Raw genomic sequence first — 374823 nt, forward strand, 5'->3', positions numbered from 1 at the left:
AGGTGATCGGCGCCATTGAAAGCGGCAGGATAGGCAAGGACCACGTGCGCGCCGAGATCGGCGAGGTGCTGGGCGGTTCCAGGCCGGGACGCTCCGGCGCGGAGGAGATCACGCTCTACCGTTCGCTCGGCATCGCCGCGCAGGATCTCGCCTGCGCCATGCATTGCCTGACCCGCGCAAGTTCGGAAGGCCGGGGCGTCGACGCGCCGTTGTAATTCACTCCCGCCGCTCGACGAGCGATCCGTCGGCGAGCGTGTCGGCGGGGTGCACCACGACCGTGGCGCCCGGATCGACGCCGGAGATGACCTGCGCCGTCCGGTCGTTCATCTGGCCGATCTCGACCGGCATCTGGCGCAGCCGGTCGCCATCGACCACGAAGAGGTTCCACGCGTCGCCGCTGCGGAACAGGGCCGAGATCGGCACCTGCACACAGGCCTCGCAGTCCCAGACCGTCATTTCGGCGAAGACGCGGTAGCCATGGCCGAGGCGCGCGTCGCTCTCGTCGAGGTCGAGCACGGCGTTGACCCGCTGCTCCTCGATGCCGAGCGCGGAGACCTTGGTGAAGGCGGCCGGATCGACGCGCCGCACGGTCGCCTGCAAGGCGCGGTCGCCGCCCCAGTCGCTGATCGCCGCCTTCGTGCCGGGGCCGATCCGTACGGCGTCCGAGGAGAGCAGGTCAACGACCACCTCGAGATCGCTCGTGTCGCCGATCTCGGCGATCAGGGCACCGGCGGGGATTGCCTGTTCGCTCCGGGCGTGCACGGCGAGGACCGAACCGTCGACCGGCGCGAGCAGGCTGACGCAACAGCTGTCCTCCTGTGGACCGGGCGCATCCGGCAGGAGCAGGCGCGCCTCCGCGCTCGCCAGTTCGGCGCGGCGGAAGGCGACGGTGGCCTCGGCCGATTCGACCGCCGCCTTCTGGAGGTCGACGGCGTTCTGGGACTTCTGCAACGCACTTTCGGAGATGATGCCGGGCCCGAACAGTTTCAGTGCCCGGGCAAGCTCATCTTCAGCGAGCCTGAGAGCCGTCCGCACCCGCTGCAACTCGCTTTCGGCGATGCCGACGCCCGACCGCGCGGCGTCGCGGGCGGCGAGCAGTTCGGCCTCGGTTCGCCGGTCGATAAGCGGCGGATCGAGCGGGCGGATCGCCGCCACCACTGTCACCCCGCCGACGACCGGGTCGCCTTCGTCAAGGACGGTGCGCGACAGCCTCCCGGCAATGGGCGCCGAAACCGTATAGACCTCGCGCACCTGCGTCTTGCCTTCCTCGCGTATCTCGACGCGCATCGGCGCCTCGACGACTTCCGCGACGTCGACGAGTGCTGGCTGTTCGCGCAGCGCCCAGACGAAGCCGGCCGCGATCGCCAGTGCGAGCAAGGCGAGGCCGAGGCGTTTGATCCAGACGGACTTCATCTCGCTATTCCCTTGTCTTGAGCACGCGCACGAGGTCGAGGCGGTCGACCCGGCGGCGCACGATGAGCGCGGAAAGGATCGCGACGCCGACGACCACGAGGCTGGCGATCGCGAACGTGTAGCGGCTGACCACGAAGGGGATGCGGAACAGGTCGCTCTCGAAACCGCGCACCACCGCGAAGGAGAAGCCGTAGCCGAGCGCCCAGCCGAGCGGCTGGGCCAGCGCCACGACGGCGCCGAGTTCGATCAGGAGCACGCTCGACACCTCGCCGCGCGTGAAGCCGAGGACTCTCAGGCTGGCTAGTTCCCGCGCCCGCTCCGAAAGCTGGATACGCGCGGAATTGTAGACGACGCCGAAGGTGATGATCACGGCCAGCACCGTGTAGAGGGTCGTCATGATCGTGATGTTCTCCTCGATGGTCTCGCGGAAGCGCTGCCGCGAAACGCCCTGCAGCGCGATGGACGCGACCGCCGGGGTGCGCTTGATCGTCTCGTAAAGGTCGTCCAGGCGAGACCGGTCGATCGAGACCCGCACCGCCGACAGGCGCGGCCCGTCGCCGACCAGCCGGTCGAGCGCATCGGCATCCATGTAGACCGCGAGCCCGACGTAACTCTGGACGATGCTGGTGACGGGGACCTTCTCCAGGCGATGGGCGCGCTCCAGGAGTTCGACCTCGACGAGGTCGCCGATCTCGAGGCGGAGCAGCGTCGCGATGCGCTCGGAGACCATGAGGCCGGTCGGCGGCGGCTGGACCGGGACGAGGTCCTCGTCGAGCACCCGCCCGAGATCCGAACCGGGCGTGACGCCTGAGATCGCGAGGCGCCGCTCGCGATGGCCCTTGCGCAGGATGACCGGCGCGGCGCGATAGCCTTCCGCCCGCAGGACGCCCGGCAACTGCGCCACCGCCTGCAGTGCGCGCGGCGAGCGCTCCGTGCCGAAGCTCAGCGTCGCGTCCTGCCGTTCGGTGCGGAAGAAGACGGTATCGATCATGAACTCTATGGAATCGAAGGAAAACAGCGCCGTCACCAGCAGCGCGACCGCCAGCGACGTGCCGAAGGTGGTGAGCAGCGTGCGTACCGGCCATCGGACGAGGTGCCGGAGCGCCATGATCGTCAGTTGCGAGAAGACTGTGGCGAGCCGCGCGCCGCCGGCAAGCAGGGTTCGGTACTGCGTGGGAGCCGGCGGGCGCATGGCGACGGCCGGCGGCAGCGAGACCACGCTCCAGATCGCCCGCGCCGCGCCGGCAAGTGCTGCGGCAGCGCTGATCGCGGCGGCGATCACGTAGAGATCGAGGCTCTGGCGGAAGATCAGGAAGGGGAACGAGAAGAACTCGGCGTAGAGCCGTGTCATCCCGCGTCCGAGCCAGTTGCCCGCGAGCGAGCCGACGGCGATGCCGATGACCGAAATCAGCAGCGTCAGCTTGGCATAGTGCCAGGCGACCGCCAGGGAGGAGTAGCCGACCGCCTTCATCAGCCCCACCTGCTCGCGCTCCAGCGCGATCAGCCGCGTCAGGATCATGTTCACCAGGAAGGCCGAGACGAACAGGAAGACCGGCGGGATGATCATCGCCATGGCGCGCAGCTGGATGAGTTCGTTGTCGAGGAAGGCGTGCGACGTCTGGTCGTCGCGGTCGTGCGCGCCGGTGCCGCCATAAGGTTTCAGGATCTCGTCGAGCGCATCGATGACGTCGGGCAGGTTGGCGCCGCGATGGGTGCGCAGCGCGACGTCGTTGAAGGCGCCCTCCATGTCGAAGATGCCGGCGAGCGCCTTGCGCGGCATGAAGAAGACGCCGAAGCGGCGTTGGTCGGGTACCATGTCGCCGGGGCCGATGGCGTAGATGTATTCGGGCGAGAGAACGATGCCCGTGACGGCGAGCGTACGCTTGCGCCCGTTCATGATGGCGTCGAAGGTGGAGCCCGGCTCCATGCGGTGGGCGAGCGCGAAGGGTTCCGTCACCGCGACTTCGCCAGTGCGGCCGGGCTCGGGCAGGCGGCCGCCGCGCAGGTAGACCCGGTTCACTGCCGGCTCGCCACGATCGGGAAGCGAGATCGCGAGCCCGGTGGCGGGTTCTGCCATGCCCGGCATGTCGAGAAGCACCGCCCTGGCCACGCGCAGTTCGGCGCCGCTGACGCCGGGGATCGCAGCGATCTGCGGCCGCAGCTGGAGCGGTGCCCGGGTCAGCCCGGAAAAGACGGTGGCAAAACGGTAGCGCTCGTAGAAGGCCGCCCGCGTCTCGTCGAGCGAGCGATAGGCGCCGATGGCGATGACGATGGTCATGACGCCGCAGGCCATCACCAGCGAGATCGCCATCACCTGGGCCCAGATGCGCCCGATATCGCGCAGGAGTTTTCTGTCGAGAACGGACATCGGCCTACCAGGTCACCTCGGCGGGTTTGACCCGCTCCTCGTTGACGGAGGCTTCCGCGATGCGCCCGTCCCTGAAAGAGAAGACGCGGTGAGCGATCTGCCGGATGCCGGCATTGTGGGTGATGATCGCCATGGTGGTGTTCAGCTCCTCGTTGATGCGCGACAGCGCCTCCAGCACGAGGATGCCGGTCTTGGAGTCCAGCGCCCCGGTGGGCTCGTCGCAGAGCATCACCTCCGGCCGCTTGGCGATGGCGCGGGCGATCGCGACCCGCTGCTGCTCGCCGCCCGAAAGCTGCGCCGGGAAATGCGCCATGCGGTCCTTCAGGCCGACCATCTCCAGCGCCTCGTCCGGCGTCATGGGATTGGCGGCGATCTCGGTGACGAGCGCGACATTTTCCCAGGCCGTGAGGCTCGGGATCAAATTGTAGAACTGGAAGACGAACCCGACATGGTCGCGCCGGTAGCGGGTGAGCTGCCGCTCGGAGAAGTCGGTCAGCTCCTCGTCGCGGAAATGCAGCGTGCCGGACGTTGCCGTGTCGAGCCCGCCCATGATGTTGAGCAGGGTCGACTTGCCGCTCCCGGACGGGCCGAGCATGACGGCCATCTCGCCTTCCGCGAGGTCGAGGTCGACACCGCGCAGGGCAAAGACCTCCACCTCGCCGGTGCGATAGACCTTGGTCAGGCCGCGTGCTCGGAAGATCGGCGCATCCATTTTGTTGCTGCCTCGGGGGGACCGGTGATCTTCATAGGCAGCATGCACGATAACGCCTTGATGCGCATCAAAAGCGCAAATGGTGTCGCCGCGGCGAGGATCGCGATCAGTTTGGGCCGGCGCCGAGCTTCCTGCGCCGCGCGGCGTCGTGCAGCGCCTGGGTGACCTCCGCGTCGGAAAGCTGCCGGAAATCGCGATAGTGCTGGCTCAGCGCCCGGAAGCTCGGGGGCTGACTGAGGCAGACGACCGCGTCCGCTTCGCTTTCGAGCTCGATGCAGGTGTCCGGCGGCGCGACCGGTAGCGCCACGACGATGCTGCGCGGCTGGCGGCGCCTCAGCGCGCGGAGCGCCACCTTCATGGTCGTTCCCGTCGCCGCGCCGTCGTCGACGACGATGACCGTCTTGTCCCGGACCGAAAGCACCTTGCGCTTGCCCCGGTACGCGTTGCGGCGGCGCTCCAACTCGGGACGTTCGTCCTTGACGAGGGCGTCGATTTCCTCTTCGGCGAGACCGTAGGCCTCGATGATCTCGCGGTTCAGCACCACGTCGGGCGGGTTTCCGTCGACGATCGCCGCCACCGCGAGTTCGGGATTTCCCGGCGCACCCACTTTCCGGACGATGACGAGATCGAGCGGGGCATTCAGGAGATCGGCAATCGCCGCGGCGACGGGAACGCCGCCGCGCGGCAGGGCGAGCACGATCGCGTCGTGCAGGTCCATCTTCGCCAGTTCGGAGCCGAGGGCCTTTCCTGCTTCTGCCCGATCGCTGAACATTATTTCATCGTGCCGCGGATGCGGTCCTCCCGTTGCGTCCGTCCCTTCGGGGCTATCGTCGCCCCTTGTCGTTGAGACGTCTGACAGCTTCATCCGGTTCCGTCGTTGACCCGCGTCAAGCCGGGACTGTCTCAGCACGGATTGACCTCCGTCAAGGAGCAACGACGCCCGACGCGGTAAACATCCCCCGACACCAGAAAGCCACCCGTTCCGGAGAGCTCCCATGGCAATCGTATCAGGCAAGATCGCACTCGTGACCGGCGCGGCGGCCGGCATCGGCCGCGCCGTGGCGCTGAAATTCGCGGAGGAAGGAGCGAAGGTCGTCGTCTCCGACGTGACCATCGCAGGCGGCGAGGAGACCGCCGCGATGATTCGCGAAAAAGGCGGAGAGGCAGTCTTCGTAAAGGCCGACGTCTCCGACGCGGGGGAAGTCGAAGCATTGATCGCCAGGACCGTCGAAACGTTCGGGCGCCTCGACTGCGCCTGCAACAATGCCGGCATCGAAGGCAGGATCGCGCTGATCGTCGAGCAGCCGATCGACAACTACGACCGCATCATGGCGGTAAATGCGCGCGGCACCTTCCTGTGCATGAAGGCGGAATTGACGCAGATGCTGAAGACCGGCGGCGGCGCCATCGTCAATCTGGCGTCGGTCGCGGGCCTGATCGGCTTCCCCGGCCTGTCGCCCTACGTCGCCTCCAAGCATGCGGTGAACGGCATGACCAAGAACGCCGCTCTGGAATACGGCAAGCAGGGGATCCGGGTGAACTCGATCTGCCCCGGTGGGGTGGATACCCGCATGCTGGATTCGCTCGCCGAACAGTCCACCGGCGGCGCGCAGTCGAGCGCGCAGATGATGGATCCGCTGCACCCGATCGGCCGCATCGGCAAGCCGGAAGAGATCGCGGAACTGATCGTCTGGCTCTGTTCCGATCGCGCAAGCTTCGTCACAGGCACCAATATTCCGATCGACGGCGGGTTCGTCGCCCAATAGCGGCCTTCGCCGCAGAGAAAGCGCCGGCCCGGTGACAGGGCCGGCGAAGGTCGCGGTCGGTGGCGGTAGAAGTGAGGGGTGGGGCGCCGTCGTCCTGCGAACGAGCGTCGCGGTAGGACGTTCCGAAACTTTTCCACGTCGCTCGGCCCGGCCGGCGTCCCGCGTCACTCGATGATCAGCACGCCGGCCTGCCGAGCCGCCTGGATGAAACGGTCGCGCGCGTCGGAGGCCGAGAGCAGGCCGTCCAGCGCCGCCTGGGCGGTGTTCAGAGCATCCTCCTGGGTGCCGCCGCTCGGCCACTCCGCGTTCTGCAGGTAGTCGCGGGCCTGGCGCGCCGAACCGATCTCGATCCGGCCGACGGGATCGGACACCGTGACGATGTCCTCGAACGGCAAATCCTGGTTCTCGGCCATTTCCGGATCCTCCTTCAGGATGTCGGCCTCGCGCGCGGCGGCGGCGAAGGCTGCGCGGGCGAGCGACGGTTCCCGCGTCCCCTTGAGGACGGCGAGGCACGCCGAACGCGCCGCATGGTGCTGCCGGCCCCATTCGCGCGGCCAGCGGTGCAGCCGGAATTCGGCCGCGTCGCGTGCGTTCGTCACGCTCTGCACGGCGTCCGGCTGCTGCGCGGCCACCGTCACCGGTACTGCGAACCAACCAGTCTCCATCACGCACCTCCAGAGCGAGGTCGAACGGCCGAGCGGGTGGAATGTTCCGGGAAGGGCGGGGCGATTGCCGCCGGAGGCGGGTTGACCTCCGCACGCTCCATCCATATTTCTAGCTTTATCGAAGAATTGAGACGCGCTTTCGAGGAGGCCCATGACCGACGAAACGACGAACCTCGACTCGCTACCCAACCTCGTCGGCGACCAGTTCCCTCCCATCGATCTGGCAGCCCTGTTCGATGCCCCGCGCGCATCGCACCCGCCGCGCATCCTCATGCTCTACGGCTCGCTGCGCGAACGCTCTTATTCGAGGCTGGCGACCGAGGAAGCGGCGCGCATCCTGCGCCGGCTCGGCGCCGAGGTGCGCATCTTCAATCCCGCGGGCCTGCCGCTTCCGGACTCGGTCCCGGCGGATCATCCGAAGGTCAGGGAACTGCGCGACCTGTCGACTTGGTCGGAGGGCCAGGTCTGGTGCTCGCCGGAGCGCCACGGCTCGATGACAGGCATCATGAAGGCGCAGATCGACTGGCTGCCCCTGTCACTCGGCGGCGTGCGCCCGACACAGGGACGGACGCTCGCGGTGATGCAGGTCTGCGGCGGCTCGCAGAGCTTCAACGCGGTCAACCAGCTTCGCGTCCTGGGGCGCTGGATGCGCATGTTCACCATCCCAAACCAGTCTTCCGTGGCGAAGGCCTTCAACGAGTTCGACGCCGAGGGCCGGATGAAGCCGTCGCCCTACTACGACCGGATCGTCGACGTGATGGAGGAACTGATGAAGTTCACGCTCCTGCTGCGCGACCGCACCGGCTATCTGACGGACCGCTACTCGGAGCGCGTGGAGAGCGCGGAGGAAGTGTCCAAACGGGTGAACCAGCGGTCGATCTGACGCAATTCAACCCTTGCGGACCATTCGGCCGGACAGCTTGGCTGCCGCGGAAACGGTGTTGAAGATCGTGCCGTACTTCCGGACATTGGTGTGCAGGAGTTCGATGCGACGGTCGTCCTCGTCGGTATCGACGACGATCTCATAGTCGATGTCCGACATTCTCGGCGGGGCATCCTGACGCACGCCGTGCAGCCGCACCTCGACACCCCGCAGGCCGAATTTCAGCATCGGCGCCGCGCGCTCGATCCCCTTGATCATGCACGCCGCCAGCGCCGCCAGCAGCATCTCGGCCGGATTGAAGGCATCGCGACTGCCGTTCACGTCCGTGTCGAGCCGCACCTCGGCATCCTTGCAATGCGCCACGCTTCCGTGCGCATCGATACGTCTCGCTTCGACCCTGTATTCCAGCATCCATTCGGCCTCGACTGATTGACCTCAGGTACCGTCTTCAAGGCCAGCGCGCGCTGACCGAGATCAATGCGCGTGAAAGCGTCCCCATCAGTCAATCGAATTTCGACATTCATCGAAATTCGATTGACTGGCGCCTCCACCATGGCTACGCTTCTCGCATGAAGCTCGAACAGGCAGCATTGCAACTCGAAGCGCTCGGCAACCCGACGCGTCTGAATATATACCGCATCCTCGTGCGTGCGGGCGACGAGGGATTGCCGGTCGGCAGCGTCCAGGAAAAGCTCGGCATCCCCGCATCCACCCTGTCGCACCACTGCAAGCGGCTGATCGAGACGGGACTGGTGAGCCAGGAGAGGCAGGCGACGACGCTCATCTGTCGCGCCGAATATCCCGCCATGCAGATGCTGCTCGGCTATCTGGCCGACGAGTGCTGTGCGGATGGAAGCTGCCCCCCGCAAGGGTTGCGCGGACGGAAGCGGGAACAAGCGTGAGGCTATCGTTTCTTTGGCCTGGTGCTTCGTCCTTTCGGGAAGTGCCGAACATACAGGCGGCACCTGAACGTTGCGAACAGCCGCGCTCCGTGGTCGCCGAATGCCGCGGCGGGCCGGGCCGCGTCCGTGCCGCCCGAATGCACGTCGATGCACGGGCCTGAGACGAGGGCGCCGGCCTCGGCGATCTGGGCGCTGGGCGTCACCCAGATCGTCGGCTACGGGACGCTCTACTACAGCTTCGCCATTCTGGCCCCCGACATGGCGGCCGAGTTCGGGCTGCCGCCGCAGTGGGTGTTTGGCGCGCTGTCGGCCGCGCTCTTCCTCGGTAGCCTTCTGGCGCCCAAGGCCGGGCGCCTCGCCGACCGCCACGGCGCGGGCCGTGTGATGACCCTCGGTTCCGCGGCCGCGGCAACGGCGCTCGCCGCCTGCGCGCTGGCGCCCGGGCGCTCCGGCTTTGTCGCCGCGCTGGTGGCGATGGAACTCGCCTCGTGTTTCGTGCTCTACGCCACCGCCTTCGTCGCAATCGTCCAGATCGGCCCAGTAGGCGCCCAGCGCTCGATCACCCATCTCACGCTGATCGCCGGTTTCGCCTCGACCCTGTTCTGGCCGCTGACCACCTTCCTTCACAGCCATCTCGACTGGCGCCAGGTCTATCTTGTCTTCGCGGCCGCCAACCTCGTCCTCTGCCTGCCGATCCACGCCTGGCTCGCAAGGCTTGCCGCGCGACGAAGGCTGCCGGCGAAAGACACGGCGGTCGCCGCGATTGAAGCACCCGACCGGGCGGCGGTCGACCCGTCTCGTTTCCGGCTCGTCTTCCTGATGATGATGGCCGGATTCGCGGTGGAAGGCTTCATCCTGTCGGCGGTGCTGCTCCATATGGTTCCGCTCCTGACCGCGCTCGGCATGGGCACGGCGGGTGTCGCCGCCTCGACGCTGTTCGGTCCGTCGCAGGTGGCGAGCAGGCTGGTCAACATGCTGTTCGGCGGCAGGCTGCGCCAGTCGGTGTTGGCGCTCATCGCCGCGAGCCTGGTGGCCGCCGCGCTGGCGACGCTGCTCGCGTCGTCGCCGATAGTCGCGGGCCTCGCCGCCTTCGTCGTGCTCTTCGGCCTGGGATCGGGCCTGACCTCGATCGTCGGAGGCACGCTGCCGCTGGAGGTGTTCGGCCGCGCGGCCTACGGCAGCCACGTCGGATGGATGAGCGCGGCCCGCCAGTTCACCTCCGCCTTCGCGCCCTTCGTCTTCGCGCTGATGATGGCGGGCCTCACGATCCCCGGCGCGCTGCTCGTGCTTGCCGCCACCGCCGCGGTCGGGATGGCCGTGTTCGGCGCGCTGGCCGCGATTGCCGGACCTGCTCCCGAACCCGCCTGAGGAGCATGGCGAGGGGCAGGCGAGGGCGGCCGCCGCCGCCGGTGCAACTCCTGCTTTACATCAGCGCCGGACGGTGGAAGGAAACGCCGGATGACGTTCAGATTCGTCCATTCCAGCGACCTCCATCTCGGCAAGCGCTTCGGACGGTTTTCAGGCGACCTGCCCGGCGCGCTGCGCGAGGCGCGCCACGCGGCGATCGGCAGGCTGGCCGAACATGCGCGGGCGCATGGCGCCGCAACGGTGCTCCTGGCTGGCGACACGTTCGACACCGAGACGCCCGCGCCTCAGGTGCGGCGCCAGGCACTGGCGGAGATGGGCCATCATACCGACATCCGCTTCGTGATCCTGCCGGGCAACCATGATTCGCTGCAGGCGACGCAACTCTGGACGACGCTGCGGGCCGAGGCGCCGCAAAACGTCTCGCTCGCGGTCGAGCCGCATGCGATGGAACTTGCCCTCGGCGTGCTGCTCTTTCCCGCGCCCTGCACGACCCGGCGGGCCGGCCGCGACCTGACCGAATGGATGGACGGTGCGCCGTCCGCGGACGGGACGTTGCGAATCGGGCTCGCGCACGGCGCGGTGCGGAGCTTTTCGGAGGAGGGCGATGGGCTCGAGGTGATCGCGCCCGATCGTGCCCGCCGCGCCGGCCTGTCCTACCTCGCGCTCGGCGACTGGCATGGCGGCGTGGAGATGGATCCGCGCACCCGCTACAGCGGCACGCCCGAACAGGATCGCTTCAAGCATGGCCGTCCCGGCGAGGCGCTTTTGGTGTCGCTAGAGGGACCGGACGCGCTGCCCGAGGTGACGGCGCTTCCGACTGGCCGCTTCGCCTGGCACACGCTGACCCTCGAACTGCTCAACGGTGACGACGCCGTCGCAGGCCTGGAGGCGCTCCTGCCGGAGGCGCGGCAGCGGCGCCAGTCGCTCCTGCGGATCGCCGCGACAGGCCGCGCGCGACTGGCGGACCGCACGGCGCTCTCCGAAGCGATCGGCAACGCGCGGCCCGACTTCGCCTATCTCGATTTCGACGACCAGGGGTTGGCGACCGAATGCGAGGCGGGAGATCTCGACCGGATCGACCGCGCGGGCGCGCTTCGCGAGGCGGCCGACGCTCTGCTTGCCGAATCGGCGGATACGGCGCGTTCGGCGGAAGAGCGCGCGGTCGCCGGTGCGGCTCTCGCCCGGCTTTATGCCTACGCGCAGGCGATGAACCCGTGAAGATCTCCGCCTTCCGCCTGTTCAACGTCAAGCGCTTCGCCGGTCGCGGAGTGGCGGTCGAAAACATCGGCGACGGCGTCAATGTGCTCTGCGCCGCCAATGAGTTCGGCAAGTCGACCAGCTTCGAGGCGCTGCACGCGCTGTTCTTCCAGCCGCATTCGAGCACGGCCGGCGACATTCGAAACCTGCGCCCCTACTCCGGCGGCAATCCGCGTGTCGAGGCCGACATCGAGACCGAGGCGGGACGGTACCGCGTCGCCAAGCAGTTCTATGGCGGCCGCTCGGCCCAGGTGACCGACCTTGCCACGGGGCGGCTGGTCGCGCAGGCCGACGAAGCGGAAAACTTCATCGAAGGCCTCGTCAGGGGCGGTACGGCAGGGCCGGCGGGCCTGCTCTGGGTCCGCCAGGGTGTGACGGGCATCGAGAGGCGCTCAAAATCCGAGGAGGACACCGAGAAGCAGGTGCGCGCCAGCCTGCTCGAATCCGTCCAGGGCGAGGTCGAGGCGGTGACTGGCGGACGCCGCATGGCCGAGATCATGGCGACGGCGGAGGAGGAACTCGGCCGGCTTGTCACCCCGACCGGCCGCCCGAAAGCCGGCGAGCGCTATGCCGCCGCCGTCGAGGAGCGCGCCCGCCTGGAGGCCGAAGAGCGCCGGCTCGAGAGTGAGGTGACGGCTTTGCGTCACGCGCTCGACACGCGGGCCGTTGCGATGAAGCGGTTGGCGGAACTCGATCGCCCCGAGGACCGACAGGAGCGGAGGCAGGCGGTCGAGACGGCGCAGGCCGCCCTCGAGGCGGCCAGGTCGAAGGCCGCGAACCTGCGGGCCGCGGAAACGGACCTGACGCTGGCACGCGAGCGGCGCGATGCCGCCGGCAAGCAACTCGCGACGTTCCGGGCGGCGCTCCAGAAGGCTGAGGCGCTGCGCGTCCTGCTCGCCGATGCCGGTCGCAAGCGTGCGGAAGCTCTGACCCGGCGCGACGAGGCCGCAGCCGCGATCGCGAAGGCCCGTGCCGAAAGCGAGGCTGCGGAAGCCGGCGAACGGGAGGCGCGTGCCCTGCTCGGCCGGCTCGACGCTGCCATGCGGTCGCGCGAAGCGGCGGAGCGTGTGGCCGAACTGGAGCAGCGGCTGGCGGCGGCGGATGCCACCCGCAGCACCATCGAGGAAGGCGAGGCGGCCCTCGCTCCGCTGAGGCTTCCCGAAAAGACCGTCGCGGAACTCGAAGATCTCGATATCGAGATCGCGAAGCTCCGCGCCGTCGCCGAGGCAGGCCGGCCGTCGGTGACGATGGAGTATGAGCCGGATGCGCCGGCCGTCACCCTGGACGGCAGGGCGCTGACGGACGGCGAGGCGTCCGGCTACGACGGGCAGGCCCGGCTTTCGATCCCCGGCATCGGCATCGCGACGTTGCGGGCGGGCCGGCAGGCCGGCAGCGGCGACGGCTTGCGCAAGGCCGAGGATCGGCGACGCGCTTTGCTCGCTTCCATGGGCGTCGAGGATCTCGCCGCCGCGCGCAGGCGGCAGGTGGACGTGCAGCGCCGGGACGGCGACCTGCGCGAACTTAAGGCGCGCCTGTTGGCGCTTGCGCCCGACGGGCTGGCGAAGCTGCGCGAAGACGTCGCCGCGCGCAGGGCGGTTGCCGGCGACGCGCTGGAGCTGAAGGAGGATCCGGAACAGGTGCGCGCCGCGCACGAGGCCGCGGAGGCGCGGCGTCTGGCGGCGCGGCAGGCGCTTCGCGAGGCGGAGCCCATGCAGTCGCGCGCCAGCGATGCCGTCGTGGCTGCCAAGACCGCGCTCGCCGCGCTCGAGGCCGAGCGTACGCAGGCCGAGACGGTCCTCGGGCCGGAGGAGACGCGGTCGGAACAGGAGAGGCAGTTCGCCGAGAGGCTTTCGGAGTTCGACGCAAGGCTGGCGGAGCAGGCGGCAGTCGCGGCAAGGCTGCGGGACGGTGCCGTCGACCTCGCCTCGGCGGAGGCAACTTTGATGCGCGTTCGCTCGGTGGCCGAGGCAGCCGACAAGGAAGCCGGTTCGCTGCGCGAGCAGATCGCCGGCCTCAACGCCGAGATCCGCGCCCGCTCCGACGACGCCGTTGAGGAAACTTGGCGCGAGACGGTGGAGGCGCTCGCCACTGCGAAATCCCGCGTCGCGGCCTACGAAAAGGAAGTCGCCGTCCTCCAGAAGCTGCGTGCGGCTCTGGAGACCGCGCGCAGCCGTGCGCGCGATGCCTATTTGAAACCGGTGATGACCGAGCTTCGCCCGTTGCTCGGGCTCCTGTTCGACGACGTCTCGATCACCTTCGACGAAAAGACGCTGCTTCCCCACAAGATCCTGCGCAACGGCCAGGAAGAGGAGGTGGAGCGACTGAGCGGCGGCATGCGCGAGCAGCTGTCGGTGCTGACGCGGCTCGCCTTCGCCCGGCTCCTGGCGAAGGACGGCAGACCGGCGCCGGTGATCCTCGACGACGCGCTGGTCTATTCCGACGACGACCGCATCGAGAAGATGTTCGATGCGCTGCACCGCCAAGCGCGCGACCAGCAGATCATCGTCTTCTCCTGTCGCCAGCGCGCTTTCCAGAAGCTCGGCGGCCATGTGCTCCAGGTGACCGACTGGCATCCGGGATGAGCAGCATCCCGCCGCGCCGCGATCCGGGCCGGATGCCCGGTCGTCCGGTGGCAACGGCGGCTTCCCTTGCCTTCGATCAATGAACTCAAAGACTAGTCTTTCGGTTCACCTGATCCGCCCCGCCGTGCTAGCAGAGATTTACAGCGACAAATTCAGGGACTCGAGCATAGGTGAGCCTCAACAAGAGCAACATATCGCGCTACGTCCAGCTCGCGACCCTGTTCCGGCGCAAGATCGAGATCGGCACGTGGCAGTTGGGTCAGCAGATTCCGACCGTCGACATGCTTGCGGCGGAATTCGACGTGGCGCGCGCGACCATTCGCCAGGCCCTATCCATCCTGGAAAGCGACGGCCTCATCGAGCGGCACCGGGCCAAGGGCACCTTCGTGACCTTCCGGCCGCAGGAAGCGCTCTGGTGCCAGGTCGAGACGAACTGGGCGGGGCTGCTCAACGCGCGCGAAGGCGCCACGATCGAGGTGCTGGCGCGCGGCGTTTCGACAGACGTGCAGGGCCTCGTGCACCAGATTGGCGAACGCGCGCCCTCCTACCTGCACTTCCGGCGCCGCCATTGGCGCAATGATTCGCCCTTCATGATCGGCGAGGTCTATATCGACAAGCGGCTCGAGCAGCGAATAACGGAGGAGGCGCTGCGCACGAAGACGTCGATGCGCCTCATCGCCGACGTCGCAGGCGTGGAGGTGACGGACGCGCGCCAGACGCTGACCATCGGGACGGCCGACGCGGAGATCGCCGAACTCCTCCATCTTCCCTTCAATGCGCCGGTCGCGGTGGTCCACCGCTCGGCCATCGATGCCAGCGGGACGCTCGTCTTCGTCGGCGTCGCCACCTATCGCGGCGACGTGGTCCGGCTCGACTTCAAGCTTCGCTGAGGCGCCGTGATCGGGCGGGCGAGGGCTACTCCTCGCGCAGGACGGCCGGCTTGCGGAATCGAGCCCCGGCGACAAGGTCCACGACGCAGCTGATCGCCGCGAGCGTGCATCCCGCCGCCAGCGCGAACTTCGCCGGATAGATCGGGAACTGCACGATGCCCGACGTGTATTCGCCGACGCGCCAGGACTGCAGGGCGTTTCCCCAGCCGCGCCAGGCCAGCGCGCCGAAGAAGCACAGCATGAGCAGAAGCGTCAGCGTGTCGCTCAGCCGCTGCCCGAAACTCGGCATGGCATCGTAGGCGATGTCGACGCTGATGTAGGAGCGGTTGAGGTGAACCATGCCGAGCCCGAGGAAGACGGCGACCACCATCAGGGTCTGGGTCGCCTCGAACACGCCGGCGATGGGCCGCTGGAAAATGAGGGTGACGATGATGTCGGCCCCGCCGAGCAGCGTGATCGCCAGGATGGCGAGCCCGCCGATGAAGAGCGTCACCCTGTTGATGCCGATATAGAGCTTCCTCAGCACCGCCGCCTCCCTAGTACCGCATATTGTTGGGGATCCACATCACGATGTCCGGGAACAGGATGAAGGTGATCAGGATCGCGACGTTCAGCAGCACGAACGGCAGGATGCCGCGCACGATGTCCTCGATTCTCAACATGCCTTCGGACGCGCCGACGGTGGCAAAGAGGTTTAGGCCCACCGGCGGCGTGATCGCGCCGATTTCGATGATGATGATGACCAGGATGCCGAAGAAGATCGGGTCGATGCCTGCCGCCACGATGATCGGATAGACGAAGGGGATGGTCACGAGCTGCAGCGATAGGCCTTCCATGAAGCAGCCCAGCACGACGTAGATCATGCCCAGGATGATGAGGAGCATCGTGGGCGACAGCTGCAGCGCCTCGGTAAAGCCGACGACGCCGGTTACGAAGCCGCTGAGCACCAGCATGCGCGAATAGATCATGCCGCCGATTACGATGATGAAGAGCATCGCCGTGGTCTCGGCCGAGCGCATGAGCGTCATGCCGAGCATGCTCATGGTGAGGCGGCGGCGCGCCGCGATGATCACCAGCGCGCCGAAGGCGCCGGCGGCACCCGCGGCCGATGGCGAGAAGTAGCCGCCGTAGATGCCGGTCATGATGAACAGGAAGAGGAGCAGGATCGACCAGGTGTTGCCGAGCGCCCCCCAGCGCTCGGCGCGCGACGCCTTCGGGCGGTCCGCCGGCGCGAGCTTTGGATTGAACCGCACCATGGCCCACACCATGATGCAGTATCCGAGGGCCGTGATGATGCCCGGCACGATGCCCGCGATCATCAGCTTGCCGATCGATTGCTCGGTCAGGATACCGTAGACCACCATGCCGATGCTCGGCGGGATGAGGGCGGCGAGGGTTCCCGCCGAGGCGATGCAGGCGCCCGAAAGCGAACGCGAGTAGCCGAGCCTCAGCATTTCGGGCAGCGACAGCCGGGTGAACACGGTCGCGTTCACCAGCGGCGATCCGGAGATGGCGGCGAAGCCGGTGGCGCCGCTGATCGTGGCGAGGTAGAGGCCACCGCGCAGATGGCCGAGCCACCTGTCCGCCGCGGTATAGAGTTCCGTCGCCATGCCGCTCGCCATGGCCAGGTTGCCCATGAAGAGGAACGTGGGAAGGACCGCGAACGCGTAGTTGGCGGTAATGCTGTAGGAGACACTGTAGAGCTGTCCGAGCGCGAGCATCTCGCCGCCGATCAGGTAGAGCCCGGCAATTCCGGCCGTCGCGAGCGCGATCGCGACCGGAACGCCGAGGATCATCAGCACGAGCATCACGAACGTGAATCCCGCGGCGATGGACAGCGGATCTGACATCGACGTTTCCCGGATGTTCGAAACAATCCCGGGCAGCGCGAGGGGCACTGCCCGGCAGCAAGCTGGGTGTCAGGGCGCCCGGACGGAGCCGCGCGCCTTGGCGGGCATCCTCAACGAAGCTCTTTCCACTTCGCCACCACGGCGGCAGCCTGGTCGCCCATGCCCTTGTCGGTCATCATCTTGGACCAGACGTCGAGCATGTCGGGCAGCATCCCTTCGAGCTTTTCCTGCTCGGGGAATGGAAGCACCTCCACTCCGTTTTCCTTGAGCGTGGCGAGCGACTTGTCGTTGGCGGCGGCGGTCATCTTCTCGTCGTATGCCTCCGCTTCCTTCTGCACGTCAGTGATGAGCTTCTGCACCGACGGATCGAGGCTGTTCCACTTGTCGAGGTTCATGACGCTCATATGCGCAACGATGGGTCCGAACGTGATCTCGGAGGCGTACTTGGCGACCTCGTAGAGCCGGTTCGAGACCAGGAAGTCGTACGGCAGGATGATGCAGTCGATCGTGCCGCGCTGCATGGACTCGTAGAACTCGCCCGGAAGCACGGTCACGGGGGTGGCGCCCAGCGTGTTGAGCACGATGGGGAAGTAGTCACCCTGGCTGCGGATCTTGCGGCCCTTGAAATCCTCGATGGTGCGCAGGGGTTGCGTGCACAGCATGTGGTATTCGTTGAACTGTGCGAACCGCATGACGTGGAGCTTGTTCTTGTCCGCCTCTTCCTTCAGCGCCGGAATGTCGGCGAGCAGGGCGTTGCCGATCTGAACCGCCGCGGCCGAGTTCGGATAGGAGAACGGCGCCGAGCTCAGCGGTGCGAAGAACGGCAGGTTGGCGGCATACCAGCTCGGCGTCAGCGCGCCGGCGTCGAGTGCGCCGGTCGAGATCAGGTCGAACAGTTCGGCCGGCGAACCCGCCGCGCCGGCCCAGAACATCTGGAACTTCACCTTGTCGTTTGACCGCTTGGCGATTTCCTGTGCCGCCCAGTCGTCGGCCAGCGAACTGGTCGACGTCTGCGAAACGGAATGCCCGAACCGGATGTTGGTCTCCGGATAGTCCTGGGCCTGGGCGGCAGCCGTCCATAGGACGGTTCCCGCGAGTATCATTGTCAGTTTCGTCAGCATGTATTCCTCCCGATGCTGAGTTGCGAAATCATCGATCCATATTTGCGTATCGTGTCGGGGTTCGCCCGCCAATCGCCTGCTCTATGCGCCGGCTGCAAAGGTTCTTTGCAGCGAATAGGTTAGTTTTATAGCCTTTATCAATCGGTAACATGACCTTTTTACCACCGTCAAGCAGCGGGGTCGGAGCCGCCGCCCGCCGCCGCGCGTTCCCGTGCCACCCGAAGCTCTTCCATCAGAGCCGGGAGCCGCTCCCTGGCCCGGGATTCGAGTTGGTCGTAACCGTTGTTTCCGTGGGCATCGATGCCGACGGTGAGCGGCCCCAGGTCCTCCACCCGCATCTTCACAAGCCGGTAGTGCGTGACGAGATCGGACCAGCCGACCCCGGTTACCTCCTTGATCGCGTCCGTGTGGAGCGTGGCGCCTCCGCCGAGGATGGAAAGATACACGCAGCCCACCTCCTGCATGGCGCGGGCACATTCGGCATCGAGCCCGCCCTTGCCGCACACGATGCGCAGGCCGTAGTGCCGTATGATCTTCGGCATCAGCGGGTTGAAGCGGGTGCTGGTCGTGGGATTGATGTAGACGATCTCGAAGCCCTGGTCGGTATCCCTGCTATAGCTCGGCAGGTGGAAGAAGCCGGCGCCCTCCAGCGGAAAAGGCAGCTCCCGCTTGCCCTCCATCGCCTCGATGATGCGCTTGTGCGTCGGCAGTCCTCCGGTCGCGACGATCTCTCCGTCGACGGTGACGAGGTCGCCGAGCCGCAGCGCGCGGATCGCTTCCACGTCGACGGGGAGTGTCAGATGATGCGTCGCCATGGTCACTCGATCCGCTCGATGCGCCCGTCATTGTAGAGACGGGCGCGGGTGCGCCGGTTGATCCAGCAGTTGAAACACACCGCCACCGGCGTGAACCCGTGGCCAGAGGCGTATTCGATGTGAATGGCGAGCGCGGTGGTGTCGCCGCCCGTCCCCATCGGCCCGAAGCCGAGCTTGTTGACGGCTTTCAGCAGCCGCTCCTCCATCGCTGCCAGCACCGGCTCCGAACTCGGCGTGCCGAGTGGCCGCAGCGTCGCGAGCTTGGCGATCTTGGTGCAGTAGTCGAAGGTACCGCCGATGCCGACGCCGATCGTGACCGGCGGGCATTGCTGCGCAGCGGTCTTGACGATGACGTCGAGGATGTAGGCCTCGATCTCCTCCAGCGTCGGGAAGCTGAAGATCTCAAGCGACGCCCAGCGGCCCGAGCCCAGCGCCTTGGGCGCGCAGGTGATGTCGATGTAGTCGGCACCGTCGATCATGTCCCAGCTCACCACCGGCATGTCCTTGCCGGCGTAGCTGCGCTCGTTGGTCAAAGGGTTGGTGACGTGCTTCAGGAGCGGCGGTTGAATGGTCTCCACCAGATGCGCGAAACCGTCGCTGATCGCCCGCTTCACGTCGCCTTCGAAACGCGCCTGCGTGCCCACCTTGATGAAGTAGACCGGCACGCCGGAATCCGAGCAGACGAAGCGGTCGGTGTTTTCGGCGCGGTCCGCGCTGCGCCGCATCATAGAGAGCACCTTGCGCGCGCTCTCGTTGGTCTCGGCCGCGGCCGCGCGGTCCAACGCCTCCTTGGCGTCGTCGGGGATGCGCTTCAGGGACCATTCGTAAAGGTCGGCGGTGAGCGACTTCACGGCCTCGTAGGTGATCGCCATCTCTCAGCCCTTCCCGAATGCGGCCGCGGCGTCGCGGACTGGCCGGCCGGCCCGCAGGTCGGCGGCGGCCTGCGCCAGCGTGTTGGCGATGCCGTAGCGCGTCTCGCGCGTGACCGCCGCGTAGTGCGGCGCGAGCACGACGGTCTCGAATCCGGCGAAGCGCGGATCGATCGACGGCTCGGCATCGAAGACGTCGAGCCCCGCGCCGCCGATTATCTTCTTTTCCAGCGCCGCGATCAGAGCTTCCTGGTCGACCACGCTGCCGCGCGAAACGTTGATCAGGATGCCTTCCGGGCCCAGCCTTTCAAGTACCGCGGCGTCCACGATGCGGTGCGTTTCCGGTCCGCCGGGGCAGGACAGAACCAGCACATCGCAGCGTTCGGCGAGATCGCCGATCGCCGGGACGTAGCCGTAGGCTAGGTCCGGCTTCTCGCGTGGGCCGGTGTAAAGCACGCTCATGCCGATGCCCGAGGCGCGGCGCGCGATCGTTTGGCCGATCTTGCCGAGCCCGACGATGCCGAGCGTGCGGTCGAAGACGCGCCGTGACGGGCTCATGCGTTCCTTGTCCCATCGGCCGGCACGCACGAAACGGTCCGCCTCGGCGATCCGCCGCGATACCGCGTAGATCAGGCCGATGGCGAAATCGGCCGTGTCGTCAGTCACCTCGTCGGGCGTATGCCGCACCACGATGCCGCGGCGCCCGGCTTCCGCGAGATCGATGTTCTCGAGCCCGGTGCCATTGCAAAGCAGCAGGCGAAGAGCTGGAAACTGGTCGTAGAGCGCGGTATCGGCGCCGGCGATACTGGTCGTCACCGCGACGTCGAACCCTTCGCTGGGGGCCTCGCCGCGTTTCACCTCGACCAGTTCGTTGCCGCGCGACAGCACTTCGCGGAGTTCCGGAGGAATGGCGGCGACGACGGCGATACGGTTGGTGCTCATCTCGCGTTCCTCACAGACCGGCCGCCGATACGCGTTCCTTCAGCGCGGGCGCCAGGCCGCCCAGCCGCCACACCTGCAGCATGCTCTCCGCATACGGCCGGAACCGCCGTTCCTCACCGGTCTTGCTGTTTCGCGCGACGCCCGACACGAGATCGACCTCCAGACGGTCACCCGTTCCGGCGATCTGCATGATGCCGGGGCAGGGGACGATGGGCAGGCCGTTGTTCAGGCCCTTGCGGATGAAGGCGGAGTCCGTCGATTCCACCACGCAGGCCCGGATGCCCGATTCGCGCATGGCCACGCAGGCATGAGGGTGACTGTGATGGCCGAAGTTGCGCCCCGCGACGACGATGTCTCCCTCGCCGACCTTCTGCGGGAAGTCCGGGTCCAGCAGCACGAAGAGCATCGCCTTCAACGCCGGAATGTCGAAACTGCCGAGGTCGGGCACCTGCGAATACTGGATGATGCCGTTGTCGGCGCTGACATTGTCGCCGAAGGCCCACACCCGTCCGGAGATCGTCATGCCGCGTCCCTCCGCAGCGCGGGATCGCCGCGCGGATCGACGATCGCGCCGGCAAGCGCGGATGCGGCGACGGTGATCGGACTGGCGAGATAGGCGCGGGCCAGCCGGCTGCCGTTGCGGCCGTGATAGTTCATCTGGTGCGTCGAGATCGAAACCTCTCCGTCGTTGAGGACACCCTCGTAGCCCCAGCAGGTGGTGCAGCCGGGCGCCAGGATGGTCGCCCCGGCTTCGGCGAGAATCGAGAGCAGTCCCTCGCGGCCCGCCTGGGCATAGATCTCGCGGCTGCCGGGCGTGACGTAGAAGGTGACGTGTCTTGCGATGCGCCGTCCGCGCAGGATCGACGCCGCGGCCCTGAGATCGTCCATGCGCCCGTTGGCGCAGGTGCCGATGGCCGCCTGATCGATGCGCAGGCCCGCCACTTCGCCGACCGGCGACACCGTGTGGAGCTCCGGCGGCACGGTGACCAGCGGCTCCAGCGCGCCAAGGTCGAACGATGCCTCGTAGGCGTATTCGGCATCGGCGTCCGCTTCGAACACCTCGAAAGGCCGGCCGTCCGCGCGCGACCGGGCATAGGCGAGCGCCGCCTCGTCCACCGGCATCAGCGCGGTGTCGGGCCCGGCGTGGTAGGTGCAGGCGAGCAGCGTCTGCCGCTCGTCCAGCGACAGTCCCGCCACGCCCTCGCCGTCATATTCGATGCAGCCTTGGCTGAGCAGGTCCGTCTCGGCGTAGTCGCGAATGATCGCCTGGGCGAGGTCGCGGATGTGTACGCCTTCCGCCAGCCTGCCCGTCAGCGTGAAGCGGATCGGCCGCGGCACCACCATCCAGTTCTCGTTCAGAACAGAGGTGACGACGACCTCGGTGGAGATCGCGATGTTCAGCGCGCCGACCACGCCGATCGAAGCGATGTTCGGCTCGTCGGAAAAGACGAGCGTGCCGGGCCGGGCGAAACCCTGCTCGACCAGCACCTGGTGGCGCAGGCCCGAGCCGGGGCCGAAATAGTTGGCGCCGTGCTTTTCGGCGAAGTCGCGCATCTCGCCGTGGTTGCGGTGGTAGGGCGAGCCCATACCGGCGGCGGTCGTGTGATCGACGACGAGCACCAGCTTTTCGGGATGCGCCAGCCGCGTCACACCGGCCTGTTCCATGATGCGCTTGCGCGCCGGCCAGGAAATGTCCTGGCAGCACGTGTAGTCCGGCGTCACCGTCACGTATTCGCCCGGCTCGACGGTTTCCCGTCCGGCGGCGCGCGCGATGATCTTCTGGACGACAGACTGTCCCATTCTTCTCATGCCATCGTGTGGGAGACGAACTTGGTGACGAGGAAGGCATCCATCGCCTCGATGCCGCCCTCGGAGCCGTAGCCGCTGTCCTTGACCCCGCCATAGGGGATCTCGGGGAAGGCGATCCCGACCGCGTTGATGGACATCATCCCGGTCTCGACGTTCGCCGCGATGCGGCTCGCCAGCTTTGCGGACTTTGTGAAGGCGTAGGCGGCGAGGCCGTAGTCGAGGCGGTTGGCCTCCTCGATCGCCTCGTCGATGTCGGAGACCGGCCGCATCAGGGCAAGCGGCCCGAACGGCTCCTCGTTCATGACGCGCGCCTCGAGCGGCACGTCGGTCATCACCGTCGGCTCGAAGAAGTTGCCGACATTGCCGATGCGCTTGCCGCCGGTGCGGATCTTGCCGCCGTGGGAGACCGCGTCCGCGATCAGCGCTTCCATGGCTTCCAGCCGGCGCACGTTGGCGAGCGGCCCCATGACCGTGCCTTCCTTCGAACCGTCGCCGACCTTCACCGCCGCGGCCATCTGCGTGAAGGTCTCCACGAAGGTCTCGTAGATCTCCTCCTCGATCAGGAAGCGGGTCGGCGAGGTGCAGACCTGCCCGACGTTGCGGTATTTGACGCCGACCATCAGCTTGGCGACCGGCTCGATGTCGACGTCCTTGGCCACGATGACCGGTGCGTGGCCGCCGAGTTCCATGGTGATGGGCTTCATGTGGCGGCCCGCCATGGCGGCGAGGTGCTTGCCGACCGCGGTGGAGCCCGTGAAGGAAATCTTGCGGATCGTCCGGTGCGGGATCAGGTATTCCGAGATTTCCGAGGGCACGCCGAAGACCAGCGACAGGACTCCCGTCGGCAGGCCCGCGTCGGCCAGCGCCTGGACAAGAAAAGCGCAGGAGCTCGGCGTTTCCTCCGGTCCCTTCAGGATCACCGTGCAGCCCGCGGCGAGCGCCGCGCCCACCTTGCGGGCCGCCTGACCCATGCCGAAGTTCCAAGGCACGAAGCCGGCGACGGGACCAATCGCCTCCTTGAAGGCGAGCTGGTGTACGCCTTCGGCGCGGGCAGGCACGATGCGTCCGTAGGCGCGCCGCGCCTCCTCTGCAAACCAGTCGAAGGATTCGGCGGTGGCGTTCACCTCGTAGCGCGCCTCGAAAAGCGTCTTGCCCTGCTGTTCGGTCAGCACCGGCGCGATCTCGTCGATGCGCTCGCGCAGGAGCTCGGCGGCGCGGCGCAGGACCCGGCCGCGCTCGACCGGCGAGGCGTTCTTCCAGCTCCTGAAGGTGGAGCCGGCGCCTTCGAGTGCGACGTCGAGGTCCGCGGTCTCGGCTACCGCCACCGAGCCGGCCGTTTCGCCGGTCGCCGGATTGGTGAGCGGCAGGCTCCGCCCGCAGGACCCTGCGACCCATTTGCCGTCGAGGAAGAGAAGGACGTCGGCGGTCATTGCATCGTCTCCTGCTGCAGGCCGGCCGGCGAGACGCTGTTTTCCCACCGGATGAGGTCGGCGATGCGTTCGGCCAGCATGAATGTCGGTATGTTCGTGTTGGCGCACGGAACCGTTGGCATCAGCGACGCGTCGCCGATGCGCAGCCCCGGTACGCCATGGACGCGGCCGTCGCTCGCGGTGACCGCGGCCGGATCGTCCGCGCGGCCCATGCGGCACGTTCCCACGCAATGCCACACGCCCACGATCGCCTTGTGCAGATAGGCGTCGAGCGCGGCGTCGTCGGCGAGCAGTTCGCGTATGTCGTAAGGCGCGATGAACCTGCGGATCAGCGCTCCGCGCGCGAAGCCGGCGAAGTCGAGGACGCGCGCGAACACCGCCGTCTGGAAGGCATTCCACTGTCCGGGCCGCGAGACCTCCCGCACCCGGTCGGAAAAGATCGTCGGGAAGACTTCGGCGCGGACAGCGTCGAGCGCCGGGTCGAGCGCCACGCCGGCCACCCGGCGGAAGCCGTCGCGCATCCGCTGCAGGTCGCGCTGGTCCGAGAGCAGCCGGAAATCGACATCCGGCAGCTTGTCCGCCTGGGGTGACGTGATCGCGACGTATCCCCTGGAATAGGACTTGTTGATCCACAGATAATAGGTGCCCAGCTGCTCGCCGACGTCGTGCCAGGCTGAGCGGGCGAGCACGGCCATGTGCATGTCCGTCTCGGGACATCCTTCGAGGCCCGAGGAGAAGCGGTAGTGCACCTGCGTGTGATGCCGGCGCGAATCCGAGTGCCGGTTGCCCGGCCGGATGAAGCACGAGATTCCGAGCGCAGGATGTTCCTGGAGATTTTCCCCCACGCCTGCGATCTCCCGCACGACCGGGACCCCCGTGCGCGCCAGCACGTCGGCGGGGCCAAATCCGGAACGCTGAAGAAGAGCCGGCGTATTGATCGCCCCACAGCACACGATTGTCTCGCGCGCCGCGATCCTGACGTTGCCATCGGGGCCGGCGATCTCGGCGCCGGTCACGGCGCCGTTCTCCTGCGTCAGCCGGTTGACGCTCCTGCCGGTCACCACGACGAGATTGGGGCGGCGGCGCACCTGCGGCGTCAGGTAGCATACAGCCGCCGAGGCGCGTTCGGCACGTTCGTTGATGGTGGTCGTCACGCGCATGACGCCATCTCCCCATTCACCGTTCTGGTCGTCGACGGCGGGGATGCCCCGGGCCAGCAGCATGTCGCGCGTACCGCGCACGAAACCGCAGAACGTCGCCGGATCGGGCCGGCTGATCGGCACCGGTCCGTCGCTGCCGTGCAGGTCGCCGGAGGCGTCGAGGTCGCGTTCGAGCTTGCGGAAATAGGGAAGGGTGGACGCCCAGTTCCAACCTTCCGCGCCGAGCGCTTCCCACTCGTCGTAGTCGGCCGGCGCGCCGCGGTTGCCGAGCATGCCGTTGATCGCCGAGCCGCCCCCCAACACGCGCGCCTGCTCGTATTTTGCCGCCGGGCGCGGCGCATCGGGAACGGTCGGCACCGCGCCGAACCGCGCCATCAGGCCGTCGAAGAAGAATTCGCGCGTGAAGAAGGCGCGGCTCGGATTGCCCGAACGGATGTCGGCCGGCTGGCTCTCCTCGGTCAGGTCGGGTCCGGCTTCCACGAGCAGCACCCGCACGCCGGGGTTCTCGGTCAGCCGCGCGGCCAGCACGCAGCCCGACGTGCCGCCGCCGACGATCAGGTAGTCCGGCAGACCGCCCTGGACGCGCATGTCGGCCCCGGTGGTCATGCCTGCGCCCCGAAACCGTAGAGGGAAGCCGGATTGTCCACCAGGATGCGCCGCCGCAGTGTCGCGTCCGGGGTCCATGCCGTGAAGACGTCGAGAAGGTGCCCAACGTCGGGCGACTTGTCGTACATGCGCACGAAGGGCCAATCCGAGGCCCACATGAGCCTGTCGGGATTCGCCTCGATCAGCGCCTCGTGGAACGGCCGCTGGCTGTCGTAATTCGGCGCGTCGGTCGAGTTGCGGCACAGCGACAGCTTTATCCAGATCACGCCGTCCTTCAGCAGATCGACCAGCGTCCGGAAATCCGGATCGTCTACACCCTTCTCGATGTCGATGCCGGCCAGATGGTCGATGACGAAGGGCTGGCCCGCCTCGCGGATAGCCGGCGGCAGCAGGTCGACGAGTGTCGCGCACTTCGCCCAGACGTGCGGCACGAAGCCGTGCTCCTTCATGCGCGGAGCCAGCAGCAGGTACTGGTCCAGCCCGATGCTTCCCTTGTAGCGGCCGCCGCCGCGCGGATCGCGCATCTCGCTGAAGCGCAATCCCTTGATATTCGCCGCGGCCAGCCGCTCGAAATCGGCGTCGTCCGCATCCGCCGAAAGCACACCGACGCCGCGCGTCGTCTCCGGCCGCTGGCTGAGCGCTTCCAGAAGCGCGGAGTTGTCCGTGCCGTATGGGGCGGGTTGGATCAGCACCGCGCGTGAAAGCCCGGCGCGGTCGAGCATCTCCTGATGCACCGGTGGCGGCGCAATTGGCGGCGCATAGCTCGACGGCGCGGGAACCGGATGGCGCGCGAATGGCCCGAAGACGTGGGTGTGGGTGTCGCAGGCACCGGCCGGCGGCGGCGAGGCCGGTGCTTCCGGCATCCGCGCCGCGACCGGCTCGAGGACGTCGTTCACGATACGCTCCCGTCGGCCCGGCTCGTCGAAGCCGGGATCGCCGCCAGGCTGACGGGCAGGCTACCGTCCTCGGGGCAGGGGCCGCCGAGTTCGAGCGGCGATGCGGCCCCGTCGGGCAGCGGGATGTGATGCGCGTTGAGCGTCATCGAGACCAGCGTGTAGTAGCCGATCAGCGTGGTCAATTCGACGACGCCGACGGCACCCCAGCGACCCTTGATCTTCTTGTAGGTCTCCTCTCCCACCTGACCGCTTATCTGCAGCTCGCGGGAAAATTCATAAACCTCGGCATCGGCCTCGTCCTCGAAGTGCGGCGGCTCGCCGACGCGCAGGCTCTCCATGGCGGAAGCAGGCAGTCCGGCCTTTTCCGCAGCGGCGGCATGCACGTGCCATTCGAGCTGGCTGTTCCAGCGTCGTGCCGTCACCAGGATCGCCAGTTCAGACAGCCGGGGCGGCAGGCTGGTATCGTAGCGCAGCATCGCGCCGAAGCGTTGCCATGCGTCTGCGAGTTCCGGGCGATGGAGCGCCGCGCGCAAGGGGCCGATGAGGACTCCACGCGGGCCTGCGACGACTGCATCGACCACGCGCCGCTGCTCGGGCGTCAGCCCTTCTTCGTCGGGGAAGGGAATCCGGCCTACCGTCGCACCTTCGCTCATCATGGATGTCACGCGAAGACCAGCGCCGGCCCGGCCGCCCACGGTACGTCGGGCGGACCCTTGCCGTCGTCGTTGATGGCGGTCGCTTGCACCGACGGACGCGTCTGGATCCCTTCGTACCACCGGGCGAGGTTCGGGTTACCCTCCCGCCAGCGGCTCTCGCCGAAGCGGAAGTCCATCTGCCCGAGCGTACAGATCAGCGCGATCTGGCCGATGCCGAAGGGCTCGCTCGCAAGCGCGCCGGCTTCCTTGTCGAACATGGCGAAGGCGTGCCGGACCTTGGTGTCGAAGGCGTCGGTCAGCTTCTTGTACTGCGTCCCTTCGGGACGGATGCGTTCGTTGCGCCACAAGAGAAGCACGTCGGTGAGCCCGTCCGCAAATGCCTGCCAGCGGAGCTGGCGGAAGCGGGCTTCCGTCTCGGCGGGGAACAGCCGGGGGCCGTCGTGCAGCCCGTCCAGATATTCGCACACAACGCGCGAATCCGGCAGCGCCGTGCCGTCGTCCAGCACCAGCGTCGGGATCTTGCCGATCGGGTTGTCGGGCAGGAGGTCCGGGTTCGGCGGACCGGCCATCGCGACGACCGTGCGGACGCACTCGACACGGTCCAGAAGACCCGTCTCGTGCAGGACGATCATGACCTTGCGCACGAATGGCGATCGCGGCGACCAGTGCAGTTTCATTCAAGGCTCCTCCCTGGGGATGCCTCACTGGTAATTTCAAAAGGTCATAAAGTCAAATGTTAGAGCTATAGCTTTTGCGCATTTTTCAGGGGCGGTCCTGGAGGATCATCGCGGCCCCTTTTTCCGCGATCATGATGGTCGGCGAGTTGGTGTTTCCCGACGTGATCGTCGGCATCACCGACGCGTCCACAACGCGCAAGGCGCGGACGCCGCGCACGCGCAGGCGCTCGTCGAGCACCGCGCGCTCGTCTCCGTCGATCCCCATCCGCGCCGTGCCGACCGGATGGAAGATCGTCGTGCCGAGATCGCCGGCCGAGACCAGCATCTCCTCGTCCGACTGGATGTGCGCGCCGGGCTTGTATTCCTCGGGATGATACGGCTCCAAGGCCTTCTGCGAGACGATCCGGCGCGCCCATTTGAGCGAATCGACCGCCACCCGCTTGTCCTCCTCGGTCGAGAGATAGTTCGGTTGGATGGCGGGAGCGTCCGCCGCCGCCGGTCCCGAAACGTGGATGGAGCCGCGGCTCGACGGCCGCAGATTGCACACGCTCGCCGTGAAGGCTGCGAAGGGATGGAGCCCCTGGCCCCAATTGTCGAGCGACAATGGCTGGAAGTGGAATTCGAGGTTGGCCGTCTCATATTCCGGCGAGGAACGCACGAAGGCACCGACCTGCGAGGGCGCCATGGTCAGCGGTCCGCGGCGCCGGAAGGCGTAGTCGAGGCCCATCAGCCCGCGCCGGAAGAGGTTGGCGTAGACGTCGTTCAGCGTCCGGATGCCGGTGACCTTGTAGATCGGCCGGATCTGTAAATGATCCTGCAGATTCTCGCCGACGCCGGGCGAATGCAGCACCGGCTCGATACCATGCCCCTTCAGCCGCTCGGCATCGCCGATGCCGGACCGTTCGAGGATGCCGGGCGAGGCCACGGCGCCGGCGGAGAGCACGATCTCGCCCTTCGCCTTCGCCCGGACCAGCCCTCCGTCCTTGCGGTAGAGGATCGCAACCGCCTTGCCGTCCTCGATCTCGACCTTCTCGACCAGCGCCGCGGTCTCGACCCGCAGGTTCGACCGCTTCAGCGCCGGCCGCAGGAAGCCGCGCGCCGCGCTCCAGCGCCGGCCGCGCTTCTGGTTCACCTGGAAATAGGACGAGCCGGTGTTGTCGCCCGCGTTGAAGTCATCGATCTTGACGATGCCGGCCTCCTCGGCCGCGTCGCGTACCCGGTCGAGGATGTCCCAGCGCAGCCGCGGATACTCCACGCGCCACTCGCCGCCCCGGCCGTGCAGCTCGTTCGGCGGCCGCTCGTGATCCTCGTGCTTCATGAACACCGGCAGCACGTCGTCCCAGCCCCAGCCGGTCAGCCCCATCTGGCGCCAGCCGTCATAGTCGCGCGCCTGCCCGCGCATGTAGATCATGGCGTTGATCGCCGAGGAGCCGCCCAGCACCTTGCCGCGCGGATAGGCGAGCTTGCGTCCGTTCAGCCCCGGCTCGGCCTGTGTCGTGAACAGCCAGTCCGCGCGCGGATTGCCGATGGCAAAGAGGTAGCCGACCGGTATGTGGAACCAGATCCAGTTGTCGCGCCCGCCGCCTTCGAGCAGCAGCACGCGGTTTTTCGGATCGGCCGACAGGCGGTTGGCGAGCACGCATCCGGCCGAGCCGGCTCCGGCGATGATGTAGTCGAACTCGCCCTCGAGCGTCTGGTCCACGGTCACCGTCAATGCCCCCCCGCAACGATACGATCAGGCATTCAACACCCGCACCGGCGATCCTGCCAACCAGGCCGCAATGTCCTCGACGGCGTCCGCATAGTAAATGGCGTAGGTCTCGGCCGTGACATAGCCCAGGTGCGGCGTGGCTACGACGTTCGCCATGCCGCGCAGCGGATGGCCGGCGGGCAGGGGCTCCTGGTCGAACGTATCGAGCCCGGCGCCGCCGAGTCGCCCGTCGCGCAGGGCAGCGACTAGCGCCGCCTCGTCGACCAGCGGGCCGCGCGAGGTGTTGACGATCACCGCGTCCCGCTTCATCGCGGCGAGTTCCCGCTCGCCGATGATCCCGCGCGTCTCGGCGTTGAGCGTCAGGTGGAGCGACACCGCGTCGGACCCGGCAAGGAGATCGCGCAGGGTCGCGGCGTATCCTATGCCGAGCGCCTCGCAGCGCTCCGGCGTCACGTTCTTAGACCAGCCGATCACGTTCATGCCGAAGGCCTGGCCGTAGCGCGCGACGCGCTGGCCGAGCTTGCCGATGCCGACGACGCCGAGCGTCTTGCCGTTGAGATCACGGCCGACGCTTAGCTGCCACTGGTCGCCGCCCGCATGGAAATTGGCGCTTTCCGCCGGGATGTTGCGCATCACGGACAGGAGCAGGCCGAAGGCGAGTTCCGCCGCCGGTCCCACCGATCCGCGCGTGCCGCAGACCATCACGCCGTGACGTTTCGCGGCATCCAGATCGATGGCCGCGTTCACCATTCCGGTGGTGATGAGCAGCTTCAGGTTCGGCAGACGCGAAAACAGGTCGTCGTCGAAGGCGGTCCGCTCCCGCATCGCGACGATCACCTCGAACTTCGCCAGCCGCTCCGCCAGTGCCGCCCGGTCGGCGATGTGGTCGGCGAAGCGCTCGATGGCGACGTTTCCGCTGATACGGTTCCAGTCGGCGGCCCCGCGGGCAGCGTCCTGGTAGTCGTCGAGAATCGCGCAACTGGTCTTGGTCATCGGGAACCTCAGGTGGAAGAATAGTCCGCCTTGCGCTTTTCCACGAACGCGGTCTGCGCCTCGCGCGTTGCCGCGCTGGTGGAGAGCGCATGCGTGATCGTCTGTTCGTAGCGGTAGGCGTCGCGCATGGGCATCTGCTCGACCGCCTGGAAGCCGCGCTTGATCTCCTTTACGACGTAGGGGCTCTTGGCCGCGATCTCGCGCGCGATCGTCATCGCCTCCTCCATCAGCTTGTCGGCCGGCACGCAGGCGCTGATGATTCCCAGCCGGGCGAGTTCCGCCGCCGAGATGCGCCGGCCGGTAAAGTAGAGCAGGCGTCCCCAGGAGCGGCCCATATGCTCCATCATCATCTTGCCACCGCCAGCCAGCCCCACGTCGATCTCGGGCATCGTGAACCAGGCGTCTTCCGACGCGATCATGATGTCGCTGTAGAGCATGGTCACGAAACCGGCGCCGATCGCCGGTCCGTTGACGGCGCAGATCACCGGCTTGCTGCAGTCGGAGATCGCATAGAAGCACTCGCGCGTCACGCGGTTGTGGCTGATGTAGTCGCCGGGCTGCTTCACCATCGTGCGCCGTTCCTTGATGTCGGCGCCGGCGCAGAAGGTCTTGCCATCGGCGGTCAGGACAACGACCCGCACGTCGTCGCGGTCGGACAGGGAATCGAACGTCCAGATGAGCTCTTCGCGCATGCGGCGGTTCTGTGCGTTGACGGGCGCGCGCGCGAGCGTAACGACGGCGATACCGTCCGTCACCTCGAGCCGGAGGGTCTCAAGTTCCATGGTGCTGTCCTTCTTCAGTGAGCGAGCGCGCCACCACCAAGGTAGCGGCGTGAAAGGGAATCGCGGTCAAGAAGTTTCTGGGATTCGCCTTCGCTGACGATGTGCCCGTTCTCCAGCACATATCCGTAGGCGGCGTGGCGAAGTGCCAGCGTGACGTTCTGCTCCACCACGAGGATGGACAGCTTGCGGTCGCGGCTGATCTTGTCGAGGATCGTAAAAATATCTGCCGCTATCTTCGGCGCGAGACCCAGCGAGGCCTCGTCGACCATCAGGAGTTCGGGCTGCGCGAACAGCGCGCGGCCGATTGCCAGCATCTGCTGCTCGCCGCCGGAGAGATATCCGGCCTGGGATTTCGCGCGCTCCTTGAGCGCCGGGAAATAGTGGAAGACCTCTTCGTAGACGCGGCGCGCCACCGCCGGTCCGCGCTTCCCGCGCGCGAAAAGCGACGCCTCGAGGTTCTCCTCGACCGTCATTGTTGGGAAGACGAAGCGTCCCTCGCGCACATGCAGGATGCCGCGCCGCGCGAGCTGGTAGGAGGGTATCGCGGCGATATCCTCGCCGCGATACTTGATCGTTCCCTGCGCGATCCGACCGTTCTCGAACCGCAGCAGGCCGGAGATCGCCTTCAGGGTCGTCGACTTGCCGGCGCCGTTGGCGCCGAGCAGGGCGACGAAGCCGCCGTCCGGGACGGTGATCGATACGCCGTCCAGCGCCTCGATCGCCTGCCCGTAAAGCACCTTCAGACCGGAAATCTCCAGTGCTGCAACCATTGGACTACTCGATCTTGCCCCAGGGGGTTTCTTCGGTGACGGTCAGCTTCCCGTCTTCGATATTGTAGCGATAGAGAACGCCGTAGGGGATGCGGTTCTTCTCGAACGCGATCGGCGTGCCGAAGACACCGTCGCCGTCGAAGTCCTTGATCGCGGCCATCTCGGCGATGAGGTTCGGACCGTTCAGTTCGACGCCCTTGTCGATGGCCGATCCGATCGCCTCGCGCAGGAGCAGCGCCGCGGCCCAGCTCTGCATGTAGCCGATGTTGGCGTAGCCGGTGTAGGGCTTGTCGGTCCAGGTCTTCAGGTACTCCTCGATGGTGTTGATCATCGGGGTGTCCGTCTGGTCGATCTGGAGATTGACCGTCACGGTGCCGAGATACCCGTTGGCGGCCTCACCCACGGTCGACACGACGTCCGGGTGCGACCCGAAGATGGTTCCCATCATCTGCGCCTCGACGCCGTAGTCGCGCAGGAGCTTGACGATTTCGGGCCAGACGTTCGCCGCGTAGCCGTGGAAGATCACGTAGTCGGGGTCGGCCTGCCGCACCTTGATCGCATGCGCGGTCACGTCGACCTCGACGAACTTCGTCTCCTGCTCGAGGACGATATCGATGCCCATCTCCTCGGCGTACTTGCGGGCGTTCTCGAGCGGGTCGCGGCCGAACTCGGAGGCCGAGTAAACGATCGCAACCTTGTTCCCGGCATCCTTGCTCTTGATGTAGTTGAAGAGCTGCTTGATCTGGTCGGAATAGTTCGAGCCGACGAGGAAGTGCAGCGGGTACTTGTCGGTCTGCACGAGGTCGGACGCCGCACCCGTCGAGGACATCAGCACCTTGTAGGTCTCGTTGTTCTCGGGCGAGATCGCACGCACGAAGGGCGTGCCGTCGCCGCCGGAGAACACGATGTCGCCGTCGGCGACCGCCTTCTTGAAGCCGGCGACGCCGAGTTCGACCTTGTACTCGTCGTCGTAGAACTCGATGTCGATCTTGCGGCCCTTGATGCCGCCGTCCTTGTTGATCCAGTCGACGGCGTGCTGCCAGCCGACCTGCTGCGCCTGGCCGGTCACCGCCAGCGGTCCGGTCAGCGGCAGCGGAACCCAGAACTTGAGGTCCTCTTCCTGTGCCTGGGCCATCCCGGCTGTGCCCGCGAGCATCGCCGCGCCCGCCAGGGCGAGGACCTGTCTTCTTATGAGTTTCATCATGTCATGCTCCTCCTGTTTCGTTGTCGTTTAGGGACTTCTAGTGCTCCTGCCGCGCCTCGACATTCTCGGAACGGCCGAGCGCGCGGTCGACGAAGCCCACAAGGCCGCGCGGCTCGAAGATGAGGAAAAGGACGATCAGCGATCCGAAGATGATCTCGCGCAACGGCGACAGGAGGCTGGCGAGGTCGGCGCCTTCGATGCTGACCAGCGCGATGATCTCGCGCAGGAATTCCGGCATCAGCGTCATGAACAGCGCGCCCAGGATCGAGCCGAGGATCGATCCGCGCCCGCCTACGACGACGGCCGCCAGGAAGAACACCGACGACACCAGCGTGAACTGGTCCGGGTTGACGATGCGCAGGAAGGCCGCCAGCAGCGCCCCGGCGATGCCGGCATAGGCGGCGCCGATGCCGAACGCGATGAGTTTGGTCGACACGACGTTGATGCCCAGCACCTGTGCGGCATAGTCCTTTTCGCGTACCGCGATGAAGGAGCGGCCGATGCGTGTGCGGAACAGGTTGCGCGCCGCAAGCGTCGCGATCAGCGCCACGAAGGCGACGACGTAGTAGAAGCCCGTGTCGCCGAAGCCGAAGACGTCGATCTTGGGCAGCGACAGGCCGCGGTCGCCGCCAGTCACCGACGTCCACTGCTGGAACACGAAATAGAGGGAATACTGCGCCGCCAGCGTCGCGATGGCCAGGTAGACGCCCTTGATGCGCAGGGCGGGGATGCCGAACACCAGCCCGATCGCGAATGCTGCCACTGCTCCGATGACCAGATTGACCGCCAGCGGTGTCCCCAGGTGCAGCCACATCAGCGCGCTGGCATAGGCGCCGACCCCCAGGAAGGCGGAATGCCCGATCGACAGCAGCCCGGCATAGCCGACCGTGATGTTCAGGCCCACCGTCGCGATGACGTTGATGGAGATGAGACACGCCATGTAGACGGCATAGATCGAACCCCAGACCGGCACCGAGATCATGACGAGCACGAGCAGGATCCACGAGATCGTCTCGATGCGCGGGTCGAGCGGCTTCGTGCCGGAAGCGGCCGCGGGGAGGGACTGGGACGGCGCGGTCATATGCGTTCCACCCTCTGCTCGCCGAACAATCCGTACGGCTTCACGATCATGACGACGAGCACCACGAGATAGGGAATGAAGCTCTGCCAGGCGGCGCCGAGATAGGCGCCGACGATCGTCTCCATCCAGCCGACGAAAAGGCCAGCGATGATGACGCCGCCGATGCTCGTCATGCCCGCCAGCATGACGACGGCCAGCACGTTGAGCGCGACGAGGCCGAGCTGCGGCGTGACGCCGTTGACCGAGGCCGTGATGATGCCCGAGGCAGCCGTCAGCAGACCCGCCAGAGCCCAGGCGAGTAGAAACACCGCGCGGATGTTGATGCCCAGACTTTCCGCCGTGATCTGGTCGGTCGAGGTGGCGCGGATCGCCGTGCCGGCGCGCGAGAACTTGTAGTAGATCATGAACAGGGCCGCGATCACGCCCGCGGTGACGAAGCCCCAGGCAAGCTTGCCTGGCACGAGGATGTCGCCGAGGAAGATCGGCTTGCGCGGCAGGGTCTCGGGGAGTTGTCGAACGTTCGGACCCCAGATGAGCCCGGCGAAGCCGCGCAGGATCGATCCCACGCCGAACGTCACCATGACCAGCACGATGTGCGGCCGTCCGATCAGTGGCCGCAACATCACCCGCTCGATGACGATGGCAAGCAGGGCGGCCGACGTGAGGCCCATGCCCAGGCCGACGATCCAGCCGAACCCGAGCTGCGTGTCGAAGAGATAGAAGAAATAGGTGCCGAGCATCATCATCTCGCCGGTGGCGAAGTTGAAGATGTTCGTCGCCTTGTAGACAATGACGAAGGAGAGCGCCGCCAGCACGTAGATGCCGCCGGACGCCAGTCCGATGAGGCTGAATTCGAGGAAGAGGGCCATCGCTCTCTACGCCTCCGCCCCGAGATAGGCTTCGATGACGGCCGGGTTGGCCTGCACGTCAGCAGGGGCGCCGGCTGCGATCACCTCGCCGAAGTTCAGCACCACCACCTGGTCGGACATGCCCATGATGGATTCCATGTCGTGGTCAATGAGCAATACCGTTACGCCGCGCTCGTCGACCACCTTGCGGATCTGTGCCGCCATGGTGGCCTTCTCGGTGGTCGGCAGTCCCGCGAAGGGCTCGTCCAGCATCAGGAGACGCGGCCCGGAGATTAGGGCGCGCGCCAGCTCGATGCGCTTCTGCGTCCCGTAGGGCAGGCCGGAGACCGAGCTGTCCCGGCTATCCTGAAGCCCGAGCAATTCGATGACGGTTTTGTCCATCCGTTCTTCCAGCTCGCGCTCCTCCTTCGCGGCGGGTCCCAAGTATAGCCCGGCCGCGAACAGGCTGGTGCGCAGCTGGGCATGCGCGCCGAGCTTGATGTTCTCGGCCACCGTCATTCCCGGAAACAGCGCGATGTTCTGGAAGGTGCGCGAGATGCCGTTGGCGGAGCGCGTGTGAGCCGGCTGGGACAGCAGGTCGGTTCCGGCGAATGTGACGCTACCGGAATTCGCCTTGTAGAATCCGGAGATGACGTTGAAGAGCGTGGTCTTGCCGGCGCCGTTCGGGCCGATCACCGCGGTGATCTTCCGCTCGGGTACGCTGAGGGACACGTCGGAGAGCGCCCGGATCCCGCCGAACGTCACATCGACACCGCTCACCACCAGAATGTCGGAAGTCATTCCACCCTGTCTGCCTGTCGCCCGGCCTGCGCCGCGATTCAATCGGCTGGGCCGATCGATATCGAGTTTGACGATGCCGGCATCCTCCCTTAGGTCGTCGCCGACCCGATCGACGTCGACATTATCGAAGGCGGAGAATGCGGATAACCGGCAGGTCTGCAAACCATCGTTGCAAAATTTGCAAACTGCGACCCGAATACGGGCGTTATATTGCCAGCATATGCAAAAGGAGGATGCATGCTAGAGATCGGCGATTTCAAGATTTCGCGTGTCGAAGAGGTGGTGCTGGACGAGCCGGTCGATCTCTTCGCCGGACTGGACGAGAACATCATCGCGCAGAACCGCGGGTGGATGGAACCGCACTATTACAACGCCGAGCGCAACGTCCTCCAATCGATGATCCATGTGTGGATTCTGCGCCGCGGCGACCGCACGATCATCATCGACACCGGCGGCGGCGACGATCGCGACCGGCCGCTGTCGCCCCGCTTCCACATGCAGAAGCGCCATCTGGATCGCGGCCTAGTCGCGGCCGGCGTCGATCCCGAATCGGTCGACACCGTCTTCCTGACGCATCTCCACGTGGACCACGTCGGCTGGAACACGAAGCGCGAGGGCGATCGGTGGGTGCCGATGTTCCCGAATGCGCGCTACAAAATGTCGGCGAAGGAACTGGAGGCCCGCGATCCCGAGCGCGGTGCCGCGTCCAGGCCGCCGGCCTCGTGGAACACCTACCTCGATACGGTGAAGCCCGTGCTCGACGCCGGACTGGTCGACGTGGTGGAAGGCACCGAAAGTCTGGGCGAGGGGCTCGACATGGTTCCCATCCCCGGCCACGCACCCGGCATGACCGGCCTGCGCGTCCGGTCGAAGGGGCAGGAAGCCTTCTTCATCACCGATGTGATGCACCAGCCGATCCAGATCCTGTATCCGGAGTGGAACAGCAAGTACTGCGAAAACCAGGACATGGCGCGCGAGACCCGCGCCAAGGTCCTGAAGCACGCGGCAGACGAAGGCGCGCTGCTGCTGCCCTCGCATTTCGGGCGCCCCTTCGGCGGCTACGTGCGCCGCGACGGCGGCGGCTATCGCTTCGAACCCGCTCCGGACGTGATGTGATGGCGAAACTGGTCGAACTGAGGGTCGAGACGCACGGACGTCCCGACGCCCCCGCGCTCCTTCTGGTCCACGCGCTGGGAACCGACGGCCGCTTCTGGGACGAGGCGGTGGCGGACCTTGCGAAGGACTTCCGCTGCATCGTGCCCGACCTGCAGGCATCGGGCCGCACGCCAAATCCGCCCGAGCCGGTGACGGCGCAGCAGCATGCGGCCGATCTGATCGCATTGCTGGACAGGCTCGGCGTCAGCCGTGCGATCTTCGCTGGCTGCGCGATCGGCGGTATGGTGGCCGCCGTCGCGGCCGCCGCGGCTCCCGACCGCTGCGCCGGTCTGATCATGACCAATCCGGGCGTGCGGAATGCCGACGCGGTCAAGGAGATGCTGCGCGCTCGCGTCGGCGAGGTTCGGGCAAAAGGCATGCAGGTCCTGCTGCCGGCCGCCGCCGAACGGACCTTCCAGGGCATGGCGCACGACGAGCGCTTCGAGCGCTACCTCGAACGCTACGCCTCACAGGATCCGGAGGCCTATGCGCTGTCGGTGCTCGGCTTCCTCGACATCGACATCAGGCCGATCCTTCCCAACATCTCCTGCCCGGTCCTGCTCATCCCGGGCGGCCAGGACGTGCTGATGCCAGCCGACAGCGCGGAAGTGATCTCCTCGCTCGTGCCCCAGGCCGAGGTGGTGCGCTTCGAGGACGTCGCGCATTTCATCCCGTTCCAGGCGCCGGAGCGCTTCGTCGCCGAACTGCGGCGGTTCGCGGCGAAATTGGTGGCTTGAGCACGGCGGTTGAACCGTCCCCTGGCGCAATCTCTTCGGCGTCCGCCTGGGCAGTCGTTTTGGCTATTCCGGTACGCTTGGCTATGCCGGTACGTATGTCAGCTTGATCACGTCAGGGCCGATGCGATCGCTCGACGTGAGGCGTAATCGGGGTCGTGCCTTGGCGAAAAACGGCGTTCCGCCGCCGAGCACGACGGGATGGATGTACACGCGATACTCGTCTACCAGGCCGAGTTCGGTCAGGCTTCCCGCCAACTCCGGTCCGGAAACCTCCATCTCTCCATCGAGTTGACGTTTCAACCCGCGGATCGTCGCTGCGATATCATCCGCGACAAGGGTGGCGTTCGGACCGACCGATTTCAGTGAACGCGACACGACCCACTTCGGCTGGTCGCGCCAGACCCTCGCATAGTCGCGTTCTGCGTCGTTCCACTCCGGACGATCTTCGTCCCAATACCGCATCACCTCGTACATGCGCCGTCCGTACACGGTGCCCGCCATGCTGCGCACGTCCTCGATGAAATGACGAAAAAGCACGGGATCGGGTGCGAAGGCCATATGGTCGACGTAGCCGTCCAGCGACATGTTCAATGCGTATACGAGCTTCGCCACAGGGGATTTTCTCCTCGCCGTCTCCCTGAAGTCTTCGAGGGTAGGTGGAAACGCCCCGGGCGACAATCGGGCACCTGCCCGCGGTCAACTCCGCGGGCAACGATCAACAGGCCTCTGGGCTAGAGGTTCGCCAGTTCCCGCTTGAAGACTTGCGCGAGGAAATCGACGAAAAGCCGCAGCTTGAAGGATGTCTGGCGACTGGCCGGAAACACCGCGTAGACGCCGTTCTCGAAGTCCACGTGGCTGACCTTGTAGCCGGGCAGCAGGCGCACGAGCTGGCCATCGGCGAGTTCGCGGTGCACCGCCCAGTCCGGAAGCAGCGCGATGCCGACGTCGGCCTTGGCCAGTACCACCAGCGCGTAGCCGAAATCCGTCTGCACGGAGCCGCGCACCGGTACCTCGTCGATGCGCTTTTCGGCGTCCATGAAGCGCCAGACCGTCGTGCCGAGGTTGATCCGGTAGGTCAGGCAATTGTGGTCGCGCAGGTCCTGCGGCGAGTAGATCGGAGGCCGATCCTTGAGATAGGCCCGGGTGGCGACCGCGACCCGTTCGCTGCCGGTGAGCTTTCGGGCGATCAGCGAGGAATCCTCGAGTTTGCCGATGCGGATGTCGACGTCGACGCCCTGGTCCATCACCGGGGCGATGTTGTTGGATAAAACGATGTCGATCCGGATGTCGGGATACTGCGCCATGAATTCATGCAGATGAGGCAGGATGATCAGCTGTCCCACGAGCATGCGCGTATGCACGCGCAGCACCCCCTCCGGCTTGGTCTGGAGCTGGGTGACGCTGCGGTTGGCCTCCGCCAGCTGCTGCAGGATCTGCTCGACCTGCGCATAGTAGAGTTCGCCTGCCTCCGTCAGTGCCAGGGCGCGGCTCGAGCGCTTCAGGAGCTGCGTGCCGAGTTGCTCCTCGAGCGAGGTGATATGGCGCGAGATCGAGGCCGGGGAACTCCCGAGCAGCCGCCCCGCGCCCGAGAGACTGCCCTGCTGGACAGCGCTGACGAAGGACCGCAAGGTCTGTACCCATTCCATTTCAGCCGTCCGAAGCCTGCATTCCGTTTGAGGTCAGCTACAATATCCCGGTTATCTTTTCAATTTCCGAAAAGATAGCCTGTGCCCACTGTGCGTTCAGGCGTTGTTGGCAGCGTGTTAGGTCTGCGTGCGCAAGCCGCCGGGGAGCGGCGGCGAGGTGGAGGACACGAGTATGGCGACAGGCGGCGTTGTGAGCGATCTCGACAAGGGCGACGTGCTCGGTCCGGTCGAATACACGCTGAGCCCATTCGTGGTGCGCGAGTACTCGCATGCGGTCGAGATGCACCACCCCTGCTTCCAGGGGCGCGAGGGCGATCTCGTCATGCCGCCCACGCTGATCCACCTCGACAAGCTGCGCCTCTATAAGCACGCCTGTCCGGGCGGAACGGGTCCCAGCGCCCGCATCCATTTCGAATACAACGTGGAGGTGTTCGAGCCGGTCCGCGTCGGTGACCGCCTGAGCGTGCGCGGCGAGATCACGGACCGCTACCAGAAGAACGGCCGCGACTACGTGGTGCTCCAGATGGAACTGACCAACGTTGCGACCGGCCGTCTCGTGGTGCGCTACGTCGATCGGGTGATTCTGGCCTATCGCTCCGCCGAAAAAGCCGCGTGAGGAGAACCGAGATGCACGCCGAAAAGCTCGAGCCGGGTTCGGAGTTCTCGCTGCCGCCGCGTCCGATGACGCGCGAGCGCATGCGCTGGTACGTCGATGCGCAGCCTACCATCGCCGCAGACGACGGCAGGATCCACACCCAGGAACCCACCATCCACGACGACGACGAGTATGCGCGCAAGCAGGGGCTGCCGGGCATCATCGCCGACGGGATGATATCCACCAACTGGATCCTTGGCCTTTTGATCGACGTCTACGGCCCAGACGTGGCGGGCCGCTGCAAGCTGCGGACGAAGTACGTCGCGCCGATCTACGAGGACCAGATCGTCGTCACGCGCGCCCGCGTCACCGCGGTGGAGCCGTCGGGCGAGGGGAAGGCCTGCCGACTGGACGTCTGGTGCGAGGACGACGCCGGAACCAAGCTGACGACTGGCGAAGCCACGGTGTTCGTCTGATGCCGCGCACCGGCACGAGCGAATGACGACTGCCGCCGGGAATGTCAAATGAGTGAGGTTCTTCAGGGTATCCGCGTCCTCGACCTGTCGCGCATTTTCGCGGGACCGGATTCGGCCCAGATGCTGGGCGATCTGGGCGCGGACGTGATCAAGGTCGAAAGTCCCAAGGGCGGTGACGAATGCCGCTATCTGGGCGTGACCAAGGAGGAACTCGAAAAGATCGGCGCGCCGAGCCCGTCCTTCCGCTCCTTCAACCGCAACAAGCGCTCGATCGTTCTCGATCTGGCGACCGACACCGGGCGCGACGCGGTGCGACGCCTGATGCTGCGGTCGGACGTCGTGCTGAACAACTTTCGGCCGGGCACCATGGAGCGCTGGGGCATCGGCTACGACGATCTCTGCGCCGAGCATCCCGGAATGATCTATTGCGACTTCCACGCCTACGGGCCGGTCGGGCCGCTCGCCGACATCGGCGCCAACGATCTCGCGCTGCAGGCGCATTCCGGCCTGATGAGCATCACCGGCGAGGAGGGCGGGCCACCGGCGCGGGCAGGCAGCGCCATCGTCGACCTGCACGCGAGCCTCGCGATCGTCAGCGGCGTGCTCGCCGCGCTGTTCCACCGCGAGCGCACGGGTGAGGGGCAGCGGCTCGACACGTCCCTGCTGCTCTCATCCGCGCATCTGATGAGCTATTTCTACCAGGACTACTGGCTGACCGGAAACGAGCACAAGCGAATGGGCACCGCCAATCATCTGAGCGTGCCCAACCAGGCCTTCCCCGCCAATGACGGTTACGTCGTCATCATCGCCCCGTCCGACGAGATGTGGCGGCGGCTCGCCGCCGCGCTCGATCCCGAGACGCTCGGCGTGGAGGCCTTCAGGACGGCCTCGGAACGGCTGCGCCTGCGCAAGGACGTGGTCGAAGCGATATCGGCCGTTACGCGCCGCCTCGGCAAGCACGAGATCCACGACAAGCTGAGCCGTGCGAAGGTGAACGTGTCGATCGTCAACGGCATCGCCGAGGCAACCGAGCATCCGCAACTCGAGGCCGTAGGAGGCATCTTCCACCACGGCGACGGGGAGCGCTATGTCGGGACGCCGTTCCGGCTGCATAAATCGCCAGGCCGGATGAGCCGCGGCTATCCCGGGCTGGGCGAGCACTCGGCCGAGATACTTTCGGAAGCGGGCTTCTCCGAGGCGGAGATCGAGGAACTGTCGGGAGTGCGGAAATGAACGCAGCCGCGGGTGGGGCGTCGGGTCTCGACGCCATGATGCGCGCGCGCAGCGTCGCCGTGATCGGGGCCTCCTCGGACGCGGTGAAGATCGGCGGCAAGCCGGTTGCGCTGATGAAGGAGCATTTCCAGGGCTCCATCGTGCCAATCAACCCGAACCGGCCCGAGATCCTCGGATTGAAGGCCGCGAAGAGCATTTCCGACCTCGATGAGATGCCGGACCTCGCCGTCGTGGCGGTCGGAGCCAAGCTCGCGGAAGGCGCCATCGAGGAATGCCTTCAGGCGGGTGTGCGCTCGATCGTACTCTTCAGCGCCGGCTTCGGCGAGATCGACGAGGCCGGGCGCGAGGCACAGGAGCGCATCGCCGCTACGTGCCGCGCCGCCGGCGCGCGGCTGCTCGGCCCCAACAGCCTCGGCCTCATCAACTTTCACACCGGTCTCTACGCCACGTTCTCGGCCGCGCTCGACAACGTCTGGCCGCGCAAGGGCACGGTCGGCATCGCCAGCCAGAGCGGCGCGGTCGGCACCTACATCATGGCGCTCGCGGCGGAGGCCGGTATCGGCTTCAGCCACTTCATCGCCACCGGCAACGAGGCCGACGTGGACGTCGCCGACTGCATCGAATGGCTGGCGGGCGACGCCGACACCCGCGTCATCGTCGCCTACATGGAAGGCTGCCGCGACGGCGAGCGCCTGAAGCGCGCGCTGGAGGCAGCAAGGCTTGCGCGCAAGCCGGTCATCGCCATCAAGCCCGGTTCCAGCGAGCAGGGGCTGGCCGCCGTCAAGTCGCACACCGGGTCGCTCGCCGGATCGAAGCAGGTGTTCGATGCGGTGCTCGCCGCATACGGCGCCTGGTCGGCCCACACCATCGAGGAGGCAGTCGACATCGCGCTCGCGGCCAGTACGGGAAAGCTGCCGGCCGGTGAAGACGCGATCATCATCACCCCGTCGGGCGGTGTCGGCATCATGATGGCCGACGCCTGCGCCGAGGCGAACATCGCTCTGCCGCCGCTCGACACAACCGCTGCCGAAGAGATCAGGGCGCTGCTGCCGCTCGCCAGCACCGGCAATCCGGTCGACACGACCGCGCAGGTCTCCAACGATATCCGCCTCTACGGCCAGGTGATCGACATCGTTGCCACCCGCGCCGACGTGCCGATCCTCTTCATCTTCATGGCCCACATGGGCAAGACGCCCTCGGTCACCGACGTGCTCAAACCCATGCTGCGCGAGGTGGCGAAAAACCATCCCGACCGCGTCATGGCGATCGTCACCCGTGCGGCGGCCGATTTCCGCGCCGAAATGACCGATGCGGGCTTCATCGTGTTCGAGGATCCGAACCGGGCAGTCACAGCGGTCTCTGCCCTGACGCATTTCGCCCGCCACTTCGCCCGACCCGCGCGTCACCAGGACGCGGGTTCCGCCACGGACCAGGCCACCCTCGCAAAGGCCGCGGCCGATCCCGCCTCCGGCGCTGCGCTTCTCGCCGCGCTCGGCATCCCGGATCTCCCGTCGAGGCTCGCCGAAACCGTCGAGGCGGCGGTCGCGTGTGCCGGGGAAATCGGCTGGCCTGTCGTCCTCAAGATTTCCTCGCCCGACATCCAGCACAAGACCGAGGTCGGCGGCGTCGTCCTTTCGATCCGCGACGAAGCTGCGCTCCGGGACGCCTGGGCGCGCATGATGGCCGACGTGCGCCGCCATGCGCCGGACGCGCGGATATCGGGCGCGACGATCGCGCCGATGCTGACCGGCGGCATCGAGACGATCGTCGGCTCGCAGAACGATCCGGACTTCGGCCCCGTCGTCATGTTCGGCCTCGGCGGCACGATGGCCGAGGCGCTCAAGGACGTCGTCTTCGCACCGGCCCCGGTCGATACCGAACAGGCGCAAGAGATGATCGGCGCGATCCGGGGCAGCGCCCTGTTCGATGGCTGGCGCGGCGCTCCGCCCGCCGACCGCGAGGCGTTGGCGCAGGCGATCGTGGCGGTCTCACGCTTCGCCGCCGCCAACCGCGATACGGTGGAAAGCCTGGAGGTCAACCCTTTCGTGGCGCTTCCCAAGGGCGGCACGTCTCTCGATATGCTGCTTCAACTGCGCACCCCCGGCTAAGCCCATGGTCGACGTCTCCTTCACCCCCGAGCAGAACGCCTTCCGGATGCGCCTGCGCGGCTGGCTGGCGGAAAACCTTCCGCCCGACTGGGGCGGGCCGCGCTTCATGGGGCCGGACGACGATGCCGAGAACGCCCCCTTCCAGACCGACTGGGAGCGCCGGCTCTACGCCGCGGGCTACCAGGGCATCCACTGGCCGAAGGCCTATGGCGGTCAGGGCCTGACGCTCGTCGAACACCTCATCGCATCGGAGGAACTCGGCCGCGTCTCGGCGCCGGAAGGCATCAACACGCTCGGCAAGGAACTCGTCGGCCCGATCGTTCTCGCGCTCGGCACGGAGGAGCAGAAGAAGACCGTCATCCCGCGCATGCTACGGCTGGACGACATCTGGTGCCAAGGCTTTTCCGAGCCCGACGCCGGCTCCGACCTCGCGGGCCTCCGGACGCGCGCCGTGCGCGACGGAGACCACTGGGTCGTCAACGGCCAGAAGCTGTGGACCAGCTTCGCGCATCACGCCAACAAGTGCATCCTGCTCGCCCGCACCGATCCGGATGCGCCCAAGCACAAGGGGCTGACGCTCTTCCTCCTCGACATGAAGACACCGGGCGTGACCGTGCGCCCGCTGCGCCAGATCACCGGGCGCAGCGAGTTCAACGAGGTCTTCTTCGACAATGTGCGCATCCCGCTCGACGCGCATCTGGGCGCCGTCAACGAAGGCTGGAACGCGGCCGTGGGCGTGCTCGGCTTCGAGAGGGCAACGGCGCGATTCTACCGCCAGTCGCGCTTCACCGCAGAATTCCTCCAGCTGATCGCCAGCCTGAAGCGCCGGTCGGACAAGGCGGCCGACCCCTGGTTCCGCCAGCGCGCAGGGGCGCTGCTTGCCGAACTCAGGATGCACCGGCTCATGAACCTCAAGGTCGCAAGCCGCGTCGTCAACGGCTGCGAGATCGGCTCGGAAGCGAGCGTGGTGAAGCTGTTCTGGAGCGAGATGCACCAGCGTATCATGGATTTCGCGTCAGAGATCTTCGCAGAGGATTTCGTGCTCGACCTGCCGGAAGCCGAGCGGTTCCGCTTCCTCTATATGCACATCCGCGCCGAGACGATCTACGCCGGCACCTCCGAGGTCCAGCGCAACATCATCGGCGAGCGCATGCTCGGGCTGGGGAGGTGACGATGCACTTCGACTTCTCCTTCGAGCAACGCACACTCGCCGAAAGCGTCGCCAAGATCCTCAAATCCTTTCCGCCGGTAACCCAGGCCGCGCCGTATCCCTATGATGCCGGCCAACCAATGAAGGCGCTCGCCGCGCTCGGCCTGTTCGGGGAGGGCGAGGAGGGTTCGCCGCTGGGACATACTGACGCCGTCGCGGTTGCGATGGAGGCAGGCCGGACCATCGTCGCCGCCCCCGTGGTGGAGGCGCTCGCGGTCGCCGTCGCCCTTTCTGGCAGTCGTCCCGACATCGCGTCGCGCCTCGCCGCCGGCGAGGTCCCCGGCGTGGCGGTGAGTGGTGGCATCGAGAGGATCGGCGGAGAACTTTCCGGCGAGGCGATCGTCCCGCACGGGGCTGCCGCTGGCTTCCTGCTCCTTCCCGTCGCGGGGGAGGGCGCGCGCGACTGGATCCTGGTCGAACCGGGCGATGTCGAGGCCGCTCCCGTGGAGACGACGGACATCACGTCGGGCGCCGCCCGGCTGAAAATCTCCGGACTGCCTGCCCCGGCAGCAGGCAATGGAGCGGACGGCATGGACCGTGCGCTGCGTCTCTTCGCGCTGGCCGAGATCGTCGGCGCGGCCGATGCCTGCCTGGAACGCACCGTCGCCTACATCTCCGAGCGCAAGCAGTTCGGAAAGCCGATCGGCTCGAACCAGGCGGTCAAGCACATGGCCGCCGACTGCGCGGTGTCGCTCGAAGCCATGAAGGCCGCGGTCGAATATGCCGGCTGGGCGCTCGACGAGGCGCAGGAGGACACCGCGGCGGCGGAAGAGGCCTCGCTGGCGCTCCTGTCGGCCGCCTCCTACGTGGGCGAGCACGGCCGCCGCGTCGCCGAGCGCTGCGTCCAGATGCATGGCGGCATCGCCTTCACCTGGGATTACGGCCTGCACCTGCCGCTGCGGCGCATTCTCTTCCGTACCGCGACGCTGGCGCGGATGAGGGACGGACGCGAAGGGCTCGCCGCCCATCTTCTCGACTGAGGGAGGTCAGACCATGGACGTATCCGAAAAGGCAGCCTTGAAGGAGAGGATCATTGCCGCGCGCGGCTACTGGGCGCGCTTCCACGACGTGCTGCTCGAGCGCGCGCCGCAATTCCTCGAAGCCTATATAGCCTTCCAGTCCGGCCCGACCCATTCGGGCGTGTTGCCGAAAAAGCTCTGCGAGTTCGTGTATATCGCCATCGACCTGTCGGTGAACCACATGTACGAGCGCGGCGGCCGCCGACACATGGAATACGCGCTGAAAGCCGGGGCGACGCCGGAGGAGATCCTCCAGGTCATCCTGCTCACCACGGTGCTCGCCGCCCGCCAGCCGATCGATCTCGGCCTGAAGGTGCTGGCCGAGGAGACGGGCGGCACGGATGGTGATCGGATGGACCAGATCGATCCCGATCTCGCGAAGACCTATCGCGGCTACGCGGACGCCGCAGCCTCCGGGCCGCTGTCGGCCAAAGACCGCGAACTCGTCTCGCTCGCGGTCTGCGCCGCGCCCACCGCGCTCTATGAGGACGGGGTGCGCCAGCATATCCGCGCAGCACTCGCCGAGGGCGCGACCCAGCGCGAAATCTACGCGATCCTGCAGCTGTCGGCCGCTCTTTCCGTCCACACCTGCACCATCGGCATTCCCGGTTTCGCGGACGTGCTCGACGGCAAGTTCGTCGAATAGGAGAAGATCATGGCCGTTGTGAACTTCGCCGAGATCAATGGCGCGGCCTGCCGCTACGCCCTCGATGGAGAGGGCGCCCGCACGCTGGTGCTGGTGCACGAACTCGGTGGCAGCCTCGATAGCTGGGGCGGCATGATCCCGCTGCTGCCCGCCGGCTGGCGCATCGTCCGCCACGACCTGCGCGGCGCCGGCATGTCCGAGAAGCGACGCGGCACCAACGATCTCGACGCGCTTGCCGACGACGTCGCCGCTCTGCTCGACCATCTCGGCATCGGCGGCGAAGTCACGATTGCGGGCGCCGCGATGGGCGCCGCCGTCGCCGTGCGCTTCGCGACGCGGCATTCGACGCGCGTCGAACGGCTGGTGCTCATCGGGCCCGCGCTGGGCGTTCCGGCCGAAAGGCGCGAGGCGGCGCGGGCGCTCACCGACCGCATCGAGGTCGATGGTATGCGCGCCTTGGCCGAGACCGTGCTGCCGCGCGCCTTCCCGGAAGACCTCTGGTCCTCGCCCGATGCCAAGTCGCTGGCCATCGCGCGCTGGCTCGGCGCCGATCCGGAAGGCTATGCCGCCAACTACCGCATCCTCGTCGACCAGGATTTGCGCCCCGAACTCGCCGGTATTGCCTGTCCGACGCTGGTGCTCGCCGGCCGCCACGATCCCTTCGGCCCGCCCGAAGCCGTCGACGCGGGAACCGCCGCGCTGCGAGATCGCACGTTCGCGGCGCTAGAAGGCGGCCATTTCATGTGCATCCAGTCGCCGGGGCTGGTCGCCGAAGCGATCTCGAAGTTTCTCGCCGACTGAAACCGGCGGCCAGTCAGCGTTCGTTGATGGTCGGCGGCGGGCGCGAGAAGACCTCGCCCAGCGCTGTATAGAGGCTTCCGCCTAGGCGTCCGACGGGATCGAGCAGTTCCGGTCTCACGCGCCCGTCGCGCCAGACTTCGGGGGCGATGTGGAGATGCACGATCTCGCCGATCACCAGCATCGACTGGCCAACCGGCACGAACTGCCGGCTCACGCATTCGAAATGCGCCTTCGCGGCGGCCACGCGCGGCGGCTTCACCCGGACCGACGGCGCGGTCTTGAGCCCCGTCAGTTCGAACTCGTCGGTCTGCGGCCGCACCGCCGCCGAGGATTCCACCAGCTGGTCGAGAATGGCGCGATGGGCGATGTTGACGACGAATTCGCCGGTCTCGCGGCAGTTCGCCAGCGTGTCCTTCGTCGTCGGCGAGATGCTGAACAGCACGTGCGGCGGATCGTTCGCCGCGACGTTGAAGAAGGAGAAGGGCGAGAGGTTCGCCACGCCGTCCGCTGCCAGGGTGGAGATCCATCCGATCGGGCGCGGCACCACGAGCCCGGTCAGGATGAAGTTGATGTCGGTCGGCGCCCAGATCTTGGGGTCGACTTCCAGATGCTGGTCCAGGTCCTGCGGCGGTTTTTCGGTCAACGATAATGCTCCGGGACGTCGTTGCGGCTGCCGGTCTTCGACCGGACGCGCGCGTGGGTCAACCTGTTGCCGGTGAAAGCGTGTTTTTCGCCTCGTGCGGGTGATCTCCACCGCGCGCGGTGCTTGAGTGGCGGCACGTCCAGAAACTTACACCCGAAGCGGAGGGCCGGACATGGCCGAGATCCTGTATTCGAAACTGTCGCCCTATGCTGCCAAGGCGCGAATGGCGGTCCTTCACGTCGGCTTCCCCGCGACGTCGCGCGCCATCGACGCCTTTCAGCCGACTTCGGAATTCCTCGAGGCGAACCCGCTCGGCAAGGTGCCGGTCTTCCTGCTGGACGACGGCCGCACCCTCCACGACAGCCGGGTCATCATGCGCTTCCTCGACATGTGGTCCCGCGGAAAACTCTATCCCGCGGATCCGGATCGGCTGATCGAGGTGGCCCAATTCGAATCGCTCTGTGACGGCGTCTGCGACTGCCTCCAGGCGATCATGTTCGAGAAGCGCTACCGTCCGGAAGACAAGATGTTCCAGGGCTGGATCGACCGCCAGTGGGAAAAGGCGACGCGCACGCTCGATCGGCTGGAAACGGAAGTCCCCGACCTCGCACCCGACGCCGCTACCCTCGCCCTGCGCGGCATGCTCGGCTACCTGTCGATTCGCTTTGAGGGTGAGTGGGAAGAGTCACACCCCGCCCTGGCGACGTGGACCGACCGGTTCGACCGGGCCAACCCGGAAGTCTCGACGGCGGCGCCGGGCATGGGGTGAGATGACGAGAACCGGGCGTAGGATCCGGACGGCCCCGATCTGCGTCGAACCCGGCGAATAGCTCGCATACAGCAGCCGACCCCCGATTTCTGCCCCCCTTGACGCAGCCGTCGGTATGGACGGTCCCGGTGTGCCGAGGATCTCGGTCAGTTCGCAAGCAGAGAGCACCACGAATGTGAGGACGACCGTACCGCGGCCCACAGGGGGCCGACTGGGGGCCCGCAACCCTGGCACGCTGTCACCTCCGGGAAATTTGTCCTCATCGGCATCCAGACCTGACGGACGATGGGAACGGCCCTGGGTCAGACCACCTCGAAGACGTCGACGCGACCAGAACGTCCGCGTATCGCGACCACTCCCATAGGGCGGAGGTGGACCGACGGGTCGACTGCAAGCGCCGTGGCCGCGCTGGCTGCGATCTCGATGCCGAGTTCCTTCGCCGTGCCGACCAGCCGGCTCGCAAGGTTTACCGTATCGCCGATCGCCGTGTAGCTCAGGCGTTCCGCGGAGCCGACGTTCCCCACCAGCGCGGTCCCGGTGTTGATCCCAATCCGGACGCGCGGCGTGGCAGACCCGGGATCGCGCCGCGGCATCCGGTCGCGAATGCTCGCAGCCGCCCGGCAGGCGCGCATCGCGTGGTCGTGAACCGGGTTCGGCGCGTTCCAGATCGCCATGACGGCATCGCCGATGAACTTGTCGACAGTGCCGCCCTCCCGATGAACCGCCTCGACCGCGATGGTCAGGAATTCGGTTAGGAACGGCTCGACGTCCGGTCCCAGCCGCTCGGTCAGTTCGGTGAAATTCGGCATGTCGGCGAACATCACCGTCACCTCGCGCAGTGTCCCGCCGGGCCGGGGGTCGATGCCGCCCTCCACGAGCGGCCTGACGATGTCGAGCGGCATGTAGCGAGCGAACGCGGCCAGCCCGCCCGCCATGTTCCTGAGCGCGATCGAGAAGTCGTTGAGCTCGGCCAGAAGCGTCGGCCGATGTTCGATTGCCGAGAGCGCGAAGCGCTCGACCTTCTGCAGTTCCCCCGCGAGTCGCGCCACCGGCCAGGTGAGGAACACCGTCGCAAACAGCACCGCGCTTCCGGCCGCCAGCGCCACGAGGACGAGCACGACGATCGTGATGCGCCGGCTGTTGCGATCGATCTCGGCCGTGTAGCGCGAGCGTGGCGTGACGGTGACAACCCGCCAGCCGTCGAAGGGAAGTGCTGCCACGGAGACGTGGACCGGTCCGGCTGCGCCGGCATTGACGACGGTGCGGATCGCACTGTCGGAACTGTGCGACAGCACGCCATCGGCCGCATGCGCCAAGGCGTCTTCGGCGGGAAAATCGGCGAGCCGTGCGGCCAGCGAGCGCTCGGATTCCGAGGAAGCGAGCACTGTCCCGTCCCCGCCGAGAACGTGGATCTCGCCCATGCCGGTGACGTTCAATCTTGCAAGGACACCGGACAGCCGATCGAGGGGGATCGCGACCATGACCACGCCTGCGAATTCGCCGCGGACTTCCACGCGTTTCGCGGCGACGATGGAGGGCTCGAAGCCGGCCGCGAGGACGTCGGCCATGGTCCAGATCGGCTGATCGGTCGCAGAGCCCTTCCGGTACCACGGCGAGCCCGCCGGAACGTAGGTGGCAGCGCCCTTCTGCCGTTCGAGAAAGAAAATGTCGCCCGGTAACGGACGATAGACGTCGCGCCGCAGCGGCCGCCCTCCGTCTGGGCCGGCAGCGCCGATCTCGATCATCTCGATGTTGCCGTCCGATCGTGCATGCGCGCCGAAGAAGCGGCCGTCGGGAAAGCCGAATCCGATCCAGCCGAACAGAGGGTGTGACCGCAGAAGCGGAAGAAACAGGAATTCGCGCTTGGCTTCGTCATCGGCCGTGATCGTCCGCTGGAACAGCACCGATCTGACGATTTCCGCCGAGGCTTCGGCGGCGGCGAAGCTGCTCTCGAGTTCGCGCCGCACAGCGTCCACGCTGGATGATTCCAGCGCCGCGACCACGCCGTCGACGTTCCGGTCTGCGGTCCCGCGCCACAGGAACTGGACGGTGAAGGCCGTCGACAGGATCGCGAGCAGGAGCAGCGCTGTGAGGGCATGCCCGAGCCGCACCCGCGGCATGCGGAAGGCATGGGGACGGCGCGGCATCCGCTTACTGCGGCTGCTCCGGTCGTTCGACGATGAGACGTGCGCTGCGGTCGAAGGTTGCATAGGCCCAGGCCCAATCCAGGAAGACGACGATGCGGTTGCGAAAGCCGATCAGGAACCAGAGGTGGGCGAAGCTCCAGGCCAGCCATGCGAATGTTCCAGAAAGTCGGATGCGGCCGAAATCGGCGACGGCCGCCTTGCGGCCGATCGTGGCGAGGTTCCCGTCATCGCGGTAGGCAAAGGGCGGCACGCGGCGTCCTCGCAGTCCGGCGATGATCCGCCGGGCGACGTCGCGTCCCATCTGTTTGGCTGCAGGCGCGACGCCAGGGACGGGACGGCCGTCCGGCCCTCGAACGTTGGCGGTGTCGCCGATGGCGAAGATCTCGGGGTGACCGGGGATCGAGAGGTCGGCGGAAACCATTACGCGGCCGGCGCGATCGGCGGCCGCGCCGATCCAATCCGCTGCAGGCGAAGCCATGACGCCCGCGGCCCACACTTTCGTCGCCGCCTGGATCCGTTCTCCCGAGTGCAGGGTCACCCCTTCCTCGTCCATCGCGGCGACGGCATCGCCAAGCCGCACGATCACTCCGAGCGCCTGCAACTGGGCCTGCGCCGCTTGCGACAGGCCAGCCGGGAAGCTCGGCAGAACACGGTCGCCTGCTTCCACGAGGACGATCCGGGTTTCGGCGATATCGATGTTGCGGAAGTCGCTTGCAAGCGCCTTGCGGGCGAGCTCGGCGATTGCGCCGGCCATTTCCACGCCGGTCGGGCCGCCGCCCACGACGACGAAGGTCATCAGGCGCTGCCGCTCGGCGCCGCGATCACCGACCTCGGCCTTCTCGAAGGCGGTGAGAATACGCGCACGCAGCGCCGTTGCATCGCCGATCGTCTTCAGTCCGGGTGCGAACGCTTCCCAGCCATCATGGCCGAAATAGGCGTGGCGGGCACCGGTCGCGAGAACGAGAACGTCGTAGGACAGGGTTCGCGTGCAGGTCGTCACCGTCCGCGCCCGCGGATCGATCGATTGCACGGTCTCCATGTAGACGGTCGCGTTCTTCTGCCCCGACAGGATGCGGCGGATCGGGGTCGCGATCTGCGCCGGCGACAGCCCCGCCGTCGCCACCTGATAGAGGAGCGGCTGGAACAGATGGTGGTTGCGCCGATCCACGAGGGCGACCTCGACGGGCGCCTTCCTGAGCTCGATCGCCGCGTTGAGGCCGCCGAAGCCGCCCCCGATGATCACGATGCGCGGCTTTCGTCCGATCGCGCGGTCCACGCGCGCAGATGCGCGCTCGATCGCAGGAACTGGAGCCGCCGCGTCCGCATCAAGGCGCAACATGGTCACCTCCGGGAAAGGACGCGCGCGGCGATCGCGTCGATCGAAACCGCACCCGCACCGCGCACGAGGATCAGGGCGAGAAGTGCGAACCAAAGAAGGTGATCGCCCCAGTTCTCCGGAAAGACGAAAAGCTGGATGGTTGCCACCACCCCGATGAGCATCAGGGCGCCGAAGCGGGCGAAGAGGCCGAGCGCCAGCATCACCGATCCGGCGAGCTCGGCCGCCGTTCCCAGCACAGCGGCAATGTCCGGGTCGATGAGCGGCAGAGCGTACTCATAGGCGAAGAGCTGCCGCGTGACTTCCCAGGAAGCGAGCTTCGTCTGCGCCGAGTTCCAGAACACGTGGGCGACGGCAATGCGGCCCGTGAGCTGGACGGCCCAGAATGGAACGCGTTCGGGAAGCCGGGCGTATGTCGAAAGGCGTGCGGTCAAGGGTGCGTGAGACATGCGAATTTCAGCGGTGGTCATGAAAGCCTCCATGGATTGCGGAAAGGTCGGTTCCTTGCGTGATTGCGGTGACCAGCCCGTCGGAGAAGAGCCGGAACAGGCCGGCGCCAAGGTCGAATCCCGGTTCTTGCGCAAGCGCGCGTTCGGCGGCGCGGATCAGTCCCTGGCCGTGTGCGAGGGCGTGCCGTAGGGCAAACTCCGCCGCGCCGAGCAACTGGAAGCCGACACGGTCCCCTCTGCGCCAGACGGCGATTCGTTCGGACCCGGTTCCCGACGTCACCGCGGGATCGGCGGTGGCATCGTCCTGGTGGGCCGTCCATATCGAAAGAGCGGGCCGGTGGCAGAACAGCATCCGCAAGGATGGCTGCAGCCGTATGTCCGGTGCGGTCACCCTCATGGCGGCCGCGATCGAGGCGACCGGACAGGACGGCAGGACCGGCGCGTCGAGGGCCTCGGCGATCGCCCATTCGAGCCGCGCGGTCTCCGAGACGAAGGGCATCCGCTCGAGCCCTTCGAAGGTTCGGAGGAAGCGAGGAAACTCGGCGCCGTAGCGGACGAGCCGCGGCTCGACCGGCGGGAGATGGTGGATGAAGGCCGAGGCCGCGCGGCGGAAAGGACGCTCGCCGGCGAGCCGGACTGTCACCGGGAACACGCTCATCAGGGTCGCGGTCAGCGAGGAGACGGTGTTGTTGCGGTAGATGCGCATGCGCGCGACGGGATCGGCGCGGCCGGCCCAGAGCAGGCGGGCAATGCCTGCGGCATCCCCGGTGAGGACGGCGCCGGCGACGCGGCGCTGGAGCGTTTCAAGCGGCAGCACGGCGAACCCTCCCCATAGTCTCCCTGATCGGCCATGCGGCCGGGCGGATGGTCTGGAATGCGGTGAGGACCGGCAGGCGCACGGGGCTCGCCGCGAAGGGATTGTCGACGCACGCTGTCCACGACGGCGCGGGACGAGGCGCGGGTCTGCGGTTGCCGCGACGGGCCTCGAAGGCGATCGTCTCCATCAGGAGATCCGCCCACATGGCTTCTCCTAGCAGGACTTCCAGCGACGGCAGTGCGCTGTCCCACTCGATTAGTGTCGGGCGAGGGCCGGTCCGTCCGATGACGTGTGCATAGAGCGACCAAACGACCGGCGGAACGCGCGAGCCGTGATCGTCGATCAGGACGAGACCGAAATCGGTGTCCTTCCGGGCGTGTCCGGCGAGGTGGATTTCGCCGACCGCATCCATGGGGAGCTGCTCGAGAAAGGCGAGCGCGTCGAAATCGAGGTTTTTTGCCGAGACGTGGACGTTGTTGACGTCGAGCAGCAGGCAGCAACCCGTTCGCTTGACCAGTTCGGCCAGGAACTCGGCTTCGCTCATGGTCGATCCTTCCAGAGCGACATAGGCCGACAGGTTCTCGACCAGGATACGGCGGCCGAGCGTCTCCTGCACCAGGTCGAGGTTGCGGGCCACGATGGCGAGCGCCTCCTCGTCGTAGCGGAGCGGCAGGAGGTCGTTGAGGAACGCGCCGCCGGCCCGCGACCAGGCCAGGTGTTCTGAGACCAGTGCCGGCTGGAACCGGTCGCAGACGGCGCGCAGGCGGCCGAGGTGCCGACGATCGATGCCCGTGGCGCTGCCGAGCGAGAGTCCGACGCCGTGGACCGACAGCGGATAGGTCTCGCAAAGGCGTTCGAGGGCGGCGACGGCAGGCCCGTCGCCCATGTAGTTTTCGGCATGGATCTCGAGCCATCCCGCGGACGGACGACGGCTCAGCATTTCCCCGATATGGGGCGAGCGCAGGCCGATGCCGGCAGCGGCGGGGATCGAGAGGGGGATGGGCTGCTTCGGCATGGGATGTCCTCCTGGGGATGGCTCGAGAAACCGGTTCAGCTCTTCGGCTGATTGCTGCCGCCGGTCAGCTTGCCGCAGGTGCCGGCGGGCAAGTAGATCCAGGCGTCGACCTGGTCGTCCGCGGTCGAGGTGCCGGCGCAGGAATGCGTGGCGGTCTGGCAGTCGTTCTGCCCGGCCTTCACGACGCCGTAGCACTTCTCGAACTTGAAGCTCGGCTGCTCGGCAGGGCCGGCGAAAGCCGACGCGGCCGAAAGGGTGGCGGCCGCCGCGAATGCGGTGCCGATGATCGTCTTGGTGTCCAGCATGGTCTGCTCCGTTCGTTGGAAAAGGCGGGTTTGATGTCCCGTCAGGAAGACTTTCGTCGATCGCCGATCCGAACTGAAATGCCGCCTCGTCATCGTTTCGATAGGCGCGCCCTATCCGCTTCCACACGCGGAAAGGCCCTCCGGGATGGCGGTCCCGGAGGGCCTCTCAGAGCGGGCGCCAGGCGGCCGGCGCACCGCCGTCAGAGGTAGCGCGCCTCGATGTCGACGCTCGACCGCTGGCCGATGGCGTCATGGTTGCCGCGCAGCCATTCGTCCGCGCGCTCCCGGCCGCGATCGCGCAGATCGGTAAGCGCCTCCCAGTCGGCATTGAGCTTGCTCGCCACCGACAGCTTGCGCATCGCTTCGTCGTCGGAGATGCCGTGGACGAAGATCCGCTTCAGATCCATCGCGCCCGCGGCCTTCATGTCGATCAGCTTGGTGACGAAGGCGATGGCGCGCATTTCGCGCAGCAGCGACGAGTTGAAGCTGATCTCGTTGATGCGGTTGAGGATTTCGGTTGCGGTCTTGGGTACTTCCTCGCGCTCGATCGGGTTGATGTGAACGATCAGCACGTCCGGTGACGCAGAGGAATAGATCAGCGGGAAGATCGCCGGGTTGCCCATGTACCCGCCGTCCCAAAAAGCCTCTCCGTCGATTTCCACGGCCTGGAACAGGAACGGCAGGCATGCCGAGGCCATGATCGCATCGATCGAGATCGCATCGTTGTCGAAGACCTTTACCTTTCCGGTGCGGACGTTCGTGGCGCAGATGTGGAGCTTGATCGAGCAACGCGACTTGCGGATCGCGTCGACGTCGACTGAATCTTCGAGCACGCGGCGCAGCGGATTGAAGTTGAGCGGATTGAACTGGTAGGGCGACATCAGCCGGGTGACGAGGTCGAAGACGACGAAGGCCGGCGAGTGCTCGAGCGCGCGCGACCCTACGATGCGGTCGAGCGGGCTCGGCTGCAGCGGCCCGAAAGCGGCGGCGTGGCTGACTCGGCGCCAGAAATTCGCCAGCGCTTTCTGCGCGCCGCGGCGGCCGCCTTGGGTCATGCCATAGGCGAGCACCGCCGCGTTCATCGCGCCGGCGCTTGTCGCCACCACGCCTTCGAAAGACAGATGGTCTTCGTCGAGCAGCCGGTCGAGCACGCCCCAGGTAAAGGCCCCGTGCGCTCCGCCGCCCTGGAGGGCGAGGTTGAGCGTCTTCGGTTCCTGAATGACGGATACGGCAATCGTCCCCATCGGTTCGATCGCCTCTTGTTTTGCATGCATGTTCATGACCGTTTTCTCCCTGGCCTTATGAGACGGCGACTGACCTCAGTGCGCGGTCCAGCCGCCGTCCACCGGCAGGGCCGTCCCGGTGATGGACGAGGCTTCCTCGCCACAGAGGAAGACCGTCAGCGCGCCCATCTCCTCCACGGAGGCGAAGCGGCGCGTCGGCTGGTTCTTCAGGAAAACGTCGCGGATTACCTCGTCGCGGCCGATCCCGTGCGACTTCGCCTGGTCGTCGATCTGCTTTTCGACGAGGGGGGTCCACACATAGCCTGGGCAGATGGCGTTGCAGGTGATGCCGCTTTCGGCACCTTCGAGCGCCACGACCTTCGTCAGGCCGACGAGGCCGTGCTTGGCCGCCACATAGGCCGACTTGAACGGCGAGGCGATCAGTCCATGCGCCGAAGCGATGTTGACGATGCGCCCGAAACCACGCTGCCGCATGGGTTCGAACGTGGCCTGGATCAGGTGGAAGGCCGAAGACAGGTCGATCGCCAGGATCGCGTCCCACTTCGCGGGCGGAAACTCCGCTATGGGGGCGACGTGCTGGATACCGGCGTTGTTGACGACGATGTCGACCTGGCCGAACCGGGCGCTCGCCCGTTCCGCCAGACGCCGGATGGCTGCGGCATCGCTCATGTCCGCTCCGTCATAGGCGACGTCGACATCGTTGGCATCGGCGAGAGCGGTCCGGGTTTCCTCGATCTGCATGGGATCGCCGAACCCGTTTAGCATGACGGCAGCACCGGCACGGGCCAGCGCCTCGGCAATTCCCAGACCGATACCGCTGGTCGAACCGGTGACGATGGCGCTACGGCCTTCGAGCGGGCGACGCCCGGTCGCACGTTCGAGCGCCGCTTTGGCAAGAGTAAGCATCTTGGGTCTCCGTGAGAGTATCCGGCCCCGATGGCCGCTGCTCACAGACTGCGAGAATGCCTCTCAACAGGAAAATGCCGCCGTGCTATGAATTCGATGCGTGCATTGCATTGGAATGCGCTTGGTCGTGCGCGCAGGGTTCGGCCATGGACATTCACCACATCAGGTACTTCCTTGCCGTCTGCGAAACGCGCAATTTCACGCGTGCGGCAGAGCGCTGCAACGTTACCCAGCCCGCTCTTTCGCGGGCTATCCAGCAGCTCGAGGACGAGGTCGGCGGCCTGCTCTTCCGTCGCGAGCGCAACCTGTCCCATATCACCGATCTGGGCGCGCTCCTGCGCCCGCGTTTCCAGCAGATCCTCGACGAACTGATGGGCGTTCGCCAGGAGGCATCGCGCTTCCTGTGTCTGGAGGACGCCAACCTCAAGGTCGGGATCATGTGCACCATCGGGCCGCGCCGCTTCACCGGGTTGCTCGCCGATTTCCGCATGCGGCACGACGGTGTGCGCCTGCAACTCGTCGAGGGTGTTCCCAGCCGTCTGGCCATGCTCATCGAGAGCGGCGACATCGACGTTGCCCTGATGTCCTCCAACGAGGCCTTCCCGGAGCGTTTCGATGCCCGCCCGCTGTTTCGCGAACGCTTCATGCTGGCGTTCCCGGCCGGTCATCGCTTCACCGACATGGCAGCCATCCCCGTGCGGGAAGTCGGCGGCGAGAACTATCTCCGGCGGCTCAACTGCGAGTATCGCGATCACCTGTCGCATCTTTGCAGTGATCATGGGGCGACGCTTCACATCTCATACGAGAGCGAACGTGAGGACTGGATCCAGAACATGGTCGCTGCCGGACTCGGCATCTGCTTCATTCCCGAGTTTAGCGCCGTCATCCCCGGCCTCCACGTCCGGCCGGTGATCGAGCCGGAGGTGTGGCGCGAGGTTTGCCTCGTGACGATGGCCGGCCGCCGCTTCTCGCCGGCCGTCGCCGCCTTCGTCAGCGCGGTCCGGGCCTATGGCTGGCCATCAGGCACCGCGGCTGTGCCGCACAAGAGCGCAGCCTGACCATCAGCCTCTCCTTCCGTCCCAGTTTCCCACGTGGTTGCGATCGACGCGACGGATGACGCGTGACCGCCGGCGGAGCGATACGCCGCAGGTATCGAAACGAAAGGGACCCGGCATTTCCGCTCTCGATCGCGGCCGGCCACTCTGCTTCGCATGCCCCGCCTGAAGCGCCGGGCACTTCGCGAACGGAGAACACAGACATGAACGCATTCGCCAAACGCAACATCAACCCGCTGAAGCTCGCAGCCGCAGTCGCGATCGCTTCCGCAGCCATCCTCGCCGCCGCACCCGCCGGAGCCGGGGAATGCCCCGCCGACCAGGTGATGGCCGGCGCTACGAAGCCCGGTGCCACCATGCCGGCCGGGGTGACGGACGAGGTGCTCGCCAGCATCGACCTGTCGTCCAAAGGTGCGGAGTGGAAAGGCCACCTGCTGCGCATGCGCAAGCTCGTCGTCCAGCCGGGTGGCGTGGTCCCGTGGCACGAGCATTCCATGCGCCCCGCCAACATCCTGATCGCATCCGGCGCGATCACCGAGTACCGCAGTTCCTGCAAGGTTCCGATCGAGCACGTGGCCGGCGATGTCGCCGTCGAATTCGGCGACCTGGCGCACTGGTGGAAGAACAACGACGCGGCTCCGGCCGTCCTCTACTCGGCAGACATCCTCCCGCCCGAGATGACCGACGATCATACCATGTGATCGGCGCCCGAGCCTCTGCTCCTGCCACCACTTCTCCCGGGCCATCCCCGTTACAACGAACGGGGATGGCGCCTTTTCAATCTGGAGACATCCGATGACGACCCCTTTTCCACCGGCTTCCGGGCGGTTCCGCATGGCGGCGGCGGATGGCTGGCGCTACGGCGTGATCACGCTCATCGCCTTCCTCACGCTGGTCGATCTCTTCGCCGCACAGGCGATCCTGCCGTCGCTCGTCGAAGCGTTCGGCGTCAGCCGGGCGGCAATGGGCTTCGCTGTCAATGCGAGCACCTTCGGCATGGCGTTGGCGAGCCTCGGCGTGGCGTTCTTCGGTCGTTCGATCGATCGGCGAAACGGCATCTGGATCAGCCTCGTCGTGCTCGCCGTTCCCACCTCGCTTCTGGCTTTCACGCACGACCTGACCGTCTTCACCCTGCTGCGCGTGGCCCAGGGGCTCTGCATGGCGACCGCCTTCACGCTGACCATGAGCTACCTGGCCGAGCATTTCGAGCCGCGCGCCACCACCGGCGCGCTGGCGGCCTACGTCACGGGCAACGTGGCGAGCAACTTCTTCGGACGGCTGATGTCCGCCTCGCTGGCGGACACGTTCGGGCTATCGCCGACCTTTCTCGTTTTCGCCGCGCTGAACGTCGCCGGCGGTGTCCTGGTCCTTTCGACGCTGAAGGCGACCGAGCGCATGATGGGCGCTGGCGGCGGCACCACGCCGAGGCGGGACTGGCGGGAATGCCTCGGGAACCCGGCACTGCGATGGTCCTTCCTGATCGGCTTCCTCGTCCTCTTCGTCTTCATCGGCACCTTCACCTACGTGAACTTCCGGCTGACGGCCGACCCGATCGGGCTTTCGCCGATGGCGCTGGGGCTGGTCTATCTCGTTTTCTTACCGTCGATGGTCACCACTCCCCTGGCCGGCCGGCTGTCGGCCGCGAGAGGCCCGTCCGCCGCGATCGTATTCGGCCTCGGCGTGGCCGTTCTGGGCCTCCTGATGGCGCTCTCGCCGGTGCTCGCCGTGGCCTTGCCGGGACTGGCCCTGGTCGCGATCGGGACCTTCCTCGCCCAGGCGGTGGTCACCGGACATGTCGGGCGAACCGCAGGCGGCGCGCGCACCGCCGCGAGCGGGATTTATCTCGCGTCCTACTACGTGGGCGGGCTGGCAGGAGGCGTCGTGCTCGGCCAGGTCTACGACCGGGTCGGCTGGAGCGCCTGCATCGCGGTGCTGGTGGTCGCCACAGCTCTTGCCGCCGCCGCAGGCCTCCGCCTCGGCGCGCGGCCGCTCGCGGATCTTCGCGCCCATGAAAAGCCGGCATGAACACCGAACCCGATCGGCATTGGCGTCACGGGCGCCCGGCCAGCAGTCTCGGACATGCCCGCCGCCTCTGGCGGGCGGTCCCAAACACAAGGAGATGACCATGTTCAGATACACCTCGACTGCAATGGCGGCGCTCGTGATCGCGCTCGCCGGAACCGCGACGGCCGAGCCGATGGATTCGGCCGGCGTCGCAAAGGTCCGCAGCGCCCATTCCGTGCCGGAGACGGTCGAATTGATCCGGCAGGACGTGACCGAAAAAGGCATCACCTGGTTCGGCTCCATCGACCAGGCCGCGCTCGGCAATGCGGCTGGAAATCACGTGCTGCCGTCCACGCTCATCATGTTCGGCAATCCCGCCCTCGGAACCACCTTCGTGACGGCCAACCAGAAGGCCGGCCTCGACTGGCCGGTCCGCGTCCTCGTCTATCAGGACGAGACCGGAGCGGTCCTGGTTTCCTACACCCGGTTCGGCTGGATCGCCGAGCGCCATCACATCGAGAACCGGCAGGCGGAGTTCGCCATGGCGACCAAGGTCATCGAATCCGTGGTCGGCTCGGTCGAGGAGAAGTGACTCTGCGGAAAGAGAGGCAGGACAGCCGAGCAAACCTTGCGTCCTCGGCTACCCTCCATAGCCTCGAAGATCAGCTGAGCGCCAGTTCCGTCCGGGTTCTGTGGCCAGAGGCCGAGACGCTTAGGCACCGGGGTGAAGCAGGGAATCAGGTTCAACGCGGTGGCGAAGTCGCGTGTCTCCTTGGCTGTGTATGGGCTACCGTTGTCGGACAGGTGCTCGATCGGCTGCGGTGCGCGCGCCGAGTCAAAGCGCTTATCGACAGCTTCGAGCATCATGTCGCGGACATCCGAGCCGCTGATGCCGGCGCCGCTCAGGGCGGTCCAGGCAATGATCTCCCGATCGAAGGCATCGATGATGAACGCCATGCGGATGATCTCGCCGTTCCAGCAGGCGAACTCCAGTCCGTCGGAACACCAGCGCAGGTTCGAGCGCATGACCATCACCTTGCCGTCATGGACGCGACCCTCGCGCCGGCCGGTGCAAGGCTCCAGAAGCGGGGCGGCCTGGTGCATGATCCGGTGCACCCGCTTGCGGTTGGCGACCGGCAGCCCCTTGCGCGTCAATTCCCGGTTCACCAGCGCCGTGATTGGGCGCCACACCATTGCACCGCGCGACTGACGACACCGTCTCGCCCGGCTCGAAACTCTTCTCGATGATCCGCAGCTTCGCTTCCGTCGACCACTGCCGACGGCGCGCCACGCCCGTGATCACCGCGATGCGCTGATAGTCCTCGGACATAAGCCTATCCCCAAGCCTGTGCTTGAGCCTTTCTGCTTATGCCGGGTGTCCGGTCGAATTGGGGGGCAGTTCACTCGGCGACCCTCACGGCTTGGCATCACTTTTCTCGGTCAGGGCGGCTTTAACAAAATCCACCACGCGCGATCAGGTGGTCGGCTATGAATTACCCTCCAAGCATTAATCTGAAGACGAACCTGCGGTACTCTGCTGTACGAGGTCTTCCGCTCGACACCACCTTTGTGGTCAGGAGTCGCCACCGGCGCGGTAGCCGCCGCCCGCGGCGACACAAAGGGTTATGAAATTCAATGCTCGCTGCGCCTCGGCGCTCGCCAGGGACAGGCGCGCCTCGAACAGGGACCGCTCCGCGTCGAGGACGTCAAGAAAGGCCGAGGTGCCACCCGTGTAGCTTTCTCGCGCCAGGTCCAGCGCCTGCGAGTAGGCGTCTGCCGATTGGCGCAGCGCTTCGACCTGGCGCGTCTGGCGCTGCCAGGCGACCAGGGCGTTTTCCACTTCCCGGACGCCGTTGAGCACACTGTCCTTCCAGGCGAGATATTGCTCCCGTGCCTCGCTCTCGGCGAGCATGACCCGCGCCTTCCGCGCTCCGCCATCGAAGATCGGAATGTCGGCCACCGGCCCGAAGGACCAGGTCAGCAACTGGGTGGAACCACCGGTCGCGGCAGCCGCGACGGTTGCTGCCAGGGAGCCGCTCAGGGTGAGGCTGGGGTAGAGGTCAGCGGCCGCGACGCCGATCGACGCGCTCTTCGATGCCAGTTGCCGCTCCGCCGAACGGATGTCCGGCCGGTTGCGCAGGAGGTCTGCGGGTATGCCGCTCGAAGGCTGGAAGCGCGCCGCCGGGATGCGCGCGCCCTTCTTGATCTCCTCGAGAAAGGCGCCCGGCTGCTGCCCCGTCAGATAGGCGATCCGGTTGGCCGACTGATAGAAGGAGACCTCGTAGCCGGGCAACGATGCCTCGGCGATGTTCAGGGCGGCGAGCGTCTGCGCCACCTGCAGACCGCTGGACAATCCGATCGCCTGCTGCTCCCGCACCAGCGCAAGGGTTTCGCGACGCGACGCGATCGTGTCGCGCGCGATCGCCGCCTGCGCCTGGTAGAGGCGCAGATTGACATATTCCGTCGTGATTTCCGAAAGCAGGGTCAGCCGCGCGGTATCGGCGTTGGCGAAGGACGCGTCGAGGCTCGCGAGCGAGGCCTCGCGGTTCCGCCGATACTTGCCCCAGATATCGAGAAGCCAGGAGACGTCGAGCACCGTGCTGTTGGTCAGTTGCCGGTCATCGGCGGAAACGCCGGCAGATTTGCCGGTCGTGCCTTCGAACGTGCTGGAGGACGACCCCGACAGGCCGGGAACCGTGTCCGACTGGGCAATGTCCACATTGGCGCGGGCCTGCGCGATCCGCTCTAGCGCCTGGCCGACATCGAGATTTCCGGCCAGCCCGGAACCGACGATCCGGTCCAGCAGCGGATCCTTGAACGCGTGCCACCATCCGGTTTCCGGGGTGATCGGGCGGCCTGCGCCGGCGGCCGCGACATAGGCCGCATTCAGCGCGATGGCCCGCGGGGCATAATCCGGACCGACCGTGCACCCGGCAACCGAAGCCGACAGCACTAGGGCGATCACCCGCGTTGGAAAGGTCATTTTCTTATTCACCGGCCTTGGAGTGGAAGCGTGATCGGCATGATCTCGGACCGCGGCCTCAATGGCTCCGCCTCGACCAGAGCCGCAGCGCGAAGCGTTCGAAGTCATCGATGAAGGTGAAGACCATCGGAATGACCAGCAGGCTCAGCAGCGTCGACGTGATCAGCCCGCCGATCACCACCACGCCCATCGGCTGACGGAAGCTCGGGTCGCCATCGACAAGACTGAGCGCTGCCGGAAGCATGCCGCCCGCCATGGCGATCGTCGTCATCAGGATGGGGCGCGATCGCTTGTGACAGGCGTCGATCAGGGCGTCGATCCGGTCCATACCGCCGCGGCGCGCTTCGATCGCATACTCCACCAGCAGGATCGAGTTCTTCGACACGATCCCCATCAGGAGCAGCAGGCCGATGACCGCGGGCATGGAGAAGCTGGTGCCGGACAGGACGAGCGGCATGAGCGCGCCGCCCAGGGCCAGTGGCAGGGCCATCAGGATCGTCAGCGGCTGCAGGAAGTCGTGGAACAGGAGCACGAGCACGGCGTAGACGCAGAAGATGCCGATCGCCATCGCGGTGGCGAAGCTCGTAAACAGTTCGCTTTGGCGCTTCAGATCGCCCTGTTCAATGAAGTCGACGCCGTTCGGCAGGTTCTGGTAGGCTGGCAGTTCCTTCGCTTCCGCCAGCACATCCGACAGGTTGCGACCGTTGAGCTCGATGGTGATAGATATGTTGCGCGATCGATCGAGGCGGTTGATCTTGCTGGGACTGGAGCCGATCGAAATGTCGGCGATCGTTCCGAGCGTCACCAGGCCGTCGGTCGCCGACACGGGAATGAGCGAGATCTCGTCGAGGGACTCGCGATTGTCGGTCGAGAGCATCGCCCGGATCGGAACCTGGCGCTCCGGCAGGTTGAGCTGCGACAGCGCCGAATCATAGGCCCCCGCGGTCGCGAGCCGAACCGCGTCCGCGATGGCTTCTGAGGTCACGCCGAGCGAGGCTGCCCGCGCGAGATCGGGGCGAATGACGACTTCCGGAGATTGCAGGGAAGCCGACGAGGTGACGTTGCCGATCCCCGGGATCGTCCGCACGGCCGTTTCGAGAGTGTCGGCTGCCTCCTGCAGGGCAGCAGCGTCGTCGCCGGCCAAGGTGAGCTGCAGCTCCGTACCGTTACCGCCCGAGCCGACTTCGATGCGAACGCCGGGAATCGCCTCCAGCGCCTTGCGCAGGTCGGCTTCGATCTCGGACTGGGTGATGTCGCGGTCGTCAATCGGCGTCAGGTCGACCACCAGGGTCGACGAGGTAACGGAACTGGTGCTGCCGCCGCCACTCGGGCCGCCGCCGGTCGAGGCGCTTCCCGAGGCCTGGAAGACGGAGCGGACATTGTCGACGCCGGCGACGATGATGCTGGCCTCGAGCGCGACCTCGTCGGTCTGCTCGAGCGTCGATCCGGGCTGCGTGGTGATCGTGACCTGCGTCTGGCTGTTGTCCGAGGCCGGAAAGAAGCCCGTCGAAAGTTGACCGACGATGGCATAGGTGGCGATGAAGAAGATCACCACGGCCGTGAACGGGATCCAGCGATGGCGCAGCGAGCCGCGGACCACGGCGAGATAGACGCGCATGATCCGCCCGTCTTCCGTCGCATGGTTGCCCGTGGCGCTCATCATGTAGGCGGCCATCATTGGGGTCACCAGCCGGGCGACGAGCAGCGAGAACAGGACCGCCACCGAAGCGGTGATGCCGAACTGCTTGAAAATGATGCCGGGTATGCCGCCCATGAAGGCGGTTGGCAGGAAGACGGCGACCAGCGCCATCGAGGTCGCGATCACCGCCAGGCCGATTTCGTCCGCCGCCTCCATCGCCGCGTCGAAGGGCTTCTTGCCCATGTTGAGGTGCCGCTCGATGTTTTCCACCTCGACGATCGCATCGTCGACCAGGATGCCGACGACCAGCGACAGGGCGAGCAGGGTGACGGTGTTCAGCGAGTAGCCGAGATAGTCCATCACCAGGAATGTGGGGATGATCGACAGGGGCAGCGCGACCGCGGCAAGCAGCGTCGCCCGCCAGTCGAAGAGGAACAGGAAGACCACAACGATGGCGATCGCGGCGCCTTCGTAGAGCATGTGCATCGAGGCTTCGTAGTTCTGTTCGGTCGGCAGGATGGTGCTGTAGGCCTCCTCGATCGTCACCTGCGGATTGGCGCTCGCGAACTCGGCCATGGCTTCGCGCACGGATTCCGTCACGGCGAGGTCCGAATACCCCTTAGAACGCTTGATCTGGGCAGCAATAACCGGCTTGCCATTGAGATAGGCCAGCGAGGAGCGGTCCGCGTGGGTATCGACGACATCGCCGATCTCGTCGAGCCGCACCCAGCCGCCATTGGGCAAGGGGATCGGGATTTCACGGAGTTCGGCGACCGTATCGACGGCCGCCAGGGTGCGGACCGATTGGGCGTTTCCGTTGATCTCGGCTTCGCCGCCCGACATGTCGGACTGGACCTGGTTGATCCGCTGGTTGATGATGTCGACCCCGACGCCGAGACCGGTCAAAAGGTCCTCGTTGAGTTCGACATGGATTTCCCGGTCGATGCCGCCGAGCCGGCCCACCTCGCCAACGCCATCGACCTTCATGACGGCGCGTTCCATGTCGTTGTCGATGAACCAGCTGAGTTCCGCCTCGTCGAGCTTGTCCGAACTGACGACATAGGTGACGAGCGGCGAGCCGTTGAGATTGACCTTCGAAACGGTCGGCGCATCCATCTCATCCGGCAGGTCGGAGCGGGCTTCGTCCACCGCGTTCGAGACTTCGTCGAGCGCGGTCTGCGAATCCTTGCCGACCTGGAAAGCAACGGAGATGGTGACCGAGCCGTCGGTTATCGTCGTCGTGACCGAATCCAGCATCGACATGCCGGTCAGCTGGTCCTCGATCCTTCTGGCGACCTCGGTCTCGAGTTGCGCCGCAGCGGCGCCTTCCAGGCTCGCGCTGATCTGGATCGTCGGCAGGTCCATATCGGGGAAGTTCTGTACGTCCAGCCTACCGAAGGCCATCAGCCCGGTAATCGTCAGCAGGACGAATGCGAGGATGGGCGGAACCGGATTGCGGATGGCCCAGGCGGAAAAATTCATTGCCCGGTATCCTCTCCGCTCGAGGCCGCAGCGTCATCCGACGCCGATGCCGCGCCGGCCGCACCGGCTGCATTGTCATCCGCCTCCCTGGCGGACACGAGACGCACCACGGATCCGTCGGCAAGGAAGGCGCCCCCTGCCTTGACCAGCGTCTCGTTGCCTTCGAGTCCGGACGTGATCTCGACGCGATCGCCGTTGCGTCGCCCGGTCTCGACCCGTTTGCGACTGACGGTCGTCGGCGAGCCGTCCACGATCACGTAGACATGGGAGAACCCGTCGCGCAGCGTGATGGCGGAACTCGGCACATTGATCGCCGAGCTGGTCCCGACATCGAAATAGCCGCTGACGAAGATGCCGGTCTTGGGGTTGGGATGGTCTCCATCCGGCGGAACGAGCGAGACGTAGGCCGTCACCCGGCCGGTCTTTTCGGATGCGGTCGGCGCGATCTTGCGCACACTGCCCTCGACATCGCCGATGGGTGTGGGGATGACGGCGCGAGTGCCTTCGGCGACATGACGCAGCTGCTTGAGCGGGATTTCCGCCTGCCATTCGATCCGGCTCTGGCGGATCAGCTTGAACAACTCGTCACCGGTCGCAACGACGTCCCCCAGCGAAGCCGAGCGCGCAGAAATGGTGCCGTCATCGACCGCCAGTATCCGCGTGTGTTCGAGATCGACGCGTGAGGAGGCGAGCGCGGCTTCGGCCGAATCCAGATCGGCTTGCGCTTTCCGTTCAGCCACCAGGTATTCGGTGATCTGCTGGTCGGTCGCCGCCCCCGAGCCTTTGAGTTTCCGCGCCCGATCGCCGTTGGCCTTCGCCTCGTCGAATGCCGCGCGGGCCGATTCAAGATCGGCTTCCCGCTGCTGCACTTCGCTTTCGATCTTATCGCTGGAGAGTTTCGCCAGTTCCTGCCCGGCCTTCACCGTATCGCCGACTTCGCCATTGACGGATGTGATGCGCTGCCCGGAAATCTCCGCCGAGATCACCGCTTCCTGCCATGCGGCAAGCCAGCCATTGGCCGGAACCGTTTCTGCCCAGTCGTCGGTGGTCGGGCTGGTCGCCTCCACCGTAAGCGCGGCGGCGGCGGCATTCGAGCCGGCGCCATCTTCTCTCGTCTCCTGCGCGAAGGACGAACCAGGGCAGAGGAGGGTCAGCAAGACCAGGGCTCGCAAGAATGTCTGCATGGCGGGAAGGTCTTTTCGGGTTGACGCCCCGGTCTGTCCGACCGGTCGGGCCAACCCCTAGCGCGGTTGCGTGTTAAGATGTGTCAAGCTGGGTAAACTTGGGAAAATCCGGTCGTCTGACTGCCTGGACTGCTCTAGAAGAAGCGCCAGGAGGCTATCGGATGGCGAATGTTCTGCTCGTCGACGACGATGTCGATCTCGGCAAGCTCATTTCCGAATACCTGACCGAGGAAGGGTTCAACGTCTTCCACCAGGTAAACGGGCGCGACGTGCTCGCCATCGTCGCGGAGCACCGGATCGACGTCATCATCCTCGACATCATGCTGCCGGGAATGAACGGCATCGAGATCCTGCGCCGCATCCGCCGCGTCGACAACATTCCCGTCCTCATGATGACCGCGCGCGGCGACGAGGTAGACCGGATCGCCGGACTGGATCTCGGCGCCGACGATTACCTCGCCAAGCCCTGCTCTCCCGGCGAACTCGCCGCTCGGCTTCGCGCCATCCTTCGTCGCGCCATGAGTTCGCGAGTCGGCTCTGCCGATACGATCGAAGTTGGCGATCTGCTCATCGATCCGAGGGCGCGCAAGGCTATTTGGAAGGGCGCAATGCTCGCTCTAACCGGATCGGAATTCAACCTGATGGAAGCCCTCGCCTCGCGGCCCGGACAGGTCGTCAGCCGTGGAGAACTCTGCGAACTCGGTCTCGGACGCCCGCTGACGCGCTTCGAGCGCACCATCGACGTCCACATGTCGTCGATCCGCCAGAAGATGGGGCTGCTCGCCGACGGACGCTCTCCCATCGTCAACGTTCGCGGTCAGGGCTACCAACTCGTAACGGGGTAGCCGATGATTGCGCGGTTCTTCAGCTACATCCTGGGTGCGATCGTTCTCAACATCGTCGTGGTGTTGGCGCTGGTTCTGCTGCTCGACCTGCCTCCGCCGGGAAACGGGCGGGCAAAGGGTGCTCAACCCTATCTCCTTGAACTCCTGAAAAAAGCGCATGATCAGGGGACGGACGTAACAGCGCTTGAACCGGTTGCGATATCCGAAGATCCCTCGGTCGAGTTCGTCATCCGGCAGGTCACCCCACAGAGCGAAGCCTGCAGCGCGCACCAGACGATCGCGATCCTGGATGACGGCGACTGCCTGGTCATCGAAATGACCGCACCGACGCCTCGGCTGTTTGCACGGATCGAACCGGTCATCCTGCCGCTGGCCATCGGCTTCCTCGTCAGCATTCTTGCCGCATTACTGCTCGCGAAACGCTTCTTGCAGCCGATGCAGGTGATCGCCGACGGGCTGGACCAGCTCGCCGCAGGGCGGTTCGACGAACGTGTCTCGGGGAGACTGGGAAACTCCGACCGGGCTTTCCGAAAACTCGGCGCGCTCGTCGATGAGGCATCGGAGCGCCTGCAACGCCTCAACCGCGACCGCGAACGGCTGTTTCACGACATCTCGCATGAAATTCGCTCACCGCTTGCCCGTCTGCAGGTCGCGCTCGGGATCGTTCGCAGATCGCCCGCCCGCATCGATGGCCTGCTTCCGCAGCTTGAAGCGGACATCGAGAGGATGGACCGGTTGGTCGACGAGATCCTGATGCTTGCACGCATCGACCGGAGCAGCCATCAGCCGATGGACTTCGGACCGATCGACCTGCTCGATATCCTCGATCCGATCATCGCCGATGCCAATTTCGAAGGCGCCGAGCGCTCGGTCACTTGTCGCTATGAAGGGATAGACGGGATCCACATCGACGGCTCAGCGGAGCTCATCTATCGCGCGCTGGAGAACGTCATTCGCAACGCGATGCGGCATACGGAGGAGAGCACGGAAGTCGTTGTCGCGGGCAGCGAGGAAGGTGGTACCTATTCCATCACCGTCCGGGACCATGGTCCTGGCGCGGCCGAAGACGACCTGATCCATCTCACGGAGCCATTCTACAGGGCGAACTCGGATACGCGCTCGGGTGCAGGCCTGGGGCTGGCGATCGCACTCCACGCGGCGCATCTGCATCAGGGCTCGATTTCCATTTCCAACGAGCCCCGCGGCGGTTTGTGTGTATGCCTCACCCTGCCAAGAAGGTTAGCTGACTGAAATGCGCCCCTGCGGATGGCGGGATCGAGCATGCCAGACAGCAGGGGTAAGCGTTACGTGGATGGGGAACTTAACCGAGTGCTTCCAAACGTCTGAGAAGGCACGTGCGCGACGTAGGACAATGGAAAACCGTTCGGGAATGCGAATTAGCCTGCCAGTCGCGCGGCAGGTTGCCGCTGGCAATACGCATGTTCGCTTCCGGCGTCTTCTCGCCCGAAAGCAGTCGGTCGGCAAACCGCCCCAAATCGCTAAGGACTCGTTGGCCGAACGTCGGCATTCTCACGTTGTCGCCCATAACCGGACAGTCCGCAGTCGGCCCCGATCCTGCCTGACGGCAGCGCGCCCGGGGTCTACGCAGAATCTCGCCTGCTCACGATCATCTGAGGGCGACGGTAGCGGCTGCGGTGCCGGCCACCGAGCCGAAGGCGATCGCCGTCAGCAGGCCGTTGCCCGATAGATACCCCGACACTTGCGGCCCCGACACGCCACAAGCGGCGCCGCCCGCGGCGAACAGATTGGCGAAGGCGGCGCCGTCGCCACGCAGGACCCGCGCATCGTCGTCGATCATCAGGCCGCCCTGGGTGTGGAACAGCGCGCCCGTCACCTTGACCGCGTGATATGGCGGCGCGAGTGGCGCGACGCTGGTGAAATCACGCCCGAAAGGATCGGCCGTCCGGCCCAGGCGGCAGTCTTCGATCGCGGCCAGCGAGGCCGCCAGGCCTGCTTGCGGCAATCCCGTCGCTGCCGCGAGGCCGATGACGTCGGGCGCCGCGCGTATCGCGCCGGCTTTGTCTGCCTCCGCATAGTCCGGAAAGGCCAGGGCAAACTCGTGGATGGTGCAGTCGTAGATGTTCCACGCGATGGCACCCGGCTGCGCCAGCACATGCACTGCCTGCTCCGAGTAACCGCCGCTCTCGTCGGAGAAGCGCTCGCCGGTCATGTTGACTTGGATCCCGCCGCGCATCATTAGCGCCCACGAGATCAGGATGCCGTGAGGATGGGCGAGCGAGCCATGGCCTTGGTAGCCGGAGAGATGATCCAGCCGGGCGCCGAGCGCCTCGCCCCACAGGAGCGCATCGCCGGTGTTGCCCGCGTGTCCGTAGTAGAGCCCGCCGGCGATCTCCGGAATATGCCTGGCGACAAGCTCGGCATTGCCGCCGAAGCCGCTGCAGGCGAGCACCAGCGCCTTGCAGCCGATCACTTCGGTCGCGCCGTCGGGCCGTGCGATCTCGACCGCCTCGACCCGGTCTGGCGCGCTCACGAAGAGCCGCGTTGCGCGTGCCCCGGTGACGATGGTGACGCCGGCGGCCTCGGCTGCCGCGAGCAGGCGGGCGTGCAACGCCGCACCGGTCTTCTCCGGAACCGCATGCATGCGGTGGCGTGCATGGCCAGGGTACAGGAAATCGTCGAGCACGATCCATTCGATGCCGTGCGCGTCGGAAAGCCATTCGATCGCGGGGCCGATGGCCGTCGCGGCAAGACGTGCCAGAAGGGGCGAGGAGGCGCCATGCGACTTCGCCATGATGTCGGCCTCGAAAAGCTCCGGCGTGTCGTCCCGAACGCCGATGGCGCGCTGAAAGCGGGTCGAAGGCGCGGGCACGAAGCCGGACGACATGGCGGTCGAACCGGACGGCGAGGCGTCGCGCTCCAGCACGATCACATCGGCGCCCGCAGCCCGCGCGCGCAGCGCCGCCACGAGGCCGCAGGCTCCCGCACCGACGATCACGACATCGGCCGATGCGTCCCGTCGCGGCGTCGCATCCCAGATCACGACGGCGGCCATCTCAGGCGGACCGGACCAGCGCTTCCGCCTCGGCGCAGCTCATCGCCGTTGCCACGGTGGCGAGGTCGCCGATGGCGCGCTCGTGGGTCTCGCGCGAAAATGCCGCGCAGCCGTCGCTGACGACGCAGGTCACGAAATCGCGCACATGCGCGTCCCGCACCGTCGAGGCGACGCCGCCATTGGTGACGATGCCGCAGACCATCAGCGTGTCGACGCCTGCCTTGCGCAGCACCCACTCCATGCGCGTCATGTAGAAGGCCGAATAGGCGACCTTCTCGACGGTCAGGTCGGCCGGCTTCAGGACATCGACCAACTGGTGCCCCCAGCTACCCGGTGCGAAGTCACCTTTGCGCAGGAACGGCCGCATCTGCTTTAGGTGCGGCGAGAGGAACGGCTCGCCGCCCTTGCCCGGCACCAGACTGAACTGCGTCGAGATCACCCAGCCGCCGGCCTTGCGCAGCGCGTCGGCCAGCGGCGCTAGGCGGGAGGGAAGCGCCGCGATGTCCGCATTGGCCTGGCCGCCCCGCGCATAGGCGCCGTCGGGATGCAGGAAATCGTTCTGCAGATCGACGATCAGCAGGCCCGTTCGCGCCGGGACGATGGATGTCACGGTCATGTCCGGCCTCCGGCGGGTGTGATGACCAGATTGCCGTATCGGTCGACCTTGGCCGACAGACCGGGATCGACGAAGATGGTCGTGTCCGGCTGTTCGAGCAGCGCCGGCCCGTCGACCACCGCACCGATTGCGAGGTCGAGGCGTTCATAGATGCCGGTCTCGTGGAAGGCGCCGGCGGCGTAGACCCGCCTCGTGCCGAGCCGGCACTCCGCGGCCGGCTTGCCGTTGACGGGCGCGAAGACCGCCATGTCGAGCTGCGGGCGGCGCCCCACGACTGCAATGCGATAGTTCATGATGCGGCGCGGGATGTTCTCTAGCAGCCGGCCATAGGTGGCGCGGTAGGCGTCATCGAAGGCGGCGCCGACGGCCTCGCGCGTCAGTCCGCCGGCCAGATCGACCTGAACATTCACCGTATGGGTCTGGCCGAGATAGAGCATGTCGAATTCGTGGATGCGGTCGATGCGCTCGAAGGCGACGCCGGAGCCGGCAAGCAGGGCCTCCGTCTCGTCGGCCACTCGGCGCATCTCCTCGCCGAGCGCTGCTGCGTCGACCTGGTCGAGCAGACGGTTGACCGTCTGCACGCGATCATGTCGCATGTCCGCCACCACGCAGCCAAGCGCCGAGGTGACGCCCGGAAAGCGCGGCACCAAGGCCGAGCCGAGCCCGACCTCCTGGATCAGTGCTCCCGCATGAAGCGCGCCGCCGCCGCCGAAGGGCATTGCGGCGAATTTCGCCGGATCGTGCCCCTTCTCGATCGACACGAGCCGAATTGCACCGGCCATCTTGGCATTGGCGAGCTTGAGGATCGCCTCTGCGGCGTCCTCGAGGCCGAGTCCGAGAGGCCGGGCGATCTCGGCGTCGATGGCGCGCCGCGCCGCCTCGACGTCGAGCCGCGCCAGTTTGCCGCCGATCGGCCGGTCGGGATTTATGCGCCCCAGAACGACATTGGCGTCTGTGACGGTCGGCCGCGTGGTGCCCGCGCCGTAACAGACCGGCCCCGGATCCGAGCCTGCCGATTCCGGCCCCACCTGCAGCAACCCGCTCCTGTCGACCGAGGCGATCGAGCCGCCGCCGGCGCCGATCGTCGTGATCTCGATCATCGGCGTGCGGATGACCATGCCGAAATCGATGGCCGTCTGAGCGGCGAGTGCCGCCTTGCCGTCCGCCACGAGCGAGACGTCGAAGGAGGTGCCGCCCATGTCGCAGGTGATGATGTTGGGGAATCCAGCAGCGCTGGCGATCGCAGTCGCCGCGATGACGCCGGCCGCCGGACCCGACAGCGCCGTGCGCACCGGATAGCGCTTGGCGATGTCTACCGACATCACGCCGCCATTCGACTGCACGATCAACATGTCGCCCGCGAACCCCCCGGCCGCCAGTCCGGTCTCCAAGCGCTGCAAATAGGATGACACGACCGGCTGGAGGTAGGCGTTCAGGGTCGCCGTCGACAGCCTTTCGAATTCGCGGATCTCGGGCAGGATTTCGGTCGCCGCCGTGACATAGGCGTTAGGCCAGACCGAGCGCACCGCCTCGACGGAGCGCTGCTCGTTTTCCGCATTGGCATAGCCGTTGATGAAGAAGACACAAACCGCCTCGCAGCCGGCAGCGGCCAGCGCGCCCGCCTGCGAACGCACCTGATCGAGGTCGACTTCCTGCAGCACCGATCCGTCAGCCAGCGTGCGTTCGGCCACCTCGACGCGGTCGTTCCGCTCGACCACCGGCGTGAACGATCCTTTCAGGCTCCAGGTCGTCGGCCGGTCGCGGCGACGCATCTCCAGCACGTCGCGAAACCCTCTGGTGGTGATGATGCCGGTGCGCGCGCCCTTGCGCTCGAGCAGCGCGTTCGTGCCGACCGTCGTTCCATGCACGATGGTGCTGATGTCGGCGAAATCCGCCACCTTTCCCGCGATGCCTTCAATGAAACCCTTCGACTGGTCGCCGCGCGTCGACGGCACCTTGGCGGTGACGACGCCGCCGGTCGATTCGTTCAGGATGAACACATCGGTGAAGGTGCCGCCGACATCGACCCCGATCACATAGGTCGGTCTGGTCACGCGCGCGTCTCCCGGCATGTCCTGGTCGCGTCGATGTCGAGGCGGCCGTCCGCGGTAACGACCACGCCGAAATCGCGCAGCGCCACGCCGGTGCTGACGAAGCCCTGTGCCACGTCGCGCACGACCTGCTCCGGGTCTCGCGAGAACGGCGCGCCGTAGCCGCCGCCGCCCGGCGTCTCGAGGCGCAACTTCTGGCCGCGCTCGAGGTGAATGCCGACCATCTTGGAGACCATCGGCGGCGTGTGCTCGCCGTCGTCCTGCTCGTAGTAGAAGACGTTGGGCGCCCCGGTACTGCCGCCGACGACACCGGGCGGGGCGAACTTGCCGCGTTCACCAAAGAGAAACACGTCGGCCTGCTTTTCCAGGAGCTCGATCTCGTAGATGGCGCCGAGCCCGCCGCGGAAGGTGCCGGGCCCGCCGGAATCGGGCCTGAGCGCCCATTGCGTGAAACGCACCGGATAGGCCGCTTCGAGGATTTCGAGCGGCGGGATGGTCGCCGTCGAAATCGGCGCGTTGCCGTGGTTGAGCCCGTCGCCGGCGCCGTGCGCCCCATGGCCGCCGCCGAAGAAGGAGAACATCACCCAGCGTTGGCCGTTTGCCCGGTGGCCCGCAAGCGACAGCGCGTTGATCGTGCCGTAGGCGCAGGCCATCGCCGGCTCGGGAGCAATCTGCGCCACCGCCTGGAATACCACGTCGATCAGCCGCAGGATGGTTTCCGTATAGCCGCCGACCGGCTTGGGCGCACGCACCGACAGGAGCGATGCCTCGTCGATGATGAACCGGACCGGTTCGAGGACGCCCGCATTGGCCGGCACCTCGCCGAAAATGTGCTTCAGCGCCACGTAGCAGGCCGCGATCGTCGTCGAGCGGGAGATGTTGACCGGTCCGGCGCATGCCGGCGACGAGCGCGAGAAATCCATCACCATGCGGTCGCCGTCGATGGTCAGGTCCAGCGCGATCTTCAGCGGCGCGTCGACGATGCCGTCATTGTCGAGGAAATCCTCCGCCGAGACCGTGCCGGACGGCAGGCCGGCGATCTGTGTGCACATCATCTGGGCTGCGCGGGATTTTAGTCCGGCGAGGCAGGCAGCGACGGTGTCGTCGCCATATTCGGCCAGCAGCGCCCGCATGCGCCTTTCGCCGAGATCCAGCGCATTGATCTGGCCGTTCATGTCGCCATAGAGCGAGAGCGGCAGTCGCGAATTGGCCGACAGGATGTCGACGACGTCCTGGCGAAAGACGCCGCGGTCGTAGAGCTTGACCGGCGGGATCAGCATTCCTTCCTGAAAGCTTTCGGTCGCCGCGGGGTTGTAGTTGCCGGGTACGTTGCCGCCGACATCGTGCCAGTGGCCTACCGAGGCCAGCCAGCAGAAGACCTCGCCCTTCGAGAACACCGGCTTGACCAGGCGGAAATCGGACAGATGCGTGCCGCCGTCATAGGGGTCGTTAAAGATCCACACGTCTCCTTCGGCCACCCCGTCCCGGCGCGCTGCCTTGTCGATGACCGCCTTGACCGCGAAGGCCATCACGCCGACGAAGATTGGCAGGCCCGACTTGCCCTGCACCAGCGTATCGCCGGTGCCGGCCTCGTAGATGCCGTGCGAGGCGTCGTGCGCCTCGGCGATGATCGGATTGAAGGCCGAGCGGAACAGGGTCGCGTCCATTTCGTCGGCGATCTGTTCGAGGCGTCCCTTGAGGATCGCCATCGTGATCGGATCGAGCGCCATCACTGTTCCCCCTCGTCGTAACGCTTGCCCTCGGCAAGCAGCGCCGGCGTGCCGATTACTTCGTTCAGACCGGAAAAATCGAACATGCGATTGCGGAACGGATCGTTCGAGCCGCTGGCGATCAGGCTGGAGTAGTAGTCGCGCGCCGTCGCCGCGATGGCGCGAACGATGCCGCCGGGAAAGATGACGAAGCTGAAGCCGAGCGCATCCAGGCCCGCCGCATCGACGAGCGGAGTGCGGCCACCCTCCACCATGTTGGCCATCAGCGGCGCTCGGCCTGCAAAGCGGGCGACGACGCCCTCGACCTCGGCGATGGATTGCGGGGCTTCGATGAAGAGCATGTCGGCGCCGGCCTCCAGATAGCCCTCGGCGCGATCGAGCGCGGCCTGGAAACCCTCCACCGCGATGGCGTCGGTGCGCCCGATGATTAGGGTCGCCTCCGACTGGCGGGCGTCGCAGGCGGCGCGAATCTTTCCCGCCATCTCCGCCTGCGAGACCAGCGACTTGCCGTCGAGATGGCCGCAGCGCTTAGGCATCGTCTGGTCCTCGAGCTGAAGCGCATTGGCGCCCATCCGCTCGAACACGCGCACCGTGCGCTGGACGTTCAGCGCATTGCCGAACCCGTTGTCCGCATCGACCACGATCGGCAACGCGATGCGATCGCGCAGCGCCGCCACCGTATCGGCGACCTCGCTCATCGAGACGAGGCCGATGTCGGGCCGCCCGAAACGCGTGTAGGCGATCGACGCGCCGGAGAGATAGACGGCTTCTGCGCCCGCCTGCTCGGCGATCAGCCCGCTCAACGCGTCGTAGACACCGGGCGCCAACAGAATGGGCCGGGTGCCCAATCGCTCCTTCAGGATCATCGTCATGCCTTCTCGCGCTCCTGCAGGAAGCGTTTCTTCAGGTGCGGAACCAAGCCGCCGTCGGCCAGCAATCGCCTGAGATTGTCGGGCAGGGGCTCCAAGGCCACAACGCTGCCCCTAGACGTGAGACGCAGCTGCCCGCCGTCCAGATCGAGTTCCGCCAGATCGCCGTCCTCGACGCCGGAGAGGTCTGCCGCAACCAGGACCGGTAGGCCCAGATTGATCGCGTTGCGATAGAATATCCCCGCGAAGGATAACGCGACAACACCGGCGAGGCCCAGATGTCTCAGCGCCTCGGCCGCCTGTTCGCGCGAAGAGCCCATGCCGAAATTGCGACCCGCGACCAGAACGTCGCCGGGCCGGACCGCGGCCGCGAAATCCGGGCGCACCCCCTCCAGGCAATGCGCCGCAAGCGCCTCCAGCCCGCCCTTCATGTATTGGCCGGGCGCCAGCTGGTCCGTGTCGATGTCGTCGCCGAAGCGGAAGATGCGTCCGGTCATTCGCCATCTCCGGCGCGCAGGAAGTCGCGCGGATCCGCGATCCATCCGGCGATGGCGGAGGCCGCCACTGTCAGCGGCGATCCGAGCCAGACCTGCGATGAGGCCGCGCCCATGCGCCCCTTGAAATTGCGCGCCGTCGAGGAAATGCACACGACATCCTCGCCGAGCCGCTCCGTGCCATAGCCGGCACAGATGCCGCAGGCATTGGGCAGAATGCGCGCGCCGCACTCTTCGAAGATCTTCATGATTCCGTCGGCCTCGGCGCGCTCCTGGTCGCGGCGCGATGCGGGCGCCACCATCAGGTCGACGCCCGCGGCAAGCGTGCGCCCGCGCAGTATGTCGGCCGCGCCCTTCAGGTCCTCGTACTTGGCGCCGGTGCAGGCGCCGATATAGGCGACGTCGATGCGCCTTGCCGGAGCGTCGCTGACCGGACCGGCGTTGGCCGGCGAATGCGGCGCCGCCACCTGCGGCGCTAGTTCGGCCGCGTCGAAGACATGGTGCTCGAGCAGTTCGGCGTCCGCGTCGGTATGGAGACCGCCCCAGTCGCCGAGCGTGCTCCCCGTCCCGCGCAACCAGGCATCGGTGGTGGCGTCGGGCGCTACCAGCCCGGCCTGCGCGCCGAGTTCGGCTGCCATGTTGGAGAGCGTCATGCGTGCCTGCATGGAGAGCGCCCGGATCGCCTCGCCGGCATATTCGACGGCCTGGTATCTACCGCCATCCATGCCGAGCCGGCCGCACAGCGCCAGCATCATGTCCTTGGCCGTGACGCCTGGCGCCAGCCGGTTCTGCCATTCGATCAGGATCGTGCCCGGCACCTTCAGCCAGATCTCGCCTGTCGCCAGCACGCCCGCCATCTCGGTCGCGCCGACGCCGAACATGTAGCAGCCGAAGGCGCCGCCGGTCGGGGAGTGGCTGTCGCCGCCGACGACGAACATGCCGGGCCTCAGATGCCCCCGCTCGGGCAGCACGACATGGCATATCCCCTCGCCGTCGTGGAAGGTGACCTTGCGCTCCTTTGCCCAGCGGCGCGTCAGTTCGAGAATGTGCGCGCCCTCGTCGGTGTCGCCGGGCACGAAATGGTCGGAGATCAGCACCACCTTCCCGGCATCGAACAGGCCGACGCCCAGTTCCTGCAGGATCGGCTCGACGCGTCGCGGGCCGCCTGAATCGTGGATCATCGCAAGGTCGACCCGCGCCGTGACGATTTCGCCCGGACGGACCCAGGCGCGGCCCGCAGCGCGCGAAATGATCTTTTCGGCGAGCGTTGCAGCCATCAGGCGAGCCCCAGATAGGAGCGTTGCAGTTCTGGATCGTCCATCATCTCGGCCGGCGTCCCCGACAACTTGATCTCGCCATTCTCCATGACGAACGCCCGCGCCGCGATCTCCAGCGACTGCAGCACGTTCTGCTCGACGAGTAGGATCGTCAGCCCATCTTCGTTGAGACGCCTGATGAGCGCGAACATCTCCTCCACCAAGAGCGGCGAGAGGCCGATCGACGGCTCGTCGAGGATCAGGAGCTCCGGCTCCGCCATCATGCCGCGGCCGATCGCCAGCATCTGCTGCTCGCCGCCGGAGAGCGTGCCCGCCTTCTGGGAAAGACGCTCGCGCAGGCGCGGAAACACGTTGGCGACAAGCTCGATGTTGTGCGTGCGTTTAGCACGCGCCCGACGATAGGCGCCGAGTTCCAGATTCTCGCGTACGGTCAGGTTCGGGAAGACGTGCCGCCCTTCCGGCACCTGGATCAGCCCACGTTCGACGATCGCCTGCGACGACAGGCCGGTGATCTCCTCGCCCTTGAAACGGACCGAACCGGCCCACGGCCTATCGAGCCCGGAGACGATCGAGGCAAACGTCGTCTTTCCGACGCCGTTCGAGCCAAGCAGGGCGACGACCTCGCCTTCGCTGATCGAAATGTCGACGCCCCGCAGCACCTCGACGGCGACGTATCCGCTGCGCAGGCCTTTGACCTCAAGCACGCGTCGCCTCCCGGTTCGCCATACGTTCGGCCATGCCCTTGCCGAGATAGGCTTCGATCACCTTCGGATTGGCGACCACGTCGCGCGGAATGCCCTCGGCGATGATCTCGCCCTGGTTCAGCACCCAAGTATAGGCCGACAAGCTCATCACCGCCTGCATGACATGCTCGATGAGCAGGATGGTGACGCCGGAATCGCTGATCGCCCGGATGATCGGGATCACGTCGCGGATCTCCGAGGGATTGAGGCCGGCGAGCACCTCGTCGAAGAGGATCAGCTTCGGTTCGGTGGCGAGCGCCCGGGCGACCTCGAGCCGCTTGCGGCCGGCCACGGTGAGCGAGGCCGCGTCCATTTCGAGCCGGTCGCCGAGCCCGACCTGGCGCGCCACGGTATCCGCCCGGGCGAGTGCGGCGGCTCGCGACCGCAGCCGCAGATGCGCCCCCACTGCGATGTTCTCGCGCGCCGTCTGGCCCGCGAAGGGCTGCACGATCTGGAACGTGCGGATCATGCCGCGCCGGGCGATGGCTTCCGGCGGCAGACCGGTGATGTCTTCACCCATGAAGGCCAGGCTGCCCGAATCCGGGCGATGAAATCCGGTGATCAGCGCGAAGAGCGTGGTCTTGCCGGCGCCGTTCGGCCCGATCAGCGAGGTGATGCCGCCCTGGGGAACGGTGAGCGTCACGTCGCGCGAGGCATGCACCCCGCCAAAGCTCTTCGATATCCCGCGGACTTCAAGCATGCCCGACCTCCGCCGCCTTCACGGTCGCGCCGGCTAGGCGCCGCCATGGCCGGCGGAGCGCAAGCCCGGCCAGACCGCGCGGCATGAACATCACCATGACCACCAGCAGCACGCCATAGAGGACGAGGCTGATGCCCGGCACGTCGCCGATCAGATGGCGCGTGAACTCCGAGATCGAATGCAGGGCCACCGCCCCCAGCAGCGGGCCGAACAGCGTCCCCATGCCGCCGATGATCGGCACCAGCAGGCTCTCGATCGAAATTGCTGCGCCATAGGCGATGTGCGGGTCGAGATAGAGGTAATATTGCGCGTAGAAGACCCCGGCGAGGCCGGTGAAGAATCCCGAAAGCATGATCGCGCCCATCTTGACGCGGAACGCGTCGACGCCGAGCGCGCGCGCCGCATCCTCATTGTCGCGCACCGCCATCAGTTGCGCGCCGAAGCGCGAATTCCCGATCAGCCAGACCGCCAGGAAGGCGGCGAGTGTCATTGCCCAGACCACCCAGAAGAAGCCTGCCTTGCCGGGAAACTGGAAATTCTCCGCGCTCCGTTCGAGTGGGATGAGCAGCCCGACGCCGGCGCCCGTGAACCAGACGGTATTGGCGAGGATGCGCAGCACTTCGGCGAAGGCCAGCGTCACCAGCGCGAAGTAGGAGCCGCGCAGGCCGTAGCGGAACGTGGAGAAGCCGATGAAGGCGGCGACCGCCGTGGCTGCCAGTCCGCCGAGGAGGAGCCCGAACCACGGATTGACGTCGAGATGCACCTGCAGGGTCGCCACCGTGTAGGCGCCGGTGCCGAAATAGGCGGCGTGGCCGAAGGAGAACTGTCCGCCATAGCCTCCCAGAATGTTCCAGGCCTGACCCAGAAGCGCCGCGTAGAGCGTCGTGATGACAAGATTGAGCCAGGATTCGGAGCGGATCAGGAAAGGCGCCGTCGCGATCAGCGCGAAGATGAGGACGAGCAGCGCGAGCTTCTTCATGCCGCTCATGCCTTATGGCCGAGAAGTCCGGTCGGCCGGAAGATCAGCACCAGGATGAAGATCACGAAGATGCCGAGCTGGCCGAGGCTTTCGCCGAAGAAAAGCCCGCCCATCGCTTCGACCACGCCGATGATAAACCCGCCGATCAGCGCGCCAATGAACGACCCCATGCCGCCAAGGACGACGATGGTGAAGGCGATCAGCACGAACCCGCCCCCGACCTGCGGACTGACATAGTAGCTCGGCAGCAGAAGGCAGGCGGCAACGCCGAGGCAGCCTATGCCAAGGCCAAAACTCATGGCGAAGACGTGGTCCGTGTCGATGCCGACAAGGCGGGCGCCCTTGCGTTCCTTGGCGAGCGCGCGGATGGCGCGGCCGAGATCGGTGCGGCTCATTAGGAGCCAGAGCAGCGCCGCCGTCGCCAGCGCTCCGACGAAGGCAACGAGCTTCGGCAGCGGCAGGAAGGCGCCGAGGATTTCCACGGTCTCGAACGAATAGGGCGTGTCGATGGTGCGCGTGTCCGAGCGGAAGAAGAACAATGCCAAGTTCTCGATGATGATCGACAGACCGAGCGTCACCAGCAGGATGTTCTCGTCGCGGCCGTGACCCGCACGCGAGATGATGCCGCGCTGAAGGACGTAGCCGAGCGCGAACATGGCCGGCGGCACGATCAGGAGCGCCACATAGGGATCGATGCCGAGGCGGGTGTTGAGATAGTAGACCGCATAGAGGCCGAGCATCAGCAGCGCGCCATGCGCGAAATTGATGATGTGCAGGACGCCATAGATCAGCGTCAGCCCGAGCGCCACCAACGCATAGAGCGCACCCGTGGTGAGGCCGTTCAGCAGGGACGGAATGATGATGGAGCTATCGGGCATGGCTGCCTGGATTCCGGGCCGCGGAAACCGGCCGGGCGTCGTGCCCGGCCGCTGTCGACGTCGTGCGATGCTACATCGTCATCGGGAAGATCACCTTCGCCGAGGCGAACTCTTCCGGATAGATCACTTCGATGATGCCCTTCTGGACCTGCGTGTTTACCGGCTGCGCGCCCTCGTTCTGGCCGTTGACCATCTTTGTCGGACCATACGGCATGCCGTGCTGATCCCAGGTCGAGGCGGCCAGCGCCGCGTTGACGGCGTCCTTGTCGGCCGAGCCGGCGCGTTCGATGGCGTCGGCCAGGAAGGCCACCGCATTGTAGGCCAGGAACACCTCGTAGGTGTAGATCAGGCCCTTGGCCTCGGCCGCCTTGCGGCGGGCGAGCGCCAGGTCCGACGTCGGATCGTACCAATGGTTGCAGTCCATGATCAGCTCGGCTGCTTCCGGGAATTCCTTGACAAACTGGTAGCTCGACGCGGCACCGCCCAGCACCGAATAGATGCCCTTCGCCTCGATGCGCTGCTGGCGCAGGGTGCGGGCGAGAAGGACATATTCATTGTAGTAGTTGGCCGGGATGATGAGGTCCGGCTTCTTGGACTTGATCTGCAGCGCGATGTTGGTGAAGTCGCGCGTCGGATTGGCGTGCTTGATGACCTCGACGACCTCGACGCCGATGCCGGGCAGCTGCTTGGTCAGCAGTTCAGCGGTGCCGGTGCCGAACAGCGATTCCTCATGAATGATCATCGCGGTCTTCGCCGGCGAGCCGGCCGCCTTGTTGATCGTGTCGAGATTGGCGACCGCCATCTGTGCGACCTTGCCGTAGCCGGGCGCGAATCGGAACGTGTTGGCCAGGCCGCGCGAGACGATCTGGTCGGAGACGCCGACATCGACGATGTGCGGCGTGTTGGTCTTGGCAGCTTCCTGCGAGGTAGCGAGCGAAATCGCCGAGGAGTATCCCGCAACGATTCCGTTGACGCCGGCTTCCGTCATCTTGGCAACTTCGGCCGCGCCGATGTCGGGCTTGCCCTGGCTGTCGGCGAGCATGGCCTCCAGCATGGCACCTCCCATCGACTTGATGCCGCCCGCCGCATTGATGTCGGCTATGGCCATTTCGGCGCCTGCGCGGCACTGCGTGCCTGAGAAGGCGATGAAGCCGGAGACGGGATGGATCAGGCCGATCTTGACCGGAGCCGCCTGCGCACGCAGGATCGCCGGAAAGCCGGTGATGCCGAGGCCAAGCGCCGCTGCGCCGGTCGCCAGAAAGTCGCGGCGGCGAAGCCCGCCCGAATTGATCTTCGTCGATGACGTTACGTCAGCCATAATTCACCTCCAATTGGTTCGACCGGCGGTCGATTCAGTGTTCCCCGGTTATTCTTGAATCAGCATCTCCGGCCGGGACCGGGGATGATGTCTGGGTCGTCCACCGCATGCCGTCCATCTCGCGGACCCGGCGCATGGACATTTCGAAGCGATAGAGATCGGGGCGGTAGAGGACGCGCAGATATTCCACCGGCCGGTCGGCGGCATCGCGCACGACGCGGCGCACCTCAATCAGCGGTGCGCCCGTGGCGATCGAGAGCGCGCTTGCCACCGCCGCGTCGGCCATCGTCGCCGATATGCTCTGCCGGGCGGACGCAACATTGACGCCGGCGCGCTCGAGCAGATGAAGCAGAGGCATGGCGTTCAGGTCGTCGGCATCGAAACTGCGGCCGATGTCGCTCGGCACATAAGTCACCAGATAGGACATTGGCTGCGCGTCGAGCAGGCGCACACGCACCGCGCGCTGCACCTCCATGCCCTGCGCCAGGCTGAGTGCGCTGGCGATGTCCTCGCTCGCCGGCACATAGCCAAAATCGAGTACGCGGGCCTCGGTCGCGAGGCCCATCAGCGAGATGTTTTCCAGCCAGCCTTCGATCGACGAGGTGACGGCCGGCGGCGGCGGACGCTTGACCACGCGTGTGCCGCGCCCGCGCTCGCGGATCACGAGGCCGGCGTCGGCCAGTTCGTTAAGCGCGCGCTTGGCGGTGATGCGCGAGACGTCGAATTCATGGCTGAGTTCCTGCTCCCCGGCGACGATATCGCCCGGCGCAAGGGTGCCGCCATAGATGCGGTTGCGCAGGATGAGAAAGATCTGGTGGTAGAGCGGAACGCGGTTGTTGGCGTCGAGCCTTGCTTGGCCGCCGCCGGTTTTCGGAGCCTCGTAAGGCTTGTTCGTCCCTGTTTTCATTCCGCGTTCCGATGGCTTGTTGCGCCTAATGGTATGTCAATATACCATTATGTCAATCGAAGATGCGCGGAGCGCACATGCGAAGGGGGAAACACATGCCGGTCATCCGGATGACGCTGATCGAAGGCTATGACCACGAGACCCGCCGCGCGCTCGCGACGCGGTTGACCGACGCGGTGCGCGTCACCATCGACGCGCCGCTGGACGGCATCACGGTCGTCATCGAGGAGGTCCAACCCACGAGTTACATGCGCGGCCGGGTGTCACGCGCGCCGGGCATGCCGCTGCCCTCTCCCTCCGCGACGGTGCGCGCCTTTCTGGCTGCGATGGAAGCGCGCGACCTCGACCGCGCACGCGGCTTCCTCGCCGACGGTTTCTCTATGACGTTTCCCGGCGACCGCCGCTTTTCCGCGCTCGAGGAACTCGTCTCCTTCGGACGCCAGCGCTACCGCTTCGTCCGGAAGACCTACACTACCTTCGACGAGTGCTTCGGCGAGGGCGGCATGATCGTCTACTGCTTCGGTACCCTCAGCGGCGAATGGCCGGACGGAACACCGTTTTTCGGCAAACGATTCATCGACCGCTTCGAGGTCGACGGCGGCAAGCTCACCGGGCAGTTGGTGTGGAACGATCTCGCCGAGAGCGGGCCTACGTAGACGAACGGCGGCGCGCCCGACGCCTGAGGCCAGCGCCGTGTTCCATGTCGGACTCGCTGCGCAGATCATTCGCAACATCGAAGCCGAGAGGCGTCGCCCCAAGATGACTTCGCCTCAGTAGCTGCTGGTCCGGTTAGCGGCCCGGCTCTGCCGTCCCTGGGGAGCCGAACGAACGGCAAAGCTTCGGTCGGCGACGGTAGCACCCCAAGCGGCGACGATAGGGTCGTTGGTTGAACGTCGGCTTTCTCAGTATCTCAGCCGGTAGCGGACAGTTCGCAGTCGGCCCCGTTCGAGCCGAGATCCGGATGCCCTTCGAATGGCCGGTTTCGGGCAGCGGTCGGAGCAGCCCAAACCACCGGCACGGGGTCGTTGGCCGAACGTCGGCTTTCGCCGTTTTTGGGCCAGAGCCGGACAGTCAGCAGACGGCCCTGGAACTGCCGTAGGAAATGATTTCGCAGGTGTAGCTTGGGGGCGAAAGTCAACGGCAGGGTCGGGTGGATTGCGGTCCGACGGCTTTAAGGGGGCGTAGCCGGAACAGCAGCCGTTCGATTGGCCGCCGCACTTCGACGGCAACGCGCCCCAATCCGGCCGTTCAGCACTAGTGACCGCAGTGCTGAAAGCCGACATACCTCGCGCATCGCATCGGCGCGGCTGTGCCCCGCAATTCGCGCCTTTCGCGGGCCGTTGGCTGCCGCCAGCGGATGGGTCACCTACTTCGGCTGAAACCACACCACTCAATTGGGGCAGGCCATCTGCGTGCATATCCTCCTAGAATGCTCCACCTCGTGTCTTCTTCACATATATGAATTCGATTCCGATGACATGCAGTTTCGCGCAGCTTTCGCTTGATGTTCTTTTCATGCTCGCATAGGCTCGTGCAAGGTCGAAATCATCGGCTTTCGCGCCAGTGTGCGGCGCGACCTGGGGAGGAATATCGAATGTCGCTGAAGCGCTTTTTGAGTGCCACCGCTGTTGCTGCTGTGGCTTTGTTGTCTTCCAATATTGCGAGTATGGCTCAGGGCGTCGAGCTTCTCCCGCCCGACATACTGGCCGCAAAGTCCGATCAGGTGATACCCGCCGACACGTTCAAGAAGGATGCGCCCTGGGTCATCGGCATGTCCTGGCCGGGTACCGGCAACACCTGGATCGTCCAGACGATTCAGGAGATCAACTACGCAGCCGCGCAGAACCCGTCGATAAAGGAGTTTCGCTTCGTGGATGCCGGATGGCAGCCCGCCAAGCAGGTCTCCGATATCGAGGATCTGCTGACGAACAAGGTGGATGCGCTCCTCGTGCTTCCCATCGCCGACGATCTCGTCAAGGCCCAGGTCGACGCGGCGGTAAAGGCTGGAATTCCGGTCGTCGTCTTCGCCAAGCTCGAGAACCTGCCGGGCGCGACGGTCAACGTCTACGGCGGCGGCGAGCCTTTCGGACGCGCTGGCGGCGAATTCCTGAAGGATCGTCTCGGCGGCAAGGGCACGATCTGGGCCTTCCGAGGCATTGCCGGTTCCGGGGAGGAGACGGCGCGCTATAACGGCTTCCGCGAGGCGATCGAAGGAACCGACATCAAGATCGGCGCGGAGGTCTTCGGCGACTGGAACTATCCGAAGGCGAAGCAACTATGCGAGAACCTGGTGGCAACGGGTCAGCCCGTCGACGGGATCTGGTTCTCCGGTGCCGACATGACACGTGCCTGCTTCGACGTGTTCAATGAACTTGGCAGCCCGCTCGTGCCGATGACCGGAGAGGCCAACAACGGCTTCCTGCGCGCCTGGAAGGAAGCCGGTGCTGATTCAGTCGGCCCGATCTTCACACCGGGCCTGGGTCCGGCCATACTGCGCGCCGCAGTGGCCCTGCTGGAAGGCAAGGAAGTCAACCGCTACTACTATTCCGATCCCCAGCCGATCACGGCCGAGAACTTCGACGACTACTATCGTCCGGATCTCAACGATGCCTACTGGTTCCCGTCCACGCTTCCCGCGGACGAGATCGAAAAGAGCTTCAAGCGCTGACGTCCCTCTAGTCCGGAGCGCGATCGCGATGACCGGCCGCGTGCCCGTTCCAGCAACCAAGGAGCGCGTGCCACTCATCGAATTCCGTCAGGTTTCGAAGAGCTTCGGCCCGATCCATGCCCTGCGAGAAGTCACTTTCGCAGGGCATGGGGGTACCGTGCACGCCGTCACGGGCGAAAACGGCGCGGGCAAGTCGACGCTGATGAAGCTGTTGGCCGGGGTCCAGTCGGCGGATGCGGGGGAAATCAGGTTGAGCGGCGCTCCGATCCGCTTCCAGGGCGCGGCTCAGGCGCGCGAAGCGGGTATCGCGACCGTCTTTCAGGAACTTACGCTTCTTCCCAACCTCACGGTTGCCGAGAACATGTTCCTCGGTCGCGAGCCGCGCGCGTTCGGGATCATGGATCGCAAGGCCATGCGCCGCATGGCGAGCGCCGCGCTGGAGCACATCGGCCTTGGAATCGATCCTGACGTGACCTGCGGCGATCTCAGCGTTTCCGAACAACACATGGTCGAGGTCGCCAAGGCCTCCGTCGCCCGCTCGGATATCGTCATTTACGACGAACCGACGGCCGCGCTCGACGGACCCGGCGTGGACAGGCTCGTTCACCTGATTGGCGAACAGAAGCGCGCGGGCAAACTGGTCTTCTACATCAGCCATCGTCTCGACGAGATATTCAGGCTGTGCGACGTAACCACCGTGCTCAAGGACGGCCGCCATGTCGAGACGCGGCCGACGTCGGAGTTGTCGCGTGAATCCCTCGTGTCGCTGATGGTCGGCCGGGAACTGGGCCAGATGTATCCGCCGCGCAGCGCCGGCCTGAAGGGCGATCTCCTGACGGTGCGGGACTACCGGGCGCGGGTAGGCGGATCGGAGGTGTCCTTCACTCTCCGCCGCGGCGAGATCGTCGGTCTCGCGGGTATCGAGGGCCAGGGTCAGCGTGACATCGTTCGCGCCCTCGCCGGTCTCCACCACGCGGGGGATGGCGTTGCCAGCAAGATCGGTGAGGACGGCGCGGCCGTGCCGTTGTCGTCTTCCGCCGTCGGCAACACGCGCCAGGGGATCGGCTTCATCCCGGAAGACCGGAAATCCGAAGGCCTCTTCCTCACGCTCACCATCGAGCAGAACATCGGCATCGGTCATCTGCGCACCATTCCGCTCGCCCGAGCTGCCGTGATCGACCGCAAGAGCATCGGCAATCTGATGCAGTCCATGCGCATTAGGGCGCGCGACTCGCGCCAGCTAGTCTCCTCTCTCTCCGGTGGCAACCAGCAGAAGGTCATGTTCGGGCGCTGGATGAGTTCGGGTGTCGATCTGCTGCTGGTGGAGGAGCCCACCCGCGGTGTTGACGTGGGTGCGAAGGCCGAGATCTACCGTTTGCTTCGGGACTTCACCGACGCGGGCGGATCCGTGCTGCTGACCACCAGCGAACTGACGGAGCATCTGGGTATCTGCGACCGTATCCTGGTGGTGCGCGAAGGTGCGATCGTCGCCGAGCTCGATGCCCGCGACGCTACCGAGGAGATCGTCATGACGCACGCGCTTGGCGCTCGGCACGAGACTGGAGCTCGAGCATGAACGTCGTCCGCGCCCGCCGCTTCGGCCGCTCCGGCCTCGGCGCTGTCTCGATCGGGCTCCCGATTGTCATTTTCGTAGCGCTTTCCATACAAGCGGACAACTTCCTCGCCGGCCAGAACATCGCCAATGTGAACAGCCAGGTCACGGCACTCCTGATCGTCGCGCTCGGGCAACTCTTCGTGGCCCTGACCGGCGGCATTGACATCTCCGTCGGCTCGGTGATCAGTCTCTGCAGCGCCCTGATCGTCTCTGTCGATCCCGTGCTCGCCGTTCCGGTGGCGCTGGCGACAGGCCTGGCGATGGGCCTCATCAACGGGGCGGGCGTCGCCTATCTCGGGGTCCATCCGCTGATCATGACGCTCGGCACGATGACGTTCGGGCAGGGCATGGCGCTCCTGTTCCTTTCCGGCGCCGGCGGCACGGTACCCTCCGAACTTGTCCTGATGGCCCGCTCGACCTTCCTCGGCCTGCCCGCTTCCTTCTTTTGGTGCGCCGCCATACTCACACTCGCGACCCTGCTTCTGGGCTGGACGCGGTTCGGCCTTCGCGTCTATGCGATCGGGGGCGGCGAACAGAGTGCCGCCTTGAGCGGCATCGACGTGCGGTTCATTCGGCTCGCCTGCTATGTCATCTGTTCGGTCGCAGGCGCGCTCGCCGCGATTTACCTGACGGGACGCATAGCGACTGGCGACCCCACGATGGGGCGCCCCTTCAGCCTTGATTCGGTGACGGCGATCGCGCTCGGGGGCGTTCTTCTGTCAGGTGGGACGGGGAGCGTGGCAGCCGCGCTTCTGGGTACCATCACACTTGGCCTCATGACCAACGGCATGAACCTCCTCGGCGTCTCGCCCTTCTTCCGGGAGGCAATCACGGGTGTCCTGTTGCTCGTAGCCGTAAGCCTGCAGAGGCGAAAAGTGATCGGCATATGACCAGTCCCGAAGCTACCGCCGATGCTCCCGCGCAATGGGCTCGCAACATGGCGGCGCGGCTGGCGGGATTGCCCGTCGCATACGCCGCGACCGCGATCCTGATTTTGTGCGCGGCCCTGATGCGGCCCAACCTGCTGCAACCCTTCCTCCTGATGCTGATCGTCCGCCAGGCCGCGCCGCTTGGCCTTGCCGTCATCGGCCAGTCGATCTGCATCAGGCTTCTGTCGCTCGACCTGTCCTTCGGCGGCGTGGCGATGGCGGTCAGCTACATAACGACCAGCGGCGCCATTCCCGTTTCGGAACCGGTCCTGATCCTCCTGTCGGTCCTGCTCGGCCTGACTGTGGGGCTGGCCAACGCCTACTTCATCGCCATTCGGCGGGCTTCGTCGGTGATGGTCACCCTGGCTATGGTCCTGATTCTGGGCGGGGTCGTCACCGCCCTGACCCAGTTCCGGTCGCCCGGCGACGCACCGGAAATCCTGCGCTATCTCGGACAGACGCGGATCGGCATCGTACCACTGGCCCTGCCGATCTGGCTGGCGGTCCTCATCCCGATGGCGCTCTTCATGCGCTACTCAGTCTTCGGTCGCTATGTCGACGCGATCGGATCCAATCCGAACGCCGCCTGGACCTCGGGCATTCCCTACGTCAGGGTGATCTTCGTCGCACACGTCCTGTCCAGCCTTTTTGCCGTCTTCAGCGCTTTTCTTCTGGTCGGCTTCGTCGGGTTCGGAAGTCTAAGCCTCGGCTCGGACCTCGCCCTGAACTCGCTGGCAGCCGTGATTCTCGGCGGCGTGACATTCGGCTCCGGGCGTGGCGGAATGCTGGGGCCGGCGGTCGCCGCCTTCATGCTGATGTTCAGCTTCAATCTCCTGACGAGCTTCGGCCTCGGAGAACCGGGAAAACAGATGGCTCAGGGCGCGATTCTCGTCCTCGCCGCAATCGCCTACGCCAGTCGCAGCGCACATCGCTGAACGAGAGATTTCATCAGTGGAGGACAGCATGATCGAAGTAATGGCCGACGCGGAACCCTTCGCCTTCGAAGGCAACGACATCGGAGTGGTCGTCTCGCACGGATTCACCGGCACCACCCAGAGCATGCGCTACGTCGGCGAACAGCTGTATCGCCGTTTTGGCTTCACGGTGGTCGGGCCGCGACTACCCGGCCACGGCACTTCGCCCGACGACATGGAGACGACCGGCTATCTCGACTGGGCCGGCGAGGTTGAGCGCTGCCTGCGCGAACTCGCCGCTCGCAAGAAAATGGTCTTCGTTACCGGCCTTTCGATGGGCGGCACCCTGACGCTCAACATGGCGGCGCGCTTTCCCGAACTGGTGAAGGCGATCGCGCCGATTGCGCCTGCCGCCGGTCTGCTCGCGCCTGAGTTCGCCGAAGTGCTGGCCCTCAATCCGCCGCCCGCCCGGATTCCCGGTATCGGCTCCGACATCAAGGCCCCCGGCGTGGTCGAACTCGCCTATTCGGAGGTGCCCGTCGCCTGCATGCGCGAGGTGGTGGTGTTGGCTTCCCAGACACACGACCTAATGCACCGCATCACCTGCCCGACGCTTGTCCTGCATGGGCGCGAGGATCACGTCGTCCCGCCAGCCAACGCAATGCTTGTGGTCAATACCGTTCGCGCGAGCGACATTCGGCTGCTCTGGCTCGAAAACTCCTACCACGTCGCGACTCTGGACAACGACAAAGATCTTATCGTCGATCGGGTTGGGAATTTCTTCGCGGAGATCGCCGCCTCAAAATAGAAGCACGGCGAAGGCGAGCGATAGGCGGGGTCGGTCAGAACCTCCCTTCAAAGTTGCACATCCGCTCCGGAGATTGAAACTGCCGACGCAGGCGGATCGCGCTACCCTCGCACCTCGGCAGGTGCGGGACACACGGCGTTCTCTAAAACAACGGCATCTTTTTCTATTCTAGCCCGAAAACCTGCTGAGCCCGGTGTCGCCCCCATGCACGAACCCGCTTCGCGGGAGGGGTGCCACGACTTGAGATGGCGTAATATTCGTAGCCTTTGAACAGGTAGCGGCGGGCGAGCCGATCCTGGAGTTCCCTTCAACGAGAGGAACTCGCCATGGCTACCCCATCGACCGATGCACCCGTCTCGCCGCTTCGCCAACGCATGCTGCACGACATGCTCATGCGTGGCCTCGGCTCCCACACGCAGCAGGACTACGTTCGTCACGTCCGGTGCTTCGCCGCGTTCCTCGGCCGCTCGCCCGACACCGCGACGCCGGACGATATCCGCCGCTTCCAGCTGGATCAGCATGAGAAGGGCGTCGGACCTGCGACCATCAACGGCACTGTCTCGGCGCTGCGGTTCCTGTTTCTGGTGACACTGCAGCGCCGGGATCTGTCGCGCGCCCTCGTGATCACCCGCTATGACCGCAAGCTGCCGGATGTGCTCAGTGTGGAGGAAGCGGCGCAGCTGCTCGAAGCTGCACCGGGCCTGGAGTACAAGGCCGCGCTCGGCGTTGCCTATGGCGCGGGTCTGCGCGTGTCCGAGGTCGCGCTCCTCAAGATCGATGACGTCGATTCCGCGCGCATGCTCCTTCGTGTCGAGCAGGGCAAGGGCCGCAAGGACCGCAACGCGATGCTCTCGCCGCAGCTCCTGGTACTCTTGCGGCTGTGGTGGCGCGAAGGCAGGCGACGCGGGATCATGCTTCCGCACGGCTGGCTGTTCCCCGGCCGCAGCCGCACCGATCCGGTCTCGTCGCGGCAACTGCATCGCGCAGTCCAGGAGGCCGCCGAGGTCGCCGGCATCCGCAAGCGCGTCGGCCCGCACACGCTGCGTCACAGCTTCGCCACCCACCTGCTCGAACAGGATGTCGACATCCGCGTCATCCAGGTGCTGCTCGGTCACGCCAAGCTTGAGACGACCGCTCTCTACGCCAAGGTCTCGACCCGGACGATCGACGCTGTCACCGGGCGGCTCGACCGGCTGATGGCGATGCAAGACACCGCCGGAGTAGGCCGTGAGCGCCTCGGTCGAGGTCGCCGACATCTTTCGCGCAGCAGGCCCTGCCTACCGGTCCGCCCATGCCGGGCACCTAAGCCTCGCCCAGCTCAAGGTCATGTCGGCGATCGAGCATTGCCGTACCGCGGCTCTCGGCGGTCACGTCGAAGCCTGCGAGGACTGCGGCCAGTTGCGCATCGCCTACAACTCCTGCCGCAACCGGCACTGCGCGAAGTGTCAGGGCGCGGCGGCGCGGACGTGGCTTGCCGAGCGCGAGGCCGACCTCTTGCCGGTCGGCTACTTCCACGTCGTGTTCACGCTGCCCGCCGAGGTCGCCGACATCGCGTTCCAGAACAAGGCGCTCGTCTACGACCTGCTGTTCAAGGCAGCGTCGGAGACGATGCTGACGATCGCCTCCGATCCAAAACACCTCGGCGCGCGCGCATCGGCATCACCGCCGTGCTCCACACCTGGGGATCGGCGATTACCCACCATCCGCACGTGCACATGATCGTGCCAGGCGGCGGCATCGCGACCGACGGAAGCCGATGGATCTCCTCGCGTCCAGCCTTCCCGCTTCCGGTGCGCGTGCTCGGCAAGCTGTTCCGACGGGTCTTTCTGACGCGGTTGGTCGCGCTGCACGACGCCGGGCGGCTCGCCTTCTTCGGGACCATGGCGCACCTCACCGAACGACGCGCCTTCCTGCGCCACCTTGCTCCCGTCCGAGGGAAGCAATGGGTCGTCTACGCCGAGGCGCCCTTCGCCGGGCCGGAGGCGGTGCTTGCCTACCTGTCCCGCTACACCCACCGGGTTGCGATCTCGAACAGCCGCCTGATCGCCTTCGACGAGATCGGCGCCCGCCGCCACCTGCTCAAAGGCTACGAATACTACGCCATCTCAAGTCGTGGCGCCCCTCCCGCGAAGCGGGTTCGTGCATGGGCCCCCAATTCAGACTTCAGACAAGCCTTTCCTCCTTCTATTGCAGACGGTGCGACCGAGCCTGCGAGATTTCGGCAACGCCCTGTTCTCGCGGATTTCGTTCGGTTTCAAGCGCTCTCACCAGCGGCTGCAGATAGCAAGCGTTAGATGCCCGCTTGTCGACTTGCGCGGCGCTTCTCCTAGGCCATGCCGCGTCCGTCCGGAGGCAATCTCCGCAAGTGCGGCGATCCTCGCAGTATCAGCGACACATTGGCCCACCAAAAGGATAGCGAGGGAACGGCGCGGCCCAGCAGAAGCACAACGTGCTGGAAGATCCCCCTCAGCGCGAAGCGACGGAGACGGGGCAATTCGTTGACGGCGAAAACGTAAGGAAGTTTGGGACAGCCGCACATTATCACCAGGCGGACATTTCCGCATCCGCCGTTGAGGCAGCCAAGGACGCGCCTTACCGCTTGATCCTGGAACATGAGGGTCGCGGCAAAACGCAGGCCCCGACGCCGATTGCCGAATGTTGTCGGGGGATGGCAGTCGCGTCGAGCGAACCATAACCAGGGAGGGTGATGTGTCTAACCAAGGAAGTTTGAAGTCGGCGCTCGTTGCGATCGGAGCGGCAGTTTCCGTGTCGTTTGCCGTCGCTACTGCAGCCGTAGCGCAGGAAAAGCTGCGCATGGTTACGAGCGTTCCTGCTCAATCCTTCATCTTCAAGGACATTCTCCAGGTTTGGGCCAAGCGGGTGACCGACTCTGCGGGCAGCAGCCTGGAGATCGAAGCCTTTCCGGCGGGCACTCTCGGACGCGACCCGCAGACCCACATCGACATGGTGCGCGATGGCGTCGCCGACATCGGTTACATCGTGCCGGGCTATACGCCGGGGGCATTTCCGGAAGTGACCGTGATGGAACTTCCGACGCTCGTGCCGAGCGCAACCGTTGGATCGCGCGCCGGAGCGCGGATGATCGACGAAGGCTTCTTCCAGGGAACCGGAGCCGAAAACCTTGTGGTGCTGGGAATGTTCTCCACTGCGCCGACGCAGTTGGCGACGACGCGTAAGGTCGAAAGCCTGGAAGACATCAAGGGGCTGAAGCTGCGTGGCGCCGGACCGACCCTGCTCGGGACGATCGAGGCGCTCGGCGCGGTTCCCGTCGGCGGCCTCACGGTGACCAACATCGCGGAGTCTGTGACGCGCGGACTGATCGACGGCTCGGTCAATGAATGGGTGGCGCTGACCATCTTCGGCATTGCCGAGGCGACGAAGTTTCACCTCGTCGCTCCGAACCTCGGTGCTTCGCCGATCATGGTGATCATGAACCGCAAGAAATATGAAAGCCTGTCGCCGGAGCACAAGGCGGCCATCGACGAGAATTCGGGGATGGTGTTCTCCGAGTTCTGGGGAGAGACCTTCGACGGCAACATCGAGAAGTTCAGGTCGGCCGCAATGAAGGATACCGATCGCACCTTTACGGAGCTGACGCCGGAAGAGGAAGCGCGCTGGAACGAGCGGCTCCAGACGGTGATCGCAGACTGGATCTCGAAGACACCGAACGGACAGGCGGTCTACGACCGCTACAGTACCGCCATTCAAGAGGCATCGAAGTAATCCGCGCCTTTGACCGTGTCGGCTCGAGGCAAGTGCGGGCCGAGAATGGCACGGAAGGTCACGACGCAGCACCAACTCGAGTTCTCAGCTCTCATCGGCACGATTGTGCCGATGAGAGCTGAGCCGACCAATCGAGCACTGCGGCGATTTCGACCATTCAAACCTAGAGAACAGCGGACGACGCGACCTGGGCTTCAGCCCAGAAATCAAAGATTGCCAGGGAGGACGACAATGCTGGAAAAGATGGTCAAAGCGGCAGCGGCCGCATGTATCGGCGGAGCGCTTGCGGGAGCACCCGGGGCGATCGCGCAGGAGAAGATTTCGCTGACCGCAGGCTCCGGATTGGCGCTCGCATCCGTGGGTACGTCCGAACTCGCCAACTACTTTCTGCCGGAGGTCAACCGGCGACTTGCCGAAGGCGGGCGCTACCAGATCGAATGGACAACAGGCTGGGGCGGCACCATCGCCGGTCAGTTCGACATGTTCGAGGCTGTCGAGGATGGGATCGTCGACATCGCCTACGTCAACACGCTGCATGAGGGCGCCAAGCTGCCGCTCGAGCAGGTAACATTCGTGACGCCTTATGGCGTCAACGATCTCAAGTCCGCGATCTCGATCTTCAACGCGCTGCGCGAGCGTGTTCCCGCGATGGACGAGCAGTTCATCAAGTACAACCAGCGCCGTCTCGCGGTCGTCGGTCTGCACAATTATGATATCCTCTCGACCTTCAGTATCGAACGATACGAGGACCTGAGCGGACGAAAGATCGGAGCGCCGGGACTTGCTGCCAACTGGCTCACCGGCACCGGGGCGGTACCGGTAACCGGTGCGCTGTCGGAGTATTACAACTCCCTGAAGACCGGCGTGTACGATGGCATCCTGATGTTTCAGTCCGGATTGGCCAGCTTCAAGTTCTACGAAGTTGCGCCGATAATCACCAGGGTCGGATTCGGCTCGCAGATCGTGAGCAACATCACGATCAACGAAGATGTATGGCAAGGTCTTCCGCAGGAAGTGCGCGATGTCCTGGAAGCGGTCGCTTCCGAGTATGAGGACAGGCTGGCGGGTCGGACAATCGAGCAAGCATCAGCCGGTCTGAAGACGGCCCAGGAGAAGGGCGCCACGGTCGTGGCCATGTCCACGGACGAGGTGCGGCGGATGGCGAAGGTCCTGCCGAACATCGCCAAGACGTGGGCGACCGAAGCCGACAGGCAAGGGCTACCGGGAACCGAAGTTCTCAACACCTACATGCGGCTCTCACGGGATGCCGGCGTGGAACTGCTCCGCGATTGGGCCGAGTAGTGGGCAAAGGCCAACATTCGGTCAAGGAAGGCCACGGTTTCGTGAATTTGATTGTTCTGGTTCACACGGCGTCGACGCGGGTGCTTGGGCCCGCGGCGACGTCTATGGCGGTCGTGGGCGCGGCATGGATTTTCGCCATCATGGTGCTGATCAACCTCGATGTCTTCGGTCGTTTCCTGATCTCGAAGCCGATCGACGGCGTACCGGAGACCGTGTCGCTTTCGATTGTCGGCATCGTTTTCATGCAACTGGCAAATACGTTGCGGCAGGAGCGCTTCATCCGGTCCGACATATTGATGGGCCGGCTTCGCCGGGATCGTCCTCGACTTGCCTATGCGCTCGACGCGGTTTTCCACCTTCTCGGCGCCGTCATGTTCGTGCTGATCGCAGTATATCTCTTTCCGAAGTTCCTCCTGGCCTATGAGCGGGGGACCTATGTAGGCAACTTCGGGCGGTTCACGATGGTGATCTGGCCGATCCTGCTCACTATCCTGGTCGGCACGGTCCTGACTTTCGCTCAGTATCTCACCTTCGCTCTGCGTGATGTTCTGGGTGCTTTCGATCGCCTTCCCTCTTTGTCCGACGACCAAGAGCGCAGCGATCCCGCGACCTAGATTTCGGAGCACGCTTCATGGACCCATCGACCATCGGTCTGGTCTCGCTCGCATTGATGGTGCTGCTGATCCAGCTCGGCATCCATATCGCAGTCGTTCTGCTGTTATTGTCCTTCGTCGCCACATGGTTGATCCGCGGCAACGTGGATATTGCGGGAAACCTGCTTGCCAAGGCGGCAGAGACATCACTTCAGAGCTATTCCTTCGGTGTAATCCCCCTCTTTGTGATGATGGGATTGCTCGTTAGCGCCTCGGGAGTGGGCCGCGACACATTCGCTGTGGCAGGCTACGCGTTCAGGCGAATCCTGGCCGGCCTCGGGATGGCAACCGTCGCGGCCAACACCGTGTTCGCGGCGATCAACGGCTCTTCCATCGCCTCCGCTTCCGTCTTCACCAAATTGGCCGTCCCCGAACTTGTCCGGCAAGGATACAATCGGCGCTTTTCGGTGGGTGTGGTAGCGGGTTCTTCCGTGCTCGGCATGCTTATTCCGCCAAGTCTTCTGCTGATTTTCTACGGAATAGTCGCTGAAGTTTCCATCGGCGACCTGTTTACGGCAGGGATTGTTCCGGGCCTGATCCTCGCGGGCGCGTTCATTCTCACCATTGCTGCAATGGCGCGAATTCGACCGAGTTATGTGGGAGATCCCACCACCGACGCAGAGGAGACCTCCCGTCTTTCAGCCCGTGAGATCACATACAAGATCGGCCCGATCACCCTGCTGATCGTGATTGTCATGGGAGGTATCTATGGCGGGGTGTTTACCCCTGTGGAGGCAGGAGGCGTTGGCGCCTTGGCTTCTCTGCTATTGGCGCTGGCCAGACGAAGTCTGACCTGGCGCGGCTTCTGGAAAGTCCTGATAGAGACCGGCTTCGTTACTTCGTCCATCTCCATCCTGATCATTGCCGCACATTTTTACGCAAGTATGTTGTCGCTGTCTCGCCTGCCGACGGTGCTGGGGCTTTGGATCGAGACGGCTGACCTGAGCTTTGGCGTACTGCTGCTGATCTACCTGGCCATCGTCCTCTTGCTCGGAACGGTGCTCGATAGCGTCTCGATAATTCTGATTGCCCTGCCGCTGGTCCAACCGGTGATGGTCAGCATGGGGGTCGACATGGTGTGGTTCGGTATCATCACCATCATCGCCGTGGAAGTCGGTCTGCTCACGCCTCCCCTGGGTCTGTCAGCCTTCGTGATCAAGGCCAATCTCGACGATCCGGAAATCTCGCTGAACGACATTTTCATTGGTGCCGCGCCCTTCGCCATTACGATGCTGATCGTGCTTGCACTGATCGTGTTCCTCCCAGTGCTGGCGACCGGTTTGATCCGCTAGTTTTCGGTCGAGCAAATGACCTGCAGAGAGCCATGCGCTTCTACCCCGGTATGAGTTCCAATCTGCGAGGCCAGGGAAATTGCGATGATGCGGAAAAATACCTCGTTCGCCATGTTCTGAGGAAACGTTCCATGAACAGGAGGGTTGGGCATTGAATTACGTCGCTGCGCAATCGGGCGCCTACCTCCATCATCTCGCTTTCGAAAGCTCGGAGCCCGAACGACTCGCGGGATTCTATGCCGATGTGATGCAGATGGACTTGCAACAGGTTTCCGATTCCGAATGGCGGTGCGAAGGCCCGGCCCGCCGCATCGTTGTAGTGAAGGGACGAGACAAGACCCTCGCCTATGCGGGGCTGGCGGTGCGGGATGCGGATGCGCTCGAAGGAATGCGCGGACGGGCGAGGGGTAGTGGACTGGAGATCGTTTCGAGCCCCTCGCCCTATTTGAATCCTGGAGCCTTCGGCGTGCGGGACAATGACGGCAACCTGATCTGCTTCGGCCTGGCAGGGAAGGATACGGTCAAGACGATGGGAGCCCCGCGACCCCATCATGGCGGACCCATCTGGGGGCCTCTCCAGCATCTCACCTTCGCCAGCCGGGACCTGGAGGGGTTCGTCGACTTCTACCACCGCAAGCTCGGATTTCGGATGGTGGACCGCGTCGTCCGGGAGGATCGCTCGCTGGCGACGGTCTTCGTCACGTCGAACCACGAACATCACACGATCGCCTGTTTCCAGACGAGTGAAGTGGGCGTGGATCATCACTCCTACGAGGCGGGCGAATGGAACTACATCCGCGACTGGTGCGATCATTTTGCCAGTCGGAGGATTCCGCTCGCCTGGGGACCTGGACGACACGGTCCGGGACACAACCTGTTCGCGTTCATCGTGGATCCCGACGGAAACTGGATCGAGATCTCTGCCGAGCTCGAAGTGATCCACGACCGCCCCTGCGAAGACTGGCCCCAGGAGCCTCGCACTCTCAACAAGTGGGGATGGGCCAGGATGCGGTCCTGAGGCCGGGTTCCGAGAAAGGTCGGCTCGACCGCAGGCATCGCGGGTCGAGGGTCGAGTTCGAGCATCCGCGCCTGAGATAAGAAGCACGAACGTCGGCGGTCCTTCCCGCCACATCGGGCCCTGCATCGGGCTTCCAGACTGCAGGGCGGGGAGCTTGGGTCTTTGAGGGATGGACGTTTGATGAACGCGGAGAACACGCCAGTTCTGATTGTCGGGGCGGGCCCCGTTGGCCTCTCGCTTGCCAACGAACTTGGTTGGCGAAAGATACCCCACATCGTGGTCGACGAAGCGGACGGACAGGTTCGTTTCCCGGCCGGCGAAAACATCTTCTCGCGAACCATGGAGCATCTCCGGCGCTGGGGGCTGTCGCAAGCGCTTCGGAACGGAGACGCATTTCCGCCCGACCGGCCACGCAATATCGGCTTTGCCACCCGTTTGTGGGGCTGGCCGCTCGCCTTGTTCGAAGGCAGCTCCAACCGTGGTGCGGCGGATCGCAATTCGCCCGAAGGCGGCCTCTTCTATCCCAGGAAGGCCTTCGACCCGGCGCTGCGAGGTTCCGCCGAGGCCTTCGGGGCAGACCTGCGGTACGGTTGTCGGCTCATCTTCTTCGATCAGGACGAGGGTGGTGTGAGTTGCCTGATCGAAGACGTGAACCGAGGCGTTCGACAGACGATCCGGGCGGGATATGTTGCCGCCTGCGATGGCGCGCGCAGCATGGTGCGCAAGCAGCTCGGCGTGCGCTTGGTAGGCGCTTTCGGAGAAGGGGCGAACTTCGCCGTCTACTTCCGATGTCCCGGCCTGGCCGCACGCCTCGACAGGATGTTCGGTGCCCCGATGGCGCAGGTTCACACCATCTGCGATGAAACCAGAGCCTATCTGACATCCGTCGACGGCGCCGACGAATGGCGGCTGTCCATGTATGCCGACCTGTCGAACCTGCCTGCTCCAGCCGAGGTGGTGTCTCGCACCATCGGTGCTGACCTCCCGTTCGAGGTTTTCAAGGCCCAGCCATGGACAGGCCACCGCGTTGTGGCTGAGCGCTACCGCGTGGGGCGCGTCTTCCTGGCCGGCGACGCGGCCCATCTGCGCTGGCCGAAAGGCGGCTTCGGCGCGAATACCGGCATCGGCGATGCGGTCGATCTTGGATGGAAGCTGGAGGCGGTCCTGCAGGGGTGGGCCGGCGACGGGCTGCTCGACAGCTACCAAGCTGAGCGCCGACCGATCGCCGTACGAAACACCAACGAAGCAGCGAACAACCGTGTTTTCGACACCATGATCCAGTCGAACCCACTGCTCGATCGAGATGACCAGACGGGCGTGGAGTCGCGGATGCGGATGAAGGAAGAGCTCATAGCATTGAGGCTGAGGGAATTCGTAACGCCCGGCATCCAGCTCGGCTACAGATACCGAGACTCGCCAGTCTGCATCGACGACGGAACGCTGGAGCCGCCGGACGACCACATGCTGTATCACCCGTCAACATGGCCGGGCTGTCGGGCGCCGCACATCTGGCTTGCCGACGGGTCCTCGACGCTGGATCTCTTCGGCCGCGGCTTCGTCCTCGTCACAAGCGGAGCAGAGGTCGATAGTGGACGTTTCCAGGAGGTCGCAGACGACATGTCCATTCCGCTCGCGCATCATCACCTTCCGGGCCGGGAAGCGGTGGACGCGTACGAGCGTGCCCTTGTGCTCGTGCGCCCGGACGGTCACGTCTGCTGGCGGGGAGACGCCGTCCCGCACGATATCGAATCCCTATTGGCCACGGTGACGGGCCGAGCTACGGCCGCTGGGTGCCGGTTGGAGAGCGGGACCTGAAACATGGATCATTCCGAACTGCTTCCCCTGCTGTCTGACGAGTGGGATCCTCAGATAGCCCATCTCAGCGACGGCTTTGCCGGTCAGCTGAACGTCTACCGCGTCATGGCGCACAATCCTCCGCTTCTGGCGGGCTGGGCGGGGCTTCGCGACCATCTCGTGACGGGCAATACGCTGGGGCCCGAACTGTCGGAGATCGCCATTCTGAGGATCGGGTATCGACTAGAATCCGAGTATGAGCGGGCGCATCACATCGTGAGGGCGCGCGCCTGCGGTATGTCAGATGCTAGGATCCGCCAAACGTTTGTCGCCGGGGTGCCTGATGATCCCACCGATGCGCCCATCGTCATGGCGATCGACGAACTCCCAGCCACGACCAGGATTTCGGGTCCGACGCTGGAATCACTCATGACGACGGTAGGGCGCCGGGGCGTTCTAGACCTCATTGCCCTCTTCGGATTCTACGTCACGCTCGGAGGCATCCTCAAGACATTTGGGACTCCGATCGACGCCGAGATCGTGGAAGCGCTCGATAGGTCGCCCTTACCGCTGGTATGGCGCCCTGATCTGGTCCGACCCGCGCTCAAGTACACCGGGTCATGCAGCCAGTATCTTGCGTCCTGCGGTGAGACCGTTCACCTTCTCCACGATCGATGCGGCATCGATGCCGTAATGCCGGTAGAGATCACCGATGGTCCCGGTTTGGCCGAAATGCTCCACGCCGCGCGGGATCGTCCGGTGCCCGTGGACGGAGCCGAGCCACGCCAGTGTAGCAGGATGCCCGTCGAACACCGTGATCAGATGGCAGTGACGCGGCAGAACCGACAACAGCCTCTCGATATGACTTTCTGCCTCGGGGTTGCCTCTCGATCGTGCCCTCTGGGCGGCTGTCCAGCCAGCGTTCAGGCGGTCGGCCGAGGTGATGCCCAGGACCGCAACGTCCCGCCGTCCCCGCCCGATCATTCCTGCCGCTCGGATTTCCTCTGGAGCCACCGCACCCTGATAGGCGATCACGACCTCGCAGTTGGGGCCTGGCTCCCGCATCCAGTAGGCGCCATCGATCGTCCCCTGCCGGAAGGCGTCGTCGTCCCGAAGGCGTCATCGGGGGATACGCCGCGCTCATCGACCAGGCCGCGCTCGGTTTCGGGGTTTCCGTGTTCGTTTCGGTCAAGCTGGACAAACAGGTGGATGATGCGCTGGACGCGTTCGAGACGGCGATCGGACAATTCCGGGAGGTTCTCGATTGCTGGCTGATGACCGGCAATCGCGATTACCTGCTGAGAGTTGCCACCAAAGATCTGCACGAGTTCGAAAGGTTCCTCGTAGGCCGCCTGACGAAGGTCCGCGGCGTGGAGTCGATCGAGTCATCGATACCGCTGCGGCGTGTAAAGTCGGGGCTCGCACGGACCGAATGAACTAAGGTATCAACGACGAGTGGAGTGCATTCGCCGGTGCTCAGGAAAACAATGCCTCGTCCATGCGGAGCCGGGCAATCTCCTCCGACAAACGCGTTGTCATCGAAAGCAGATCATCACGATAGAGTTCGATCGCGTTGTCGAACTTCAGGGCGCTGCTGAGCCATATGATCGTGATGCACGCCACGACAGAACCATTCTGGAGAATCGGCGCCGAAATGCTCATCGTATCGACTCGAAAACCCTGCTTTCGGAAACCGACTCCGAGCTCCCTGCACTGGGCCAAGACCGCATCGAGCGGGCCATCGCGGGTCATCAGCGGCATCTTTGCACCGTAGAGGACTTCCAGGCCGGCGATCATGTTCCGGCACTCCATATCGGACGAAAACGCTAGGTAGGCGCGCCCACTCGCCGTGTCGATGAGGGGCAACCGCGTCCCGACCATACCCCGGTCCAGCGCGTACGGGCTCAGATAGTAGGTCGATTCCCGGATCTCCATCCGGTCGTTTTGCAGGACCATGAGATCGACGGGCCAAAGTATCCGCTTGCCGAACCGCACCATTTCGGGGATCACGATCTGACAGACCCAGTCGGCTTCGCGAAATCCGGAACTCAGCGACTTCGCGTGAAGAGCGACACGCCACTTGTTCGAGAGCCGATCCTGAACGATGAAATTGAGCTGCTCCATCGTTTCGAGCAGGCGGTAGACCGTCGGACGCGGAATGCCGGTCGACGCAGCGATTTCGGCGGCCTTCGCCCCATCTCGCGTGTTGATGGCTTGAAGAATCCGAAAGGCGCGTTCGACCGCGCGCACTTGCCCAGAGTCTGAAATCTCACCCTCCCTTGTCCACAGAATGGACATTCCTCGACATATAGCCCGATGGTTCGTCGAGCAAGCAGATTTGACCTGCATCCGCCCGACGCGAGATCGGTTGCCACGGAACCAGTCTGACCGACCGCGTTCGCACTGCGGACACGAGGGATTGACCGATTGGCTGGAGACCTCCTGTGCCGCTTAGTCTGCCGCCAGGCTCTTGAATGGCCATTGACGGACTGAGCGGGAGAGAAACGTGGAGCGCAAGAAGGTGGACGTTGCGGTGATCGGGGCCGGCCCCGTCGGGCTTACTGCCGCACACCTGCTCAGGAAACTGGGAATCTCAAGTATAGTTTTCGAGCGGAATCCTTCGACGTCGTTTCATCCACGCGGGCATGTCGTGAATGCCCGCACGATGGAGATCTTCCGGCAGATCGGCGTCGAGGCCAGGATTGGCGAGGTATCGCTACCCATCCACCAACATGCCGGGATCGGGTTCATGACCAGCCTCGCCGGCGAAGAAATCGGGGTCATCTGGACGCGGCAAGGCGGGAAGCCGACGCCGCAGGAACTGAGTTCGAGCCCATCCTTGAAGAGATCGTGTCCACAGGACGAAGTCGAACCCGTCCTGCGCGAGGCGCTGGAGCGGGATTCCCCGGCCGATACTCTGCGCTTCGGACATGAGATCACGCAGATCAGTCGGCAGGACGACGCGGTGCGACTTCGCTGGACCGCGACGGACAACCGTGAAGGCGAGGTGAAGGCCAGGTTCGTAATCGCAGCCGACGGGGCGCGCAGCTTCGTCAGGGAAGCCCTCGGCATCGGAATGTCCGGAGGCTCGATGGGCCAGCAGATTGGCGTCTACTTCAAGGCCGACCTCTCGCGCTGGCTGCGAGAGCGGCCATACCTGCTCTGGTGGATCTACAATGCTAGGACGACCGGCGTGTTCATATCCCTCGATGGGCGCACGCGGTGGACATACAATTTCGCCTATGGACAGGAGGAATCCCGTTCGGACTTCACCGCTGAGCGGTGCCAGGACATCATCCGCGCGGCCGTGGGCGCGGATGACGTCGAGATCGATATCCAAAGCGTCATGCCGTGGCGGATGCAGGCCCGCGTGGCCGATCGATTCGAGGTCGGCAACGTTTTTCTGGCCGGAGACGCCTGCCACCCGTTGCCGCCGACGGGCGGCCAGGGAATGAACACGGGAGTGGCGGACGTTCACAACCTTGTCTGGAAGATCGGCCATGTCCTCTCCGGATCCGCGCCGCGTGAACTTCTATCCACCTACGAGCCAGAACGGCTTCCGGTCGGCGCGTTCAATGTCGAGCAGAGCAAGCGCAATGCCGAGAAGATGGCTCGTTCTGGCCTCGCCGGGATGCTCGCCAACGACGAGAACGTCTCGAGCAAGATCGAAGGTCCCGAAGGCTGGGCCGTTCGGGATCGCCTTGCCCTGGAGATACCCAAGCAGCGCGAGCACTTCGACTATCCCGGTCAGAATCTGGGCGTGGCTTACGAAAGCGCGATCATCGTCGGCGACGGAACGCCGCCGGTACCCCTGACCATCGAAACATACACACCGTCCGCCCGTCCGGGCAGCCGCGCGCCGCATGTCTGGCTCACACACGGCGACCGGTCATTGTCCTCACTCGATCTCTTCGAGTATTCCGGATTCACCTTGCTCGCCGGCCAGGATGGGAGGCCTTGGGCGGACGCCTTCGCAGCCGTCACCGCGCGGATGGGGCTGCGCGGGGCGGCCTACCAGATCGGCGCGCCGGGACATCCCACGCCGCAGGACGTCGACTGGCTCGGGCTCTACGGACTGTCGGTGAGCGGCGCCGTACTCGTACGCCCGGATGGCCATGTAGCCTGGCGGTCCCGGACGGCCGTGTCAAACCCGGTCGCCGAACTCGAAGAAGCCTTGCGCACGGCGCTCGGTTTCACGATCCATCCCGCCACGGCGGCTCCTAGCCCGTAGGGAGGAACCGACTGACGTCTAACGAGGGCGGCGGCGCGCGACGGCGGCGACCATGTCCGCCGGCCACTGTCCGACCAAGACTCTCTCGAGCTTTGACACGCCCCAGGTCGAACCGGATCAGGCGAAGACGATGCCCTCGTCGTGAAAGACCTTCCGGGAGGAGGGCCGATCACGCAGGCGCGCGTAATAGTCGGCCACGTTACGCGGCAGATCGAGTTTCTGCCGGTCCACTGCCCAGAAGAGCACATAAAACAGACTGCTGTCGGCCATGGACAATCGATCGCCCAGGATGAAACGGTTGTCCCCGAGGCTTTCGGAGACGACGCCGAAGGCCTTCGTCACGATCTCCCGGCCCATGTCCTGAACCCATGTGTGGTCGGCTTCGCTCGGAGCGAACTTCGCGGGCCGGAAAAGCCGCGAGAACCCCTGCATGTGGATCGTCGCCACGACGTAATCCATGATCTCAATTGCGCGCGCCCCGTTCTCCAGACCGGACGGGGCCAGGCCCTTTTCCGGGAACGAGTGCGCGAGCCAGTGGGCGATGGCCGCGAACTCGGTCAGGACGCTTCCGTCGTCCCGCGCGAGCGCGGGCACCTTGGACTTCGGATTCACGCCGACGTAGTCCGGCTTGAACTGTTCCCCATCCTTGATGGCGATCCGGACAGCTTCATAGGGAACCGCAAGCTCTTCGAGCAGGAAGTGTATTCCGATCGAGCAGGCTCCGGGCGAGTAGTAAAACTTCATCATTGACCTCCAGTCATTGCTCCACGCGCAGCAAAATTTTTCCGACATGCGCCCCGGCTTCCATCATCCGGTGCGCTTCGCCCGCCTGGGCAAGGTCGAAAACGGCGGCGATGGCCGGACGAACCCTCGTTCCAAGGAGCGGTAGAACGTCTTTCACAAGGCCGGCGGCGACGATCGCTTTTCGCTCGATGGACAGGGGTCGCAGGAGCGAGCCCGTCAGCTTGATCCGCTTCGCCATGATGGTCCGCAGCGGTACCTGGAGAACCGCGCCGCCGCCGCCCGAGAGATGCGCGATCCACCCGTCCGGCGCCATCATCTCCAGATCCTGCCCGATATGCGCGCCGGCAGACATGTCGAGGAGGGCGGAGATACCCCGGCCATCCGTCGCCGTCATGACACGTTCAGCGAGATCGTCCGCGGAATAGGAAAAGGCCGCCAACGCACCAAAACGCAGCGCGGCTTCCACCTTTCGCTCGGAACCGGCGGTTGCCAGCACGTTGTAGCCGAGCGCAGACATTGCCTGGAGCGCCAGATGTCCCACGCCGCTGGTACCGCCGTGGATCAGCGCGAACTCGTGCTTCTGAAGCGCCATCAGGCCGAAGAAATTCCACCAGGTCGTAAACAAAGCCTCCGGAATCGCCGCCGCCTCCACATCGGAAAAAGCCTCCGGAGCCGGTAGGGTCAGGGCGCTATGCGCGGCCACATACTGGCCATAGCCTCCGCCCTGAACCAGCGCCATCACGCGCTCGCCAATGGCAGGCCGCGCAACCCCGTCGCCGAGGGCGACCACCGATCCGCACACCTCTATGCCCGGAATAGCCAGACCATCGCTGTGCCGGCCCGCCGCGCGCTGATGCACGTCGTGCCTGTTGACGCCGGCGGCCCCCACGCGGATGACCACCTGCCCTTCGGCGGGCATCGGCACCGCCATGTCTGCAGGCTTCAGGACCTCCGGCCCGCCGGCTTCTTCGATGATGATCGCGGTCTGTCTAGCGGGAAGCTGCATTGCCCTCTTTCCAACGGGAGAACGGCTCAGGGACGACAGTTCAGCCTCGATAGCGCAGCGGCTGATCGTTAAGGTGACGGAGACGCGACGCGCTGGATCAGTTCTCGTCGATGACGTCGTTGGCCAGGATTCCGATGCCCGAGATCTCGACCTCTATACGGTCGCCCGGTTTCATGAAGACCTTGGGATTTCGGAACGCGCCGACGCCGCTTGGCGTACCGGTCGCGATCAGGTCGCCTGGAAAAAGCTCGGTGACGATGGAGAGATAGGCGATCAGCTCCGATATCGAGAAGGCGAGGTCGGACAGTTTCGTCTGCTGCATCACCTCGTCGTTCAGCCGCGTTTGCAGCGACAGGGCGGCCGGGTCCGGAATGTCGTCGGTCGTAACCAGCCAGGGTCCTGTCGCGCCCGACCGATCGAAGTTCTTGCCGGCCCAGAACTGGGTCGTATGCCGCTGGTAGTCGCGTATCGATCCGTCGTTTAGGCACGTGTAGCCGCCGACATGGTTCATTGCCTCTTCCTGCGGAATCGCCCTGCCGGACTTTCCGATCACGACCGCCAGCTCGCCTTCGAAATCGAAGTGGTCCGAGATCTTCGGCCGCACGATCGGCTGCCCGTGGCCCACCAGCGTCGCAGGATAGCGCGTGAAGACCGACGGATACTCCGGTTTGTCTCGCCCTGTCTCCTTGATATGCGACATGTAATTGAGGCCGATGCAGATGATCTTGTCCGGATTGGGAACGGGCGGCAGGAGCCTGACCTCCCCCAGGCCCATCTCGCCGCCGTCTGCTGTCTCGAGGCGTTTCGTTGCACTAGCGGACAGGAGGGCACGCAGGTCCGCAAATTCGGCGCGCAATTGCGGTCCGGAGTCGACGATCCGGTCTTCCCGAACCAGTCCGTATGATCTGGTGCCGTCCGGCAGCAGGTATGAGGCTATGCGCACGAGTGGTACTCCGTTTGGCGTCTTGGATGTCGGGGGAGGCGCGACTATTCGCGGTGAACGACGCTGTCGAGCCAGGCGCAGTTTGGCACCGGGTCCGCGGCACGGAAGCCGTCTCGTGCGGTCTTGAACCGCATTTCCCGCATCCTGCGCCGCACTTCGGAATCCTCCGGCAGATGCACGCGCTCATGCCCCCAGGTCGAGGGTCCTTCATGTGTTTCAAAAGGTTGCCAGGTCTTTGGGTCGATTACCTGGGCGCCCCATCCGTATTCGACGAAAAAGTCCGATGGCGTGCGCGAGTAGAAGCTCAGCATGTGATCGTTGGAGTGACGGCCGAGCGTATAGGCGATCCGCTCCTGTTCCTGCTGCGCGATGTCGTATCCTTGTCCGACGTCGTCCAGCGACTGCAGTTCGACCATGAAGTGGTGGATGCCCTTCCTTCCCGATCCCACCATCGCGAAGCTGTGATGGCGTCCGTTGATGTGGAAGAAGTAGAGCGGATAAGGCGTCAGGCCGTAGTCCGTCACCTGAAATCCGAGCAGATCGCGGTAGAATGCCAGGAGCCGGTCGACATTCTCCACATGCAGCACGGCATGGCCCATGCCCAGCGCGCCGGTCTTGAAGCCTGAAATCGGCCGACCGGGAACGAATGGATCGCTCGCGACCTCCGGACCGCAGAAGACTTCGAGGCGGTTTCCGTCGGGATCTTCGAACGAGATCAGCCGCGCGACATGGCGCTGATCCGAAAGGCCCGCGCCATGCTGCGTCACCTCGATCCCTGCATTTTCGAGCTGTCCGCCCAGCGCATCGAGATCGTCGGGGGAGGCAACCTCCCAACCCATGAAGGCCAACCCCTCGCTTCCCTCGCCCGTGACGACCAGGCGCTGCTTGCGGTCGTCCATGCGGAACAGGCGGGACGATCCGCCGCTATCGACTTTCTGCATGCCGAGCAGGCTGGTGGCGAATCCTTCCCAGTCGGAGGTCTTGGTCGAATTGATCCCGATGTAACCCAGTGAGGTCAGCATGTGGCATTTCCCTGCGATCGACGATCGGACCCGGCTTCGACACGGTCGGAATCCGGCGGACGATGAATCCATGCCGATACCGGTCATTGTCTCGCCATGGTGAGTCGGAACCAGCGCATGACTAGCGCGGTCGGCCGCCGATTTCGCCGGCGGAGAGAGCGCCGTCCATCAGGTGGACGCGTCAGCCCCTTGGCATCGGCACCAAGAACTTGATGGCACCGATCCGTCCGCGCGAGAATCAGCGACCGTCGTCGTGTCCGCCAGTTGGACAACATTGCAATAACTGTCATCGACAACCGCGGGAGTCTGCCAAATCATGCAGTTCGATCGTGTCGGGAGGAGGTGCCGGTTGAATTCGATTGATCGCGGGCTGCGCAATGCGACGCACTGGCTGGCCCTGATCGGCTTCGCCGGTCTCTTCCTGTTGGCGCTCATGACCACCGTCGATGTTCTCATGCGGTGGTTGTTTTCCGCGCCGCTGCATGGCGTGAACGATGTGAGCGCCGTCGTCATGGGCGTCGTGATCGCGTGCTGTATCCCCGCGAACCTCGCGGAACGAAAGAACATCTCGGTCGAGATTCTCGGCGCTATGGCTGGCGCACGCACATCCCTTGCTCTCAGTGCCTTCTCAAGTGTCGTGGTTCTGGTCTTCATCTCGCTGATGGCCTGGCAGTTCGTCCCCTTCACCCAGGGCGTCTACCGCAGCGGACGGGAAACCTGGGTGCTTGCCTGGCCCATCTGGCCGTGGTGGTCGGCGGCGACTTTGCTGCTGATCTTTGCGGCAATCGTTCAGGCGGCCAACCTGATCCGCGACCTCATGGCGCTCTTCGTCGGTCGCGGTACCGGGCCGGTATGGTCCGCTGTGCCGGACGAGTCCGACGACCGCTGACGAGAGCAGGACCCATGGACGCTTCAACTATCGCATTGATCGGTTTCGTGGGCATGTTCGTGCTGATCATCCTGCACGTGCCCATCGGCGTCGCGATGGCAGTCGTCGGGGTCGGTGGTTTCGCCGCGATCGCAGGCCTGGGACCTGCGCTCACTCTGCTGGCGACCGAGCCCGCTTCGACGATGTCGAGCCTCGATCTGGCTGTCATCCCGCTCTTCATGCTGATGGGCGGGCTCGCCACCGCAGGAGGTCTGGCGCGCGACATCTTCTCGTCCGCCCAGGCGCTGGTTGGTCACCGGCCGGGAGGGCTGGCGGCTACGACAATCGTGGCGAGCGCGGGTTTCGGGGCGGTGTGCGGATCGGGCGTGGCGACGACTGCGACCTTTGGTCGAGTCGCTCTGCCGGAAATGCTGGAGCGTGGCTATTCAAAGGGAAGCGCGGCTGGATCGGTCGCCGCCGGGGGTACGCTCGGTATCATCGTTCCACCATCCAGCATCATGGTACTCTATGCAGTGCTGGCCGAGCAGTCGGTACTGAAACTGTTCTCGGCGGCGATCGTACCGGCAATCTTGTCTGTTGTTCTCTATCTCACGGCAATCTCGGTCGTGGCGCGGCGAAATCCTTCCGCCATGCCCCGCACGGAACGCCTCCCTGTTCGCGAGAGGGTGAAGGCGCTCGGCAAGGCCTGGGGAGCCATTACACTCGCTGTCGTCGTCCTCGGCGGCATCTATTCAGGCGTCTTCACGGTCAACGAGGCCGCGGCGGTCGGCGTGGTCTTCGCGTTCTTCTTCGCCTTACTCAGGGGACGGCTCAACCGCCGCACCTTCCTCCACGTCCTGTCGGAAGCCAGTGTAGCGACGGTCATGATCTACGTGATGGTATTCGGCGCGATGATTTTCTCGTATTTCGTGAGCGTCACGGGCATTACGGGCGACATCATCGGAGGCATCGAGCACCTGAACCTCCCGCCGACGGCGGTCGTGTTTCTTCTCGTTGTCGTATACGTCGTTCTGGGTGCCATTTTCGATGAGGTAGCCGCGATTGTCGTGACGCTTCCCTTCGTCCTCCCTGTCATCCTCGCTATGGGATACGACGCAGTGTGGTGGGGCATCCTGAACGTCTCGCTCGTCGGTATCGGCATGCTCACGCCGCCGATCGGCATCAACGTCATGCTGCTCAATTCCATGCGCGCCGATATTTCGCTTTCGGAGATCTACAGCGGTGTCACCCCCTACATCCTGGCAGACTGCGCCAGGATCGTGATTCTGGTCCTGTTCCCCGCGGTCACGCTCTGGCTCCCAAGCGTAATGTAGATTGCCTACGCACGCGACGGATCCGAACTTGCAGATCGATGAGCCGAAGCCGCTCGCGACGACGGAACCGGTTGCACGCATCTATCGGAGTCGGGATTCCAGATCTGGGAAAAATGGAGATGACCGGTTCGGCTCCCAGCGAGAGGGCCAGGAACGGGGCCCCTACATCTGAGCTGTCCGATCAAACTGGAGAAGACTTGGTTGGCGCTGAATCGGCATCCAAGTGAGCGTTCGCCCGAATCGGATTGCCAGCAAAAAATCCGGGAACTGCACGTGGGAAATGGTTCTCCGAGATCTTCTCCTATTGCTTCTTCGCGCCCCCCTGTGCTGAACGGCAGCTTACCGCTGGTCGATCCCCAGAACCGGACAATCCGTTCTCGGCCCCCTTCTTGCCAATCGCTTACGAGCCGCAATCAAAACATGGGAAATCAGGTTTCATTGCCGCTTCCGGCCACTGGGTAGATGTATCTGGATTTACACTCGTCGGAAAGTTTGCGGGCGCGGTTGAAGTCAGGCGTCCCCGGAGTCAGTTCGTGCTCGTGCAGGCTGACTAAAAGCTCCAAATCTTCGATTGGCAGAGAACTGCCTTGCCGAAAGTCGTTGAAGATCTCGCCTTGACGTTCTTCCGAGACCTTTCGGTAGTGGGCTTCAGTGATGGTCTCGGTTTCATGCCCCAGGTTTTGCGACCATGCGCGCCGCTGTTCCGATGTCCTGCAGAAATCGTCTCGGATCGACGCCAGATAGTGCTTCGCGCAGTGCGGATTGTAGTAGCCGATGGCGGCTGCCTGACAGATACGCTTGAACGCGCGCCTCACACCTGTGTCGGAATCACACGGTTCTATGGCCACCCGAAGTGAGCGCTCGAGTAGCTTTGTGCTGGCAAGACTACGGTCCGGCGGGAACAGGGCATCCGCTCCGGTGCAGCCGAGATCGAGCAGTTCTTCGATCCATTCGATTAGGATCTTCCGAATTTCCTCATCGACCGGGAACCACCAAGTTTTCTGGCTTTTCGAGTTCTTGATCCGCATCTGGGTCGCATCCTGAACAACCAGGCGCCTCTGCACGTCGACAAACCCGAGCCGCAGCGACGCGGTCGCATTACTTCATGTGCCGAGCAGGAAGCTCGCTGCTACGATTGCACGGTCACGGCGTTGGAAGAGGGTCGAAGCCGGGGCGCACGAAACCATGCGGCAAACTTCATCCGTGGTTGGCCAGTCCCTGACAGCTGAACGAGGGGCTTGCGCCATGGCGCCCTTGGGTAGTTTGAAATTGTCGCAGATCGTCTTGTTTAGTTTCCGGTATCCGTCCTGCTCAACAAGCCACCGGAAGAACTGGGCCATATGCGCTGCTCTGTGCTGAATGGTCGATCGGCTCATCTCGCCGAGAGACGCAATCAGGTATCCCCGGTATTTCGCGGCGTCCGCAGGTTGGAGCGATCGAAGGTTCCTACCGTTGTGGTAAGCTTCAAAGTCCCGAAGCGAAGCCAGGTGGGCGTCGACCGTCTTCTCGTCATTGCAGGCGCCGTACAGCTGGTACTCGTAAATGATCCGCTCGTTGTCTCCCGGTGACAGAGTAGGAAGGGGACCAACTTTCCCAACACCAGCCTGCATCGCGCCCTTATGTTCGTCTACCAAGCCCGGGGCGATGTTGGACTCAGGGTAGGATTCGAGCTCGTCGCATAGCGTCTCACTAATCACCTTCCGAACTATACGCTCACACAAGGGACAGGGTGCAATCGCCCAGAGCCCTCGGCCATGTAAGCGAGAAATGAACAACTTCTCAGGAGTAGGGGTGACGCGGGTCCCACAGGGAAGGCACTTGAACTCAAGCAGCGACAAGGGGCGATACCTCATCTTGTGCATGTGGTCATGGAAGCGCTTCAGCTCGGACCCGCGAAACAGCTGCGGCTGACGATGGTCGACGGGCCGAAGCCCTCCCTTGACCCAATTGGTGATCGTGTTTCGACAGGTGTCATAAAGCTCCATGACATCCTCGACGCTATGTACACGATTGGCTTTCGGCCGAATGCCGCGGTAGGAGCGGCTCATTTGCTGCCTCGCACGTAGCCGCGCGGGGCAGTGGGCATGCGAGTCTCCCACTCCAGAAGGCAAGATAGAGCCCAGCGCGTTGTACCCGGCGAGACGACAATGGGCTGCGGGAAATGAGGGTCGTTGTTGCGCCACCGCCAGATAGTCGCGCGAGACACACCGTAGCGTTTCGCAACTTCCCGATCGGTGAGATAACGGTCGTCCGGGTCGGTCGTCCGAAGATTGCGGTCCCCGGCAGGTCTAAGCTTAGGCGTTCCCCTGCGAGCCTTCGCAGTGGGCGGCGTCTCTGGAGCCGGCTCACCCAGATGAGCCTTCAGAAGAGGCATCATCAATCGGTGAGAAAAGGTCTTGTCGGTCGCTGTCTCGCTCTGAAGACATAGACGTGCTCACCCATCCTGGGTTGGGTGCACGTCATGCGCTTTCAGTTTCGATCAGGTCTTGCGACCGTTCGCTATGGTCTGACGACGCGTTTTCGTCAGATGGAGACTGGATAAGGCGATTCGACGCTGGAGGGCAAGCCATTCAGTTCAAGAGAGCAGCCTACGACCCTTAGAGCCAAACCAAGAGGCAGCAGATGTGGGGTTTGATGTGGGCCTGACTTCAATGAGCACCATAAAGCGGAATGAAATCAGACGCTTGCTGAAAACGCTGGCGGAGAGGATGGGATTCGAACCCACGAGGCCCTTCCGGGCCTACTCCCTTAGCAGGGGAGCGCCTTCGACCACTCGGCCACCTCTCCGGTGACGCCCGGATAAACAAGATTAGCCGGATGCACAAGGGTTCGCGCCGCTTATCCCGAGTGGAGGCTTTTCGCGGAGGGGCCGCCGGCTGCCCCGAGGCGCGATGCTGGCCGTGGGGGTGCGCGGGAAGATCGGTACTCCCGACGCGCCGCGTCCCCGCTCAGTGCCGCGCCTTGCCCTCCGCCCTGGCAACGAAAGCGGCGATCGTCGCCGGCAGATCCCCGGTTTCCAGCAACGGCGCATGGCCCTGGCCTTCCACGGTCACCGCCTCCAGGTCGGGATGGCGGCGTTCCATCTCCTTCAGCGTGTCGGCCGACAGGAGTTTTGAATTGGCGCCGCGGATCGCGAGCAAGGGCACCGTGGTGAGGCCGTGGAACTGCGCCCAGAGTTCGGGCAGCGGCTCGTTGAAATCGATGCTGGTGATCGTCTTCAGGAGCGCGGGGTCGTAGTCCGGAACCAGCCGGCCGTCTTCCTGGCGATAGTTCGCGCGCGCCTGCCGATCCCAGTCGGCGTCGCCGAGCGCGGAAAAGGCCTGGCCATGGGCGCCGCGCTGGATGGCGACCGCCTCCTCCAGTGTGTTCGGCTTCGGCGCGCGCTCCAGGTAGGAACGGATCTGCGCCAGCCCGGCGCCGTCGATGCGGGGCCCGACGTCGTTGAGCACGACGCCCTTCAGCACCCCCGGCCGCATCGCTGCCAGCACGTGGATGATCAACCCTCCGCGCGACGTGCCGATGAAGACGCCGTGCTCGATCCCCATGGCGGTCAACCCGGCCAGCACGTCGCCCGCCTCGACCCTGACGTCGTAGTTGCGCCAGTTGGCGTCCCGTTCGGATTCGCCGCGCCCGCGGTAGTCGAAGGCCACCACGGTCCGGCCCGTCTCTCCGTGCCGGGAAAGATGCAGCGCGAGTTCGTGGAAGTCGCGCGCGTTGCGCGTCAAGCCGGGCAGGCAGATCACCGGCAGCCCGCCGCCGCTCCCGTAGATCCGCGCGTGCAGCCGCAGCGCGTCGGAGGAGGTGTAGAAGAAGTCCCGGGAACCGTCCGTCTCGGTCAAGCCATGCCTCCGACGGGCCGAAAAATCGGCCCGATGTTTCAGGGGAGGGACCGTAACGTCCGCGCCCGGCGAAGGCAATTTAGCGTCCCTGCACAAGGTCGCCGGCGATGTCGATGCGGCCGGTCAGCCGCATCTTGTAGACCTGGTAGTTTTCCATCACCCGCTGAACGTAGTCGCGCGTCTCGGTGTAGGGGATGCGCTCGATCCAGTCGACGACCTCCTCCACGGATTTGCCGCGCGGGTCGCCGTAACGCTCCGCCCACTCCCGCGCGCGGCCGGGGCCGGCATTGTAGCCTGCGAAGGTGAGCACGTAGGAGCCTTCGAAGCGGCCGAGTTGCTGGCCGAGGAAGGCGGCGCCGAGCGTGGCGTTGTAGCCGGCATCGCTCGTCAGCCGTTCGCTCGAATAGGCGAGGCCGGCGTGGCGGGCCATTTCCCTGGCCGTGCCGGGCAGGAGTTGCAGCAGCCCGCGCGCGCCGGCGCCGGAAACCGCGGTTGCCCGGAACTCGCTCTCCTGGCGGGCCACCGCATAGGCAAGCGCCTTGCCGGCGCTCTCGATCTTCGCCGTCTCGGGAATGGCGCCCACCGGGTGTGCCAGCGCCCCGATGTCGATGCCGCGCAGCACCGCCGCCTTGCCGACCTTGAGCGCCAGATAATGGTCCTCGCGCGCCTCGGCCATCTGCGACAGCAGCGCCAGTTCGCCGGCGCTGGCGAGTTCGTCTGCGAGCGCGCGGTAGAGGATGTCGGCGCGCCTCGTGTCCCCGGTCTCCTCGAGGCGACGGATCGCGGCGACGGCCTCGCGGTTCGTGAAGGCTGCCCGGTCCCGGATCGTTGCTTCTGGACGGCCCGCGAACACCGTGTCGCGGCCGAGATTTACCGCCGCGAGCTGGCCGTAGAAAGCCGTGCCGTGCGCGGCCGCCTTCTCGTAGTAGGCCCTGGCATCGCCCGGACCGCCCGCCTCGGCGGCTCGCGCGAGCCAGTAGTAGCCCCGCGACTGCGAGATCGCGCCCGAGGTGATCTCCGGGATCCTTGCGAAATGCGTGTGCGCCTTTTGCGGATCGCCGAGGAAGCGAAGCGCGTACCAGCCCGCGTGGAATTCGGCGTCGGCCGCCGGGCCGGGGCTCTCGGCGGCATGATTGGCGGCGATCTCGTAGGCGAGTTCCGGCTTGCCGATGTCGAGCAGTTCGCGCGACAGCACGCGACGCTCCACCCACCACGCGTCCGGATCGACGAGGGCGGTGGCGTCCGTCGAGGCGCCGAGCATCAGCCCCGCGGCCTCCGAAAAGCGTCCTTTGCGGCGCAGGTACTTGGCCTTGGCGTAGATATACGCGTCCGAGCGCTGGTCCGCGGGTACGGCGTCGAGCAGCTTGCCGGCGTCCCTGCCGCCGCGCACGAACGCGGCCCAGGCTTCCGCCAGTTCTTCGGCCTCCGCAAGCGCCGCCACGCGCATCGCCGAGTTCACGCGCTCGTCGTAGAGCATCCGCTCCATTCGTCGTCGGTGCGCCGCGACCGGCAGGATGTCGCCGAACTCCTTGAGGATCGCGCGCTCCTCGCCGGCGTCGAGTTTTTCCGACCCCCACAGGCTTGAGATCGCCTCCTGCGCCTTTATCTCCTCGCCGACGCCGAGGTAGGCACGAGTCAGAAGCACGGTGCCTTGCAGCGTCTGCGGGCGGGTTCCCTCGAACGACTTTACGACTTGCTCGGCGTCCGGCTTCTCGCGCGCCACGGCGCGTTCGCTGTTGCGCCGAAGCACCGCCGCGCCGGGCCAGCCGGACAGTTCGGCCGCGGCCTGTGCGATCTCTCCGCTGGACACCTCGCCATAGCCGCCCAGCGCCAGGGCCCAGGTCAGGATGCGCCGGTCGAGCGAGCCGTCCGGCAGTCCGTCGCGCACGGCCTTGGCGGCGATGACGTCGTCGCCCGACAGCGCGTCCAGTCCGATCCTCAATGGCTCGATTTCGGGTTCAGGCGGTTCCGGCGCTGGGTCCGCCTCCGCCTGTGTCAGCGCCGCCGTCGCAGTCGCTGACGGATCGACGCCGGCCTCCGCCACTGGCCGCGGCTCGGGGATGGGCGCGTCCTTTCCGGGAAGCTCCACTTTCGCCGCCGCGGGCGCCGCCAGCAGCGTCAGCCACAGCATCGCGACCGGAGCCCGAGCCGAAAAGGCTTTCAACTGCAAGATCATCAAGGTTCCCGAATCAATCTGCCATGCTCGAAGTAGGCCACCAAAAAGATAACGCGCCTTGAACGGCCGGTTTCGGTCTGTTGCCGCGCGCAGCCGCTGCGCCTATGGTGCGCGGCCTTGCAATCGGCTATGGAGCCGTGCCCCGCGGTCTGGTCCCGCGCTTCTTGCCTACGGAGTTCGTCAGAAAAATGTTCAGAGGCTCGTTTACCGCTCTCGTGACACCCTTCCAGCGGGATGGCAGCTTCGACGAGAAAGCCTTCAAGGCCTTCGTGGAGTGGCAGATCGCGGAAGGCTCGAACGGCGTCGTGCCCGTGGGCACCACCGGCGAGTCGCCGACGCTCTCGCATGACGAGCACCGGAAGGTCGTGAAGGCCTGCATCGACGTCGCAAAGGGCAAGGTGCCCGTCATCGCCGGCGCCGGCTCCAACAACACGGTAGAGGCCGTCTCCCTGGCCCGCTTCGCTGAAGAGGCCGGCGCGGACGCGCTGCTGGTGGTCACGCCCTACTACAACAAGCCGACGCAGCGCGGGCTCTACGAGCATTTCGCCACCGTTGCCCGTTCGACCACTTTGCCGATCTTCATCTACAACATCCCGCCGCGCTCGGTCATCGACATGACGCCTGAGACGATGGGACGGCTCGCGCACGACTTCTCCAACATCGTCGGCGTCAAGGACGCCACCGGCAAGGTCGAGCGCGTCTCCGAGCAGCGCATCACTTGCGGCACGGATTTCATACAGCTGTCGGGCGAGGACGCCTCCGCGCTCGGCTTCAATGCCCATGGCGGCGTCGGCGCGATCTCGGTGACGTCGAACGTCGCGCCGCGGCTCTGCGCCGAGTTCCAGGAGGCGACGCTTTCGGGCGACAATGCGAAGGCGCTCGAGCTGCAGGACCGGCTGATGCCGCTGCACAAGGCGATCTTCATCGAGCCTGGCGTCTCCGGCGCCAAGTACGCTCTGTCGCGGCTCGGCCGGGCGGAAAACGTCGTGCGTTCGCCGCTGGTCACCATCGAGGAGGCGACCGCCGGGAAGATCGACGCCGCGATGAAGCACGCCGGCCTCTTGAACTGACGCGCCGAAGACGCATCTCTCAGCCATGGTACAGGTCAAGAAAGCCGATCCGAACAACCGCACCGTTGCCGAGAACCGCAAGGCCCGCTTCTCCTACGAGATCCTCGACACGCTTGAGACGGGTCTGGTGCTCACCGGCACGGAGGTGAAATCGCTGCGCGGCGGGCATGCCAACATCCAGGACAGCTACGCCTCCAGCGAGGGCGGCGAGATCTGGCTGATCAACTCCTACCTGCCGGAATATCTGCAGGCCAACCGCTTCAACCACGAGCCGCGGCGGCGCCGGAAGCTCCTGGTCAAGAAGCGCGAGATGGCCAGGCTCGCCCAGGCCGTCGACCGCGAGGGCATGACCATGGTGCCGCTCAAGATCTACTTCAACGACCAGGGCAGGGCCAAGCTGCTCCTCGGCGTGGCGCGCGGCAAGAAGCTGCATGACAAGCGCCAGACGGAGAAGGAGCGCGACTGGGCGCGGGAAAAGGGCCGGCTCCTGAAGGAACGGGGCTAGGCGAGGGGACTGCCCCTCCGCTCGTCCATGCCGGCCGAGGAAACGCCGGGAGGCGCCACGATGCTCGATCGATACGACTTGCAGCGTTTCGTCCGGGCGCAGGAGCCTGTCTACGCCGACGTGCTCGCCGAGCTTCGAGACGGCCGCAAGCGCAGCCACTGGATGTGGTTTGTCTTCCCGCAGGTTGCCGGGCTGGGATCGAGCGGTATGGCGCGGCGCTATGCCATCGCTTCGCTGCAGGAGGCGAGGGCCTATCTGGCCGATCCCGTTCTCGGGCCAAGGCTTGCCGAATGTGCGGAACTGGTGCTCGCCTGGCCGGATCGCTCCCCGCATGACATTTTCGGCTCTCCCGACGACATGAAGTTCTGCTCCTCAATGACGCTCTTTGCACAGGCGGCGGGGCCGGGATCGGTGTTCGCGACGGCCATCGACACATTCTGCGCCGGCCCTGACCGGCGCACCTTGCAGATACTCGGCGACATGGACTGAGGCGGACCCGATCGGCGCTCTGTCAGTCCCTCGCTTCGAGATCGCGGATCAGATCCTTCATTTCCGCGATCTCGCGCACCTGGGCTTCGATGATCTCGTCGGCAAGTTCCCGCACGCGGGGATCGGTAATCCGCGCGCGCTCGCTGGTCAGTACGGCAATGGAATGATGCGGGATCATCGCGCGCATGTAGTCCACGTCGTCCACCGTCGCCTGGCTGCGCACCAGCCAGAGCGAACCCGCGAAAACGACGATGGCGCCGGTGAAGATCGCCATGTTCAGCGGCATGTTCTTGTACATGCCCATCATGAAGCCGAGCATGATGAAGGCCATGGTCGCGCCCATCAGCAGTGCCATCCACGCCCGCGTCTCGCTCCAGAAGATATGATCGAGGGCGTAGGTGTTGAGATACATCAGGATGAACATGACGATGGTCGATGTGACGATCATCGCCGCGAAGCGCCAGTAGGACATCACTCGTCTCCTCTTTTGTCGTGAAGGATCTCGGGAAGGACAGCCGATACCGTATCGCCGCCGACCCCTACTAGGATCGCGAGCAGCCCCCCAATCCCATGCCCCCCGTCGGGCCGTTCGACATCCTCGTCTGATCCATCATCGTCAGCCTTTGCCGTTGGCTTGGATCGATCCACCGTGATGGTGGAGCTTCCAGCCGCGGGAAGGTCAATCAGTGTTTCGAGGGCGAACGCTGGAGGTCGCCTGCCGGCTTCTAGTCCGTCCGGCGAAATCCGAAACCGCCCAGCGGGCATCCTTCAACCCCCGACGTGAGCGCGAACCCGCCGACCTGCGGCTCCACAGGGCAATGCATGGGGAACGTCGCGTCCCCGGTCGCGCCGCTCGCCTCGCTCAGCACGAGTTCACCATCGGCGACCTGGTAGCGGCCGGAGACTGCGCCCGGGCCGCCGGATCGCCGCCCGATCTCGAACGTGCCGTCGTCGCCGAAGCGGGCGTCCAGCAGGATCCCGGGTGATTCGGTGGAAGTGCCCAGATAGCTTCCGGGGTAGATGCCGGACGCCGTCGCCATCGCCGCCTCGCTGGCAGCGGTCTGCAGCTCCGCGATGTGCTGCTCCAGCCCGGCGACCCTTTCGCTCCTTTCGGCGAGCGTGGCGGCCAGTTCCGCCACCTGTCCCTGGAGCTGCGCACGCTGCTCTTCGGCCCGGGTGACCTCGGTCGTCAGGGTCTCGCGATGGTCGCGCAGCTGGCCGACGGCCGCGGAGGTCGCGGTGCGTTCCTCCTCGAGCTGTCGGAGTTCTTGGCGCGCGGTCTGCGCCTGCTGCCGCAGCTGGGCCTCCGCCTGGCGGGCCTCCTGCAGCCGTGTCTCGGCGGCGGCGACCTCCTGCGACGTCGCGGCCGCTTCCTCGTTGAGGTTGGCGAGCGAATCCCGCAGCTCGCTCTCCTGCAAGCGGGCCTCTTCCAGGCGGCTGCCCACGTCGGCCAGTTCCTGGGTTGATTGCGACACGAGTTCCCGGCGCGAGGTGACGTCCTGGTCGAGGTCTTCTAGCACCTGCCGGTCGGATTCGAGCTGGCCCTGGATGGCCGCCATCTCCTGGCGCAGCGCATCGGCGCTGCCGCGAAGCTGCTCGAGTTCCGAACTCTGCGCCTCGACCTCTTGCGCCAGGTCGGAGCGGCGGTTCTGCAAGGTGCCGATCTCGCCGGTCACCGTCTCGACCTGCGCGGTGAGGGCGTCCAGCGAACCTCCGGCCTGCTCTCGCTGTTCGAGCCGGCTAGCGAGGTCTGTCCTGGAGTTTTCGAGTTCCGCGATCCGGGCCTGCGTCTCGTTCTCGCGCGATGACATCACGATGAGGTAGACGACCAGCAGGAACCACCCGGCCACCGCCAGCGCCGCGAGCGTCAGGGGAACCGGACGACGAAGTTCATTCCTGAGGCTGGTCCACATGTCGCTTGTTATCCCACTTCGTATCGCAGCATCTGCGACCGCTCTCGATTTCGATGTCGTGCGGTGAAAGTCACTGCCCGATTTCAGGAACCCCAGTGGCGGGCAATGGTTCCGGTTTCCGCGTCAGCGCGCCAGATGCTCCGCCACGCGGGCGAACACGCCGACGAACATCTCCTCCGTCAGCCGTCCCGTATTGGTGTTGTAGCGCGAGCAGTGGTAGCTCGGGAAAAGCGTCGCGCCGGCGGTCTCGTGCACGGCACCGTGGACGAAGGGGAGGGCGGCGACCCGGTGGCCGAGCGCGCGCACCGTCGACTGGTGCGCGATGGCGCCGAGCGTCACGATCGCCTCCAGGCGCGGGAAGCTCTCGATGGTCGGGATGAGGAAACTTCGGCAGGTCGCGATCTCCGCGCCCACGGGCTTGTTCTCGGGCGGCACGCAGCGCACCGCGTTGGTGATCGCGGTGCCGACGAGTTCCAGGCTGTCGTCCGGCCGGGCCTCGAAGAGGCCGCGCGCCAACCCGAATGTCTTCAGCGTGCGGTAGAGCAGGTCGCCGGCAAAATCGCCGGTGAAGGGACGGCCGGTCCGGTTTGCGCCTCGCAGGCCGGGCGCCAGCCCCACGACCAGCAGGCGCACGCTCTCCCTGCCTTCCGGCGGAAGGAAGGTCGGCACCGGCGCGTTGTGCCAGGCCGGTTCCCTGTGCCGCCACTCCGCTATGAAGTCGTGCAGGCGCGGGCACAGGGGACAGTCGCGCGAAGGCTCCGCCGGACTGCTTCCTGCAACGGCAGGCATCAGTAGTCGTCGTCTTCCTGCTCGACGGGCTCGACGCGGCGCGGCGGCCTCTCGGAAGGATCGCGGCCGACTTCGCTTCGCAGCGTCGAGAGGTCGATGAAGTGATCCGCCTGCCGCCGCAGGTCGTCCGAAATCATCGGCGGCTGCGAGGTCATGGTCGACACGATGCTCACCTTGCGGCCGCGCCGCTGCAGCGCCTCCACCAGCGTGCGGAAGTCCCCGTCGCCGGAAAAGATCACGTAGTGGTCGACGACGTCGGCCAGTTCGAGCGCGTCGATCGTGAGCTCGATGTCCATGTTGCCCTTGATCTTGCGGCGGCCCGACGAGTCGGTGAATTCCTTGGCCGGCTTGGTGACCACCTTGTAGCCATTGTAGTCCAGCCAGTCGATCAGGGGCCGGATGGAGGAGTATTCCTGGTCCTCCACCAGCGCGGTGTAGTAGTAGGCGCGCAGCAGGTAGCCCTTCTTGTGGAAAGCGGCGAGCAGCTTCCGGTAGTCGATGTCGAAGCCGAGCGCGCGGGACGTGGCGTAGAGGTTGGCGCCGTCTATGAACAGCGCGATTTTCTCGCGGGGATCGAACATGGCAATTCCTTTGATCGGCAACTTACGGTCTGGCAATGGAGCGCCGAAGAAGTGGTGGCGCGATTATGGAGGTAGACCTGCCACAATCTGCTGCAAAGGGGAACGTGCGTCTTGTCGCGAAATTGTGATTTGCGTCGGGCGGGTCGTGCGATCGTCGGGATGGACCGGCTGGCCCGAATGCTTGTTTTTTCGCGCCGATGGGCGTATGGAGCCCACAAATCCCGGAACAATCCAGCATGAAAGGGGCATTGCATGGCCCGCGTAACAGTTGAAGACTGCATCGACAAGGTCGAGAACCGTTTCGAACTCGTCCTGCTCGCCGGTCACCGCGCGCGTCAGATCTCGCAGGGCGCGTCGATCACCATCGACCGCGACAACGACAAGAACCCGGTCGTCGCCCTGCGCGAGATCGCGGACGAGACGCTTTCTCCCGGTGACCTCAAGGAAGATCTGATCCATTCGTTGCAGAAGCACGTCGAGGTCGACGAGCCGGAGGCCGATGCGCACGAGATGATCGAGCGCAGCGAGAGCTCGCCCGAAGCCGCCGCCGCGCCGGAGGAAGACGAGCCCGTCACCTTCGACCGCATGAGCGAGGAAGAGCTGCTCGCCGGCATCGAAGGCCTCGTGCCGCCGGAAAAAAGCGACGACTACTGAGGCGAACCGGCCGCCGCGGCACTACCGCGGGCGCGAAATCATGGTTATCTACGACATGCGCCGTGTCCATCGCGGCGCATGTTTCGTTTCGGAGCCCAAACGTCGATGATGCGCCAGTACGAGCTTGTGGAACGCGTCCAGCGTTACAAGCCCGACGTCAATGAAGCCCTGCTCAACAAGGCCTATGTCTACGCCATGCAGAAGCATGGCCACCAGAAGCGCGCCTCCGGCGATCCCTATTTCTCCCATCCCCTCGAAGTCGCCGCGATCCTCGTCGACATGCATCTCGATGAGGCGACGATCGCGGTCGCGCTGCTGCACGACACGATCGAGGATACGTCGGCAACCCGCCAGGAGATCGACGAACTCTTCGGATCCGAGATCGGCAAGCTGGTCGAGGGCCTCACCAAGCTGAAGAAGCTCGACCTCGTTTCGCGCAAGGCCGAGCAGGCGGAAAACCTGCGTAAGCTGCTTCTGGCGATCGCCGAAGACGTCCGCGTGCTTCTGGTCAAACTCGCCGACCGCCTGCACAACATGCGCACGCTCGACCACGTGCCCGAGAGCAAGCGGCTGCGCATCGCCGAGGAGACCATGGACATCTATGCGCCGCTCGCCGGCCGCATGGGCATGCAGGACATGCGCGAGGAGCTCGAGGAACTCGCCTTCCGGCACATCAACCCCGGCGGACACAAGGCGGTCACGGAGCGCCTCGCCGAAATATTCGAGCGCAACAGGGGCGTGGTCGGCGAGATCGAGACGGCGCTGACGGGACTGTTCGGGAAGTATGGCATCGAAGCCGAGGTGCGCAGCCGTCAGAAGAAGCCTTGGTCTGTGTTTCGCAAGATGGAAGCCAAGGCGCTATCCTTCGAGAAGCTTTCCGACATCTTCGCCTTCCGGGTCATCCTCGACCAGGTCGAGGACTGCTACCGTGCGCTCGGCGCCATCCACACCACGTGGTCGATGGTGCCCGGCCGCTTCAAGGACTACATCTCGACGCCCAAGCAGAACGACTACCGCTCGATCCACACCACGATAGTGGGGCCGTCGCGGCAGCGCGTCGAGCTCCAGATCCGCACCCACGAGATGAACCGGATCGCCGAATACGGCGTGGCGGCGCACTCCATCTACAAGGACGTGCGCGGCAAGCTGAACGGTTCCGGCCACGCGATCTCCAAGGAGACCAACGCCTATGGCTGGCTGCGGCGCACCATCGAGGCCCTGTCGGAAGGCGACAACCCCGAGGATTTCCTCGAGAACACGCGGCTGGAGATGTTCCAGGACCAGGTGTTCTGCTTCACGCCCAAGGGTAGGCTGATCGCCCTGCCGCGCGGCGCGACACCGATCGACTTCGCCTATGCCGTCCACACGGACGTGGGCGATACCTGCGTCGGCGCCAAGGTCAACGGCCGCATCATGCCTCTGATGACCGAACTCAAGAATGGCGATGAGGTCGAGATCATCCGCTCCAAGGCGCAGGTGCCGCCGGCCGCCTGGGAGCAGGTCGTCGTCACTGGCAAGGCGCGCGCCGCGATAAGGCGCGCCACACGCGCCGCGATCCGCAAGCAGTATTCGGGCCTCGGCACCCGCATTCTTGAACGCGCCTTCGAGCGCGCCGGACGCGCCTTTTCCAAGGAGAATCTGAAGCCGGTGCTACATCGTCTGGCGCGCAAGGACGTCGAGGACGTGCTGGCCGCTGTCGGACGGGGTGAACTGTCCTCTCCGGACGTGCTGCGCGCCGTCTACCCCGACTACAAGGACGAACGCATCACCGCGCCGCCGCCCAAGGCGCGCGAAGAGGGGTGGTTCAACCTGCGTAATGCCGCGGGCATGCTGTTCCAGATCCCGGGCCGCTCGTCGAAGAAGGACAATAGGAAGAGCAAGGGCGACGAGAAGTCCGAGGCCGTGCCGATCCGCGGCGTCAGCGGCGACCTGCCGGTGCGCTTCGCGCCCGAGGGCGCGGTGCCCGGCGACCGCATCGTCGGCATCCTGCAGCCGGGTTCGGGCATCACGATCTATCCCATCCAGTCGCCGTCGCTGACCGCCTACGACGACCAGCCCGAGCGTTGGATCGACGTGCGCTGGGACATCGATGAAGGCACGAAGGAACGGTTTCCGGCGCGCGTCTCGGTGACCGCCATCAACGAGCCGGGCTCTCTCGCCGAGATCGCCCAGGTCGTTGCCTCCAACGACGCCAACATCGACACGCTCTCCATGGTGCGCACCGCGCCGGACTTCACCGACATGATCCTCGATCTCGAGGTCTGGGACCTGAAGCACCTGAACCGCCTGCTGTCGCAGTTGAGGGACAGCCCCGCTGTCAGCGACGCGCACAGGGTGAACGGTTAGGCTCGGCTGCCGCCCGCTCTTTCGCCACCGGCGAACGCGGTGGAACACGGCCGACTATCCTTGTTGTTCACGATTGATTGCGCCGCTATAACTTCTGTCAGACATGCGGTGCGATAGAATGGCGCGGCATGTCCGATTGTGGCCGCGCGCGACACAATCGAACACTATCTCTCCCGAATCTCAGATAGGGGCTCGACGGCAGGAATGTTGTTTCGGCGCAGGAAGCCGGCAGATTTCGGGGAGCGCGTGCGAACGCTCCTCTGGCCGCGCCGGTCGTTCTGGCGCTCGGCGCAGTATTTCGTCAAACGCGTCCTGCGGCTGACAGCCACCCCGCACGCGATCGCGGCCGGTGTGGCGGCGGGCGTCTTCGTGTCTTTCCTCCCCTTTCTCGGCCTCCACTTCCTCCTCGCTGGAGTATTCGCGTGGATCATGGCCGGCAACCTGATCGCCTCGGCCTTCGGCACGGCCATCGGCAATCCGCTGACGTTCCCCCTGATCTGGGCCGCGACATACAAGATCGGCTGCGCGATCCTCGGCTACGGCGAGGTCGGCGAAGCCGACCCGCTGAATCTCGGGCACAAGTTTGGCCATCTCGATTTCGCGCAGCTCTGGGACCCGCTGCTGAAGCCGATGACGGTCGGCGGCATCCCGCTCGGCATGGCCTTCGCGATCGGCTTCTACCTTCTGACCCGCTGGAGCGTAGCGGCCTTCCGCAGGCAGCGGCAGCACCGCCTGCTCGAGCGCGCCAGGCGCCGCGCCGAGTCGCAGGCGGTCGGAGCAGCGGCTGGCGGATGATCATCGGCCTGGGCTCCGACCTGATCGACATCAGGCGCATCGCGCGTTCGCTGGAACGCCACGGCGACCGGTTCATCGATCGCATCTTCACCGACGAGGAACGCCGTCGCTCCGAGAGCCGGGGCGGCCGCGTCGCCTCCTACGCCAAGCGCTTCGCCGCCAAGGAGGCCTGCGCCAAGGCGCTCGGGACCGGCATTGCGAAGGGTGTCTTCTGGCGCGACATGGGCGTCGTCAACGTTGCGAGCGGCATGCCGACGATCGAACTCACCGGCGGAGCCGCCCGCAGGCTGCTGGCGATGCTGCCGGCCGGCATGCGCGGCGTCGTGCACGTCACGATCACTGACGACTACCCGTTGGCCCAGGCCTTCGTGGTGCTCGAGGCGCTCTCCGTCGAAGAACGGCCATGTTTGCAGCCTTAGAGCATGTCTCCCGAGAGTCGGCCCCGGTTTGGGGACGAAGACATGCGCAAAAACATTCACCGGAAGCGCAGGGAGCGGATCTGAAAGATCGCGAAGCGCTTCAGCACCCAACCTCGCCCAGCAATCCCGTTGCCCGGCACGGCTGTAGCCGGTAAGAGCTTCCCGCAGACGAAACCGAGGACGACATGAGCGTGGCGGAAAAATCTCAGAAGAAATCGGGCGGCCTTGGCGAAACGGTGAACGTAATCGTCCAGGCGCTGCTTCTCGCCATCGTCATCCGCACCCTGCTCTTCCAGCCCTTCTCGATCCCCTCGGGTTCGATGCGGCCGACGCTTCTGGAAGGTGACTACCTCTTCGTGACCAAGTGGGCCTACGGCTACTCGCGCCATTCGCTGCCCTTTTCGCCGGACATCTTTTCTGGCCGCATCTGGGAAACGCCGCCCGCGCGCGGCGACGTCGCCGTATTCAAGTATCCGCCGAACCCCTCGCTCGACTACATCAAGCGCGTGATCGGACTGCCTGGCGACCGTATCCAGATGCGCGACGGCCAGCTCTTCATCAACGGCGAGGGCGTGCAGCGCGAGAAGACCGGGGAGATCGACAATCCCGACATCACCGAGGTCGACCGGCCGGTGGACGTCTATCGCGAGACCCTGCCGAACGGCGTCTCCTACGACACGCTGGACGTCACTCCGAACGGCATTTCCGACAACACCCGCGAATTCGTCGTGCCCGAAGGCCACTACTTCATGATGGGCGACAACCGCGACAATTCGGCCGACAGCCGCGTCTTCGGGTTCGTGCCGGAGGAGAATTTCGTCGGCCGCGCCAACATCATCTTCTTCTCGATCGCCGGCGGCGCCAGCCCGCTAGAAATCTGGAAGTGGCCGTCGCTGATCCGTCCGTCGCGACTGCTCAACTTCGTCGATTGACGGAGAGATGGGCGCCAAGCGACTGACTGGAGAGGCTCTGGCCGACGCCGTGCGCGACCGCATCGGCTACGCATTCCGCGATCATGGACGGCTCGAACGGGCGCTGACCCATTCGAGCGCCCGCCGGCAGACGGGATCGGATTACGAGCGGCTGGAATTCCTCGGCGACCGGGTGCTCGGGCTCGTCGTTGCGGACATGCTGTTCCACGCCTTCCCCGGCGCGCCTGAAGGCGAACTCGCGGTGCGCCTCAACGCGCTGGTGAGCGGCGCGGCCTGCGCCGACGTGGCCGAGGAGATCGGGCTCGCCGACCTGATCCGCGCCGATTCGGGGTTGAAATCGCTGACCGGTCCCAAGGGCCGCAGCACGCGGGCGGACGTGATGGAAGCGCTGCTCGCGGCGGTCTATCTCGAAGGCGGCCTCGAAGCGGTGCGTCCGCTGATCCTGAAATACTGGGAGCCGCGCAGCCGCGAATCCCGTGGCGCGACGCGTGACCCCAAGACCGAGCTCCAGGAATGGGCGCACCAGTCGGCCGGCACCGCGCCCGTCTATACCATCGCCGGGCGCGAGGGTCCCGATCACGAGCCGATCTTCACCGTCAGCGTCGTGGTCGGCGATCTGGAGCCGACCGTCGGCAGCGGGCGCTCCAAGCGCGAGGCGGAGCAAGCCGGCGCGGCCGCCATGCTGGCGCGCGAAGGCGTCTGGTCGAAACCGGGACAGCAGCAATGACCGAACATGAAACGCCCGCCGCACCGGCGACCCGTTCCGGCTTCGTCGCGCTGATCGGCGCGCCGAACGCGGGCAAGTCCACGCTCATCAACCAGCTCGTCGGCACCAAGGTGTCGATCGTCACCCACAAGGTGCAGACCACGCGCTCCATCGTGCGCGGCATCGCCACGCACGGGCGGGCGCAGATCGTCTTCGTCGACACGCCGGGCATCTTCAAGCCGCGCCGGCGGCTCGACCGCGCGATGGTCACCACCGCCTGGGGCGGGGCGAAGGATGCCGACCTCGTGCTCGTGCTGATCGACGCCGAACGCGGACTGCGCGGCGACGCCTCGGCTCTGGTCGAAAACCTCTCCGACGTGCGCCAGCCGAAGATCCTGGTGCTCAACAAGATCGACAAGGTGAAGCGCGAGAGCCTGCTGGCGCTGACCGCCGAGGCCAATGCCAAGGCCGGTTTCGAGCGCACCTTCATGATCTCCGCGCTCGACGGCTCCGGCTGCGCCGACCTCCTCGACTATCTGGCCGGCAGGCTGCCGGAAGGTCCCTGGTACTACCCGGAGGACCAGATATCGGACCTGCCGATGCGCCAGCTGGCCGCCGAGATCACGCGCGAAAAGCTCTATCTGCGCCTGCATCAGGAACTGCCCTATTCCTCGCATGTCGAGACGGAGAAATGGGAGGAGAAGCCCGATGGCTCGGTACGGATAGACCAGGTGATCTACGTCGAGCGCGACAGCCAGAAGAAGATCGTGCTCGGCCACAAGGGCGAGACCATCAAGGCGATCGGCCAGGCGGCCCGCAAGGAAATCGCCGAAATCCTCGACCAGAAGGTGCACCTCTTCCTGTTCGTCAAGGTACGCGAGAACTGGGGCGACGATCCCGAGCGCTACCGCGAGATGGGCTTGGATTTTCAGGGATAGGGAGGCGCTCTGTTCTCCTCATCCTCGACGAGGTCTGTGGATGGACCGGTACCGGTGGTGCGCCAACAGATCTGGGGGCTATTCGTCACCTGAAGCGCGCCGTGCGGGCCATTGTCATCATGGGCAAATTGTTGAAGGTGCTGACGCGATCGCCGATGGCTGCGTCATCCTGAAGTGTTGCGCGAGCGTATGGAGCGGCGCTCCTGCCGCCTCGGTCGGCACGCTTTTCGCGCGCTACTTCGATATTTGAATCCCATCGCTTTGCCGCATTTCTAAGTAGGGCATCATTGCACCTCGATCGAAATAGGGTCGTCATAGAGGACCAAATCCTGAATCCCGGGGTGCGTCGCCTTGAAGCGCACCACCCTCACCGGAGTGGGACCGCCGCACGCGTGACTGTCGCGAACGGCGATACCGCCGTCCAAATATTCGCCCAATTGCGACGGCGGCAGGTTCCGCTTGACGTCCGCCCAGGCAGGCGGCGCACTGCCGCACCTATCGGCTCTTGCGCCATGCAAGATGACGGTGTCGTCAACTTGGAGGGCCCAATGATTGTAAACCACAATACTAAGTTGATCATCGTTCTCGACACCTGATAGACCGCCCATTCCGGCCAGGCCGTAGCCGGCTACCCCGGCGCATAGCATACCAGCGGCGGTGGCGAAGGCCGTCCGGCGCCAAGAGGCGGATCGATGACCTGGCATTTCTGACTGAGGAAGCGCTGAAGGCTGAAAAATTCGCTCGGCGTGCGGTTCTTCCGAAGCCTTGTCTTGGGCTCTCTTTCCGGCATCGGCAAACATTTGTTCCCACACCGGAGCGAGCCCGTCATAGTGGTCAATACCGATCAATTCGGAAATCGCGTCAAAATAGCTGCGCCGCGGAAGATGCTTCCCACTTCGCCAGTTCGCCAAGTTTTTGAGCGCGGTAGTATAGGCCGACTGGCTGTTGTTGTTCAATTTGGCGCAAAGCTCAGTTGCCAGGCGGGCATTGTCGTAGTGGTTTGCATTTCGGCACAATGCGTCGAAGAGGGCATGCCATGTCGGATATTCATTCCACGGTTGTAGATTGGACATATTTCCCAACAATCGATTTGCCCTAGTCGGCGGACTATAGATGGCGGTCCCGTAAAATCGAACGATCCGATGTCCCTTTTTCCGATTTTTCCGCCTTTTCCAACAATTCGGTTGAATCCTGATATGCCTCGGCTACGCCTATAAGGCGTTGCTTCTTTTAATGTTTGCCAAGTTTGGCGGGAAGGTTGAGGCGCCGTTGGGATGCGGCGCCTTTTCCTGGGTGGCAATCCACGGCCAGAGGCGTGCCACGCTAAAAGGACGAAAATCGTCTTGCGGGAGAAAGAAATCGTATGAGGAAAATTGCAACCACTGTCGCAGTCGTAATTGCGGCAACAGTGACCTTTGTTGGTTTGGCGGCGGCGGGAGACATTCGCTATCGAAAATCCGTGACCCTCTCGATAGGCCAGTCGACGGTCATTCATGGGGCTCGGGGCAACTGCGGCGAACCCGCACCGAGTTGGGCGCGCGTCAAGGCGCATCTGCCGCATATTGCCGTCGCTCGGTATTCCGACGGGGATCTTGGCACGCGAAATAGCAATTCTTGCGGCGGACCGACGCCCGCCCGCGCGGTAGTCGTGACCGGTGTGAAGCAAGGCAGCGAGAAAATAGTTCTTTTCGGCGATCCGATTACGATAACCGTGAAGTGATATCGCTGGCCAGCCGAAGTGAACTGTCGCCACTATTAGAAGCGCAAGTTGGAGAAGGTGTGTGATGATAATTGGACGTATGGTAATCGCAGCTACTATAGCATTGTGTGTTTGCAGTGACGGAAATGCTTATGCGGCGCAAACTGGGATGAGCGATGTTTGCCAGAAGTCATACCGCGACTACCAAAAGCAAAAGAGTCCAAAGGCTTTCGCTCGGGGAACAAGGAAAGGATGCGGCTGGAGTCGGGGCGGTGGTATTTCTATTGATGAAGCAAAGAAGCGGGCGATCAGTTTCTGTCAGGCTTATGGTGGAGATAATTGCAAGATAGTCGAATCAAAGAAGTAGTCCAACTTCCTGTCGCGAACACGATTAAGGGACTTCGAGTCATTACCCTATTGCTACCGCGAGATCAGGGTGGATATTCCCGAAAGGGGAACCTCAGCCTGGGTCCAGGTTCTTCTCGAACCAGAAATCCGCATAGGGATTGTCGTTGAAGCGCCCGATGGCGTGATACCCGGCCTTCCGGTACATCTCCTGCGCTTTGGTCAGCGCCCGGTTGGTGTCGAGGCGCACGCGTCCCATTCCGAGGTCCCGCGCCTTGTCCTCCAGCGCCGTCAGCAGGCGCCGCGCGACGCCCAGCCCGCGCGCTTGCGGCGCGACCCACATGCGCTTGATCTCGCCGACGCCTCGTTCCAGCGTGCGCAGCGCGCCGCATCCGATGGCCCGTCCGTCGAGCCGCGCGATCAGGAAGGCGCCGTTCGGCGGCGTCAGCGCATCCGTGTCCGGCGTCGGATTGCCGTTGGCCGGATCGAAGCCTTCCTCGAACGTGACGGCGAGTTCCGCCATGTAGGCAGCCACGCAGGCGCGCGCATCCTCGCCGTCGGCGGGTTCCTGCGAAATCTCCACCGAAGCAGCAGCGAGCAGGCTCTTCACCTCGGCCATTGCCGACAGCAGGCGCTCGCGCTGGCTTGTCGAGAGCGGTGCCAGCCACGAGTGGGCGAGATCGTCCGACAGGCCGTCATAGGCCGCCCACTCCTCCTTACCCCGGGCAGTCAACAGGACGCGGCGTCGGCGCCGGTCGTCGCCGTCGTCCTCGACGGCGACGAGACCCTGTCGCTCCAGCGCGCGCAGGAGACGGCTCATGTAGCCGGAGTCGAGCTTCAGCCGTTCGCGCAAGGCGCGCAGGTCGCCGCCGCCGGGACCGATCTCGAAGATGAGCCGCGCCTGGCCGAGCGGTCGTCCGCGCCCGAGATAGCTGCCGTCGACCGCGCCGGTTCTGAGCGTCACGACGCGGTTGAAGTCACGCACGGTGCTGATCTGGGCCGTTTCCATTCTCTGACCATAGTCAGAGAATTTTACTGGTGCAAGACGCCGTTCGAATGACGTCCGCCCGCCGGTATCTATTCCTCGAAACGGCCCTCGTTCTCCCGGTCGTGCTCATAGCTGTGTTTGACCGGAAACGGCGGCAGCCAGGATTCGCGCCGCACGGTCCACAATTCGTAGGTCGGTTTCAACTGGTCGGTGGCGTCGAGTGATCCGAGGTTCACTTCGACTTCGTCCCCGCTGCGGCCGAAGACGGTCGAGCCACAGCGAGGGCAGAAGTACCGCCCGGCATAGTCGCGCGCCTCGCCCATGATCGTCACCGCGTCTGCCGGAAAAATCGCCGAGGCGTGGAACAGCGCGCCATGATGCTTGCGACAGTCGAGACAGTGACACAGGCCGACCCTGTAGGGGCGTCCCGTTGCCACGAGCCGCACGTCGCCGCACAGGCAGCCGCCGGTAAACCGGTCCATCCCGTTCCTCCTTGCAAATCAGATGCTTGGAAAGAGTACTTGAATCGCGCCGACATTGCCATCGTTGCTCGCGAGCCGAAACTCGGCCGGTTCGTCGCGGACGCCGGGGCAGAGATGTGGTACGATGGAGATATCTGCACGTTGTGATGAAGCTGGCCTCATGACCGATACCCCGAATGCAGCGCAAAGCGACTTCTGGAATTCGCAACCCGGCCGCAACTGGGTCACCTTCCAGCCGGACCTCGATCTCCTCCATGGCGCCGTGACGGATCTTCTCCTGCGCGTCGCCGGCCCGCAGCAGGGAGAAAAAGTCCTCGATGTGGGCTCCGGCGCCGGCGCTTCGAGCTTCGCGTTCGCGAAGGCGGTAGGCGCGCGCGGTCGCGTGGAAGGGATCGATATCTCCGTCCCCCTCGTCGAGCGCGCGACGGCGCTCGCGGAGGAACTGTCTACGGGGAACGTGACCTTCAGCGTGCTTGATGCACAGGTCGGCTCATTGCCTCGGGAAGCTTATGATCTGGTCGTCTCCCGTTTCGGCGTCATGTTCTTTTCCGATCCGGTTGCAGCGTTTCGCAACATGGCGGCCGCGCTTCGCCCCGGCGGACGAATCGTCTTTGCGTCCTGGGCGGGACCGCAGGACAACCCGTGGTTCTCCATTCCGCAGCAGGCGGCGGTCGAGCGTCTTGGCCCCGCCGAAACTTCGCCGCCCGATGCGCCGGGGCCCATGGCGTTCCGTGACGCCGCGCGCGTGCTGGCGATATTGTCGGCCGCGGGTTTCGCCGATGCGGCGTGCGCTCCCGAACGCGTCGACCTCCACCATCCCGGGGGGCTCGAATCCGTGCTGAAAGTTGTTTCCCATGTCGGTCCGATCGCCCGCATGCTGCGCGACAAGAACGGCACGGACGAGGATCGGAACGCCATTCTCGAGGTCATTGCCGATCGCTTGCGGCGCTACGAAGCGTCGGACGGAATTCGTGTCCCCGCGCTGGTCAATGTCTTTTCCGCACGCGTGATTTGACGGCGCCGTCTTGCTTTCGCCGCCCCCGGGGTGAAAAGCTCTTCCCATGGAATGGCGTGACGAAGGCATCATCATCGGCTCGCGCAGGCATGGCGAATCGAGCGTCATCCTTGAGGTCATGACGCGCGTGCACGGACGCCACATGGGCATCGTGCGCGGTGGGCGTTCGCGCCGGATGCAGCCGGTTCTGCAGGCGGGAAACCGGGTGGAGCTCGTCTGGCGCGCGCGCCTCGACGAGCATCTCGGCATGTTCCAGGTCGAGCCGCTGGAGCTCAACGCAGCGCGGCTGCTGTCGAGCGCGTGTGCCGTCTATGCCCTGCAGACGCTCGCCGCCCATCTGCGCCTCCTGCCTGAGCGTGACCCGCATCCCGGCATGTTCGAGACGCTCTCCATCGTGCTTGAGCATCTCGAGGATCCGGCCACGGCGGCCGAGCTCCTGGTGCGCTTCGAACTCCTGGTGTTGGACGAACTCGGCTTCGGCCTCGATCTCACGAGCTGCGCCGCCACGGGCGCCACCCAGGATCTGATCTACGTCTCGCCGAAGTCCGGCAGGGCGGTCTCGCGCCACGCCGGCGATCCCTACCGCGACCGCATGCTGCCCCTGCCGGCCTTCCTGAGCGCAGGGACGGGCCAGCGCGGCGACGCGGGCGCGATGGACGACGCTTTCCGCTTGACCGCCTTCTTCTTCAACCGCCATGTCTACGAACCGCGCGGCATGGAGCCGCCGCAGACGCGCGCCGGCTTCCTGGCCGCGCTGCGGCGGGAGTGGGCGCGCGACAGGATCGAAGAGGGGGAAGGCACTATATGAGCGCCGTCGAACTGTTTCCGGGCCACGTGCCGCCGCTCGGCCTCGGCACGATCCCGCACGGGGACGTCGCGCTCTACACCGGGCTCGAACTGCTGCGGCGGCTGATCGATGGGCACTACCCCGCGCCATCGATCGGCGCGCGGATGAACTTCGCGCTCGTCGAGGCCGAGGAGGGCAGGGCGGTTTTCCATGGCGTGCCCAGCGACCAGCACCTGAATCCGCTCGGCACGGTCCATGGCGGCTGGGCCGCGACGCTGCTCGATTCGGCGCTGGGCTGCGCGGTTCACACCACCATGGCCAAGGGCGAGGCCTACACGACGATCGAGTTCAAGGTGAACCTGATCCGCCCGATCACGCCCGCGACCGGTCTCGTCGCCTGCGAGGGCAAGGTCGTCAGCCGCGGCCGCACCACCGCCGTCTCCGAAGCGAGGCTCACCGACCAAAACGGCAAGCTGCTCGCCTTCGGCACCGAAACCTGCGCCATCTTCCCGGTCGGGAATCTCGCGCCCCGCTGATCGCAGCGGCTTGCAACAATATCGACACCGCCCGTTCTCCCCGCTTGCGGGGAGAAGTGCCCGACAGGGCGATGAGGTGCCTGTCACCGCTCCCCGGAACCGCGAACGAAGAAGGCGGGACCGAAACCCCGCCTCCCTCGAGCTCACCCGATGTTGCGTCGGTCAGCCGATTTTGCCGCCGCCCTGTTTCGTCACCATCACCACCGCCGGCCGCACCGGCATGGCGTCATCGAAGTCGGGCCAGCGGGTGGCCGGCGCCTCGAAGGTCGCCTGGCCGGCGTCGCCCGGATGCTGGACGGCCAGGAACAGCGTCTCGCCGTCCGGCGTGAACAGCGGGCCGCACATTTCCGCCCCCACCGGCACGCGGAAGAACAGCTTCGACGTACCGCGCGCCTCGCCCTCGGTGTCGATCGCCCAGAGACCGTCGGTGCGGCCGGTGTCGGCCTGGTTGTTGCCGTCGGTCGAGACCCAGAGGCGACCCTCCGCGTCGATCGCGGCATTGTCGGGCATGCCGAACCAGCCGTTCTCGCTCGTCGCCGGCGAGAAGGTGGCGCCAACCTCGGCGACCTTCGGATCGCCGCACTTGAGCAGGATTTCCCAGCTCGACTTCGTTGCTGCGAAATCGCCGTCGGTCTCGGTGATCTCGATGATGTGGCCGAACGCATTCTTCGCACGCGGGTTGGCGGCGTCCGCCTCCTCGCGCTTGGTGTTGTTGGTCAGCATCACGTAGACCTTGCCGGTGGAAGTGTTCGGCTGGACGTCCTCCGGCCGGTCCATCTTCGTGGCGCCGAGCGCATCGCCTGCCCGGCGTGCTTCGATGAGCACGGCCGCCTGGTCGGCAAAACCGTTCTCGGCCGTCAGCGGGCCTTCGCCGTGCACCAGCGGCATCCAGTCCAGGCTGCCATCCTCGTTGAAGCGCGCCACGTAGAGCGTGCCGTCGTCGAGGATGTCCATGTTCGCGGCGCGGTCGCCAGGATTGAACGTGGCGTTGGAGACGAACTTGTAGACGTAGTCGAAGCGCTCGTCGTCGCCCGAATAGGAAACCACGCGGCCGTCGCCGTTGACGATGGTCTCGCAGCCCTCGTGCTTGAAGCGGCCGAGCGCCGTGCGCTTCTTCGGCACCGAATTCGGGTCCCGCGGGTCGACCTCGACGATCCAGCCGAAGCGGTTCGCCTCGTTCGGCTCCTTCGCGACGTCGAAGCGGTCATGGAACTTCGCCCACTGGTACCATCCCGCCGGAACGCCGACGCGCTTGTAGTTGGCGGCCTCCGCATGATCGGCCGGGAGCTCGCCCGAGAAATAGCCGTGGAAATTCTCCTCCGCCATCAGATAGGTGCCCCAGGGGGTCACACCGCCGGCGCAGTTGTTGAGCGTGCCGAGCACCTTCGTGCCGGACGGATCGGCATTGGTCTTCACCCGGTTGTGGCCGGCGACCGGACCCGAGAGCTGCATCTCGGTCGACACCGTGATGCGGCGGTTCATGGTCCCGTCGGGGGCCGGTTGCCACTTGCCGTCGGCGTTGCGGCGAAGCTCGAGGATCGTGCCGCCATGCGCGGCCATCTCGATGTCGACCAGTTCCTTGGTGTAGTCGCCGAGCTCCACCTTGCCGTCGCGTACCGTGGCGAACCCCGGGAACATCAGCTCGGCGTTCGTGTACTCGTGGTTGACGAGCAGCAGTCCATGGCCGGGGCTGTCTTCGAGCGGCGCGAAACCGATATAGTCGTTGTTGTAGCCGAACTGCCGGGCCTGCGCGTCCGCGGTCTGGTTCATCGGGTCGAAGTCGGGCGAATCGGCAAACACCTTGTCGCCCCAGCGGATCAGGATGTCGGCGTCATAGCCATCGGCCACGTGGTGCTGCGGGTCGACGCCGGCCACGACCTCGTCGAAGGAGAAGCGGGATCCGGCCGCCGCCTGGGCCTTCGCCTCGCCCGCGGCGAGCAGCGCCATCGGGCTGACCGTCGCGCCGATGGCAGCAACGGCAAGCGAACCGCCGAGAAAACCGCGCCGCGAATAGCGGCGGTTGATGATGTCGCCCATCGTGGGGTTGCCGCTTGCGTTGCGGCCGACGTCTTCGGATTCCTCCCGGATCTCCGTTGGTGTGCGCATCTGACCCGGGTTCAATCGCTCGTTCATCCCTGCCTCCTGGGGTTGGTTGGACCGTAGGAGGCAAGGTTAAGCGGTTCGATGTATCACCCGGATGACAGATGCCGGTGCGAGGGAATGCTCCGGCCTATTCCGCCGCGACCATCGCCGGCCGCGCCACCGGCGCCTCGCGGATCGGCCAGTGCACGATCGCGGCGAACAGGCCGAGCGCGACCCCCAGCCACCACACCGAATCGTACGATCCGTAGATGTCGTAGAGATAGCCCCCGAGCCACACGCCCAGGAACGAGCCGATCTGGTGCGACAGGAAGACGACGCCGCCCAGCATGCCCAGGTGCCGCGTGCCGAACATGATCGCCACCAGGGCGTTGGTTGGCGGCACGGTGGACAGCCACAGGAGGCCCATGATGATCGCGAAGGCGATGACGGTCGCCGGCGTCTGCGGCAGGATCAGGAAGGCCGTCACCAGCACCGATCGGCCGATGTAGATCCAGGCGAGAAAGATCGGCTTGGAGTAGCGCTGGCCGATGACGCCCGAGGCCAGGGAACCGATGATGTTGAAGAAGCCGATCAGCGCCAGCGCGATGACGGCATACCGTGCCTCGATGCCGATGTCGGCGACGTAGGCGGGGAAATGCGCGGTGATGAAGGCGACCTGGAAGCCGCACACGAAGAAGCCGGAAACCAGCAGCAGGTAGCTGCGGTGGCCGAGCGCCTCGCGCAGGGCCTCGGCGACCGACTGCCGCATGGCGGTCTGCGCCACCGAACCGCTCTCGGCATTGCCGCGCAGCGGAATGGCGAGCACCGGAATGGCCAGCATCATGAAGCTCATGAAGACCAGCGCGTCGAACCAGCCGTAGGCGTCGATCAGGCCCTGGCTGAGCGGCGCGAAGATGAACATGCCGGCCGAGCCTGCCGCCGTTCCGATGCCGAACGCCATGCTGCGCCGTTCCGGCGCCACGTTGCGCGCGAAGGCCGCGAGCACGATGCCGAACGAGCCCGAGGCCACGCCAAGCCCTACGAGCACGCCCCCGCCGATGTGGAGGGCGGCCACGCTGTCGGCCGTCGCCATCAGGTACAGACCGGTGGAATACATGATGCCCGAGAGCGCGAGGATGCGCCAGGTGCCGAACTTGTCGGCCAGCGCGCCGAACACCGGCGTGCCCAAGCCCCAGGCGAGGTTCTGGATCGCCATGGCGAGGCCGAAGGTGGTGCGGTCCCAGCCCTTCTCGGCAAGCATCGGAAGCTGGAAGAACCCCATCGCCGAGCGCGGCCCGAAGGTGATCGCGGCGATCAGGCAGCCGCAGATGATGATCAGCCAGGGGAGGGAGGGGGCGGTGCGCTGCTGGATGGCGGCCTGCGACATGTCTGATGCTCCTCGAAGGCGCGCAGACTAGGAGGACCGCGCGATGCTGAGAAGCGAATTCTTTGCGAGGGATTGTTCAAGCTTGTTGATCTATCGCGCCTTTCCGGGCGGCGCCGGCTCGAAGCCGTTGAGCAAAGCGGCGGGAGCTTTCGCTCCCGCCGCGCCGGCGCAGATCGGGGCACGGCGCCGGCGGTGACCGGCCTACTTGAGGATGGTCACGTCCTGCGCGGAGTGCATCCCGTCTTTCATCTGCCACGAGATGCGGACCCGCTCGCCGCTCTTCAGGGCCGAATTCTTGTAGCCGGGGGCGAGGTGGTAGATCACGCCGTCGTTGAGCGTCAGCGTCTCCGCCTTCTGATCGAAATTGCGGACGACGCCGGTCGTGTCCTGGGTCGCGGCAAGTGCGAACGGGGCGGCGGCGAGAAGGGTTGCAAGGGTGGTGGGGATGAGAAGGGCACGCATGGTGACACTCCTTTTCTTAGGTGTTGAGGGAGTGGGGACTCCCTGAGAAGCCGTCCGAAAGCGTCGCGTCGCGGCGTTGATCGTCGCCGGCGCTCCCCGGCCTCGAGACAAAGGCTAGCCCCGCGCTCTCCGGCTTCCGAGTTAAGAAAAGATAATTTTCGAACCGCGGAACCTGCCATGATTGCCGCAATCGAAACCGATTGGGGCGGAAGGGCGGCATGAACGGCCACTTCGAGGTCAGCGTGCCGAACCGCCAGCCTGACGAGCCGTCCCCCGCCCTTTGGATGGCACTTTCGAAGACGGGCTTTCCCCGATGTAATGCACGTCCCGCTGCGGGAAGGGAATCGAGATGCCGTTCTCGTCGAAGGCCAGCTTGGCGGCCTTGGTGAAGTCGAGCTTGGTCGAAAACCAGTCCGGAGACTTCGTCCAGTAGCGGATCGACACGATCACCGCGCTGTCGCCGAGGCTGGAGACGAAGCAGTTGATCGGCGGATCCTGAAGGATGCGCTCGTCCTTGCCGGCGAGGTCCGCGTAGATCGACAGCGCCAGCGCGATGTCGTCGCCGTAGCCGATGCCGATGGCGATCTCGTTCATGCGGACCGGATTGCGAGAATAGTTGGTCACCGGCGAGTTCCACAGTTCGCTGTTGGGCGCCAGAACGAACAGGCCGTCATAGGTCTTGAGTTCGGTGGCGAAGAGCCCGATTTCCTGGATCGTGCCGGCGACGCTGCCGGCATTTATGTATTCGCCGACGCGGAAGGGCCGCAGAACGAGCAGCATGATGCCGGCCGCGATGTTCTGCAGCGTGCCCTGCAAAGCCAGACCGATCGCCAGACCCACTGCGCCGAGTGCTGCGATGATGCTGGTGGTCTGCACGCCGAACTGGGCGAGAACCGTGACGCCGACGAGCACCAGCGCGCCGTAGCGCACCACCTTGGCGAAGAACTTCCGAAGCGTCTCGTCGAAACCCCTGAACCTGCCGAGACCGCGATAGGTCGAGCGCTCCAGGAAGCCTGACAGCATGTAGCCGACGACGAGCACGATCAGCGCCCCGACGAAGGAGAACGAATAGTAGACGATCAGAGACGTCGCCTCGGTCCAGATTGTCTGTGCGGCCATCACCATCCGGCCGGCTCCGTCTTCGAGATTTCCGATGGGATCCAAGTCTCGTTCTCCGCTGAATCGACCGCATTAGAACGCAGCGGCCGGAATTCACAAAGAGGGGCTGCGAAAAAGATGCGGATGCGCAAGCGATCCCGTTGCGCGCGCCGCGCCGATCTGGCCTGATGATCCTCTGCCGAAGCCACAATTCCGTCATCTTTCGGGCGCGATGGCAGCGCGCCCGGAGGCTCGCCGCGGGTGCTCCGGCAGTGGCGCACTGGCCTGCATCCAAGGGATCTCTTTCCTCCAATGTCCGTTCGCATCCGTCCCGCCCTTGCCAGCGACATCGGCGCGCTGGTGGCGATCGAGAATGCCGTGTTTTCGACCGACCGCATCTCCCGCCGCTCCTTCCGGCAACTGATCGAGCGCGAGACTGCCGAGACGCTGGTGGCCGAAGCCGACGGGACGATCGCGGGCTACTGCATGGTGCTCTACCGCAAGGGCAGCGGGGTGGCGCGGCTCTATTCCATCGCGGCCGGTCCCGAGTTCGCCGGCAGCGGCGTCGGGCGCGGACTTCTCCTGGCGGCCGAAGAGGCCGCGTTCGAGAACGACCGGCTGATGCTGAGGCTCGAGGTGCGGGAGGACAACGCCCGCGCGATCTCCATCTACGAGCGCAACGGCTATCGCCGCATCGGCCGCGAGCCGGATTACTACGAAGACGGCATGACGGCGCTGCGCTACGAGAAGACGCTGCGCGGCAACGTGCCGGTCAATACGCGGGTGCCATTCTACGAGCAGACCTGCGAGTTCACCTGCGGCCCATGCTGCCTGATGATGGCGATGGCCTACTTCGACCCCTCCTTCGTGCCCGATCCTGTGCGGGAGATCCGCTTGTGGCGGGAGGCGACGACCGTCTTCATGATGTCGGGACCGGGCGGTTGCGAGCCTTTCGGCCTTGCGGTCGCGGCGCGGGAATTCGGCCTGTCGGCCGAGATCCTGGTCTCCTTCCACGGCGCCCTTTTCCTCCAGTCCGTGCGCAGCGAGGAGAAACGCCGGGTGATGGAACTGGCGCAGGTTGATTTTCGTTTGCGTGCCGAGGAATTCGGCTTGCCGGTGAGCTATCGCCCGTTCACGTTGGACGACGTTCGCGCGGCGCTCGGAGAGGGGAAACTGGTCATCGTGCTCGTCAGCGGTTTCCTCATGTTCGGCAAGAAGGTGCCGCACTGGGTGCTGGCGATCGGCGACGACGGCGACCATATCATGCTGCACGATCCCTGGGTCGAGGACGAGCGCGGCGAGACCAAGGCGGACGCGGCGAACATTCCCGTTCCCTACGACATATTCATGAACATGGCGCAGTTCGGGCGCGACGGCCTGCGTGCGGCAATCATCATCGGGAAGCTCGACAAGACATGACCTGGGTCATCCTTACCGGACGCCAGAACGACATCGACCCGTTCGCAACCCCGCACAAGATAATCACCAACCGCGACTACCTGGCCCATCCGGCGCTGTTCAAGGGGCAGCGTCCCAAGGTCATCAACCTTTCCAACAACTACGCCTACCAGACCCGCGGCTACTACGCCTCGCTTCTCGCCTCCTCGCGCGGGCACCGGGTCATCCCGACGGTCGAGACCATGATCGACCTGTCCGAGCGCAAGCTCTACCAGCACGCGCTGCCGGAACTGGAGGTGGCGCTGAACAGGTGCCGCAAGGATCTCGGCGGCAGTTTTCCGGCGAAACTCGCGGTGTTCTTCGGCATCGCCCCCTCCAAGGCCACCGACCGGTTCAGCCGGCTGCTCTTCGACTGGTTCCGCGCGCCCGCGCTCGAGGTGACGATCGCCGACGACGGCAAGTGGGCGACCATCCGCAAGATCGGCTTCCTGCCGCTCGGCCGCATGAAGCCGGAGGAGGAGGAGCGCTTCCTCAAGTGCCTGGAAACCTACACGCAGCGCGAATGGCGCGATTCGAAGGGCCGCACCCCGTCGCGCTACAGTTTCGCGACGCTCGTCGACCCGAACGAGGAACTGGCGCCCTCGGTGGTTTCCTCGCTGCGACACTGGGCCAAGATTGCCGAGAAGATGGGCGTCGAGGTGGAGCCGATCGGCAAGCGCGATCTGGCCAAGCTCGCCAACTACGACGCGCTCTTTATCCGCGAGACGACGTCGATTTCCAACCACACCTACCGCTTCGCGCGCCGGGCGCAGCAGGAAGGCATGCCGGTCATCGACGATCCGCTGTCGATGATCCGATGCACCAACAAGGTCTATCTCAACGAACTGATGACGGCCAACAAGGTGCCCGTGCCGCCGACGGTAATGATCGCCGGGCCGGCCGACTTGGAGGTCGCCGCGCAGACGCTCGGCTTTCCCCTGGTGCTGAAGATCCCGGATTCGTCGTTTTCCCGCGGCGTCAAGAAAGCCGGCAACCTGGCCGAACTGAAGACGCTGGCAACCGAGTGGCTGGAGGATTCGGATCTTCTGATCGCCCAGAAGTACCTGCCCACGGAATACGACTGGCGCGTCGGGGTGCTGGGCGGCCAGCCGCTCTTCGCCTGCCACTACCTGATGGCAAAGAAGCACTGGCAGATCGTCAATCACGACCGCGCCGGCAAGCCCGACCAGGGAGGGATCAAGCCGTTCATGCTGAAGGACACGCCGCCGGCGGTGGTTGAAACGGCGGTGCGCGCGGCGCGCTGCATCGGCGACGGGCTCTACGGCGTCGATCTCAAGGAGACGCCGGACGGTGTCTTCGTCATCGAAGTCAACGACAACCCGAACCTCGACCACGGCTGGGAGGACGCGGGCGAGAAGGACGAGGTCTGGGTCAAGCTCACCCAGTGGTTCCTCGACCGCCTGGAGCGTACCGGGCGGTAGAGGCGGTTAGCGTATGTCGTCCGAAAGTGGGAACCGGTTTCGGAAAGACACATGCGCGAATGGACACCTGAAGCGCAGGGATCGGATCCGAAGGATCGCGACGCGCTTCAGGCCTACATCGCCATCGCGAGCGCGCCCTTGTTGTTGGGGATCTGGATGTCGATCTCCAGCGTCGACATCGAGGCGCCCCGGTCCATGCTGACCTGTACCTGGTCGTGGTCGACCTGCACGTGCCTTGCGATCACCGCCATGATCTCCTCGCGCAGGACAGCCACGAGGTCCGGCTTGTCGCGGTTGGAGCGCTCGTAGGCGAGCAGGAGCTGCAGGCGCTCGCGGGCGACGGGGGCGGTGCCCCGGCGCTTGAAGAGCTCGAAGATGTTCATGCCGCTTTCCTTCTGAACAGTCGGTCGAAGATGCCGCGCTTGTCGAAGGGCAGGACCACCGGCAGGTCCTCGCCTTCGAGCCGCCTCGCCGCATCGATGTAGGCGCGGGCGGCCGCGTTTGTGGGTTCGCTCAGCGTCACCGGCGAGCCGACGTTCGAGGCCCGCAGGACGCCCTGGCTTTCGGGAATGATGCCGAGCAGCGGCACCGAGAGGATTTCGAGCACGTCGTCGATCGCCAGCATCTCGCCGCGGGCGGCGCGTTCGGCGTCGTAGCGCGTCACGAGCACGTGCTTGGGCATGTCCTCGCCACGTTCCGCCTTCATCGTCTTGGCGTCGAGCAGGCCGATGATGCGGTCGGAATCGCGCACGGAGCTGACTTCCGGATTGGTGACGATTACCGCTTCGTCGGCAAACCGCATGGCGAGCTGTGCGCCGCGCTCGATGCCGGCCGGGCTGTCGCACAGCACGTAGTCGAACACCTGCTTCAGCTTGGCGATCACGTCGGCCACGCCTTCCTCGGTGAGCGCGTCCTTGTCGCGCGTCTGCGAGGCCGGCAACAGGAACAGCGTCTCGACACGCTTGTCGCGGATCAGCGCCTGCGACAGCTTCGCCGTCCCCTGGATGACGTTGACGAGGTCGAAAACGACCCGCCGTTCAGCCCCCATGACCAGGTCGAGGTTGCGCAGCCCCACGTCGAAATCGACCAGCGCCACCCTCTTGCCCGTCTGTGCCAGCGCTGCCCCAAGCGAGGCAGTGGAGGTCGTCTTGCCGACGCCTCCCTTGCCCGACGTGACCACTATGACCTTCCCCATCTCGGTGTCTCTCCAGTTCGGTTACTTGATCGGCGCGATCCAGAGCGCGCCATTGTCCAGATAGGCCTGCGCCGGGATGCCGCGCGAGGAGGGTTCCATGTCCTCCGCGGTCCGGTACCAGCCGTTGATCGCCACGAGCTCGGCCTCGTTCCTGCGGCAGAAGATGCGTGCCTTCTCGTTCCCCTCGGCCCCGGCGAACGCGCTTCCGCGCAGCGCGCCGTAGACGTGGATCGATCCCCCGGCGACGATCTCGGAACCCGACGCGACAGGCCCGAGCACGATGACGTCTCCGGCGAGGTGGATGATCGATTGGCCGGAACGGACGGGCGAATGCACCGTCAGCGTCTCGCCGGACCTGCGCTCCTCGACCGGAGCGGGCTCGTCTGTTTCGGTCCTGACCTCGGAACGCGGCAGAAGGCCTTCTATCGTCGCCTCGCGCGCGCCGGTGAGCAGCGGCGGCAGATGAGGCTCCAGCGTATCGATTCCGTCTGCCTCGATCGCGTAGACGCGGATCGCGCGCGCGGCGAGCTGGGCGACCAGTTCCCCGATCTCATCCGCTTCGGGACGAAGGAGGCTCAGGTCGAGGATGACCGGGCGGCCCTTGAAGTATCCAGGCGAATTGTCGATCCAGCGGTCGAGGCCGTCCAGCCAGTCGTCCAGCGGCGCCTCCGGCGTCAGCGCGAAGGCGACGAAGGAGCGGGCGCGAAAACGGATCGATTTCTTCTGGATGGGGGCGACACAGTTCACGATGGGCGAATCCTTACCGTCTCGTTAAGGTTTGGACCCGACGTGATTAACAAAAGGTTAACGGAGGGACTGCGAGGGCTGCATCGTGCGTGGTTCGACAGGCTCACCATGAGGGAGTTCAGTGGACAGCTCACATATCGAATTTTGGAGACCACAATGCCGCCGGGCGGTCCACTGAACTCCCTCATGGTGAGCCCGTCGAACCACGCACCAGCTGTGGTCCACCAACCCCCTCACGGCGAGTGATCCACAGAGCTCCCTCATGCCGAGCGGTCCACAGAACGCCCTCATGGTGAGCTTGTCGAACCACGCACTATCTGTGGTCCACAGACCCCCTCATGGTGAGCCTCCAGAGCTAGCCGAAGGGCGAACCGCCCGCGATCTCCCCGAAACGCGCCAGGAACTGCTCCTGCACCACACCCGCCGGCTTCGGTTCCAGATCCAGCTCCGCCTCCGCGATCCCCCTCGGCCGCCCGAAGAACCGCGTCGCCTCCTCCAGGGAAAATCCGGCGAGCTGCGTCGCCTCGTAGTAGGCCGCGACCATGTCGGCCTTCTTGATCGACGCCTTCACCCGCTCGGCCCGTCCGGACAGGGCGAATCGAATGTGGATGGCGTTTTGCAGCCGCTCCTCCACCGCCTTGTAGCCGCCACCGACGACCGCCTTGAACGGCGAAATCATGTCGCCGATCACGTACTCTGCGGCGTCGTGCAGGAGGGCCGTCAGTTGCGCCTGCGGCGTCGCGGCTGGGTTCTGCAAGCCGAAGATCTGCTCCACCAGCAGCGAGTGCTGGGCAACGGAGAAGGCATGGTCGCCGCGCGTCTGCCCGTTCCAGCGCGCCACGCGCGCGAGCCCATGTGCGATGTCGGCGATCTCGACGTCGAGCGGCGAGGGGTCGAGCAGGTCGAGCCGCCGCCCCGACAGCATGCGCTGCCAGGCGCGCGGTGGCGACCCGGCGCGATCGGCCATCACGCGTCCTCGCCCGAGGGCGTTTGCGGGAAAGAGAAGCTCATGCCTGGCGGGATCGAGAGACGCAGCGCCACGTCGCTTGCGATAATCGATTGGCCGGCGTCCATCGCATCCTTCACCTTGTCGATGCGTACCAGCGCCAGGCCTTCCTGTCCGAGCACGGTCCCGAGTGAGCCCACCGGACGCCCCTCGATCAGCACCGGCGTTCCGGTCGGCGGCAGGTCGGAATCGGCCTCGACGATCAGGATGCGCCGGCGCGCCGTGCCGCGATGCTGCATGCGGCTGACCACCTCCTGGCCTACGAAGCAGCCCTTGCGAAAGCCCACCCCGCCGTTCTGGTCGAGCAGCACGTCGTGCGGAAAGGCGTCGCCGAGTTCGTAGTCGGTCCCGCTCTCGGCCACGCCGTGGCGGATGCGCAGGCGCGTCCATTCGTCGGCGCCGCCGCCGTCGCCGGAGAAGCCGCCCCACAGGCGGCGCACGTCGAGCGCATCGGGGAAGCGAGTATCGGGTACAGGCGCAGCGCCGGTTGAATCGATGCTCGAAGATGCTGAAGCAGTGCCCGAGCTGGTTGAATCGCTTCCTGATCCAACGGAATCATCCCGCCACGAAACAGCCGCAACGCCTTGGTCTCGTTTCGTTATATCCGCCTTGGCCCGCAGCTTGTACATCGTAAGCCGGCGGGCGAAATCGTCCGCCACGTCAGCCCGGCACTCCAGCGCGAAGCTCTCGGGGCCCGTGCGCCACACCAGGAAGTCGAACAGGATCTTGCCCTGCGGCGTCAGCAGCGCTCCCGGTTTCGCCACGCCCTCCGGCAAGGCCGCCAAGTCGGTGGTTACGATGTTCTGCAGCAGATGTTCGGCGTCGGGGCCGGCGACTTCGATGACGGATCGGCCGTCCAGGCGAACGAGGGGCATTGTCTTCGACCTGTCTCTGTGGGGCGGGAGCTTACCTATGCGGCCGGCGCGGCGGGAGCAAGAGCGGCGGGATCGGCCCCGCTAGTCTCCTGCCACGAAGAAAAGCCAGCGACCGTCGGGCGCGATGCCGACGCGGTAGAAATTGTAGGCGCCGTAGAGCTTCATCTCCTCGTAGTCGCCGGCCGTCACGATCTCGAAGAGTTCCACCCGCTGGCGCGGCGTCAGCGTCTCGACCGGCACGGCGAAGAAATACGGCCAGCCGTAGATCTCGTTGGGCGTGCCGGGCTCCAGGTGGACGTACCCGGCCTCCAGCACCTCGAGCAGGATGGCAAGGATCTCCTGGCCCTCGTCGTCGCCGGAGATGTCGCGCAGGTAGGCGATCGGGTCGTCCACCGGCCCGCCGAACGAAAGCTGGGTCGCGCCGTCGCCCGTGCCGATCAGCGGCCGCAGCCGTTCCAGGTCGCCGCTCCGCGCCGCGTCCATCAGGAGCGCGCGCATGCGCCTGACCTCCTCGGGCAGCTGCTCCAGGTCGTAGAGCACTTCCGGCGCGGGCTGCGCCGGCATAGGCGTGGGCGGTTCGGGCGTGGCGTCGTCGATCGGATCGGATATGTCGGGTCCCGGCTCCGGCTCCGGTCCTGGCACCTCGGGAGCGACGTCCTCGATCAGGTCGGGTTCGCCCGGCTCCGGCGCCGCGCCGGGCACCCCGGGCGCATCGGGCAGCGGCAGCCGCAGCACGGGATCGGGGAAGGGCACGCTCTCGGTCGGAGCCGGCGTGCTGTCCGGCGGCGGTTCGTCGATTTCGGAAGCCGGAAGCTCCTGCTGCTGGATCTCGCTCAGCGCGAGCAGCACGCGCGCGGCGTCCGGTTTCGCGCGCGCCGGCGAAGCGGCCCCGGCCGCGATGAGGCTGGCTGACAGGAGGAGAAAAGAAATCGTCGCGAAGAGCCTGCTCATGGCCGCGCTCCTCGAACTGCCATTCGGTGCACGTCGTGTGGGGCGAAGGTCCGCAAGCCCGCCGCCGGTCGGTCCGGCCTCAGTGATGATAGGGGTTCACGTCGAAATCGCCGCCGATGACCTTTTCCCGCATGACGTCCAGCAGGGTCAGGGCCGCCTCCTCGCTGCAGGAGCGCAGGAGTTCCGCGAAGGCGGTGGTGAGCGCCGCCTCGGCGATGATTTCCGGTTCGATGCCGGCCGAAAGCCCTTCGGCCCATGCTTCGGTCTGGCTTTCCACCGCGGTCAGGCGTTTCTCTTCGCGGATCATCGCGTCGATCTGGCCGATACCTTGTCCCATTGGTTACACCACCCTTTTCGGCGGCTGTGCCGATTTGAGCGACGCGCCGCCTCTAGTCCCTTAATGTCCCGTTAAGCGTTCTAGCACAGGAAGCGCGGCTTGCACGCCGCCTTTCCGATAAAAGTTAACATAAACCTAATTGCCGAACGTCGCGGCGGTCTCTCGCGCCAGCGTCTCGCCCTCTTTCATATAGCGCGCAATGGCCTCGGCTGCGGCCGGCGTGCAGGCGATGTGAATCTCGGCATAGCTGCGATAGCCGCGGTTGAAGCTCGCCACCAGACGCCTGCGCTTTTCCGGCGACGGGTTTTCCGTGACGATCAGGGCTTCCATCTGCTCGCGCCATTCGTTGCCGTCCTCGCCGCATAGGTTGCGCAGATAGTGCAGCGAGCCGAGCACCTCCCCGAGCCTGTAAAGCCGCGCCTCATAAGGCGCATCGACGGCCCGCGCCGCGCCTGGCAGCATGACGAGGAGGGTGAGCACGATGCCGAAAACGCGCGCTTTCCGTGACATGGCTGCCTTCGTGGCGCAGGATTTTGTCGCGAGCAAGACCTTCGTCCTCATGCGTCGCGGTCGATGCCGACCCAGGACGCCGGCGATTCTCCCGTCAGGATTTCCCGCGCGGCGGCGAGCGTCGACCGGGTGATCGGAATGCCCGCCATCTCGTCGAGCGTGAACCAGCCCGCCGCCTCGGCGTCGTCCCCCGCGACCGGTTCGCCCGAGACGTGGTCGGCGCGAAACACGGTCAGCCGGTAGAAATGGTCTTGCGCGCTGCCTTCGAGTTCGAGTTCGAGATAGCGGGCGAGGGTTCCGGCGCGCAGCCCCGTCTCCTCGAAGAGTTCGCGCGCCGCGGCATCTTCCAGTGTCTCTCCCTGTTCGACCCGTCCGCCCGGAAACGCATGCAGCCCCTTCGAAGGCGCGCGGCCCCGCCGGACGAGCAGCAGCCGGTCACCGCGCCGCAGCGCCACCGAAACGGCGGGAATCGTCGTCTTTTCTCCGTCCATGTCCGGGAGAGCTACTCCCCTGCGCCCGCCCCGGCAACGCCTCGTCCCCACATCCACGCTTGACCTTCCGCGCATACGCCGCCAACTCTCTGCCCATGTGCGGACGTTTCACATTGGCGGCGACGCCCGAAGAGGTCGCGGCTTTCCTGGCCCTCTTCGATCTGGAGGATTTCCCGCCGCGCTACAACATCGCGCCGACGCAGCCGATCCTCATGGCGACGGCCGGCCCGCCCCGCGAGCCTGGCTCGAATCTCCCCGACCGCGTCGCGCTGCTGGTGCGCTGGGGCCTGATCCCGTCCTGGTGCAAGGATCCGAGGAAGCTGCCGCTGCTCATCAACGCGCGCTCCGAGACCGCGGCCGAGAAGAACGCCTTCCGCGCGGCAATGCGCCACCGCCGCGCTCTTGTGCCGGCGACCGGCTTTTACGAGTGGAAACGCCAGGGCGCGAAAAAGCAGCCCTATCTCATCCGGCCGAAAGGGGGAGGGGTCGTCGCCTTCGCCGGCCTGACGGAGACCTGGTCGGAGCCGGGCGGCTCCGAGATCGACACCGGCGCCATCCTGACCACCGCCGCCAACGACCAGATCGCCCACATCCACGACCGCATGCCGGTCGTGATCCGTCCGGAGGATTTTGCCCGCTGGCTCGATTGCCGCACGCAGGAGCCGCGCGACGTCGCCGACCTTCTGCGGCCGGTGGAGCCCGGCTTCTTCGAGGCGATCCCGATCTCCGACAAGGTCAACAAGGTCGCCAACATGGGTCCCGAAATCCAGGAACCCGTCGATCCGGCGGCTTCGGGGCCGCCGCCGGTCTCTCCCGCCGCGAAGCGTGAGCCGCGCGGCGAGGAGGATCAGCTGAAGCTCTTCTGAGCCGCTAGACCTGCGCAAGAACAGACGCCTGAAGCGCAGGGAGCGAATCTGAAAGATCGCGACGCGCTTCAGGCCGCTTCGGCCGGGCGGACTTCCGGCGCCGGCTCGGCCTGCGTCTGGGCCGACTTCCGACGCGCGCACACCAGTGCCGCGAGAATGGCGGCCGGTCCGATCGCCCTGAACTTCTGGGTCAGGTGGCCGGCCGTGGCGCGGTCGCGTTCGGCTTGCATTGGGGTAGGCTTCATTTCATGATCCCCTGTGGGTTCCTCTCTGGTCGCGGGCGCCTTTGCCTGCGGGCGGCGCAAGTGCTGCCCGATTTGGACCGAAACATGGCTTGTGCGCCCACCGTTCCCAATAAAGCGACATCTGAAGCTCTTCTGTTAGAACTTGCACTGATCTGTTGCAGCGTTGTCACAGGATTGGCCCCCCTGGCCGCGCCGGGCCAGCACGCGCCGCGCGGCAGGCGGGTGCTTGACGCGGATGCGGACCGACGGCATAAGACGCGCCATGAAAACGTCGTTCGCCATTATCGGCATCAGGATTTGTGGCTAGCGCACGCGCTGGTCCGGACGTTTTCGCCCTTCTCCCAGGAATAGAAAAACGCCCCGGCCAGCCGGCTGGGATTTTGTCTGGCCGCCGCCCGCGCGGCCGGGCCTCTGAGGGAACGGGAAGGATCGCATGTCCGAAGGACTTCGCCTCTACAACACGCTGACGCGGACGAAGGAGCCCTTCGCGCCCATCGATCCGAAAAACGTGCGCATGTACGTGTGCGGCCCGACGGTCTACGACTTCGCCCACATCGGCAACGCCCGGCCGGTCATCGTCTTCGACGTCCTGTTCCGGCTGCTGCGCCATCTCTACGGCGCGGACCACGTCACCTACGTCCGCAACATCACCGACGTCGACGACAAGATCAACGCCCGCGCGCTGCGCGACTTCGGTAGCGAGATCGCGTCGGGAAAACTCTCGCTCAACGAGGCAATCCGCAAGGTCACCGAAAAGACCGCCGACCAGTACCACGCCGACGTCAAGGCGCTTGGCTGCCTGGAGCCGACGTACGAGCCGCGCGCGACCGAATTCGTCGAGCCGCGCGCCGACGGCAAGGCCGACATGATCACGCTGATTCAGCGCCTCATCGATCGCGGCCATGCCTATGTCGCGGAAGGCGAAGTCCTGTTCAACACCGCCTCGATGAAGGACTACGGCCAGCTCTCAAAACGCCCCCTCGACGAACAACAGGCCGGCGCCCGCATCGCCGTCGACGCGCACAAGAAGAACCCGGGCGACTTCGTGCTGTGGAAGCTCTCCTCGCCCGAGGAGCCGGGCTGGGATAGTCCCTGGGGGCGGGGCCGCCCGGGCTGGCACATCGAGTGCTCCGCGATGTCCGCCGCCTATCTCGGCGAGGTCTTCGACATCCACGGCGGCGGCCTCGACCTGATCTTCCCCCACCACGAAAACGAAATCGCCCAGTCCCGCTGCGCCCACGGCACTGACGTCATGGCCAATGTCTGGATGCACAATGGCTTCGTGCAGGTTGAGGGCCGGAAGATGTCAAAGAGCGAGGGCAACTTCGTCACGATCCACGATCTGCTGCACACGGAGAAATTCGGCGGGCGCTCCTGGCCGGGCGAGGTGCTGCGGCTGGCAATGCTGATGACGCACTACCGCGAGCCCATCGATTTTAGCGTGAGGAGGTTGGAAGAGGCGGAAGCAGAAATCCGAGAATGGTCTTTGAGGCTGGTCAGTCTGCTTGAACACGAAACATACGTCGTCGATTCACTGCAAGTCCGCGAATTGCCTCTTCCACCTCCCAGCCGGGATATTGTTGAAGCTTTGAGCGACGACCTAGATTCTTCATCGGCAATGAAGTCGTTGCGAGAAAGTTACAAGTCCCTGCCGGTTGCTTTGGCTACGTCATCGGAGAACCCTGATGCCGTGAAAGCCGTGGCACAGTTTTTTTCGGATCTGGAGTTCCTGGGAGTCCTGAATTTGAGCAGGGCGATCATTTGGTCGAATGGATTGCATCCTGACCGGTCCGTATTTGACAGCAGTCGCGGCGAATTGCTGGAGCTTCGCACTGCAACACTCAACGGGAATACTGAGCGTGTCGATGTCCTGGTTCAGCGGTTCAGGCAAAAAGGCTGGTATGTGTCCGAGAAAGCTGCTGGCTGCTGGCGAATTTCCCTCGCGCCGGATATGCCTACAGGCTGGATTTTAGACCAGATCGACCAGCGCCTCGCGTTCATCCGCCAAAAAAGCTGGCCCGAGGCCGACCGCATCCGCGACGAACTCCTCGCCCAGGGCATCCAGCTCAAGGACGGCAAGGACCCCGTGACCGGCGAGCGGATAACGACGTGGGAGGTAAAGCGGTGAGGGCGGAGACAGGAAACGCGCACGATCTCGCGAGGCGCCCCCCTCTGCCCTGTCGGGCATCTCCCCCACGAGGGGGGAGATCGGCAGCGTCGATATCGCCGCTCCTCCGGCGACGCCGAAGGTTGCCGAGGAACGACGCGACGGCTGATCTCCCCCCTCGTGGGGGAGATGTCGGCAAAGCCGACAGAGGGGGGCACCTCGCGAGATGCTTCCGCACCCTTCACTTCGACCAGGCCATCGCGAGAGGCGTGGAATGCGGCATGGACACGGACCGCCCCGCTGCGCGACCCCGCCTGAACGCGGAGGCATGACATGCCGCACACACCCCCGCCTCCAAGCAACCGCTCCCGCGCCCGGTCGATGCGCAAACGCATGACCGACGCGGAGCTGAAGCTCTGGAACGAGGTCAGGGCGCACCGCCTGATGGGTCTTGGCTTTCGCCGCCAGTTTCCCATCGGATCGTACATCGTCGACTTCGCCTGCCCGTCGAAGAGACTGGTCGTCGAGATCGACGGCTCCCAGCACGGCGAAGATGACATCGCGCGGAGCGACGCCGTCCGCACGTGCTTTCTGGAACAGGAGGGCTGGACCGTCCTGCGCTTCTGGAACCACGACGTGCTGCGCGACATCGACGGCGTCTGCATGCATATTGTGACGATGGCCGGCCTCGCAGCGCCGCAGCCGGGCGGTCCCGCTGCCATCGGCCGTGACGGGAACAGGGAGAGCCATCCATGAGCCTCGACAACACGCCGCGCTATTCCGGCGGCTGCCAGTGTGGCGCGGTCCGCTTCCATGTCACGGGAGCGCTCGGCGATGCCTCGGTCTGCCATTGCCGCATGTGCCAGAAGGCCGCCGGCAATTTCTACCTGCCGCTGGTGGCGGTGGGCAGGGCGAAGCTCGAATGGACGCGCGGCGAGCCGAAGAAATTCCGCTCCTCCAGTGAGGTTTTCCGAGGCTTCTGCGGCCAGTGCGGCACGCCGCTCACCTTCGAGGCGCCGGACGGCGTCGCCCTGGCGATTGCCGCTTTCGACCACCCGGAGGAGATCGCGCCGTCGATCCAGTGGGGCACCGAGGGCAAGCTGCCCTACGTCGACACCATCCACGAACTGCCGGGCAAGGACACCATGGCCGACCTGCCGTCCGCCCACTACCTCTCGAACCTCGTCTCCTACCAACACCCCGACCACGACACCGACGAAGACTGGCGCCCCGGAGGCGATAGATGACCCTGCGTTCGCTCTATCCCGAGATCGAGCCTTTCGAGACCGGCATGCTGGAGGTCGGCGACGGCCACACCATCTACTGGGAGCGCGCGGGCACGAAAGGCGCCAAGCCGGCCGTCTTCCTCCATGGCGGCCCCGGCGGCGGCATCGCGCCCGCGCACCGGCGGCTGTTCGATCCCGCTCTCTACGACGTCATCCTGTTCGACCAGCGCGGCTGCGGACGCTCCACGCCGCATGCCGAGCTCAACGCCAACACCACCTGGCGGCTGGTGGCCGACATCGAGCGCCTGCGCGAGATGGCGGGCTTCGACAGATGGCTGGTGTTCGGCGGCTCCTGGGGCTCCACGCTGGCGCTCGCCTATGCGCAGACCTATCCGGAGCGGGTCAGCGAACTGGTGCTGCGCGGCATCTACACGCTGACACGCGCCGAACTCTCCTGGTACTATCAGTTCGGCGTCTCCGAGATGTTTCCCGACAAGTGGGAGCGCTTCCAGGCGCCGATCCCGCCGGACGAGCGCCACGACATGATGGGCGCCTACCGCAAGCGCCTCACCAGCCCGGACAAGGCCGTTCAGCTCGAAGCCGCGAAGGCCTGGAGCCTGTGGGAAGGCGAGACCATCACGCTGCTGCCCGAGCCCTCGACAAGCGGAAAATTCGCCGAGGACGACTTCGCCATCGCGTTCGCCCGCATCGAAAACCACTTCTTCGTCCATTCCGGCTGGCTGGAGGAGGGGCAGCTCATCCGCGATGCTCACAGGCTGCACGGCATCCCTGGCGTCATCGTCCACGGCCGCTACGACATGCCCTGTCCGGCGCGCTACGCTTGGGCGCTACACAAGGTCTGGCCCGATGCCGAGTTCCACCTGATCGAAGGCGCCGGCCACGCCTATTCCGAACCCGGCATCCTCGACCGGCTGATCCGGGCGACGGATCAGTTCGCGGGGAAGTCCTCATGAACGCGCACCCCGCCCTCCAGAGCCGTAGTTCGCATCCCGCGAGGCGCCCCCCTCTGTCGGCTGCGCCGACATCTCCCCCACGAGGGGGGAGATCGGCAGCGTCGACATCACCGCTTCTCCTGCAAATTCGAAGGTTGGCGAAAGCCGCCGCGACGCCTGATCTCCCCCCTCGTGGGGGAGATGCCCGACAGGGCAGAGGGGGGGGCCTGGCGAGATCCTGCCCGGCTGATCTCCGCCTTGTGGGGGAGATGCCTGCCCCTCCACAAAGGCCCGACAGGGCAGAGGGGGGCGCCTGGCGCGATCTTCCAGCGATACGGCACGCTCCACATGCCGGAGAAACCTCTAGATGAAATCCCGCCTCTACCTCTTCGACACCACGCTGCGCGACGGCCAGCAGACCCCCGGCATCGACTTCTCCGTCGAGGACAAGATCGCCATCGCCGGAATGCTCGACGCCTTCGGCATCGACTATGTCGAGGGCGGCTACCCCGGCGCCAACCCGACCGACACGGCCTTCTTCGAAAAGAAGCGCACGACCCGCGCAAAATTCGTCGCCTTCGGCATGACCAAGCGCGTCGGCGTCTCGGCCTCCAACGATCCGGGGCTTGCCGGCCTCCTCCAGTCGCAGTCCGACGCCATCTGCTACGTCGCCAAGAGCTGGGACTACCACGTGCGCGTCGCGCTCGGCTGTACCGAGGACGAGAACCTCGACGCCATCCGCGCCTCCGTCGAGGCCGCGCGCGGCGCCGGCAAGGAGGCGATGGTCGACTGCGAGCATTTCTTCGACGGCTTCAAGGCCAATCCCGACTATGCGCTGGCCTGCGCGAAAGCCGCCCACGAGGCCGGCGCCCGCTGGGTGGTGCTGTGCGACACCAACGGCGGCACCTTGCCGTCGGAGGTGCGAGCCATCGTGGCCAGGGTGATCGCGGAAGGCATCCCGGGCGAAAACCTCGGCATCCACGCACATGACGACACCGGCCAGGCGGTGGCGAATTCGCTCGCCGCGGTCGAGGCCGGCGTGCGGCAGATCCAGGGCACGCTGAACGGCATCGGAGAGCGCTGCGGCAACGCCAATCTGATCACGCTGATCCCCACCCTGATGCTGAAGCCCGCTTTCGCCGACCGCTTCACCACCGGCATCTCGGCCGAGGCACTGAAGGGCATCTCGCGCCTGTCGCGCGGCTTCGACGAGCTGCTCAATCGCGCACCCGACACGCAGTCGCCCTATGTCGGCTCCTCCGCCTTCGCCACCAAGGCCGGCATCCACGCCTCCGCCATCCTGAAGGAGCCGGAAACCTACGAGCACGTGCCGCCCGAGACGGTCGGCAACCGCCGCCGCGTCATGGTGTCGGACCAGGGCGGCCGGGCCAATTTCGTCGCCGAACTGAAGCGCCGCGGCATCGAGGTCGCCCGCGCCGATCACCGGCTCGACACGCTCATATCGCTGGTCAAGGAGCGCGAGGCGCAGGGCTATGCCTACGAGGGCGCCGACGCTTCCTTCGAGCTCCTGGCGCGCCGCACGCTCGGAACCGTACCGAATTTCTTCGACGTCACCTCCTTCCGCTGCATGATCGAGCGCCGCTTCGACGCCAACGGCCAGCTGAAGACGGTCTCGGAAGCCATCGTGAAGATCGAGGTGGACGGCGAGGAGCGCATGTCGGTCGCGGAAGGCCACGGCCCCGTCAACGCGCTCGATATCGCGCTGCGCAAGGATCTGGGAAAATTCCAGGCCGAGATCGAGGACATGGAGCTGGTCGACTTCAAGGTCCGTATCCTCAACGGCGGCACCGAGGCCGTGACCCGCGTGCTCATCGAATCCCGCGACGCCACCGGCGCCCGCTGGTGGACCGTCGGCGTCTCCGACAACATCATCGACGCCTCCTTCCAGGCGCTGATGGATTCCATCGTCTACAAGCTGATGAAGAACCGCGAGATGGCCGGGCTGGTGGCGGCGGAATAGGTCTCTCCCTTCAGCCCATTTTCATCCAACCATCAACAAATTGCATTGGCGGCCGCCGCCTCCGCGGCCCATAGGAAGCCCATGACTGCCCAGACCGCATCCTCCGAAGGCGCCGCGCGCGGCTTCGTCTACGCCCTTCTCGCCTACGGCTTCTGGGGCACGCTTCCGCTCTTCATGAAGCTCCTGGCGCACATTCCGGCGGTCGAGGTGGTGGCGCACCGCATCGTCTGGTCGGTGCCGATCGCCGGCGCGGTTATCCTGGCGCTGGGCCGCACCGCCGATCTGAAGCGGGCCCTGCGCTCGCCGCGCACCATCGCGCTGGCCGCCCTCACGGCGGGGCTGATCACCGTCAACTGGGGGCTCTACGTCTGGGCGATCGCCGTCGACCGGGCGGTGGAAACCTCGCTCGGTTACTACATCAATCCGCTGGTCAGCGTCGTCCTGGGTGCCGTGCTGCTCAAGGAGCGGCTGAGCCGGGCGCAGATCGCGGCCGTTGCCCTGGCGGCGGTCGCGGTCGTCATCCTCACCCTGGAGGCCGGCGGCCTGCCCTGGGTGTCGCTGGCGCTCGCCTTCTCCTTCGCCGCCTACGGCTTCCTGCGCAAGACCCTGCCGATCGGCCCGAGTCAGGGTTTCTTCCTCGAAGTGTTGATCCTGGCTTTGCCGGCGCTCGCCTACGTGCTGTGGCTGGGCGCGACGGGGCAAGGGCATTTCGTCTGGTCGAACCCGAACGACGTGGTGCTCCTCCTCCTGTGCGGACCGACGACCGCCGTGCCGCTCCTGTTCTACGCCTTCGGCGCCAAGCTGCTGCGCCTCTCCACCCTAGGCATCATGCAGTACGTCGCGCCGACCGGCATCTTCCTGATAGCGGTCTTCGTCTTCGGTGAGCCGTTCGGCCAGGCGCGCGCCATGGCCTTCGGGCTCATCTGGATCGCGCTGGCGATCTACACCTGGTCCATGGTCTCGCAGGCGCGATCGAGCCGCGATGCCGCGCAGGGTTTCGAACACCGCGGAGGGTGACAAATGTACGAACTCGTCATTGCCAACAAGAACTACTCGTCCTGGTCGCTGCGCCCTTGGGTGCTGATGCGCGCGAGAAACATCCCCTTCACCGAGCGCCAGATCCCGTTCCCCGGCGGAGATTCCTATCCGACCTACAAGCCGCTCTCGCCCAATGGCCGCGTGCCGTGCCTCATCGACGCCGACCGCCCGGTCTGGGATTCGCTCGCCATCGTGGAATACCTCGCCGAGCGGCATCCCGGCCTGTGGCCGGACGACGCCGAAGCCCGCGCCTGGTCGCGCTGCGCCGCCGCCGAGATGCACTCGTCCTTCCAGACGCTGCGCGACATCTGCACCATGAACTGCGGCATCCGCGTCAGGCTGAAGCACCGCCCCGCCGCGCTGGAGCGCGACATCGCCCGCATCGGCGAACTCTGGAACGAGGGCCTCGTCCGCTTCGGCGGCCCGTACCTTGCCGGCGACACCTTCACCGGCGCCGACGCCTTCTTCGCCCCCGTCGCCTTCCGCGCGCAGACCTACGGCCTCGATTTCGGCGGCGCAGCGTCGGCCTATGTCGAGCGCATGCTCGCCGAACCGGCCATACGCGAATGGTACGAGGCCGCCCTTGCCGAACCCTGGCGCGAGGAGGGCCACGAGGAAGAGGCGCGCGCCGCCGGTGAGTGGACCGAGGACCTGCGCGCCAGGGCGTGAGATGCGACCCTGGAAGGCCTTGCCATTGCGACAAGGTGATCGCGCGCTTGGCGCGAAGCCCGACAGCGTGGCCAGGGGCCGGGTGTCGCCACCCCGCCGACCCCCGAAGGCTACCCCTGGGAGCCGGTCGCCGGGTCCTCCTGGGAATCCGGCAGCTCCGCCCAGAAATTCCTCAGGGCCTCGGCCACCGGCGCGGGCGTCTCCTGCGGCCACCAATGGCCAACCCCGTTCAGATGCGCCATTTTCGCGCCCGCTCGCCGCGCTGCCCACTCATGCTGCTCTAGCGTCCCGCTGGCTCGCCCGAAGTCGTCGACAGCGATGAGAGCGAGGCCCGGACGTTGTGCGGCACTGGGCAGGAGCTGTCCCGCTTCGACCATCGCCGGCTGTCGTGCCGACCGCAACAGCGTGAGGACGGCGCGACCCATCTCGGGATCCATGCCTGCCGCGACCCGCTCAGCCATGCGACCGGTCATCCCGAGAGCGGACGTGACGGCAAGCCGCTTTTCCAGGTCGCCTCCCCACAATTCCTGCACCGAGGCTTCGCCGACGCCCTCCTGCTGCCACGCTTGTGCCCGCGCATGCCAGGCATAATCGGGCGCGAACACGCCGAGTGCATCGGAGGCCCAGCTGCGGATCAGATCCGGGCGGCTCATGGCCAGCACCGCGACGTGGATCCCGCCCCAGTCATGACCCACCAGGTCGACCGGAGCGCGGAACAGCTCCAACTGGGATGCCAGCCAGTCTCGATAGGCCGTCATCGACGGTTCGAAGCCGGAAGGCGCTGGGATACCGAAACCGGGTGGCGACAGTGCAATCGCGTCGGCCCGGCCGAGCTCTCCGATGAGCGGTCCCCAGATGGCTGCCGATTCGGGGTTGCCATGGACGAGGACGAGTGGCGTGCGCGGCATGAGATCACCTCTAAGATACTTGCTGACTAACAAGCAAGTATCATATCCGGATCGGAACGCAAGTCCCGCTACCGGCGCTCCCTCCGTGGCTGCTTGCGCGCGCTCAGTCGCGCATGCTAACGGCGCGATGAGTGCGCACGCCGGTGGACCGCAGGCTTCGTCGACCCCATGTCTGAACTGTCCTGATGCCCGATCACCCTCCCGCTCGCCGCACGCAGCAAGAGCGTCGCGAGCAGACTGAACGCAAGGTGATAGCTGCCGCGACGGCGCTGGTCGCCGAGCAGGGGTCGCGCGCGCTCACCTTGGCGAAGGTCGGCGCGGCCGCCGGCTACAGCCGGGGGATCGTCTCTCATCACTTCGGCAGCCGCGAGAATCTGCTCCGCGCGGTCATGCGCGATGCTCAGGCCTTCAGCCTCCCGGCTCCTGGGGCAAGTGCCGGAGCGTGGTTGGCAGGGATGGTTAGCGCCTACCTGAGGAACGTCACCAACCAGCGTCCGGCCGCCCGCGCGTTCCTGCAGATGTGGGGCGAGGCGATTGCCAGGGATCCCGTCCTGATGCCGCTCTACGCGGAACAGGATGCCCGCTTCCGGCGCCTGCTCGCCGACAAGGTCCGCGAAGGGATCCGCGACGGCTCGGTGAGGCCGGACGCCGACCCCGAGGCGATGGCCGTGTCCCTCCTTGGCCTCCTGCGCGGGATCGCCCTGCAGCTGATCTCGACCCCAGCCCCGACACGGGTCAAAGCGATCATCGACGAAGCCGAGCGGGCTACCAGGCGTGCGCTGAAACCGTGATCCGAAGGCCTTCGGTGCGGGGACGCGCGGAGACCGGGTGTCCGGTCCCGGCATCTGGTGGATCGGCTCGACGATGGAATGGAAGTACCACCCATCGCCATCCTCCAGCGGCCCGGAGCCGATCCGCCGTCCATGCGATGATCTCCAGCCCCGACGCCTTGGCTTCCGCAGCGTATGTGGACGATTTGCGACGCATCGATCGCCCCGCATCCAGCAGCTCATGCCATTCTCGATAGTCAGGCCACGGTCACATGTCGCCCATGCAGTTCCTTCACTCTGCCTGAGCAAGGCTAGCGCTATCTCCTTGAGCGAGCTGGGTTTTTATCTGAGTTTTTTCCGAAACTTCCGCTTTTTCCGATTTCGACAATGACGCGCCAGATGCTTGCTTCCTAGCATGAAGGAACTTGCTAGCCGCGTGCGGCGCCCAAAAGGAGAGAAAAATCATGATCTTGTTCCGAAGCGCTATGGGCCTCTCGGCCGCAATTTTTCTGGCCGGCTGTGTCAGCGAGGGCGGATCGCAAAACGCGCCGGCGACAAGTGTTGCAGCGGCGTCCGCCTTCAGGATTACGGGCGTCAGTGTTCCTCCCCTGAAAAAGGAAAACCTTTGCGCCAGCATTGGTGGCAGGGGCGCAACTCCGTCGGTCGTCGTGCGTCACAGCGCGGTTGCGGGCGTTCCGATCCGGGTGCGGATGTACGACGTCCTGTCGACTGGCCGACTGTTCGAGCATGGGACCACGCGCGTCATGTCGAATGCTTCGGGCACCACAACGGTCACGCACCAGTTCCGACCGCCATGCAACACGACCCGTGGGCGTCGCAATTCCAGCTATCGCTTCGATGTGACCGCGAGTGGCCAGACCGTGACGGAGCGCTGGGGCACGTACAATTCCGGAACGGGCAAGATCAACTGATCTTTCCGAAGCGCGCTGTCAAAGTCGAAGGCCCGCCCGGAGCCACGCTCAGCCCTTGGGGGGAGCATGGCCAGGACGAGGCGCACCCTGATGCTTCCGGAGCGACCCAGCCGGAAGGGTTGGGGATCAGGAACCCGGAACGCAACAAAGCGGAGAACCGAAAGTTCTGAACCCGCTCGCCTGCCGGCGAGCGGGAAATGTTGCGACCGACGCCGCCTGTGACGGCAATCTCACCGGCGGCGCCGAATGCGGTGGCCGAGGCGGCGGCGCGGCGGTGAGGCCTCGGATCGCGCCCGCGCGCCGCGTCCCCGCCTTGCTCGGACAATCTTGTCCGGGACGCCCGCTTCTTCTTTATCCGGGCATGTTTCGGCGAGCAATACATTGTGAATACACGGTATTCTTCTATCGTGACAGGCCTGTCACGGATGGGAGTAGCGCATGGACAACCGGTCCGCCTTCGCCAAATACGCGGGGTTCCATCCCCGCCATCCGATATCATCCTCGCGCCGCCATCACCAGGTAAAGGCCCGCCAGAACCCAGCCGACCGTAGCCTTGTCCGCCCCCACCGCGCCGGCCGCATAGGCCGCGCCCACCGCGCCGTGCAGCACCCGGTGGCACAGCACCGCCAGAACCACTGCCTTGAACTTCTGCAGTACCGCCGGAACCACTTCCTTGAACTTCTGCATCACCGCCTCCATGGCCCTGTTTCCGAACCTCTACGGGTTCTGCTAGGGTGATGCCCGGAGTTCCCGGCCGGCGTCGTTTCGTCTGAGTTTCCAGCAGGTTACGGAAAGTTACATGGCGATGGACATGGTTCAGTTCGGCGCCCTGGTGCGCGCACGGCGAACGCAGCGCGGGATGACGCTGCAATCGCTAGCGCTCGAAGCCTTGGGCAACGAAGACCGAAAGGGCTATGTCTCGCAGATCGAGAACGCGAAACTGCCCAACGTCACCGCCTTGACCGTGCAGAAGCTCGCTCGCGTGCTGGAAATACCGCGCTCCGAGATCGACGGACTCCTTGGCGTCATCGCCCCCGGCGCGGCCGAGGTGCGGGCCGACATCGACGCGCTACGCCATGAGAAGGGTTCGCTCGAAGCCGCGCTGTCCGACCTGCGTACCCTGACCCGAGCGCAGCTGATCGCACTCGCTGCGCAGTTCGAGGTGCCCCGGCCATGGGAGGACTCGGACGCCGCGCTGGTCGAGGTGCTGGGCAAGAAGGCCGAGGACTGGCGCGCGCTGCGTGCGCAGGTCGAGGCGATTCCGCAAGGGTTGCGGCAATTGTCGAACCTCAAGGGCGCGGCGCAGGCGGCGTTTTCGGCGGGCCGGTTCGACGATGTCGAGGACCTGCTGCAACGCGTCCATCAGGTCGAGGTCGAGGAAGCCGCCCGCACCGCCGAATTGCGCGCCGAGACCGCGCTCTTGCGCGGACGGGTGGATCAGGCCTGCGCCCTGCTCGCCGCTGCCGCCGACAGCTTCGCCGAGATCGACCCGCTGGAACCGGCGCGGCGGCGGTTCGACTATGCCACGTGGCTCTATTCTCACGGCTTGCGCTATGGCGGCAAGGGGCTTCGACTGGCCGCGACGATGTGGAACGCGGTCGCGACCGACGCGGTTCGGGGGCACGACCCCTGGCTATGGGGCAAGGCGCAGAACAACCTCGGCGCCGCGCTCCGCGCGCAGGGCAGCCGCACCGGCGGGGCTGAGGGTGCGGAACCGCTAGGGCAGGCGGTCGCGGCCTATCGCGCCGCACTGGAGGTCCGCACCCGTGCCGATCACCCGTTGGACTGGGCTGCAACGCAGAACAACCTCGGCATCGCGCTCCGGGAGCGGGGCTGCCGCACCGGCGGGGCTGAGGGGGCGGGGTTGCTGGGGCAGGCGGTCGATGCCTATCGCGCCGCGCTGGAGGTCCGTACCCGCGCCGATCACCCGGTCGACTGGGCGATGACGCAGAACAACCTCGGCGCTGCGCTCCGGGAGCGGGGCAGCCGCACCGGCGGGGCCGAGGGTGAGGGGCTACTAGGGCAGGCGGTCGCGGCCTATCGCGCCGCGCTGGAGGTCCGTACCCGCGCCGATCATCCAGTGGACTGGGCGATGACGCAAAACAACCTTGGCGCTGCACTCCAGGAGCAGGGTCGCCGCACCGCCGGGGCTGAGGGGGCGGGGCTGCCGGGGCAGGCGGTCGATGCCTATAGCGCCGCGCTGGAGGTCTTTACTCGCGCCGATCACCCGGTTGCCTGGGCGACGACGCAGAACAACCTCGGCAACGCGCTCCGGGCGCAGTGTGCGCGCACCAGCGGGGGTGAGCCTGCGAACGGGGCGGCGCTGCTGGGGCAAGCGGTCGCGGCCTATCGCGCCGCACTGGAGGTCCACACCCGCGCCGATCACCCGGTTGCCTGGGCGACGACGCAGAACAACCTCGGCAACGCGCTTTCGAATCAGGGCGAACGCACCGGCGGGGCCGAGGGTGCGGAATTGCTGGGACAAGCGGTCGCGGCCTATCGCGCCGCGCTAGAGGTCCGCACCCGCGCCGATCACCCGGTGGACTGGGCAATGACGCAGGAGAACCTGGCGCTTACCCACATGTCCCTCGCCGACCACGACAGCTGCGCCGACCCCGTCCCCCACCTGCGCGCGGCGCTGACCCATGTCGAGGCGGCGCTTGAGGTCTTCGACGCCGAACACATGCCCTACAACCACCAGAATGCCACCGCCTTGCGCGACCGGCTGCGGGCGCGGCTGGGCGGCTCGGGCTAGCTCCCCCTCACAGCCGCCCGATCACCGCCTCGTCACCCTCCGCCTCGGCCGCCGTCTTGCGCCCCGCCGCGATCAGCCCCGGCACGATGTCCTCCACCGCATCGATGATCAGCGGCTGCACCAGGTGGCCGGTGTGGACGAATCCTTCCTCGCGCATGTGGTCGAGCAGTGTGATCATCGGATTCCAGAAGCCGTCTACGTTGGCGAAGACGATCGGCTTGCGGTGACGGCCGAGTTGCGCCCAGGTCATGATCTCGACGATCTCCTCCAGCGTGCCGATGCCGCCGGGCAGCGCGACGAAAGCGTCGGACCTTTCGAACATGATGTGCTTGCGCTCGTGCATGTCGTCGGTGGTGACGAGTTCGTCGAGCCGGTCGAGTTCGGCCGCGGTGCGCTCCTTGCTGATCAGGAAGTGCGGGATGATGCCCGTGACGCCGCCGCCGGCCGACAGCGCGCCCTCCGCCACGGCGCCCATGATGCCCTTCGTCCCGCCCCCGTAGACGAGCCGCAGGCCGGCCTTCGCCATCGCGCGGCCCAGCGTATGGCCGGCCTCGGTGTAGACTTCGCCCCGGCCGGGAGAGGAGCCGCAGTAGACGCAGACGGATCGAATCGTGCTCATGAAACTCACTGGTGGTGCAGCCCGTATATCGGGTCAAGGCCCTCCGGGCTTTTTCTTGTGGCACTGCAAAAAACGCGCTAGACGGAAGACAATCGGCAAAGGAAAGTTCCCGCGATGGTGATTTCGCCCTGGAAAGCGTTGCTTTTCATAGCAGGAGGCACGGCCGCCGCGGCCGTCGCCGGCTATGTGACCGGCGCGTTCGACGGTGTCTTCCGGAACGCTCCGCCGGTGGTGGCCGCGCTGCCCGAAAACGCCGCGCCGGCGCCCGGCGGCGTGGCGCCCGCCGCGCCGGAAGTCCCGCTGCCGCAGACCGAAACGCCCTCGGAAGAAACAACTGTTGCGCCGGCCGATGCCGGAATCTCGCCGCCGACCTTCGACGTGCTTCGCGTCGAGAAGGACGGGTCTGTCGTGATCGCCGGGAAATCGGCTCCGAAGGCCAACGTGGAGATCATCAACGGTACATCGGTGATCGCCCAGACGGTGTCGACCGGCGAAGGCGATTTCGCCGTGGTGCTCGACGAACCCCTGAAGCCGGGCGACTACCAGATCGTGCTGCGCGCCACCACGCCGAGCAACGTCGCCGCGACCTCGGTCGAGACCGCGCTCGTCTCCGTTCCCGATTCGCCGGCCGGCGAGGTGCTGGCGCTCGTGGAGGAACCCGGCAAACCGAGCAAGCTGATCACGGTGCCGGAAGGCGGAGATGATATGGCCGACTTGCCGGAAGGCGAAGTCGCCGCCGCCGGATCGCAGGGGAGCGAGACCGCTGTCCCGGCGCCCGCGGGCGAGGACGTCGCGGTCGTGGACGAACCGGCGGTCGCCGCGCCCGGCGATGGCGGCAGCGCGCAGCCGGCGCCCGCCGCGGCTCCTTCGCCGGAATCCGGTGATGCTGCCGGCGAGCCGGTTGTGGCTTCCGCCGACGGCGGCAAGACGCTCGCCGCGCCGGCGCAGGGCACCGGCGAATCAGCCGTGGACACGGCGGAAAGCCGTCCGGCGGCCGACGGCGATGCCCCCGTCGAGACGCCCGCCGGCACGGCTCCTTCCGTTGCCGAATCGCCCTCCGTCCCGAAGGAAGAACAGGCGGCGCTCGCCGCACCCGCCGGCAGCGAGCAGGAGCAGGCCGCGCCGGCCGATGATACTGGAAACCGGGAAGAGCAGGTGGCGCTCGCGACGCCCACCGAACCGGTCATCGAGCAGGCGGTCCGGCCCGCTCCCGAGACGACCGCTCCGGCGCCGTCCCCTGACCGGCCGACCGTCCGCGTCGAGGCCGTCGAGATCGAGGGCCGCAAGGTGTTCGTCGCCGGCCAGGCGTCGCCGAAGATGGTGGTGCGCGTCTACGCCAACGAATACCTGCTGGGCGAGACGGTCGCCTCCGAGGGAGGCCGCTTCCTGATCGAGACGGAGCGCGACCTGCCGGTCGGCGACTACATCATCCGCGCCGACCTGCTCGACGATGGCGGCCGCAAGGTCGTCGCGCGCGCCGCCGTGCCCTTCCAGCGCGAGGAAGGCGAGAGTATCGCCGCCGTCGCGCCGCCCGTATCGGAAGGTCCTGCCGTTGTTGCGCCCGCGCCGATGCCCGAGCCGAAGGCCGCGCCCGCCCCGGCAGCAGAAATCGTGGCGAACGAACCGTCGAAGAGGCCGACAACCGGCACGGAAAGGTCTCCCCCCGCCGAGCAGGCCGCATCCGCTCCGCCGGCTCCCGGCGCCGATGCGCCGGTGGTTGCCGAAAAGCCGGCAGGCCAGCCTGCCACCGCTCCCGGGCCCTCCGCGGCCCAGGACGTTGCCGCCGCCGATCCTGGCCCTGCGAAAACGCCGGTCGCGCCAACCGCCACGACGCCCGCGGACGCTCCGGCGCAGGAGAAGGTTGCTGCCGCCGACCCCGCCGTTTCCCCCGGTTCGGGCGAACCGGCCGAGCCGGCCGAGATCACCGCGCCAAAGCTCCAGTCGGTGCAGGGCGCCGTCATCATCCGCCGCGGCGATACGCTTTGGCGCATTTCGCGCCGCGTCTACGGGCGGGGCGTGCGGTACTCGACCATCTACGTCGCCAACCAGGACCAGATTGCCGACCCCGACCGCATCTGGCCGGGCCAGGTCTTCCGCGTTCCGGACAAGTCCACGGAAGGCGAAGCCGCCGATCTCAACGCGATGGGCGAGCAGATGACGACCACCACCGTCGAGTGAGCACCCGCTGCTTATCCGCGGCCTCCCGCTATCCCCTTGTCGATTGTCCCGGCACGGCAAGGTCGCATCCGCGCTTGCATCCGGCGAATTCATCGTCTATCGACGATGAACGATGACTTTCGACACCCAGACCGACTCGGCGGGGACTGAAGCCCAAGGCGAAATCCTTGCCCGGGAACTCGCCGCGCTCGCCCACCCCGCCCGACTGAAGATCCTGCGCCATCTCTCCGCGCGGGATGCCTGCTGCTGCCGCGAGATCGTCGAGCAGATAGACCTCGCGCAGTCGACCGTCTCGCAGCACCTGAAGGTGCTGGTGGAAGCCGGCCTGGTGCTTTACGAGCCGGAGAACCGCCGCTCGCGCTACACGGTCGACCGTCCGGCGCTGGCGCGGCTCTCACGGGAGGTGGGGTCGCTCCTGTCCTCCTGCTGCGCGCGCTAGCGGCGGCAATAAGAAGAAACTGCCCGAGGAAAACGACCCAGGGAGCCAGACTTGGCCGAAAAGACCGTCTCCGCCGATACCGGCTCGATCACCTCGACGCTGGCCAATCTCTGGCCATACATGTGGCCCGCCGATCGCGCCGATCTCAAGATGCGCGTGGTCTGGGCCACCGTCTTCCTGGTCGTCGCCAAGCTCGTCCTGGTCGTCGTTCCCTATTTCTTTAAATGGGCGACCGATGCGCTGTCGGGCGACGGCGCGCCGCTCCCCGACCTGCTACCGGCCTTCCTGCTGGCACCCGTCATGCTGGTGGTGGCCTACAATGTCGTGCGCATCGTGCAGGTCGGCTTCAACCAATTGCGCGACGCGCTGTTTGCCCGCGTCGGCCAGCACGCGGTTCGCCAGCTCGCCTACAAGACCTTCGTGCACCTGCACGGCCTGTCGCTGCGCTTCCACCTCGAGCGCCGCACCGGCGGTCTGTCGCGCGTCATCGAGCGCGGCGTCAAGGGCATCGAGGCGATCGTGCGCTTCACCATCCTGAACACGCTGCCCACCGTGTTCGAGTTCGTGCTGGTCGCCATCATCTTCGGCTTCGCCTACGGACTGGTCTATGTCGTCGTCATCGCCGTCACCGTCGCGCTCTACACCTGGTTCACCGTGCGCGCGAGCGACTGGCGCATCACCATCCGCCGCGAGATGAACGACAGCGACACGGACGCCAACACCAAGGCGGTGGATTCTCTCCTGAATTTCGAGACGGTCAAATACTTCAACAACGAGGACATGGAGGCGCGCCGCTTTGACCGCTCGATGGAGCGCTACGAGTCCGCCGCCACACAGATCTGGACCTCGCTCGGCTGGCTGAACTTCGGCCAGGGCGTCATCTTCGGCACCGGCATGGCCATCGTCATGTGCCTGTCGGCCTGGGAGGTCACGCGCGGCACGCAGACCATCGGCGACTTCGTCTTCGTCAACGCCATGCTCATGCAGCTTGCCGTGCCGCTCAATTTCATCGGCTTCATCTACCGCGAGATCCGCCAGGGCCTGACCGACATCGAGAACATGTTCGAGCTGCTCGACGTGAAGCAGGAGGTCGAGGACCGGCCCGGCGCCAGGACGCTCGTCGTCTCGCAGGGCGCCATCCGTTTCGACGACGTGCATTTTGCCTACGATCCCGAGCGGGCGATCCTCAAGGGCATCTCATTCGAGGTGCCGCCGGGAAAGACGGTGGCGATCGTCGGCCCCTCGGGGGCGGGCAAATCCACCATCTCGCGCCTGCTCTTCCGCTTCTACGACATCCAGTCGGGCTCGATCACGATCGACGGCCAGGACGTGCGCGACGTGACCCAGAAGAGCCTGCGCGCGGCCATCGGCATGGTTCCGCAGGACACGGTGCTGTTCAACGACACCATCGCCTACAACGTCCGCTACGGCCGCGTCGACGCCAGCGAGGAGGAGATCCGCAAGGCGGCCGAACTCGCCCAGATCGGCCCCTTCATCGAGAGCCTGCCCGACGGCTACCGCACCATGGTCGGCGAGCGCGGGCTGAAACTGTCGGGCGGCGAGAAGCAGCGCGTGGCCATCGCGCGCACCATCCTGAAGGCCCCGCCGATCCTCATCCTCGACGAGGCAACGTCGGCGCTCGACACCCACACCGAACAGGAAATCCAGGCGGCCCTCGACATGGTGAGCCGCGGTCGCACGACGCTGGTCATCGCCCACCGCCTATCGACCGTCATCTCGGCCGACGAGATCATCGTCTTGAAGGACGGCCGCATCGCCGAACGAGGCACCCACCGTGCCCTACTCGACAGCGGCGGCCTCTACGCACAGATGTGGGACCGCCAGCGCGAAGCCACCGAAGCCGAGGAACGCCTCCGCATCGCGCGCGAGACCGACGAGATGGGCGTCATCGTACGCCGCCGCACGGCGGAGGTGGGGGAGGGGTGAGGCGCAGGCCGGCGCGGCGACGACGCACCCGCGGACGCCGCGGCGATCGCGCGCGGCTCGTCTTCGTCCTAGCCGTGCATCTTGGCGACGTCGTCGCCGGGTATGGAGATGCGGCATACGAGGCCGTCCGGCTCGAACAACAGCTCCGCTCCGCCATGCTGGGAGTGCTGCATGCTGCGGGTGATCAGCGTGTGGCCGAAGCCCTTGCGCTGCGGCGGCTGCACGGTCGGTCCCCCGCGTTCGCGCCATTCCAGTTGCAGGGCGTGGCGATCGGGAGTCGGCATGGAGACGCGGCTGACCTCGACGGTGCCGGCCTGTACCGCCAGCGAGCCGTATTTGACAGCGTTGGTGGCCAGTTCGTGGATGATGAGGCCGAGCGCGATCGCGGCGCGGGGGGTGATCTGTTCTTCCAGATCGCGCAGCGCCAGCCGCGAACTGTCCGCCGGCACGAAGGGCGCGAGTTCGGCCACGACGACGTCATGCGCGGTCATGTCCGTCCACGAGTTCTCGGACAGCAGGCTGTGGGTCGCAGCGAGTGCCCGAAGCCGGCCGTTGAAGGCCTTGTGGAAGCCTTCCAGCGTATCCTCGTTCATCAGCGTGCGGCTGCTGATCGACTGGACCAGTGCCAGCGTGTTCTTCACGCGATGGTCGAGTTCGCGCATCAGAAGCAACTGGTGCTTCTCGGCCGCCTTGCGCTGCGTGAGATCGACCAGCGTCACGACGCAGCCGCTCACCTGCTCGCCGACCACCCGCAGGGGCGCGGCGCTGACGAGACAGTCCTTCACGGGAGATGCCTTTGTCGCGACGGCCTCGATGCCCTGCACCGGTGTGCCGGCGATCGCCATGGCGACGAAATCGTCGGCCTGAACCAGTCCGGTCGTATCGGGGAAGGTCAGCGGCACCGCCTCCGCGAAGGGTCGTCCGACCAGTTCGCTGTCGGAAAGTGCGGCTGCCGCGGCGTTTGCATGGGTGATCGTGCCGTCGCGGTCGCATACGATGACGGCTTCATTGGCCGAGGCGATGACGGCGCGCGCGGCGCGCTCGCTCTGCTCGGCTGCCTCGGCGCGGACGCGTTGCGTCACTTCCGCGAAGGTTACGGCATAGCCGCTGATCGTTCCGATCTTGAGCGGCGCGACCGATACCAGGAAATACAGGTCTGCGTCGTCTCCCGGCAGTTGCAGATTGCCGCTGCGGCGCCCGTTGCCGGCGTCGCCCAGCAGCGTTTCGATGACCGCACGTGCGGCCGGTTCGAGCAGATCGACGAAAGGCTTGCCGGCCGGCTCGTCGCCGGGTGAATTCAGGAGTTCCCGCAAGGTCGAATTGAGGTAGAGCACGCGGCCGCTTCCGTCGAGCGCAGCGGCTCCCGGCTCCATCGCTTCCATGAAGCTGCGGTAGGAGGCCGTGTCGCCTTCCAGGGTGAAGACTTCGTCGGCCGCCTCCCCGCGAACGACGAGCGCGTCGACCTCGCCCTCGCGGATCGCCCGCAGCGTGTCCTCCGCTTCCGCGAGCCGCCGTCTCAGCTCGGCAAGGTCGGTTTGCGCGTCAAGGGCCATCATTCGCCTTCGATTTTCAGGCTGACGAGCACCTTCTGCTCATCGGACAGATCGCCGATGATCTTGCGGATCGGTATTGGCAATTCGCGCACCAGCGTCGGGATAGCCACGATCGAATGCTCGCGCGCCAGCTTGGGATTCTGCCTGAGGTCGACCACCTCGATCTCGTACTTGCCCGGCATGTGCTCGGAGCAGATGCGCTCCAGATTTGCGATCGCGGCCAGCGATTTCGGCGTCTGGCCAGCCGTATAGAGGACGAGCCTGCGCGGCTTCTCGGTTTGCGAACCTTGGTCAGTCATCGATCCGTCGCCTTGCGGCTTCTCTCCATTTCGTTGCGGTCTTCCGAAGTTTGCCTCTGGAAGGCTTCCTCTTCGGCGATGAGCCGCCTGAGCGACGTCTCCTCCGCCTCGAGGTCCGCCTGCAGGGCAGCGATCTCGCTCTGGGTACGACGCCGGCGCTGATCGATCTGGTCCTGCGCCGCGGCCAGTCGGGCGAGCCGCTGCCCCTCCTGCCGGCGGGCCTCCGCTTCGGCGTACTTTCGGGCCGATCCAGTCAGGGCGCCGTTCTCGCCGAGATGCGGCCTCATGAGCTTGATGCCGTCGCTGCTCATCACGAACTCTCGCACCTGGTTCGAATGCGAGACGCCCCGCGCCTTGAGCAGGTAGAGCTCGCGGTTGAACTCACCGCTCACCTCGCGATTGAGCAGCAGGATCCATGCGTCCATCAGCGACGACAATCCGGCGTCGGTAGCCACGTTGCCGTCCTGGCTGTGCATCAGGTGGGTGAACACCGCCGTCGTCCCGCGCGATTTGAGATAGTCTACCATGCGCAGCAGCATCGCCTGCACCTCCCGCCGGTCGCCGCTCTCCATGAACGCCGAGATCGGGTCGAGAACCACGAGAGAAGGGTCGAACCGGACGATCTCGCGGAGCATGACTGCCAGATGCATCTCGAGGCTGTAGAATGTCGGCCGCGCCGCGAAGTAGCGCAGCTTCTTCCCATCCAGCCACGAGCGCATGTCGATGCCGATCGACGCCATGTTGCGTACGGCCTGGTCGGCCGATTCCTCGAATGAGAAATAGACCGCCCGCTCGCCCGCCGTGCACGTGGCATTGACGAAGCTGGCCGCCAGCGATGACTTGCCGGAGCCCGCCACGCCGGAAACCAGGATCGAGGATCCGCGATGGAAGCCGTTGCCCGAGAGCATGGCGTCGAGATCGGGAACGCCGCTCGAGATTCGCTCCTGGAAGACCTTGTGATTGAGGCCGAGCGACGAGACCGGCAGCACGGAAAAGCCGTCCTCGTCGATCAGGAACGGATACTCGTTGGTGCCGTGGGCGGTGCCGCGGTACTTCACGATCCGCAGCCGCCGGGTCGAGATCTGGTTCTGCACGCGGTGATCGAGCAGCAGCACGCAATCGGAGACGTATTCTTCCAGACCTTGCCGCGTCAGAGAGCCGTCGCCGCGCTCGGCGGTGATGACGGTCGTCATGCCGCGGTCCTTCAGCCAGTCGAACAACCGCCGGATCTCGGCCCTCAGGATGGCCGGGTTGGAAAAGGCGGAGAACAGGCTCTCGATCGTGTCGAGCACGATGCGCTTGGCGCCTATCGAATCGATTGCCAGCTCAAGCCGCAGGAAAAGGCCTTCGAGGTCGTAATCGCCGATCTCGGCGAGCTCGGACGGATCGACGGCGATGTGTTCGAAGGCGAACTTGTCCTGTTCCACGAGTTCGCCGACGTCGAAGCCGAGCGAGGCGACGTTTGCCGCAATGTCTACCGGACGCTCCTCGAAGGTCACGAACACGCCGGGCTCGTCCAGGTCGCGTGCGCCATGGATCAGGAACGTCGTCGCAAACATCGTCTTGCCGCAGCCGGCGGTCCCGCAGACAAGCGATGGCCGTCCGGTCGGTAGACCTCCAAGGGTAAGCTCGTCGAAACCGGCTATGCCAGTCGGCGATTTCGAAATACCAGTCTTTGTACCCATGGATGCCCAACTGATTGACGGCGAGACTCTTATGCGATGCCGCATTCCTTGCCAATTGCATAAGCTATCCCGCCGCGGAAGAGTTCCCTCGTCGTGCGAGAGCCCGGCTTGTCCGATTCTTGTGTATGAAGAGGGGACGAAGGCGGCGAAAAGCAGCGGGGCGCGCGCCTGTTCGTAAGGAAATCGCTATCCCCTGTGGTTTTCTGCGCGAAATCTGTCCACGCCCTCTTCCCGGCGGCGATAATCCCTCTGCCGACAACACGAGAGGCAAAAGGGAATGGACTGGCGCAGGGAAGCGGAAGGGGAGGTGCTGGAGCAGATCTTTGCGTTGATCGTCTCATTCGCCGGCCTGGCCGATCGCGCCGCCACGCTGCCGCTTTGCCTCCAGTTGCCCGGGCTCGCCTTCCTGGTGCAGGCGGAGGCCGTCGCGCGGTGCTTCGTCGTCGGGTTGCCGTCCGGCGCGCCAGCCGCACTTGCGATCTCGCAATCCAGCGACCGGGCCACGCGTCTGGCTGCGGATTTCCGTGCCCTTGCGCTGATCCTGCGCACGATGCTGGCGCGGGCCAGGCGCCGTGCGCGTCACTCGATCCGCGAAGACCGTCCGTCGATGCGGTCACTCGGCTCTGCCGGGACGAAAACGCGCAAAGTGACGGCGCCGGCCGCGCCAGACACCTCGTAACCGCTACACTTCGAAGACCGGAACTGTATCCGAACCGCCACCGCGCCGCCCGGCCCGCCCGACTTTCGCGGCCGACGGAGAACGCTGCGCGCGACCTCCCCCTGCATGCCCCGGCCGCTTCGCGGCGCGGGGACGCTCCCGCTTGCCCTCCCCATCCCAGTTTCCCGTCCCTCCGGAACACCCCGCGACCCGGCGCGTTGCGGCTGACACGCCTTTCCGCTAATCATCCGCCCTTCGACAAACGGAAAACCCGCCCGCCGATGAGCATCCAGGAGTCCATCCGCAACGCGCTGGTCCCCGTCCACCGGGAGGGCTGGCCTTTCGTCGCCGCCTTTGCGGGCGCGTCGATCATCCTCGGAGTGTTTTCCACCAGCCTGTTCTGGATCGGTATGATCCTCACCGCTTGGTGCGCCTATTTCTTCCGCGATCCCGAGCGCGTGACGCCGGTCGACGACCGGCTCGTTATCAGCCCGGCGGACGGCATCGTCTCGGCCGTCGGCCCGGCCGTGCCGCCGCGTGAACTGGGCCTCGGCGAGGCCGAGATGCTGCGCATCTCCGTCTTCATGAACGTGTTTTCCTGCCACGTGAACCGCTCGCCCGTGCGCGGCCGCATCACCCGCATCGAGCATCGTGCCGGAAAGTTCCTGAACGCCGAACTGGACAAGGCGAGCCAGGAGAACGAGCGCAACGGCATCGTCATCGACAGCCCCAATGGTCAGGTTGCGACGGTGCAGATCGCCGGGCTGGTGGCGCGGCGCATCCTCTGCTTCGTCGAGGAGGCGACGAACGTCTCTGTCGGCGACCGCATCGGCCTGATCCGCTTCGGCTCGCGCGTCGACGTCTTCCTGCCGGCCGGCGCGGTGGCAAAAGTCTTCCAGGGCCAGACGGCCATCGCCGGTGAAACGGTGGTCGCCGAGTTCGGCGGCCGGGCGACGCCCCTGATGCGGGTGATCTGAGCGGATGGCGGACGATCCGAAACCCGCCGACGGCAAGCCCGAAGGCGACGGCCGCGGCCCGCGCTTCCGCGAGATCCCCCTGCGCATGGTCATGCCCAACCTGGTCACCGTGCTGGCGATCTGCGCCGGGCTGACGGGCGTGCGGCTCGCCTTCGAGCAGCGCATCGAGATGGCCGTCGCCATGGTGCTGCTCGCCGCCTTCCTCGACGGCGTCGACGGCCGCGTGGCGCGGGCGCTGAAGGCGACGTCGAAGTTCGGCGCCGAGATGGATTCGCTGGCCGATATCGTCAATTTTGGTGTGGCGCCCGGCCTCGTGCTCTATGCCTTCGTGCTCGACCAGACCGGCTCGCCGGGCTGGATCGCGGCGCTTCTCTTCGCCATCGCCTGCGGCCTGCGGCTCGCGCGTTTCAACGTCATGGCCCCGCCGCCGGAGAAGGCCAACTGGCGCTCGGGCTATTTCGTCGGCGTGCCGGCACCGGCGGGGGCGATGCTCGTGCTCCTGCCTGCCTATCTCGGCTTCCTCGGCATGGAACTGACGCCCGGCTTCGCCTGGTTCGCCTGCGGCTTCACCATCCTCGTCGCCTTCCTGCTGGTAAGCCGCATTCCCCTGTGGTCGGGCAAGAACATGGGCCGCGTGCGCAGCGACCTGATGTTGCCGCTGATCCTGGTGATCCTCCTCTACGTGCTCCTCCTGGTGAATTATCCCTGGCAGGCCATGTCGGTGACCGCGATCGGCTATCTGGTCTTCATCCCGCTGAGCTGGATGTCCTATCGCCGGCGCGAGAAGGAGGAGGCGGGCTCGCTCGATGGCGGCTGACCTCGGATTTCCCTTTCGGCGACGGGGCGGGGTCGTCCGATGCCCCGCTGGAATACAGTCGAAAGACACCATTTCATCTAAGGAGAGTTTGCAATGACCGTACGCCGCATCGAGCCGGGCAAGCGCATGAGCCAGGCCGTCATCCACAACGGCACCGTCTATCTCGCCGGCCAGGTCGGGACCCCCGGTAAGCCGGTGGCGGAACAGACGAAGGAAGTGCTCGCCTCGATCGATCGCCTGCTGGCGGAAGCCGGAACGGACAAGTCCAAGCTGATCCAGGCAACGATCTGGCTCGCCGACATGCGCGACTTCGCCGCCATGAACGAGGTTTGGGACGCCTGGGTGGTTCCAGCCAACACGCCGGCCCGCGCGACCGGCGAAGCGCGGCTTGCGACAACCCAGCACTTGGTGGAGATCATCATCGTCGCGGCGCTCTGAGCATCGCCGGACTTCCATCCCGTGCGAATTCATGCAAGAAACTGAATGTATGACGCGCCGGCTCGGGAGGAACGCTATGCGGCACGCAACTTTACTGGACCGCCGAACGGTCTTGCGTGGCGGTGCCGTCTTGGCCGCCGCCGCGCTCGGAGCCTGGCCGCGCGTGGCATCGGCCCTCGGCAGGATCGAGACCGGGGAGGGGGAACTGACCGTCGTCAGCGACGGACATCTCTCGCTTCCCATGAGTTTCTCCTTCCCCGACGTCGACAAGACGGAACTGGAAGCGATTCTCGCTGGCCACGGCCTTCCCGCCGACGCCAACAATCCGGACTGCAACGTCACGTTCCTGCGTCGCGGCGACAGGCTGGCGATCTTCGACGTCGGTTCGGGCCCGAATTTCATGCCGAGCGCCGGCAAGCTTATCGAGAACCTGGGCGAGGCCGGCATCGATCCCTCCGAGGTCACGGACGTGATCTTCACCCATGCCCATCCGGACCACATCTGGGGCCTCGTCGACGATTTCGACGAACTGGTCTTCCCCGATGCCGCCTACCGCATGGGTTCGGCGGAATGGGATTTCTGGCGCGCGCCGGGCACGCTCGACGCGATGCCGGAGGAGCGCAAGACCTTCGTCGTCGGCGCCAGGAGCCGCATGGCATTCATCGAGGACCGGATCGAGTTGTTCGAACCCGGCGCGGAGATCCTGCCGGGCGTCGAGGCGGTCGGGACGCCGGGCCACACGCCCGGCCACATGTCGTTCATGATCCATGGCGGCGCCGAACCGGTCTTCATCACGGGGGATGCCATCACCCATGTGGCCATTTCCTTTGCGCGGCCCGACTGGCCGTCCGGCAGTGATCAGGACAGGGAACTCGGCGCCCGCACGCGCGTCGCGCTGATGGACCGCCTCGCGTCGGAAAGGGCGCGCATCGTCGGCTTCCACCTCCCGCATCCGGGGATCGGCTTCGTGGAGCGGGAAGGCGGCGCGTACCGGTTCGCCGCCGGCTGAGGCTCTATTCGGCCGGGCGTCCGGGATAGCTCCGGAAGATCGCCAGCGGCGAGCCTTCGATGAGATAGGCAAGGCCCATCCGCGCGCCGACGGCGATCGAGACCATGACGATCGGCGCCGATACGGCCAGCACCGAGACGGCCGTGACTCCCTGGCCGATCGTGCAGCCCATGGCGAACACGCCGCCCGTGCCCATCAGGAACCCTCCGGCGATGTGGCGGCCGAGTTCGCGCGCGTCGTCGCAGGCTTCCCAGCGCACGTCGCGTCGGCGCCAGGCGCAGACCGCCGCGCCCGCGACCACGCCCAGAACCAGGCCCACGCCGTAGTCCGGCAGGACGCCGGTGAAGGCGACGAACTGCAGGATCGCGTCGCCGACCGGCACCACGAAGGATCCGGCCTCGATCTGCACGGGATCGAATGAGTTGCGGTAGGCAAGTGTCGTGGCGAACCAGCCGAAGGCGATCGCCGCGCCGATCACCCCGCCCACCGCGATCCGCGCGCCTTGCCGGCGGAAGCCGCCATCCCGGAAGACCCACCAGAACATTACCGCGGCGGCGGCGAGGAAGATCGGCCACCGCAGGTCCGCGCCGGCAAGCGCGGAGACGATCGCGCCGAGCGACTGGTCGCCCGCGAAGGAGAGGTCGAGTGCGAGGTCGTCCACCACCAGCACGCGGCCCTGTGCGACGATGCCGCGCTGGGCCGCGAGCGCGGAGAGGCCGAGCACGACGAGCACGACGAGCGATCTCAGGCTGCCACCGCCAAGCCGCACCAGCGCGCCGAAGCCGCAGGTGCCCACCAGCGCCATGCCGAAGCCGAAGGCAAGGCCGCCGACGATCGCGCCGGTCGGGGCAAAGCTCGGCGCGAGGTAGAAGCTCGCCGAGACGTCGGCATACCCGGCCGCGACCAGCGCCTGCGTAAGAACGAGGGCGACCGCGGCGGCCAGGACCCACGTGCGCAGGCCGCCGCTGTCGGCGGCATACCAGTGGCGCTCCAGCGCCGACATCGTGCAGAAATGCTGCCGCCGCGCCGCAAAGCCCATGACGAAGCCCGCCACCAATCCGGCAAGCGACAGGAACCAGGGCGAGCCTGCCAGTTCCGTCATCCTCTCCTCCCGCGGGCTCCAGAGGCGTCCCGCTTCCTCCCGTTCCGCCGCCGCGCGGGCGCGGTCACTCCTTCTTGCGCACGGGCGCGCAGAAGAGCGTGTAGAGCGTCTCGATGATCGACGAGACCTCCGCGCTGGCGATGGAATAGTAGACGACCCGCCCTTCGCGGCGGGTGTTCACGAGTCTGTCGAAGCGCAGCCGGGCAAGCTGCTGGGAAACCGCGGCCTGGGGCATGTCCATGATCTGTTCGAGTTCGGAAACGGACTTTTCGCCCTCGGCCAGCAGGCACAGGATCAGGAGTCGGCTCTCGTGCGACAACGCTTTCAGGAGGTCGCTGGCCTTGCGGGCCTGCTCCAGCAGTTCGTTGAGACCGGCCGGATGCGGTCCAGGCTCGAGGTTCGGCAGGCTCATGCCGCGTCTCCGGGTCGTTTCAATTCGATGTCTCTTGCGGAAGCTTCGCGATCATCTGGTCGAGAAGGTACCAGAAAAACTCGTCGCCCGGATAGCCGCGCAGCCGGTCGATCTCGCGGCCGTCCTCGATCAGGACGAAAGTGGGCGTGAAGCGCTCCTTCGCGACGAAATCGAGATCGCTCGGCCATTCCTGCGTGATGTCGACGCGCCGCAACGGTGCTCGCCGACCTTCGTCAGTATTCGGATAGCCTGGCGCGATTTCAGCATTGAAGCGCGCGCACCAGGGGCAGCCGGGTTGCTCCAGCATCAACAGTTCTGCCGCGCCGAGCGGCGTGACGCCGCACGGCAAGACGATCAAGGCGATTTGCGCCACGGCGCGAAGAAAGCTCATCCAGCCGCTCTATTCCCTTTGCAACATATAGAATAATACGAATATATTGCCAGCGAAATCGCGCGGGAATCCCGTTGGCGGGAATCTGCGCAGGGAGGAGACACAATGCTGGATGTCAGCGTCTGGGGCGCATTTCTTGCCGGACTGCTGTCGTTCGTGTCGCCCTGCGTGCTCCCGCTGGTTCCCCCCTATCTTGCCTGGTTGGCGGGCGTCAGTTTCGAGGAATTGAAGGACGACAGCGCCGGGGTGGCGCAGAAACGCAGGATCGTCCTTGCGGCGGTCGCCTTCGTGCTCGGCTTCACCACTGTCTTCGTCGGGCTCGGCGCCACTGCGAGCGTCGTCGGCAAGACCATTGCGCAGTATTTCGACACGCTGTCGATCATCGCCGGCATCATCATTATAATCATGGGCCTGCATTTCCTCGGGGTCTTCCGCATCGGGCTGCTGTATCGCGAGGCGCGCGTGCAGGTGAACCGGAAGCCGGTGGGCCTGCTCGGCGCCTACGTGATCGGTCTCGCCTTCGCCTTTGGATGGACACCTTGCGTCGGCCCGGTTCTGGCCGCGATCCTGTTCGTCGCCGGATCGGAGGGCACCGCCGCCCGCGGGGCGATGCTGCTTGCCACCTATTCGCTCGGCATCGGCATCCCGTTCATTCTCGCCGCGCTCTTCGCCAGCCGCTTCCTCGCCTGGGCGGCAAGGTTCCGGCGCCATATGCACAAGGTGGAGATGGCCATGGGCGCTCTTCTGGTCATAACCGGCGTGCTGTTCATCACCGGACAGATGGCGACGCTGTCCTACTGGCTGCTGGAGACTTTTCCCGTCTTCCAGTCGATCGGATGAGAGGAATTCCCGTCATGCTGAAGAAACTGCTCCCCGCCTTCGCCTTCGTGGTCTTGTTGTTGCTGCCCGCACAGGCGGAGATTGGCGAGGACGGGCTCCACAAGGAGGACTGGTTCGCACTGACCTTCCGTGATGTGGGCGAGGATATCGCCGCCGCCGCGGAGCAGGGCAAACGGCTGGCCATCGTGTTCGAGCAGCGCGGCTGCATCTACTGCGCCAAGATGCATGAGGAACTGCTCTCGGACCCGGAGGTGCGCGACTTCATCAAGGTGCATTTCATGGTCGTGCAATACAACATGTTCGGCGACGAGGAGGTTACCGATCTCGATGGGGAGGTACTGACCGAGAAGACCGCGGCGCGCAAATGGGGCTTCGTGTTCACCCCGACGATCGCGTTCCTTCCCGAGGCGGCGCCGGAGGGCAAGACCGTGTCCGAAGCGGCCGTGGCAGTGATGCCCGGCGCCTTCGGGAAATGGACCTTCCTCAACATGTTCCGCTGGGTGTCGGAGAAGGGCTACGAGGGCGAGGAGCATTTCCAGAAGTACCATGCGCGGATCATTCAGGACCTGCGTGCGCAGGGCCGCCTTGACGCGGAATGAGAAAGAACGGACGAGGCTTGAACGATTTGTGCTCGACACATTCAAAAAAACCTATTTATGAATTGATCGGGACGAGCCGAACGTCTAATGTGGTTCAAGGGAGAGTGGAGCGGGATCGAACCCGCTCCCGGTGAAGTGGAGGAAGAGGCGCCTATGTTTGGGGGAAGAAAGCTGCTGGCCGCGTCGATCGCGGTCGCCGTCACGCTACCGGTTCTGGCGGCCGAGACCGCGCCTGCCGACGTCGCGTTCGACGATCTTTCGGTGACTGCCTCGCTGACCGGCGCGCCGGGCAATCCGGAGGAAGGCGCCAAGGTCTTCAAGAATCGCTCGCTCGGCAACTGTCTAGCTTGCCACGTAAACGCGGACATGCCCAACGACCTGTTCCAGGGCAATGTCGGGCCGGAGATGAACGGCGTGGCCGGCCGCTGGTCGCCGGAAGAATTGCGCGCCATCATCGTCGATTCCAAGAAGGTCTTTGGCGAACAGACCGTCATGCCGGGATTCTATTCTCTCGACGTCGGCGTGAACGTGCGAAAGGATCTGGTCGGCAAGACCATCCTGACGGCACAGCAGGTCGAGGACGTCGTGGCCTATCTCGGTACCCTCAAGGAATAGTTGGAAACGCAGGGAGAACCCGCATGAACATCAACAGACGCCAGGCGCTAGGGCTTGCGGCGGGCGCGGCCGCCATCCCCTTCATAGGCCTGGGCGCGCAGCCGGCGTTTGCCGCCGCCGCCGAAGCAGAGCAGCGCATCATGGAATTTACCGGCGGAAAGACGCCGGAAACGGGCAAGATCACGCTGACCGCGCCCGAAATTGCCGAAAACGGCAACACCGTTCCGGTGTCCGTTTCGGTCGAGAGCGCGATGGAAGGCGACGATCTGGTCGAATCCGTCATGATCGTGGCCGATGGCAATCCGAACCCGGCGGTCGCGACCTTCCACTTCACGCCGATGAGCGGGGAGGCGGCCGCAACCTCGCGCATGCGGCTGGCGCAGACCCAGAACGTCATCGCCGTGGCCCGGATGAAGGACGGCTCGGTGTTCATGGACAAGAAGCTGGTCAAGGTGACCATCGGCGGCTGCGGCGGCTGACCGGACAGGGAAACGACGAACATGGCTACTGCAAAACCACGCGTGAAGCTTCCGAAGTCCGCCAGCGCGGGCGAGGTCATCACCATCAAGACGCTGATCAGCCACACGATGGAATCCGGTCAGCGCAAAGACAAGGATGGCAACGTCATCCCGCGCCAGATCATCAACAAGTTCACCTGCGAGTTCAACGGACAGACGGTGTTCACCTGTGACATCGACCCCGCGATCTCGGCCAATCCCTATTTCGAATTCACGGCCAAGGTGCCCGAGAGCGGTACGTTCAAGTTCACCTGGGTGGACGATGACGGGTCGGTCTACACTGACGAACAGGCCATCGAGATCAAGTAGGGCGGCGCAACGGCGGCGATGCGCCGGCGGCCAGGTACCGGGAATGGGAGGGGACAACGTGAAAAGAAAAATGACCGCCATCGGGCTTTCGGCGCTGGTGATCGCAGGCCTCGGCCTGCCGGCCCAGGCCGATCCGGTCGACGATACGCTGGAGATCGATGGCAAGCCCATGATCACCGTGGCGCCTGCGCCCGAGGGACATCCTTTCGATAAGGTCTATTCCGGATGGCTCTTCCGCGAGCCGGAAACGCGTTCCGTCGAGGCCGACTCGTTCGAAAATCCCGGCATGTTGGCGGTCGAACTCGGAGAGACGATCTGGAATACGGTGGATGGCACGGCCGGCAAATCCTGCGCATCGTGCCATGACGACGCGGCGCAAAGCATGTCGGGCGTCGGCGCCCGCTATCCGAAGTGGGACGCTGATTCGGGCAAGCCGATCAACGTCGAACTGATGATCAACAAGTGCCGCACCGAGAACATGGGCGCGGAAGCCTACAAATTCGACCAGGAAGAGCAGAAGGCGCTCACCACCTTCATCAAGCACCAGTCGCTCGGAGAACCGGTGAAGCTGGACCTGGCCGAGGGCGACATGCAGAGCTGGTGGGATCGCGGCAAGGAGGTCTATTACACGCGCACAGGGCAGCTGAACCTTGCGTGCGCCTCCTGCCACGAGGCAATCATGGGCAAGAACATCCGTGCCGACCATCTGAGCCAGGGACAGGTCAACGGCTTTCCGACCTACCGCTTCAACACGGGCGGCATGGTGTCGCTGCACAACCGTTTCCGCGGCTGCATCCGCGACACGCGCGCCGAGTTTCCGGCCGCCTTCTCGGACGAACTCATGGCGCTCGAAGTCTACGTGACTTGGCGCGGCACCGGCCTTTCGGTCGAGACGCCGGCAGTCCGCCAGTAGCGGGCGGGAGCGGCAAGCTCCTCCCGCAACGCACGATATACGCTCTGCCCGGTTCTCTCCGCCGTCCGCGACGGCGGACCGGGCATTCCTTTGCCGGAGGCAACCGAGATGTTTACCCGCCGCGAATTCCTGATGGCCACGGCCGCGCTTTCGGCAATCGCAGGGCCGGGCATGAACGGACGCTGGTCCCGCGCGTCCGCCCAGCAGCGCCTGAGCGAAGCCGATCTTCTGGATTTCGAGAGCTACGGCAACGTGACGCTCGTGCACCTGACCGACATCCATGCCCAGCTGGTGCCGGTTTACTTTCGAGAGCCGTCGATCAATCTCGGCGTCGGGACGGCCGCGGGTCTGCCGCCGCATGTCACGGGCGCCGATTTCCTCAAGCTTTACGGAATCGAGCCGGGCAGTCCCGCCGCCTACGCGCTGACCTCGGAAGACTATGTCGCGCTTGCCCGAACCTACGGAAAGATGGGCGGGTTGGACCGCATCGCGACGATCGTGAAGCGCATCCGCGCCGAGCGGGGCGACGGTATGCTGCTGCTCGACGGCGGCGACACATGGCAGGGTAGCTACACCTCGCTGCAGACCGCCGGGCAGGACATGGTCGATGCAATGAACGCGCTGTCGCCTGACGCGATGACGGGGCACTGGGAGTTCACCTACGGCGCCGACCGCGTCCAGGAGATCATCGACGGCCTGCCGTTCGCGTTCCTCGGCGGCAACATCTACGACGCCGAGTGGAACGAGCCGGCCTTCGACGCCTACAAGGTCTTCGAACGGGGCGGGGTCAGGATCGCCGTGCTCGGCCAAGCCTTCCCCTACACGCCCATCGCCAACCCGAGGTGGATGTTTCCGAACTGGTCGTTCGGTATCCGCGAGGAGGATGTCGCCAGCAACGTCGAGGCGGCACGCGCCGATGGCGCCGACCTGATCGTGCTGCTGTCGCACAATGGCTTCGACGTCGACCGGAAGCTGGCGGCGCGGGTTCCCGGCATCGACGTCATCCTGACCGCCCACACGCACGATGCGCTGCCGGAACCGGTGGTCGTCGGCAAGACACTGCTGATCGCCTCGGGCTCTCACGGCAAGTTCGTCACGAGGCTCGATCTCGATGTCGGCGGCGGCGAGATGAAGGGGTTCCGCCACAGGCTGATCCCCGTCTTCTCCGACGTGATCGCGCCGGATGCCGACATGACGCGGCTCGTCGGGGACCTGCGTGCGCCGTTCGAAGCCGAACTGAAGCGGGAACTGGCGACGACCGAGACGCTGCTCTACCGGCGTGGCAACTTCAACGGCACCTTCGACGACATGATCTGTCAGGCGCTCCTGGACGTGCGCGAGGCCGACATCGCGCTGTCGCCCGGCTTCAGGTGGGGGACGTCGGTCTTGCCGGGCCAGACGATCACGACCGAGGACCTCTACAACGCCTGCGGCATGACGTACCCCGCCGCCTACCGCTCGATGATGACCGGCCAGATGCTGAAGGACATCCTCGAGGACGTCGCCGACAATCTGTTCAATCCCGATCCCTATTACCAGCAGGGCGGCGACATGGTGCGTGTGGGCGGCATGGGGTACTCCATCAATCCCGATGCCGCGATGGGCAGCCGGATTTCGTCGATGACCATGCTCAAGACCGGCGAAGCGGTCGATCCGGCGAAGGAATATGCGGTTGCCGGCTGGGCTTCGATCAACGAAGCCACCGAAGGCCCTCCGATTTGGGACGTGGTCGAAACCTGGCTCGCCGCCAACCCGATCGTCTCCCTGCCCGAGAACAGGTCGGTCAAGATCATCGGCTGAAAAACCGTCGACGCGGGTCGATTCCGGTTCGACAAAGCCGGATTCGCATGATACATAGAAATAATCGAATGTATCTATGCATCCGCTGTCCGGGAGGAGCCGATGGCGAAAAACGACGATCCGGCGCACAAATCGACGCGCAGAAGTTTCCTGAAGGCCGGACTGACAGGCGGCGCCGCCTTGGCCGCGGCCGGCGTGTCGGGCAGGGCCGGCGCGGCCGGCGACCCGCTGATCACCGAAATCCAGGACTGGAACCGCTATTCGGGTGACGGCGTCGACAGCCGCCCATACGGACATCCATCCGAATTCGAGAGCCAAGTCGTCCGACGCAACGTCGCCTGGCTCACGGCCGATCCGATCTCCTCGGTGAATTTCACGCCACTGCACGAACTCGACGGCATCATCACACCGAACGGGCTCTGCTTCGAGCGCCATCATTCCGGCATCGCCGAGATCGCGCCGCAGGATCATCGGCTCATGGTGCACGGCCTGGTCGACACGCCGCTGGTCTTCACCATGGCAGACCTGATGCGGTTTCCGCGCGAGAACCGGATCTATTTCCTCGAATGCGCCGCCAATTCCGGCATGGAATGGCGCGGCGCCCAGCTCAACGGCTGCCAGTTCACGCACGGCATGCTCCACTGCGTCATGTACACCGGCGTGCGGCTGCGCCACCTCCTGGAGGAGGCGGGCGTCAAGGCGAGCGGCACCTGGCTTCTCGCCGAAGGGGCCGACGCCTCCGGCATGGCGCGCTCGATCCCGATGGAAAAGGCGCTCGACGATTGCCTGGTCGCGTTCCGCCAGAACGGCGAGGCACTGCGGCCGGAGCAGGGCTATCCGGTGCGGCTCGTCGTTCCCGGCTGGGAAGGCAACATGTGGGTGAAATGGCTGCGCCGACTCGAGGTGGGCGATGCACCCTGGGAACTGCGCGAGGAAACGTCGAAATACACCGACCTCTTGGCCAACGGAAAGGCGCGGCGCCATACCTTCGCGATGGACGTGAAGTCTGTCATCACCAGCCCCAGCCCGCAGGCGCCGATCACTCACGGCAAGGGCCGTACGGTGCTGACGGGCCTGGCATGGTCCGGCAACGGCACGATCAAAAGGGTCGACGTGACGATCGACGGCGGCCGCAACTGGCATACGGCGCGGCTGGACGGACCGAGCCTGCCCAAGGCGCTCCATCGCTTCTACCACGAGTTCGACTGGGACGGCTCGGAACTGTTCCTTCAGTCCCGCGCCATCGACGAGCAGGGCCTGATCCAGCCGACGAAGGATGAACTGCGGGCCGCGCGGGGCGAGAACTCGATCTACCACAACAACGGCATCCAGACCTGGCATGTCGGCAAGGACGGAACTGTCGAGAATGTCGAGATATCGTGATGCAGTGATCGCGGCGTTGGCCGTCCTCGTGGCTCTGGCTGGCGCGCCGGCGCAGGCGCAGGACGCGGCGGCCGGGGAGAAGGTGTTCAACAAGTGCAAGGCATGCCATGCGGTGGGGGAGGGTGCCAAGCACAAGGTCGGCCCGCAACTGAACGGCGTGTTCGGACGCACCGCCGGAACGGCCGAGGGCTACAAGTACTCCAATTCCATGGCCGAAGCGGGCGCGGGCGGTCTCGTGTGGAGCCACGAGACGATCGCCGAATATCTCGCCAATCCCCGCGGTTACGTGAAGGGCAACAAGATGGCCTTCGCGGGGTTGAAGAAGGACGAGGAGATCGCCAACGTCATCGCCTATCTGGAGACCTTCTCGGAGCCGGAAAAAGAAGCGAAGGATACCGCCTCCCCGCCGGCCGCGCCTGCGGAGGCGAAGGCGCAAGCCGGATCGGCCGGTTCCTCCGGCACGGAGCCGCAGCCGCCTGAACAGCGGAGCGCGGGGACGGTCTTCCATCTCGGCCGCGCCGCGACGCCCGACGAGATCGCCGCCTGGGACATCGACGTGCGCCCGGACGGCAAGGGCTTGCCCGAGGGCAGGGGAACCGTGATGCAGGGCGAGGGTATCTACACGGAACGCTGCGCGGCATGCCACGGCGACTTCGGCGAGGGTATCGGCCGATGGCCCGTACTGGCGGGTGGACAGGGCTCGCTGAAGGCGGAGCGGCCCGAGAAGACCATCGGCTCCTACTGGCCTCATCTTTCGACCGTATACGACTACGTCAACCGTGCGATGCCCTTCGGCGACGCGCGCGGTTTCACCAGCGACGAGCTATACGCCCTCACGGCGTATCTGCTCTACCTCAACGACGTCGTGACGGATGAGCAGTTCGAACTCTCGAACGAGAATTTCGAGACGGTGAAGATGCCGAACGAAGCGAACTTCATCGAGGACGACCGGCTTTCCGAACCGCACTATGCGGACCGGAAGGAACCCTGCATGACCGATTGCCGGCCGGGCACGCCGACGATAACCATGCATGCGGCCGTTCTCGACGTCACGCCCGACAACGACGAGGAAGGCGGCGGCGGTATCGACTAGCGTGCGCCGGTATCGGCCGCGCACGAGGTTCTGGGAGGAGCCGTGCTGCAGCGACCAAGGGGGTCTTGTGCGGGCATTCTTGTCCTGGCGGTGATTGCGCAGGCCCTCTCGAATTTTGCCTTACCCGCCCACGCGACCAGCGGGGACGTGACGCCAGAAGGAGCCGCGCTGCTCGAGGCGGAAGCGCTGACGACCGAAATCCTCTCGCTCGACGGAGATCCCACATTCGGAGAGTATCTCGGCGGCGCGTGCGTGACCTGTCACCAGACGTCCGGCCACAGCGACGGGATCCCGGCGATCGTGGGCCTGCCGACCGACTACACTGTCCAGGCGCTGGTCGAATACAAGCTGGGCCTGCGCGAGAATCCGGTCATGCGGCTGATGACCGAAAGGCTGTCCAACGAGGAGATTGCCGCGCTGGCCGAATGGCTTGGCACCATGGACGTGGACTGAACGGACTACCTGGGAGTTCCGGCAAGCAGAAACATACAGGGAGGAAGACATGACCGGACTGAACAGACGGCATTTCGCACTCATGCTGGGCGCAGGCACGGCGGCGCTCTCGATGCCCGCCTATCTCCGCGCACAGGAAAAACCGAGCGTGGTGGTGATCGGCGGCGGCGCGGGCGGAGCGACGGTGGCGAAATACGTCGCGAAGGATTCCGCAGGCGCGGTCGACGTGGTGCTTGTCGAGGACAGCGACACCTTCACCACCTGTTTCTTCTCCAATCTCTATCTCGGCGGGTTTCGCGATTTTGGATCGATCACCCATACCTACGACCAGCTCCAGTCGACCTATGGAATTAGGAAGGTCACCGGAAGGGCGACGTCGGTCGACCGGGAAGGGAAGATCGTCACCATGGCCGACGGATCGACCATTCCTTACGATCGGCTCGTGCTCTCGCCGGGTATAGACCTCGTGTGGGATTCGGTGCCGGGCTACTCGGAGGAAGCCGCCCAGAGAGCTCCGCACGCCTGGCAGGCCGGACCCCAGACGCAGTTGCTGCGCGAAAGGCTCGATGCGTTGGCGGACGGCGACAACATCGTGATGGTTGCGCCGCCGAACCCCTATCGCTGCCCCCCTGGGCCCTACGAGCGGGTTTCGATGATGGCGCACGTCATGAAATCGAAGGGTTTTGCGAATTCGCGGATCTTCGTGCTCGACCCGAAGGACAAGTTTTCCAAGCAGGGCCTGTTCCAGGCCGGCTGGGAAAAGCACTATCCGGGAATGGTCGAATGGTACGGGCCGGACGTTCACGGCGGCATCAAGATGGTCGACGCGGCCGCGGGTACCGTCGAGACCGACTTCGACACCTTCTCGGGCGCTCTGCTCAACATCATTCCGGCGCAGAAAGCCGGTGCGATCGCGTCGGCCGCGGGGCTGACCAACGACAGCGGGTATTGTCCCATCGATGCCGCCTCAATGCGCTCGACCATGGACGAGGCGGTCTACGTCATCGGCGACGCATCGATCGCGGGAGACATGCCGAAGTCGGGATTCTCGGCAAACAGCCAGGCCAAGGTGGCAGCGATGAACATCCGCGCGGACCTAACCGGGTCCAGGGCGTTTCCGGCGAAATACTCGAACACCTGCTGGTCGCTGATCGGCACGGACGACGGGGTCAAGGTCGGGGCGCAGTATGAGCCGCAGGAAGGCAAGATCGCGTCGGTCACGAGCTTCATCAGCCAGGCGGACGAGGACGCAGCTCTTCGCAAGGCAACCTACGACGAATCGCTCGGCTGGTACGCAGGGATCGTCGCGGACATGTTTTCCTGAACCGCGGCGCGCGCTGCGGATTTCCGCCGCTGCTACTCCGCAGCGGCGGGGAAGGCTCCATGCGCCCGGTCGGTTGAAACAGCCGGCCGGCGGCCATCGATCAGCCGGTCCGCAACCGCCGCGCTGGCCACCATGGACGCCAGTCCGAGCAGAGACGTGACGGCCAGTACCGATCCGCCTGTGAAGCCGGCTCCGATGGTGCAGCCGACGGCGAGGATGCCGCCGAAGCCCATCAGCGCCGCGCCGAGCGCGTAACGCAGCACCGAAGGCGTACCCGGCTCCGAGAAGGTGGCGATGCGGAACTGCCGGAACGCCACCGCGGCGACGAAGGCGCCGACCAGGATGCCGATGAGCAGGCCCTGGTCGAGCCCGGCCGCGGCCTCCGTTCCCGTGCCGAGGCCGATGGTGGTGGCGAGCGGGCGGACGTAGGAAAGGCTCTCGGCCTGGATCGGCTCGAAAACCTGCAGCGACAATTGCCAGGTGAAGTACCACCCGCCGACGATAGTGAGGCCGACGATCATGCCGCCGACCAAACGCGCCGGGGAAAGGCGCGTGGAGATGGCGAGCGCGAGAGCCGCGGCTGCGAGTACGACGCCGATCGCCACGCCTCCGATGCGGTCCAGCCCTGCATGGGCAAGCAGGTCGTTGCCGCCGATCGCGGCCGAACTCCAAATGCCGCCGATCGCATCGCGGGCGGGAACGAGAAAGCCGTCAAAGGTGGCGAGTGCGAAGACCGCGAGGATCACCAGCGTGAAAAGCGCGCGCAGATTTCCCGAGGCGCCGAGGACGAGAAGACGCGACACGCAGCCGCGCGCGAGCACCATGCCCAGGCCGAACAGCGCGCCGCCGATCAGCGCACCCGACAGGCTCTGCGGGGTGGAGAAGAATCGGGTCTCGGTGACTTCGATCGAACCGGTGTAGAGGAGGAGTTGCACGCCGAGGACGGCGGCGGCGAACCCGGCGGCCCAGGTGGCGAGCGCGGCGTTGCCGCGGCCGCGCACCAGGTCGAGAACCGCGGTGCGGGTACAGAAGGCCGTCCGCTGCGCGAAGAAGCCAAACACGAGACCGAGAACCGCGCCACCTGCAAGGGCGGCGCCGTTTTCCCCGACGGCATCAATGAGCGGAACGAGATCCATGGCGGATGAACTCCCAAAGAGCATCCTGATACGCCGTCACAGGGGAACTTTCGCCGTTCAGAGATGCGGAGGTGCCGCTGTCAGCGGAATTCTTTCCCGCGCGGACGGCGTCAGGAAGAAAATCGTTCCGTACGCCAGTCCGCCGCGAATGCGCGGCAGCCCGGAAACCCGCTATCGTGGCATCTGGTAGGAGAGGAAACTCTTCGAGCGCGCGTCGAAGATCAGTCCGGTCTCGGTGAGCGCGGGGCTCGCCAGCGGAACGATGTTGCCGGCGATCTCGGATGGGTGCGGCAGCGTCTCCGGGTTCTCGCCCGGCATTGCCTGCGCCCTCATCGCGGTGCGGGTCGCACCCGGATTGACCGAGTTCACCCGGAGCGGCGTGTTCTTCGTCTCGTCCGCCCAGGATCGCGCAAGCGCCTCGACAGCCGCTTTCGAGGCCGCGTAGGGACCCCAGTAGGCGCGCGCGTTGTGGGCGGCGCCCGACGACAGGATGATGGCGCGGCCGGCATCCGATTTGTGCAGCAGCGGATCGACTGAGCGAATCAGGCGCCACACCCCGGTGACGTTCACCGCCATCACCTTTTCGAAGACCTTGGCCTCGATATGCGCGAGCGGCCCGATGACGCCGAGCACGCCCGCATTCGCCACGAGGATGTCGAGCTTGCCCCAGCGTTCGTGGATGGCTCCCCCGAGGCGATCGATGCCCGGCATATCGGTCAGGTCGAGCGGAACCAGCGTCGCCTCGCCTTTGCCCGTGCGGGCGTTTTCGGCCTTGATCTCGTCGTCGAGTTCCTCGAGCCCCCCGACGGTGCGCGCCACCGCGATCACATGCGCGCCCGCCGCCGCCATGTGCCTGGCGATGAAATAGCCGATGCCGCGCGATGCGCCGGTGACGAGGGCGGTGCGGCCGGTGAGGTCGGGATGCGCGTTCATGCGGGAGGTATCTCCAGAGATCATCGAGACCGGCTCTTAGTATGAATGTCTCCCGAACGAAACCCGGCGGCTTGCGGCGTCGGACGCGTTGGCTTACTTCCGCGCCGCGGGGACGACCCTGCATTTGCGACAATGACGGATGGGGACGGCCTCATCGCCTGCATGGGAGATGACGATGTCCTGGCTCATACTGTTTGCCGCTGGACTGTTCGAGATCGGCTGGGCGGTCGGCTTGAAATACACCGAGGGGTTCACGCGGCCGTGGCCCACTCTCGCCACCATCCTTTCCATGACGGTGAGCCTCGCGCTTCTCGGTCTCGCCCTGCGGACGCTGCCGCTCGGCACCGCCTATGCGGTGTGGACCGGCATCGGCACGATCGGCACCGTGGTTCTCGGCATCCTGCTCTTCGGCGAGTCCTCGGATGCGATCCGCCTCGCCTGCATCAGCCTTATCGTCGCCGGCATCGTCGGCCTGAAGCTGGTCACGCCGTAGGGACGAAAGCCCCTATCACTGCCCTCCGGTCGCCAGCAGCGACAGCGAGCGCACGTTGTCGGCGCCTTCGAAGTCGAGCAGCCGGGTGGGGTATTCGCCACTGAAGCAGGCGTCGCAGAATTGCGGAGCCTGCGCGTCACGTCCAGTCTCGCCGACGGCGCGGTAGAGGCCATCGATGGAGAGGAAGCCGAGCGAATCGACGCGGATGAAATCGGCCATCTCCTCGACCGACATGCGCGAGGCAAGAAGCTTGGCCTTCTCGGGTGTGTCGACTCCGTAGAAGCAGGAGGCGCGGGTCGGCGGCGAGGCGATGCGCATATGCACTTCCTTCGCACCCGCTTCGCGCACCATCTGCACGATCTTCTGGCTGGTGGTGCCGCGCACAATGGAATCGTCGACCAGCACCACGCGCTTGCCTTCGATCATCCGCCGGTTGGCGTTGTGCTTCAGTTTCACGCCCATGTGCCGGATCGAATCGCCCGGCGATATGAAGGTGCGGCCGACATAGTGGTTGCGGATGATGCCCAGTTCAAACGGCAGCCCCGCCTCCTGCGAGAAGCCGATCGCCGCCGGCGTTCCGGAATCCGGGACGGGGACGACGATATCGGCATCCACCGGGCTTTCGCGCGCCAGTTCCACCCCGATCTTCTTGCGGACGTCATAGACGTTGCGGCCTTCCACGGACGAATCCGGGCGGGCGAAGTAGACGTATTCGAAGATGCAGAAGCGCGATTTCGCCGGCTCGAAGGGGAAATGGCTCTCGATGCCGCTCGTGGTGACGACCACCATCTCGCCGGGCTTGAGATCGCGCACGAAACGCGCGCCGATGATGTCCAGCGCACAGGTCTCAGATGCGAGGATCCAGGCGCCGTCGAGGTCGCCGAGCACGAGCGGCCGTATCCCGAGCGGATCGCGGCAGCCGATCATCTTCTTGGACGTCAGCGCCACCAGCGAGAAGGCGCCTTCGATCTGCCGCACCGCCTCGACGAAACGGGCATTGGTGTCGCGCTGCTTGCTGGTCGCCACCAGGTGCAGGATCGTCTCGGTGTCGGATGTCGAGGAGAAGATCGCGCCTTGCTTCTGCAGGGCGCGCTGGACGGTCATCGCATTGGTGATGTTGCCGTTGTGGGCGATCGCAAGACCGCCGTCGGAGAGTTCGGCAAAAAACGGCTGAACGTTGCGCAGGCCCGCCCCGCCGGTCGTGGCGTAGCGGGTGTGGCCAATGGAGCGCGTGCCCTGCAACCGGTCGATCACCGACTGCTTGGTGAAGGTATCGCCGATGAGCCCGACATGGCGCTCGACGTGGAACTGCGAGCCGTCATAGGAGACGATGCCTGCGGCTTCCTGTCCCCGGTGCTGGAGCGCGTGCAGGCCGAGCGTGACGATCGCCGCCGCGTCCTGGCGGCCGAAGATACCGAACACCCCGCACTCGTCGTGGAAATGATCGTCGGCTTCGCCGGCGGATGTCTCCCGGTCGTCGTCGTGAATGCCGATCACTGAGTCTGCCATTGCAAACTGCCTCCGCGCCCGTAGCGCCGGTTCTCCGCCTGAATGGAAGCGGCGGATCAGTTGTTCGTCTCGGCCTCTCCGGCCGGCTCGGCTTCATCGCCGTCGGTCAGTCGCTTGAGGATCGAGTTCTCCGGATCGTCCGGAAGCAATTCCTGCAGCTTCGCGCCGATGCTTTCCAGCAGGGGCAGCGACTTCGCTCCGGCTATCCATGCCGGCTTGTTGTCGCCGACCAGCCAGTTGAAGAACATCAGGGCCACCGCGATCACCAGGATCCCTCGCGCCGCGCCGTATACGAACCCAAGCGTCCGGTCGAGCGCGCCGACGCGCGAATCGATGATGAAGTCGGCCACCTTCATCGTGATCACGGTCACCACGATCAGGGCGAGCAGGAAAACGATGGCCGCCGAGGCGGCGAGCGCGATCTTGTCGTTATCTATGTAGGGTGCGACGTAGGGGAGCACAAAGGGGTAGAAGAAAAAGGCCGCCGCCGCGGCCGCCGCCCAAGAGGCAATGGAGAGGAGTTCGCGCGAAAGACCGCGGACCATCGCTAGGATCGCGGAAACAAGCGCAAAGCCGACGAGAATTCCGTCAAGCAGCGTAATCGGCATCGTCGCCTACTCCAATCCGTCAGTCCGCCTCGCGGCCGCGCTTCGTTCCCGCGATCCGGGCAACGAGGTCGGCCAGCGCATCCGGCTGGAACGACCGCGCTGCGATCGATCCCGCCACGTCCCCGCTGCCGGCCGGCAGGACCGCCTGCCCGAAACCGAGTTTTTCCGCCTCTTTCAGCCGCTGCTGCGCATGCGCGACAGGCCTGACGGCGCCGGAAAGGCTGATTTCGCCGAAATAGACACAATCGGCGGGTAGGGCAAGTCCGGTGAGCGAGGAAACCAGTGCGGCGGCGACCGCGAGATCGGCTGCCGGCTCGGTGATGCGGTAGCCGCCGGCGACGTTGAGGTAGACGTCGTTCTGCGCGAAGCGGACCCCGCAATGCGCTTCCAGCACCGCAAGGATCATCGAGAGTCGCGCCGAATCCCAGCCGACCACTGCTCTGCGCGGCGTTCCGAGGGGGGAGGGGGCGACGAGCGCCTGGATCTCGACGAGCACGGGGCGCGTGCCCTCCATGCCCGCAAAGACGGCGGCGCCCGGCGCCTTGGCATGGCGCTCGCCGAGAAAAAGCTCCGACGGATTGGCGACCTCGCGCAGTCCCTTGTCGGACATTTCGAAGACGCCGATCTCGTCAGTGGGGCCGAATCGGTTCTTCACGGTGCGAAGGATGCGGTAATGGTGTCCGCCTTCGCCTTCGAAATAGAGCACGGCATCCACCATGTGCTCGACCACGCGCGGTCCGGCGATCTGGCCTTCCTTGGTCACGTGGCCGACCAGCACGATCGCGGCCCCGGTCGACTTGGCGTATCGGATCATCGCCTGCGCCGATGCGCGGACCTGCGTGACGGTCCCGGGCGCCGAATCGGCAATGTCCGTCCACAGGGTCTGGATCGAATCGAGGATCAGAAGATCCGGCCTGCGTCCTTCCGCGATGGTGGCGAGGATGTCCTCGACGTTCGTCTCGGCGGCGAGTTCGACGGGCGCATCGGCCGCGCCGAGGCGCTGGGCCCGCAGCCTGATCTGTGCCACCGCTTCCTCGCCCGACACGTAGACGATCCTGTGCCCCAGGCGGGCGAGCGCGGCAGCCGCCTGCGTGAGCAGCGTGGATTTTCCGATTCCCGGGTCGCCGCCGACCAGCAGGGCGGAGCCGCGCACGAAGCCGCCGCCGGTGGCACGGTCGAGTTCGCCGATGCCGCTGGCGATGCGCGGCGCGTCCTCGATTTCGCCGGACAGGGAAGTCAGCGTCACGGGGCGGCCCTTGCGGGCATTGCGCGTGGACGCCGGCCCCGAGCCGATGCCTCCCGCCGTACCTTCCTCGACAAGCGTGTTCCACTCGCCGCAGCCGTCGCACTTGCCTGCCCAGCGGTTGTGCACCGTACCGCAGTTCTGGCAGATGAACTGGACGCGCGATTTTGCCATCAGGATATTCTGTTCACTATGTGTTCTGATTGGCAGATCGACGCTTCTCCGTCAACGAAGCAGCATGGTCCATGCTGGCCAATCCCGGTCACGATGATTTCGATTCCGGCGGCTCGGCGCTGATATAGGCTCGGTGATAGCGCTGGCCGAGCCGGGTGAGAAGTTCGTAGGAGATCGTCCCGGCCGCCCGCGCGGCCTCGTCGATCGGCAGGTTGGGTCCGAAAAGCTCGATATGATCGCCCGTGGCGATGCCGTCCGCGCCCAGGTCGGTCACGTCGAACATAGTCAGGTCCATGGTCACGCGTCCGATGATGGGTACGCGGCGGCCGTTTACGAAGCCGTTGCCTCCGGGAAAGAGTTGGCGGATCGGCACGCCGCTGCCCGACGCCGCGCGCGGAAAGCCGTCGGCATACCCGACGGCGGCAACCGCGATGATGCTGTCGCGCTGGAGGACAGAGGTCGCGCCGTAGCTGATCGTCTCGCCCGCCTTGACATACCGGATCTGCGCCACGCGCGCCTCCGCCGTCACAACCGTTCGCATGGTCACCCCCGGAGCCGGCGATCCGCCGTAGACGGCGATACCGGGCCGGGTGAGGCCGAAATGAAAGTCGCGGCCCAAGAGCAGGCCGGAGGAGTTGACGAGGCTCGCTTCCATCTCGCCGAACGCGCGCCCAACGTTGCGGAAGATTTCGAGCTGCTTGCGGTTCTTGGGATCGTCGCGCTGGTCGGCGCAGGCGAGATGGCTCATCAGAAGCACGGGATTGACCGCCCTGGTCAGCATGTTCTCGTCTGCGAAGGCGATTGCCTCGGCCGGCGTGATGCCGAGGCGGTTCATGCCGGTGTCGACGTGGATGGCGCAGGGATGCGCGGCACCTTGCCGTCCGCAGAAGCGTTCCCAGATCGTCAGGTCGATGGCGGTGTTGATCACCGGGATCAGTTGCGATCTGGCGTATGTTTCGGCCGCGTCCAGCCCGAAGAGACCGTTGAGGACGAAGATACGGGATTGCGGCGCCGCGCGCCTGACCGCGAAGCCTTCTTCGGGCAGGGCGACGAAGAACGTGTCGCATCCGGCGGCCGCGAGGGCCGGAACGACATCGGCGATCCCGATGCCGTAGGCGTCAGCCTTGACGACGCCGGCGACGCCGGCGGGCGCGGCCACCTTTGCCAGGGCGCGATAGTTCGCCTGCAGCGAACGCAGGTCGATCGTCAGGCGACCACCGGCGAGGTGAGGTTTGGTCCCGGCCTCCCGGATGTGAAACGCCTCGTCCAACCGACTACTCGAATCGTTCCGGCAGGTGGCCTTCGTCCGCAAGGTCGGAGAAGCGGGTGAACTGGCCCTCGAAGGCGAGATCGACCGTGCCGGTCGGCCCGTGGCGCTGCTTGGCGATGATAAGTTCGGCCTTGCCCTTCACGCGCTCGAACTTTTCCTGCCACTGCTGGTGTTCCATCGTGCCGGGCTCCGGCTCCTTGTTCTGCATGTAGTATTCGTCGCGATAGACGAAAAGCACGACGTCGGCATCCTGCTCGATCGAGCCCGATTCGCGCAGGTCGGCCAGTTGCGGGCGCTTGTCGTCGCGGCTTTCGACCTGGCGCGACAGCTGCGACAGCGCCACGATTGGCACCTGCAGTTCCTTCGCCAGCGCCTTGAGGCCGGTGGTGATCTCGGTGATCTCCTGCACGCGGTTCTGGTTCGATTTCGACGAGGAGCCCTGCATCAGCTGGACGTAGTCGATCACGATCACGTCGAGCCCGCGCTGCCGCTTGAGCCGCCGCGCGCGGGCGGCCAGCTGGGCGATCGAGATGCCGCCGGTCTGGTCGATGAAGAGCGGGGTCTTCTGCATCATCTGCGCGCAGGCGACGAGCTTCTCGAAGTCCACCTCGGATATCTCGCCACGGCGGATCTTCGATGAGGAGATCTCCGTCTGCTCCGAGATGATGCGGGTGGCCAGCTGTTCGGACGACATTTCAAGCGAGAAGAAGCCGACTACGCCTCCCTTGGCGGCTTTGAATGAGCCGTCCGCCTGCTGGGCGGGCTGGTATGCCGAGGCGATGTTGAAGGCAATGTTGGTGGCGAGCGATGTCTTGCCCATGGCAGGGCGCCCGGCGAGGATGACCAGATCCGACGGCTGCAGCCCGCCGAGCCGCCGGTCGATGTCTCGGAAGCCGGTCGAGATGCCGGAGAGATGGCCGTCGCGCATGTAGGCGGCGTTGGCCATGTCCACTGCGGTCTTGACCGCGTCGGTGAAGCTTTCGAAGCCACCGTCGTAGCGTCCGGTCTCCGCAAGCTCGAAGAGGCGCCTTTCCGCGTCCTCGATCTGGTCGGAGGGCGACATGTCGACGGGCGCGTCGTAGGCGATGTTGACCATGTCCTCGCCGACGGTGATCAACGCGCGCCGCGTCGCGAGGTCGTAGATGGCCCGTCCGTAATCGGACGCGTTGATGATGGTCACGGCTTCTGCCGCAAGCCGCGCGAGATAATGCGCGACCGTGATATCGCCGACCTTTTCGTCAGCCGGCAGAAATGTCTTCATTGTCACCGGGTTGGCCATCTTGCCCATCCGGATCAATTCCCCGGCGATCTCGTAGATCTTGCGGTGCAGCGGTTCGTAGAAGTGAGGCGGCTTCAGGAAGTCCGAGACGCGATAGAACGCGTCATTGTTGACGAGGATGGCGCCCAGAAGCGCCTGCTCGGCCTCGATGTTGTTCGGCGCTTCGCGATAGAGCGGTGTTTCCGCCACGGCGAGCTTGCGGACTGCTTCTGCCATTTCTTTCCCGTCGATTCCCTGTCCGCCAACCGGGTATCAGAAGTGGCCGAACGATGGGGCGCGAATACACCTCACCGCCCGTGATTCACACTTCTCCACAGCCCGGGCTCGAAAGGATGAAATGTCGGTTGACGCGAATCGATCCCGAGACGCGACAGTCTAGCCGACTCGCGGATGCGAACGAAACGGGAAAGCCGGAGCGAGACACGCTTCGGCTTTCCATGCTGACGGTGGTTTTCCTTCGGCGCCGAAGCCGGAAGCAGAAGAAGTCTAGCGTATGACCATCTATTCGCCGGGCTCCGACATACGGCTGTGCGACGACTTTTCCGGCAGATGGCCGGGCTCGGCGGCTTCGTGTTCGGCCAGACCCTTTTCCGTCTCCAGCATGTACTGGCGGGTAATCGGCAGGACCGAATTGCTGCGTGTCAACTGGATCTGGAACACCATCAAGTCCTGCCAGCGGAAGGCAGCTTCCGATCCGACGAGGTAGAACTCCCACATGCGGCAGAAGCGCTCGTCGTAGATCGACTTGATGCGTTCACGGTTGGCCAGGAACCGCTGCCGCCAGTGCCTGAGCGTTTCGGCATAATGGAGCCTCAGGATCTCGACGTCGCCCGTCATCAGACCGGCACGCTCGACCGAAGGCAGCACCTCCGACAGCGCGGGAATGTATCCGCCCGGGAAGATGTGCTTGCGGATGAAAGCGTTGGTGGCGGTCGGAGGGCCGAACCGGCCGATCGAATGCAGGAGCATCACGCCGTCGGGCTTGAGGAGGGTGGCGCACTTGTCGAAAAACGTTCGGTAGTGGTTGACGCCGACGTGCTCGAACATCCCCACCGACACGATGCGGTCGAAACGCTCCGAGAGGTCGCGGTAATCGCGCAGTTCGAAATGCACGTGCGCGTCGAGACCTTCGGCATGAGCGCGCTCGGTGGCGATCGCGTGCTGTTCCTCCGAGAGCGTGATGCCGACGACGTCGACGTCGAAATTGCGGGCGAGATAGAGGCTCAGGCCCCCGAAGCCGCAGCCTATGTCGAGGACGGTCTGCCCCGGTCTCAGGTCCAGCTTGGCCGCGATGTGCCGCTTCTTGGCGAGCTGCGCCTCCTCGAGTGTCACGTCAGGGCTCTCGAAATAGGCGCAGGAGTACTGCATGTCGTTGTCGAGGAAGAGCCGGTAGAGTTCCGGCGAAAGGTCGTAATGCCGAGCCACGTTGCGCTTGGCGCGCACGGTGGTGTTGATCTGCTGGAAACGGCGGAAGGCACTGCGGGCGCTTTCGAGGGCTCGCGTCCATGCCACGTCGAGCCCGCTCGGGCCCATGTTCTGATAAGCGATCCGCAAAAGATCGATCAGGTCGCCTTCGACCACGTCCACTTCGCCGTCCATGTAGGTTTCGGGGACGGCGAGCATGGGATCGAATCCGATCGCGCGTTCGGCATGCTGTGTGCGGATGGCGATTGTGATCCGTGGGCCCGTTCCGTCACCGAACGTATGGGTCGAGCCACCAGGATCGACGATGGCGAGATTTCCGGTGCGAACCAGTCGCTCCATCACGTTGCGCAAGAGAATGTTCATCGACACACACCCCTTACTGAACAAGCTCCTCTCGCCCCGATGGTCACTTTCCGGAGCGATCCCGAAACATGCAACTGCTCGGCATGTTCCTTCAAGCAAAAAAATACCCGGACGTTTCCGCCCGGGTATTGAGCCTGTTCGGATGATCCGGGTGGATCAGGCGTTTTCTTCTTCTTCGAAACCCTCCTCGTTGGGATCGAAGAATGCATCGGGACGTGCGTTCTCGTTGATGTCCTCGCCGTAGATCGCTTCCAGGGAGTCCAGCTTCTCGCCGGCCGCCTGACGTTCGGCCTCGTCGGCGGAGCGCGCGACGTTGAGCGTGATCGTCACCTCGACCTCCGGATGAAGTGCGATGACGACGTTGGTGAGGCCAATCGACTTGATCGGATTGTTGAGCTCGACCTGGTTGCGGTTGACCGAGAAACCTTCGGCCGTCAGCAGTTCGGAAATGTCGCGCGGGGAGACGGAACCGTAGAGCTGGCCCGTCTCGCCGGCCGAGCGTACGACGACGAAGAACATGCCGTCGAGCTTCTCGGAGACCGACTGCGCCTCCGACTTGCGCTCCAGGTTGCGCGCTTCGAGCTGCGCGCGCTGGCCTTCGAACTTCTTCTTGTTGTTTTCGTTGGCGCGCAGCGCCTTGCCCTGCGGAAGCAGGAAATTGCGCGCGAACCCGTCCTTCACCCTGACGGTATCGCCCATCTGGCCCAGGCGGGAGATGCGCTCGAGAAGAATGACTTCCATTGGTCTTGTCCTTTCACGGGCCGGATTGCGGCCAAATCGGTTCGGGAACAGGTCAGGAAGCCGTGTCGGACGCGCTGTGCGTCGATGTCGCTGTCCTGCCTGTCGCGGCAGTTAGGGCGATGGCGCCCAACTCGGGATTTCTGAAGACCATCTCGCGCCGCACCCGAAGCGGCGGAAGGCCGGGCGGTCGAGCCGCCCGGCCGGCCGGATCACTTCACCACGTAGGGCAGCAGGCCGAGGAAGCGCGCGCGCTTGATCGCCTGGGCGAGTTCGCGCTGCTTCTTCTGGCTGACCGCGGTGATGCGCGAGGGGACGATCTTGCCGCGCTCGGAAATGTAGCGCTGCAGAAGACGGACGTCCTTGTAGTCGATCCGCGGCGCATTGGCGCCGGAGAACGGGCAGGTCTTGCGGCGGCGATGGAACGGCCGGCGCGTCGGGATCTGGTTGATGTCGACCATTAGTGCGAAGCTCCCTCGGACTGTTCACGGGGGCGGCGCGGGCCGCGATCGTCGCGGTCGCCGCCACGGTCACGATCGCCGCCGCCGCGCGGGCCGCGGTCACGGTCGCCGAAGCGCGGGCGGTCGCCGAAGCGGTCGCCGCGGTCGCTGCGCTCTTCGCGCTTCTGCATCATTGCGGAAACGCCTTCCTCATGCTTCTCGACACGGATCGTCATGAAGCGCAGGATGTCTTCCGACAGGCCCATCTGGCGCTCCATTTCCTGGATCGCCGCCGCCGGGGCGGTGATGTCCATGAGCGTGTAATAGGCCTTGCGGTTCTTCTTGATGCGGTAGGTGAGGGACTTCAGTCCCCAGTTCTCGACCCGACCGACACTGCCGCCATTCGCTTGGATGACACCCTTGTACTGTTCGACAAGGCCGTCGACCTGCTGCGAGGACAGATCCTGGCGGGCGAGAAACACATGTTCGTACAGAGCCATGAGCTTTCTTGCCTTTCTTCGTTTCGCTCGTCCGGTTCCCAACGGCTAAAGCCTCTGCGACAGCTCTTTCCGCGTTCGCGGAGAAGAAAGGCGCATTCGATGAGACGGTCGAGAGCGGAGACACGGGAGGCGGAAGGCTTGCACCTTCACACACGCGGATTTCCCTGAAAAACCTGGAGAAATGCACGGGCCCTCCGTTCAGCCCCCAGTCGGGACCGGCAGAGTGGTCGCGCTTATACGGCAATCTGCGTGCTTTGCAAGGCCCGGGATTCACATCGGGCTGACGAACAATACGACGGTGTAGACTGCGTATCCTGCAAGCATGACCGCGCCCGCGGCTTTCCCGAGCCGCTCGCCCGCGGTCAGCATGACGGCGAAGGCGATGCTAATCGCGATCATCAGTGGCACATCGAACCAGAGAAAGCGGGCGGAGATCGGAAGCGGCGCGATGATTGCCGTCGCGCCGAGAATACCGAGCACGTTGAAGATGTTGGAGCCGACGACGTTGCCGAGCGCCACGCCGGTTCTCCCGCGCCAGGCGGCGACGATGGAGGTGGCGAGTTCCGGCAGGCTGGTTCCGACGGCGACGACGGTCAGCCCCACGACCGCGTCCGAGATGCCCGCCGCGCGGGCGATCGAACTCGCCCCGTCGACGAGCCAGTTGGCGCCCGCAAAGAGCATGAGGATGCCGCCGATGAGGAGGGCGATGCTGCGCCAGAGCGGCTCCATCCCAACCGTGTCCGGCGCCACGAGATCATCGGCGGGACCGGGCTTGTCGTAGGCGTTTCGCGCCGCCCGGTAGTGGGCGTAGAGGTAGGCTGCGAGCAGGGCGACGAGCAGCAGCCCGCCAAGGCGCGGGATCGCACCCCAGGCGGCGGCCGGCAGGACGAGTGCCGACGAGGCGACCATCACGCGCAGGTCCCGCTTCAGGTCGCCGCCGAGAGCTGCCACCGAAGCGATGAGCGCCGTGAAACCGCCGATCAGAAGGATGTTGACGATATTCGAGCCGACGACATTGCCGACGGCGATTTCCGGGCTGCCCTTCAGGGCGGCCTGGACCGAAACGAGCAGTTCGGGCGTCGACGTCGCGAAGCCGACGATCGTCAGGCCGATGACGAGTTCGGAAACACCGAACCGGCGCGCGGCGGAAACGGCGCCGCGAACCAGGAACTCTCCGCCTCCAAACAGCAGCCCCATCCCGAGCAGAACGAGCAGAAGGTCTGTCCAGAAGCCCATGAAATCCCGATGATGCTGGTGGTTCGGCCTGCCCTAGATGGGTCGCTCGCCGCGTGCCCGCAAGCCGCCGGATACCATCGGGAGCCAGAAGCGGGCCATGATTGTCGATTTCCCATTGCGGCCGGTGCTCCGGCAGGCAAAATTGGCCGCACCAGGAAAGAATGGAGTCTCAGGACATGCCGATCATCAACCGCATCGCCGAATTCCACAAGGACGTGACCGAGTGGCGTCGCGACATCCATGCCAACCCGGAACTGCAGTTCGAGGTGCATCGCACGGCCGCGCTGGTGGCGGAGAAGCTGAAAGAGTTCGGCGTCGACGAGATCGTGACGGGCATCGGACGCACCGGCGTGGTCGGCGTCATCAAGGGCCGCAAGAGCGACAGCGGTCGCACGATCGGCTTGCGCGCCGACATGGATGCGCTGCCGATCCAGGAGATTGTCGACCGTCCCTACAAGTCGAAGACGGATGGAGCGATGCATGCCTGCGGCCATGACGGCCATACGGCCATGCTGCTGGGTGCCGCGCGGTATCTGGCGGAGACGCGAAATTTCGACGGCACGGCGGTCGTCATCTTCCAGCCCGCGGAGGAGGGCGGCGGCGGCGGCCGGGAGATGGTCAATGAAGGCATGATGGATCGCTTCGCGATCGACGAGGTCTACGGCCTGCACAATGCGCCAGGCCTCCCGGCCGGGGCCTTCGCCATCCGAAGCGGTTCGATGATGGCGGCGGCCGACATGTTCGTCATCGACATCGAGGGCGTGGGCGGCCATGCGGCGCGCCCGCAGCGCTGCGTCGACACGACGCTGGTCGGTGCGCACATCATGACGGCGCTCCAGTCGGTGGTGGCGCGCAACGTCGATCCGGTCGAGGCCGCGGTGGTCTCCGTCACTACCTTCAAGGCGGGCGACACCTTCAACGTCATCCCGCAGACGGCGCGGCTCACGGGTACGGCGCGGACGCTATCGGCGGAGGTGCGCGATCTGCTCGAGGAGCGCATGCGCGAGGTCGTGGAACATACGGCGCGCGCCTTCGGGGCGAAAGCGACGCTGGACTACCAGCGCAACTATCCGGTCCTCTCGAACCATGTGCGTCAGGCCGAGTTCGCGGCCGGTGTCGCGCGGCAGGTCGCGGGCGACCGGGTCGACACCAACACGCCGCCGGTGATGGGCGGCGAGGACTTCGCGTTCATGCTGGAAGCCCGTCCGGGCGCCTTCATCTATCTCGGCCAGGGCGACGGACTCTACGTCCATCATCCCGCATACGACTTCAACGACGAGATTATCCCCGTCGGCTGTTCGTACTGGGCAAGGCTGGTCGAGACGGCGCTGCCGGCAAACTGAGACAGGACGGGTCGACCCGGAGGCGGTTCAGGCCGCCTTCGTGATGGTGAAGTCCACATGGACCGCGTCGTAGGGGAAAACGACCTTGCCGTCCTCGGTCCGGTTCAGGACGCCGGCGTTGATGAGAGCATGAACGTCTCCATGTACCGCCTTGACGTCGCGGCCGACGCGCCGCGCGGCTTCGCGGATCGACATCGGTCCCTGGCCCGTCATCGCCTTGATGATCTCCCAGCGTTTGGGCGTGAGGATCGACGAGAACAGTTCGACCGAGTTGAAGGAAATGAACTGCCCTTGCGGCTCGCCGCGAAAGGCGGCCGCCACACGCTTCTTCACCCTGTCGAGCGATGCAATCTCGAAGACGACGGTACTCATTTCCGATTCAGCCATTGCTCCACGTCCCGCCAGAATGCTTCCTGCAGCGTTTCCAAACCTTCGAACGGGAAGACCATTTGCCTGTCTCCCACATGCTTGTGATCGCCCTTTCCAGCTTCATTGTCATAGCGAACGCGGCAGACGCCCTCGACGACCAGCGCCATGCGGTACTTGTATCCATGAGCACTTCCACGAACGGGCGATGGTACGCGCCAGATGACGATTTCGGCGAACGCGACATCCGACAGTTCAATCCGCTGACGGATCAGAAGCTTCGCCTTCATGTTGGAGAACATACCAACATGCGCCCATGATGTAAAGAACTCCAACAGGCTGCGCCCGGCGCCGCGGCCTTGACTTGACGGCCTGTCCTGCCGCACAGGCTCCGGCAAGAAGAACGACGGGGAGATCGCCCGATGAGCATCGCATTCACCTTTCCCGGGCAGGGCAGCCAGTCGGTCGGAATGGGCAGGGACCTGGCCGACGCCTTTCCGGAGGCGCGCCGCGTCTTCGAGGAAGTCGACGAGGCTCTCGGCGAGAAGCTTTCCGCCATCATCTGGGACGGTCCGGAAGAGACGCTGACCCTCACGGCCAACGCCCAGCCCGCGTTGATGGCGGTCTCCATGGCTGCGATCCGAGCCATGGAGGCGCGCGGCTTTTCGCTGAAGGACAAGGTCTCCCACGTCGCCGGCCATTCGCTTGGCGAGTATTCGGCCCTGTGCGCCGCGGGCGTGTTCTCGATTGCGGATACCGCGCGGCTCCTGCGCATCCGCGGCAACGCCATGCAGGCGGCCGTTCCGGCGGGCGAAGGTGCCATGGCGGCGATCATCGGCCTCGAACAGGAGAAGGTCGAGGACGCCTGCGCGAAGGCCTCTGGCGGCGTCTGCCAGATCGCCAACGACAATGGCGGCGGGCAGCTGGTGATTTCGGGGACGAAGGCCGCCGTAGAGGACGGTGGGAGGCTGTGCACGGAAATGGGAGCCAAGCGCGCGCTCTTGCTTTCGGTCTCCGCGCCTTTCCATTCAGCGCTGATGCAGCCGGCGGCCGAAGCGATGCGCGAGGCGCTGTCGAAGGTGGACATGAACGCACCGTCGGTACCGGTCGTTGCCAATGTGACGGTCTCGCCGGTCACCGATCCCGACGAGATCCGGCGCCGCTTGGTCGAGCAGGTGACGGGCCGCGTACGCTGGCGGGAAACGGTGGAGTGGCTGGCGGCGAACGGTGTCGGCACTCTATTTGAAGTCGGCGCCGGCAAGGTGCTGTGCGGTCTCGCCCGACGCATCGATCGGAACCTGAACGCTGTGGCGATCAACTCACCGGCCGATGTGGAAGCCGCGCTCGCGACATTCGGCTGAAGCGGACGCATCCGGGTGCGGCAAGATCAGCGCGAAAACCGAAGGAGATGAAGATGTTTGATCTCAGCGGGCGAAAGGCCCTCGTCACCGGCGCTTCCGGCGGTATCGGCGAAGCGATCGCACGGGCTCTCCACAGGCAGGGCGCGACGGTCGGCCTGCATGGAACGAGGCAGGAGAAGCTCGAATCGCTCGCCGCCGAACTCGGTGATCGCGTCAAGGTCTTTCCCGCCAACCTCTCGAACCGCGACGAGGTGAAGGCGCTCGGACAGAAGGCCGAGGCCGAGCTCGAAGGCATCGACACCCTCGTCAACAATGCCGGCATCACCAAGGACGGCCTTTTCGTGCGGATGTCCGACGCGGACTGGGACTCGGTCCTGGAGGTGAACCTGACGTCGGTGTTTCGTCTGACGCGCGAACTGACCCATCCGATGATGCGCCGCCGTTTCGGCCGCATCATCAACATCACCTCCGTGGTCGGCGTCACCGGCAATCCCGGCCAGGCCAACTACTGCGCCTCCAAGGCCGGCATGATCGGCTTCTCCAAGTCGCTCGCGCAGGAGATCGCCCCGCGCAACGTCACGGTGAACTGCGTTGCGCCGGGCTTCATCGAATCGGCGATGACCGAGAAGCTCAACGACAAACAGAAGGACGCCATCCTGGGCATGATTCCCATGAAGCGGATGGGAACGGGCGATGAGATCGCATCGGCGGTGGTCTACCTGGCATCGGCCGAGGCGGCCTACGTGACAGGCCAGACGCTCCATGTGAACGGTGGGATGGCGATGATCTGACGCCGCCGACGCTTTGCGGGGCGAGGAATACCGCTTTGCGGCTGGCGACGGTTCGTGATATGCGGCGCCAGCCAGCGAAGAGACGGTCGTTTCCGTCTCAGCGGCAGGTTTCCAGCATCGAACCGTCGCACCGGAATGCGCCGTTGACAGGCCGGAGCGGTGCCATCTTTCAGCTTGATTAGCGGTTGACCTGCCGCTAACGAAGACCAACTTGAACCGAAGTCGAGGGTTTTGAAATGAGCGATACGGCAGAACGCGTGAAGAAGATCGTTGTCGAGCACCTTGGCGTCGACGCGGACAAGGTGACCGAGCAGGCGAGCTTCATCGACGATCTCGGCGCCGACAGCCTCGATACCGTCGAACTCGTGATGGCCTTCGAGGAAGAGTTCGGCGTGGAAATCCCCGACGATGCGGCGGAAACCATCCTGACGGTCGGCGATGCCGTGAAGTTCATCGAGAAGGCTTCGGCCTGAAGCGCCGGGCGCCTTCGGCGCTCGCCGGCTGATTTCGCATGAGACGTGTCGTCGTAACTGGTCTTGGTCTCCTGTCTCCCTTCGGAACGGGCGTCGAACATTCCTGGAAGCATTTGCTTTCGGGGAAGAGCGCGGCGCGCCGGATCGAAACCTTCGAGACGGGTGATCTTGCCTGCAAGATCGCCAACGTCATCCCGCGCGGAGACGGAAGCGACGGAAGTTTCAATCCCGATCTCGTGCTGGAGCCAAAGGACCAGCGCAAGATCGGCGACTTCATCATCTACGGCATAGCCGCGGCGGACGAGGCGCTGAGGGATTCCGGCTGGGAGCCGAAGACGGACGACGATCGGTGCGCCACGGGCGTGATGATCGGCTCCGGCATCGGCGGTGTCGAAGGGATAGCCGAGAACGCCCTAATCCTTCACGAGCGCGGCCCGCGCCGCATCAGCCCCTTCTTCATCCCCGGCAACATCATCAATCTGGTCTCGGGTCAGGTTTCGATCCGGCATGGACTCAAGGGCCCCAACCACGCCGTGGTGACAGCGTGCTCCACGGGTGCTCATGCCATCGGCGATGCCGCGCGGCTGATAGGGCTCGGGGACGCGGACGTAATGGTGGCTGGCGGGACCGAAGCGCCGATCAACCGCCTGTCGATTGCGGGTTTCGCCGCCTGCCGTGCCCTTTCGACGTCCTACAACGATACGCCCGAGAAGGCGTCGCGTCCCTACGACCGGGACCGTGACGGTTTCGTCATGGGCGAGGGCGCCGGGGTCGTCGTTCTGGAGGAACTCGAACACGCAAAGGCGCGCGGTGCGAAGATCTACGCCGAGGTCACCGGCTACGGGCTCAGTGGAGACGCCTACCACATCACCGCGCCCTCCGAGGACGGCGATGGAGCCTACCGCTGCATGAAGGCGGCGCTAAAACGCGCAGGGATATCGCCGTCGGACGTCGACTACATCAACGCCCACGGCACGTCGACAATGGCCGATACGATCGAACTCGGCGCCGTCGAACGCCTGGTCGGCGATGCCGCTCCCGGCATTTCGATGTCGTCGACGAAGTCGTCGATCGGTCATCTGCTTGGTGCGGCCGGTGCTGCGGAGGCCATCTTCTGCGTGCTCGCCATCCGCGACAACATCGCGCCCGCTACTATCAATCTCGACAATCCTTCCGCGCAGACCGCCATCGACCTCGTCCCGAACACGCCTCGCGAACGCCGGATCGACATCGCGCTTTCCAATTCCTTCGGCTTCGGCGGCACGAACGCATCTCTGGTATTTCAGCGATACGATGGCTGACCGGCGCAAGCCGCGAATTTTGCCATATTCGTCAATAGTGTTCCGGTGATCACGTCGTGATTCCGCCTCCTGCCGACGGAGCGTATCCGATCAAAAAACTGCCGTGCTGGGATAGTACGGAAACTGGACGTTCGCGGTTGCAACGAGACGAACGCCGTTCGAGGGAGCCTTGGGACGAGGATGACGACCGAAGACAATGCAACGTTTGGCAGACGAAGCGATGTTCCGAAACCGATTGTCCCCAAATCCGCCACAGAGGCGCTGAGACCCGAGATGGGAACTCCACCTCCACGGCGCGTGCGCCGGTCGCGGGGATCGCGAAACCAGTTCGTGGTCTTCCTCAACTTCGTCATGTCGTCGATCGTGCTGCTGACGTTGGCGGCCGGCGCGCTTCTCTACTTCGGCAAGCGCGAGTTCGAATCGCCGGGCCCTTCCCGGACAGGCGACGTGGTGATGATTCAGCCGAATTCGGGAGTAGGGGAGATCGCGACCCTGCTCGAACGACGCGGCCTGATCAGCGACGCGCGCATCTTCCGCTACGGTGTTCAGGCCTACGGGAACGACGCGAGCCTCAAGGCCGGCGAGTACGAGATCAAGCCGACCGCTTCGATGCGCGACATCATGGAACTCCTCAAGAGCGGACGATCGGTTCTGTATTCGCTGACGGTTCCGGAGGGTCTGACCGTCGAGCAGGCTTTCCAGCGGATTGCCGAGCACGAGGCCCTGACCGGCGAGATGCCCGACGAAATGCCGCCCGAGGGCAGCATCGTGGCCGATACCCAGCGCTTTACGCGCGGAACCACGCGCAAGGAGGTCATCCAGAGGCTGGTCGCCCAGCAGAAGGCGCTCGTCGAGAGCATCTGGGAGCGCCGCGCCGAGGGATTGCCGATCAAGGACATCAACGAATTCGTGACGCTTGCCTCGATCGTTGAGAAGGAGACCGGAGAGCCCGACGAGCGTTCGCGTGTGGCCGCCGTCTTCATCAACAGGCTGAGGAAGGGCATGCGCCTGCAGTCGGATCCGACCATCGTGTATGGTCTTTTCGGCGGCAAGGGGAAGCCCTCGGACCGGCCCATCTACAGGTCCGATATCGAAAACCACACACCCTACAACACCTACCAGATCGACGGCCTGCCTCCGACGCCCATCGCCACTCCGGGAAGAGCCTCGCTCGAAGCCGTGGCCAACCCGTCGCAGACGAACGATCTCTACTTCGTTGCCGACGGCACCGGCGGCCATGTCTTCGCCGAGACGCTCGACGAGCATAACCGCAACGTCGCCCGCTGGCGCGAATTCGAGCGGACGTCAAAGGAGACAGTCGCGCCAGCCGCCGGGGAAGCGGGAAGCGGCGACTGAACGCATTTCGGGCGGGAGACACGATGGCCGTTCAAAGCATGACGGGGTTCGCACGTGCCGGGGCGGAACACGACGGCATGGCCATTTCCTGGGAAATCCGGTCGGTGAATGGCAAGGGGCTCGAGGTCAGGCTGCGCCTGCCCCCGGGTTTCGAACGGCTTGAACAGCCGGTGAAACAGGCCGCGCAGAAGCGTTTCGCACGCGGCAACGTCCAGGCCACGCTTGCGGTCTCGCGCACAGGCACCGCCGCGCAGCCCGTCCTCAACGAAGCACTCCTGGAGACGGCGGCAAAGCTGGCGCGCGACCTTCAGGAACGGTTCGGATGTCAGCCGGCGACAGCCGACGGTCTGCTGGCGTTGCGTGGCGTGCTGGAGGTGCCCGATCTCGTCCAGAACGAAGCGGCGCGCGCGGCTGTCGATGCCGCGGTGCTTCAATCGCTCGCGGACGGATTTGCCGATCTTGAGCGCGCGCGGTTCGCCGAAGGCGCGGCGCTCGCGCAGATTCTGCTGGGGCATCTGGCGACGATCGAAGACCTGACGCTGAAGGCCGAGGCCGATCCCTCGCGCGAGCCGGCGGTCATCCGAGACCGCATTGCAGCACAGGTGAGCATGCTGATGGAGGCGACAGGATCTTCGCTGGATGAATCGCGGCTCCACATGGAAGCGGCCCTCCTGGCGACCAAGGCCGACATCCGGGAAGAGATCGATCGTCTCAAGGCGCACATCGCCCTCGCGCGCGAGATGATCGCGAAGGGGGGCGCCATCGGCAGGCGGCTCGATTTTCTTTCACAGGAATTCAACCGCGAATCGAATACCCTGTGCTCCAAGTCCAATGCCACCGCGCTGACCGCGATCGGTCTGGAACTGAAGGCGGTCGTCGATCAGTTCCGCGAACAGGTGCAGAACTTGGAGTAGATGACGATGGTCGAGAGAAAACCGGCCGAGAGCATTCGGCGCCGCGGCCTCATGCTCGTCTTGTCTTCCCCGTCGGGAGCCGGGAAATCGACAATCGCGCACAACCTGCTGGAGAGCGACAAGGAGTTTGAGCTTTCCGTCAGCGTCACGACACGGCCGCGCAGGGCGAGCGAGATCGACGGCGTCCACTATCATTTCCGTGGCAAGCGCGAGTTCGAGTATCTTCGCGACAATGACGAGTTGCTCGAATGGGCAGAAGTCCACGGCAATTTCTATGCGACGCCGCGTGAGCCGGCAGAACGGGCGATCGCGGAAGGCCGCGACATGCTGTTCGACATCGACTGGCAGGGCGCCGAACAGTTGCGTGAGCGCATGCGGGGCGACATCGTCTCCATCTTTATCCTGCCGCCGTCGATGCGCGAGCTGAAGGACCGGCTGCGCCGCCGTGCCGAAGACCAGGAGGCCGTCATCGCTGCCCGGCTCAGCAATGCCCGGTCGGAGATCGAGCACTGGCGCGAATACGACTACATCGTCGTCAACAGCGATCTGGACGCGGCGTTCTCGTCGGTGAAGGCGATCGTCGCAGCGGAGCGTCTCAGGCGCGACCGCCGGCCGGGTCTCTTCGAGTTCGTCTCGGGGCTGCTCGACGAGAAGCTGTAGCGCCTCTCAGGTCGCATTCGCCAGAGCGACGAACTCCTCGACCGACAGTGTTTCGGCACGCCGTGTGCCGTCGATCCCCACCTTTTCCAGCAGAGCCTCGCCCCCGAGGCTCTTCAGGCTTTGCCGCAACATCTTGCGGCGCTGGCCGAATGCAGCCTGCGTGACCCGCGCCAGCTTGCTTGCCTCGCAGGGGAGCGGCTCCAGCCGAGGAATCAGGTGCACGACAGCGGACGTGACCTTGGGCGGGGGCGTGAAGGCCTGGGCAGGGAGGTCGAAGGCGATGCGGGCCTGCGTCCGCCAGCCCGCCAGTACCGCCAGCCGCCCGTAGCTGCCGCTGCCCGGCGCGGCGACGATCCGTTCGGCGACCTCGCGCTGGAACATCAGGGTCATGGACGCGTAGAAGGGCGGCCACGGCTCGGCGGTGAGCCAGCCGACAAGCAATTCCGTGCCGATGTTGTAGGGAAGATTGGCGACGATCCTGACGGTCTCGCCTTCGGCGAGCGAGCGGAAATCGGTCTTGAGCGCGTCACCGTGCAGGACTTCCAGCCTGCCGGGATAGCGCTCCTGGATCTCCGCCAGCGCCGTCAGGCACCGCTCGTCGCGCTCGACGGCGATGACGCGGCGGGCGCCATGCGCCAGCAATGCCCGCGTCAGTCCGCCGGGTCCCGGACCGACCTCGATCACCGTTGCCCCTTCCAAATTACCCGCAGCGCGCGCGACCTTGCCGGTCAGGTTGAGGTCGAGGAGAAAGTTCTGGCCGAGCGATTTTTTCGCCATCAGGCCATGCCGGGTGATGACGTCGCGCAGTGGCGGCAACCCGTCGGAACTCATGCGAGCGTGACGTTGCGCTGGCGCCGCGCCATCTCCGCCGCCATCTTCAGCGCCGCGATCAGGCTGTCGGGCCGCGCGATGCCCTTTCCCGCGATGTCAAACGCGGTTCCGTGATCGGGCGAGGTGCGGATGAAGGGCAGACCCAACGTGACGTTCACGGTCTCGTCGAAGGCCAGCGCCTTGGCCGGAATGAGGGCCTGGTCGTGATACATGCAGATCGCGGCGTCGTAGGTCTCCCGCGCCCGCGCGTGGAACATGGTGTCCGCGGGCAGGGGGCCGAATGCCTCGATGCCTTCCGTACGCAGCCGATTGACCGCCGGCCGAACGACGGCCTCGTCCTCGCCGCCCATCGCGCCGTTCTCGCCCGCATGCGGATTGAGACCGGCAATCGCCAGGCGAGGCCGCTCTATCCCGAAGCGGGACCGCAGATCGTGTGCGGCGATGCGGGCGGTCGAGACGATGAGATCGGTGGTGAGCGTCTTCGGCACATCGGCAAGCGCGATGTGGATGGTGACCGGCACTGCCCGCAGCTGTGGTCCAGCAAGCATCATGACCGGCTGAACCGGCGCGCCTGACGCCAGCTCGCAGAGATGGGCGAGATATTCGGTGTGGCCGGGAAACTTGAACCCGGCCTCGTAGAGAGGCTTCTTCGCGATCGGGTTCGTCACGACCGCCGACGCGATTCCTGCTCTCACGTCGGCGACGGCCCGGTCGATCGCTTCCAGAATGCCGGCCGCGTCGCGGCTGTCCGCGTCGCCCGGACGGTCAGCCAGCGAAGCCCGGAGGGGCACGACGGGAATCGCTTCGGGGAATATCCTCGATGCGTCTTGCGGCGCGCAGGGGACGAAGGAGACCGATGCGCCGATGCGCCGGGCACGCGCTTCCATGAGGTGCGGGTCCGACAAGAAGTAGAAGGGCGGCACCTGCCGCTCTTTCCTCGCCAGCCACGCTGCTATCGTGATCTCCGGCCCGATCCCGGCCGGATCGCCGCAGGTCAGCGCCAGCGGCGGCTGGTCAGCGCTGGATGATCCGCGCATTCTTGCGCAGTTCCGCCAGATACTCCTCGGACAGTTTGGACGGCTTCTCCTCGCCGGCGATCTCGCTCTGGAACACCATCTGGGCGACACGATCGTCGGAGACCTCGCGCGCGCTACAGATGCCGATGAATTCCACGCCGCGATCGGTCTCGCGAACCGCCGTCGCCTGGCCCGTCTTCGTGGATTTGATGGACTCCGCCCAATCCGGCGGAAGTTCGGGCGCGAGCACCTTGCCGAGGTCGCGGACAGTCACGTCGAGCAGCCCTTTCGCGAACTCCCGCGTGGTATCGCATCCGTTGAAACGTGCGCGCATGGCCTCGGCCTCGCGCTTGCGCTTCCCAAGCTGCGCGGATCGTTCGGACGCGGGGACGACGAAAATGACCTGCTGAAGCAGATATTCGGTTGCAGTCGGCTTTGTTCCGCCCTGCTGAAGCATGCGTTGAACCGCGTCCTGTTCGCTGATCCGGGCTTCGGACCGAACCTTTGCACCGAGCACCTGGCTCCATCCCATCTGGGCGCGGATGTAATCCTTGAAGTGCGCTTTGGTCACACCGCTCTGGGCCATAATCTGGTCGACCTGGGCGACGGAGAGCTTGTTGCCGGCGGCAAAGCGCGCATAGGCATCATCCACCTGCTGGTCCGCTATCTTGATACGCCTGCGGTTGATCTCGGAAACCTGCAGGGCCTGCTCAATCATGGCATCGGAGGCGCTTCCGGAACGGCGCTGCAGTTTCAGGAAAGCGGCGCGGCGCGCGATGTCGTAGCTCGTTATGGGCACATCGTTCACGATGTACTTGATCTCGCTGGCATATCCCCGCGTGTCAGCGAAGAGCCCGGCCAGGCCGATCACGAAAGCGGCCAGGAGTGCCGGGAAGGTGAGGCGCCTCGTGGCAGTCATCATACGATAGATCCTGTCTGGCTATAGGAAGTTCAAGCGGTGACGCATGCGATTCCTATGCGGCGAAAGCATGACGCGGTCATTCGATGCCGAGTTCAGAGGTCACTTCGCCGGTCGACGTCCCGAAGTCGCCGAGTGTTCTTAACGTGATGCGGAACTCGACATCGTAGTCGACTTTATGGTTTCTCGTGTTTTCATCGCGCGCAAAGGTGAGCATGTAGGTGAAACATTCGTCTCCGTACCCGAACCCGATGCGGGTCGTGGCGAGCGTGTTCGAATTCAGGTCGTACGTGCCGCTTCCGAAGATGCGCCAGTTTTCGCTAAGCTTGTTGGACGCGCTGAGGCGGATTTCCTCGCGATCAATGTCGAACCCGTAGAGCGGCTGTTTCTGGATGAAGGCATACGTGGCACTCAGCTTCGTCGTACCGATCGATGTCGACCCGCCAATCTCCGCCCGTCTCGTTTCGAAGGTCCTCTCGTCGAATCGCCCTCCGGCGAAAAACTTGAGACCGACCGGCGTGTCGAGGTCCACGTACCCCACGAAATCCGAGACGTCGGTCTCGAGCCCCGAGAACGCCCCCGCATTCACCAGGTTCGGCGAGGCATAGGGGTTGGTGCCGGCCAGATGGTAGGACTGCCCGAATATGCCCGACGCGGTCCATCCATCGCCGAACGAACCGGTATAGCGGACTCCGAGATTGGCCCGCGTGCCCCCTTCGATCAGGTCGTAGCCTGAGAACTTGTCCCGCTCGAACAGTGATGCCGCGTCGAAGACCAGGCTCTGTGCGTCCTCGTTGGGAATGCCGAGCGTATCCCCGTAGGGAGCATCCGGCCGGACGAAAAGCTGTGCGATGGGTTCAAGCACGTGGGACGCACTCGTCGTCGAGAACATGACGGGCCAGCGCGCCTCCAGTCCGGCTGTCGCCATACCGCGGTAATAGGACGAACGTATGTCGGACGCGACGGTGCCGTAGGTCGAGCCGTCGTAGGAATAGCGCGATCCGCCGAGCTTGCCTGCCATGTGATTGATGGCCGCGATGGTGGAATCCGATGCATCGACCCCGATGGCATCGCCACGCACGTTGAGCAGGGGCGTCAGTAGGAGGCCGCCGTCAGTGACGAAACTGCGCTTCCACTCCGACTCAAGCGTGACCCGCCCGGTCGTTCCTTCGATGCCCCGCAGTGCCGGTGCGCCGCTTGCATAGTCCCGGTCGCTGCGATGGACGATCGCCGTGTTGAGGTCGAAGGTCAGTTCGCCGCCGGCGACGGGCTCGTCGATGGTCTTGGAATAATCGAGCGACGGAAGCACCCAGGGCTGCCGCGGGTCGAACTGAATGCCTTTGTGATAGCGATCCAGGACGGTGAACTTCTGGAAGCGGAGATCAAAGAAGTTCCGGTCGTTCAGTCCCGTCAGATAGATTTCATCCGTGCGCCGGTAGGCTCCGTATCCTCCGATTCCATACGTGGTGGCGAAGCGCGAGTCGCTCTGCAAGAGCACGTCCCACCCGAAGGACCAGCGCGGATTGATCGTGAAGGTGCCGCGCGTGCCGATCATGCCGCGCCGCTCGACGGTGCTGTCCACATAGTCCGGATCGAAAGAGCTAGGATCCTGCTGGCTGATCCCGGCGATAGTCACCGTATAGGTTCCGTTATTGAAGCGCTGGCGCCATTCGGCTTCGGTCAGGAAGCCCTGCTTGCCGTAGTAGGTGCCGGTGACGGTCAGATCGTAGGTCGGCGACAGGGCGAAGAAATAGGGGACAGATACGCTCGCGCCGAGGTATTTCGAGTAGCCGATCGTCGGCCGCAAGACACCGCTCTTGCGCTGGACGGTCGGGTCCGCCATCTCGAAATAGGGCAGGTAAGCGATCGGCAGCCCGAAGAATTCGAAGCGGGCGCCTTCGAAGCGCACCACCTTCTCTTCACCGTTCCAGATGATCTTCCGCGACTTGACACGCCAGATCGGAGCCTTGTCCGGGCGATCCTCGCACGGTTCGCACGCCGTGTAGACACCCTGGTTGAAGACCGTGACCCTGCCGCCGCGCCGTTCCGCGCTTTCGGCGGCGAAGTAGGTATCGTCGGTCGTCTCAACGGAAAGCGCGTTGATGAAGCCGTCGCCGAAATCCTCTGTCACGTCGATCTCGTCGGCGAAGATGCGCGTGCCTTCCTTGTCGAGGATCTCGACATTGCCGGAGGCCACGATCCGGCCCGTGCGCTGATTGTAGTCCACCCGCTGCGCCACCAGCCGGCTGCCGCCATATTTGATCCGGACCTGACCTTGCGCCGTGACCGTCTGAAGGTCGTTGTTGTAGATCACCGTGTCCGCTTCGAGGTACATCTGGGTGTCCTCGTCCGCGCCCGCGTCGAATGACGGCAGGTTCTGGGAATACGCGTTCGTGGCGCCGAGTGCGCAAAGCAACGCCAGAGCCGTCGCGCCACAAAGCAGCCGCGCGCGAGCGGTCGGTCCGCTTCCCCTCACCAACCCCAACTAACCGTCCTCCTTGTACAGCAGAAAGGTCACCCCGAAGAACATCGCGACGACCACCGGCATCCAGGCTGCGATGACCGGCGGCACGATCCCCGAACTGCCGAACGCCTTGACCAGAGTCGTGACGACATAAAGCAGAAACCCCGAGAGGATGCCACCCAGAATCAGGGTGGCCGATTGACCGAGTCTGACAAAACGCATCGACACCGTCGCCGCGATGAGCGTCATCGCGACCAGCAGCACCGGCATTGCTACAAGCGAGTGATATTGCATCGCAAATGCGTTTGCGGCGTAACCATAGGCCTTCGCGACTTCGATCTTTTCGCCGAGTTCGAGAAACGGCGTCGCCTCGGGGCGGGCGAGCTTTTCCTGGACGAATTCAGGGCGCAGGTTAGTCGCCACGCGCGTCGATTGCACCGTGACCGGTTTCTCGCCCGGCACGGACTCGCGGACGTCGTGAAGTTCCCAATATCCATCTACCAGCTTCGCGAGCCTGGCATCCTGACGCTTGACGATATTGCCGTTCTCGCCGAGGTGGATGAAGACGGCGTCCGAAAGCGTCAGACCCGAATCCAGCACGGCGCGCGCGCCGATGATGGTCTCGGCGCCATCGGTCTTCTGCCGCAACCAGGGCGCCGAGGACGCCGAAATCTCGTTCGAGTGGCCGGAGCGGAGTTCGCTCTCGATCACCTCTGTCCGCGCCACGCCGTGGGCCGCGATCGGATTGAGGACGAAGATCGTCAGCAGCCCGAACATCAGCGCGCCGATACAGGAGGGCAGCAGGAATTGCCATGCCGAGACACCGGCGGCACGGGCGATCACCAGTTCGTATTTCCTGTTCAGGGCAATCAGCGTGGCCATCGCCGAAAACAGCGCGACGAACGGCACCGTCTGCTGAAGGATCAGCGGAATGCGCAGGGCGGTCATTGCCAGCCCCAGTTCCAGGGAATAGCCGGGGAGCGATCCGAAGCGGTTGGCCTGCTCGGTGAAGTCGATGATGAAGATGAGAGCGGAGATTCCGGCGAAGAACCACAGGGTGATCACCACGTAGCGCCGGAAGAAGTACCGCCCGAGGGTCCAGCCGATCACGGTCTGCCCTCCATCGGCCGCAGCGGATTGAGCCTTCCGATCATGCGCCTGGACCATGCCCCCAGCGATGCGACGCGGTTGCCCAAAGTGTCGGCCCACGAAGCGGGGAGTTCTAGCAGGCGTCCGGTGACGACGAAGTAGAGGGCAAAGAGCGAATTTCCGAGAGGCACGGCATAGACGAGCGGTATGAAGGCGCGGCTGTCCTCCACCTTGTCGGCGAGAAAATATCCTTCCCACCGCACGAGCAATGCATAGGCGATTGCCGCGACCATCGGATGAATCCGGGCTTGCCTGTGCGATCGCACGTCGCCCGCGGCGGCGAGGGCGATCAGGGCGAACACGATGGAGTAGGTCCAGTCGGAAAGCCGCCGGTGCAGTTCCGCGACGTAGAGAAGCGGCACCTGCTGGTAGATGGTGTCGCCCGGATCGGGTTGGAGCAGGTATCCGAGGGTTCGGTCCTTCGGGTACAGGAAGACGCTGTCCGACTTGGCCTTGAACTCCGAGAGGTCGAATGCGTAGGACACGAACTTGATGACAGAGACGTCGCCTCCAGGCGTCTTGCGATGAACCTCGCCGTCGCGCATGAAAAGCACGCGGTCGTTGCCTTCGCTGTAGATCTCCCCGTTCTTGGCATAGAAGGCGAGGTCGACGTTCTTCGTGCGCGAATCCGCGACGAAGATGCCACCGAGACGTCCGTCCGGAAGGCGCTCCGAGACCTGGACGAAGAGGCCGTCCTGGATCTTGCGGAAGGACCCTTCCTCGATGACCGAGGCAAGGATGTCCGCATTGGCGTTGGCGACGATGTCGCGCACGCGCTGGCGTGCCGCGGGTTCTATGGCATTGTCGACGAAGAACGAGAGCGCGCTGGCAAGGAGCGCGAGAATGAGGACCGGCTTCACGATCGTCCATCGCGACGTCCCGGATGCCGAAATTACCGCGAGTTCGGAATCCTGGTTCATCGCCGCGAGCGTCTGCGTCACGCCGATGATCAGGGCGAACGGCGTCACGACGCCGACGACCGTGGGAAGCAGCAACGTCGCCACCTCGAAGAAGGTCATGGCCGTTTGGCCGCTGTCGGTCACGAGATTGATGCGGCTGAGCGCCTGCGTCGTCCACGCTATGCCGAGCGCGACCGCGAGAGCGCTGGCCGATACCTTCATCGCACGGGAGAAGATATATCGCTCGACGAGTTTCATTGGATGAATGCCAGCGCTCCTGTCCCTAGCCCTTCGCTCCGATGCGCCAGGCAGGCTATCCGTACGAGGCCGGCGTTACAACCGCTCGCTCTTTCGTCTGCGTTCAGAATTCTTTCGTCCCGACCGCATCCATGATGGGTCAGCAGGGCTAAAAAAGGGCAAAGAAGCAGGGTTAAGGCGCGGTTAAGCGATCGGGGAGGCAAATGCGATCACAATCAGGTTCACGAGGCCTTCCCCCTGATCTAGATATGTGTTCGATCTCCAATTCACCTCGAACAGAACCGGGATGACATGCATAAACCTCCTTCGATTGCTTTTGCGAAACTGACCGCCGCGCCGAAATCCGGCACCGTCGTTCTCCTCATGGCCGATGAAGGCGGTCTGGGCGGTGCCGTCAAATCGATCGACCCATCCGGAGCCGTGATGCGTGCGGCCGGCGCGGCGAAATTCACTGGCAAGATGGCCGCGCGCTTGGAAGTCTGGGCGCCCGAGGGAGCGCAGGCGGATCGGTTCTGCGTCGTCGGCGTCGGACAGGTCGAGAAGCTGGACGAGCAGGCGTGGATCAAGCTCGGCGGTGTTGCCTGCGCGATGGTCCAGAAGACCGATCAGGCGGCGCTCCTGCTGGATCTGCCGGGCGGGGCCCCCGACGGCGATGCGGCGGCGGCCTTCGCGCTCGGATTCCTGCTCCGCTCCTACGCCTTCGACAAGTACAAGACCAGGAAGAACGGCAAGGATAGGGACGAGGAGACCGAGAGTAAGGCGAAGATCGCCAAGCTGACGATCCACTGCGCCGATCCGTCGCGGACCAAGAAGGCCTTCGCGGACGTGGAAGCGGTGGCAGCGGGCGTCTGTCTCGCCCGCGATCTGGTCAACGAACCGGCGAACATCCTTGGTCCCGTCGAGTTCGCCGACCGGGCGAAGACACTCGAGGACCTTGGCGTCAAGGTCGAGATCCTCGCCGAGAAGGAGATGAAGAAGCTCGGTATGGGCGCGCTACTGGGCGTCGCGCAGGGGTCGCCTCGCGGTGCGCGGCTGGTGGTGATGCACTGGAACGGCGGCAAGGGGAAGGATCAGCCGATCGCCTTCGTCGGCAAGGGCGTGACCTTCGACACCGGCGGAAACTCGATGAAGCCTGCATCGGGCATGGAAGACATGAAGGGCGACATGGGCGGTGCCGCCGCCGTGACCGGCCTCATGCACGTCCTTGCCGCGCGCAAGGCCAAGGCGAACGTGATCGGGATCATCGGCCTTGTCGAAAATTCGGTCGACGGGCACGCGCAGCGTCCGGGCGACATCGTCACCTCGATGTCCGGCCAGACCATCGAAGTGCTCAACACCGATGCGGAAGGCCGCCTCGTGCTGGCGGATGCGCTCTGGTACTGCAACGACCGCTTCAAGCCGGGCTTCGTCGTCGACCTCGCCACGCTGACGGGTGCGATCATGGTCGCGCTCGGGCAGGGGCATGCCGGGCTGTTCTCCAACGACGACGGTCTCGCGCAGCGGCTATTTGCGGCGGGCCACGCGACCGGCGAGAAGGTGTGGCGCATGCCGCTGGGGCCGGAATACGACAAGCTGCTGGATTCGAAGAACGCCGACATGAAGAACATCGGCGGACGGTACGGCGGCGCCATTACCGCCGCACAGTTCCTGCAGCGCTTCGTGAAGGAGACGCCCTGGGCGCATCTCGACGTCGCGGGCACTGCGATGGGATCGCAGGCGAACGACATAAACCAGTCCTGGGGATCGGGCTTCGGCGTCCGTCTGCTCGACCGACTGGTCAGGGACCACTACGAGGCGTGACCGAAATCCTCTTCTATCACCTGACAGAATCGACGCTCGAGGATGCGCTTCCGCCGCTCCTCGAGCGCTCGCTGGCGCGCGACTGGCGGGCGGTCGTGCAGACCGGCAGCGAGGAGCGCCGGGACTCGCTCGACCAGCACTTGTGGACGTTTCGCGACGATTCCTTCGTCGCGCACGGCACCGATCGCGATCCGCATGCCGCGGAGCAGCCCGTTCTCCTCACGACCGGCAGCGGAAATCCCAACGCTGCTGATATCCGCTTCATCGTCGACGGCGCCCGTGCGCCGGCGCTCGACGATTATCAGCGCGCCGTCTTCATGTTCGATGGACATGACGAAGCGCAGGTCGCGCTGGCGCGCGACGACTGGCGTGCCGTGCGATCCGCCGGGCACCAGGCAACGTATTGGCAGCAGACGCCGGATCGCCGGTGGCAGCGGAAGGCGTAGAGCTCTCCCGGACGGAACTCAAAGGGCCGCCGCGCGGCCATTTCTGGACATCGCCTCGGGTGCGTGCCAAATCGCTCGTCGACGCGATGGCCGCAAGAACGGACTGCCAAGCATGCGCTTCTTCTTCCTGATCATCCTTCTTGCCGGCCTCGCACTGGGGGTCGGCTATCCCTGGGCGGTCAGGAACGTCAGCGGATACGAGATCGGCATCTTCCCGGTGTTCGGGCAGGGCAGCGGCTTCACCCCGGCCGAAGTCGCCCTCGCGCCCTCCGAGGCGCCGGTGAGCGTCGCGGTGGAGATGCAGACCTCGACGCCGTTCACGACGGAGGAGGGAACGGCGGTCCTGACGATAACCGCGATCACGGACGGGCGGACCGTCCTCGTCGCCCCGGTTTCCTTCGAGAACGCCGCGTCGAAGTCCGCGAGCCCTCAGGGCGGCATTGTCTACCGCGCCGACGTGGCCACCATCGATCCGGTCGACGGCGACGAGAACTACGTCTTCACCGTTGAACGGGCGGACGTCGAAGAGCTTCCGCTCGTCCGCGTCAGCCTGATCCTGAACGCGGGAGCTTTCGACCTCGACGCACGTGCCGTTCCCATCGGCTACATTCTCATCCTCGTCGGCCTTGTCGGATTCGTGGCGATGTTCCGCCGCCGGCGCATCCTCAACCGCAAGGTGGCGGCCGAGCAGCCGAAGTGGGGCAGGGGAGCGGAGACCGACAAAGAGAAGGGGAAGGAAAAGGAGCAGGAGTAGTAGGCACATGCGTGCCTGCGGTCCCCCGGCACCTCAGATCTCGGAAAAGTCGCCGGACCGCCCCTTGCCGGATGCGAACCGCGCGGCGCCCTTGCTGCCCTCCGCCCGAAAGGTTTCGGCGCTCTTCCATTCGTTGGCCAGCGCATGCGGAACGTCGAGCGACCACTGCTCGATGGCCGACCTTCGATCGGCGCGCATGCAGGACTGCGGAAAGCGGCTGATCTGCTCGGCGAGTTCGAGTGCTGCCTCCAGCGCGGCGCCTTCGTCGCAGAGCCGGTTGGCGAGGCCGATGGCGAGGCACTCCTCGGCCTCGACCTGCCTTCCGGTGAGAATCAGATCCATGGCGCGACCGTGCCCGACGATGCGCGGAAGCCTGACCGTGCCGCCGTCGATCAGCGGCACGCCCCAGCGGCGGCAGTAGACGCCCATGTAGGCCGAACGCTCGATTATCCGCATGTCGCACCAGAGCGCCAGTTCCATGCCGCCCGCGACGGCCGGTCCGGAGACGGCGGCGATAACGGGCTTGGAAAGCGACAGCCGGGTCGGCCCCATCGGTCCCTTCCGCGGCTGGTCGCCATGTCCGTCGAAGCTCGCGTCGAGATCGTGCTCGGCATACCAGGTCTCGTCCATTCCGCCCGCCGCGCGTTTCAGGTCGAAGCCGGCGCAGAAGGCGCCCGGGATGCCGGCGAGGATGGCCACCTTGAGCGCGGGGTCGCGATCGAATGCCACGAACTCGGCGAACAGCTGTGTCGCCATTTCCGGATCGACGGCGTTGCGCGCCTCGGGCCGGTCGATCGTGACGACCCTGATCTCGCCATGCGTTGCGGCCCTGATGCTCATTCGGCGATCCCCTCCTCGTATTCGGCGGAGAGCTGCAGCCAGGTCTCCTCGTGCCGCGCCAGCGCGGCCGCGAGTTCCGAGCGCTCCCTGGCGAGCCTCGTCGCCCTCTTGGGATCTTTCTCGTAGAGCGCCGGGTTTGCAAGCTCGTCCTCCACGCCGTCGAGCTTCTTGCGCGTGCGATCGATCAACCCCTCCGTGGCGCGGACCTGCTTGGCGACCGGCTCCATCGCCGCGCGGCGGGCGGCGGCCTCCCGGCGCTTGTCCGCCTTTGAGGCCTTGTCCGTTTCGCGCTTCTCGCGCCTGTCCGCCGCCCCGCCGGTGATCTGGCTGCGATAGTCGGAGAGGTCGCCCTCGTAGGGCGCCACCGTGCCGTCCTTAACCAGCCACAGCCGGTCGGCCGTCGCCTCGATCAGGTGCCGGTCGTGCGAGATCAGGATGACCGCACCGGGGTAATCGTTGAGCGCATGGATGAGGGATTCGCGGCTGTCGATGTCGAGATGGTTGGTCGGCTCGTCGAGGATGAAAAGATTCGGACCTTCGAACGAGGCCAGCCCCATCAGCAGCCGCGCCTTCTCGCCGCCCGAAAGGTCCTTCGCCGCGGTCGTCATCTTTTCGGTCGCGAGCCCCATCTGCGCGACGCGGGCGCGCACCTTGGATTCCGGCGCGTCCGGCATCAGGCGCCGCACGTGCTCGATGGCGTTTTCATCCGGGCGCAGGTCGTCGAGCTGGTGCTGCGCGAACATCGCCACCTTCAGCTGCGGCGCGATGGTGATGCCGCCGGTGTCGAGCTGCAGCCGGCTGGCAATCAGCTTTGCGAAGGTGGACTTGCCGTTGCCGTTGGCGCCGAGCAGAGCGATCCTGTCGTCCTCATCGATGCGCAGCGTCAGGTTCTTGAGGATCGGCTTGCCGGGCTCGTACCCGACTGCGCCATTCTGGATGGCGACGATCGGGGAGGCTACGCTCTTAACCGGCTCGGGAAAGGAGAACGGCCGCACAGTCTCGTCGCTCCACGCGGCGATCGGCTTCATCTTCTCAAGCGCTTTGATGCGCGACTGCGCCTGGCGGGCCTTGGAAGCCTTGGCACGGAACCGGTCGACGAAGGATTTTAGGTGCTTGCGCTGCGCGTCCTGCTTGACGCGCGCCTTCTCCTGCAGCTCGATCTGTTCGGCGCGCTGGCGCTCGAACTGGTCGTAGCCGCCGCGCCAGAAGGTGAGCTTTTTCTGGTCGAGATGGACGATCGAGGTGACCGCCCGGTTGAGCAGGTCGCGGTCGTGGCTGATCAGGAGCACGGTGTGCGGATAGCGCGAGACATAGTTTTCCAGCCAGAGCGTGCCTTCGAGATCGAGATAGTTGGTCGGCTCGTCCAGGAGCAGCAGGTCCGGCTCGGAAAACAGTACGGCTGCGAGCGCCACGCGCATGCGCCAGCCGCCGGAGAAAGATGATGCTGGCCGCTTCTGCGCGTCCTCGTCGAAGCCGAGGCCGGCCAGGATGGTGGCGGCGCGCGCTTCCGCCGAATGCGCGTCGATGTCGGCGAGCCGGATGTGGATTTCCGCAATACGGTTTGCGTCGGTGGTCGTCTTCTCCTCTTCCAGGAGTTCGGCGCGCTCCTTGTCCGCCTTCAGCACGATCTCGATCAGCGGCTCCTCGGTGCCTGGCGCTTCCTGCGCCACCTGGCCGATGCGGGCGTTCTTCGGCAGAGAAATCGTGCCGGTCTCGGTGGCGAGTTCACCGGTGATGGCGCGGAAGAGCGTCGTCTTGCCCGTGCCGTTGCGGCCGACGAGGCCGGCCTTCGCGCCCGCCGGCAGCGACAGCGAGGCATGGTCGATGAGAAGGCGCCCGGCGATGCGCAAGGAGATGTCGGAAAGCGTGATCATGGCCGGCGCTTAATGACGGAGCAGGGCGGCGGACGCAAGGGCGGCGTTGGCAGCGTCGTCTTGGAGGTGTATGAATGCAAGCTCGATACACATCGAGGAATCCATGCGCACCAACATCGACATCGACGATGAACTGATGGCCGAGGCGATGCGGCTCTCGGGCAAGAAGACCAAGAAGGAGACGGTCGAGGAAGCGCTCGCCATGTTGGTGCGGTCGCGTCGCGGAGCGGAGGCTCTGCGCGCGTTGCGCGGCAAGGTTGAATGGGAGGGTGATCTCGACGCGATGCGCCGCGACAAATGATCCTCGTCGATACATCCGTCTGGATCGAGTACCTGACCAAGCCGTATTCGGAAGCGTCGCAGCGCCTGGACGATCTGTTTGGACAGCACGAGATCGTCCTTGGCGATCTCGTCATGACCGAAGTCCTCCAGGGAACCCGCGAAGGTCGAGAACTGCGGATGGTCGAGGCGGCTATCGCAACGTTCCGCATCGTTACCCTTTGCGGAGCGGCGCTCGCTCCGAAAGCCGCCTCCAACTACCGATACCTTCGACGTCGCGGCGTCACGGTACGTGGCACGATAGACGTCATCATCGCCACCTGGTGTATAGAGAACCGCGCCGAACTGCTCCACAACGACCGTGATTTCGATCCAATCGAGAGGGAACTCGGGCTTTCGGTTCTGCGGTGATCGACCGCGTGAACGCAGCCGGGTCACCATCCTCACGCGAACTGCCGCCCTTCCTCCGTCCGCTGGAAATAGATCATGTCCAGGCTTGGAGGTTCGCGGCCGAGCAGGGACAGGATCGTGTGCGCCTGGCCGCGGTGATGGGTCTGGTGGTTGAAGAAGTGGGTCAGGGCCGGCGCCAGCCGCTGGCTAACGGTGCGCATGTCGGTGACGGTGATGTAGGAGAATCGACCGGCGAATGCCTTCTCTTCGAGGCCTTCGATCCAGCTAGATATCCTCTCGTCCTCCGCCTCGCGCGCGATCCGCAGCGGGTCGAGATTGGGATGGATGATGGCGTCGAGCGACCTCGGCGCTTCGCCATGCGCGGTGAAGCGCTTCATCCAGATGCGGTCGGCGACCAGGATGTGGTTGAGCGTGCCCATCATCGACCTGAAGAACGCGCCGACGTCCTGCGCGAACTCGGCATCCGTTAAGTCGACCGCGGCATCGTAAAGCCGGCCGTTGGCCCAACGGTTATAGGCGGCGAGCATCTGGAAATGGTGCTTCATCCCTCTTTTCTTTCGGCTCGGGAAGGGTTCAACTGACGCTCCCATTAACACCTGCCGGGGAGCCGATCCAATGGCCATTCTGCTGTATGAACTCGTCGGCGCCGACGCGGCGCGACCGTTCAGCCCGCACTGCTGGAAGATCTCGATGGCGCTGGCCCACAAGGGGCTGGAATACAAGTCCATGCCTGCTCCCTTCACGGCCATTCCCAGGGTCGAAGAGGGTGCGACCAAGACCGTTCCGCTGATCAGGGACGGCGACCGGCTGGTCTCGGATTCCTTCGATATCGCTCTCTATCTGGAGGAGACCTATCCGGACCGGCCGACGCTCTTTGGCGGCGACGGCGGGAAGGCCATGGCGCGCTTCGTGGAACGCTGGTCGCAACTCACCATCCACTCCTATCTCGGGGCGGCCGTGCTGATGGACATCCACGACTGCCTCGATGCCGAGGACAAGGCACATTTCCGGCGCACGCGCGAACAGCGGTTCGGCCGGCCGATCGAGGAGGTGCCGGCCGGACGCGAGGAGAAACTGGCGGCGTTCCGGGCCTCCCTCGAGCCGCTGCGCAGCACGCTCTCTGTACAGCCCTTCATCGGCGGGCAGTCTCCGCTGTTTTGCGACTACATCGTCTTCGGCGCCTTCCAGTGGGCGCGCATCGTCTCGTCCTACCAGCCGCTCGCTGACGACGATCCGGTTCGCGACTGGTTCGAGCGGTGCCTGCATCTGCACGACGGTCTCGGCGCGAAAGTCTCCGCTGCGGCCTGACGCCGCCGTTCCGGCGACGGGCTTCCCCGCCATCTTGTCCCCTTGGCATCGCGGGGGGCGGCCTGTATAGAGCCGCCACTTCCCCAATCCGACTGCAGAAGGAACTGACGATGGCGATCGAACGCACCTTTTCGATGATCAAGCCCGATGCCACCCGGCGCAATCTCACCGGCGCGATCACCAAGATGCTGGAGGATGCGGGCCTGCGCGTCGTCGCGTCCAAGCGCGTGTGGATGAGCCTGCGCGAGGCGGAAGGCTTCTATGCCGTTCACAAGGAGCGGCCGTTCTTCCAGGAACTGACCGAATTCATGTCCTCCGGACCCGCTATCGTCCAGGTGCTCGAGGGCGAGAACGCGATTGCGAAGAACCGCGAAGTAATGGGCGCCACCAACCCAGCGAATGCCGCCGAGGGCACGATCCGCAAGGCCCACGCCCTGTCGATCGGCGAAAACTCCGTCCATGGTTCGGACGCGCCCGAGACCGCCGCTCAGGAGATCAAGTACTGGTTTTCCGACATCGAGATCGTCGGCTGACCATCTGTCTTACGGAATTTCCAGTCGAAGGCCGGCCGCTCGCGCCGGCCTTTTTCATGGCAAGACTAGGCGATAAGCTGGTCGAGATGTTCGGGCCCCTGCGTGCCGCTTATCGCGGACAGGATCATCGTCTCGAATTCGGTTGCGGGCAGCGCGGCGCTGTAGAGGAAACCCTGGAAACAGTCGCAGCCGAAGGCGTGCAGGAAGGCTTCCTGGTTCTTCGTCTCGACATGTTCGGCGACCACTTCCAGGTGGAGCGTGTTCGCCATGGCGAGGATGGTGCGGACCAGCGCGCGGTCGCTCTCCGAATTCTCGATGTCGGTGACGAAGCCTCCATCGATCTTCACCTCGTCGAACGGGAGCTTCTTGAGGCGGGCAAGCGAGGAGAAGCCGCTGCCGAAATCATCGAGCGAGAAGCGGATCCCCATCTCCTTCAGCGCTCGCATCCGGCTCGCGATCGCGGCATTGTCGGTGACGGTTACGCTTTCGGCGAACTCGATGGTGAGGAGAGAGGCGTCGATGTTGCTGGCGGCCACGAGATCCTCGACGAAGCGGACGACACCGCTGGTGCCGAAAGTCTTCACGCTCACGTTCACCGCCAGCCGAAGCTGCGACGTCTCCGGGCGTTCGGACCACTCCGCCAGTTTGCGGATGGCCGTCTTCAGGACGAACCGGCACAGGCTGCCGATCAGGCCCGACTGTTCGGCGAGCGGTATGATCCGCAGCGGCGACACCGGCCCGAGCACGGGATGGTTCCAGCGCAGGAGCGCCTCGGCGCCGACGATCTTGCCGGTTCTGTCGATCTGCGGCTGATAGTGGAGTTCGAGGGTTTCGTCCGCGATGGCCTTGCGCAGGTCGCCGACGAGGACGTAGCGCTCGTTCTCACACTCCATCAGGGACGGGTCGAAGAGCGCGGCCGAGTCGCGCCCGGTGCTCTTCGCCTGGTACATGGCGATGTCGGCCCGCTTCAGGATCTCGTCCACCCTGCGCTCAGTCCCGTCGAACACCACCACGCCGATGCTTGCCGAGGAGGAATGGCGGATCTCGCCGAGTTCGAACGGTCGTCGCAGCGCCGCCAGCATGTCGTTCGCTGCTCCGGCCGCCATCGCTTCCGCGGCGGGCTGGTCGCCGGCAACGTCTTCGATCATGAGGATGAATTCGTCGCCGCCCATGCGCGCGATGGTGTCGGTGTCGCGCACGCAGCCCTTGAGCCTTTCTGCGATCTCCCGCAAATACGCGTCTCCGACGTCGTGGCCCTGCGTGTCGTTGAGGATCTTGAAGTTGTCGAGATCGATGAAGAACAGCAGGCTCTTGCGGCCGTTGCGGCCGCATTCTCCGACCGCGGCCGAGATGCGTTCGACCAAGAACCTGCGATTCGGAAGCTGCGTGAGCGGGTCGAAATAGGCGAGTTTCTCGATCTCCAGGGCCTGGCGCTTCCGCAGGGAGATGTCGGAGACATATCCGTACCAGGTGGTGCACCCTTCGCCGGCTTCCGGCTGGGCGCACATGCGCAGCCATTTTTCCTGCCCATCCGCGGTGCGGATGCGGAACTCGTGGTCGATCGGCGTCAGGCCGAGGTTGGAGTTGCGGAACGCGTCCACGTAGGCTTCGCGATCCTCGGGATGAACGAAGGAATGGAACAGCGAGGCGTCGTCGTAGTGCCGCCGCAGCGGTATGCCTGCGATGCGGTGGAAACCTTCGCTCAGGTAATCGATCTTCGACACGCCGCCCGAATTCGCCGTCAGCTGGAACAGGCCGCCGGGCAGGTGGCTGGTCAGCTTTCTGAACTTCTCCTCGAGCTTCAGCCGCGCAATCGTCTCGGTAATCTCCCGCACCGACCCTTCATAGTGGAGCGGCTTGCCGGTCTTCTTGTCGTACACGATGCGGGCGGATTCGGTGATCCAGATCCGCTCTCGCGTCTTGTGCCTGAATATCTCCGAAACGAAGTCCTCGACATAACCGTTCTGGTGGAGGATTTCGCGGAACTGATCCCGGCGGGTCGGATCAACGTACCATTCTGCCGCGATGTCGCTCACCGAGGCGAGCATCTCTTCTTCTTCTTCGTAGCCGTTCAACTTCACCAGGGCGCGGTTGGCGCTGATCTGGCTGCCGTCGATCGACGAACGGTATACGCCCTCGGACAGATGTTCGATGAGTTCGCGGGTGTTGTCGTTCTCATCCATGGCTTTGCGGTAGAGCCGCCGGTAGCGCCAGGCGAATGCACCCGACAGGGCGACCGTCAAGACAGACAGCAGGATCGAGCGATTGTCACCGCTTGAGAAGGCTGCAATCCCATCGACCAGCCAGTCCATTTCCGCTGCCGTTGCCGTTCCGACCAGAAGCAATCGTACGGCGGCCCCCTTGAGAAAACTCTAATACAGGCGAGCAATCCGAAAGATGATTAACCTTAGGTAACCTCCCGACGTTATTCGGATTTCCACCGCGAGGCGGCTGCTTCATCCGCATCGCGTGCATCGACCCACCCCCCTTGCGTTCCGTCGCGGCGGTGTTCCTTCTTCCAGAAGGGGGCGCGGGTCTTGAGGAAGTCCATCAGGAAGGAGGCGGCCTCGAACGCCGCCTGCCGGTGCGCCGAGGCCGCGACCACGAGCACAATGTTTTCGCCCGGCGCGATCCTGCCATGGCGGTGGATGGCGGTGAGGCCGGTCAGGGGCCATCGTTCGGCGGCCTGGCGGGCAATGCGCATGATTTCCGCTTCCGCCATGCCGGGATAATGCTCCAGTTCCAGCGCGGCGAGCGCGCCTGCGTCATCGCGGCAGATGCCGGAAAAGGTGACCACGGCCCCCACGTCGCTGCGGTCGCGCGAGAGCGCGGCTACCTCGGCGGCGAGGTCGAAATCCTCCGCCTGTATGCGGACCACCGGTGTCACGGATGCGTCCGGCACGTCATCCTCCGGTCATGGGCGGGAACAGGGCTATCTCGGAGGCGCCGGCGATCGTCTCGCGATGGTCGACATGTTCCTGGTCGATCGCGACGCGGATCACTTCGGGGTGCTGCAGGGCGTGTTCGTAGCCTTCGCCGCGCGCCTTCAGCCATCGCAGCAAGTCCGCCACCGTCGCCACGTCCGGCGGCAGGGCCACCTCTTCCTCCGAACGGCCGATGCGTTCACGCACCCAGGCGAAGTAGATCAGTTTCATCAGCTTGCCGTCATTCGTCGATGATGTGTCTGAGGCCGGCGCGGAAATAGTCGTAGCCCGTATAGAGCGTCACCAGCGCCGAAACCCACAGCAGCGTGATGCCGATCTCGGTCGTATAGGGCAGAACCTTGTCTCCCGCGGGGCCGGCGAGCAGAAATCCGATCGCGACCAGCTGAAGGGTCGTCTTCCACTTGGCGAGCCGGGTCACCGGCACGCTCACCTTCAGTTCGGCGAGGTATTCGCGCAGGCCGGACACCAGCACCTCGCGGCACAGGATGATGATCGCGGCCCACAGCGACCATTTGTCGATCGTGCGATCATACGCAAGCAGCAGCAGCACGGCCGCGACCAGGAGCTTGTCGGCGATCGGGTCCAGCATCTTGCCGATGTTCGAGGTCTGCGCCCAGATCCGCGCGATGTAGCCGTCGAAATAGTCGGTGATGCTCGCCACGGCGAAGATGGCGAAGGCGGACCAGCGCCAGAAGTCCGTCGGCCGCGCGCGCCCCTCGAGATAGAAGCAGAACAGCACCAGCGGTACCGCCAGGATGCGCGCATAGGTCAGGAGATTGGGCAGGTTGAATGCGCGTCTAGCCATGGATGTCCGGACCGAAAGTGAGCGCTACACAAACCAGATGGAGTGGGCCGGGGTCAACCGCAACCGGACCGCCGATTCTTGGGCCACGGACCGATCAGCCGTTTTCGTGGAAATGCTCGTAGATCTGCCGGGCGATGCCGGCCGAGATCCCCTCGACCGTCATCAGGTCTTCGACGCCGGCTTTTCCCACCGCCTTCGCGGTGCCGAAGTGGTGCAGCAACGCTCGCTTGCGCGACGGGCCGATGCCCTCGATCTCGTCGAGCGGACTGCGCACCATCTCCTTCTTGCGCCGCGCCCGGTGCGAGCCGATCGCGAAGCGGTGCGCTTCGTCGCGCAGGCGCTGGATGAAGTAAAGCACCGGATCGCGTGGCGGCAGCATGAACGGCTCGCGCCCGGCGACGAAGAAGCGTTCGCGACCGGCGTCGCGGTCCACACCCTTGGCGACGCCGACCGCCGTCACGCGGTCCTCAATGCCGAGTTCGGACAGGATCTTGCGGACGGCAGACATCTGCCCCGCGCCGCCGTCGATCAGGATGAGATCGGGCCAGGCGGGGAAGGCGCTATTGTCGTCCTCGCTTTCGCCGTCCGCGGCGCTCCCGCCCACCGTCGCGCCAGGCGCCTCGCTGTGTTCTTTCAGGAGCCGCGAGAAGCGCCGCTCCATCACCTCGCGCATCATGCCGAAATCGTCGCCGGGGGTGATGTCGGTCGAGCGGATGTTGAACTTCCGGTACTGGTTCTTCACGAAACCTTCCGGACCCGCGACGATCATCGCACCGACCGCGTTCGTGCCCATGATGTGGGAATTGTCGTAGACTTCGACGCGCCGGGGCGGCCGCTGCAGGCCGAAGGCATCGACCAGTCCGGCCAGCAGCCGCGCCTGGGAGGAGGTCTCGGCCATCCGGCGGCCCAGCGCCTCGCGGGCGTTCTGCAGCGCGTGGTCGACCAGCCCCTTCTTCTCGCCCCGCCGGGGAACCGAGATCGTGACCTTGCGGCCAGCCTTCGTGGCGAGCGCCTGCGTGAGCAGTTCCTGCTCCTCGACGACGTGCGACAGCAGGATCTGACGCGGGCACGGCTTGTCGTCGTAGAACTGGGCGAGGAAGGCGCCGAGCACCTCGGCGGATTCCAGCGAGGGATCGGCCTTGGGGAAGTAGGCGCGGTTGCCCCAGTTCTGACCGGTGCGGAAGAAGAAGACCTCGATGCAGCTCTGTCCGCCTTCCTGGTGGATCGCGACGACGTCGGCCTCCTCGACCGACTGCGGATTGATGCCCTGATGGCTCTGGACGTGGCTCAGCGCCGAGAGCCGGTCGCGGAACACCGCTGCGCGTTCGAAATCGAGCGCCTCGGATGCCTCCTGCATGGCGCCGGAGATTTCGGCCTTCACCTTCTGGCTGCGGCCCGACAGGAAGTCCTTGGCCTCGTTGACGAGTTCGGCGTAGTCGGCCTCGCCGATCTCGCCGGTGCAGGGACCGGAGCAGCGCTTGATCTGGTAGAGCAGGCAGGGCCGGGTGCGGCTCTCGTAGACCGAATCGGTGCAGCTCCTGAGCAGGAACGCCCGCTGCAGCGCGTTGATGGTGCGGCCGACCGCGCCGGCGGAGGCGAAGGGGCCGAAATACTCGCCCTTGCGCGAGCGCGCGCCGCGGTGCTTGAAGATGCCGGGGGCGGGATGATCGCCCGTCATGAGGATGTAGGGAAACGACTTGTCGTCCCGAAGCAGGACGTTGAAGCGCGGCCGCAAGCGCTTGATCAGATTCGCTTCCAGCAGGAGCGCCTCGATCTCGGTGCGGGTGACGACGAACTCCATCGAGACCGTCTCTCGCACCATGCGTCCGATCCGGTTGGTGTGGAACCGGCCCTGCGCGTAGGTGGACACGCGCTTCTTCAGGCTGCGCGCCTTGCCGACGTAAAGGACGTCACCCGTCGCGTTCATCATGCGATAGACGCCGGGCGCGTTGGGCAGGCGCTTGACGAAATGCGCGATGACGTCGGTTCCGCTCTTGCCCGCCGCATCGATCGAGGCCGAATCCCACTCGACCGCCGGCACCTCGGATGCCGCCGCCGTTGTCTCGAACGCCTCGGCTTCGTTCTCCTCGTCGCCTTCCGGATCGTCGTTGTCGGCACCCGGCAGGAAGCCGGCGATGTCGTCTCCATCGGTCTGGGGACGTTCCTTGCGGCCGGCGGGAAGCCGGCGATGCTCTGTCTTGGTCGGGCTCATTCGCGCATGCCTGTCACATCGGGCGTCTGCCAGGCAAGATGCTGGCCACCGTCGAGAGCGATCATCTGTCCGGTGATCGACGGCGTTCCCCAGAGATATCGTATGGTGGCACCGAATTCCGTCAGCATTGGGCCACTTTTCAGGAGAAGTCCCTTCCTCTGCTCCTCGAAATCGGACTCCCCCTGGCGCTCGTTCCTCAACGTCGGGCCGGGTCCGATCGCATTGACGCGGATGCGGGGCGCGAAGGCCTGCGCCATGGTCTGCGTGGCGGTCCAGAGCGCCGATTTGGACAAGGTGTAGGAGAAGAATTGCGGTGTCAGCTTCCAGACGCGCTGATCGACGATGTTGACGACCAGTCCCGCGTCGCCGTCCGGCAGACGCTGCGCCATGTCGGATGAAAGCCGGACCGGGGCCTCCAGATGGACGGCGAAGTGACGGTCCCAGGTGCTCCAGTCCGGCGATTGCGCTTCGTCCTTCTCGAATGCCGACGCGTTGTTGACCAGAAGACGGACGGGCCCGAGAGCGGCTTCCGCAGCACGAATCACCCCGGCCACCTCGCTGCGGTTCGTGAGATCGGCGCGGACGATCGCCGCCCGTCCGCCACCATCTGCGATCGAAGCGAGAAGGGGCTCGGCTTCCGCGCAGGAGCGGTTGCAGTGGATCGCCACCGCAAATCCGTTCGCGGCAAGGTCGGCCGCGATTGCCGCGCCGATGCGCTTTGCCGCGCCGGTGACCAGCGCAACCGCCTTTTCCGCCATGATTTCCACCCGCTTCGTTAGTGTTCCATTCATATATGCGGCCAAATCGGGAAAGGAAGCGGTATACCCCCCGTGTTCGCGGCAGGCGATCATCAGAACAGCTTCTCGGTCGCGGGACCCGACTTCGAGCAAATACTTCGATTTTTCATAAACTTGTCAGTGTCAGGCGATCCCCGCTCATGCCGGTTCGGCTCGCCGCGAAGCGCCCCTGTTGCACGAATGACACGTCATCTTTCCGCCATTTCGCCGCCAGCCGATGACCCCTTTTGTCCTTCGGTTCAGCCGCATTTGTCACCGACATTCGGAACACGCCCGGCCCGAGACCATTCCTCCCAGCGGGTCGGGGCGCGTTTCAGAGTAGGAGACCAGAGCGTCTCCGCAAAGTACGGCTAAGGAGCTATAACAATGTCAAACAAGATTCTCTCCGCCAGGAATGTTGCCGCCGCCTTCGGGTTCGCGGCATTCATGGGCGCCATGCCTGCCTTCGCGGCTGACGTCATCGGCGAAGAGCCGCCGGCACCGGCGCCGATCCAGTACGACCAGGTTCCCGTGGCCTCGTGGGCTGGCGGATATGCCGGTCTGCAGGGCGGCTACAACTTCAGCGGCGAAGACGAGGTTCCCGGCAACTCGATCGATACCGACGGGTTCAACGGCGGCGTCTTCGGCGGCTGGAACGGCCAGAGCGGCATGTTCGTCTACGGTCTCGAAGCCGACATCGGGTACGATGGCACCGACGGAACCAATGCTGGCATCACCACCGAGCACGGCATCAACGGTTCGCTGCGCGCCCGCATGGGCGTTGCGGCCACCGACAACATCCTCGTCTACGGTACGGGTGGCGGCGCGGCCGCGAACGTCGAAGTGTCGGACGGCCTTACCTCCGACAAGAATACGATGCTCGGCTGGACGGCTGGTGTCGGCGCCGACGTCAAGGTGACCGAGAAGGTCTTCGTACGCGGTGAATACCGCTACACCGACCTCGGCAAGGAAGACTTCGCTCTGACCGGCGGCGCTACGGAAGTGGACTCGACGTCCAACAACTTCCTGCTCGGCCTCGGCTTCAAGTTCTGAGTCCAGCCGGTCAACACGACCGGCTTGCCTATAAAAGCATCGGAAGGCCGGACCTCACCAGGTCCGGCCTTCCGTGTCTCTGGTCCGATATTCGGCGCCGGATACTATTTCGGGAGGTATTCGAGCAGTTCGGGGAAGGTTTCGTCGAACCGCTTCATCCACCGCTTGAGCTTGGCCCTGCCACGCTGCCACTCCTCGCCGAAGCGAAGCGACAGATAACCGAGCACTGCCCGCAACGCGATGTGGCCCGCGTTGATCTTCTTGCTCAGGCGCGGCGCATTTGCATTCAAATGATCGAGCGCGCGCGTAACTTTCGCCCACTGCTTGTCGAGCCACGGCTGGTGGATCTTTTCCTCCGGCCGGAAGCGCCGTTCGTAGACATGGGCCAGCAGGCAATCCGCGATCCCGTCGGCGAGCGCCTCCAGCCGTTCGGCTTCGGCGCGCTTCAGGGCGTTGCGCGGGAAGAGCAGGTTGCCGGACATGCGGTTCAGTTGCTGCGTGATGGCCCGGCTGTCGAAAATCGCCGCGCCGTCCTCCGTCATAAGCACCGGGATCTTGCCCAGTGGATTGGCATCCATCAGCATCGCCGGTTCCGCGTTCGTGTCGACCGCGACCGATTCGAACGGGATTTTCGCATGGACTGCGGCCATGCGGACCTTGGCGCTGTAGGGCGATGCATTCGAAAAGAGGATGCGCGTCATGGGGATCCGCAGCGGTTGGAAATCGAGACTTGTGGGGCGAGGGAGGAAACGACGTCTACCGCGCCACGCGGCAGCGGCCGTCGTAGACGTTCCAGCGATCGAAACCGTCGACACATGCTTCCACGTTGGAGCCGACGCCGGCGAAGCCCATTCCTTCCTCGATGAAGTACCAGGCGGTGCGGTTCAAACCGTCAGACAGAAGGACCGTCGCTTCGCAGTAGGTGCGCGGGACCGGCCATTTCTCGGACGAATCGAGATAGCGCTGCAGCTGCACGTTGCGGAAATCGACGATCGCGACATCCGGAAGGTTCGGGACGTGCTGAACCTGATATCGGAATTTGTCCGAAACGCGCTTAAGCACCCATCCCTCGCTGCATATGCTGCCGTCCACGTAATAGCCGCTGGAAAGGTCGGCGCCGTTTGCCGGCTGGGAGATGGACAACGACCCGCCGGCTGCGAGCGCTGCCGATGTTGCCAATGCCGCGAGACGCTTCATGTGGACCTGCCGGATTCTGGGTACAAATTGTGTTTCGAGGGGCACTCTGCGGGCGGGACGGCAAACGGTCAAGACAGTTCGTTTGCCTTCCCGTTCCCGAAGGATAGAGTGAGCGACGCGGGCAGGGGGAACGGCCGATGCAAGAGGATGTCAGGGGCGTCGTCGAACGCCTGTTCAGGGCAGCCGAAGCGGCCGACATTCGCGCGGCGCTCGCGTGTTTTGCCGAGAACGGCGTGCTGATCGATCCGCACTATCCCAATCCCGAGATGCGCGGCCGGGCCGAGATCGAGAAGGGTCTGGTCTGGGGACTTTCGGTCATGAAACAGTTCGGCTTCCGGATCGCGCGGGTCTTCGAAGGCGCGGATGGCCGCAGCGCGGCATTCGAGGTCGACACGAATCACGTGCTGAAAGGCGGCCAGAAGCTCTCCTTCCCGCAGGTCTTCGTCGTCGACGTGAAGGACGGGCTGATCGTCAGTATGCGGGCCTACGAGCCCTACGGCCCGAACGGCATCGGCGGCTTCTTCCTCGGCCTGGAACGGCTGAAGCGGAGGGTCTTCCGTTAGTCGGCCTTCTCAGCCGTCGTTCGAAGGCACGGCCTCGCCCGCGATCTCTTCGACGTGCCAACTGCCGGAACCCCGTTCGCCGAGGCATCTGGCCAGCGCGGGCATGACGGTGCGCATCTCGTCGGCCAGCGGGAAGGGCGGATTGACGACCAGCATCCCGCAGCCGTCAAGTGTCGGTTCCGATGAAGGGCTTCGAATGAGGATCGAAAAATCGGTGATTCTTGGAATACCCGCCTCGCGCAGCGCATCGTGGAAGCCTTTGACCGCACCGATCTCCTTGATCGGATACCAGACCGCATAGATACCTCCCGGCCAGCGCCGGTGCGCCTTGCGGAGCCGCTCGACGATGCGGTCGAACTCGCCGGGTTCCTCGAAGGGCGGATCGATCAGCACGAGACCGCGCTTCTCCTTCGGCGGAAGCTGTGCTCCGAGCGCCAGCCAGCCATCCAGTTCGATGACCCGGACCTGGAAATCGCCGGCGAACCGCGCCTTCAGGAGCGAGGCATCCGCCGGATGGAGTTCGACGGCGGTCAGGCGGTCGCGCGAACGAAGCAGTTGGCGCACGAGTGTCGGCGAACCGGGATAGAGGCGGAGGCTGTCATCCGGATTGAGGACGCGCACGGCATCGAGGTAGGGTGCGAGCAGCTTTCGGGCTTCTTTGGGAAGCTCCGCGTCCATCAGGCGACCAACACCGCCTCGCCATTCGCCGGTCTTCTGTGCCTCCTCGGAGGAAAGGTCGTAGAGCCCCGTACCCGCATGGGTGTCGATCACCCGGAACGGCTTGTCCTTGCGCTTCAGGTACTCAATGATGCGCGCCAGCACGGCGTGCTTGACGACATCGGCGAAGTTTCCGGCGTGGTAGGCGTGGCGGTAGTTCATGGCTCGGCTTCACGTTTGGCCGCAATGCATCACCACGCGCGATCGATCCGATCAAACGAATTCGTCCGCGCGGCCTGTAACGGGCATTCGAAAGCGGCTAATGTCGCAGTATGAACCAGCACGCGCCCATCCGCATCGGCCATTCGGCCTGTCCGCATGACTGCCCCTCGACCTGCGCGCTCGACGTCGAGGTCCTCGGGCCGGATCGCATTGGCCGGGTGCACGGCGCGAAGGACAACAGCTACACCGCCGGCGTGATCTGCGCCAAGGTGGCACGCTACTCCGAACGCATCCATCATCCCGACCGGCTCCTGAAGCCGCTGGTGCGCGCTGGCGGCAAGGGGGAGGGAAGCTGGAAGGACGCGAGCTGGGAGGCCGCGCTGGACCTCGTGGCCGAAAAATTCCTCGCGGCCGAGGCGAAGCACGGCTCTGAGACGGTATGGCCCTACTACTACGCCGGCACGATGGGCCTCGTGCAGCGCGATTCGATCAACCGCCTGCGGCACGCGAAGAAATATTCCGGGTTCTTCGACACGATCTGCACCAACCTCGCCTGGACCGGTTACGTGATGGGCACCGGCAGGCTCGCCGGCCCCGATCCGCGCGAGATGGCGAAATCGGACTGCGTCGTGATCTGGGGCACCAACGCGGTCGCCACGCAGGTCAACGTGATGACGCATGCCGTGCGCGCCCGAAAGGAGCGCGGCGCCAAGATCGTCGTCATCGACATCTATGACAACGCGACGATGAAGCAGGCCGACATGGGCTTGATCCTCAAGCCCGGCACCGATGGCGCGCTCGCCTGCGCGGTCATGCACATCCTCTTCCGAGACGGGCTCGCCGACCGCGCGTATCTCGAAAAGTACACCGATGATCCCGCCGGGCTGGAACGGCACCTGCGAACCCGCACGCCCGAATGGGCTTCCGCCATCACGGGACTTCCGGTAGAGGAGATCGAGGCCTTCGCCCGGCTGGTCGGGACGACGAAGCGGACCTTCTTCCGTCTCGGCTACGGCTTCGCCCGTCAGCGCAACGGCGCTGTGAACATGCACGCTGCCCTGTCGATCGCCTCCGTCACCGGCTGCTGGCAATATGAGGGGGGCGGCGCCTTCCACTCCAACAGCGGCGTGCTGAAGCTCGATTCGTCCCTTGTCCAGGGTGGCGCGATGATGGACCCGTCGATCCGCCATCTCGACCAGTCGCAGATCGGCCGCGTCCTCACCGGAGACGCCGACGCACTGCAGGGCGGTCCGCCGGTGACCGCGCTGCTCGTCCAGAACACAAATCCCGCCAATGTCGCGCCGGAGCAGCGCCTGGTGAAGCGCGGCCTGCTACGCGACGATCTGTTCACCTGCGTCCACGAGCAGTTCATGACCGATACGGCGAAGCTCGCCGACGTAGTCCTGCCGGCCACAATGTTCCTGGAGCATGACGACATCTACAAGGGCGGCGGCAACCAGCATGTCACGCTCGGGCCCAAACTCGTCGACCCGCCGGAAGGGCCGCGTCAAAACCTCTTCGTCATCGAGGAACTGGCCAAGCGCCTCGGCGTCGCCGACCGACCCGGCTTCGGCATGAGTGCGCGTGAGCATATCGAAATCATGCTGGGCAGGCGCGACCTCGGCACGTTCGACACGTTCAGGGAAGAACGCTGGGCCGACCTGCAACCTGATTTCGAGACGGCGCACTACGTGTCGGGCTTCGGCCATCCGGACGGAAAGTTCCGGTTCAAGCCGCAATGGCAGGGCGGCATCGCGCCCAACAAGCCGCCGAAGTCGATGGGGCTGATGGGGCCGCACGAGAAGTTGCCCAAATATCCCGATCACGTCGATCTGATCGAAGTCGCGGACGAAGAACACCCGTTCCGCCTGGCGACTTCGCCGGCCCGCTCCTTCCTGAATTCGAGCTTCTCCGAGACGCCCGGCTCCGTCACGCGCGAGAAGCGCCCGGAGGTGATGATCCACCCTTCCGACGCGTTGGTGCTCGGCCTGGCAGACGGCGACCGCGTCGAACTCGGCAACAAGCGCGGCGAGATCGTCCTGCACGTCCGATTATTCGACGGCGTCCGTCGCGGTGTCGTCATCGCGGAAGGCATCTGGCCCAATTCCGCGCATGAGCGCGGGGAGGGGATCAACGTCCTGACCGGCGCTGACGCAGCGGCGCCCTACGGCGGCGCGGCGTTCCACGACAACCGGGTGTGGGTGCGGGCGGCAAACTGACCTAAGGCGTGAACCGGGCCAGGTGCTCCAGGTCCGTCTCCTGCCGGCGGAACATCTCTTCCGGCGAAGGCGAGTACAATCGCTGGTCGGGATCGCTTCCGCCCGGGCCTGCGAAGACCGTCCTGTCCCCTTCCAGCCGCACTTCGCCCCTTGCCACCATCGACAGCGCCATCGGGTAGAGCCGGTGTTCCGCCGTCAGCACGCGCTGCCCGAGAGTTTCGGCGTCGTCTTCGGGCAGCACCGCCACCGCCGCCTGCGCGATGATCGGGCCGTCGTCCGTCTTCTCGGTCACGAAATGAACGGAACAGCCGTGGATGCGCACTCCCATCTCGAGCGCACGCCGGTGCGTGTCGAGACCCGGGAAGGCGGGAAGCAGGGACGGATGAATGTTGATCATGCGGCCGGCCCACGCCGCCACAATGTCGGCGGTGAGGACGCGCATGTAGCCTGCAAGGCACACGATGTCGGGCGAGAACTCCGAAAGTGCCTCCGACACCGCCGCGTCGTGCTCAGAGCGGGTCTTGAAACCCTTCTGCGGGATGCAAACAGCATCGATCCCGCGCGCCCGGGCGGTCGCCAGCCCGAGAGCCGATGCGTTGTTGGACAGGACACCGACGATCTCGGCCGGATACTCAGGCGCCGATGCCGCCGCCAGCAGCGCCTCCATGTTGGTACCGCGGCCGGACAGGAGGACGGCGACCCTCTTCTTTGCGTTCACAGTTCGATGGCTCCGCGATAGATGACGCCGGCGTCGCGGCGGGGGCAGATGCGGCCGATCGGCGAGACCGTCTCGCCAGCCTGGTTGAGCACGGCCGCGACCTGCGCTGCCTGTCCGGCGGAGACCACGGCGATCATGCCGATGCCGCAGTTGAACGTCCTCAGCATCTCGAGATCGGCAATTCCGCCGGTCTTCTGCAGCCAGCCGAACACCGGCGGAGCGTCGATCGCCTCGAGATCGATTTCGGCGGACCAGTCGTCCGTCAGCACGCGCGGGATGTTGTCGGGGAAACCGCCGCCGGTGATATGCGCCAGCGCCTTGATGCCGTGGGTGCCGCGCACGGCGTGGAGCAATGGCTTCACGTAGATGCGGGTGGGCTCGAGCAGGGCGCGGGCAAGGCTCATGTCCGTGGCGAAGGGGGCCGGATCGTCCCATCCGAGACCGCTCTTCTCGACGATCTTGCGCACCAGTGAAAAGCCGTTGGAGTGCACGCCCGAGGAGGCCAGTCCGAGAATGACGTCCCCTTCCACGATGTCGTCGGTGGGCAGCAGCTGCCCGCGTTCGGCGGCGCCGACCGCGAACCCGGCGAGGTCGTAGTCGCCGGCTGCGTACATGCCCGGCATCTCGGCGGTCTCGCCGCCGATCAGCGCGCAGCCCGCCATGCGGCAGCCTTCGGCGATGCCGGCAACGATCGCGGCGCCTTGATCCGGGTCGAGCCTGCCGGTGGCGAAATAGTCGAGGAAGAAGAGGGGTTCGGCCCCTTGCACAACGAGGTCGTTTACGCACATGGCGACGAGGTCGATGCCCACGGTCTCGTGGATGCCCGATTCGATGGCGACGCGCAGCTTGGTGCCGACGCCGTCGTTGGCGGCGACCAGCACGGGGTCCGAGAACCCAGCCGCCTTGAGGTCGAACAGCCCGCCGAACCCGCCGATTTCGCCGTCGGCGCCCGGCCGGCGCGTCGCGCGCACCAGCGGCTTAATCTTCTCCACCATGGCGTTCCCGGCGTCGATATCCACGCCGGCGTCCGCATAGGTGAGCCCGTTCCTGCCGTCGCTCATTGACCCGTGCCTGTCGGTTGACGGTGTTCCTGCCCGGTCCATCGCATGAGAACGCCGGTGCTGCAAGAAGCGCGCCCGCATCGGGCGCGATCCCGTGGCGCAACTGGTGGATGGATTTCCCCACGCCGCTGGCTCCTTGAACGCGGCCACGCCAGCAGCCATCTTCAGCCCGTATCCACAGGCGTTTGCCGAGACCGAAACTTGACCGTCCCGAACTTCATCACGATCCTTCGCTTCCTGCTGGTGCCGGCCGTGGTGTTCGCGCTTCTGACCGGAGAAATGGGCTGGGCACTGACCGGCTTCCTCGTTGCCGGCGTATCCGACGGCGTGGACGGCTTCATCGCGCGCCACTTCAACCAGCGATCCGAACTCGGCGCCTATCTCGATCCAATGGCCGACAAACTCCTCTTGGTTTCGGTCTTCGTCGTGCTCGGCTACATGGGGGAACTGCCCCTGTGGCTCGTCATCGCGACCGTTTCCCGCGACGGGCTCATCGTCGGCGGGGTGCTGCTCTCGACCATCATGGGCAATCCGGTGGCGATGAAGCCGCTTCTCGTCTCGAAGGCAAACACGGCGGTCCAGATCGTGCTCGCGGCCCTGGTTCTCGGCCAGCTTTCCTTCGAGGCGGAGCCCGGCTTGTTTCGCCTCTCCCTTGTGGTGCTGTCAGGCATCTTGACCGCGGCTTCCGGCGCGGCCTATCTCGTCGCCTGGCTCAGGCACATGAACGGTGATGGCGAGAGCGAAACCTCCAGAGGCTGAACCCGACAGAGATGCGGCGGCGAACGCCTCGTTTCGGCGCCAGGTCATGTTCTGGCTGACGACGGGTGTGGTCTTCATCCTATTCCTGCTGGTCTTCAGCTCGATCCTGCTGCCTTTCGTGGCGGGCATGGTGCTGGCCTATTTCCTCGATCCGGTCGCCGACAAGCTCGAGAGCTTCGGCATGTCGCGGCTGGCGGCCACCATCACCATACTGATCGCATTCGTCGTTTCCTTCGTGCTGGCGCTGATGATCATCGTGCCCATCCTCGCCACGCAGCTCGCCGGCTTCGCGGCGAACCTGCCGGCCTACCTGGCGCAGCTCCAGTCGCTCGTGACGAACCTCGACCCGGCGTGGCTGGAGCGCACGATCGGAGTGAAGTCCGACAGCCTGCGCGAGGCGCTGAGCACGCTGATCACGCAGGGAGCGGGGTTCCTGACCGGGCTCTTCCAGTCGCTCTGGACCTCTGGCCTGGCCCTGATCAACATCGGCGGGCTGCTCGTGGTGACGCCGGTCGTGGCCTTCTACATGCTGCTCGACTGGGACCGCATGGTGGCGACCGTCGACAACTGGATCCCCCGCGAACATCTCGGCACGGTCCGTCGCCTGGCGACCGAGATCAACCTGTCGACCGCCGGCTTCCTGCGCGGGCAGGGCACGCTCTGCATCATCCTCGGCGTCCTCTATGCGGTGGCGCTGACGGCGGCGGGGCTGAACTTCGGGCTGCTGATCGGGCTGGTCGCGGGCCTGATCAGCTTCGTTCCATACATCGGCTCGCTGGTCGGTCTTGTCCTGTCGGTGGGCGTGGCCTTCGTGCAGTTCTGGCCCGACTGGATCATGGTCGCCATCGTGGCCGGCATCTTCTTCGCGGGCCAGTTCATCGAGGGCAACATCCTGCAGCCCAAGCTGGTCGGTCGCAGCGTCAACTTGCATCCGGTCTGGCTCATGTTCGCGCTCTTCGCCTTCGGATCGCTGTTCGGCTTCGTCGGCCTGCTGCTCGCCGTGCCGGCGGCCGCGGCTGTCGCGGTGCTGGTGCGCTTCGCTCTGTCGCGGTATCTGGAATCGCCGATGTATCGCGGGCACGATCCGGTCATCGTGCCCGTCCGGCGCCCGGATTGATGCCATGTCGGTGAAAGCAAAGGCGAACCCGCGGCAGTTGCCGCTCGACCTCGGGCACCATGCCGAGTTCTCGCGCGACAGCCTGGTGGTTTCCCCGGCCAACGCCAAGGCGGTGGCGGCGATCGACCGATGGCCCGACTGGCCCTCTCCGGTCGTCATCCTGGCGGGGCCGACCGGATCGGGCAAGACGCACCTGGGCGCGGTCTGGGCCGAGGCGGCCGACGCGCAGCGCATACCGCTTGAAGGGCTCGGCCTAGCCTGCCAGGTCGCGGAGGCGGGCCGCCCGGTCCTTATCGACGGCGTCGAGGCGCGAGGCTTTGACCAGACGGCGCTGTTTCATCTCATCAACTCGGTCCGTGCGGCGAATTCCTTCCTGTTGATGACGTCGCGCACTTTCCCGCTTGCCTGGGGCGTCTCGCTCCCCGATCTGGAATCCCGCCTGAAGGCTGCGACGGTCGTCGAGATCGGTGAACCGGACGACATGCTGCTCGCCGGCGTCATCACCAAGCTCTTCGCCGACCGCCAACTCGACGTGGAGGCCCATGTGGTGAGTTACCTCGTCTCGCGCATGGAGCGTTCGCTTTCCACCGCGGGCCGCGTGGTGGAGAAGCTCGATCGCGCCGCCCTCGAGCAGAAGTCCCGCATCACCCGCGGGCTGGCCGCGCAGGTGGTGACCGCGATGGACCAGGGCCAGGGCGAGTTCGAACTTTGAAGCGTGCCGGTGGACTGCAAAACAGTTGCGGCTCGCGGCCTTCCTGTGTATCCCACGCCTCCTAGGCGGACGTCGGAGTGTAGCGCAGTCTGGTAGCGCATCTGGTTTGGGACCAGAGGGTCGCAGGTTCGAATCCTGCCACTCCGACCAGCCGCCGCGCGCCGGGCTTCGGTCCGGGTGCGGACGCTCTTGCGAGCTAGCGAAAGGATCGACAATGTCAGCCCTCATCTACAGTCCAGCCAGAACCGCCATGCAGTCGGGCAAGGCCAAGACCGGCCGCTGGGTGCTGGAATTCGATCCCGAGCAGCCCAAGAAGATCGATCCGCTGATGGGCTACACGACCTCCGGCGACATGAAGAGCCAGATCCGCCTGGTCTTCGACACGAGGGAAGAAGCCGTCGCCTACGCGAGGAAGCAGGGACTCGCCTTCAGGGTCCAGGAGCCGAAGGAGATCAAGCGCCGCCAGATTTCCTATTCGGACAATTTCCGCTATGACCGCAAGATACCCTGGACGCACTGAGCGCCCCTCACGAACACCTGTCCGGCGCCGCGCCGGACCGCCGGTCCCGTAGCTCAGCTGGATAGAGCACCGGCCTTCTAAGCCGATGGTCGCAGGTTCGAATCCTGCCGGGATCGCCAAAAAAGCTACGAAAATTAAATATTATGGTGCACAGGCTTGGGTAGCGGGGCGGTAACCGCAGTGGAATACATGATCTCCCTATTTTCTTGCCCTAGTACCTCATTTTCTATTGATAATCCAAACAACCAAACGCAAGACAGGTCGGTACGAACGGCCTCTGGAACAATGAAGCGAAGGCCGATCATTTCCGTCCACGTACCGAAATGCGCCGGCATATCGTTCCGGGGATGGCTGGAGGGCGTCTTCGGGGAGGCGCATGTCCTACGGGACTACCGGGACCGGCCATTGGATCCCATATCGGAGATGAACATTCGGGAGGCTGAGTTTCTCGCACGTCATTCAAGCGTTCGTGTATTGCCCGAAGGGGCGAAGGTCGTTCATGGTCATTTTTGGGCCCGGAAGTACGAAGCCGTCGAGAATGCGGTGAGGATTACATTTCTTCGCGAGCCAGTTCGGCGGACACTTTCTCACTACTTCTACTGGCTCGCTACGCCCGCCGGCGGCCACAGTCTTCACCAGCATGTTCTGGATACCCGGATGGACATTGTCACTTTTGCGCGACTGCCGCAGATGAGCGGTTTCTATAGGGACTTCTTCTTCCGGGACGTCGATCTTTCGACGTTCGATTTCGTCGGCGACGGAGACAAACTCGACGAGGAACTGTTGCGCCTCGAAGACATACTCGGTGTCACGGGGCCAAGGCAGGCCGAGAACGCGAATCCGATGAGCGGATATGCGCAGCACAGTCAAGACGTCATGGGCAACGATCTGGTCATGGGAGAACTGCGCGACATCCTCGGCCCCGAGATCGAGTTCTTCCACGCCAACACAACCAGACTATAACAATCGGTCCCGTAGTGCGAGACTCTCCCGGTAGATGGCATAATCCGCTTCGTACCAGGTTTCAATGTTTCGCCTCCCGATGGCGCTGAGCCTCGTCTCAAACCCCACCGGTGTTCGGTGCATCGCGGTCTCGTCGTCGGGCAGGCGCAATTCCGGTGGAAGGCAGAGCTTGCGCTTCAGCGCATCGAAATCCGACGCGAGATCGGACTGATGCAGGATCATCAGGATGTCGTCGCTTCGTTCGCGAAGATACTCGGGCGATCCGAGCGTCTGCGAAAGAGGGTGGCTAACGTGACGGATACCAAGCATGGCCCGCCTGGCTTCCTCAAGTCGTTCTGGGTCAGCGCTGGACAAAGCCTCTGCGAGTTCATTTGGGGTCTTGAACCGTGCAAATGCCCGAACCTCCTCGGGTGTCCATGGGCGATTGTTGCGCGGCCGGCCCATCCGAAGCCGGCTATTGAAGCCGCTGACGAACCTCGGGACCGGATCGCGGACGCCGAAAACTACCTTTTCGCCCAGCGAGATGTCACTAAGCCGTTTGTTGTGCGGCCACAGCGCGATATAGGTCGGAGCGGGGCAATTCCGCAGAGCGTGTTTGACTGCGGTGCCCCCCGTCTTGCGGATGTGTAAGAGATGAGCCTTGATCATGGATTCGAACCGTATCATGCCTCGGGATCGAACCGGAATAGCGCTGGTTGATCGGATGTTGTCGAAGTCACTGGAGGAGTTGCGATCGACAACGGTCACTCGCGACTTCCACATAAAGCTTGGCCGCCACCCGAATTTGGAAAAGCATCTCGGCAATCTTGAACAGGAATTCGCTGGGCGCAGCGAACTTGGATTGCTGCATGCCGCACTGATCGTCTTGATCAGACGGGAAGTTTGCCTGGAAATTGCCCTCACCGAATTCCTGTCAATGTGGTCACGCATCGCCGAGAACCTGTGCAAGGAACTGGACCTGCGCTGGCTGGTATCGGCCTGTGACACGTTCGCCGATCACGCTCAGGACGAGGCCAGCAGAAGCCGTGCTTTGCTCGCGTCCGCCGTCGCAAATACCGTCAAGCTCTATGAAACCGAGCGACGGGCGATAAACGCGCCGCACCTCGCACGCGAGGGCGCTGAACGTATGTACGCTTCGCCTCAGGTCGTGCTTTTCGACGGCGTTACACGTTATGGCGTTGTGCGAGGCGACATGATTCGCAATCTCCTTGGCCGCATCGACAGGCTGAACGCCGACTGCTCTGATTCTGTCCAGCGGCTTACCGTGGAAGTTATCAATCGTGTGCTTGTCAACGATACCGTTTTCAGACGGTTTGCAGCGTTGCATACGAACGAGGCGACGCGCTGGGACATCATTCGCCGAACATGACGATCTATCTTCACGCCGGCACACACAAAACAGGCTCGAAGTCCTTTCAAGCCATGATTGCCGACAATACGGAGGCGCTACGGCTCCTCGATTACGATGTATTCGAAGGCTCCCACCGAAACCCCCGAAATCACACGGAACTGCATCTGGCTTCGCTGAGGCTCGATCGGGACTCTTTCGCTAAGCATAATTGGCCCGATCTACAGCTGGGAGCGGAATATGAACGCAACGTAAGCGTCAAAGTTCAATCGTTTCTTTCTCGTTCCAATACAAATCATCAAATATTCACCAACGAAGATCTCTCCTACCTTCGGCATGAGGACGAGTTCCTGAGGCTGCGGCATCTGTTCGGCCAGGCCGGGCAGGACTTCGTGGTGGTGCTTGTCTTCCGAAAGCCAGCCGATTTCCTGCGTTCCTACCGAGTACAGCTTCTAAAGAAGCCGGGTCGAGTTCCCTCAGACGATCCTACGTCGGCTCTATATGTCGAGGAAGATAGTTGGCTCCTCGACTTTAATGCGCTGGTACGCGGCTTTCGCGACCATTTCCATGCCACCGTTCGGATCGTCGATTATGACGGCGCGACCGCTGCAGAAGGCAGTGTGCTCCCTGCGCTGCTGCGCGCCATGGACATTAATCCTGATGCATTAGATTCCGCCAAATATCGCCTAAATGTTTCACCTAAAACTATTCCGGGCTGAACCGAAAATGCGCTTTTGTCTTGCAAAACGCTCCCAAAAGAAACAGGAATGCTCCGCTATCGAGAAATTCTTACCAGGAGTATTCGATGAAAACACAGAGCAGGTACATAAGAGCTGTTGCCGTCGCGGCAATATTGTCCGGCCCCGCATTCACGTCCTCACCGGCAAATGCGCAGGCAGAACCGTTTATCGGCCAACTCATGCTGTTCGGCGGCAATTTCTGCCCGCGCGGCTGGGGTCGGGCCGACGGCAGTCTACTAGCTATCTCGCAGAACACCGCACTGTTTTCGATCCTTGGCACCACGTATGGCGGCAATGGGCAAACGACGTTCGCTCTGCCGGACTTGCGCGGACGCGCACCGATCCACAACGGCACCGGACCAGGACTGACCAATTACATTCTGGGACAGACGGGCGGCGCCGAGAGTCTGACCATCGGGATCAACAACATGCCGCCGCACAACCATAGCGTCAGGGCAACCAGTTCGGACGCGAACAAGAAGGGGCCGGCAAATGATTTCCTCGGCGCCAACGATACCTCCCCGCAGTATCATGATGGTCCTGCGGACAAAGTAATGGATCCCGCCATGATTGCAAATACCGGGGGCGGCCAGGCGATCGGCAAGCGGAGCCCCTACCTCGCGTTGATGTGGTGTGTCGCGTTGGTAGGCATCTACCCATCACAAAATTGACGGCTCAAGTCCTTGTAGAGAACTGGCAGGGAGACGGACGCATCCCGACGTGCGGACGTGAGCCAGGCGGCAGAGCGCCTGGCGGCGGCAACCTCATCGTCGATTTCGTCGGCCTTTTCGAGCGTCTCGAGAACGATCTCAATGCTGCCTTGGCGGACAGGATTGGCAGACGGCTCGACTTGAAGCGTGTCAACGCGTCGAAGCACGCCCACTACTCCACCTACTACTCGTCGGAACTCGCCGAGGAGGTGGGCCGACGCTGCCGTCAAGATGTCGAGGCCTTTGGCTATCGGTTCGAGAGGCCGTAGGATTCGGCACGAATACCTGGTGAGTTCGAGCAGGCGGCCGGAGCGGATGAGCGCGGTTCAAGCGGGTCGAACAGGCTTCCCGCTCCGGTTGCCACTTGCGGATAGCCGAGGTTTCGATGAAGCGAAACCGGATGCCTGACGCACCGGCACCATCGGCGTTGCATCGATTGCGGGACTGTACTAGGAGGCGGGCGGTGATGGTCGGCATCTCCCAATACATGCATATGAGACTTCGCCGATCGATCGCTTACCTTTGACGGCCTCTCGTTTCATGGGTTCAATGCAATCTTTCGTGGATGGGGTTGGCAGACTGTTTGCGGCCCGTCCTCGACACGAGATCGGTTCGGGTCCTGCGGAGAAGACAGGAGCCGGCCGACTATGCGAGTGGAGAACTTGAAGTGCAGGTGACATTCTTTGGAACGGGTTACGTCGGCCTCGTGCAGGCGGCGGTCCTTGCCGAGGCGGGACATCACGTGATCTGCGTCGACATCGACGCCCGCAAGGTCGAAGGCCTCAAGCAGGGCCATGTTCCGATCTACGAGCCCGGTCTGGAAAGGCTCGTCAAGGAAAACAGCGCCGCCGGCCGGCTCGTCTTCACCACGGACGCAGCAGAAGGCATCGAGCACGGCACTCTCCAGTTCATTGCCGTCGGCACGCCGCCGGACGAGGACGGTTCGGCCGATATCAAATACGTGCTGGGCGTCGCCGACCAGATCGCGGCCAACATGGCCGATCACAAGATCGTCGTGGTGAAGTCGACCGTGCCGGTGGGGACGAGCCACAAGGTCAAGGCGACGATGAAGGCCCGCCTGGCCGAGCGGAACCGGCCCGATCTCACTTTCGACGTCGCGTCCAATCCGGAGTTCCTCAAGGAAGGCGCCGCGGTGGCGGATTGCAGCAAGCCGGATCGGATCATCGTGGGTGTGGAAAGCGAAGCGGCCGAAAAGGTGTTGCGCGAACTCTATGCGCCGTTCAGCCGCAACCACGAGAAGATCATCAGCATGGACATCCGCAGCGCCGAACTGACAAAGTACGCGGCGAACTGCATGCTTGCCACGAAGATCAGCTTCATCAACGAGATCGCAAACCTGGCCGAACTCCTGGGCGCCGACATCGAGAAGATCCGGCTCGGCATCGGCTCGGATCCGCGCATCGGCTACCAGTTCATCTATCCCGGCGTGGGCTATGGCGGTTCGTGCTTCCCCAAGGACGTCCAGGCGCTGATCAGAACCGCAGACGAGGTGGGTTTCGACGCCACGGTGATGAAGTCGGTGGAGCGTCGCAACAATCTGCAGAAGCGCTTCCTCTTCGACAAGATACTGCAGCACTTCGGAGGGGACATCGCCGGCAAGACCTTCGCGATGTGGGGCCTCGCCTTCAAGCCGAACACCGACGACATGCGCGAAGCGCCGTCCCGGGTGCTGATGGAGGCACTCTGGGCGGCGAAGGCTAAGGTTCGCGCCTACGACCCCAAAGCCATGGACGAGTGCCGCCGGATCTATGGCGAGGTCGATGGCCTGGAACTCTGCGAAACGCAGGAGGAAGCGCTCGAAGGCGCTGATGCGCTCCTCCTCGTCACCGAATGGAAGAGCTTCTTCGCACCGGACTTCGGCCAGTTGAAGAGAATGCTGAAGGAACCCGTCATTTTCGACGGCCGCAATGTCTTCGATCCGGTCGTGACCTCCCGCCAGGGGATCACGCTCTACGGTGTTGGAAGAGGCCTCGCGGAGGGCGTGCGTGGCAAGAATGCCCCATCGGAAGTTTCCGCGCCCCGGTTGTCGAACCGCGCCGCGGTCGGGAATTGATTTTCCGGGACGGTTCCTGCAAGAACTCGACCGGTACAGTGGGGCACCAACAGCCAGAGCGGCCGTGCGCGCATCTGGAATTCCAATAGGATGGGGTGACAATGGCCAAGGGTATTATTTTGGCAGGAGGCAGCGGGACGCGGCTTTATCCGCTTACGCTGGCCATCTCCAAACAAATACTGCCGATCTACGACAAGCCGATGATCTACTATCCGCTCAGCGTCCTCATGCTGGCCGGAATCCGCGATATTCTCATCATCTCGACGCCGCGCGATCTTCCGGTCTTCCGCGAGCTTCTGGGCAGCGGTGAAGATTTCGGGATCAACTTGAGTTTCGCGGAGCAGCCGCACCCGAACGGCCTCGCCGAAGCTTTCATCATCGGCCGCGAGTTCATTGGCAACGACAATGTCGCGATGATCCTCGGCGACAACATTTACTTCGGAGAGGGGCTCTCCAGCATGTGCAAGGCCGCGGCGGCGCGCGAGAGCGGCGCCTCGGTCTTTGCCTACTATGTGGAGGACCCGAAACGCTACGGCGTCGTCGAGTTCGACCAGACGGGAAAGGCGCTCTCGATCGAGGAGAAGCCCGCGGAGCCGAAGTCGAACTGGGCCGTGACCGGGCTCTATTTTTACGACAACGACGTCGTCGACGTCGCCGCCTCGATCAAGCCGTCGGAACGGGGCGAACTCGAGATCACCTCCGTCAACAACCACTATCTCGAGAAGGGTAGTCTCCACGTGCACCAGCTCGGCCGAGGCTACGCCTGGCTCGACACGGGCACGCACGATAGCCTCCACGAAGCCTCATCCTTCGTGCGCACGATCGAGCACCGGCAGGGCATGAAGATCGCCTGTCCGGAGGAGATCGGCTTCGAGATGGGCTGGCTCAGTCCGGCGCAGGTCTATGCCCGCGCCGATCGCCTGGGGAAGAACGAATATGCGTCCTATCTGCGCAGACGCGTCGCAGAACTGGAGCAGACATGACGGAAATCAGGAAGAACGAGCTTGAAGGCGTTCTCGAGATCGTTCCGAAGCGTTTCGGCGACGATCGCGGCTTCTTTTCCGAAACCTACAACAGGAAGGTGTTGCAGGACGCCGGGGTCGACCTGGACTTCGTTCAGGACAACCACTCCTATTCGGCCCGTCGCGGCGTGCTTCGCGGCCTCCACTATCAGCTTCCGCCCTTCGCGCAGGACAAGCTGGTGCGTGTCGTCAGGGGCGCGATCTTCGACGTCGCCATCGACATCCGTCGAAGTTCGCCACAGTTCGGTAAGTGGCACGCGATCGAGATCTCCGCGACCAAGTGGAACCAGTTCCTCGTGCCCAAAGGCTTCGCGCACGGCTTCGTGACGCTGGAGGATGACACGGAGGTCATCTACAAGACGACGGACTTCTATTCGCCCGAGCACGACCGCGCGATCCGCTACGATGATCCGTCGATCGGGATCGATTGGCCATTGGGAGCGGACGAGTTGCAGCTTTCGCCAAAGGATTTGCGCGCGCCGCCGCTCGCCGATGCAGATATTTTCGATTGATGAGGTAGAACAGTGCGGATTCTCGTCACGGGTGGAGCCGGTTTCATCGGATCGGCCGTATGCCGGCTGCTTGCACGCAATCCCGATAACCGGGTCGTGAACGTCGACAAGCTGACCTACGCCGGAAATCTGGCGTCGCTGCGCGAGATCGACAACTTGCCCAACTATCGGTTCGTCAAGGCGGACATCTGCGACGATGCGGCGGTACTGGACATCCTGAAGGCCGAAGAGATCGAGGCCGTGATGCACCTGGCGGCCGAAAGCCATGTGGACCGTTCAATCGACGGGCCCGGCGCGTTTGTCGAGACGAACGTCATCGGAACATTCCGCATGCTGAATGCCGCCCTTGCCTACTGGAAGGGGCTGTCCTCGGCTTCGCAGGAGCGCTTCCGCTTCCACCACATCTCGACCGACGAGGTCTTCGGCGACCTGCCGTTCGATTCCGGCATCTTCACCGAGGAGACGCCGTACGCGCCGTCATCCCCCTATTCGGCCTCGAAGGCGGCCTCCGATCACTTCGCGCGCGCTTGGCACGAGACGTACGGCTTGCCGGTGGTGCTGTCGAACTGCTCCAACAACTACGGCCCCTATCACTTCCCTGAAAAGCTCATTCCGCTCGTCATCCTCAACGCGCTCGACGAACGGCCGCTGCCGGTCTACGGCAACGGCGCGAACGTCCGCGACTGGCTCTACGTGGAAGACCACGCCCGCGCCCTTGAACTGGTCGCGACCACGGGCGTCGTTGGCGAGAGCTACAACATCGGCGGGCACGCCGAGCGCACCAACCTGGAAGTCGTGCAGTCGATCTGTGACATCCTCGACCAGAAGCGTCCGCGCAAGCGCGGCGCGAGCTATCGGGACCTTATCACCTTCGTGACGGACCGGCCGGGACACGACCGCCGCTACGCCATCGATTCGTCCAAGATCGAGCGCGAGCTCGGCTGGCGGCGCCAGGAGAGCTTCGACACCGGGCTCGCGCGCACGATCGACTGGTATCTCGACAATGAGTGGTGGTGGGGCCCCATCCGTTCGGACCGATATGCCGGAGAGAGGCTCGGAGTGGCCAAGACAGGCACGGCATGAGGATACTCGTCACCGGCAGGCAGGGACAGGTCGTCAGCAGTCTGATCGAGGCGGCCGCGGGTCGGCCGCGGCTCGAGATCATCGCTGCCGGACGGCCCGACCTCGACCTTGCCGACCCGGCGAGCGTGCATGCGGCGATCCGGGCGGCCCGCCCGGACATCGTCGTCTCCGCCGCTGCCTATACCGCGGTCGACCAAGCCGAGGACGAGCCCGAGATCGCTGCCGCAATCAACGAGCGAGGCGCCGGCGCGGTGGCCGCGGCCGCAGCCGGGATCGGCGCGCCGGTCATCCATCTTTCGACCGACTACGTCTTTTCCGGCGGGGGTGAACGGCCCTATCGGGAAGACGACCCCGCTGCGCCGATTGGCGTCTACGGCGCGACCAAGCTGGCGGGCGAAAGGGCGGTGGCTGCCGCGAACCCGCGCCATCTGATCCTTCGGACGGCCTGGGTCTACAGCGTCTATGGAAAGAATTTCGTAAAGACGATGCTGAGGCTCGCCGCCGACCGCGACTCGCTTTCCGTCGTGGCGGATCAGTGGGGGAACCCGACCTCCGCGCACGACATCGCGGACGCGATCCTGACCGCCGCCGAGCGACTGCGAAGCGATGCGGCGCCATTCGGCACCTATCATCTGGCCGGCAACGGCGATACACATTGGGCCGGGTTTGCTGCGCATGTGCTGGGTACCAGCCGCACGCTCGGGGGACCGTGGGCCGAGGTCCGCGAGATAACGACGGCGGACTTTCCGACCAAGGCAAAGCGGCCCGCCAATTCGCGGCTCTCGACCGATCGTTTCCTGGATGCTTTCGGATGGGTGGCGCCCGATTGGCGGGTCTCGAGCGATCGTGTGGTGGAACGGCTGGTCGCGGCACCAAGCGGCGGCCGATAGGGCAATGGTCGCGACGAGTTCGCTTGGAAACGAGTAGATGGCAGCCTCTAAGACTTCAAAAGGTGCAAAAGCCCGCAAGACGAAGAAGGCACCGCGGCGGACTGCGGTGCTGATTCTTGGCATGCATCGCTCCGGGACCTCGGCGCTTGCGCGCGTGGTCAACCTGCTCGGCTGCGATCTTCCCCAGACGATCATGGCCGGGAACCCGTACAACGAGGCCGGGCATTGGGAATCGGAGCCCATCCGGCAGTTGAACGATCGGATACTCAAGTCCGCGGGTTCCGGCTGGGACGACTGGCTGGAGCTCAATCCCGGCTGGTTTTCGTCGGCAAAGGCAGAGGAATTCCGGGAAGAGGCCGTCGCGACGCTGAACGCGGAGTACGGCACCTCGCGCCTGTTCGTGATGAAGGATCCGCGCATCAGCCGGCTGCTGCCGTTCTGGCTCGACGTGCTGGAGGCATCGAAGGTGGCGCCGGCGGCTATCCTGCCGCTTCGCAACCCTATCGAAGTGGCCGCATCGCTGCAGAGGCGGGACGGCCTCGAGACCGAACTCAGCCAGCTGCTTTGGCTCCGCCACGTGCTCGATGCCGAAGCAGCTTCCCGCGACATTCCTCGGTTGTTCTCAACGTACGATCAGTTGATGAAGAACTGGTCGCGTGTTGCCAAGGATGCCCAGAAAGCTCTCGGCATCGCATGGCCCCGGTTTTCCAATCGCACCGCAGAGGATGTCGAAGCCTTCCTCTCGGCAAGCTACCGGCACCACACGGAAGCACCGGAAACCGTCACGGAGAACCCCAATCTGTCAGAGTGGCTTCGCGATACCTACTCCATTCTCCTGGACTGGTCGCGAACGGAAGAGCGGCCCGGGGACCGACCTGCGCTGGACGACATCCGCGCGAACTTCAATGCGGCTTCGCCGGCCTTCGCGCGTCTCATCGAAACCGGCCGGACGGCGCGAACCAGGGTGGTGAGGCTCGAAAAGACCGTATCGGAAAACGCCGGCAAGCTCGCGGCGGCACAGGACAAGGTTTCGGAGCTGCATGGCGAGGCCACGCGCAGAGCGGAGGCCTTGAAGGAAGCCCAGGCGAAGCTGCGCGCGACCGAGGCGGCTTCGGCCGCCGCCGAGCAGAAAGCCAGGAAGCTCGAGCAGGAACTCGCTCTCTCTGGCGAGCACATCGAGCAGAGCAGGAACAAGATCAGCGAACTGGTGACGGAGATCGCCAGGCGTACCGCCGCTTTGAACGACATCCGGGAGCGGGCGGGTGCGGCCGAGGAGACTTTGGCGGCCGCCGAACAAAGAGCAGCGCAGCTCGAGGAGGATCTCGCCGTCTCGCGCGGTCGGATGGCAGAGGAACAGACAAAGCTGGCCGAACTGGCGGCGGAGACCGCCAGACGAACCACAGCGCTGAATGCGGTGCGGGAAAGGGCGAGCACTGCCGAAGCGGCCTCGGCGGCGATCGCGCAGAAGGCGAAGCAACTGGAGGGCGACCTCTCCGCTTCGCAGGAACGTGTCGAAGAGGCGGAAACCAAGCTCGGCGAACTGGCCGCCGAGATCGCCCGACGCACCGCCGCCCTCAATGACGTGCAGGAAAGGGCGAACGCGGCCGCGCAGAAATCCGAGCAGTTGGAAGAGGAACTCGCTGCCTCGCGCCGGCGGATCGAAGAGGGCGATACCAAACTTGCCGATCTGCAGGCGGAGATCGCCAGGCGCACTGCCGCGCTGAATGACTTTCGTGAGCGGATGTCCGTCGCGGAGCAGGAGCTGTCTTCTCTTAGGCAGCAAGCCGGCGTGCGTGAAAGGCAGTTGTCGGGCCTCCAATCTGAACTGGAGAAGCGAAGCGCGCAAGCCGCGACGACTGCTGTGGCGCGCGCGGAGGCGGAGGCGAAGCTCGCTGCAAGCGAAGCAGCCGCAGCCGAGGACCGCACGCAGGCGGCACAACGATTGGCCGAGTTGTCGGCTGAGCTCGACACGGAGATCGCTCAAAGGGAAGCGGCCGAGCGCGAGGCGCAGACACTTCGCGACAAGCTCTCCGAAACCAGCAGCGCGCTGGCCCAGCGTCGGCTCGAGGTGGAACAGACGGCGGCCGAACTGACCAGCGCGTGCGACGCGCTACAGCAGACATCGAAGCTCCTGGAAGAAGCGACCAGGCGAACCGCCGACGCCGAGGCGCTCCTTGAAAAGACGCGCACAGAATCGCAGCAACTCCTCGGCGAACGAACGCGCGAAATCTCCTCGCTGCGGGATGATCTGGGCAAGGCAAGACACGCGCGGATCGAGACCGAAAAGACCGCAGCGGGGCTGAAAGAGCAGGTGTCGCTCCTGCTCTCCGACATGAAGGACCTGCGCGCGAAGAATGCTGCTCAGGAAGCCGCCCGCAAGGACGCGGAAAGCGGGAAAGCCGACGCGCTGTCCGAGGTGGAATCGGTGAGGCAGGCTCTCGCCGAGACGCAGGCAGCGTCCGCCAGGCAGACCGATCTGCTCGAGGAACACCTGCAACTCCTGAGGAGCGAGTTGTCAGACGCGAATGCGGATACCGAGAGGCTGCGCTCGCAGGCCGCGGAGGAGGCGCGGAAACACAAGCTGGAACTGGAAAAGGCTAGGAACGATTTCCAGGCCCAACTCGCGGGCCAGAGAGAGGAGGCCGAGCGTCAACTGATGCTGCAACAGCAGGAGCTCGACCGAGTTCGTCGTGCGGGAATGGAGGAGAGGGGACGCATCATCGGATATGTATTGGGCAATCGCATGTGGCGACTGTTGCCGCGCGGCCTTCGCTTGCGCGGCCAGATGGCGCTTCTCCGCCGCGCCCGCATCGTGGATCCCGACTGGTATCTAAGCCGCAACGAAGACGTCGCGAAGGCCGGGGTCGATCCGCTGCGGCACTACATAGAATTCGGCGTACGCGAAGGGCGTGAACCGAACAGTTCGCTTCGATAGTTTTCTGAAGAAGAAGTAGGCCTCACCTCATGCAAAGTACGATACGATCGTCGGACGAAGCGATTGCAGAAGGGGCGGCCGACCGGGTGCAGGACCCCGCGGAAAAGCTGCGCGACACGCTCGCATACAAGATATCCGAGGCATTGCTGGATCGCGATTTCTATTTTTCCGTCTACGGCGATCTCTCGGCCGACAGCGTGGATCCGGTCCTCCATTTCATGACCCATGGCTGGAAGGAAGGGAGAGATCCCTCGCCTGCATTCAGCACGCGCGAGTATATGCGCGATCACGATCTGGACGGTTCGAAGGACAACCCGCTCGTTCACTACGGTTTGCGGCGATTGCGCGAGCTGAATGGCGCCTTCGGGGAGCGTCACGGCTATCTCGAATACAAGCTCACCGAGATGCAGTTCGACAGGGAATACTACCTGCGAAACAATCCCGATCTGCTGGAATCGGAGATCGATCCCGTATCCCACTACATGCGCATTGGCTGGAGCGAGGGGCGAAACCCGTCGCCATCCTTCAACAGCCGGGACTATGCCGAACGCTACAACCTCGATCGGGACAGTATAAATCCTCTGCTCCACAACGCGCTGCAGATCATCGAGTCCACCGCGCGGAAGGAAACCCTGAGCGACGGCCAGATGATCGAGCTTTCACTCGTCCGCGCGCAGCTGGACGAGACGTTCTACCGCACGCGGTATCAGGACATCGGCTCACGCGAGATCGACCCCGCGGAACATTATTCCTTGTTCGGCTGGCGGGAAGGGCGCGATCCTTCTCCGTTGTTTTCGACGAGCAGATACATCAAAGCCCATGGCCTCGAGGGAAAGGGCATCAATCCGCTCGTTCACCACGGCATAGAGTTGATCCGGAATGCCCTGGGCGGGCTCGATCTCGAACACAAGCTCATCGAAGCGCAGTTCGATCGGGACTTCTATCTCAAGACCTATGCCGACGTGGCCGCGGCAGGTATCGATCCGGTCGTGCATTATCGGTACTATGGCTACAAGGAAGGCCGGAACCCTTCCCCGACCTTCGGCACGTCCTACTACATGCGGGAACATGAACTCGCGGGCAAGGCGATCAATCCGCTTGTTCACCACGGCCTGCGCATCCTCGAAAACACGGGCCGCATCCTTACCAATACTTCGCGAACCGCCTCCCAGCACGTCGAGATCAAGGACGAGGATCCCTCCCGCGCGCTTTACAGGATTCACTCCGAAATCTCATTCAGCAATGATGCACCCAAGCTGTTCAGCTACAGGGAACTGAACACGGACAAGCCGGTCGTCCTGCTGGTCATCTTCTGTCACGATCCCCGGCTGTCGAGAATCCAGCGCACAATCTGCGAGGAGTACCTCAAGCTCGACGTGAATCTCGTGGTCCTGTTGCACCAGCCGATCCGGCTCACCCCGGAAGACTCCGGAGTGCCCGAAGGCGTTCACGCGGTGATCTGTCGCCAGAACGCGGGCTTCGATTTCGGTGGTTGGAGGGACGCACACGCGCTTCTAGGCGCATTCACCGACTACCCGCGCGTCATCCTGACGAACGACAGTCTCATTCCCGTTTCCGCGGGGGTCGGAGCCACGATCGCGGCGCACGCCTCAAGCAAGGCGGACTGGCTGTTTTCCACACACAACCTGGAGGTCAGCCCCCACGGACAGACCTTCCTGATGTCCTACGATCCCGGCCGTTTCGGGCACCTCATCCATGAAGTGTTCGCCATCGACGACCTGAAGACCAAGCAGGACGTCATAGACAAGGTCGAGATTCCGTTGGCGGAGCGCATCTCTTCGCTCGGATTCACGGTCGATTTCCTTCTCAGGGAAGATTGCTACCATCCGAGCAAACGCGACCTCAATCCCACCTTGCACAGCGCACAGCAACTGGTGGAACACGGATTCGCCTTCGTGAAGGCGGAGTACCTGACGAACAAGATCGGAGAGATGGGCAGCTGGCTGGCCGACGCCTTCGAGCCGGAGCGGCTGCGTGACATTCAGGAGCACCTGAACAGGCGTTATCCCAACTGGGATGACGAGGCGAGTATCGGCCTTGGCGTTCCCCAGGGCGTCCCGGCACGCAAGCGGCGCGTGATCCTGATGGGCCATAACGCGGAAGTGGGCGGCGCGCAGCGGCTGCTGCTGGCGCTTGCCAAGACGCTGACCTCGGTCCTCGACTACGAGATCATGATCATCCTGGCGGACGGCGGCGCGAACTTGCGAAAGTACAAGGATATTGCCCCAACCTTCATCGTCGGCGGAAATCCTGCGCTCCTGGAGAACGTCCTGCGCACCGCGCGAATGCTCGGGTTCCATGACTGCATCGCCAATACTGCGGTCGCGCTGCGTTTCCTGGAAAGAGTGCACAGCTATGGCATCAAGACCGTCTGTCTGGTCCACGAAATGGCCGAATCCATCGAGTTCCTGGGCCTCGGCAACGTTGTGCGCGGCGCCCTCCCGGTGCTGGAAAAAGTCGTCTATCCGAGCGAGGAGACCCGCAGAAGCGTCGAGACTGCCTACGGAGCCGCGCGCGGCAACGTGATGGTCCGCCGCCAGGGGCACTTCCGCATCACGCGCGCCGACGGCGCCGCGGTGCAGCCCCGGGTGCAGCCGCCGGAAGAGATCAGGGCGCTGAAGGAGAAGGGAACGAGGATTGTCCTTTGTGTGGGTACTCTCGAAGGACGCAAAGGCTTCGACCGCTTCCACAGGACCGCACTGGCTTATCGCGTGGCACATCCGTCCGCGAATGTCCGGTTCGTGTGGGTCGGTTCGCCCCAGAAGGTCTGCGACGTCCAGGCGGAACTCGACGTGGCCCGGCAGGATGGCTCGGTCCTGCTCATCCCGAACATCGACGAAGATGTCCTGTTCGCCATCTATGAAGTCGCCGACGCGTATTTCTTTGCTTCGCGCAACGATCCCATGCCCTATGCCGTCGTCGACGCCCTCATGGCGGGGCTTCCGGTGGTCGGTTTCCGCGGGGTGGGTGGCTGCGACAGCCTGATCGCCGAGTTTGGAAAGCTGCTTCCCGACGCCGACGATTTGGAAGCACGCCTGGCGGCGCTGGAGCGATACCTGGCCGATCGGGAGCCCGAACAGACGCGCAGCCTGCGAACGGACTACATCGAGCAGAACATGGATTTCGACGACTATGTCGTCGAACTGCTCGCACAGTTCGGGCATTTCAATCCGAAGGTCGATGTCGCGGTGCCGAATTACCGTCACGAACGCTTTCTGCCGGCGCGCATCGATTCCATCGTTTCGCAATCCTACAAGTACATGAATCTCATCCTTCTCGACGACTGCTCGGGCGACGCCAGCATCGAGATCATGAGGAGACATTCGAGAAGTTTTTCGAGATTCACGCGGGAGAAGTTCAACGAGGTCAATTCCGGCAACTCCTACAAGCAGTGGGAACTCGCCCGGACCTTGGCATCCGCCGAACTCCTGTGGATTGCGGAGTCCGACGACGTGTGCTCACGCAGTTTCCTGGCGCACATGGTGAAGGCGTTCCAGGATACGAAGGTCGCACTGGGGTTCTCGCAGACGTGGTTCATCAACCAGGATGGGAAAAAATTCGGCGCCATCCAGGACGACTTCAAACCGCTGCATCCGTACTTGTGGAACAATTCCTACAAGGCTTCGGGTATGGAAGAAATCAGGCGCGTGCTGTCGCAGGCCAACACGCTCATCAACGTCTCGAGCGTCGTCTTCAGAAGGGAAGCTATCCCGGACTTCTCTTCTGTCCTGAGATACAAATTCGCCGGAGACTGGGAGCTTTACCTGAGGATGTGCCGCGAAGGGGATATTTTCTTCGAGCGGGAAGCGACGAATTACTTCCGCCGGTCTTCTGGCGCGCAGACATCCCGGACGGTGTTCAGCGACCTGTTCTACCGGGAGCACAACATGATCATGCGGACGGTGAACGAGATCGCCGGGGCCGAGGCAGCTTCGAAGACTGCCACGACGATACGAAAGCATTGGGCGCATCAGCCAGCGCCGGGCAAGAATCTGAACGAATATCTCTCGGTTGAGTAACTCCCGCATTTCAAGGTCGGGCGTCGATCGACGTCTACAACGTGTCGGCATAGCGCGAGGCGCGTGGATCGGACGCTCGTATTGCGTCATTCGGTTCCGTTGTGAGGGCTGGATAGATTGGAATTTTGTCCTATAGTCAGAGATTGGCGGCGTCGAAGCGGTTCTTCGCTGCGTAAGGTCCGGTAAAATAACAATAAACAGAACAATAATAAGAAACTGAGGATGGGGGGCAATGAGTGTGCGCAAGAAAAAGCTAATATTGCATGTCGGGACCGGAAAGACCGGAACCTCGTTCATCCAGGAAACCCTTGCTGCCAATCCCGCGACGCTGGCGCGCCACGGAATCCTGTATCCCAGCACGGGCCGGCATGAGGTGGCGGCCGGGCATCACAAGTTCCATTCGGCCCTGGCGTCTTCGAAGGAATGGTGGATGCCCGAGGCGTCCTCTCCTGAGTCCGCCCTGGGCGCGATGCTCGCCGAGATCTCGGAGAAGAATCCCGACATCGTGATCATATCGCAGGAAGCGTTGGTTTGGCTTCCGCCGGCGACGGTACACCTCCTCGGGGTGACTTTCGCGGAGTTCGACGTCAAAATCGTCATCGATTTCCGGCGCCAGGATCTCTACGTCGATTCCGCTCTAAATCAGGTGGTGAAGGCCGCCGGCCATAAATACAGTTTCGAACAGCTGTGGAGGTTCGACGGCTCCTGGTTCGTCCCCAATTACTTCGAACTGGTGGACAAGTGGGCGAGAACGTTCGGTCCGGCCTCGATCGTCGTCCGGCCATTCGAACGATCGCAAGTGCTCGGGGCGAACATTCTCGACGATCTCTTCATCAGGGTTCTGGGATACACCGTGCCGATCCGCGGCGTGGATTCGAACATGACCACCAATGATCGCCTCTGTCGGCAGTGCGTCGAGTTCCAGCGGCTGATGAACTGGCTTTTCGCGGAGAATCCGCAGGTTACCCGCGAGTTTTCCGCCGTCCTGAGCACCATAGGATTGCGGCACGGCTGGGACCAGTATTCCATCCTTAGCGACGATGTCCGCAAGCGCATCATCAAGGCGACGCAGCCGCACAACAAGGCCATTTCGGATGCGTTCAATTACGATGTTCTCGGCACGATTGGCCTGAAGGACGGATTGTTCATCGACCCCTTCAAGCCATCCGCCGAAAATCAGTACGAAGGTCTCTCGGACGAGGATGCCGCCGTCATCGTGAGGTATCTGAAGGAGTTGAAACCGGAACTTGTCTCGACCATCGAACAGGCGCCCGGTCTCGCGAACCTGGAGGCGTCCGACCGGCAACGCGTTGAGAGGATCAAGAGCCTGTTCTGATCCATCGGCGCGGCCGCAGGGAACCTCCCGGCGTCCATCGAGCCGGGAGACGGCCGCAGTCCCGCCATTCCTAGTGCACCGGGATAAGCGCGCTCGGCAGGAATAGGGTCAGCGGCGGCAACAGCGCCACCAGCGCCAGCACCACGATGCAGATCCACACCAGGGGAATGGCCTCGCGGATCACGCGGGTCAAGGGCTCGCCGGAAGCCGCCGAGACGATGAAGAGCTGGATGCCCACCGGCGGCGTCGCCATGCCGATCACCACGTTCAGCACCACCATCGTGCCGAAGTGCACGGGATCCATGCCGAGAAGCAGGCCTATCTTCAGGAGGATCGGCATGGCCAGGATCAGGATCGAGATCGGGTCGATGAACATGCCGAGCAGCAGCAGGAACAGGTTCAGGAAGAGCAGGATCAGCAGGCGGTTGTCCGTGACCGAGAGGATCAGGTCGGTGATCCGGGCTGGCACCTGCTCGAGCGTGAACACGAAGGCGACTATGCTCGCCATCGAGGTGATGAACAGGATGGACGAGGTGACGATCGCCGTCACCACCAGCGCCTCCCATATTCGCGCGGGCGAGAGCTGGCGGTAGGCCATGCCGACGATCAGGGCGTAGACCACCGCCACCGCGGCCGCCTCCGTCGGGGTGAAGACGCCGGTCTTGATGCCGACGAGGATGATGAGCGGCAGCAGCAGCGCCGGCATGACGCTTATGAACGCGCTGCGACGCTGCGCCATCGGTAGCCGCTCGGAGACGGGAAAGCCGTCGCGGCGCGCGCGCCAGCCGGCATAGATCAGAAACAGCACGACGAGCAGGACGCCCGGCACGACGCCGGCAAGGAACAGCTGCCCGATCGAGGTTCCCGACAGCACGCCGTAGATGATCATGGTGATCGAGGGCGGGATGATCGGCCCCACGATGGTGCAGACCCCGACGAGGGCGGCGGCGTAAGGCCCCGGTATTCCCTGCTTCTTCATGGTCGGGATCAGGATCGAGCCGAGTGCCGCCGCTTCCGCATTGGCACTGCCGGAGATGCCGGCGAAGAAGCCGGCCGAAAGCACCGTGACGGAAGACATGCCGCCGCGGCGGTGTCCGACGGTCGCGCGGGCGAAGTTGACGATCCTGTCGGTGATCCCGCCCGCGTTCATCAGCGTGCCGGCGAGCAGGAAGAGCGGAATGGTGAGGAGCACGAACTGGTTGACGCCGGCCATCATGCGTTGCGGCAACTGCAACAGCATCATGTCGTTGCCCGAGAGCCACAGGAACGCGACGCCGGCGATGCCCAGTGCCAGAGCGATGGGAACCCCGGTGACGAGAAAGAGGGCGAAGACGCCGAGGAACGCGCCCATCAGTTGACCCCGACCTTGCCGCCGCGAGGCAGACGGGCCTCGTCCTGGCGCAGGCGCAGCCAGGATTCCGCGACATCCGCGATGACGTGCAGCCCCAGCAGCGCCGAACCCGCAGACACCGAGACGTAGACCCATCGGACCGAGACGTTCAGGTTGTGGCCGGCGAGCGACGTCCAGATGAAATCCAGCGCCGGGATCGTCTGGCGTTGCACGGCTGCGGCATAGCGCCAGCCGTAGATCATGATCAGCACTAGGAACAGAAGGATCGGAACTGCCATCACGGCCTTCAGCACGAGCCGCGCCCGGGGCGTCAGCATCAGCGGAACGAGGTCGACCGCGACGAACTCGCCGCGCCGGTAGGCCACGCCGAGCAACAGGAATGTCTGCCAGATCAGGACGTAGCGGCAGAGTTCCTCGGCCCAGATGAGCGAGGCCGAGAAGACGTAACGTGCAACGACCTGTGCCACCATCACGACGAGGATCAGCACCATCGTGATGCCGGCAAAACCTTCGATCAGGCGAAGGTAGAGTGCGAAGGGCCAGCTGCCGGGCGGGCGCCCCGGCACGTTTTCGACTGAGTCGGCGTGCATCGGGGCGTCCGTATCCCTCAGGCCTGGGCGGCTTTGACGAAGTCGGCGATCAGCGGCGACTTCCCGCCCCAGGTGTCGACGATCGGCGCCACCTTGGCCTTCAACTCGTCCAGTCCTTCCAGTTCGAAGATCTGGACGCCGTTCTTCATCATCTCGCCCCGGCCGTCCTCGTCCTGCTTGGCCGTATAGTCCAGCGTAGGCTTGACCGAATCCTTGCCGGCCTGCCGGACGGCGTCCTGCAGTTCCTTCGGCAGCCCCTCGAAGAATGCGACGTTGGCCGAGATCGTGTTGTGCCAAGGGTAGTGGCCGGTGAGCGTGAAGTTCTTCGCCACCTCCCACAGCTTTTCGCCCAGCATCGACGAGACGTTGATCTCGACCGCGTCGATGGTGCCGGTCTCAAGCGCGCCATACACCTCGCCGTAGGGCAGCCCGATGGGGTTCACCCCGACGGTCTCCCAGATGACCTTGTGGAGTTCGAGCGGGACGATACGCGTCTTCAGGCCCTGGAAATCGGCGAGCTTGCGCACCGGCTCCTTGATCGTGGCGAAGTTGCGCCGGCCGATGTCGGTCGTCTGGAGACCGACGAGGCCGCCGGCCGTCAGGCTTTCGTGGATCGCGTCCGCTTCGGGGCTCAGTGCCATCTGAACGAAGTGATCGTAGCTTTTGATCAGGAACGGCAGCTGGTAGCTGTCCAGCGTCTTCGTTCCCGTCACCAGCGATGTGATCGCGCCCGAACAGCCGCAGAACTCGAGGGTGCCGGCAACACAGCTCTCGCCGTTCTGCTGGTCGTCGCCCAGCTGCCGGTTGGGAAAGATCGTCAGGTCGAAAGCGCCCGGCGCCAGCGCGTCGAGCGATTTCTTGAATTCCACCGCTGCGATATGGCCCGGATGGATCTCGTTCGCGGCGTGGGCAAGCCGCACCTTCATCGGCTCGGCCCGGGCTACCCAGGGCATCGCCACAGTCATGGCCGCTGCTGCGGCGCCGGTCTGCATCAAGGTACGTCTGGTGATCATTGCATCCTCCCGTTCAAGATCACGTCGACAGTGGCGCCACCCCGGCGGTCACTGAAGATTCAAAAGCCTGGCTGCGTTGTCTCCGATCATCGTGTGGATGTCCTTCGGCGACACCTGCAGGTCCAGCAGCATCGCGACGATCTGCCGGAAGCCCTCCAGCGGCCGCGGCGATCCGCGCAGGCCGAGGTCGGAGGACAGGACCGTACGCTCGGGGCCTGCCACCTGGATGTAGTGGGATAGTTCGTCAGGCCCGAAGATCTTGCCGCCGCCTTCGACGAACATGCTGATCGAGTGTTCCAGGTAAGCGCCGAGTTCGACCAGCGCCTTCATATCCTCGTCCGTACAGCCGACGATGTATGTCGGGTGGTTGACCAGCATCTTCTTCACGCCGCGCTTGCCGGCTTCCTCGAAGACCATGATCAGCTCCGAAGCCGGCAGATGCCCGCCCGCCAGGATGATGTCGCCCTCCGCGATCAGGTCCAGGACCTCCTTCGTCGCGTCGCTCAGCCTGCCGTTCGCGTCGAGCGCCGAAAGCGGGTCGGGCGGCAGCATCTTCTTCGCCGTTTTCGGGAAGATCTTGCCGTGGCCCTCTGCCTGGTCGATGTGGTTCTTCGCCGACAGCGTCGGCAGCCAGACGATCTTGGCGCCGATGTTCACCGCGTGGTTGACCGCGTGCGGGTTGATGCCGCCGCTGGCGTTGTTGAGCGCGAGGCCCGAATAGAGCTTGACGTCGGTTGGCACCAGCTTCTCCAGGATCACGCAGTGCGAAACCCCGAGATAGAAGTGGTCCTTGTAGAGGAGCGCGCGAAAGCCCGCTTCGGCGGCGTCGAGCAGTGCCTCGTGATGGTCCAGAATGCGCGGCATGGCCGCCGGTCCGCTGTGGCAGTGCAGGTCGATGGCGCCCTTCAGAAGTTCGGCGACTTCCGCTTCGCGCCCGTTGTTTCCTGTCGTCGACATAGGCGCTTCCTCAATTCGCCGGCATCGGATAGTCGTCGGCGTTCAGGACCCAGCCGCGCTTTTCCGAAAAGTCGAAACGCGGCGGGCAGAAGATGTCGACGAGCTGGTTGAATCCCGCGTCCATGGCGCGGGTGGTGTGGATCACCGGCGGCGGAATGACGTAGGACGACGGCGACTGGACATGGTCGGCGCGGTCGGCGCGCCAGTCGTCCATGTCGATCGTCCAGGGCCAGCGCAGATGGTGGGTGAAGGATCCCGTGACCGCCAGCGAGCACTGCTCGAAGTCGTCATGATGGTGCGGCGACAGCTTGTGTACGTCGCGCGGGCCTTGCTGTGGGTCGAGATAGTTCACCATGAAGGTCGTGCAGCGGAAGATGCGCCCGAAGCGCCCCGCCTCCTTCGGCACATCGAGCGAATAGTGGCGCACCGCCCATCCCTTCGGCGGAACCGGCCAGGGCTGGAACGACGGTATATGCGTGCGCGGCTGGTCGTAGGCGTTATGGTTGGGGCAGAGCGCGACCAGATCGGCGGACTTCACAGTGAACAGCCGGCAGAGCGGCCCGTCCGACTGCGTCTCGACGAGGCTGTCGCCCGGGGGCACGAATGCGATCGAGAAACCCGGGACCTCGGTCGTCATGCCGTTCCAGGTGATCCGGGCTCCCTTCCCCTTCTCGGGTAGCAGCACGACGTATTCATCCGGCTGGCTTGAGCGCTCGAACCGGCCGCCGGCCTTGGCGTCGCTCCACGACAGGACGAAGTTGCAGCCGCGGTGATACCAGGTGCGGCCGGACGCATCGTCGCTTGCGGGTTCGCTCTCGTAGAAGAGCCCGAGCTGAGGTTCGGCGATGAGGCCGGTCGGCGCGGGACCCGAGGGGCTGGCCGAGGCGAGGGCGGAACGGGGGTCGTTCTTGTCATACATGTTCAAACACTCTGCTTTTCGGAAAGCGCGGCGGCGTAGCTTTGGAAGACCGCCTTGGCGCCCTGGCGCATGAAGCCTTGGTCGGAAGCCATGATGAAGCCGGTGGCGCCCTTGGCCGACAGCTCGGCTGCATCCTCGGGCGTTCCGGACATCACGAAGACGCGGCGTCCCGCCTTCCGCGCCGCCGCGGTTATCGCATCGACCGCGCCGCGTACCTCGGAGGCGGCCTGCGATTGCGCGCCGTAGGCCACCGTCAGGTCACCGCGCCCTATGAAGAAGGCGTCGATGCCGTCCACGGCGGCGATCGCGTCGATGCAGTCGATCGCCCGCGGGTCCTCGATCATCGCGACGACCGCGACGCCAGCGTCCTGCTCCGCGATGTGCTCGGCCATCCCGGTGGCGCCGAAGCCGCCCGCGCGGGTGGTGTTGGAGAAACCGCGAGCGCCGCCGCGGTAGCGCGCCATCGCAACGACCTGCCGCGCACGCTCAGGGCTGTCCACATGCGGCACGAGCACGCCCGCCGCGCCGCAATCCAGGACTCGCAGGATCTGCCCCGTATCGGCGACGCGGACCACCCCGGCGATGCCGGTTGCCCGGCAGGCGGCGAGGATCCGGTCCGTGGTCTCGGGATTGAACGGGGCATGCTCCTCATCGATCACGACGAAGGCATATCCCTCCTGGGCCAGGATTTCGGCGGCATGGGACGTGGGTGTCTTGAGGAATGTTCCAAACATCCGCTCACCCGAAACGACCCTTTGCCGGAATGGTCCGGTTGCCGAAACTCCTTGCACCAAATTCCTCCCTTGTTACGGTAGGCGTAACAGTGTTATTATCTGCGTGACAGGTTGCCACAGCCGCGTTAAATGTCAAGCGCGACTGGCGACGAGGCGACGATTGCGCGAGGAGACCGAAAAATGCCGCGCACGACCGGCGAAATCGCTCCTGAGGGTGGAGTCCAGAGCGTGGTGCTGGCTTTGAGGGTGCTCGAGACCCTGGCGCGCGCCGCCGAGCCGGTCGGCGTCACCGACCTTGCCGAGGCGCTCGGCACGACCAAGACCCGCATCCACCGCCACGTGCGGACACTGGTCCAGCAGGGCTATGTCACGCAGTCGCCGCAGACCGGGAGATACCTCGTCGGCATGCGCCTGGTGACGCTCGGTCGGCAGGTATCGGAAAGCATGGATTTCTCCGCCACCGCGTTGCCTTATCTGCGCGATCTGCGCGAGCGGCTCGGTCAGACCTGTGTTCTCAGTCAACTGGAGCACGACGGGGCGCGCATCATGCAGACATTGTCTGGCCGCTCGGCGATCGAAATCGGCGTCAAGCCCGGATCGATCCTGCCGTTCCACAACTCGGCGCAGGGCAAGCTGATGCTGGCCCATGTCGATCCCGGTTTCCGCGACCGCGTCCTCGCCGAGCCGATGCCGGCGAGCACCCCCCACACCATCTCCGATCCGGCCGTTCTTTCGGCTGAAATCGACATGATCCGCGAGCGGGGCTGGGCCGTGGCCGCGAACGAATCCGCCATGGGCCTGAACGCGCTGGCCGCTCCGATCTTCGACGAGAGCGGAGCGATCGCCGGCACCCTTGCGATCGTAGATCTCGTCCAGTTCCTTCCCGCGGAGCCTGCACCGGAACAGCTTTCGGCGGTCGTCGGCGCGGCTACCGCGGTTTCGGCGGCGCTCGGCCATCGTGCCGGAGCGACGGGCGGCGACAAGGTTTCCTGAGGGGGAGAGGGTAACATGACCATGTTCGACCTGAGCGGCAAGGTGGCCATCGTGACGGGCGGCGGCACCGGTATCGGATGGGGCATCGCCGAGGCGCTTTCGGCCGCCGGCGCGGCCGTGGTGATCTCCTCGCGCCGTCCCGAGGTCTGCGACGAGGCGGCGGCCGGCATCGTATCGAAGGGCGGAACCGCCGCCGGCATACCGACCGACCTTCGCTCGCCGGAAGCCTGCAAGGCGCTGGTCTCCGACACGGTGGCGCGCTTCGGTCGGGTCGACATCCTCGTCAACAACGCGGGCACCAATTACCGCAAGCAGCCGCAGGAATTTACGCTGGAGGACTGGACCGACGTCATCGACACGAACCTGCGCGCCGCTTTCCTGCTGAGCCAGGCGGTCTATCCGCACTATCTGACGCAGGGCGGCGGAAAGATCATCATGGTGTCCTCGATCGCGGCGAACCTGGCGGCGGCATCCCAGGTCGCCTATTCGCCGTCGAAGGCCGGCCTGGTCCAGCTCGCACGCGCGCTCGCCGTCGCCTGGGGTAAAGACAACATCCAGGCGAACTCGATCCTCCCCGGCTGGATCGACACGCCGTTGTCGAAGCGTTTCCGCGCCTCGTTTCCCGAGGCAGAGGCGGCCGTGATCGGCCGCACGCCCGCCGCCCGCTGGGGCGACCCGCGGGACTTCGCAGGACCCGCGGTGTTCCTGGCCTCGTCGGCCTCGGATTTCGTCAACGGCGCGGCGCTGCCGGTTGACGGCGGCTATTCCGTGCGGGCGTAGCGTTTCGTCTCGTCGACGGGGAGGGCGGTCGCCCAAAATCGACCGGGCGGGTCGAGCCCGCCCGGTCCGGATGACTACTCGTAGGTCGGAAGGTCGGCAGCCTTCAGCGCAGTGCGGCGTTCCTCGAGCCAGCGCTCGGTCTTCTCGCCTTCCGGCGCGTCCGCAACCTTTTCCCAGGCCTGCGTCAGGAGTTCCTGGCGTTTCACCAGCGCGTCGTTGTGAGCCTGCGCCTCGTCGGTCCAGAGACCCTTCTCCTTCCAGAACCGGATCGCGCCCTCGTGATAAGGCACCACCCACTGGAAGTCCTGCCGGTCTTCCGACCAGCCGACCATGGCCGCTTCGATCTTGACGTAGTTGTCGAACTGCTCGTTGACGGCCTTGGTGAGGTTGTAGACGAGGTCGGGGTCCTGGTCCGGATAGGTCAGGAGAACCGGAAACGGAAAGCCTGCGCATTCCAGCGGGTTTTCCTTGGAGATGTTCGGCCCGAGCGTGGCTTTGCGCGGCGAGAACTGCGGCTTCACGGCCTGGAGACGCTTCCAGCCCTCTTCATTGGACGCCGGCAAGGGGAGCCATTTCAGGCCGGCGGGGGAAGCCGCCGCCTGCTGGGCGAGACCTCCGGTCGTGAGCGTCGTGATGGCGTCGACCTGATCGTTGATCAGGGCTTCCCACGACGCGCCGAAGCTCGCGACCTCGACCTTCTCGACATCGTCCCAGCTCAGGCCGCCGAAGGAAAGGAAGCCGGCGACGTTGCTCTGGAGCGCGGGCGCTCCGACCACGAAGGCGATCCGCTTGCCCTTCACGTCGTCGATGGTCTCGATGCCCGCGTCACCCCGCAGCGCGAGCGTGAAGCAATTGTCGGAATTCGATCCGACGAGCATGCGCAAGGGCTGCGGTCCGATCTCCGGGGCCGAAAACGCTTCGGTGCCTTCCACGGCGTTGAAGGATTCCGAGCCGACCACGCCGAACTGGACGCGGCCCTGCTGGAGCGGGATGAGGCGGGCGACGTCCGAGGTCGCCGGCAAGACGCGCAGCGACGTGCCGTAGGCGTTCCCGAGTGCCGTGCCGAGCGCCACGGCCTGGTTGTAGGACGCCGCACCGACGTCATAGGACGTGACGGCCAGCGTATCGGGCAGTTCGACGTCCTGTGCCTGGAGTGCCGTCGGCGCCGTGGTGGCGAACAGCAGGAGGGCGGCAGCGCCGCCAAATCGTCTCGTCATGCTCAACATGGTTTCCTCCGCGATTGATTCATTGCGCCGCCTGGAGCGGGGCTGCGTCCTGACTACCGGGTGAGCCCGCATCAAACAAACCCGCTCGCCCGGCATTCCGTGCTGCGAAACGGCGCTCAGGCGGCTGGGTAGCCGAGGATGGCCTTCACCTCGAGATATTCCTCGAAGCCGAAGATGCCGAATTCGCGTCCGTTGCCGGACTGCTTGTAGCCGCCGAAGGGGAGGCTGCGGTCGAAACCGGCGCCGTTGAGATAGACCCGGCCCGCGCGGATGCGGTTGGCAACCCGCCGTGCCCGGTCGGGGTCCTTCGACTGGACGAATCCGGCCAGCCCGAACGGCGTCGCGTTGGCGATCTCGATCGCTTCGTCCTCGCTGTCGTAGCTGATCATCGAGAGCACCGGCCCGAAGATCTCCTCGCGCGCGATCCTCATGTCGGGCGTCACGTCGGCGAAGACGGTCGGGCGGACATAGTAGCCGCGGTTGAATTCGCTGGGGCGTCCCGGCCCGCCGGCCACCAGCGTGGCACCTTCCTCGATGCCGGACGCGATCAGCGCCTGCACTTTGTCGAACTGCGACTGGCTGACGAGCGGTCCCATGGTCGTTGCAGGATCCGTCGGATCGCCAAGCCGGATGGTGCCGATCGCGCCGCGCGCGGCTTCCACCGCCGCGTCCCGCTGCGAGCGGTGAACGAGCATGCGCGTCGGAGACTGGCAGTTCTGCCCGCCATTGGTGTTGCAGGCGTGGACGCCCGCCACCACCGCCTTCGCCAGATCGGCGTCCGGCAGGATGATGTTGGCCGATTTGCCACCGAGTTCCTGCGCCACCCGCTTCACCGTGTCGGCGGCGAGCTTGGCCACGCGGATGCCGGCGCCAGTCGAGCCCGTGAAGGAAACCATGTCGATCTCCGGGTGGCTGGCGATCGCCTCGCCCACGGTCGGGCCGTCGCCGTTCACGAGGTTGAAGACACCCGCCGGTACGCCGGCCTCGTGGATGATCTCGGCCAGCGCCCTGGCGCTCAGCGGCGCGATTTCGCTCGGCTTGAGGATGATCGTGCAGCCGGTGGCCAGCGCCGGCGCGACCTTCGACGCCACCTGGTTGAGCGGCCAGTTCCACGGCGTGATGAGGCCGCAGACCCCGATCGGTTCGCGCCGGACGATGCCGACGCCCTCCGGCCGCTCGAATTCGTAGCGGGCAAGCACGCGCACCGCTTCCTCGAAGTGAAACAGCGCCACCGTCGCCTGCCGCTCGGTGGAGAAGGTGATCGGCGCGCCCATTTCCATCGTCATCAGGCGTGCGAGTTCCGGCAGCCTGGCGCGAAAACCTTCGACGATGCGCCCGAGGATTGCCAGGCGCTCTTCCCGCGACGTTTCGCTCCACGACGCGAAGGCCCGGCGGGCGGCGCGGGCGGCGCGATCGACGTCGGCGGCGGTACCGAGGCTGACGCGCCCGATCTCTTCCTCAGTCGCGGGATTGATGATTGGCAGGCGGCGCGGCTCGTCTGGAGCCGTCCAGCGGCCATCGATATAGAATTCGTGTACGTCGTGCATGCAGCCTCCCTGTGACCGGTTGGAGGAACCGCCACCGGGCAGGTGGGCCTCCGTTTCGGGCGATCCTATCGGCGGCGCCTGCGGCCGCAACACCGTCTCGCGAGCGTTTCGCCAGACGGACGCAAAGGCCCGGGTTTCTAGTCGTCCGCAATCCGTCTCGCCGGCGATGCGAATTCGGCCGCCAATCGTTCCAGATCGTCGGCTAGGGTCTTTGGCACGACGACCTTGCCGAGGGACTGACGTTCCGCCCGCAGCTTTCGCTCTCCGGGCAGCGCCCCTTCTCCGGCCGTCGCGACGATCGAGGCCGCCAGTTCGGCGACGCGTTCGGGATAGGCTTGGGACAGGCCGAAATGCGCCGGATCGATGGTCAGGAAGAGCCAGGAACAATCGGACGGCGCGGATGGATCGCCATACATCGACGTGATTTCGCCGAGCGCCGATCCGCCCGACAGAGCGCAGAGGAAATCCACCATCAGCGCAAGTCCGTAGCCTTTGGCGCCGGCGGCAGGCAGGAGCACGCCGGCAAGTCCCGCGGCCGCATCGGTCGTCGGCTGGCCGCCCGCATCGAGCGCCCAGTCCGGCGGGATTGCCTCGCCGCGCTGTGCCGCGAGGCGGATCCTGCCCATGGCAACCGCGCTCATGGCCATGTCGAGGACGATCGGCGCGCGCCCGGCGACGGGGATCGCGATCGCCAGCGGATTGTTGCCGACGATGGCGCTCGTCCCGCCGGGAGCGGCCAGCATCGGTCGGGTATTGCACATGACGATGCCGATCATCCCGGCCTCGGCCGCGGCGCGCGCGTGGCGCCCTGCCACGCCGAAATGTGTGGCGGTTCGGACCGCGACCGCTGCCAGCCCATGCGTCCGGGCGGTCTCGACCGCGCGGTCCATCGCCCCCTTCGCGACGGCATGGCCGAGCGCGAGGCCGGCATCGTAGACCCTCACGGCCGCGCTCGAATGGACCAGCCTGAGCGCGCCCTTGCCGTCGATCGTGCCGGCCCGCAGCCGGCGCAGATAGGTCGGAGCCTGCAGCATCCCGTGCGAGCCGACGCCTTGCAGGTCGGCTTCGACCAGTCCGTCGGCGACGAGCAGGGCGGAAGCTTCGTCCACTCCGGCTGCCGCGAAGAGGTCAGCGAGAAACGCTCTTGCCCGGCCGGCATCGACCGTGATCCTGTCGTGACCGTCTGCTGCCGCCATGATGTTCCTCCGTTGCGTGCAAGCCGTGTCGCAAAGCGCGGGAGCAGTCAAACCGGGCGGTCGCTCCACCTTCCGCCATTCCGGCATGCGAAATGCCGGTGCTCCCCGTTTGCGCCCGCAGTCCGCAGGCAGTACCTGCGTTTGGCTCCGGCAACGGCCGGATTCCGGGAGGTTACGCATTGCCGATTACCTACGACGTCGTCAGGCAGGTCGCGCGCGATCTCTATGGCTGGTCGCTCAAGAAGGTGCCCGACGACACGCTAGAGGCGCTGGCCGAAGCGCGCCGGCGCGAGACGAACCCGACATCGCAACGGACACTCGACTTCATGCAGGCGGCTGCACGCGCGGCCGAACGCGAGGATCGCCATGCCTGCTCGGATGCCGGGTTCCCGACCTATTTCGTCAAGATCGGGACGCGGCTGACGCTCGACGGCGACATCCGCCGCGCCTTCGTCGACGGCTTCGCCGATCTCGTCGAAACCATCCAGCCGCCGATCCTGAAGTTCATCACGCATCCGCTGACGCTGGAGCGCAGCTACACCGGCAAGGACATGCCGATCGTCTCCTTCGACGTGGCCGACGGCGCCGACTACATGGACATCACCTGCTCGCCCAAGGCGCTGGGTTCCGGGCGCTGGGCCGACCTGAAGGTCTTCAGCTATCCGAAGCTCGCCGACATCGAAGGCTATGTGATGGAATGCGTGATGGAGGCGGGGTCGCAGCATTGCCCGCCGGTGGTGATCGGAGTCGGCATCGGCGGCTCCTTCGACAACGCGGCCAAGCTCGCCAAGATGTCCACGCTCCGCAGGATCGGCACCAGGCACGACGATCCCATGGTCGCCGACATGGAGGAACGGCTGCTCGCCGCCGTCAACAAGACCGGATTCGGACCGATGGGTACGGGCGGGGACACGACCGCGCTCGCGGTCCATGTGGACTATTCTCACGGACACGGCTTCGTGCCGGTCGCCGTCTGCTTCAACTGCTGGATCAACCGCCGTACGGCTGCCCGCATCCACGACGACGGAAAGGTGGTGCGCCTTGAGTGACGGCTCTCCGCCCGCCTTGCCGCGCCTGACACTGCCGCTCTCGCGCGATGAGGCGCGCGCGCTCAGGCTCGGCGATACCGTGATCCTCGACGGCGAGGTGACCATCACGGCCGGGTTCCCGACGCACCAGCGCATGGCCGAGGCACTCGACCGTGGCCAACCGCTGCCGTTCCCGAAGGCCGGAAGCGCCTTTTTCCACATGGGCAGTTCCTGCCGCGCGGAGGGCGATCGCTGGGTGACGAACTACGTCAACCCGACGACATCGACCCGCTTCGACGACTATATGCCCGGCATCATCCGCCGGCTGGGCCTGACAGCGACCGGCGGCAAGGGCGGCATGGGCCGGGCCTGCGTGGAGGCCCTGCGCGAAGTCGGTGGCGTCTACTTCTCCATGCCCGGGGGCGCCTCGCCGCTGCTCAGCATCGGGGCGGTGGAGAGGCTGGAGACCGCCTGGGACGACCTGATCGAACAGTTCCGGCTGTCGCGGTTCCGGCTCGACGGGTTCGGACCGGTCACCGTGGCGATCGATGCGCATGGCAACAGCATGTACGATACGCTGCAAGAACAGGCCTCCGCGCGCATGCCGCGCATCCTGGAGGAACTCGAGCAGGCGCGCCGGGATTCCGCCGCGCGACGCGCAACACCGCCGAGCACCTGACGCTCGCGCGAGACAACCATCCGCAATTCGAAAAGGGAAAGCCCGTGCGACGCTATTTCGAGGATTTTTCGCTCGGCGAGGCCTGGACGAGCAAGTCCGTGGTGATGTCCGAGGAGGACATCATCCGCTATGCCCGCGAATACGACCCGCAGCCGATCCACACCGATCCGGAGAAGGCGGCGCAGGGGCGGTTCGGCTCGGTGATCGCCAGCGGCTGGCAGATCGCGGCGCTCTCCATGCGGCTTTTCGTCGAGTCCGGCGGCTATGGCGAGACGCCCATGGTCGGCCTCGGAATCGATGAATTGCGGTGGCGGCGGCCGGTGAAGCCGGGAGACATCTTGCGCGTCAAGCGAGAGGTCGTCGCGACGGAGCGGCACAAGACGCGGCCGGAATTCGGCATCATCAGGACACAGGTCACCGTGATGAACCAGAAGGACGAGACGGTGATGTCGCTTGTCTCGCTCGGCCAGGTGCCCAGCCGGCCGGCGGAGGCCGAGGCGGGAAAGCCTTCGTAGCGCCTACAGGTGCCGGCCCTCGTCCACCGGGACGATGATGCCAGTGGAACTGGTAAGCAGCGTGATGCAGGCGATGACGGCCTGCGCCACGTCGTCGGGGCTGGTGATCTTGCCGAGCGGCATCTTCGCCGCCATCGCCTCCAGCTGTTGACGCGTCCGGCCGGCCACGAAATCGGTATCGACCCCGGCCGGGGAGACCGAGAAGACGCGGATCTTGGGCGCCAGCACCTTGGCGAGGCCGACGGTGAGCGTGTCGAGACCGCCCTTGGCCGCGCAATAGGCGAGGCTTGAGCCCATCCCCGTGCGCGCCGCAATCGAAGAGACGTTGACGACGGCCGCGTTCGTGCCGCGTTCGAGCAGCGGCCGGAAAGCGCGGACGACCGCGAACGGTCCGCGCAGGTTCACGCGCAGCACCCGGTCGAAAATGTCGTCCGTCAGCCCGTCGAGATCGTTGGCCGGCACCGGCTCTGTGGCGCCGCCATTGTTGACCAGCACGTCGAGCCGCCCGAAGCGCTCCTCGACGGCGCGGGCGGCGTCCGCCACGCAGGCCGTGTCGTCGATGGCGATGCGGAGCGCCGCATGTCCCTCGCCGGGAAGCGACCGCACCACCTCCTCGGCAGCCTCGCGGCGGCTGTTGTAGCCGACGACCACGGACGCTCCGAGCCCCGCTAGCCGGATGGCGGTGGCGCGGCCGATGCCGCTGCTTGCACCGGTGACGACCGCCACGCGGCCCTTCAGTCCGGTGTTCCCGGTCTCGCTCATGTGGATGTCTCCCAATAAGGCTTCTTCAGGTCCTGCTTGAGGATCTTGCCGGCATTGTTGCGCGGGAGGTCGGGGCGAAGTTCGACGGCCGCGAGGCGCTGCGTGCGCCCGACATGGCCGTTCACCCAGGCCAGCAGAGCGTCCGCCTCAAGCCTGCGGCCGTCCCGCGCGACGACGAGCCCGAGCGGGGTCTCGCCCCATTTCTCGCTTGGGACGGCGATCACCGCGGCCTCGGCGACATCGGGGTGGGCCAGCAGCTTCTCCTCGAGGTCGGAGGCGTAGATGTTGAAGCCGCCCGAAATGATCATGTCCTTCTTGCGGTCGAGCAGGACGAGGAATCCGTCCTCGTCGAACATGCCGATGTCTCCGGTGCGGTGGTAGAGCGTGCCGTCGCGGTCGCGCCACCGGAAGGCTGCGTTCGCTTCCTCGTTGCGGAAATAGCCGGACATCATGGTGGCCGAGCGGCCGATGATCTCCCCGCGCTCGCCGCGCGGCACGTCGTTTCCCTCGTCATCGATCACGCGGATTTCGTTCCCGGCCGCCGGCCGGCCGACGGTGTGTGCCTTCTGCGGGAAGGCGGCGAGGTCGAGGATGCACGTGCAGCCGCCTTCCGTCAGTCCGTACACCTCGACGAACCGCCCCGGCCAGCGGGCGAGGATCTCGCGCTTGTCTGCGGCCGGAAGCGGCGCGCCCGTGCACTGCTTGACCTTGAAGGACAAGAGGTCGCGCCGGGCGAAGCTCTCGGCGGCCAGGATGCGCCGGTACTGGACCGGAACCAGCATGGTATGGGTGACGCGCTCGCGCTCGGCGATGTCGAGATAGGCCTCGACCTCGAATTTCGGCATGAGCACGACGCGCCCGCCATGGAACAGCGCCGCCAGCATCGGCATAAGCGTGGTGTTGGAATAGAGCGGCGTGGCAAGCAACATCGTGCTCGACCCGTCGATACCGAACAGCGATCGCGCGGCCTGGCGAAACCGCATCGAATGGGAATGGACGATGCCCTTGGCGCGCCCGGTCGTACCGGAGCTGTAGATGATGTTGAACGGGGCTTCGGGTGCCGGGACGACCGCCGCGGCGAGCGGCTGGCCGCCTTGCAGGAACGCGGTGGGGAGTCCGTTCCGGTTCGCACCATTGAGAACGATCGCACGTCCGGGATGGTCCGGCTTCAGGAGCGACTGGTAGCCGTCCTGGACGAAGACGAGACCGGGTTCGCAGTCGGCGAGCATCCCCGCGAGCGCCTCGGGATGCGCTGACACCGGCAGCGGCACTGCGCAGCCGCCGGCCGCCACGATGCCGAGATAAGAGACGGCAAGCCCGACGCTCGCGGTGCCGAGCAGCGCGATCCTGCCGACCTCCGGTCCGGATGCGGCGACAATGGCGCCGGCAACGCCGAGCACGTCGTCACGCAGTTGAGACCAGGTCAGCGTCTCCGAACCGCAGACCAGCGCGACGTCTCGCGGTCGCTCGGTCCCGTGCCGCAGGATCCGTGCAACCAGTTCGCCCTCTTCCGTCGAGGCTTCAGTCACCGGGACACTCCCTCAGGGGTTCTCGATCAGCATGATGTGCCGCGCCACGATCGCCGGCTTGTCCGCGCCTTCCATCTCCATCGACGCTTCGCTGGTGAGCCGCGTCCCGCGCGCGTGGGGGGCGGCCTCGACGATGGTGAGGGAAAGGCGCACACGGCTGCCGACCGGGATCGGCAGGACGAAGCGAAGCCTGTCGTAGCCGTAGTTCAGGCCGCGGCCGCGCTTTTCCACCTTGTAGATGTCGCGCTGCATGCGCGGCATCAGGGATACGACATAGAGCCCGTGGGCGATGGTCTTCCCGCCCGGCATTTCGCGCGCAGCGCGCTCCACGTCGACGTGAATCCAGTGGTCGTCGCCGGTCAGGCGGGCGAAATCGTCGATCGCAACCTGCGTGATCTCGACCCATCCGGAGTGGCCGATTGCCTGTCCGGCATGGGCCGCGAGATCGGAGGCATGTTCTACGGTCAGCATCAGTTTCTCCCGTCCGGCAATGAGCGCGCCACTGTTTGTGCAAGCGAGGGGTCGACCGACAGGACCACTTTGCCGATCTGCTCGTTTTCGTCGAGCAGGCGATGGGCGGAGCGTACGTCCTCGAACGGAAACACCGCGTGGATGCGTGTGGCGATCGCGCCGCTCTCCAGCAGCGGCCAGACCTGTTCGACCAGCTCGGCGGCAATTCGGCCTTTGTACGCGGCCGGTCGGGGACGCAGGGTCGAGCCAGCGAGCGTGAGCCTGCGCCGCACCACCGATCGGACGTTCACCTCGGCCGTCTCGCCGAGATGGCTTGCGATGAATATCAGACGCCCGTCCGGCTTGAGCAGATCGAGCTGCCGTTGCGTATAAGGGCCTGCCTGGGCGTCGAGGATGACGTCCACGCCTTCGCCGCCGGTCAGCGCCCGGATCTCGTCATCCCATGGACCCTTGTAGCTGACCGCCGCCTGCGCGCCGGTCTCGCGGCAGACGGCCAGCTTCTCCTCGGTACCCGCCGTTGCATAGACCGTGGCATTGCGCAACTTACGCGCGATCTGGATCGCTGCCATGCCGACGCCACTCGTGCCGCCCTGCACCAGCAGGCTCTCGCCCTCGGCGAGCCGGCCAAGCCAGATCACGTTGTTCCAGGCGGTGAAGTAGACCTCGGGAAGCGACGCCGCCTGGACGAATGTGAAGCCGCGCGGAACCGGCATGCATTGCAGGGCCGGGACGCAGCAGAATTCGGCGTAGCCGCCGCCATTGGCGAGCGCGCAGACGGCATCGCCGACCGACACGCCGGAGACGTCCGGACCGGCCGCCACGACGATGCCGGCGACGTCGAGGCCGGGAATGGGCGATGCACCGGGCGGCGGCGGATAGAGCCCGCGTCGCTGCTGGATGTCCGGCCTGTTGACACCCGCCGCCGCGACCTTGATCACCACCTCGCCGTGTCCCGGCACCGGTCGTGGATGCTCCGCGATCCGCAACACCTCCGGCCCGCCCGCTGCGGCGAATTCTATCACCCGCATTGCGCTGTATCGCATGTCGCCGTGCCGGGTCACTTCCAGTTGTGGACGACAGGGTTGGACAGCCGGCCGAGCCCCTCGATCTCGATGTCGATGACGCCAGAGAGCTTGTGCATGTTGACCGAGCGATGTCCGTTGGGGAACTTGCCGACGCCCTTGGCCGAGGTGCCGAAGCAGATGACGTCGCCGGGTTCGAGCGTGAAGTAGCGGCTCGCCTCGGCGATGACTTCCTCGACCTTGAAGCGGTAGCTGCTGGTCGAATCCACCGCGAAAGGCTCGCCGTCGAACCAGCCCTTCACTTCCAGGGCATTGGGGTCGCCGACCTCGTCCGCGGTGGTCAGCCAGGGACCGATCGGGCCGAACGTGTCTGTGGCCTTGGAGCGCGTGTGATAAACGAAATAGACGTCGCGATCGTCCTCGCCGTGGCTGTTGCGCCAGGCGAGATGGTGCGGACGGATCAGGTCCGGCTCGCGCGTGGTCGCGATGGAATCGAGGCCGAACTTCAGCCCGTGCGAGGTGACGTCGTTGGTGATCGTGTAGCCGAACACCGCCTCGCGCGCCTCTTCCACCGAGACGTTCTTGCACCTCTTTCCGAGGACGGCGGCGAGTTCCAGCTCCGGGATCGTCTCGCCGTAGTGCTCCTCCATGATGACCGGCTTGCCGTGACCGGTAAGGCAGGACGGCGCCTTCAGGAAGAAGTTGGGCACGCCCGGATCCTTATGGGCGGACTTGCGGATGCCCATGTTGTTGAAGGCGACCCCGAGCACCTTGGTGGGCCGCGTCTGCGGCGGCAGCCAGTCGATGCCGGCCTCGTCGAGAGGCGTTGCATTGCCTCCTTCGACGGCCTGGCGGGCCTTCGCAAGCTCTCCTTCGCCGCCCTCGATGAGGTCGTTCATCGTCGCGGGCGGAGTGCCGAGCCCCGCGCTCCCATAGAGCTCCGACAGCAGCACGGTCCCGCCATCCTTCATGGCCACGAGGGCGGGCCGCCCCTGATGGTTGATCGTACCGAGTTTCACGATTGTCTCTCCTTGCTTGATACGGCCGTCATGCGACCGCGGAATGGCCGCTTGCGGCCCTGTTCTGGAAATATGCCAGCGCGACGACGGGCAGGGCGATCGCCAGCGCCGCCAGCAGAAGCTCGATGTCCGACCAGCCCGGAACGCCTTCCTGCGGCAAGGCGATCAGGATCGCTGCGCAAAGCAGGACGATGCGCAGCGGCAGCCCATACAAGCGCCCGCCGAAAAGCGGGCCGACCAGCGGAATGTAGCCCTGCAGCGACCAGGCGAATAGCGCGATCCCTCCGAGCGCCAGCAGCGTCGAGGTGACGATCTCCGATGCCGTGCCCTGAAGCACGAGCGCCGGCTCCAGCACGAAGAAGAACGGGATGAAGTAGATGACGCTGCCGAGGCGCATCGCCTCGAAGCCGGTCTTCATTGGCGGCGTCTTGGCAATCGAAGCCGCCGCGAAGGCGCCGAGCGCCACCGGAGGCGTGATGAAGGACAGCATGCCCCAGTAGAAGATGAACATATGCACGGCCATCGGGTTCAGCCCCACCTGGATCAGCGCGGGGGCGAGGAGGATGGCAAGAAAGATGTAGGCCGCCGTAGAGGTCATGCCGACGCCCAGGATCAGCCCCGTGAGCGCGCCCATCAGCAGCAGCAGGAACGAGTTCCCATCGGCCAGCCTCAGGAGATCATTCACCAGTGTCGCGGCCACGCCGGTCATCGACAGGGCGCCGATGATCATGCCGACTGCGGCGAGGATCGCGACCATGTTGGCGAAGAGCGAGCCGAGGTCGTCGAAGAACCGCCCGACGTCGCTCCACCCCCAGCGGTGCTTCTTCGAGAACATCTGATTGAGCAGGATGAGGAGCGGTGTCGCGTAGTAGGGGGCCAGAGCCTCACGCCGCATGACGAGCAGCATGTAGATGAGGAGCGCGAAGGCAAATATATAGTACCATCCCTCCTTCAGGGTGGTGCCCAGCGAGGGCAGTTCCTCGGCCGGCAGTCCCTTCAGCTTCTCCTTGCCGGCGATCGCGTCGATCTGAACGAACAGGCCGAAGAAATACAGGAAAGAGGGAATGATGGCGGCGAGCGCTATGTCCGCATAGGGCACGTTCATCACGCTCGCCATGACGAAGGCGGTGGCGCCCATCACCGGCGGCATCAGCACGCCGCCCGTGGACGCGCAGGTCTCGATGCCGGCCGCTACCGTGCCGCGCAGGCCGATGCGGCGCATCGCGGGAATGGTCATTATGCCGGTGGTGAGGACGTTAGTGATGACGCTGCCGCTCATCGATCCGAGCAGACCGCTGGAGACTATCGCGACCTTGGCCGGGCCGCCGCGGACTTTTCCGAGCAGCGCGAAGGAAAGGTCCATGAAGAACTTGCCGGCCCCGGTCTGCTGGAGGGCGGCGCCGAAGAGCAGGAAGCCGATAATCAGCTGCGCGAAGGTGCGCATGGGGATGCCGATGATGCTTTCCGAGCCCATGGCATGATAGGCGGCGGTATAGACGGGACCCGACGCGAAGCCGGAAATGGCCGTCGGCAGGTACTCCGTATAGATCGGGTAGAGAGACATCAGGAGGACGACGATCGCCAGCGGCAGGCCGCCGGCGCGTCGTCCGGCCTCCAGCACCAGAAGCCACAGCACGAAGGAAAAGTAGACGGCCGTCTCCGGCGGGGCCATTTCCCAGCCGCGCAGTGCGATGTTGAGCGCGTTGACGAGGAAGTAGCCGCACACGACCACGGTGGCGACGGCAAGGAGCCAGTCGTACCAGCTGGGCGCCAGGGTCCGCGCGCTCGATCTTGCCGGATAGACGATGAAGCAGCAGAACAGCGCCAGCGCGATGATGGCGTAGTAGTAGCGCAGGTCGATCAGGGTGTAGCCGACGAAAAAGCCGAAATTGAAGACCTGATTGACCGCGAGGACCAGGATGACGAAGGCCGCGACACGCACGGCCCAGCGGGCGAGGCCCGCCAGCTTGCGTGGCCCGGCTTCGAATTTCGATGCGTCTGCTTCGACTTCCGCCATGGTTCCTCCCGGACCCGTTCGTCCGCGCAGGTCTTCGCCGCGCGGTACGAAGGAGCCTATTCTATTTCCAGTCCGACCAGTCTCGCGGGATTGTCGCGCACCATCAGCCGGACTTCATCCTCGCTGAAGCCGAGCGCGAGGCAGAGCTTGATCGCCTGGCGCATTCCTTCCACCGGCGTGGGGTTGTCGACCTGTCCGAGATCGGAGCCGATCGACGAGTGGGCGACCCCCGCGGCCTGAATGTGCTCCTTGAGTTCCTCCGGCGAAAATACGTTGAAGCGTGAATCGACGTAGAGGCAGGCAGACTGCTCGATATGAGCGCCGAAGTCGGCCATCTCGGCAATGTCCTCGTACGTGAAGTGCAGGCCGTACATCGGATGGTTGACCAGCAGCCGCTTGACGCCGCGCTTCTTCGCCTCGTGGAAGAGCTTCCAGATCTCCCAGACGTGCAGGTGTCCGGAAGACAGGATCGCGTCGAACTCGGCGATCGAGTCGAGGATCTCCTTCACGACGTCGAGGATCTCCCCGTAGGAATCGACCACAGTGATCCCCGGCGAGGACTTCAGCTGGACGTTGGAGGCCAGCCGCGTCTTGCGGTGCGAACTGCGGATGTGGTTGGCCGACTGGGCTGTCGGCATCCAGACGAGCTTGGCGCCCTGCTTCAGCTGGGCATCGACAACGAAGGGATTGAGCCCGCCGGTGGAGTTGTTGAGCACGAGGCCGCCATACATCGCCACGCCGAGGTGACCGAGCACGCGGTCCATGATCGGGATGAAGGGAGCGACTGAATAGTGGTGGTCTTTGAACATGATGCCGCGCATCCCGGCGGCAGCGGCTTCTTCCACGGCCTGGAAGTGGTCGACCTGGCGCGGCATGGTCGAGGGACCGGAATGGACGTGGAGGTCGACCGCGCCCTTCAGCAGCCTGTTGGCCACATCGTCGTCGATCGTGGCAATGAGTTCGCGCGCCGCCTCGCGATGGTTTGCCGATGCCATGCTTTCCTCCTCTTCGTGAGCGGCCTTGCCTTACGTCTTGACACGGCGAAGCCACAACTTCAGAAACGGCCGTATTTCGTCTGGCGGAACGGGATCCGCCCCGAGAGGTCGCAATGGGCATCAGAGCCGTCGAGCGTGCGCTGCGCGTGCTTCAGGAAATGAACCTCCAGCCCTACACATCCGTGGGCCACCTGCACGCGCGCACGGGGCTGCCGAAACCAACGCTGGTCCGCATGCTGCAAACGCTGGAGCATGCCGGCTATGTCGAGAACGATCCGCGCGTCGGCGGCTACCAGTTGAGCGCGCTCGTCGGTTCTCTGAGCTCTGGCTACCACAAGGAGCCGATGGTGGTTGAGGCCGGGCGGCCGTGGGCGATCGCGGTGACGAGGAAGTACCAGTGGCCCGTTTCCATCTCGCTGCTCGACCGCGATGCGGTGGTAGTGCGCTTCAGCACGGTGCCGGACAGTTCGGTCTCGCCCTTCCACAAGACCGTGAACATGCGCTTGCCGCTGATCACGCGGGGGATGGGGCTGGCCTATCTCGCCTTCACGCCGAAGGAGGAATTCGACCTGATCGTCGGCATGCTGAGGAATTCGGAAGAGCCGGAGGACGAACTGGCACGCCATCCCGAAAGGCTGGACCGGTTGGTCCAGGTGACGCGCGAACGCGGCTACGCGCTTCGCTCGCCCCAAGTGGAGCCGCGTAACTCCAACACGATCGCGGTGCCGGTGTTCAACGACAATGACCGCGTGGTCGCCAGCCTCGGCCTGACATACTTTACCTCGGCGTTTCCCTCGCAGAACGACGCCTGCGACCGCTACGCCCCGGTTCTCAAGACTGCCTCGGACGAAATCTCCAAGGACCTCGCCCGGTTGAACAAGAGTTCCCTGATCTAGGGGCTGAAAAGGGGTAAGTTACTGATATTGAATGGTCGGAGCGGCGGGATTCGAACCCACGACCCCTTGACCCCCAGTCAAGTGCGCTACCGGGCTGCGCTACGCTCCGACACGCGGGAAGCCTTATCTTCGGAAGGGTTGCGGCGCAAGCGCAAATTCGGCGGACCGGTCCGAAAGCCGATCTCCGGCGCAATCGGGAGACGTTTGCCCAAGGGGATGGTGTGGATACTCCTGCGCCGTTCGACGGAAGACCGGTCTCCGATCTAGAAGTTCAGCCCTGCCTCGTTCCAGCGCCCGAAGGCGGAGCAGTTCGGGCCGGCATTTGCTCGCTTCGGATCGACGAGTTCGGGCTCGAGAATGTGGGCGTACCGGCACAAGGGGCCGGTGACGATGACCTTGTAGGCCTTGTCGTCGGCGCGGACCAGGATTCGCGTACCCTTCGGCAGATCTTTCGGCGCCTGCTTTCCGATTTCCGCATCGATTCCCGCAATCGGACGGAAATTGCGGCCCGCCAGCTTGGTCAGCCTCGTGGCATCCTCCGCCTGGAGGCGCTTCACTCCGGCCTCCGCCAAGTCGAGGAAAGAGCGGGCGGACTCGAAGCCCCCCGCCGAAGCCCGGAAGTCATCGTAGAGCATCGTCCTGATGCGCCCCCGCTCCCCATAGGAAATGTCGATGACGGAGGCAGCTGCCAGCGTCCCCAGCGTGGCTGCGCCCACCACGATGCCCCCGACGAACCCCGCCAGCACGGGAAGAGCCCAGGCGGAACGGTTCTTTCGACCCGCAACGGGTTCCGTGCGATCTTCATGGATGGAGGCCTGCTCGCGAGGCATATCGGACGCCGGGCCTCCAGCACGGCTTTCGCGATGATCGTTGATGACCGCCTCGACCGCGGCGCGCAGTTCCTCAGCCTGGCCCGATTCAGAAAGATGCCTGTTGTTGTCGAGCATCTTCTCGTTCGCGGCGCGTAGCCGGTCGTAACCCGCCTCGACCTGCGCGTCGTCCCTCGGATCCACTCCATCCAGTATTTTCGATAGGTATTGAGTGTACTTGAGCTTGTATTGTTCCATACGTTCCGACGGTACCCCTTGCTGCCCGCTCCGAAGAGACTGCATCGGTCATGGTGCGACATCAAGCAACACCTGGCCGAACAGCAAACCCTTATATGCCCTGCCGACTCCGAATATCGGGAAAGCGCCGAAACGTCGACAGTGAAGACGTAGGAATTGGCGGTCTTTGACAGGGACGCGTTGATTTCGCCAATTCAAAACGAGTTTCCCACTTCATCCCGCCGATCATGCCGCGTGGCAACGCGCCCGTGGAAGAAATTCTAAACATTCGTACATTAGCAAAATAGACAATAAAAAAGTCCACCGGAACGGCTGGAGACGTGGAGGCTTCCAACATGGCTGGTATGTTGCGACTGCTGTACGCGAGCGGTGCCACCGAGAGAACGACGGATGAGCTTCTCGATGCGATCCTCACAGTTTCGCGGAGAAACAATGCCCGCGAAGGCATCACCGGAATGCTGCTCGCCGGAGAAGGCGTCTTCCTGCAGGTGCTGGAAGGGGAGGTGACCGCTGTACGGTCGCTCGTGAGCCGCATCCGGCGCGACCCGCGCCACCGCAACGTGATGATCCTGAACGAGGAGACGATTTCCCGGCGCCTGTTCGGAAACTGGGACATGGGCTTCAAGAAGCTCGACGCTTCCCACGGCGACGATCGGAAGCTCTTCCCGACGACGCGCGCCGCACTCGAGAACCGCATCTCCCGCACGGATGGCGGCATTATGCTGGACACCGTTCTGGCATTCAGCACCGACTTCCTCGCGCCGGTCTAGGGCCGTCCCTGGACCGGCTATCGCGCCAAGCCGAGGGGGATGGAAAACTGCCAGCTGTTGCGGCCGGCGGCGGCGGGAATAGGCGGGAACGGTGCGGACTTGCGCACCGCGGCGAGTGCAGCCTGGTCGAGTTCCGCCGAGCCGGAACTCTGCGTGATGCGCGTCGAACCGAGGCCGCCGCTCGACGTGACCACGAAGGTGACGTGCACGTCGCGCCGGGCACCGCGGCGAGCCGAGCGCGAGACCGAGTTCACCGCGCGCCTCAACTTCGAAGCGACCTGTCCGGGATAGTTCGAGACGGCAGCGTTGCCGGCCTGCGAACTGCGGCTGCCGGTGCCGCTCGCCGCCGCATTGCCGCGTTCGCTGCCGCTCGCCTGGCCCCGCGTCGAGCTGCGCTGCTGCCGGCCGCCGTCGCCTGATGCGCGAGGCGCCGGCTTGCGCTCGGCCTTGCGTTCGGTCTGCTGCTGTCGCCGCGGTTCGGTCCGCGCGCGGTCGGGCCGCACGGCGGCTTCGCGGACGGCCGGCGGCTCCGGGCGGGCCGTCGGAAGCGGCACGTCGTCCGGAATTGGGAACTCCTCGACGGCCTCCACCACCTCCTCGCCCTCCACAGGTTCGACGGCTTCGGTCAAGGGCGGAACGACCGCGAGGGTGGTCTGAACCTCCTGCGCGTCTTCGGGCGTATCGGCCGGTTCGGTTTCGGCAGGCGTGGCGGCGACGCTTTCAGGCATCTCGACTGCCGATTGCGGGGGCACCTCGACCACATCCGGCGCCGGTGCCTCGACGGGTTCCGCCAGGGCCGCCTGAACCGCTTGCGCGGCCGGAGCGGGCGTCGTCTCCGGCGCTTCTTCCGTCGGAATGGGGACCGCCGTCCGGGTCTCCGTGGGCTCCGGGGCTTCCTCGGAAGCGACGGCGGGTGCCGGAACGTTCACCTGTGCCGGCAGCGTCGGCTCGCTCTCCACCGGTTCGGAGACCTCCGGTTCGGCCTGGTCAGCCTGTTCCGGCACCACGTCCTCGATCGCTTCGGCCGTGATGGGCTCGGCCGCCGGCGCCGGGGCGACCGCGGCGGCGGGGGCGGTTTCGGTCAGGGCTGCCACTGGCGTCTCCACCGGCCGCGCCGCGCTCGGGGTTTCGGCCACCGTCTCGGGCGTCGTCACCGGTTCGGCCGCTACCGACGGTTCCTCGACGGGGGCGACCGTGTCGACCGGTTCGACCGGATCGTCGGCCTGGAAGGCATCCTCGAACGAGCCGAGCACTGCCATCTCCATCGCGGCCGGGCCTTCGATCTGCACCTCGTCGGATGTTTCGCGCAGCAGTAAAGCGACGGCAGCGGCATGCAGCACGCCCGATGCCAGCAACGCGGCGGTCCATTTGAGCGAACGCTTCATGGCATCTCGCGCTCGGTGACGATGGTGATGCGGCTTGCACCCGCATCGCGCAATTCGGCGATGATGCCGATCAGACGTTCGGCCGGAAGGTCGCGATCGACCGCGATCTTGACGGTGACCTCGTCGCCGTCGAGGAGGAGCCTGTCCTGCCGGATCCTGGCGACATATTCCGCCGGCGTGATTTCGGCGCCGCGCGCGCGGATCGAGCCCTGCGCCGTCACGAAGAGCGCGTCCGGCGGTTCGGCCTGGTCGGATTGCGCGGTGCTGATCAGCGCCACCTCCTTGTCCATCGGCGGCGTCAGCGAACCGGCGATCAGGAAGAAGATCAGCATCAGGAAGACCACGTTGATGAGCGTGATCGTGCTTTCCTGGTTGGTGCGTGCGGTGGGCCTGGGCAGCCGCATCGTCCTATCTCGCGACTTGCAGTGTCAGGTTGGTTTCCCGTCGGACACGCTCGACGGCGCTGACGAGCGCCTGCGAGCTCAGCTCGCCGCGCACCAGAAGCACCGCCGACACCGCGCCGGCTTCCTCCAAGCGCTTCAGTTCCGCGCCGGCTCGCTCCTCGCCGACGGGCACGCCGTTGATCGTCCAGACATCCCCGTTCACCCGCAGCAGGATGCCGGGCGCCGCACCGGGCCCGTTGGCGCCCGCGCGGCCACCGACGATCTCGACCTCGGCGAACTTGGTGAAGGTCGACGACAGCATGAAGAACAGGAGCAGCAGGAAGATCACGTCGATCAGCGACGTGACCGAGATCGGCCGGCGCCTTGCGCCGTAGCCCGCATCAATGCGCATGGCTCGCTCCGGGGCCGGTCAACCCCGCGGCGGACGGTTCGGTGCGGGGGGAGGTGGCGCGGATCTCGCCCAGCGCGTGCTGCGAGAAGAAGTTGGTGGTGAGCGTCTCGATCGCCACGCGTTCGTTTTCCACCCGCGTCTCGAACCAGGTCAGCGCCAGCGAGACGGGCATGGCGACCGCGAGACCGGCCGCCGTGGTGAGCAGCGCGACCCAGATGCCGCCGGCCAGGATGGACGGATCGACGGCGTTGCCGGCGCCCTGCAACTGCTGGAAGGCCTCGATCATGCCGAGCACCGTTCCGAACAGGCCGAGCAGCGGGGAAATCTGCGCGATGGCGTCGAGCGCGCGGAAACCGCGCTGCAGGTCGTGCAGCCGGCCGACCGCGATCCGCCCGACCTCGTCTTCGACCACGCCTTTGGGAACGCTGCGCGTCATGGAAAGCCGCATCGCCGCCGCCAGCGCGGAGCCGACCGCCGACGGGTCGGCATCGGCGACCTGCCGCGCATCGCCGTAGCTGCCATGCACCCACAGGTGCAGCGCCCGTTGCGCGGCTCCGTGGAAGCCGACGCGCTCGCGCCAGAACTGCACCAGTTTTAGCAGGATCAATGCAACCGCGAAGACAGACAGTACGAGAAGGATGGCGACCACCGGCCCGCCGAGCTCGAGGAAGGATCGCATGTTCTCGATAACGCTGTTGGTCATGGTGGGGTCCTGTCCGTCGGGTATGCTCGTCGATGCGGCGAGATCAGCTGCCGAACGCCACGTCCGCCGCCTTGGTGGTGGCGTCGAGGTGGCGGATGCAGGCGCCAGCCTCCACGCCTTCGCCCTCGCAGGCGACCGCGCCGTTGACGAGCACGCGCCCGACCGCGGCGCAGTCGGTCTCGGCCAAGTCGAACTGGCGCACCTTCGTCTTGCCGTCCGGCAAGTCCTTGAAGTCGAGTGCGGTCAGCCGCTGGACGAGTCCTGCCCTGTCGAACAGCGCGATCTCGAAAGCCGCCTTCTCCAGCGCGGCGCCGAGCCCGTTGCGGACCAGGAAGGTGAGCCGGCAGCCGCCCAAAGACGGCTCCAAGCCGTTGAGTTCGAGGGTCAGCGAAGGCTGCGCCGCCGCCTCCTGGGCGAACGCGGTTGCGCCCGCCAGCGGCGACATCGTGATCGATGCCGCCAGCATCCGTGCAATTGCCGTCGTCTTCGGCATCACTGCCATCCTATCTGCTTGCTGAGCGATATCTTGAACGTGCGGCCCTTGGCGGGGTCGTTGTTCAGGAACTCCTTGTATTGCGTGTCGAAGATGTTCTCGACGCCGGTCTGAATCTCCCAGCCCGCAAACTGTCCATCCTTCGGTTGCCAGTTCAGGAAGACGTCGTGAACGTTGAACGACTCGGCATAGCGGGTCGAACCGGAGGGCAGGGGCGTGGAGGTGACGCGGGAGTCTTCCTGGGGATCGGCCACGAACCGCGCATGCCAGCCGAAGCTGAGATCGTGCTGCGGCATCCTTCCGCCGAGCGTCAGGTTCACCTCATGCGGGGCGACCGTCGTCAGGAAGGTGTCGGTATCCGTATTCTTCCCGATGACGTGCGAGTAGCCGAGATTGGCGAAGACATAGTCGGAATCGTACGCCGCCTCGACCTCGAAGCCGTAGATCACGGCGTTCTGGACGTTCTCGTATCCGGGGATATCGTTCTCGCCGGAGACGAGATCGGGGTTGAGGGTGATCAGGTCGGAGATGTCGTTGTAGAAGCCGGTCGTCTTCAGTTGCAGCCCGTCGCCAGTCTGGACGAGATCGTAGCCGGAGACCGCAAAGCCGAGCTCGTAATTGTTCGATCTTTCCTTTTCGAGATCGAGGCTCGGCAGGAACGTGCGGCTGGAACTTCCGGTCGAGAAGACCTCGTCCAGCGTCGGAAAGCGCTCGGTATGCGCGACCGAGCCGAAGACCGCGAAGGTGTCATTGAACTCGTAATGGGCGGCGATCTTGGGGGAGATGGCGGTGTCGCTGGTGTCGGCGACCGGATTGCCGTCCAGATCGACCACTCGCGATCCTGGCGAGAGTTCATGCCAGTCCAGGCGCATGCCGGGTATGATGGTCAGCCGCTCGTTCCAGATATACTCGTTCTGGACGAAAAAGCCTGTCTTGAGATCCGTTCCTTCCGGATGGAAGTTGAAGCCGCCCGGCGTTCCGGCAACGGTGAGCGCCTCCGCTGTGCGGGTCTGATATGCGGTCTGCCAGCCATAGGTGAGGAAGTTTTCCCAGTTCTCGCCGCTCCACCCCGACGTGTTCTCGACGTTGAACTGCCACGTCTCGTAGCCGTATTCGGTGTCGCAGAAGAGGGCACTGGTGGCACAGGTCAATCCGAACATCGGATTGCCGGAGGCATTGGTCTGGTCGACCGTCGTGTTAGAGTATGAGGCGGAGACCTTCAGGTCGAGCCAGTCGCTGTCGAGGAACGGGTTTTCGTAGCTGATCACCGCCGTCCGGTCGATCACGTGGCGGTCGACGGTTCCGAATATGTCCTGCGTGCCGACCTGGGCGTAGTCCTGATCGTCGGCGTCCGAATCCCAGTGCTGGTAGGAAAGGCGCAGCGTGCCTTCGTCGCCGACCTTGAAGGTACCCTTGGCAAGGCCGGACCAGGCCTCGAAGTCGGAGCTCCGCACCACGGTTCCGTCGCCGGTCACGTAGGAATCGGCCATGCGGTAGTTGCCGGCGAACAGGTACTCGGCGTCGCCGAACCGCTGGGCGAAAATGGCCGATCCGAGCCAGCCGTCGCGGTTGCTCTGGTATCCGCCCTTCAGGCGCAGTGCGCCGGTATCGCCGGGCGCGATGAAGTCGGACGCGTCCTTGGTCACGAAGCGGATGACGCCGCCGAGCGCACCCGATCCGTAGAGGGTCGAGGAGGCGGGACCGCGCAGCACTTCGATGCGCTTGTAGAGCTCCGGATCGGAGAAGAAGCCGCCCATGCGGTACTGCTCGTAGTACTTGTTGGCGCCGTCGACGGTGACGATGATGCGGCCTTCCTCGTTCGCCGATTCGGGCGCACCGATGCCGCGGATGTTGAACGTCTGTCCGAGAACGCGTTCGGAGCCGGAGGTGTTCACGCCCGGTACGCGCTCCAGAACCTCACCCACCGTGGTGGCCTGGATGCGGTCGATGTCTTCCTGCTCGATCACGGTGACCGACTGCGGCGTGTCGATTGCGACCTTTTCCATGCCGGCGCCGAAAACCAGGCGTTGCAGCATCGTAACGCGGCCCTGCTTTTCTTCCGTGTTCGTCCGCGTTTCCTCCTGGGCGCCGGCCATCTGTGCGACCACCGCGCTCAACGCGGCTCCACCGAGCAACGCCGCGACGTTTCGTGCCACCAACCCCATACCCCAACTCCTTGATCTGTCGGTTTATGCTGGCTGGCCGTGCGGCTCGCTTGCGAATGATCGTCTTACCGGAAAACATGAAACTCAGACTCCGGTATTGCGCTCACTATTAAACCTGATAAACGGTGTCAACAATAAGAACGCGAGATTCAACCAAGCCAAGCCAGCGACGCGAGCCAGGCGCGAACGGAGGTTCAGTGACGTGACCACGACCCGCACCTCGTACGACTTGTCGTACCGCGACCATCGCAACGAGCCGGCCCCGCGCGGATTCCTGCGCGGCGACCCGCGCCAGTTGAGAACCCTCACCAGCCAGGCGCTGTTTCTCGGCGAGCATGAGATCGGCATCGAACACCAGGGTTCGCTCTACCGGCTGAAGATCACCCGCCAGGGCAAGCTCATTCTCAACAAGTAGGTGCGCCGATGACCGCTGCTTCCCTCCCGTCCCCTGCCGCGATCCGGCAGGCGAGGGCCGACAATCCCAAGATGCGCGAGCGCGATCTCGCGAGCCAGCTCGGCGTGACCGAGTGTCAGCTGGTCGCCGCCCATTGCGGCTTCGGCGTGCGCCGTATCCGGGCCGACGTCGAGAAACTCCTCGCTGGCGTCACCGCGCTCGGCGAGGTCATGGCCCTGACGCGCAACGAAAGCGCCGTCCATGAGAAGATCGGGGTCTATGAAAAGCCGGTTTCCGGCAAGCATGCCTCGATGGTGCTCGGCAGCGAGATCGACCTTCGTATTTTCCCAAAGCACTGGGTTCATGGCTTCGCGGTCGAGAAGGGGGAGGGCGATGACATCCGGCGCAGTCTTCAATTCTTCGACGCCGCCGGCGATGCGGTCCACAAGATTCACATGCGCGAGAATTCGAACCTCGAGGCCTACGAGGATCTGGTGGCGATCCTGTTCTCGCCCGACCAGTCGGACGAACTTCCGACCGCCGGCCCGCGCCTGGTTCAAGCCGCCAACGATCCGGGCTTGCGCGCCGACCTGGAAGATTTGCGCGCGCGCTGGAGCGGCATGACGGACGTGCACCAGTTCGTCGGGATCCTGCGCGATCTCGAGCTGACGCGCCGGCAGGCCGTGGAATTGGTCGGCCCGGACTTCGCGTGGCGGCTCGCCGACGACGCCATCCCGTCGCTGATGCGCATCGTCGCCAACGAGCAAGTGCCGATCATGTGCTTCGTCGGCAATGGCGGCTGCATCCAGATCCACTCTGGGCCGATCACCGAGATCAAGCCGATGGGGCCTTGGATCAACGTCATGGATCCGACCTTCCACCTTCATCTGAGGACCGATCACATCACGGACGTCTGGGCGGTGCGCAAGCCGAACAGGGATGGCCACGTTTCCTCCATCGAGGCTTACGGCGCCGACGGTTCGATGATCATCCAGTTCTTCGGCAAACGGCAGGAAGGCACCAACGAGCGCGCCGAATGGCGCTCCATCGTGGAGGGTCTTCCCCGGCTCGAACGGTCCAGCGCGGCTTGAGGAGGCATGACATGTCCCTGAGAAAATCCCCCCGCGCTATCGCGCGCGCTAGTGCGATCGGCTTCACCCTCGTCCTCACGCTGGCACCCCTGCTCGCGCCGCCGCCCGGCGGCTCGGCCATGGCGTCTCAGGTGGAGGCTTTGCCCACCGGTGCGCAGCACCTCGTGTCCGTCGGTGGCTCCATCACCGAGATCCTCTACGCGCTCGGCGAGGAGGACCGTCTGGTGGCGCGCGATTCCACGAGCCTCTATCCGGAAGCGGCGCTGGCGCTGCCGGACGTCGGATACATGCGGGCGCTCTCGCCGGAGGGCGTCCTGTCCGTCAATCCCGACGGCATCCTCGTGCTCGAGGGCAGCGGCCCTCCGGAAGCCATCCAGGTGCTGCAGAAGGCGAGCGTGCCGCTGGTCGTGATCCCCGAGCGATTCGACAGCCAGGGTATCATCGACAAGATTATGGCGGTCGGTCAGGCTATCGGCGAACCCGAGAAGGCGGAGGCTTTCGCCGCGAAGGTGGCAGACGACCTCGATGCCGCCCGCAAGATCACCGCCGACGTGAAGGACCGCAAGAAGGTGCTGTTCATCCTCAGCCTGCAAGGCGGAAAGATCCTTGCCTCCGGTACGGGCAGCGCGGCGAACGGCATCATCGAGCTAGCGGGCGGCGAAAACGCCATCACCGGCTATTCGGGCTACAAGCAACTGACCGACGAGGCCGTGATCGAGGCGCAGCCGGACGTCGTGCTGATGATGGATCGCGAGGGCGATCTGAGTATCGACGAGGACGAACTCTTCTCGCATCCGGCGATCGCCGCGACACCCGCCGGCAAAGACAGGCAGGTGATCCGGATGGACGGTCTCTATCTGCTTGGCTTCGGTACCCGGACCGCCGCCGCGGTGAAGGACCTCGCCGTCCGGCTCTACGACGACGAGATCACGAACTGACGGCGCCGGACGTGACTGACCAGACGATGATGGCGGCGACACGACCGCGCCGGGAGCATCCTGCCGAAGGCGACCGGTCGGCACGCGCGCGCCTCGCGATCCTGCTTTGCGGCCTACTTCTCGGCGTGGTCGCGCTCGCCAGCCTCGGCTACGGCGCGTCGCACACTTCCGCAATGACGCTGCTTTGGAACGTCATGTCCGGTGCCGATGCGATCTCGGCCCGCGACCGGATCATCGTCTACGACATCCGCCTGCCGCGCGTGATCCTCGGTATCCTGATCGGCGCCGCGCTCGCGGTTTCGGGCGCCGTCATGCAGGGTCTGTTCCGCAATCCGCTCGCCGATCCCGGTCTCGTCGGCGTTTCGGCGGGCGCCGGGCTGGGGGCGATCAGTGTAATCGTGCTGGGAACCACCGCGCTCGGTCCCGTCGTGCAGATGTTCGGCATTTATGCGCTGCCCTTCTCCGCCTTCCTGGGAGGCCTCGCGACCTCGCTGATCCTCTATCGCGTCGCCACCCGGCGCGGCCAGACCTCCATCGCCACCATGCTGCTCGCCGGCATCGCGCTCGCCGCGATGGCCGGGGCGTTTTCCGGCGTCATGGTCTATCTGGCCGACGACCGGCAGCTGCGCGATCTCACCTTCTGGGGCCTGGGGTCGCTCGCCGGCGCGACGTGGACCAAGATCGCGGCCGCAGCCCCTATCATCGTCGTTACCCTTCTCGCTGCACCCTTCCTGGCACGCGGCCTGAACGCGCTCAGCCTGGGCGAGGCGACGGCGCATCATCTCGGCGTTCCGGTGCAGCGCCTGAAGAACGTCGCCATCGTCGCAGTCGCGGCCGCCGTGGGGGCGTGCGTCGCCGTTTCGGGCGGCATCGGATTCGTCGGTATCGTGGTGCCCCACCTGCTCAGGCTGCTGATCGGGCCCGACAACCGATACCTGCTCCCGGCGTCCGCCCTGCTCGGCGCGACCCTGTTGCTCGCCGCCGACGCGGTCAGCCGAACGATCGTCGCGCCGGCCGAATTGCCGATCGGCATCGTGACGGCGGCCGTCGGTGCCCCCTTCTTCCTCTGGATACTGCTGCGCCGGCGCGGCATCCTGGACCTCTAGGAGCCTCGACCGTGATCGAAGCGACCGACGTCGACGTCTTCATCGGCAACAAGCGGATCGTCACCGGCGCCAGTTTCGAGGCGCGTCCAGGAGAATTCGTCTCCATCGTCGGCCCCAACGGCTCTGGCAAGACGACGCTCATGCGCGCGCTGTGCGGCGACCTCGACTTCACCGGCGAGATCACCTTCTCGGGGCGCTCGATGTCGGCCCTGAAGCCTTGGCAGCTTGCCGGCATCCGTGCTGTCCTGCCGCAGGCCGCGACCCTGTCGTTTCCCTTTACTGTCCGCGAAGTCGTCAAGCTCGGCCTGACGGGCGGCCGTTCCGGGGTCCTGCCGGGAGAGGCCGCGCGGCTGCCGGAACGGGCGCTCGCCAAGGTGGATCTGGAGGGATTCGGGGGACGCTTCTACCAGGAGCTCTCGGGCGGCGAGCAGCAGCGCGTCCAGCTCGCCCGCGTCCTGTGCCAGGTGTGGGCGCCGGTGCTGGAGGGCAATCCGCGATTCCTCCTGCTCGACGAGCCGGTGTCGAGCCTCGACATCAAGCACCAGTTGACCGTCATGCGCATCGCGCGCGAGTTCGCCGACAGGGGAGGCGGGACGGTGGCGATCCTCCACGACCTCAACCTCGCATCCATGTTCTCCGACCGGATCTACGTCATGCACCGGGGCCGGATCGCGGCTTCGGGCACCCCCGCGGAGGTGCTGAGGGACGAACTGATTTCGCGGGTGTTCGAGTGCGCCATGAAGGTCGGCGTCCCGGCGCCCATGGGCATGCCCTACGTGCTGCCGCAGACGGCGACGATCGCACCCTGAGGATTGGATTCTAGCCGATCGCCATTGCGTCGCGCCGATGGCGGACCGGCCCAATTCGGGTTGCCTCGTGCTGGTGCCGCGCTTCGAGCGCCAGCCCGCCCCACACCATGCCGAGCAGCAGGTAGAAGTGACGCCAGTGATCCGTGTCGATCACGGTTCCGAGCAGCACATGGCCGAGGAAGACGACGTAGGCGCACAGGAAATAGGGCTGCCAGGGACGATCCCTGAACAGGATTCTGAATCCGGCCCCGAGCGTCCACATGATCATGATGAACCAGGCGGCGAAACCGAGCCAGCCGTAGTCCATCAGCGCCTTCAGCCAGATGTTGTGTGTGTCTTCGCCGAAGGTGAGGCCGAACACCAGCGGCCCGATCCCGAGCGGCTTTTCGGTGGCGAGCATGAAGCCGATCGCGTGCCGCGCGAAGCGTCCGAGGCGTGCGGAATCATATTCCTGGACGAGTTGGGCGCGCGCGCTGAACAGGTCCGCGATGGCCGGAATCTGCAGCGCCACGATGAGCGCCACGACGAGCAGGACGAGGGCCGCGCCGCCCATGAGCAGGATGCGGAGGCGGAAGAGGCCGCTGCGGTGCTGGACGAACAGTGCCAGAGCCGTCATCAGCGCGCTGAAGGCGAACAGCCCCCACGCGCCGCGCGAAAACGACAGGAACAGGCCGAACGCGATGATCAGGAGCGGAATGCCGTAGAGCGGCATCCGTCCGACAGGCCCCGTCAGAACTCTGTGGAGAAGCCAGATGCCGGGCAGGGTGATGAAGGGCCCGAAGACGTTGGGATCCTCGAAAACGCCAGCCGCGCGCTCGTACTTGGTGAACATCTCGGCGCCAGGAAAAGCGTGGAAATAGCCAAGAATGCCGAAGGCGGATGTGCTGACTGCAGCCGCGAGCCATGCCATGAACATCAGCCGGTAGAGATCGGGCCTCGCCTCCAGCACGGCGGCGTAGAACACCGCGGTGAAGGCGAGAAACAGGGACACTGCGATGTAGAGCGGCGCTTCCTTGAGGACCTCCATCTGCGTGATGGCGATCATGCCGCCGATGTTGAAGGTGACGAGGAGGACGACCAGAGGCGTCAAGCTGCGCGAAATCCTGAGGCCGAACAGGCCCCAGATCGCCATCAGCGCCACCATGTAGAGTTCGTAGGGCGCCGGTTCGCGGATGACGAAGCCCGACAGGAACACGCCGATCGAGATGGCGCCTGCTGTCAGTAGCGAGACAAGCTTCGCATTCACCGCCGCTCGGGTGACGGGCGGCCCGTAGGACCGGAAATCGCCGGTCAGCGCGGTCAATATGCGTTCTCGGTGTCGAGCAGGCGGATCGGCGTCATCAGGAGGATCTTGAGGTCGAACCAGAGCGACCAGTTCTCGATGTAGAACAGGTCGAACTCCGTCCGTTTCTTGATCTTCTCGTCCGTGTCCATCTCGCCGCGCCAGCCGTTGATCTGGGCCCAGCCGGTGACGCCGGGTTTGACCTTGTGGCGGGCGAAGTAGCCGTCGACCACCTCGGTATAGAGCAGGTTGTGGGACTGTGCGGCCACCGCGTGCGGACGAGGGCCAACGAGCGAAAGGTTGCCGAGAAGCGCGTTGAAGAACTGCGGCAGTTCGTCGATCGAGGTCTTGCGGATGACGCGGCCTACGCGGGTCACGCGAGGGTCGCCCTTGGTGACGGCCCGCTTCGCCGTGGGATCGGACTGGTCCGCGTACATGGATCGGAATTTGTAGACCTCGATGACCTCGTTGTTGAAGCCATGGCGCTTCTGCTTGAAGAGGATCGGCCCCTTGCTGTCGAGCTTGATCGCGATCGCAGTCGCGAGCATGACGGGCGCAAAGAGCGCGATGCCGATCAGGGAGAAGATGATGTCGAAGGCCCGTTTCGCCACCGAATCCCAGTCGTTGATCGGCTTGTCGAATATGTCGAGCAGCGGCACCGAGCCTATGTAGGAGTAGGCGCGGGGCCGGAAGCGCAGTTCGCTCGAATGCGCCGACAGGCGGATGTCGACGGGCAGCACCCAAAGCTTCTTGAGCATCGAGAGCACGCGCGCTTCCGCCGTCAGCGGGAGGGAAACGATCAGCATGTCGATGCGCGCCGCGCGGGCGAATTCGATGAGTTCGGAGATGTTGCCGAGCTTCGGGTAGCCGGCAACGATCGGCGGCGAGCGGCGGTCATCGCGGTCGTCGAAGATGCCGCAGATCCGGATGTCGTTGTCGGCCTGCTTTTCCAGCGAGCGGATCAGCGTCTCGGCCGCTTGTCCGCCGCCGACGATGACGGCGCGCCGTTCCATCACGCCGTTGCGCGCCCAGCGCTTGATCAGCCGTGCCATCACCAGGCGCAGGCCCAGGATGATGATGAAGCCCGACACGTACCATCCGGCGAACCAGAGCCGCGAAAAATCCGCGGAGTTCTTCATGAAGACGCTGGCGAGCGCCATTGCGGCGAAGGCGCCTGACCATACGAGCGCAAACGTGCGCATGTGTGCCAGAGGCTTGCGGAGCACCGCCATCTGGTAGGAATCGGTGAACTCGAGCAGGATAACGGTCAAAAGCGAACCGCCGAAGATAGCGGCAAGGTAGTCCCAGTCAAACTGCTGGGGAACCCCGATCCTGTAGGTGTAGGCGAGAGCGCCAGCCAGGAGCAGAAGCAGGAACTCCAGGATGCGCAACTTGCCGCTGACCATGACCGGGGACATGGTGTCGCGCCGGTACTGCGATGCGACCTGCCGAGCGACCGAACCGAGTTCGGCATTCTTGCTGCGCTCGTCCTTCGCCTCCTCGAACCGGCGAACGGCATCGGGCGTGAAACGCGACGTTGGATCGATCTGGTTCATGGCGAGACCCGTTGAAGCCCCGTCCTATACGAAATGCCCTAACACTCCCTTGACCGGGAACGTTCGATTCAAGCGATTGACGCTGGGAGGGCCTGGCGGAGGGTTTCTCGGCGGAACTCAGTTCCTGCGCGCTTCCCGGTAGATCCCTTCGATCCGGCTCGCCATGGCGTCGGCGCCGAATCGGGCGCGGACTTCCTCTCCCGACGGCATGACAGCGGCGTAAGCGGCTTCATCGTCGATCGCCCGCGCCATTCCCGCGGCGATGGCTTGCGCGCTGGGTTCGACCAGCGCCGCCGGGGCGTTCTCGAATATCTCCGGGATGCCGCCAACCGAGGTGGCGACCATGAGCTTGCCAGCGGCGAGCGCTTCCAAGACGATGTAAGGCATCGCCTCCGCGCGCGACGGAACGACGACGATCCTTGCCAAGGCGAAGGCTTCCCGCGCCGGCATCGGGTCGCGGAAATGCACCCGGTCGGCAAGTCCGCGCTCGGCCACCTGGGCGACGTACTTGTCCCGGTCTTCTCCCGCGCCGACCATGAAGGCGCTGAGCCGGCGGCCGGTGGCTCTTTCGGCGAGCTGCAGGGCCTCGATGAAGAGATCCGGTCCCTTCAAGTCCCGCATCATGCCGATGTAGAGGAAATCCGCCGCATCGGCGGACGCGGCGACCGGTTCGAACTCGCGGCCCGTCACGCCGTTGTAGACCACGGTGTTCGGCGCGCGCGGCGGGCCGACCTTGCGCACGAAGGTGTCACGCTCCTGTCTCGATACGAACAGGATGTGCTCCGAGAGACGCTCCATGATGCGCTCCAGCGCGAAGAAGAAGCGCCCCGTGACGCTTTTCTCGTCGTAGTGCAGGCTGCCCCCGTGGGGCGAATAGAGGCGGGCTACGCGATACCTGGATACCCGCAAGAGTGTGCCGAACATGCGCGAATAGACGCCGCCCTTGGCGCCGTGTCCGTGCAGCACGTCCGGCCGCAATTCCTTGATGATGTCGTATGTCTTCCAGGCCGACGATAGGTCGCCGAGCCCGATGTGGCGTTGCATGGGCGTCCGGTGGACGCCAAGCGGAAGCTTCGTCTCGAGCTCGCGGAGCATGCGGGCCTCGTATTCTCCACCCGTGGTGGAATCGCAGACGATTCCCACCTGGTGCCCCGCCGCCACTTGTGCGCCCGCCAGGTCTCGGACGTGACGGAAAATCCCGCCGACCGGCGACCGGAAGCAGTGGACGATTCGCAGGCTCTCGGGCACGGAGACCGTCTACCGCTGCTCAGAACAGTCGCTCGCGGACATAGACCGTGTCTCCCGGCAGGATCGGATCCGAAGTCAGGACGCGGCCGGTCAACACCTTGCCGTTGATGTCACGCGTGATGTCGACGTTCGCCTGGTTGGCGCGGGGCGAGTAGCCGCCGGCGGCCGCGATGGCCTTGTGCACGGTCATTCCAGGCACATAGGAATACTGTCCGGCTGCACCCACTTCGCCCATCACGAAGATCGGGCGGTAGCGGTCGATCTCGACCGAGACGTCTGGGTCGCGGAGATAGCCGTTCTGGAGCTTCTGCGCGATCTGCTGCTCGATTTCCGATGCCGTATGGCCGCGCGCGGCGATCGCGCCGACCAGCGGGAAAGAGACGTAGCCTGCCTGGTCGACGTTGTAGACGTTCGTGAGTCCGTCCTGTTCGAAGACCGTGATCCGCACGCGGTCGCCGGCGTCGAGCACATAGGGTTTGGAGATCGCGGCATGGAAGGCTGGCGGAACCGGCCGATAGCCGGCGCAGCCGGCTACGGCGAACGTAGCGATCGCGGCTATGGAAAGTGCGAACTGGCGCTTCATTGGCGGACACACACCCTTCAACTGCGGCCGGGCGAGGGGCCCGGTTGCGTGGACTGCGCGTCCGTTATCCGCCTGTTAGGGTTAATGGGCGGTAAAGGCGAGCCTCGCCCAAACACAACCGTCGTGCTTGGATGGTTACCGGTAAGATTCTGTAAACGATCGTTAATTTTGCGTTGCACGTTTCTTAACCGCGCGGTTACCATAGTTGTTTACGGTCGCTCCGATAAAGAGTGGAGTGACTTGCCATGGCCGGCCCGCACGCCCCCGGAAGCGACGTGGACATAGACATCGGCGCCTTGACCGCCAGCCTTGCGCGCGACTGGTTGCGGATCGTCCTCGTCGTTCTCGCGGTCACCGCCCTCGCGTTCATCCTCGCTTCGACCGCGCAGAAGCACTACAAGGCGGAGACGCGGCTTCTGATCGAAGAGCGTGAATCGGTCTTCACGCGTCCCGACGCCAATGGAAGCAATTCGCCGGTGCTCGACGACCAGGGCGTCACCAGCCAGGTCGAGGTGATTTCGTCGTCCGACTTGCTGAAACAGGTCGCGGGCGATCTGGGGCTGGCGAGGCTCGAGGAGTTCGAGGCGTCCGGCGAAGTCTCCATGCTTGGCAGGCTGCTGATCATCGCCGGGCTGCGCAACGATCCCGTCGAACTGCCGCCTGAGGAAAGGGTGCTCAAGAATTTCCGCGAGAAGCTGACCGTCTACAGGGTCGAGGGATCGCGCGTCATCGTCGTCCAGTTCTCGTCCGTGGACCCGGAACTCGCGGCAAAGGTGCCGAATGCCATCGCGGATGCCTATCTCGCCCTGCAGCGCAAGGCCAAGGCCCAGTCGGATACGGATGCGACGGAGTGGCTGGAACCCGAAATCGCCGATCTGCGCGACAAGGTGAAGGAAGCTGAGGGGAGGGTCGCCGATTTCCGCGGCGGGTCGGACCTTCTGATGGGGTCGAACAATTCGGTGCTCGCCACCCAGCAACTGTCGGAGCTCTCGAGCGAACTGTCCCGGGTCAAGGCAAACCGCGCCTCGAGCGAAGCCACGGCTTCGGCGGTGCGCAATGCGCTCGCCGCCGGTACCTCGATCGAATCCCTGCCGGAAGTCCTGTCCTCGCCGCTGATCCAGAGGCTGCGGGAAAGCCAGGTGCAGCTCAGGGCAACGATCGCCGATCTTTCGGCAACTCTCCTCGACAATCATCCCCGCATCCGTGCGCTTCGTTCTCAGCTTGCCGATCTCGATTCACAGATACGCAGCGAGGCCAACAAGGTGCTCGAAGGGCTGGAAACCGAAGCGGATGCGGCGAGGTTGCGGGAGACCGAGCTCATCGCGGAAGTGAACCGCCTGAAGGCCGAATCGGCGCGTGTCGGCGAGCAGGAGGTGGAACTTCGCGCCCTGGAACGCGAAGCGGCCTCCCAGCGCGACCTGTTGGAATCCTATCTGTCGCGCTACCGCGAGGCGGTGTCGCGCAAGGATCGAGACTACCTGCCCGCCGACGCGCGAATCTTTTCGCGGGCGTCGGTTCCTTCCGAGCCCTATTTCCCGAAGGTGGTCCCCATCACGGGCGCCGCGCTCGCCGCATCGCTCCTGATCATGGTGGTCTTCACGCTGATGCGGGAACTGTTCAGCGGGCGCGCCATGCGGCCGTCGTACCGCACTACGGCGGAGCCCGTCCGGCAGGTCGTCATGCCGGCCCACCCTGAAGCGGACGAGGACGCCGATCTGGCTCCGGTCGCGACTGCCGCCGTCGCCCCTCCTCGCGAACCGGAACAGCGGGCCGTTGCGGCGCCCGTCTTCACCAAGGGACAGGTATCGATCGAGGATGCGGCGGAACGGCTCATCGCGCGCGGCGCCTCCCGCGCCGTCTTCGTCTCGCCGGAAGGCGACGAGGGTGCCGCTGCCGCCGTCATGGTGGCGCGGGAGGTCGCGGATGCCGGACTGCGGACGCTGCTTCTCGACCTCACCTCGACCGGCGCGGTGTCGGGTCCGATGCTCGACGGCGCGAAACTTCCCGGCATCACCGATCTGCTTTGCTCGAAGGCCCAGTTCACCGATGTCATCCATCCGGACCTCTACTCCGACTGCCACGTCATCCCGGTCGGCAACTCCGATCCGGCACGAGCGATGCGCGCTGTGGACCGGCTCCCCATCATCATGGATTCGCTGACGACGGCATACGACATGGTGATCGTCGAATGCGGCCCGGCGGATGGAGCGAGCATCAAGCGGCTGGCTTCGGGCGCGAGCGAGGTCGTGATCAGCGTGATCGAGGAAGACGACGCGGCGGTCTCGGCCACCGAAGACGAACTGAAGTCGGTCGGGTTCGAGAAGGCTTTCCTGGTGACGCCGATCGGCTACGAGCCGCCGCATGCACCGGTTCCCGACGAGCGGAACGCCGCCTGAGGCGTCCGGTCGCGGTTTGATGAAGGGAAGGGCGCTACATGCCCTTGTCCTTGCCGGCCGTCGCGCGGCGCAGCCGCTTCACCAGCTTCCAGGCGACCTCGTTGGACTTGATCAGACGTTTGGCCGAATTGGTCGCCTGTCGGAGGCCGATCGCCAGACGGCCCTTGGCGCCGAGCGGAATGGCGACGTCGAAATGCCTCGTCTCGATGTCGCACCAGAGCCGCTTGTACGTCTCGTCGCCGACGCTGAAATCATAGAAGGCTATGCCGTCGTTGCAGGCTTCGCGGATGTTCTCGAAGAACAGGAACTCACCGGGACTGGTTGACGCGAGTTCGTCCTCCGCGATGGATCCGAACTCGCAGATCACCGAGGACGGCGTGAGGCTGCAGCCGGTTACCGCGCGCAGCTTTCCACCGATCTCGAGCCCGTGCAGGAAGAAATCCGGCTTCGCATCCGCTTCACAGGCGGATCCGAACAGATCGCGGAAGAAGTCCCGGACGGTACGGTCGGCGAAGACGTCCTGAATGCCATTTGTCGCGAACCTCGTCGCCTTCATTGCATAGAAGGCCTCCAGCAGAGCATCGGTTTCGGCACGATCGGTCGCGCGGATGCGTTTGAATCCACCGGCGGCTTCGAACTTCCTGATCTGCGAGCGATGCTTCTTGCGCTTGCGTTTGGCGCTCGCCCGCTCCAGCACCGCGTCGAATCCGCCAGCGAGATCGACCGCGAGTGCGGGATTGGGGCTCTGCCATGAAGCGAGCGTGGCGAGGGGGTTCGCAACTCCCTCGAACGCTGCGACCTGCCGTTCGAGAAGCACCAGATCGATGTCCGGACGCACATCCCGCAACGCCGCTGCCATCGACGCGCGGAAACCGGGGTCGAGCTCGAACCCGCTTTCCCCGCGACGGGCCGGAAAGTTTCCATTGGCGTGGCTGCCACCGGGAAAGCGCGCGATCCGGAATACGCCTTCGCGTACGATTTCGAGCGGGATCGCAATGCTGCCGGCGTCGCCTTCCCATGAAACGACGACGACGTCCTCATTGCAGTTCCGCGCCCAGGCTTCCACCCAACGCGGGGCCTGGGGCGGTGCGAAAAGCGCCTTGGCACAGAATTCTGAATAGGCGGAGAGAGCAGCCGAACCGGTGAGACAGCGCGCCGCGGACGTGGCAGGCGCTTTCGAGCCGGCGCCCTCGAGCGGCAGCCCGTCGGACCGGAAATGCAGGTCGGTGGAAGCGTCCGCGTCAACCATACCTTTATCCTTCGGGCCTAATAAATCTGTTTGACACGGCGCTACCTCGCGCCTGCTTCAGGATGCGGAGCCTATCCGCAAATGGTGAAAGAATGATCGACAGGGGGGAATTGCTGAGGAAGCTGATCCTCAACGCAATCCGCTTTTCGCTCCTGGCCCCGCTCGCCAGCCGCTATTATTCGGGGGTCGGCGCCATCCTGATGCTTCACCGTGTCAACGTCGCGCCGCTCACCACCATCGGCGCGAACCGGCACCTGACGGTCACGCCGGGTTTCCTCGACGAATTGCTGACCGAGGTGAAGCGTCTCGGCTTCGAATTCGTCTCTATGGACGAAACCGTGGAGCGCCTTGCCTGCGGCAGGCGCGGGGGCAGGTTCGTGACCATCACCGCCGACGACGCCTATCGCGACAACCTGTTTGAAGCCCTGCCTGTATTGGAAGCGCACGATGCACCGATCACGATCTACGTCGCTCCGGGTCTGACCGAAGGGAACGTCTTCCTCTGGTGGGAGCTCCTGGAGGAAGTCGTCAGCCGCCGCCCGACGGTCTATCTGAAGACACCCGAGGGCAGGATGGTTTTCGACTGCGCCACCACGGCGGAAAAGTTCCGCGCGAATACCGAGATCCACAACTACCTCACCGAGAAGGTCGCCGAGGAAGACCAACTCGACGTGGTTCGCGAACTGGCGTGGTCCTCTGGGCTCGACCCCAAGGAACTCGGCAGGAACGCCCTGCTCGACTGGAACGAGCTGCGCGGGATGGTGGCGCATCCGCTGGTCACCATCGGCGCCCATACGGTCCATCACTACAATCTGAGAAGACTGCCGGAGGAGAAGGCGCGCCGCGAGATCGCGGATGCGGCAGGGATCCTCGAGATGGAACTCGGCCGGAAGCCGCGCCACATGGCCTATCCCTACGGATACGATGCCGCTGTCGGCCCCCGCGAGGTCAAGCTCGCCCGGGAAGCGGGGTATGCGTCGGCCGTCACGACGCGCCACGGGCTGCTGCAAGCCGAGCACGCCGCGCACCTCCACTCGTTGCCGCGCATTTCCATCAACGGGCGGTATCAGCGCGTGCAGCATGTCGGTACGATGCTGTCGGGGATCACGACGCCCATAGCCAATCGCGGGAGACGCGTCGTCACCGTGTGATCTTGCAGACAAGCAGTACCGAGCGGTTCAGTCGCGAGGCTTGGGCGCGGTCGCCATCCACTTGATGATCCACATCGCCGGCAGCACCCACAAGAGGCCGGTGAAGAAGAAATAGGCGAGGTGGACGATCCAGCTGGATTCGCCCAGGCGGGCGGTTGCGATCGCCGTCGCCACCAGGGCGTAGATGACAACCAGGGCAACCAGCAGGATCATGCCGACGAGTTTTTTCAGGCGGACGGGCATCTCGGTTCCTTTCGCTCGCTTTTAGCGAGCGGGCCGCCAAGCGCAATCCCGCGACCGGGACCGATCCCGCGGCGCGACCGCTTGCCGCGCGAACCAACCTTGCCAGCGCCACAGTGATCGTTCACGAGCATTCCATTCCCGTGCATCTGGACCGATCCCATGACAGCCATTGCAGAACCGGTGCTTCACGACCGATTGGAGCGGCAGGCGCACAACCGCGTTCTCGTCCGCGGCTGGCTCTACGTCGTTCTCGTCATGCTGTTTGCGCTGGTGTTCGTCGGCGGCGCGACGCGACTCACCGAGTCCGGCCTGTCGATCACGGAATGGAAGCCGATCCACGGCGTCATTCCGCCGCTCTCGGACGCGGAGTGGCAGGAGGAGTTCGAAAAATACCGGCAGATCCCCGAATACCAGCAGATCAACAAGGGCATGAGCCTCGACGCGTTCAAGACCATCTTCTGGTGGGAGTGGACGCACCGGCTGCTGGCGCGCGGGGTCGGCTTCGTCTTCGCACTGCCTCTCGCCTTTTTCTGGGTCACGGGCAGGCTGGAACGGAGCCTCAAGCCGAAGCTCGTCGGCATCCTGTTTCTCGGTGCCTTCCAGGGCGCGGTCGGCTGGTGGATGGTGGCCTCGGGCCTCGTCGAACGCACCGACGTCAGCCAGTACCGGCTCGCCACCCACCTTACCATCGCCTGCATCATCTTCGCCGCGACCATGGCGGTCGCGCGCGGACTGGCTCCGCACTCGGCCCGGCGATCCGCCCCGGAGACACGGCGCTTCGCCGGTATCCTGGTCTTCCTGGTCCTGATCCAGATCTATCTCGGCGGCCTCGTCGCCGGCCTCAACGCGGGCTTTGCCTACAACACCTGGCCGCTGATGGACGGCAGCATCATTCCCGGCGACCTCCTGGTCCAGCAGCCGTGGTTTCTCAACTTCTTCGAGAACGCCAAGACCGTGCAGTTCGTCCATCGCCTGGGGGGCTATATCCTCTTCTTTGCCGCGCTCTGGCACGTCTTCGCGGCGCGGTCGGCAGATCGCGCCAGCACCCACGCGCGCCGTGCCGTCGTGCTGTTTCACCTCGTGCTTCTTCAGGCGGCGATCGGCGTCACCACGCTTCTGACGGTCGTCGATATCGGCTGGGCACTGCTGCACCAGGCTTTCGCGCTGATCGTGCTGGGTTTCGCCGCCGCCCACTGGCGGGCGACGAAGGGGAGCTATCCGGATGAGACCGCGATAGTGGTTCGCAACTGATGGAAGGCGGCGGCTAAGCCGCCATCCCCAGCATCAGGTCCATGTTCTGGACCGCCGCTCCCGAGGCACCCTTGCCGAGATTGTCGAGCACCGCGACGAGGTTTGCCTGCCCCTTGCCTTCGGTTCCGAAGACATAGAGCTTCATCCGGTCCGTGCCGTTCAGCGCGGTCGGATCGACGCGCGCAAGTTTCGCGGTTTCCTCCGGCGGGACGACCTCGACCACGGTCTGCCGGGCATAATGCGAGGCGAGCGCGCCGTGAATATCCGCCAGCGACGGACCGCCGTTCAGGTCGGCCAGATGCAGCGGCACCTGCACGATCATGCCCTGCGCGAAGCGCCCGACGCTCGGTGAGAAGATCGGCCGCCGCTCGAGCAATCCGTGCTGCTGCATCTCCGGAACGTGCTTGTGCGACAGGGTAAGCCCGTAGAGGAAATGCGGCGCGGCGATGTGGTCGGGGTTCGCCTCGTCCTCCATCTGGGCGATCATCTGCTTGCCCCCGCCGGAATAGCCGGAGATCGCGTTGACGGTGACTGGGTAGTCGGCAGGCAGGATGCCGGCTTCCACCAGTGGCCGGATGAGCCCGATGGCGCCGGTCGGGTAGCACCCCGGATTGGCGACGAGCCGGGCCTGGGCGATCCGGTCGCGCAGCCCACTGGTCATCTCGGCGAAGCCGTAGGCCCAGTCGGGATGCGTCCGGTGGGCGGTGGAGGTATCGATGATGCGGGTCGAGTTCACGCCTTCCAGGATGCCGACCGCCTCGCGCGAAGCGTCGTCGGGGAGGCAAAGGATCGCCACATCCGCTTCTTTCAGCATGTCTTCCCGAAGGGCGCGGTTGCGCCGTTCCGCCTCGGGAATGGACATGATGTCGAGATCGGTGCGACCGGCGAGCCGGGTCCGGATCTGTAGCCCCGTGGTGCCGTGCTCGCCGTCGATAAAGATTTTCGGTTTCATGACTATTTCGTCCGCCTGAAAAGGAAAGAATGTCAATGGCTTCATGCCATGGCTGGAATCTGTCCCGGAAGGCGGTGAATCAGTGCGCGAAGACGCTGACTCAGAGAGCGAGCCTGTCCGGGCCGGCCGGTCCTGTTCGTCGTCGCATCATCGCAGGCGCGCCTTCTTCTCCGCGAGTAGGCCCAGATAGTGCTGGGCGACCGTGGCGCCCGCGATCGCGGTGATGTCCGCGTGATCGTAGGCCGGGGCGACTTCTACTATATCGGCCCCCACCATGTCGAGATCGCCGAGCTGGCGCAGCACTGACAGGATCTTGGCCGAGGAGGGGCCGCCCGCGACGGGCGTCCCGGTGCCGGGCGCGAAGGCCGGGTCGAGGCAGTCGATGTCGAAAGTGACATAGGTTTTCGCCCCGCCGGTCCGCGCCACAATGGCCTTCGCAATGTCCGCCGCCTTCATTTCCTCGACGGCGTAGCCGTGGAGGATCCTGATGCCGAAATCGTCCGGCGCATGCGTGCGGATGCCGACCTGGATCGAGCGCTCGGGATCGATGACGCCGTCGCGCACGGCCCGCGCCACGAACGAGCCGTGGTCGATGCGTTTGCCGTCGTCGAACCAGGTGTCCTGATGCGCGTCGAACTGTACGAGCGCCAGCTTGCCGTGCCTGGCCGCATGGGCTTTCAGCAGGGGCCATGTGACGAAGTGGTCGCCGCCGAGTGAGACGAGGAACGCGCCGGATTTCAGGAGCTTCGCCGCGTCGCGCTCGATCTTGCCCGGCGTCTTCTGGTGATTGCCGGTGTCGAGCAGGCAGTCGCCATAATCGACCACAACGAGATCGGCAAACAGGTCTCGGTGGAAGGGATACTGTGGGTCGTTGTCGAAGATCGCCGCCGCGCGTCGGATCGCTTGCGGGCCGAAGCGGGCGCCGGGCCGATTGGTGACGGCGGCGTCGAAAGGGATGCCCCAGACGATGGCGTCCGCGCCCTTCACGTTCTTGGTGTAGCGACGCCGCATGAAGGACAGCGCGCCGGCGTAGGTCGGGTCGCCGGCGCTACCGGTCATGGAGCGGGCGGTAAAGGCGTGGTCGATTGTCGAAGCCGGCATGATTGGTTCCTGTTCGCTCCCGTTGGTAATCCATGACGGAAAGCCGCTCAAGCGACCGGCACGGATATTGCAGCGGTGGGGCAGGGACGGGTCACGCGGCAACAGGGTGTCTTCCTTCGGGACAGGGAAGGCGCAAGCGGAGGCAAGCGCAAGTGAAGACCAGATCGACCTTTTCCGTCCCGGACATGAGCCCGGCCATCCCGGAGCGCTTCCAGGTGCTCGACAGTTGGCGCGGCATCGCGGCCGTCATGGTCGTGCTGTTTCACGTTCAGATCGTCAGCAACATCCATGATCTTCCTCTCGTCCGCGCAGGCGAGACCTTCGTGGACTTTTTCTTCGTTCTGTCCGGCTTCGTGATCGCCCACGCCTATGCCGGCCGCGTGAACTCGCGGCAGCAGTTCGTTGGCTTCGTGGTGCAGCGCCTCGGTCGCGTCTACCCGCTGCACGCGGTGATGCTGCTCCTCTATCTGCTTTTCGAGACGGCCAAGGCGCTCGTCCCTTCGCTTGGCAGCGCGAGCGATCCCGCCTTTTCCGGCAGCAACGATATTTCCTCCATCGTAGCCAATGTCCTTCTGGTACAGGCGTGGGGCTTCGAGGACGGGCTCACCTGGAACACGCCCGCGTGGAGCATTTCGGGGGAACTGCTCTCCTACCTGCTCTTCGGGGTCGCCGCCGTGCTGTTCGGACGCAGGCTCTGGATCGCGGCGGCGATCGGGGCGGTCGCTTCTCTTGCGGTCCTGCTGCTCGCCGCCCCCAAGGGTATGGAATCGACCTTCGACTTCGGCGCAGTGCGGGCGCTCTACGGCTTCTGCCTAGGCGTTCTTCTGCACCGGGCCGTCATCGCCGGCGTGGCGCGCACCAGGGAGAAACTGCGGCGGGAGCCGTCGTACCCGGCAAAACTCGCCTGGACCATCGCCGAGGTCGCGGCGGTCGGCTGCCTCGTGGAGTTCGTCAGGGCGAGCCACCAGAACGCGGCCGCGTTCGCCGCTCCGCTGGTCTTCGCCTTTGCCATCAACGTCTTCGCGCACGAAGGCGGCCATGTCAGCCGGCTGCTGCGCTGGAAGCCTTTCCTGATGGCGGGCATGCTCTCCTATTCGATCTACATGATCCACATGTTCATCCTCCTGCGCTGCCTCAACGTCGGACGGCTTGCCGACAAGGTGCTCGGAACCGCAATCCTGCGGCCGATGGACGGCAACGCCGCGCATGGCCTCGTGCTCGATTTCGGCAACAGGTACGCGGGCGACCTCGCCATCGTCGGCGTGCTGGGCATGATCGTCGCGATCAGCTACGTCACCTACCGGGTGATCGAGCGTCCGGGCCAACAGGCATTCCGCAGGCTCGCGCAACGGCTGGCGAACCGGGGCGACGAGCGTCCCCGCCCGGTTGCTGTCATCCGCACCGCCTGAAGGCAGGCATGAAAAAGGCCGCGCGCGGCGGCCTTGATCGGGTTCGGGAGGAGAGGCGGGTTTCCCCGCCCGACTCAGCGCTTGGAGAACTGGAACGAACGACGGGCCTTGGCCTTGCCGTACTTCTTGCGCTCGACCGTACGCGAGTCGCGGGTCAGGAAGCCGCCCTTCTTGAGAACGCCGCGCAGGGTCGGTTCGTAGTAGGTCAGCGCCTTTGAGATGCCGTGGCGCACCGCGCCGGCCTGTCCCGACAGACCGCCGCCGACGACGGTCGCGACGACGTCGTACTGGCCTTCGCGGTTGGCCGCCACGATCGGCTGCTTCAGGATCATCTGCAGCACCGGACGCGCGAAATAGGCGTTGAAGTCCTTTTCGTTGACGATGATGCGGCCGGTGCCGGGGCGAACCCAGACCCGGGCGATGGCGTCCTTGCGCTTGCCGGTCGCATAGGCGCGGCCTTGCGCGTCAAGCTTCTGCACGTAGACGGGAGCCGCGGCCGGCTGTTCGGCGGTCACGCCGGTTGCGGTGCCGAGATCGGCGAGCGAGTTGAGATCAGCCATAGGCCTGTACCCTTACGTTCTTCTTGCTCATCGAGGCCACGTCCAGCGCTTCGGGCTGCTGGGCCTCGTGAGGGTGGGCCGCGCCTGCATAGACGCGGAGGTTCTTCATCTGGCGACGGCCGAGCGGACCGCGCGGGATCATGCGCTCGACGGCCTTTTCCAGCACGCGCTCGGGGAAACGACCCTCAAGCAGGTCGCGGGCGGTGCGTTCCTTCACGCCGCCCGGATGGCCGGTGTGCCAGTAGTAGATCTTGTCGTTGTACTTCTTGCCGGTCAGCACCACCTTGTCGGCGTTGATGATGACGACGTTGTCGCCGTCGTCGACATGGGGGGTGAAGGTCGGCTTGTGCTTGCCGCGCAGGCGGTTGGCGACGATGGTTGCAAGACGTCCGAGGACCAGGCCTTCGGCGTCGATCAGCACCCACTTCTTCGTCACCTCCGCAGGCTTCTGCGAAAAGGTTTTCATCGGGCTACTTTCCTGTCGGACCTTCCGTTCCTTGAGGGCACGAAAGGCGTTTCTTGTTGCTTGCATTGGCGGGCATTCGACCCGCCAAAATGAAACGGCGGCCGTCGGGCCGCTGCTTCGAGGCGGCTTATAGGCGAGGGCGCCATGCACGTCAAGCGCAATTGTCGCAGGGCACGGGTAGAAACGGAAGCAAAATCAAGCACTTACAAATAAGGTAATTTGATACCACATTGAGAATATCCGTTCAGCGCTTCGGCGGCACCGAATAGGTACCGGTCGCATGCGCGACGGTGAGCCGTTCCGGCCCCGCGACGATGTCGATATCGAACACCATGAGGCTCCTGCCGAGCTTGATGATGCGGCAATGGCCGTCGATCGGACCGGGTCCGGCCTTGCGCACGAAGTTGATGTTGAGGTTGGTGGTCACCGACAGCGCGTCGGGCCCGGCATGCGACAGCACGCAGACGTAGCCGCCGATGTCGGCCAGCGTGAACAGGCACGGGCCCGACACCGTGCCGCCGGGCCTCAGGTGCCGCTCGTTCGCATTGAGCCGGACCGTGCAGCCGCCGGGAAAGACATCCGTCGCGACATAGTCGGCATACTCGGAATTGAGCTGCGGGTAGACCTCGCCCATCAGCCTGTTGACTTCCTCGGTATTCATGACCGGGACCAGGGGAGGGGTGTTCTTCGTCATGCCATCCATAGGTATCTCGTCAGGTCTTCGGGGCATTGATCGGACGGTTCTGCGTCCAGTCGAACGTGCCGAGGTCGCGCTCGCGCACGGCGTGCTTCCAGCCCATCTCCTCCGCCCGGTGCTTGAAGTTCAGCCCTTCGGGGGAATGCCGGGTGATGCCGTCGAAGATCGTCGCGAACATCTGCGTCTGCTTCAGCCCCATGGCCTCGATCGCCTGGTTCACGACCAGCTTCTGCATCATCAGCTGGTTCACCGGAACGCCGGCCATGCGCTCTGCCAGACGCTCGACCTCGCCGTCCAGCTCCGCGGCGGGCACTGACTTGAGCACGAGCCCCATGCGCTCGGCTTCAATTCCCTTGATCTTGTCGCCGGTGAAGAGCATGCGCTTCGCCCGTTCCGGCCCCAGCCGGTAGACCCACATCGCCGTCGTGGGGCACCCCCAGACACGCACCGGCATGTAGCCGATCTCCGCCTCGTCGGCCATTACGATCATGTCGGAGCAGAGCGCGATGTCCGATCCGCCAGCGACGGCAAACCCATGTACCTTGCAGATCACCGGCCGGTAGGAGCGCCAGAGCGACATGAAGAGTTCCGTGTTGCGCATCATGAAGGCGTAGTCCTTCATCGGGTCCCAAGGCATGTCCTGGGTGACCGAATTGCCGGCGCCCCCGGCGGTCTCGGCGTAGTAGGTGAGGTCGTATCCGGCGCAGAACGCGCGCCCCGCGCCGGAAAGCACGATCACGTGGACGCCGGCATCGGCGTTCGCCTGCTCGACGGCGCCGGCCAGTTCGCGCGGCAGGTCGTCGTCGATCGCGTTCAGCACGTCGGGACGGTTGAGCGTGATCCGCCCGATCCGGCCGTCCTTCTCGTAGAGCACCTTCGGCACCGTCTCCTCCCTGTTCCGGTTCCGTTTGCGTAAACGTCAAACAGCTTCGCCATTTCCCGGCTGTTCTTCAAGGCGGTCCGTGTTAGTTCTCTTGGGCCAGCCGGACGGCGTTCACGAGGAGATTTCCATGGCTGAGGTGGTAGCAATGAAGCGCCCGGAAGCTGACGGGCCGGTGATTGCGGACCTTTCGGGCGGCGTGCTCACGCTGACCCTGTCGAACCCGCCCGCGAATGCGCTTTCGCTTGTCACCATGGATGCGCTGCAGGCGGAACTCGACCGCGCGAAAGGCGACGATGCCGTCCGCGTGGTGGTGATCGCCGCGGCCGGTAAACTGTTTTCCGGGGGGCACGACCTTAAGGAGATGACTTCCCACAGGACCGACCCCGATGGTGGCCGAAGCTTCTTCGAGCACACGTTCGCCGTGTGTTCGAGGCTCATGCAGTCGATCGTGCGTCTGCCGAAGCCCGTCATCGCCGCCGTCGACGGCATTGCAACGGCGGCCGGGTGCCAGCTCGTTGCAAGCTGCGACCTGGCGATTGCGACGGACCGGTCGAGGTTTGGCGTCAACGGTATCGATGTCGGCCTGTTCTGCACGACACCTTCCGTCGCGCTTTCGCGCAAGGTGAAGGCCAAACATGCGATGGAAATGCTTCTGACCGGGGAGATGATCGATGCCACCGCGGCCCGGGAATACGGGCTGATAAACCGCGTCGTCCCGTCTGAATACCTCGATCAGGTCGTTCAGAAATATGCCCGAACGATTGCCGCCAAATCGTCTTTGGCACTGCGCATGGGTAAGGAAGCCTTCTATACCCAAGCCGAGATGGGACTCGCCGGAGCCTACGAACACGCGTCTCGGGTGATGGTGGACAACATGATGGCGCATGACGCGCGGGAAGGGATCGACGCCTTCATCGCGAAACGAAAGCCCGAATGGTCGGGGCACTGATGGAGCCCCGCATCTCCATCGTCACACTCGGCGTAGTCGATCTCGATCGTGCCGTTGCCTTCTATGAGGCGATGTGCCTCGTCCGCAATCCGAAGGTCACCGAGGGTGTCGCCTTTTTCCAGATGGGCGGGATCATTCTCGGGCTCTGGCCCCGAAAGGAACTGGCCACCGACGCCGGCGTGGACGAGGCGGGTTCCGGCTTTCGCGGCGTCGCGCTCGCCTACAACACACGCTCCGACGAGGAAGTAGACGCCGTCCTCGATGCTGCCGCGAAGGCCGGAGGGCGGATCGTCCGCGAAGCCGGCCGCGCCTTCTGGGGCGGCTGGTACGGTTACTTCGCCGATCCCGATGGGCATCTATGGGAAGTGGCGCACAATCCTGCCTTTACGATCGCGGACGACGGAACGATCTCGCTGCCCGGCTGACAGTCGCCGGATTCTCGCCGCTATCGTCCAGTCTGTTGTCGATGAAGGGACGGCGGAGATATCGACCATGGCCACGCGTCTGGCCGCGGCGCTTGTCCTGTTGCTCGCCTCGGATGCCGGGGTTTCGGCACAGGATGCCACGCTACTCTATCCCGAGATCGTGCTCGAAACCGACGACAGCTATTCCGCCGATGCCGGTCTGACCGCGTTCAGAACCGCGCTGATCGAAGCCGGCGAGACACTCGTCGCCTCACCCGCTGGCAGGCTGCTCGATCCGGATGCCATGCTGCCATTCCTAGCGGACGAGGTTGAGTTCTATGTGGGGCAGGGCGGACTGCCATACAACGAGGAGTTCGTGTCGCTCGGCCTGCATCCGGCCCGAAGGGCGCTCGAAATGGCCGGGCGACTGTCGCGCGAGAGCGAAAGCATCGATCCCGTCGTAAACAGACGCTACGACATGCGTGCGCTCGCGGGACTCGCCGCCGAGCCGACAGTCGGGCGTACGGAATGGCTGGGCGGACGCATCTGCACGGCAAGCTACGGCAGGATTTCCTGGCCGGACTGGATTGCCCTTGACGGCAAATTGCGAACCCTTGACCGCCGCGAATGGGCGATCGCTGCCGTCGTGGATAGCGGTGGGGCGGAGGGCCTGGCCGGGATCAACTGGCCCAAACCCTATCAGATGGTGCCCATATCGCCGGGCCAGAAACGCTCGGGCGGCTGGCTGGGAATTCTCGACCCGCGCGGCGATACGATCTTCTTCCGCACGTCCTACAGCCCGCACGCCAGCCATTTCGCGCCCTATCTCAATTCCCACCTTTGCTTCGAGCAGCGCGGCGGCGAATGGAGAGTGTCGGCCATCGCGATACGGCTTGATTGATCGCCTGCGGTGCTGCAAACCGGGCGCATGAACCACGACGCGTACGAAAACAGCTACATCTCCGGCATTCTTCACGACGTGAAGACAATCGCGATCGTCGGCGCCTCGGCCAACGATGTGCGGCCTTCGCACTTCGTCACCAAGTACCTGATCGACAAGGGCTACACGGTCTTCCCGATCAATCCGGGCCATGCCGGCAGGGAGATGCTCGGCCGCATGACCTATGCGAGACTTGCCGAGGTCCCCGAGCCGATCGACATGGTCGACGTATTCCGTGCCTCCGATGCCGTCCCTGCGATAGTCGACGAGACACTCGCGCTGGCCCCGCTTCCCAAGGTGATCTGGATGCAACTCGGCGTGCGCAACGACGAAGCGGCGGCCAAGGCGGAAGCCGTGGGCATCAAAGTGGTCATGAACCGCTGCCCCAAGATCGAATACGGTCGTCTTTCGGGCGAGATCGGCTGGAACGGCGTGAACAGCCGCCTCATCTCGTCGAAGAAGCCCGTCATGCGCCAGGGATTCCAGAGCTTCGGCATCAGGCAGAGGTAGATTTCGTCGCTGTCGAACCCCGCCCGCGGGGTGGGATCAGCCGTAACGCATCCCGAGCAGTCTGTATGGCCAGTAGCTCTCTTCGGTTGCGATGAGCCGGAGAATCCTCGCAGGTGGCATTCCCGTCATCCGACGCACTTCGCGTATCATGTGCGCCTGGTCCGCGAAGCCAGCATCGACGGCCAGACCGGCATGGTCCGGTGCGGTACCCGGCTCGTCCGACATCACCCGCGCGAACAGTTCCTCGTTGCGCACCAGCAGCGCGAGTTCGCGCTGGGTGCGTCCCGTCTGGTGTTTGACGCGCCTCTGCAGCTGCCGCAGGCTGCGGCCCGTACTCGACAGCGCCGCGCGCGCCGCCAATGCTGTCGCCCAGTCACGCATCCAGAAGGGAGACACCCCGCCTTTCGGCCGCCGATGTGCCCACCGTGGCGCAATTTGCTCCTCGAAGCGTGCAAATCTCTGCTCGGCGCTTCCTTCCCGAAACACCGGAAGCAACGTCTCGACGACGTCGGGCGGCAACACGTTCTCGCCCGCGACATGCTTGTCGAACAGCGGCAAGACGCTCGTTCCGGTCAGGGCTTCCCAGACGTCGGGGTAGAAGCTCACCGTGAGGACGAACACCGGGCCGGCGCTCCAGGTCGTCACCGGTCCGCTGCCGGGTCCGGAGACCATCAGCCTGGGCAGCGGGGCTCCGGTCTCCGGCGCCTTCGCTTCGGCATCGGTCTTCACCAGATGCAGCCGTCCCTCGAAGTGCCAGGTCAGCGAGCAATAGGGCGAAAGGGGGAAGTGATTGAACCGGTCCCCGTGCGCGAGTGTCCGCCCGCGGGTGTCGCGCACGATCCCCAGCACGACACAGGTTGCGAGCGAGGGACGAGGCAGGAGAAGCGAGGCACTTCGCGCCTCGGGTGTCGTCTCGGCTCGCGTCATCGGCATCCGATCGTCCGGCGTCGTTTCGCTTCAATACCGTTCCCGTCGATCATCGCACAATCATCGCTCCCGCATGGATGCCAATGCAAGGCGACGCCGCGATGCTCGATGAGAACCCGCTAACACACGATCCCCGCGCCGATTTCTCGGAGACCCTGGCCGACAAGGGATATTTCGTGACCAGCACTCAGGACCTCATCGGATGGGCGCGCACGGGGTCCCTCCATCAGCTTGCCTTCGGTCTCGCCTGCTGCGCGGTCGAGATGATGCAGATGTTCGGCCCACGCTACGATTTCGAGCGCTTCGGCATGGCACTGCCTGGGACGCCGCGGCAGGCCGACCTGATGATCATCGCCGGTACGCTGACCAACAAGATGGCTCCCGCACTGCGCAAGGTCTATGACCAGATGGCCGAGCCGCGCTACGTCATATCGATGGGAAGCTGCGCCAACGGTGGTGGCTACTATCACTATTCCTATTCGGTGGTGCGCGGCTGCGACCGCATCGTTCCCGTCGACATCTACGTGCCCGGGTGTCCGCCCACCGCCGAGGCCCTGCTCTACGCCGTGCTTCTCCTGCAAAAAAAGATCAGGCGGAACACCACCATCGAGCGTTGAGGCGGGGATGTGCCCACGTTCCGGCGCAAGGAATGCGTCGTCTTCGTCGATCGGTTGAGGCTGGAAAGGGATTCCTCACGCCAGCCAATTTCAGTAACAATCTCCTTTGCGCTTTGCCGCGGCCTTTGCCATGAATGCCGGTGAAGAATTCGAGGGAGGATACGGACATGACCCAGCGCACACCCGGCTTCGACACGCTCGCCATCCATGCCGGCGCGCAGCCTGACCCCGCCACCGGCGCGCGGGCGACGCCGATCTACCAGACGACGGCCTATGTCTTCGACGACGTCGATCATGCCGCTTCGCTGTTCGGGCTGAAGGCCTTCGGCAACATCTATACGCGCATCATGAACCCGACCCAGGCGGTGCTGGAAGAGCGGGTCGCGGCGCTCGAAGGCGGCACGGCCGCGCTGGCGACCGCTTCGGGCCATGCCGCGCAACTCCTGGTCTTCCACACGCTGATGCAGCCGGGGGCGAACTTCATCTCGGCCAAGAAGCTCTACGGCGGCTCGATCAACCAGTTCGGCCACGCCTTCAAGAATTTCGACTGGCAGGTGCGCTGGGCCGACGTCGACGATCTCTCCACCATCGAAAGCCAGATCGACGACAAGACGCGGGCGATCTTCGTCGAGAGCCTCGCCAATCCGGGCGGCATCTTCGTGGATCTGGAGCCGATCGGCGAGATCGCGCGCCGGCACGGACTGCCGTTCGTCGTCGACAACACCATGGCTTCGCCCTACCTGCTGCGGCCGATCGAGCACGGCGCCGACATCGTGGTGCATTCGCTGACCAAGTTCCTCGGCGGCCACGGCAACTCCATGGGCGGCGCCATCGTCGACGGCGGCACGTTCGACTGGTCGAAGAGCGGCCACTATCCCATGCTGTCGCAGCCGCGGCCGGAATATGCCGGGATGGTGCTGCACGAGACATTCGGCAACTTCGCCTTCGCCATCGCCTGCCGGGTGCTCGGCCTGCGCGACTTCGGACCGGCGATCTCGCCGTTCAACGCCTTCCTCATCCTGCAGGGTATCGAGACGCTGTCGCTGCGGATGCGGCGCCACTGCGACAACGCTCTGAAGGTGGCGGATTGGCTGTCGCAGCACCCCAAAGTGTCCTGGGTTTCCTATCCTGGCCTCGCCTCGGACCCGAACCATGCGCTCATGAAGAAGTATTCGCCGAAAGGCGCGGGCGCCGTCTTCACCTTCGGGCTGAAGGGCGGCTTCGATGCCGGCGTGAAGGTTGTCGAGGGGGTCGAGCTCTTCTCGCATCTGGCCAACATCGGCGACGTCCGCTCGCTGATCATCCACCCGGCCTCGACCACGCACCGTCAGCTTTCCGACGAGCAGAAGATCGCGGCAGGCGCCGGACCGGACGTCATCCGCCTGTCGGTCGGCATCGAGGAGGTCGAGGACATCATGGCCGATCTCGAACAGGCGCTCGCGAAGGCCTGACATCCGTGGGACTGCTGGTTTCCGTCGATACCACTGGTGTGGAGCCGGAGGAGGGCACTCCTGCGGCGGACCGGGTGATCTCCGGCGATCCACGCTTCCGGACCTGGAACGTGGAGGAGGCGGAGGGCCGTGTCTATGCCGGGATATGGGAGGCCTCGCCCGGCAAATGGCGCATCGAGTATGACGAGTGGGAGTTCTGCCACATCCTTTCGGGCCGCTCTGTGATCGCCGGAGACGATGGCGAGACGCGGACGGTGTCGGCCGGCGACGCCTTCGTGATCCGTCCGGGTTTCAAGGGCACTTGGGAGGTTCTGGAGACCACGCGCAAGGAGTATGTGATCCGTCTTTGAGGACGGGATCTCCGGCCTGTGGAAATCTGTCGTTGGCCATCCACGCATTCCCCGCTTTCCACAGCCCGCCGCGGATTGCGGCGTGACGATGACGGTCCTAACGTAAGGGCATCTCAGGCGCTCGGAGGCCTCGCAGGGACCGCGGGAACCAGCCAAGGAGCAAAGCCTGGGGCCGTACCGGAAGCCGGTTCGTGGCGGGTCCGCCCGTCGCGACGCGGCAACCAGGGTCCGACGGATACGCCGACGCGGTCTGGAACGCGGAAGGCGAAGCCGATGCTGCCATGAAGGCCGGTCAAGTCCTTCGATGGCGCGCCTGCGGAACCTTTTCGGGGAAAGCGGGCGAGGTGCCGGAAATCGCGAATTCCTAGCGGACCAGCGTTCTTCGGGACCCTCAGCATCGGAAACCCGATTCGGGCGGCGCTTCTTTGGAGGCCCGCGCGGGGCCAGGGAACCGATCTGGACAGGGAGGCACTGGGAGCGATCTCAGTGCTTTCCTTGCTTTTGCGGCTTACCAGCGGCAATCGAGCTTCTCCAGCCCGTGGAAATGGTAGGTGGCCCGATAAGCCGGCTCCTGGGCGAGACGAAGACCCGGAAGCCGGTCGAACAGGACCGACAGCGCCACTTCCATCTCCAGCCTCGCGAGCGGCGCGCCGATGCAGAAGTGGATGCCGGCGCCGAAGGAGACGTTCTTCTGGTCGATGCGCCCGGGATCGAATCGGTCGGGCTCGGAATAGGCTCGAGGATCGCGATTGGCGGCGCCCAGCAGCAGCCCGATCTGCTCGCCCGGCCGGACCGTGACACCGGGTTCGATCTCGACCGTCTGATAGGTGTAGCGACGGAACATGTGCAGCGGCGCGTCGTGGCGGATGCATTCCTCGACGGTCGCCGCCGCAGCTCCCGGCCCGGCGAAAAAGCGGCGCGGGTCGCCGCCCTGGTGCAGGATCGCGCGGATGGCGTTGCCGATCTGGTGGACCGTCGCCTCGTGGCCCGCGTTCAGGAGCTGGATGGCCGACGCCGTCAGCTCGGCATCCGACAGCCTGTCGCCGCCGTCCCGCGCCGCGATCAACACGGAGAGCAGGTCGTCTCCGGGTGTCTTGCGCCGCTCCTCGACATAGCCGGTGAGGAAATCGGCGAATTCGCGCGCCGCTGTGTTGGCGCGCACCTCGACCTCGCGGGTACGGCCGAACATGTGCATGGCGACCATGTCGTGAGACCAGTGGAGCAGTTGGTCGTTCATGCTGGCGGGAACGCCGAGCATCTCGGCAATCACGGTGATCGGCACCGGCGTGGCGAACGTGGGAAGAAGATCGGCCTCGCCGTCGACCTCTATGCTGTCGACCAGGGCGTGGGACAGGCTCTCGATCATCGGCCGCAGCCGTTCCACCTGCCGCGAGACGAAGGCACGGTTTACCAGCGTGCGAAGGCGCGTATGCGCGGGCGGTTCCAGCTCCAGCATCGAATGGGAGGAGAAGGCATCGAAATCGACGAGGTGATCGCGCGGGCCGGCATAGCCGTCCTCCGCCGCGCCCTCCGGCTTCTCGCGCCCGAAACGCCGGTCGCGCAGGAGACGGTTGACGTCGTCATGACCGGCGAAGCACCAGAAACCGTACTCCTGCCAGAAGAAGGTCGGAGCGTGGGCGTGGAGGAAGGCGTAGGCACGGTAGGGATCCTGTACGAACGCCGCGGTATGCGGGTCCAGGCTTGTCTGGCGGCTTCGAGCGTCGAGCGAGAGATAGGAAGGGGCGTCTAAGACTGGACTCATGCCCGCAGATTAGTGCGGCTTGTTCCTACCGCGCCAGTCCGTAGTGTCATGATCCGGCGCCTTCGGCAGCCTTTCGCGAAACGGAACGGATACGCACCATTGAACATCATCGTCGTCGGTGCCGGCATTGCCGGCCTTTCCACCGCCTGGTCGCTGACGAAGCGGGGGCACGAGGTGACCCTGATCGAGCAGGTTAGCATCCCCAATCCGCTCGCCGCGTCGGGGGATCACCACAGGATCATCCGCCGCGCCTATCCGTCCGGCACCGGCTACGGCCGTGCGATTACCGAGGCCTACGAGGCCTGGGACGAGATGTGGGCGGATCTCGGTGAGAGTCACCTCGACCCGCGCGGCTTCCTTTGCGTGTCACGCGAAGCCGGCGATGAGGCAGAGGACTATCTGGAGGGACTGAAGGCGGGCGGCTTTCGCTTCGAGATGTTCTCGCCCGAAGAGGCGGCGGGGCGCTGGACGTTCCTCGACGCCGCCACAATCCGCTACGCCTATTTCTCGCCCGAGGGCGGCGCGCTGCACTGCCGGCGCATCGCATCCGGGCTTGCCGCCTGGCTGAGGACGCACGGCGCCACCGTTCTCGAAAACACCCGCGTTAGCGCCGTCGATCCGGTCGCGGGAACCGTCACCACCGGCGCGGGAGAAAAACTGTCGGCCGACTGGGTGGTGGTCACCGCCGGCGCCTGGGTGACGAAGCTCTTCCCCGACCTCGTCTCCGACCTCAAGACCTACCGCACTGCCGTCGTCTATCTCAAACCGCCCGCCGACCTGAAGGAAGAATGGCGGACGGCGCCGGTCATCCTCGACGTCGGCGGCCAGACCGACGGCTACATCATTCCGCCGTCGGGCGAGGGCGGGCTGAAGTTCGGTTCGGGCCTGCACAAGTTTGCCTCCGCGGACGCCGATGCACGCCGTGTACCCGAACCGGGCGAGGGCGACGCCATCCGCGATCTGTTTTCGCCTCCCATGGTGCGGCTCGACGAATATAGGGTGGAGAATGTCGTCACCTGCGCCTACACCTTCACCGCCGACGAGCGCTTCTTCGCGGACGAGCGCGGAAAGTGCCTGATCGTCTCGGCCTGCTCGGGGCACGGCTACAAGTTCGGCGCGGCGGTGGGGCGGCGTGTGGCGACACATGTCGATCGACCCGACCTTCCGGGGCTGCTTGCCTGGCTCCGAGCCGAGGCCGGGTAAACCATCCGCCCGCTTTGGCGTCAGCAATGTTTCGCTCGCCCTTGCGCGAGCGGGATGCGGCGCCTTATCTAGCGCGAACAAGTCACTTGCCGATTCCGCAGTTTCATGCGCCCGAATCGCTCCCACGAAGGAAACGTCCAATGAGAGATCCCGTCGAAACCGCGATGAACCTCGTTCCGATGGTTGTCGAGCAGACGAACCGGGGCGAGCGGGCCTATGACATCTTCTCCCGGCTGCTCAAGGAGCGCATCATCTTCATTACCGGGCCGATCGAGGACGGCATGGCGACGCTCGTGTGCGCCCAGCTTCTGTTCCTCGAGGCCGAGAACCCGAAGAAGGAGATCTCGCTCTACATCAACTCGCCTGGCGGCGTGGTGACGAGCGGCATGGCGATCTACGACACGATGGAGTTCATCAAGCCGGCGGTGTCGACGTTGTGCGTCGGCCAGGCCGCGTCCATGGGTTCGCTGCTTCTGTGCGCCGGCCACAAGGACATGCGTTTCGCCACGCCGAACGCGCGCATCATGGTTCACCAGCCGTCGGGCGGCTTCTCGGGACAGGCCTCCGACATCGAGCGCCACGCCCAGGACATCATCAAGCTGAAGCGACGCCTCAACGAGGTCTACGTCAAGCACACCGGGCAGGACTACGAGGTCATCGAGCGGACGCTCGACCGCGATCATTTCATGACGTCCGAAGAGGCGCGGGAATTCGGACTGATCGACAAGGTGATCTCGACGCGCCAGGCGATCGAGGCAGCGCCGGCGACCTGATCTTCCGCGGCATTGGGGCCATCCACGCGCGATGCCGCATTTTTGAAACATTCTGCGGCATTTCTGTCACATATAGGTGTTCCCACGGGGCTGGCAGCGGCCTACGTTAAGCCTATGTTGAGTTCCCGGGGGATAGCCTCGGCCTGTTTTGGCGAATCGTTGCTGCGCCTCGTGTTTTGTGTATCGTTCGAAGGTGCCGGGGCCTGCATGCAGGATCAGGAGGCGGCACGCTTGACCGTCGGACGGCTAAGCCCTGAAGTCGGGCAACCGGCCGGCAGGGACTGAAAGGACTGGAAGGCATGAGCAAAATCGGCAACAGCGGCGGCGGCGACTCCAAGAATACGCTCTACTGCTCCTTCTGCGGCAAGAGCCAGCACGAGGTTCGCAAGCTGATCGCCGGTCCGACCGTATTCATCTGCGACGAATGCGTCGAACTCTGCATGGATATCATCCGCGAGGAGAACAAGACCTCGATGGTGAAGTCCCGCGAGGGAGTTCCCACTCCGCAGGAAATCCTCAAGGTCCTCGACGACTACGTCATCGGCCAGCCCTACGCCAAGCGTGTCCTGTCGGTCGCGGTCCACAATCACTACAAGCGGCTCGCGCATGCGTCGAAGAACAACGACGTGGAACTCGCCAAGTCGAACATCCTTCTGATCGGACCGACCGGCTGCGGCAAGACGCTGCTCGCCCAGACGCTCGCCCGCATCATCGACGTGCCCTTCACGATGGCCGACGCCACGACGCTGACGGAGGCCGGCTATGTCGGCGAGGACGTCGAGAACATCATCCTCAAGCTGCTGCAGTCGGCCGACTACAATGTCGAGCGCGCCCAGCGCGGCATCGTCTACATCGACGAGATCGACAAGATCTCGCGCAAGTCGGACAATCCCTCGATCACCCGCGACGTGTCGGGCGAGGGCGTCCAGCAGGCATTGCTGAAGATCATGGAAGGTACCGTTGCCTCCGTGCCGCCGCAGGGCGGTCGCAAGCATCCGCAGCAGGAGTTCCTGCAGGTGGACACCGCCAACATCCTGTTCATATGCGGCGGCGCCTTCGCGGGCCTCGACAAGATCATCTCCGATCGCGGCCGCAAGACCTCCATCGGCTTCGGCGCGACGGTTTCCTCTCCGGAAGACCGGCGCAGCGGCGAGGTGTTCCGTCTCGTTGAGCCGGAGGATCTCCTGAAGTTCGGCCTCATCCCCGAGTTCGTCGGCCGCCTCCCGGTTCTGGCGACGCTCGAGGACCTCGACGAGCCAGCGCTGATCCAGATTCTGACCGAGCCGAAGAACGCCCTGGTCAAGCAGTATCAGCGCATGTTCGAGATGGAGAACGTGGAACTCACTTTCCACGAGACCGCGCTCACGGCGATCGCCAAGCGCGCCATCGAGCGCAAGACCGGCGCTCGCGGGCTGCGTTCCATCATGGAGGCGATCCTGCTGGACACGATGTTCGAGCTCCCGGCGCTGGAAGGTGTCCAGGAGGTCGTGATCTCGGACGATGTGGTGACCGGCAAGGCCCGGCCGCTCTACATCTATTCCGAATCGAAGAAGGAAAAGGGCAGCGTCGCCTGAAGCGGGTCCCGCGACTGACGTTCCTTTCCGGCGGCGAAGCGTGCCGTTCGTCCGAGTGCAGATTGCGTCGCGGTCAGCGGCGCTATCGCGATCCTGATCCTCGTCGCTACCCGGTTCCGCTACAGTCTCCGGATGCGGCGTCCAGCCTTCCTGACGCAGGGCGCGAGGCCTGCCGAGGGCATCCGCACGGCGCCCTTTCCCGGCCGGCGCGGGCACTTGATCTTTGTCGGATGCGACGCCAATTAACGATTATCGGACCGGTCGATCTTCACGTGCTGTCGAGCACTCCCAACTCGTGGATAGGCGTGGAGCAACACCGGGGCTACAATGAGATTCGCGGTTGGCTCATGGCGGCCGTGAAGTGAAAGGCAAGACAATGTCCAAGACAACTCGACCAACCTCGTCGAACGGCGTCTACGCAGTCCTCCCGCTGCGCGATATCGTCGTCTTCCCGCACATGATCGTGCCGCTTTTCGTGGGTCGCGAGAAGTCGATCAAGGCGCTCGAAGAGGTGATGGGGGCCGACAAGCAGATCCTGCTCGCCACCCAGATGAACGCTTCGGACGACGACCCGGAGCCGAACGCAATCTACGACGTCGGCACGCTGGCGAACGTCCTCCAGCTTCTGAAGCTTCCCGACGGCACCGTGAAGGTGCTCGTTGAAGGAACCTCCCGTGCGCGCATCTCGTCCTTCACCGACCGGGCAGACTTCCACGAGGTCCATGCCGATGCGCTTCCCGAGCCGGAGGAGGAGGAGGTCGAGATCGAGGCGCTCGCGCGTTCGGTCGTCTCCGACTTCGAGAACTATGTGAAGCTGAACAAGAAGATCTCGCCTGAGGTCGTCGGTGCGGCCGGGCAGATCGAGGACTATTCCAAGCTCGCCGACACGATCGCCTCACACCTGGCGATCAAGATTCCCGAGAAGCAGGAAATGCTTGCCACGCTCTCCGTTCGGGAGCGGCTCGAGAAGGCCATGGGCTTCATGGAGGCCGAGATCTCGGTGCTGCAGGTGGAGAAGCGCATCCGCTCGCGCGTCAAGCGCCAGATGGAGAAGACCCAGCGCGAGTACTACCTCAACGAGCAGATGAAGGCGATCCAGAAGGAACTCGGCGAGGGCGAGGACGGCCGCGACGAGGCAGCCGAACTCGAGGAGCGCATCAAGAAGACCAAGCTCTCCAAGGAGGCCCGTGACAAGGCCAATGCCGAGTTGAAGAAGCTGCGGTCCATGTCGCCGATGTCGGCCGAATCCACGGTGGTGCGCAACTACCTGGATTGGCTGCTGTCGATACCGTGGGGCAAGAACTCGAAGGTCAAGCAGGACCTCAATTTCGCACAGGACGTGCTCGATACCGATCATTTCGGCCTCGACAAGGTCAAGGAACGGATCGTCGAGTACCTGGCGGTTCAGAGCCGGCAGAAGAAGCTCAAGGGGCCGATCTTGTGCCTGGTAGGGCCTCCCGGCGTCGGCAAGACCTCGCTCGGCAAGTCGATCGCCAAGGCAACCGGACGCGAGTTCGTACGCATGGCGCTCGGTGGCGTGCGCGACGAGGCCGAGATCCGCGGTCACCGCCGCACCTATATCGGCTCGATGCCCGGCAAGGTCATCCAGTCGATGAAGAAGGCCAAGAAGTCCAACCCGCTCTTCCTGCTCGACGAGATCGACAAGATGGGCATGGATTTCCGCGGCGATCCGTCCTCGGCCCTGCTGGAGGTGCTGGATCCGGAGCAGAACTCGACCTTCATGGACCACTATCTTGAGGTTGAGTACGATCTGTCGAGCGTCATGTTCGTGACGACGGCCAATACGCTGAACATCCCGCCGGCCCTGATGGACCGCATGGAGATCATCCGTATTGCCGGCTACACGGAGGATGAGAAGGTCGAGATCGCCAAGCGGCATCTGATGCCGAAGGCTATCCGCGACCATGCGCTGAAGGACGGCGAGTTCTCGGTGGCGGACGAGGCGATCCGGGCGATCATCCAGACCTACACGCGGGAAGCCGGCGTACGCAGCCTGGAGCGCGAACTGATGAAGCTCGCGCGCAAGGCCGTGACCGAGATCCTGAGGACGAAGAAGGAATCCGTCGACATCACGCAGGACAATCTGTCCGACTACCTCGGCGTGCCGCGGTTCCGCTTCGGTCAGGTCGAGGGCGAGGATCAGCTCGGCGTCGTCACCGGGCTTGCATGGACCGAGGTCGGCGGCGAACTGCTGACGATCGAGGGTGTCATGATGCCCGGCAAGGGCAAGATGACCGTCACGGGCAACCTGAAGGACGTCATGAAGGAGTCCATCTCGGCGGCGGCATCCTATGTCCGCTCGCGGGCGATCGACTTCGGCGTGGAACCGCCGCTCTTCGACAAGCGCGACATCCACGTGCACGTGCCGGAGGGCGCGACACCCAAGGACGGTCCGTCCGCGGGTGTGGCGATGGTCACCGCCATCGTATCCATCCTGACCGGGATCCCCGTGCACAAGGATGTGGCGATGACGGGCGAGATCACGCTGCGCGGTCGCGTTCTGCCGATCGGCGGGCTGAAGGAAAAGCTTCTCGCGGCCCTTCGCGGCGGCATCAAGAAGGTGCTGATCCCCGAGGAGAACGCCAAGGATCTGGCGGATATCCCCGAGAACGTGAAGAGCGGCCTGGAGATCATCCCGGTCAGCCGGGTCGGCGAGGTTCTGCAGCATGCATTGCTGCGCATGCCTGAGCCGATCGAGTGGGTCGAGCCCATCGAGGCGGCCAAGAAGCCGGCGGGTGAGGAGGCAGGAGCTGCTTCCCTGGCTCACTGAGCCGGCTGCCCGATGTGACTGCTAATGAAGGCCGGGCCAAGCGCCCGGCCTTTTCCATTCATCGGGGCAAAAAAACCGCAGGATTCCGGGGTTTTCGCCCATTTGCGGCTTGGTTGTCGCGCGCGATGTCACTAGAGTCCCGCCGCGACCGTGGAGTCGCAAGAATGCGGTCTATTAAACAATATGAGGATTTCATGAACAAGAACGAACTCGTATCGGCTGTGGCGGAGGCGGCCAAACTTTCCAAGAGCGACGCTCAGTCTGCTGTGGAAGCTGTTTTTTCGGTGATCACCGGCGAACTCAAGAAGGGCGGCGACGTCCGTCTGGTCGGGTTCGGCAATTTCGAGGTGTCCAAGCGCGAGGCTTCCACGGGTCGCAACCCGCAGACCGGCGCTCCTGTTCAGATTCCTGCCCGCAACGTGCCGAAGTTTTCGGCCGGCAAGGGCCTCAAGGACGCCGTCAACTGACCATTCCGACGGGTTTGGAGGGCCGGACGACACCGGACCCCCTCCCTGTTCGCGGCGGAGAGTGCCGTTTGCTCGGCCAACGGCTCGCCGCGAACCTTCCCGCTCGCGCTGCCATGCCGCCGATCGCGCGGTCCGATGCGCGAGCGGATAGAACATGATCGACAAGCTCGAATCCTTCATAGTGCTGGCGAAGACCCAGCATTTCGGGCGCGCCGCCGAGGAACTGGGTGTCACGCAGCCGACGCTTTCGGCCGCCATCAAGCAGCTCGAGGACATTCTGGGCGTCATGCTGGTTAGGCGGGGCTCCCGCTTCCAGGGGCTGACGCCTGAAGGCGAGCAGGTGCTGGCCTGGGCGCAGCGCATCACCAGCGACGCGCGCACGATGCGAGAGGAGATGCGGGCCGCGCGATTCGGGCTTTCGGGCCGCCTCAAGATTGCGGCGATCCCCACCGCGCTCGCCATGACGCCAATGCTGACGACTCCATTTCGCGAAAAGCACCCCGGGGTATCGTTTTCCGTGCTGTCGCGGACCTCGATCGAGGTCCTGTCCATGCTCGGAAATCTCGATATCGACGCGGGCATAACCTACCTCGACAATGAGCCGCTGGGCAACGTCGTGTCGGTACCGCTCTACTCGGAGCGCTACCACCTGATCACCGCCGCCGGTAACCCCTATTCGGATCGGCCGAGGATCAGCTGGGCCGAGGTCGCGGAACTGCCGCTATGCCTGCTGACGCCGGACATGCAGAACCGGCGCATCATCGATCTGCATCTCGCCGAAGCCGGGGCAACGGCGAGGCCGACGCTGGAGTCCAATTCGATGATCGTGCTCTTCTCCCACATCCGCACCGGCAAGTGGTCGTCGATCATGCCGATGAACCTGGCCGAGACTTTCGGCTTCGTCGAGCCGATCCGGGCTATCCCCATCGTCGAGCCGGACGCGAGCCATCTGGTCGGTCTTGTGGTGGCGCGGCGGGAGCCGCATACGCCGCTGGTTGCCGCATTCCTCGAACAGGCGCGTCGGCTCGCGGCCGATCTCGGACCCATGGCTCCATCGAAGCTCTGAGGCGCCGTGTCAACCCGGCCCGCTTCAGGCTACGGCGGCCGATTCGTTCGGCCGAATGAACGAGGCTGCGGGGGCTGGCAGAGCAGATAGCCTTGGCCGCGCGCGACGCCGACGCTGACGTGCAAGGGAGATTCGATAGAAACTTCCTATCGACCGACGGATCGGCTTTATTGATTCCGGGACTCCTTTGCGTTCATGATAGATCATTCAAGATCATGGACGGGAGGGCGCTGCTCGATGCAGACGCAAGGTACCCAGATCGAGCCCCGCACGACGGAAATCGTCGAGGCGCATTCGGCCCTTGAGGGACCGCTGCTTCCGATCCTGCTTGGGATACAGGAAGAGTTCGGCTACGTTCCCAGCGAAGCCCTTCCGATCATCGCCGAGAAACTCAATCTCTCCCGCGCGGAAGTCCACGGGGTCGCGACTTTCTATCACGACTTCCGAAAGCATCCCGCCGGCCGGCACGTCCTGAAACTCTGCCAGGCGGAAGCTTGCCAGTCGATGGGCTCGGACCAGGTGGCGGCGATGGTCAAATCCGCTCTCGGTATCGGCTTTCACGAAACGGCGGCCGACGGTTCGGTAACCCTCGAGCCGGTCTACTGCCTCGGCCTTTGCGCCTGCGCGCCCGCGGCCATGCTGGACGGCGCGGTGATCGGGCGCCTCGATGCCGACATGGTGGATGAGATCGCCGCGGAGGTCCGCTCGTGACCCGTACCATCTACATCCCCGGCGATTCCGGTGCGCTTGCGCTTGGCGCGGACAAGGTCGCGAAGGCGATGGCGGCGGAGCTTCAAGTGCGCGGCATCGAAGCGACGATCGTGCGAAACGGGTCGCGCGGCGCCTATTTCCTCGAGCCGATGGTAGAGGTTGAAACCGATGCGGGACGCATCGCCTATGGTCCCGTCAGGCCGAGCGACGTTGCATCGCTCTTCGCGGCGGATTTCCTTTCCGGCGCTGCGCACCCGAAGCGGCTCGGCCGGCCCGAGGACCTCCCGTTCCTGGCCCGGCAGACGCGGCTCACCTTCGCCCGTTGCGGCATCACCGATCCGCTGTCGCTGGCGGACTATGAAGCCCACGGCGGCCTTGCCGGCCTCAGGAAGGCGCTGGCGGTCGCACCGCTCGACGTGGTGAAGACGGTGACGGAATCCGGCCTGCGCGGCCGCGGCGGAGCGGGCTTCCCGACCGGCATCAAGTGGCAGACCGTCCACGACGCCAAAGCCGCCAACAAGTACATCGTCTGCAATGCCGACGAGGGCGATTCGGGCACCTTCGCCGACCGCATGATCATGGAAGGCGACCCCTTCGTGCTGATCGAGGGCATGGCGATCGCCGGCATCGCGGTCGGCGCGACGAAGGGCTACGTCTACATCCGCTCCGAATATCCCCACGCTGTCAGCGTGATGCGCCGCGCGATCGAGATCGCGCGCGAGGCGGGGATGCTCGGCTGGAACGTGCTCGGCTCACCGAACATGTTCGACATGGAAGTGCGGGTCGGCGCCGGCGCCTATGTCTGCGGCGAGGAGACCTCGCTCTTGAATTCGCTCGAAGGTAAGCGCGGCGTCGTGCGTGCCAAACCGCCGCTGCCGGCGCTGCAAGGCCTGTTCGGCAAGCCGACGGTGGTCAACAACGTCATATCGCTCGCCTCCGTCCCGGTCATTCTCGACAAGGGCCCGGCCTTCTACAGGGATTTCGGTCTCGGCCGTTCGCGCGGCACCATCCCGATCCAGATCGCCGGCAACGTGAAGTACGGCGGTCTCTTCGAGGCCGCCTTCGGCATGACGCTGGGCGAGATCGTGAACGACATCGGCGGCGGCACCGCGTCGGGCCGGCCGGTAAAGGCCGTCCAGGTGGGCGGTCCGCTCGGCGCCTATTTCCCGCCTTCGATGTTCGACACGCCCTTCGACTACGAGGCCTTCGCGGCGAAGGACGGTTTGATCGGCCATGCCGGCATCACGGTGTTCGACGATACGGCCGACATGCTGAAGCAGGCGCGCTTCGCCATGGAGTTCTGCGCCATCGAAAGCTGCGGCAAGTGCACGCCCTGTCGCATCGGTTCCCAGCGCGGCGTCGAGACCATCGACAAGATTGCTTCGGGCATCCAGCCCGAGAAGAACCTCGCGCTCGTCACGGACCTCTGCAACACGATGAAGTTCGGATCGCTTTGCGCGCTCGGGGGTTTTACTCCGTATCCGGTCATGAGCGCGATCAACCACTTCCCGCAGGACTTCGCGCCGCGGCCTGTCGCGGAGGCCGCTGAATGACCGAGAAGATCAAGGATCCCGCCTCCTACTTTCCGTCGATCGAGAAGACCTACGGTCATCCGATCGAGCACTGGGCGAAGTTGATCCAGTCGAAGCCGGGCATGAAGCACATGGAGATCGTGAACTGGCTGAAAGCCGAGCACGGTCTTGGACACGGCCACGCCAACGCGCTCGTCGCGCATACGCTGGCAAGCAAGCAGGACGGCTAGGAGCACTCCCATGGGCCTGATCCACGAAATCGACTACGGCACGCCGGCCTCCCGGTCGGAGAAGCAGGTGACGCTGACCGTCGACGGCTTCACGGTGACCGTTCCGGAAGGCACCTCGATCATGCGCGCATCGATGGAGGCCGGCATCGCCATCCCGAAGCTCTGCGCCACCGACATGGTCGACGCCTTCGGCTCGTGCCGGCTCTGTCTCGTCGAGGTCGAGGGCCGCAACGGCACGCCGTCCTCATGCACCACGCCGGTGGCGCCGGGCATGGTCGTCCATACCCAGACCGGACGGCTGAAGGACATCCGCCGCGGCGTGATGGAACTCTACATTTCCGACCATCCGCTCGACTGCCTTACCTGCGCCGCTAACGGCGACTGCGAATTGCAGGACATGGCGGGCGCGGTTGGTCTGCGCGACGTGCGCTACGGCTACGAGGGCGACAACCATGTCTTCGCCAAGGGCCGGGCGGACGGCGAGGTAAACGACCGCTGGATGCCGAAGGACGAGTCCAACCCGTACTTCACCTATGACCCGTCGAAATGCATCGTCTGTTCGCGCTGCGTGCGCGCCTGCGAGGAAGTGCAGGGCACCTTCGCACTGACCATCGAGGGCAGGGGCTTCGAAAGCCGCGTCTCGCCGGGCATGCACGAGAGCTTCCTGTCGTCGGAATGCGTCTCCTGCGGCGCCTGCGTGCAGGCCTGTCCGACGGCGACGCTGACCGAAAAGAGCGTCATCGAGATCGGCCAGCCGGAACATTCCGTCGTCACCACCTGCGCCTATTGCGGCGTGGGCTGCTCGTTCAAGGCCGAGATGCGCGGCGAGGAAGTCGTGCGCATGGTGCCGTGGAAGGACGGCAAGGCCAATCGCGGCCACTCCTGCGTCAAGGGCCGCTTCGCCTGGGGATATGCGACCCACAAGGACCGCATCCTCAATCCGATGGTGCGCGAGAAGATCACCGATCCGTGGCGCGAAGTCACCTGGGACGAGGCCTTCGCGCATGTGGCAAGCGAATTCCGGCGCATCCAGTACCAGTACGGCCGCGCCTCCATCGGCGGCATCACCTCCTCGCGCTGCACCAACGAGGAAACCTACCTCGTCCAGAAGCTGATCCGCCAGGGCTTCCGCAACAACAATGTCGACACTTGCGCGCGCGTCTGCCATTCGCCCACCGGCTACGGTCTCGGGCAGACCTACGGCACCTCGGCCGGCACGCAGGACTTCGATTCCGTCGAGGACTGCGACGTCATGATGGTGATCGGCGCGAACCCGTCGGCGGCGCATCCGGTCTTTGCCTCCCGCATGAAGAAGCGCATCCGCCAGGGCGCGAAGCTGATCGTGCTCGATCCGCGCGAGACGGAAACCGTCAACTCGGTTCACGCGAAGGCGGATTACCATCTGCCCCTGAGGCCGGGCACGAACGTCGCCGTCGTCACCGCGCTGGCGCACGTGATCGTCACCGAAGGACTGTTCGACGAGGCCTTCATCCGCGAGCGTTGCGACTGGTCGGAGTTCGAGGATTGGGCGGCGTTCGTCGCCGAACCGCGCAACTCGCCGGAGGAGGTCGAAAAGGTTTCGGGCGTTCCGGCCGAGACCATTCGAGGCGCCGCCCGCCTCTACGCCACCGTCGGCAATGGCGCGATCTACTACGGTCTCGGCGTCACCGAACACAGCCAGGGCTCCACCACCGTCATGGCGATCGCCAACCTTGCCATGGCGACCGGCAATCTCGGTCGGCGCGGCGTTGGCGTGAACCCCCTGCGCGGCCAGAACAACGTCCAGGGTGCGTGCGACATGGGCTCCTTCCCGCACGAACTGCCGGGCTATCGCCACATATCGGGCGAGGCGGTCCGCGAGGTTTACGAGAGCCTCTGGGGCGTCAAGCTCGACAACGAACCCGGCCTGCGCATCCCCAACATGCTGGATGCGGCCGTGGAAGGCTCGTTCAAGGGCATCTACGTCCAGGGCGAGGACATCCTCCAGTCCGATCCGGATACGCATCATGTGGCGGCGGGCCTCGCGGCCATGGAATGCGTCGTCGTGCACGACCTCTTCCTCAACGAGACGGCCAACTACGCCCACGTCTTCCTGCCGGGTTCGACCTTCCTGGAGAAGGACGGTACCTTCACCAACGCCGAGCGCCGCATCAACCGCGTGCGCAAGGTGATGGCGCCGAAGAACGGCCTGGCCGACTGGGAGGTGACGCAGCGACTCGCCCAGGCGATGGGCCTCACCTGGGCCTACACGCATCCGAGCGAGATCATGGCCGAGATCGCGCAGACCACGCCCTCTTTCGCCAGCGTTTCCTACGAACTGCTGGAGGAGAAGGGATCCGTCCAGTGGCCCTGCAACGAAAAGGCGCCGGAAGGCACGCCGATCATGCATGTCGACGGCTTCGTGCGCGGCAAAGGCAAGTTCATCCGCACTGAATACGTCGCGACCGACGAGAAGACGGGCCCGCGCTTCCCGCTGCTGCTGACGACCGGCCGCATCCTGTCTCAGTACAATGTCGGCGCGCAGACCAGGCGCACGGACAATGTCGTGTGGCACCACGAGGACCGGCTGGAGATTCATCCCCACGACGCCGAGCAGCGCGGTATCCGCGACGGCGACTGGGTGCGCTTGGCGAGCCGCGCCGGGGAGACGACGCTCAGGGCGCTGATCACCGACCGCGTGGCGCCGGGGGTGGTCTACACGACGTTCCACCATCCCGACACGCAGGCAAACGTCATCACCACGGACTTCTCGGACTGGGCGACCAACTGTCCGGAGTACAAGGTGACCGCGGTGCAGGTCGCACCTTCGAACGGCCCGAGCGACTGGCAGCGCGAATACGAGGAACAGGCCCGCATGAGCCGCCGCATCGAGGGCCGACTGGAAGCTGCGGAGTAGGACGTTCACCCTTTGAGAGAGCCGCTCACCTCCATCACCCGCATCGCGCGCCGCGCCTCCGGCACCCGCGCGGCCGCACGGACGCTGCCGGAGGAGACGCCTGTCGCGCTTTCCTATGCGGGAACCACGCATGCCGTGATGATGGCCTCGCCGGCCGACCTGGAGGATTTTGCAGTCGGGTTCTCGCTGACCGAGGGCGTGATAGCCTCACCCGGCGAGATCGAGACGATCGAGATCGAACAGGCGGGCGAGGGCATCGACATCCAGATCCGCCTGGTGGATCGTGCCAACACGCGTTTCCAATCCAGGCGCCGTCGCCTTGCCGGACCCGTCGGCTGCGGGCTCTGCGGCATCGAATCGATCGAGGAGGCGATGCGGTCGGTAGCGAGTGTCGCCGGCGCGAAAATCTCCTTCTCCGCGGCCGATATCGTGCAGGCCGTCCGTCTCCTGTCGAAAGCCCAGCCCATGCATGCCGAGACGGGAGCCGTCCACGCCGCGGGGTTTTATGTTCCGGGAAAGGGCATCGTGGCCGCACGCGAGGACGTCGGCCGCCACAACGCGCTGGACAAGCTGGCGGGGGCGCTCGCGCGGGCCGGCATCGACGGCATGCAGGGCGCGGTGGTGATCACCTCGCGGGTTTCGGTCGAGATGGTTCAGAAAGCGGCCGCGATCGGATCGGCGGCGATCTTTGCGGTTTCGGCGCCGACCGCGCTCGCGGTGCGAACCGCCGATCAGGCTGGCATGATGCTGGTCGCGCTGGTGCGCGGCGACGAGTTCGACGTGTTCGCTCACCCCGAACGCCTGAAAGGTGGAGACGCCCAGAATGTCGCATGACAAGACCGCGCGGATGGCGAACCAGATCGCCGCCTTCTTCGCATCTAAGCCGCACGACGAAGGCGTCGCGGGCGTCGCCGAGCACATCAACAAGTTCTGGGAACCGCGCATGCGCGCCCGGCTGTTCGTCATCTTCGAGAGCGAACCGGACGTGCTGCACGAACTCGTCCGCGCGGCGATGCCATCCATTCGGCCGGTCCCGGCGGAAAGCGTCGGCGGCTAGAAAGTCAGAGGCTGGCGGAATATCACCGGACTTGCGGCCAGATCCTGCCCGGTCCGGGCGGAAATGGTGGGCGATGACAGGCTCGAACTGCCGAATCTGTCATCGAGAAGTGATCTAAGTCAATGTTATTTAAGGAAAAATAATAATTGCATAACTTCTAATATGTAACACTGTAACGTGCGAAAAATTGACACCCTTGCGCTCCAAAAATAGGGCGACTTGGCGCGCTAAGTTCCCCAAACATGAGGGCGAAATGGGGGCCAGGTGCGGAGTCGTTCGAGAGAGACGAGATCCCGTTCGAATATCAGTGCGCTCCAGGCCTTTTTTTTTTGATATCATATCAGACGCTTTCAGTGTATAATTCCCACGTTGGAGGGACATCCAGAAAGTGGACAAGACTTTTTATCAAATAGTGAACAATGCAGAGAGTTTTTTTGACGCGGCCGCCCCCCGGGCTTCGGCAGAAGACACTAGCGATGACGGTAAAGCGGTTGTCATTTATTTGATTCCAGCGGTGGTGTGTCTAGCATTATCGGCGGAGTTGTTCCTAAGGGCTATTATTAGAAGCGAGACACTACAAAACGCTTGCGGGCATAAACTTAGTTCGCTATACAGTGAACTAAAAGCTCAGACGAGAGAAATAATATCTCAAATTTATTCGAAAGAATCAAACGGGAGCAGAGAAGATCTACAAAAAATACTCAACAGTAATGACGATACATTTATAAAATACAAGTATTATTTTGAGTCAGGCGTATCAGAAGAAGCAAATTATCAGGATTTACATTATCTATGCATTGCCTTGCGCAAATATATTAAAAACTATCTGGTCGATGTTCCGTTATCCGCTGTAGATACGATTTAGTCCTCGGACATCGGCGGTCGGTGATGCTCCCGGAAATCAGCCGGTCGATCGTTCAAGAGATTGAGCGTCGTTATTAGGAACTGTTGAAGGTCGGATACCGCGTCGGAGTGAGCGCGGAAGGGCGTAAGCGATGTCTGCGCTTCAATAAGCGCGGTGCCTAGCAACCCGACCTGCCGCTCGATTCGGTCCAGATGGAAGCCGCTGATCTGGTCGTGCCTCTTTCGGCGTGGCATGTCCTAGTCTCCAGTCGGCGAGAACAAAATAGGAACAAATACCTCGAGCCGTCAAGCTGGCGGTTGGTATAGTTTGCATACCCTGAAACTCGAGATAGGGTGCATTCAGGAGTTTTGGGGGAATGGAATGCACGTGCAGGATGATATTGTCTCGAGCTTTCGCGAGGCGCAGTCCAAGCTTGTAGTGCAGACAGCCGACCTTCCGCTGGGGACGCTGGCAGGCATGGTAGATACACGAGCCATCGACCTTGAGCCTGGGTTTCAACGAAGGGAGCGATGGTCCACTGAAAAACAAGCCGCGTTAATCGAGTCGTTCCTGCTGAATGTTCCCGTTCCGCCGGTATATCTCGCAGAGGAAATGGATGGAACATATACCGCAATCGATGGGAAGCAGCGGCTCAGAGCGATCGCTGATTTCATTTCCGGAAAGTTCGCCCTGCGGAGTATGGAGCGACTCCGTTCTGCTGAAGGCGTTCGGTTCGGTGATTTGCCTAGTGAAGTCGTAAACTCGCTACGCTTGCGCCCATATTTACGAGTTGTGACACTGTTAAAGCAGACGGATCCCCTGTTGAAGTATGAGGTGTTTTTGCGTCTGAATCGCGGTGGGGAAGCATTAAACGCGCAAGAGATTCGGAACGTAGCGTTCCGCGGCGACTTTAACGACAGAATATACATTCTATCCGAGAATCACTTTCTCCGCCATCAATTGAAGATAGAGAATACACGATCAGCGGCTTATAAGGAGATGAGCGACGCTGAATTTGTATTGCGGTTTTTAACTCTGCGCGAGCGATTCGAAAACTTTAGTGGCAGCCTAATCCGTGAAATGGACGACTTTATGCGGCGAAAGCAAAAGGCTAGTAGTGAAGAGATTGAGAAGTTGAGTCATCTCTTTGTGGATGCGATCGGACGATGTGAGCGTATCTGGGGAAATCTCGCATTCAGGCGCCCAGAAGGGCAGGGCTGGCGCGATCAAACTCTTGCCGGAATGTATGATGCGCAGATGATTGCCGCATCCGAGGTTACGGAGGAAGTAGTTGAAAAAGCGGAATCTTCGAAGCCGCAGGTCAAGCATGCTACCAGACAGTTATTCTCTGACCCAGAATTTGATAAGGCGGTGAGAACCGGGACAAATACCCCTCAACGCATTCGCTACAGGATAGGCAAGATGCGAGAACTGCTCGAGGCGGTCTAGCATGCCTTATTATAGACAAGAATACTACTCTGCAATTCAACGTATGTTAGAGCTTACTGATAATATATTGCTTCAGGATAAAATGCCTATCGATGATAAGCACAACGTTGGCGCACGAATACTTCGGCACGGTCTTGCGGTATCAGCTTTTGCTCTGTTGGAAAAGTATACTAGATCAATATTTGATGCAATGGTTAATGATATGAACAATTCGACATTACTCTATCACGAATTCCCGGATCGATTGAGGAAATTTATCAGTGTTGACGCGATCGGTGGGCTTAATAACACGTTGTATTTCATCAAGGATGATTTGGCGAAATTTGCGTTCGTGGATACGCATTTGCCTCGGTTGTCCGGCTATGCCTCTTCCACCCCAACATACACTGCCTTCGGATTCAGCAGCAGTGGTTCGAACGTCGGACACGATGACATTAAGAAGGGGTTTGCTGCATTTGGCCTAACCGATGCGTGGGGCAAAATGAGCCTTATAGCGAGTGACATCGGTGGTGGAACGTTAAGTTTAGAGAACGAATTCAGAGGACTGGCACGCGCGCGACATATGTCAGCGCATGAGCCTGCAAGTAACATTCCGACTACAACCTTACAATCTCATCTCAAGGCGGCTATCCTTTTAGGTATTACCATCGATATCCTCGCAAGCGATTTAGGTGGCGCGATAAGAAACTGCGGGAAGAAGGCAGATTTACCTATTGTGGTTTCTGCCGTTGCACATTCGTATCGTTTTTTGGATGAACAAATAGATGGCAGCTGGCTCGAGAGAGCGAGCGCGGCTGGGAGAGGGGTTAAGCGGCTTCCAGACAAGGATATGGCCGTTCAGAGTGCGCTACAGCGGAAGAGTTCATCGCACATCGTTGTTCGAGATGCCGCCTCGTTCCCTAGGGAGTTAATCAGATGAAGCATGAAGATGAACGTAATCATGTTTCTACACCTGCGAAGTGGAAGCTTAATCCCTTACCGGTGCGAACTCGAAGAGGGGTCATTCCTGCGGATAGGGGAACAATTGACCAACGACACGTGCTAGAGGTGAAGACGCAGCGCGGTCTGCCGGAGGTTTTCGTCGACGTTGATGAATTGCTTCAGCGATGGCAGGTGGATTACCCATCGAATGAAATAGGCGCGGCCTAAGCCGCGCCTGCATTCCGAACTGCGTCAATATGTTCTACACGGTAGCCTGCAAAAATGATGAGTTCTTCTCGCTACGGAGGACGACATCAAACTGGCCTTCTGAAGCCAGCACCAGCTTGCGCAATCCTTCAAAGTGCTTGGGAAGGTTCTTCTTCAGGAAGTTGATAGCTCCGAGTGCCGCCTTCTTCCGCCTTTCCATCGCTACCGCCCTATCGGCGTCTTCCTGCTTTCGCTTCTGTTCCGCGCGAGCTTCAGCCTTCTTTCGCTTCGCCGCCTGCTCCGGCGTCTCCTTCTGAAGCCGGCGCGCCTCCGCCTTCTTCTTTGCCTCTTCAGCCCTTGCCTTTGCGATGCGTTCCTTGATCTCCGCCGCCGATGGAATAGTGCCCTTCTTGATCTCTTCGACAACGGCGGGGGGAACGCTGGCCGGCGTGCTCTTCGCGGCGAGACTATAGATCGCCGTCGGCTGCAAAACCGCAACGCTTTCGTATTCGGCGGCGAGTGCTGCCGCGCTCATGTAGTTCTGTGCCGTGCGCTCCGACCATCCGAACTCCTGTTGGAGCCACCCGGTGAAGCTTCCGTGACCGAGCTTGTCCTTCACCGCCAGCAAGTCCTTGCCGGTATCGATGATGCTGCCATGCATGCGCTTCCGGATGCGATCGGCCGTCTCGCGGGCTTCATCCGCGATATCCGCATCAACGCCCTGATACCACGTGCCGGAAGATACTTGAGCGGGCAACTTCGCCGAGGGCACCGTCGGGAGGTTCTTCACTTCGACAGGAGCGGGCTCCGGTTGCATGTCGATCTTGGTCACGACTTCGCGGAGGTCCAGGTCCGCGAGTTCTACGCTGAAGTCAGTCATGTCCTCATTCTCCTTTCAGTTCCCATTGTGGCAATTCCCAGCGGACCCGCTTCTTCAGCCGGTCGCGCATCCTGTTGAGCCGGACAAGCTCTTCAAGAATCTCACGGCGTTTGTCGGGTGTGGATCCATCGGCGAGGGCGTGAAGACGCTCTTCCTCGCGCTCGATCGCATCCACCTTGTAAGCATTGATGATGCCGGCGAGCTCAGCGGCGGCACTCATTAGTGTTCCGACCATCACTTCCGCGCGGCCAATGGACTTGGCCTGGCCGTGGTAGGTCTCATTGCCGGGATCGCCCCTTTCGATCTCGCCTGAGAACGATGCGGGACCGGAGTCATCATCGAAGGAGGGCGGTTCGATACCGGCGATGTCGAGAGCCGTTTCGAAGCTCATGGCGTCGCCGCTCTCACCATAGAACTCATAGAAGGGCCGTGCAGCGAAAGCGCGCACAAGATCGGGTGCGCGCTTCTGCATCTCCTTCCGTCTCTCATAATGGCGTTTCTGTCGTTCGGCGTTGGTGAGCGGCATTGCGATCTCCTTCAGTATTGCAGCCGTATGCCACATAGCGCGTTAGCGTGTCAAGCTGAATCTAACGATAACGAAGCTCGCGCTGCTGAAGATGTTCCGCCCGGCGCTTTCTTTGCACTCGCCGGCCAGATGCCGCCGATCTCTCCGAGCACGAAATGCACCTGATAGTCGGCTGGCTCGCCGGTGACCGGACAGGGCTCAAGGGTGAGAAGCGCCCGGACAAGCGCGTGGTAAATGTGGTCCGGAAGGTAATGGTCCAAGTGGTTTCCCCCATGCAGTGAGTTGCGGGGATTCCTTGAATCATTCGTGAGTCGCTGTAAAGCAGAAAAGTAGAAGAATATGATTTAACAAGCATCACATAACTACGTTCTTACTTATTTCGTGGGGCAAAATAGTGAGATAACCTCATTCAACCGGGAAGTATAAACTTCCTCCGCCAAGCTACGAACCTCATTCACTGCGAAATACCAGTCACCATTGATAGGCCGGGGAAGGGCTTGAAAGCGGGGAGAGTGCGGACGAACGTGGAAGCGGTTTTTCACCATGTAGTTCACCCAACCCACGTCGGGCGCACCGCCCCGCGTCGTATGGACTTGATGCTGCCGCGTGTGCTCCCATTCGCCACCGGCAAACCTCATGGCCTTCCGGACAAGCGCTAGCTCTTCCTCACTGGCGGCGATTTCGCCGTGAGTATGGGGACGGGTTCTGTTATCCGTCACGTCAAAGGCGAACCAGAAGTTCGGACGATAGCCGAGCACGTCCTTCAGGTTTCGGGACATACGATCCGCAAGCCACTTCGCCGACTTGGGCTCCTGACGAACCTGGGCTTCCACTTCCCGGGAGAAGTTCAGCGTAAAGCCGCGTAGCGGGCCGCTGAGACGCAGGGCGTGATGAAACCACTCGAACCTCCACACGTCACTTAGATCGCGCCACGGGGCCGGCGTGTGATGCTGGGGAAGACCGGGCGTCGGAACTTCATAGGGACGCCAGAAGAGGTCATTCTCGGCCTGACGTTCGGGCGTGAGGTATTCGGGGTAGTAGGTGAGTGAGGATGTGGACGCGTGAGCTTGAGCAGGCGAGGGCGAGTGAAGCTGTAGAGGTGTAAGGGAGGGCTGTAGCGGTGTAGGGGTAGAGGTGGGAGAAGCTGCCCCACCACCTACAGACCTACTAACTGAAGTCCTCTCCGAACGGTCGAGCGCTTCAACATCCGCGAGCCCTTGGAACATATGGCGGAAGCGGGCATCCCGGTAGGGCGATTTCTGCCGCCTGCCGTTTGCCTTTTTGTCAACTTTCGCTGAGCTGAGGGAGGTAGGAATATTTTCCGAAGCGGGCTGCATCCCGTGCGAAGAAGCGCTATATGCGCACATGTGAAGTCTCCATTGAGACCGGTCGCCGTCGGGAAACTGTGGCCGGTCTTTTTCTGTGTCAGATACAATATAGCGGCCGAGCCGCTGGGATGCTGATCAGACTTCGCGATTTTGCAGATCCCACATGGACGCCCAAATTCGCCGGTCGATCGAAAGCACACCGGCCTCGCCCGAGATTGTGAGTGGTCAAACTTTCCGGGCGAGCGTAAAATATTGTGTGGTCCTAAAGCCCCAAGGATCGCCCGCTGGCGGCAGAAATCGCCTTTCACTACAAGCTGCCGCCGGCAGGGGCACTTACCGGGTGACGCGATTGTTCAAGAGGTTCCCTGGCCTCATTTGCGTGCGAATCTCTGAGATCACCACGCCGCGCATCGTGTTCTCCAATTCCTTCGCCATCTTCTTCGCAAGGTCGGCGTTCTGTTCCGGTGTCCCGGCTGAGCCGTTGACCGTAATCGGCGCATTGATTTCGACAGACGGGGCGATGTTGTCATTGCCGGCCCTCAGCATGCGGGGGAGGCTTGGCGCGTCCTCACCGACGTAGCCGCCGGATGCGAAACCCGGCAGTCGATTGTCATTCACCGCCTCAAGCAATGCCCGATGCCGGCGCGTGGCAGCGGCGTTCACGACAAACTCGCCGTCGCTCAGCATCGCCGGAATGCTGTCTGATGTGGACGTGCCGGGGCCGAGCACGTGACCGCCACCAGCGAGCCGCTTCACCTTCGGCGCATGCTGTTTGGCATTCACTTCGCCGCCAGTGGCGAAGCCGAAGAACGAAAGCAGCCATTGAAAGAAGCCGCCACCGCTGCCGCCAGCGCCGACGTCTTTGACGGTGAAGAGTGCGTCCAGAAGCTCATCGAAGATTCGGTCGCTCAGCCGGCCAATCGCGTTGCCGAGCGCTTCCAACGGCGGGACTCCGCTGAGAAGGTCTTGCCGAAAGCCGGAGATGAACTCCCGCGTCACGTCGGCCATCGACTGCATCCGCTCCCGTTGTGTCTCAAGGGCGGTGCATTCTTGATAGATCGCTTCGTTCAAGGCGATGATGCGCTGCCGCTGCTCATCGGTCGCCGCCGATCCGGCGCGTCGTGCCGCTGCCGCCGCACGCTGTTCCTGTTCCGATGCGCCGACAAGGCGAAGCTCTTCCTCAAGCTCAGCGATGAGATCGGCGACCGCCTGCCGCTCGCGTGCGGCGCTGTCTGCGCTTGCCGATCGCGTGGATGCCGTCCTGCCGCCGGTGCGCGTCCGGGGAGGGGCTGGCGGCATTGCCGGCGGTGTGGCGGCAGGCGTCTGCTCCGATGCCTTCCGGCGCGCTTCGATCACGCGAAGGATTTGTCCTTCGGTCTCGCCGAGCGCGGCCCGCTCAGCCTCAAGGGTGGCGATCTGCTCTTCGTAGTCGGGCGCAAAGGGATTGCCCGGAACCGCGTCCCGCTGCTCACCGCGAAGCTTCAGAATCCGGTTCTCAAGGTCGAGCCGCTGTTTGCCGATCGTGGCAAGCTGGGAACCGAGCGTCGCCGCCTGCTGATTATCGAAGTCGCGGAAGCTGTCGATGAACCGCTGCAATGCCGTCGTAGCTTCCACGATAGCCGCCTTCAGGTTCGTGCTGACCGTCGTGGCGATCATCCGGAACCTCCGGTCAACCTCATCGGCGCGCGCGATCACCTCATCGCTCAGCACGATGCCGAGATCGTTTGCGGCGTCGATCTGATCGCGAAGGGCGCGCTCGCCTTGTTCGATGAGTTGCACGAAACGCTCGCCGCCGGTGCCCCCGAAGATTTCGTCGGCAATGCGTATGCGTGCCGCCTGGTCGAAGCTTTCGAGCTTGCCGATGATTTCGGTGAAGAGCCGGGATGGGTCTTTCAACTTACGCTCAAGATCGGCGGCCGAATAACCGAGCCGCTGGAATGCCTCAGCCGCCGGGCCGCTGCCGGTGACGATCCATTCGTCGGCGCGAAGATTGAGTTCCTTGATGCCGTCGACCATCGCATCAACGTCGATCCGGTTCTGCTCGGCGACGAACTTGAGTTCCTGAAACGCCTTCACGTCCAAGCCGGCGCGGCGAGCTTCATCGCCGATCTCGGCAATGCCCTTCGCCACGTCGGCGAGCCGGCCGGCAACGCCGATCACGCCGCCGGCAGCAAGTCCGGCGAGCCCGGCTTTCATGGCGGTGCTCATTCGCGCCGTGGCAGCGCCCATGGTTCGTTCTAGCCGATCGCCGGACTCCTTTGCGCGCCGTTCAATCCGGGTGAACTGCTCACCGGAGACACGGCTTGCGCGGAGGAAGTTGCGTTCGAAGTCCCGAACCCGGGCTTCCAAGGCGACGACAAGTCTTTCTTCATCCGTGGGCATGGCGGTTCCTAAGCTGCAAGCATGTCTTCGAAGTCGTCGGTGTCATAGATCGACCGGGCGTTGTCGTTCGCAGCGATAGCGCGTCCGACGGCCATGGCGGCAGCGACCGCCCCGTCAATGCGATCGAAGCGGGTTGCCTTGTGCATCCGCACAAGGCCGGTATCGCCGCGCGTGGCGACCACGCTGTCAATGTGGTGCCGGAGGATCGGGTGCCCGTCGTGGCGGATGCGCCGGCCGTTGACCGTGCGCTCAAGGTGGCCGATCGCGGGGCCGAGCGTGAGCGGTCCCTGCCGGAACTCGATTGCCGGAAATCCATCCGCGGCGAGCCGCTGCATTGTCATGCGGGCAAGGTGCGGATCGAAAAGGATCTCCGAAACTGAGTAGGTCGCGCACAATTCGCGAAGATGCGTTTCGATCATCTCGGGTTCGATCACCGGGCCGTCGACGGCAGTTAGGAAGCCGGCGTCCTTCCACACGACATAGGGGACGCCATCGCGTTTCGCGCGGCCGGCGAGATCATCGCCGGGAACCCAAAACCAAGGATGGATGGCCACGCGGCCGTCCGGATGCCGCCACGCTGCAACAACGGCAGCTAGGTCCCCATTCACGGCCAAGTCCACGCCGACGTAGCAGGGCAGGTCTTCCAAGTCGGCGAGATCGAAGTGCGGATCGCGCCCGGCGTCATAGACGGCCATATCGAACAGCGGATCACGGGAAGCCGCTTTCCAGATGTTCAGGTTGAATTGTTCGAAGGCGTGGCGTTCGGCCGGCCGGTGCTCCGCTTCCTTCGCCTGAGATCGCATGGCGTGAAGGTTGGGGAAGCCGTGCTTCAGGCCAGGATTGACGCGGTGCCAAACGTCTTCATCCTGCCAATTGTCGTTCGCGGCGGCTTCGAAGATGATCGGCAGGAAGGCCGGGTTCTCGATTTCGCCAGAGGCCACCTTCCGGGCGTAGTCGTATTGTTCGAAGCCGATGTTTTCGTTTCCACGGCCGGCCGTCGTGGCGATCACCATCAAGGTGTTGCTGGTCTTCACGAGACCGGACTTGAGCGCTTCCCAAAGGTCGCGGCCTTTCCAGACGTGGATTTCGTCCACGAGCACGAAGGCGGGCGTCTTCCCATGCTGCGCAGCGCCGTCGCTTGAGATCGCTTGTAGCGATACATTATCGGGTTTGAAGACGATCTTCTTCGCGCTGTTGTGGGCGTCATAGATGCGCGTGGCCGCGACAAGCCTCTTGTCCATGCGCACGATGTTCGCAGCCTCGCGGAAGCCGAGTCCGGCTTGCTCGCGATCGGACGCGGCAAAGATCACTTGCCCGGCGCGAACCCGTTCCGGACCGATCGTATGAAGAAGTGCAAGAGCTGCGGCGAGGCTGGTCTTCCGGTTGCCGCGTGGGATCATCCAGAAGACGGTTTCCACCACGCGCCGACCGTCCGGGTGGCGGGGACCATAGATGCGCCGGACGATCCGCTCTTGGAAGTCGAAAAGCTGGAATGTGCTCTTCGGCGCAGTGCTCGCCGGGTGCTTCAGGCGGCGAAGGAATTCAACGGCACGCTCGCCGTAGCCTAGCGGATCATCGATCGGGCTCCCGTCGAATATCCATGCCGGATAGGTGCTCGCCATCACCGCACCGCCAACGGATTGTCATCTTCATCGTCGGCGGCTTCCATAATTGCGGCGCGCGACCGTGCCGATGGCGTCAAACCAAGCTCGCCAGCGCAGCGGAGTTGCTGTTGCTGGGCAGCGGTGAGGATGCCGACGGCGGAGTGGCGCCTCCCGTTCGGAAGCACGTAGCCTTCGGCCTGAAGAAGCCGATGCATCTCGCGCATGGTGCCGGTAGCGATCACGAAGTTCTCGAGCACGGCGAGATCGGCGATCGTCAGCACCCTGCGCTCATCGATGAGGATCGGAGCCACGCGCCGCCACTCCGCTTTCGCATCCTTGGACAGATACGACGGCGGGGAGGGAATTTTCGTGACCGGGGAGGTGCCGGCAACGATCGTGGAAGGTTTCAGGCCGCGCACTATCGAACCCGTCCACAACGAATTTCCAAACTGCGTCGGCGACCTATTTCGTTGATCGAGAGGATATCGTAGGATATCCCACTATAGACGATCCGGTCGGGGGCAGCGACGCCGGGAAGGTAACGAACGCGAAAGACGATCGAACCTTCTTCGGCGGTCCCGTAATTTGCCGTATGATCCGCGAGCGAAGCGTTCACCAGTTCCGCGCGCACGCTGGCAACATTCGTCCAAGCGACGACAACAGCACCCGAATCCGCAACCGTTTCGGTTTTCCGTTCTATGGTGATGATGCGATCAAGCTTGCCGGCGCGCATCACAGTCTCCATCGGACAACAGCTTCGATCTTCATGACGCCATGCCCGAACTGGGGATCAGGGTCGCGCGGGAAGATCGCGTGAGTAACGGCGAACGCATCAAGCTCGCCGCCGCTCATCGTCGGCCATGTGAAAAGCGCATTCTGGACGGCGAAGGTGATCGTCTTCGCCGTGTCAGCGCCGGCTTCGATCGCCCAAACATGCAGGTCGAGATTGACGCGCGCGCTGTATTGGTTGCCGGCGGCACGGCCAAGGAATTCCGTCTGCGCTCCCGCCATGATGATCGAAGGGAAGTCTTCCGGGCGGGTAGGGCCGGTCCGAACTTGATCGGCGGCGACATGCGCCATGACAGCCGGCGCGGCTATTAGGTGCGCTCGGATGCCAGCCTGAAGGGCAAGCGACGGTTCGATCACGTGCGCCTCCAGTAGTCGCGAACTGCTTTAGCAACAGCGCGTTTTGTCCGGTTTTTCACTTTCTTCTGTAGGAGCCGCACTGCCGGCCAGAAGAACGGCTGCGCGTCATGGCGTGCTGTGCCGTATTCCTGAAGGTGTGGATAGCGAACTTCACTGTTGCCGGCTGTCACAAGCACCTCCAACTCGCCGGCGATACGTGCGCCGCCGGGTTGCGAATAGGCCGGGGTCGACTCGCCGGGGAGGGTGACGGCGATCGAAGCCTTGAGGTCGCCTTCGTCTTCAGGTGCCAGCGTCCGCATCGTGTCGGCGAGTTCTTCGCCGGAACGCTCAAGGGCCGGCAAGACAGCCTTGCGAACCTCCTGTGGAATCGCTTCTATGCGGCGTTGCAGCCGCGCAACTTGGGGGGAAACGGCCATGGCTAGATCGTCCAGACTCGGAAAGGACGGATCAAATCGATCACGCCGAAGGGAAGCTCAGCCGCCGACACCCCCACAAGGGTCGCTTCCCGGTTCTCATACAGATGAGCCGCAAGCTGTAGCGCAGCTTCCACAAGCGCAGCCGGGACGGTCTGAAGCTCGCCGATCGGCTCGCCGACATATGCGGAAATCCAGCTTTCTGCGGCAGCTATTTTCCGATCGAGCAAAGCATCGGGTTCGAAACCGGGCTCAAGATTGAGGTGCTGGCGAAGGTCTTCGGCCGTCGCGATCATCGGGAAACCTCGATATTAGAAAAATCTGTTTCGGGTGTCTCTTGCGCGTTGCTCCCCGCGCCGGTCCCCTTGGAAGCCTCCAAATCGGCAACCGCCCCCGGTAGGAGGCTGAGCAAGTCGGGGAGACGATCGCCCGGCTTCGTTCGCATTGGCTTGGCGACAGCAACGTGCGGCTTCATCCCGCCGCGTAGCCTTGCCATGATCATTTCGGGCGTAATGCCGTAATCGAGTGCCCATTCGAGGATCGACTGAGTGATGCCGCCAACGGTAAGAAGGTCGGTGCGTCTCATGGCCGGCGCTCCGCTGACTGAAGCGGGCCGTCGTGGCAGGGCTTGCATGCGGGACGCCAGTGCCGACGGTTCCAGAATAGCGCGATGTTTCCGCGATGCGGGATGGAATGATGCACCACCGTGGAAGGGGCGCCGCAACGGAAGCAAAGGGGATGCGCTGCTAGGAAGTCGGCGCGTGCGTGTTCCCATTCGACGGTGTAGCCGCGTTCCCGTGCCGAAGGCCGGCGGCGATCATGGCGAGCCTTGCGCGCGCGATCGGCCTTGACTTGGCATTCGCAGCGCTCGCCGGCCGGAATAATCTTCTGACAAGCGCACAGGCGGGAATATGGCATTACCGTTTCCCCCGCATGGCGTTCGCCTTAAGCGTGGCAAGGCCGCTGAGAACCTGCTCTTCGCTCACTTCCTCGCGCGGATCGTGCTCATCCAGCTTGCCGAAGATTGCGGTGAGAAGGGCATTGCGCTGAGCAATGAAGCCGCTTTGTGCGGCTATGATCTCGCGCGGCGTTGCCGCCCACGCCTGATCTGGCGTCCAGCCGAGCCAACCGGTTGCGATCTCGAATAGCTGTTCGAAGTAGTCGGTAAGGGTGATCGGGGTCTTCGCCGCTTCGGCTTCTTCCTCATCGTCTCCAAGGCCGATGAGGATGGCGAGAAATTCGATGAGCGCCGGCCGGAGGAATTCGAGTTTGAGCGTGCCGTTTGCGCCGATCTCACGTAGGAGCTTTCCAACGGTCTCTTCATCGTCAGCGACTGCGAGAATATCGGCGATGATGCCGACGTTTCCATCGTTGACGCCTTGCAGCACTGCTTTGAAGCCGTGCTTCTGTTCCAACAGATATGCGGCTCGCAGCGACGGGCGAAGGGTAGCCTTCGCGCCGTCAACCGTGATCGTGATCGGGGGAGATGCGAGCCGCATGATCTTTGACTTCGGGCCCGCTTAAGCCGCCGCGACCTTCAGCTTGATGAAGCGGTCGGGATGCGTGACATCGCCGCCCGTGCGACGGCGAGCGTGGAAGCGCACCTCGCCGTTCGTGGCACGCGCGAACGGATCGCGCAGAACCTGAAGCTGAATGCGATCGATGATGCGGTAGCCTTGAAGATCCCCGAACACGATCGGGAACGCGCCCGCTGCAATGTCCGGCATGTCCAGACATTCCACGATCGGCCGGCCAAGCATGGTGAGAGGCATGCCTGCGGTGATCGGATCGATGACGAGATATCGACCGTCGCTGTCCTTCCACTTGCGGATGGTGGCGAGCGTGTTCCGGTTCATCATCCACACGCCGCGCTGCGCATGCGTGGTGGGCAGCTTGTGATACAGGGTGATGAGCACGTCGGCCGGGTTACTCGCCGGGAACGATGCCGTTGCGCCGGTGACCATCTGCGCCACGTCGGCGTTCGTGAGAAGGCCGGTCGGCTGATTGTCATTGTCGCCGGTGCCGACGATGAACGCCTTGCCTTCGGCCAGGGCAAACGCTTCGGCGAATTCCTGCTGAAGCTCGCCGTCGAGATCATAGGCGTTGTCTTCCAAGAGCTGGGCCGAAACGTCGGTGTAGGTCGCGAGTTCGTGTGGCTTGATGGAAAGCTGCTCATAACTGCCCTGCGAAGCCGTGCGATTGGCGGTTTCGCCAACCCAATAGGCCGTGGGCGATCCGACGCGGCGGGGATACTTGGTTTCGGGCGCGCCGATCGTGACGACGCGGGCATACTGCCGGATGGGGCTGAATTCCTTGAGTAGCTTGATCAGTTCGGCGGCGAAGGTCTCGGGTGCGAGATAGCCGGCGGATGCGGACGTGCCGACGGTAAGCGACTTGCGCTCATCGGCGCTCATCTGCTCAAGGCCGCGCCGCGCATACAGGCCGAACGCCTTCGTCTCGGCATTGTCGTTTGCGGGGGCCGGATGATTGTTGTTCGCGGCGGTGGGGCGGTTGGACTTCGCTTCGATCCTGTCGAGGCGTGCCTTCAGGGCATCGAAGTCCCTCTTGTCGATCACCGGATCGGCCTTCGCCTCCGGCTGGTTCACGTCTTCATTTTCCATGGCTGGTTCCTTCTGAGCTTGGACTGCCGCGTCACCAGCGGACTTGACGGTGAGGATGCGCGCGGCCGGGTGACACGGGTTCGCGGTGATTGAGATTTCCGAGACATGCAGGCTGTAGATGTCGCGTCCGCCGCCGGGCCGGGCCTTCGTCTCACCGGCTCGGAAGCCGATCGAAAGGCCGTTGATGCGGCCGGCGCGAAGGCGGTTGTGAACGTCGCGAGCGCGCGGCACGGCATCGAGGAAGAGCTTGCCCTTAGCCTCAAGGCCGGCGTCGCTCTCGGCGACATGCTCCCACGTGCCTACGATGCGATCGGGATCGTGTTCGAAGAGGATCGGCATCGCAGCCGACACGCTGAATGCGCCTTTGTGGATGACGTCGCCAACGCGATCCGGCGAGCCGAATGGCCATGCGATGCCGGTGATGCTGCCGACCTCATCAACCGTGAACTTGGCTTTGAATTCGAGCTTATCCATTGGCGTCGTCCAGCTTGGTCGCGCTGCCGAAGAAGACGGTCTCGAGGATTGCAGCGGCGAGGGGGAAGGTCTCGGAGATCGGGCGGGGTGCGCCGTATGCGGCGATAAGATCAGCGGCTTCCTTCGGCGAAGCGCCGCCGCCGATGAGGGCGAGCCGGATCGTCTCCAGAAGATCAGCCAGGGCGAAGTCACGCGCGAAGACGCGGCGGCAGAGAAGGCCGATGCCAGCTCCGGTTTTCCGCTCAAGCTCCATGATGAGTTCGGGCGGAAGGGCGAAGCTGCGCTCGCCGTCGCCGAAGAAGGCAACGTGCGTCATGCGGCGTCCTTCCGGGGTGAAGCATTGTCGTTGGCCGAATCCGCAACGGTTGCGGAATTGCCCGGCGTGATGTTCGGATTGGCGAGCGTATCGCCGCCGTCCATTGGCTTCAGATTGAGCCCGGCGCGCACTTCGTTCGCTGTCATCGCGCCCATGGCGCGATATTGCTGATAGGTCGTGGCGCGCGTGGCGGCATTGGCCGTCAAGAGATCGTCCACGACGAACTCGACATAGAAGCCTTCGGCGCGCTCTTCAGGCGTGAGCAGGACGCGCGCATAAGCCCATTCCCAATCATCCATCCATGACCGGAGGGTCAGAGTCAGAAACGACTGGAACATCTCTTCCGCATTGGACCATGTGGCGCGGGAGAGTTCGAAGAGCAGGTGAGGGGGGACGCGGAAGAGCCGGGCGATCTCGACAATCTGTTCCGTTCGCATTTCCGCGAACTGAGCGTCGGCGGACGTGAGCGCGATTTGCTCATATCTCCAGCCGTCATCCAGCACCATCGGTTCGGTGAAGCCGCCCGAAGAAGTCGCCGCCCGATACGCCGCCTTGATCCCTTTGACGACGTTCGCTCCGTTGCTGCCGTCGGCACCGCCCTTGCGGTTGTCATTGAAGAAGAGCGCCGACGGCTTTGCGCCGCTGGCGAAGAGTTGGCTGGCATGCCGCTCAAGGATGGTCGCCAAGCCGATCGCTTCGCGGCCGGCCTTTACCGGGGAGATATCCAGCGGGGCGGCAATGTGGAGGATATCGCGGTAGCCATAGGTGGTCGGTCGGCCGGCCTTGTCGCGGTGGACATAGTAGGGCTCGCCGGTAGCCTCATCGGCTTCGATGGTGACGCGCATCGGGTCCAAGCGGATGAACTCCACAACACCGCCGTTCACCCGGTTGGCGAAGGCGAATCCGTGATCGAAGAGCAGGGCGTCTGCGGTGAGTTGCGCCCGGAGCTTGCCGGCACTGGTCCAGTCGTTTGCCTCGTCATGCACGAGGCGGTAGCCGGGGTGATCCTTGGCGGTTCGCTTCCCGGAAGGTGTGGAGACAAACACCTTCGCAGGAAGCGAACCCAACGCGCCCGAGATCAGTGCAACCGACGAGAACACCGCAGGGACGCGAAGCGCAGTAGCGGCATTGATCGTCGGGCCGGCAATCGTGGGGATGCCGCCGAAGATGTCGTATGCCGATGAATCAGAAAGCGGAACCGCTTTGGTTTCGGTTCCGCTTCGGAGAAGCCGACTCAGAAAGTCACGCGCACGCAAATGCTACAAACTCCATTTCCAGAGTATTGTAGCAGTGTCTGATCTAGGAACAAATACCTATTTTGTGCTATCAGAAAGATTTATCATATTGACAAATTTGAGAGATTCTGATCTAGGTGACATCAAATGGTGCGATTAGGTCCATCGCAGCGGCGAGCCCCGGAAGCATCACTTCACTGCGCCCATACATGTCCTGTGAGCCGCCGTCGGTGCGGCCGGTGATGTATCGGCGTGCATCTTCCGGCACATTGTCTCGACGGCAGAAGTCTTCGAATAGGTGTCGCCAACCGTGGTTGGGCGAAAGTTCGGGTCGCTTGTCGAAGGGGATCAGGCTGCGGACCCAAGCGGACATGCGGGGTTGTATCTGCACGTCCGCCTTTGTCTTACCGATGAAGAGCCGGCCGGTCGGTGCAGCTTTGACGAATTCGATCAAGCCCTCGGCCTCAAGCGCGGCGTGAACGGGGATTCGGCGTTCGCTGCTTTCATTCTTCAGCGACCTTCCGCCGACGGTTGTCACGCGCCAGAACCACCGACCGTGGCTTTCGAAGAAGTCTTCCTTGCGCAGCGATCCGGCTTCACTCACTCGCATGCCCGAATAGGCGCATAGCCATGGTATCCAGCGGAAGATCAGGTGCGTTTCGTTACGAGCAGCCGCCAGCACAAGCCGAGCTTCAGCCATCGTGAACGCGCGCAGATATGACGGGACCGTCTTGAAGTCAGGCAACTGAAGGTCGGAGAGGGGGTTGCCGGTAGGAAGGAAGTTCTTCGGATCGCTCTTTCGTGCCCAATTGATAATCGTCCGGACGTTCTGGAACTTGTATTTTATCGTGCGGTTTCCGATCACCCCTTCATCCTGCATCGCTTCCATCCACGCCTTGCCTTCATCGGCGGTAACCGTCGCGGCGTTGTCGGAACCTCGAAATTTCGCGAACTCAGCAGCGGGGTCCCGATACTTCTTGATCGTGGATGTCGGGAACGGCTTCGCATCCTTGCCCCGTGCGCGACGGGTTACCTCCGCATCGATGATCTGGTCGAAGTTGATGACGTGTTCCGGCTCTTGCTTCTCGGCAAGCGCATTCGTTAGCAGCGGGTGGGATGGTGAGCCGGTAACTACACCCTCGTTGCGTTCATGCTGACGTTCCATAGCTTCATAGCTGGCGACGCAAAGGGCGTGAGCGATCGATCGCCACTCTAGGGAGCCCTTCTCAGCGGAAGTGTTGCCCCTGAGCTGGGCGCGTCGGATGCGATGTCCAACGAGTTCGTCGAGTTCATCATCAGTCAGTTTGCCGGAGTAGCCATCGCGGTAGAGCCGGGCTTCATCCGCGTCTACTTCCGCCGCTGCATACCGGCTGTCGGACATCCGGATTTCGGCGTCGAATTCGATCTGGCTGAGGTAGTCGACCGCTGCAATTTGAGCGGCTGAAAGAGGATAGCGCGACACGGTCGGACCGCTTCCGGTGACCTGCTTTCGCCTCTGTTCCGCTAGGCCGATCTGGTGCTGAAGACCTGCTACCGCCCGCGGCAGTTTGGCGAGCGCCGAACGACGGTCGGGACCGAGTGCCGTCCGCAGTTCGGTCTTGTCGTCCAGATACGGACGGAGGGCAGGCGGGATGACGAGCCGGGCGAAGTAGCGGCCATCGCGATTAAGGAGGTGTCTGACTTTGCCTGCCATACGGCCAATCCATTTTGTAACGCTTTTTGTAACGTCAGAATGGACAAAAACCCTTGGCAGTCAAGCGGTTCAAGTGATTTCAATGGGATGGAATGGTGGGCGATGACAGGCTCGAACTGCCGACATCTTCGGTGTAAACGAAGCGCTCTACCAACTGAGCTAATCGCCCCAAGCGCGCGATTTAAGTGGTTTGCCACCCGTGTGCAAGCCTGTCTTGCTTGATTGCTTCGTGACAAAGTGAAGTTCCGCAGCGGCAGCGAGGCGGTCGATGCGATGTGCGAAAACTAGTTCGCCGCGCGCCGCCTATGCGCTTGACACACCGGGTCGAAGCGCCTAATTCACCGCCCACGACGACGGGCGCGCAAGCCCCGATGTCGGTGCGCGGGTGTAGCTCAGTCGGTTAGAGTGCCGGCCTGTCACGCCGGAGGTCGCGGGTTCGAGCCCCGTCACTCGCGCCATTGTTTTCAAGCACTTGCTCTGCTTGGATCTCGCGCCTTTCGACGGGCCGGTGGTATCTTCTTTCCGTCCGGTTTTGCGCGCCGTGGCTTTCGTCGAGGCGGCGATAGCCGGCTATTGTCTTGCCGAATTGCACCAGTTGTGCGGCCCGAGGCGGCACCCCCGCGCGACAGTGGACCTGCACGGCGGATTCCGGTTATAGAATCGTCCCGAAGGAAGGCCAGCGGTCGGGAGTAGCGAACTGTTTCGAACAACGGATGCCGGTTCGCTGGACCTTGAAGCGATGTTCAAGGGCTCGCCGAACGCCTACGTCATTTTCGACGAAGCCTTGAACATCGTCACCTGCAACGACGCCTATCTCTCGGCTGTGGGCCGCGGGAGCAGTGAAGAGATCGTCGGGCGATACCTTTTCGACGCCTTTCCAAGCCCGACCGAGAGTGCGAGCTACAACCTCCTGCGCCGGTCGCTGGACAAGGTGCTGATGACGCACGAGCGCGACTATATCGCGGTCATTCCCTATGACACGTCGCAGCCCGGCGACCCGCCGAACATGCGTTACTGGAGTGCGACGCACACGCCGATCTTCGACGGGAACGGCCAGTTCCGGTTCATCCTCCAGCACACCGTCGACATCACCGAGTTGCAGAAGCTCCGTGAGCGGGGCGCGCGCGAACTCATTGCGGAAGCGGGTGTGTTCCAGCGTGCCCAGGAGGTCCAGGCCGCCAACCAGGCGATCAGTGCCGAGAGCGAACTCTTGCGCGACATGTTCAAGCAGGCTCCCGGCTTCATCGGTATCCTTGGCGGCCCCGGTCACCATTTCATACTTGCAAACGACGCCTACGAGCGCCTCGTGGGCGGCCGCAGTCTGGTCGGGCTCACCGTCGCGGAGGCCCTGCCCGAGGTCGTCGGCCAGGGTTTCATCGACCTGCTCGACGCGGTCTACCGCAGCGGGGAGCCTTACGTCGGGACCGGCATTCCGGTGTCGCTCAGACAGCAGCACGGCGCGGAACCGCAGAAGCGCTACGTCGACTTCGTCTACCAGCCGATTTTCACCGAGGACGACGAGGTGAGCGGCATCTTCGTGCAGGGACACGACGTCACGGAAAAGGTCGAGGCCGAGCAGTTGCAGACGCTGCGCCGAAAGGAACTGGGCCATCGCCTGAAAAACCAGTTGGCCATGATCCAGGCGATCGTCAACCAGACGTTTCGCTCATCTACCGACATGAAGACGGCGGGCACGACCATATCGGAGCGGTTGCATGCGCTGGCGGGAGCTCATGAGAGCCTGATTTCCGGCTCCAGCGGGAAGACGACGGTTGGCGAGATCGTCCGGAAGACGATGGAGGTCCACGACGATCTGCGCATGCCGCGCATCCGCGCCGAGGGACCGCAAATGCAGATCGCCTCCCGTCCCGCCCTGTCGCTGTCGCTCGTCCTGCACGAGCTCTCCACCAACGCAACCAAGTATGGCGCGCTGTCGGGCGAGGGAGGAAACGTCACCCTGACCTGGGGCATAGACACGGAAGGCGACGCGCCGCGGTTCACCATGACCTGGCGCGAGGAAGGCGGACCGCCCGTGCGCACGCCTGCCAGGAGCGGCGCGGGCACGCGCCTGATCAAGGCCGGCCTTTCCGGCACCATCGACTGCCGAGTCGAGATGGAGTTCGAGCCGGACGGCATCGTTTGCCGGATCACCGCTGACCTGGAAAGCTTCAACAACGAGGAAGCGTGAGGCTCTGTCGTCGCGTGAACCTTCGATCACCTGATGCGTTTCTCTGCGCTCGCGATGATCGGCGAATGGTCGCGTGTGCGCGCGGCGCGCGCGTGGGCGAAACTGAAAAGACAAGAGGGCGTCTTGCCACTACCGCAGCCACTCATGGAACGGCTTCGCAAAGAGACCAGGAGCCGGCACGTGCGTCTCGAGCGCGACATGGGCCTCACTCCCTACACGGTGACGCGAATGAACATCGTTCGCCTTCTTGGCAAGTTCCATCGCTTCTATTCGTCCTGGGAGTCCTGGATCGAGGCGTCGCCAGTCGATCGGGACTTCTTCGACCCCCGCCGCAAACTGCATCTGATCGGGCGCGATCTCGCCGCCCTGGGGCTTGCCGTGCCGCGAACCGATCATGCCGAGCGGATCGATCTCGGATCGCCATCCTTGGAGAGGGCTTTCGGTTCGCTCTACGTAGTTGAAGGATCGACGCTCGGCGGCCAGGTCATCAATCGCTGGCTGGAGCACAGCCCGTGGGTCCCGGAGCGGGGGCTTTCCTATTTCGCCAGCTACGGCCGTGACGTCGGCGTGATGTGGCGGCGTTTCCAGACCATGATTGGCGACCGCGTGCCCGTATCGGCGCATGATGAGGTCGTCGCGGGCGCGGTCACGACCTTTGATCAGATGTATTTTTGTCTTTGCGGAAAAGAGGAGATGGCTTGACCGATCCGATATCCGAAGACCTGGAGGCCTGCGCGCGCGAGCCGATCCACATTCCCGGCGCCATTCAGCCGCACGGGGTGTTGCTCGTGCTTGATCGGTCGGACCTGACCATCCTGCAGGCAAGCCGGAACGCGGCATCGATGCTCGGCGCGTCGATCGAAGCGGGCGCGCGGCTGGCCGACATCCTCCCGGACATCGCCCGTGAAATCTCGGACGAGATGAGCTTGGAGGAAAGCGGGTTCCAGCAACAGTTCGACATCGGCGGGCGTCCCATGAATGCCGCGGCGCATCGGTCGGGCGAAACCCTGCTGCTGGAGTTGGAGACGGTTCCAGTTGATGGGGAGAGGTCGGTGGAGCGGCTGTTTCCGCGACTGCGGCGGTTTGCCGACAGCCTGGCGGCGGCGCGGGACGATCAAGGGGCCGCCGAACTTCTGGCCCGGCACATCCGCGGCCTCACCGGTTTCGACCGGGTGCTCGTCTACCGGTTCGATGAGGAATGGAACGGCCATGTGATCGGAGAGGACGGCAACGGTGTTCTGCCGTCGTATCTCGGACTGCGCTTTCCCGCCGGCGACATACCGGCGCAAGCACGCCAACTCTACCGTCTCAACCGCGTGAGGATCATCCCCGACGTGAATTACGTCCCGGTTTCGATCGATCCGGATGAGGATCCGCGCACGGGGCAGCCGCTCGACCTAAGCTTCTCGATCCTGCGCAGCGTCTCGCCGATCCACCTCGAATACATGCGCAACATGGGGACCGCGGCCTCGATGTCCGTCTCGATCGTTGTCGATGGCAAATTGTGGGGCCTCGTTGCGTGCCATAGCCGCAATCCGCACATGGTGGCGCTGAACGTGCGGGACGCGTGCGATTTCGCCGTGCAATCGGCGGCGATGCAGATCGCAGGCCGCGAGAGGGCGCGCGAAGTCGCCAAACAAGTACAACTGGGAGAGACGTCGCGCCGGCTTCTGGCCGCCATGACCTATGTCTCGGACTGGCGCAAGGGCATTTTCGCCCAGGAGCAGGATCTGCTCGCACAGGTCGGCGCCTCCGGGGCCGCCATCGTGGCCGAAGACGGATGCTGGTGTGCCGGTAAATGCCCCGGCGAAGCACAGATCCGCTCGATCGTGGACTGGCTGGAACGCAAGGGGACACCAGACATCGTCTCCACCGACCACCTCGCCGAGGAGTTTCCTGACGCCGCGGAGTTCGCCGATGTCGGCAGCGGGCTGATCGCCATCACGATTTCGGAGCTGTATCCGAGCTGGTTGCTCTGGTTCCGACCCGAAGTGGTGCGGACCGTCGCCTGGGGCGGCGACCCCCACAAAGTGGTGCGCGAGGCCGGTCGGATCCATCCGAGAAAATCATTCGAGGCATGGAAGGAGCAGCTCCGCCATCGCTCCACGCCATGGAGCCAGACGGAGATCGCGGCAGCGCGAAACCTGCGCGATGCCGTCGTCGGCATCGTCTTGCGCAGGGCCGAGGAACTGGCGCAACTGACGGAAGACCTCCAGCGCTCCAACAAGGAGCTCGAAGCCTTCTCCTATTCCGTGTCGCACGACCTGCGCGCGCCGTTCCGTCACATCGTGGGGTTCTCGGAACTCCTGCGCGAGCGGGAGAAGAACCTGGATCAGAAGTCCCGGCACTATCTGGATACCATCGCGGAATCCGCCGTTGCGGCCGGGCGCCTGGTCGACGACCTCCTGAACTTCTCCCACCTCGGTCGGACCGAACTGGCGTTCAAGAACGTCGACATGAACAAAGTGGTGAACGAGGTTCGCCAGTCGCTCGCCCTGGCAGCGAAGGGGAGACGGATTGTCTGGAACGTGGAAGAGCTCCCCTCGGCATGGGGAGACGCGACGCTGCTCAGGCAGGTCTGGCACAACCTCGTCGAAAACGCGGTCAAGTACACGCGCCCAAAGGAAGAGGCGGTGATATCGATCAGTGGCCGGAGAGAGGGCGAAGAGACCATCTATGCCATCGGCGACAATGGCGTCGGTTTCGATATGGCCTACATCGACAAGCTCTTCGGCGTGTTTCAACGACTCCAGCGTGTCGAGGATTTCGAAGGAACCGGCATCGGGCTGGCCCTGTCGCGCCGCGTCATCGAGCGGCATGGCGGTCGCATCTGGGCCGAAGGAGAGGTCGACAGAGGCGCGCGCTTCCACTTCGCGCTGCCGGTGAAGAAGAAAGGAGAGTACGGTGGCTGAACTTCCTCCGGTCCTCTTGGTGGAGGACAGTCCCAAGGATCTGGAGCTTACGCTCGCTGCGCTGGAAAAGTGCCAGCTGGCAAACGACATCGTTGTGGCCCGTGATGGCGAGGAAGCGCTCGACTATCTTTATGCGCGAGGTCGGTATGCGGGTCGCGACGGCAGCGATCCCACTGTCGTCCTGCTCGACCTGAAGCTGCCCAAGATCGACGGGCTCGAGGTTCTGCAGCAGGTGAAGGGGGACGATGACCTGAAGCACATACCGGTGGTCATGCTGACCTCCTCGCGCGAGGAACAGGATCTCGTCCGAAGCTATGCGCTTGGCGTCAACGCGTTCGTCGTAAAGCCGGTGGAATTTTCCGAGTTCTTCAAGGCCATCCAGGATCTGGGGGTCTTCTGGGCGATCCTGAACGAGGCCCCTCGGAGGTTTCGCCGCCCATGATGGATACTACGGACAGGCAGGTCACCATCCTCCTTCTCGAGGATAGCGACTTCGATGCGGAACTGATTTCGGAACATGTGCGTCAGGTATCGCCGGAACCAGATATCCTGCGGGCTATCGGCAGGCGGGACTATGTCGAGGCGCTGGAAAATGGCTGCTGCGACGTCATTCTCTCTGACTACTCTCTGCCCGGCTTTGACGGCATGGCGGCGCTCGACCTCGCCATCGAGAAGGCGCCGAACACGCCGTTCATCTTCGTCTCCGGCGTGCTGGGCGAGGAGATAGCGATCGAATCCTTCAAGAAGGGAGCGACGGACTACGTTCTGAAGCAGCGGCTGATGCGGTTGCCGGCGGCAATCGACCGAGCCTTGGCGGAGGCGCGCGAAAAGGTGGAACGGAGGCGTGCGGAAGAGCAGCTGAAGCTCCTCGTGGCGGAACTAAGCCATCGTGTGAAGAACACGCTCGCAACGGTCATGTCCATCGTGCGACGCTCGGCGTCGAGAAGCAGCACCGTCGAGGATTACCAGCAGACCCTCACAAGTCGCTTGCGTGCGCTCTCCGACGCCCATGCGCTTCTGTTCGAATCCAACTGGGGTGAAACCGACCTGCGGCAGGTTCTGAAAAGAACACTGCATCCGTTTCGGCCGGGGCAGGGCGTCCACATCGGCATCTCCGGACCCGACGTGGTGCTGGAGCCCAAAGCCGCGCTTGCCCTCAGCCTCATCTTTCACGAACTCGTCACCAACGCGATGAAGTACGGCGCCCTGTCGACGGATAGCGGAAAGGTGGAAATCGAATGGAAAAAAAGCCCCGATGTCGGCGCGGGGCAGCAGATACAGTTCACATGGCGTGAGACGGGTGGTCCACTCGTGGAGACGTCGGAGCCCGGCTTCGGCCACACGCTGATCGCGCGCAGCGCCGAGTATGAATTGGACGGAGAGGCCAGGATCGGGTTTCGACCGACCGGATTGGTATGTGAGATTCAGTTCGCCGCAGCTTGAGCACGGCGCTGCTCGCGAACAAACGTCCGCTGTATGATCTCCAGCAGCTTGTCGGTGGCGCAGGGCTTCGGAAGCATGGGAACGTCCTTCAGCCGCAGCTTGATATCTGGCAGATCGACGTAGCCGCTGCATACGACGGTCGGGATGCCGTTCCCGCGCAATTTTTCGATAAGTGGGAAAGAGTATTCCCCGCGCAGATTCATATCGACGATTGCGCCATCGATCTCTTCATCGGCGGCCGCCATGGCCTTGTCGAGCCGCTCGCAAGGACCGACCACGTGGCAGCCGAAGTCCTCCAGCGTCGCCTCCATGTCCATAGCGATGAGCAGATCATCTTCGACCACCAGGATCCGGAGGCCGCTCAGTAAGTTCGAATTCAGAGATTGCACGCTGGAACCACCCCACCTGTCGCGTCTTCTTCCGCCCCGGGATAGCGACGGAAAGTGGTTTTTCTCCTAAATGGGCTAAGTCGGCAAAAGTTCCGTTCCGATCCGAGCACCGGATTTCAATTGTCGGACGGCGGGTTGACTGTGACCGAAAATGCCTCGACGGTCTGGCTTCGGCGGCCTGAAATCTTCGCAACCAGCGGAAAGTGACGACAGGAACGATGAGCCAGGAGGTGGCGGATCACATGCGGTCGGCAAACGACGGCAAGAAGGCGTCCGTCGAAGTGGAACTGAAACTCCTGGTCAAGCCGAAAGACCTCGCGGCGCTCGCCAGCGCGCCGGTTATCGAACGGTATGCGCGCAACGGCGGCACCGTGCGGAACCTGCGCTCCGTCTACTTCGATACGCCCGAGCGGAGATTGTGGAACGCAGGCTGGACCTTGCGGGTCCGCAAGAGCGGCAGCCGGCATGTCATGACGGTCAAGTCCCTGGGGTCGGCCGGCGGAGGCATGATCGGGCGCGGCGAGTGGGAAGTGCCCGTCCGGACGATGGAACCCGACCTCGCGGCCCTGCCGGAGGACGTGCCCGAAGCGTTTCGCAAGGCGGTCGAGGGCGCGGATTTGGCGTCCGTCGTGAACACGCAGGTGAAGCGCCGGGCTCGCAAACTCGATCTGCCGGACGCCTGTATCGAACTCGCCGTCGATACGGGCGAGGTCGTCGCCGGAGAACGGCGCGAGGTCCTGAGCGAGATCGAACTCGAGCTCGTGTCCGGCAGGGTCGGCACGCTGTACGACATCGGGCTCGAACTTCTCGACCTCGCGCCCGTCGAGATGAGCCTCTACAGCAAGGCCGCGCGCGGCTTCGATCTCACGCTGGATCGCCCCCCGGGCTTCAAGAAGCCGAGTAGCGCGGACCTGCCGCCCCGCGTGGGACTCGACGAGGCTTTCGCGGGCATGCTCGGCACGGCATTGCGGCACTTCGTCGAGAACAGGCCGTCCGCGCTCGATGGGCGCCATCCGGAGGGCGTGCATCAGGTCCGCGTCGCGCTGAGAAGGCTCCGCTCGATCCTCAACATCGTCCACAAATCGACCGGATCGACGGAGGCCGCTTCCTTCGGCCAGGACGCGAAGTGGATCGCCGGTGCGCAGGGGGACGCGCGCAACTGGGACGTTTTCATCGGCGAGACGGTGCCGCCGATTGCCACCGGGTGCCCGGACGTCGAGGGCTTCGATCTTTTGCTGCGGCATGCCGGAGACGAACGGACGCGTGGCTACGACACGTCTCGCGCCGCGCTGGGCGATATGCGCGCGCTGCGGTTTCCGTTGGCGCTCGGGCGCTGGATCGAAGCCCGTGGGTGGCGCACCGATGCTGCGGCGGACGTCCTGGAACGTCTCGGCCATCCGGCATCGGGTTATGCGAGTTCCGTTCTCGACCGGCAGTTCCGCAAGGTGCTGAAGCGCGGGCGCAAGTTCTCGAAGCTCAAGCCGGAAGAACGGCACGAGCTGAGGCTCGCCGTCAAGAAGCTGCGGTATCTGACGGATTTCCTTCTGCCGCTGTGCACGAAGAGCAAGAAGGCCGCCCCGTTCATGAAAGCGCTGTCGCGGCTCCAGGATGGTCTCGGCCGCTACAACGACATGGCGACGACCGACCTGCTGCTGGGCAAGATCACGATGCAGGACCGGCCGGCGGCCTTCCACCGCGCCTGCGGCATCGTCCACGGCTGGCAGGCACGCGACCTGACCATCGTGGAAGATGAACTCAGAGCCCGCTGGAAGGAATTTTCCGGCCAGAAGGTGCCGTGGACGCACTGAGCCGCTCCCCGGATCCTGCGGAGTGGGATCGCGCTGCCGATCGCGGTCAGCCGGGGAGCAGTTTCTCCATCTCCGTCCGGACGCGCCGCACTGCCTCGTCCTTGACGGGTCCGTAGCCGCGAATTTGCATCGCCAATCGCATGGCATCGGCAAGGCGCGGCAGGGTATCGGGGGAGAGCTCGGAAAGCGCCCGCTCGATCTTTGCTTCGTACCAGCCGATCAGGCCGCGCTCCATGCGCCGCTCCGCCGTGTAGCCGAACGGGTCGAACGGGGTGCCGCGAAGACCCTTCATCCGCGCCAGGAGCCGGAACGGCGTCCTGATCCAGGGGCCGAAGGCGCGCTTCAGCGGGCGGCCGCGCGCGTCCTTGCCGCCGGGGAGGAGAGGTGGTGCCAGATGATGGACGACGCGGAAGTCCCCGTCGAATTCCGATCGAAGACGTTCCGCAAAGCCGGTCTGGGTGTGCAGGCGCGCGACTTCGTATTCGTCTTTGTAGGCCATCAGCTTGAAGAGCGAGCGCGCCACTGCGTCGGTCAGGCTTTCGGAGCCGAGCGGCCTCTCAGCCTCGCGCACCTTGTCGACGAGTAGCCGATAGCGTTCGGCGTAGCGCCGGTCCTGGTAGTCGGTGAGGAAAGCCTCGCGCCGGGTGACCAACTGGTCGAGTGTCTCCTTCGGCGCGGGTTTCGGACCGATCAGGCTCTCGAGCCGCTCGGGCATCGCCTGCGCGACGCGGCCGAGCAGGAAGGCGCGATGGTTGGCCTCCGTCGCCACGCCGTTGAGTTCGATCGCCTGCCGCAGCGCTTCCTCGGAGACCGGCACGAGCCCCTGCTGCCAGGCGAACCCGAGCATCATTACATTGGCGAAGACGCTGTCGCCGAAGAGCTTTTCGGCGAGCATGTTGGCATCGACGGCGGCCAGCGCCCCTTCGCCGACCACGCCGGCAATGGCCGCAAGCCGCTTGTCGACCGAGAGGTCGGCGTCGCGGCGGCGCACGATGTCGCCCGTCGGCATCTTGGCAAGGTTGACGGCCGCCCTCATGCCCGGCCGGTAGGTCGCCGAGGCCTTGGGCGAGGAGGAGACGACGATGTCGCAACCGATCAGCGCGTCGGCTGCGCCCTTGTCGATCCGCACCTGGTTGATCGCCTCGGGCGAGCGGGCGATCCGCACGAAGGAGAGCACCGGTCCGAACTTCTGGGCGAAGCCGGTGAAGTCGAGCACGGAGGAGCCCTTCGCCTCCAGATGTGCCGCCATGGTGACCAGCGCGCCAATGGTGACGACGCCGGTCCCGCCGACCCCGGTAATCAGAAGGTCGAAGGGCTTTTCCAGCGAAGGCAGGTCGGGCGAGGGCAGGCCGCTTGCCAACCTGGCAAGATCGAGTTCGACGCCGGACTTTTTCTTCCGCGTCGCACCCTCCACCGTGACGAAGCTCGGGCAGAAGCCGTTCACGCAGGAAAAATCCTTGTTGCAGGAGGACTGGTTGATCCGCCGCTTGCGGCCGAACTCGGTTTCCACCGGCTCGACGGACAGGCAGTTGGACTCCACCGAACAGTCGCCGCAGCCCTCGCAGACGAGTTCGTTAATGACGGCGAATTTCTTCGGGTCCTCCATCGTGCCGCGCTTTCGGCGCCGCCGCTTCTCTGTCGCGCATGTCTGCTCGTAGATCAGCACCGTCACGCCGGGAATGTCCCGCAAATCGCGCTGGACCGCATCCAGTTCGCGGCGGTGGTGGATGGTCACGCCGGAGGGAAAATCGCCCGCACGAAACTTCTCCGGCTGGTCCGACACCAGCGCGATCCGCACCACGCCCTCCGCCCGTGCGGAATGGGCGATCGCTTGCACCGAGACGGGACCGTCCACGGGCTGGCCGCCGGTCATGGCAACGGCATCGTTGAACAGGATCTTGTAGGTGATGTTCGCGTTCGCCGCGACCGCCTGCCGGATGGCCATCGACCCGGAATGGTACCAGGTGCCTTCGCCGAGGTTCTGGAACACGTGCCCGTTGCCGGTGAAGCGCGAGGAGGCCACCCAGTTCACGCCTTCGCCGCCCATCTGGATCAGCGAGGTGGTCTCGCGGTCCATCCAGCTCGCCATGAAATGGCAGCCGATGCCAGCGAGCGCCTTCGAGCCCTCGGGCACCTTGGTCGACGTGTTGTGGGGACAGCCGGAACAGAAATACGGCGTTCGCGTCGCACCTTCGACGCTGAGGGAAATTGCCTTTTCGCCCACGATTTCGGCCGCACGCGCCATGAAGCCGCGGTCCGGGAAGATGCCTTCCAGTCGCTTCGCCACGATCGGCACGAGCTGGCGCGGGGACAGTTCGCCGGTCCAGGGCACCAGCCGCTCGCCGGTCTCGTCGCGCTTGCCCACCATGACGCGCGGCTTGTGTCCGGGCCAGTCGTAGAAATACTCCTTGAACTGGCTCTCGATGATGCCGCGCTTCTCCTCGACGACCAGCACTTCCTCCTTGCCGCGCACGAAGTCGAGCGCGTCGCGCCGTGCCAGCGGCCAGACCATGCCGACCTTGTAGATGTCGATGCCGAGCTCGCGGCATTCGGCCTCGCCGATGCCGAGCAGGCGCAGCGCCTCCATCAGGTCGAGATGGCCCTTGCCCGTGGTGACGATGCCGAAGCGCGCGTCCTTGACGTCGTAGATGTGCCGATCGATCGGGTTCGCGTCGGCGAAGGCGAAGACGGCCTGCTTCTTGGCCTCCATCCGTTCCTCGATCTGCGGTCCTGGAAGGTCCGGCCAGCGGTAATGCAGGCCTCCGGGGGGAGGGGTGAAATCGGGAAGGGCGAAGACACGGTCGGGTCTCAGTTCGACCGAAGCGGCCGATTCCACAGTCTCCGAGATCGCCTTGAAGCCGACCCACATGCCCGAGAAGCGCGACAGTGCGTAGCCCCATTCGCCGAAGGCGAGATACTCCGCAACGTTCGCCGGGTTCAGCGTCGGCATGAACCAGGCCATGAAGGCGACGTCCGACTGGTGCGGCATGGAGGAAGAGACGCAGCCATGGTCGTCGCCCGCCACGACGAGCACTCCGCCGTTGGAAGAGGAGCCGTAGGCGTTGCCGTGCTTCAGCGCATCGCCGGCGCGGTCCACGCCCGGCCCCTTGCCGTACCACAGCGCGAAGACGCCATCCGCGGTCCTGTCCGGATTGGTCTCGACCTGCTGGCTGCCGAGCACGGCGGTTGCCGCCAGATCCTCGTTCACCGCAGGCAGGAACTCGATGCGGCTTTCCTCGACGAGCTTCTTCACGCGCCAGAGTTCGAGGTCGAGGCCGCCGAGTGGCGAGCCGCGATAGCCGGAGATGAAGCCGGCGGTATTTTTTCCTGCCTCCCTGTCGCGCCGCGCCTGGTCCAGAGCGACGCGCACCAGCGCCTGTGTGCCGGTCATGAAGACGCGGCCGGATGTCTCGGTGTAGCGGTCCTGCAGCTTGTAGCGCGAGAAATCGCGGATGGGATCATGTGCCGTCAAGGTAACCTCCCACTGGGTCCTCCCATCATAGCTGGATCGGCCGGAATGTTTGTCCAGAATTCCGAAAGTTGGCATGGCGTGTGAGAGGAATCTTCGTTATCGCTTTGCAATTCGGAGAAAATTTTCGCAGCGAGGCATGAGTGGCGAAACTCGAAGAACAGGATCGACGAATCCTGGCGGCGTTGCAGGCCGACAGCCGCGTCTCCAACCAGGAGCTTGCCGACATCGCGGGAATGTCGGCCTCGGCATGCTGGCGGCGCGTGAAGGCGCTGGAGGAGGCTGGCATCATCCGCCGTTACTGCGCCATCGTGGATGCCGCCGCGGTCGGCATGGGCTTCCACGCGATCGTCCACGTCTCGCTGACCCGCCACGACCACAACCACGTCGACACGTTCATCGCGGAAGTGAAGCGCCGGCCGGAGGTGCTCGACTGTTTCGCGACGACCGGCGAGGCGGACTATCACCTGCGCATCGTCTGTGCCGATCTCGCCGCCTACAACGATTTCCTCGAAGGCTTCCTGTTCCGCCTGCCGGGCATCGCCAACGTCCGCACGAACCTGGTGCTGAAGGATATCAAACAGGAGACGGCACTGGCGCTATGATGCGGCGTTTATGCCGGCACGGCTTGCCCGATGCGTTGCGCCTGCTTAGAAGCCGTGGAGGAGGCCGCCGATGATCTACCGCCGCATTGCCGACTGGAACGACGCCTACGCGAACGGCCCGAACATTCCGGGAGGTGATCGATGGCCCGATGCATGGATCGTGCCGGCGAAGACCTACCGGGACGAGATGGAGGCCAGTGGCCGCGCCCGTCTCGGCGTCCGCTACGGGGAGCGGGAACGCAACGCCTACGATCTCTTCCTTCCCGACGGCGCGCCGAAGGGCCTCGTCGTCTTCGTCCACGGGGGCTACTGGCTGCGCTTCGACCGCAGCTTCTGGTCGCACCTGGCAAAGGGAAGCGTCGACAGTGGCTTCGCGGTGGCGATGCCGTCCTACACGCTCTGCCCTGATATCCGCATCGCCGGCATCACGCGGGAGATCGGCCGCGCGATCGAGCATGCTGCCGGCGAGATCGACGGTCCCATGTTCCTGACAGGACATTCGGCCGGCGGCCACCTCGTCTCGCGCATGGTCTGCGCCGATACGCCTCTTTCCGAGGCCACGCGCTCGCGGCTGCGCAACGTCGTGTCCATCTCCGGCGTGCACGACCTGCGTCCGATCATGCGCATCGAGCAGAACCAGACCCTGCACATCGATGATGGCGAAGCGCTTTCGGAAAGCCCCGCGCTGCTCGAACCGGCGCCCGGCGCCCGCATCTGCTGCTGGGTCGGGGCGGGGGAGCGCTCGGAGTTCATCCGCCAGAATGCGCTGCTTGCCAATGCGTGGATCGGCTGCGGCGCCGAGACGTCCTGCGTGGAAGAGCCCGACCGCCACCATTTCAACGTCATCGACGGGTTGGCCGATCCGACCCATGCGCTGACGCGCACCTTGTTGACAGGCTAGGGCGCAGGGCGGAAGGTCGGTGGCAAGCCGGCCAGGCCGGTCACATGCGATAGATGGAGTGCGAATGAGAGCCGTATTCGTCCAGGTCCAGTGCCATCCGGGAAAGACGTACGAAGTCGCGGACGCGATCTTCGAGCGCGAGATCGCGTCGGAACTCTATTCCACCAGCGGCGACTACGACCTCTTGATGAAGCTCTACATCGACGACAGCGTCGACATCGGCAAGTTCATCGACGAGAACGTCGCCAACGTACCGGGCATCTTTCGGACCCTCACGACGCTGACCTTCAAGGCGTTCTGATCAGGCGAAAGCCTCGCGGCGCCGGCGCGTCCGCGTCAGGATCAACAGCATCACCGAAACGTTGAGCACGTTCCACCCGATGCCGTTGATGAAGGCGGCGGCGTAGGAGCCGGTGATGTCGTAGATCACGCCCGACAGCCAGCCGCCGAGGGCCATGCCCACGATTGTCGCCATGATGACGATCCCGATGCGCTCGCCGGCCTCGCGCGGCGGCAGGTACTCCCGCACGATGATGGCGTAGCACGGCACGATGCCGCCCTGCGAAAGGCCGAAGATGAACGAGACGACGTAGAGCGAGACGAGACCGTCGAAGGGAATGTAGAGCAGCAGCGACAAACCCTGCAGCACCGAGCCGATGAGCAGCGTCTTCACCCCGCCGATGCGGTCGGCCACGACGCCGGAGAGCAGACGGCTGACGATGCCGGCCGCGAGCATCAGCGACAGCATTTCCGCGCCGCGCGCCACGCCGTAGCCGAGATCCGCGCAGTAGGCGACGATGTGTACCTGCGGCATCGACATGGCCACGCAGCAGCCGACGCCGGCGACGATCAGCAGCCATTGCAGTGCCCGCGGCGAGAGGTCGATCTTGAACTTGGGCTGCGGTGCAGTCCCGGCACTGCCGCCATCGGTCTCCGGCGGCCGCGCTTTGAGGAAGAGTGCCAGCGGCACGATGGTGATGAGACAGAAGACGCCGATGGCGGCGCAGGTGACGCGCCATCCTTCCGTCGTCATTCCCCAGGTCACGACCCAGGGCCAGATCGTGCCGGCGATGTAGTTGCCGCTCGCCGCCCCTGCGACCGCGATGCCGCGGTGCCGCTCAAACCAGCGCGACACGTCCGCCATCAGCGGCCCGAAGGTCGCCGCGGTTCCGATTCCGATCAGGAGTTGCGCGGCCGCGAGCATCCAGTTGCTCGGCGCGAGTCCGGCTGCGACGAAGCCAACCGCCGAAATCACCGCCGCCACCGAGATCGGAACCACCACGCCCATGCGGTCGACGAAGCGGCCGATCACCACGTTGCCGATGGCGAAACCGACCATGGTCAGCGTGTAGGGGAGGGATGCCTCGCCGCGGCTGACGCCGAAATCCGCCTGCGCTGCGGGCAGGATGACCACGATCGCCCACATGCCCACGCTGCCGATTGTGCCGAGCAGCATGCAGATGCCGAGACGGAACCAAGCATGGCTGCCGTCCGGCGCATGGCTGTCTGCGGCCGCGGTGTGGGTCAAGTCTTCCTCCCGGACGCAACGCGCCCCTATCGTCCGGAACGATGGGAAAGCGGCGAGGCATTATCTACCGCCAGCGACGCAATGGTGATGGGCCAGGAAAGGACGTGTTCGGCCTGGCGAAAGGCGGGCTGTGGGGCCGCGAGAGCGCGGACCCGGACAATCACACTTTCACGGCGACCTTCATGAAATCCGGCATGTCGTCGCCGAAACCGACGGTGCCATCGGCCATGTCGTCGGGTTTGCGCCGCCCGCGATGGGTGTTCGCGGTTGCGCGTTCTTCCGCCGGACGAGGCTCGGGCCGTTCCACCGGCGCATCCTTGCGGCGCGCGTTCTGCGACCGGATCTCCTCGCGGCGAACTTTCTGGGCGGGCGGCGGGGATTGCGTCTCGGCGGGAGCAGTGGGAGCGGGGTGTTGCATGACCGCTTCTTCCACGACATCCGCGACGGGGTTACGGATCGGCTTCTCCGACGCACGGGCGCGGCGCGGACGCCCGCTCTCTTCCTTGCGGGAACCTCGCTTGGGCGCGCCGCGGCCGCGCCGCGGAGCGTCGTCCTCGCCCTCGCTCTGTACAACGGTCGACAGGTCGCCGTCGTGCCATTCGATCTTGTTGCCGGTCACCTTCTCGATCGCGTCAAGGTACTTCGCGTCCGATTTCGTCACGATCGTGAAGGATTTTCCAAGGCGGCCGGCGCGTCCCGTGCGACCGATGCGGTGGACGTAATCTTCGGCATGGATCGGAACGTCGAAGTTGAAGACATGGCTGACGTCGGGAATGTCGAGCCCGCGCGCGGCGACGTCGGAGGCCACCAGATAGCGCAGCTTGCCGTCGCGGAACCCCGCCAGCATGGCCATGCGCGCGCGCTGGTCCATGTCGCCATGCAGGGCGCCTGCATCGAAGCCGTGGCGCACGAGCGACCGGAAAAGCTCCGAGACGTCCACCTTGCGGTTGCAGAAGATGATCGCGTTCTTGAGAGTGGCGTCTTCCTCGCGCATCAGGTTGCGTAGGGCCTCGCGCTTGTCCCAGCCCTTGTTGCCGGATTTGACGAGGCGCTGCGTGATGTTGACGCCCGTCGAGGCAGCCTTGGACACCTCCACCCGCACCGGCGCCTGTAGGAACTGCTCGGTGAGCTTGGTGATCTCAGGCGGCATGGTGGCCGAAAAGAACAGCGTCTGGCGCGTAAAGGGGATGAGTTTGCAGATGCGCTCGATGTCGGGAATGAAGCCCATGTCGAGCATGCGGTCGGCCTCGTCGATGACGAGGATCTCGACGCCGGTCAGAAGCAGCTTTCCGCGCTCGAAATGATCGAGCATCCGGCCGGGCGTCGCGATCAGCACATCGGCGCCGCGCTCCAGCTTCTTTTCCTGCTCGTCGAAGGACACGCCGCCAATCAGGAGAGCGATGTTGAGCCGATGGTTCTTGCCGTACTTGATGAAATTCTCTTCCACCTGCGCGGCGAGTTCGCGCGTCGGCTCGAGGATCAGCGTGCGCGGCATGCGCGCCCGCGCGCGGCCCTTCTCGATGCGCGTGATCATCGGCAGCACGAAGGCTGCCGTCTTGCCGGTGCCCGTCTGGGCGATGCCCAGCACGTCCTTGCCCTGCACGGCATGCGGGATCGCGCCCGCCTGGATAGGGGTGGGGGTGGTGTAGCCTGCGTCGGTAACGGCGGCCAATACCTTGGGAGACAGACCGAGGTCTGCAAATGTTACCGCTTCCTGAGCGTTCTGGTCGTCTGCTGACACGATCTCTCGATTATCTTTGGTATTTATACCGCGCCCTGCGGGCGCTGCGCGCGGGCTCAAGCGGCCCAATGGTTCCTGGTGGCGTTACGGTGCAGCGCGGAAAATGTCAACCTTGCGCTCGTTCCGTACCTGATTTGCAACGGACGGGCGCGCCTTCGGTTCCATGCCCGGGAGACTCGGTGGGCGGCCAAGGCGTGGTCGGAACCCAGGCGCGGAAGATAGCAGATATTAACACAGGTTAAGAAGCAGTAGTTGAGCCCCCCTCGACCAACTGTGAACTTGGTCTGAGAGTGTTGTAATTTCGCACTAGGGGAGCGTCGGCAACGCTGTTATTTTTGTCACTCAGCAGATTCGGAATGCGGGGCCGGTCTGTCGATCTTGATGGAGAGGATGCAGGAATGAATTCGAGGATTTGCAAGATTGCGAAACTTGCGGTGCTTGGCGCGGCTGTTGGATTCGCAGGGCCCTCCTTGGCAGCGGACGTGGTCGAACCCTATGTCGCGCCGGTTGCAGCGCCCGTGGTCTACGACTGGACGGGCGTCTACATCGGTATACATGGCGGCTACGGCTGGGCCGAGACCGATGGCGTCTTCGATAGCGGCGGCGTTCCTGGCGGTCCGTACAATATTGGCGACTTCGATACCAACGGCGGTATCTTGGGTGCGCATGCCGGTTTCAACTGGCAATGGAACAACATCGTCTTCGGCATCGAAGGCGACGTAAGCGGAGGCTGGCTCGACGACACGCTCCAAGGTGCTTCGCCGGGTGCGAATACGGTCAACATCACTTCCGAGGTCGATCTGCTGGCAAGTGTCAGGGGCCGTCTCGGTTTTGCTGCGGACAACGTCCTGTTCTACGGCACACTGGGCGCTGGCTACGCGGATTACGAATTCACCAGTGTCTTCGATCCGCTCGTCGGAGTCGGTTCCGTTTCCGATGATGACTGGGGCCTCGCTTTCGGAGGCGGTGTCGAATACGCATGGGGAAACTGGCTGTTCCGTCTTGAAGGCATCCATTACGATGTCGAGCCGGGCTTCACTTTCGCGGGCGGAGAAGTGCCCGATGCAGACGCCGGCGATACCGTATTCGTCGATGGTGTGACGACCGTACGGCTCGGTGTCAGCTACAAGTTCTAGCGGTCGGCGGGGCATCGGCGGATCTCAATAGCGGAATTGCTCCGTCAGGATCCGCTCGTCCCAGCTGTGGCTGGCGTCGAACAGGATGGTCGCGGTCGCGTCACGCGATTCGCTTACTGTCACCGTGACGACGGATTTTACTTCCGTATGATCGGCCACGGCGTTGACCGGGCGTTTTACCGCTTCCAGAACGTCGAACCTGACGGTCGACTGATTGGGGATCAGCGCGCCACGCCAGCGCCTCGGCCTGAAGGCGCTGACGGGCGTCAGCGCGAGCAGCGGCGCGTCGAGCGGCAGGATCGGCCCCTGTGCCGACAGGTTGTAGGCCGTGGAGCCCGCCGGCGTCGCTACCATTACCCCGTCACAGATCAGCTCCTCGAGCCTGACGTTTCCATCGATGGTGATCCGCAATTTCGCGGCCTGGTAGGATTGCCGCAGGAGGGACACCTCGTTGATGGCGAGGGCGTCGACCTCCTCGCCACGGTCGGTCACGGCATGCATGCGCAAGGGGCGGATCGTCTCGGCGATGGCGGCCCCGACGCGCTCGCGCAGGTCGGATTCGCGGTACTCGTTCATCAGGAAGCCGACGGTTCCCTGGTTCATGCCGTAGATCTTGCAGCCGGCATTCATGTTCTGGTGCAGCGTCTGCAGCATGAATCCGTCGCCGCCGAGCGCGACGATCACGTCGGCCTCTTCCGGGCGGCTCTGCCCGTAGAGCGCCGAGAGCCGCCGGGCAGCCTCCTGCGCCTCAGGCGTCTCGGCCGCGATGAACGACAGCGTTGGCAGCGTGTTGTGCATTCCCGCTCCGCGTTGCCCGCAATCCCAGGGAAGAGGAGGCGGCTACCGGCGCGGGGTAGCATGCAATCGCACGTCGGAAAAGCGCGGCTCCCGCCGCCGTGAGCGGGACAGTGATGTCTTGAAGCCTTTACTGCGCCGCCGAATATGCTAACGGAACCGCCATGCCCTTGTAGCTCAGCTGGTAGAGCAGCGGTTTTGTAAACCGAAGGTCGCGGGTTCGATTCCTGCCGGGGGCACCACTCTCCTCTGAAAATGCCTTCCCGTTCAAGCGCTGGGTGACCGAAGCAAGTGATGTCGGGACGACCGGCAGAAACATGCCGTTTGTCCCAAGGTCTTCATTATGCCGGTCGAGACGGGGTTGAGCGTCGCCGGCACGGTGGAACTGGCCGGCCTCGATGCGCCGCCGACGCCGCGCCCAGCTTCCCCACAACGACCTGAAAGCTGTGTTCTCGAGACAGCCGAACGTCTGCACCTTCGTCCGGCGTCAGCGCGAGTTCATCCACAGTGTCGATTGCGGCGGAGGTGGCTACGGCGACCCATTTACACGCGATTCGAGGCGGATTCTGGAGGATGATCGCGAAGAATGGGTCAGCCACGAGGCCGCGCGCGAGGAATACGGCGTCGCGATGACGACCGAGGATGTGGGCCGGGCGGGTCGCGCGTAGGCGCCATCTCCCGCCGCCCTTGCGAAACCGTCCGCCTCAATCTACTCCGAGATGCGGACAATCTCGGCGCCGCGAACGGTCCGCGGCCCGGGCAGCCGCTCTTTCAACCTATTCGATGGGCGCTGTTTCCGGCGTTTGCCGGTGCCGGCGTCTTCTGCGACTTTCCCGCGCGGGTCTCGGTCGGCTGCAGGGGCGAAGCGGACGGGCGGTGGGGCATGTTGCCCCAAGGGGTCCACAGGGCCGCCTTCTTGGCGGATCGCGCGGACTGCGTGTGGAGCAGGGTCATACATCGTCCTCCTCTGACGTATGCCTAACAAATCGCAAACAAATTTGTTCGAATTGTACCGATCGCGATCACGAACGCGCGATTGCGGCCTCACACTGGGCGGTCGAGGAACCTTCGCGCGGCGTAGAGCGCCACTGCGGCCGCGTTGGAGACGTTCAAGGAGCGTATGGCGCCCGGCAGATCGAGCCGTACCAGGGCCGATACGGTCTCGCGGGTCTTCTGGCGCAAGCCCTTTCCTTCCGCGCCCAGAACGAGTGCGATGCGATCGCCCTGGAACGAGCCTTCGATCTGTTCGGGCGCTTCCGAATCGAGACCAACGGTCCTGAAACCCGCTGCATGCAGTTCGCCGAGCGCGGCGGCCAGATTTCGCACCTCGATCAGGTCGATATGCTCCAGCGCTCCGGACGCCGCCTTCGCCAGCACGCCGGACTCCGACGGGCTGTGGCGCTGCGTCGTAATCAGCGCGCCAGCCCCGAAGGCCACGGCCGAACGGATGATGGCGCCCACGTTGTGCGGGTCGGTGACCTGATCGAGCACGAGGACCAGCGGGCTGTCGCCGAGCGCGCCGAGCGCCTTCGGCACCAGCGGCCGCGCCTCGATCATGGCCCCCTGGTGGACGGCCTCTCCGCCGAGGATCCGGTCGATCTCGCGCGGTTCTACGATCTCGACCGGGAAGGGCAGGGCGGCGGTGTCCCCCAGGGCGAGCCGGTCGAGCGCATTCCGGGTGACGACGAGGCGCGCGATCTTGCGGCGCGGATTGTCGATCGCCGCGCGAACGGTGTGCAGCCCGTATAGACGCACCAGACCGTCCAGCGCGGGTTCGCCCTCGGCCGGGCTTCGCGGGCGCGGCTGCGCACCGCGGCCTTGGTCGCGGTGCGCGCGGCGAAGCCGGGCATAGTGGCTGTCTTTCGGCGTTCCGGAATTCTGATCGTCGCTCATGCGGTCTCTATAGCGTCGCGACGCGCGGAAGGATACCGGCCCGCGCCCGTTCGCGAACCGCCGGCCGGGACCAGTCCCAGGGATGATGGAACCAGTCCCGAAATCGGCCGCGGTTCCGGTTGACACGCCGGAAGGCAGTCGCCATAAGGCCCCTCGCGGAGACGGGAGGCCATTCGCTGGTCGCCCGGATTGCGCGAGTGCCTCGTATGCACGGCTCCGGATCGCGTCTGGAGGGGTGTCCGAGTGGTTAAAGGAGACGGACTGTAAATCCGTTGGCTCAGCCTACGCTGGTTCGAATCCAGCCCCCTCCACCACCGCGACCAGGATGCCGAGCCGACGAGGCGGACCGATGCGGTCCGAACTGCCGCCATCGCGCCACTTCCGCCGTGGTGACGCACGGACTGTCCCGAACGATCTTCATCACACCCACACGCAGTCGCACGCCGCTTCCGGCGTAGTCTCCCTTTGCTTTCCAGAGTGCCGGATATCTCGGACAGGCTTGGCCGGCCCGGAGACCGTGAGGACGATCGTTGCGCGCCGTTTGCCCTCCGACGGGCTGGAGCCGGGAAGTTTGGCGGACCGTTAATGATTGCTTAGAGACTCGTCTGATAGTGATTCTATCAAGGACTCCGTCCAAGGTGCCGCAAAGCCGGCCTCCTGCCGACGGAAGCGGGTGAAGCGGCTCCGAACGGGAGGGCGCCGTTGCTTCACCAAGGCCATCGCTGGCCTGTCCACCGATGCCGTCGCGGCGCTAACCACCGACCAACTCGGCGCCCTCACTGCCGGCCAGATCGCTGCCCTGAAGACCACGCAGGTCGCTGCCCTGACCACCGACCAGATCGGCGACCTTTCGACCGACCAGATCGGCGCACTGACGGCGGCACAGGTCTCGGCACTGACGACCGACTAGATCGGCGCGCTGACCACGGACCAGGTGGCGGCCCTCAGCGTGAAGGCGGTGACGGGTCTCAAGACTGCCCAGGTCGGGGCTCTGAGCACGGACCAGGTCGGCGCACTCAGTGCGACCCAGGCCGGCGCGCTCGGCGCCGACGACATCGCCGAACTCTCCACGGACGGGATCGCGGCACTAAAGACGGAAGCCTTCGCGGGCCTGTCCACGGACGCGATTGCGGCGCTCACCACCGATCAGATCGGCGCCGTTACCACCGCTCAAGCCGGCGCACTGACATCTGCCCAGGTGGCCGCGCTGACGACGGACCAGATCGGCGACCTCTCCACCGCTCAAGCCGGCGCACTGACATCTGCCCAGGTGGCCGCCATGTCGACCGACCAGATCGGCGCGCTGACGGTCGACCACGTCGCGGCGCTGAGCACCGCCGCGGTGACCGGCCTCACGGCCGATCAGATCACCGCCATGAGCGCCGACCAGACTGAGGCTTTCACCGCCGCGCAGACCGCGGCGTTGAGCGCCACCCAGATCGCGGCCATGGAACTGGAGGACATCCAGGGCTTCTCGACCGACGACATCTCCGCCATCAGCACCAGCGGCATCGCCGGACTGTCGACAGACGATATCGGAGGCCTGAGCGAGGAGCAGCTCGGGGCACTCACCACGCCGCAGCTGCAGGCCATGAGCACGGCACAGGTCGAGGCCGTGATCGCCGCCTACCAGGCGGTCTGACGATCGGTGACACGATGTCCCGCCCCGTCCGGGGGCGGGTCGGTGGGGCTTGCCGACATCACCCTTGACCTCCCCGGCGGGCTCGAATAGGTGTTTCCCCGCTGCGGGCATGGTGAAATGGTATCACATGAGCCTTCCAAGCTCTTGGTGCGGGTTCGATTCCCGCTGCCCGCTCCATCCGCTCTCATCCATCGCTTCGCTCTTGCAAACCGAACCTCCGCGTCGGCCGCCGGTCGCAGCTGTCTCAGTCTTCGTCCAGGAACTGATGATAAAGCGGCCCTTCCGGCACTCCCGCTACGAGCGCGACCGTGCCGCTCCCCACAATAGCCGACAACAGCAGTATCAGGATCATCCGCATCAGCACCCCCTCCGAGCCGGCGGCGATCCTGCATAGCGGCTACGTGGCGTCAAGCGGCCTTCTCGGACAATGAATGCGATTGCTCCGCGCGCTGCGGCCCCTTGTCTTTTCCGGCGGTAGCCGCTAATCGCCCCGCAACCGCAAACAGGCCCGTCGCGGGTCCAGGGAAAGAGACATGGCAAAAGGTAAATTCGAGCGCACCAAGCCTCATGTGAACATCGGGACGATCGGCCACGTCGACCATGGCAAGACGTCGCTGACGGCTGCGATCACGAAGTACTTCGGCGAGTACAAGGCCTA

At 64.7% G+C, this 374823-nt stretch carries 363 protein-coding genes, 9 tRNA genes and 5 pseudogenes (1 of these 377 only partly in view); 184 read left to right on the forward strand and 193 right to left on the reverse strand.

Annotation, left to right across the window (positions count from 1 at the left end; all coding sequences use genetic code 11):
• Positions 1 to 215, forward strand: the 3' portion of a protein-coding gene (locus ABGN05_RS21480) for an ornithine cyclodeaminase family protein (protein WP_367956097.1). Its footprint begins 778 nt before the window's first position; only the last 215 of its 993 coding nucleotides appear in the window; its start codon lies off the left edge, out of view; its stop codon occupies positions 213 to 215.
• A gap of 1 nt (position 216) precedes the next feature.
• On the opposite strand, the gene ABGN05_RS21485 is transcribed toward ABGN05_RS21480, so the two are convergent.
• The 4 genes from ABGN05_RS21485 to ABGN05_RS21500 all read right to left on the reverse strand — a co-directional run bounded on the left by ABGN05_RS21485 (position 217) and on the right by ABGN05_RS21500 (position 5265).
• Complete coding sequence (locus tag ABGN05_RS21485; RefSeq protein ID WP_367956098.1) at positions 217 to 1413, reverse strand: efflux RND transporter periplasmic adaptor subunit; 1197 nt, start codon at positions 1411 to 1413, stop codon at positions 217 to 219.
• A gap of 4 nt (positions 1414 to 1417) precedes the next feature.
• Positions 1418 to 3781, reverse strand: coding sequence for an ABC transporter permease (locus ABGN05_RS21490; protein ID WP_367956099.1), 2364 nt, complete (start codon positions 3779 to 3781; stop codon positions 1418 to 1420).
• 4 nt (positions 3782 to 3785) lie between these two features.
• Positions 3786 to 4493, reverse strand: a complete 708-nt coding sequence (locus ABGN05_RS21495) for an ABC transporter ATP-binding protein (protein WP_367956100.1) — start codon at positions 4491 to 4493, stop codon at positions 3786 to 3788.
• Positions 4494 to 4599: 106 nt separating this feature from the next.
• Complete coding sequence (locus ABGN05_RS21500) at positions 4600 to 5265, reverse strand: phosphoribosyltransferase (RefSeq protein WP_367956101.1); 666 nt, start codon at positions 5263 to 5265, stop codon at positions 4600 to 4602.
• A 223-nt stretch (positions 5266 to 5488) separates the two neighbouring features.
• Between ABGN05_RS21500 and ABGN05_RS21505 the strand changes: the two genes are divergently transcribed.
• Positions 5489 to 6259 (forward strand): SDR family oxidoreductase, encoded by a 771-nt coding sequence (locus tag ABGN05_RS21505; protein ID WP_367956102.1) that lies wholly within the window; start codon positions 5489 to 5491, stop codon positions 6257 to 6259.
• A 164-nt stretch (positions 6260 to 6423) separates the two neighbouring features.
• Here the strand turns inward: ABGN05_RS21505 and ABGN05_RS21510 are convergent, their stop codons facing one another.
• Positions 6424 to 6924, reverse strand: a complete 501-nt coding sequence (locus ABGN05_RS21510; protein ID WP_367956103.1) for a DUF982 domain-containing protein — start codon at positions 6922 to 6924, stop codon at positions 6424 to 6426.
• A gap of 151 nt (positions 6925 to 7075) precedes the next feature.
• Between ABGN05_RS21510 and arsH the strand changes: the two genes are divergently transcribed.
• Positions 7076 to 7807, forward strand: a complete 732-nt coding sequence (arsH, locus tag ABGN05_RS21515; protein WP_367956104.1) for an arsenical resistance protein ArsH — start codon at positions 7076 to 7078, stop codon at positions 7805 to 7807.
• 6 nt (positions 7808 to 7813) lie between these two features.
• Here the strand turns inward: arsH and ABGN05_RS21520 are convergent, their stop codons facing one another.
• The gene (locus tag ABGN05_RS21520) at positions 7814 to 8218 is read right to left on the reverse strand and encodes an OsmC family protein (protein ID WP_367956105.1); all 405 of its coding nucleotides are present in this window, start codon (positions 8216 to 8218) and stop codon (positions 7814 to 7816) included.
• Positions 8219 to 8376: 158 nt separating this feature from the next.
• On the opposite strand from ABGN05_RS21520, the gene ABGN05_RS21525 reads away from it, so the two are divergent.
• The 5 genes from ABGN05_RS21525 (at position 8377) to ABGN05_RS21545 (ending at position 14806) form a co-directional block, all read left to right on the forward strand.
• Positions 8377 to 8709 (forward strand): ArsR/SmtB family transcription factor, encoded by a 333-nt coding sequence (locus ABGN05_RS21525; protein ID WP_367956106.1) that lies wholly within the window; start codon positions 8377 to 8379, stop codon positions 8707 to 8709.
• A gap of 147 nt (positions 8710 to 8856) precedes the next feature.
• Positions 8857 to 10077, forward strand: a complete 1221-nt coding sequence (gene arsK, locus ABGN05_RS21530; protein WP_367956107.1) for an arsenite efflux MFS transporter ArsK — start codon at positions 8857 to 8859, stop codon at positions 10075 to 10077.
• Between the two features lie 90 nt (positions 10078 to 10167).
• Entirely contained in the window at positions 10168 to 11295 is a 1128-nt protein-coding gene (locus ABGN05_RS21535) for a metallophosphoesterase family protein (RefSeq protein WP_367956108.1), read from the forward strand.
• On the forward strand, positions 11292 to 13916 hold the full coding sequence (locus ABGN05_RS21540) for an AAA family ATPase (protein ID WP_367956109.1): 2625 nt from the start codon (positions 11292 to 11294) through the stop codon (positions 13914 to 13916). The genes ABGN05_RS21535 and ABGN05_RS21540 overlap by 4 nt, the downstream gene beginning before the upstream one ends.
• A gap of 170 nt (positions 13917 to 14086) precedes the next feature.
• On the forward strand, positions 14087 to 14806 hold the full coding sequence (locus ABGN05_RS21545; protein ID WP_367956110.1) for a GntR family transcriptional regulator: 720 nt from the start codon (positions 14087 to 14089) through the stop codon (positions 14804 to 14806).
• A 25-nt stretch (positions 14807 to 14831) separates the two neighbouring features.
• Here ABGN05_RS21545 and ABGN05_RS21550 read toward each other — a convergent pair whose 3' ends face one another.
• The 21 genes from ABGN05_RS21550 to ABGN05_RS21650 all read right to left on the reverse strand — a co-directional run bounded on the left by ABGN05_RS21550 (position 14832) and on the right by ABGN05_RS21650 (position 35827).
• A complete protein-coding gene (locus ABGN05_RS21550; protein ID WP_367956111.1) occupies positions 14832 to 15332 on the reverse strand; it encodes a TRAP transporter small permease in 501 nt (166 codons plus the stop codon).
• A gap of 10 nt (positions 15333 to 15342) precedes the next feature.
• Positions 15343 to 16656, reverse strand: coding sequence for a TRAP transporter large permease (locus ABGN05_RS21555; protein WP_367956112.1), 1314 nt, complete (start codon positions 16654 to 16656; stop codon positions 15343 to 15345).
• Positions 16657 to 16766: 110 nt separating this feature from the next.
• Positions 16767 to 17777, reverse strand: coding sequence for a TRAP transporter substrate-binding protein DctP (dctP, locus tag ABGN05_RS21560; RefSeq protein WP_367956113.1), 1011 nt, complete (start codon positions 17775 to 17777; stop codon positions 16767 to 16769).
• A 167-nt stretch (positions 17778 to 17944) separates the two neighbouring features.
• Positions 17945 to 18592 (reverse strand): fumarate hydratase C-terminal domain-containing protein, encoded by a 648-nt coding sequence (locus ABGN05_RS21565; RefSeq protein ID WP_367956114.1) that lies wholly within the window; start codon positions 18590 to 18592, stop codon positions 17945 to 17947.
• Between the two features lie 2 nt (positions 18593 to 18594).
• Positions 18595 to 19464: a fumarate hydratase gene (locus tag ABGN05_RS21570; protein WP_367956115.1), complete on the reverse strand. Its 870-nt coding sequence runs from the start codon at positions 19462 to 19464 to the stop codon at positions 18595 to 18597.
• Positions 19465 to 19467: 3 nt separating this feature from the next.
• Complete coding sequence (locus tag ABGN05_RS21575) at positions 19468 to 20403, reverse strand: NAD(P)-dependent oxidoreductase (protein ID WP_367956116.1); 936 nt, start codon at positions 20401 to 20403, stop codon at positions 19468 to 19470.
• Between the two features lie 10 nt (positions 20404 to 20413).
• Positions 20414 to 20926, reverse strand: coding sequence for a 3-isopropylmalate dehydratase small subunit (locus ABGN05_RS21580; RefSeq protein ID WP_367956117.1), 513 nt, complete (start codon positions 20924 to 20926; stop codon positions 20414 to 20416).
• Complete coding sequence (locus ABGN05_RS21585) at positions 20923 to 22203, reverse strand: 3-isopropylmalate dehydratase large subunit (RefSeq protein ID WP_367956118.1); 1281 nt, start codon at positions 22201 to 22203, stop codon at positions 20923 to 20925. The genes ABGN05_RS21580 and ABGN05_RS21585 overlap by 4 nt, the downstream gene beginning before the upstream one ends.
• A gap of 5 nt (positions 22204 to 22208) precedes the next feature.
• Complete coding sequence (locus ABGN05_RS21590; protein WP_367956119.1) at positions 22209 to 23642, reverse strand: NAD-dependent succinate-semialdehyde dehydrogenase; 1434 nt, start codon at positions 23640 to 23642, stop codon at positions 22209 to 22211.
• Positions 23639 to 25408: a GMC family oxidoreductase gene (locus ABGN05_RS21595; protein WP_367956120.1), complete on the reverse strand. Its 1770-nt coding sequence runs from the start codon at positions 25406 to 25408 to the stop codon at positions 23639 to 23641. Before ABGN05_RS21595 ends, ABGN05_RS21590 begins: the two co-directional genes overlap by 4 nt.
• The gene (locus ABGN05_RS21600; protein ID WP_367956121.1) at positions 25405 to 26304 is read right to left on the reverse strand and encodes an amidohydrolase family protein; all 900 of its coding nucleotides are present in this window, start codon (positions 26302 to 26304) and stop codon (positions 25405 to 25407) included. Before ABGN05_RS21600 ends, ABGN05_RS21595 begins: the two co-directional genes overlap by 4 nt.
• Positions 26301 to 26960 (reverse strand): carboxymuconolactone decarboxylase family protein, encoded by a 660-nt coding sequence (locus ABGN05_RS21605; protein WP_367956122.1) that lies wholly within the window; start codon positions 26958 to 26960, stop codon positions 26301 to 26303. The genes ABGN05_RS21600 and ABGN05_RS21605 overlap by 4 nt, the downstream gene beginning before the upstream one ends.
• Positions 26961 to 26965: 5 nt before the next feature.
• Positions 26966 to 27637 (reverse strand): glutathione S-transferase family protein, encoded by a 672-nt coding sequence (locus ABGN05_RS21610; RefSeq protein WP_367956123.1) that lies wholly within the window; start codon positions 27635 to 27637, stop codon positions 26966 to 26968.
• Between the two features lie 85 nt (positions 27638 to 27722).
• On the reverse strand, positions 27723 to 29351 hold the full coding sequence (locus ABGN05_RS21615) for a GMC family oxidoreductase (protein ID WP_373695973.1): 1629 nt from the start codon (positions 29349 to 29351) through the stop codon (positions 27723 to 27725).
• A 21-nt stretch (positions 29352 to 29372) separates the two neighbouring features.
• Positions 29373 to 30341 (reverse strand): D-2-hydroxyacid dehydrogenase family protein, encoded by a 969-nt coding sequence (locus ABGN05_RS21620; RefSeq protein WP_367956124.1) that lies wholly within the window; start codon positions 30339 to 30341, stop codon positions 29373 to 29375.
• 8 nt (positions 30342 to 30349) lie between these two features.
• Positions 30350 to 31123, reverse strand: a complete 774-nt coding sequence (locus ABGN05_RS21625) for an enoyl-CoA hydratase/isomerase family protein (protein ID WP_367956125.1) — start codon at positions 31121 to 31123, stop codon at positions 30350 to 30352.
• Positions 31124 to 31137: 14 nt separating this feature from the next.
• Positions 31138 to 31893, reverse strand: coding sequence for an ABC transporter ATP-binding protein (locus ABGN05_RS21630; RefSeq protein WP_367956126.1), 756 nt, complete (start codon positions 31891 to 31893; stop codon positions 31138 to 31140).
• 4 nt (positions 31894 to 31897) lie between these two features.
• On the reverse strand, positions 31898 to 33097 hold the full coding sequence (locus tag ABGN05_RS21635; protein ID WP_367956127.1) for an ABC transporter substrate-binding protein: 1200 nt from the start codon (positions 33095 to 33097) through the stop codon (positions 31898 to 31900).
• A 37-nt stretch (positions 33098 to 33134) separates the two neighbouring features.
• Positions 33135 to 34178, reverse strand: a complete 1044-nt coding sequence (locus ABGN05_RS21640) for a branched-chain amino acid ABC transporter permease (RefSeq protein ID WP_367956128.1) — start codon at positions 34176 to 34178, stop codon at positions 33135 to 33137.
• On the reverse strand, positions 34175 to 35047 hold the full coding sequence (locus ABGN05_RS21645) for a branched-chain amino acid ABC transporter permease (RefSeq protein WP_367956129.1): 873 nt from the start codon (positions 35045 to 35047) through the stop codon (positions 34175 to 34177). The genes ABGN05_RS21640 and ABGN05_RS21645 overlap by 4 nt, the downstream gene beginning before the upstream one ends.
• Before the next feature lie 6 nt (positions 35048 to 35053).
• Positions 35054 to 35827, reverse strand: a complete 774-nt coding sequence (locus ABGN05_RS21650) for an ABC transporter ATP-binding protein (protein ID WP_367956130.1) — start codon at positions 35825 to 35827, stop codon at positions 35054 to 35056.
• A gap of 237 nt (positions 35828 to 36064) precedes the next feature.
• Here ABGN05_RS21650 and ABGN05_RS21655 point away from each other — a divergent pair, with 237 nt between their 5' ends.
• Together ABGN05_RS21655 and ABGN05_RS21660 are read left to right on the forward strand one after the other, a co-directional pair.
• Positions 36065 to 36943, forward strand: coding sequence for an MBL fold metallo-hydrolase (locus ABGN05_RS21655; protein ID WP_367956131.1), 879 nt, complete (start codon positions 36065 to 36067; stop codon positions 36941 to 36943).
• Positions 36943 to 37719: an alpha/beta fold hydrolase gene (locus ABGN05_RS21660; protein ID WP_367956132.1), complete on the forward strand. Its 777-nt coding sequence runs from the start codon at positions 36943 to 36945 to the stop codon at positions 37717 to 37719. Before ABGN05_RS21655 ends, ABGN05_RS21660 begins: the two co-directional genes overlap by 1 nt.
• 81 nt (positions 37720 to 37800) lie before the next feature.
• Here the strand turns inward: ABGN05_RS21660 and ABGN05_RS21665 are convergent, their stop codons facing one another.
• Positions 37801 to 38331 carry a dihydrofolate reductase family protein gene (locus tag ABGN05_RS21665; protein ID WP_367956133.1) on the reverse strand — a complete coding sequence of 177 codons (531 nt, stop codon included), beginning with the start codon at positions 38329 to 38331 and terminating at the stop codon, positions 37801 to 37803.
• Between the two features lie 119 nt (positions 38332 to 38450).
• Entirely contained in the window at positions 38451 to 39365 is a 915-nt protein-coding gene (locus ABGN05_RS21670) for a LysR family transcriptional regulator (protein WP_367956134.1), read from the reverse strand.
• Positions 39366 to 39537: 172 nt separating this feature from the next.
• Between ABGN05_RS21670 and ABGN05_RS21675 the strand changes: the two genes are divergently transcribed.
• The 8 genes from ABGN05_RS21675 to ABGN05_RS21710 are packed head-to-tail and all read left to right on the forward strand — an operon-like array spanning position 39538 to position 47453.
• Positions 39538 to 39981: an FAS1-like dehydratase domain-containing protein gene (locus ABGN05_RS21675; protein ID WP_367956135.1), complete on the forward strand. Its 444-nt coding sequence runs from the start codon at positions 39538 to 39540 to the stop codon at positions 39979 to 39981.
• Positions 39982 to 39992: 11 nt separating this feature from the next.
• Positions 39993 to 40436 (forward strand): MaoC family dehydratase, encoded by a 444-nt coding sequence (locus ABGN05_RS21680; RefSeq protein WP_367956136.1) that lies wholly within the window; start codon positions 39993 to 39995, stop codon positions 40434 to 40436.
• A gap of 48 nt (positions 40437 to 40484) precedes the next feature.
• Positions 40485 to 41669 (forward strand): CaiB/BaiF CoA transferase family protein, encoded by a 1185-nt coding sequence (locus tag ABGN05_RS21685; RefSeq protein ID WP_367956137.1) that lies wholly within the window; start codon positions 40485 to 40487, stop codon positions 41667 to 41669.
• Positions 41666 to 43777, forward strand: coding sequence for an acetate--CoA ligase family protein (locus tag ABGN05_RS21690; RefSeq protein WP_367956138.1), 2112 nt, complete (start codon positions 41666 to 41668; stop codon positions 43775 to 43777). Before ABGN05_RS21685 ends, ABGN05_RS21690 begins: the two co-directional genes overlap by 4 nt.
• Before the next feature lie 4 nt (positions 43778 to 43781).
• The gene (locus ABGN05_RS21695) at positions 43782 to 44948 is read left to right on the forward strand and encodes an acyl-CoA dehydrogenase family protein (RefSeq protein WP_367956139.1); all 1167 of its coding nucleotides are present in this window, start codon (positions 43782 to 43784) and stop codon (positions 44946 to 44948) included.
• A 2-nt stretch (positions 44949 to 44950) separates the two neighbouring features.
• Entirely contained in the window at positions 44951 to 45967 is a 1017-nt protein-coding gene (locus ABGN05_RS21700) for an acyl-CoA dehydrogenase family protein (protein WP_367956140.1), read from the forward strand.
• A 13-nt stretch (positions 45968 to 45980) separates the two neighbouring features.
• Entirely contained in the window at positions 45981 to 46652 is a 672-nt protein-coding gene (locus ABGN05_RS21705) for a carboxymuconolactone decarboxylase family protein (RefSeq protein ID WP_367956141.1), read from the forward strand.
• A 9-nt stretch (positions 46653 to 46661) separates the two neighbouring features.
• Positions 46662 to 47453: an alpha/beta fold hydrolase gene (locus ABGN05_RS21710; protein ID WP_367956142.1), complete on the forward strand. Its 792-nt coding sequence runs from the start codon at positions 46662 to 46664 to the stop codon at positions 47451 to 47453.
• Between the two features lie 13 nt (positions 47454 to 47466).
• Here ABGN05_RS21710 and ABGN05_RS21715 read toward each other — a convergent pair whose 3' ends face one another.
• Positions 47467 to 48096 (reverse strand): flavin reductase family protein, encoded by a 630-nt coding sequence (locus tag ABGN05_RS21715; protein WP_367956143.1) that lies wholly within the window; start codon positions 48094 to 48096, stop codon positions 47467 to 47469.
• A gap of 172 nt (positions 48097 to 48268) precedes the next feature.
• On the opposite strand from ABGN05_RS21715, the gene ABGN05_RS21720 reads away from it, so the two are divergent.
• The gene (locus ABGN05_RS21720) at positions 48269 to 48865 is read left to right on the forward strand and encodes a glutathione S-transferase family protein (RefSeq protein WP_367956144.1); all 597 of its coding nucleotides are present in this window, start codon (positions 48269 to 48271) and stop codon (positions 48863 to 48865) included.
• A 302-nt stretch (positions 48866 to 49167) separates the two neighbouring features.
• On the opposite strand, the gene ABGN05_RS21725 is transcribed toward ABGN05_RS21720, so the two are convergent.
• The 8 genes from ABGN05_RS21725 to ABGN05_RS21760 form a co-directional block, all read right to left on the reverse strand.
• A complete protein-coding gene (locus ABGN05_RS21725; protein WP_373695974.1) occupies positions 49168 to 51012 on the reverse strand; it encodes an adenylate/guanylate cyclase domain-containing protein in 1845 nt (614 codons plus the stop codon).
• Between the two features lie 4 nt (positions 51013 to 51016).
• Positions 51017 to 52351 (reverse strand): NAD(P)/FAD-dependent oxidoreductase, encoded by a 1335-nt coding sequence (locus ABGN05_RS21730; protein ID WP_367956146.1) that lies wholly within the window; start codon positions 52349 to 52351, stop codon positions 51017 to 51019.
• Positions 52352 to 52353: 2 nt separating this feature from the next.
• Positions 52354 to 52818 (reverse strand): DoxX family protein, encoded by a 465-nt coding sequence (locus ABGN05_RS21735; RefSeq protein WP_367956147.1) that lies wholly within the window; start codon positions 52816 to 52818, stop codon positions 52354 to 52356.
• Positions 52805 to 53614: an HvfC/BufC family peptide modification chaperone gene (locus ABGN05_RS21740; RefSeq protein ID WP_367956148.1), complete on the reverse strand. Its 810-nt coding sequence runs from the start codon at positions 53612 to 53614 to the stop codon at positions 52805 to 52807. Before ABGN05_RS21740 ends, ABGN05_RS21735 begins: the two co-directional genes overlap by 14 nt.
• Positions 53601 to 54629: an MNIO family bufferin maturase gene (gene bufB / locus ABGN05_RS21745; RefSeq protein ID WP_367956149.1), complete on the reverse strand. Its 1029-nt coding sequence runs from the start codon at positions 54627 to 54629 to the stop codon at positions 53601 to 53603. Before bufB ends, ABGN05_RS21740 begins: the two co-directional genes overlap by 14 nt.
• A gap of 35 nt (positions 54630 to 54664) precedes the next feature.
• Complete coding sequence (locus tag ABGN05_RS21750; RefSeq protein ID WP_367956150.1) at positions 54665 to 54934, reverse strand: BufA1 family periplasmic bufferin-type metallophore; 270 nt, start codon at positions 54932 to 54934, stop codon at positions 54665 to 54667.
• A 200-nt stretch (positions 54935 to 55134) separates the two neighbouring features.
• Positions 55135 to 56214 (reverse strand): patatin-like phospholipase family protein, encoded by a 1080-nt coding sequence (locus ABGN05_RS21755; protein ID WP_373695975.1) that lies wholly within the window; start codon positions 56212 to 56214, stop codon positions 55135 to 55137.
• 39 nt (positions 56215 to 56253) lie between these two features.
• Complete coding sequence (locus tag ABGN05_RS21760) at positions 56254 to 57084, reverse strand: 3-hydroxybutyrate dehydrogenase (RefSeq protein ID WP_367956151.1); 831 nt, start codon at positions 57082 to 57084, stop codon at positions 56254 to 56256.
• Positions 57085 to 57230: 146 nt separating this feature from the next.
• Between ABGN05_RS21760 and ABGN05_RS21765 the strand changes: the two genes are divergently transcribed.
• The 4 genes from ABGN05_RS21765 (at position 57231) to ABGN05_RS21780 (ending at position 60735) form a co-directional block, all read left to right on the forward strand.
• Positions 57231 to 58142 carry a LysR family transcriptional regulator gene (locus ABGN05_RS21765; RefSeq protein ID WP_367956152.1) on the forward strand — a complete coding sequence of 304 codons (912 nt, stop codon included), beginning with the start codon at positions 57231 to 57233 and terminating at the stop codon, positions 58140 to 58142.
• 200 nt (positions 58143 to 58342) lie between these two features.
• The gene (locus ABGN05_RS21770; RefSeq protein ID WP_367956153.1) at positions 58343 to 58840 is read left to right on the forward strand and encodes a cupin domain-containing protein; all 498 of its coding nucleotides are present in this window, start codon (positions 58343 to 58345) and stop codon (positions 58838 to 58840) included.
• A gap of 94 nt (positions 58841 to 58934) precedes the next feature.
• Positions 58935 to 60164, forward strand: coding sequence for an MFS transporter (locus ABGN05_RS21775; protein WP_367956154.1), 1230 nt, complete (start codon positions 58935 to 58937; stop codon positions 60162 to 60164).
• A gap of 100 nt (positions 60165 to 60264) precedes the next feature.
• Positions 60265 to 60735, forward strand: coding sequence for a DUF302 domain-containing protein (locus ABGN05_RS21780; RefSeq protein WP_367956155.1), 471 nt, complete (start codon positions 60265 to 60267; stop codon positions 60733 to 60735).
• 125 nt (positions 60736 to 60860) lie between these two features.
• On the opposite strand, the pseudogene ABGN05_RS21785 reads toward ABGN05_RS21780, so the two are convergent.
• Positions 60861 to 61328: pseudogene (locus ABGN05_RS21785) on the reverse strand (DDE-type integrase/transposase/recombinase); the annotation flags it as partial.
• 8 nt (positions 61329 to 61336) lie between these two features.
• Between ABGN05_RS21785 and ABGN05_RS30285 the strand changes: the two are divergent.
• Complete coding sequence (locus tag ABGN05_RS30285; RefSeq protein WP_507237409.1) at positions 61337 to 61459, forward strand: hypothetical protein; 123 nt, start codon at positions 61337 to 61339, stop codon at positions 61457 to 61459.
• A 257-nt stretch (positions 61460 to 61716) separates the two neighbouring features.
• Here ABGN05_RS30285 and ABGN05_RS21795 read toward each other — a convergent pair whose 3' ends face one another.
• Genes ABGN05_RS21795 through ABGN05_RS21805 form a run of 3 tightly spaced genes read right to left on the reverse strand, consistent with a single transcriptional unit; the run spans position 61717 to position 67404 of the window.
• Positions 61717 to 63126, reverse strand: a complete 1410-nt coding sequence (locus ABGN05_RS21795) for an efflux transporter outer membrane subunit (protein WP_367956156.1) — start codon at positions 63124 to 63126, stop codon at positions 61717 to 61719.
• 58 nt (positions 63127 to 63184) lie between these two features.
• Positions 63185 to 66247, reverse strand: coding sequence for an efflux RND transporter permease subunit (locus ABGN05_RS21800; RefSeq protein WP_367956157.1), 3063 nt, complete (start codon positions 66245 to 66247; stop codon positions 63185 to 63187).
• On the reverse strand, positions 66244 to 67404 hold the full coding sequence (locus ABGN05_RS21805) for an efflux RND transporter periplasmic adaptor subunit (RefSeq protein WP_367956158.1): 1161 nt from the start codon (positions 67402 to 67404) through the stop codon (positions 66244 to 66246). Before ABGN05_RS21805 ends, ABGN05_RS21800 begins: the two co-directional genes overlap by 4 nt.
• Positions 67405 to 67592: 188 nt before the next feature.
• On the opposite strand from ABGN05_RS21805, the gene ABGN05_RS21810 reads away from it, so the two are divergent.
• Together ABGN05_RS21810 and ABGN05_RS21815 are read left to right on the forward strand one after the other, a co-directional pair.
• On the forward strand, positions 67593 to 68276 hold the full coding sequence (locus tag ABGN05_RS21810) for a response regulator transcription factor (RefSeq protein WP_367956159.1): 684 nt from the start codon (positions 67593 to 67595) through the stop codon (positions 68274 to 68276).
• 3 nt (positions 68277 to 68279) lie between these two features.
• A complete protein-coding gene (locus ABGN05_RS21815; RefSeq protein ID WP_367956160.1) occupies positions 68280 to 69527 on the forward strand; it encodes a sensor histidine kinase in 1248 nt (415 codons plus the stop codon).
• Positions 69528 to 69903: 376 nt separating this feature from the next.
• Here ABGN05_RS21815 and ABGN05_RS21820 read toward each other — a convergent pair whose 3' ends face one another.
• The 13 genes from ABGN05_RS21820 to ABGN05_RS21880 form a co-directional block, all read right to left on the reverse strand.
• Positions 69904 to 71310 carry an FAD-dependent oxidoreductase gene (locus ABGN05_RS21820; RefSeq protein WP_367956161.1) on the reverse strand — a complete coding sequence of 469 codons (1407 nt, stop codon included), beginning with the start codon at positions 71308 to 71310 and terminating at the stop codon, positions 69904 to 69906.
• 1 nt (position 71311) lies between these two features.
• Positions 71312 to 71926 carry a cysteine hydrolase family protein gene (locus ABGN05_RS21825; protein WP_367956162.1) on the reverse strand — a complete coding sequence of 205 codons (615 nt, stop codon included), beginning with the start codon at positions 71924 to 71926 and terminating at the stop codon, positions 71312 to 71314.
• Positions 71923 to 73980 (reverse strand): hydantoinase/oxoprolinase family protein, encoded by a 2058-nt coding sequence (locus ABGN05_RS21830; protein ID WP_367956163.1) that lies wholly within the window; start codon positions 73978 to 73980, stop codon positions 71923 to 71925. Before ABGN05_RS21830 ends, ABGN05_RS21825 begins: the two co-directional genes overlap by 4 nt.
• The gene (locus ABGN05_RS21835) at positions 73977 to 75710 is read right to left on the reverse strand and encodes a hydantoinase B/oxoprolinase family protein (protein WP_367956164.1); all 1734 of its coding nucleotides are present in this window, start codon (positions 75708 to 75710) and stop codon (positions 73977 to 73979) included. Before ABGN05_RS21835 ends, ABGN05_RS21830 begins: the two co-directional genes overlap by 4 nt.
• Positions 75707 to 76573, reverse strand: a complete 867-nt coding sequence (locus tag ABGN05_RS21840; RefSeq protein ID WP_367956461.1) for an isocitrate lyase/PEP mutase family protein — start codon at positions 76571 to 76573, stop codon at positions 75707 to 75709. The genes ABGN05_RS21835 and ABGN05_RS21840 overlap by 4 nt, the downstream gene beginning before the upstream one ends.
• A gap of 2 nt (positions 76574 to 76575) precedes the next feature.
• A complete protein-coding gene (locus ABGN05_RS21845; protein ID WP_367956165.1) occupies positions 76576 to 77073 on the reverse strand; it encodes a LeuD/DmdB family oxidoreductase small subunit in 498 nt (165 codons plus the stop codon).
• A complete protein-coding gene (locus ABGN05_RS21850; protein ID WP_367956166.1) occupies positions 77070 to 78347 on the reverse strand; it encodes a 3-isopropylmalate dehydratase large subunit in 1278 nt (425 codons plus the stop codon). The genes ABGN05_RS21845 and ABGN05_RS21850 overlap by 4 nt, the downstream gene beginning before the upstream one ends.
• Complete coding sequence (locus ABGN05_RS21855) at positions 78347 to 79051, reverse strand: ABC transporter ATP-binding protein (protein ID WP_367956167.1); 705 nt, start codon at positions 79049 to 79051, stop codon at positions 78347 to 78349. Before ABGN05_RS21855 ends, ABGN05_RS21850 begins: the two co-directional genes overlap by 1 nt.
• Positions 79044 to 79790 (reverse strand): ABC transporter ATP-binding protein, encoded by a 747-nt coding sequence (locus tag ABGN05_RS21860; RefSeq protein ID WP_367956168.1) that lies wholly within the window; start codon positions 79788 to 79790, stop codon positions 79044 to 79046. The genes ABGN05_RS21855 and ABGN05_RS21860 overlap by 8 nt, the downstream gene beginning before the upstream one ends.
• On the reverse strand, positions 79783 to 80778 hold the full coding sequence (locus tag ABGN05_RS21865; RefSeq protein ID WP_367956169.1) for a branched-chain amino acid ABC transporter permease: 996 nt from the start codon (positions 80776 to 80778) through the stop codon (positions 79783 to 79785). The genes ABGN05_RS21860 and ABGN05_RS21865 overlap by 8 nt, the downstream gene beginning before the upstream one ends.
• A complete protein-coding gene (locus ABGN05_RS21870) occupies positions 80775 to 81647 on the reverse strand; it encodes a branched-chain amino acid ABC transporter permease (RefSeq protein ID WP_367956170.1) in 873 nt (290 codons plus the stop codon). The genes ABGN05_RS21865 and ABGN05_RS21870 overlap by 4 nt, the downstream gene beginning before the upstream one ends.
• A gap of 70 nt (positions 81648 to 81717) precedes the next feature.
• A complete protein-coding gene (locus tag ABGN05_RS21875) occupies positions 81718 to 82965 on the reverse strand; it encodes an ABC transporter substrate-binding protein (protein WP_367956171.1) in 1248 nt (415 codons plus the stop codon).
• Between the two features lie 34 nt (positions 82966 to 82999).
• A complete protein-coding gene (locus ABGN05_RS21880) occupies positions 83000 to 83872 on the reverse strand; it encodes a GntR family transcriptional regulator (protein WP_367956172.1) in 873 nt (290 codons plus the stop codon).
• A 95-nt stretch (positions 83873 to 83967) separates the two neighbouring features.
• Between ABGN05_RS21880 and ABGN05_RS21885 the strand changes: the two genes are divergently transcribed.
• From ABGN05_RS21885 to ABGN05_RS21950, 14 genes and pseudogenes are all read left to right on the forward strand, one after another.
• The gene (locus tag ABGN05_RS21885; protein WP_367956173.1) at positions 83968 to 84528 is read left to right on the forward strand and encodes a tautomerase family protein; all 561 of its coding nucleotides are present in this window, start codon (positions 83968 to 83970) and stop codon (positions 84526 to 84528) included.
• 1010 nt (positions 84529 to 85538) lie between these two features.
• Positions 85539 to 86540 carry an ABC transporter substrate-binding protein gene (locus tag ABGN05_RS21890; RefSeq protein ID WP_367956174.1) on the forward strand — a complete coding sequence of 334 codons (1002 nt, stop codon included), beginning with the start codon at positions 85539 to 85541 and terminating at the stop codon, positions 86538 to 86540.
• Positions 86541 to 86607: 67 nt separating this feature from the next.
• The gene (locus ABGN05_RS21895; protein WP_367956175.1) at positions 86608 to 88116 is read left to right on the forward strand and encodes a sugar ABC transporter ATP-binding protein; all 1509 of its coding nucleotides are present in this window, start codon (positions 86608 to 86610) and stop codon (positions 88114 to 88116) included.
• Complete coding sequence (locus tag ABGN05_RS21900; protein WP_367956176.1) at positions 88113 to 89045, forward strand: ABC transporter permease; 933 nt, start codon at positions 88113 to 88115, stop codon at positions 89043 to 89045. Before ABGN05_RS21895 ends, ABGN05_RS21900 begins: the two co-directional genes overlap by 4 nt.
• Positions 89042 to 90019, forward strand: coding sequence for an ABC transporter permease (locus ABGN05_RS21905; RefSeq protein ID WP_367956177.1), 978 nt, complete (start codon positions 89042 to 89044; stop codon positions 90017 to 90019). Before ABGN05_RS21900 ends, ABGN05_RS21905 begins: the two co-directional genes overlap by 4 nt.
• A 28-nt stretch (positions 90020 to 90047) precedes the next feature.
• Positions 90048 to 90806, forward strand: coding sequence for an alpha/beta hydrolase (locus ABGN05_RS21910; RefSeq protein ID WP_367956178.1), 759 nt, complete (start codon positions 90048 to 90050; stop codon positions 90804 to 90806).
• A 326-nt stretch (positions 90807 to 91132) separates the two neighbouring features.
• Positions 91133 to 92011 (forward strand): annotated as a pseudogene (locus ABGN05_RS21915) (tyrosine-type recombinase/integrase); the annotation flags it as partial.
• Positions 92012 to 92033: 22 nt separating this feature from the next.
• Positions 92034 to 92869, forward strand: a pseudogene (locus ABGN05_RS21920) (IS91 family transposase); the annotation flags it as partial.
• Between the two features lie 751 nt (positions 92870 to 93620).
• Positions 93621 to 94550 carry a TRAP transporter substrate-binding protein gene (locus ABGN05_RS21925; RefSeq protein WP_367956179.1) on the forward strand — a complete coding sequence of 310 codons (930 nt, stop codon included), beginning with the start codon at positions 93621 to 93623 and terminating at the stop codon, positions 94548 to 94550.
• A gap of 231 nt (positions 94551 to 94781) precedes the next feature.
• Complete coding sequence (locus ABGN05_RS21930) at positions 94782 to 95852, forward strand: C4-dicarboxylate TRAP transporter substrate-binding protein (protein ID WP_367956180.1); 1071 nt, start codon at positions 94782 to 94784, stop codon at positions 95850 to 95852.
• A 41-nt stretch (positions 95853 to 95893) separates the two neighbouring features.
• Positions 95894 to 96466: a TRAP transporter small permease subunit gene (locus tag ABGN05_RS21935; protein ID WP_367956181.1), complete on the forward strand. Its 573-nt coding sequence runs from the start codon at positions 95894 to 95896 to the stop codon at positions 96464 to 96466.
• 17 nt (positions 96467 to 96483) lie between these two features.
• On the forward strand, positions 96484 to 97797 hold the full coding sequence (locus tag ABGN05_RS21940; RefSeq protein ID WP_367956182.1) for a TRAP transporter large permease: 1314 nt from the start codon (positions 96484 to 96486) through the stop codon (positions 97795 to 97797).
• Positions 97798 to 97948: 151 nt separating this feature from the next.
• Positions 97949 to 98815, forward strand: a complete 867-nt coding sequence (locus ABGN05_RS21945) for a VOC family protein (protein ID WP_367956183.1) — start codon at positions 97949 to 97951, stop codon at positions 98813 to 98815.
• Between the two features lie 180 nt (positions 98816 to 98995).
• A complete protein-coding gene (locus tag ABGN05_RS21950; protein ID WP_367956184.1) occupies positions 98996 to 100630 on the forward strand; it encodes an FAD-dependent monooxygenase in 1635 nt (544 codons plus the stop codon).
• 597 nt (positions 100631 to 101227) lie between these two features.
• On the opposite strand, the pseudogene ABGN05_RS21955 reads toward ABGN05_RS21950, so the two are convergent.
• Positions 101228 to 101722: pseudogene (locus ABGN05_RS21955) on the reverse strand (transketolase); the annotation flags it as partial.
• Positions 101723 to 101784: 62 nt separating this feature from the next.
• Here ABGN05_RS21955 and ABGN05_RS21960 point away from each other — a divergent pair.
• Positions 101785 to 102045, forward strand: coding sequence for an Lrp/AsnC ligand binding domain-containing protein (locus tag ABGN05_RS21960; RefSeq protein ID WP_367956185.1), 261 nt, complete (start codon positions 101785 to 101787; stop codon positions 102043 to 102045).
• A gap of 40 nt (positions 102046 to 102085) precedes the next feature.
• Here ABGN05_RS21960 and ABGN05_RS21965 read toward each other — a convergent pair whose 3' ends face one another.
• Positions 102086 to 102907 (reverse strand): helix-turn-helix domain-containing protein, encoded by an 822-nt coding sequence (locus tag ABGN05_RS21965; protein ID WP_367956186.1) that lies wholly within the window; start codon positions 102905 to 102907, stop codon positions 102086 to 102088.
• A gap of 208 nt (positions 102908 to 103115) precedes the next feature.
• Between ABGN05_RS21965 and ABGN05_RS21970 the strand changes: the two genes are divergently transcribed.
• The gene (locus ABGN05_RS21970; RefSeq protein WP_367956187.1) at positions 103116 to 104840 is read left to right on the forward strand and encodes an FAD-dependent monooxygenase; all 1725 of its coding nucleotides are present in this window, start codon (positions 103116 to 103118) and stop codon (positions 104838 to 104840) included.
• Positions 104841 to 104957: 117 nt separating this feature from the next.
• Here the strand turns inward: ABGN05_RS21970 and ABGN05_RS21975 are convergent, their stop codons facing one another.
• From ABGN05_RS21975 to ABGN05_RS21990, 4 genes are all read right to left on the reverse strand, one after another.
• The gene (locus ABGN05_RS21975) at positions 104958 to 105587 is read right to left on the reverse strand and encodes a glutathione S-transferase family protein (RefSeq protein ID WP_367956188.1); all 630 of its coding nucleotides are present in this window, start codon (positions 105585 to 105587) and stop codon (positions 104958 to 104960) included.
• A 10-nt stretch (positions 105588 to 105597) separates the two neighbouring features.
• Positions 105598 to 106590 (reverse strand): NAD(P)H-quinone oxidoreductase, encoded by a 993-nt coding sequence (locus tag ABGN05_RS21980; protein WP_367956189.1) that lies wholly within the window; start codon positions 106588 to 106590, stop codon positions 105598 to 105600.
• Between the two features lie 97 nt (positions 106591 to 106687).
• Positions 106688 to 107533, reverse strand: coding sequence for a fumarylacetoacetate hydrolase family protein (locus ABGN05_RS21985; protein ID WP_367956190.1), 846 nt, complete (start codon positions 107531 to 107533; stop codon positions 106688 to 106690).
• A 44-nt stretch (positions 107534 to 107577) separates the two neighbouring features.
• Positions 107578 to 108555, reverse strand: coding sequence for a VOC family protein (locus ABGN05_RS21990; protein WP_367956191.1), 978 nt, complete (start codon positions 108553 to 108555; stop codon positions 107578 to 107580).
• Positions 108556 to 108904: 349 nt separating this feature from the next.
• Here ABGN05_RS21990 and ABGN05_RS21995 point away from each other — a divergent pair, with 349 nt between their 5' ends.
• Positions 108905 to 109444, forward strand: coding sequence for a TRAP transporter small permease (locus ABGN05_RS21995; protein WP_367956192.1), 540 nt, complete (start codon positions 108905 to 108907; stop codon positions 109442 to 109444).
• Positions 109445 to 109458: 14 nt separating this feature from the next.
• Positions 109459 to 110757, forward strand: a complete 1299-nt coding sequence (locus tag ABGN05_RS22000) for a TRAP transporter large permease (RefSeq protein WP_367956193.1) — start codon at positions 109459 to 109461, stop codon at positions 110755 to 110757.
• A 428-nt stretch (positions 110758 to 111185) separates the two neighbouring features.
• On the opposite strand, the gene ABGN05_RS22005 is transcribed toward ABGN05_RS22000, so the two are convergent.
• From ABGN05_RS22005 to ABGN05_RS22030, 6 genes are all read right to left on the reverse strand, one after another.
• Positions 111186 to 111785, reverse strand: a complete 600-nt coding sequence (locus tag ABGN05_RS22005; protein WP_367956194.1) for a site-specific integrase — start codon at positions 111783 to 111785, stop codon at positions 111186 to 111188.
• A 75-nt stretch (positions 111786 to 111860) separates the two neighbouring features.
• A complete protein-coding gene (locus ABGN05_RS22010; RefSeq protein WP_367956195.1) occupies positions 111861 to 112805 on the reverse strand; it encodes a site-specific integrase in 945 nt (314 codons plus the stop codon).
• Positions 112802 to 113134 carry a helix-turn-helix transcriptional regulator gene (locus ABGN05_RS22015; protein WP_367956196.1) on the reverse strand — a complete coding sequence of 111 codons (333 nt, stop codon included), beginning with the start codon at positions 113132 to 113134 and terminating at the stop codon, positions 112802 to 112804. The genes ABGN05_RS22010 and ABGN05_RS22015 overlap by 4 nt, the downstream gene beginning before the upstream one ends.
• A gap of 320 nt (positions 113135 to 113454) precedes the next feature.
• Positions 113455 to 113544: transfer RNA gene (locus ABGN05_RS22020), tRNA-Ser, on the reverse strand.
• Between the two features lie 161 nt (positions 113545 to 113705).
• Positions 113706 to 114596, reverse strand: a complete 891-nt coding sequence (locus ABGN05_RS22025) for an alpha/beta fold hydrolase (protein ID WP_367956197.1) — start codon at positions 114594 to 114596, stop codon at positions 113706 to 113708.
• Positions 114597 to 114675: 79 nt separating this feature from the next.
• Entirely contained in the window at positions 114676 to 116772 is a 2097-nt protein-coding gene (locus ABGN05_RS22030; protein WP_367956198.1) for a lytic transglycosylase domain-containing protein, read from the reverse strand.
• Positions 116773 to 116960: 188 nt separating this feature from the next.
• Between ABGN05_RS22030 and dapA the strand changes: the two genes are divergently transcribed.
• From dapA to ABGN05_RS22045, 3 genes are read left to right on the forward strand one after another with little or no spacing between them, the layout of a single operon-like run.
• The gene (gene dapA / locus ABGN05_RS22035) at positions 116961 to 117842 is read left to right on the forward strand and encodes a 4-hydroxy-tetrahydrodipicolinate synthase (RefSeq protein ID WP_367956199.1); all 882 of its coding nucleotides are present in this window, start codon (positions 116961 to 116963) and stop codon (positions 117840 to 117842) included.
• A 25-nt stretch (positions 117843 to 117867) separates the two neighbouring features.
• Positions 117868 to 118347: an SsrA-binding protein SmpB gene (smpB, locus tag ABGN05_RS22040; RefSeq protein ID WP_367956200.1), complete on the forward strand. Its 480-nt coding sequence runs from the start codon at positions 117868 to 117870 to the stop codon at positions 118345 to 118347.
• Between the two features lie 60 nt (positions 118348 to 118407).
• Positions 118408 to 118836: a DUF1810 domain-containing protein gene (locus tag ABGN05_RS22045; RefSeq protein WP_367956201.1), complete on the forward strand. Its 429-nt coding sequence runs from the start codon at positions 118408 to 118410 to the stop codon at positions 118834 to 118836.
• Positions 118837 to 118858: 22 nt separating this feature from the next.
• On the opposite strand, the gene ABGN05_RS22050 is transcribed toward ABGN05_RS22045, so the two are convergent.
• The 4 genes from ABGN05_RS22050 to ABGN05_RS22065 form a co-directional block, all read right to left on the reverse strand.
• The gene (locus tag ABGN05_RS22050) at positions 118859 to 119308 is read right to left on the reverse strand and encodes a DUF305 domain-containing protein (protein ID WP_367956202.1); all 450 of its coding nucleotides are present in this window, start codon (positions 119306 to 119308) and stop codon (positions 118859 to 118861) included.
• 253 nt (positions 119309 to 119561) lie between these two features.
• Positions 119562 to 120749, reverse strand: a complete 1188-nt coding sequence (locus tag ABGN05_RS22055) for a coiled-coil domain-containing protein (protein WP_367956203.1) — start codon at positions 120747 to 120749, stop codon at positions 119562 to 119564.
• Between the two features lie 123 nt (positions 120750 to 120872).
• Positions 120873 to 121538 carry a uracil-DNA glycosylase gene (locus tag ABGN05_RS22060; RefSeq protein ID WP_367956204.1) on the reverse strand — a complete coding sequence of 222 codons (666 nt, stop codon included), beginning with the start codon at positions 121536 to 121538 and terminating at the stop codon, positions 120873 to 120875.
• Positions 121538 to 122119 carry a LabA-like NYN domain-containing protein gene (locus ABGN05_RS22065; protein ID WP_367956205.1) on the reverse strand — a complete coding sequence of 194 codons (582 nt, stop codon included), beginning with the start codon at positions 122117 to 122119 and terminating at the stop codon, positions 121538 to 121540. The genes ABGN05_RS22060 and ABGN05_RS22065 overlap by 1 nt, the downstream gene beginning before the upstream one ends.
• Positions 122120 to 122371: 252 nt before the next feature.
• Here ABGN05_RS22065 and rpoZ point away from each other — a divergent pair, with 252 nt between their 5' ends.
• The 7 genes from rpoZ to era all read left to right on the forward strand — a co-directional run bounded on the left by rpoZ (position 122372) and on the right by era (position 128909).
• Complete coding sequence (rpoZ, locus tag ABGN05_RS22070) at positions 122372 to 122773, forward strand: DNA-directed RNA polymerase subunit omega (RefSeq protein WP_367956206.1); 402 nt, start codon at positions 122372 to 122374, stop codon at positions 122771 to 122773.
• A 105-nt stretch (positions 122774 to 122878) separates the two neighbouring features.
• Complete coding sequence (locus ABGN05_RS22075) at positions 122879 to 125119, forward strand: RelA/SpoT family protein (RefSeq protein WP_367956207.1); 2241 nt, start codon at positions 122879 to 122881, stop codon at positions 125117 to 125119.
• Positions 125120 to 125365: 246 nt separating this feature from the next.
• On the forward strand, positions 125366 to 125914 hold the full coding sequence (locus tag ABGN05_RS22080; RefSeq protein WP_367956208.1) for a DUF2062 domain-containing protein: 549 nt from the start codon (positions 125366 to 125368) through the stop codon (positions 125912 to 125914).
• The gene (gene acpS / locus ABGN05_RS22085; protein WP_367956209.1) at positions 125911 to 126333 is read left to right on the forward strand and encodes a holo-ACP synthase; all 423 of its coding nucleotides are present in this window, start codon (positions 125911 to 125913) and stop codon (positions 126331 to 126333) included. The genes ABGN05_RS22080 and acpS overlap by 4 nt, the downstream gene beginning before the upstream one ends.
• Before the next feature lie 185 nt (positions 126334 to 126518).
• Positions 126519 to 127265 (forward strand): signal peptidase I, encoded by a 747-nt coding sequence (lepB, locus tag ABGN05_RS22090; RefSeq protein WP_367956210.1) that lies wholly within the window; start codon positions 126519 to 126521, stop codon positions 127263 to 127265.
• Between the two features lie 7 nt (positions 127266 to 127272).
• Entirely contained in the window at positions 127273 to 127992 is a 720-nt protein-coding gene (gene rnc / locus ABGN05_RS22095; protein WP_367956211.1) for a ribonuclease III, read from the forward strand.
• Positions 127989 to 128909 (forward strand): GTPase Era, encoded by a 921-nt coding sequence (gene era / locus ABGN05_RS22100; protein ID WP_367956212.1) that lies wholly within the window; start codon positions 127989 to 127991, stop codon positions 128907 to 128909. Before rnc ends, era begins: the two co-directional genes overlap by 4 nt.
• Positions 128910 to 129193: 284 nt before the next feature.
• On the opposite strand, the gene ABGN05_RS22105 is transcribed toward era, so the two are convergent.
• Positions 129194 to 129982, reverse strand: a complete 789-nt coding sequence (locus ABGN05_RS22105; RefSeq protein WP_367956213.1) for a hypothetical protein — start codon at positions 129980 to 129982, stop codon at positions 129194 to 129196.
• 290 nt (positions 129983 to 130272) lie between these two features.
• Between ABGN05_RS22105 and ABGN05_RS22110 the strand changes: the two genes are divergently transcribed.
• A complete protein-coding gene (locus ABGN05_RS22110; RefSeq protein ID WP_367956214.1) occupies positions 130273 to 130629 on the forward strand; it encodes a hypothetical protein in 357 nt (118 codons plus the stop codon).
• Positions 130630 to 131068: 439 nt separating this feature from the next.
• Here the strand turns inward: ABGN05_RS22110 and ABGN05_RS22115 are convergent, their stop codons facing one another.
• Positions 131069 to 131962, reverse strand: a complete 894-nt coding sequence (locus tag ABGN05_RS22115) for a bifunctional helix-turn-helix transcriptional regulator/GNAT family N-acetyltransferase (protein WP_367956215.1) — start codon at positions 131960 to 131962, stop codon at positions 131069 to 131071.
• 68 nt (positions 131963 to 132030) lie between these two features.
• The gene (locus ABGN05_RS22120) at positions 132031 to 132423 is read right to left on the reverse strand and encodes a GFA family protein (RefSeq protein WP_367956216.1); all 393 of its coding nucleotides are present in this window, start codon (positions 132421 to 132423) and stop codon (positions 132031 to 132033) included.
• A 160-nt stretch (positions 132424 to 132583) separates the two neighbouring features.
• Between ABGN05_RS22120 and ABGN05_RS22125 the strand changes: the two genes are divergently transcribed.
• The 3 genes from ABGN05_RS22125 to ABGN05_RS22135 are packed head-to-tail and all read left to right on the forward strand — an operon-like array spanning position 132584 to position 134761.
• Complete coding sequence (locus ABGN05_RS22125; protein ID WP_367956217.1) at positions 132584 to 133438, forward strand: class I SAM-dependent methyltransferase; 855 nt, start codon at positions 132584 to 132586, stop codon at positions 133436 to 133438.
• A gap of 46 nt (positions 133439 to 133484) precedes the next feature.
• Positions 133485 to 134246, forward strand: coding sequence for a DNA repair protein RecO (recO, locus tag ABGN05_RS22130; protein ID WP_367956218.1), 762 nt, complete (start codon positions 133485 to 133487; stop codon positions 134244 to 134246).
• On the forward strand, positions 134243 to 134761 hold the full coding sequence (locus ABGN05_RS22135; RefSeq protein WP_367956219.1) for a PaaI family thioesterase: 519 nt from the start codon (positions 134243 to 134245) through the stop codon (positions 134759 to 134761). Before recO ends, ABGN05_RS22135 begins: the two co-directional genes overlap by 4 nt.
• Before the next feature lie 162 nt (positions 134762 to 134923).
• Here the strand turns inward: ABGN05_RS22135 and ABGN05_RS22140 are convergent, their stop codons facing one another.
• The 4 genes from ABGN05_RS22140 to ABGN05_RS22155 form a co-directional block, all read right to left on the reverse strand.
• On the reverse strand, positions 134924 to 136894 hold the full coding sequence (locus ABGN05_RS22140) for a PhoX family protein (RefSeq protein ID WP_367956220.1): 1971 nt from the start codon (positions 136892 to 136894) through the stop codon (positions 134924 to 134926).
• A gap of 97 nt (positions 136895 to 136991) precedes the next feature.
• Positions 136992 to 138230: an MFS transporter gene (locus ABGN05_RS22145; RefSeq protein WP_367956221.1), complete on the reverse strand. Its 1239-nt coding sequence runs from the start codon at positions 138228 to 138230 to the stop codon at positions 136992 to 136994.
• Between the two features lie 201 nt (positions 138231 to 138431).
• Positions 138432 to 138692, reverse strand: coding sequence for a DUF1344 domain-containing protein (locus ABGN05_RS22150; RefSeq protein ID WP_367956222.1), 261 nt, complete (start codon positions 138690 to 138692; stop codon positions 138432 to 138434).
• Positions 138693 to 138929: 237 nt separating this feature from the next.
• Positions 138930 to 139817: a mechanosensitive ion channel family protein gene (locus ABGN05_RS22155; RefSeq protein WP_367956462.1), complete on the reverse strand. Its 888-nt coding sequence runs from the start codon at positions 139815 to 139817 to the stop codon at positions 138930 to 138932.
• 285 nt (positions 139818 to 140102) lie between these two features.
• Here ABGN05_RS22155 and ABGN05_RS22160 point away from each other — a divergent pair, with 285 nt between their 5' ends.
• Together ABGN05_RS22160 and ABGN05_RS22165 are read left to right on the forward strand one after the other, a co-directional pair.
• A complete protein-coding gene (locus ABGN05_RS22160; RefSeq protein ID WP_367956223.1) occupies positions 140103 to 141209 on the forward strand; it encodes a peptidase C39 family protein in 1107 nt (368 codons plus the stop codon).
• A complete protein-coding gene (locus tag ABGN05_RS22165) occupies positions 141206 to 142669 on the forward strand; it encodes a RimK family ATP-grasp domain-containing protein (RefSeq protein WP_367956224.1) in 1464 nt (487 codons plus the stop codon). The genes ABGN05_RS22160 and ABGN05_RS22165 overlap by 4 nt, the downstream gene beginning before the upstream one ends.
• Positions 142670 to 142782: 113 nt before the next feature.
• Here ABGN05_RS22165 and minE read toward each other — a convergent pair whose 3' ends face one another.
• The 9 genes from minE to ABGN05_RS22210 all read right to left on the reverse strand — a co-directional run bounded on the left by minE (position 142783) and on the right by ABGN05_RS22210 (position 148781).
• A complete protein-coding gene (gene minE, locus ABGN05_RS22170; protein WP_367956225.1) occupies positions 142783 to 143052 on the reverse strand; it encodes a cell division topological specificity factor MinE in 270 nt (89 codons plus the stop codon).
• Positions 143049 to 143864, reverse strand: a complete 816-nt coding sequence (gene minD / locus ABGN05_RS22175; RefSeq protein ID WP_367956226.1) for a septum site-determining protein MinD — start codon at positions 143862 to 143864, stop codon at positions 143049 to 143051. The genes minE and minD overlap by 4 nt, the downstream gene beginning before the upstream one ends.
• 21 nt (positions 143865 to 143885) lie before the next feature.
• Positions 143886 to 144611 (reverse strand): septum site-determining protein MinC, encoded by a 726-nt coding sequence (minC, locus tag ABGN05_RS22180; protein ID WP_367956227.1) that lies wholly within the window; start codon positions 144609 to 144611, stop codon positions 143886 to 143888.
• Between the two features lie 355 nt (positions 144612 to 144966).
• Positions 144967 to 145578, reverse strand: a complete 612-nt coding sequence (locus ABGN05_RS22185; RefSeq protein WP_367956228.1) for an HD domain-containing protein — start codon at positions 145576 to 145578, stop codon at positions 144967 to 144969.
• Complete coding sequence (gene ygfZ, locus ABGN05_RS22190) at positions 145578 to 146492, reverse strand: CAF17-like 4Fe-4S cluster assembly/insertion protein YgfZ (RefSeq protein WP_367956229.1); 915 nt, start codon at positions 146490 to 146492, stop codon at positions 145578 to 145580. The genes ABGN05_RS22185 and ygfZ overlap by 1 nt, the downstream gene beginning before the upstream one ends.
• An 81-nt stretch (positions 146493 to 146573) precedes the next feature.
• Positions 146574 to 147443 carry a hypothetical protein gene (locus ABGN05_RS22195; RefSeq protein ID WP_367956230.1) on the reverse strand — a complete coding sequence of 290 codons (870 nt, stop codon included), beginning with the start codon at positions 147441 to 147443 and terminating at the stop codon, positions 146574 to 146576.
• Positions 147444 to 147522: 79 nt separating this feature from the next.
• On the reverse strand, positions 147523 to 147780 hold the full coding sequence (locus ABGN05_RS22200) for a hypothetical protein (protein WP_367956231.1): 258 nt from the start codon (positions 147778 to 147780) through the stop codon (positions 147523 to 147525).
• A gap of 135 nt (positions 147781 to 147915) precedes the next feature.
• Positions 147916 to 148290: a TIGR02301 family protein gene (locus ABGN05_RS22205; protein WP_367956232.1), complete on the reverse strand. Its 375-nt coding sequence runs from the start codon at positions 148288 to 148290 to the stop codon at positions 147916 to 147918.
• A gap of 47 nt (positions 148291 to 148337) precedes the next feature.
• Positions 148338 to 148781: an NUDIX hydrolase gene (locus tag ABGN05_RS22210; protein WP_367956233.1), complete on the reverse strand. Its 444-nt coding sequence runs from the start codon at positions 148779 to 148781 to the stop codon at positions 148338 to 148340.
• Between the two features lie 95 nt (positions 148782 to 148876).
• Here ABGN05_RS22210 and ABGN05_RS22215 point away from each other — a divergent pair, with 95 nt between their 5' ends.
• Positions 148877 to 149647 (forward strand): SOS response-associated peptidase, encoded by a 771-nt coding sequence (locus tag ABGN05_RS22215; protein ID WP_367956463.1) that lies wholly within the window; start codon positions 148877 to 148879, stop codon positions 149645 to 149647.
• 68 nt (positions 149648 to 149715) lie between these two features.
• Here the strand turns inward: ABGN05_RS22215 and ABGN05_RS22220 are convergent, their stop codons facing one another.
• Positions 149716 to 149892, reverse strand: coding sequence for a transcriptional regulator (locus ABGN05_RS22220; RefSeq protein ID WP_367956234.1), 177 nt, complete (start codon positions 149890 to 149892; stop codon positions 149716 to 149718).
• Positions 149893 to 150325: 433 nt separating this feature from the next.
• Here ABGN05_RS22220 and cysS point away from each other — a divergent pair, with 433 nt between their 5' ends.
• From cysS to ABGN05_RS22255, 7 genes are all read left to right on the forward strand, one after another.
• Positions 150326 to 152020: a cysteine--tRNA ligase gene (gene cysS, locus ABGN05_RS22225; RefSeq protein ID WP_373695976.1), complete on the forward strand. Its 1695-nt coding sequence runs from the start codon at positions 150326 to 150328 to the stop codon at positions 152018 to 152020.
• Between the two features lie 312 nt (positions 152021 to 152332).
• Positions 152333 to 152755, forward strand: a complete 423-nt coding sequence (locus tag ABGN05_RS22230; protein WP_367956235.1) for an endonuclease domain-containing protein — start codon at positions 152333 to 152335, stop codon at positions 152753 to 152755.
• On the forward strand, positions 152752 to 153246 hold the full coding sequence (locus ABGN05_RS22235; protein ID WP_367956236.1) for a GFA family protein: 495 nt from the start codon (positions 152752 to 152754) through the stop codon (positions 153244 to 153246). Before ABGN05_RS22230 ends, ABGN05_RS22235 begins: the two co-directional genes overlap by 4 nt.
• Complete coding sequence (gene pip, locus ABGN05_RS22240) at positions 153243 to 154199, forward strand: prolyl aminopeptidase (RefSeq protein ID WP_367956237.1); 957 nt, start codon at positions 153243 to 153245, stop codon at positions 154197 to 154199. Before ABGN05_RS22235 ends, pip begins: the two co-directional genes overlap by 4 nt.
• Before the next feature lie 346 nt (positions 154200 to 154545).
• Positions 154546 to 156159: a citramalate synthase gene (gene cimA / locus ABGN05_RS22245; RefSeq protein ID WP_367956238.1), complete on the forward strand. Its 1614-nt coding sequence runs from the start codon at positions 154546 to 154548 to the stop codon at positions 156157 to 156159.
• 81 nt (positions 156160 to 156240) lie between these two features.
• Positions 156241 to 157176 (forward strand): EamA family transporter RarD, encoded by a 936-nt coding sequence (gene rarD / locus ABGN05_RS22250; protein ID WP_367956239.1) that lies wholly within the window; start codon positions 156241 to 156243, stop codon positions 157174 to 157176.
• 3 nt (positions 157177 to 157179) lie between these two features.
• Positions 157180 to 157866: a glutathione S-transferase family protein gene (locus tag ABGN05_RS22255; RefSeq protein WP_367956240.1), complete on the forward strand. Its 687-nt coding sequence runs from the start codon at positions 157180 to 157182 to the stop codon at positions 157864 to 157866.
• 110 nt (positions 157867 to 157976) lie between these two features.
• Here ABGN05_RS22255 and ABGN05_RS22260 read toward each other — a convergent pair whose 3' ends face one another.
• Complete coding sequence (locus ABGN05_RS22260) at positions 157977 to 158774, reverse strand: alpha/beta fold hydrolase (protein ID WP_367956241.1); 798 nt, start codon at positions 158772 to 158774, stop codon at positions 157977 to 157979.
• 185 nt (positions 158775 to 158959) lie between these two features.
• Between ABGN05_RS22260 and ABGN05_RS22265 the strand changes: the two genes are divergently transcribed.
• Positions 158960 to 159565, forward strand: coding sequence for a TetR/AcrR family transcriptional regulator (locus ABGN05_RS22265; RefSeq protein WP_367956242.1), 606 nt, complete (start codon positions 158960 to 158962; stop codon positions 159563 to 159565).
• A 443-nt stretch (positions 159566 to 160008) separates the two neighbouring features.
• On the forward strand, positions 160009 to 160476 hold the full coding sequence (locus tag ABGN05_RS22270; protein ID WP_367956243.1) for a hypothetical protein: 468 nt from the start codon (positions 160009 to 160011) through the stop codon (positions 160474 to 160476).
• Between the two features lie 495 nt (positions 160477 to 160971).
• Here the strand turns inward: ABGN05_RS22270 and ABGN05_RS22275 are convergent, their stop codons facing one another.
• Positions 160972 to 161175, reverse strand: a complete 204-nt coding sequence (locus tag ABGN05_RS22275; protein ID WP_367956244.1) for a hypothetical protein — start codon at positions 161173 to 161175, stop codon at positions 160972 to 160974.
• A 100-nt stretch (positions 161176 to 161275) separates the two neighbouring features.
• Here ABGN05_RS22275 and ABGN05_RS22280 point away from each other — a divergent pair, with 100 nt between their 5' ends.
• Positions 161276 to 163231, forward strand: coding sequence for a tetratricopeptide repeat protein (locus tag ABGN05_RS22280; RefSeq protein WP_367956245.1), 1956 nt, complete (start codon positions 161276 to 161278; stop codon positions 163229 to 163231).
• Between the two features lie 7 nt (positions 163232 to 163238).
• Here the strand turns inward: ABGN05_RS22280 and ABGN05_RS22285 are convergent, their stop codons facing one another.
• Positions 163239 to 163850, reverse strand: a complete 612-nt coding sequence (locus ABGN05_RS22285; RefSeq protein WP_367956246.1) for an LOG family protein — start codon at positions 163848 to 163850, stop codon at positions 163239 to 163241.
• A 114-nt stretch (positions 163851 to 163964) separates the two neighbouring features.
• Here ABGN05_RS22285 and ABGN05_RS22290 point away from each other — a divergent pair, with 114 nt between their 5' ends.
• The 3 genes from ABGN05_RS22290 (at position 163965) to ABGN05_RS22300 (ending at position 168414) form a co-directional block, all read left to right on the forward strand.
• A complete protein-coding gene (locus tag ABGN05_RS22290) occupies positions 163965 to 166028 on the forward strand; it encodes a LysM peptidoglycan-binding domain-containing protein (protein ID WP_367956247.1) in 2064 nt (687 codons plus the stop codon).
• Between the two features lie 112 nt (positions 166029 to 166140).
• The gene (locus tag ABGN05_RS22295) at positions 166141 to 166467 is read left to right on the forward strand and encodes an ArsR/SmtB family transcription factor (protein WP_367956248.1); all 327 of its coding nucleotides are present in this window, start codon (positions 166141 to 166143) and stop codon (positions 166465 to 166467) included.
• Positions 166468 to 166518: 51 nt separating this feature from the next.
• Positions 166519 to 168414 (forward strand): ABCB family ABC transporter ATP-binding protein/permease, encoded by a 1896-nt coding sequence (locus tag ABGN05_RS22300; RefSeq protein ID WP_367956249.1) that lies wholly within the window; start codon positions 166519 to 166521, stop codon positions 168412 to 168414.
• Positions 168415 to 168482: 68 nt separating this feature from the next.
• On the opposite strand, the gene ABGN05_RS22305 is transcribed toward ABGN05_RS22300, so the two are convergent.
• The 3 genes from ABGN05_RS22305 to kaiC are packed head-to-tail and all read right to left on the reverse strand — an operon-like array spanning position 168483 to position 171951.
• Positions 168483 to 169970 carry a sensor histidine kinase gene (locus ABGN05_RS22305; protein ID WP_367956250.1) on the reverse strand — a complete coding sequence of 496 codons (1488 nt, stop codon included), beginning with the start codon at positions 169968 to 169970 and terminating at the stop codon, positions 168483 to 168485.
• On the reverse strand, positions 169967 to 170266 hold the full coding sequence (locus ABGN05_RS22310) for a circadian clock KaiB family protein (protein WP_367956251.1): 300 nt from the start codon (positions 170264 to 170266) through the stop codon (positions 169967 to 169969). Before ABGN05_RS22310 ends, ABGN05_RS22305 begins: the two co-directional genes overlap by 4 nt.
• Positions 170263 to 171951, reverse strand: coding sequence for a circadian clock protein KaiC (gene kaiC, locus ABGN05_RS22315; RefSeq protein WP_367956252.1), 1689 nt, complete (start codon positions 171949 to 171951; stop codon positions 170263 to 170265). The genes ABGN05_RS22310 and kaiC overlap by 4 nt, the downstream gene beginning before the upstream one ends.
• A gap of 307 nt (positions 171952 to 172258) precedes the next feature.
• Between kaiC and ABGN05_RS22320 the strand changes: the two genes are divergently transcribed.
• The 5 genes from ABGN05_RS22320 to ABGN05_RS22340 all read left to right on the forward strand — a co-directional run bounded on the left by ABGN05_RS22320 (position 172259) and on the right by ABGN05_RS22340 (position 175850).
• Complete coding sequence (locus ABGN05_RS22320) at positions 172259 to 172630, forward strand: hypothetical protein (RefSeq protein ID WP_367956253.1); 372 nt, start codon at positions 172259 to 172261, stop codon at positions 172628 to 172630.
• A 260-nt stretch (positions 172631 to 172890) separates the two neighbouring features.
• The gene (locus ABGN05_RS22325; protein ID WP_367956254.1) at positions 172891 to 173586 is read left to right on the forward strand and encodes a phosphatidylserine decarboxylase; all 696 of its coding nucleotides are present in this window, start codon (positions 172891 to 172893) and stop codon (positions 173584 to 173586) included.
• 4 nt (positions 173587 to 173590) lie between these two features.
• Complete coding sequence (pssA, locus tag ABGN05_RS22330; RefSeq protein ID WP_367956255.1) at positions 173591 to 174403, forward strand: CDP-diacylglycerol--serine O-phosphatidyltransferase; 813 nt, start codon at positions 173591 to 173593, stop codon at positions 174401 to 174403.
• Positions 174404 to 174496: 93 nt separating this feature from the next.
• Positions 174497 to 174841, forward strand: coding sequence for a RidA family protein (locus ABGN05_RS22335; protein WP_367956256.1), 345 nt, complete (start codon positions 174497 to 174499; stop codon positions 174839 to 174841).
• A gap of 163 nt (positions 174842 to 175004) precedes the next feature.
• On the forward strand, positions 175005 to 175850 hold the full coding sequence (locus ABGN05_RS22340; protein ID WP_367956257.1) for an MBL fold metallo-hydrolase: 846 nt from the start codon (positions 175005 to 175007) through the stop codon (positions 175848 to 175850).
• A 4-nt stretch (positions 175851 to 175854) separates the two neighbouring features.
• On the opposite strand, the gene ABGN05_RS22345 is transcribed toward ABGN05_RS22340, so the two are convergent.
• The 3 genes from ABGN05_RS22345 to ABGN05_RS22355 form a co-directional block, all read right to left on the reverse strand.
• A complete protein-coding gene (locus ABGN05_RS22345; protein ID WP_367956258.1) occupies positions 175855 to 176952 on the reverse strand; it encodes a YeeE/YedE family protein in 1098 nt (365 codons plus the stop codon).
• A 64-nt stretch (positions 176953 to 177016) separates the two neighbouring features.
• Positions 177017 to 177364, reverse strand: a complete 348-nt coding sequence (locus ABGN05_RS22350; RefSeq protein ID WP_367956259.1) for an ArsR/SmtB family transcription factor — start codon at positions 177362 to 177364, stop codon at positions 177017 to 177019.
• Positions 177365 to 177383: 19 nt separating this feature from the next.
• The gene (locus ABGN05_RS22355; RefSeq protein ID WP_367956260.1) at positions 177384 to 177755 is read right to left on the reverse strand and encodes a thioredoxin fold domain-containing protein; all 372 of its coding nucleotides are present in this window, start codon (positions 177753 to 177755) and stop codon (positions 177384 to 177386) included.
• A gap of 105 nt (positions 177756 to 177860) precedes the next feature.
• Between ABGN05_RS22355 and ABGN05_RS22360 the strand changes: the two genes are divergently transcribed.
• From ABGN05_RS22360 to ABGN05_RS22410, 11 genes are all read left to right on the forward strand, one after another.
• Positions 177861 to 178595: a cytochrome c biogenesis CcdA family protein gene (locus ABGN05_RS22360; RefSeq protein WP_367956261.1), complete on the forward strand. Its 735-nt coding sequence runs from the start codon at positions 177861 to 177863 to the stop codon at positions 178593 to 178595.
• A gap of 14 nt (positions 178596 to 178609) precedes the next feature.
• Positions 178610 to 179194 carry a thioredoxin family protein gene (locus ABGN05_RS22365; protein ID WP_367956262.1) on the forward strand — a complete coding sequence of 195 codons (585 nt, stop codon included), beginning with the start codon at positions 178610 to 178612 and terminating at the stop codon, positions 179192 to 179194.
• 153 nt (positions 179195 to 179347) lie between these two features.
• A complete protein-coding gene (gene soxX, locus ABGN05_RS22370; RefSeq protein ID WP_367956263.1) occupies positions 179348 to 179809 on the forward strand; it encodes a sulfur oxidation c-type cytochrome SoxX in 462 nt (153 codons plus the stop codon).
• A 23-nt stretch (positions 179810 to 179832) separates the two neighbouring features.
• Positions 179833 to 180288 (forward strand): thiosulfate oxidation carrier protein SoxY, encoded by a 456-nt coding sequence (gene soxY, locus ABGN05_RS22375; RefSeq protein ID WP_367956264.1) that lies wholly within the window; start codon positions 179833 to 179835, stop codon positions 180286 to 180288.
• 21 nt (positions 180289 to 180309) lie between these two features.
• A complete protein-coding gene (gene soxZ, locus ABGN05_RS22380; protein WP_367956265.1) occupies positions 180310 to 180636 on the forward strand; it encodes a thiosulfate oxidation carrier complex protein SoxZ in 327 nt (108 codons plus the stop codon).
• A gap of 70 nt (positions 180637 to 180706) precedes the next feature.
• Positions 180707 to 181549, forward strand: a complete 843-nt coding sequence (soxA, locus tag ABGN05_RS22385; RefSeq protein ID WP_367956464.1) for a sulfur oxidation c-type cytochrome SoxA — start codon at positions 180707 to 180709, stop codon at positions 181547 to 181549.
• Positions 181550 to 181657: 108 nt separating this feature from the next.
• Entirely contained in the window at positions 181658 to 183349 is a 1692-nt protein-coding gene (gene soxB, locus ABGN05_RS22390; protein WP_367956266.1) for a thiosulfohydrolase SoxB, read from the forward strand.
• A 102-nt stretch (positions 183350 to 183451) separates the two neighbouring features.
• Positions 183452 to 184732: a sulfite dehydrogenase gene (soxC, locus tag ABGN05_RS22395; protein WP_367956267.1), complete on the forward strand. Its 1281-nt coding sequence runs from the start codon at positions 183452 to 183454 to the stop codon at positions 184730 to 184732.
• Positions 184716 to 185825, forward strand: coding sequence for a c-type cytochrome (locus ABGN05_RS22400; RefSeq protein ID WP_367956268.1), 1110 nt, complete (start codon positions 184716 to 184718; stop codon positions 185823 to 185825). The genes soxC and ABGN05_RS22400 overlap by 17 nt, the downstream gene beginning before the upstream one ends.
• A gap of 147 nt (positions 185826 to 185972) precedes the next feature.
• Positions 185973 to 186278 (forward strand): c-type cytochrome, encoded by a 306-nt coding sequence (locus tag ABGN05_RS22405; protein ID WP_367956269.1) that lies wholly within the window; start codon positions 185973 to 185975, stop codon positions 186276 to 186278.
• 49 nt (positions 186279 to 186327) lie between these two features.
• The gene (locus tag ABGN05_RS22410; RefSeq protein WP_367956270.1) at positions 186328 to 187602 is read left to right on the forward strand and encodes an FCSD flavin-binding domain-containing protein; all 1275 of its coding nucleotides are present in this window, start codon (positions 186328 to 186330) and stop codon (positions 187600 to 187602) included.
• A 32-nt stretch (positions 187603 to 187634) separates the two neighbouring features.
• Here ABGN05_RS22410 and ABGN05_RS22415 read toward each other — a convergent pair whose 3' ends face one another.
• Positions 187635 to 188738, reverse strand: a complete 1104-nt coding sequence (locus tag ABGN05_RS22415) for a YeeE/YedE family protein (protein ID WP_367956271.1) — start codon at positions 188736 to 188738, stop codon at positions 187635 to 187637.
• Positions 188739 to 188909: 171 nt separating this feature from the next.
• Positions 188910 to 189671, reverse strand: a complete 762-nt coding sequence (locus ABGN05_RS22420; RefSeq protein ID WP_367956272.1) for an SDR family NAD(P)-dependent oxidoreductase — start codon at positions 189669 to 189671, stop codon at positions 188910 to 188912.
• Between the two features lie 175 nt (positions 189672 to 189846).
• On the opposite strand from ABGN05_RS22420, the gene sugE reads away from it, so the two are divergent.
• Positions 189847 to 190164, forward strand: coding sequence for a quaternary ammonium compound efflux SMR transporter SugE (sugE, locus tag ABGN05_RS22425; protein ID WP_367956273.1), 318 nt, complete (start codon positions 189847 to 189849; stop codon positions 190162 to 190164).
• 15 nt (positions 190165 to 190179) lie between these two features.
• Here the strand turns inward: sugE and purF are convergent, their stop codons facing one another.
• The 10 genes from purF to ABGN05_RS22475 all read right to left on the reverse strand — a co-directional run bounded on the left by purF (position 190180) and on the right by ABGN05_RS22475 (position 200949).
• Positions 190180 to 191673 carry an amidophosphoribosyltransferase gene (purF, locus tag ABGN05_RS22430; protein WP_367956274.1) on the reverse strand — a complete coding sequence of 498 codons (1494 nt, stop codon included), beginning with the start codon at positions 191671 to 191673 and terminating at the stop codon, positions 190180 to 190182.
• Between the two features lie 56 nt (positions 191674 to 191729).
• Positions 191730 to 192281 (reverse strand): CvpA family protein, encoded by a 552-nt coding sequence (locus ABGN05_RS22435; protein ID WP_367956275.1) that lies wholly within the window; start codon positions 192279 to 192281, stop codon positions 191730 to 191732.
• Positions 192282 to 192300: 19 nt separating this feature from the next.
• The gene (radA, locus tag ABGN05_RS22440) at positions 192301 to 193698 is read right to left on the reverse strand and encodes a DNA repair protein RadA (protein WP_367956276.1); all 1398 of its coding nucleotides are present in this window, start codon (positions 193696 to 193698) and stop codon (positions 192301 to 192303) included.
• An 88-nt stretch (positions 193699 to 193786) separates the two neighbouring features.
• Complete coding sequence (gene alr, locus ABGN05_RS22445; RefSeq protein ID WP_367956277.1) at positions 193787 to 194968, reverse strand: alanine racemase; 1182 nt, start codon at positions 194966 to 194968, stop codon at positions 193787 to 193789.
• Positions 194969 to 194972: 4 nt separating this feature from the next.
• Positions 194973 to 196463, reverse strand: coding sequence for a replicative DNA helicase (locus ABGN05_RS22450; RefSeq protein ID WP_367956278.1), 1491 nt, complete (start codon positions 196461 to 196463; stop codon positions 194973 to 194975).
• Positions 196464 to 196748: 285 nt separating this feature from the next.
• Positions 196749 to 198035, reverse strand: coding sequence for a cyclopropane fatty acid synthase (locus ABGN05_RS22455; protein ID WP_367956279.1), 1287 nt, complete (start codon positions 198033 to 198035; stop codon positions 196749 to 196751).
• 156 nt (positions 198036 to 198191) lie between these two features.
• Positions 198192 to 198776, reverse strand: coding sequence for a 50S ribosomal protein L9 (gene rplI / locus ABGN05_RS22460; RefSeq protein WP_367956280.1), 585 nt, complete (start codon positions 198774 to 198776; stop codon positions 198192 to 198194).
• Positions 198777 to 198985: 209 nt separating this feature from the next.
• On the reverse strand, positions 198986 to 199234 hold the full coding sequence (gene rpsR / locus ABGN05_RS22465; protein WP_072603868.1) for a 30S ribosomal protein S18: 249 nt from the start codon (positions 199232 to 199234) through the stop codon (positions 198986 to 198988).
• The gene (gene rpsF, locus ABGN05_RS22470) at positions 199234 to 199713 is read right to left on the reverse strand and encodes a 30S ribosomal protein S6 (RefSeq protein WP_367956281.1); all 480 of its coding nucleotides are present in this window, start codon (positions 199711 to 199713) and stop codon (positions 199234 to 199236) included. The genes rpsR and rpsF overlap by 1 nt, the downstream gene beginning before the upstream one ends.
• 270 nt (positions 199714 to 199983) lie before the next feature.
• Positions 199984 to 200949 (reverse strand): calcium/sodium antiporter, encoded by a 966-nt coding sequence (locus ABGN05_RS22475; RefSeq protein ID WP_367956282.1) that lies wholly within the window; start codon positions 200947 to 200949, stop codon positions 199984 to 199986.
• Positions 200950 to 201125: 176 nt separating this feature from the next.
• On the opposite strand from ABGN05_RS22475, the gene ABGN05_RS22480 reads away from it, so the two are divergent.
• Positions 201126 to 202292 carry a M20 aminoacylase family protein gene (locus tag ABGN05_RS22480; protein ID WP_367956283.1) on the forward strand — a complete coding sequence of 389 codons (1167 nt, stop codon included), beginning with the start codon at positions 201126 to 201128 and terminating at the stop codon, positions 202290 to 202292.
• A 27-nt stretch (positions 202293 to 202319) separates the two neighbouring features.
• Here ABGN05_RS22480 and ABGN05_RS22485 read toward each other — a convergent pair whose 3' ends face one another.
• The gene (locus ABGN05_RS22485; RefSeq protein ID WP_367956284.1) at positions 202320 to 202679 is read right to left on the reverse strand and encodes an HVO_A0114 family putative DNA-binding protein; all 360 of its coding nucleotides are present in this window, start codon (positions 202677 to 202679) and stop codon (positions 202320 to 202322) included.
• The gene (locus tag ABGN05_RS22490; protein ID WP_367956285.1) at positions 202661 to 202993 is read right to left on the reverse strand and encodes a toxin-antitoxin system TumE family protein; all 333 of its coding nucleotides are present in this window, start codon (positions 202991 to 202993) and stop codon (positions 202661 to 202663) included. Before ABGN05_RS22490 ends, ABGN05_RS22485 begins: the two co-directional genes overlap by 19 nt.
• A gap of 87 nt (positions 202994 to 203080) precedes the next feature.
• Between ABGN05_RS22490 and fabD the strand changes: the two genes are divergently transcribed.
• From fabD to gmk, 7 genes are all read left to right on the forward strand, one after another.
• A complete protein-coding gene (gene fabD, locus ABGN05_RS22495; protein WP_367956286.1) occupies positions 203081 to 204019 on the forward strand; it encodes an ACP S-malonyltransferase in 939 nt (312 codons plus the stop codon).
• Between the two features lie 53 nt (positions 204020 to 204072).
• The gene (fabG, locus tag ABGN05_RS22500) at positions 204073 to 204810 is read left to right on the forward strand and encodes a 3-oxoacyl-[acyl-carrier-protein] reductase (RefSeq protein ID WP_367956287.1); all 738 of its coding nucleotides are present in this window, start codon (positions 204073 to 204075) and stop codon (positions 204808 to 204810) included.
• A gap of 236 nt (positions 204811 to 205046) precedes the next feature.
• Complete coding sequence (locus ABGN05_RS22505) at positions 205047 to 205283, forward strand: acyl carrier protein (RefSeq protein WP_072603879.1); 237 nt, start codon at positions 205047 to 205049, stop codon at positions 205281 to 205283.
• A 38-nt stretch (positions 205284 to 205321) separates the two neighbouring features.
• Positions 205322 to 206584: a beta-ketoacyl-ACP synthase II gene (gene fabF, locus ABGN05_RS22510; protein ID WP_367956288.1), complete on the forward strand. Its 1263-nt coding sequence runs from the start codon at positions 205322 to 205324 to the stop codon at positions 206582 to 206584.
• 180 nt (positions 206585 to 206764) lie between these two features.
• Positions 206765 to 207940 carry an endolytic transglycosylase MltG gene (gene mltG / locus ABGN05_RS22515; RefSeq protein WP_367956289.1) on the forward strand — a complete coding sequence of 392 codons (1176 nt, stop codon included), beginning with the start codon at positions 206765 to 206767 and terminating at the stop codon, positions 207938 to 207940.
• A gap of 23 nt (positions 207941 to 207963) precedes the next feature.
• A complete protein-coding gene (locus ABGN05_RS22520) occupies positions 207964 to 208854 on the forward strand; it encodes a YicC/YloC family endoribonuclease (protein ID WP_367956290.1) in 891 nt (296 codons plus the stop codon).
• Positions 208855 to 208860: 6 nt separating this feature from the next.
• A complete protein-coding gene (gene gmk, locus ABGN05_RS22525) occupies positions 208861 to 209514 on the forward strand; it encodes a guanylate kinase (protein WP_367956291.1) in 654 nt (217 codons plus the stop codon).
• Positions 209515 to 209520: 6 nt separating this feature from the next.
• Here gmk and rsmA read toward each other — a convergent pair whose 3' ends face one another.
• From rsmA to lptF, 6 genes are all read right to left on the reverse strand, one after another.
• Entirely contained in the window at positions 209521 to 210345 is an 825-nt protein-coding gene (rsmA, locus tag ABGN05_RS22530) for a 16S rRNA (adenine(1518)-N(6)/adenine(1519)-N(6))-dimethyltransferase RsmA (RefSeq protein WP_367956292.1), read from the reverse strand.
• Complete coding sequence (gene pdxA, locus ABGN05_RS22535; RefSeq protein WP_367956293.1) at positions 210342 to 211382, reverse strand: 4-hydroxythreonine-4-phosphate dehydrogenase PdxA; 1041 nt, start codon at positions 211380 to 211382, stop codon at positions 210342 to 210344. The genes rsmA and pdxA overlap by 4 nt, the downstream gene beginning before the upstream one ends.
• A complete protein-coding gene (locus ABGN05_RS22540; protein ID WP_367956294.1) occupies positions 211360 to 212283 on the reverse strand; it encodes a peptidylprolyl isomerase in 924 nt (307 codons plus the stop codon). Before ABGN05_RS22540 ends, pdxA begins: the two co-directional genes overlap by 23 nt.
• Positions 212284 to 212359: 76 nt before the next feature.
• Positions 212360 to 214615: an LPS-assembly protein LptD gene (locus ABGN05_RS22545; protein ID WP_367956295.1), complete on the reverse strand. Its 2256-nt coding sequence runs from the start codon at positions 214613 to 214615 to the stop codon at positions 212360 to 212362.
• Between the two features lie 150 nt (positions 214616 to 214765).
• On the reverse strand, positions 214766 to 215854 hold the full coding sequence (gene lptG / locus ABGN05_RS22550; protein ID WP_367956296.1) for an LPS export ABC transporter permease LptG: 1089 nt from the start codon (positions 215852 to 215854) through the stop codon (positions 214766 to 214768).
• The gene (lptF, locus tag ABGN05_RS22555; RefSeq protein WP_367956297.1) at positions 215851 to 217050 is read right to left on the reverse strand and encodes an LPS export ABC transporter permease LptF; all 1200 of its coding nucleotides are present in this window, start codon (positions 217048 to 217050) and stop codon (positions 215851 to 215853) included. The genes lptG and lptF overlap by 4 nt, the downstream gene beginning before the upstream one ends.
• 291 nt (positions 217051 to 217341) lie before the next feature.
• On the opposite strand from lptF, the gene ABGN05_RS22560 reads away from it, so the two are divergent.
• From ABGN05_RS22560 to ABGN05_RS22570, 3 genes are all read left to right on the forward strand, one after another.
• Positions 217342 to 218850, forward strand: a complete 1509-nt coding sequence (locus tag ABGN05_RS22560) for a leucyl aminopeptidase (protein WP_367956298.1) — start codon at positions 217342 to 217344, stop codon at positions 218848 to 218850.
• The gene (locus ABGN05_RS22565; protein WP_367956299.1) at positions 218847 to 219296 is read left to right on the forward strand and encodes a DNA polymerase III subunit chi; all 450 of its coding nucleotides are present in this window, start codon (positions 218847 to 218849) and stop codon (positions 219294 to 219296) included. Before ABGN05_RS22560 ends, ABGN05_RS22565 begins: the two co-directional genes overlap by 4 nt.
• Before the next feature lie 112 nt (positions 219297 to 219408).
• Positions 219409 to 220050, forward strand: a complete 642-nt coding sequence (locus ABGN05_RS22570) for a hypothetical protein (protein WP_367956300.1) — start codon at positions 219409 to 219411, stop codon at positions 220048 to 220050.
• 33 nt (positions 220051 to 220083) lie between these two features.
• On the opposite strand, the gene ABGN05_RS22575 is transcribed toward ABGN05_RS22570, so the two are convergent.
• Positions 220084 to 220890 carry a crotonase/enoyl-CoA hydratase family protein gene (locus ABGN05_RS22575; protein ID WP_367956301.1) on the reverse strand — a complete coding sequence of 269 codons (807 nt, stop codon included), beginning with the start codon at positions 220888 to 220890 and terminating at the stop codon, positions 220084 to 220086.
• Positions 220887 to 222764, reverse strand: coding sequence for an ATP-binding cassette domain-containing protein (locus ABGN05_RS22580; RefSeq protein WP_367956302.1), 1878 nt, complete (start codon positions 222762 to 222764; stop codon positions 220887 to 220889). The genes ABGN05_RS22575 and ABGN05_RS22580 overlap by 4 nt, the downstream gene beginning before the upstream one ends.
• Positions 222765 to 222867: 103 nt before the next feature.
• Here ABGN05_RS22580 and ABGN05_RS22585 point away from each other — a divergent pair, with 103 nt between their 5' ends.
• Entirely contained in the window at positions 222868 to 223065 is a 198-nt protein-coding gene (locus ABGN05_RS22585) for a type II toxin-antitoxin system VapB family antitoxin (protein ID WP_367956303.1), read from the forward strand.
• Positions 223062 to 223454 carry a type II toxin-antitoxin system VapC family toxin gene (gene vapC, locus ABGN05_RS22590; RefSeq protein WP_367956304.1) on the forward strand — a complete coding sequence of 131 codons (393 nt, stop codon included), beginning with the start codon at positions 223062 to 223064 and terminating at the stop codon, positions 223452 to 223454. The genes ABGN05_RS22585 and vapC overlap by 4 nt, the downstream gene beginning before the upstream one ends.
• A gap of 32 nt (positions 223455 to 223486) precedes the next feature.
• Here the strand turns inward: vapC and ABGN05_RS22595 are convergent, their stop codons facing one another.
• Positions 223487 to 223999, reverse strand: a complete 513-nt coding sequence (locus tag ABGN05_RS22595) for a DinB family protein (protein ID WP_367956305.1) — start codon at positions 223997 to 223999, stop codon at positions 223487 to 223489.
• A gap of 70 nt (positions 224000 to 224069) precedes the next feature.
• Here ABGN05_RS22595 and ABGN05_RS22600 point away from each other — a divergent pair, with 70 nt between their 5' ends.
• Both ABGN05_RS22600 and ndk read left to right on the forward strand, forming a co-directional pair.
• Entirely contained in the window at positions 224070 to 224762 is a 693-nt protein-coding gene (locus tag ABGN05_RS22600; RefSeq protein WP_367956306.1) for a glutathione S-transferase family protein, read from the forward strand.
• A 110-nt stretch (positions 224763 to 224872) separates the two neighbouring features.
• Positions 224873 to 225295, forward strand: coding sequence for a nucleoside-diphosphate kinase (gene ndk / locus ABGN05_RS22605; RefSeq protein ID WP_367956307.1), 423 nt, complete (start codon positions 224873 to 224875; stop codon positions 225293 to 225295).
• A 65-nt stretch (positions 225296 to 225360) separates the two neighbouring features.
• Here the strand turns inward: ndk and ABGN05_RS22610 are convergent, their stop codons facing one another.
• From ABGN05_RS22610 to ABGN05_RS22635, 6 genes are all read right to left on the reverse strand, one after another.
• Positions 225361 to 227607 carry a sensor domain-containing protein gene (locus tag ABGN05_RS22610; protein ID WP_367956308.1) on the reverse strand — a complete coding sequence of 749 codons (2247 nt, stop codon included), beginning with the start codon at positions 227605 to 227607 and terminating at the stop codon, positions 225361 to 225363.
• A 113-nt stretch (positions 227608 to 227720) separates the two neighbouring features.
• Positions 227721 to 228197, reverse strand: coding sequence for a molybdenum cofactor biosynthesis protein MoaE (locus ABGN05_RS22615; protein ID WP_367956309.1), 477 nt, complete (start codon positions 228195 to 228197; stop codon positions 227721 to 227723).
• Position 228198: 1 nt separating this feature from the next.
• Positions 228199 to 228450: a molybdopterin converting factor subunit 1 gene (moaD, locus tag ABGN05_RS22620; RefSeq protein ID WP_367956310.1), complete on the reverse strand. Its 252-nt coding sequence runs from the start codon at positions 228448 to 228450 to the stop codon at positions 228199 to 228201.
• A 10-nt stretch (positions 228451 to 228460) separates the two neighbouring features.
• Positions 228461 to 229045, reverse strand: coding sequence for a CDP-diacylglycerol--glycerol-3-phosphate 3-phosphatidyltransferase (pgsA, locus tag ABGN05_RS22625; RefSeq protein ID WP_367956311.1), 585 nt, complete (start codon positions 229043 to 229045; stop codon positions 228461 to 228463).
• Positions 229046 to 229139: 94 nt separating this feature from the next.
• On the reverse strand, positions 229140 to 231257 hold the full coding sequence (uvrC, locus tag ABGN05_RS22630; RefSeq protein ID WP_367956312.1) for an excinuclease ABC subunit UvrC: 2118 nt from the start codon (positions 231255 to 231257) through the stop codon (positions 229140 to 229142).
• Positions 231254 to 232015: an SDR family oxidoreductase gene (locus ABGN05_RS22635; RefSeq protein WP_367956313.1), complete on the reverse strand. Its 762-nt coding sequence runs from the start codon at positions 232013 to 232015 to the stop codon at positions 231254 to 231256. Before ABGN05_RS22635 ends, uvrC begins: the two co-directional genes overlap by 4 nt.
• A 405-nt stretch (positions 232016 to 232420) precedes the next feature.
• Here ABGN05_RS22635 and ABGN05_RS22640 point away from each other — a divergent pair, with 405 nt between their 5' ends.
• A complete protein-coding gene (locus ABGN05_RS22640; RefSeq protein WP_367956314.1) occupies positions 232421 to 233086 on the forward strand; it encodes an outer membrane protein in 666 nt (221 codons plus the stop codon).
• A gap of 104 nt (positions 233087 to 233190) precedes the next feature.
• Here the strand turns inward: ABGN05_RS22640 and ABGN05_RS22645 are convergent, their stop codons facing one another.
• Together ABGN05_RS22645 and ABGN05_RS22650 are read right to left on the reverse strand one after the other, a co-directional pair.
• A complete protein-coding gene (locus tag ABGN05_RS22645) occupies positions 233191 to 233787 on the reverse strand; it encodes a glutathione S-transferase family protein (protein WP_367956315.1) in 597 nt (198 codons plus the stop codon).
• 55 nt (positions 233788 to 233842) lie between these two features.
• Positions 233843 to 234283 carry a hypothetical protein gene (locus tag ABGN05_RS22650; RefSeq protein WP_367956316.1) on the reverse strand — a complete coding sequence of 147 codons (441 nt, stop codon included), beginning with the start codon at positions 234281 to 234283 and terminating at the stop codon, positions 233843 to 233845.
• Positions 234284 to 234420: 137 nt separating this feature from the next.
• On the opposite strand from ABGN05_RS22650, the gene ABGN05_RS22655 reads away from it, so the two are divergent.
• Positions 234421 to 234846 (forward strand): nuclear transport factor 2 family protein, encoded by a 426-nt coding sequence (locus tag ABGN05_RS22655; RefSeq protein WP_367956317.1) that lies wholly within the window; start codon positions 234421 to 234423, stop codon positions 234844 to 234846.
• A gap of 9 nt (positions 234847 to 234855) precedes the next feature.
• On the opposite strand, the gene ABGN05_RS22660 is transcribed toward ABGN05_RS22655, so the two are convergent.
• The gene (locus ABGN05_RS22660) at positions 234856 to 235725 is read right to left on the reverse strand and encodes a 23S rRNA (adenine(2030)-N(6))-methyltransferase RlmJ (protein WP_367956318.1); all 870 of its coding nucleotides are present in this window, start codon (positions 235723 to 235725) and stop codon (positions 234856 to 234858) included.
• A 110-nt stretch (positions 235726 to 235835) separates the two neighbouring features.
• On the opposite strand from ABGN05_RS22660, the gene ABGN05_RS22665 reads away from it, so the two are divergent.
• Positions 235836 to 237944 carry a molybdopterin-containing oxidoreductase family protein gene (locus ABGN05_RS22665; protein WP_367956319.1) on the forward strand — a complete coding sequence of 703 codons (2109 nt, stop codon included), beginning with the start codon at positions 235836 to 235838 and terminating at the stop codon, positions 237942 to 237944.
• 1 nt (position 237945) lies between these two features.
• Here ABGN05_RS22665 and purN read toward each other — a convergent pair whose 3' ends face one another.
• A complete protein-coding gene (gene purN, locus ABGN05_RS22670) occupies positions 237946 to 238662 on the reverse strand; it encodes a phosphoribosylglycinamide formyltransferase (RefSeq protein ID WP_367956320.1) in 717 nt (238 codons plus the stop codon).
• Positions 238659 to 239723 carry a phosphoribosylformylglycinamidine cyclo-ligase gene (gene purM / locus ABGN05_RS22675; protein ID WP_367956321.1) on the reverse strand — a complete coding sequence of 355 codons (1065 nt, stop codon included), beginning with the start codon at positions 239721 to 239723 and terminating at the stop codon, positions 238659 to 238661. Before purM ends, purN begins: the two co-directional genes overlap by 4 nt.
• 201 nt (positions 239724 to 239924) lie before the next feature.
• On the opposite strand from purM, the gene ABGN05_RS22680 reads away from it, so the two are divergent.
• The 7 genes from ABGN05_RS22680 to ABGN05_RS22710 all read left to right on the forward strand — a co-directional run bounded on the left by ABGN05_RS22680 (position 239925) and on the right by ABGN05_RS22710 (position 243794).
• A complete protein-coding gene (locus ABGN05_RS22680; protein ID WP_367956322.1) occupies positions 239925 to 240482 on the forward strand; it encodes a CDP-alcohol phosphatidyltransferase family protein in 558 nt (185 codons plus the stop codon).
• Positions 240454 to 241599, forward strand: a complete 1146-nt coding sequence (locus ABGN05_RS22685) for an AI-2E family transporter (protein WP_367956323.1) — start codon at positions 240454 to 240456, stop codon at positions 241597 to 241599. Before ABGN05_RS22680 ends, ABGN05_RS22685 begins: the two co-directional genes overlap by 29 nt.
• A 4-nt stretch (positions 241600 to 241603) precedes the next feature.
• Complete coding sequence (gene hdaA / locus ABGN05_RS22690; protein ID WP_367956324.1) at positions 241604 to 242311, forward strand: DnaA regulatory inactivator HdaA; 708 nt, start codon at positions 241604 to 241606, stop codon at positions 242309 to 242311.
• A gap of 73 nt (positions 242312 to 242384) precedes the next feature.
• Positions 242385 to 242461: transfer RNA gene (locus tag ABGN05_RS22695), tRNA-Pro, on the forward strand.
• A 64-nt stretch (positions 242462 to 242525) separates the two neighbouring features.
• Entirely contained in the window at positions 242526 to 242831 is a 306-nt protein-coding gene (locus ABGN05_RS22700; protein ID WP_367956325.1) for an ETC complex I subunit, read from the forward strand.
• Positions 242832 to 242873: 42 nt separating this feature from the next.
• Positions 242874 to 242950, forward strand: a tRNA-Arg gene (locus ABGN05_RS22705).
• Positions 242951 to 243254: 304 nt separating this feature from the next.
• Entirely contained in the window at positions 243255 to 243794 is a 540-nt protein-coding gene (locus ABGN05_RS22710; RefSeq protein ID WP_367956326.1) for a hypothetical protein, read from the forward strand.
• Here the strand turns inward: ABGN05_RS22710 and ABGN05_RS22715 are convergent.
• The gene (locus ABGN05_RS22715; protein ID WP_367956327.1) at positions 243789 to 244442 is read right to left on the reverse strand and encodes a hypothetical protein; all 654 of its coding nucleotides are present in this window, start codon (positions 244440 to 244442) and stop codon (positions 243789 to 243791) included. The genes ABGN05_RS22710 and ABGN05_RS22715 overlap by 6 nt on opposite strands.
• Here ABGN05_RS22715 and ABGN05_RS22720 point away from each other — a divergent pair.
• The 12 genes from ABGN05_RS22720 (at position 244441) to ABGN05_RS22775 (ending at position 260484) form a co-directional block, all read left to right on the forward strand.
• Positions 244441 to 245163 carry a hypothetical protein gene (locus ABGN05_RS22720; protein ID WP_367956328.1) on the forward strand — a complete coding sequence of 241 codons (723 nt, stop codon included), beginning with the start codon at positions 244441 to 244443 and terminating at the stop codon, positions 245161 to 245163. The two genes, ABGN05_RS22715 and ABGN05_RS22720, sit on opposite strands and share 2 nt — an antisense overlap.
• Positions 245160 to 245861, forward strand: coding sequence for a hypothetical protein (locus ABGN05_RS22725; RefSeq protein ID WP_367956329.1), 702 nt, complete (start codon positions 245160 to 245162; stop codon positions 245859 to 245861). Before ABGN05_RS22720 ends, ABGN05_RS22725 begins: the two co-directional genes overlap by 4 nt.
• An 86-nt stretch (positions 245862 to 245947) precedes the next feature.
• Complete coding sequence (locus ABGN05_RS22730) at positions 245948 to 246553, forward strand: phage tail protein (protein ID WP_367956330.1); 606 nt, start codon at positions 245948 to 245950, stop codon at positions 246551 to 246553.
• The gene (locus ABGN05_RS22735; protein WP_367956331.1) at positions 246550 to 246861 is read left to right on the forward strand and encodes a hypothetical protein; all 312 of its coding nucleotides are present in this window, start codon (positions 246550 to 246552) and stop codon (positions 246859 to 246861) included. The genes ABGN05_RS22730 and ABGN05_RS22735 overlap by 4 nt, the downstream gene beginning before the upstream one ends.
• Positions 246862 to 247259: 398 nt before the next feature.
• Complete coding sequence (locus tag ABGN05_RS22740; protein ID WP_367956332.1) at positions 247260 to 248666, forward strand: UDP-glucose dehydrogenase family protein; 1407 nt, start codon at positions 247260 to 247262, stop codon at positions 248664 to 248666.
• Between the two features lie 101 nt (positions 248667 to 248767).
• Positions 248768 to 249649 carry a glucose-1-phosphate thymidylyltransferase RfbA gene (gene rfbA, locus ABGN05_RS22745; protein ID WP_367956333.1) on the forward strand — a complete coding sequence of 294 codons (882 nt, stop codon included), beginning with the start codon at positions 248768 to 248770 and terminating at the stop codon, positions 249647 to 249649.
• The gene (gene rfbC, locus ABGN05_RS22750) at positions 249646 to 250200 is read left to right on the forward strand and encodes a dTDP-4-dehydrorhamnose 3,5-epimerase (RefSeq protein ID WP_367956334.1); all 555 of its coding nucleotides are present in this window, start codon (positions 249646 to 249648) and stop codon (positions 250198 to 250200) included. The genes rfbA and rfbC overlap by 4 nt, the downstream gene beginning before the upstream one ends.
• Positions 250201 to 250212: 12 nt before the next feature.
• Positions 250213 to 251283 (forward strand): dTDP-glucose 4,6-dehydratase, encoded by a 1071-nt coding sequence (rfbB, locus tag ABGN05_RS22755; protein ID WP_367956335.1) that lies wholly within the window; start codon positions 250213 to 250215, stop codon positions 251281 to 251283.
• Entirely contained in the window at positions 251280 to 252173 is an 894-nt protein-coding gene (gene rfbD, locus ABGN05_RS22760) for a dTDP-4-dehydrorhamnose reductase (protein ID WP_367956336.1), read from the forward strand. Before rfbB ends, rfbD begins: the two co-directional genes overlap by 4 nt.
• Before the next feature lie 37 nt (positions 252174 to 252210).
• Positions 252211 to 255108, forward strand: a complete 2898-nt coding sequence (locus tag ABGN05_RS22765) for a hypothetical protein (protein WP_367956337.1) — start codon at positions 252211 to 252213, stop codon at positions 255106 to 255108.
• Positions 255109 to 255137: 29 nt separating this feature from the next.
• Positions 255138 to 259148, forward strand: a complete 4011-nt coding sequence (locus tag ABGN05_RS22770; RefSeq protein WP_367956338.1) for a glycosyltransferase — start codon at positions 255138 to 255140, stop codon at positions 259146 to 259148.
• A gap of 232 nt (positions 259149 to 259380) precedes the next feature.
• On the forward strand, positions 259381 to 260484 hold the full coding sequence (locus tag ABGN05_RS22775; protein WP_367956339.1) for a hypothetical protein: 1104 nt from the start codon (positions 259381 to 259383) through the stop codon (positions 260482 to 260484).
• 70 nt (positions 260485 to 260554) lie between these two features.
• Here the strand turns inward: ABGN05_RS22775 and ABGN05_RS22780 are convergent, their stop codons facing one another.
• Genes ABGN05_RS22780 through ABGN05_RS22805 form a run of 6 tightly spaced genes read right to left on the reverse strand, consistent with a single transcriptional unit; the run spans position 260555 to position 266048 of the window.
• Positions 260555 to 261835 carry a TRAP transporter large permease gene (locus ABGN05_RS22780; RefSeq protein ID WP_367956340.1) on the reverse strand — a complete coding sequence of 427 codons (1281 nt, stop codon included), beginning with the start codon at positions 261833 to 261835 and terminating at the stop codon, positions 260555 to 260557.
• Positions 261835 to 262425, reverse strand: coding sequence for a TRAP transporter small permease (locus tag ABGN05_RS22785; RefSeq protein WP_367956341.1), 591 nt, complete (start codon positions 262423 to 262425; stop codon positions 261835 to 261837). Before ABGN05_RS22785 ends, ABGN05_RS22780 begins: the two co-directional genes overlap by 1 nt.
• Before the next feature lie 17 nt (positions 262426 to 262442).
• Entirely contained in the window at positions 262443 to 263438 is a 996-nt protein-coding gene (locus ABGN05_RS22790) for a TRAP transporter substrate-binding protein (RefSeq protein WP_367956342.1), read from the reverse strand.
• A 48-nt stretch (positions 263439 to 263486) separates the two neighbouring features.
• Complete coding sequence (locus tag ABGN05_RS22795; protein WP_367956343.1) at positions 263487 to 264395, reverse strand: DUF6282 family protein; 909 nt, start codon at positions 264393 to 264395, stop codon at positions 263487 to 263489.
• A 10-nt stretch (positions 264396 to 264405) separates the two neighbouring features.
• Complete coding sequence (locus ABGN05_RS22800; protein ID WP_367956344.1) at positions 264406 to 265314, reverse strand: cupin domain-containing protein; 909 nt, start codon at positions 265312 to 265314, stop codon at positions 264406 to 264408.
• Between the two features lie 2 nt (positions 265315 to 265316).
• Positions 265317 to 266048: an HpcH/HpaI aldolase family protein gene (locus tag ABGN05_RS22805; protein WP_367956345.1), complete on the reverse strand. Its 732-nt coding sequence runs from the start codon at positions 266046 to 266048 to the stop codon at positions 265317 to 265319.
• A gap of 180 nt (positions 266049 to 266228) precedes the next feature.
• Here ABGN05_RS22805 and ABGN05_RS22810 point away from each other — a divergent pair, with 180 nt between their 5' ends.
• Positions 266229 to 267041, forward strand: coding sequence for an IclR family transcriptional regulator (locus ABGN05_RS22810; RefSeq protein WP_367956346.1), 813 nt, complete (start codon positions 266229 to 266231; stop codon positions 267039 to 267041).
• 15 nt (positions 267042 to 267056) lie between these two features.
• A complete protein-coding gene (locus tag ABGN05_RS22815) occupies positions 267057 to 267821 on the forward strand; it encodes an SDR family NAD(P)-dependent oxidoreductase (RefSeq protein ID WP_367956347.1) in 765 nt (254 codons plus the stop codon).
• 74 nt (positions 267822 to 267895) lie between these two features.
• On the opposite strand, the gene ABGN05_RS22820 is transcribed toward ABGN05_RS22815, so the two are convergent.
• The 3 genes from ABGN05_RS22820 to ABGN05_RS22830 form a co-directional block, all read right to left on the reverse strand.
• Complete coding sequence (locus ABGN05_RS22820; protein ID WP_367956348.1) at positions 267896 to 269038, reverse strand: TAXI family TRAP transporter solute-binding subunit; 1143 nt, start codon at positions 269036 to 269038, stop codon at positions 267896 to 267898.
• Positions 269039 to 269163: 125 nt separating this feature from the next.
• Positions 269164 to 270594, reverse strand: coding sequence for an aldehyde dehydrogenase family protein (locus ABGN05_RS22825; RefSeq protein ID WP_367956349.1), 1431 nt, complete (start codon positions 270592 to 270594; stop codon positions 269164 to 269166).
• A 137-nt stretch (positions 270595 to 270731) separates the two neighbouring features.
• Complete coding sequence (locus ABGN05_RS22830; RefSeq protein WP_367956350.1) at positions 270732 to 271790, reverse strand: Ldh family oxidoreductase; 1059 nt, start codon at positions 271788 to 271790, stop codon at positions 270732 to 270734.
• A 179-nt stretch (positions 271791 to 271969) separates the two neighbouring features.
• Between ABGN05_RS22830 and ABGN05_RS22835 the strand changes: the two genes are divergently transcribed.
• From ABGN05_RS22835 to ABGN05_RS22845, 3 genes are read left to right on the forward strand one after another with little or no spacing between them, the layout of a single operon-like run.
• On the forward strand, positions 271970 to 272839 hold the full coding sequence (locus tag ABGN05_RS22835) for a fumarate hydratase (RefSeq protein WP_367956351.1): 870 nt from the start codon (positions 271970 to 271972) through the stop codon (positions 272837 to 272839).
• Positions 272832 to 273497 carry a fumarate hydratase C-terminal domain-containing protein gene (locus ABGN05_RS22840; RefSeq protein WP_367956352.1) on the forward strand — a complete coding sequence of 222 codons (666 nt, stop codon included), beginning with the start codon at positions 272832 to 272834 and terminating at the stop codon, positions 273495 to 273497. Before ABGN05_RS22835 ends, ABGN05_RS22840 begins: the two co-directional genes overlap by 8 nt.
• A gap of 44 nt (positions 273498 to 273541) precedes the next feature.
• The gene (locus tag ABGN05_RS22845; protein WP_367956353.1) at positions 273542 to 274012 is read left to right on the forward strand and encodes a MaoC family dehydratase; all 471 of its coding nucleotides are present in this window, start codon (positions 273542 to 273544) and stop codon (positions 274010 to 274012) included.
• A 3-nt stretch (positions 274013 to 274015) separates the two neighbouring features.
• Here ABGN05_RS22845 and ABGN05_RS22850 read toward each other — a convergent pair whose 3' ends face one another.
• The 7 genes from ABGN05_RS22850 to ABGN05_RS22880 are packed head-to-tail and all read right to left on the reverse strand — an operon-like array spanning position 274016 to position 281827.
• Complete coding sequence (locus tag ABGN05_RS22850; protein ID WP_367956354.1) at positions 274016 to 274774, reverse strand: SDR family NAD(P)-dependent oxidoreductase; 759 nt, start codon at positions 274772 to 274774, stop codon at positions 274016 to 274018.
• Entirely contained in the window at positions 274771 to 276303 is a 1533-nt protein-coding gene (locus ABGN05_RS22855) for a class I adenylate-forming enzyme family protein (protein WP_367956355.1), read from the reverse strand. Before ABGN05_RS22855 ends, ABGN05_RS22850 begins: the two co-directional genes overlap by 4 nt.
• 12 nt (positions 276304 to 276315) lie before the next feature.
• Positions 276316 to 276774, reverse strand: a complete 459-nt coding sequence (locus ABGN05_RS22860; RefSeq protein ID WP_367956356.1) for a MaoC family dehydratase — start codon at positions 276772 to 276774, stop codon at positions 276316 to 276318.
• Positions 276774 to 277817 (reverse strand): NAD(P)H-quinone oxidoreductase, encoded by a 1044-nt coding sequence (locus ABGN05_RS22865; protein WP_367956357.1) that lies wholly within the window; start codon positions 277815 to 277817, stop codon positions 276774 to 276776. The genes ABGN05_RS22860 and ABGN05_RS22865 overlap by 1 nt, the downstream gene beginning before the upstream one ends.
• 14 nt (positions 277818 to 277831) lie before the next feature.
• The gene (locus tag ABGN05_RS22870) at positions 277832 to 278815 is read right to left on the reverse strand and encodes a fumarylacetoacetate hydrolase family protein (protein WP_367956358.1); all 984 of its coding nucleotides are present in this window, start codon (positions 278813 to 278815) and stop codon (positions 277832 to 277834) included.
• A gap of 28 nt (positions 278816 to 278843) precedes the next feature.
• The gene (locus ABGN05_RS22875; RefSeq protein WP_367956359.1) at positions 278844 to 280832 is read right to left on the reverse strand and encodes a TRAP transporter permease; all 1989 of its coding nucleotides are present in this window, start codon (positions 280830 to 280832) and stop codon (positions 278844 to 278846) included.
• A 56-nt stretch (positions 280833 to 280888) separates the two neighbouring features.
• Positions 280889 to 281827 carry a DUF6282 family protein gene (locus ABGN05_RS22880; protein WP_367956360.1) on the reverse strand — a complete coding sequence of 313 codons (939 nt, stop codon included), beginning with the start codon at positions 281825 to 281827 and terminating at the stop codon, positions 280889 to 280891.
• 113 nt (positions 281828 to 281940) lie between these two features.
• On the opposite strand from ABGN05_RS22880, the gene ABGN05_RS22885 reads away from it, so the two are divergent.
• Entirely contained in the window at positions 281941 to 282723 is a 783-nt protein-coding gene (locus ABGN05_RS22885; RefSeq protein WP_367956361.1) for a helix-turn-helix domain-containing protein, read from the forward strand.
• Positions 282724 to 282755: 32 nt separating this feature from the next.
• Here the strand turns inward: ABGN05_RS22885 and ABGN05_RS22890 are convergent.
• Both ABGN05_RS22890 and ABGN05_RS22895 read right to left on the reverse strand, forming a co-directional pair.
• Positions 282756 to 282832, reverse strand: a tRNA-Pro gene (locus ABGN05_RS22890).
• A gap of 154 nt (positions 282833 to 282986) precedes the next feature.
• Positions 282987 to 283790, reverse strand: a complete 804-nt coding sequence (locus ABGN05_RS22895; RefSeq protein ID WP_367956362.1) for a hypothetical protein — start codon at positions 283788 to 283790, stop codon at positions 282987 to 282989.
• A gap of 335 nt (positions 283791 to 284125) precedes the next feature.
• Here ABGN05_RS22895 and ABGN05_RS22900 point away from each other — a divergent pair, with 335 nt between their 5' ends.
• Positions 284126 to 284560: a BLUF domain-containing protein gene (locus ABGN05_RS22900; protein ID WP_367956363.1), complete on the forward strand. Its 435-nt coding sequence runs from the start codon at positions 284126 to 284128 to the stop codon at positions 284558 to 284560.
• 17 nt (positions 284561 to 284577) lie between these two features.
• Here ABGN05_RS22900 and ABGN05_RS22905 read toward each other — a convergent pair whose 3' ends face one another.
• Genes ABGN05_RS22905 through ABGN05_RS22930 form a run of 6 tightly spaced genes read right to left on the reverse strand, consistent with a single transcriptional unit; the run spans position 284578 to position 290101 of the window.
• Complete coding sequence (locus ABGN05_RS22905) at positions 284578 to 285945, reverse strand: energy transducer TonB family protein (RefSeq protein WP_367956364.1); 1368 nt, start codon at positions 285943 to 285945, stop codon at positions 284578 to 284580.
• Entirely contained in the window at positions 285942 to 286349 is a 408-nt protein-coding gene (locus ABGN05_RS22910; RefSeq protein WP_367956365.1) for an ExbD/TolR family protein, read from the reverse strand. The genes ABGN05_RS22905 and ABGN05_RS22910 overlap by 4 nt, the downstream gene beginning before the upstream one ends.
• A 4-nt stretch (positions 286350 to 286353) precedes the next feature.
• Entirely contained in the window at positions 286354 to 286740 is a 387-nt protein-coding gene (locus ABGN05_RS22915; protein ID WP_367956366.1) for a biopolymer transporter ExbD, read from the reverse strand.
• Positions 286730 to 287443: a MotA/TolQ/ExbB proton channel family protein gene (locus tag ABGN05_RS22920; RefSeq protein WP_367956367.1), complete on the reverse strand. Its 714-nt coding sequence runs from the start codon at positions 287441 to 287443 to the stop codon at positions 286730 to 286732. Before ABGN05_RS22920 ends, ABGN05_RS22915 begins: the two co-directional genes overlap by 11 nt.
• 43 nt (positions 287444 to 287486) lie before the next feature.
• The gene (locus tag ABGN05_RS22925; protein ID WP_367956368.1) at positions 287487 to 287936 is read right to left on the reverse strand and encodes a hypothetical protein; all 450 of its coding nucleotides are present in this window, start codon (positions 287934 to 287936) and stop codon (positions 287487 to 287489) included.
• Positions 287936 to 290101, reverse strand: coding sequence for a TonB-dependent receptor domain-containing protein (locus tag ABGN05_RS22930; protein ID WP_367956369.1), 2166 nt, complete (start codon positions 290099 to 290101; stop codon positions 287936 to 287938). The genes ABGN05_RS22925 and ABGN05_RS22930 overlap by 1 nt, the downstream gene beginning before the upstream one ends.
• Positions 290102 to 290303: 202 nt before the next feature.
• On the opposite strand from ABGN05_RS22930, the gene hemP reads away from it, so the two are divergent.
• The 5 genes from hemP to ABGN05_RS22955 are packed head-to-tail and all read left to right on the forward strand — an operon-like array spanning position 290304 to position 294439.
• Positions 290304 to 290516, forward strand: a complete 213-nt coding sequence (hemP, locus tag ABGN05_RS22935) for a hemin uptake protein HemP (RefSeq protein ID WP_367956370.1) — start codon at positions 290304 to 290306, stop codon at positions 290514 to 290516.
• An 8-nt stretch (positions 290517 to 290524) separates the two neighbouring features.
• The gene (locus ABGN05_RS22940; protein ID WP_367956371.1) at positions 290525 to 291586 is read left to right on the forward strand and encodes a hemin-degrading factor; all 1062 of its coding nucleotides are present in this window, start codon (positions 290525 to 290527) and stop codon (positions 291584 to 291586) included.
• Positions 291587 to 291597: 11 nt separating this feature from the next.
• Positions 291598 to 292524 carry a heme/hemin ABC transporter substrate-binding protein gene (locus ABGN05_RS22945; protein ID WP_367956372.1) on the forward strand — a complete coding sequence of 309 codons (927 nt, stop codon included), beginning with the start codon at positions 291598 to 291600 and terminating at the stop codon, positions 292522 to 292524.
• 26 nt (positions 292525 to 292550) lie between these two features.
• The gene (locus tag ABGN05_RS22950) at positions 292551 to 293630 is read left to right on the forward strand and encodes a FecCD family ABC transporter permease (protein WP_367956465.1); all 1080 of its coding nucleotides are present in this window, start codon (positions 292551 to 292553) and stop codon (positions 293628 to 293630) included.
• A gap of 11 nt (positions 293631 to 293641) precedes the next feature.
• On the forward strand, positions 293642 to 294439 hold the full coding sequence (locus ABGN05_RS22955; protein ID WP_367956373.1) for a heme ABC transporter ATP-binding protein: 798 nt from the start codon (positions 293642 to 293644) through the stop codon (positions 294437 to 294439).
• Between the two features lie 10 nt (positions 294440 to 294449).
• Here the strand turns inward: ABGN05_RS22955 and ABGN05_RS22960 are convergent, their stop codons facing one another.
• The 4 genes from ABGN05_RS22960 to ABGN05_RS22975 form a co-directional block, all read right to left on the reverse strand.
• On the reverse strand, positions 294450 to 295742 hold the full coding sequence (locus ABGN05_RS22960) for an O-antigen ligase family protein (protein WP_367956374.1): 1293 nt from the start codon (positions 295740 to 295742) through the stop codon (positions 294450 to 294452).
• The gene (locus ABGN05_RS22965; protein ID WP_367956375.1) at positions 295739 to 297277 is read right to left on the reverse strand and encodes an undecaprenyl-phosphate glucose phosphotransferase; all 1539 of its coding nucleotides are present in this window, start codon (positions 297275 to 297277) and stop codon (positions 295739 to 295741) included. Before ABGN05_RS22965 ends, ABGN05_RS22960 begins: the two co-directional genes overlap by 4 nt.
• Positions 297278 to 297394: 117 nt before the next feature.
• Complete coding sequence (locus ABGN05_RS22970; RefSeq protein ID WP_367956376.1) at positions 297395 to 298525, reverse strand: glycosyltransferase family 4 protein; 1131 nt, start codon at positions 298523 to 298525, stop codon at positions 297395 to 297397.
• Between the two features lie 19 nt (positions 298526 to 298544).
• Positions 298545 to 299108, reverse strand: coding sequence for a polysaccharide biosynthesis/export family protein (locus ABGN05_RS22975; RefSeq protein ID WP_367956377.1), 564 nt, complete (start codon positions 299106 to 299108; stop codon positions 298545 to 298547).
• Positions 299109 to 299353: 245 nt separating this feature from the next.
• Here ABGN05_RS22975 and ABGN05_RS22980 point away from each other — a divergent pair, with 245 nt between their 5' ends.
• A complete protein-coding gene (locus ABGN05_RS22980; RefSeq protein ID WP_367956378.1) occupies positions 299354 to 301504 on the forward strand; it encodes a GumC family protein in 2151 nt (716 codons plus the stop codon).
• A 34-nt stretch (positions 301505 to 301538) separates the two neighbouring features.
• On the opposite strand, the gene ABGN05_RS22985 is transcribed toward ABGN05_RS22980, so the two are convergent.
• The gene (locus tag ABGN05_RS22985; protein ID WP_367956379.1) at positions 301539 to 302753 is read right to left on the reverse strand and encodes a GNAT family N-acetyltransferase; all 1215 of its coding nucleotides are present in this window, start codon (positions 302751 to 302753) and stop codon (positions 301539 to 301541) included.
• A 92-nt stretch (positions 302754 to 302845) separates the two neighbouring features.
• Between ABGN05_RS22985 and ABGN05_RS22990 the strand changes: the two genes are divergently transcribed.
• Positions 302846 to 303904, forward strand: coding sequence for a polysaccharide deacetylase family protein (locus tag ABGN05_RS22990; RefSeq protein WP_367956380.1), 1059 nt, complete (start codon positions 302846 to 302848; stop codon positions 303902 to 303904).
• Positions 303905 to 303931: 27 nt separating this feature from the next.
• Here ABGN05_RS22990 and ABGN05_RS22995 read toward each other — a convergent pair whose 3' ends face one another.
• A complete protein-coding gene (locus tag ABGN05_RS22995; RefSeq protein WP_367956381.1) occupies positions 303932 to 304147 on the reverse strand; it encodes a DUF2842 domain-containing protein in 216 nt (71 codons plus the stop codon).
• 159 nt (positions 304148 to 304306) lie between these two features.
• Between ABGN05_RS22995 and ABGN05_RS23000 the strand changes: the two genes are divergently transcribed.
• Positions 304307 to 305398, forward strand: coding sequence for a COX15/CtaA family protein (locus ABGN05_RS23000; RefSeq protein ID WP_367956382.1), 1092 nt, complete (start codon positions 304307 to 304309; stop codon positions 305396 to 305398).
• A gap of 13 nt (positions 305399 to 305411) precedes the next feature.
• Here ABGN05_RS23000 and argC read toward each other — a convergent pair whose 3' ends face one another.
• Positions 305412 to 306350: an N-acetyl-gamma-glutamyl-phosphate reductase gene (argC, locus tag ABGN05_RS23005; protein WP_367956383.1), complete on the reverse strand. Its 939-nt coding sequence runs from the start codon at positions 306348 to 306350 to the stop codon at positions 305412 to 305414.
• Positions 306351 to 306497: 147 nt separating this feature from the next.
• Positions 306498 to 307451, reverse strand: coding sequence for an agmatinase (gene speB / locus ABGN05_RS23010; protein ID WP_367956384.1), 954 nt, complete (start codon positions 307449 to 307451; stop codon positions 306498 to 306500).
• A 152-nt stretch (positions 307452 to 307603) separates the two neighbouring features.
• On the opposite strand from speB, the gene ABGN05_RS23015 reads away from it, so the two are divergent.
• Positions 307604 to 308860, forward strand: coding sequence for an acyltransferase family protein (locus ABGN05_RS23015; protein ID WP_367956385.1), 1257 nt, complete (start codon positions 307604 to 307606; stop codon positions 308858 to 308860).
• A 74-nt stretch (positions 308861 to 308934) separates the two neighbouring features.
• On the opposite strand, the gene rpsI is transcribed toward ABGN05_RS23015, so the two are convergent.
• The 4 genes and pseudogenes from rpsI to ABGN05_RS23035 all read right to left on the reverse strand — a co-directional run.
• The gene (gene rpsI, locus ABGN05_RS23020; protein ID WP_367956386.1) at positions 308935 to 309420 is read right to left on the reverse strand and encodes a 30S ribosomal protein S9; all 486 of its coding nucleotides are present in this window, start codon (positions 309418 to 309420) and stop codon (positions 308935 to 308937) included.
• Positions 309413 to 309886, reverse strand: coding sequence for a 50S ribosomal protein L13 (rplM, locus tag ABGN05_RS23025; RefSeq protein ID WP_367956387.1), 474 nt, complete (start codon positions 309884 to 309886; stop codon positions 309413 to 309415). Before rplM ends, rpsI begins: the two co-directional genes overlap by 8 nt.
• Before the next feature lie 244 nt (positions 309887 to 310130).
• Positions 310131 to 310580 carry a PaaI family thioesterase gene (locus tag ABGN05_RS23030; RefSeq protein ID WP_367956388.1) on the reverse strand — a complete coding sequence of 150 codons (450 nt, stop codon included), beginning with the start codon at positions 310578 to 310580 and terminating at the stop codon, positions 310131 to 310133.
• 19 nt (positions 310581 to 310599) lie between these two features.
• Positions 310600 to 311475, reverse strand: a pseudogene (locus ABGN05_RS23035) (crotonase/enoyl-CoA hydratase family protein); the annotation flags it as partial.
• Between the two features lie 118 nt (positions 311476 to 311593).
• Here ABGN05_RS23035 and ABGN05_RS23040 point away from each other — a divergent pair.
• The 4 genes from ABGN05_RS23040 to ABGN05_RS23055 all read left to right on the forward strand — a co-directional run bounded on the left by ABGN05_RS23040 (position 311594) and on the right by ABGN05_RS23055 (position 314269).
• Positions 311594 to 312415 (forward strand): enoyl-CoA hydratase, encoded by an 822-nt coding sequence (locus ABGN05_RS23040; protein ID WP_367956389.1) that lies wholly within the window; start codon positions 311594 to 311596, stop codon positions 312413 to 312415.
• Positions 312415 to 312840: a VOC family protein gene (locus ABGN05_RS23045; RefSeq protein ID WP_367956466.1), complete on the forward strand. Its 426-nt coding sequence runs from the start codon at positions 312415 to 312417 to the stop codon at positions 312838 to 312840. Before ABGN05_RS23040 ends, ABGN05_RS23045 begins: the two co-directional genes overlap by 1 nt.
• A 67-nt stretch (positions 312841 to 312907) precedes the next feature.
• The gene (locus ABGN05_RS23050) at positions 312908 to 313720 is read left to right on the forward strand and encodes a hypothetical protein (RefSeq protein WP_367956390.1); all 813 of its coding nucleotides are present in this window, start codon (positions 312908 to 312910) and stop codon (positions 313718 to 313720) included.
• Positions 313721 to 313747: 27 nt separating this feature from the next.
• Positions 313748 to 314269, forward strand: a complete 522-nt coding sequence (locus ABGN05_RS23055; protein WP_367956391.1) for a CoA-binding protein — start codon at positions 313748 to 313750, stop codon at positions 314267 to 314269.
• A 36-nt stretch (positions 314270 to 314305) separates the two neighbouring features.
• Here ABGN05_RS23055 and ABGN05_RS23060 read toward each other — a convergent pair whose 3' ends face one another.
• Positions 314306 to 315202: a helix-turn-helix domain-containing protein gene (locus tag ABGN05_RS23060; RefSeq protein WP_367956392.1), complete on the reverse strand. Its 897-nt coding sequence runs from the start codon at positions 315200 to 315202 to the stop codon at positions 314306 to 314308.
• Between the two features lie 95 nt (positions 315203 to 315297).
• On the opposite strand from ABGN05_RS23060, the gene ABGN05_RS23065 reads away from it, so the two are divergent.
• The 3 genes from ABGN05_RS23065 (at position 315298) to ABGN05_RS23075 (ending at position 317614) form a co-directional block, all read left to right on the forward strand.
• A complete protein-coding gene (locus tag ABGN05_RS23065; protein ID WP_367956393.1) occupies positions 315298 to 315813 on the forward strand; it encodes a NuoB/complex I 20 kDa subunit family protein in 516 nt (171 codons plus the stop codon).
• Positions 315814 to 315980: 167 nt separating this feature from the next.
• The gene (locus ABGN05_RS23070) at positions 315981 to 317264 is read left to right on the forward strand and encodes an O-acetylhomoserine aminocarboxypropyltransferase (RefSeq protein WP_367956394.1); all 1284 of its coding nucleotides are present in this window, start codon (positions 315981 to 315983) and stop codon (positions 317262 to 317264) included.
• A 5-nt stretch (positions 317265 to 317269) separates the two neighbouring features.
• A complete protein-coding gene (locus ABGN05_RS23075) occupies positions 317270 to 317614 on the forward strand; it encodes a cupin domain-containing protein (protein ID WP_367956395.1) in 345 nt (114 codons plus the stop codon).
• 508 nt (positions 317615 to 318122) lie between these two features.
• Here ABGN05_RS23075 and ABGN05_RS23080 read toward each other — a convergent pair.
• Positions 318123 to 319376, reverse strand: coding sequence for a cytochrome P450 (locus ABGN05_RS23080; RefSeq protein WP_367956396.1), 1254 nt, complete (start codon positions 319374 to 319376; stop codon positions 318123 to 318125).
• A 99-nt stretch (positions 319377 to 319475) separates the two neighbouring features.
• Here ABGN05_RS23080 and ABGN05_RS23085 point away from each other — a divergent pair, with 99 nt between their 5' ends.
• From ABGN05_RS23085 to ABGN05_RS23155, 15 genes are all read left to right on the forward strand, one after another.
• Positions 319476 to 320579, forward strand: coding sequence for an NAD(P)/FAD-dependent oxidoreductase (locus tag ABGN05_RS23085; RefSeq protein ID WP_367956397.1), 1104 nt, complete (start codon positions 319476 to 319478; stop codon positions 320577 to 320579).
• A gap of 140 nt (positions 320580 to 320719) precedes the next feature.
• Positions 320720 to 321352, forward strand: coding sequence for an ATP-dependent Clp protease proteolytic subunit (locus ABGN05_RS23090; protein WP_367956398.1), 633 nt, complete (start codon positions 320720 to 320722; stop codon positions 321350 to 321352).
• 299 nt (positions 321353 to 321651) lie between these two features.
• Positions 321652 to 322926, forward strand: coding sequence for an ATP-dependent Clp protease ATP-binding subunit ClpX (clpX, locus tag ABGN05_RS23095; RefSeq protein WP_367956399.1), 1275 nt, complete (start codon positions 321652 to 321654; stop codon positions 322924 to 322926).
• A gap of 376 nt (positions 322927 to 323302) precedes the next feature.
• On the forward strand, positions 323303 to 325717 hold the full coding sequence (lon, locus tag ABGN05_RS23100; RefSeq protein WP_367956400.1) for an endopeptidase La: 2415 nt from the start codon (positions 323303 to 323305) through the stop codon (positions 325715 to 325717).
• 164 nt (positions 325718 to 325881) lie between these two features.
• Positions 325882 to 326184, forward strand: coding sequence for a non-specific DNA-binding protein Hbs (gene hbs / locus ABGN05_RS23105; RefSeq protein ID WP_367956467.1), 303 nt, complete (start codon positions 325882 to 325884; stop codon positions 326182 to 326184).
• A 154-nt stretch (positions 326185 to 326338) separates the two neighbouring features.
• Positions 326339 to 327250 (forward strand): LysR family transcriptional regulator, encoded by a 912-nt coding sequence (locus ABGN05_RS23110; protein ID WP_367956401.1) that lies wholly within the window; start codon positions 326339 to 326341, stop codon positions 327248 to 327250.
• Positions 327251 to 327487: 237 nt separating this feature from the next.
• Positions 327488 to 327961, forward strand: coding sequence for a formate dehydrogenase subunit gamma (locus ABGN05_RS23115; protein ID WP_367956402.1), 474 nt, complete (start codon positions 327488 to 327490; stop codon positions 327959 to 327961).
• On the forward strand, positions 327958 to 329514 hold the full coding sequence (locus ABGN05_RS23120) for a formate dehydrogenase beta subunit (RefSeq protein WP_367956403.1): 1557 nt from the start codon (positions 327958 to 327960) through the stop codon (positions 329512 to 329514). The genes ABGN05_RS23115 and ABGN05_RS23120 overlap by 4 nt, the downstream gene beginning before the upstream one ends.
• Entirely contained in the window at positions 329511 to 329723 is a 213-nt protein-coding gene (locus ABGN05_RS23125; RefSeq protein ID WP_367956404.1) for a DUF4287 domain-containing protein, read from the forward strand. Before ABGN05_RS23120 ends, ABGN05_RS23125 begins: the two co-directional genes overlap by 4 nt.
• A 10-nt stretch (positions 329724 to 329733) precedes the next feature.
• Positions 329734 to 332619, forward strand: a complete 2886-nt coding sequence (gene fdhF / locus ABGN05_RS23130; RefSeq protein WP_367956405.1) for a formate dehydrogenase subunit alpha — start codon at positions 329734 to 329736, stop codon at positions 332617 to 332619.
• Positions 332620 to 332631: 12 nt separating this feature from the next.
• Positions 332632 to 333453 carry a formate dehydrogenase accessory sulfurtransferase FdhD gene (gene fdhD, locus ABGN05_RS23135; RefSeq protein WP_367956406.1) on the forward strand — a complete coding sequence of 274 codons (822 nt, stop codon included), beginning with the start codon at positions 332632 to 332634 and terminating at the stop codon, positions 333451 to 333453.
• The gene (locus ABGN05_RS23140; RefSeq protein WP_367956407.1) at positions 333443 to 333676 is read left to right on the forward strand and encodes a formate dehydrogenase subunit delta; all 234 of its coding nucleotides are present in this window, start codon (positions 333443 to 333445) and stop codon (positions 333674 to 333676) included. Before fdhD ends, ABGN05_RS23140 begins: the two co-directional genes overlap by 11 nt.
• Before the next feature lie 388 nt (positions 333677 to 334064).
• Positions 334065 to 334541: a hypothetical protein gene (locus ABGN05_RS23145; protein ID WP_367956408.1), complete on the forward strand. Its 477-nt coding sequence runs from the start codon at positions 334065 to 334067 to the stop codon at positions 334539 to 334541.
• A gap of 360 nt (positions 334542 to 334901) precedes the next feature.
• Positions 334902 to 335969, forward strand: a complete 1068-nt coding sequence (locus ABGN05_RS23150; protein ID WP_367956409.1) for a DUF262 domain-containing protein — start codon at positions 334902 to 334904, stop codon at positions 335967 to 335969.
• A gap of 1 nt (position 335970) precedes the next feature.
• A complete protein-coding gene (locus ABGN05_RS23155; protein ID WP_367956410.1) occupies positions 335971 to 336888 on the forward strand; it encodes a hypothetical protein in 918 nt (305 codons plus the stop codon).
• A 264-nt stretch (positions 336889 to 337152) separates the two neighbouring features.
• Here the strand turns inward: ABGN05_RS23155 and ABGN05_RS23160 are convergent, their stop codons facing one another.
• From ABGN05_RS23160 to ABGN05_RS23240, 17 genes are all read right to left on the reverse strand, one after another.
• Complete coding sequence (locus tag ABGN05_RS23160) at positions 337153 to 337977, reverse strand: DUF3102 domain-containing protein (protein ID WP_367956411.1); 825 nt, start codon at positions 337975 to 337977, stop codon at positions 337153 to 337155.
• Between the two features lie 4 nt (positions 337978 to 337981).
• A complete protein-coding gene (locus tag ABGN05_RS23165) occupies positions 337982 to 338503 on the reverse strand; it encodes a hypothetical protein (RefSeq protein ID WP_367956412.1) in 522 nt (173 codons plus the stop codon).
• Positions 338504 to 338877: 374 nt separating this feature from the next.
• A complete protein-coding gene (locus ABGN05_RS23170) occupies positions 338878 to 339870 on the reverse strand; it encodes a hypothetical protein (RefSeq protein WP_367956413.1) in 993 nt (330 codons plus the stop codon).
• 294 nt (positions 339871 to 340164) lie between these two features.
• Entirely contained in the window at positions 340165 to 342213 is a 2049-nt protein-coding gene (locus ABGN05_RS23175; protein WP_367956414.1) for a phage tail tape measure protein, read from the reverse strand.
• A gap of 8 nt (positions 342214 to 342221) precedes the next feature.
• Positions 342222 to 343835 (reverse strand): terminase large subunit, encoded by a 1614-nt coding sequence (locus tag ABGN05_RS23180; RefSeq protein WP_367956415.1) that lies wholly within the window; start codon positions 343833 to 343835, stop codon positions 342222 to 342224.
• On the reverse strand, positions 343835 to 344236 hold the full coding sequence (locus tag ABGN05_RS23185) for a phage terminase small subunit P27 family (RefSeq protein WP_367956416.1): 402 nt from the start codon (positions 344234 to 344236) through the stop codon (positions 343835 to 343837). Before ABGN05_RS23185 ends, ABGN05_RS23180 begins: the two co-directional genes overlap by 1 nt.
• On the reverse strand, positions 344236 to 344550 hold the full coding sequence (locus tag ABGN05_RS23190; RefSeq protein ID WP_367956417.1) for a phage head closure protein: 315 nt from the start codon (positions 344548 to 344550) through the stop codon (positions 344236 to 344238). The genes ABGN05_RS23185 and ABGN05_RS23190 overlap by 1 nt, the downstream gene beginning before the upstream one ends.
• On the reverse strand, positions 344550 to 344963 hold the full coding sequence (locus ABGN05_RS23195) for a DUF3168 domain-containing protein (RefSeq protein ID WP_367956418.1): 414 nt from the start codon (positions 344961 to 344963) through the stop codon (positions 344550 to 344552). The genes ABGN05_RS23190 and ABGN05_RS23195 overlap by 1 nt, the downstream gene beginning before the upstream one ends.
• Positions 344960 to 345379, reverse strand: a complete 420-nt coding sequence (locus ABGN05_RS23200) for an HK97-gp10 family putative phage morphogenesis protein (RefSeq protein WP_367956419.1) — start codon at positions 345377 to 345379, stop codon at positions 344960 to 344962. The genes ABGN05_RS23195 and ABGN05_RS23200 overlap by 4 nt, the downstream gene beginning before the upstream one ends.
• A gap of 2 nt (positions 345380 to 345381) precedes the next feature.
• Positions 345382 to 345672, reverse strand: a complete 291-nt coding sequence (locus ABGN05_RS23205; protein ID WP_367956420.1) for a head-tail connector protein — start codon at positions 345670 to 345672, stop codon at positions 345382 to 345384.
• Positions 345669 to 345962, reverse strand: coding sequence for a hypothetical protein (locus ABGN05_RS23210; protein ID WP_367956421.1), 294 nt, complete (start codon positions 345960 to 345962; stop codon positions 345669 to 345671). Before ABGN05_RS23210 ends, ABGN05_RS23205 begins: the two co-directional genes overlap by 4 nt.
• 331 nt (positions 345963 to 346293) lie before the next feature.
• Entirely contained in the window at positions 346294 to 346875 is a 582-nt protein-coding gene (locus ABGN05_RS23215; protein ID WP_367956422.1) for a phage tail assembly chaperone, read from the reverse strand.
• 21 nt (positions 346876 to 346896) lie between these two features.
• The gene (locus ABGN05_RS23220) at positions 346897 to 348471 is read right to left on the reverse strand and encodes a phage major capsid protein (RefSeq protein WP_367956423.1); all 1575 of its coding nucleotides are present in this window, start codon (positions 348469 to 348471) and stop codon (positions 346897 to 346899) included.
• On the reverse strand, positions 348464 to 348787 hold the full coding sequence (locus ABGN05_RS23225; RefSeq protein WP_367956424.1) for a gene transfer agent family protein: 324 nt from the start codon (positions 348785 to 348787) through the stop codon (positions 348464 to 348466). Before ABGN05_RS23225 ends, ABGN05_RS23220 begins: the two co-directional genes overlap by 8 nt.
• On the reverse strand, positions 348784 to 350043 hold the full coding sequence (locus ABGN05_RS23230; protein WP_367956425.1) for a phage portal protein: 1260 nt from the start codon (positions 350041 to 350043) through the stop codon (positions 348784 to 348786). Before ABGN05_RS23230 ends, ABGN05_RS23225 begins: the two co-directional genes overlap by 4 nt.
• 112 nt (positions 350044 to 350155) lie before the next feature.
• Entirely contained in the window at positions 350156 to 351715 is a 1560-nt protein-coding gene (locus ABGN05_RS23235) for a site-specific integrase (RefSeq protein ID WP_367956426.1), read from the reverse strand.
• Positions 351716 to 351808: 93 nt separating this feature from the next.
• A tRNA-Val gene (locus ABGN05_RS23240) sits at positions 351809 to 351884 on the reverse strand.
• A gap of 212 nt (positions 351885 to 352096) precedes the next feature.
• On the opposite strand from ABGN05_RS23240, the gene ABGN05_RS23245 reads away from it, so the two are divergent.
• The 6 genes from ABGN05_RS23245 to ABGN05_RS23270 all read left to right on the forward strand — a co-directional run bounded on the left by ABGN05_RS23245 (position 352097) and on the right by ABGN05_RS23270 (position 358258).
• Positions 352097 to 352173, forward strand: a tRNA-Asp gene (locus tag ABGN05_RS23245).
• 281 nt (positions 352174 to 352454) lie between these two features.
• Positions 352455 to 353903: a sensor histidine kinase gene (locus tag ABGN05_RS23250; RefSeq protein ID WP_367956427.1), complete on the forward strand. Its 1449-nt coding sequence runs from the start codon at positions 352455 to 352457 to the stop codon at positions 353901 to 353903.
• Between the two features lie 54 nt (positions 353904 to 353957).
• A complete protein-coding gene (locus ABGN05_RS23255; protein ID WP_367956428.1) occupies positions 353958 to 354605 on the forward strand; it encodes a biliverdin-producing heme oxygenase in 648 nt (215 codons plus the stop codon).
• A complete protein-coding gene (locus ABGN05_RS23260; RefSeq protein ID WP_367956429.1) occupies positions 354602 to 356815 on the forward strand; it encodes an ATP-binding protein in 2214 nt (737 codons plus the stop codon). The genes ABGN05_RS23255 and ABGN05_RS23260 overlap by 4 nt, the downstream gene beginning before the upstream one ends.
• The gene (locus tag ABGN05_RS23265; protein ID WP_367956430.1) at positions 356808 to 357257 is read left to right on the forward strand and encodes a response regulator; all 450 of its coding nucleotides are present in this window, start codon (positions 356808 to 356810) and stop codon (positions 357255 to 357257) included. The genes ABGN05_RS23260 and ABGN05_RS23265 overlap by 8 nt, the downstream gene beginning before the upstream one ends.
• Positions 357254 to 358258, forward strand: coding sequence for a sensor histidine kinase (locus ABGN05_RS23270; protein ID WP_367956431.1), 1005 nt, complete (start codon positions 357254 to 357256; stop codon positions 358256 to 358258). The genes ABGN05_RS23265 and ABGN05_RS23270 overlap by 4 nt, the downstream gene beginning before the upstream one ends.
• On the opposite strand, the gene ABGN05_RS23275 is transcribed toward ABGN05_RS23270, so the two are convergent.
• Positions 358240 to 358647, reverse strand: a complete 408-nt coding sequence (locus ABGN05_RS23275) for a response regulator (RefSeq protein ID WP_367956432.1) — start codon at positions 358645 to 358647, stop codon at positions 358240 to 358242. The genes ABGN05_RS23270 and ABGN05_RS23275 overlap by 19 nt on opposite strands.
• 242 nt (positions 358648 to 358889) lie before the next feature.
• On the opposite strand from ABGN05_RS23275, the gene ABGN05_RS23280 reads away from it, so the two are divergent.
• Positions 358890 to 360455: a CYTH and CHAD domain-containing protein gene (locus ABGN05_RS23280; protein WP_367956433.1), complete on the forward strand. Its 1566-nt coding sequence runs from the start codon at positions 358890 to 358892 to the stop codon at positions 360453 to 360455.
• Positions 360456 to 360501: 46 nt separating this feature from the next.
• On the opposite strand, the gene ABGN05_RS23285 is transcribed toward ABGN05_RS23280, so the two are convergent.
• On the reverse strand, positions 360502 to 363927 hold the full coding sequence (locus ABGN05_RS23285; RefSeq protein ID WP_367956434.1) for an indolepyruvate ferredoxin oxidoreductase family protein: 3426 nt from the start codon (positions 363925 to 363927) through the stop codon (positions 360502 to 360504).
• A gap of 140 nt (positions 363928 to 364067) precedes the next feature.
• On the opposite strand from ABGN05_RS23285, the gene ABGN05_RS23290 reads away from it, so the two are divergent.
• The 3 genes from ABGN05_RS23290 (at position 364068) to ABGN05_RS23300 (ending at position 365731) form a co-directional block, all read left to right on the forward strand.
• Positions 364068 to 364529 (forward strand): Lrp/AsnC family transcriptional regulator, encoded by a 462-nt coding sequence (locus ABGN05_RS23290; protein WP_367956435.1) that lies wholly within the window; start codon positions 364068 to 364070, stop codon positions 364527 to 364529.
• A 70-nt stretch (positions 364530 to 364599) separates the two neighbouring features.
• Positions 364600 to 365430 (forward strand): hormone-sensitive lipase, encoded by an 831-nt coding sequence (locus tag ABGN05_RS23295; protein ID WP_367956436.1) that lies wholly within the window; start codon positions 364600 to 364602, stop codon positions 365428 to 365430.
• Between the two features lie 64 nt (positions 365431 to 365494).
• Positions 365495 to 365731: an Lrp/AsnC ligand binding domain-containing protein gene (locus ABGN05_RS23300; protein ID WP_367956437.1), complete on the forward strand. Its 237-nt coding sequence runs from the start codon at positions 365495 to 365497 to the stop codon at positions 365729 to 365731.
• Here ABGN05_RS23300 and ABGN05_RS23305 read toward each other — a convergent pair whose 3' ends face one another.
• The gene (locus ABGN05_RS23305; protein WP_367956438.1) at positions 365732 to 366958 is read right to left on the reverse strand and encodes an MFS transporter; all 1227 of its coding nucleotides are present in this window, start codon (positions 366956 to 366958) and stop codon (positions 365732 to 365734) included.
• Positions 366959 to 367118: 160 nt separating this feature from the next.
• Positions 367119 to 368699, reverse strand: coding sequence for a DEAD/DEAH box helicase (locus ABGN05_RS23310; protein ID WP_367956439.1), 1581 nt, complete (start codon positions 368697 to 368699; stop codon positions 367119 to 367121).
• Positions 368700 to 369097: 398 nt separating this feature from the next.
• Here ABGN05_RS23310 and ABGN05_RS23315 point away from each other — a divergent pair, with 398 nt between their 5' ends.
• Entirely contained in the window at positions 369098 to 369835 is a 738-nt protein-coding gene (locus tag ABGN05_RS23315; RefSeq protein WP_367956440.1) for an outer membrane protein, read from the forward strand.
• A 24-nt stretch (positions 369836 to 369859) separates the two neighbouring features.
• On the opposite strand, the gene ABGN05_RS23320 is transcribed toward ABGN05_RS23315, so the two are convergent.
• Positions 369860 to 370633: an NAD kinase gene (locus ABGN05_RS23320; RefSeq protein WP_367956441.1), complete on the reverse strand. Its 774-nt coding sequence runs from the start codon at positions 370631 to 370633 to the stop codon at positions 369860 to 369862.
• Positions 370634 to 370796: 163 nt separating this feature from the next.
• On the opposite strand from ABGN05_RS23320, the gene ABGN05_RS23325 reads away from it, so the two are divergent.
• Both ABGN05_RS23325 and ABGN05_RS23330 read left to right on the forward strand, forming a co-directional pair.
• Positions 370797 to 370872 (forward strand) — tRNA-Thr (locus ABGN05_RS23325).
• A 156-nt stretch (positions 370873 to 371028) separates the two neighbouring features.
• Positions 371029 to 371298 (forward strand): hypothetical protein, encoded by a 270-nt coding sequence (locus ABGN05_RS23330; protein WP_367956442.1) that lies wholly within the window; start codon positions 371029 to 371031, stop codon positions 371296 to 371298.
• A gap of 376 nt (positions 371299 to 371674) precedes the next feature.
• Here the strand turns inward: ABGN05_RS23330 and ABGN05_RS23335 are convergent, their stop codons facing one another.
• A complete protein-coding gene (locus ABGN05_RS23335; RefSeq protein WP_367956443.1) occupies positions 371675 to 372523 on the reverse strand; it encodes a TrmH family RNA methyltransferase in 849 nt (282 codons plus the stop codon).
• A 229-nt stretch (positions 372524 to 372752) separates the two neighbouring features.
• Between ABGN05_RS23335 and ABGN05_RS23340 the strand changes: the two genes are divergently transcribed.
• The 5 genes from ABGN05_RS23340 to ABGN05_RS23360 all read left to right on the forward strand — a co-directional run.
• Positions 372753 to 372837: transfer RNA gene (locus ABGN05_RS23340), tRNA-Tyr, on the forward strand.
• Between the two features lie 359 nt (positions 372838 to 373196).
• Entirely contained in the window at positions 373197 to 373433 is a 237-nt protein-coding gene (locus ABGN05_RS23345) for a hypothetical protein (protein ID WP_367956444.1), read from the forward strand.
• A gap of 9 nt (positions 373434 to 373442) precedes the next feature.
• Entirely contained in the window at positions 373443 to 374165 is a 723-nt protein-coding gene (locus tag ABGN05_RS23350) for a hypothetical protein (protein WP_367956468.1), read from the forward strand.
• 103 nt (positions 374166 to 374268) lie between these two features.
• Positions 374269 to 374342: transfer RNA gene (locus ABGN05_RS23355), tRNA-Gly, on the forward strand.
• Between the two features lie 356 nt (positions 374343 to 374698).
• On the forward strand, positions 374699 to 374823 hold a 125-nt coding region (locus ABGN05_RS23360), incomplete at its 3' end, for a GTP-binding protein (RefSeq protein ID WP_367956469.1).

This window comes from Aquibium pacificum, from assembly GCF_040839445.1.
Classification (GTDB): Bacteria; Pseudomonadota; Alphaproteobacteria; order Rhizobiales; family Rhizobiaceae; genus Aquibium; species Aquibium pacificus.

Coding starts and splice junctions, on each gene's coding strand:
- ABGN05_RS22260 (WP_367956241.1), bottom strand. CDS start 158,774: ATGCCGCGCACGCCACTCGTCCTCGTCCATGGCAACCCCGAATCGGCA.
- minD (WP_367956226.1), bottom strand. CDS start 143,864: ATGGGGAAGGTCATAGTGGTCACGTCGGGCAAGGGAGGCGTCGGCAAG.
- ABGN05_RS22105 (WP_367956213.1), bottom strand. CDS start 129,982: ATGTCCAATCTACAACCGTGGAATGAATATCCGACATGGCATGCCCTC.
- ABGN05_RS21575 (WP_367956116.1), bottom strand. CDS start 20,403: ATGAGCACCAACCGTATCGCCGTCGTCGCCGCCATTCCTCCGGAACTC.
- ABGN05_RS22725 (WP_367956329.1), top strand. CDS start 245,160: ATGACGATCTATCTTCACGCCGGCACACACAAAACAGGCTCGAAGTCC.
- ABGN05_RS22560 (WP_367956298.1), top strand. CDS start 217,342: ATGCATAAACCTCCTTCGATTGCTTTTGCGAAACTGACCGCCGCGCCG.
- ABGN05_RS21635 (WP_367956127.1), bottom strand. CDS start 33,097: ATGATGAAACTCATAAGAAGACAGGTCCTCGCCCTGGCGGGCGCGGCG.
- bufB (WP_367956149.1), bottom strand. CDS start 54,629: ATGCCGAAGCAGCCCATCCCCCTCTCGATCCCCGCCGCTGCCGGCATC.
- ABGN05_RS21860 (WP_367956168.1), bottom strand. CDS start 79,790: ATGCTTGAAGTCCGCGGGATATCGAAGAGCTTTGGCGGGGTGCATGCC.
- radA (WP_367956276.1), bottom strand. CDS start 193,698: ATGGCAAAATCGCGCGTCCAGTTCATCTGCCAGAACTGCGGTACGGTG.
- ABGN05_RS21875 (WP_367956171.1), bottom strand. CDS start 82,965: ATGGCTGACGTAACGTCATCGACGAAGATCAATTCGGGCGGGCTTCGC.
- ABGN05_RS21845 (WP_367956165.1), bottom strand. CDS start 77,073: ATGACCGGACGCATCTTCCGCTTCGGCGACGACATCGACACGGACCAG.
- ABGN05_RS21565 (WP_367956114.1), bottom strand. CDS start 18,592: ATGGCGACGCATCATCTGACACTCCCCGTCGACGTGGAAGCGATCCGC.
- ABGN05_RS21505 (WP_367956102.1), top strand. CDS start 5,489: ATGGCAATCGTATCAGGCAAGATCGCACTCGTGACCGGCGCGGCGGCC.
- rfbD (WP_367956336.1), top strand. CDS start 251,280: ATGAGGATACTCGTCACCGGCAGGCAGGGACAGGTCGTCAGCAGTCTG.
- ABGN05_RS21500 (WP_367956101.1), bottom strand. CDS start 5,265: ATGTTCAGCGATCGGGCAGAAGCAGGAAAGGCCCTCGGCTCCGAACTG.
- rarD (WP_367956239.1), top strand. CDS start 156,241: ATGACTGCCCAGACCGCATCCTCCGAAGGCGCCGCGCGCGGCTTCGTC.
- ABGN05_RS21610 (WP_367956123.1), bottom strand. CDS start 27,637: ATGAAACTGCACTGGTCGCCGCGATCGCCATTCGTGCGCAAGGTCATG.
- ABGN05_RS23090 (WP_367956398.1), top strand. CDS start 320,720: ATGAGAGATCCCGTCGAAACCGCGATGAACCTCGTTCCGATGGTTGTC.
- pgsA (WP_367956311.1), bottom strand. CDS start 229,045: ATGGCTAGACGCGCATTCAACCTGCCCAATCTCCTGACCTATGCGCGC.
- ABGN05_RS22215 (WP_367956463.1), top strand. CDS start 148,877: ATGTGCGGACGTTTCACATTGGCGGCGACGCCCGAAGAGGTCGCGGCT.
- ABGN05_RS23320 (WP_367956441.1), bottom strand. CDS start 370,633: ATGCACAACACGCTGCCAACGCTGTCGTTCATCGCGGCCGAGACGCCT.
- ABGN05_RS21570 (WP_367956115.1), bottom strand. CDS start 19,464: ATGGCGATCACCTACGAGGCCGTGAAGTCGCTCACCGCCGACCTTTAC.
- ABGN05_RS22570 (WP_367956300.1), top strand. CDS start 219,409: ATGCGCTTCTTCTTCCTGATCATCCTTCTTGCCGGCCTCGCACTGGGG.
- clpX (WP_367956399.1), top strand. CDS start 321,652: ATGAGCAAAATCGGCAACAGCGGCGGCGGCGACTCCAAGAATACGCTC.
- ABGN05_RS21485 (WP_367956098.1), bottom strand. CDS start 1,413: ATGAAGTCCGTCTGGATCAAACGCCTCGGCCTCGCCTTGCTCGCACTG.
- ABGN05_RS21555 (WP_367956112.1), bottom strand. CDS start 16,656: ATGTCAGATCCGCTGTCCATCGCCGCGGGATTCACGTTCGTGATGCTC.
- ABGN05_RS22730 (WP_367956330.1), top strand. CDS start 245,948: ATGAAAACACAGAGCAGGTACATAAGAGCTGTTGCCGTCGCGGCAATA.
- dctP (WP_367956113.1), bottom strand. CDS start 17,777: ATGCTGACGAAACTGACAATGATACTCGCGGGAACCGTCCTATGGACG.
- ABGN05_RS22480 (WP_367956283.1), top strand. CDS start 201,126: ATGCCGATCATCAACCGCATCGCCGAATTCCACAAGGACGTGACCGAG.
- ABGN05_RS23315 (WP_367956440.1), top strand. CDS start 369,098: ATGAATTCGAGGATTTGCAAGATTGCGAAACTTGCGGTGCTTGGCGCG.
- ABGN05_RS23300 (WP_367956437.1), top strand. CDS start 365,495: ATGAGAGCCGTATTCGTCCAGGTCCAGTGCCATCCGGGAAAGACGTAC.
- cimA (WP_367956238.1), top strand. CDS start 154,546: ATGAAATCCCGCCTCTACCTCTTCGACACCACGCTGCGCGACGGCCAG.
- ABGN05_RS21815 (WP_367956160.1), top strand. CDS start 68,280: ATGATTGCGCGGTTCTTCAGCTACATCCTGGGTGCGATCGTTCTCAAC.
- ABGN05_RS22545 (WP_367956295.1), bottom strand. CDS start 214,615: ATGTACCTCGAAGCGGACACGGTGATCTACAACAACGACCTTCAGACG.
- speB (WP_367956384.1), bottom strand. CDS start 307,451: ATGCCGGCTTCGACAATCGACCACGCCTTTACCGCCCGCTCCATGACC.
- ABGN05_RS22710 (WP_367956326.1), top strand. CDS start 243,255: ATGAACATTCGGGAGGCTGAGTTTCTCGCACGTCATTCAAGCGTTCGT.
- ABGN05_RS23205 (WP_367956420.1), bottom strand. CDS start 345,672: ATGATCGCGACGGCCGAAGACCTTCGCCAGCACCTCAATCTTGAGCCC.
- ABGN05_RS22965 (WP_367956375.1), bottom strand. CDS start 297,277: ATGAACCAGATCGATCCAACGTCGCGTTTCACGCCCGATGCCGTTCGC.
- ABGN05_RS22505 (WP_072603879.1), top strand. CDS start 205,047: ATGAGCGATACGGCAGAACGCGTGAAGAAGATCGTTGTCGAGCACCTT.
- ABGN05_RS21670 (WP_367956134.1), bottom strand. CDS start 39,365: ATGGAATGGGTACAGACCTTGCGGTCCTTCGTCAGCGCTGTCCAGCAG.
- ABGN05_RS22800 (WP_367956344.1), bottom strand. CDS start 265,314: ATGTATGACAAGAACGACCCCCGTTCCGCCCTCGCCTCGGCCAGCCCC.
- ABGN05_RS21680 (WP_367956136.1), top strand. CDS start 39,993: ATGCACGCCGAAAAGCTCGAGCCGGGTTCGGAGTTCTCGCTGCCGCCG.
- ABGN05_RS22345 (WP_367956258.1), bottom strand. CDS start 176,952: ATGACGGAACTGGCAGGCTCGCCCTGGTTCCTGTCGCTTGCCGGATTG.
- ABGN05_RS23235 (WP_367956426.1), bottom strand. CDS start 351,715: ATGGCAGGCAAAGTCAGACACCTCCTTAATCGCGATGGCCGCTACTTC.
- ABGN05_RS22825 (WP_367956349.1), bottom strand. CDS start 270,594: ATGCACGACGTACACGAATTCTATATCGATGGCCGCTGGACGGCTCCA.
- ABGN05_RS22055 (WP_367956203.1), bottom strand. CDS start 120,749: ATGTGGACCAGCCTCAGGAATGAACTTCGTCGTCCGGTTCCCCTGACG.
- ABGN05_RS22700 (WP_367956325.1), top strand. CDS start 242,526: ATGTCAGCCCTCATCTACAGTCCAGCCAGAACCGCCATGCAGTCGGGC.
- ABGN05_RS21885 (WP_367956173.1), top strand. CDS start 83,968: ATGCCGGTCATCCGGATGACGCTGATCGAAGGCTATGACCACGAGACC.
- ABGN05_RS21685 (WP_367956137.1), top strand. CDS start 40,485: ATGAGTGAGGTTCTTCAGGGTATCCGCGTCCTCGACCTGTCGCGCATT.
- ABGN05_RS23060 (WP_367956392.1), bottom strand. CDS start 315,202: ATGCCGATGACGCGAGCCGAGACGACACCCGAGGCGCGAAGTGCCTCG.
- lon (WP_367956400.1), top strand. CDS start 323,303: ATGTCCAAGACAACTCGACCAACCTCGTCGAACGGCGTCTACGCAGTC.
- ABGN05_RS23125 (WP_367956404.1), top strand. CDS start 329,511: ATGACCGAGAAGATCAAGGATCCCGCCTCCTACTTTCCGTCGATCGAG.
- ABGN05_RS21810 (WP_367956159.1), top strand. CDS start 67,593: ATGGCGAATGTTCTGCTCGTCGACGACGATGTCGATCTCGGCAAGCTC.
- ABGN05_RS21975 (WP_367956188.1), bottom strand. CDS start 105,587: ATGATGAAGTTTTACTACTCGCCCGGAGCCTGCTCGATCGGAATACAC.
- ABGN05_RS23295 (WP_367956436.1), top strand. CDS start 364,600: ATGATCTACCGCCGCATTGCCGACTGGAACGACGCCTACGCGAACGGC.
- ABGN05_RS22270 (WP_367956243.1), top strand. CDS start 160,009: ATGATCTTGTTCCGAAGCGCTATGGGCCTCTCGGCCGCAATTTTTCTG.
- rpsF (WP_367956281.1), bottom strand. CDS start 199,713: ATGGCTCTGTACGAACATGTGTTTCTCGCCCGCCAGGATCTGTCCTCG.
- ABGN05_RS22645 (WP_367956315.1), bottom strand. CDS start 233,787: ATGACGCGCATCCTCTTTTCGAATGCATCGCCCTACAGCGCCAAGGTC.
- ABGN05_RS22400 (WP_367956268.1), top strand. CDS start 184,716: ATGTCGAGATATCGTGATGCAGTGATCGCGGCGTTGGCCGTCCTCGTG.
- ABGN05_RS22195 (WP_367956230.1), bottom strand. CDS start 147,443: ATGAGCAGGCTCTTCGCGACGATTTCTTTTCTCCTCCTGTCAGCCAGC.
- ABGN05_RS22075 (WP_367956207.1), top strand. CDS start 122,879: ATGATGCGCCAGTACGAGCTTGTGGAACGCGTCCAGCGTTACAAGCCC.
- ABGN05_RS22865 (WP_367956357.1), bottom strand. CDS start 277,817: ATGCGATACAGCGCAATGCGGGTGATAGAATTCGCCGCAGCGGGCGGG.
- ABGN05_RS21490 (WP_367956099.1), bottom strand. CDS start 3,781: ATGTCCGTTCTCGACAGAAAACTCCTGCGCGATATCGGGCGCATCTGG.
- ABGN05_RS22435 (WP_367956275.1), bottom strand. CDS start 192,281: ATGCCGATTACGCTGCTTGACGGAATTCTCGTCGGCTTTGCGCTTGTT.
- ABGN05_RS21595 (WP_367956120.1), bottom strand. CDS start 25,408: ATGACCACCGGGGCCGACATGCGCGTCCAGGGCGGTCTGCCGGACTAC.
- ABGN05_RS21650 (WP_367956130.1), bottom strand. CDS start 35,827: ATGACTTCCGACATTCTGGTGGTGAGCGGTGTCGATGTGACGTTCGGC.
- ABGN05_RS22995 (WP_367956381.1), bottom strand. CDS start 304,147: ATGCCCGTCCGCCTGAAAAAACTCGTCGGCATGATCCTGCTGGTTGCC.
- ABGN05_RS22355 (WP_367956260.1), bottom strand. CDS start 177,755: ATGAGCTTTCTTCGCGCCGTGGCGCAAATCGCCTTGATCGTCTTGCCG.
- ABGN05_RS22165 (WP_367956224.1), top strand. CDS start 141,206: ATGACCTGGGTCATCCTTACCGGACGCCAGAACGACATCGACCCGTTC.
- ABGN05_RS22610 (WP_367956308.1), bottom strand. CDS start 227,607: ATGGACTGGCTGGTCGATGGGATTGCAGCCTTCTCAAGCGGTGACAAT.
- ABGN05_RS23150 (WP_367956409.1), top strand. CDS start 334,902: ATGCACGTGCAGGATGATATTGTCTCGAGCTTTCGCGAGGCGCAGTCC.
- ABGN05_RS21710 (WP_367956142.1), top strand. CDS start 46,662: ATGGCCGTTGTGAACTTCGCCGAGATCAATGGCGCGGCCTGCCGCTAC.
- ABGN05_RS22950 (WP_367956465.1), top strand. CDS start 292,551: ATGATGGCGGCGACACGACCGCGCCGGGAGCATCCTGCCGAAGGCGAC.
- ABGN05_RS21735 (WP_367956147.1), bottom strand. CDS start 52,818: ATGACCACCGCTGAAATTCGCATGTCTCACGCACCCTTGACCGCACGC.
- pssA (WP_367956255.1), top strand. CDS start 173,591: ATGGCGGACGATCCGAAACCCGCCGACGGCAAGCCCGAAGGCGACGGC.
- ABGN05_RS22305 (WP_367956250.1), bottom strand. CDS start 169,970: ATGATGGCCCTTGACGCGCAAACCGACCTTGCCGAGCTGAGACGGCGG.
- ABGN05_RS21795 (WP_367956156.1), bottom strand. CDS start 63,126: ATGACCTTTCCAACGCGGGTGATCGCCCTAGTGCTGTCGGCTTCGGTT.
- ABGN05_RS23110 (WP_367956401.1), top strand. CDS start 326,339: ATGATCGACAAGCTCGAATCCTTCATAGTGCTGGCGAAGACCCAGCAT.
- rpoZ (WP_367956206.1), top strand. CDS start 122,372: ATGGCCCGCGTAACAGTTGAAGACTGCATCGACAAGGTCGAGAACCGT.
- ABGN05_RS22060 (WP_367956204.1), bottom strand. CDS start 121,538: ATGCCTGCCGTTGCAGGAAGCAGTCCGGCGGAGCCTTCGCGCGACTGT.
- ABGN05_RS22980 (WP_367956378.1), top strand. CDS start 299,354: ATGGCCGGCCCGCACGCCCCCGGAAGCGACGTGGACATAGACATCGGC.
- ABGN05_RS23220 (WP_367956423.1), bottom strand. CDS start 348,471: ATGGATAAGCTCGAATTCAAAGCCAAGTTCACGGTTGATGAGGTCGGC.
- ABGN05_RS23180 (WP_367956415.1), bottom strand. CDS start 343,835: ATGGCGAGCACCTATCCGGCATGGATATTCGACGGGAGCCCGATCGAT.
- ABGN05_RS23040 (WP_367956389.1), top strand. CDS start 311,594: ATGGCTGAGGTGGTAGCAATGAAGCGCCCGGAAGCTGACGGGCCGGTG.
- soxB (WP_367956266.1), top strand. CDS start 181,658: ATGTTTACCCGCCGCGAATTCCTGATGGCCACGGCCGCGCTTTCGGCA.
- ABGN05_RS23280 (WP_367956433.1), top strand. CDS start 358,890: ATGCGGTCGGCAAACGACGGCAAGAAGGCGTCCGTCGAAGTGGAACTG.
- ABGN05_RS23250 (WP_367956427.1), top strand. CDS start 352,455: ATGTTCAAGGGCTCGCCGAACGCCTACGTCATTTTCGACGAAGCCTTG.
- ABGN05_RS22120 (WP_367956216.1), bottom strand. CDS start 132,423: ATGGACCGGTTTACCGGCGGCTGCCTGTGCGGCGACGTGCGGCTCGTG.
- ABGN05_RS22780 (WP_367956340.1), bottom strand. CDS start 261,835: ATGGGCGCGTTCCTCGGCGTCTTCGCCCTCTTTCTCGTCACCGGGGTT.
- ABGN05_RS22820 (WP_367956348.1), bottom strand. CDS start 269,038: ATGACGAGACGATTTGGCGGCGCTGCCGCCCTCCTGCTGTTCGCCACC.
- ABGN05_RS22650 (WP_367956316.1), bottom strand. CDS start 234,283: ATGAAGCGTCTCGCGGCATTGGCAACATCGGCAGCGCTCGCAGCCGGC.
- ABGN05_RS23330 (WP_367956442.1), top strand. CDS start 371,029: ATGCGCCGCCGACGCCGCGCCCAGCTTCCCCACAACGACCTGAAAGCT.
- rpsI (WP_367956386.1), bottom strand. CDS start 309,420: ATGGCTGATCTCAACTCGCTCGCCGATCTCGGCACCGCAACCGGCGTG.
- ABGN05_RS23210 (WP_367956421.1), bottom strand. CDS start 345,962: ATGAGACGCACCGACCTTCTTACCGTTGGCGGCATCACTCAGTCGATC.
- ABGN05_RS23200 (WP_367956419.1), bottom strand. CDS start 345,379: ATGGCCGTTTCCCCCCAAGTTGCGCGGCTGCAACGCCGCATAGAAGCG.
- ABGN05_RS21765 (WP_367956152.1), top strand. CDS start 57,231: ATGGACATTCACCACATCAGGTACTTCCTTGCCGTCTGCGAAACGCGC.
- ABGN05_RS22945 (WP_367956372.1), top strand. CDS start 291,598: ATGTCCCTGAGAAAATCCCCCCGCGCTATCGCGCGCGCTAGTGCGATC.
- rplM (WP_367956387.1), bottom strand. CDS start 309,886: ATGAAAACCTTTTCGCAGAAGCCTGCGGAGGTGACGAAGAAGTGGGTG.
- ABGN05_RS21890 (WP_367956174.1), top strand. CDS start 85,539: ATGGCTCAGGGCGTCGAGCTTCTCCCGCCCGACATACTGGCCGCAAAG.
- ABGN05_RS22450 (WP_367956278.1), bottom strand. CDS start 196,463: ATGGCAGAAGCAGTCCGCAAGCTCGCCGTGGCGGAAACACCGCTCTAT.
- ABGN05_RS22770 (WP_367956338.1), top strand. CDS start 255,138: ATGCAAAGTACGATACGATCGTCGGACGAAGCGATTGCAGAAGGGGCG.
- hdaA (WP_367956324.1), top strand. CDS start 241,604: ATGTCGGTGAAAGCAAAGGCGAACCCGCGGCAGTTGCCGCTCGACCTC.
- ABGN05_RS21850 (WP_367956166.1), bottom strand. CDS start 78,347: ATGGCTGCAACGCTCGCCGAAAAGATCATTTCGCGCGCTGCGGGCCGC.
- ABGN05_RS21900 (WP_367956176.1), top strand. CDS start 88,113: ATGAACGTCGTCCGCGCCCGCCGCTTCGGCCGCTCCGGCCTCGGCGCT.
- ABGN05_RS22655 (WP_367956317.1), top strand. CDS start 234,421: ATGCAAGAGGATGTCAGGGGCGTCGTCGAACGCCTGTTCAGGGCAGCC.
- ABGN05_RS22715 (WP_367956327.1), bottom strand. CDS start 244,442: ATGATCAAGGCTCATCTCTTACACATCCGCAAGACGGGGGGCACCGCA.
- ABGN05_RS21865 (WP_367956169.1), bottom strand. CDS start 80,778: ATGAGCGGCATGAAGAAGCTCGCGCTGCTCGTCCTCATCTTCGCGCTG.
- ABGN05_RS22785 (WP_367956341.1), bottom strand. CDS start 262,425: ATGCACGCCGACTCAGTCGAAAACGTGCCGGGGCGCCCGCCCGGCAGC.
- hbs (WP_367956467.1), top strand. CDS start 325,882: ATGCGGTCTATTAAACAATATGAGGATTTCATGAACAAGAACGAACTC.
- ygfZ (WP_367956229.1), bottom strand. CDS start 146,492: ATGCCCCTCGTTCGCCTGGACGGCCGATCCGTCATCGAAGTCGCCGGC.
- soxX (WP_367956263.1), top strand. CDS start 179,348: ATGTTTGGGGGAAGAAAGCTGCTGGCCGCGTCGATCGCGGTCGCCGTC.
- ABGN05_RS22045 (WP_367956201.1), top strand. CDS start 118,408: ATGCTCGATCGATACGACTTGCAGCGTTTCGTCCGGGCGCAGGAGCCT.
- acpS (WP_367956209.1), top strand. CDS start 125,911: ATGATCATCGGCCTGGGCTCCGACCTGATCGACATCAGGCGCATCGCG.
- dapA (WP_367956199.1), top strand. CDS start 116,961: ATGTTCAGAGGCTCGTTTACCGCTCTCGTGACACCCTTCCAGCGGGAT.
- fdhF (WP_367956405.1), top strand. CDS start 329,734: ATGGGCCTGATCCACGAAATCGACTACGGCACGCCGGCCTCCCGGTCG.
- ABGN05_RS22930 (WP_367956369.1), bottom strand. CDS start 290,101: ATGGGGTTGGTGGCACGAAACGTCGCGGCGTTGCTCGGTGGAGCCGCG.
- ABGN05_RS22205 (WP_367956232.1), bottom strand. CDS start 148,290: ATGTCACGGAAAGCGCGCGTTTTCGGCATCGTGCTCACCCTCCTCGTC.
- ABGN05_RS22290 (WP_367956247.1), top strand. CDS start 163,965: ATGGTGATTTCGCCCTGGAAAGCGTTGCTTTTCATAGCAGGAGGCACG.
- ABGN05_RS22030 (WP_367956198.1), bottom strand. CDS start 116,772: ATGATCTTGCAGTTGAAAGCCTTTTCGGCTCGGGCTCCGGTCGCGATG.
- soxZ (WP_367956265.1), top strand. CDS start 180,310: ATGGCTACTGCAAAACCACGCGTGAAGCTTCCGAAGTCCGCCAGCGCG.
- ABGN05_RS22220 (WP_367956234.1), bottom strand. CDS start 149,892: ATGAAGCCTACCCCAATGCAAGCCGAACGCGACCGCGCCACGGCCGGC.
- ABGN05_RS22660 (WP_367956318.1), bottom strand. CDS start 235,725: ATGAACTACCGCCACGCCTACCACGCCGGAAACTTCGCCGATGTCGTC.
- ABGN05_RS21720 (WP_367956144.1), top strand. CDS start 48,269: ATGGCCGAGATCCTGTATTCGAAACTGTCGCCCTATGCTGCCAAGGCG.
- gmk (WP_367956291.1), top strand. CDS start 208,861: ATGGTCGAGAGAAAACCGGCCGAGAGCATTCGGCGCCGCGGCCTCATG.
- ABGN05_RS22775 (WP_367956339.1), top strand. CDS start 259,381: ATGAGTGTGCGCAAGAAAAAGCTAATATTGCATGTCGGGACCGGAAAG.
- ABGN05_RS23190 (WP_367956417.1), bottom strand. CDS start 344,550: ATGCGCGCCGGCAAGCTTGATCGCATCATCACCATAGAACGGAAAACC.
- ABGN05_RS22350 (WP_367956259.1), bottom strand. CDS start 177,364: ATGAGCCTGCCGAACCTCGAGCCTGGACCGCATCCGGCCGGTCTCAAC.
- ABGN05_RS22065 (WP_367956205.1), bottom strand. CDS start 122,119: ATGTTCGATCCCCGCGAGAAAATCGCGCTGTTCATAGACGGCGCCAAC.
- ABGN05_RS22010 (WP_367956195.1), bottom strand. CDS start 112,805: ATGAGCCGCTCCTACCGCGGCATTCGGCCGAAAGCCAATCGTGTACAT.
- minE (WP_367956225.1), bottom strand. CDS start 143,052: ATGAACATCTTCGAGCTCTTCAAGCGCCGGGGCACCGCCCCCGTCGCC.
- ABGN05_RS21760 (WP_367956151.1), bottom strand. CDS start 57,084: ATGCTTACTCTTGCCAAAGCGGCGCTCGAACGTGCGACCGGGCGTCGC.
- ABGN05_RS21870 (WP_367956170.1), bottom strand. CDS start 81,647: ATGCCCGATAGCTCCATCATCATTCCGTCCCTGCTGAACGGCCTCACC.
- ABGN05_RS21940 (WP_367956182.1), top strand. CDS start 96,484: ATGGACCCATCGACCATCGGTCTGGTCTCGCTCGCATTGATGGTGCTG.
- ABGN05_RS22795 (WP_367956343.1), bottom strand. CDS start 264,395: ATGTCGACGACAGGAAACAACGGGCGCGAAGCGGAAGTCGCCGAACTT.
- ABGN05_RS21930 (WP_367956180.1), top strand. CDS start 94,782: ATGCTGGAAAAGATGGTCAAAGCGGCAGCGGCCGCATGTATCGGCGGA.
- ABGN05_RS23140 (WP_367956407.1), top strand. CDS start 333,443: ATGTCGCATGACAAGACCGCGCGGATGGCGAACCAGATCGCCGCCTTC.
- ABGN05_RS22920 (WP_367956367.1), bottom strand. CDS start 287,443: ATGACCAACAGCGTTATCGAGAACATGCGATCCTTCCTCGAGCTCGGC.
- ABGN05_RS22415 (WP_367956271.1), bottom strand. CDS start 188,738: ATGGATCTCGTTCCGCTCATTGATGCCGTCGGGGAAAACGGCGCCGCC.
- ABGN05_RS21775 (WP_367956154.1), top strand. CDS start 58,935: ATGACGACCCCTTTTCCACCGGCTTCCGGGCGGTTCCGCATGGCGGCG.
- ABGN05_RS21675 (WP_367956135.1), top strand. CDS start 39,538: ATGGCGACAGGCGGCGTTGTGAGCGATCTCGACAAGGGCGACGTGCTC.
- ABGN05_RS23065 (WP_367956393.1), top strand. CDS start 315,298: ATGCTCGATGAGAACCCGCTAACACACGATCCCCGCGCCGATTTCTCG.
- ABGN05_RS22360 (WP_367956261.1), top strand. CDS start 177,861: ATGCTGGATGTCAGCGTCTGGGGCGCATTTCTTGCCGGACTGCTGTCG.
- ABGN05_RS22885 (WP_367956361.1), top strand. CDS start 281,941: ATGGGCATCAGAGCCGTCGAGCGTGCGCTGCGCGTGCTTCAGGAAATG.
- ABGN05_RS22540 (WP_367956294.1), bottom strand. CDS start 212,283: ATGATGACTGCCACGAGGCGCCTCACCTTCCCGGCACTCCTGGCCGCT.
- ABGN05_RS22235 (WP_367956236.1), top strand. CDS start 152,752: ATGAGCCTCGACAACACGCCGCGCTATTCCGGCGGCTGCCAGTGTGGC.
- ABGN05_RS22155 (WP_367956462.1), bottom strand. CDS start 139,817: ATGGTGATGGCCGCACAGACAATCTGGACCGAGGCGACGTCTCTGATC.
- ABGN05_RS22160 (WP_367956223.1), top strand. CDS start 140,103: ATGTCCGTTCGCATCCGTCCCGCCCTTGCCAGCGACATCGGCGCGCTG.
- ABGN05_RS23225 (WP_367956424.1), bottom strand. CDS start 348,787: ATGACGCACGTTGCCTTCTTCGGCGACGGCGAGCGCAGCTTCGCCCTT.
- ABGN05_RS21780 (WP_367956155.1), top strand. CDS start 60,265: ATGTTCAGATACACCTCGACTGCAATGGCGGCGCTCGTGATCGCGCTC.
- mltG (WP_367956289.1), top strand. CDS start 206,765: ATGACGACCGAAGACAATGCAACGTTTGGCAGACGAAGCGATGTTCCG.
- ABGN05_RS23080 (WP_367956396.1), bottom strand. CDS start 319,376: ATGAGTCCAGTCTTAGACGCCCCTTCCTATCTCTCGCTCGACGCTCGA.
- ABGN05_RS21580 (WP_367956117.1), bottom strand. CDS start 20,926: ATGACGATCTCCGGACGGGTGTGGGCCTTCGGCGACAATGTCAGCGCC.
- ABGN05_RS22125 (WP_367956217.1), top strand. CDS start 132,584: ATGACCGATACCCCGAATGCAGCGCAAAGCGACTTCTGGAATTCGCAA.
- ABGN05_RS22580 (WP_367956302.1), bottom strand. CDS start 222,764: ATGATCACGCTTTCCGACATCTCCTTGCGCATCGCCGGGCGCCTTCTC.
- argC (WP_367956383.1), bottom strand. CDS start 306,350: ATGAAACCGAAAATCTTTATCGACGGCGAGCACGGCACCACGGGGCTA.
- lepB (WP_367956210.1), top strand. CDS start 126,519: ATGAGCGTGGCGGAAAAATCTCAGAAGAAATCGGGCGGCCTTGGCGAA.
- ABGN05_RS22000 (WP_367956193.1), top strand. CDS start 109,459: ATGGACGCTTCAACTATCGCATTGATCGGTTTCGTGGGCATGTTCGTG.
- ABGN05_RS23000 (WP_367956382.1), top strand. CDS start 304,307: ATGACAGCCATTGCAGAACCGGTGCTTCACGACCGATTGGAGCGGCAG.
- ABGN05_RS22420 (WP_367956272.1), bottom strand. CDS start 189,671: ATGAACGCGCATCCCGACCTCACCGGCCGCACCGCCCTCGTCACCGGC.
- ABGN05_RS22015 (WP_367956196.1), bottom strand. CDS start 113,134: ATGATGCCTCTTCTGAAGGCTCATCTGGGTGAGCCGGCTCCAGAGACG.
- fabG (WP_367956287.1), top strand. CDS start 204,073: ATGTTTGATCTCAGCGGGCGAAAGGCCCTCGTCACCGGCGCTTCCGGC.
- ABGN05_RS21510 (WP_367956103.1), bottom strand. CDS start 6,924: ATGGAGACTGGTTGGTTCGCAGTACCGGTGACGGTGGCCGCGCAGCAG.
- ABGN05_RS23255 (WP_367956428.1), top strand. CDS start 353,958: ATGATCGGCGAATGGTCGCGTGTGCGCGCGGCGCGCGCGTGGGCGAAA.
- vapC (WP_367956304.1), top strand. CDS start 223,062: ATGATCCTCGTCGATACATCCGTCTGGATCGAGTACCTGACCAAGCCG.
- ABGN05_RS22720 (WP_367956328.1), top strand. CDS start 244,441: ATGGATTCGAACCGTATCATGCCTCGGGATCGAACCGGAATAGCGCTG.
- ABGN05_RS23155 (WP_367956410.1), top strand. CDS start 335,971: ATGCCTTATTATAGACAAGAATACTACTCTGCAATTCAACGTATGTTA.
- ABGN05_RS21625 (WP_367956125.1), bottom strand. CDS start 31,123: ATGGAACTTGAGACCCTCCGGCTCGAGGTGACGGACGGTATCGCCGTC.
- purM (WP_367956321.1), bottom strand. CDS start 239,723: ATGAGCGACGGCAGGAACGGGCTCACCTATGCGGACGCCGGCGTGGAT.
- rpsR (WP_072603868.1), bottom strand. CDS start 199,234: ATGGTCGACATCAACCAGATCCCGACGCGCCGGCCGTTCCATCGCCGC.
- fabD (WP_367956286.1), top strand. CDS start 203,081: ATGAGCATCGCATTCACCTTTCCCGGGCAGGGCAGCCAGTCGGTCGGA.
- ABGN05_RS22925 (WP_367956368.1), bottom strand. CDS start 287,936: ATGCCGAAGACGACGGCAATTGCACGGATGCTGGCGGCATCGATCACG.
- ABGN05_RS21750 (WP_367956150.1), bottom strand. CDS start 54,934: ATGCTGGACACCAAGACGATCATCGGCACCGCATTCGCGGCGGCCGCC.
- ABGN05_RS22185 (WP_367956228.1), bottom strand. CDS start 145,578: ATGGCCGATCGCGCCGGGTCGCCACCGCGCGCCTGGCAGCGCATGCTG.
- uvrC (WP_367956312.1), bottom strand. CDS start 231,257: ATGAGCCCGACCAAGACAGAGCATCGCCGGCTTCCCGCCGGCCGCAAG.
- ABGN05_RS23335 (WP_367956443.1), bottom strand. CDS start 372,523: ATGAGCGACGATCAGAATTCCGGAACGCCGAAAGACAGCCACTATGCC.
- ABGN05_RS21525 (WP_367956106.1), top strand. CDS start 8,377: ATGAAGCTCGAACAGGCAGCATTGCAACTCGAAGCGCTCGGCAACCCG.
- recO (WP_367956218.1), top strand. CDS start 133,485: ATGGAATGGCGTGACGAAGGCATCATCATCGGCTCGCGCAGGCATGGC.
- ABGN05_RS22805 (WP_367956345.1), bottom strand. CDS start 266,048: ATGTTTGGAACATTCCTCAAGACACCCACGTCCCATGCCGCCGAAATC.
- ABGN05_RS22210 (WP_367956233.1), bottom strand. CDS start 148,781: ATGGACGGAGAAAAGACGACGATTCCCGCCGTTTCGGTGGCGCTGCGG.
- ABGN05_RS23070 (WP_367956394.1), top strand. CDS start 315,981: ATGACCCAGCGCACACCCGGCTTCGACACGCTCGCCATCCATGCCGGC.
- sugE (WP_367956273.1), top strand. CDS start 189,847: ATGTCCTGGCTCATACTGTTTGCCGCTGGACTGTTCGAGATCGGCTGG.
- lptF (WP_367956297.1), bottom strand. CDS start 217,050: ATGAAACTCGTCGAGCGATATATCTTCTCCCGTGCGATGAAGGTATCG.
- ABGN05_RS21980 (WP_367956189.1), bottom strand. CDS start 106,590: ATGCAGCTTCCCGCTAGACAGACCGCGATCATCATCGAAGAAGCCGGC.
- ABGN05_RS22295 (WP_367956248.1), top strand. CDS start 166,141: ATGACTTTCGACACCCAGACCGACTCGGCGGGGACTGAAGCCCAAGGC.
- ABGN05_RS22265 (WP_367956242.1), top strand. CDS start 158,960: ATGCCCGATCACCCTCCCGCTCGCCGCACGCAGCAAGAGCGTCGCGAG.
- ABGN05_RS23050 (WP_367956390.1), top strand. CDS start 312,908: ATGGCCACGCGTCTGGCCGCGGCGCTTGTCCTGTTGCTCGCCTCGGAT.
- ABGN05_RS22905 (WP_367956364.1), bottom strand. CDS start 285,945: ATGAAGCGTTCGCTCAAATGGACCGCCGCGTTGCTGGCATCGGGCGTG.
- ABGN05_RS21620 (WP_367956124.1), bottom strand. CDS start 30,341: ATGACCAAGACCAGTTGCGCGATTCTCGACGACTACCAGGACGCTGCC.
- ABGN05_RS22640 (WP_367956314.1), top strand. CDS start 232,421: ATGTCAAACAAGATTCTCTCCGCCAGGAATGTTGCCGCCGCCTTCGGG.
- ABGN05_RS22895 (WP_367956362.1), bottom strand. CDS start 283,790: ATGGAACAATACAAGCTCAAGTACACTCAATACCTATCGAAAATACTG.
- ABGN05_RS22285 (WP_367956246.1), bottom strand. CDS start 163,850: ATGAGCACGATTCGATCCGTCTGCGTCTACTGCGGCTCCTCTCCCGGC.
- ndk (WP_367956307.1), top strand. CDS start 224,873: ATGGCGATCGAACGCACCTTTTCGATGATCAAGCCCGATGCCACCCGG.
- ABGN05_RS23270 (WP_367956431.1), top strand. CDS start 357,254: ATGATGGATACTACGGACAGGCAGGTCACCATCCTCCTTCTCGAGGAT.
- ABGN05_RS22110 (WP_367956214.1), top strand. CDS start 130,273: ATGAGGAAAATTGCAACCACTGTCGCAGTCGTAATTGCGGCAACAGTG.
- ABGN05_RS21755 (WP_373695975.1), bottom strand. CDS start 56,214: ATGAACATGCATGCAAAACAAGAGGCGATCGAACCGATGGGGACGATT.
- cysS (WP_373695976.1), top strand. CDS start 150,326: ATGTCCGAAGGACTTCGCCTCTACAACACGCTGACGCGGACGAAGGAG.
- pip (WP_367956237.1), top strand. CDS start 153,243: ATGACCCTGCGTTCGCTCTATCCCGAGATCGAGCCTTTCGAGACCGGC.
- ABGN05_RS21705 (WP_367956141.1), top strand. CDS start 45,981: ATGGACGTATCCGAAAAGGCAGCCTTGAAGGAGAGGATCATTGCCGCG.
- ABGN05_RS21520 (WP_367956105.1), bottom strand. CDS start 8,218: ATGCTGGAATACAGGGTCGAAGCGAGACGTATCGATGCGCACGGAAGC.
- ABGN05_RS23160 (WP_367956411.1), bottom strand. CDS start 337,977: ATGACTGACTTCAGCGTAGAACTCGCGGACCTGGACCTCCGCGAAGTC.
- rfbC (WP_367956334.1), top strand. CDS start 249,646: ATGACGGAAATCAGGAAGAACGAGCTTGAAGGCGTTCTCGAGATCGTT.
- arsK (WP_367956107.1), top strand. CDS start 8,857: ATGCACGGGCCTGAGACGAGGGCGCCGGCCTCGGCGATCTGGGCGCTG.
- ABGN05_RS23030 (WP_367956388.1), bottom strand. CDS start 310,580: ATGACGAAGAACACCCCTCCCCTGGTCCCGGTCATGAATACCGAGGAA.
- ABGN05_RS21640 (WP_367956128.1), bottom strand. CDS start 34,178: ATGACCGCGCCGTCCCAGTCCCTCCCCGCGGCCGCTTCCGGCACGAAG.
- ABGN05_RS22685 (WP_367956323.1), top strand. CDS start 240,454: ATGGCGAGAGCGAAACCTCCAGAGGCTGAACCCGACAGAGATGCGGCG.
- ABGN05_RS22200 (WP_367956231.1), bottom strand. CDS start 147,780: ATGGGACAAGGTATCGGCCAGATCGACGCGATGATCCGCGAAGAGAAA.
- ABGN05_RS21535 (WP_367956108.1), top strand. CDS start 10,168: ATGACGTTCAGATTCGTCCATTCCAGCGACCTCCATCTCGGCAAGCGC.
- moaD (WP_367956310.1), bottom strand. CDS start 228,450: ATGAAACTGATCTACTTCGCCTGGGTGCGTGAACGCATCGGCCGTTCG.
- ABGN05_RS22140 (WP_367956220.1), bottom strand. CDS start 136,894: ATGAACGAGCGATTGAACCCGGGTCAGATGCGCACACCAACGGAGATC.
- ABGN05_RS22830 (WP_367956350.1), bottom strand. CDS start 271,790: ATGGCGGCAGCAGACGGTCACGACAGGATCACGGTCGATGCCGGCCGG.
- ABGN05_RS21950 (WP_367956184.1), top strand. CDS start 98,996: ATGAACGCGGAGAACACGCCAGTTCTGATTGTCGGGGCGGGCCCCGTT.
- ABGN05_RS21495 (WP_367956100.1), bottom strand. CDS start 4,493: ATGGATGCGCCGATCTTCCGAGCACGCGGCCTGACCAAGGTCTATCGC.
- ABGN05_RS22050 (WP_367956202.1), bottom strand. CDS start 119,308: ATGTCCTACTGGCGCTTCGCGGCGATGATCGTCACATCGACCATCGTC.
- fabF (WP_367956288.1), top strand. CDS start 205,322: ATGAGACGTGTCGTCGTAACTGGTCTTGGTCTCCTGTCTCCCTTCGGA.
- ABGN05_RS23165 (WP_367956412.1), bottom strand. CDS start 338,503: ATGCCGCTCACCAACGCCGAACGACAGAAACGCCATTATGAGAGACGG.
- ABGN05_RS21730 (WP_367956146.1), bottom strand. CDS start 52,351: ATGTTGCGCCTTGATGCGGACGCGGCGGCTCCAGTTCCTGCGATCGAG.
- ABGN05_RS21820 (WP_367956161.1), bottom strand. CDS start 71,310: ATGGCCGCCGTCGTGATCTGGGATGCGACGCCGCGACGGGACGCATCG.
- ABGN05_RS22860 (WP_367956356.1), bottom strand. CDS start 276,774: ATGCTGACCGTAGAACATGCCTCCGATCTCGCGGCCCATGCCGGACAG.
- ABGN05_RS23215 (WP_367956422.1), bottom strand. CDS start 346,875: ATGCGGCTCGCATCTCCCCCGATCACGATCACGGTTGACGGCGCGAAG.
- ABGN05_RS22790 (WP_367956342.1), bottom strand. CDS start 263,438: ATGATCACCAGACGTACCTTGATGCAGACCGGCGCCGCAGCAGCGGCC.
- ABGN05_RS22520 (WP_367956290.1), top strand. CDS start 207,964: ATGGCCGTTCAAAGCATGACGGGGTTCGCACGTGCCGGGGCGGAACAC.
- ABGN05_RS21925 (WP_367956179.1), top strand. CDS start 93,621: ATGGTTACGAGCGTTCCTGCTCAATCCTTCATCTTCAAGGACATTCTC.
- ABGN05_RS22940 (WP_367956371.1), top strand. CDS start 290,525: ATGACCGCTGCTTCCCTCCCGTCCCCTGCCGCGATCCGGCAGGCGAGG.
- ABGN05_RS22910 (WP_367956365.1), bottom strand. CDS start 286,349: ATGCGGCTGCCCAGGCCCACCGCACGCACCAACCAGGAAAGCACGATC.
- ABGN05_RS23045 (WP_367956466.1), top strand. CDS start 312,415: ATGGAGCCCCGCATCTCCATCGTCACACTCGGCGTAGTCGATCTCGAT.
- ABGN05_RS22150 (WP_367956222.1), bottom strand. CDS start 138,692: ATGCGTGCCCTTCTCATCCCCACCACCCTTGCAACCCTTCTCGCCGCC.
- pdxA (WP_367956293.1), bottom strand. CDS start 211,382: ATGCGCGGATCATCCAGCGCTGACCAGCCGCCGCTGGCGCTGACCTGC.
- ABGN05_RS22365 (WP_367956262.1), top strand. CDS start 178,610: ATGCTGAAGAAACTGCTCCCCGCCTTCGCCTTCGTGGTCTTGTTGTTG.
- ABGN05_RS22325 (WP_367956254.1), top strand. CDS start 172,891: ATGAGCATCCAGGAGTCCATCCGCAACGCGCTGGTCCCCGTCCACCGG.
- rplI (WP_367956280.1), bottom strand. CDS start 198,776: ATGGAAGTCATTCTTCTCGAGCGCATCTCCCGCCTGGGCCAGATGGGC.
- ABGN05_RS22915 (WP_367956366.1), bottom strand. CDS start 286,740: ATGCGCATTGATGCGGGCTACGGCGCAAGGCGCCGGCCGATCTCGGTC.
- ABGN05_RS21605 (WP_367956122.1), bottom strand. CDS start 26,960: ATGATGAGCGAAGGTGCGACGGTAGGCCGGATTCCCTTCCCCGACGAA.
- ABGN05_RS21800 (WP_367956157.1), bottom strand. CDS start 66,247: ATGAATTTTTCCGCCTGGGCCATCCGCAATCCGGTTCCGCCCATCCTC.
- ABGN05_RS22455 (WP_367956279.1), bottom strand. CDS start 198,035: ATGAACATTCTCTTGCGCAACGTGATGGAGCGACTGGTTCGCACCGGA.
- smpB (WP_367956200.1), top strand. CDS start 117,868: ATGGTACAGGTCAAGAAAGCCGATCCGAACAACCGCACCGTTGCCGAG.
- ABGN05_RS22275 (WP_367956244.1), bottom strand. CDS start 161,175: ATGGAGGCGGTGATGCAGAAGTTCAAGGAAGTGGTTCCGGCGGTACTG.
- ABGN05_RS22850 (WP_367956354.1), bottom strand. CDS start 274,774: ATGAGCGAGACCGGGAACACCGGACTGAAGGGCCGCGTGGCGGTCGTC.
- ABGN05_RS23115 (WP_367956402.1), top strand. CDS start 327,488: ATGCAGACGCAAGGTACCCAGATCGAGCCCCGCACGACGGAAATCGTC.
- ABGN05_RS22485 (WP_367956284.1), bottom strand. CDS start 202,679: ATGGCTGAATCGGAAATGAGTACCGTCGTCTTCGAGATTGCATCGCTC.
- ABGN05_RS21690 (WP_367956138.1), top strand. CDS start 41,666: ATGAACGCAGCCGCGGGTGGGGCGTCGGGTCTCGACGCCATGATGCGC.
- ABGN05_RS22765 (WP_367956337.1), top strand. CDS start 252,211: ATGGCAGCCTCTAAGACTTCAAAAGGTGCAAAAGCCCGCAAGACGAAG.
- ABGN05_RS22255 (WP_367956240.1), top strand. CDS start 157,180: ATGTACGAACTCGTCATTGCCAACAAGAACTACTCGTCCTGGTCGCTG.
- ABGN05_RS22635 (WP_367956313.1), bottom strand. CDS start 232,015: ATGGCGGAAAAGGCGGTTGCGCTGGTCACCGGCGCGGCAAAGCGCATC.
- era (WP_367956212.1), top strand. CDS start 127,989: ATGACCGAACATGAAACGCCCGCCGCACCGGCGACCCGTTCCGGCTTC.
- ABGN05_RS21700 (WP_367956140.1), top strand. CDS start 44,951: ATGCACTTCGACTTCTCCTTCGAGCAACGCACACTCGCCGAAAGCGTC.
- soxC (WP_367956267.1), top strand. CDS start 183,452: ATGGCGAAAAACGACGATCCGGCGCACAAATCGACGCGCAGAAGTTTC.
- ABGN05_RS21660 (WP_367956132.1), top strand. CDS start 36,943: ATGGCGAAACTGGTCGAACTGAGGGTCGAGACGCACGGACGTCCCGAC.
- ABGN05_RS21965 (WP_367956186.1), bottom strand. CDS start 102,907: ATGTCCATTCTGTGGACAAGGGAGGGTGAGATTTCAGACTCTGGGCAA.
- ABGN05_RS21880 (WP_367956172.1), bottom strand. CDS start 83,872: ATGAAAACAGGGACGAACAAGCCTTACGAGGCTCCGAAAACCGGCGGC.
- ABGN05_RS22280 (WP_367956245.1), top strand. CDS start 161,276: ATGGCGATGGACATGGTTCAGTTCGGCGCCCTGGTGCGCGCACGGCGA.
- ABGN05_RS21725 (WP_373695974.1), bottom strand. CDS start 51,012: ATGCCGCGCCGTCCCCATGCCTTCCGCATGCCGCGGGTGCGGCTCGGG.
- ABGN05_RS22975 (WP_367956377.1), bottom strand. CDS start 299,108: ATGAAGCGCCAGTTCGCACTTTCCATAGCCGCGATCGCTACGTTCGCC.
- ABGN05_RS22875 (WP_367956359.1), bottom strand. CDS start 280,832: ATGGCGGAAGTCGAAGCAGACGCATCGAAATTCGAAGCCGGGCCACGC.
- ABGN05_RS22900 (WP_367956363.1), top strand. CDS start 284,126: ATGGCTGGTATGTTGCGACTGCTGTACGCGAGCGGTGCCACCGAGAGA.
- ABGN05_RS21645 (WP_367956129.1), bottom strand. CDS start 35,047: ATGGCCCTCTTCCTCGAATTCAGCCTCATCGGACTGGCGTCCGGCGGC.
- ABGN05_RS21770 (WP_367956153.1), top strand. CDS start 58,343: ATGAACGCATTCGCCAAACGCAACATCAACCCGCTGAAGCTCGCAGCC.
- rfbA (WP_367956333.1), top strand. CDS start 248,768: ATGGCCAAGGGTATTATTTTGGCAGGAGGCAGCGGGACGCGGCTTTAT.
- arsH (WP_367956104.1), top strand. CDS start 7,076: ATGACCGACGAAACGACGAACCTCGACTCGCTACCCAACCTCGTCGGC.
- ABGN05_RS21590 (WP_367956119.1), bottom strand. CDS start 23,642: ATGACCGCCGACGTCCTTCTCTTCCTCGACGGCAAATGGGTCGCAGGG.
- kaiC (WP_367956252.1), bottom strand. CDS start 171,951: ATGGGTACAAAGACTGGTATTTCGAAATCGCCGACTGGCATAGCCGGT.
- ABGN05_RS22145 (WP_367956221.1), bottom strand. CDS start 138,230: ATGTCGCAGGCCGCCATCCAGCAGCGCACCGCCCCCTCCCTCCCCTGG.
- ABGN05_RS23170 (WP_367956413.1), bottom strand. CDS start 339,870: ATGTGCGCATATAGCGCTTCTTCGCACGGGATGCAGCCCGCTTCGGAA.
- ABGN05_RS21905 (WP_367956177.1), top strand. CDS start 89,042: ATGACCAGTCCCGAAGCTACCGCCGATGCTCCCGCGCAATGGGCTCGC.
- purF (WP_367956274.1), bottom strand. CDS start 191,673: ATGGCAGACTCAGTGATCGGCATTCACGACGACGACCGGGAGACATCC.
- ABGN05_RS22600 (WP_367956306.1), top strand. CDS start 224,070: ATGGCCATTCTGCTGTATGAACTCGTCGGCGCCGACGCGGCGCGACCG.
- ABGN05_RS22410 (WP_367956270.1), top strand. CDS start 186,328: ATGACCGGACTGAACAGACGGCATTTCGCACTCATGCTGGGCGCAGGC.
- ABGN05_RS22985 (WP_367956379.1), bottom strand. CDS start 302,753: ATGGTTGACGCGGACGCTTCCACCGACCTGCATTTCCGGTCCGACGGG.
- soxY (WP_367956264.1), top strand. CDS start 179,833: ATGAACATCAACAGACGCCAGGCGCTAGGGCTTGCGGCGGGCGCGGCC.
- ABGN05_RS22595 (WP_367956305.1), bottom strand. CDS start 223,999: ATGAAGCACCATTTCCAGATGCTCGCCGCCTATAACCGTTGGGCCAAC.
- ABGN05_RS21655 (WP_367956131.1), top strand. CDS start 36,065: ATGCTAGAGATCGGCGATTTCAAGATTTCGCGTGTCGAAGAGGTGGTG.
- ABGN05_RS22310 (WP_367956251.1), bottom strand. CDS start 170,266: ATGACTGACCAAGGTTCGCAAACCGAGAAGCCGCGCAGGCTCGTCCTC.
- ABGN05_RS21585 (WP_367956118.1), bottom strand. CDS start 22,203: ATGGGACAGTCTGTCGTCCAGAAGATCATCGCGCGCGCCGCCGGACGG.
- ABGN05_RS22810 (WP_367956346.1), top strand. CDS start 266,229: ATGCCGCGCACGACCGGCGAAATCGCTCCTGAGGGTGGAGTCCAGAGC.
- ABGN05_RS22135 (WP_367956219.1), top strand. CDS start 134,243: ATGAGCGCCGTCGAACTGTTTCCGGGCCACGTGCCGCCGCTCGGCCTC.
- ABGN05_RS22230 (WP_367956235.1), top strand. CDS start 152,333: ATGCCGCACACACCCCCGCCTCCAAGCAACCGCTCCCGCGCCCGGTCG.
- ABGN05_RS21990 (WP_367956191.1), bottom strand. CDS start 108,555: ATGCTGACCTCACTGGGTTACATCGGGATCAATTCGACCAAGACCTCC.
- ABGN05_RS22990 (WP_367956380.1), top strand. CDS start 302,846: ATGATCGACAGGGGGGAATTGCTGAGGAAGCTGATCCTCAACGCAATC.
- ABGN05_RS22115 (WP_367956215.1), bottom strand. CDS start 131,962: ATGGAAACGGCCCAGATCAGCACCGTGCGTGACTTCAACCGCGTCGTG.
- ABGN05_RS21695 (WP_367956139.1), top strand. CDS start 43,782: ATGGTCGACGTCTCCTTCACCCCCGAGCAGAACGCCTTCCGGATGCGC.
- ABGN05_RS22880 (WP_367956360.1), bottom strand. CDS start 281,827: ATGGCATCGGCAAACCATCGCGAGGCGGCGCGCGAACTCATTGCCACG.
- ABGN05_RS21910 (WP_367956178.1), top strand. CDS start 90,048: ATGATCGAAGTAATGGCCGACGCGGAACCCTTCGCCTTCGAAGGCAAC.
- ABGN05_RS22575 (WP_367956301.1), bottom strand. CDS start 220,890: ATGAGCATCAGGGCCGCAACGCATGGCGAGATCAGGGTCGTCACGATC.
- rsmA (WP_367956292.1), bottom strand. CDS start 210,345: ATGAGTTCCGACGGGTTGCCGCCACTGCGCGACGTCATCACCCGGCAT.
- ABGN05_RS21840 (WP_367956461.1), bottom strand. CDS start 76,573: ATGATCCTGAAGGAGCGATTGGGCACCCGGCCCATTCTGTTGGCGCCC.
- ABGN05_RS23175 (WP_367956414.1), bottom strand. CDS start 342,213: ATGCCCACGGATGAAGAAAGACTTGTCGTCGCCTTGGAAGCCCGGGTT.
- ABGN05_RS22815 (WP_367956347.1), top strand. CDS start 267,057: ATGACCATGTTCGACCTGAGCGGCAAGGTGGCCATCGTGACGGGCGGC.
- ABGN05_RS23055 (WP_367956391.1), top strand. CDS start 313,748: ATGAACCACGACGCGTACGAAAACAGCTACATCTCCGGCATTCTTCAC.
- ABGN05_RS22585 (WP_367956303.1), top strand. CDS start 222,868: ATGCGCACCAACATCGACATCGACGATGAACTGATGGCCGAGGCGATG.
- rnc (WP_367956211.1), top strand. CDS start 127,273: ATGGGCGCCAAGCGACTGACTGGAGAGGCTCTGGCCGACGCCGTGCGC.
- ABGN05_RS22005 (WP_367956194.1), bottom strand. CDS start 111,785: ATGCGGATCAAGAACTCGAAAAGCCAGAAAACTTGGTGGTTCCCGGTC.
- ABGN05_RS22335 (WP_367956256.1), top strand. CDS start 174,497: ATGACCGTACGCCGCATCGAGCCGGGCAAGCGCATGAGCCAGGCCGTC.
- soxA (WP_367956464.1), top strand. CDS start 180,707: ATGACCGCCATCGGGCTTTCGGCGCTGGTGATCGCAGGCCTCGGCCTG.
- ABGN05_RS22665 (WP_367956319.1), top strand. CDS start 235,836: ATGAACCAGCACGCGCCCATCCGCATCGGCCATTCGGCCTGTCCGCAT.
- ABGN05_RS22475 (WP_367956282.1), bottom strand. CDS start 200,949: ATGGGCTTCTGGACAGACCTTCTGCTCGTTCTGCTCGGGATGGGGCTG.
- ABGN05_RS21630 (WP_367956126.1), bottom strand. CDS start 31,893: ATGGTTGCAGCACTGGAGATTTCCGGTCTGAAGGTGCTTTACGGGCAG.
- ABGN05_RS21825 (WP_367956162.1), bottom strand. CDS start 71,926: ATGACCGTGACATCCATCGTCCCGGCGCGAACGGGCCTGCTGATCGTC.